Source organism: Rhodococcus sp. NyZ502 (genome assembly GCF_041464245.1).
Classification (GTDB): Bacteria; Actinomycetota; Actinomycetes; order Mycobacteriales; family Mycobacteriaceae; genus Rhodococcus_F; species Rhodococcus_F qingshengii.
Map to the genome: position 1 here is coordinate 1 of NZ_CP167155.1, position 461373 is coordinate 461373.

Genomic DNA, 461373 nt, shown 5'->3' on the forward strand with positions numbered 1-461373 from the left:
TCTCACCCCGGGTGGTAATCCACCGAATCATTCGACGCCGCAGCCATACGCTCGGCAGCTGCAGCACACCCACTGTCGGCGAAACACGGGAAGGAACCACGTGAACGACGATCCCAACGCGCTCGCACGGGTCTGGGTCGACGTGGTTGCAGAACTCACGAGTGATGACCCCGGAAGTAATCTTCCGGCTTTGAGCAGCAAGCAGAAGGCATTTGTCCGTCTGGTGAGGCCTCTCACACTTGCTCAGGGTTTTGCACTCCTCTCGGTTCCATCGCCATTTGCTCAAGAGACGATCGAGCGCGATCTACGCGAGCCGATCCTGCAGGCACTCGGACGCCATCTCGGCGGCCAGGTCGAGGGACTCGGTGTCCGCATCGCACTCGAAGACGATGCCGACGCACCCGCCGAACCGGTCGAGGAGCGCACGGGCAGCCGTCAGTTCGAGTCGGTCAACTCATCGGGCGCATACCGTCGTCGCAGATTCACCGAAGGCGACGGCGAACCTTCGGACTCCGAGACTGCCGAGACCGAAGAAGTCGACGACGACCGCGAAGCACTCGCGAGCGTTCACGAATCGTGGCCGTCGTACTTCACGAAGCCGCCCGCTACTCCTTCTGCTTCGGGGTCCGGCGCCAACAGCCTCAATGCGAAGTACACCTTCGACACTTTTGTGATCGGATCGTCCAACCGATTCGCTCATGCCGCTGCCGTCGCGATCGCGGAGGCGCCGGCGCGTGCGTACAACCCCTTGTTCATCTGGGGAGCTTCGGGCCTGGGCAAGACGCACCTTCTTCATGCGGCCGGCCACTACGCACAGCGACTGTTCCCCGGCATGCGGGTCAAGTACGTCTCGACCGAAGAATTCACCAACGACTTCATCAACAGTCTTCGTGACGACCGCAAGGTCGCGTTCAAGCGTCGCTACCGGGAAACGGATGTCCTGCTGGTCGACGACATCCAGTTCATCGAAGGCAAGGAAGGTATTCAGGAGGAGTTCTTCCATACCTTCAACACCTTGCACAACGCGAACAAGCAGATCGTCGTTTCCTCGGACCGTCCGCCCAAACAGTTGGCAACCCTCGAGGAGCGTCTGCGGACGCGCTTCGAATGGGGCCTGATCACCGACGTTCAGCCGCCTGAGCTCGAGACGCGTATCGCGATTCTGAGCAAGAAGGCGAGGATGGATCGCCTCGAGGTCCCGCACGACGTCCTCGAGTTGATCGCCAGCCGTATCGAGCGCAACATTCGTGAACTCGAGGGCGCGTTGATCCGCGTCACCGCTTTTGCCTCGCTCAACCGCCAGCCGTTGGATCTGACGTTGGCCGAGGTGGTCCTGCGCGATCTGATGCCCGATTCGTCGAGCCTCGAGATCAACGCGGCGACGATCATGGCGGTGACGGCCGAATACTTCAACATGTCGATCGACGACCTGTGTGGGCCGGGTAAGGCCCGGCCACTCGCTCAGGCCCGCCAGATCTCGATGTATTTGTGCCGTGAGCTCACTGATTTGTCCTTGCCGAAGATCGGTCAGACGTTCGGCCGTGACCACACGACGGTCATGTACGCCGACAAGAAGATCCGTAAGGAAATGACGGAACGCCGCAAGGTGTACGACCAGGTTCAGGAGTTGACCGCAAGGATCAAGCAGCGCTCCAAGCGTTGACCTGCACTTATTTCGATCGATGCCGCTCGAGGCAGAGGTTCCCTCGAGCGGCATCGGTGTATTCGAAGGGTTCCACGTGCGGTCCCCTCGAGGGCGGTTGGCCACCTCGAGGGACGACACGCCGGAGTCAGACACGCCGATGAGAACAAACTCTTCGTTTCTTGTGAAAAGTATTCACATCTGTGGATAAGTGTGTTGATAACTCCGAAAGTCTGTGGAGTTCTCGAGGAGGAATCCGAAAACTTTCAGAGAGTGCACAGAGGGGGTCGATTGGTCCTCGAGTCTGTCCTCGAGAAGTGCACAGGCCCTCGAGGGGACCTACCAGCGTCGACAACCGTTGCTCCACAGATTGCACAGGACTTATTACTACTACTGAGAATTTCCTAGGAAAAGCTCTTTGAAAATAGTTCTGGGGACAACTCCTGTTGAGAACCTCGCCTCAGGCTGCGCTCGCCGCGGCTTCGGCTTTCCACTTGCGCCCTCGAGGGCATACGGTGGGCATCGCTTGGTCTGTGTCAGACTTCAAGTGAGCTGATGCAGATCCGCAGCAGACGAACATGCCTACCGAGAGGAATAACCCGGCGATGGAGCTTGGAAGCCTGAAGTTTCGCGTTTCCCGGGAAGAGTTCGCTGATTCAGTAGCGTGGGTTGCTCGTAGCCTGCCCTCGAGGCCGCCCGTGCCGGTTCTCGGCGGAGTTCTTCTCGACGCAACCGAAGCCGGCCTCACCGTTTCCGGGTTCGACTACGAGGTATCCGCGCAGGTCCGTGTCTCGGCAGATGTCACAACTGCAGGTCAGGCACTCGTCTCCGGTCGCCTCCTCGCCGATATCACCAAGTCGCTTCCCAACAAGCCGGTCGATGTGACCCTCGAGGGCACTCGCGTGCTCATCTCCTGCGGAAGCGCCAAGTTCTCCCTGCCTACGATGCCGGTCGAGGACTACCCCCAGCTTCCGACGCTTCCGCAGCAGTCCGGGTCCATTCCCGTCGACCTGTTCTCCGAAGCCATCAGCCAGGTAGCCGTTGCAGCCGGCAAGGACGACACCCTTCCGATGCTCACGGGTATCCGTGTCGAGATCGAACAGAATTCGATCGTCCTCGCCGCTACCGACCGCTTCCGTCTCGCCGTGCGTGAACTCGAGTGGACTCCGGCCAATCCCGACGTCCAGGCTGCTGTTCTCATCCCGGCCAAGACTCTGTCCGAGTCCGCGAAAACGCTTGCCGGCAATGCAAATTCGCCGGTCGAGTTGGCTCTCGGTTCCGGTACGACCATCGGAAACGACGGACTCCTCGGCATCGTCAACGACGGACGCCGCACCACGACGCGCCTCCTTGACGCCGAGTTCCCGAAGTTCCGTCAGTTGCTGCCCGCTCAGCACACCGCGATGGCAACGGTCGAGGTCACGCCTCTCATCGAAGCCATCAAGCGTGTAGCACTCGTCGCCGAGCGTGGCGCACAGGTTCGCATGCAGTTCTCCGCTGACGGCCTGCTCCTCTCTGCGGGTGGCGACGACGCCGGCCGCGCGGAAGAGACGCTCAACGCGTCGTTCCAGGGCGAAGCACTCACCATTGCGTTCAACCCCGGTTACCTGATCGACGGGTTGAATTCGCTTCACAGCGAAAACGTTCTGTTCGGCTTCACCACTCCCAGCCGTCCGGCTGTTCTTCGCCCCGCGGCCGAGGAAGAGCCCACGGCAGACGAGTCCGGTAACTTCGCTGCGCCCTCGAGCGAGTACACGTACCTGCTGATGCCGGTTCGCCTTCCGGGCTGAGTGGAACCCCGCACTTCAGTTCGCGCCTGACCAGGGAGAACAGTATGAAGATCGGACTCGTAGGTCTCGGCAAGATGGGCTTCAACATGCGTGAGCGCTTGCGCGCGCATGGCCTCGAGGTGATCGGATACGACCCTCGACCGGAAGTCACCGACGTCGAGTCTCTTGCCGAACTCGCTGCTTCCCTCGAGGGACCTAGAGTCGTCTGGGTGATGGTTCCGGCCGGTGACATCACCCAGAGCACCATTGCCGAACTGGCGGATGCCCTCGAGGGCGGCGATCTGGTCATCGACGGTGGAAACTCTCGCTTCACCGACGACGCTGTCCATGCCGAGTTGTTAGGTGCCCGTGGGATCGGTTTCCTCGACTGCGGTGTCTCCGGTGGCATCTGGGGCCGTGAGAACGGCTACGGCCTGATGGTGGGCGGATCCGAGACCGACGTGGCGAAGGCAATGCCGATCTTCGACGCTCTGCGCCCCGACGGCGACGCTGCAGACGGCTTTGTCCACGCCGGCCCCGTCGGTGCTGGTCATTACGCGAAGATGGTGCACAACGGCATCGAATACGGCCTGATGCAGGCGTATGCCGAGGGGTACGAGCTCCTCGAGGCGGAAAGCCTGATCGCGGACGTTCCCGGTGTTCTCCGAGCTTGGTCGAAGGGAACCGTCGTACGTTCGTGGTTGCTCGATCTGCTTGTCGACGCCCTCGAGGAGGATCCGGAGCTTGCGCAGATCACGGGCTATACCGAGGATTCCGGTGAGGGCCGCTGGACGGTAGAGGAAGCCATCAAGCACGCTGTCCCCGCTCCCGTCATCTCCGCTGCTCTGTTCGCGAGATTTGCTTCACGACAGGATGATTCACCGGCCATGAAGGCGGTGTCGGCCTTGCGCAATCAGTTCGGTGGTCACGCCGTCAAGAGCGCCTCGCCCAAGAATTCGGCTTCTGGAAGCTAAGTGTTCGTTCGTAGATTTTCGCTGCGTGACTTCCGATCCTGGGATTCGCTGACGCTTGACCTCACGCCGGGAACAACCGTGTTCCTCGGTTCCAACGGGCACGGTAAGACGAACGTCCTCGAGTCACTCGGGTATCTGTCGACGCTGTCGTCTCATCGAGTGTCCACGGACGCACCGATGATCCGCAGCGGTTCCGCCAGTGCTTTTGCCGGTGCAACGGTGGTCAACAACGGACGCGAACTGACCATCGACGTCGAACTGATCGAGGGAAAGTCCAACCGCGCCAGGATAAATCAGTCTCCGACGCGTCGCCCACGCGAAGTGCTAGGGATTTTGCAGTCGGTGATGTTCGCGCCGGAGGATCTGTCGTTGGTACGTGGTGATCCTGGTGATCGTCGACGCTATCTCGACGAGTTGTTGACGTCGCGGATTCCCCGAATGGCTGCTGTCCGTGCGGATTACGACAAAGTGCTGCGTCAGCGCTCAGCCCTACTCAAAACTGCTGGTGCGGCTTTGCGTCGCGGTTCTCGTGGTGGTGAGTCCGACAACGTCCTCTCCACCCTCGAGGTGTGGGACGGGCATCTGGCCGCTCACGGCGCACAATTGTTGGCCGGGCGCCTCGAGTTGGTCCATGATCTGGCGCCGCATCTGGCGGAGTCGTATCGTTCCATCGCACCCGAATCCCGGCCGGCGTCGATTCGATACAAGAGCAGTCTGGGGTCCTCGTTGGATCCCGAATTCACCGATCCTGCAAGGATTTCCGGTATCGACGACGTTGCGTACCTCGAGGAGAGATTCCATCTCGAGTTGGCGCAGATGAGGTCGAAGGAAATCGATCGCGGAGTGTGTCTGGTCGGTCCGCATCGGGACGATCTGGAGCTGATTCTCGGTGACAGCCCGGCGAAAGGCTTTGCAAGCCATGGTGAATCGTGGTCTTTCGCGCTTTCGCTGCGGCTGGCAGGTTTTGCCCTGTTGCGCGCCGACGGCAGCGACCCGGTCCTGATGCTCGACGATGTCTTCGCGGAATTGGACCGTCGTCGGCGTCGTGCGCTCGCCACCGTTGCAGCCACCGCCGAACAGGTGCTGATCACGGCCGCCGTTCCCGAGGACGTACCGGACGAACTCGAGGCGGCCAAGTTCGGCGTCGAAGCCTCCGATACCGGAGACGGTCGGATATCCCGGATAGTGCCCGTAGGCTCGGCAGATCAGGAGGTCGAGTTCGATGACTGAAGACAGCAGCGCGGCCCCGGAGCCCAAGCTCAAGGGGATCGATCTGGCGCGCCGTGCCCTCGAGGAGGCACGCGCGACAGCCAAAGCCAACGGCAAGGCCGTCGGGCAGGGGCGATCGTCGCCCAAATACGGAAGTGGCCGACCGCGTCGACGCAGCGGTTGGTCCGGCCCCGGCCCGGATGCGCGGGACCCTCAGCCGTTCGGCGCTCTCACCAGCGCTATCTCCAAATCGCGTGGGTGGTCCCCCAAGGTGTCCGAGGGCACGGTCCTCGGTCGGTGGCCGCAGGTCGTCGGAGAAGACATCTCCGCGCACGCCGAGCCGATCTCTCTGAAAGAAGGTGTTCTCAGCATCTCCGCCGAGTCGACGGCGTGGGCTACCCAGTTGCGCATGATGCAGTCCCAGATTCTGGCCAAGATCGCTGCCGCCGTCGGTGACGGCGTCGTGAAGACACTGCGGATCACCGGTCCGAGTGCGCCTAGCTGGCGCAAGGGAGAAAGGCATGTGAAAGGCCGCGGACCTCGCGATACGTACGGCTGAGGAAAACTCAACCAGGCCCTGGTTCTACCTATTACTTCGTGTTACAGTTAAAACTCGCTAGTGAGTGAACTGTGTCACAAGGCTGTCGTTCCCCACCGATCGGCAGGCATGAAGGAGTAGCTAGATGTCGCAGAAGATATCGACACCCGCTTCGTCGTTCGCCGAGCCGGATCACATCCTGTTGCAGGCTCGCAATGTCGAGTTCGACTGGTCCGATCTGCCCATGCACTGGATTCCGGGCGATCCGTTCAGCACACACGTTCTCAACGTGCTTCACCTTCTCCTCCCCGCCGGTGAGGAATGGTTTGTCGAGACCTTCAAGGAAGCTCTTCCTCTGATCGAGGACGAGAAACTCCGTGAGGACGTCGTCGGATTCATCGGCCAAGAGGCGATGCACTCCAACGCGCACTCGGGTGTCCTCGTCCATCTCAAGGAAAACGGCCTCGATCCGACGCCGTACACCCAGCAGATGGAGTGGGCATTCTCGAAGCTGCTCGGACCGCGTCCGATGACGGGTCTGCGTGCCGAGAATCACCTGGTGGAGCGCTTGGCGATCATCGCGGCCATCGAACACATCACTGCTTTCCTCGGCGACTGGGTGCTCAACGCCAAGGGACTGGACAAAGCCGGCATGCACCCGACCATGCTTGATCTCCTTCGCTGGCACGGCGCCGAAGAAGTCGAACACCGAGCCGTCGCGTACGACGTTATGCGCTACTTCGACAAGCGTGAGACCCGCCGGATCCGTACCCAGATCCTCGTCACGCCCGCAATCGTGTGGCTGTGGATTCGCGGTACCCGGTTCTTGATGCGCAACGATCCCGAGCTTGCCGCTCAGGCTCCCAGCCGTCGACGCCCCCACCTGTCCGATTTCATCGCGGCCGGAAAGCGTGGCACAGTTCCCACGTCGTTCGAGCTGGTCAAGCGGATGTCGACGTACTTCAGCAAGTCCTATCACCCCAGTAACGAGGGCTCGACCGCCCAGGCGGTGCAGTACCTGGCGTCGTCACCCGCAGCTCAGGCGGCTGCACGGTGATTTCACTCTCGAGGGTCAAGGACGTCATCTCCGGGCACGACGGGTTGCCGCGTTTTCCGGCGCCACCCGATTTGTCCGGAAAGAACCGTCCCGACCGTGCCATGCGCATCACGGAGTTGTTGGCGGACAAGTACCTTCGGGTGTTGACGGCCTACGACTACAACCCCGAGATCGCTGGCCACAACCCCGACACGGCCATGAACATGGTGGTCAGTACGCGTGAGGTGGTGGCGACTGACGAGAACGTCGTTCGCCTGCGCTTCGAATCCGCGGACGGCTCACCGATTCCGCCGTGGCATCCGGGTTCGCACCTGGACTTCCATCTACCTTCGGGTCTGCGGCGTCAGTATTCGCTGTGCGGCGACCCTGCCGATCGCACGGGGTACAGCGTCGCGGTGCGCCGGATCCCCGACGGCGGTGGCGGTTCCATCGAGATGCACGCTCTCCAGCCCGGTGAGCACGTCACGGTACGCGGACCACGCAACGGCTTCCCGTTTGTCGGAGAAGGCAGCGCGTTGTTCGTCGCCGGCGGCATCGGTATCACGCCGATCATCGCAATGGTCCGTGCGGCAAGAGAATTGGGGATGGACTGGTACTTCGTGTACTCGGGCCGCTCTCGTGAATCCATGCCGTTCCTCGACGAGATCGCAACCTGGGAACCTGAGCGTGTCTTCGTGCGCCCGGACGACGAGTTCGGATTGCCCACCACCACAGACCTTCTCGGACGAGCGCCGGTCGGCGGCGCCGTGTACTGCTGTGGCCCGACGCCGATGCTCGATGCCGTCCGCCGCGGTTTCCGCGATACACCCTCCACCGCTTTGCATTTCGAGCGGTTCGGGGCTCCGCCGGTGATCGACGGCAAGGAATTCGAAGTGCAGCTTGTCAATTCGGGACAGGTGCTCACCGTGCCCGCCGACGAGTCCGCGCTCGACGTCATCAAGAAGACATTGCCCGGTGTCGGGTACTCGTGTCAGCAGGGTTTCTGCGGAACCTGTCGTGTGAAGGTGCTCGCGGGTAAACCCGATCACCGCGAAAGGCGTCTGACCGACACCGAACAGGAAACGGAGATGCTCATCTGCGTATCCCGTTCCGACGGTGGACGTCTCGTTCTCGATCTCTAGATATTTCCCGACTCCGAAGGGTTCGACAATGTCGAAGCACTCTCCTGTCCATGCCGTGACCGCGCGTCGCGTGACCAACGGTTCCGTCAGCCTGGCCGTGTTCGAGCAGGGCAAGGCGGACGGCGAGACCATCGTCCTGGTGCATGGTTGGCCCGACACCCATGAACTGTGGAACCGCATCGTGCCTTTGCTGGCAGACGACTTCCGCGTCGTCAGCTACGACAGCCGCGGGGCCGGTGAGAGCACAATCCCCTCGAGGGTGCAGGACTACCAACTGAGCGCACTGGCCGGCGATCTTTTTGCCGTCATCGACGCGGTCAGCCCGGGCAAGCCGGTGCACGTCCTCGCGCACGACTGGGGATCCGTCGAAACGTGGGAAGCGGTCTGCGAGCCGGGTGCCGAAGAGAAGATCGCGTCGTTCTCGTCCATCTCGGGCCCCAATCTCGATCATCTCGGCAAGTGGATCCGGGCGAGCGCGTCCAAGCGTCGTTTCCTCGGCCCGGCGGCGCAGGGAATTGCGTCGGCCTACACCGTTCTGTTCCAGATTCCCGGCCTGTGCACCCTTCCGTTGCGTCTGTGGTTCTCCAAGCACTGGCCGGCATTTCTGGGCTTCTTCGACGGTCTGGACCCCCGTGTGGTCAACACCGCGCCCACCATCGCCGCCGACATGGTGAACGGACTCAAGCTTTATCGCGCGAACATCCGGCCGTCTCTCGGCAAGCCGCGGGATCGGTACACGGACGTGCCTGTTCAGCTCATTCTGAACAAGTACGACAAAGCCGTTCGTCCGGTGGGATACGAAGACACCGAAAAATGGGTCTCCGACCTGCAGCGACGCGAAATTGCCGCGGGACACTGGTCGCCGTTTTCACATCCGGGCGAAGTTGCCGAACATGCGCGGGCATTTATCGCGAGCCTGAGAGAGCGTCGCTCGGAGAAGCAAAGTTCCTAGCGTTTCACCTTCCGGGGATCGTAAAAATTCGTCTGCGGCGCAGCCAGGGGTGTCATTGGCCGCTTCTAGTCGGTGCTTACCAGTAAGATGGTCAACGGTAACTAGCGGCAACATTCTCGAACCCGCTCCGACGACACCCGCAAGGGCTTGCTGACGGCTGCGCTCGAGTATTGACGGAGAAGGAGAGCTACCCACCCGTGGCTGCCCAGAAGTCAGATACAAGCACTTCCAGCAAGGACTACAACGCGTCGTCCATCACCGTCCTCGAAGGACTCGAGGCGGTACGTAAGCGTCCAGGCATGTACATCGGTTCCACCGGTGAACGCGGTCTGCACCACCTCATTTGGGAGGTCGTCGACAACTCGGTCGACGAGGCGATGGCCGGACACGCCACCAAGGTCGAGGTCACCCTCCTCGAAGACGGCGGAATCCGCGTCATCGACGACGGCCGTGGCATCCCGGTCGGCATGCACGCCTCCGGAGTACCCACCGTCGAGGTCGTGCTGACCCAGCTGCACGCCGGCGGCAAGTTCGACTCCGACTCCTACGCCGTCTCCGGTGGTCTGCACGGCGTCGGCATCTCGGTGGTCAACGCGCTCTCGACCCGGCTCGACGTCGACATCAAGGTCGACGGCTACCGGTGGCAGCAGACGTACACCGATTCCAAGCCGGGAGAGCTCGTACAGGGCGACCCGACGACGGAGACCGGCACCACCGTCAGTTTCTGGGCCGATCCCGAGATCTTCGAGACCACCCGCTACAACTTCGAGACCGTTGCGCGTCGTCTGCAGGAAATGGCCTTCCTCAACAAGGGCCTGACCATCACGCTGACCGACGAGCGCGCCGAGGTCATCGACGACGAAGCTGCCGAGGTGGCCGAGGCTCCCAAGTCTGCTGCCGAAGAAGCCGAAGAAGCTGCTCAGGCAGCGCCGCGAAAGTCCAAGACCCGTATCTACCACTACCCCGGTGGACTCGAGGACTACGTCCGGCACATCAACAAGAGCAAGACCCCGATCCACAACTCGGTCGTCGGATTCACCGCCAAGGGCACCGGCCACGAGCTCGAGGTCGCAATGCAGTGGAACTCCGGCTACTCGGAGTCCGTGCACACCTTCGCCAACACGATCAACACCCACGAGGGTGGTACCCACGAAGAGGGCTTCCGCGCCGCACTGACCGCAACGGTCAACAAGTACGCGCTCGAAAAGAAGCTGCTCAAGGACAAAGATCCCAAGCTCACCGGTGACGACATCCGTGAAGGACTCGCGGCCATCATCTCGGTGAAGGTCGGTGAACCCCAGTTCGAGGGTCAGACCAAGACCAAGCTCGGCAATACCGAGGTCAAGTCCTTCGTGCAGAAGGCGTGCAACGAGCACCTCGCGCACTGGTTCGAGGCGAACCCCGCCGACGCGAAAACCATTGTGAACAAGGCTGTTTCGTCGGCGCAGGCCCGCGTCGCCGCACGTAAGGCGCGTGAGCTGGTCCGTCGTAAGAGTGCGACCGACCTCGGTGGCCTGCCAGGCAAGCTCGCCGATTGCCGCTCCAACGATCCGGAGAAGTCCGAGATCTACATCGTGGAGGGCGACTCCGCAGGCGGCTCGGCCAAGTCCGGCCGAGACTCGATGTACCAGGCGATCCTCCCGCTTCGCGGAAAGATCATCAACGTCGAGAAGGCGCGTATCGATCGCGTCCTCAAGAACACCGAAGTCCAGTCGATCATCACCGCGTTCGGCACGGGCATCCACGACGAGTTCGACATCGCCAAGCTGCGCTATCACAAGATCGTGCTCATGGCCGACGCCGACGTCGACGGTCAGCACATCGCAACGCTGCTGCTCACGCTGCTGTTCCGCTTCATGCGGCCGCTCGTCGAGCACGGCAAGGTCTACCTCGCGCAGCCGCCGCTGTACAAGCTCAAGTGGCAGAAGGGTGCGCAGCCGGAATTCGCGTACTCCGACCGCGAGCGCGACGCGATGGTCAAGGCCGGCCTCGAGTCCGGCAAGAAGATCAACAAGGACGACGGCATCCAGCGCTACAAAGGCCTCGGCGAGATGAACGCCAAGGAGCTGTGGGAAACCACGATGGACCCGACGGTGCGCGTTCTGCGTCTCGTCACGCTCGACGACGCGGCTGCTGCCGACGAGCTGTTCAGCGTGCTGATGGGCGAAGACGTCGAAGCACGACGCAGCTTCATCACCCGCAATGCCCGGGACGTTCGTTTCCTCGACGTGTAGGGCCTGCAGCCCTGTGCGCGGTTGAGGAGTCCCCGGACTCCCTTTCCGCGCACAGGGGCTTGCCCCCCTCTTTTAAGAAAGTGAGCTCATGACCGACACCACGTTGCCACCGGACGGTCCACAACACGACCGGATCGAACCGGTCGACATCCAGCAGGAAATGCAGAACAGCTACATCGACTACGCCATGAGCGTCATCGTCGGTCGCGCTCTGCCGGATGTCCGCGACGGACTCAAGCCGGTGCACCGCCGCGTGCTCTACGCGATGTACGACAACGGATATCGTCCGGACCGCGGATACGTGAAGTCTGCCCGACCGGTCGCCGAGACCATGGGTAACTACCACCCCCACGGCGACTCCTCGATCTACGACACGTTGGTTCGTATGGCCCAGCCGTGGTCGCTGCGTTACCCGCTAGTCGACGGTCAGGGAAACTTCGGCTCCCGCGGCAACGACGGCGCAGCCGCCATGCGTTACACCGAGTGCAGGCTCACGCCGCTCGCGATGGAAATGCTGCGCGAAATCGACCACGAGACAGTCGATTTCACCCCGAACTACGACGGCAAGACGCAGGAACCGACGGTTCTGCCCAGCCGTATCCCGAACCTGCTGATCAACGGTTCCAACGGCATCGCCGTCGGTATGGCCACCAACATTCCGCCGCACAACCTGCGTGAAGTTGCCGAGGCCATCTACTGGGCGCTCGACAACTTCGAAGCGGACGAGGAAGCCACCCTCGCGGCCGTCATGGAGCGCATCAAGGGACCCGACTTCCCCACGCACGGGCTCATCGTCGGTGGACAGGGCATCCAGGACGCCTACACCACCGGCCGTGGCTCCGTTCGTATGCGCGGCGTCGTCGAGATCGAAGAAGATGCCAAGGGCCGCACCACAATCGTCATCACCGAGCTGCCCTACCAGGTCAACCCGGACAACCTGATCACCTCCATCGCGGAGCAGGTTCGTGACGCCAAGATCGGTGGCATCTCCGACATCCACGACGAGTCCTCGGACCGCGTCGGCATGCGCATCGTCGTCACCGTCAAGCGTGACGCCGTTGCCAAGGTCGTGCTGAACAACCTTTACAAGCACACCCAGCTGCAGACCAGCTTCGGCTGCAACATGCTCTCCATCGTCGACGGAGTGCCGCGCACGCTGCGCCTCGACCAGATGATCCGTCTGTACACGGCGCATCAGCTCGAGGTCATCGTTCGTCGTACCAGGTACCTGCTTCGCAAGGCACAGGAGCGCGCCCACATCCTGCGCGGTCTGGTCAAGGCCCTCGACGCTCTGGACGAGGTCATCGCCTTGATCCGTGCGTCGCAGACCGTCGACATCGCTCGCGCCGGATTGATGGAACTCCTCGACGTCGACGAGATCCAGGCCGATGCCATCCTCGGCATGCAGCTGCGTCGTCTGGCCGCCCTCGAGCGTCAGAAGATCGTCGACGAGTTGGCCGAGATCGAACTCGAAATCGCGGACCTCGAAGACATTCTGGCTCGCCCGGAGCGTCAGCGCGCGATCGTTCGTGACGAGCTCAAGGAAATCGTCGACAAGTACGGCGACGACCGTCGTACCCGCATCATCGCCGCCGACGGAGACGTCAACGACGAGGATCTGATCGCCCGCGAAGACGTCGTCGTCACGATCACCGAGACCGGTTACGCCAAGCGCACCAAGACCGACCTGTACCGCTCGCAGAAGCGCGGCGGCAAGGGTGTTCAGGGTGCCGGCCTCAAGCAGGACGACATCGTCTCGCACTTCTTCGTCACGTCGACGCACGACTGGCTGCTGTTCTTCACCACGAAGGGCCGCGTCTACCGCGCCAAGGCTTACGAACTGCCCGAGGCGAGCCGTACAGCTCGCGGTCAGCACGTTGCCAACCTGCTGGCATTCCAGCCGGACGAACGCATCCAGTCCGTCATCCAGATCAAGACGTACGAAGACGCGCCTTACCTGGTGCTCGCCACTCGCAACGGTTTGGTCAAGAAGTCCAAGCTCACCGACTTCGATTCCAACCGCAGCGGTGGCATCGTCGCCATCAACCTGCGCGGTGAAGACGAACTGGTCGGCGCTGTCCTCTGCTCCGCCGAAGACGACCTCCTTCTCGTCTCGGCACAGGGCCAGTCGATCCGCTTCTCGGCCACCGACGAGGCACTGCGTCCGATGGGCCGCGCCACTTCCGGTGTCCAGGGCATGCGTTTCAACGGTGACGACGAGCTGCTCTCGCTCAACGTCGTTCGTGAAGGAACGTTCCTCCTGGTCGCCACGTCGGGCGGTTACTCCAAGCGAACCGGCATGGAGGACTACCCGGTGCAGGGTCGCGGCGGCAAGGGCGTGCTCACGATTCAGTACGACAAGAAACGTGGCACTCTGGTCGGTGCGCTCATCGTCGACGACGACGACGAGCTGTACGCGATCACCTCGGGCGGCGGCGTCATCAGGACGGCTGCCAAGCAGGTTCGTAAGGCGGGACGCCAGACCAAGGGCGTGCGTCTGATGAACCTCGGCGAAGGCGACACACTGCTCGCGATTGCGCGCAACGCCGACGAGCCCGAAGAGCTCGCTGCAGAGACCACCGACAACGCAGACAATGCCGATGGAGCTAAGGAGTCCTAGTGAGCACTCCCAACCAGCCGGGCAGTGACCAGAAGAGCGAAAGCACTTCAGGTTCGACGCCACCGAAGCCGGAGCAGGCAACTGCTCCGGCGGGGCCGCAGACCTCGAAACCTGCAGCTCCAGCGGACGGCGGACCCAAAGCTTCTGAGGCAGCTCCGGCGCCCAAGGCACCGGAGCCGCCTCGCGGCCCGTCGGCTCAGAAGCCGGCGGGTGGGGCTTCCGACGCCGCGGGTGCGGCCAAGGGTCAGGCTCCTTCCGCTCCTTCTGTGGCTCCGGCTGCGCCGGTAACTCCGGCAAAGGGTGACGGTCAGGCTCCGCCGCAACCGGTTGCCAATCAGGCTCGTGGCAGCCAGGCGCCGCCGTGGCAACGCGGACCCCAGCCGTCGGGTCAGCCGCAGGGGCAGCCAGCTCAGAACCCCGCTGCTCAGAACCCGGCGTCCAAGGCCCCGGCGTCGAAGGCTCAGCCACCGCAGAATCAGGCTCCGCAAAGTCAGCCGCAGACCAACATCACGCGCCCAGCCGGCGCTGGTGCTCCTGCGGGTCGACCGGCAGCTCCTGCCGGGGGTAAGCCGCCTGCGGGTCCGCAGCGTCCTGCAGCGGCAGGCCCTGCGCAGGGTGGTCCGGTGCAGGGTGGTCCGGCCAAAAACCCCGCGCAGGGTGGTGCGCCGAAGGGACAGCCGCAATCGGGTCGTCCCGCTGCCGGTGCACAGACGGGTCGTCCTGCCGGCAACCCGTCGGCACGTCCCGTCGTGACGGGAACGGCGGCTGCCGCAGCTACCGGTGGCGTCGCCGGCGCGGCAGCAGCCAAGGCTGTTACACCCTCGGGCACAAATCCCAAGGCTGCAAACGCCACGGTCGCCAATCCCACGGTCGCTAATCCGAAAGCAAAAGCCGCCGCGATCGACGGGCCGACTCGGCACATCGATCGCAAGGATCTACCAAAGGACATGCCTGACCTCTCCGAGGCCAAGCATCCGTTGCCTGCTGCGGTGAAGGGTGAGAAAACTCACGCCGTATCGGCTTCGGTCGTGGACGGTGCGCCGCTGCGCGCAACGGTCCAGATCCGTCGTATCGACCCGTGGTCCACGCTCAAGATCACATCCGTGATCTCGGTGTCGCTGTTCTTCGTGTGGATGGTGGCCGTCGGACTGCTCTACGTCGTTCTCGACGGCATGGGCGTCTGGGATCGCCTGAACAACGCGTTCACCGACATCGTTGCCGACGGCGGCTCCGACGGTCTGGTGACGGCCGGCCAGGTGTTCGGCTACGCCGCGCTGATCGGCATCGCGAACATGGTGCTTTTCACGGCACTCGTCACGATCGGATCGTTCATCTACAACCTCTGCAGCGACCTGGTTGGCGGCGTAGAGGTAACTCTCGCCGACCGCGACTGACCTGCGAAAACATTGCTCCGCCGGGCCCGTTTTGGTGTCAGCGGCCCGGTGGGGTAATCTTTGGAATCGGTTCAGGGGCCTATAGCTCAGGTGGTTAGAGCGCTTTACTGATAATGAAGAGGTCGGAGGTTCAAGTCCTCCTAGGCCCACTCCCATGTGCCGAAGAAGGGTTGCTGGAATGAAGGTTTTCCTGCTTGTCGGGGCCGGAATTCTGGTAGCTCTCGGGGTCACCAAGCTGATCAAAAGTCAGCGCGGAGACAAGGTTTGGCACGATTTGGAAACAGGATAGAACCTAGGTACTCTGACTCCGGTCAGAAAACCGAACGGGGCCTTAGCTCAGTTGGTAGAGCGCTGCCTTTGCAAGGCAGATGTCAGGAGTTCGAATCTCCTAGGCTCCACAGTAAGAAAACACCCTCCCGGGATCCGGGAGGGTGTTTTTGTATGCCGATGTACCCGATCTCTGCTCGCCCCGGCCGGTGCCCGACTTGCCCGACTTGTGTGCCCCCGTTTTTGAGCGAACGGCACTTTCGGCGCACTGAAGGCGATGAACATGCCGTTCGCTCGGAGTGGGGTGGCCAGAACCGCGCCCACTATGGACCGTTCGTCCCGAATTCTCCGGAAAGTCTAGTGGTCATAACCAGCCGGGCGTAGCGTGAGGAGAACCCAATTTCAGGAGGTTCGTAGTGCTTCACAACGACATTCCCAGCCACGGTGAAATTGCCGCACTCGCGGAGGTGGAAGGGCCCACCTGCATCACCATCGTGACTCCGACTGAAGATGCGCCGCAGGATTACGACAAAGCGCGCATAGCCTTCAAGGACCAGGTCCGCTCGGCACTCGCATCGGTGGAGGATCCGGCCGAGCGCAAGCAGTTCGAGGCCGAATACGCAGAGCTCGACGACGACGACGATTTCTGGCGCTTCCAGTCGCGCTCATTGGTCACGTACGCGACGCCGGACCGTCTGGTGACCTTCCGCCTCCCCAACCGTCTGCAGGCGCTCGAAACGGTCAGCGATCGGTTTCATCTCAAGCCACTGCTCCGTTCGGTGACGTTCCCCCAGACGGCGTTTGTTCTCGCTCTGGCAGAGGGTTCGGTGCGACTGATCGAGATCGCTGCCGATCAGCCGGCCGACGAGGTTCGTGTTCAGGGAATGCCGAAGAACGCTGCGGATCACGCGGGCAAGTCGTCAATCAACAGCCGTACCGAAGCGGGTCGGTTGTCGGGGTCGGACAGCCGAAAGTTGCGCGTCAATCAGTACGCCCGCGCAGTCGATCACGAGGTCCGCGGTGTGCTCGCCGGCCGTGACGTCCCCTTGATTCTGGCCGCTGCGGAACCCATCGCGTCGGTGTATCGCTCCGTGAATTCGTACCGCCACCTGGTCGACAAAACCGTCGAGGGAAACCCGGAAGCCTTGTCGACGCAGGAAGTGGCGGACGGTTCGCGTCCGGCGCTCGACGACTTCCATGCCGAGCAGCTGGCGGCGGTGCGGGACACCTTCAATGTGCGCACGGAACAGGGACGCACTCAGACGGACGTCGCCGACGTGGCAACAGCCGCGACGTACGGACAGGTCGACACCGTTTTCATCGACATAGATTCCGTCGTACCCGGAAGTCTCGATCCCCAGACGGGCGCTCTCACGACCGGTGAGTCGACTAACGGAAGCACCTACGGGGTCGTCGACGAGATCGCTCGTCGTGCGCTCCTGACGGGTGCGCGGGTGCTCGCTGTTCGCGCGGAGGACATTCCGGGCGGCGGCGCAGTTGCCGCGATTTTGCGCTTCGCCCCGTAAACAGACTGGACGCGTGTGCGCCTCGTGACCTGATTCGGGCACGGGGCGCATACGATTCCGGCATGAAACGTGTGTGGGAACGGCTGCGCCTCTATTGCAAGACGCTGCACCCGGTCGGGCTTGCCTTTGCTTTGGTCTTCTTCACCTGGTCGATGAGTCCGTCCCTGTTGCCGCGCGCGTGGTACCTGCAGGGCGTTGCGACGGGCATCTCGCTCGCCATGGGATACGGCGTCGGCGTGACGGTTGCCTGGATGATCCGCAAGTGCGGCGTCGAACCGCAGTGGTCGGATCGCACCAAGAAGATCGGCTGGCGAATCCTGTTGGTCGCGGCCGTCATTCTGGTGCCGACGTTCTTGGTCCTCGGTTCGTGGTGGCAGCAGATCGTTCGCGATCTCGTGGAAGCTCCACGCACCAATCAAGCGAATTATCTTCTGGTGCTGATGATTTCGCTCGGAATCTGGTTCATCCTGCTCGAGGCAGGCCGTGGTCTTCGGTTCACCACCAACAAGCTCACCGCCGTCGCACTACGGTTCGTTCCCCTCGAGGCGGCGAAGGTCGGCAGCTTGATCGTCATCTTCGCCCTCGGCATCTTCATCGTGAACGGTGCGCTGTACAACGGGCTGATCGCCTTCGCGAACTGGAGTTTCTCCGGTGCGGATCACGAAACACCGGACGGCATCGAACAGCCCATGATTGCAGAGCGCAGCGGTTCGCCGATGTCCGCCGAGGCTTGGGATTCTCTCGGCCAGGAGGGGCGCACCTTCATGGGTAGCGGTCCCACCGCAGCCGAGATCTCTGCATTGACCGGACGTGAAGCGAAGCAACCGATCCGGGTGTATGCCGGACGTGAATCCTCGGACTCGATCAACGGTGTCGCACAGCGGGTCGTCGACGAGTTGGAGCGCACCGGCGGATTCGACCGCGGAACTCTCGCAGTTGTCACGACCACCGGTCGCGGTTGGGTGAACGAGGACGTCGCGTCGGCGTTCGAGTACGTCGAGGGCGGGGACACGGCGATCGCGTCGATGCAGTACTCGTTCCTTCCGAGTCCGTTGGCCTTCATCGCCGACCGTGAGACGCCGATGATCGCCGGCCGCGCGCTGTTCAACGCGGTCTACGCCAAGTGGATCGACTTGCCCGTTGAGACGCGACCCGAACTGGTTGTCTTCGGTGAGAGCCTCGGCTCCTACGGTGGCCAGGCCGCATTCGCCGGCGCTCAGGACATGATGACGCGCGTCGACGGCGCACTGTGGGTCGGAACCCCCAACTTCACTGCTCAGTGGCAGGAAATCACGGACAGTCGTGACTCGGGCTCACCGGAGATTCTGCCGGTGATCGACGGTGGCCAGGCAATTCGGTTTGCCGGTGATCCGGAAGATCTGGAGCTGAAGTCGGACTGGGACGACGATCGCATCGTGTACTGGCAGCACGCCAGCGACCCGATCACGTGGTGGTCCTTCGACCTGCTGCTCAACAAGCCGGATTGGCTCAAGGAACCGCTGGGTCGCGACGTGGATCCGGGAATGACATGGGTTCCTCTCGTGACCTTCTGGCAGGTAACCCTCGACATGGTCTTCTCGGCTGACGTCCCGTCCGGGCACGGTCACAATTACGGCGAGGATGCAGCGGACATGTGGGCCAAGATCCTGCACCCCGAGGCCTGGACCTCGGCTGATACCGACAAGCTTCGTGCGCTGCTGACCACCAATCTGGAGCCCACGAAGTAGTCGTAAACGGTTGTAATTCAGCCTGTTAAGGCGAGAACCTCACGAAAAAGTGTTACGTGAGGTATGTGTTACTCTGCGTTCGCTGTGTGCCAAGCCACAGCGCAAGCGAACGTGGGGAGATCGAAACGTGAAGAGCAGAGCATGGTGGGCGGCAGGGGTCTCCGTCGCGGCACTGGTCATGGGTGCTGTGACGGCCCCTGCCGCAACGGCGGGGCCGGCGGATTTCTACACGCCGCCGGTCGAGCTTCCGGCAGGTGCCAACGGAGATCTCATCAAGAGTGAGCCGTCGCCACTGCTGCTGAGCGTGCCCGGATCGAACGGTGCGTGGCCGGCAACCGCCACCAAGATCATGTACCGAAGCGAGGACGCCAAGGGCGCCCCCGTTGCCGTGACGGGCACCTATCTCGAACCGTCGAACCCGTGGACCGGGCAGGGGGCGCGTCCACTGGTTGCCGCAGCGGTAGGAACGCATGGGCAGGGCGATCAATGCGCACCATCCAAGCTGTTCAACACCGGTATCGAGTACCAGTTCCCGACGGACGTCATGGTCGGCTACGAGTTCATCTGGGTGAACACGTTGCTGCTCAACGGCATTGCCGTCGTCGTCACCGATTACGAGGGCCTCGGAACTCCGGGCGATCACACCTACGTCAACCGTGAAGCCGAAGCACACGCGGTTCTGGACTCGGTGCGAGCCGCTCAGCAACTCCCGAACACGAGCATTCCCGCCGACGGCCCCATCGGACTGTGGGGTTACTCGCAAGGTGGTGGAGCTGCCGCTGCCGCAACGGAATTGAAGCCGTCGTATGCTCCCGAGCTTGATCTCAAGGGCACGTATGCAGGCGCTCCGCCCGCCGATCTGGCGGCGACGCTGCAGCAGGTCGACGGCACGTTCCTCACCGGAGTGATCGGATACGCGCTCAACGGGATCCTTGCCCAGTACCCCGAGGTTCAGCCGCTGCTCGACGCCGAGATCAACGATCGCGGCCGACAGATGTTGGCCGCCACCAAGAACCAGTGCGTCGCCGAAAGTGGATTGCAGTTCGGCTTCCAGCAGTCGTCGAGCTTCACCAATTCCGGTGAATCACTCTCCGCAGTTCTGGCGCGTCTACCCATGGCGCAGGCAATCCTCGATGAGCAGAAGATCGGCAAGCTGACGCCGGAGTCGCCCGTGCTCATTCAGCATGGCCGCTCCGACGACATCGTTCCGTTCGGCCAGGGACAGCAACTGGCGCGAGACTGGTGCGGCAAGGGCGCGACGGTGCAGTTCTCCGTCAACGAACTGCCCCCGATCATTCCGGGACTGGCAATCAATCACGCGACGCCGTACCTGGTGGGTACCCCCGAATCCGTCGGATACATGATCGATCGCTTCAACAACGTCCCGGCACCGTCCAACTGCTGAACGTGAACATCGAAAAGCCCCGGAACACAATCTGTTCCGGGGCTTTTCGTATCTCGACTAAGCGGTCTTCTCGGCCGAGTTCTCCTCGAGGCGAGGGGGTGCGGAAGCGACCGGCGGATGCTCGCGTCGGCGGCTCTTGAAGAACACCGCGCCACCGATCACCGCGACACCGGCGATGACGAACACGGTGACGCGCTTGCGACCGCGAGGCTTCTCGGTGCGTTCCGCGGACTTCGTGGGGATAGCCTTTGCGCGCTCGACGCCCTTCTTGGCGAGGACTTTGCCCTGACGGCCCAGGAACAACCCGACCTGCCCAGCGCCGCGAGCGACCGACGTCGCGACCACCGCGGCGATACGGCGAGCGTTGTCGGCTGCCTCGGACTCCTTGATGCGAGCCGCTGTCTCTTCGAGGTAGGCGGCAGTCTCGTCGAAGGTGTCCTCGACGCGGGCGCGCGCGTGATCGAAGGTGTCGGGCAACTGCGTGCTGAGGGACTCGGTCACTCGTGTCATGACTTCACTTTGCCACAAGGGCTGTACCGGGGTAGGTCGGTCGCAGATCGGACTTACGATGGATGAATGTCGACCTCCCCTGCACGGTCCCGTCGAAGCCCAGGCCGACCTGCGATTACGTCGACAGAGGAGATTCTCGATGCAGCGGAACGGGTGGGTTTGGACCGCCTGACGCGGGCGGAGGTCGCACAGGTCCTGGGCGTTTCCGCTGCGACGATTCGCCATCACGTCGACTCGACCGATCGTCTGTACTCGTTGGCGTGTGCGAGAGCTTTCGGACGTCTGCAGTTGGATTCGGATTCGAAGTCCTGGCAGGACTACCTTCGGACGTTAGGTCAGCGGTTCGCTGAACTCGTGACTGCCACGCCTGGGCTCGAGGACTACGTGCTTCGAGGGCCTTACGAAGAGGGCACTCTGGCGCAGTTCGAGCGAATCATGAATGAGGTACTTCTACGGAAGCCTGAATTTGACCGTGCAACAGCACATTTGCTCGGATCTCGGACACTGATCATTTCGGCGGCACTGCATACACCGGCGCGCAATCGTTACCCGGATTCGCAGTATCCGAAGCCTGAGACTCTCTCGGCTGTTGTTTCCTGGACGCTCGACGCCTTCCTTGTCGGTGCCGAAAAGATGATCGATTCCGGCCTCGTTCCTACGGTCGTTCCAACTCCTGACGCTTCTTGGACTCACATTTCGGATCACTGATGCCCTTCCGGGATAGGAAGGTAAGGCAACCCACATTAATTATTGCTACTGTGGCAATTATGAATAGACACAGGTGGAGGCCAAGATTCCTCGGCGCGGCCGGGGCCGCGTTAGTGCTCGCCCTCGCTGGATGTTCGTCATCGAACACGAACCCGGACGCTGACGGAAGTCCCGCAGCGAGCGGAAGCTATCCGGTGACCGTGAGCACGGAATCCGGAGACGTGATCATCGAGTCGGCACCTGAACGGATCGTGACCTTGGGGAACCCGGCGTTCGAGAACGTCGTGGCGCTGGGATCGCACCCCGTGGCCGCGAGCGTGACCAACATCGACAAGCTTCCCTATCTGGCGGACTACGTGGGAAACGAGGCGCTCGACGAGTCCTTGGCTGACATCTATGCAGGGCAAGTGAATTTCGAGCGGATGCTTGCGGTCGAACCGGATCTCATCATCGCGCCTGCCTGGCCGGTTTTCACCGAGCCCGCCACGTTGGAGCGGCTCCGAACGATCGCTCCCACTTTGATATTCGACATGCAGGACGCAGACAACGATTGGAGAGTCGGCGTTCAGCAGGTCGCGGATGCGTTGGGCAAATCCGAGCAGGGTGGCGAGTTGATCACCTCGGCAGTCGACGAATTTACGGGTGTGGCTGAGTCGAACCCAGGACTTGCGAAGCGGCCGTACTCATTCGGGCTCTACTACAAGGAGCAGATCTCGTTGGGATCGGGCGGAAACATACTGCGCCTCTTCGGAATGAAGCCGGCGGAGGACCAAGCCGCGGTGGAATCGACGGGAACTCCGGTGACGTATTCGGGTGAGACTGCGGGTGACGTCGAGGGTGAAGCGGTACTTCTGATGCCGTCACCACGGGATTCCATCGCGAACCTCGAACAATCGCCTTTCTGGGAGTTGAATCTGAAATCCCGCGTCGTATGGCTCAGTGATGCGCAGGGTGAGGCGATCAACAATGCGGGTGTACTTGGAAAGACGTGGCTGCCGGGAAACCTGGGTACCGCGTTGGGACAGTTGGGTTAGTCGAGCGTGGACAGGGCGAGAGAATCCCGGTTACCTGCGGGCATGGTCATGACCGTTGCCTCGATTGCCGAGGTTGAACAGCGAACGGACGACACCGTTCGAGTTGTGTTGCAGTCGAGCGAGTTCGGAAACCTGAGCGTTCGTGGGGCGGCGCCGGTGTTCAAGTTGTTCGTGCCTCGGGAGCCGGCGTACGAGATGATGCTCCCCACCTTGGGGTCGGACAAACTCGCGGTTCCCAGTTGGGAGGCCGACCCCCGGCGTCCGATCGGGCGTTCCTACACAGCAATCGATTTCAATCCTGGCGATCGAAGGATCACGTTCGATGTCATGGATCTTGGGAAGCCGGGTTGGTGGCTCAACCGGACGGGCGTAGGCAGTCGCGTTGGGGTGATCGGATTCAAACACGAACTCGTCCTTGTTCCGGGCGTCACTGACGTCGTTGCAGTCGGCGACAGATCTGCGCGCCCTGCTGTCGGATCCTTGACGAATCTCGCCGAACAAGTCCGAATACACAGTTTCACGGGTCCGTCAGGCGAGCACGGATTCCCTGATATCGAGTGGGTGGACATAGTCGATCGGACCAAGGCGCAGACAGAATCGACAATGTTGTGGATCGGCGGAGAGAAAAGCTGTGTCGCCCGCTTGCGCAACCAAGCGATCGAAAACGGCCTACCGCCGTCCCGGATTGTCGCATTGCCGTACTGGTCGGCGGGGCGAACGCGCGACGAGTTCGATCATGCTCTGTACCGGCTGTACCAACGCGCAGCTGCGGACGGAATCGACATTTCCGATCCGGTCGTTGCCGCCGACATCGAACTGCGGTGACGCATGCCCCGTCGCACGGAATTGGCAGGCTCACATCCACGAGAACGCCGGCAATGGCACGATGGTGGTGTGACTTCAACTCATCAGACCGCAACCGCAACGCTGCACACGAACCGCGGCGACATCAAGATCGCTCTGTTCGGCAACCATGCGCCGAAGACCGTCGAAAACTTCGTCGGCCTCGCCGACGGCTCGAAGGAGTACACCACCGCAAACGCCGCCGGCACCAAGACCGGCCCGTTCTACGACGGTGCCATCTTCCACCGCGTCATCGACGGCTTCATGATCCAGGGTGGCGACCCCACCGGAACCGGCACCGGCGGCCCGGGCTACAAGTTCGGTGACGAGTTCCACCCGGAACTGCAGTTCGACCGCTCCTACCTGCTGGCCATGGCCAACGCAGGCCCGGGAACCAACGGCTCGCAGTTCTTCATCACCACCGGCCCGACGCCGCACCTGAACCGTCGCCACACCATCTTCGGTGAGGTTCTCGACGACGATTCCAAGAAGGTTGTCGACGCTATCTCCTCCACCGCCGTCGATCGTGGCGATCGTCCGGTCGAGCCCGTCGTGATCAACAGCATCACCATCTCCTGAACAGGTAAAACAAGCAGATGACGAACCCCGGTTGGGGCGGCGGTGCGAGTGAGGGCATCCCGCCCCAACCGCGGTGCGTCCGCCATCCAGATCGACCTACCGCACTTTCCTGCAATCGTTGTGGACGACCGGCGTGCCCGGACTGTCTCCGCGAGGCGGCGGTGGGATACCAATGTGTTGACTGTGTAGCTGCCGGTCAGCGTGATGTCCGCCCCGTTCGGGGCGTCGCCGGAAACACCGTGAGCCCCACCCGTGCGGTCCCGGTCGTGACGTACACCTTGATGGGGCTCAACGTCCTGGCGTTCCTCGCCACCTTCGCGCAGTCGCGAAGCATCATGAACAATCAGGTCGGCTCGTCGATCTTCGCGAACTGGGCACTCAATCCGGGGCTCGTCGCCAGCGGTGACTGGTTCCGGCTCATCGGCTCCGGGTTCTTGCACTTCGGCATCTTGCACCTCGCGGTCAATATGTACGCCCTCTACATCCTGGGCCGCGACACCGAAATCGTGATGGGCCGCTCGAGGTACATCGGCATCTACCTGGTTTCGCTTCTCGGCGGTTCCGCCTCGGTGATGGCATTCCAGCCGGTGTTCTCTTCGCTCACGGCCCTGTCCTGGACTGCTGGGGCGTCGGGTGCGATCTTCGGCATCATGGGCGCACAGGCCGTCCTTCTATTGCGTTTGCGTCGAAGCCCGGTCCCGATCATCTCGGTGATCGCGATCAATGTGATCATCAGCATTTCGCTGCCCGGGATCTCGTTCTGGGGTCACGCGGGAGGTCTGGTGGCAGGTGCCGCAACGGCCGCTGCATTCCTGTACGCCCCACAGTGGTTGGGCGCCGGTGAGAACCGCGTGAAAGCAGTGCGGATCGGCTGGATCGCTTTTGGTGCCGTCACTGTGGTGACGTTGGGAGTCATCGTGCTCCGCGTCGTCCAACTGCGCGAACAGTTGGGAATCAGCTAGCAAGAATCCTAGGGCCCAGCCGTTCTATGGCTCAGCCGCCGATGATGGACTCGCAGGCGAACGTGATCTCGAAGCTCGACGTCTCCGTCGGGTTGCCCTTGTCCCGGGCGCCGATTCCCTCGCCCGTCACCACGAAGGTATTGCCGTTCTGCTTGGCACTGGCAGATCCGCCGGGCAGTCCCGGTGCGTATCCGGCGGTGTACGGCAGACCGTTCGATCCACCCTCGCTTCCGGCGATTCCAGCAGTCTGAACCGTGCCCGATTCATCGACGATGGCTGAGACGGTCAACATGCCGTAGGTGGCATTTTCCGCGTCGAGCAGTGTCATAACTGTCGTGCCGCCGTCCTTTGCGCACTTCGTCTCGAATTTGGCGTCGAGCGTCTTCCCGCCGACGGTGGCCGAGGATGTAGCGGACGAGGCGCCGGCAGCGCTCTTGTCGGAGTTGGTCTTGTCGGAGTCGCTGCCGCAGGCGGAGGCGAATAGAGCGACCGCCGCGATGGTGGCAGCGACTGCGGTGGAGGACCGGCGGGTCATCGTGGTCCGAACCAACTTCGTCATGTTCTGTCCTTCAAGTCACGCGGTGCGTCCGCACTTGCTCTGGCTGTTTCGCCGACAACACTAGCCAGTGACTTGGTGCTCGTAGCTCTAAACCCCCAGCTCAGACGGGTTTGTCGCCTTCGACTGTTCAGGGACGTTCGTCGGGCTGCCCGGGATCATCTGTCGGATCTTTGGGAGCAATCGCACATGCAGAGACGGCTTCTGTAGAGATTGTCCACATAGGTTGGGCTCGGTCGTGCTTCTACTGTGGCTTGAGTCACTTCGTAGATAGCAACGCTGACCTTTTCCGAGGAGTACCCCTGCAATGACCTCCACCGATAGCACCACCACTGACGGTGGGGTTGCGCCGAGCGAGATCGAAACTCGCGTGGTGAAGAAGGTAGCGCGCCGGCTGATTCCCTTCCTGATCCTGCTCTATTTCGTGAACTATCTGGATCGTACGAACATCGCTTTCGCCAAGCTCACCATGAGCGCCGACCTCGGTATGACCGAGACGATGTTCGGGCTCGCATCCGGACTCTTCTTCGTCGGCTATCTGTTGTTCGAGGTGCCGAGCAACCTGGCCCTGCACCGCTTCGGCGCCCGGCTGTGGATCGCGCGGATCATGCTCACCTGGGGCATCCTCGCCGCTGCGCTGGCATTCGTGCCCAACGTGGGCAGCCTCTATTTCCTCCGCATTCTGCTGGGAATCGCCGAGGCCGGCTTCTTCCCCGGAGTTCTTCTCTACCTGACCTTCTGGTTCCCGAAGAAGTACCGCGTACGCCTGATGGGCTTGTTCCTGCTGACACTTCCGCTCTCGTCGGCGCTCGGTGCCCCGCTCTCGGCGGCCATCATCCAGTACGGCGACGGCCTGTTCGGGTTGGCCGGATGGCGCGTGATGTACCTGATCGAGGGTCTGCCCGCCGTGATCTTGGCGTTTGTCGTCTGGTTCTACCTCACCGACCGTCCCGCCGACGCGAAGTGGTTGACCCTCGAGGAGCGCACCTGGCTGATGAAGTCGATGGCCGACGAGGAGAAAGAACTCGGCGACGCCGGTCACCAGTCGGCCGGCAAAACCCTGCGTGATCCCCGCGTCATCGGTTTCGGTCTGGTCTACTTCGGAATCACGTACGGCCTTTACGCTTTGAGCTTCTTCCTGCCCAGCATCGTCGCGGGATTCAAGCAGACGTTCAACACCGATTTCTCGCTCGTCGAGACAGGCCTGATCGTGGCCGTCCCCTACGCGATCGGCGCTGTCGCGATGGTGCTGTGGAGCCGCCATTCCGACAAGACCGGTGAACGAATGTGGCACGTTGCAGCCCCGACGCTCCTGGGCGCGGTATCCATTCCGATTGCGCTGTACCTGGATTCACCGTTCACCGTCATGATCGCGGTCTCGCTCACCGCCGTCGGCGTGCTGTGTGCACTCCCCGTATTCTGGTACCTTCCCACCACCTTCCTGACGGGTGCCAGCGCGGCCGCGGGCATCGCCATGATCAACTCGATCGGCAACGCGTCGGGCTTCGGTGCTCCGTACATCACCGGCTGGCTCACCGATGTGACCGGAAATGCCAAGGCAGGACTGTGGGTGGTGGGCGCCGTGATGCTCTGTGCCGCAATCCTTGTGGTGGCACTGGCAAAGCGATCGAGCAAGCCCGCTCAGATCTGACCGAGTTTACCGGCACTGGCACGCAGCCGGATCAGGAGCGCAAGATCGAGCGCCTGGTCCGGCTGACGCCACTGTGTACCGATCAACCTGTCGATCGACTCGAGCCGTTGGTACAGAGTGTTGGCGTGAATCGCGAGCGCGGCGGCGGTCGCGGAGTGCTTGCAATTGTGTGACAGGTACGACGCGAGGGTGTCCAATAGCGGAACGCCGCGTCGTTGCTCCTCCTCGAGGAGAGGACCGAGGGAACGCTCTGTCAGGGCTTCCAGTTCTTCGCGGCCGGTGCGGCTGAGGAGAATTCGGTAGATGCCGAGTGAACTTGCCGGTTCCACGTGGGAGGCCCGACCGAGAGTCTCGAGGACGTCGACGGTGTGCTGTGCCTCGACATACGCCCGCGCCAGACCTTCCGCTCCCACCGCGGGATCGGCGATTCCCACTGTCGGGTTCTCCGCCGGCTGAACCCACGCCGCCGCAACTGCTGCCGGTGACATTCCGGGAATCAGTGCGATGACTCGTGAACCATGTTCGGCAACAACGGTTCCCGAGGGTAATGCAATTTCCTCGATACTGCGACGCGCACGGTCGACGGCGTTGGCCGGGCGGGCCACCACGACGGTGTACGAGCGGTCAGGATTGAGCCCGGCCAGGCGGAACTGACCGGTGACCTCGGCCGGCGTCGGCGCAGGCCTGGTGATCAGATCGACCAGAAATGCATCGCGTGCTCGGCGGGTGGCTTCCCGGGCTGCCCGTTCGCCGACCAGTGCCAGCGCAATGGCGGGAGCAGACCTTTCGAGTGCCAATCTCATGGCGGCGGTGGGTTCCTGGCGCGAGAGTAGGAACAGAACTCCGAGTTGGTCACCGGCACTGCGTACTTCGGTGGCGAACAGGAACTGCTCACCGACGATAAGCGTCACTTCCTGCTCGCGTCGGTCGGCGGCAAGGATGTCGAAGACCCGATGCACGCTCTCGCTCACCCGTTGCAGTCCCGGTGGGATCTCGGATGTTCCGGTCACGAAGAACACGGGCGAGCCCGTCGACGCCGAGGTTTCCTCCACGAGTTCGCGAACACCGCCGCCGCGCAGGACAACCTGAGTGAGCGAACGATCCCAAGTCAGTGTCTGTTCGAGAAGTGCTGTGCGCTTGGCAAGTTCGGTGTTCGCGGCGTTCACTTCCGCAACCGTCGCGCGATAGCGTTCGAGAGAGCGGGCATTCTCGATGGCCACCGAGGCATGGGCTGCGAGTGCGGACAGCAACGCAACTTCCTCGTTGCCGAATCGGCGCTCTTGACGTTTGCACGCGCACAGGGCACCCAGGATCTTGCCGTTCAAGGTCAGCGGCACAGCCAGCAGGCCGCGCATGTTCTCGGCTCGCGCTGCGTCGTCGGCCGGTCCGATATGTGCAAACGAGGGATCGTTTCGGTAGTCGGGAGACCAAGCAGGAGAAGAGTTCTCGACCACGCGACCGATCAGACCTTCGCGGAAGGGAACCGTGAGGCCGAGCAATTGGGAGGTGTACGCACCGCTCGTGACTTCGATGATCAAGATGTCGTCGTGAATGAGAGCAAGGTACGAAAGGTCGACGCCGAGTAGTCGTTTGGCCTGATCCACGATCTCCTGCAGGAGGGCGTGGTGATCGTGCATCGTGGTCAGCAGCGACGCGATGTCGTTGAGTGCCCCGAGTTCGGTGGCGCGCTGTCGGCGCTGAGCCAGGAGACTTCGTAGTTGAAGCGCCGATCGGGCTTCTCGCTCGATCTCGGCGGCGACCTCGGGGCCTGACCCAGCGGCCAACTGATCGCGGTGTTCGATCAGTTCCTCGGTGGATGCCTCGGCCAGGAGAAGCTGTAGCCAGTTCTCGTGCATCCGCGCTCCCTTGTCAGACCAACTCGTCAGACCAACTCGTCTGACCAAAGATGAGTATGGAGAGAATGTCCATACAGTTTCCGGTTTCTCGGAGTAAATCTACATGGGGCGGTGTAGCCGCCGTCACTATCGTGGAGACATGACACTCCTCGAGGCGCTCGGCTCGCAGATCGATGCGGATCGACTGATCACCGACCCCGACATCATGGCGAGCTACATCCACGACGACGCCGAGTGGGCTCCCTACGAGATGCCTGTCGCAGTGGTCCGCCCGCGCACAGCCGAGCAGGTACAGACAGTTGTGCAGGCGTGCATCGCCCACGGTGCGCCCGTCGTCACGCGCGGCGCCGGAACCGGTCTGTCGGGCGGAGCCAACGCAGTCGCCGGCGGCGTCGTGATCGCCTTCGACGCGATGAACGCCATCAAGGAGATCAACACCCTCGAGCGTTTGGCCGTGGTCGAACCCGGAGTGGTCAACGATCACCTCCGCGACGCCTGCGCCGAGCACGGCCTCTGGTATCCACCCGATCCGGCGAGCGCACCCTGGTCGACGATCGGCGGCAACGTCGCGACCAATGCCGGCGGCCTGTGCTGCGTCAAGTACGGCGTCACCAAGGACTACGTGCTGGGCATGCAGGTGGTCACCGGAACCGGTGAGCTGGTTCGGCTCGGGCGTCGAACTGCCAAGGGAGTGGCTGGGTTTGATCTCTCGGCGCTCATGGTCGGCTCCGAAGGCACTCTCGGGGTGATCACCGAGGTGACCGTCAAGCTTCGTCCTCAGCGCGATCCCGAACGCACCATTGTCGGATACTTCGACTCCATCGTTGCTGCGGGCAAGGCCGTCGAGGCCGTCGCCGCAGACGGGCTCACGCCGTCGGCCCTCGAGCTGATCGATCGGCAGTGTCTCCTTGCCGTCGACGCCTGGAAGAACATGGGCCTCTCGGCTGACGCCGAGGTGGTCCTGCTCGGCCGAATCGACACACCGGGCGAGATCGGCGACGCCGAAGCCGAGCGAATGTTGGCCTGTTTCAACCGTTCCGGGGCTACCTGGAGCGCGAGATCCACCGACCAGGAGGAAGCCGACGCCCTGTTCTCCGCCCGGCGTCTGGCATACCCCGCCCTCGAGCGGCTCGGCCCGGTGCTCACCGAGGACATCTGTGTCCCCAAGGCGGCGGTCCCGGAGATGTTGGCACGGATCGAGGCCATTTCGGCCCGGCACGACACGCACATCGCGAACATCGCGCACGCGGGTGACGGCAACCTGCACCCGCTGCTGATCACGCCACACGACGACGAAGCGGCGCGGAGGCGCGCTCAGGCCGCTTTTGCCGAGATCATCGACAACGCCCTCGAGTTGGGCGGAACCGTCACCGGTGAGCACGGCGTCGGCCTACTGAAGATGGGTGGCCTGGAACAGGAACTGTCACCGGCCGTCGTCGCGATGCATCATGCAATCAAGGGCGCACTCGACCCTCACGGAATCATGAACCCGGGCAAGGTGATCTGAAAGGCTGGCTCCGTAACCGAATCGGTTTCCGGAGTTACGCCGTCGAAATGACGAGTTCCTACGCTCGAGTTGAACCGTTTGGCCAACTCGACGTATGGAGTCATGAATGTTCTCTTCCGATTTGACGCTGGCAAGTGTTGTTCCGCGGCGCGTGGAGACGGTCGAGGCCGTCCGGGCGGCAATCGCTCTCGACGGCGCCGCGGTGTTCGGTGGACTGCACACCGAGGACGATGCCATTGCCTTCGCGTCGAAGTTGCTCGGTGAGAAGTGCATTCGCGTCGGCCGCCAGTTCGAGGCGAGTGCCAAGAGTCAGGATGCCGAAGCCGCTGTCGTCGACACGCAACCGGTGGACGAACGCGGCCGCAAGCGCTCGTTCGGTATCTCCGGCGAGCGGATGACTGCCCACAACGACGGTTTCGCGTTCGGCGATTACGCTCCCGACTATCTGTTTCTGTGGTGCAAGCGCCCGGCGTACCCGAGTGGCGGCGACTCGTTTCTCATCGATGCGCTCAAACTGACGCGGTTGCTCGCCTTCGATCCCGCAACCGCTGAATTGGCCGAATTCTGTTGGAGCACAGACATCGACCATTCGGAACCGAACTTCCCGCAGAACACATTTGCGCCGATCGCCAGGACGGTGCCGAGTGGACGCAACCAGGTTCGCTATCACCCGTACCTCGCGCCGATCGCCGGTGAATCGGAAGTAGCGCAGTGGCCGCTGGTGAAGCAGTGGAGTGAGGCTGTGATTCACGTGCGCGACAGCGGTCCGATGTTCCGCGCCGAAGCCGGCGAGATGATCTGCATCGACAACTACCGGGTACTGCACGGCCGCGACGGATACACCGACCCCGGCCGTGAGCTGTACTCGATCTGGGGATGGTCGAGCGACGCAGTCGCGGTGCCGCAGCAGGCTCTCGACATCGTGCAGCCGGACCTCGCGGCACTGGCCATGTAACCGGCGCTTATTTCTCGGGCGGCACCAAACCGTGAACGGCGAGCACGTCCAGGACGTCCTCCGGTGATGTGCCGAGATCCCAGCGTCCGAAGATCAACAGCTTCTCCGTGTCGGTGGGACGGTCGACGATGTCGATCTCGAGCATCGGGACGCGTCGACCCAGACGCGGGTAGCGGACGAGACGGACCCGGTCGATCTGTTCGCGGGTGAACTCGTGGCGGGCGCGCAGTCGCTGCACCGCGATCGACTTGGTTCCCGCGTCCTCGATCACAGCCAGGCGGGGACGCTGACGCAGGGCGAGTCCGCCCATCACGAACAGACCGATCACCGCGAGGGCGAGCAGGAAGCGGCCGGCCGGCTCCGTGGGCGCGATTATCGAGGCGATCGCGAGGGCAATTCCGCCGCCGAACATCGCGTAGACAACACCCATCGGAGTGGCCCACGAGATCACCTCCGTGACGTTGTCACGAGGCTGTGGATGAAATTCATCCTCGAGCATGTGGATAACTTCCTAGGTTGTCCACAGGAGTTATCCACAATGGGGATGAATGACACCCATGTAATTGAATGACGGTCACGATCCGGGTCGAATCAGATACTCGCTGGTCAGCGCCATCTCATGGTCATCACAAGGCCGACAACCATGAAACCGAAGCCGACGAGGAAGTTATAGTTTCCCAAGTCGTTCATCCACGTGATCGAATCCGCGGCCAAGTAGTACACAATCAGCCACGCCAGGCCGACAAGCATGAATCCGAGCATCACCGACACGTACAACGTGCTCGACGGACCCATCTTCACCTTCACCGGAGTACGGTTTGCCGGGTTGACTGTGTAGTCGTTCTTCTTACGGACCTTCGACTTGGGCATGACGTCCTCGCTCTACGGTGTGACCTGCATGTGTTACCTACACGCTAACGTAGCTGTGTCCAGTTGGTCACCGGCCGACCTGCACAATCCGGGAGGAGCCACGTGTCTTCGGGTGAATCTTCACGAACCGTCTGGCACATCGGTGTACTTGCCGTCTGCCTGGTAGCCGGTCTGATGGTCGCCACGGCGCAACGATCCGCCGAGGAGAACCAGCTCCAGGTCACCGAAAGCACCAGGCTCTCCGATCTGGTTCGCAGCGCCCAGGCCAATGCCGAAAAAGTCTCGGCCGACCGGGACGAACTTGCCGCTCAGCTCGATTCGCTGCAGCAAGACGCCGCTCGGTCCGACGCCGGAGTGGCCGCCGCGCTCGGTGACATCAAGAACATCTCCGCCGACGCGGGACTGACGGAGATGACCGGCCCGGGTGTTGTCGTCACCATGACGGACGCCCCGCGCAACGCCGACGGCAAGTATCCGGTCGACGCCACCCCGGACGACCTCGTCGTGCATCAGCAGGACGTCCAGAGCGTGTTGAACGCACTGTGGGCCGGCGGGGCCGAAGCGGTGGGCATGCAGGACCAACGGATCATCAGTACGTCGGCGCCGCGGTGCATCGGAAACACTCTTCTTCTGCACGGCCGTACATACAGCCCGCCGTATGTGATGAGCGCGATCGGCGACGTTGCGCGCCTCGAGGCGGCACTCGCTGCCGAACCGGGCATTCGGATCTACAAGCAGTACGCGACCCGCTTCGGCCTCGGGTACACGCAGGCAACGCCGTCGCAGATCACGGTCCCCGCCTATACCGGCGGATAGCACAGGCGTTTACCCTGCTCTCATGAGGATTCTCGTCGTCGACAACTACGACAGCTTTGTGTTCAACCTGGTGCAGTACCTCGGCCAGCTCGGAACCGAAGCCGTGGTCTGGCGCAACGACGATCCACAACTGACGGCAGACCTCGAAGGTGCAGTAGCGCAGTTCGACGGCATTCTCCTGAGCCCGGGCCCCGGAACTCCGCAGCGCGCGGGAGCGACGATGGATCTGGTGAAGGTCTGCGCCGACACCAAGACTCCGCTGCTCGGCGTCTGCCTCGGACATCAGGCGATCGGTGCGGCTTTCGGCGGAACCGTCGACCGCGCGCCCGAACTGCTTCACGGCAAGACGAGTCTGGTTCACCACAAGGACGTCGGCGTCCTGGCCGGGCTGCCCGATCCGTTCACCGCTACCCGCTACCACTCGCTGACGGTTCTCGAGGACACCATTCCCGAGGAACTCGAGGTGACCGCCCACACCGAGAGCGGCGTCGTGATGGCGATGCGCCACCGCGAACTGCCGATTCACGGCGTCCAGTTCCACCCCGAGTCCGTACTCACCCAGGGTGGACACCGGATGCTCGCGAACTGGCTCGCAGTCTGCGGTGAGGCGCCGCCGGAAGGGCTCGTCGCAGCCCTCGAGGCCGAGGTCGCGTCGGCGCTCGGTGGCGCATTGCCCGCAATTCTCTGACACCTGTCCACAAAAAAGTGCCTCCCGGAAATCTCCGGGAGGCACTTTTTCACTTTGCTAGCGGCCGGGGATTCCGAGCGCTCCGACGCTGACGGTGACGACCGCGTCCTTGGAGATCTCCGAGCCCGGAGGCTGCGTCTGCGAGACGATCTTGCCCACCATTTCCGGGGTGAGCGTCGTGCTCTGGTTCTGCACCAGTTGCGATGCAGTTCCCGCCCAACCGGCTGCGCGAAGCGTGCTCAACGCCTCCGACACCGTCTTGTTGGTCAGATCAGGCATCGCGACCTGGTTGCCATTGGACACTCGTAGCGTCACGGTCGAACCCTTGGTGGCCGACGTACCGCCGGTCGGGTCGGTCGAAACAACCTGTCCCTTCGGCAGTCCCGAATCGATCTCCGTGATCTGGACGACGAACCCGGCACCTTCGATGTTGGGCCTCGCCACCTCTTCACGCTGACCGGTGACGTCCGGGACACGAACCTGCTCCGGTCCGGTGCCGACGGTGATCGAGACCGCGGAATCGAGAACAACCGACACGCCGACGGCCGGGTCCTGATTGACGATCTTGTCGACCTCGGCGACGGTCGATGCCGCCTTGCCGATGGTCGGATCAAGTCGGAGTCCGACGGAGTTGAGCTTCTTCTCCGCGTCGTCCTGGCTCAGCCCGGTCAGGCGTGGGATCGCGACCTGCTCGGGTCCGGTGGACACGTCGATGGTGACGGTGCTGCCCTTCTCGATACGCACCCCGGCAACCGGACGCGTCGTGATGACGTTTCCGGCGGCGATCACCTTGTCCGTCTTCTGCTGACGCTCCACCTGGAATCCGGCGTTGGTCAGCGTCGCCTCGGCGACGTCGGCGGGCTGGTTGGTGAGGTCGCCCGGAACGGTCACCATCTCGACCTTCGGCGAGTTCACCCGAATGAGGAAGAACGTCACCAGACCGATCACCAGAAGCGCTGCGATGCCCATCAGGGCGTAGCGTCCGCCCTTCTTCTTGGCAGGCGGCTCGGCGGCGCGAGTTGTCCTCGCAGGAACCGGCTCGACCGGATCGGGAGCGGTGCGGTAGTTCCCGGTGTCGGAGCCGACGGCGCCGAGGATGGTGGTGCGGTCCTCGTCGTTCATCACCATCGGAGCACTCGGACGCTGACCGCCCAGGACACGTACCAAGTCGCTGCGCATGTCGCCGGCGCTCTGGTAGCGGTTGGCCGGGTTCTTGCTCATCGCCTTGAGAATGATCGAATCCAGCTCGCGCGGAATGTCGGGATTGATCTCCGACGGCGTCTGCGGATCTTCACGAACATGCTGGTACGCCACGGCGACCGGTGAATCACCCTTGAAGGGCGGCTCGCCCGTCAGAATCTCGAACAGCACACAACCGAGCGAGTACACGTCCGAACGCGCGTCGACCTGCTCACCTCGCGCCTGCTCCGGCGAGAGGTACTGAGCGGTGCCGATCACGGCGGCCGTCTGCGTCATCGGGCTCGACGCGTCGGAAATGGCACGGGCGATACCGAAGTCCATCACCTTCACGGCGCCGGCACGGTTGATCATGATGTTGGCGGGCTTGACGTCGCGGTGCACGATGCCGTTGCGGTGGCTGAAGTCCAAAGCGGCACAGACGTCCGCGATCACTTCCATCGCCTTGCGCGGAGCCATCGGCCCGGTGCTGCGCACGATGTCACGCAACGTGTCGCCGTCGACGTACTCCATGACGATGTACGGCAGCGGCCCGGCGTCGGTCTCGGCTTCACCGGTGTCGTAGACGGCCACGATCGCCGGATGGTTCAGCGCGGCAGCGTTCTGCGCCTCACGACGAAACCGCAAGTAGAACGTGGGATCGCGTGCGAGGTCTGCACGCAGCACCTTGATCGCGACGTCGCGGCTGAGTCGGAGGTCGCGCGCCAGGTGAACCTCGGACATTCCGCCGAAGCCGAGAATCTCACCCAGCTCGTAGCGGGAGGAGAGATTGCGGGGTGTCGTCATTGGTCTTGTCCTAGCGGTTCTTCAGCGTCTCCGGGATCCGCCAACGGCTCAGTGGTCGTTGTGGTCGTCGTTGTCGTCGTGGTGGTGGTTGTGGTCGTCGGAGTTGTTGTGGTCGTGGTCGGCGTTGTCGTGGTGGTTGTCGGCTCGGTCGTTGTGGTCGTCGGCCGAGTCGTCGTTGTTGTCGGCTCGGTGGTCGTCGTCGTGGGCCGAGTCGTCGTGGTGGTGGGCTTGGTCGTCGTGGTGGTCGGCAACGTCGTGGACGTGACGACGGGCGGCGTCGGGTCGCTGGGACCATCGGTCGCGATCCAGACTCCGCCGATGATCAACGCCAACAAGATCAATCCGCCGCCGGCCCATGCCACGGCCTTCTGCCCACTGGTCATTCCGCCGGCTGCCGCGTCGTCCGCAACAGCTGCGCCCGTCACCGGGCCCGCGTACGTCGGCGGCATGACCTGCGTGGCACCAGTTGCCGGCAACGCGCTTGCGGCACCGGTGGCGAGCAGACCGGGCGGCGGTGGACGCCTCCCTGCCCGAACGGCTGCAACGGCGTCGGCGAACTCACCGCCACTGGCGTAGCGGCCGGCCGGATCCTTGGTCAACGTGATGTCGATGAGCTCGCGGATGTTCGGCGGCAGGTCGGCCGGCATCGGAGCCGGGGTTTCCTGCACGTGCTTCATCGCGACGGTGAGCGCGCCGTCACCGGTGAACGGGCGTCGACCCGAAAGTGCTTCGTATCCGACGATTCCCAGCGAGTACACGTCACTCGCCGCGGTCGCGTCCTGACCGAGAGCCTGCTCGGGCGCGATGTACTGGGCGGTGCCCATCACCATTCCCGTACGCGTGACAGGAGAGTTCTCGACGGCCTTGGCGATGCCGAAGTCCGTGATCTTCACCTGGCCAGTCGGCGTGATGAGGATATTGCCCGGCTTCACGTCGCGGTGCACGACACCGGCGTCATGTGCGACCTGCAGGGCGCGGCCGGTCTGCTCGAGCATGTCGAGGGCATGCGGAACCGCCAGGCGGCCGACGCGTGCCAGGACGGCGTTGAGCGGTTCACCGTTGACGAGTTCCATCACCAGGTACGCCGTGGAATCACCCGAGCTGTCACGGGTCTCGCCGTAGTCGTAGATTCCGGCGATACCGGGATGGTTGAGCTGTGCGGTGGTGCGGGCCTCGAAGCGGAAGCGCTCCAAGAACTCCGGATCGGAAGAGAACTCGGACTTGAGTACCTTGACGGCGACGCGACGGTTGAGCCGGGAGTCGGTGGCTTCCCACACCTGACCCATCCCACCGGTGGCGATGAGACGGATCAATCGGTAACGATCGGCGATCAAAGCGCCGTTGTTCAACGCCACGGTTCAGCCCCCTTGGATTCCGGCTGCGATGACTGCACGACCGATCGGCGCAGCAACCGAGCCACCGGTAGCGGCGAGTCCGCGGTCACCACCGTTCTCGACGATGACGGCCACGGCGACCGTAGGATTCTGCGCCGGTGCAAAAGCGATGTACCACGCGTGCGGCGGAGTTTCCCGCGGGTTCACGCCGTGCTCGGCGGTACCGGTCTTGGAGGCGATCTGAACGCCGGGGATCTTGCCGTCGCCGCCGGTGAAGTTCTCCGAGCCGATCATCAGATCGGTCAGCGTGGCCGCAACTGCCGGCGAGATCGCCTGACCCATCGACACCGGTGACGGCGTACTGAGATCGGTCAGGTCGGGTGCCTGCACCTGGGAGATCAGGTTGGGCTGCATCCGCACACCGCCGTTGGCGACGGTCGCGGCGATCACTGCATTCTCGAGCGGGGTCACCGCGACGTCGCGCTGGCCGATGCTGGTCTGGCCGAGAGCCGCGTCGTCGGAGATGTCGCCGACGGTGCTGTCTGCAACCGGCAGCGGGATCGCGGGAGTGTTGGGTCCGATGCCGAAGGCGCTGGCCTCGTCCTTGATGGCGTCGGCGCCGTCCTTGATGCCCAGTTCGACGAAGGCGGTGTTGCACGAGCGCGCAAACGCGTCACGCAACGACGCCGTCGGGTTGGGGCCGCAGGTGCTGCCGTTGTAGTTCTCGAGGGTCGTGCTGGTGCCGGGCAGCGTGATCTGCGGAGCCGCGGTCAGCTGGTCGTCCGGCGTCGCACCGTTGCCGAGAGCTGCAGCCGTGGTGAGCACCTTGAACGTCGAGCCGGGCGGGTAGGTCTGCGAGATCGCGCGGTTGACCAACGGATCGTTGGGATCGGCATTGAGCTCGTCCCACGCCTTGGTGGTTTCGGCGCCGTCGTGGCTGGCAAGCAGGTTCGGGTCGTAGCTCGGAGTGCTGACCATCGTCAGGATGCGTCCGGTGCTCGGCTCGATCGCGACGACGGAACCGGTGTAACCCTTGCTGGTCAGCTGGTCGTACGCCACCTGCTGCATGGCCGGATTGAGCGTCGTGACGACGTTGCCGCCGCGCGGATCGCGTCCGGACACCAGGTCGAAGAAGCGCTGACTGAACAACCGGTTGTCCGAGCCGTTGAGAATCGGATCTTCGGTGCGCTCGAGGCCGGCGCTGCCGTACTGCATCGAGTAGAAGCCCGTGACCGGTGCGTACGGGTACGGATTCGGATACTCGCGCAGGTACTTGTACCGGTCGTCGGTGGCGCGGGAGGCGGCAAGCACCTGACCGGAAGCCGAGATCTGACCTCGCTGGCGTGAGTACTCGTCGAGCAGCACCCGCGAGTTGCGCGGGTCGGCTCGCAGGTCGTCAGCTTTGATGACCTGTACGTACGTGGCGTTGGCGAGGAGCGCGACGACCATCACCATGACGGCCATCGCGACGCGGCGCAGTGGAGTGTTCATACGCGCGGCATCATCTCGGTATTGGCGTCAGCGATTGGGGGCGGACCTTTCTTCTTCGTCACTACCGGCGCACGAGCCGCGTCCGAGATCCGGACGAGGATGGCCAGCAGTAGGTAGTTCGCGAGCAGCGACGAGCCGCCGTACGACATGAACGGTGTTGTCAGACCCGTCAGCGGGATCAGTTTGGTGACGCCGCCGACGACGACGAAGATCTGGATCGCGATCGTGAACGACAGACCGGCGGCGAGCAGCTTGCCGAAGCTGTCGCGCACTGCCAACGCCGTACGCAGGCCGCGCACGATGAGAAGCAGGAACAGCATCAGCACAGCGGCCAGGCCGATCAGGCCGAGCTCTTCGCCGATGGTCGCGATGATGAAGTCCGTCTTCGCGAACGGCACCTGGTTGGGGCGGCCGCTGCCCAGACCTGTTCCGGCGATACCACCGGTGGCCAGGCCGAACAGCGATTGCGAGATCTGATAACCGGTGTTGGCGTAGTCGCCGAGCGGGTCCAGCCAGGTGTCGACGCGCACGCGCACGTGTCCGAACATCTTGTAGGCGAAGAAGAATCCGATGGCGAGCAGTCCGCCGCCGATCACCAGCCAGCCCACACGCTCGGTCGCGATGTAGAGCATCACCAGCACGGTGCTGAAGAGCAGCAACGACGTACCGAGGTCGGTTTCGAAGACGAGAACGCCCACCGAGACGATCCAGGCGAGCAGGATCGGACCGAGGTCTCGGGCCCGCGGAAAGTCCATGCCCAGGAAGTGTTTACCGGCCGAGGTGAACAGGTCGCGCTTGGCGACGAGCACCGACGCGAAGAAGATGATGAGCAGGATCTTCGCGAACTCACCTGGCTGAATGCTGAATCCGGGCAGGCGAATCCAGATCTTCGCGCCGTTCACGCTCGAGAACTTCGCCGGCAGGATCGCGGGAATCGCCAGGAACACCAGGCCCGCCAGGCCGAGGGTGTAGCTGAACCGCGCCATCAGGCGGTAGTCCTTCAAGAACACGAGCAGCAGCACAAAACCGGTGATCGCCAATGCAGTCCACATGACCTGCTGGTTCGCATCCGGAGACGGTGCCTCGACGCCGTTGTAGAGCGCTGTCTGTTCGTCGGCGAGGTCGAGCCGGTGGATGAGCACCAACCCCAGGCCGTTGAGCAGGGCGACGATCGGGAGCAGCAGCGGATCGGCGTACGGCGCATACCGCCGAATTGCCAAGTGCGCGATCAGGAACAAGCCCGTGTACGCAAGCGCGTACTTGGCCAGATCGAGAGTGATCTTCTGTTCCTGGCTCGCCTCGACGAGCAGAAGCGAGACCGTCGTGATGATGACGGCGAAGCCCAGGAGCAGCAGCTCCATGTTTCGACGGGTCGACTGGACCGGCGCCGGGGCAAAACCTCCGGGCGGACTCGGAAAAGCCGTCCCCGCAGCTGCGTTGGACGACATCAGTTGACCGTCCTGCAAGTCTGACCGGGAACTTCGGTCGGCGTCGGCGTAGTCGTGGGTGCCGCCGTCGTCGGCGCAGCAGGCTCCCCGGGCGGTGCGGGGGGCGGCGTGGTCTCCGGTGCCGGCGGGGGAGTGGGCGTGGCCGTCGTCGTCGGAACCGGCTCACAACGAGGCAGCAGATCGCCGCCGATGAGACGGATCATCTGGCTCTGCGCATCCTCACGCTTGCCTGACGGCAGCCCGGCGCGCACCTGCTCCTGCGCAGACGGCTGCAGATCGGTGACCTCGAGGATGTTGCAGTTGCTGGGAATCGCGTCGGGGGAGACGAGGGTCAGGACGTCGTCGTCGCCGACGCAACCCACCAGATCCGCGTCTTGCAGCGAGTAGCCGAGCACCGAACCAGGGATGCCGCGCAGCACCGTCACGCGGCCGTTGTCTTCGCCGACGTAGTAGTTGTTGCGGATGACGGCGCGGCCGATCACTGCGCCGACACCGACCAGCGCGATCAGCACCACGGCCAGGACCACCCACCACAACCGGTTCCGCTTCTTCTTCGGTTCCGGTTCGGGTTGGGAGACAACTCGCTTGGGCGTCGCGCGCGGCGGACGCATGGCAGCGGCGCGGCCGGCAGCGGTGTTGGGGGGAGGGGCGTCCTCTTCCTCTTCCGTCGACGCGGCGCCCGCGACGATGGGATGCGACTGGCCGTAGTCGAGGTCGATGACATCGGCGACGACGACGGTGACGTTGTCGGGACCGCCGCTGCGCAGCGCCAATTCGATGAGGCGATCGGCGCACTGCTCCTGCGAGCCCTCGCGCATCGTGTTCTCGATGGTCTCGTCGCTGACCACGTCGGAGAGGCCGTCGGAGCAGAGCAGGTAACGATCGCCGGCGCGGGCTTCGCGCACGGTGAGCGTCGGCTCGATCTCGTTGCCGGTCAACGCCCGCATGATCAGGGATCGCTGCGGGTGCGTGTGTGCCTGTTCGGCGGTGATCCTGCCCTCGTCGACCAACGACTGAACGAACGTGTCGTCGCGGGTGATCTGCGTCAGGTGGTCGTCGCGCAGCAGGTAGGCGCGCGAGTCGCCGATGTGCACGAGACCGAGCTTGCTGCCGGAGAAGAGGATCGCGGTGAGCGTGGTGCCCATGCCGTCGAGTTCGGGTTCTTCCTCGACGTGATCGGCGATGGAATCGTTGCCCTCGCGGGTGGCTGCCTCGAGCTTGCCGAGCAGATCCTCGCCGGGCTCGTCGTCGTCGAGATGCGCCAGGGCGGCAATCATCAACTGCGACGCGACCTCACCTGCCGCGTGTCCGCCCATACCGTCGGCCAAGGCCAACAGGCGTGCACCGGCGTACACGGAATCTTCGTTGTTGGAGCGCACGAGACCGCGGTCGCTGCGCGCCGCGTAGCGGAGAACAAGGGTCACGGGCGTAGCTCGATTACCGTCTTGCCGACGCGAACCGGAGTGCCCAGCGGCACGCGCACCGCAGTCGTGACCTTGGCGCGGTCCAGATAGGTGCCGTTGGTCGAACCGAGATCCTCGACGTACCAGTCGGCGCCGCGCTGCGAGAGCCGCGCATGGCGCGTCGACGCGTAATCGTCGGTGAGAACGAGCGTCGAATCATCGGCGCGGCCGATCATGACCGGCTGAGAACCCAGGGTGATGCGGGTACCGGCGAGGGCGCCCTGCGTGACCACCAGGTACCGAGGCACCTTCGCCTTGCCCAGTGAGGGCAGGACCTTTCCGGCGCGGGTGTACCGCGGCGGAACCCTGACCCCGGAGCCGGCATAGATGTCGGAGCGGAGAGTGCGGAGGACTGCCCAGACAAACAGCCACAGTAGGAGCAGGAAGCCCGCCCGTGTGAGTTGCAGAATCAGGCCCTGCACGGCTGTCCACCTCCTTCTATGGCTCGAGCCCCGCCGCAGCGGGGTTCGAGCATTGTCGACTGGCAGCATCATAGGGGGCTCTGGGCCCCGAAGATCACGATACTGACAGCCGCGTGACGGCGGCGCGCCGACGGACCGCCGAATGTTCGATTGTTATCGGAAAAATCCTGGCGTCCGTTTCTCAGCTCAGAGAATGCGAACCAGAATCTCCGAGTGACCTGCACGAATGATGTCGCCGTCTGCCAGCTGCCAGTCCTGGACCGGTGCGCCGTTGACGGTGGTGCCGTTCGTGGATCCCAAATCGGACAGCATCGCGGTGCGGCCGTCCCAACGGATGTCGATGTGGCGACGTGAGACGCCCGTGTCCGGGAGGCGGAACTGAGCTTCCTGGCCGCGGCCGATGACATTACTGCCGTCGCGAAGCTGGAAGTGGCGTCCGCTGCCGTCCTCGAGCTGCAGGGTTGCCGTCAGGCTCTGGGCCGTCGGTGCGTAACCGCCCTGCGGCTGGGCGTAACCCTGCTGCGGGTAGGCCTGCGTCTGCTCGAAGTTGCCGCCCTGCTCGTAGCCACCCTGCTCGTACGGCTGCTGTGTGTACGCCTGCTGGTCGTAGCCGCCCTGCTGGTAGCCCTGCTGGTCGTAGCCCGGCTGATCGTAGGACTGGCCGTTGTACGGCTGCTGGTAGCCCTGCTGGTCGTAGCCGCCCTGCTGGTAGCCCTGCTGGTCGTACCCACCCTGGTACGCCTGCTGGCCGTAGCCCTGCTGCTCGTACGGCTGCTGCTGGTAACCCTGCTGGTCGTAGCCGCCGCCCTGCTGGTCATAGCCCTGCTGGTCGTAACCGGCCTGCTCGTACGGCTGCTGCTGGTTCGGGTACGCCTGCTGGTCGTAGCCACCCTGCTGCTGGTTGTAGCCCTGCTGGTCGTCGCCCGTGCGGTAACCGTCGCCGCGGTCGTAACCGTTCTGGTACGGCGCTTCCTGGCCCTGCGGAGCGGCGTAACCGCCGTCGTCGTGGGAGTACCCGTTCCGTGCCGGCTGCTGCGGTTCGGGCTGGCGACCCGCCGGTTCGCGGCTTGGTTCGTAGCCTGAGTTCTGCGTCATGGGGCCGGCTCCTGGTTGTGACGGGACTGGATTGGAAACAGGGGGAACAATCGGTGCGGGTCGCTGAGGCGGCCGTTGTGGAGGCCGCGACGAAACCTGCGGAACATGCGACGGCGGGGATGCCTGCTCGGCGTCACCATCCGGGTCGACGGTTCCGCGGGTGCGGAACTGACCGGTGTGGAGCGTAGGCGAAGGCTCGAAGGTGACCGAGATGTCGCCGTACGTCTGCCAACCCTGATCGCGGATGAAATCCTGCAGGTGTCGGCTGAAAGCTTTTGTCGTCAGTTCGCGATCTGCTGCCAGCTCTTCGTGATCGGAGTTGTTGATGGTGATCACGTAGTTGTTGGGGGCGAGAAGGATTCCGCCGCCGAGGTGCTCGACGCGGTCACGTGCCTCCTGCTGGAGCGCCGCCTCTACTTCCTGCGGCACAACACCACCACCGAAGACCCGCGCGAATGCGTCGCCGACAGCTCCTTGGAGCTTTCGTTCGAAACGCTGCACGATGCCCATCGGGCCCTCCTCTCGCCTCGCATCTACGACAGCAAAATGCTCGGCAAGTAGCGCCGGCACCGCCTTGTCGCGTGTCGTCCAAACTGCTGTACAGGTTCCACGGTACTGTCAAATGACGCTTCGGCAGTACCTGGCCGCTGTTTCAGCATGGTATCGGTTCTGGGCTTTCGGGTGCTCGGTGTTCATCGATTCGTGCCCTGAGCTGCACGAATAGAACTTTCAAAGTTTGTCGTGATAATGTTTCGGCGTTGCTCGGGCGAGTGGCGGAATGGCAGACGCGCTGGCTTCAGGTGCCAGTGTCCTTCGGGACGTGGGGGTTCAAGTCCCCCTTCGCCCACCACAAGACGAGGCCCTAACTCCTTTGAGTTGGGGCCTCGTTTTTTTGTTGTCGGCTAACTGGCCGCAGCCTGAATGAAGCTCAGAACGAAGTCCAATGCGGTGCCCGCAAACGGGTCGCCGACTGGTTGAGGGGCCGCGGCGGGCGCAGTGATCTGAGGGGTCATCATCCCTGGCGGCAGTGTGCCGGGCGGGAGATTGATGATGGCGTTGATGTCGTAGATGGTGTTGCCGGGACCGTTGGTCACCGCGAAAGAGATACTGCCGAAGTCGACGACCGGAGTGTCGGCTGATGCAGTACCCACTGCACTGCCGAAGGTGATCGCGGCAGCGAGCGCGCCAACGCCGAGGGCGGCGGTGGTTCGGGACAAACGAGTAGGCGTTTCGAGTCCATTCACAGATGTGCTCCCTTTCGTGGTGACAGCATCCGTGCGTGGACGCCGAGCAGCCAGGAGATTGCAACTACTGCCGAGGAAGATAACGGACATTCACCCCATGGCGGAGTGGTTCGGCACGAAGTGCTTCGTCGTTCCCAGCAGTCAGAGACTTGGGACTTGCCCGGGTGACTGCCCAGGAGATTCTTGTCGTCTTGGTTGAACGTCTGTTGGCCGACGAACCCTCAGTAACGGGTAAAACGTGACGTTCTCGCTCGACGCTGACCCTTTTCGTATGTACGTATATCCGTAGATGCGGACATACACGGAAAGCTAAATGGGGGTCCCACAAGGAGGCAACCCGGCGAAGCTCCAGACCGGGAACCTTTGGAAGGAAAAACCCGATCATGAACGACTTTAGCCTCCGGGCTGCCCGTATCCAGCTAGGCGCATTGCTCGCCGCACTCGCACTCGCGATCGTCATTGCACTCGGCATCACCACCGGCGCATTCGTACTTTCCTTCGCCGTACAACGCGACCTTGCAAGGCAAGCGCTGATCCCCGAACACCTGACCTGGATTTTCCCGGCGATCGTCGACAGTGCAATCCTCGGCGCGACCATCGCCATCGCCATCGTCATCATCAGCAAGCTCAACATGAACAAACGCGACAGAGGCTTCTACATAGCGCTTGCAGTCAGCGTTGTCGTGATCAGCATCCTCGGAAACGCGTACCACGCCTATCACGCAGCAATCGCCGCACGGCAGTTCATCGTCGGTGGGGGAGACCTCGGGTTCAGTCCCCTCGCGAGTACAGCACCGCCCTCGACGTCGAGGCTCAACTCCTGTGCTCGCTGCTCTGGGCGCCGGCTGAGAGCGCGAAACGTGCCGTCGCAGCTCTGACCAGCGCAGACTTCTACCGGCCCGTGAACGCGGCACTGTTCACCGCCATCGAGGAGCTAGTCACTTCCGGCAAACCGCACAACAGTGCCCATGTCTTCGCCACCTTGCAGCAGGAAGGACGCACCAGCGGGCACCTCGGGAAACAACTCACCAAAGCACTCACCGACATCAGCACCATCGGCGTCCCGTCCGCTGAACTCGAGCACAAGATTGCCGCAGTCCTCATCCAGGCCTACCGGCGCGGATTCCGCGAAGCAGCACGATCCCTCGCCCAAGCCGCCGAAGAACTCCCCGAAGACCAACTGTTCGAACACCTGCTCAGCATCGGCCGCGAACGCCGCGCAGCCTCCCAACGCCTCGCAGCCATCCGCGAAGGCCGCCCATGACTAACAAACCGAGAGTGTTGAAACACAGCATCTTCGGAGTCCTCGCGCTCGCCGTCGCAGCCCTGGACTTCACCATCGGCACCAAACACATGATCACCGCCGGAATCATCGCCCTCGCCGCCTCCGTCTACAGCTTCACCAAAGCCGCCAGCCTCCGAAAAGCCCCAAACGACAAAGGGAATCGACCATGACGACCGAAAAAGACACCAGCAAACCCGGCTGGAAAGCGCACACCGTCGTCGCGCTGATCAGCCTCGCCGTAGGCATCATCTTCCTCACCGGCGGAACAACCATTTCACTCATCGCCGGAACAAGCCTCCTCGGGCTTGCCGTCTACCACTACGTCGTAGCCCTACGCCTCCGCCGAGAACTCAAGACACCCGCCGAAGAGGAGGGTTGAACGTGAGCGACGACGAACACGATGCCTGGCAACTGCACCACCACGGAGCCAGCTGGGACGACATCGGCACCGAAATGGGATGCAGCCCCACCACCGCGCAAACCCTCGCAACCGCCTACGAGAAACGCACCGACAACGCCGCCGCACAAACCCAAAACACTCTGTTCTGAAAACCCGTCCGTAGGTCCGTGTCGGAGCTACCAGGCACAATCGCCGGAAACGACAGAAAGGAACGCCATGAACAACGAGATCACGAATGGCGGAATTGGCAGCGAACCCGATCGACGGACACTTCGACTTCGCGCACCTGCAAGCAATCCACCGACACCTACTCGGCGACCTGTACGAATGGGCCGGTGAAATCCGCACCATCGACACCGCGCCAGGCGATCTCGGCATCCTCCACGACCCACCCGCCGCCATCCCAGGCGAACTCGACCGAGTGTTCACCGACATCAACAGCGGCGTCTACGTCAACCACCACAGCCACGAAGCGTTCGTCCAGGACCTCGCCGGACACTGGGGAGATCTCACCAGTGTCCACCCGTTCGTCGACGGAAACTCCCGCACCCAAAGGGTTTTCTTCGACCAACTCGCACGCGACGTCGGATGGGCAATCGAATGGCGCGAACTCAGCGCCGACGCCGTCCAAGCCGCCCGCAACTTCGCCTACATCGACGGCGGAACCATCCTCGCCGACGTCCTACGACCCGCGATCAAACCTGTCACCGAAGTGCCCATGGACTCCATCGCCACCGCACCCCGCGAGAACGTCATGACGTTCCCCGAGCACTGGCAGGCGATGATCGAGCACCACGACACCATGCCCGAACAGACCTATACCTGGGCGAGCCAGATCAAACCCGAAGCACCACAACATGACCCCCAGACGACCGAGATCCGGCCAGCCCCCAAGCCGGCCGCTCCGGAACCGGAACTAGCCGACCTCGACACCACCAAGTTTCACACCCACTGGAGCCCCGAGGTCGACCACCAACTCATGAACAGCCGCACCATCCCACAACACAGCAGCAGACCAGAAGGACCGAGACTGTGAGCATCATCGGATACGCCCGCGTCTCCACCCTCGAACAAAACCCCGAACTGCAAGAACACGCACTCCGCCAAGCCGGAGCGATCCGCATCTTCACCGACTACGAATCCGGCTCCAAAACGCAGCGCCCCCAGCTCACCGAATGCCTGAACTACCTACGTGACCACGACGGTGATGTCCTCGTCGTCTGGAAACTCGACAGGCTCGGACGATCCGTCCGCCACGTCATCGACACCGTTCACAACCTCGGTGAGCGCGGCATCGCATTCCGTTCCCTCACAGAAGGATTCGATACCACCACCGCAGGCGGCGAATTTCTCTTCCACATCATGGCAGCCCTTGCCCAAATGGAACGCCGCATGATCGTCGAACGTACCCACGCCGGCCTCGAAGCCGCCCGACGTCAAGGTCGACGCGGCGGCCGGCCGACTGTCATGACCCCGGAACGCACTGAACTCGCCCGTGCACTGCGCGAGCAAGGGAGGAGTCTTGACTCCATCGCTTCGACACTGGGCGTCGGTCGGTCCTCTGTCGGCCGTGCACTCCTGACGGCCATCCAATAGCTCGATCTTTTTCGGAAGACGGTAGTTCAGTTGTGAATCTTGTTGCAGTCTCTACGAATACCGATGGTACCGGTTGGCTCGGTGAGTGTCCTCTCGGAGGTTGAGGGGCTCGATCACGGTGGACTGACCGAGACTGATACCGACCGAAGCTCCTCAACAGTTTGTGGGCCACCGACTGCACCCGCCAGTGAGCCTAATCATGAAGGCTACGCGTTCGTCTCCGTCTCGTTGGAACGGAGACACGGAGACTTTAGCGCTGAACCGCGATGTAATTCGCTGTTGGAAGGGTGCTCCGCGAGGCTGGAGGAGGACTTCGGGACGGGGAGCCGTCCGGAGTCGAGGAAGATGATGCGACGTTCGATGTCGACGTGTGATTGCAGAATCGTCCGCAGAACCGTCCGAGGAAGGTGAAGCCGACAGCTGTTTGTGCTCCGTGTAGCCACTGCAGGTGTGGGGAGGCGCAGACCGGCGATCTTGGCTACGTAGGTGCGTCTGGTCAGTAGTGGGTCCGCATGGATGTGGCGTTGCGGCGTTTCCCCATACCGTTGAAGGTCTGTGGTCGGGGCGGGTTTGCGTTGGTGGTGTGTGGGATACCTCTGGGTTGCGGTATCGGGAACACTCGAAAAGGATTTCGGGGCGCCGCGCAGACGACCTGCCTTCCGGCTGTCCGCTCGCCGGGGGTGGGTCAGCCCCGAAATGGGGCATCCTGGTACGGGCAGTGCCGGGATGCGCATCGGGTTCGCTGGCGTCGGCGCTCACACCTCGGCGCCGGCGAACCACCCTTTGGTTCGGGTTGCTGGTGCGGCGGGGCCGCGGCGTCGTGGTGTGGGTTTGGTGGTGGTGTGTTCGGGCATTCGTGAGTTGTTGACAAGTGGAGATCGGGGTTTTGCCGTTTTTCGTCGTGTGCCGTCACGGTCTCGTGGGAGTGCGTGTGAGGTGTGGGATGGATGTCGTACGAAGCGCTGCTGTCGGTGATGGGTGGTTTCCTCCGCTCGATGCGGCTGCCGAAGCGTTGCAGGATCTGTATCGGGTGTTGAATCCGGCCGGTCACATCGAAAAGTATTTGCGGCGGTTGTGTGAGCATGCGGTGGAGTTGATCGAGGATGCGGATATGGCGGGGGTGACGGTTCTCGATGAGGAGGGTGCTGCGTCGACCGCGGCGCGCACGTCCCGTGAGGTCGTCATGGTGGACGAGCTGCAGTATCGGTCGTGGGCGGGTCCGTGTATCGAGGCAGCGGAGAGCGAGCAGATCGTGGTGGCGGACCGCACGACCGCCAGTGAGCGGTGGCCGGGTCTGGCGTCCGAGGCCCGGCGATTCGGGGTGCAGAGCTTCCTGTCGATTCCGTTGCCTGCGCTTGAGCCCGGGGTGCGTGCGGGTGCGGTCAACGTGTACGGCAGCCGTGCGGACGGGTTCGCCCGTTCGGAGGTGGCGTTGATGAATTTGTTCACCACTGCCGCTGGGTATGCGATCGGCAGTACCGAACGTTACCGGGGTGCCCGGCAGTTGGCTCTGCAGCTCGAGCGTGCTCTCGATTCGCGGGCGGTGATCGATCAGGCGAAGGGGGTGTTGATGGCGGTGCACGGTGTCGACGCGGATGGGGCGTTCGCGATGCTGGTCGACAAATCCCAACGCACCAACACGAAACTGCGGGCGGTGGCAGAGGATCTGCTGGCGAGCGTGCACATCACCGAGACCTGAGGACAAGCCCTCGCCGATGCCGGGCAATGAGCGTGCGAGGGTCCGTGTCCGGGACCTTGTCGTGCTGGTCGGTTGATGTGAGGTGTGACTCCTCCGACCTGCCGCTGGCCACCCTATGATCGGCACACGCACCACACCCTCGCCGAGGGACCGGCACTGTCTGGCTTTCCGAAACCAATGCGAGCGGCACTGCAACAAGTTGTTTCGCCTTCTCGGTCCGGTGAGGGCTGGTACTTTCGGCGGATCAGGGGCAGGGTGAGAGTAGTTCCGGTCGGTGCCGGCTCGGGACTGCTGTTCTGCCGGACGTCGACTCCCATCCCCGTCCGGCAGAGCCCGTTCGTAGCGAATCGAGAACCGTTGGTTCGGTGACAAAGCAGGCTCCTCGGCAACAGACGCCTCGTTACCGAGCCACGGACGCGCTCAAAACTCAGCGCTGGTCGTCGAGCGGGGGTATCGATTGTTCGAGCAGATATTCCTCGGGTGCCGGCCATAGGATATCGAGTTCGGCGGAGGAGGCTTCCATAAATTGCCTTGCGCGAACTCCGTTCTGCCACAGAACGAACGAGGAGCTAGTTGCGACATTTCTCGAGTGTGTCAGTGCTTGACACCCCACCGTCAGTGGCACCACCAGGTCGTCGTCGGCGGCGGCTGAAGCCATCGGAACGAATGCGATCGTCCAGTTCCCCAAGGCCTCGGCGCCGACGACTGAACTTCTTCCCAGCCGAGTTCGTTGACGTCTTGCAACCGCACGCATCTCCCAGAGCGCACGGTCATTGCCACGTCACGTTTCCTCAGTGCGTGAGCTGCGTAACAAATCGGGGGTCGGTGAAGGAGGGCTTGTAGTGGATGTCGCGTCGTGGACGGAGTCCGAAGAACGCGAAAAGTGGTGGCGCGAGATCGTGAGAATCGCACCTTCCGAAGACCACCGTGTGGCAAGAGATGTCGGAGACTTGCCGTGTGCCAAGAACATGGCCTCCGCAGGCACGAATGGAAGCCGGCTGCGTTTCGCGGCATGACCGCGGGCTGACTGCCGGCCCCACAGAAGGGTGGAAACACGGTGCTGAACATTGTTCTGTTGCTTGTGATGCTGAGTATCGGCATGGGTGTGGTGCTGTGTCTGGACTTCCGATGGCTTCGCTCTTCGGCGCGAGATGATCGTCGACGGTTTGCGTATCGGGGAGATACGGGGATCCCCAAGTCGTATATCTACTTCTGACGGCTCAGGTCGCATACCAGCGACCTCTCTGATCGCCTCGTGCACTTCGTGTGTGAACCGTACATTCGGCGTACGACGCGCGGGGTCAGCGCCTGACCGTCCATGGTGACGGTACGGGTTGATACGGCGGCGTCGCAGTCGATGATTGAAGAAGCGTCGGCTGGGGAAGCCGACCCGAATGGCTATTTACAGAGTGATCAATCCTGCAGGCGACGTCACCGCGACGCGCGAGATCGACAGCGCTGACGATGCGCATTCCTGGTTCGTCGATGCCCGCGCCGACAACTCGGAACTGGGATGGCGCATGGAAGTTCGCCATGATGGTGAATGGTCGTTTTTCGACGACACCGAGGGCGCATCCAGCTGAGCAGTCCGCTCGACGGTTGTGACGAAGTTGAGGGAGGACGTTCAAGCATGAGTCGACTACTTGCAGGAAAGAAAGTGGCATTCCTCGTGGCGACGGAGGGAGTCGAACAGATCGAGTTGACGGACCCGTGGGATGCGTTGGTTGCCGAAGACGCTCAGCCGTCGATTGTTTCGACAGAATCCGGAACTATCCAGGCGTTCAATCATCTCGACAAAGCTGATGTCTTCGACGTGGATGGGGTGGTCGAGTCGGCGAAGTCGTCGGAATACGACGCACTCGTCCTACCCGGTGGTGTGGCCAACCCTGATTTCCTTCGTGTGAATCCAGGGGCGGTGGCGTTCGCCCGGAGTTTCTTCGACGCCGGGAAGCCTGTCGCAGTGATCTGCCACGGACCGTGGACGCTGGTCGAAGCCGGCGTGGTCGCCGGTCGCACGCTGACGTCGTGGCCTAGTTTGCGTACCGATATCACGAATGCGGGCGGCACGTGGGTGGACGAAGAAGTCGTGGTCTGTACTTCAGGACCGAATACGTTGATATCGAGCCGCAACCCCGATGATTTACCGGCGTTCTGCGCGACACTGACCGACACGCTTCGGCAGCCCCAGGCATCGACGAGGACTTCCGAGGGAAGTTGACCGGGAGGTACATCGTGACTTCTACACCGCCCGAACCAGATCCGGACAATACCCCTGACCTGGAACCCGGAGGCGGGGTCAAGCCGGGGAGCACCCCGCCCGATGCTCCCCAGACGTCGGGATTGTCCGAACCCGAACCCGCGACCGTCAAACGCTTTTCAGGAACCGGAATTGCAGCGATGGTCGCGGTCGCGTTGGTTGTCATCGTTTTCGTCATCGCCGCGGTGGCCATACTGGCATGATTTCTGCGCTTCGGACCGAGCGGTGTCGCATGGCGATTCGTACACAGAAGCCGAGTGTCGGGGTGGACCTGACGCCAAGGGCGAGGTTCAGTGATTTCGGAGGGTATCGATCAGTTCGCTCTTCTTGAGTTTCGAATAACCGTGAAGATCCAGCTCTTTGGCACGCTTCTTCAATTCCTCCACCGTCCAGTCTTCGTACGGCGAAGACTTGCCCCCGGATTTACCCACACTCGACCGCCCACGATTGGCGGCCGCGTTGGAAATCCGTGCCGCCTTCTGCTTCGAATCCCCTTTCTTTCGTAATTCTTCGTAGAGGTCCTGATCCTTGAGTTGGGGTTGTGAGTCTTGGCGAGCCACTGGTGCGTCCTCCCACTGTGCCTTTGAACTGAGGGTCCGGTCTCGTACAGGTGCTACCCGTGAGGTGGACGATCAAACCGGAAAACAAGGCACCCTGTGTCACCACCCGAAAGCAGTCGAGGAGTCGGTCGCATCAGGCACGGCCGTACCTGCGCCCAGCCCGTTCCAAGTGTTTGAGGACTGTGACCAGCGGGTACGTCGCCCTCGATGGGTGATCCGTGTCGAAGGAGGGTCCATGATCATTCTCGGAATTGTCTTGTTGATCGTCGGCTTCTTGACTGGCATCTCGATCCTGTGGACGATCGGCATCATTCTCGTGGTGATCGGGGTCGTTCTGTTCGCGCTCGGCGCCGCCGGACATGCTGTCGGTGGTCGGCGGCACTACTACTGACGCTGCGGCGCCGGCCCCTCGGTCACCGCGGAACTCACGTCCATTGCGCATCTGACATGTCACGGTTGTGCTCTGGGCTCCGTCATTTTTCCTGTTGGGCACCATCGTCACCTGGCAACTGATCATCACCACCGTCACCACCATCGTCACATTCCTCCTCGTGGCGTTGCTCCAAAACACCCAGAAACGCTCCGACGACGCCGTTCAGCACAAACTCAATGCCATCGCAGACGGCCTCGCCGACCTGATGAAGCAGCTCTCGAAGGAGCACCTCGAACTCGGCAAAGACCTCAAAGAAACTACGCATGGCCGGTGGACTCGAAGATCACGAAAGTGCGTCCTGAGCCATCTTGTCCACCGTATGCGTCCGCTTCGCCTGCAGAACCTATGATTCAGTGCCGGATCAGGCCGAACTCATGGGCACACGATCGAATCGGGAGCACATCACACCATCATCCGAAAGCAGTCGAGTGAGTCCTTCGAGTTACCGCGGACCGGGGCGAGCTTCCTTGTCCGTCCTGTTTCGTGCCCATCGTCCCTCAATTGGTGACTTCGCCGATTTCGCGGCGCAGGGACTCGAGAGACCGGCTGAGCAATCGTGAGACATGCATCTGGGAAAGGCCGACCTTCTCGGCGATTTCCGATTGAGTCAGTTCCCCGAAGAACCGGTACACGAGGATTGTCCGTTCGCGTTCAGGCAGAGCGAGGAGCGCAGGCCGGAGGGTTTCGTGGTTGTCGATTCCGTCGAGCGCGGCGTCGTACTCGCCGAGCGTGTCTCCGATTGACGCCCCGTCGGGCGCAGTGACGGCGTCTAGCGATGCGGAATGATAGGAATCTCCGGCCGCCGCGATGTTCACGATGTCGGCCGGTTCGACACCCAGATCTGCCGCGAGCTCGGGGATCGTGGGCTCGCGACCGAGAGTCTGGGTGAGCGTGGCTCGCGACCTTTTGAGGCTTAGGTAATTCTCCTGGAGTGAGCGTGGAACTCGGACATCCCAACCCCGGTCACGAAAGTGCCTGCGCACCTCACCCATCATCGTCGGGACGGCAAAGGACAGAAAATCTTTACCTTTCGCAAGGTCGAAGCGATTGACTGCATTGACCAGACCCAGACTGGCGACTTGGACGAGATCCTCGTGTGACTGGCCTCGTCCTCGATACCGCCGGGCAATGTGATCGGCGAGGGGCAGACAGATTTCGATGATTTCGGTGCGAAGCCGTTCGAAATCGAGATCGTCGGCGGGCAGGGCGGCAAGGCGCACGAACAGAGCGGTGACCTGCGTGTACTCGTTGTCCTCAAGGCCGGGCGGGGTCACGAACCCGCCTGCAACGCCTTGGTGAGTGTGATCGTGGCCATCCAGTTTTTCTCTGGAAGGGTGGGCGGGACCTGCTCGAGGACTACGCCGTCGGCCAGAGTGTCAAGGACGTGCCATATGAAGGACGAGGTGCTCGTGGTGATCTGACCCGTCGTTGTCGTCGAGAGGATTACCTGCACAGTGGCGACGTTTCCGTCGAATGTGCACGTCAAGGTGCTGAAGGGGAGAGCACGGGAGATGAGAATGGTTGCAGCTTCGTCTGCCGCGAGGACCAGGTCTGACAACCTGCTCAGCGAGAGTGCATAGTGGGCGGCCACGGTCCGGATCAGTGATCGCAGTACTGGGAGTTGGTCAGGTGATGCGGAGACGGACAGTGAAGGTGTCGTTGCGGCCGGTGAAAGGATGGCCCGCTCGAAGGACGTCACGTGAGTGTGCTCCTGTACCTGAGGGGTGCAGGCTGCTCCTGGTGAGAGCCACGGTCGCACACCCGCATAGCCTGACAAACCGTTCAACTGCCCAGCCGTTTTCAACTACGCAGTGGATCGGCGGTCAAACATCGAGCTTAACGCTGTTGACGGTTCTGCAACAGGACTCGATCGAAGTGAGCGTATAGCGCCGGGGAATGGAAATCCCCAGCAACCCGTACGAGGAGCCACGATCTATAGCGGTGCGGCTTCCTGGCTATGAATACCGCCCGTTTCGAATCCTGCACATCCGCCAGTCGACCTCCCCGGACGACACTGACCACCGGAAACGAAGGGCAATTGGCACCACATCAGAAGCATCAATCTTGCATCTGATGCAACCCGTCTCCCTGGCCCAGATATGACGAAGCCGCCGGCACCGAAGGTGTCCAGTGGCTTTTCAGGATCGGTGCCCGTCTTGCGCTTATCGGCAAGCGGCCGCTCGAAGCGGCATTTCTTTCGGTGATACCCCGGCAGAACCGAACACCGACAGGTCAGGCGATCACCGCTGTCCGCGCCGGATGCGCCGCAGCAATCGACGCCGAACGCTGGCTGCTCGACAGCGGCGGCATCACCGCCAACACGTTCCACTCGGCCGGCCATACCGTAGACGCCGTCTGACTCTTACACCCAGCGAAAGGAACTTTGAGCGTGCTCTCGATTCGCGGGCGGTGATCGATCAGGCGAAGGGGGTGTTGATGGCGGTGCACGGTGTCGATGCGGATGGGGCGTTCGCGATGTTGGTCGAGACGTCCCGACGTACCAACACGAAAGTCAGGGTCGTCGCGGAGGAATTGTTAGCGAGCGTGCGCATCACCTAGAGATGACGAGACCCCGCGAACGCGGCGATGGTGAGTTCTCCCGCCTATCGACGGCACGCCGCTTCGTGCCGTCGCAGCGTTCTGACCGGTCGATCGGAAGCCCTATGTATGTTCGTCGTCGGCTGAAATGATCGTCTGACGTGCAACGTCCAGTAAATCCCGCGACTGATGACGTGCTGAAGCCTGGAGTTCGGAAAGCGCGGTCTGGGGGTCTGTATTGCGGCGGATCATCAAGATTCCGACTGCGCGTTCGATGTCGGCACGTGAGGCGATTCCTCGGCGCAGGGCGTTGGCGGCATGTTCGAGTCGATGGTCTGTTGCGATGGCGTCGAGCCCCGCTCCCAGATATTCGGCGATGACGACGACGAGATCGCGGTCCCGGTCCGTCTCTGCCACGGCTGAATGCGAGTACAGGTTCAGTGACCCGACCGGCTCGTTGTAGTTGAACAGTGGTATCGCGAGAAAACCTTCCAATCCGGCGTTGCGCGCAGCAATGCCGAGAGTGGGCCACCGTGTGCCTAACTGCTCGACCGACATTCGGACCGACCGACCCGTGCGCGATGCTGACAGGCAGGGTCCGTCACCGAGGAGATATTGCGTGCGATCGAATTCTTCTACACGTTCATCGGTAGGGGCGACGGTGAACGGTTCGCTGTCCAGGGATGCCGTGACACCGGCGTGATCAACACCGACAACCAGATCGACGGCGGCGATCGTGCATCGAATCATCAACTCCACGACTCGATCCGGGGAATCAGCCGGTATGGAGAGAGATTGTTCGAGGCGATCGATGAGTCGCGGCTCGCGACCCTGTGCTCGCGCGAAGGCGGCCGACGGTCGCGCGCGCGGATGAGAACTGTCGAAGTTCATGATTTCTTGCCCGATCCGCGCGGTGGAAGTGGTCCACCAATGAAAAGTGGCACCGACGCGGCCGACTCGGCCGCGCGCCTGAGAAGTACCTCTATTCGGTAATCTCGACTTTACGCCGGATCGGAGTGACCAGGCGCCGTGTGTGCCCCGTGAAGGCGACTGAGGAGGTGCGTCCTGTGAATGCAGATCCGAGAGGAAGTCAGGACACACCCGAATTTCCCGACGAATCCGAAAGTGAGAGAGGGCGCCGCGCATCAGTCGAGTTGCCGATGACCGCGAAACTGTGTCGACAGTGTTTGAGGCTGGCGGAAGTTCAAGGGGCGGCGATCACAGTGCTCAGCAGCTCTTCGTCGAGGGAATTGATGTACGCGACGGACTCGGTGGCACAACATCTCGACGAACTACAGTTCACCGGCGGTGACGGTCCGTGCGTTGATGCATTTACAACTGAGCGACCGATGTTCTGCAACGACACTTCCAGTGATTCCGCCAATGACATCTGGCCGGGGTTTGCCAGCGAGGCAGACAAAGCCGGTGTCGGATCGGTGTTCGCCTTTCCGCTCAGGGGCGGAGGTGATGTCTTCGGTGTGCTCGAACTGTACCGTCTCGATCCCATTGGCCTCGACGACGAGCAGATCGAATTGGCGACTGCGAGTGCCGCTGCGATTTCGATGGCGATTCTTGCCGAACTTCCTGTCACCGGTGATCTGGACGCCGGGATGCTCGTCAATGCCTTTCACCGACCCGAGGTGAACCAGGCAGTCGGGATGATCGCGATCCAACTTCGTGTCTCGGTCGAAGAGTCGCTTTCTCGGCTTCGAGCCGCCGCGTACTCCTCGGGGAGGCCGATTTGGGAGATCGCCGCAGATGTCGTGAATCGGCGGATCCGATTCGCACACGGTGGTGACGACGGATGACATCTGATTCGGAAAGATCGCGCAATGTCTCTGCAGTACTTGACGATGGGAGCCCAGGATGAACACCCCCGCAATACAATTGAGCATTGCCGAGGTGACTCATCTTCTCACCACCGACTTCGATTCCCTGCGTGTACTCGAGACGATCGTTGAGCGATCGAGACAGAATCTGAGCGGTGTGTGGTGCGTCCTCGTCGTGCGAAACGGGGAGCAAGGTTATCTCGATGTGTTGGTGGAGTCGGCAAATGCCGAGTTCGTTCCCGACCGGACTCTTGCCATATCGGGTCCGGCTGCGCTGAGCGCTGAGAGCGGAGCGGTTGTGATGGTCGACAGCTTCAAAGACGTGGGGGAGCGGTGGCGGAAATTCGGTCGCTCAGGACTCGAACATGGGCTGGGCGGGTGCCGCTGCTTTCCGATGAGGTTGGGTCGGACATCGCTCGGATCACTCGTGGTCTTTACTCACGATTCGTGGCACAGCGCGGAGCGTAGTAATGCATACGGGCAGTCGATGGCAGATTTGGCCGCTCTGACTCTGTCCACGGACAGTCGTCAGGATCGTCATTCGCAGGTGGTGACGGCGGTCAAGAAGCTGATCGCGGTCCGCGGCGACGTGGAACAGGCAGTCGGCATGATCGCCGAACTCGACGGTATTTCGATCGAACTCGCAACTGCACGGCTGGCGGAGAACGCGCGGCGACGAGGGATCAGCGCCGCGGCGTACTCGTCGTTGGTGCTGGCGAACCCGGATGCCCGGTGAGGCAGAGCCTCCTAGGTGGCACGAGCATGAAGTGATCCTTACCGGGAAGTTTTCGTATCGTATGCACTCTCAGACCCGGTCGTGCAGTCGTTCCCGAAAGAGCTGTTAGACAACGTATTCGGATACAGAGATGCCTCGGGTCGGCAGGGCGTTCCCTGCCCGGTTGGTGTAGTGCACCAGTCGGACAGGGAACCTCAGCGTTCGTCGTCGAGCGGGGCGGGTGTCGATTGTTCGAGCAGATCTCCCTCGGGCGCCGGCCATGGGGTGTCGAGTTCCGTGGTGAGGGCTTCGAGGTCGACGGCATCCACTGCATTCGGGTCGGCTGGGATGGTTTGTTCGAGGTAGTCGGTGTCGGGTGTCGCGTCGAGGGCTGAGCGAATGCGGTTGTCTTCCATGGCGGTGGCCCTTTCTCTGTCGGGCGATCACGGACGTTTCTCTGTGTCGTGTGTGTTTTTCCGGCGTAGGTGGGCGTTGTCTGCGCGTAGCCGGGTGTTGTCGCGGCGTAGTAGGGCGGTGCTGTCTTCGAGTTCGAGGACTCGTTTGATGCCGACGAGGTTGATGCCGTCGGCGATGAGTTCTGTGATGCGGCCCAGACGAGTAAGGTCCTCGTCGTTGTAGCGGCGGGTACCGCCGCGGGTGCGGGCGGGGGTGATCAGGCCGTACTGTTCGTAGAGTCGCAGCGTGCCGGCGGTGAATCCGGAGAGCTCCGATGTCACCGAGATCGCGTACAGGCCAGGGGGTTCGGCGATAGCGGGGTTGCGCGCCATGATGGTCCTCCCATCAAAGAAATTTCGATATCTGCGGGCAAGCTCTTGATCCGATGTGTGTTTGATGATATACCAAATCTACAGCATCTACTGTAGAAGTTCGGTGGATGCGGTGGTGGTAGTCAGTGAACGGTTCCAGTGACTTTTCCTGGAGGTGACCGAAAATGTTGATGCGCACCGATCCTTTCCGTGACCTTGACCGCCTGACCCGACAGCTGTTGGGTACTGCTTCGCAGCCGGCGGTGATGCCGATGGATGCATGGCAGGAAGGTGAGCAGTTCGTCGTCGAGTTCGATCTTCCCGGCATGGACCCGGATTCACTCGACCTCGATGTGGACCGCAATGTGTTGACGGTGCACGCCGAGCGGCCGGTTCGCGCCAGCGAGGCGGAGATGATTGCCGCTGAGCGCCCGCGCGGGGTATTCAGTCGTCAACTGTTCCTGGGCGAGAACCTCGACACCGACAATATCGAGGCCGGCTACGACGCGGGCGTACTGAGGTTGACGATCCCGCTCGCGGAGCGGGCCAAGCCCCGCAAGATCGAGATCAGCAGCGCCGGGAACAGCAACGGGAGCAGCAAGGAGGTGGGCCACAAGCAGGAGAGCAAGCAGCTCGATGCGTGAACAGCACGCCGGAACAGTCCGCAGTCCACAACAGCAGGTTTCGAGAGGGTGCAGCGACAATGACTGGGGTCGATGACGTCGAGATCGACCGCATCGCCGAGGATGAGCGTGAAGTAGCCGGCAGGGGTCGGCGCGGCGACTCGGAGTGGGAGAGGCTGGGTATCCGCCTCTGGCACGAACTGGAATATGCTGCCGTGGTGGAGGATTCGGATCGGATTCTCGCCGATGCGCTCACTCCGGCGGCGTGGGTGTTGCTCACCCGGATTGCCGGCTGCACCCTCGACCCCGGCTTGGTGGCCCCGCCGATCATGATGTCCCGGTATACGTATCGGGTTCCGGTGATGCGGCCTCGGGCGACCCAACGCTCCCCTCCACAGGGTTAGGGGCGTGGGCGGGTTTCTCGTTGCCCGGCCCTCGACGGCGCAGCGGGGGACCCTCGGGTGTGAGGACTTGCGGGCAGGGTCCGTGGGTTCTTGCGCGGTGGTTGCCGAGACGCTCACACACTGTGACGTCTTTTGCGAGTACCGAGCAGCAGCGGGTACAGGCCTTGGACGGTAGAAAGTGCGAGAGGTGTGACCGGCTCGGCAATCACCTTTTCCGGCGCGCAGCGTGAACGCATACCGTGCAGAGTTTCGTCCGAACACAATGTCTACGAGTTATTTTCGGTCTACCAGCTTCTTTCGACAGACGGCGAGGTTGCGTGATGGAACGGTACAGGTTCACGTTCGCGGACGGATCGACCGCCGAGGAGTTCTTCGATTCGGACAACGAGGCGATCGTGGCGGCGACGGCGGCCAACGGCGGTAGTAGTGGGGGATTGCATGTCCAGCGCTACGACCACCTCGGGGCGTTGTTGCCCACGAAACTGCCTCCCGGCGGGCACCGCGGCACATGGTGCCCGAAGATCGGCATGCCGAGCCCGGCGCTGGTGGCGGAGTCGACGGTCGATCCGACGTCGAAGCTGTGAAGGGTTTACAGGACCGTAGGCGGGGTAACAGGTGGTCAGAGGACATGAAGGAGTACTCGCATGGATGTCGATGACCTCGATGTGGTGGTGTGGCCGGAATCCGAGGAACGTGAAGCGTGGTGGCGTCAGGTCGTCACAGGGGGCAGCGCGGGTGCCGCGACGTCGACGATGACACCGAATCGGAGTATCGAGGACGCCTCTTCTCGGATTCTGCACGCTGCGTAGATTCGTCGAGAGCGCAATCCCACCCGCCATGGGCGGTGGCGTGTGTCCGCCGGTGGGGGTCGATAGTTCCCCGTCTGGAATCTATCGACGCCGTTGGCGGAGTGCAGTTGTGCGTCCTTCCCGTCGGCAAGGGCGTGCAGGGTCCGTCTGGTCGTTACTGACGAACGATCAGACGGACCTACCCGGCTCATGTCGTGTGGTCTGACGCCGTTCGGCCGAACCGCTTCTAATCTTCAATCCTCAATGTGTGAAGGACCTTTCAGATGAACGTTCAGACTTCGAGATCGAACTCGTGGCCGGCTGTGCACAGCGGTTCGATGAGTACTGCCGAGATCAAGGCTCGTATCGAGTCGATGTACGCCGACCGAGGCGCTCTCGTTCCGAAAGGCACCGGAACAAAGTCCTGAGTATCGGCTGGGACCGAGTTGGGAGCGGCAGTAGGTCGATCCGTGGCCGAGCCCCGGGAGTTCGCGGGTCAGGGTGCGGTGGGGAAACCGTAGCGGCGGCGCATGTGGGCGACGTCGTCGTCGGTGCACGCGGTGGCGGCGATCCATCGGCAGGCCTGCTGAGAGTCGGCGTGCGTCCCGGGCTCGGCTCTCACCGGCGATGCCGAGGTAGGGGCAGTGTTCTGCGGGTGCTGCGTACGAGGATGTTATCCAATCGCAGCTGCTGATTATCCGCGAGGCGAATTTTGTCGTAGAGCACAGTGTGCGGAGTTCCGGTCAGCGAGGTGTGACCGGTTGCGGGCGACCTTTTCGGGGGTTTCGCTGGGTGTGGGCGATTCGCCGGCTGCTGGTGACGGCAGCCGACGAATCGGGCGTATCCCGTTGGCTCGCGTCGTGTGGGATGCGCGCGGGCCGTTACCGGTTGGTGCTTGCCGGGAAGGGCCCTGTTCGGCGACTCGTTGCCTGGGCAGCGTTCCGCCGTCAGGGCGGATTACCCGGCAAGGCGGATGGTGAAACCGGTGCAGCGTCAGGACTGATGCGCGTACACGTCAGTTCTGTCGGCGGCCGCGGATTCTCCCGGGAGTGGGGGGCGGTGTTCGTTGACGATTGCCGATGCGCCGCGTGGACGTCGTCTGTGCGGGGTATGGCCATGGACAGGGGAAAGTCGGCGGGAATAGAGAAGGAGAGAGGGCCATGAGTGGGCTGGAATCCGGTGCGGCGACGGGTACACGGGACAAGGACTACAACTTGATCTGGTTCGTCGAAGCGTCGTTGAGTAATGCGTTGCGTATGCAGACCTACATCGACGATGCCGAGCGTGACGGGGACGGCGAAGTGGCCGATCTGTTCCGTAAAGCCCAGAGCGAGAGCCCCAAGGGTGCGGAGATCGGGAAGAAGTTGCTTCTCGACAGGCTCGCCCAGACTGCCGTATGAGTCTGGTTCACCGTGCGTTGGGACTGACTGACCCCACACGGTTGCCAGAGGGGAGATCGTGATGATCAATGTTGCAGTGCTGGTGATCGTGTTGTGTATAGGGTTGGCTGTCGTTGCGCGCCTGGACTTCCGGGAGCGCTGATCGGCTGGGTGTGGCGGATCCGAACTTCCGGTATGCGGTGGTGACGGTCGGGTCTTCGGGGGATGCAGCATCGCACTCGACTCGCAGCCGAACAACCTTTCGCCGGTTGAGGGATGCCTGTCGCAGCGTTCGGGGATAGGAGGCGCGGCGGTGCGTCGCCCATTTCGGTGCGGTTGGCGACACCAAAAAGTGTTGGAGTGCGGTTTGTTCGGGTCAGGTGTCCACCGTCGTGAGTGACAGAGTGCGGGTGAGGGCCTGTGTGCGACTCACCGAACCGTTCGCCGCGTGGGGTAGTTACCGAGGGGCCGGCGGGCTGAAACATCGGCGGTGGTGTATTCGGATGCGTGATGCGTCAGCATCCGCGGTCTAATGGTGGTTGCGTGGGTGCTGTGGTTCGTCGGGTTGTTTCTCGGGGCGGCCGAGATGCAGTTGGTGTGCGAAGAGAAGTGGGTAGCAGCACCACAATGTGATTGCCAGAAGTACGGCGCAGCCGCCGGCGATCAGGCCTGTGCTTTTGTTGACGACTACATCGAAAGTCAGGGTGAGAACGCCAGTCAGTGCGCCGCCGAGTAGGAGAAGGCCGGTGACGGCGAATCGTTGACCCTGCTCGACGAGGACGGGGAGGGCGTGACGCCTGAAGAGTAGGCGGTGCATGGCGACAGGTGATACGAGCACGATCGTCGCTGCCGTAGACATTGCCAGCGTGATCAGATACAAGTCCTTCTCGAAAGCTTGTAGATCCGAGAAGCGTTGTTGGAAGGGCAATGTCAGGAGGAAGCCGGTGAGGATCTGCATGCCGGTCTGGACTACCCGGAGCTCTTGGAGGATGTGGGACCAGTTGCGGTCGAGACGTTGGGTGGGTGTCTCGTGGCGGACGCGATAGTTCCATTCTGAATCGGCGCGTGGCGGTGCAGTGGCCTCGGGACGCGGTTCGGGGCGTGGGCGTTGCGGCCGGGCTCCGTCGCCGGTTGGTGCGTGTCCGGTGCTCATCTGGGTGAGCTACCCGCTCAGTGCGTGCGGAAAACAGGCTTCCCCGTGCCACGCGCAGGGCTGGGCACCTGCCACGTGAAGGGTAGGCAGTGATTCCTGTGGTGAGTTGTTCGTTGGGATCGTCGTGTGGTTGAGGTAGCGGGTTTTCGCAAGCTGCCCGTATGGGGGCGTTGCTCTGGTAGTCCTATGGGAGAGCCCCCAGGTGATGGGTGTGCGCAGAGCCGAAGGAAGTCATCATGACGCTGCCTTCGCAGGACCCAATTCGTATGGTCCAGACCCGCATCAGCCTTACGGGCAATCGCCTCAACAGCCCTACGGTTCAGCAGCCAATGTGCCCGACTCCCTGACTTGATTACGGGATCACCGACCTGGGGTACGCCGATACGAAACAACGAGTTCGGGAGGCGCTCAACGGATGAAGGATGTCAGAAAGGCGATGACGGAGACAGAGTTGGTCGAGGAGCTGCATCGACTCGAGAATCTCACGAAACGAAACCGATGGGAGCAGATCCGGCTAGAGATCGTGCACGACGAATTGGTCGGTCGCCAGACCGACTATCGCCGAATGGCCAACAACCATTAGTACGGAGTTCGATAATCCGAAAGTACTAGCGCACAGACTATTTCATTTGTCGGCGGCGTACAGCTTTGCCTGATTACCCGAAAGGATTCAGGCAATGCATACCGATTGTGCGGTTTATAATGGAAGGTGCGGGGCGGATAACTGGCCGCGCATCGAAAGAGGGTCATCTGAGTTGTGTGCTCAACGCAGATGGCGTTTCACTGCCCCGGCTCTGATGTGCAGAGCCGGGGTTACGGTTGCGGCACTGTCGAGCCGCCACGGCTGACCGTCCCTGCCGAGTGGTCCGTTCGGGGGCAGATCTGTTGCAGCTCGACAGAATCCCAGCCGTATCGTTCACCGATAACTTATATTATGTCATTCTATATATGAAAGTCGATGCACTGCAATGAAATACATCCACGGTGAACGTAAATCGTCAGTATCGAGTGTTGGCGCTACCAGAGTGAGAGCGGACGTCCCGCAGCCTCGGCCGCAGCGATATGCTCTTCGATGACATCGCTTCTTACGTGCTGTTCGATCCCGGTACGGATCGCGGTGGCGATGGCGCGAGTGCGACCCGCGGGTCCTCGAACGTCGGCGAGTGGGCTCGCGATGTTGCGTCGTCCTCGCTGACCCCAGGGAAGAAACGGCAGGCGACCAAAATGAAGGGCGACGGCGTATCCATGACCGAGATCGCCGAAGTGCTGAACACCGCCCGCAGTACTCTGTGCCGAAACCTGTAGCGGGAAACAACAGTCACGTTGCAATCGATCGGGCTACGACAATCGCCACCGCGATCCGCTCGGTGCCATCCCAAACCTGATACAAGCCAAACCCGGATATCGGACTTTCAAGCGCGAAGTCGCGTGAGCAATCAGTCGCTGCTCCTCTTCCGCATCCATACCCAAATCCTTCTCCGTCCAGGACAGAACCTCAATGGATCAGCGGTCACGAGCTACTGAGGCGGGGTTTGCGTAACGACGGAATTGGCTATCATTTCTTTGCTGCGGCGATTCTGAGTGGTCAGTTCCGTCGCGCACGGCCTGCCTTCCGGCTGTCGACTCGCCGGGGGTGGGCCCTTCCTCTGTACATCGAAATCGGACCCTGATCTCACCCTGAGGGTGGGGTCACCTTCGTTCGTTTGGTGGATTTCTGTCCAATTTGCGAGTTTGCCTGATGCTTGCCGAATACGTTCGATGAGTCGGATTCGATCGAGGGGTCGGAACCGACATGTAGTTGGTCATTCGTGTTGTGTGCTCAGCACGGGTGGCGTTCGATGGGAACCGGTCACAACTTGGCCAGGCCGGGTCCCCAACCTAGCGCCGGTCTGACCTGATCCCAGCCGTTGTATGGGGCACTGAGGATCCAGCCCTCGGTGGCGTACGGGTTCATCCACTTCGGGTGATGTCCGCTGGCGGTGTTGTCGCGACGATGGGGCGAAGAGTTCGCATTCTGAAGGTAAGGGATGGAGTCGGCCTGTGATTCATTCGTGCACATTGCCAATCTTGAACTCCGACCTGCGTTCTTGAATTCCGGCCTACGTTTTGTGTTCTCGATTCGGAACCGCCGACCGTCTCTTGAGGAGTCCTGATGCCCGCTGATTTCGCCGACCGCACCGATTTCGACAATGCCGGCCGTGGACTGGTTGCAACCCTCGAGCCCGCGCAGGTTCGCGCCGGCGACGGTCGGATTGTGTACGACGCAGCAGGATTCGCCCAGGCGACATCAGGAGATTGTCCTGACACAGTGAACCCCAGCTTGTGGCGTCAAGCGCAGCTGACTGCGATCCACGGATTATTCGAGGTCACCGGCGGCATTTACCAGATCCGCGGTTACGACCTGTCCAACATGACTCTCGTGGAGGGCGACACCGGCGTGATCGTGATCGATCCGCTCGTCTCCGCCGAATGCGCATCGGCCGGTCTGGCACTGTATCGAGAGCACCGTGGCGACCGCCCGGTCACCGCAGTCATCTATACCCATTCACACATAGACCACTTCGGTGGGGTGCTCGGCGTTGTCGATGCTGACACGACGGTGCCGATCATCGCTCCTGAACATTTCCTCGAACACGCGGTCTCCGAGAACGTCTATGCGGGCGGAGCGATGTTGCGGCGCGGGATGTTCCACACCGGCATCGTGCTTCCGGTAGGGGCGGACGGAACACTGGGCGCGGGCCTGGGGCCCAGTACGTCGACTGGAACCGTCGGACTCCTTGCACCGACCTTGGACATCACGCACACCGGCCAGGAAGAAACATTCGACGGCGTGCGCATGATTTTCCAAGTCACTCCCGGTACCGAGGCTCCCTCGGAAATGAACTTCTTTTTCCCCGACCACCGTGCATTGTGCCTGGCGGAGAACGCAACTCACAATCTGCATAACCTCCTGACGTTGCGTGGTGCGGAGGTGCGCGACGCCCGTAACTGGTCGCGCTACCTTGCCGAGGCAATCGAGATGTTCGGCTACGATTCAGACGTCGCCTTCGCCTCGCATCATTGGCCTACCTGGGGCACCGACAATCTGATCGGATACTTGACCGAGCAGCGTGATCTCTACGCCTACCTCCACGATCAGACGTTGCGCCAGCTCAATCAAGGTCTCGTCGGCAGCGAGATCGCCGAAGACTTCGAAATGCCGCCGGCCCTCGACGCGGCGTGGCACACCCATGGGTACTACGGATCAGTCAGCCACAATGTGAAAGCGATCTACCAGCGCTACCTCGGGTGGTACGACGGCAACCCCGCGCACCTCTGGCAGCACCCGCCGGAAGGAGCCGGTGCACGCTACGTCCGCGCGATCGGAGGCATCGAGGCGGCCGTCGCGCGGGCCCGCGAGTTCGCCGATGAAGGGGACTTACGCTTTGCCGCTGAGCTGGCAAGCCACGCGGTGTTCGCCGATCCGGGCCATGCCGGCGCGAAAGCGGTTCTGGCCGAAGCGTTGACACGTCTTGGTTACGGTTCCGAGTGCGCAACGTGGCGAAACAACTATCTCGTCGGGGCCAGCGAAGTCGATGGTCCGCCGCACCCCGCTGAAGTCAGCGCCGCCGGGATGGCGTCCGCGCTCACCATCACCCAAGTCTTCGACAGTGTTGCCATCCGGATCAACGGTCCGAAGGCGTGGGACACGACAGCGACGATCCGCTGGCACTTCACCGACGTCGACCAGTCGTATCGAATGGAGCTTTCGAATGGCGTACTGATCCATTACCCCACGGGGCGGTCCGATCCGGCTGATCTCGTAGTGACACTGACGAAGTCGCAGCTGCTCGGTCTGCTGTCCGGCTCTGGTAGCGACGGTATCGCGATGGACGGGGACGCTACGACGATCAGCAGAATTGTTGCCCTGACCGACCGACCAGATCCTGCATTCCCGATCGTCACGCCATAACGCACGAACATTACGAGCCGGATTTCTTTTGGCGAATACGCCAACCACCCCGCTTACTATCTCGCTTACCGAACTGCTTTGGGCGCGCCGCGAAGTACGGGCCCCGAATCGGCGTGGCTCGCGAGAGCTATCGCAGGAACGTGGTGCTAGCGGCGTGCATCAGCCATGCCCTCGCCACCGAAATCACAGCGACACCTGCTGGCGGCGGTCGGCGCATCCGTGGGCGTCGATTCTGCGGGTCGCTCGATGTCCACAACAGTTCCGATTGCGGGCAACGGCTTAGCCGAAGTAACTTTCGGTGACTAGACGGCTCCCGAATGGGTAGACATCAGTACGGGGATAATGCAACACCATGTCCAGCTCGGCGCTAGTGCGGCATTCGAGGCCCAAAGGAAGGCAAAATAGCCACTCCAGCCGTCGAATTAGCATTCGAAAACCCGGCGTAGATGACGCTCTGGCGCCAAATGAGCAGGGGCATAGCGACTGTCGATCACGGTCTTCATCCGCGCCGTCGCGAGGATTTCTATTTTGAGGTGAGAGTTGACGGCATGCATCAAAATCGTCCGGCGCGTTTCGACGGCGTGTTTGCGCTGTCAGCGGGAAGCCTCTCCGGTGTGGTTGTCGGCGCCATGAGTAGCAGCCTTTGGGAGGGGATCTCCACCGGTTCCGCGATTGCCGCAGCCTTTGTACTGGCACGCCTGCTCATACGGAGTTTACCCTGGCCATCGTTGACAGCGGGGGCGTAATCTCCGACCGTTCATCGGTACCGTTTGTCGGATTGGGAGGGATGCAAGCCGAAATCGGGTGGCTCACCCTCGCGCACGAAGTGACCGCCCGCGAAGCTGTCGCCCATGCTCGCCGTCGCGACCCGCCGCGCCTAGGACGCCGGACAGATCGCACCCTCACGGGTGAATCGGGTTTACGGCCGAGTCGAGCGCGCCGCCGCACTGCACGGAATCCGATTCCGATGGTGAACGCGCCGAGGGCAGAGACGATGGTGGATCCGCAGATGTTCACCGGATGCGTTCTCGCGGGATGCCCGAATATCGTGGCCGAGGACGGAGAAATCTGCTCGCAGTGCCGCCGCATCTTCGGCGACATGATCAGGCCTGTATCCGAGCGAGAGTGCACCGAGACCACCGAACCCCACGGCCCGCCGCGACCGGAGCGCAGTTGTTGACCCGACGCAATCAACGGTGCTGGTTGTGCGAGCAACGCCGCACCTGTACCCGGGTCGGTGGGCAGTGGGAGTGCTGCGACTGCACGCGGCCGGTGGAAAGGTGACGCCTGCCCGGCGGCCGGCCACCTTCGGTGTCCCCCGACATGAACTCCGCTGCGCTCCGTTCTGTGAAAAAGCATTGATTTGTTTCTCCTTCTGGCCTTCCGATTCTCGTCGGCGGTGACCTGCGCGCAACCCCTGGCGGCGCAAGCGCCGGCCGATGGCTCCGAGAAATTTTCGCCACTCGCAAGCTCCCGTCAAAATTTTCTCGGCCCAGGGGTGGCACTCCAGCCCCCTCATGCCGACGCGATTCTCCTTTGCCAGAAGGCGAAAAAAATTGGCGGGGCACGAGGCCCGGTCACTTTCACAGCAAGGGGAACGACATGCAGAACATCCGTTTGAGGACCGCCACCGACGTCTTGGCCGCAATCCCGGCGTTGCTCGGATTCGTCCCCGTCAGTTCCGTCGTGATGATCGCTCTCACCGGATCACCGGCCATGCTCGCGTTCGTTGCGCGCACCGATGTCATCGGTGCCGATGCGGCAGCCGACTACAGCACCGCACTCGAGCAAGCCGCAGCCACGTCGGTTATCTGGGTTGTCGTCGGCGCCGGTCCGGTGGCAGCCGCCGGACTCGATCAGATCGAGGCAGCTCAGCGCGAGCTCGACAGCAGGGGAATCCGCAGCGTCCGCACCCTTTTCTCGGAGTCTCTTGAGGTCGGAGCGGGGTGGTTCGACACCAACGGCGAGGTGCCTGATTAGCAATGCATGTCCTGCGTCTCATGCCATTAGTTGCCCTTTCGTGGGTTCGCTTCGGCCATGGGCCGGGCATCTTCGTTTCGCCCGTGTTGGCCGGCTGGGTCAGGGACTCCTCCGATGGTGTTTGTCCGAAATGTCGTCCCCATCGGGGACGCCTCAACCTCGAGACTTCAGCGCCGCCCGCGCGGCATTGAACCCACCCATCCCGTGGACCCCGCCGCCCGGGGGAGTCGCGGACGAGCAGAGGTAGACGCCCGGGGCGCCGGTGGCATAGGGGTCCAGTCCGAACCGGGGGCGCGCGATGATCTGCCGCGCAGTGTTCGCCCCCGCGGAGATGTCGCCGCCCACATAGTTGGGGTTGTACGCCTGCATCTGCGGCACATTGCGCACGTGGACGCCCACGATCCGGTCCCGGAACCCCGGCGCAAAGCGCTCGATCTGACTCGTGATCGCATCGGTGGCGTCACCCGGATAGCCATGCGGTACATGCGCATACGCCCAGACCGGGTGGATGTCTCCCACAGATCGGGAGGGGTCGGCCAAGAACTGCTGGCCCAACAGAATGAAGGGCTTGTCCGGCATCTGATCCCGAACGGTCTGGCGTTCGACAGCAGCAGTTTGCGAAATCGTCCCGGACAGATGCAGGGTGCCGGCCTTGCGGGCATGCGGATTCGTCCACGGCACGATGCTTCCGTCGGAGTCACCACGCACGGCGTAGTCGACCTTGTATGCGGCGGTGCCGTAGCGGAATTTGCGGTAGGCCCGGGCAATGCGGTCGGGCTGCCGACCGTCGAGCAGACGACCGGCAGCGTCGGGTGCGATGTCGAGCATGACGATGTCGTAACCGGCGATCTGGGAGTAGTTGGTGACCCAGTTCCCGGTTTCGATGGTGCCACCGAGGCTGCGCAGGATCGACGCGAGGGCGGCTGCAATTGAGCCCGAACCACCTTGCGCGACAGGCCAACCGTGAGCATGAGCGGCCGCAGTGAGCATCGAGCCGACAGCACTGGAGAGTGGAAGGGTCAGCGTCCCGAACATGTGCGCCGCGACGCCACCGAACAATGCCCGCGCCTGTGGGGTCTTGAACATCCGCGCGAAACCCGTCGCGGGAAGCAGAGCGCCCGTCCCGAAACGGGCGAGCATCAGCGGGTGCTTCGGGACGTGGACGATCGGCTGGAAGACGTCCTGCACCAACTCGTCGAAGTTCTCGGATAGGTATCCGAAGACGTCGAGCCACCTCTTACCGTCGGCACCCAATCCGTCAGCGGTCCGGTTGATGTCGCGCCACAGAACCCCGGCGGTGCCGTCGTCGAGTGGATGGACCAGATCGATCTCGGGCCACAGCCACGTCAGGCCATGTTTGGCGAGCCCGAATTCGCGGTCGAGTTCCTTGAAGTAAGGAGAAGCCAAAGCTGTGGGATGGAAGGCGGAGCAATCGTCGTGGACGAGTCCGTCGACTATGTATTCGCTGCTGCGGGTGCCGCCGCCGATCTTGTCCGCACCCTCGATGACATGGACGTCGATTCCGGCGCGGGCGAGTTCGATCGCCGCGGCGAGACCGTTGGGGCCACTGCCCACCACTACTGCTGTTGTCATTTGCTCTTCGCCACCCGTCTTCTCAAGGGTGAGCCTACGGAAATTACAGCGATGGCATTCTGCGAGCAAACAATTCAGGCCTAGACCTTGGTTGATCGATCAACTTTTGTTACAGTTCGAGGCGCACTGGCCGCAGCTGATTCTTATCGCTGCGGCCAGTTGTTGCATTCATCGCCCATCGCGCCTGTTTCCTGCGGATTCGGTATCCTGTGAATCGGAACTTCTCTGCACAGACGCAGCTCCGAAATCTGTCGAGGGGCCTTCTGGCTCCCTGCATCGCCGCAGTTCAGAGCAATTATAGGGCTACCTTAGTTGCGCCCGTGCCGGGGTTCTGAATTATCGTTTTCGTTACACGGTTGACTCACAAAAGTTTCAACCGACCGAAGACTCACGTCGCCGGGTGCCAGAACGCACACCATCGCGTCTGCGCAGGGCGGCTACTTCGGTGGTACCGAACACATCGTCGTGTCGGTGCTTTGAAGGACTTGCATTGCAAGTTGATGGCCATCAGCGCTGCTGGTCGTCGGTGCATCTTTATGGCATACGAAGGCTGGGTATGAAGCAACTTCCAGGCCCCCAGGGCCTCTATCACCCGTCCAATGAGCACGACTCCTGTGGAGTCGCATTTGTTGTCGACATGCATGGTCGCCGCAGCAGGGACATCGTCGAAAAGGCGATCACCGCTCTGGTCAACCTCGAGCATCGCGGCGCTGCCGGATCAGAACCCAACACGGGTGACGGTGCGGGCATTCTGCTGCAGGTTCCCGACAAGTTCTTCCGAGCTGTCGTGGACTTCGCGCTGCCCGCCGAAGGCGCGTACGCAACCGGTATCGCATTCCTCCCGCAGGGCGATGCCGATGCACACGAGGCTGCTGCTGCAGTCGAGAAGATCGTCGTCGAAGAGGGCCTGAAGGTTCTCGGCTGGCGCGAGGTCGGAACCGACGACTCCTCGCTTGGCGCATTGGCGCGCGACGCGATGCCGACGTTCCGTCAGATCTTCATCGGCTCCGAGGGTGACAAGTACACCGGCATGGATCTCGAGCGTCGTGCATACGTGGTGCGTAAGCGCACCGAGCACGAACTCGGCTCCGAAGGCGCCGGCAAGGGTGGCCCGGGTAGCGAGACCGTGTACTTCCCCAGCCTGTCCGGCCAGACGTTCGTCTACAAGGGCATGCTCACCACCCCGCAGCTCAAGGGTTTCTACCTCGATCTGCAGGACGATCGTGTCGAGAGCGCACTGGGCCTGGTCCACTCGCGCTTCTCCACCAACACGTTCCCGTCGTGGCCGCTGGCGCACCCGTTCCGACGGGTCGCTCACAACGGTGAGATCAACACCGTCACCGGCAACGAGAACTGGATGCGCGCTCGCGAGTCCCTCATCGACAGCGACGTCTTCGGTGGCCGCGAGAACCTGGACAAGATCTTCCCGATCTGCACCCAGGGCGCCAGCGACACCGCTCGTTTCGACGAGGTGCTCGAGATGCTGCACCTCGCCGGTCGCAGCCTGCCGCACGCAGTTCTCATGATGATCCCGGAAGCCTGGGAGAAGCACGAGAGCATGGACCCCGCTCGTCGGGCGTTCTACGAGTACCACTCGGCTCTCATGGAGCCTTGGGACGGACCGGCGTCGGTGTGCTTCACCGACGGCACCGTCATCGGCGCCGTGCTGGACCGCAACGGTCTGCGTCCGTCGCGTCTGTGGATCACCGAAGACGGCCTCGTCGTCATGGCGTCGGAGGTCGGCGTCCTGCCGATCGATCCGTCCACCGTGGTCCGCAAGGTCCGCCTCCAGCCCGGTCGCATGTTCCTCGTGGACACTGCGCAGGGCCGGGTCATCAGCGACGAGGAACTGAAGAACGAACTCGCTGCCGAGCACCCGTACCAGCAGTGGATCGACGAAGGTCTGATCCACATGGACGACCTGCCGGACCGTCCGTACACGTACATGTCGCACGAGCGCGTCGTCCTGCGTCAGCAGCTCTTCGGTTTCACCAGCGAAGAGGTCAACCTGCTGGTCAAGCCGATGGCTCTCTCCGGTGCCGAGGCACTGGGCTCGATGGGTACCGACACTCCGATCGCCGTGCTCTCGTCACGTCCGCGGATGCTGTTCGACTACTTCTCGCAGCTCTTCGCTCAGGTCACCAACCCGCCTCTCGACGCGATTCGTGAAGAGGTTGTCACCAGCCTCGGTGCGACCATCGGCCCCGAGGGCGACCTGCTGCACCCGAATGCTGACTCCTGCAAGCAGATTGCGCTCCCGCAGCCGATCCTGCACAACGACGATCTGTCGAAGCTCGTTCACGTCAACGACGACGGCGAATTCCCGGGCTTCCGCAGTGTCGTGATCCGTGGCCTGTACCCCGTCAAGGAAGGCGGCGACGGTATCCGTCGTGCGCTCGAGGGCATCAAGTACCAGGTCTCGCAGGCAATCGAGGGTGGCGCACGCATCGTCGTGCTCTCGGACCGCGAGTCCACCGAGGACTACGCGCCGATCCCGTCGCTGCTCCTCACCTCGGCAGTGCACCACCACCTGGTTCGTGAGAAGTCGCGCACCAAGGTCGGTCTCATCGTCGAGGCCGGCGACGCCCGCGAGGTGCACCACATGGCGCTCCTCATCGGCTTCGGTGCCGCAGCGGTCAACCCGTACATGGCTTTCGAGACCATCGACGAGTTCCTGCAGAACGGCGAGCTCGAGGGTCTGACCCTCGAGAAGGGCATCGCGAACTACATCAAGGCAGCCGGCAAGGGTGTCCTGAAGGTGATGTCCAAGATGGGCATCTCGACGCTCGCGTCGTACACCGGTGCTCAGTTGTTCCAGGTCATCGGCCTCTCGCAGGAGCTGACGGACGAGTACTTCACCGGTCTGCAGTCGCAGCTCGGTGGCATCGGCCTCGACCAGATCGCAGCCGACGTCGAAGCACGTCACCGCATCGCGTACCTCGATCGTCCCGAAGAGCGCGCTCACCGCGAGCTCGAGGTCGGCGGCGAGTACCAGTGGCGTCGTGAAGGCGAGTACCACCTGTTCAACCCGGATACGGTCTTCAAGCTCCAGCACGCAACTCGCACAGGTCAGTACGAGGTGTTCAAGGAGTACACGACCATGGTCAACGACCAGTCGGAGCGCCTTGCCGCTCTGCGTGGTCTGTTCGACTTCAACATCGGCAAGCGGCCGTCGATCTCGATCGACGAGGTCGAGCCGGCCAGCGAGATCGTCAAGCGTTTCTCGACGGGTGCGATGAGCTACGGCTCCATCTCCGCCGAGGCTCACGAGACTCTCGCCATCGCGATGAACCGTCTGGGCGCCCGCTCCAATTCCGGTGAGGGCGGCGAACATCCGTCGCGCTTCACGCCGGACGAGAACGGCGATCTGCGTCGCAGTGCCATCAAGCAGGTCGCGTCGGGACGCTTCGGTGTCACCTCGCACTACCTGAGCAACTGCACCGACATCCAGATCAAGATGGCGCAGGGAGCCAAGCCCGGTGAGGGCGGCCAGCTTCCGGCTCACAAGGTGTACCCGTGGGTGGCCGAGGTTCGGCACTCCACGCCTGGCGTCGGCCTGATTTCGCCGCCGCCGCACCACGACATCTACTCGATCGAGGATCTCGCTCAGCTGATCCACGACCTGAAGAACGCCAACCCGCAGGCCCGCATCCACGTGAAGCTGGTCTCCGAGGTCGGCGTCGGAACGGTCGCGGCCGGTGTCTCCAAGGCACATGCCGACGTCGTTCTGATCTCCGGTCACGACGGTGGCACCGGTGCCACCCCGCTGACCTCCGTCAAGCATGCGGGCGCACCGTGGGAACTCGGCCTCGCCGAGACCCAGCAGACGTTGCTGCTCAACGGTCTCCGTGACCGCATCGTCGTGCAGGTCGACGGCCAGCTCAAGACGGGTCGCGACGTCGTCGTCGCTGCCCTGCTCGGCGGCGAGGAGTTCGGTTTCGCCACCGCACCGCTGGTTGTCTCGGGCTGCATCATGATGCGCGTCTGCCACCTCGACACCTGCCCCGTCGGTGTCGCGACGCAGAACCCGTTGCTGCGTCAGCGTTTCAGTGGCAAGCCGGAATTCGTCGAGAACTTCTTCATGTTCATCGCCGAAGAGGTTCGCGAGCTTCTCGCGGAACTCGGCTTCCGCACGCTGCTCGAAGCCGTCGGCCAGGTCGACATGCTGGACACCACGCGCGCTCTCGATCACTGGAAGGGAAGCAAGGCAGGCAATCTCGATCTGTCGCCGATCCTGACCCAGGTCGAGTCCGCGTTCATGGACCAGGACGTCCACTGCACCGGCACGCAGGATCACGGTCTCGACAAGGCGCTCGATCAGCAGTTGATCGTTTCGGCCCGCAACGCACTCGACAAGGGTGAGGCGGTCTCTTTCGAGTCCGCGATCACCAACGTCAACCGCACGGTCGGCACCATGCTCGGCCACGAGGTCACCAAGGCGTTCGGTGGAGAGGGCTTGCCCGACGGCACCATCGACATCACGTTCACCGGTTCCGCCGGTAACAGCTTCGGTGCTTTCGTGCCCAGCGGTATGACCTTGCGCCTGCACGGCGACGCCAACGACTTCGTCGGCAAGGGCCTCTCGGGTGGACGCATCGTCGTACGCCCGCCGCTCGATGCAGCGGAAGGCTTTGTCGCCGAGGACAACATCATCGGTGGCAACGTCATCCTGTTCGGCGCCACCAGTGGCGAGGCTCTGCTTCGCGGTGTCGTCGGCGAACGCTTCGCAGTCCGTAACTCCGGCGCCACTGCCGTCGTCGAGGGTGTGGGCGATCATGGTTGCGAGTACATGACGGGTGGAAAGGTGGTCATCCTCGGAGCCACCGGACGTAACTTCGGCGCCGGCATGTCCGGTGGCGTCGCGTACATCTACAACCCCGACAAGGCATTCGAGAAGAACCTCAACACCGAACTGGTGGACCTCGAGGATCTTTCGGGCGACGACTTCACCTGGTTGAAGGGCGCCATCGAACGTCATCGCGACGAAACCGGCTCCGAGGTTGCCACGCGCATCCTCGCTGACTGGTCGCAGCAGGTGGGTCACTTCGCAAAGGTGATGCCCCGCGACTACAAGAAGGTTCTTTTGGCCATCGCGGCCGCAGAGAAGGATGGCAAGAACGTGGACGAGGCAGTTATGGAGGCAGCTCGTGGGTGATCCAAGCGGCTTCCTGAAGCACACGTCGCGCGAACTTCCGGTTCGCCGGCCGGTGCCGTTGCGCCTGCTCGACTGGAAAGAGGTCTACGAGGAGTTCCCGAAGGAAACCCTCAAGACCCAGGCCAGCCGTTGCATGGACTGCGGAATTCCTTTCTGCCACAACGGTTGCCCTCTCGGAAACTTGATTCCCGAGTGGAACGACCTGGTCTACAAGGACCACTGGCACGACGCCATCGAGCGTCTGCACGCGACCAACAACTTCCCGGAGTTCACCGGTCGTCTGTGCCCCGCACCCTGTGAGGCGTCCTGTGTCCTGGGCATCAACCAGGATCCGGTCACCATCAAGCAGGTCGAGGTCGAGATCATCGACAAGGCCTTCGACGAAGGGTGGGTCAAGCCGGTTCGCGCCGCGCACGCCACCAACAAGAAGGTTGCGGTTGTCGGCAGTGGTCCGGCCGGTCTGGCTGCAGCGCAGCAGCTGACCCGCGCCGGTCACGCAGTGACGGTCTTCGAGCGGGCAGACCGCATCGGCGGCCTGCTGCGCTACGGCATCCCCGAGTTCAAGATGGAGAAGCGGCACATCGACCGCCGTCTCGAGCAGATGGAAGCCGAAGGCACCGTCTTCAAGACCAACGTCAATGTCGGCGTGGACATCACCGCGGACGAGCTGCGTGAGCAGTTCGACGCAGTGGTTCTGGCCGGCGGCGCCACGGCAGCTCGCGATCTTCCGATCCCGGGCCGCGAACTGGACGGCATCCACCAGGCGATGGAGTTCCTGCCGATCGCCAACCGCGTGCAGTTGGGTGACCTCGACGCTCCCACCATCACCGCTGAGGGCAAGAAGGTTGTCATCATCGGCGGCGGCGACACCGGAGCGGACTGCCTCGGCACCTCGCACCGTCAGGGTGCGGCCAGCGTCCACCAGTTCGAGATCATGCCGCGTCCGCCGGAGACTCGCGCCGAGCAGACTCCGTGGCCGACGTACCCGCTCATGTTCCGCGTGGCTTCGGCTCACGAGGAAGGCGGCGAGCGTCTGTTCTCCGTCAACACCGAGAACTTCGTCGGTGAAAACGGCAAGGTCACCGGACTCAAGGCTCACGAGGTCGAGATGAAGTCGGGTCGCTTCGAGAAGGTCGAGGGCTCGGACTTCGAGCTCGAAGCCGATCTCGTGCTCCTGGCAATGGGCTTCGTCGGTCCCGAGAAGCCGGGTCTGCTCACCGATCTCGGTGTCGACTTGAACGAGCGTGGCAACGTCGCCCGCACGTCGAAGTGGAACACCAACGTCGACGGTGTGTTCGTGGCCGGCGACATGGGCCGCGGTCAGTCCCTGATCGTCTGGGCCATCGCCGAGGGACGTTCCGCAGCAGCCGCTGTGGACACCTACCTCGAGGGTGTCACGGCCCTTCCGTCACCGATCCACCCGACAGCGGCTCCGCAGCGCTAGAGGCTCTCACAAAGCCGCACCCCACCGCATTCGGTGGGGTGCGGCTTTGTTTCTGCAAGCAATTCGCACGATCTGTAACAAACCTTCATCAATCGTGCATCGGACAGACACAACGCCCAGACAGTATGATTCCGGAGCACCGATAGTGGTGTATGGGTTGCTGAAGGTAAAACAGGGGAGTTTCATGCGTGCGAGGCGTCTCGTTGCGGTGTTGTCGGCACTTGCTGCGGCAGTAGTGGTACCGGTTGTCAGTGCTCCCGTGGCGTCGGCTGATCCCTGCCCCAGCCTGTACGTCGTGGCCATCCCGGGAACCTGGGAGCCCTCGGGCACCAGGCCCGGCGCCGGCATGCTCGCCCCGGTGACCAACGGGCTTCCGGGCTCCGTACGCACCGATTACGTCACCTACTCGGCGACGGCCTTCCCGTGGGAGTCCAACGTCTACGCCAAGTCGAAGCAGCAGGCCGTCGACAATGCCCGCGGCATGATCGGCGCCATGGCCGCCTCGTGCGGTGACACTCGCTTCGCCATCGTCGGATACAGCCAGGGCGCCGACGCGGCAGGCGATCTCGCCGCCGAGATCGGAACCGGCATCGGCGTGGTCCCCCCGACTCGCGTCGAGGGCGTCGGCTTGCTGTCCGATCCCCGTCGTTCCGAGTCCGACGTCCTGATCGGCCCCGCTGTCGGCGGTAACGGTGCCAGCGGCCCTCGCATCGGTGGATTCGGTTGGCTGTCAGGCAAAACGGTGACGCTGTGCGCGGTCGGTGACCTGTACTGCTCGACGCCGAAGGACGATTTCGTGATGCGTCTGGCCGGATTCATGGCTCAGGCGTCCGATCCCACTCCGGCCAGTGCGCTCGCGCTGCGCGACGAGGCCGCCGTGATCGTCAATGATCTGATCACCGCGGGCGGTCTCCCCGCTTTGATGGCCCAGCTCGATCCGGGCGCGAACTCGCGGCGCATCGATCAGTTGGTCGACTTCTACGGCTCGCAGGTCCACACCGACTACACGCGTTACGTCGTTGACGGCGCAGGCAATTCGGCTACATCCTGGCTGCACGGCTGGTTGGCCGGTAAGGCCTGATCAGCAGTACGTCTGCTCGGCCGTGTCGACGTAGATCTCGGCAATGCGCTGCGAGGACATCGGCGTGATCTGTGAGTACACCTCGCCGACGGAGTTGAACTCTGCCAGCATTTCGGACCGAGGCATACCGTCAGCGAGCGCCTTGCAGGTGCCGTCGGCGTAGAGGATCTCTGCGGAATCCATTCCGGCGGGCGGGATCCCGGCCAGACGCAGAGCGGCGATGTACCGCTGCCCCTTCTCGCCGGCGTTCGCGACGATCTCTTCCGGTGAGCGGGCGTCGATCGGTGCATTGGCCGCTGGCGCTACCGGTAGCGATACCGGCGGGGGCGTCGATTCGACGACGCTCGGCGCCGCTTCCGGAGTTGTTGCGGCGAGCGGGCTGGTCGGCAGCTCGGAAAGCGTACTGGGGGCAGTCGAACTCGACGTCGCCGCAACCGACGTGCTGGTGGCCGCAGAAGTGGATTCCGATGCGTCGCTGTCGGATTGGCTGCTGCAGCCGCTGAGGAGTAGGCCCGCTGCCGCGACGCAGAGGACCAGTCTGTTCGTGTTCATCACCCGTGAGTGTTACATACCGTACCGCTTATTTTGTCCGTTTTAAGGAAACTCCCTTTTGCCCTGTTTTTAAGTCGAAGTCCTGTGATATACATCTGTTCAGTTGTTACTTGTGAGTAGGAGCACACCGCAAAGACCTTGTCGGCGGCGGTCGAAACACAAGCAATGACTGCGAGTTTCGTCCCCCATCACATAAGCGGCAGGGAGAAATCAGTGCAGAAATCTCACAAGAACGGCAACAGACGTCTCGGCACGCGCGTGGCCGTCATTGCAGGTACCGCAGGTGCGGTCCTCGCGTTCGCGGCGCCGATGGCCTCGGCTCAGGACCCGGTCGACAATTCGGTACCGGGCGCCGCAGTGTGTCCGGCTACTGCAGAATCCTGTGTGTCGGTTGTGGTTCAGAGCGGAACCTTCGACAACAACGGCTTCAACCTCCCGATCGGAAAAGGCGACATGATCATCGCCGCCGAGGCCGGCTCCGGTGAAGGTGAGTCCACCGTTCTTCTCCCGCGCGACGACGGACACCACGGTGTCTACTCCAAGCCGTTGACCGTTCCGGGTGGAGTCCTGGGAATCGATCTTCCGTTCGGCAATCTCTTCGGCCTGGCCGCAGTAACGGCCGAGGTGGAGGCAACGGCTGCGCCGACCCTCAACGGAATCATCACCGACATGGATCTGAGCATCCCGGTGCGGATGAAGATCAACAACGCGTTCCTCGGTGACAACTGCTACCTGGGCTCCGCGGCTGCGCCGGTGAATCTTCGTCTCGCGCCTGACCCGTCGGTGGTACCGACCTACACGGTGCTGCCGTCGACTGCGCTGAAGGTGAGCCCGGTCGGGAACGAGGCAACCGGCTTCGCGCTGCCCGCCGCCAGTGGTTGCGGACCGTTCGGAGTGCTGAACCCGATCGTCAACTGGCGAGCAAAGGTACCGGCCACGTCCGGAACCTCGCTCAGCACGATCTCCGACGCCTACCTGTACCCGGGCGGCCTCACCGGTAGCGATCCTCTCGACGATCTCGGTGGCGGAACAGGATCCAGCGGTTCCAGTGGCTCGAGCGGTTCGTCCGGAAGCTCCGGTTCCTGAAAACTCGGATGCCTTGAAGCAGCGGTGGTGGCGGAATGTCACCACCGCTGCGGCGTCCGACCTGTAATAACCTGTGCCTCAGGGTGGGCGAAGGCGGACTCCATCAGGAGCACCTGCGCGGCCACGAAATCACAGGGGAGTCCTCAAACATGTTTCGAGACAGCGTTCTTGCGAGTCCGGTCCTGCGCCGGGGTGTGACGGCACTGGCAGTTGCGGCTGCAGCCACCATGTTTGTCGGTACTGCAGCGACGGCGGAGCCGGCAGCAGTTGTCGGTGAGGTGTCCGCGGACTCCATCGCGGCAGCCCGTGCGCAGGCCATCGGAACGACGGTCACCGTCGTGGGAACCGCGACTACGCCGTCTGGAGTGTTCGAATCCAGCTTCTACGACAAGGGCTTTGGTCTCCAGAGCGGCAATTCGGGCATTTACATCAGCGATCCGAACAATTCCGGGGTTGTTCTCGGCGATCGGGTTCAGGTCACCGGAGTCCTCGCGGATCAGGAAGGCCTGCTCGTCGTCCGCCCGACTGCCGTCGAGGTAATCGGCACGACTACCCAGATCAGCCCGGCGCGACTGCCCCTCAATGCAATCGGTGAGGGCAGTGAAGGTCGTCTCGTGACGGTGTCCGGAATCGTGAGCGGACCCGTCGTCGACGATCTGCCGTACGGCCACAAGATCCTGGTCTCGGGCGCCGAGGGAAACACCGTCATCTTCGTCAACACACAGACCGGAATCGACCTCGATGCCGTCGCCGTCGGACGCCCGATCACCGTCACCGGTTTCAGTGGCCAGTACGCCAGCACCTACGAGGTTCTTCCCCGCTCGGAAGCCGATGTGCAGCAGGGTTTCACGGGCAGCCTGAGTTTCGGAAGCTGACCTAGATCTCGAACCGAGCTCCGACGCGCATCGACCCGGGAGACAACCGGCTGATCGTGCGTCCGAGCTTGGCTTCGACGGTCACGGGTACGACGGCCTTGTTCGTGCGAACCGCTTTCACGATGGCACTGGCGACTCGGTCAGGCGTGAAGTTGCGCTTGCGGTAGAAGTTGTCGACCTTGGTCTGGTTCTCGAGCTGCTCCTCGGCGGTGGTCCCGGCGAACTCGGTGGTCTTGAGGATGTTCGTGTGAACGAGGCCGGGGCAGATGGTGCTGACGCCGATGCCGTGTGGAAGCAGCTCTGCCCGTAGGCAATCCGAGAGCATGAATACCGCTGCTTTGCTTGTCGAATACGCGGTGAGGGCCTTCTGTGGTGTGTACGCGGCGGCCGAGGACAGATTGACGACGTGCCCTCCTGTTCCCCGGTCGATCATCATCGGGGTAAATGCCCGGCAGCCGTAGACAACTCCCCAGAAGTTGATGTCCATGACGCGCTCGAACTGGCGCTGCTCGGTGTCGGCGAATGTCCCGGAGAACCCGATTCCAGCGTTGTTGACGACGATGTCCGGTACGCCGTGATGTGCCGCGACGGTCTCCGCGAACCGAATCACGGCCTGTTCGTCGGACACGTCCACCTGATAGGCGTGGGCACCGCCACCGAACACTGCTTCGGCGCCGCCCGCTTGCGAAGGGATGTTTACAAGTGCCGCAGTGTCCTGCGCGCTTTCAAGATTGATGTCGGAGACCACGACGATAGCTCCCTGGGCGGCGAAGGCGAGGGCCGTTTCACGCCCGATGCCGCTGCCCGCACCGGTGATCACCACCAGCGTGCCGGTGAGATCGCGCAGTCGACGCTGCAACTTCGTTCCGCGTCGCCAGCCGGTGACGTCCTTCAGTAACCCCATTGGTTGCCCTTTTCGTGTGTACGTTTGTGGCGTGTGTCTCTAGCTGACTTCCCCTCTGCGAAAGGTATCCGATGAGCGAGCTTCGTGTAGTTGCAACCATCCCGGCCAAGTCCGGTTCCGAGGACGACGTCCGATCGGCTCTGACAACTCTCGCGGAGGCGAGTCGGTCCGAGGACGGCTGTGTGTCGTACGAGTTGTTCGAGTCAGCGGCTGCGCCCGGCACGTTCGTCACGATCGAAACTTGGCGCGGGCAGGAGGAGTTGGACGCTCACATGCAGTCCCCGCATCTACAGGCCGCGCTGGCCGCTGCCGGACCACTTCTCGACGGCGCTCCGGCGATTCATCCGTTGAAAGGCGCCTGAATCAGAATGAATTCCTGACCTTCGCTAAGGGTCTGACCTGCGAATGTCGCTCGAAAACTGACCAATCGTCGCGCTTCATTCCACTGAGCGGGACCTGCGACTAATACCTGTGCCTTAAGTCACAAACTGTCTCGACAATGCTTCACATCACAGTTTCTGACCTGGAGGTTTTGAATGAGTCGCAGTTCTCGGCGCGGTCACCGCAAGGTTGCCGCCGTCGCGCTGGCAGTCTCCGCCGGCCTGTTCGTCTCGTCGTGCGCTGACAGCGGGAACGGGGGTGGGAGCGGCGACGCACCGGACTCCGGTTCGGGATTGTCCATCGGCCCGGTCAACGAGCAGTCCGGCGAGGGCGATCCGGTCAAGGGCGGCACCCTCACGTTCAGCGGGTACTCCGCCGTCACCAATCTCGATCCGGCGAAGACTCAGATCGCCGGTTCGGTCGCCGGTTCGGAGTTGGGCGCGATCTACGACACGCTCCTGCGGTACGACCCGGCGTCCAAGGAATTCGTTCCGAAGCTCGCAGAGTCGATGGAGCCGAGTTCCGACTTCAAGACGTGGACCCTCGAACTGCGTGACGGTGTGAAGTTCAGCGACGGGACGCCGGTGGATTCGGCGGCCGTCTCGGCGAGCCTCAATCGCTACGTCACCAACAAGGGACCGCAGTCGAGTCTGTACGCGTCGAAGGTCGCGTCGGTAGACACTCCGGATCCGTCGACGGTCGTCTTCAATCTCGTCGACCCGTGGACCGGTATCGAGTCACTGCTCTCGACGGGCCCCGGCATGATCGTCGCGCCGAGCGCCCAGCAAGGTGATCAGTTCACCCCGATCGGCGCGGGTGCCTTCACCCTCGAGAAGTTCGCTCCCAACGAGGAATTGATCCTCGACGCTCGGGAGGACTACTTCGACGGTGCCCCGAACGTGGACAAGCTGCGGTTGATCAGCATTGTCGGTTCGCAGTCCACCACCGAATCGCTCAAGAGCGGCGGCACGGACGTCGCATACATGCGTTCGCTACCGAACGTGCTGGATCTGATCGACTCCGGCTACCCGGGCTTCGTCGACATTCCGTCGCTGTCGTACCTCTCGCTCGTCAACACGGCACCCGGTCGTCCCGGTGCCGACGTGCGCATCCGTCAGGCATTGGCGCTCGCAACCGATCCCGTCGCACTCGACAACCGACTCAACGAGGGCAAGGGTCTGCCCGGACAGGTCATCTTCCAGGACACCTCCCGCTGGCATAACGACGTCGCTCCGATCGGCGTCGACACCGCCAAGGCGAAGCAGCTTCTCGACGAGGCCAAGGCTGACGGTTACGACGGCAAGATCACATACCTGACGCTGCAGGAGAATTCGGCGCAGGCGATGGCTCTCGCACTGCAGTCGATGGCCAACGCCGTCGGATTCGATTTCCAGATCGAGTACGTCAACTCGGTTGCCGACGTCGTCAAGCGTTTGTACGCCGACCGCGACTTCGACATGGCAACAGGTTCCGCCAGCCTCGCGGAAGCCGATCCTTTCGAGCGTCTGTACTCCAATCTCAAGTCGGGTGGACGAAACAACGCCACGAGCTTCTCCGACCCCGAGATGGATACGCTGCTCGATCAATTGGGTGTCGCGACGTCGACCGACTCGAAGATCGAGGTGCTCGCCAAGATCCAGGAGCGCGCCAATGAGGTTGTGCCGTGGCAGGTTTACGGCAACACCCCGTGGCTCGGTGTGTGGGGACAGAACGTCCACGGCATTCAGCAGAGCCTGGACGGAATCATGTTCTTCGACAAGGCCTGGAAGAACTGAAGGCTTCTGAAGAACTGAAGAACTGAAGAACTGACTGGACCCGAGAAGCGTCCCTGCGGGGACGCTTCTCGGCATCAGAGAGTGGGATAGATCAAGAAGTGAGATCGAGGGCGGCGCGGACGATGCTGTCGGAGTCGAGGCCGTGGTATCGGTAGACGTCCTCGAGCGAACCGACCTGACCGAACCGGCTCACTCCGAGCGCAGCACCCGGAACGTTGTTGATTCCCGTCAGGAACGCGAGGGTGTGCGGGTGCCCGTCGAGAACGGTCACCATCGGCGCGGACCGGCTACTCGGAAAGACCTGATCCAGGATCCACGACGGACCGTCCGCGAGACCGCGCCGAGACTGGAGTGCTTCGAAGAGCAAGCCGGGGCTGGTCACGCAGACGACGTCGGCGGAAATGCCCTGCTCGCCCAGTCTTTCGGCTGCGACCAGTGTTTCGGTGACAGTGGCACCCATGCCGACCAGGGTGACGGCCGGATCAGGGTTGTGCCGCAGTGTGTACGCGCCGGCCACCACCTGACGTCGACGGCGTTCTCGCGCAGCCGGATCGGTCGGTACCGCGGCCAGGGCCTGATCGACCGGACGGGTCGACAGGCGCAGGTACGACGAGCTGCCGTCTGGTCGGCCCAGGCGTCCGATGCTGTCGAGGAGCGTCCACTCCACGTCGACGGCGAATGCCGGTTCGAAACTGGTGCAACCCGGCTGTTCCAGTCCGATGGACGGGGTCTTGATCGACTGGTGCGCACCACCTTCGGCGGCCAAGGTGACGCCCGACGGAGTGCCGACCATGATCGACTGTCCACCGGCGTAGATGCCGTACGACCACGGTTCGAGAGCCCGCTCGATGAAGGGGTCGTACATCACGCCGATAGGGAAGAGTGGCTGGCCCCAACGACTCCAGGTTGCACCGAGTTCGCCCATCAGTCCGACCAGGTTGGTCTCGGCGATACCGAGTTCCATGTGCTGACCGGTGGGCTTCTCACGCCAGTGCATGATCGTTTCGGCGTCGTCGGCAAACCAGTTGTGCCGCTCGTCGGGGGACCAGACCCCGACCTTGTTCAGCCAGCCTGCGAGGTTGGTGGTGGAACTGACGTCCGGGCTCAGTGTGACAACACGTTTCGCGGCGTCCGGCGCTTCGCGGCTCAGGTCGAGTAGTACCCGGCCGAGAGCTGCCTGAGTGGTGGACGTGCCGGAGGGCGTACGGCCGATGTCTTTCGGAACTGCCGGGGGCACCAGATGCTCCACCTTCGGGCGAGTCAGGCGCCCAGCGGTTTCGGCGCAGATGCGGCCGGACGGGCTGTCGGTCTCGAACTGTTCCCAGGGCTTCGACGGATCCATGCCGAGTTCCGCCGCCAGGTGCTCGAACTGCTCGGCGGTGAGCAGCGACGAGTGGTTCTGCGGATGACCCTGCGTCGGCAGACCCCGACCCTTGATCGTGTACGCGATGATCACGGTGGGACGGGTGTCGTCGATCTGTGCGTACGCCTCTCGCAGAGCGTCGAGGTCGTGGCCACCGAGATTGCGGATGGCCTCGAGCACCGTGGCGTCGTCGAGGTCGTCGATCAGCGCCGTGATCGCGTCGGCGTCCGCCGCGTCGCCGGGCAGTCTCAGACGTACCTCGTCGGCCGTGCATCGCAGCAGGCGCTGGTACTCCGGATTCGGCATGTCCAGGATTCGTTCGCGCAACGCGGTGCCGCCCGGCCGGGTGAAGAGTGATTCCAGCAGCGCACCGAACTTCACGGTGATGACCTGCCAGCCGGCACCCGAGAACATGCGCTCCAGGCGGGTTGCCGCGATGTTCGGCACCACCCGGTCGAGTGATTGGCGGTTGAGGTCGACTATCCACACGATCTCACCCAGTTCGGCAACCGAATGATCGAGAACTGCTTCCCACACCGCGCCCTCGTCGAGTTCGGCGTCACCGACCAGGGAGTACTGACGCCCGGTTCCGGCGCCGCCGAGGGAGGCGTCGACGTATCGGCGAGCGATGGCGCCCCAGATGGGAGCCGTCGCGCCGATGCCCACCGAACCGGTCGAATAATCCACCGGATCAGGATCTTTCGATCGACTCGGGTAGCTCTGCAGGCCCCCGAATTCGCGCAGAGTCGTCAGGTAGGACTCGTCGAGTTCACCGAGGAGATAGTTGATGCCGTGGAGCACCGGCGCCGCATGCGGCTTGACGGAAACCCGGTCGCCGGAACGAAGTTGGCCGAACCACAGGGACGTCATGATCGAGACCATCGACGCGCACGAGGCCTGATGGCCGCCGACCTTGAGCCCGCTGGGATTCGGACGGACACGGTTGGCGTGATGGATCATCGCGGTCGACAACCACAGAACGCGCTTCTCGATCTCCGCCAGTGACTCGGGAGCGTTCTGGTCGATGTTGGGGCTGTTCACGGCCGGTCCTGCCTTCAGTAGTGGACATCGATCACCGCACCGCCTGTACCCCAGATCGTGGGGCCGACGATGTGGTTGTGATGTTTGGCAGGACTTCCTGAGGCCGAACCGTTCGGTGCGGCAAAGTCCAGCCGCACCTGTCGATCTGTTGTGCAGATTCTGCGTCAAAGTCCATCATCGGCATACAGATTGAGCAATAGCTACCCGGTGGATTGAGCAATGTGCGCAACACCGAGGGCTGTGCGCCGTGACAGGTGGGCACTATGCGCAGTGCACCGCCAGTCGCGCGCGGTCAGTCCATCAGGTCGTGGACGTAGCACCAGCGCCAGGATTCGCCGGGCTCGTGTGAGCGCATGACCGGGTGCCCGGTTTCGCGGTAGTGGTTGGTGGCGTGCTGATGAGGGCTGGAATCGCAGCATCCGACGTGGCCGCAGGACAGGCACATGCGCAGGTGAGACCAGTTATCCTCGCCCAACTCGGCGCACTCCTGGCAGACGCCGGGCGTCAGCGCCGCCGGGTCTGTTTCGGGCGCATTGGTTAGTTCCTCGCAACCGGTGGGAGCGGGTGCGGGCCGCTGTGTGCGAGCTGCTGCTCGCTTCAGGATTTTCTTCATCGCCTTCCATACTGCATGCTGCCAGGGTGAACGGCATATTACTGGGGGTTGTAGTAGCGGCGTTGCTGGTGGCGGCGGTCGCGCGAAGGTTCGGGCTGTCTTCGCCGCTGATCCTCGTCCTGGTCGGTTTGATCGCCTGTCAGATACCGGGTGTTCCGGAATTGGAACTCGATCCCGACCTCGTCCTGTTCGTCGTGTTGCCTCCACTTCTGTACTCGGCAGCACTGGACAGTTCATACCTGGCTTTGCGCTCGAATCTGCGTCCGATCGGATTTCTCGCGGTGGGGCTTCCCCTGGCGACGACGGCTGCGGTGGGCTTTGTCGCCTACCTGATCGTGCCGGAGTTCTCGATAGCGGCTGCTCTGGTTCTCGGCGCCATCGTGGCGCCGCCGGACGCGGTGTCCGCGAGCGCAATCGGACGCAAGCTCGGCCTGCCGCGCCGAATCATGACCCTGCTGGGCGGGGAGAGCCTGCTCAACGACGCCACCGCTCTGACGGCGTACAAGGTCGCTCTCGCGGCTGCCGTCGGTACGGGTGCGACGCTGATCGGCGGCTTCGAGACCTTCCTCGTCGCGGCGGTCGGTGGAACGGTGATCGGCCTCGCGGTGGGGTTCGTCATCTCGAAGGTTCGCGGCAAGCTCCAGGATCCGGTGATGGAGAGCGGAATCGGATTGGTGGTGCCGTTCTTCACCTACCTGGCTGCGGAAGAGGTCCACGCGTCGGGCGTCATCGCGGTCGTCGTAGCCGGATTGTTCCTCGGCCAGCGCTCCACCCGTGCGAGTTATGCGACGCGTTTGCAGGACACGGCAGTGTGGAGGGCCGTCGACCTGATCCTGGAGTCGTTCGTCTTCCTGTTGATCGGTCTCCAATTGCCCAGTGTCGTCAACGGATTGCAGGGGTACAGCACTTCGATCGTCGTCTGGGCGTCGGTTGCCGTTCTCGTGACCGTCGTGGTGGTCCGAATCGCCTGGGTGTTCCCGTTCACGTACGTACCGCGCTGGCTGTCGCCGCGTATTCGAGCGAGGGAGCCGGAGATTTCGGCGCGGGCGGTGTTCGTCGTGTCGTGGGCCGGTATGCGAGGGGTCGTGTCGCTGGCAGCTGCCTTCGCCATTCCGCTGACGGTCAACAGTGGGGAGGACTTCCCGGGGCGGTCGCTGATCCTGTTCCTGACGTTTGTCGTCGTGGTCGGCACGCTGTTGCTGCACGGCCTGACGTTGCCGTGGGTGATCCGTGTCCTCGGCGTGCAGGGGGACGAAGAGCAGTCCGACGCCCGCGCCGAGGCGGCCGCTCAGGACAAGGCTGCACGGGCCGCTGCGGCGCGGCTGGACGAATTGGTCGGAGCCGACGCCGACGACGTCCCTCAGGTCCGCAATCGTGCCGCGGACATCTTGCGAAGCTGGAACACCCACCGCGCGAACTCGGCGTGGGAGCGACTGGGACGCAGCGACGAGGATCTGGGGGAGAGCCCGTCGAACGCCTTCCGCTCGCTGCGCCTCGAGATGATCGATGCCGAGCGAGGCGTCTTCATCGCCGAACGCGATGCCGGCCGGATCGACGACGAGGTCCTCCGGAAGGTACTTCGCGAGCTCGATCTCGAGGAAGCGACGCTCGACCGGGACTAGACCGGCTGGTCTGCTGTCCACGAAGGTAACCGCTGGCCAGGGTCGGTTTACCTGACTGTTGAGGCCTGCAACTTAACCGATTCCACTGAGCGAGACTCGATCCAATTTTCTGTGCCTCCCATCACAGACTGTTTCGTGTTCAACATCACGTCACGGTCTTACCCCGCCTTGGAGGCATTCGAATGAGTCGTAGTTCCCGCCGCGGAAGTCGCAGATTGGCTGCGGCTGCGCTGGCGATCACCGCAAGTATGTTCCTGGCGTCGTGCGCCGACAACGGCTCGAGCAATGGCGGCGGCGAATCCGCTGATTCCGGTTCCTCGCTGAAGATCGGCATGGTCAACGAGCAGGCCGATCCCGGCACTCCCACCAAGGGCGGCACGCTGACGTTCAGCGGTTACTCGGCGGTCACGACTCTCGATCCCGCGAAGGCTCAGGTTGCCGGTGCCACCGGTGGCAGCGAGCTCAGCGCCATCTACGACGTGCTCATGCGTTACGACCCCATCGGGCAGAAGTTCGAGCCCAAGCTCGCTCAGTCGCTCGAAGCGAGTTCGGACAGCAAGACCTGGACGCTGAAGCTCCGCGACGGTGTGAAGTTCAGCGATGGCACAGCTCTCGACTCGAAGGCCGTCGCCGACAGCATCAACCGCTACGTCACCAACAAGGGACCTCAGTCGAGCCTGTGGGCTTCCAAGGTTGCCTCGATCGACACCCCAGACGCGACGACCGTAGTCTTCAACCTCGTTGATCCGTGGACAGGCATCCAGTCGATGCTAGCCACCGGACCCGGCATGATCGTCGCCCCGAGCGCCCAGCAGGGTGACCAGTTCACCCCGATCGGCGCCGGCGCCTTCACCCTCGAGAAGTTCGCTCCCAACGAGGAACTGCTGTTGGCTGCTCGCCCCGACTACTACGACGGCGCACCGAACATCGACAAGCTCAAGCTGATCAGCATCGTCGGCGCTCAGCCCACCGCCGAAGCACTCAAGACGGGCGGCATCGACGCCGCGTACATGCGTACGCTCACCCCGATCCTGGATCTGATCGAGTCGGGTTACCCCGGCTTCGTCGACATCCCGTCGCTCGGTTACATCGCCAACGTGAACATGGCCCCGGGCCGCCCGGGCTCGGATGTCCGTGTCCGCCAGGCGATGGCGCTGGCCGTCGATCCGGAGACGCTCAACACCCGCGTCAACAACGGCAAGGGACTGCCCGGCCAGGAGATCTTCCAGGATACCTCGCGCTGGCACAACGACGTCGCACCGATCGGCGTCGATCCCGCCAAGGCGAAGGAACTGCTCGATCAGGCCAAGGCCGACGGCTACGACGGAAAGATCACCTTCCTCTCCATCCAGGAACCGTCCGCACAGGCAACGGCTCTGGCCATCCAGGCGATGCTCAACGCAGTCGGCTTCGACGCTCAGATCGAATACGTCACCGGTGCAGGTGATCTGGTCAAGCGGATGTACGCCGATCACGACTACGACATGAGCACCGCAGCACTGAGCCTCGCCGAGGCCGATCCCTACGAGCGTCTGTACACGGGCATCAAGTCCGGTGGCCGTAACAACGCGACCGGCTACTCCGACGCCGAAATGGATGCTCTCCTGGACAAGTTGGGCGTCGCAACCACCGACGAGGACAAGAAGGCAGTCCTGGCACAGATCCAGGAACGCGCCAACGAGACCGTCCCGTGGCAGGTGTGGGGCAACGTCGCCGCACTCGACGTGTGGAACCAGAACGTTCACGGACTCGAGCAGAGCCTCGACGGAATCGTGCTCTTCGACGGAGCTTGGAAGTCCTAGAGAGCCTGAAGTTCACAGCCGGCCCCGCGCCCGTATTGCAGCGGATCGGGGCCGGCTGCGAACGAAGAAATGAAATCAGAGGAACTGCTGTGTATTGCGAGCTCGCTGTCCGAAGGAGACGAAATCGATGAACATCGGCGCAATAGGTAAGAAATTGGGCCAGCTCGTCATTGTGATCCTGATCGTCAGCTTCGGAACCTTCGTGCTGGCATCACTGATCCCCGGCGATCCCGCTGTCTCCGTTCTCGGTGAAGGCCGAACGCCTGCCGAGTACGAGGAAGTTCGGCAGCAGCTCGGACTCAACGATCCACTCCTGGTTCGCTATTGGGACTGGCTGACCAGCGCTCTCCAGGGCGACCTCGGCAACTCGCTCGTTCCCCCGCAGCAGGACGTCCTCACCGCGATCAGTTCCGCTCTCCCCGTCAGCGTTCAGTTGGCAGTGATGGGTCTGGTCATCGCACTCGTCGTCGCAGTTCCGCTCGCACTCTGGTCGGCGCACCACGAAGGCGGCGTCATCGACCGCGTCATCAGCGCCGCGACGTTCGGTGTTCTTTCCGTCCCGAGCTTCCTCGCCGGTCTGTTGCTGATCATGGTCACCGTCAACTGGCTCGGCTGGTTCCCGCGATCACAGTGGGTGCGCATCGGCGACAGCCTCTCCGGAAACCTCTCACACGCAATACTTCCCGCGATCACCATCAGCCTCCTCGAGATGGCGATGTTCACTCGCGTTCTCCGATCCGACCTGGTGACGACGCTCCGTGAGGATTACATCCTCGCGTCGAAGGCCAAGGGAATGCCCACGCTGCGAGTGCTTTTCAGTGACGCGCTCCGCCCGTCGTCGTTCTCGCTCATCACGATGATGGGTCTGGCTCTCGGCGGCATGATCGGCAGCACCGTGATCGTCGAGACGCTGTTCTCACTGCCCGGAATGGGCACGCTCATCGTCCGCGCAGCGCAGCAGGGTGATTCGCCGATGCTGCTCGGCGCGGTGGTCGTGATCGCGGTCATCTACGTCCTCGTCAACAGTGCGATCGATGTTCTGTACACCTATCTTGACCCGAGGAGTCGTCGTGTCCATGTCTGAAGTGACGCCAGACGGAGCGGCCCCGTCGCCGGCCCCGTCCGAGGTGATGACATACCGGCAGCAGACAGTCCTGCTGGCTCCCGGTCCCGTCGAGACGCTGGAACAGCCCAAGAATCTGGTCCTGATCGGATCGATTCTCACAGTGGTCGGCGTTGCGCTGCTCGGCACCGCACTCTTCGGTTCAGCGATCATGATGACCGTCCGCATCGTGCTCGCGCTCGTTGCCCTGGTTTTCCTCTTCAAGGGGCTCGGCAAACTCGGTACGTCCAAGTGGGGCAGTCAGTTCGATCTCTCGTACTGGTTGGCGTGCATCTGGCTGGTCGCGCTGATCCTGGCCGCGATCTTCGCGCCGCTGCTGCCGCTCGGTGAGTACAAGGACACGGTCAAGACCTTGGCCGAGCCGGGCTTCGCATCGCCGAGCCTGCTCTCCGATCATCCGTTGGGTACCAACAACTTCGGTCTCGACCTGCTCGCCCGCGCCCTGTTCGGTGCTCGCGCCTCCTTGACTGTCGCCATCTGCGCCGTGCTGATCGGCATGATCATCGGTGGCACCATCGGCGTCATGGCCGGCTATTTCCGTGGCAAGGTCGACGCCGTGGTCGGAATCCTGACCAACTCGCTGCTGGCCATTCCTTCTCTGGTGCTGCTCATCGCACTGGCCGCGGTGCTCACGTCGAACCTGCGCAACATCACCCTCGCACTGTCGATTCTCTGCATTCCCAGCATGGTTCGAATCGCCAGGGCAAACACCATCGTCGTAGCCCAACGCGAGTTCGTGCTTGCCGCGAGAGCCATGGGCGCCACCAAATGGCGCGTCATCTGGCGCGAGCTGGTTCCCAACGTCCTCGTTCCCGTCGCCGCGCTCGGCCTGGTGGCCGTCTCCGGCCTGATCGTCGCGGAAGCATCACTGAGCTTCCTCGGACTCGGTATCGCACAACCTGATCCGACCTGGGGCAACATGATTGCGGAAGGTCAGGGCGGGATCGTGGAGAAGCATCCGTTCATCGTCCTGGTACCAGGCGTCTTCCTCTTCCTGACGGTGTTCTCCTTCAACCTCATCGGCGAGAAGTATCGGAGTAAGCTGTGACCACTTCAGCTCAGAACGGCGTTCCGCTGCTGCAGGCGGACAACATCAGAACCGTATTCGCGACTCCCCGTGGTCAGTTGCGAGCAGTCGACGGTGTCTCGATCCACGTCTCCGCCGGCGAGACTCTCGGCATCGTGGGTGAATCCGGTTCCGGCAAGTCGGTTCTCGGGCGCACCATCATGGGACTGCTCCAGAAGGGTCCGGCTCTCGACATCAGCGGGACGGTGACGTTTGCCGGCCGCGACATGTCGACGATGAAGAAGTCGGAGATGAAGCACTTCTGGGGACCCGAGATCGCCATGGTCTTCCAGGATCCGATGACCTCGCTCAATCCGTTCAAGCGCATCGGTACCCACATCACCGAATCCTTGAAGTTCCACCTGGGTCTGAAGAAGGACGCGGCCCGCGATCGCGCAGCGGAACTCCTGTCGATGGTGGGTATCCCCGAGCCCAAGCGTCGGCTCGACCAGTACCCCCACGAACTTTCGGGAGGTATGCGACAGCGTGTGGTCATCGCGATGGCGCTGGCCTGCGAGCCGAAACTGCTGATCGCCGACGAGCCGACCACCGCTCTCGACGTGACGGTGCAGAAGCAGATTCTCGATCTGCTCGCCTCACTCAACGACAAGCTCAACATGGCCGTCATTCTGATCAGCCACGACCTCGGTGTGGTCTCGGGTCGATCGGACCGTGTTGCGGTCATGTACGCCGGTTCCGTCGTGGAAACGTCGGCGACCGAAGAGTTGTTCACTCGTCCGCGTCACCCGTACACTGAAGCGCTGATGGCTGCGATTCCGCGACTCGAATCACCGACGCACACAGTGCTGCAAACAATTCCGGGTGGGCTCCCGGACATGACGAAGCCGATCACCGGCTGCCGCTTCGCCGCCCGCTGCCGGTACGCCCAGGACGACTGCCTGACCGGCGAACCGGCCCTGGCTCCCGGCGGACCGGGGGACAACACAACCGAAAGCCACACGTTCGCGTGCCACTATCCGGTCGACACCCCTGGAGGCACAACGGCATTGGTCGCCAACGAGAAGGCCGGCACTACCGCAGCGGGCCTGACGCTCGCGGTGAAGGAGATGGTCTGATGACTGCATCAGTGGATACCAGAAAGCCCGAGACGGTGGACGCGGCCCTGACGGTCGAGGACTTGGTCGTCGAATTCAACGTCGGCAAGGGGCAGACCGTTCACGCCGTGTCCGGGATCAGCTTCACCGTCGCGCCGGGCGAAACCTTGGGCGTGGTCGGTGAATCCGGCTGTGGCAAGTCCACGGCGGGCCGGGCGATCATGCAGTTGCCCTCACCGACGTCGGGCTCGATCCGCCTCGGAGAGACGGAAATGACGGCACTGGGCGCGGAAGAATTGCGTCGCAGCCGCACTCAGCTGCAGATGATCTTCCAGGACCCGATCTCCTCGCTGAACCCACGACGCAAGGTCAAAGCTCTCATCACCGAGGGTCCGTCGATCTGGGGCGGAAAAGACAAGGCCGCCATCGAAGCTCGGGCGCGCGAGGTTCTTGCCGAGGTCGGGCTGGACCCGGACATGGTGTGGGACCGAACCCCACGCGAACTCTCGGGTGGTCAGTGCCAGCGCGTGTGCATCGCCCGCGCATTGATGCTCGACCCCAAGGTCCTGATCTGTGACGAGCCGGTCTCGAGTCTCGACGTCTCCGTGCAGGCGCAGATTCTGAACCTGCTCGAGGACGCGAAGAAGCGTCACGGGCTGTCGCTGCTGTTCATTGCGCACAACATGGCCGTCGTGAAGAACATCAGTGACCGCGTGATGATCATGTACTTGGGCCGCGTCTGCGAAATCGTTCCCGCAGAAGACATGCAGAACCGCGCGCTGCACCCGTACACGCAGCTACTGCTGGCGTCGATTCCCGATCCCGACGCCACCGTCACCGCGGCGCAGAACGTCGAGCAGAAGGTCATCGAACTGCCCTCGCCGCTCAATCCGCCCAGTGGCTGCCGCTTCCGCACGCGGTGCCCGCTGGCTACTGATCTCTGCGCCGAGGAAGTTCCCGAGCTGCGTCTCGTCGAGGGCGGCCATCAGGTGGCGTGCCACAACGTGTGACTACACGCGAAGCATGTTGCGTACGTGACCGGTTTCGTTGATCGACCCGACCCTGCGGCTTCCGTTTCGCGACACGAGAATGCGCGTGACGGACACGTACTCGATCGGGAAGGTCAACGGGCGCTCCAGTCCGAGCAGTTCCTGCAGAACGATGTTGACGACGCCGCCGTGGCAGAAGATCGCCACGGTGGCGTCGTTGTCCGTTGCCGCGACTATCTCGTCGATCGCACCGAGGACTCGCACACGAAAGGCGTCGCCGTCCACCGACTCGGGGAGCCAGCCGGCTTTGATGCGCGCATAGGTTTCCGGCGCCCGCTCCAGGACCTCGTGCATCGGGATGTAGTGCGGCTGCTCGTAGTCGTATTCCGCCAGGCCCTCGCGCTGGGTGACCGGAAGGCCCAATATCTGCGCTACCGGGGCTGCGGTCTCGAGTGCGCGCTTCTGCGGGCTGCTGAAGAGCCCGGTGATCCGGTACGGCGCCAGTGCTGCGGGCAGCCGTAGTGCCTGGGCACGACCTTCGTCGGTCAGCGAGGGATCTGCGCGGCCTTCGGTGACCTCGGCCAGTTCGGGGAGCGCGTGTCGGATCAGGAGTAGTTGCACCTACGTCACCTTGCCATGTAGAGATCGAACGCCACCACGAGGTTTCGGCCGTCGCGTTTTGCCTGGTACATCGCGTTGTCGGCGATATCGAGCAGCGTCTCCATCCCCGGCATCGCGCGATCGGCCCAGGCGACGCCGATACTGACCGTTCCCGCGAAACCGCGAATGGATCGCGCGTGGGCCTCTTGCGCCTCTCTGATGCGCTCCGCGAGCTGGATGGCTTCCTCGAAGGTGCAGTCGGCGGCGGCGACGGCAAATTCCTCACCACCCAGTCGGCCGGAGAGTCCCAGCCCTTCGGTAGCGGCGAGGAGGGTGTTTCCGAACTGTTCGAGGACCGAATCGCCGGTGAGGTGGCCGAGGTTGTCGTTGATCGATTTGAAGTGGTCGAGATCGAGCATCATGACGGCGATCGGTCGTTGTGCCGCGTGCTGGGCGTCGAGGAGTTCCTGCGATTGGGTCCAGAACGCGTGGCGACTCAGCGTTCCGGTGAGGGCGTCGCATTCGGCGATGCGTTGGAGTTCTCGCTCAGCGCGCCGCTGTGCGCCAGTGGCGACGGCTACGGCGATGGGGGAGAGTGCCATCAAGATGACGGAGATCCGGGTGGTCACCCCCTCACTGAGTAGGTGCACCGGATCTGCCAGTGCCAGACGGCCCTTACCCGCCATGACCAGTGCCCACGCGCTCCATCCGGCTGCCAGGAGTGAAGTGCTGAACAGTGAGACACGCATTGCGCACCACAGGAGCGCCGGCATCGGCAGCAGCAGCGCAAGGGCTCCCTGAACCTCCAGGGCGAGTGGCAGACAGGCCAGGAGAGCGGCCAGAGGCGCCAGGATCTGTGCGAGCCGCCTCAAGCGCAGACTCTGCCGCACGGACGGCCCGCAGGTTCTTCGAATGTGTTCGAGCGTCGGTGCCGACAGAACGATCGGCAGCACGATCAGATACGTACACAGATCGGCGAAGAACCACCCCACCAATTCCGTTGCCGCACCGCTTCCTTCGTGGAGTTGAGTGCGTAGTGCGCTGGCGGACCCGGCCGTGAACGACGCCAGAACCGAGATGAGGAAGATTCTGGCCGTGTACTTGGTTTCGGGGATCCGCCTCGGGAAGCAGCCGAGCAAGTTCGCGGCGATCAAGCCAGTGGTCACCCCGACCAGATTGATCGCATTCAATTCGAGGGCCCGCTGCACCGAACTTCCGGTCGAAAGATCCGCCGTCAATAGCGCGGCGCCGCCGACGGCGAGTCCGATCGGCGCAAACGAGCGAGGGTTACGGAGGAGAATGCCCAGAAGGATCGCGTTGGCGGGCCAGAAGGTCGACAGAAACCCGGGTGGACGGGCGGCGATGCCCGCCAGGGCGACAACGAGGATCGCCACGAAAATCAGGCACGAGCGCACCCGACGTGTCGAACGGTCCATGGTCAGCCTGTCGTAGAAAGCAGAAGCTGTCCGAGACTAGCAATGATCCGGCTACTGTCCGAGTTGTAACTTTAAGTGTCATCCCCGACGGTTCGGCTGCGTGAGGCGCCGAATCAAGTTCGCCAACCCCTCGGGTTGGTCGATCATCGCGTGGTGATGCGCCGGGCGCAGGACGTGAAAACTCCCACCGAGGTAGGTGGCGAGTTTCTGCTGCTTTGCCATCCAGGCGATGGACCAGGGAGTGGTGTGGCCAGTGTGTGCGGCTACGACGCTGAGGTCGATGTCGGGCAGTGGATGCTTGCTCGAGCGTCGTAAAGCGGTGAGCTCCAGCGCCATATCGGTGTACGCGACGTATTCGATCATCGCCGCTTCCAGATAATGAGGCTCGCGGTAGATCTTCCGCACCCATTCGAGAGTGGCTTCGGACGACCCGCTCGGCGGCACGGACTGGTTGAGGATCTTGCGCGTCGTCGTACCGAGGAGTCGTTGGAGCCCGGTGGTGCTGAACGAGGCCGCGGCGGCCCGGGAGGCGATCAGCAGCAGGTCGCGGGGGAACAGACGTTTCGGCTCCTTCTCGGCACTGGAATCGAGGAGGAGCATCCCCGCAGCCCGATCGGGGAACAGGCGCGCGAAGCCTTCGACGTAGAAGCCGGCGATGGAGTGGCCGACCACCACGGCCGGACCACTCAGTCCCAGAGTGTCGAGCACGTCGCGGATCCGCTGAGCTTCGCCGCGGACGGTCGGAACTTCGGAAGTAGGCTCGCTGAGCCCGAAGCCCGGGCGATCGAAGCGGACGACGGTGTGGTCCGACTGAAGATGACGCGCGCAGTCATCCCAGTCGAACCAATTGCCCGCCAGCCCACCGCACAGGACGACGACGGGGCCGTCGCCCTCGGCAAGAACATGCAGTCGGCTCTCGCCGACCTGCAAGATCTCGCCCGGTGGTTTCACGTGGAACAATTCCGGCACGCGAGAATCCGGACTACTGACGCGGTTTCGCGAGGGGGAAGGCCAGCGTCTCGCGGATGCTGCCACCCGTGATCAGCATGACGATTCGGTCGACGCCCATCCCGAGACCACCCGTCGGCGGCATCGCGTGTTCGAGGGCTTGGAGGAAGTCTTCGTCCAATTCCATCGCTTCCGGGTCGCCGCCGGCCGCGAGCATCGACTGCTCGGTGAGCCGGTTGCGCTGATCCACAGGGTCGGTCAGCTCGCTGTATGCGGTTCCGAGTTCGACGCCCCACGCCACCAGGTCCCACTTCTCGGCGACGCCGGGGATGCTGCGGTGCGGCCGGGTGAGCGGCGACATCGAGGTGGGGAAGTTGGTGTAGAACGTCGGGAACTCCGTGTAGTCCTCGACCAGATGCTCGTACATTTCCTGCGCGATGGCGCCGGTATCCCAGCTGGACTGGTACGGGATCTCATTGGCGTCGCACAACTTCTGCAGGTCTTCGAGACTTGTCTCGGGGGAGACGTCGACACCAAGTTTTTCGGCGACGGCGCCGTGCATCGTCTTCACCGGCCACTCACCGGAGATGTCGACCTCGACCAGTTCGCCGTCCGGGCCGGGACGCATGATGATCTCGCGACCGAATGCTGCGACGGCCGCCGCCTGGATCAGCTTGCGGCACATCCGCATCATGCCCTCGTAGTCGCTGTGGGCTTCGTAGGCCTCGAGGATCGTGAACTCGGGATTGTGTTTGAAGTCGACGCCCTCGTTGCGGAACACGCGGCCGATCTCGAACACCTTCTCCATACCGGCGACGCACAACCGCTTCAGGTACAGCTCGGGTGCGATGCGGAGATAGAGGTCGAGGTTGTACGCGTTGATGTGTGTCAGGAACGGAGCAGCGTTCGCGCCGCCGTGCACCTGCTGCAGGATCGGGGTCTCGACTTCGAGGTATCCGCGACCACCGAGTGAATCGCGCAGCGACTTCACGACGGCGCTTCGGGCCTCGAGCAGTTCGCGGGCCTTCGGGTTGAGGGCGATGTCGAGGTACCGCTGGCGGACGCGGGTCTCGGGATCCGAGAGGCCTTTCCACTTGTCCGGCAGCGGGTGCAGGCACTTGCCGTTCATGCGCCACTCGACGGCAATGAGCGACAGCTCGCCCTTGCGGCTGCGCCCGATGGTTCCGCTGACTTCGATCAGGTCACCGAGATCGAACTCGGCAGCGAACTCCGCCAGCTTCTCGCGGCCGACGTTGTCCTGGTCGACCAGGACCTGAATGTCGCCGGACCAGTCGCGCACGTCCGTGAACACCACTCCGCCGTAGTCGCGGACCCGCAGGAGGCGTCCCGCGATTCGCACGCGGGTGCCCTCCGGTGACTTCGCTGCGGCGGCAATCGTGTGGGTCGGCGGATAGGCGACGGGGTACGCGGCGATCCCTTCGTCGGCCAATTGCGCGAGCTTGTTCATGCGCACGCGGACCTGCTCGGGTCGACGCGGACCGTTGGTCGTGAACGTCGGCGCCGAGTCCGGCGGGCTGCCGTCGGCATGCAGTCCTTCGGAAGTCACTAGAGCTGCCGGCACCGCCGCATGCGTGCCCGTGTGCTTGACGACCTGGCTGGACTTGCGCCCGAAACTGGGCAGAACCACAAAGCCTTCGGCGATGGCCGACGCGAATCCGACGCGCGGCAGTTCGCGGTTGTCCTCGAAGCAGAGGAAGCGCGGCGCCCAATCCGGCTGGTATTTCACGTTCGAGCGGTACAGCGCTTCGAGCTGCCACCAGCGGGAGAAGAAGACGAGCACCGAGCGCCAGATGCGGAGGATCGGGCCGGCGCCGATGCGCGAACCTTCCTCGAACACCGAGCGGAACACGGCGAAGTTGAGCGAAACTCGCACGACGCCGATCTCGTCCGAACGTGTGGCCAACTCCGAGACCATCAATTCGACGACACCGTTGGGCGCCGTCGGCTTACGGCGCATCAGGTCGAGCGAAACACCGTTCGGTCCCCACGGCACGAGCGAGAGCATGCCGACGACGCTTTCGTCCTCGGTGCCTTCACCCATGACGGCTTCGACGAGGAGGCAATCGCCGTCGAGGTGATCGCCCAGTCGGCCGAGCGCCATGGAGAAGCCGCGCTCGGTGTCGGTGTCGCGCCAGTCGTCGGCGCGGATGATGACGGCTGCCATGTCCTCGGGCGGGATGTCGCGATGGCGTCGCATCCGCACGGTGACGCCGTGACGCCTCACGCGGGTGACCGCCTGGCGCACCGGGCGCATGTCGCGTCCGTTGAGATTGAACTCGCGGGTGCGCAGGATCGCTTCGTCGCCGAGCTGCAGGACGCTCAGGCCCGCCTTCTTGTATGCCGTCGCCCCGGTTTCGCTGGCGCCCATGACGGCCGTCGCCCAGCCGTACTGCGACGCGAGCCCCTGCCACGCTTCGATGGCGTGCGGCCACGCTTCAGGATCACCGATGGGATCACCACTGGCGAGGCAGACGCCGATCTCGACGCGGTACGTGATCGCGGCCTTGCCGCTCGGCGCGAAGATGACCGCCTTGTCGCGGCGGGTGGCGAAGTAAGCGAGAGAGTCGTCGGCACCGAAGTTCTGGATCAACCCGCGGATCGCGGACTCGTCATTTCCGGTGAGGGCGTTGTTGGAGCGTTGCGCGCGGAAGAGCGTCATGACGGCTGCGAGTAGCGCGATGGCACCGAGGAGACCGAGGACCGTGTTGACGAAGACACGCGGGTGGCCGTCGAACACCTCGTTGTCGACCGAAGCTGCAGCGGTGACGCGGTTCAGGGCCCAGAGGAATCGCTGGTTCTGCGGTAGGTCACCTGGGAAGAGTTCGACAAGGCCCCAACCGATCACGGTCGCTACAGCCATGCCGCCGATCAGTACGCCGAGTGCTTTCCAGCCGGCGCCGCGCCGTACGCGTGTGTAGAACTCGGGCCTCGCCGCGATGAGGATTCCGATCACGACAAGCAGAACGACAACCGCCACGGCGTTGTTCGGGTTCTTGTCGACGATCGCGGAGGCGATGTTGGTGAGGGTGATCAGTGACAGGTAGATCGTCAACAGCCACCAGGCGATGCGCTTGCGGCTCGCGAGGGCGGCGGCGAGCAGGGCGACGACGAGCGCCCACGACAGGCTCGTATCCGGTGCGTCGAAGTAGTAGCTGTCGATGTATTCGCGTGGGACGCGGAGGATGTGCCGCAGTACCGGCGAGATGCTCCACAGGAACACCAGTACGGAGAAGACTCCGAGGATCAGTCCCGAGATATGGGGAACCTGGCTGAACCGCCCTTTGCGGAATCGACGCGCCTGGCGCGGATTTTCGGGTGGCGATTCCACCAACTCTGCAGTGGTGTCCGATACCTCGGTCAATGGTGCCATCGAGCTTCCTCTCCTACCGGTCGATCAGATCCTCACGCTAAGTGTGGTCTGTCGTGTCCAGTTTTGTGGGAGGAGGAAGATGATTGACATGACCGACAACATTCCAGCAGTACCCATCCGCGACGAAATGATTCGGCTCGGTCAGTTTCTCAAGCTCGCGAACCTCATCGAATCGGGCGCGGAGGCGAAGGAAGTGATCGCCGACGGCATGGTTTCGGTCAACGGTGAGGTCGAAGATCGTCGGGGCCGCCAGCTTCGTGACGGCGATGTCGTCGAGATCGGCGGGATGGCCGCCAAAGTGGAAGCCCCCGCCTGATCCCGCGACTTCTGACTAGCTCTCGCGAACGACGACGCCGTCCTGGTCGCTGTAGACGATCTCGCCGGGGTTGAAGGTGACTCCGCCGATTTCGATCGGCACGTTCTTCTCGCCCGAACCGGTTTGCGTGCTCTTGCGCGGGTTGGTGCCCAATGCCTTGACGCCGATGTCGAGGGTGCGCAGGATCGCGGAGTCGCGGACGGCTCCGTTGACGATGACGCCGGCCCAGCCGTTGTCGACGCCGCGGCCGGCAATGATGTCGCCGACCAGGGCGGTGTGGATGCTCGCGTCACCGTCGACGACGAGGACTCCGCCGTTGCCCGGTTCACTGAGGGTCTGCTTCACGAGCAGGTTGTCCTGGAAGCACTTGATGGTGGTGATGGGGCCGGCAAAGACTTCACGTCCACCGAACTGGGTGAACTGCGTGTCGCAGCTACGGATGTCGGGTCCGATCTCGTCGGCAAGGTCAGCGGTCGCTACAGGCTCGGTCATGCCCCACAGGATAGTCGGCGAGGTTGGCGCCTAGTTGTCGTCGGGGAGTATGCCGTTCAGCACTATGTCGGCAAGAGAATCGGCAAACGGTCCCGGGTCCGAGACGTCGCGAACCGACATCGCGAAGATGGCCGCGCCAGCCATGATGTCGAGAAGAGCGTCGGCGTCGACGCCGCTTCGGATGTCGCCGCGCTCTCTCGCCGCCTCGAGTCGACGGTTCAGCTCGACGCGGACTCCGGCCAGTTGCCGCACCACGAGAACGTCGCGTAATTCCGCGTTTGTTCGCACTTCGCTCATCAATCCGGGAGCAGCGGCTCGTGTGGCGGGAGCTGCGAACAGAGCAACCGCGCCGTGCACCAGCGCGCGGATCTGATCCGTGATCGTGCCCTCGGTGCCGAGTTCGGTGTCGATGTCAGCGCCCTGTTCGACGTCGAGTACGGGGTAGATCGCGTCGTTGACGATGTGTGCCTTCGACGGCCACCGACGGTAGATGGCTGGACGTCCTACTCCCGCACGCGTGGCTATGGCGTCGATGGACGTGCCCGCGTACCCCTTTTCTTCCAACAGTTGCCTGGTCGCGTCCAGTACTGCGTCGTCGATTGCAGGGTTTCGCTGCGGGCCCAGGCGGTGCTGAGTTTCGGAATCTTTGGACATTTTGGGCAAATCCCTTGCGGTATCGCTGTGATGGCCGTTACATTCTGTCACGGCTTTAGTCGATACATATTGTATCGACAATCGGCACGTGCGCATCGGCGCCACCGAACCACGAGGAGTGGTGATGAACCTTCGAACCGAAACAGAAAACTCCGGCGAAGATCCCGACTACGCCGAATTTGCCAGGCCCGGCGAATCCCGCAACGACCCGGCAGAGATGCGGCGCAGCCTCGAAGGCTGGCTCGCGACCGTGCTGTGGCGAGGCTCGAAACCTTCCGTGACCTCGGTCGAGGTACCGGCCGCGAACGGCATGTCCAACGAAACTGTGCTTTTCGACGCGACGTGGATCGAGGACGGGATTCGAGCCGAGCATCGCTTGGTCGCCCGTATCGCCCCGCGGGACAGTGCGGTACCGATCTTTCCGTCTTACAACCTGGACCAGCAGTTTCGGGTCATGAGCGCCGTCGCCGCTCACACGTCGGTGCCGATCCCGCGGGTGTACTGGTCCGAGAGCAACCCGGACGCGCTCGGCGGCGAGTTCTTCGTGATGGAACGGCGTGAGGGCGAAATCCCGCCCGATGTCATGCCGTACACGTTCGGATCCTGGCTCTCGGAAGCTTCGGCCGACGACTGTTCTCGACTCCAGCAGTCATCGGTCCGGGTGCTCGCCGAGCTACACGCTATGGCCGATCCGCACCTCGCACTCCCCGAGTTGTGCCGCGATGGTGCCGAACCGACTGGGGCAGAAGCACTTCGCGCGCACCTCGAGGACCAGCGGCGCTATTACGAGTGGACAACAGCCGACGGACCAGGATCTCCGTTGATCGAGCGCGGTTTCGACTGGATCGAAGCGAACTTTCCCGTCGATGCCGGTTCCGCAGTGCTCTGCTGGGGTGACTCGCGGATCGGAAATGTCATCTACCGCGACTTCGAGCCGGCGGCGGTCCTCGATTGGGAGATGGCCACACTGGGGCCGCGTGAGCTGGACCTCGGCTGGATGATCTTCCAGCACAGGTTCTTCGAGGATCTCGCTGCCATGGCCGGACTCCCCGGAATGCCGGACTTCCTTCGTCGCGAGGACGTGGCAGATGCCTACGGCTCGCTTTCCGGCCACCAGGTTGCGGATCTAGATTTCTACATCCTTTTCGCCGCGCTGCGGCACGCGGTGATCATGTTCCGAGTCCAAAGCCGCGCAGTGGCTTTCGGTCAGGCCGAATTCCCCGACAACCCGGACGAGATGATCCTGCACCACAAAACACTCGAAGCCATGCTCGACGGCACCTATTGGGAGTCGCTCGCAACATCCCCGCTCACAACAGGAGATGCACGATGACACTGTCCCCGCTCGACGACTACCCGGTACATCAGATCGCCGAGACCATCCGCCACGTGGGCACCTCGGATCGAAACTTCTACGACCGCTACTACTTCAACTGCCATGCCGGCGTCGACGGCGACACCGAGCCGCTGTTTCTCATCATCGGTCTCGGTCAGTACCCCAATCTTGGTGTATGCGACGGCTTTGCGGTTCTTCGGCGCGGCGAAGACCATATTGTCTTCCGGGCATCCCGAGCCTTGGGTGACGATCGTATGGACCTGTCAGTAGGCCCACTGCGAATCGAAATCATCGAGGGTCTGCACCGCCTACGTGTGGTGTTGGACCCGAGTCCCGAAGCGCCGGACCTGAGCTTCGACCTCACCTTCGAGTCCGACGGCCCCGCCAATCTCGAGGCCAGACATTTCCATCGCCAGCTCGAACGAGTCACCTTCGACACGCAACGATTCGTGCAGACCGGAACATGGTCCGGATCCTTGACCGTCGACGGCGACGTCATCCCGGTCACCCCGGAGACGTGGCGGGGTAATCGCGATCGGTCCTGGGGTGTGCGACCGGTCGGCGAAGCGGAACCGCCTGGACGCAAGGCAGATCCGGCGATAGCCGGCAGTCAGAACTTCTTCTGGATTTACTCGATCATGCAATTCGGCGACTTCACCATCGTCACGATCGTTCAAGAAGATCAGCAGGGACGCCGAATCCTCGAAGATGCGACTCGCGTCTGGGCGGACCGCTCGCGTGAGCCGGAGTGGTTGGGTCGACCGGACCACCAGCTCACCTTCATTTCCGGTACTCGCGAGGTGAAGAGCGGAACGCTGTACTTCCGGCGCCCCGGTGCACCAGGCGAATCCGACCACATCCTGGAGATAACCTGCGAACCGATTCTGCCCAACTACATCGGTGTCGGTACGGGCTACGGACTCGAGCAGGATTGGCGCCACGGGATGTGGCAGGGAGAACTGGTGGTTCAGGGCCTGCGAGAGAAGGTTTCGGACATCGAACCGTGGAAGAAGATGCTGTGCCCGGTCGACAATTTGGCCCGGTTCACCCTTGTAGAAGACGGCGTAACTCGCACCGGGACAGGACTGTTCGAGGTAGCAGTCATCGGACCCCATCAGCGATACGGGTTCACCGGAATCGGTGATGTCGCACCGTAACTCCAGCTCACCAAACCGCAAATCCCAAACCACAGAGAGAGACACTGCCACATGTCCACACGCTCACGAATGTTGTTCGCTCGCGGTGCGAAGGCCGCCGCACTTGTTGTCACCGGAGGCCTGTTGTTTGCCGCTCCCGCCACGGCCATCCCGCTCGACTTGGGCTCTCTCAACGCGGGATCGGTCGATCTCGGCTCGCTCGATCCTGTCCTCGCGCCGACACCGAATTTGGCCTCCGTGGCCAACTTTCGCGACGTTGCCGGCAACGACGGTAGGGGATACGCCACCGTCGACGGCTCACACCTCAAGCGCGGCGTCATCTACCGGTCCAATGCGCTGACCGCTACCACCGACGCAGACAAGACGACACTCACCGGCCTCGGGCTTGCCGACGCCTATGACCTGCGCGGCGCAACCGAGATCTCCAACCCGTTCATCGGTGGCGCGGACAAACTCCCGGACGGTGTGACGTACACGAACATCCCCATCGAGTTCAAGGATCTCACCCAGCTCGCGACGACGATCAAGTCGCCGGAGGAGGCCAAGCAGTTCTTGGTCGACACCAACCGCAGTTTTGTCACCGATCCCGTTCGCCGTGCCGGCTTCAAGCAGGTCCTCTCGGACATCGCTGCGAGTGACGGGGTGCAGTTGTTCCATTGCACCTCAGGCAAGGACCGCACGGGTTGGACCGCGATGTTGCTGCAGTCCATCGCCGGTGTCCCCGCCCAGACGATCATGGACGACTATCTGTTGAGCAACACCTACCTTCAGGCGACCAACGAGAAGATCCTTGCGCAGATCTCTCAGGCCCTGAGCCCGCAGGTGGCGACCAATCTCGAGCCGGCCCTCGGTGTCGACGCTTCGTACCTGGAAGCTGGACTCGCGCAGGTAGCCAGCGATTACGGAACCGTCGACGGTTATCTCACCGAAGGTCTCGGACTCACTCCGGACACGATCGCGCTTCTGAAGGCCAAGCTGGTCGGCTAGTTTCTCGCTGCTAAAACGCTTGAACGAACGAGTACCAGTCGCCGTCGAACTCCTGGTATCCGATCTCGCCGTCGCGGCGGGGCTTGCCGAGATATGGTGCGCCGTCAGGTAAGTGCGCCAATCCGATCGAATCGATTAGACCACCCTCGATGTGGAAGCGGCACCCGTTGCCGACGGGCCAGACCTGCAGGACCCGGTAGACGCCAATTGTTTGGTTTTCCAACGACTTCTGGCAATCCGCGGCCACTGCTTCGAGCGAATCTTTCGACAATGCAAACGCAACATGCGAAGGGACGGAAAAGGTCACGAGCGCACCGGTGACGAGCACGATCACCGGCGCGATCGTGCTCAAACGCAGAGTTTTGTACTTCATCCAGCCAATCAGGCTGAGTATCAACCACACTCCGCCCAAACCGAGCAGTACTGAGGCTGCGAGCGCAAAGAACGGAAAGTACACAACCGGCGGCATGAAGGACCAGACGATGACGCCGCACGTGAGAGTGACAAGCACTGCGGTGACAATCGCTGTCACCTTCCACCAGGATGCCGGACCTCCACGCTCAGTTGTCGGATCACCGTCAGTCATCGGACAACCCTTGCACAACGCGGTAACTGCGGAGCGGCAACGAATGGAATTGTTCCACTGATTTACGTCGGGGTCGTCCTGCGTGGATCCGAAAATTGAACACTTTCGGCCCGGTCAGTGCGCTGACGCCTGAGGGTATGGTCGGATTGTGAACCAGGATCTGATCATTCGCCGCTACGTATCCTCGGATGAGGATGTGGTCGTCGACCTGTGGTCGCGCGCTGCCCGTGAAGCCCATCCGTTCCTTACGGGTGAGGGAACGGGCGAACGGGAACAGAAGATGCGAGAGGTTTATCTGATTCAGGCCGACAATTGGGTCGCTGAGCACAACTCCGCTGTCGTTGGACTGTTGGGAATGATCGGCCCCGAAATCGGGGGACTGTTCGTCGCGCCGGCGTCACAAGGGTTGGGCGTCGGGCGGGCGTTGGTCGAACACGCCACAACCATGCACGGCGAGGTGACACTCGAGGTCTACACCCTCAACGATCGCGCCCGCAGGTTCTATGCGCTGATGGAGTTCGAAGAAGAGGGGCGTCGACACGACGCCGAGACGAACCATGAATTGATCACCCTTCGTCGTACTGGTCGCGACTCCTCCCTCATCTAGGCATGAGAAACGCGAATCAGCCCGGGTGCCAGGAGTTCCACCACTCCACGATGGGAACCTGCTTACGCTTGGGCCTGCTGGTCTGCCTGCAGGTGCTTGACCGGGCATCCCGTGGGGAAGGTGCCGAGGTCTTCGACCTTGTAACCGTTCGGGTAGCTGCGGATGTTGGGCAGCTCGCGGGCGAATTTCCGCTTCGTACGCACGGGGAAGAACCGCAGCAGGCGCGCGCGGACCTTCAGCGCACCGCGTGAGACGACGCGCATCGCAGTGCTCGGGTGCCTGTAGTGGAAGGCGTCGAGTAGGTGATCGTCCATGAGAGCGAAGGCGAATCCCTTGACCAGAGCCTTCGGTGCCAGGTTGTTGGGCGGGAAGGTGCACATCAGGTCGAGGGTGGAATCAGCGACGGCTCGGGCGCCGGGATCGAATGAAAAGTGTTCGCGCTCATAGTCGTCGAGAAGTTTGACGAAGCCCTCGTAGGTGTCCGGCGTGTCTTTGATGTTCATGTACCGACCCAGGTGGCGGTAATAATTCGTCGACCCGACGATCTCGTTGTCGGTCATCTTCCGCCAGCCGTACTCGTCGAGCCATCTGACCGGCGTGACGACGAAGGTGGCCAGGACATAGAGCATGTCGTCGTTGGAGATGTCGTACGAGCCGTGCATCTGATTCATTCGACGCACGCTCTTGCGGCCTTCGGTGCTGCTGAGGCCGTGCTCGAGGATGGCGTCGAGGATCAGGCTGGTGTCGTCGTAGCGCTTCTGAACCTTGTCGGTGAACTCGCCCGTGGAGAAGAGGAGCTTGCCGATCGAGGGGACAGCGTATGTACGAAACAGTGCGAAGCTGAGCGCCTGATTGATGTCCCAGGGAAACTCTTGCGCCGCGAGAATGCGCGACATCTCTTCGTAATCGGTTTCGGGATCGAGTTGATCCGTGCGACTGCGGAGGTCGTAGCGCTTCATCTGAACACTCCCTGGGACTGGTCTGCGCGCGGCAGAGATAGGTGTGAGCTGCACCACCGACTGTAGTTCTGACAACACGCGTTGTCTAGGGGGTGTGAATAGTCGTCTTTCCTTCGTTTCGGGCGTTGTACCAGGGGTATCCGGAAAGTGTTGTCGACCCGAGGAGCAGCTATGAGCGTCACACGCACGGCCGGGGTTTTTGCGGCCATCGGACTACCGATTGCCGCGAGCGTCATGTTCGCCGGAGTCGCCTCGGCTGATCCGCCCCACCCTTTCGGCGGCGCCGCCGTCACTATCGGGTGTCCGAATCAGGGGTCGCTGGCCTCGTTGACCGGGCTCACCGGCCAGTCCGGGCCAGAATCCAATCCGCCCATCGCCAAGGGTGACATTCGCTTCGATTCGTTCCCGGCCGCTGCACCCATCCCGGCGGCGGGTCAGGTGACTGTTGCGTGGGTCAACACCGACACGGGCAAGTCCGGAATCGTCGACCTGGTCGGTACCTATCCGTACCTGTCCGCGACGGTGAACACCGGCGTCGGCAATGTCGTTGCGACGGCGTTCGGTTCGATCAACTGGGGCAGTAGTCCCATCTGCCAGTCGAATCCGACGATCGGCAGGTTCATAGCCTGATCTTGAGCCTGATCGTCACAGCCTGGACGGGCACAGGGTTGGCGGTATCGCGTGATTATCTGTCATCTCGGAGATACCGCCGGGTCCGTCCCATCCCATATTCTGAAACATGTTAGGTGAAAGCATATTTCAGGGATGGAAAAGGTGGCGACGTGAACGGGTCGAGCGCGCGTCAGTTGATGAGCCAGATGCTCGTCGAAAAACGAAACAGTCTTGCGCCCGAAATGGTCGGCATGCGCTGCGAGGGTGCTCGCCGAATGCACGGCCTCAGTCGGCGCGATGTCGCGCAGATTGCCGACATCAGTTTCAATCACTATCAGCGGCTGGAACAGGGTACGTCCGTTGGTGTTTCGGCTCCGGTCATCGTGAGGATCTGCGACGCCTTGTTGATGGAAGACGACGAGAAGGCGCGCATGCTGGCATTGCACCAGGTATGGGCGCGCCCTCGTCGACCGCTGGCTGGATCCCGAGTTGCCGGATCTCAGGCTGCCGGTGAAATCTCCGGCAGGCAGCGGGCCAGTTCGTCCGGCGTGTAGAAGAAACTCCCGGCGCTCACCGGAGCGCACGGGGCAGCAAATGCTGTCTCGCGCTCGTTGTAGAGCATTCGGACCAGACGCTTACCCTCCGGTCCGGCGTAGACGTCCCACTGCACGTTGGCAGCCATCGGGCTGACCTGCGATCCGCGCCAGGGGTTGTTCGCATAGGTGTAGAGGTCGCCCTCCGCCTGCGAGACGGTGCTCCCCGGCAGTTTCAAGAGTGCCGCGAAGGGGATGATCGTTTCTGCGTGTGCAAACCGGAAATCCGCTCCCGGGACGGCGTCGTCGCCGGTGTGTTTCTGCAGGCCGCGCAGGAACTCGTCGCGCAGGACAGTTGCCATCCGGTAGGTGACGTCTTCACCGGTGAAGCCCGGGCCCTTGGCGTAGAAGTCCTCGGCATCGTTCGTGTATGCGAGCCACTGCGCGTCAGCAGGTTCGATGAACCGCTCGAAATTCCACTTGCCTTCTTCGGCCATGCCCGGAGTGATGATGTACGTGTTGTACAGCATGTACGCGGCGTCGACTTCGTTGTCGATCGTGCTGGAACCCTTGCCACGGTCGACGAGTGAGAACTCGCCCGCACTCAGCCGGTTCACGAAGTCCTCCGAGTAGAGCCTGAGCATCATGTGCCGCGAGACCTCGCGGGTGCGGGGAAGATCGGCGATCTGGTCGTCGACGGCTTTCAGTCGAGGATCGGACTCTTCGTAGTCCTTGTAGTCGGCGTTTGCATCCGAGTCGTGGAAGTAGAGAAGGTCGGCATCCGTGGTCACCGGTGCAACATCGCCGGCGACGGCTGGAAACGCACCGGTCAGCCCTTGCGCGAAGTTCTCGGCGCTGTCCACGGCACGGTCCACACCCGACGAGGTCAAGGTGATGGTGCCCTGTTGCGCTGCGATGGCGTCGAACAGTTGGGGGAGGCGTTCGGTGACCCGCGCGCCGAGCTGTCTGTGTTCGGTGATCCCGCGTCCGCTGAGGTTGCCGTACCCCAGCTTCTTGTTGGCGGCCATGAGATCACGGAGGGCCGGGCCGAATTCCTTGCCGACGGGAGTCAATGCGTTCTCGGCTTCGGCGATTTCCCACAGCTGCAGGCTGAGGTCGTCGTACTTCAGGCTCGACAGTGCTCTGGAACCATGGCGCGCAACACTTTCCGTGTACACGGGGGAGTATCCCGTCGGCGGCGCCTGATAGTCGGCGATGCGCTGGCCGGGAGTGTAGGGCGTCTTGGACGTGAAGCCGCCGTCGCTGACGGTCGGTATCTCTGTCGAACCGGAACTCGAACCGGCGTCGAGCGAACCGAACGGTGACGCCGTGGCGATGGACTGGACGCTGCTGGTGACAAGCACTAGTCCGACAGCGCCGGCAGCGGCCAGCACGCCGAAGCGTGAGCTTCGCATGGTGAGTTGATCCTCTCCGTCGGTGCCGAGGTGACACGACGGAAGGAAAGTTAGAACAGCTAAGCGTCCGAATTGCACCTATCTGCCCATGTGCAGATGGACGCGGGGTTACAAGTTTCGGATTCGCGAAGCTCAGGAGGGTTTGGCGGCAATCCCGATCGACACGGAGAGCGACAACGCGATGAGGGTCATGGCCAGCCACTGGTAGCTCTTGGGCGTGGGCTGCTTCTTACGTCCGAACTTGCTCACTGATGTCTCCCGTTTGTCCGTGGGTACTCAGCACATATTACTGTTCCATTACCTCAATGGCGCGGTCGACCGGAAACTGTGCGCGATCAGACAGCAGGCGGACCGCGAAGTCCGCCCGCTGCCCCGCGATCAAGAGATCGTGCGCAGTTCCCGTCGCAGTATCTTGCCGGTGACGGTCTTGGGCAGTTCCTCCACCAGCACCACGGAGCGTGGGTACTTGTACGCCGCCATCCGCTGCTTGCAGTGATCGATCAGATCTTCCGGGGTGACGGACGCCCCCGCGACGAGGCTGACAAACGCCTTCACCGTCTCACCGCGGTATTCGTCGGCGATCCCGACGACTGCCGCCTCACGGACTGCGGGGTGCTCGGCAAGAACGTCCTCGACCTCGCGTGGCCACACCTTGTAGCCGGACGCGATGATCATGTCCTTCTTACGGTCGACGACGTAGAACCAGCCGGCTTCGTCCATGAACCCCACGTCGCCGGTGTGGAACCACCCGTCGCGAATGGCCGACGCACTCTCCTCCGGCTTGTTCCAGTAACCGCGCACCACCTGTGGACCTCGGACGACCAGTTCGCCGATCTCTCCGATCGGCAGGACCGCACCGCCCTCGTCTTCGATGCGGACCACGGTGTTGGGTACTGGAACGCCGACGGACAGTGCCCCGGACGTGGGGTCGACGGGGGTATCCGCACCAACGGGAACGGCATGGGTCGGCGACGTGGTCTCGGTCAGCCCGTAGATGTTGTGCAGCGCAGCACCGGTCATGGCGCGGACGGCCTCGGCGGCAGTCGGCGAGATGGGTGCGCCGCCGGAATACAGCAACCGCATGGAGGAGAAGTCTTCCGGCGCGCAACCCGGAGTGTTGAGCAGTGCCGTAAAAGCAGTGATGGCGCCGACTGTGAATGTCGGTTGGTGCTCACGAATCGCGTCGAGCATCACCTCGGGCTGGAAGCGATAGGCAAGCACCAGCGGCATTCTCGCCAGGACGGACACCGCGATGTGACCGATCAACCCCGTGATGTGGAAGAGCGGTGCAACTCCGAGAACCGTGTCTTTCGGGGTGAGCCCCAACCAGTCCCGGTACACCTGGGCGTTGAAGGTCATGTTCGCGTGAGAGGTCATCGCTCCCTTCGGCGGACCGGTGGTTCCCGACGTATAGGTCAGTACCGCAATGTCTTCCGGTGCAGCGTCAGTGGTGATCGGATCGCCGAGACGATGTTCGTCGATCAGCGTCGCGAGATCGTCGGTACCGAGATCCTTCTTGACGATTCCGTCGAAAATCCTCGGATCGTTGCGACTTTGGTACTCGAGTTCCGAGGTGGTGATAACTCGCCTGACCGGCGAGTCGGAGACGACATTGCGGCCGACGGACTCGTAGAGCCCCTCGAGAGCGATCAGAACCGCTGCTCCGGAATCTTCGAGTTGGTATCCCAGTTCTCGTTCACGGCTCATGGGATTGATCGAGACTGCGACGCCGCCGGCTTTCCAGATTCCGGCGAGCGCAAGCACGAACTGCGGAACGTTCTGGAGGAACAGAGCGACGCGGTCACCCTTCACCAGTCCACCGGCTCGGAGTGCTCGGGCCAGCGCGTCACTCTGCTGATCCAGTTCGGCGTAACTGAGTTGACCGTCGAAGTACTTCACAGCCGTGGCGTCCGGATCAGAGCGGACCGCCGCTGCCAACATTTCGAGCATTGTGGGCTGTTCGACGTCGATGTCGGGGGGAACGTCGTTGCGGTACAACGCCAACCAAGGGCGATCTTCGTATGTCATTTGATGGCAACCGGATTCACGGGAGAGCCGCTGGCCTTTGCGACCTTGAGTGGCGCGGCGACGTACAGGAACGTGTACTGGCCGTCGGCCGCGCAGTCCGCGGCCAACTTCTCCAGATCGCAGATCTCGGTGAACACCACTCCGAGGTTGCGCATCAATGCGTTGTGGAGAACCAGTGCCACACCGTTTTCGGGGTCGGTGGTGACCTCGTTGGCAATGGTGTCGGTGACGAGGTTCGGAATCTCCATGTCCTGGAACCACTGGACGAGTTCGGGGCTGTAGATCAGGCCGGGCTCGCAGAAGCCCTCGTAGAAGGCTTCGCCCTGGTCGAAGAACAGCTTGAGGAAGTTGGTGCGGATGACGAGAATGTCACGCTTCTCGATGGTGACGCCCTGCGCTTCGGCACAGGCCAAAAGATCATGGTGCGTGAAGGTTTCGGCCTTGTCGAGGTTTTCCTTGCCGCGGAACTTCGCCATGTCGAGAAGTACTGCGCGTCCGACGACGCCGCGGTCGGCAATCGGTTCGACGCTGGCCTTCTCCAGGCCGCCGACAGTGGTATCAGCGGAGTATCCGTTCCACAGGGCGCCGTCGTACCAGACGTGGCCGAGTGCGTCGTACTGCGTCGAGCCCTGCAGGAACGCGTCGATCTTGTCGTCCGCGTAATGCAGGCCGCCGGGGAAGTTGGGGGCGTCGTCGCCGTCCCAGCTGCTCTCGTCGAAGATCTGTGTGCGCTCGGCGGGGCTCCGGCCCGGCCAGACCGGATCACCCTTGGGATCGCCGATAAGACGTTGGAGTGTGAACACGGAACCCTGCTTGATGGTTCCGACGCCACGAAGCACCTGTCCGGCGTCGAGGTAGTTCAGTGAACCGACCTCGTCGGACTCTCCCCACTTGCCCCAGTTGCTGGGTGCGTCGCGCAGGAGTTCTCCAAGATATGGCGCCTCGGTCATGGTGATTCGATCCTCTCGCTACCGACACCGAACGATCGCTCGGGCGGACCTGGGTCTTTGTGATCCACATCATGTTCAGGCCGATAATCAGTAGTCAACAGGTTCACCGATTGCCGTGGTCATCGCATTGTTGGAAATCCAATGTTCGGGAATACTGAACACTGTGACCGAATTCGAGAATGCCGTCCTGATCGGAGCGTCGATCCGGCAAGCGCGGCGTCACAGCGGGCTCTCGCTGCGTGAATTGGCCAGGCGTCTCGATGTCAGCCCGGCTACCCTCAGCGCTGTCGAGACCGGAAAGACCAGAGTCAGCGTCGACCGGTTGGCGGCAATCGGCGGGATTCTCGGAGTGCGTTTCGACGCTCTGCTCCCGGCTGCGATAGTGCGTCCGCCGGAACAGCCACGATGGGGAGGCGACGACGCCGACCAGGACGCACATTTTCGCCCGAACGAGTGGCGAAGGTTCGGCCCGAGTCCGTTCGATCCGGTGTTGGCGGCCGCGCTCGCGGAGATGGTGAAGACCGGATATCACGGCGCTGCGATGCGTGAGATCGCCAAACGTGCGCAGATGAGTGTTCCAGGTCTGTACCACCACTATTCCAGCAAGCAGCAGATGTTGGCCGAAATTCTCGACCTCACCATGGATGAACTCAACACGAGATCGTTGGCGGCAATCGACGAGGGCGAAAGTCCCTCCGAAAGGCTGGCTTTCCTCGTCGAATGTGTGACCTTGTTCCATATCTATCGGCGTGATCAAGGATTTCTCGGTGCCAGCGAAATGCGCAGTCTCACAGCCGAGAACAGGTTGCGCATCACGGAATCACGCAACTACCAGCAATGGTTGATGACGAAGCAGGTCGACGACGGAATCGCTGCCGGTGTGTTCGGGACGGATCGGCCGCGACAGGCCGCGCGTGCAATAGTCGTGATGTGTGTCTCTGTCGCGCAATGGTATCGGCCGAGCGGACCACAAACGCCCGAGGAAATTGCACGCGACTACGCGCGTTTTGCACTGGATCTGGTGCGCCTTCAGCGACCGTGACGGACGTCATCCGGTTCGGGTGATGCGCCAGCGGGCAAAGGGGTCCATGCTTGGAAGGTATCCGTACCGCGACTCGAGTAAGGAACGAAACCCAATGTCTTCCAAGCTGTCTCACAAGGCCTACATGATCGGTGCCGGCATCGGAAACCTCTCGGCTGCCGTCTATTTGATTCGAGACGGTGAGTGGAGCGGTGAGGACATCACCATCATGGGGCTGGACATGCATGGAGCGAACGACGGCGAATCTGCCGCTACCTTCCAGCACCAGTACGGTCATCGCGAGCTGGGCAACGACGCGGGCTTCATCAATCGTGGCGGTCGCATGCTCAACGAGGAGACCTATGAGAACCTCTGGGACGTGCTGAGTGTGGTTCCGTCGCTGGACAACCCGGGAAAATCGGTGACGGATGACATTCTCGATTTCGACCACGCGCATCCAACGCACGACGTCGCACGATTGATCGATCGCGACGGCATTCGCAACAAGGGTGAAAACGACTACAAGCACATGCAATTCGACAACAAGGATCGGTACTTGTTGACGAAGCTGATGACGATGCCGGAGTCGGACGAGGCAAAACTCGACGACATCAGTATCGAGCAGTGGTTCGAGGACACTCCGCACTTCTTCACCACCAACTTCTGGTACATGTGGGAGACCACATTTGCTTTCAAGCGGGTGAGTTCGGCGATGGAGCTGCGCCGGTACATGAACCGAATGATTCTCGAGTTCAGTCGCATTCAAACTCTTGCCGGTGTCACCAGATCCCCGTACAACCAGTACGAGAGCATCATCTTGCCGATGCGGGCCTTCCTCGAAGGCAAGGGCGTGAAGTTCGTCAACGAACTGAAGATCACGGAGTTCGTGTTCAAGGACACCCCGCTACGAGACGAGATCATCGTGACGGGACTCGATTACGAAAACGTCCGCACCGGTGAGAAGGGCCGAATCGACGTGGCAGAGGGCGATTTCGTCTTCGACACCAACGGCAGCATCACCGACAGTTCTTCGATCGGCGATCTCGACACCCCGATCGTCGAAGACATGAGATACGCACCGAGTGCGCTGCTGTGGAAGCAGGCCACCGAGCATTTCTACGATCTCGGGAATCCCGACAAGTTCTTCGGGGACCGGGCGCAGAGTGAGTGGACCAGCTTCACCGTCACCACTTCGTCACACGAGCTCATCAACGAGATTTCCCGAATCACCAAGCAGCTCCCCGGAAATGCGCTCAACACATTCGTGGACTCGAACGTGCTTCTCTCGATCGTGGTCCACCATCAGCCGCACTACCACGCGCAGAAGGAGAACGAAGGAGTCTTCTGGGGTTACTGTCTGTTCCCGCGCAAGGACGGCGACTACGTGAAGAAGCCGTTCATCGAGATGACCGGGCGGGAAATGCTGGAAGAGACGCTCGGACACCTCGAGGCGCTCGACGAGAGCGGTGCGCTCGCCGCGCGTCGACAAGAGATTATGGACAGCGTCGTGAATTCGATACCCAGCCATATGCCTTACGCCAGTGCGCTGTTCAATCGGCGCGCCGTCGGCGACCGGCCGCTGGTGGTGCCGAAGCACTCCAAGAACCTGGCGTTCATCAGTCAGTTCGCGGAGCTGCCGTTCGACATGGTGTTCACCGAGCAGTACTCGGTGCGCTGTGCTCAGGTAGCCGTCTACAAGTTCCTGGGGATTCCGGAAGACAAGCTCACCAAGATGCATCACTACGAGAAGGATCCGAAGGTCCTCGCCAAGGCCGCAGTGACGATGTTCCGCTGAGGGGTGCTCAGCGACCGTGCCGCTTCTCGTAGTCCTCGCGAGTGCGATCGGCACGGCGCTGGGCCTTCTCGTCGAGCAGTTCGGGATCGAGTCCGTGGCTCAGCAGGCGGTGACGGCGGTAGATGGTCCCGAGCGCCACGACGAAGTACGCGAGCGGGATGAGCAACAAGGCCATCATGGCCAAGGGAATCCAGATCGGTCCCGGAATCAAGAGGAACAGCAGAAGGATCAGCGTCGCCGGCACGGTGAAGCGGATGATGTAGCGGGCCTGGGCACCCGGTCCGACCAGATCGTTCCGCACCCAGTCCTGGTACCGGTCGGGGAGCGTCTTCCCCAGGAGGTATCCGCAGTACTGAGGAAAGTTCGGGCGAGTCTGTTCGGCCATGGCATCCAGGATAGTGCCTGGTACTGCCGCTTACACCGGTGCCTTGAACGTGCGTCGGTAGGCGCTCGGTGAAACGCCGAGGGCCTCGTTCATGTGTTGACGCATGGATGTCGCAGTCCCGAAGCCGGTTCGAGCAGCAATCGCATCGATCGACAGATCGGATTCCTCCAGTAGTTCCCGCGCCCGATCGACGCGTCTGCTGGTCAACCAGCGGTTCGGTGTGGTTCCGACTTCGTCGCGGAATCGACGGCTGAACGTGCGGACGCTCATGTTGGCGCGCGTCGCCAGGTCCGCCAGGGTGATCGGGTCGTCGAGATGTTCGAGGGCCCAGTGCCGAGCGTCGGCAGTCGATTCCGAAGGCTTGTCGGCCAGGGGGCGTCGGATGTACTGAGCTTGGCCACCGTCGCGCCACGGCGGTACGACGCAACGCCTCGCGACGGTGTTCGCCACTTCCATGCCGTGGTCACGCCTGACGATATGCAGGCAGAGGTCGACTCCCGACGCCACCCCGGCCGAGGTCAGGATGTGGCCTTCGTCGACGAACAGCACGTCCGGATCCACGTTCACCTTGGGATAGATACGCTGGAAATGGTCGGTGTTGCGCCAGTGCGTCGTGGCGCGGAGTCCGTCGAGCAAACCCGCCGCGGCGAGGATGTACGACCCGGTGCAGATCGAGACCAGCCGAGTGCCCGGCCGGATGTGTTGGAAAGCTGCGGCCAACTCGGGGGAGAGGTAGCCGTCTTCGTAGGCCGGACCCAACTCGTACGACGCGGGGATGACGACGGTGTCGGCGGTGGCGAGCAACTCGCTCCCGTGGTCGACCGAGATGCTGAAGTCTGCGTCGGTCTGCACGGGATTGCCGTCGACGGTGCACGTCAGGATCTCGTACAGCGGCCGATCCTCGACGTCGAGGGCACGTCCGAAGATGCGCGCCGGGATGCCGAGTTCGAAGGGAATGACTCCATTCAGAGCCAGTACGACGACGCGATGCGGACCAGACATGGCTTGATTCTTTCATATATTGGCAATCTGGCCACTGTTCTCGATCGAATCCGAACTGCAGAATTCTCTCTGTGACTTCTGAGACCGCTCTCCCCGAATCAGGCCAACAGCAGGTGAGCCCGCCGCGCTTTCACCGCGCCTGGTCCGTCGCGATCGTGGCATTCCTGGCGTTGGTCGGTGCGGCGAGCTTCCGCGCTGCCCCATCGGTGCTGATCGATCCGCTGCACGAAGATTTCGGGTGGTCGCGCGCCAGCATCTCGGCGGCCGTCTCGGTCAACCTGATTCTGTACGGGTTGACCTCGCCGTTCGCTGCTGCCCTGATGGAGAGGTTCGGTATCCGGGCGGTCGTCACCTCGGCGTTGGCGCTCATCTCGCTCGGCAGTGGTCTCACCATCTTCATGACCTCGAGTTGGCAGCTCATTCTGCTGTGGGGTGTCTTCGTCGGTCTCGGTACCGGTTCGATGGCGCTGGCGTTTGTCGCCACCGTCGTCGATCGCTGGTTCGTCGAGAAGCGTGGTCTCGTGACCGGCATCCTGACGGCCGGTGGTGCTGCCGGTCAGCTGGTGTTCCTTCCGGTCCTGGCGAAGATCGCGGAAACGTACGACTGGAAGAGCGTCGCCTTCACAGTTTCGTTTGCCGCACTGGCCGTTGTGCCGTTCGTTCTGCTGTTCCTGCGTAACTATCCGTCAGACGTGGGTACGACGCCTTACGGAGCGCCCGCCGATTACGCCCCAGCAGCCAAGCCTGTCTACCAGCGCGGCGGTGCCGGAGGCCGGGCGATCTCGGTGCTGGTGATGGCGTCGAAGACCAAGGTGTTCTGGCTTCTCGCCGGTACCTTCGCGATCTGCGGCGCGAGCACCAACGGCCTGATCGGCACGCACTTCGTCCCGGCGTCGCACGACCACGGAATGCCGATCACGACTGCCGCGTCCCTGTTGGCGTTGATCGGAATCCTCGACATGGTCGGCACCATTGCTTCGGGTTGGTTCACCGACCGGATGGACTCGCGAAAACTTCTCGGCATCTATTACCTGTTCCGCGGAATCTCGCTGCTCTTCCTGCCGCTGCTGCTCGCCAACACCGTGAATCCGCCGATGATCGCGTTTGTCATCTTCTACGGGCTCGACTGGGTGGCGACGGTTCCGCCGACCGTCGCGCTGTGCCGTCAACACTTCGGCGCCGACGCCCCCATCGTGTTCGGTTGGGTGCTGGCATCGCACCAGATCGGTGCGGGTCTGGTGGCCTTCTTGGCCGGTCTCGTTCGTGATCAGATCGGCTCGTACGACGCTGCCTTCTTGGTGGCCGGCGCGCTCTGCGCGATCGCCGCAGTCATGTCGTTGTTGATCGCAAAACGTCCGAAAGAGGCAGTATTGGTTGACTCTGTCTGATTCGGCACTGTGATCGGTACCACCGACGGGGTAAGTTGTGTGTAACTCCAAGAACTACTCACCAGTAGGGGTACTGAAATGCCTGCTCCGTCCGCTGCGACCTTCTCGCGGCTCGCCGATCTGATCGCCATCGACAATGTTGCCGATCGCCCGACGAAGTCCATCACCGAGGTGTTCACCGGCAAGGAGCTGGCGACCATCCCCGTCGGCACCGCCGACGACGCACTTGCGGCCATCGCCCGTGCCCGCGTCGCCCAGAAGGAATGGGCCAAGCGCTCCGTCCTCGACCGCGCTGCCGTCTTCCACCGCTACCGCGATCTCATCCTCGAGAACCGCGACGCCCTCATGGACATGGCTCAGGCCGAGACCGGAAAGTCGCGTACCGCAGCTCAGGAAGAAGTCCTCGACATCTCGATGACGTCGCGTCACTACGCACGTGTGGCGCCGAAGCTGCTGCGCCCGCGTCGCGTCTCCGGCATGCTCCCGGGTCTGACGAAGACCGTCGTCCGCTACCAGCCCAAGGGTGTAGTCGGCGTCATCTCGCCGTGGAACTACCCGATGACGCTGGCCGTGTCCGACGCCATCGCCGCGCTGCTCGCCGGTAACGCCGTTGTCCTCAAGCCGGACAGCCAGACGCCGTACTGCGCGCTCGCCTGCGTCGAACTGCTCTACAAGGCGGGTCTGCCTCGCGACCTCTTCGCCGTGGTTCCCGGGCCGGGCTCCGTCGTCGGCACCGCCCTGGTCGAGAACACCGATTACCTCATGTTCACCGGTTCCACCGCGACCGGTCAGCTCCTCGCCGAGCAGGCCGGCCGTCGACTGATCGGCTTCTCCGCCGAACTCGGTGGCAAGAACCCGATGATCGTTGCCGCCGGCGCAGACCTACGCGAGGTCACCGACGCCGCTGTGCGTGCGTGCTTCTCCAACTCCGGTCAGCTGTGCATCTCCATCGAGCGCATCTACGTCGAAGAGTCCATCGCACCCGAGTTCATCCGCATGTTCGGTGACCGCGTCAAGAAGATGAACCTCGCCGCCGGATACGAATTCGGAATCGAGATGGGCAGCCTCGTCTCCGAGGCGCAGGTCAAGGCAATCTCCGCTCATGTCGACGACGCAGTGGTCAAGGGCGCCACCGTCATTGCCGGTGGCAAGGCTCGGCCGGACATCGGACCGCTGTTCTACGAGCCCACCCTGCTCACCGGGGTTCCCGAAGACGCCGAGTGCTACCGCGACGAGACCTTCGGGCCGCTCGTCTCGATCTACCCCGTCAAGGACGTCGAAGAGGCCATCGCTGCGGCCAACGACACCGAGTACGGCCTCAACGCCAGTGTGTGGGCGGGAAGCAAGGCTGCCGGCGAAGCCATCGCAGCGCGCATCCACGCCGGCACCGTCAACGTCGACGAGGGTTACGCACCCACCTGGGGCAGCACCGCAGCACCGATGGGCGGTATGGGTGTCTCGGGCGTCGGTCGTCGTCACGGCGCCGAGGGGCTGATCAAGTACACCGAACCGCAGACCGTTGCCACCACTCGCGTCATGAATCTCGGTGGACCGCGCGGACTTCCGGCCAAGGTGTGGGCAAAGCTCATGCCTCACGCCATCAAGATCATGTCCTGGGTTCCGGGCCGGTAACGGGTGGAAACCGCCAGCGCGTACATCGAGGCAACGCCGGTATCGGTGTGGAAGGTTGTCAGCGACATCGAAGGTATGGGTCGCTTCAGCCCTGAAAATACCGGTGGAACATGGACTTCCGGAACTCCGGGCACTGTGGGTGCAAGGTTCAAGGGCACCAACAAGCATGGTCTGATTCGGTGGAGCACGCACTGCACGGTGGTCGACGTGGTCGACTGCCGGAGGTTCTCCTTCGAATCGGACGAGCCGAAAGCGCGGTGGACCTATGTGCTCGAGCCTTCGGGAACGGGCACCGTGCTTACCGAGACTCGTGAGATCTATGCGACGCCAGCGCTTTACGTGCGCATGATGTCGGGTAGCGGCCTACTCGGTCGGGGTCGAGATCAGCTGATGCAGACCGGAATGGAAACCACCCTGGCGCGCATCAAGGCGTTTCTGGAGAGCTAGAAACTGACACAAGTGGGGCTGCACTCGATTCGAGTGCGGTCCCACTTCTGTTGTTGGAGATCTAGTTTGCAGTGCTGATGAGCGCAGCGTCGATGAGCGCGGTGTAGACACGCTCCGGTTCTTCGGCGATGCGATTGAGTACGTACAGCCACCACTGTGTTCCGAAGATGACGTATTCGCGTGTGGTGAAGCCCGCTCCTCGGAGTGCGTCCAGTTGCTCGGTGCCGAGGCCGAGCAGCATCTCGAACTCGACGTGCTCGCCTCTGAGCTTCGAATCATGTTCGGCGCGTAGTGCTTCGAGGATGTCGCGGTCATGTGTCGCGATGGAGACCTGGTGACCCGAGTCGACGATTCGGGCTGCGTAGTCGAGATACGCGCTGCGCAGTTCGGCACTACCGCGTGGGTAGGCGACGGACTCGGCTTCGAGGAAGGCGCCCTTTACGAGACGGATGCGACCGGGTCGGTCCAGCAGAGCGGTGAGATCCTTTGCCGTGCGGTGCAGTCGGGCCTGAACGGTGATCCCCACGTGAGTGAACCGCTCGGCCAGTCGCGCGTGCATGTCGAGGACCAGGTCGGTGCGGTCGGACGCTTCGGCGGAGATGATCAGCTCAGCACCGGCGCGTTCAGTGGTCTCGGCCAGGCGCACGACATTGCGAAAGCACTGCTCTGGATCGATCACCAAGCCGATGTGCGAGAGGTCGAACGACACGGTGCTGTCGACGCCCGACGTTCCGATCCGTTCCGCCAATTCCACGAACACATCGGTTTCGGCGTTCGCGAGTTCGGGATCCCGGACGCTTTCCCCGGTGTATTCGATGCTCGCCTTGTGTCCTCGCGCGAAGATCGAGGGGAGTCGGTCGAAAGCGTCGTCGATGGTTTCGCCGCCGATGTAGCGAGCGGCGACTTTCCGTGCGAGTGCTGCCGTCGCAGCGTCCGCCATGGTGCGTTCTTTCAGGGATTCGTCGAGTGCGAGGCGGCGTAGGGCGTCCGCGGCCTGGGCTTGTAGATCCGTGTTCACGGCTTCAGCGTATCCGGACGAGGGTGCGGGAATTATTCTACGAACTCTTGCGTTCGATCTATTGTCGATATATCGTCGATACGTCAAACAAACACAGACAGTCCAGGAGGACAACATGTACGCCCCACACAACAACCCAGAAATGCAAGAACGTCGCGAGCATGGCCGCCGAGGCCCGCATCGTGGACACGGTTTCCGTCGAGGATTCGAGGGCGAGCGACCCGAGGGTCGCTTCGAAGACCGAGCAGAAGGACGCCCCGAAGGCCGGCGCGGTCGACTTGACCAGCGCGGACACGGTCGGCCGGGTTTCGGTGACGCCGGCGCAGCGCTCCGTCCCGCGATGGGCCTACTCCGAGGTGCCGCTGTCGCGGTAGCCGCAGGTGGGACCGCCGAGCAGGTAGCCAAGGCCGAGGCAATTCTCGCCGAGGCACGCCGAGCACTGTTCGAGATGCTGGCGGAAAAGTCGGCTGACGCGCAGCAGGCTCACACAGAATCTACCGACACGCTGCCGGCAGAGTGATCACGGCGCTCAGGCGCCGACGGTGACTTCCTCGCTGTTCATGCCGGAAACGTGGCCGTCGGCGCCCTCTCGCCAGTACCCGACAACATTGTGCTTGTCGCGAGCTATTCCTCGAACTTCCCTCAGATGCTTACGAATACGACGGCTGGTTGCGCTTTCGCACGCCACCCACGCGTAGACGTCGGCCGATTCGGATTCGGGAAACTCGACCTTCTCCACAGCTTCGAACAGCGCGCTCGGCGCCTTTCCGAGGCCACTCCCCACGAGCCACGTGTACGTGACGTCGCCGCGAGTGACAAATTCCTGTCGATCCTCTTCGGTTTCGACCTCGATGATCGCCTGTGCGACATCGCCTTCACGAAGTTCTTCGACAATCCTGCCCAGTCCGGGGAGACCCGTGGCGTCTGCGACCAGCAGCTGCCAGCGAGGACCCGCCGGTGCTTGGTAGTGGGACCGCGAACTGTCCGACCAGAAGACGCCTAGTAGGTGACCTGGTTCGGCCCGCAGGGCCCAATCCGCTGCAATACCGCCAGGGTGCACGACGAAGTCGATGTCCAGACGTCGGCCGCCGTCGTGCACCTTGCGCACGGTGTAGTGCCGCCACGGTGGCTCGGTTCCGAGATCGGCCTTGCCGTAGTCGGGATTGTTGAAGTAGTCGTATTCTGCTTCTGTTTCACCGGGTTTCGGGAACGCGAGGTCGATGCGCTCGTCGCCTTGTCCGCCGGTCGGCCAGTGCCAGTCGCCTTCTGCCTCGATGCTGATTCGCCGCATGTGCGGGGTCAGGGACGTGACGGTGACAACGCGGGCGGGTTCGCAGAAAGACATGCCTCGACCCTATGGGTCCGGCGTGTCGAAGTGGAGACAGATGCTGTCGCAAGACGGACATCGAGCGCAGCCGAAAAGGCCAGCGTATGCCCCGGGGCATGATTCTTCCCCGGTGCACACGCTGGCCTTTTCAGTTATGTCGGTTCACGCCGCTGTCGGTGGGCTGTACCCGCCGATCGGCTGTTGATACGGATCGATCGACATGGGTGGGTAGAACACTGTTTTTCGGTCGGGACCGATCTCCACCCGCCACTCCGTGTGGTGCAGCGTCCGGTGGTGATGACCGCACAACAAGATCAGATTGTCGAGATCCGTTGGGCCGCCATCGTTCCAGTGAACAATATGGTGGGCATCGCACCACCCCGACGGTGTCCCGCACCCCGGAAACGCACACCCACCATCACGAACCGCCAACGCCCGCCGCTGCGGAACCGTCGCCGTTCTCGCTTCCTTACCGCAGTCGAGCGGAACACCATTCTCATCCAACAAAATTCGCGTGACCGTGCAGTCGCACGCCAACATCCGCGCAGTATCGATACTGATCGGGCCCACCCAATCCGTCCACGCGAAACCCAGTTCCTGAGTCGACGGCAGTAGATCCTTCAAGGCTTTGAGGTCCGTCATGTCTTTCGCAGACGCAGTCACCGTGATGTGCGGTTTCACTCCGCCCTCGATCGGGCCCAACCCCGCCCGCTCGTACCGGCGCAACAATTCGCAGAACCCATCCGCCCGCCGCAGCGCCGGCGTGCGGGTGTCCTTGACGCCGTCCTTCTCCGGCGTCGGCGCAGACAGGCTCGACAACAACGTGATCAGACGGGCCCCGTTGACAGCATCCAAGTCACCCTTCACAGTGACCCGCCCGTACAAGCCTTTCGAGGCGTAGAACTCATTCCGCTCCGAATCCTCACCGACCGGAACGCCGTCCTCGCGTTTTCCGTACTGCTTCTCGATCCGCCGGATCGCCGCCCGCACCGCATCACAATCCGCGATGTTCTTCGACGCCAGGCCAAGCAGGATCCCGCGGGCCTTGTCCACATCCGCCGGGGTCATGTTCTTGGGCGGATGCTGACAAAACGACGCCACCTGCCGCGCCTTCAACGCATCAACATCCCCGCGGTGAAACGCATCGCCGACAACAGGTTCGAGCATCAACAACCGCGCCAACCCGACCAGCAGACTGCACTCACCGATCTCCAGATTCGTCGAACCATGCAACCACTGAGCGATCGCCCGAAAACCCTTCCCGCCAAGAACGTCCCGGGAAAACATCTCCACGATCAGCAACACCATCCGCGACTGCAACTCGTGTCGGGCGCGCACCAGATCGAGAACCTCACTCTTGAGGTCCTCGCCATCCAGTTGCCACGCTTCCCGACTGTCCATGCTCAAAGTTTAATCGAACAAAATTTCGAACACAAGAGAATCGCAGGCGAAAATTGCTGCTGTCCAGCTACTTTCGACAATTCGGGCAAATGTCAGATTGAACCCAACTCACGCGCACGAGCTACCGCCGACGTCCGCGACTTCACTCCCAACTTGCCGAAGATGTGGACCAGGTGCGATTTGACCGTGGTCTCGCTCAGGAACAGTTCTTTGCCGATCTCTCGGTTGGAGCGACCCGCCGCCACCAACTTCAGAACTTCGATTTCCCTTGGGCTGAGGCTGGTTTCGGGTTTGCGTACCCGAGTCATGAGCTTCGACGCGATGGCGGGGGAGAGAACGCTGTCCCCGCTCGCAGCGGCGCGGACGGCTGACAGCAACTCGACCGGTGGTGTGTCCTTGAGTAAGTACCCGCTGGCCCCGGCCTCGACAGCGCTCAAGATGTCTGCATCCGTGTCGTAGTTGGTCACGACGAGTACGTGCGGCGGATTCGGAAGCGCGCACACCGCGCGGGTGGCGTCGACGCCCGTCTTCCCGGGGCCGAATCGCAGGTCCATGAGCACGAGGTCGACCGGCGTGGTGGCGCAGAAGGCTATGGCTTCCTCGGCGGTGCCCGCTTCGCCGACTACCTCGATGTCGGCTTCGCTTTCGAGCAGCGCTCGTAGCCCGGCGCGCACGATCGCGTGATCGTCGGCGAGCAGCAGGCGGATCACGGTTCGCCGACTTCGAGAGGAAACGTCACTGCGACGGCCGTGTGTCCCGGCTCGGACTCGATGGAGAAGATCCCGCCCTGCAGTTCGACGCGCCGGCGAATTGCATTGAGGCCGAAAGATTCCGCCGGGCCACGTTCGAGAACTGCCACGTCGAAGCCGCGACCGTTGTCGACCACGTCGAGGCTGACGGTGTCGTCGGAATAGGTCAGTGTCACAGCCATTCTGGTTGCATCGGCATGGCGGAGAACATTGGACACCGCGCCCTGAGCGATGCGCACCAATGTTGCTTCGAGGGGCATCGGCAGCCGCACTGCCTCGCCTTCGACGACGGAGCGCGCTTCCAGTTCAGGACTGCTCGCGCGTTCGCAGATTCGACGAAGCGCGTCGGCGAGCGACTGACCGTCCAAGGCCGCGGGCGTCAATTCGGCTATGAGTTGGCGGGTTTCGGCAAGACTGTCCGCGGCAGTTTCCCGTGCGAGGCTGATCTGACGGATGGCCGGGCTGTCCGGATCGGCGCGTTCGGCAGCGTGAAGGAGCATCTGGATGCTCGAAAGTCCCTGGGCCACGGTGTCGTGAATCTCGGCGGCGAGTCTTTCACGTTCCGCGAATTTTCCGGCATCGCGAGACGTCGACGCCAATTCTTCACGGGTGTTCATCAACTCGTCGATGAGACGACCGCGCTCGGCTGCCTCGCGGTACAGCGCTTGATATCCGAGGCCGATTGCAACCGCTACGGCAGCGCCGATGATCGGGCCGACGGCGCCGGCAATCGTCCATCCACGATGCAGGCCGGTGCCGACCACGGCGACAGCCGTTGCCGCGGTGACGGCGAGAAGACTCCAGGGGCGTCGCAGAATATGGAGATAGAGGAAGAAGAGTCCGAACGCGAGGTAGGCGGCGTCGGCGGATACCGCCATCGTCGCGATCCAGACGAGGGTCAGCACGGCCAGCCACCAGCGGGCAGCGTTGCCGCGCAGCCTTTTGGCGACCCCGAAAAGATAGACGGCAACAAAGATCACGGCCAACGCGATGATTGTTGCGGTCAGGTCGGATTCGTCGATCAGCGCTCGAAGAAACACCACACCGGCCAGCGCCATGACAAGGACATGCAGGCCCAGTTGTAGGCCGGCGAAGACAGGCGTGAGCGGAGATCGGTGCATCTCGCCCAGCTTAGCGAGGTTCGGGCCTGGTTCATCCATCAAAAGTTGTAAACCGGGATGGTTCTTTCGAGCGCTGGAATGTCGATCCGAGGTGCGATGGAAAGAGTCTGCATCCGCGAGAGCGTAGAGGCAAGCACAGGAAAGGAATTCACAGTGTTTGTCGCAATGAGGGACTTACGGGCAGCGCGAGGTCGTTTCGCGCTGATCTCCGTCGTGGTTCTGTTGGTTGCACTTCTGGTCAGTTTTCTCAGCGGGTTGACTGCAGGACTTCGCCATCAGAACGTGTCGGCCATCGAGGCCATGAATGCCGACACGGTGGTGTTCGCCGACACCGGAGCCGGGGCGTCGTTCGACGAGTCGGCGCTCACGCAGGACCAGGTCAACGCTTGGACCTCCACGTCGAAGGACGTCGATCCCATCGGAATCGGTCGCGGGAAAGCGGGATTGGCCGACGGAAATCAGAAGTCGGTGGCCCTGTTCGGCGCTGATGGCGGTTTCGGTGACGTGACGCCGTCGGTGTCAGGCACGGTGGTGTTGAGCGAAGGTGCCGCCCGCGATCTGGGGGCGGGCGCCGGCGATCAGGTGAGTGTCGGTACGCAGCAGTTCACCGTCAGCGCCGTTCGCGGTGACGACTGGTACAGCCATTCGCCCGTCGTCTGGATGACGCTCGACGACTGGCAGGCGGCCAATCCACGCGGCGGAGTTGCGACAGTACTGGCTGTCACCGGAGCCTCCGACGCTTCCGCAACGGACAAGGCGGCTGCGACGACGTCGACGACGGTCAGCGGTTCGCTCGACGCGATCGGTTCGTACAAGTCGGAGAACGGGTCGTTGACGTTGATGACGCTCATGTTGTTCGCGATCTCAGCCCTGGTGATCGGTGCGTTCTTCACGGTGTGGACGATCCAGCGAACTCCGGACATCGCGACGCTGAAAGCGCTCGGTGCGACTACCGGTTCGCTGGTGCGCGACGCACTGGGTCAGGCGCTCATCGTTCTGATTGCCGGTGTCACCGTCGGAATCGGGCTGACGGCCGTGGCCGGATCGCTGATCGGTGACGCCATGCCGTTTGTCCTGGACGCATCCACCACCGTCGTACCTGCCGTGGCATTGATCGGGCTCGGTCTGCTCGGCGCGGCCTTTGCACTTCGATTCCTCTCGACCACCGATCCACTCACAGCATTGGGGAGCGCACGATGACCATGACAACCGGCACCACAGTTCTCGACATCCAGAACGTCGATCTGACGTTTCCCGATGGGCAATCGCGGGTGACGGCGCTGGACGACGTGTCTCTGCGACTGCACCGCGGCGAGATCGCCGCGATCACCGGGCCCTCGGGTTCGGGCAAGTCCAGCCTGTTGGCGGTGGCGTCGACGCTGATCCGTCCGGATTCCGGGCACGTCTATCTCCGGACGCCGGAAGGCAGCACCGACATCGCTGCGCTGAGTCGGCGGGCGGCGTCGGAGCTGCGACGCTCGTCGATCGGCATCGTCTTCCAACAGTCGAACCTCGTGTCTTCGCTGACTGCACTGGAGCAGCTCGAGGTGATGGCGCATCTGGGGCAGTCCGTGTTCACGTCACGGGCCCGTCGCAAGGCCGTGAAATCAAAAGCGATGGATTTGCTGGACGCTGTCGGGCTCGCGGATCAGAGCGGAAAACGGCCGTCCCAGCTGTCGGGCGGGCAGCGACAGCGCGTCAATCTCGCGCGAGCATTGATGAACGATCCGCAGCTTCTCGTGGTCGACGAGCCCACGAGTGCGCTCGATCAGGAGCGCGGTGCCGCTGTCATGGATCTGATCATCGGCGTGGTGCGGGAACGCGAGGCGGCAACCCTTCTCGTGACACACGACCGAAGTCACCTGTCTCGGATGGATACTGTCTATCGTGTTGTTGACGGTTCCTTGGCGGAGGATCAGGAGGCGCTCGCGGCGTGACTCAGGCGGGCACGATTCGGGCATTCGTCACTGCATCCGGGCGGGAAGTCAACCCGCGATTTGCTGGGCAGTTAGACTGTTGTCGACTCGGGCAACTTGAGAGGACGTGTTATGGAACGCCGCCGCAACGTTGCGCAGCCGCCACAATCGCCGATTGCGGATCTGGAGCAGATGCCTGCCCTGATTCTCCTCGACAGGCTTCCGGTGCCGGTCATGGCCGTTCACCGCGACGGCAGCATCGTTTTTGCCAATCCGTCCTTCGCTGACATGCTGGGATATCCCAAGAAGGCCGTCTCGGCGTTGCGTTTGCAGGACATCCTCTACGACAAGGATGCCGACGACGTCAGTGCAGAGCAGGCCCATCGTGAACTGAGTTCCGAGCCGGGCTCGGTCAAGGAGTTCGTGCACTCCGACTCCACGTTGGTGCGCGCGACGGTCAGCCAGTCTCTGCTCCGACGGGACGACGACACGATCACCCTTGCCGTCCTCCACGATCTGACGGAGCGCCTGTGGAACAACCCACGGCACATCGACGACAAGCCCACCAAGTAATCCCAGCTACTTCCGGGATTTGACGGTTCGGTCCAGGCCGAGGGTGGCGGCAAGGGTGTTGACCACCCATTCTTCGTACTGTTGGCCGGTCCAACCCGCGCCGACCACGAGGTCTGTGTAGGTCTCGGGACTGAGCAGCGTGAGTGCGACGTTCACAGCTGTTTCGAGGTCGACGGTTGGCGCTTTTTCGACGATGCCGACCATCAGATGTTCCTGCACCGTGCGTCTCTGAGTGCGGTTGATTTGCCACAGACGGGCGGCGTCCTCGTCGGCGGAAGCGGCGGCCCGCAGTGCCAGCAGGATGTCTGCGGTGCGTTCCAGAATGAGCCGTCCGTGGTGAACCTGAATCCGGAGTTGTCCGAGTGGATGTGGGGCGCCGAGTGCTGCCGCCACCCACGGACGGTCGAGAGTTGCCGTCTTTTCCTCGTCGCCCGCAACGGCCACGTCGAGTAGTGCTGACAGCACGCTCGGCTTGTTGCCGAACACGAAATAGACACTCTGCACCGACACGCCCGCCGCCGCGGCAAGCTGCTTGATCGTGGCGGCCGCGTAGCCGGGATCGACAAAAACCTCACGCGCTGCCTCGATGATCTTGCGCCGCGCCGACGTGTCTTCCCGAAGAACCTCAGTCATGATTAGAGTTTAACTCTAGAGTCGAACTCTAGCGACTCGGGAGGCGAAATAATGACGAAGGTTCTTGTACTCGGTGGCTACGGTGCCGTCGGGATTCCCCTGATGAAACAACTCGCGAAGGTCCCCGAAATCTCCGCGTACTCCGCCGGCCGTGATCCTGCCCGCGCGGACGTCGTCGTTGATCTTAAAGAACCAGGCGCGTATTCGACTGTGGTTCGAGACTTCGATGTGGTGGTGAATGCGTCGGGTTTCGAGGACGTTGGCCTGGCCGACGAAGCGGTACGCGGTGGGGCGGCATTCGTCGACATCACGGCGACCTCGAGCTACTGCGAAGAATTGGAAGCGGTCGACGGACCCGTTCTCATGGGCGTCGGGTTGGCGCCGGGATTGACCAGTGTCCTTGCAACCGAGGCGCATCGACTCGGCGACGGACCCGTGGACATCCTGATCGGCCTCGGCGGTGGAGAACTACACGGGCCGGCCGCAACGGCGTGGACGTACGGGATGTTGGGCACGAGGTTTCCTGATCCCGACGGACGATCGGTCCGCAACTACACCGGGATGAAGACGTTTCGAATACCGGCCGATGCGACCGGCTACCGCACCGGTCCTGCTGTGCGGGCCGACTTTTCGGACCAGCATGCGTTGACGCGAGACCTCGGTGTTCCGGTCAGGACGTACCTGCGATTGGACACGTCCACCGCGACGCTCGGACTTGCGGCCATGACGTGGGCACCCGCGCTACAGAAGGTCGTGCCGAAGAAGCTGTGGGGCTCGGATCGTTGGGTAGCGATGGCCCGAGCGGATACCGGCCCGGCGCTGTGGGTTTCGGGGCGTAGCCAGTCGGTCGCGACGGCAGCTATCGCCGCGCGCGCCGTGCAGGTGATTCGGGATGCCGCGATCTCGAAGCCGACGTGGTTCCACGCGGTGGAAACCACCGAGTCGTTGCAAGCGGCGGTTCCCGAACTGTCAGTGCGGCAATGGGATGGTGCGAGCCGATCGTCCGGCAAGACAGTCCACTAGTCGGGGCGAGCCGAGAAACGGCAATCCGGCGGCCGCATTGGTGAGACAACCGGGTACGACGACGCGGACGACATGCAAGCCAGCGCGGAGAACATCAGCAGTGGTGAGGTCGACCCATGCCGGCCGGAAACCGGCTGCCGTCAGAGCGCTTTCGGTGTCGATGGGTGACGTCAGAGAGTCGAGGTCCACCTCGCCGACGACCGCATCTGCCAGCTCACTCTCGAATCGTGCTTGGATCTCCGGGTCCAGGTGAAGTTGCAGGTGGCATCCGTAGTCCATCACGTCGGCAAAATCCGATCGGTAGGCGCCTGCATAGCTTCGGTCAGCTCGCCAAGGCGCAAGCGGACTGGTCGGGGAGGCCGCGGCTCGACCGATGCCGCTCTCCGGGCTGTCGTAGTCGGCGGAAAGCAGCTGCAGCTGAAGCGCTTCGCCGAGTGACTTGAACGCAGCGGTCTGGGCGTCTTCGTGGCAAGCGGTACCCATGGTCGAGTATCCGGTCAGTCGGTCGCAAACCAGGGCGCCCAGGACGGGGATCTCGAAATCACTCTCGAATGAAATCCACCTGGTCGAGAGGCTGTCGTGATTCCCCAGTCGCCGAAGCACCTCGGGAATGCCGGTGACGATCCGAACGCCGCGTCTTCCGGTCCAGGACAACGTCATCGCGTCGCGCTCGACTATCTCGCGCAGTGCATTCCGTATCGCGAATTCCGTCGTGGGACCGGCGGCGAGACCCGCCTGAGCTACCGGAGAGATCGCCGGACCCGTCCGGGCGACGAAATGAGGATACGAACCCCAGACGAGTTCGGCCGGTACCCAGATATCCGAACCCGTGATCAGGTCGGCTCCGCGAGTCCAGTCCATCTCCAGATCGTCGGTTGGTTCGACGAACGGGAACTGTGGCCGCGCGTACTGGGCAGTATCGAAACGCGCGAGTTGTGACAGGTCGATGCTTGCTCCGATCAACGCTTCGGCGGACTCGCGGACGATCGGTTTGGCGACGATGTTGCCGCAATACCGTTCCACCGCTTCGCCTATCGCAGCTGCGGTAGGCCGCGCACGGTCACCCAGATCAAAGCAATATCCGGCGCCGGCCGAGTCACTGGACCAGGGTGAAAAGCGTGCTGAATCACTGACATACGAGTGAATCAGCTTGAACTCGGGCGGAAAGTGCTGGGGAACAACGGCGTCGACCAACTCTCGAATGATCCCAGTTCGGCGGTCGACGAGCGAAGATGTCATGCGAGGGGGACCGGCAGATGCAGATGGGTGGTCGATGCGCTGGTCAATCTGCTACCTCCAAGAAGGGGAAAAGCTGCTGGGGCGTTGTTGTACAGGCCCGGAGTCAGGATGCGGACGACGTGCAACCCGGCAATCGAGATGTCGCCGGTGGTGAGATCGACGGAAATCGGCTGGTGTCCCCGTGACATCAGAAGCGCTACGAGAGAAGCCAGATCCAACGGCGCTTCGTCGGGAATCTCTGATACCGAGAGTGTTTCGGTGTAGTCGAAGAGATGTTCCTCTGCGGCCAGGGCCATCACGGGATCGAGATAAAGTTGGGCGACGGTCGGCAGATCGACGATGTCTTTCCATTGCGGATCGAACTCGTCCCGGTAACGACGGTCGGCCCGAAAGGGTTTGTACAGGTGCGCCGGCAGCGTTCCGTCCGCCACGCTGCGCCAGGTCGGCCCGTCGGGGTCGGCGAGGTCGATCGTGATGGCAAGTACGGCATACGCCTCGACAAGCGCCTTCGAGACTGCCGCCTCCACCGTCGGTCGACAAGCTGTGCCCAGCGCGACCAGTCCACGTCGGTCATCGCGGATCCACGCTGCGGCGACGGGAACGCCGAAGGGGGAGGGAAGCAGCAGCACTCGAACGCTCCGGGTCTGGCTCTCCAGATCCCCGAGTTGGCGGTGCGCAGGCAACCGCTCCCAGTCGGAAAGCTCGATCGCCGGCTGTGACCGGTCCCCGCACCACCACAGCGCGGTGGCATCGCGTTCGAGAAGTTCCAGCAGAGCTGACATCTCGGCCTCGTCGCGTGAGCGTCCCGCTGCGATTCCGGCGTACTGCAACGACGCGATCGGTGGCTCGCAGCGACGGGTGCCTGTGTAGTACCCGAGATAAGTCAGGGCTGCAGGCACGTAGGTGGGCACCTTTTCGTCCATGGTGTGACCCAATGCCCAGCGAATGTTCAGATCAGAGGTGAAGGGAACAAAGGGGAATCCGGGAAGGCGGTACTGATCCTCGCTGTACAACGCAAATTCAGCGGGATCGACGACCCGTGAGCCGGCCAGTTCCAGCGCTGATGCACTGCTGCGGACCAGATCCTCGGGGACCACGTTGCCGCAATATCTTTCGACGGCCTCACCGGTCGCCGCCCCGCGAGCTGCTGCATCGTCGCGTATCGAAGCCCCGAATCCGTAAGGGTCCGCGCGAAACAGTGAACCGCTGCCGCCGAAGTTTCTGGTGTCGGCCACCCTCGCGGCCCAACCGACCCAGCCTGTCGGCATGTCCGAGCGAATGTGTGGTTCCAGTGAGGTCAGCACGCCGCTCCGGGCGTCGACCAGCAAGTCATCCACCGGCAGTTCCTCCGAGTATCGGCAGGGTCAACGACCCGGAAAATGATTGGTGCAGTGCGGTACTGCGTGTTCCTCGATAGCGATCACCGTCTCCGAGATTGCGTGCGAGTCGTGGGAAGTCCGAGCCGGCGATCCGCAGCGTCAAGACATCACCCGCGCGCACAGTGTGCAACACGGGATCCAGATCGATTGTCACCATCGTCGGCTGCACGCTGACGCCCGCGCCCCGTGCGACCGACCTGGTGACTCCAGCGGCATCTACGACGCTCAGCTCGACGATCCAATCGGCTTCGCCCTCGGGCGAGTGCACTTTCAGCTCCACCGATGGTGTTCCGGAGAGTACGGAGTCGTGCTTGATATCGAAAGTCCAGAAAACACAGTCGTTTCGGGCCCTTGAGGCGTCATACAGGAAGGTGTAGGCCGCATCCTTCCGATCTGGTTCGAGACGAACGCGATTCGCACCCGTGACATACGGTTCGCTCGACCAATCGCCTGCACCCCGGTCGAATACCCGATTGATGGTCACGGGCCGCGCCGAGAATATCGATTCCATCCACTCGACCTGAAGGCGGCCGAAACTTGTCTCGCCGACCATTCCAGGGCGGAGGTCGTGCGCCCAGGGGCCCACGATCAAACTCTGCGGCCCGCGCCCAACGGACGTGAAGTGCCGCAGTGTCTCCCGAATCATCGCATCGTCCCAACCGCCGATGTGCAGCCCGGCGATGTCGAGTTCGGAGAGTTCGTCCGCGGACACCAGATCATCGCCACCGAAGTCTTCGCGTTTACGAGCGCGAAGGATCGGCGTCAACCAGCCCGGTGAATCGGAGGTCAGACCGACTTTCTCGATCATCGACTGCACCGGGAGATGTTCCAGCAAAGCTGAATCCGAACGCATCAGTTCAGGGATGAAACCCTCACGAGAGGAAGACGAATCTCCGTGCTCGCCCCACCACGCCAGATGCTCGGCGAGGAGAAGTATCCCCGAGGGATCACGTTTGACGCGGTCGCTTCCGATGGTCGGCACCTTGGAGACGACGCCGTCTACACGAAATGACCGATCGGCGCTGTTGGTCTCGGCAGCAAATGCCCAGGCGGTTCCGGCCGCATACGAAGCCCCGCTTGCGATGACGCACTCCGGTGTCCACGGCTGATCCTGCAGCCACTCGGCCAGGGCGGCGCTGTCCTCGCGCTCGTGGACGTACGGTTCCCAAGATCCGGTGGAATCGTGCCGTCCACGTACGTCCTGACAGATGAAGGCAATTCCTCGTGATCGCCATTCGAGCCCCTCCGCCAGATGCCATCCACGCCCGTACGGGGTGCGGATCACGATCAGTCCCCGCGGTGAAGAATCCGGTGGGAGAAGCACATCCGTAGCCAACGAAGAACCGTCTGCCGCCGGGATCTTCACTCCGAGTGAGATCACCGGAGCGTCGGCGCGGGTTCGAGAACGCCGCCGGGCAGTGGTAGCACGGGATGGCGAGTCATCATGAGGGTTCGCGGATTCATCCGGATCTGGTGGTGAAGGTGTGATGGCGGTGCGCCATGTACACCAGCCACGACGTCCGAACATGCAAGCGCACTGGCCATTGCGGCTGCGGTGGGTTCAAGTTCGAGCGGGCGAGGTTCGCTGCCGGCGAGGTGATTCCACAGTGCCTGCAGATGATTCGGGACGCGCGACGCGGCAAGCCGTCGACCGCAGACGTCCCGGTAGCTTGCGCTGCCGATACCGTCGAAGAAGGGTCCGATGCAGATCTCACCCAGCTCCGCGTGGACGGTTTGCCACGGTGTTTGGTTTCGGCGGCACCAGGTATCGAGTTCCGACCACTCGTCGTGAGGAGGGGCCCCGGCAACCGACAGTACGAGGTCCGACGACGCAACGTCGTCTTCGATTGGCGCAGTAGTGGATACGACCTCGAGATGCGGAAGAGCCTTGGAGAGCAGGGCGATGCAAGCATCGGCAACGGGCCCGATCCCGTCCATCAGCACACGCTGTGGGCGCGGAATCTCCGGCGCTTGACCCGGAACAACCAGCACGCCGCGAGAGACGAGGGCGTCGGCGATCTCGATAGCTCCCGGGCCGAGCACCGAACCAGAGCGCCTGAGAAAGTTGTCGAGTTCCGCGAGGTCTTCGGCCGGCGCGCCGATCGTGACCGCGTTCTCGTCCGGTGTCAGGTAATGCCAAGTGCCGTCCGGGGTCGGATACAGCTGGTGTCCGTCGGCGAGGGCGTACACGGATCTCCTTGTCGGTGCCCGCACCCGACGAGTCGGATGCGGGCGGGGTCATCGGCAGATCAGACTGTCGAAACAGTCTGGATCAGGGGAGGTTTCAGCTCTGGAAGCTGAACGGGTTGTCGACGAGGGCGTTGGTGCCCACACCCTGCAGGGCGTGTGCGGACGTTGCCTCGGCAACCGGCTCGAAGGTGAACGGGTTGTCGACGAGAGCGTTGGTGCCGACGCCCTGGAGTGCATTGGCCGGAGCCGAGTTGGAGACGCTGTCGAACGAAATGTTGCTCATTGTCATCCCTTCCGTAATGGAAACCATTTCCATTACGATGCCACCGTACGAAAGATCGCCACGGAGAGCAACAGGTACAAGAGAGTGCATACATGAGCGAGACCCCGACGACGGGATCCGTCGAAGCGCAACCACATGTCTTTCGGGACAGATCGTTTCGATTGTTCTTCACGGCTCGTACGATTGCCGTAGCCGGTGCGGCGGTCACCGGAGTGGCCATGCCGATCCTGGTGTTCGACATCAGCCGGTCTCCGTTTCTCACCTCGCTCGCGGCTGCGGGGACGGTTCTGCCGTATCTCGTGTTCGGCTTGTTCGCCGGCGCCGTGGCAGACCGAGTCAACCGACGGACGGTCATCCTGTGTGCGCAGGCCGTTGCTGCACTTGCCTTGGCGAGTATTCCGGCAGCGCAGGCACTCGGCGTATTGACGGCGTGGCATGCCGTCGGCGTATCGATGTGCATCGGAACGTGTTTCGTGTGGTTCGACGCCGCTGCTTTCGGAGCGCTGCCTGCTCTGGTCGGTCGGCAGAGGATACCGGCGGCCAACAGCGCGCTGTGGACGTCCAGCACGCTGATCGATGTTGTCTTTCCGGCGATAGCCGGCGTGCTCGTGGCCTCGATCGGCCCGGCCTACGCATTGGGTGCTGATGCACTGGCTTACGTACTGGCCGGGCTGGCCATGGCCTCGATCGGAGCCTCGTTTTCGATTACTCCTGCGGCGCCGAAGAAGTCGGGAACCGGAATTGCGCGTGACATACGCGAAGGCCTCAACTTCCTCTGGCAGTCGCCGCTTCTGCGGGCCTTGACCGGCGTCGGCTTCGTCAATTCGCTGACGCAGGGTGCGGTTACGGCGCTCCTGGTGGTGTACGCATCCGAGAGGCTGGGGATTTCGACGTCGAGTCCGATGATCGGCGCCGTGTGGACGGCCGTCTCCGTGGGTGGAGTGGTCGGGGCAGTCTTGCTCCCACGCCTACCGGCGCAGTGGCCGGTCGGGGCGATCACGGTCGGGGCGCTGACCATCGGCCCGGTGGTGCTGTTCGTCGTTGCGACAACCGGCAATACCGGCGCCGCGATCACGGCGCTCGTCGTCTACTCCGGCTGTGCGACCGTCACCATCCTCAATGGCATCGGTGCACGTCAGCGCCTGACTCCGGATCGTCTGCAGGGGCGCGTGAACACCACGGCGAGGATGGTCGCCTGGGGTGGTTCGCCGGTCGGCGCCTTGATTGCCGGGGCAATCGCAGGACGCTGGGACATCGGCACCGCCTACCTCGTTGCGTGCATCTTTGCGCTGGTCGGGGCGCTATTCGCGTGGGCGAGCGCGCTGCGGACCGACCCTTACCCGCACAGATGAGCATGTGACTATTAATGAAAACGACTGTCGTTATGATTAGATCCACCTGTTCATGACTGCGAACCCCACCGACTCAGGAGTGCGATGACGCTGACCAGCGAGGCAGCACCACGAGTGCCGTCGCGTCCACATCCCGTCGGCGAGCGCGGGTACGTCCCGTTTCTGTTGGCCACGGCGGTTGTGCTTGTCGCGGTCTCCACCGTCGCGGTGTGGTCGGGTGCCGCGTCGGTGTCCTTTGCCGACGTGTTCGCGGTGTTGTTCGCACACGTCGGCGGTCCGCCGGTCGACCCGCTGCTCGATCGGATCGTGTGGGGATTGCGGGTACCGCGCATTCTGATTGCGGCATTGGCGGGCGCCGGATTGTCGTTGGCCGGCGCCGTGCTGCAAGCGTTGGTGCGCAACCCGATTGCCGATCCGTACATTCTGGGCGTGGGTTCCGGAGCATCCTTCGGTGCAGTACTGATCATGACGACCGGCATCGGCACCGGCCTGTCGATCGGTGTCCCGGTGGCAGCCTTCCTGGGGGCCATGGTCTCCCTGATCGCGGTTCTCGTACTGGGTCGGCGAGAGGGAATGCTCGTCCCGCTGCGCATGGTCCTGGCCGGAGTTGCCATCGGCTATCTGCTCTCGGCTGCAACAAGTTTTGTGCAGTTGCGCGCCGATCCGAGTCAGCTTTCGGGAGTGCTCTTCTGGTTGCTGGGCTCGGTGAGCGGGGCCAGTTGGTCGGATCTCGGTGTGCCCGCCGCGGTGATCACCGTCTGTGCGGCAATTCTGTTGACACAATCGCGCCAACTCAACGCGTTGGCCATGGGAGACGAGAGCGCGCAATCGGTCGGCGTGGACGTGCGCCGTACCAGGTTGCTACTACTGGTGATCGCGTCGTTGCTGACCGCGGTTGTCGTATCCGTCGCCGGGGGAATCGGTTTCGTGGGGCTGCTCGTGCCGCACGCCGTACGACTTCTGGTCGGTTCCGATCACGGCAAGCTGCTCCCCGCGACCGCGTTGGTTGGTGCCACCTTCCTGGTGATCGTCGATCTTGCGGCTCGGATGTTGGATGCGCCCAACGAATTACCGCTCGGGATCATCACCGCCGGATTGGGTGCACCGTTCTTCCTCTGGTTGCTTCGACGGGACGGCGGTGCGCAGTCATGAGATTGTCGGCCAGCGGAATTCACGTCGTTCGGGGCGGACGCCTCGTGGTTTCGGGTGTAGACCTCGAAGCGCCCGAGGGAAGCGTGGTCGGACTCGTCGGACCGAACGGCAGTGGAAAGTCCTCCCTCCTGCGCGCGTTGTATCGCTCGATGAAGCCTCGAAGCGGAATCGTGAAGGTGGACGAGGTGAATGTTTGGGACGATCTCTCGCCTCGATCGGCGGCACGCATCATCGGTGTTGTGGGGCAGGAGCATTCATCCGATTTCTCGTTCAGTGTCCGCGAGGTGGTTGCAACGGGTCGGACGCCGCATCACAGCGCGTTCTCTCGACTCGGCGAGATCGACCGAGACATCGTCAGCGCCGCACTGGTGCGAACCGGCATGCAGGGCTTTGGATCACGTCTCTTCGCCGAACTGTCCGGCGGAGAAAAACAGCGTGTGATGTTGGCCCGGGCGATCGCTCAACAACCGTCGGTGCTGGTCCTGGACGAGCCCACCAACCACCTCGACATCCGTGCTCAACTCGAATTGATGGAATTGGTCGCCGAACTCGGTACCACGACGATTGTCGCGATCCATGAACTCGCCTTGGCCGCAGCGTATTGCGACTACGTCTGTCTGCTCTCCGGCGGGGTAGTTGTCGCGACAGGACCGACGGCCGAGGTCCTCACCGAGGACCTGCTGTCCGAAGTATTCGGGGTTCAGGTGCATCTCGGCACTCATCCGTTGACCGGGCGCCCCCTGCTCTCGTTCGCCCCTCCGCTCCTACACACGAAAGAAGCAGTGTCTTGAAATCCTCGATACGTACTGCCGCGCTGTTGTGCTCGGCCGTTACCGCCACCGCAGTACTGACCGCATGCGGAAACTCCACGGCGGATTCGGCGGCGTCGTCGTCCGAGAAGATCACCGTCACCAATTGTGATCGCGAGGTCACGGTGCCCAAGACGGCGGAGCGGATTGTCTCGCTGTATCCGTCGATGACGGAACTTCTCATTCAGCTCGGCGCCGCCGACCGCATTGTCGGACAATCGAATACCGACCTCTCTCCTCCCAGCCCCGAACTCGCTGATCAGTTCGCGGCCGTGCCGGTACTGAGCACCGGAGTTCCCGCGAAAGAAGCATTGCTCGACGCCCGTCCGGATCTGATCGTCTCCGACGGGGAATACTGGTTCGACGGTGACCGATTGCAGACCATGGACGAATTGCGTGACCTCGGCATCCCGATCTTCGTGAACAGCGGCTACTGCCACAAGGCCGTCACCGAGGGGCGGATCGACGACGTCTGGTCCGACCTCGACGGTCTCGGCGCCTTGACCGGAACAAGTGAGGCGGCAGCAACCCTCCTGGCCGACGGCAAGAAGTCCCTCGCAGCAACCGAGGCATCTGTCGCCGGGCAGGAGCCGGTTCCCACTGTGATGGTTCAGGTTTCGGAGGGACAGTCCTATGCTCTGGCCAGGGGCCTCTACAGCAGTGTGCTCGAGGCCGCCGGGGGAAGCAATCTTTTCGAGAACGACCTTCCCGACGGAAAGTACTTCGGCCAGGTAGCCACGGAATCGGTGCTCGCGAAGTCGCCGAAGGCTGTCCTCGTCGTCTACTCCACCGAGTCGGCTCGGGAATCCACCCTGGATGCTGCGCGGACGGCATTTGCCGGAACCCCCGCCGCGACATCGAATGCGATCTTTGCCGTTCCGGAGGCGTGGTTCGCCGGCGAGTTGGTCTCGATCGACGGGGCCGGCGAGGTGTCTCGCCTGCTGCACCCGGGTTCGTGACTGCACTCGAGCGAATCGAGGCCGTCGTATCGCTGCATGCAGTGTTGGACCGGACGGTGAGTCCGTCGGAGCTACCGTTCGACGAGCACGCACTGCCGCCGGTGACGTGTGAATCCGTGGAACTGCCGGCCGCGACGCCACTGCCGGCCTGCGGGTTCGCGGACGTCTTGCAGGCACGGCGGAGCCGCTACGACCCCGCACAGACGGCACTCCGAGCAGGCGAGCTGTCAAACGTGTTGCACCACAGTGTTGTCAGCAGCCCGACGGCGGGCGGGATGCGCGAACTGACGCTGTCGTTTGTTCTCAGCCGACCCGGAGACGAGCTCGGAGCCGGGGTATACCGATATGCCCGAGGCCGTGCCGAAGCTGTCCGGCCAGGCGACGTGCGAGAGCACCTTCGAGCGAGCCTTCTCCAACCCGAGTTCGTCGACGTGTTCCCGGTTCTTTTGTTTGTGGTCGCCGACGTTGAAGCGCCGCTCGAGAAGTACGCGATGCGGCACTACCGCACGATGCACGTGGATGCCGGTGTGCTGGTTCAGAATCTGTACCTCGTGACCGAGGCGATGGGACTTGCGGGCTGCGCCATCGCAGGATTCACGGATACGCGAGTGGCATCTCTGTTGAATCTCGCGACGACGCAGCTTCCCGTCATGGCTTTTGCACTCGGGAGGCGCAGCTAGGTCAGGCGAGAATACGTGCCTTCTGGGTCTCGAACTCGGCCTCGGTCAATACTCCCGCATTCTTGAGTTCGCCCAGCTTGGTGAGCTGTTCGAGCTTCAAGTCCATCGATGCTGCCGGAGCTGCCTGCGGTGGCAGGGGTGGTAGATCGGGAATCGGTGGCACCGGCTGGGCCTGCGCTGCGCGAGCCTGATCTTCGGCGGCCCAACGGGTCCGCTGACGGCGCTGAACATTGCCGTGAATGGAGCTTGCGACGGCTACCCGGCCGGCTCGCCTCAAGAAACTCATGCGTCCTTCTCCGTATTGCCTGGTGCGGTGTTGTCCAGTGCAGCAGCCAGTTCGTCCAAGCTCAGGTGACCTTCGGTGACAATCTTTGCGCCGCTGCGGGTCCACGCGTCGATCACCGGCAGTATTGCCAGTTCCTCGTAGACGAGTACGGTGGCAACACTTCCGGCGGCCAACTCGTCACCAACGGCAGCGAGGTCGCCGGCGTCGAGCAGTCCGGAGGCTGCGCCGTCGAACTGCGCCAGATCGAAATCTGCGAGTTCGAAGGTCGATGCCGGTACGACGGCCACTGATCCATCGGCGGCTTTGGTGACGAACTCGAGGTCGAGGATGCGGATCACGCCGGAGTCGACGAGAGTGAGCAGCTGCTCGAATCCTGCGGAGGTCGGTGCACCGCCGGGAAACTCGACGGCAACGTATTCGATCGGACCGAATTGGTCTTGGTTGGACATCGGTTACTTCTTGCCCTTCGTGGGTTGCGGTTCTTCCAGAGCAGGTACTTCGTCGGGCATGCGGCCGGCCGGAATGATGGCGAGCAGGGAGAGTCCGGCGAGGACGAGTAGCGAGGTTCGCAGGGCGCGCAAGCGCGCTTCGGTGTTGATCCGGATGGCTTCGTCGATCTGTGCTTGTGTCGCCGAGGTGTTTTCGAGCGTCACGACGAGTTGATCGTTGGGGACGAAGTTGACCTGGTCGAGATTGATCCCGGACTCGACCTTGAGTGATGCCGGGATGGTGGGGTTGTCGATCAGCTGCGAGCTGACGAGGGAACCGAGGATTCCGACGGCGAAGACGCTGGCCACCGCGATGCCGACGCTGCCGGACATGTTGTGTACCAGTCCCCGCCAGGCACCGACGTCGCCGGCCAGTTCCTTGGGAGCTGCGGTGAGGAGGGTGTTGAACACCAGCGCAACGATGGCGCCCTGCCCGAGGCCGAGGGTGATCAGTCCGATGACGACAAAGATCTGATGCCAGTCGCCACGAATGGTGAAGGCCAACAAGATGAGTCCAGCGGCAACGACGACGAACCCGGCTCGTGCGATCAGACGCGGGGAGTACGTCTTGTACAGACGCGCGACGACGGTGCTCGCGATGAAGATCGAAAGTGTGTACGGGATGATCGAGAACGACGTCTGCAAGCTGCTGCGGCCCTGGATGATCTGCATGTACAGCGGAATGAGGAAGTTGGCCGCGGTTCCCACGAACATCATCGTCGCCATGCAAATCGTGGTGGCGCGCTCGGCGCCGGTCTTGAGGACGTCGAGGTTGAAGAGCTGAGGCTTGTTTTGCGCCTTGCGGCTTCGCGTCCACTGGAAGAATCCCTGCGCGCAGATGGTGCCGAGGACGATCAGGATGGCCGCGGGTGAAACACCGATGACCGAGAACGGCGCAGCGTCGGTGGCCAGGATGACGCCCCACGAGTTCAGGCCGCTGAAACCGAAGCTGAGCAGGATGACGGCAACGGCAGCAATGGCGGCGCCGGCCCAGTCGATGGTGATGTCCTTCTGCGGGGGAACAGGTTTGACCCGGAAGCTCAGGATCAGGTTGACCACCGCGAGAGCCACGACGAGGGCGAACGAGTATCGCCACCCGATCGTCGTCGCGAAGGAACCGGCGATGAGCAGCGCCAGCACACCGGCCGCCGGGATTGCTGCTGCCAGGTAACCGATGGCCTTTGCCTGCTGATCGCCACTGAAGTTCGTGGCGATGAAGACCGTCAACGCAGGAGCGATGAGGGCGATCACGGCGCCGGATGCAGCTTGGGCCACGAACAGCATTGCCGGGCTCTGACTCAGGGCGACCGCGGCCATTGCGAGGCCGTGAATCGCGACGGCAATCTGGAAGACCAGACGCGTTCCGTAACGGGCGCCGATCTTGGCCCCCAACAGAATGAAGGCAGCCATGGCGAAGGTGCCCGCGGTGATCGCGGTGCCGACACTTGTTGCGGGCGTGTCGAGATCGGTGGTGATGCCGGCCATCGAGACGGTCAGGGCGTTGACGGCGAACGACGCCTGAATCTGGGTGAGGACCACCACGATGAGTGGTAGCCAGGAGGCGGTGCTCACGGCGGCCGTTGTGGCGGCCGCGCCAGGCTTTACGGACATGATGGGTCACGCCTTCCTCGACACTGCGTGTACTCGCGACGTGCCCGGATCAGCCACGCACGGCTACATTAGCCGGAATTGTGCTGAATGGTCGCCTGCAAGTGGTTGGTTTCTTCGCGGTAGACCACCATCTCCCGGTGCAAGGCGCGCCGGAAGCGCGGTTGCTCGGCCAGCAGTACCGCCAGCACGGTCAGCAACAGCCACGTCGCGGCCGCGCTCGCGAGGAGCAGCAGGACCGGAATCCACGGACCGCCCATCTGCTCGAGCAGCGTCGTCTTTGCCCAGACGCGCCAGTAGAGCATCAGATTGACGATCAGTCCGACACCGTACGAGATGACGAAGGACAGCAGGAACTGCTTCCACGTGCCGTCGTGGCGCCGCGCCGTCATCGGTTCTGCCCGCAGCGGCAAGCTCACCGACATCACGTTCGCGACCCCCAACCAGAGCAGGATCATGGTCAGCACCTGGCCGCACGCCTTCACCAGGTCGGCACTGCTTCCGGAGCGCCACGCGAGGACGGCGCTGAGCAGGAACCCGGCGCTGCCGACGAGGAGCAGCATCACCGCGTTTTTCGCGACGAGCACGTGCCAGAGCCTCGTTCCACCGGACAACGCAGCGCGCACGCGGCCGGCGTCGAAGCTGAGCGCATTGGTGCACACGACGCTTCCGACCACACCCGAGAGTGCGTACAGCGCAAGATAAGGCAGTCGATCTTCCTTGGCGTCCCACTGGAAGAGGCGAATGAATGCCAGGTACGCCAAGCCCATTCCGAGGCTCAGCCCCAGCCGAAATGCGATCGACCGAGGCTTACCACTCACCACGTGCCGTGCTTCCTCACGGATCCGGGAGCCGAGATCCTGCACGTGCCGGACGACGGGGTTGCCCGAGTTCAGCGGGACGTAACCGCGGATCGCGGCGGCGACGGTATCGGTGTCACCGGCATCGAGCGCGGCGACGCGTGCTTCGAGAACCGCAAGGTGGGCGGCGCGCAAGGCTATCCGTGCGGTGGTCACCGCGGCGACGGCGTCGGCCTCGGCCTGCGCGGCGGTGCCGATGCCGGCGTCGGCGGGCAGTGGCGGCTGCAACGTCGTGATCAGTTCGAGTTGACGCGCCATGTGCGGCGACGGTGACAACCCGCTGTACGACGGTCGGCTCAGCGCTGATCGTTCGTCGTCGAGCGAATCACGGACGGCCGCGGCAGCCTTGCGGACGGCTGCCGGGTTGTGCCAGCGCACCGACCGGGCGTCACGCTCGGCGGCGACGGCCCGGGAGGCAACCTCGGTCAGATCCTCGACCGCTGTCAATGTCTGCTCCACTCGGTTTAGGTTGGTTTCATGACCACCAACTCGGAAAAGGAAGATCTCCAGCGGTACCTGCAGGCAGCACGTGATGCGCTCGTCTGGAAGCTCGACGGGCTGTCGGAGTATGACATTCGGCGCCCGATGACCCGGACAGGGACCAACTTGTTGGGTCTGGTCAAACACATGATCGGCGTCGAGCTCGGGTATTTCGGTCCTACGTTCGGCCGTCGGGTTCCCGATCTCCCCGCGTGGTTGCGTTCGGAGGAACTCAACGTCGACATGTGGGCCCGCGCCGACGAGTCCACTGCCGACATCGTCGAAACCTATCGCCGCACCTGGGCTTTCGCCGACGCCACGATCGAGGAGCACGATCTGGACGCCCCCGGCTTCGTGAAGCACTGGCCGGAGGATCGTCGCGACGTCACACTGCACCGGATACTCGTTCACGTTGTCACCGAGATCCATCGGCACGCCGGCCACGCGGACATCGTGCGGGAGCTGATCGACGGCGCCGCTGGGATGAAGGCGGGCGACAACAATCTGGCTCCCGGTGATGAGGCGTGGTGGGCCGAGTACACCGACCGTCTGGAGACGGCGGCACGCGAGGCCCACCACGCCTGAACTACTCGAATACCGCTGCTGCGCCGATCACCACGACAACGATCACGAAGTTGATCAGTAGCAGTGGCCAGACGAAGCGCAGGAACTTGTCGTAGCCGACCTTCGCCATGGCCAACCCGCCGACAACGACGACGTTGGTCGGGGCAACCATCAGCATCAGGCCGTGGCCCATCTGGAAGGCGGTGATGACGAGTGCTCGGCTGACTCCGGCAAAGTCGCCCAGCGGCGCGAGCAGCGGCATCGCCAGGGTGGCGTGACCGGAACTGGACGGGATCAGGAACGCCAGCGGGATGTTGACGAGCATCACCAGGATCGCGAAGACCCCCGCCGAAGCGCCGCTGACCAATTGCTCCATCGCGTTGAGGATGGTGTCGAGGGTTTCGGTGTTGGTCATGATCACCGAGACGCCGCGAGCGAGCAGGATGACGATCGCCGGTCCGACCATGTCGCCGGCTCCACGCGTGATCAGGGAGACGATCTTCTTCTCACCCATCTTCGCGACTATGCCGACGAGAACGGCGGCGAGGATGAACAGCATCGCCAATTGCGGGAACCACCAGTTCAACTCGAACCAGTAGGGCTCGGTTGCCGTGACGTGATACGCGTCGTACTCGGCCGGACCGGTGGTGGCGCCGAAGATGCTCGACCACGGGATGACGGAGAAGATCATCAGTCCGAAGGTGAGTCCGGTGATGAGCAGTACCAGCTTCTGAGTTCCGGTGAGCTTGCCGTCGATGTCCACCGGCTCGGCCGGCTCTTCGTCTTCGTCGTCCGCGATGTCGAAGCCGACAAGCGACTTGGACGGATCCTTCTTCACCTTTGCGGCGTAGCGGAGAACGAATACCACTGCCACAGCGGTCAATACGATCCACAGGATCACGCGCAGCACGATGCCGTCACCGATGGAGACGCCTGCCTCACCGGAGGCGACGCCGATCGAGAACGGATTGACGGTCGACGCCATGTTTCCGACCAGAGCGCCGAGGATGATCATGGTGGCCGCGACCATGCGGTCGTAACCCAGTGCCGTCATCAGCGGTATGAGCAGGGCGTAGAAGCCGAACGTCTCGACCGAGAAGCCCATTGTCGAACCGAGCAGTGAGAACAGCACCATGATGACGGTGATGAGCAACCAGCCCTTGTCGCTGAGCTTGGTAGCGAGTTGGGAGACAGCGGTTTCGAGACTGCGGGTGGCAAAGCTGACCGAGATGAACGCACCGAGCGCCATGATGAAGAGGACTACGCCGACCGAACCGAAGAGCCGTCCGATGTTGTCGGTGTCGACGAACCCGGTGATCGAATCCTGTACGCCGTAGAGGCCGTTGACGGGGGAGAGGATCAGTTGCTGGATTCGTTCCCAGAACGACAGCGGAGACGTGACGGTCTCGAAGCTGCCGGGAACGGGTGAGCCGTCCACGTCGACGCCGAAGCGTCCGGCCGGAATGAACAGTGCTGCAATCCATACCAGGACGGTGACGATCGCGAGCATCGTGACCGCGCCGGGGAACTCGAACTTCTTCTTGGCCGGAGTAGGTGCGGACCCCGTGTCGGTTTCGGTGCTCATTTCTTCCCCTCGAAGGTGTCGGCGTACTCCTGGAAGAACAGTGCTTTGGCGACGACGGCCTTCTCGAGCTCGTCGAGCAGGACGCGTTCGTTGGGGCCGTGGATGTTCGCGTAACCGTCGGTGGCGCCGAACAACAGCTTCTCGGCGGTGGGCACTGCTGTATCCAAGGCCATCACGAGGGGGATCGAGCCGCCGCCTGCCATCAGCCCGGCCGGCTCACCCCACGACTGCGATAGTGCAGACAATGCCGCGTCGAAGGCCGGTCCACCTTCGGCTGCCGCAAACCCGTCGCCGGTTTCTCCCGCGGTGACGGTCAGTTGCAAACCGAAGGGGCGCAGGGCTTCCAGGTGCCGGACCAGAGCAGCCTGCGCCTCGGTGGCAGGTTGGCGCGGGTGTACGCGCAGATTGATCACGGCGCGGGCAGTGCTTGCGACGGCGTTGACCGCACCGTCCACAGGGGGAGCGTCGATTCCCGTCACGGTGATGGCCGGGCCCGACCAGATGCGTTCGCCGATGCCGCCGGTTCCGAGCAGCGGAAGCCCGTCACGGATCTCGGCGAGGGTGCGGAACTCGTCCTCGGTGTATGAACTGCCGGTCCACGGTTCGCGCATGAGGCCGTCGACCGCCACGTCGCCGTTGTCGTCGTGCAGCGACGCCAGTGCGCGGATGAGCGCGAGGCGGGCGTCCGGTGCGGCGCCGCCGTAGAGGCCGTTGTGCTTGTCGGCTCCGAGAGTGGTGAGTTCGACGATCACCTGGGCCGATCCGCGCAGTGCGACGGTCAGGGTCGGTGATCCGGGTCGAACGCTCCCGACGTCGGCGATGACCATTGCGTCGGCCGCAAACAATTCGGGGGCTTCCGGCGGATAGTTGTCGAAGGGGCTGCCGAATTCTTCCTGGCCTTCGATGACGAGCTTGACCGTCACTGGCGGCTTTCCGTCGAAGACGCGAAGCGCGCCGATCATGCCGATGACGTTTGCCTTCGAATCTGCCGTACCGCGGCCGTAAATCGCGCCGTCACGCTTGCTCGGTTCGAAAGGCGGTGAATCCCAGAGTTCGACGTCGTCGGCGGGAACGACGTCGTAATGCGAATACATCAATACGGTCGGGGCTCCCTCTGGACCGGGAACTGTTGCAATGATGACCGGCGCAGTTTTACCTGTTATTTCGAGTTTCTCTATCTTCGTGACTCCGGACTTCTCCAATAGAGAAACGATCAGGTCGTGAGCCTCGAACAGGGGCTCGCTGGGGAAACCTTCTGTTGCTATCGACGGAATACGAACAAGTTCGACGAGTTCCGACTCCAGTGCCGGCATCAAAGCTGCAACTGTTTCCTTGATTGTGGAATAGGAGGGCGAGGCGGATTCTTCCGGCACGGAATTGACTCCTTCTGGGAAAGGCGAAAAACATTAGAGGCAGAGTCTTACACCCGATATGCGGGGTGTGAAAGGGTGACCCGAACAAAAAGCCGAAGTGGGGCGCCGGGCTCGCGATTCTTGACATTGACGTCAACGTCAACACACACTGTGACGGTGACCACCAGTGAAACGCAGGAGCGAGCGCGGACAGCCCGCAAACTCGGCGACGGTCCACGCCGTGCCGGACTGCTCGACACCGCTGCCCTCTGCTTCGGCGAACTCGGATACGACGCCGTGACGGTCGAGACGATCACGACCAGGGCTGATGTGTCCCGGGCGACCTTCTACGCGTACTTCTCGTCGAAGGACGAGGTCTTCCGCGCCGTCGCCGAAATGATGTGCCGACGCTTCCTCGACGCTCAGCACATGGAGGGCCCGGCGGCCGAGGATCTACGCGAAGTTCTCCGAACGACCACGTCGGCGTTCATCACGGCCGTGTACACCTACGGTGACCTGCTCGCGGTGATCGAGCATCGGGCGCGGGTGGATTCCGAGGTCGAGCGCAGTTGGTCGGCGGTTCGCGAAAAGCTCGTGAGCCGCTACGTCCGCTTTGTCGAACGGATTCGACAGGTTCACGACGTAGATCCCTGTGTTTCGCCCCCGGTGCTCGTTCAGATGATCTCGGACGCACAGATGGCCGGTGGAGCACGACTGAGTAAGGCGAGTGTCGAAGAGCAGAACCAGTTCATTGCAGATATGACGACGATGTCCGAGCGGTTGATCGGGTTCGAAGAGTCGAAATAGATTTTTTTACGAATGGAGTGATCGGTGGCAGAACAAGACGTGCTCGAAGCGGCTCTGGCGGAGATCTCTGCGCTGCAACACGCGCATTGGCCCGCCGGCATTCCCCGCGCCGTCGAGTATCCGCTCGAAGGTGGGGGACTTGTCGATTACTTGCGGCATTGGGCGATCGAGCGGCCGGATACTCCTGCCATCGTCTTCTACGGCCGGGTCATCACGTATTCCGAATACGACGAGCTTTCGGATCGTTTTGCCGGATGGCTGCTGTCACTCGGAGTCGAACGCGGCGATCGCATCGGCGTTCACCTGGTCAATTGCCCTCAGTTCCATATCGCGATGCTCGGCATTCTCAAGGTCGGTGCGGTTCACGTGCCGATCAATCCACTCTTCCGTGAACATGAATTGATTCACGAACTCAACGATGCCGGCGTCAAGGTCCTACTGACGCAGAACACCTTCTCGAAGTTGGTGAAGAAGGTTCGCTCACAGACTCCACTCGAACACGTCGCGAAGACTGCAGTGTCGGACATGCTGACGGCGATCCCGACCGTCGAACTGCCCTTCGAGGTCGACGATCCGCGCCTGAGCGACTGGCAGTCGATCATCACCAGTGAGCGGGCGACTCCTGTCGCCACCGAACTCGATTCCCTCGCCGCCCTGAACTACACGGGCGGAACGACGGGAATGCCCAAGGGCTGTGAGCACACTCAGCGCCACATGGTTTACACCGCGGCCACCGCGACGCTTGCGGGCGGTGACCAGGTGGGTGCCAATCCGCCGGTGTCCCTGGTGTTCTTGCCGATCTTCTGGATCGCAGGTGAGGACTTCGGCATCCTGGTTCCGCTCGTCAACGGCGGAACCGTGGTCCTGCTGAATCGTTGGGATGCGGAGACCACGCTCGACGCTGTCGAGGCTTACGGCGTGACCTCGCTGGTCGGAACTGTCGACAATTACGTCGAACTGATGGACACGCCAGGATTCGCGGAGCGAAATCTCTCGACACTCCAGAACGTCATGGCAGTTTCGTTCGTTCTCAAACTCGATCCGGCCACGCGCCAGCGGTGGCGCGAGGCTACCGGCGGCGTTCTGCGCGAAGCGAGCTACGGCATGACCGAAACCCACACCGCGGACACGATCACCCTCGGCTTCCAGGACGGCGACTACGACCTGAAAAGCGAGCCGGTGTTCTGCGGAATTCCGGTGCCCGGCACCGACGTTCTGATCGTCGATCACGACGGCAGGCCGGTTCCCGTCGGCGAGCACGGGCAGATCATCGTGCGCAGCCCGTCCATCCTTTCCGCGTACTACCGCAACGAGGCGGCCACCGCCGACGCCATCCGTGACGGCTGGCTGCAGACCGGTGACGTCGGAAAGTTCAGTGAGCGTGGCGGTTTGCACTATTTGGCGCGGAACAAGGAAATGATCAAGACCAACGGCATGAGTGTCTTTCCCTCCGAGGTGGAAGCGCTGCTCATGCTGCACCCGGCGATCGAAAAGGCTGCGGTGGTGCCGAAACCGGACCCGGACAAGGGGCAGGTGGCTTTTGCGTTTGTCCAACTGGTCGAGGGTTCCGACACTGCGGCCGACGAGATCGTCTCGTGGGCCAAGGAGAACATGGCCACGTACAAGGTGCCCGAAGTGGAAGTGCTCGAGGCGCTTCCGATGACAGCGACAGGAAAGGTGCGCAAGGGCGATCTGTTCGAGCGCACTCAGGGGGACAAGTGAGACTGCTGATTGCGAACCGCGGCGAAATTGCGCTGCGGATCATTCGAACTGCCCGTGAACTCGGGATCGAGACGGTGTCGGTGTACGCCGAGGACGACGCGTCCAGTCCGCACGTCGCGGCGGCCACGGAGTCGGTGCCGCTCGGAGCGTCGGGCGCATCCGCGTATCTCGATCAGGGGGCTTTGCTGAAGATCGCGGCCGAAACAGTCGCCACGCACGTGCACCCGGGTTACGGGTTCCTCAGTGAGAACGCCGAATTCGCGCAGGCGTGCACAGAGGCCGGCATCGTCTTCGTCGGCCCGGACGCCCAGGTTCTCCGGACTTTCGGCGACAAGGCCAGTGCCCGCACCGCGGCTGTCGATTCAGGAGTGCCGGTCCTGCCGTCGACATCGGCGAACGCCGACCTCGACGAGGTGCGTGAATTCTTCGAGCGCAATTCCCGCGGGATCATGATCAAGGCGCTCAGCGGCGGCGGTGGCCGCGGCATGCGCGCGGTGCGTGACCCGAAAGCACTCGACGACGCGTACCGTGTGTGTGCGGCCGAAGCCCAGTCGGGATTCGGCAGTTCGGCACTGTTCGCCGAGGTGCTCAGTGAGCACGCTCGGCACATCGAAGTGCAGATCGTGGCGGCACCGGGGCAAGGTGGAACCCACGCGCTCGCTCTGGGTGACCGCGATTGCAGCGTCCAACGTCGCCATCAGAAGTTGATCGAGGTTGCGCCCGCGCAGGGGCTGTCGGGGGCCCTGCGCGAGCGTCTTCACGCTGCGGCGGCGAGGCTGTGCGCCGAGGTCGGCTACCGCGGCATCGCGACGGTCGAGTTCCTGGTCGAGGAACGCGGCTTCGTCTTCCTCGAGGTCAATCCCCGAATTCAGGTGGAGCACACGGTGACCGAGGAGGTCACCGGAGTCGACCTCGTCGCCGTGCAGCTCGCGATCGCGGACGGAGTTCCGTTCGAGAACCTGGACCTGCCAACAGGGATCATCGCTGTCGAGAAGGGCTTGGAGACAGTCGGATCCGTGGCAAACGCTTCGGGAATCGCGATCCAGACCCGCGTCAACATGGAAACCATGACGCCGGACGGCAATGCGTTGCCCTCGTCGGGCACGCTCGACAACTTCACTCCTCCGGGCGGGCCCGGCGTGCGAGTGGACACCTTCGGTACGGTCGGACTCTCGCCGAGTGCGCGTTACGATTCGCTCTTGGCGAAGGTGATCACCCACACGCGTCGAGCGGATTTCCCTGCCGCGGTGCGTAAGTCGATTGCTGCTCTCAGTGAGTTCGCCATCGACGGTGTAGCGACCAACCTCGAATTTCTGCAGGCAATACTGTCGGACAAGGACTTCCGCGACGGCCTGGTCGACGTCGACTGGTTGGGTTCTCGATTGGCGGACCTCGTCCCCGAAGTGGGCCCACAAACGCCCTCCTCGTCTGTGGACGTGGCACCGGACGAGGATGTGGTCCGTGCACAGATGGCGGGCATCGTCGTCGAACTCGCGGCAGTCGGTGACGGCGTCCATGCGGGTGGCCAGGTTGCCGTCCTCGAGGCGATGAAGATGCAGCATGTTCTCTCGGCGCCCGGTGATCTCGAAGTGGTCCGGGTCCTGTCGTCACCGGGGAGGTCGGTGGGTGCGGGCGAACCGTTGCTCGTCGTCCGTAGTGCAAGCGCGGGATCGAAGCTCGCCGAGGTCGACGAGGTGGACCTCGACGACGTGCGTCCCGATCTCGCGGAGATCATCGCTCGCCACGAGGTGACCCTGGACCCGGCCCGGCCCGCAGCCGTGGCGAAGCGTCACAAGCTGGGACGCCGGACTGCTCGCGAGAACGTCTACGACCTGGTCGACGACGACAGCCTGGTCGAGTACGGCGCTCTCGCGCTGGCGGCGCAGCGGAGTCGGCGAAGCGAGGAAGACCTGATCGCCAACACTCCTGCCGACGGGTTGATCGGCGGAGTGGCGACCATCAGCGGCGGCGAGAGCGTCGTGATCTCGTACGACTACTCGGTGCTCGCCGGTACCCAGGGCATGCGCAATCACGCCAAGACCGACCGCCTGCTCGAGATCGCCGATCGCAAGCGAGTTCCGGTGGTGCTGTTCGCGGAAGGTGGCGGCGGTCGCCCCGGTGACACCGACGCCGGCGCCGGGGCGGGCCTCGAGCTGGGAACCTTCCGCGCCATGGCGGCGCTGAGCGGGCGGGTGCCCATGGTCGCCGTCGTGTCCGGGCGCTGTTTCGCAGGCAACGCGGCCCTGGCCGGCGCGTGCGACGTCCTGATCGCGACACCGGACGCCAACATCGGGATGGGTGGTCCTGCCATGGTCGAGGGCGGCGGGCTCGGAAACTTTCGCCCCGAGGACATCGGCCCCATCGACGTGCAGCGCCGCAACGGCGTCGTACACCTGGTCGCTGACGACGACGCTCATGCGGTGGCGCTGGCCAAGCAGTACCTCGGCTACTTCCAGGGTGCGAGCGGAGAGTGGACCGCTCCGGATCCGCGGCTCTCGCGGCATGTGGTGCCGGAGAATCGCCTGCGCTCGTACGACGTTCGTGGAGCGATCGACGCAATCGCGGACGTCGACAGCGTCCTGGAACTGCGTCGAGACTACGGACGCGGTGTAGTAACCGCACTCGTTCGTGTCGAAGGAGTTCCGTACGGTGTGCTGGCGAACAGCAGCGAGCATCTCGGCGGCGCGATCGACGCGGAAGCCTCGGACAAGGCTTCGGATTTCCTGGAACTGCTCGAAGCGCACCGCATCCCTCTGGTGACGCTGTGCGACACACCGGGATTCATGGTGGGCCCGGATTCGGAGGAGGAGGCGACGGTTCGAAGGTTCGGCAGGTTCTTCGTTGCCGGTGCTCGCCTCACCGTGCCGTTCGGAACGATCATCCTGCGCAAGGGTTACGGGTTGGGCGCCATGGCAATGGCCGGTGGTTCCTTCCACGCCCCCGAGTTCACGGTCGCGTGGCCGACGGGCGAGATCGGGCCGATGGGTCTGGAAGGTGCTGTGCGTCTCGGTTTCCGCAAGGAACTCGAGTCCGTCGAAGATCCGGTGGCTCGGGAAACGCTGTTCGGTCAGTTCGTGGAACTGGCCTACGCACAGGGCAAGGCGCTGATGGCGGCGACCACGTTCGAACTGGACGACGTCATCGATCCGGCCGATACCCGCGGATGGATCAGACAACTCTGCAGAAACAGTTGAGATCCTGCTGATTCGAGCTGTTGCCGCACGTGGGCGGGGCAACTAGCCTTGCCCACGTGTCGGCTGCGCGAGATAACGTCCTGATCATTCATTGGCACGACCTGGGGCGGCACCTCGCGAGTTACGGTGTCGCCGGGGTCAACAGCCCCCATCTCGACCGGCTGGCGGCAGAAGGCATCCGGTTCACCGACGCACACGCGACGGCGCCGCTGTGCTCGCCTTCGCGCGGATCGCTCTTCTCGGGCAGGTATCCGCACAACAACGGTCTGATCGGGTTGGCGCACCACGGCTGGGAGTACCACGCTGAGGTGCAGACGCTCCCGCAGATCCTCTCCGACAACGGTTGGTACACCTCGCTCTTCGGCATGCAGCACGAGACTGCGTATCCGAAGCGACTGGGCTACCACGAGTACGACGTCACCAACTCGTTCTGCGACTACGTGGTTCCGCGTGCCCAGAACTGGCTACGACGCTTCCCGCCCGAGCCGTTCCTGCTCACCACGGGATTCTTCGAAACGCATCGCCCGTACCCCGCCGATCGCTATACCCCGGCGGACACCGCAGCCCTGGAGGTCCCCGGATACCTTCCGGACGTGCCACAGGTGCGCGAGGATCTGGCCGAATTCCACGGCAGCGTAGAGGTGGCCGACGCCGCGGTGGGGGAACTGCTCGCGACCCTCGAGGAAGAGGGGCTCGACGAGAACACCTGGGTCTTCTTCCTCACTGATCACGGCGCGGCGTTCCCGCGTGCCAAGTCGACGCTCTACGCCCCGGGTACCGGTATTGCCTTGATCGCTCGGCCTCCCGCGCGGTATCGCAGTGGCGGAAAGGAATACGAGACACTGTTCAGTGGTGTGGATCTTGTTCCGACCATTCTCGATCTGCTCGGAATCGACGTCCCCACCGAGGTGGAAGGGCGCTCGCACGCCGATGCCCTCGTCGACCGCGGAACTGAACCGTCCGAACCCGTTCGTACTTCCCTGTTCACGGAGAAGACCTTTCACGACAGCTTCGATCCCATTCGTGCGGTGCGCACCAAGGACTACAGCTACATCGAGAACTACGCCGTCCGCCCGGCTCTGGATCTACCGCTCGACATCGAGGACAGTCTTTCCGGAAAAGCGCTCGGCACCGAGCATCTTGCGGTACGCGCACCCCGGGAGCTGTACGACCTCCGTGCCGACCCGGACGAGAAGATCAATCTGATCGATCGACCGGAAGTCTCGGCAATACAGGCGGAATTGTCCTCGCAGCTTCACACGTGGCGCGCCGAAACCGACGATCGTCTCCCGGACGAGGCATTGGGAAGCGCGATGGCGGTGCACCGCATGGCGGCGTACCTCGAGAAGATCGGTGTCCGACCCAACGTGCGGTCCGCCTACAGTGCGGACCGCGGTTACCTCGAGTCGGACACCGAAAATCCCTAGGGCCTTGCGGCTTCGCGCTCTTCCAACAATGCGATGACCCGCTCGACCAGCTCGTTGATGTCAGCGCCGGTTGTGTCGAATGCCAGGTCCGGGTCCTCCGGCGTCTCGTAAGGCGCGTCGATTCCGGTGAGCCCCTTCAGTTCACCCGCCCGCGCACGTGCGTACAGGCCCTTGGGATCACGGCGTTCGCATTCTTCGACGGGGGTGGTGACGGCAATTTCGAGGAAGGTGAGCCCGGCAGCTTCGTTGAGCGCGCGCGCAATTGCTCGATCCGAACGTAGTGGCGAGACCATCGACGCGATCGCCACCACGCCGGCGTCGGCGAACAGTCGAGTGAGATGCCCGACGCGTCGGATGTTCTCGGCTCGGTCTCCCGGCGAGAACCCGAGATCGTCGGAGATACCGTGGCGGACGTTGTCACCGTCCAGGAGATACGCGGTGCGTCCCGCGTCGACGAGCGCACGTTCGACAGCCACAGCGACGGTGGATTTTCCGGAGGCAGGAAGGCCGGTCAGCCAGATCGTCGCGCCCCTCTGGGTGGTAGACGCCCATCGCCGTTGACGTTCGAGTGAGGACGGATGCCACTTGATGTCGTTGCGGGTCTGCTCGCCGGGAACGACGACGCGTGGTTCGAGAATGGTGCCTGCGCCGACGGTGTCGTTGCTCTGCTCGTCGATCAGGATGAAGGCGCCAGAGTCCCGATTGTGGTCGTAGGTGTCGGCGACCACCACGGAACTGGTTCGGAGCGTGACCGTTCCGATGTCGTTGAGTCCCAATTCGACTGGGCTGTCCTGCTCGTCGAGCGTTTCAGGATCGAGACGGGTGTGCAGTTCTTGGACGGTCGCTCGCACGGTCCGGGACGTGTGTTTGAGCGCTATCCGATCGCCCGCGCGCAACGGTGTGTTGGACAACCAGCAGATGGTGGCTTCGAGTTCTCGGGCCAGAACCGGCAAATGAGCCTGCGCACCGCCACTGACCAGAACGTCGCCACGTCCGACGTCGATGTCGTCGGCCAGTTCCACCGAAACCGACAGTGGTGCAACGGCAGTACTGCGGTTGTCGTCGAGAGTGTCCAGACTGATCACGGTGCTCTTCGATCCGGACGGCAGGACCACTACCTCGTCTCCGACGCTCAGTGTGCCTGCCGAGATCCGGCCGGTGTACCGGCGACGATTCTGCGGATCGGGGCGCGAAACCCATTGCACGGGAAGCCGAAGCTCCTCGATGTGCGTCGCGGGCGCATGGAGTTCGACGCCTTCGAGGTACTCGAGGAGCGTCGGCCCCTCGTACCACGCGGTGTTCTCGGACCGCGTCACGACATTGTCGCCGGCTTTCGCGGAGACCGGTATGGCGAGTACGTCCTCGCGTCCGACTTGCCGTGCCAAGGCCCGCAATTCTTCCTGCACCTGAGCGAATCTCGCTTCGTCGAAGTCCACCAGATCGATCTTGTTCACCACGGCTACAAGGTTCGGAACACCGAGCAGTGCGGCGATTCTGGCGTGCCGGCGCGTCTGACGCAACACGCCGGTCCTCGCGTCGACCAGCAGGACCGCTACGTGAGCGTTGGATGCTCCGGTGAACATGTTGCGCGTGTAGCGTTCGTGCCCCGGGGTGTCGGCGAGTACGTAACTTCTTGTCGGGGTGGAGAAGAATCGGTACGCGACGTCGATCGTGATGCCCTGTTCACGCTCGGCACGTAGTCCGTCGGAGAGTGCAGCCAGGTCGGCGACACCGTGCTCGTCGGTCACGGAATCGAGGTGATCGGTTGGCAGGCTGTCGGTGTCGTGCAACAGTCGTCCGATCAGCGTGCTCTTGCCGTCGTCGACGCTACCCGCCGTTGCCAGCCGCAGGAGTTGGCGAGTGATGGTGGTCGTCATCAGAAGTAGCCCTCACGCTTTCGGTCTTCCATCGCGGCGACCGACGTTCGGTCGTCTGCGCGAGTCTCGCCTCGTTCGGAAACCGTCGCGGCCGAGATTTCGGTGACGACGTCGTCGATGGTGGTGGCATGAGATCGAACGGCGCCGGTGATGGTCAGATCGCCGACGGTTCGATATCGCACCCACTCGGTCGTTGCCGCGGCGTTCTCGGCGTCGGTGCTGAATTCGGAAGCAGCGAGGAGCATTCCGTCACGCTCGAATACCCTCCGCTGGTGCGCGAAATAGATGGACGGCAGTTCCAGTTCCTCCTGGGCTATGTAGCGCCAGATGTCGAGCTCGGTCCAGTTGCTCAGCGGGAAGACACGAACGGACTCGCCGCGTCTGATCCGACCGTTGTAGAGCGACCACGGTTCGGCCCGTTGCGCTCGCGGGTCCCACTGGCCGAACTCGTCACGGAAGCTGAGGACTCTTTCCTTGGCGCGCGCACGTTCCTCGTCCCGGCGGGCGCCGCCGAACGCGGCGTCGAACCTTCCAGCTTCGAGAGCGTCGAGCAGGGTTCTGGTCTGCAGGCGGTTTCGCGATCTGCTGGTCTCGGTCGACTCCTGCACTCGACCCTGGTCGATCGAATCCTGAACGGAAGCAACCAGAAGTGTGTGCCCGCCCTCCTTGATTCGGCGGTCGCGAAATTCGATGACCTCCTCGAAATTGTGACCGGTGTCGACGTGCAGGACCGGGAAAGGGAGTGGGGAGGGCCGAAACGCCTTCTCGGCCAGACGAAGCAGGACTATCGAGTCCTTGCCGGCCGAGAAGAGCAGTGCCGGTCTCTCGAGTTCTGCCACCACCTCTCGAATGATGTGAACCGCTTCGGATTCGAGAACTCGGAGTTCGTCGACGACATCGGTGACGGTGCTCATGTGACGGGATATCCGTTCTGTTCGGCGTCGATGCGATAACGCTGCACCCATTCGCGGGATCGTCCGTCGCTCTGACGACGCAGCGGCGGTGGCGGGGCCAGTTGTCCGTCGAGGCCGAGGGAGATGAGGGTTTTTGCGACCACGGATTGCGGGTCTTCGGTGAGATCGCGGAACCCGACTTCGATGGGAGAGATGTCCTCTTCCTCGAACCAACGCTTCCATTGGCGTTCCTGCTCACCGAGAATCGTCACCAGGTGCGCGATTCCGACTGCGTTGTACTGCGCACCGTCCGAGAGATTCGGTGGAGTCGCGTCGTCGCGCCAAACCTGTGTCTGCACGGCGCGCCACATCGACACAGCTTGAGCGACGACATCTTCTCGATAGACGTGGATGAACTGCAGGTCGTGATCGAGGGTGTCGTGGAGTGCAGAACGTAGGTCCGTCCCACTGCGCCAGGGCAATCCGGCCGCGCGATCGAGTAGGAGCGGCGTCTGGTTCCACATCAGCTTGCCACCCCAGACTCCGTTGGGGGTTCGGCCGAGTTCGAGAAGTTGTGCGCGCCACTGTTCGGAGGTGCGAGTGTCCGGCGTGCCCGGGTGGAACGGGGCGAGCAGACCCAGGACGGACTCGTCCGTGACGTCTTCGAACCACTGCCTCGGTTGCGGCGATCGCGAGGTCTCGGGGAGGTACTGGAAGAACTCTTCCGGCTCACCCGCGACCCCGGTTGCTCGCAGGGATTCGACCAGCAAAGTACTGCCGCTGCGCTGCGAAGCGCAGACGAGAAACGAGCGTTGGGCCTCCGTCATGCGAGCAACGCTAAGGGGGGCCGGAAACCGCCGCAAGCTGGGAAAATAAACTCACGTAGAGGTTAAATCTCGACGTGAAACGTTAAATGTGCGGGTCACGAAATGTCGCGCTGAGGCACGTCTTACGCAGTTGTCGCAAGGGCCGCGGCAAGCCCGAATGCGATGGCCATGAAGACAACTTCACCGATGGCGCGACGCAGGGATCCGTCCGAACTCATGCGGTGTGCAGCGCTCGCGACCACCCATGTCCGGCGCCACCACCATCCCAGGGCGACGAGCAGTCCGATCGCCACGATCTTGGCGAGGATCACCCGGCCGTATGCGGTGTCGTAGAAGGCGGAGAGTGAGTCGAGTCGCACGACGGCGTTGACGATACCGGTGACGACCAGCGCGAGGACGCATCGCCAGGCGAGAGCGGAGTACTTGGGCAACCAGATCGCCCAGGCACCGCGCGACGGTACGGCAAGCGCGAGTGCGGCGAGCACGCCGAACCACAAGGCCGCAGCGAGGACGTGAACGGCGTCGAGGATCGATCCGAAGCTCTGCTGCGCCATGTGCCCGGTGATCGGGCGGGCAGCGAGCGCCAACGCGGAGACGACCAATGCCGGTGCGACGGGCACCGTCTCGGGATTGGTGAATCCGTAGATGCCGTAACAGACGACGGCAAACGCGCACGCGATGATCGCGACGCCGACGCGGCCGACGTTGACCTCGGAGACGAATGCGCCGAAGTGCCCGATGGTCAGCGAGGTGACCGGGGCGCCGTCGGCCGCTGCGGCATTGAGCACGAGGAGCGTGATCTCGGCGACGAGCCACACTGCTGCCACCGCGGTGAGCTGAGTCCACATGACGGCGGGGGTTGTTGCCGGGCGGCGTTCACTGCGGCCCATCCAGGCGAGCGTCGCGATGCCGAGCGTCAACGAACCACATCCGATCGCGAGAACGCGGACCGTGCTCGACGATTCGGGTCCCGACGGGCTGGCGAGGCCCCAGGCGATCAGGACTCCCAGCAGAGCTGTGGGTACGGCAAACAGCAACCACCACCTGTTTGCCGTACCCGTCACGCGATCAGCTCGACTTCGGCTTACGGAGCACGAAGAACAGCGCACCGCCGAACACGACGACGCCGGCGACGATGAAGATCCACACCGGCATGCTGCCGGACTCCGACTCACCCGTACTCGACGCGGCGGCAGCGCCGGGAGTGCCCGACCCCGCCTCGGTGAGGGTGAACGTCAGGGTTCCGTTGACGGGGTGACCGTCAGCGGAGGTGACGCGGTACGCGATGGTGTAGACGCCGGTCGGCCCGAGATCGCCGAGGTCTGCACTGACAGTGGGTCCTTCGACGGACGGATCGCTCTTGGTCCAGAGGTTGCCGTCCGGACCGGTGACGGTCAGCGCCGCGAACTGTGCCTGCAGAGCCTCGTTGAACGTGACCGAAACCGTGTCAGGCGCAACTTGAATGGACGCACCGTTTTCCGGGTTGGAGCCGACCACCGCGGAGTGTGCACTGGCCGTGCCCATTCCGAGCATCGTGGCCAGCATCGCGAGCATGCCGACGGTGATGACCTTGATCCGGGTACTCATCAGCGCTTGCTCCTGACCAGTGCGCCGAGGCCGAGTGCAGCGCCCAACGCGCCGAGCACCAGGCCGACGCCGCCGAGCCAGCGGGCGGTGTTGTCCGACGAAGAGTCAGAGGCTTCGGATGCGGCGGACGTCTCGGCAGTGTTATCGGCAGAGGGGGCTCCGTGGGCATCGCCGGTGGACGCGGCGAGAGTCAGCGTCGGGGCGGGCTTGTCCGGCTCGCTGCCGTCGGCAAGCTCTTCCTGATCCCAGTTGACGACGTTGCCGTCGCTGTACGTCTGGACGGCCTTGAACTCGACCTCTTCCTGCTCCGGCAGCGGGCCGGCAGAAAGGACGAACTGCTGGAACTGGCCGGGGGCGATTCCGACGCCGGGGTCGGCGGTCCACGTCACGGACTTGGCGACCAACGAGGTGGGGTCCTTCTCCACGACGGCGGTCCAGCCGGGCATCGGTTCGGTGCGTGCCGACTTGAGGTCGGGGAGCGCCACCGTCAGTTTGGTGGTCGAAGCGGTGTCGGATTCGGTGGGCACGCGGAACGTGAGAACGGAGTATCCGCCCTGCGCAGCTCCTGGTGCGACGACGCTGACGTGTGCTGAAGCAATTCCGGCGGCCAGCAGCACGGCGCTGCCGGTAGCGACGGTCGTGACAACCGCGCGCGAAATCAGGGTGTTCTTCATGTCGGGAAGTGTCCTCTTGGTCTGGTGAAGGGGGGCATTCTACGAATCTTCAGACCAGGGCAGGAGGACCGCGCCGCGAGATGCTGGCGCGAAGTAGAGCGTCGACAGGTCCGTGATGGATTCCGGTCGAGACGGTGTGGCCGCGGGAAGTGACAGCGGCGGGAGCCAGAGACGCCAGGACGACGTGGAGAGCGTGGGTGACAACTCGGTAGAGGCGCTCGGCGGCCAGGACCGCCACCGCACAAGCGACGGTGGCACTGGCGTGAGCACCGAGCATCACCAATCCCGGAGCGGGCGAATGAGCGTGCTCGGAGAGCGTCATGGTGGTGTGCGCGGCCAACTGACCCAGACCCAGAGCAACGATCAAGGCAGCGGGCCCCCGTGAGAGGGCGGGAAGGGTGGCCGTCACGGCGCCGACGGTTGCGCAGACGGCGAGCAACAGGGTCAGCGACGACGACTGTGGCAGCTCGCCTCCGCCGATCCCGTGCGCGGCGACAGCGAGAGCAGCCGAAGCGGAACCGACAGCTGTCCCCCGGAGGGTCGCGGTCTGCTCGGCTGCTCTCACTGGCGTTCTCAGGTCTAGCGCACGCCGAGACGTGCGAGCAGATCTGCTTCGACGCCGTCGAGTTCGGAAGAAATCGCCTGGTGAGCTGCTTTACGGCGAGCCTGCGGCATCTGCTCGGCAGCGCGAACTGCCGTGCTGAGGTCGCCGAGGCGCTCACGGATGGCGGCGGCGAAACGCTGCGTCTCCGCGTCGTCGGGCTTGCGGCTGAGGATCTCGGTGACCGAGCTCTCGGCGCCGGCGATACGAGCGCTCAACTTCGCGCCGTGACCGGTGTAGTCACCGAGCTGGTCGACGGCGATGCCCATCTTCTGTGCACGCGTGGTGTCGAGCTGGGCGCGCACCGCCGTGGCTGCGCGGTAGGCGATCGGCAGGAGAACGGGGGCAAGCAGACGTGCCACTCCCAGGTACTTACGCACCTTGGCGACGGTCAGGCCCTGATTCGCAGCGGCCTTCTCCTGCGCCTTCAGGGTCGCGATCTGCGCCTTTTCGATCTTGTGCTGTGACTCGATCTCGGCTTTCTCCAGCTTCTTGAGCGACTTGGTCTCGACCTTGTCGCGCTTACGCTGGCTCTTGGCGTTGAGCTTCGCCTCGACCTCAGCCTTGTGCTTGAGAGCCTTTGCCTCCGCCTTGCGGGTGGCACGAGACTTTCGCTTCTTGAACAACCCCATCGAAAAGGACCCCGTTTCCAGGTGTTTGTGTGTTGCCAGGTACCTGCGCTTCGGCTTCAGCCTAGGGGAGCACATAATCTTCGTCATCGTGTGTTCCGTTAACAACCCCGCGCCCCAGCTCCCGATCATCGATTCGGGGGCGTTGACCCGATGCCGTCATCGGGTGCGTCTGGACGGGTTGTTTCCCGGGAAATCGGCTTCGGAACCCGTCGACACCGGCGTCAAGCAGCGCCAGGATGCCGCGATCGCGAAGCGCGCGGAGATCGCCGAACTCGTGATCGGTGCTGCTCCCGAGCGTTGGGTGAAGATCAACCCCGACCAATCGGCGTCGGCTCAGGCTCGTGACACTCTCACTGCCTGTGAGGCCGGCGCAGACCGGATCTGGGGCGCGGTCTTGCCGGTCGAGCGCGACACCGGACGCAAGGGCCGCTGCGAAATGCTGATCCGTGACGACGAGGGTGGCGGGTACATCCCCGTCATTGTCGTCAATCACAAGGTGACCGATCCCGGCCAGGGCGCGATCACCTCGGGGCTCTTCGAATGGGAGCCCGCGGCCGATCCCAAACGCAAGGTCCGCAGTCAGGTCCGCGATCAGATGCGCGTCGCGCAGGTCTATCGGATGCTCGAGCGTCGTGGGCTGGCGAGCCCGTCGCTGACGGCAGGCGCGATCGGATACAACGGAGACTGCATCCTCGTCCACGACCTCAGCGCGATTCTCGACGATTACGACGAGCGTTTCGCCGACCGTATCGCTGTGGCCCGCGGTGAGGTGCTGACGTCTCCGTCACAGGTGAGCGAGTGCAAGTCGTGCCCGTGGTGGACCGAATGCAAGCAGGAGTTGGTTCGCAACCGCGACGTCAGCCTGGTGGCTGTCGGATCGCGGGCCGAGCTTCTGCGCGACGTCGGCTGCAACACGATCGATCAGTTGGCCGCCTGGGACGGCGAGCCGCTCGAAGATTGGCCGCACGGAAATTTCGACGACGCAGTCGTGATCGCCAAGGCGTGGTTGGCAGATGCTCCGTTGGTGCGGCGGTTCGAGAAGATCTCGGTGACTCGGGCGGACATCGAGATCGACGTCGACATGGAGAGCTATCAGGAGCACGGCGCGTACCTGTGGGGGACGTTGCTCAATGTCGGCGGCTTCTCGATGTATCGAGGATTTGCGACGTGGGATCCGCTGCCGACGCGTGACGAGGCGCGGTCGTTCGCAGAGTTCTGGGGCTGGCTGATGGCGGAGCGTGCCGCGGCCGCTGCTTCGGGTAAAACCTTTGCCGCATACTGTTATTCGCGTTCAGCCGAGGACAAGTGGTTGTTGGACTCGGCGCGCAGGTTTGCCGGTGAACCCGGGATTCCGAGTAAGGACGAGATCCGCGAGTTCATCGACAGTCCGCAGTGGGTCGACATCTATCAAGCAGTGAGTGATCAGTTCATCTGCCCGAACGGAAAGGGGCTCAAGAAGATTGCGCCCGTCGCCGGCTTCAACTGGCGTGACGCCGAGGCCGGGGGTGAAGCGTCGATGGCGTGGTACCGCGAGGCGGTCGGCTACGACGGTGAGCCGGACGAGACGCAGCGGACACGCATCCTGCAGTACAACGAGGACGACGTCATTGCCACCAAGGTCCTCCGTGAGTGGATGACGGACCGCGCGGAGAAGGAAATTCCGCTGGCTTCCGAGTTGTAGCGCTGATCCGTTCTGTCGCGATTGTCTGAAACATCCTATTTAACAGTATGTTTCAACTCGTAGTTTCTCGTCATCGTGTGTCCGGAACCCGCATCCGCGCTACCTTCATCTGGTCGGCTCCACGATGGAGGGTGTTGCATGCTGAGCAGGCTGACTTCGAGTGCGAGCGACGCCGAACTGTCTGACGTCGAGCGGCGCGACCTCTTCGCACGCCAGATACTGCAGGTGACGACGGTCGCGCCACTGGCCAACATGGTCAATGTACTCAGCGTGTGCGCTTTGCTTGTGTATGTCGTACCCCCCGGTCACAACGAGTTTCGGGTGATCTGGGGTTCTGCGGCCTTCTTGGTCGTCCTCAATTCGGTGCGCGTCTGGATACCGCGAGTCGTCCTGAAGGGCCGGTACACGCCCAAACATACGACGAAGTACGACTACTGGGCGCTCATGCTCGAGGTGATCCTGCTCGGGCTTCTGCTTGTCGTTCTCGCCGCCGCGATGCTTCCCGTGACGGACAACTCGCGAAAGCTTGTGCTTCTAGCGACATTCGCCGGAGTCATGGGCGCCGGCGCCGTAGCATTGTCGACGGTTCGGTCGATAGCGGTAGCGTGGATTCTGGTGCACAGCATCGGATTGCTCGTCGTTATCCTGCCCAAGGGAACCACGGAATACGCTGTCCTCTCGTTCCAGTTGGTCGTGTACTCGGTGACACTGATTATCGGCGTCGTGTACCTCTGGGCGTCGTTCCGAAGTCGTTGTCTTGCCGAGTTCGAGGCTGCTGCCGAGCGCCAGACGGTCAGTTTGCTTCTCGACGATTTCGAGGGTGGGTCACGCGACTGGCTGTGGGAAGTCGACACCACCGGGACGTTGTCGCACACCTCCGCTCGGCTGTCGCAGATCTCGGGAGTTCCCGTCTCCGACCTGCGAACCCTGTCGCTGCGCGGATTGTTGGATCGGCTCGACGTGGGTTCGACGAAGAGTGGCCGAGCCGCGGTCCAGGTCATCGGAGATCACCTCGACCGCCTCATGCCGTTTCGAGAGGTCGTCATTCCCGTTCGTGTCGACGGCGTCGACCGATGGTGGTCTCTGTCGGGTCATCCCAGGCTATCCGAGGCCACGGAGTTCGTGGGTTGGCGAGGCGTGGGCTCGGACATCACCGAGAAGTACAACTACGAGCGGCGAATTCTGTGGCTTGCTGCAACCGACGGACTGACCGGGCTCCCGAATCGCCGGACGTTCGGCTCGGAGCTGTCCGACGCGCTCGGCACCGTCCGAACCGGCGAGGAAGTCCTTGTCGGAATCCTCGACCTGGACAATTTCAAGTCGGTGAACGACACGTTAGGGCACCCTGTCGGTGACAAATTGTTGATTTCCGTTGCTGCACGGCTCAATCGGGTGGTCGACGGCGCCATGTGCGCGCGAATCGGTGGTGACGAATTCGGCGTCGTCTTGCGGGGAACAGGGGACGGCGGAGAGGTGTTCGCTCGCTATCTGGATGCATTGCGTGAGCCGTTTTACGTGCGGGGGAATCGCATCGAGGTTCGTGCATCGATCGGCTATGCCGGCGCACCCGCAGATTCCGAAGATGCGGACACGCTTGTCATGTCCGCCGACCTGGCGCTGTATGCGGCAAAATCCGCCGGCAAGAACCGGGTAGGAAGATACTCACCGGTGCTGCGGGCGCGGGCCAGGGAGCGAGCATCGGCCCTGCAAGAACTTGGGCTTGCGATCGAGTCTCGGCAGTTCGAGCTGTACTACCAACCGCAGGTTCGTGCGGACACCGGCCGCGTCGAGGGTTTCGAGGCACTGCTTCGCTGGAATCACCCGGTGCGGGGCGTGCTTGCACCGCACATTTTCATCGATGTCGCGGAGGAGACCGGCCTGATAGTCCCTCTGGGGCTTCAGGTACTGAACATGGCGTGCGCCGAAGCCGCGACGTGGCCCGACGACACTTACGTGACGGTGAACGTCTCTCCGGTGCAACTGATGTCGTCCGGGTTCGGATCGGCCGTGAACGATGCGCTGGAGGCAAGCGGTCTGTCCGGCAAACGGCTTCAGCTGGAAATCACAGAGACGGGAGCAGTGGAGGAGCTTGCCGTCGCCGAGTTGGATCGCCTGCGTGCCACCGGAATTGCGATTGCCCTGGACGACTTCGGAACCGGCTATTCGTCTTTCGAGAGTTTGAAGAAACTGCCGTTGGACATCCTCAAGATCGACCGGTCGTTCATCACCGAACTGAGCGAGGGTGATTCGGCAGTTGTCACTTCGGTGGTCGAGGTGGCGAAGGCGCTCGGTATGCAGTCATTGGCGGAAGGCGTGGAGACGGCCGACCAGCTGAGGCTCTTGCTTACCGCCGGTTGCGAATTGGTTCAGGGTTACTACATCAGCCGACCGATGCCGGCGAAGGAAGTATCCGAGTACCTCAGCGCAACTGCCCACTCCAACGGTGGGTATTTTCATTCGTTCTGACAACTGTGCGCCTTTATTAACCGCGGGCGGTTAATAAAGGCGCACAGCAGGGAGGTTAGCGCGGCGCCATGCGCAGTGCGCCGTCCATGCGGATGGTCTCGCCGTTGAGGTAGTCGTGCTCGACGATCATCTGCGCGAGCTGCGCGTACTCGGACGGCTGGCCCAGGCGCGACGGGAACGGAACGCCGGCCTCGAGGCCCTTGCGGTACTCGTCGGTGACGCCTGCGAGCATCGGGGTGTCGATGATGCCGGGAGCGATCGTGTTGACGCGGATGCCGAACTGCGCAAGGTCACGGGCAGCCGGAACCGTCATGCCGTGCACGCCGCCCTTGGAGGCGGAGTACGCGATCTGGCCGATCTGGCCTTCGAAGGCAGCAACGGAAGCGGTGTTGATGACGACGCCGCGCTGACCCGACTCGTCGACGGCCTCGGTCTTGGCGATGGCGTCGGCGGCCAGGCGCATGACGTTGAAGGTGCCGAGCAGATTGACGGTGATGACCGTGCGGAACAGCTCGAGGTCGTGCGGACCCTTCTTGGACAGGATGCGTCCGGCCCAGCCGACACCGGCACAGTTGACGACGATGCGCAGCGGGGAGCCCGACTCGACGATCTGGTTGATCGCTGCTTCGACCTCTTCGCCGCTGGTCACGTCGGTGGGGATGAGGGTGACGCCGGCGGGGACGTTGTCGCCTGCGCGCTCGATCGACGCGGGCAGATCCAGGCCGAAGACGGTAGCGCCGGCGTCGGCGAGGCGCTTGGCTGTTGCGGCGCCGAGGCCTGATGCCGCTCCGGTGACCAGTGCTGCGGTTCCCTTGATTTCCACTTCGTGTGCTCCTCGAGTTAGCGATCGGTAAGGCGGTGGTACGTGTCGAGAACCATAACGCGAGGGTGTATGTGAGGGCGAACGCGCGAGACCCGCGTAGGGCTGGGTACCTTGGACGCGAGGTCTGAGAGCAAAGCACCGGACGAGAGGGGACCTGCGTGAGCAAGGCGCCTGTGCGTCCCGCCGCTTCTGTCGAGAATTTCGAGCGGTTGCAGCGCGACCCGCTCTTCGAAGATCTTGCCGAACTGATTGCCGAGGTTCTCTCCTACGCGTTCGACGCTCCGGCCGCCGTCGAGATCGAACAGTGGACGATCAGTTGCCTGCCGTCGACCAACCGATCCGCGGAGCGCCATCGCTTGTTCACGCTCAATATCGGTCCGATGGAGATTCTGAGCGTCGAGTGCCATCTGGTCGGCGGTAAGCCGATCGAGCACGTCATGTCCGTGTACGTATCCAGTTCGGCACTGGAATCGCGAACCGGCTGCAGCATCGAAGAACTCGATGCCAAGCACGATCTGGTCGCCATCAGACGCACCGAGTTGGCGTCCGCCGACGGCGACGGGACCGTGATCGACTGCAGTCTCGAGGATTCGGATGCGTTGGAACAGTTTGCTCAACTGCCCGTCGACATGACGACGGTTCGTCCGCTCGCGGAGCATCTTGTTGCCAAGGGCAAGGGCCCATTTCGGCAGTATCACAACGCCGGGTTCGCCAAATATGTACTGGAAAGGTCGCTCGACCATGGTTGATCAGTTGCCCATCCGACTCCCGCGTGTGCTGCGAGACGGGGACGATGACGGCGCGGTCGACGTGCTGCAGGAATATTTCACGAGGCCGCTCCGAAAGACCGGTTATCTCCGAACCGGTGCGTTGTGGGATTCCTGGGATCCCAGTGGCAATCGCGATCGTGATGCGAACATCTTCACCGCGGAAGATCTTGTTGCGGTGACTCTTCTGTCGGTTCAGGTTCCGGCGCAAGGAGCCTTCTTCCTGCTCGGGGAGAACAATGCCGAACTGAACCGACTCCTGGCGGACGTGGGCCCGGATCGCGATCTGTCGAACGAAGCCGATCCCTTCACTCCGGAATCCCCGGTGTGGCGGTTGGAGACGGCGCTTCGAGAGATTCACGGTGTCGGGCGAACCATGGCGTCCAAACTGATCGCGCGCAAGCGTCCGCGACTCTTCCCGATCTACGACGACGTCATCGGGCGGGAGTTGGGAACGAAGTCGGCCCACCTGGAACCCGTTCGCGTAGCCATGCGGGAAGACGAGTTGCAGAGTCGACTCCTCGATCTACGTGCACGAGCAGGTCTCGACGAATCCGTTCCGGTCATCAGGGTGTTGGACGTGCTGGCGTGGATGCAGGGTAAGGGATACAAACCGGCACTCTAGCTTTCTTGTCGGTGGGTGGGTTTATTGTCGAATGTATGTTCGATAACGGATCGACGGGCGGTGTGGGGGCAGTCGTCGATGACGGCCGTCCTGTCGTCGATCCACTCATGTTGCCGGACATGCTCTTTGCGACGGCGCAGAGCGAGAACATGCTAGCCGCGCAAAAGGTGCTCGGTGCATCCATGTTGTCGGAGTCGAGATTCAACGCCGAACTCGACGTGTCCGGTGATGTCGACAAGGCGTGGCGGATCGCATGCAACGAGATCGCGGTCATGCTCACGTGCTCGCGTCGTACTGCCGAAGTCCACATCGAGATCGGTGATGCCCTACGGGAGTTCCTTCCGCTCACCAAGGTCGCCTTCGCTGCCGGCGAGCTGGACTATGCGCGTGTGCGCAAGATTGTCGACGGACTCACCGGGGTCGACCCCGAGGCGATCGCAGCACTCGAGCGCCGGGTACTTGCCTCGGCGCACCGTCTTCCGCCCGGGCAACTGGAGCGCGACATCGAGCGCCAGCTCTTTGCCTACGATCCGGATGCTGCCGCCGAACGTCGCCGGAAGATGCTGGAACACCGCGATGTTCGCACGCGAGCAGATCGTCACGGACTCGCCCAGTTGCAGGCAACACTCAGCGCGACCGAGGCCGTCGAAGCGCTTGGCCTGATCAACGAGGCCGCCGGAAGCGTCTGCAACCACGATCCACGAAATGTCTCGACCCGTAGGGCCGACGCACTGGTCGCTCTGCTGCACGGCGAACAGGGGCTGACTTGTCAGTGTGGCAGCGAAACGTGCGAGGCAGCATCCACAGCAGCTCGATCGACTGCATCCTCACGTCGGAAGCCGTTGTTGCACATCGTGTGTGATCTGGCGACGCTCCTCGGATTGATGTCAGATCCCGCGAGCATCGACGGATACGGGCCGATCGATCCTGATTTTGCTCGCGAGCTCGCCGCTGATTCCACCTGGCAGGCCTTGTTCGTCGATTTCCGCGCCCAGGCCGCGGGGAACCGACCGCGTCGGCAGCATGCTCCGACTGTCCTGCCGCTTGTCACCCGACGTGATCGCCCAAGTCGCGATCCGAACGGCTGCGGGGATCGGATTCGGGCGATGCAACGGTTGGTCGCGCGATCCCCGGACATCGTTCGAAGATCGGATGGGCATGGCACCCAACCCGATCCGCCTCCCGGCGCGCTGACCTATGCTCCGGGAGCGGCTCTGGCCGCATTGGTGCGGGCCGTCGACGGTCACTGCCGGTTCCCTGGTTGTTCGGTGCCCGCGAACAGGTGCCAACTCGACCACATCACCGAGTTCGATCCTTCCGATCCGAGACGCGGTGGGTGGACCATTGCGAGCAACCTCCAATGCCTGTGTCGTCATCACCATCAGGTGAAGACATACAGGTTGTGGACGCCGGTGATGCTGGAGGACCGTGCCATTCACTGGACCGATAAAACCAGCGGGTTGACGGCTGTCACGGTTCCGGAGAGGATCTGACTTCGAAGATGGTTTCCAGACCGTCTTCTTCGTCCCACTGCTCACCGACTTCGCAAAAATTGTACTGGCTGATCAGATTTCGTGATGCGATGTTGTCCGGACTGATGGTCGCTCGAACGGTGTGTACTTCGGATTCGCGACTCGCGACGTCGAGAAGTATCTCGAGGGCGGCCCGTGCGTAGCCCTGGCGCCGGAACGCCGGGTCGATGCGATATCCGACCTCCACCATCCCGCGCGCATCGGGACGACCATGGAATCCGGCCAACCCCACCGGCGTCGAGGTGCGGGCATCGACGGCGATGCGGGTGATCCACGCGCTGTCGAGGGGATTCTCTGCTATCTGCTTGCTCCGGTAGCGCCACAAGCCCTGGCATTCTTCGCCGAGGAGATACGGGGTCAGGAGGTCGGGTGCGAGTTCCATTGCAAGAGTGGCGTTGTCTTCACCCAGTGCGTGCAGGGCGAGTGATGGAACCTGGACCAGTTGAAGTCCCCGTCCGTCGAGTGTCCAGGGTAGTTCGGTGACTGTCACAGGTCGGCGATCGGAGTCGACAGCGTTATGTCGACGCCGATGCTCCGGAGATTGCCGTCGAGAACCTGCCAGATGGAGCGCCCCAGGAACTCGGCCAATTCCGCACTGGACACATCGGAACCCGGCTGGCTGAGCCAACGGTTGACGCTGACGTCGACCAATCCGATGACGCCGAAAGCCAAGGGCTCCGCCATCTTCGACGGTTTGCCACGGCTGGTGAGGATCGTGCCCAACAAATTTCCCAATTGGACGGCGATGGCCGTCTTGGTTCCGGTCACCACTTTCGAACCGGTGGCCCGCGTACTCGGCGAGCCCTTGCCTAAAAAGTGGTGCAGTCGTGGATATTTCACAATCCACTGAAGGTAGGTCTCGACGGCCCGTGAGATGGCCTCGCCGACGGTGCCCTTCGGCGTGAGAGTGGGGGCCAGGTCGGTCATCATCATCTCGAGGATGCGGACTCGCAGCTGCTCGTCGAGGTCGGCTCGATCCTTGAAAATCCGGTAGACAACAGAGCGGGGGACGTCGGCGCGCTCGGCGATCTGCTGGACGCCGACGTCGGCGCCACCTTCGTTGACTGCATCGAGTGCTGCGTCGAGGATTCGCGCTTTGCGCTGCTCCTTGTGATCGTTCCAGCGAGTGCTGCGCCCGTCGGGCTGCGCCGACTCGGCTGTTTTTGTCATAAATCGAACGATACTCACCCCGCCATTGACTGGACAAGATGTCTCACATACTTTGGTGGGACAGCGTGTCACACACAGATACCGTTCTCTTCAGGAGTGGCAATGAGTAACAGGGTTTTTGTCGTCGGCGTCGGCATGACGAAGTTCGAGAAGCCGGGAGCCCGCGAGTGGGACTACCCCGACATGGCACGCGAGTCGGGTACCAAGGCGCTCGAAGACGCGGGTATCGACTACACCGAGGTCGAGCAGGCATACGTCGGCTACGTCTACGGCGAGTCCACCGCAGGTCAGCGCGCTGTCTACGAGCTCGGTCTGACAGGTATCCCCATCGTCAACGTGAACAACAACTGTTCGACGGGATCGACCGCGCTCTACCTCGCCACGCAGGCAGTCAAGAGTGGCCAGGCCGACTGCGCACTGGCGCTGGGCTTCGAGAAGATGCAGTCCGGGTCCCTCGGATCCACCTACGACGACCGTGAACAGCCACTCATGCGGCACCTCCTCGCTCTCGCCGAACTGCAGGAGTTCGCGATGCCGCCGGCTCCGTACATGTTCGGCGCCGCGGGCGTCGAGCACATGGAACGCTTCGGAACCACTGCCGAGCAGTTCGCGAAGATCGCCGTCAAGAACCACAAGCACTCACTGAACAACCCGTACGCGCAGTTCCAGGACGAGTACACCCTCGAGCAGATCCTCGAAGCACGCCAGATTCACGGGCCGCTCACCAAGCTCCAGTGCTCGCCCACCTCGGACGGATCCGGCGCGGCGATCATCGCCAGCGAAGCATTCGTCGAGAAGCACGGCCTCGCTGCTCAGGCGATCGAGATCGTCGGGCAGGCCATGGTCACCGACATGAACAGCACTTTCGAGGACAAGAGCGCCATCAGCCTCGTCGGCGCAGACATGACCCGCAAGGCCGCCGAGAAGGTATACGCCCAGGCCGGGATCACCGCCGACGACGTCGACGTCATCGAACTCCACGACTGCTTCTCCACTAACGAGTTGCTGACCTACGAGGCACTTGGACTGTGCGCCGAAGGTGACGGCGGCAAGCTCGTCGACGCCGACGACACCACCTACGGCGGACGCTGGGTGGTCAACCCGTCCGGCGGCCTCATCTCGAAGGGCCACCCCCTCGGAGCAACAGGCCTCGCGCAGTGCGCCGAACTCACCTGGCAGCTCCGCGGAACCGCGGACAAGCGTCAGGTCGACGGCGCGAAGGTCGCCCTCCAGCACAACATCGGACTCGGCGGTGCAGTTGTCGTGACCGCATACAAGCCCTACGCACGCTGAATCACACCCTCAACCCGCTAGCTACCCACTAGGAGTTTCATCATGGCTTCCGTTTCCGTCTCCGCCGTACTGCCCGCATCCCCCGAGAAGACCTGGGATGCGCTCTCCGATCTGTCTCGCTGGGAAGAGTGGCTCACCATTCACCAGGGCTGGAAGAGTGAACTCCCCACCGAGGTGGCTTTGGGCGCCAAGTTCACCGAGGTCGTCTCGGTGATGGGTATGGCCAACAAGATCGAGTGGACCGTCGAAGAGGTCGAGGTTCCGAAGATGGTCAAGATCGCCGGAACCGGAATGGCCGGCGTCACCGTCGAATTCATCCTCTCGGTCGAGGCCGACGGTGCGGGTTCGAAGGCAACCGTCGACGCCAGCTTCAAGGGCACCATGATCGTCGGGCCGATCGGCAAGGCAGTTGCCAAGAACGCCAAGGCTGATCTCGAGGCCTCGCTGGCCAAGTTCGCCGAGCTGGTCGGGTAACGGCTCGATGACGACACCGAAGACCAACGCGGTCGAATTCGATACGTCCGGGCTGGACGTATGGACCGATCCGGAGCACTTCGAGGTGACAGCCGAGCGCATCGCCGAATATGCCGCTGCCACAAACGACCCCATCGAGCGACACCTGAAAGGCGAGATCGCTCCGCCGGTCTTCGCGGTGGTACCCGTCTTCATGTCGATGGCACCCGCTGCGCTGTCGGTGGCGCCGGTCGAACTGCTGATGAAGCTCGTTCACGGTGAGCAGGACTTCCTGTTCCACCGTCCGATCTACCCCGGTGACCACCTTGTCGCTCGTGCCAAGCCCATCGGATTCGAGGGCCGGGACAACGGATCCACCGTCGTCATCTACGTCGAAACCAAAACCGACAAGGGTGAATTGGTCAACGAGCAGTGGATGACGGCCTTCTTCCGCAAGGTCGACGCGGGCCCCGGACTTGGCGAGAAGGCTCCCGAACACCGATTCGACGACGCTCTTCGCGCTGGTAGACCCGCAGCGGTGGTGAACCAGCACATCGACGAGGACCAGACATTCCGGTACTCACCGGCTTCCGGCGATCCGATGCCGATTCACCTCGACGAGGAGATCGCTCGGATGTCCGGTCTCCCCGGAATCATCAACCATGGACTGTGCACGATGGCGTTCACGTCGTGGGGAGCCCTGACCGAACTGGCAGGCGGCGAGACCGAGCGGTTGCGCCGTCTCGCAGTGCGATTCGCGAAACCCGTACTCCCGACCCAGGACATCGAGACGGTGTTCTACAAGTCGGGTTCGGCAGACGGAGCCACGTCGTACTCGTACGAAACCAGCGCGGTCGGCGACCTCGTGATCAAGGACGGCCTGGCGGTCATCGCCGACAAATGAGTCTTCATGTCCGACAACTGAACTGATGGGAATCTGAACTGATGGGAAGTCTCGACGGTCGCGTAGCGATCATCACCGGAGCAGGACGCGGCATCGGCCGTGAGCATGCGCTGCTCTTCGCTCGTGAGGGTGCGAGCGTCGTGGTCAACGATCTCGGCGGAGCAAACGACGGTTCCGGTGCAGATGCCGGCCCCGCGCAGCAGGTAGTCGACGAGATCGTCGCTGCAGGCGGCAAGGCCGTTGCCAACACCGACAACATCGCCACCTGGGACGGTGCCGAGGGCCTCGTCAAGCAGGCCGTCAGTGAGTTCGGCCGACTCGACGTCCTGGTCAACAACGCCGGCATTCTTCGTGACGCCTTCATCGCGGGTATGGACGAGAGCCAGTGGGACGCAGTCATTGCCGTGCACCTCAAAGGGCATGCCGCGACACTGCACCACGCTGCCGCATACTGGAAGGACCAGAGCAAGGCAGGCGAGACCGTCAACGCTTCGGTCATCAACACTGCTTCGGCTTCGGGTACCTTCATGCCCAATGCGGGCCAGGGCAACTACGGTGCCGCCAAGGCGGGCATCGCAGCTCTGACTTTGGTGGCCGCTGACGAGCTCGATCGATACGGCGTGCGCGTCAACGCAATTGCGCCGATCGCGCGTACTCGACTGACGCTGGCGACACCCGGTATGGGTGCGCTCTTCGCGGCCGAGGTCCCCGAGGGTGAGTTCGATGCGTTTGCGCCGTCAAACATCTCGCCGCTCGTGGCTTATCTCGCGGCGGCGGACTGCAAGCTCACCGGCAAGGTGTATGCCGTTCAGGGTGGGGCCATCACGGAACTCGCCGGCTGGCACGGTGTGAACACCATCGAGAGCGAGGGTCCCTGGACCACCGCTGACCTCGCAGAACGACTGTAAGCGCATGGCACGCAACGCATACGAACTCGGTCTCGGGCTGAGTGAGGAGCACACCGCGCTTGCAGATTCGGTGCGCTCCTTCGCCGAGCGCACCATCACCACCGAGCAGGTGCGCGCGGCCGTGGAGTCGCGGACCGAGGACAAGTTCCCCCAGTTCTGGACGGCGCTCGTCGGGCAGGACCTTCTCGGGCTCGCGGTTCCGGAAGAGCAGGGTGGCCACGGCGCCGGCCTGCTGACCTTGGCGGTGGCACTGGAAGCATTGGGCCGCACAGTCTCTCCCGGCCCGTTCGTTCCGACGGTATTGGCAAGCGCCGTTCTCGGCGCCGCCGATTCCAAGGCGGGACCCGAGTTCCTGCCCGGTCTGATCGACGGAAGTCGTACGGCAGCAGTCGCCTTGGGTGCACCGTTGGCGGCCGAGTCGTCGGACGGTGGGTACAAGATCACGGGCGCACTCGACGGTGTGCTCGGTGGTGAGCACGCCGACGTACTGCTGGTTCCGATCCAGTTGCCCGAGGGCGTTCGCTACGCGGTGCTCGAGAGCAGCGCAGTCGCGATCACCGTTCAGGACAGCATCGACGTGCTGCGCGGTAGTGCGCGGATCGAAGCTGACAATGCTCAGATCAGCGCCGAACGGATACTCGACGGTCTCACCGAGGCGCGGGTACGGTCCATTGCCGCAGTCGTTCTCGGTGCCGAAGACGTCGGTGTCATGTCCTGGTGCGTCTCCACTGCATCGGAGTATGCCAAGACGCGCGTGCAGTTCGGGCGACCCATCGGTCAGTTCCAGGGCGTCAAGCACAAGTGCGCGCAGATGGGCATTGCGCTCGAGCAGGCACGCGCCGTTGTGTGGGATGCGGCAAGTGCATTGGACAAGGGCGACGACACGGCAGATTTTGCCGCCGACATCGCAGCAGTCATCGTGCCGGACGCCGCAGTGCAGGTAGCGCAGGACTGCGTGCAGGTTCACGGCGGAATCGGATTCACGTGGGAGCACGACGCACACCTGTACTACCGCCGCGCGCTCTCGATCCGCGGCATTCTCGGCACCCGCGAGGATCGAGCCAATCGTGTTGCGCAGCAAGCACTTGACGGTGTCAGCCGGGCTTCGGTTCTCGAACTGCCGCCGGAGGCAGAGGAGATCCGCGGCGGCATCGCGGCCGAGCTTGCCAAGTTGGTCGAGCTCGACGAGGACGACCAGCTGATCGCGCTCGGCGACGGCGGCTGGGTTCAGCCTCACCTGCCGAAGCCGTACGGGCGCGGCGCCGCTCCGCTCGAGCAGATCGTCATCTCCCAGGAGATCAAGGCTGCCGGAATCTCGATGCCGCAGCTTCTGATGGGAACGTGGGCCGTGCACGCCGTCGTGGCACATGGTTCGGACAAGCAGAAGCAAGAGCTGGCCGTGCCTACCCTGCAGGGTGAGCTGGTGTGGTGCCAGCTCTTCAGCGAGCCCGGTGCTGGTTCCGACCTTGCGTCCTTGTCCACGAAGGCCGAAAAGGTCGACGGCGGTTGGAAGATCACCGGTCAGAAGATCTGGACCACGGTTGCGCAGTTCTCCGACTGGGCAATGCTGATCGCCCGCACGGACGCCACCAAGCCGAAGCATCAGGGCATCACCTACTTCGTGCTCGATATGTCGACACCGGGCATCACCGTCCGCCCGCTGCGTGAGATGACGGGCTCGGCGTTGTTCAACGAGGTGTTCCTCGACGACGTGTTCATCCCCGACGAGAACGTGGTCGGTGAGGTCAACGACGGGTGGAACGTCGCCCGGACGACGCTGGCCGGCGAGCGCGTCGCGCTCAGCCAGAAGATGGAGGCGTACGCCTCGGACTCCGATCTGCTGAAGTTCGCGAAGTCGGCAGACCTGAGCCCGATCGGACGCTACCGTGTCGGCGAGCTGGTTGCGGAGAGTCAGGCGATCGATCTCATCGGTTCCCGCGTTGTGCTCAAGCAACTTTCGGGAATCGACGTGAGTACGACGTCGAGCGTCGGCAAGCTGTTGGCGATGAAGATCAGCCAGTCGATCGCCGAGTTCGTCGTCGCCGAACTGGGTGCTGCCGGAGCGGTCAGCATCCCAGGTCAGCCAAGCGACAAGGCGATGGAGCAACTCATTTCGGGCCGTGCCACCACCATCTACGGTGGCACAACCGAGGTGCAGCTCAACGTGATCGGAGAGCGCATGCTCGGATTACCGCGAGACTGAGGGTATTTATCGGGTGGGGCTCAGTCCTGGATTCTTCTCCAGGGCTGAGCCTCTTCCAGTTCGAAGGCCAATTCGAGGAGCGTGCGCTCGTCGCCGAGATCGGCGGAGAAATGCGCAGCCAACGGCAAACCATTGCTGGTCTGATGCATCGGTAGCGAAATCGCGGGACCTCCGGAAATGTTGTTCAGTGGCGTGAACGATGTGTACGCGATCAACTTGTCGAAAAGCTCCTCGAAAGGCTGAGCGGGAGAGAGGTATCCCAGCTCGGGGGTGGTGTGCCCCAGGGCCGGCGAGAGCACGACGTCGTACTTCAAGAACATGGCGCTGTATTGCTGCTGGAGCCGTCGCAGACGATAGAGCACGCGCGGCGTCTTCACCAGGTTCTTCCGGTACAGCGTGTAGAGGCCCTTGGTGAGATTGTCGGTGCCGGACTTGTCGAAGTCGGGTCCGAGCATTTGTTTGCCACCGGTGGAGATGGCAAACGACAGAAAGCCCCAGTAAATGCTGAAGTCGTCGATGAATTCGGGGCCGACGGGCAGTGCTGCGTCCTCGACATGATGGCCAAGGCTTGCAAGGAGTTCGGCCGTAGCTTCGACGGACTTGCGCGTCTCGTCGTCCGTCTTGGTGACGGTGACGGAATCGGCGATCACGCCGACGCGCAGGCGGGTTGAGCTGGGTCCTTCGATCAAGCGAACCGGTGCGAGTCGCGGATTGCGGTAGTAGTTCTCAGCCGCAGACATCCATCGTGCAGTGTCGCGAACAGTGCGAGTAACGGCGCCCTGGGCGATCAACCGGATCGGCATCGACTTGTCGGCCGGATCGGCGATGGTGCGTCCGCGAGTGGGTTTGAGTCCGACGAGTCCGCAGGCAGCGGCGGGAATGCGAATCGATCCACCGCCGTCGTTGGCGTGCGCGATCGGGAGTACGCCGGCAGCAACAAGCGCGGCTGCGCCTCCCGAGGAAGCGCCCGACGAGTACGCCGGATTCCACGGGTTGTGCACGGGTTCTTCCGTCATGTATTCGGTGGACGCACTGAATCCGAACTCGGGCAGTCGGGTCTTGCCGATCGAAATGGCCCCGGTGGAGAGGAACTGCTTCGCGAAATCGCTGTCGGCTTTGGCGGGGATCGCGGTGAAGGCGGTACTGCCCTGCTGGGTGGGAAGGCCGGTGCTGTCGGTGTTGTCCTTGATCGCGGTGGGGACACCGGCAAAGACGCCCTTGGCGGGCCGGTTGCTCCTGGCGAGGGCACGATCGAAATCAGTGCAGGCCAGACCGTTCAATTGCCCCTGCACCGCCTCGGCGCGGGCGATCGATGCCTCCATGACTTCCCGTGCGGTCACCTCACCCGATTCGATCCGGGCGGCGACGCCGGTGGCGTCGAGGTCGCCCAGGGCGTCGTCGGTGAAAGCGTGGATGGGGGTGTTCGCGGTCATGGGGATCCTTGTCAGGCGGAGGCACTCAGGTCGTCCGTCCAGCATATTGGACGGACGACCCCTGAGTGGCGCTATCTGTGGATTGCGGTATCAGCTACCGAAGATCGTCACTGCCTGCTCGGCCGCCTGCGGCGCCTGCTGGAACACTCCCTGGGGGATGAACTGCTGCGGAATGAACTGCTGGGGGCCCAACTGCTGGAAGTTCGTGACCATCGGGTGGATCACGTTGTTGAATACATCGTTGAACATGTGTTGTGTCCTTCGGTTACAGCGTTTTTCGAACTTCTGACTCCATCGACACTAAGCACGGTTCTGACGAGTTTCAACGAAAATTGCTGATACACAGTCAAGTTCAAGTTCATTGCCAGCTGGGGGCCAGGAACCGGTCTTCCTTCACAGCTTGGACGCTGCGCCGTGCAGGTTCTTGGCTGTCGGGGAGGTCTCGACGGATTTGGGATCGGGGTACGTGCCCAGTACGCGATCGGCAGTTCCCGCGGTGGTGACGGTGAACCAGTAGTGCTCGTTCTTGAAGTGGTGGTTGCGGTGATTGCGCCAAACCGACCGGTAGAGAGCAGTTTTCGGCTTGTAGTCACTGTGGATGAGGAAATGTGTCCACTCGTAACCGAGGCCGAGCAGGGAAATGCAGGTCAGGAACGTCAGACCGAGTTCGACGCGGGGAAATGCCAGGAGGGCGACGGCTGTCAGAACGGGAATCACGATCAGGAGCGTCTGCCACGGGATGAAGATGAGTGAGACGGTTCGCGGCGCAAAGTGGTGTTCCCGATGGCTGCGCGCCAGCCGTGAATCGAGTGTGACGCCGGCAATGGTTCGCGGCTTCCAATGGAGAACGAAGACGTGAATGATCCACTCCACGAAGGGGAATGCGGCAAGCATCACGAGCGGAACGAGGGCGTCGGTGATCTGCCAGTTGCCCACTGCGATGCGCGCCGCCGCGGCGGCCAGCAGCATGGTGCCGATCATCCACGGCGTCGGTGACTTGCGGAACGTCCGTGCCGCATCGGCGAGAGTAAGAGGCTTGCTCATGGTTTCAGTCCTTCCAGGAAGGTGAGAGCGTCGCCGATTGCCGTCGTGCCGGTGTGAAGGAGCTGTGCGGCTGACGCCTCGGCAGTTGGCTCGTCGTGTGAAGTGATGGCGGAGGCCAGTTTTCGATACAGGTCGGTCTGGCCGACTTCGGCGACCATGACGGATGCAAGTGCAGTCATAGCCGGCTCGTATGCAGCCCGAAGGCTGTTGAAGATTAAACGGAAGGCAATGGAATCTGCGCTGTCGACGACGACGTCCCAGAACGCCAGAGCGCGGTCTTGCAACTCCACTGGATCTTCGGTGGCGCCTAGTTGATCAACGGCCGTGTCGAGTTCTCGGGCGGATTCCGCGGAGATGCGACGGGCGGCCAGCACAGCGATCTGCGGTCCCATCAACTCGCGAGTTTCCAGCACGCTGCGCACCACGCTCAGGTCGGGGACGCCGTCGCGCACCAGCAGCTGGGGGAGAAGTTCGGGTCCGGCCTGGCGTCGAAAATCGCGCACCGACGTGGACTCGCCCTGGCGGACCTCGACGAGTCCGGCCTGGGCGAGCTTCTGAATTGCCTCGCGGACTGCGGGCCGCGAGACGCCGAATGCCTCGGCGAGCTTGCGCTCGCTGGGTAGTGCCTCACCCGCAGCCAGCTCTCCGGCCAGCACTTTCACCGATATCTGATCGAAGACTGCGCCGGAGGCCGAGGTACGTGCAACGGGTTGAAACATGTACCGACCGTAACCTGCTTCTCGGTAAGAGGTCAAGTGGTAATACCAGTTCAACGATTGGAGGCTTGGCGCGAAAGAGATATGTCTTGGCCAAGAGGCTTCACCGTAACGGCGCAGGTGAGAGTAATTTTAGGTAGCCCTAATTCGGATAACCGTCAGGAAACCCATGACATCGCTCCTGTTACCGACTCCAGATACCGATGCAGAGTTCGCTCGCATCACCGCTGCCCTGACTCGACGCGGCTTTCTCGGCGGAAGTGCCGCCGCGCTGTCCACACTTGCTCTCGTCGGATGCAGTAGTGGGGAGGGCGGGGACGGTGCGGACGACGCAACTCGTACTGTGCAGACGCACTACGGATCCGTGGATGTTCCCGTCGATCCGCAGCGCATCGTCGCCGTCTCATACAACACCCCGTGGCAGTTGCAAGCCGTCGGCGCCCGACCCGTGGCGACGCTCGACTACAGCGCTTACATCGACCAGTTCACCCCGACACAGCAGAAGTTCATCGACGGCTTGTCCACGGTGGGGGTTTTCCTCGAGGTCAACCGCGAAGCCGTCGTGGCTGCCGCGCCTGATCTCATCGTCGGCGATGCGTACGAGATCGACGAGGACATGTTCCGCGAGCTCTCGAAAATTGCTCCGACAGCGGTGTATTCGGGCACGAACCGATCGGATTGGCGCGCTGTCGCCGAGGGTGTCGCAGACGCGGTCAACAAGGGTTCGGCATTGACGTCGAATCGTGAGAAGTATCAGGCGATGCAAGAGCGAATCCGCACCGAATACGCCGCGCAGCTTGGCGAGAATCGGTGGGCCCAGGTTGCTATCGGTGGTTCGGAAGGGCACTTCTCCATCTTGTATCCAACCGGAGTGACCGGCGCGATGCTCGCTGACCTGAACGTGACCCGCGGCGAATTCATCCCGGATCTGCGCCCAGCCACCGGCTTCGAAGCCTTCCCGCTCGAACAACTCGAAATGCTGCGGGACGTCACCGTCGTCATCTACCCGAAGCAGCCGAACGGAACTGATTCTGCAGGAATGAAATCCGTCTTCGCCAGCCCGCTGTGGAGCCGCATTCCGGCAGCAGCTTCGGCCCGGGTATTCGGAATCAGCACTCAGGTCACCGACTACGGCACTGCAATCAACTGGCTCAACGAACTCGAAACCGGCGCCTTGGAGGCACTTTCATGACATCACTTCTATTGCCCACCGCTGACACCGATGCCGAATTCGCTCGCATCACCGCAGCACTTACCCGACGCGGTTTCCTCGGAGCCGGTGCCTTGGCGGGGATCGGATTGCTCACGGCCTGCGGAACCAGCTCCGGTGAATCGGCCGAGGGTTCGATGCGCACCATCAACACGGCTCTGGGGCAGGTGGAAGTGCCCACCAACCCGCAACGGGTGGTCAGCGCCGATTACTACACAGGCCCCGCGATGTTCGACGCCGGGTTCACACCGGTCGGATTGCCGGTCGACTACGAGAACGCCGACGGCGTCCCGGAACCCTATGCGTCCGCTCTGCGGTCTCTCCCGAAGGTGGGACGCTGGTACGAGCCCAACGCCGAGGCGATAGCGGCTTTGTCTCCCGACCTGATCGTGATGACCAACCTGCTGTCGGAGAACAACCCGGATCTTTACGAGCAGATCCGGTCGATCGCACCGACCGCGGTTTTTGCCGAAGACGGGCAGTACGCATGGAAGGAGCGCGCCTTCGGAGTCGCGGACGCGCTGAACCAGAGCGCGAAGGTTCAAGAGTTGGCAGATCGGTACGAGGCGCGGATCGCCAAGTTCCGCAGCGACAACGCTGATGTGCTGAGCAAGGTTAAGGTCGTCTACACCACGTACTTCGAGGAGAGTGGTTTCTCGCTGTACTCGCCGACCAAGTATCAGACGACGGTCATCAGCGAGGCCGGGTTCCAGTTCAACGACCGCTCACTCGCAATTCCCGCCGGCAGCAACGAGTGGTTCCCGAAGGAGCAGTTAGAGCTACTCGACGAGGCCGACGTCATCATCACCAACAGTGGCAAGGGTCCCATCAACGAGAAGTTGGCGAACGACACCATCTTCCAGCGTCTGCGCGCCGTCAAGAACGATCAGGTGTACTCGTTCGACTACGAGGGCGTCGCGTCCTTCGGTTGGGCCCTGACATTCCTCGAGCAGTTCCAGCCGATTGCTGAGGAGATCAGAGCCAAGCTCTGATCTCCTCAGCAATCAAGAGGACGCCGGCGTCACCACATTCAGCTTCGGTTGATGCTGGTCGGTGTATGCCCACGGGCGGATCTTCTCCAGTGCTTTGCCGATCCGGAACACGGTCGGTTCGTCGTACGTATGGCCGACGATCTGGACGCCCGTGGGAACGCCGTTGTGTGCGTGTCCACTCGGCACCGCCAATACGGGGCACCGATTGGCGACGTTGAACGGCAATGTGAGAAGTGCTTCGGCGGTGTTATTCACGTGCTGACCCGCCACAGTGAGGCCGTCGAGCAAAGACTCGCCTGCCGGGAAGGCGATGGTGCCCGAAGTCGGGCAGATCAGCGCATCGAAGGGAGCCATCGCCTCGGCGAGCTCTCGTTGCATTTGGGTTTCCTTGCGAAGGCCGTCCAGAAATGACATTTCCGCAGCGCCCTTCGACGTGATCGCGACGTTGTCGAGCGTGTAGTCGGCAAGAAGATCACCGTGGACGCGAGCAACTTCCGCGACGGATGCACCCATGATCGTTCCGAAATGGACTTTCACCGCTGCTGCCATCGAATCACGAGTCCACGGCAACTCGATCTCCTCGACGATCGCGCCGGCATCGACCAACGACTGTGCGAGAGCCCGGGTGTTCACCTCGATGTCAGGCTCGATGGGGAAGTCACCGAGCCGCAGGCACAGGGCAATTCGCATTCCCTCGACCGACGGGTACTCGTGTGGCAGCGTGATCGCCGGCCTCAGGGAAGAATGGTCACGCGGATCCGGCCCGATCAGAACGTTGGCCAAAAGAATTGCGTCGTCGACAGTTCGGGCCATCGGACCGTCGCCACGGTAGGAATCCATGGACAGCGGGGCGACCCCGGCGATACGCCCGTACGAGGCCTTGAGACCGACGGTGCCGGTAAAGCCTGCCGGGCCTCGCGTCGACCCGCCGATGTCGGATGCTGTTGCCAGAGTAGTAGTTCCGGCGGCCAGTGCGGCGCCGGCTCCTCCGGATGAACCTCCGGGGCTGTAATCGAGGTTCCAGGGATTGCGGGTCACGCCCCACAAAGGAGAGTGTGTGAATGCCGCGACGCAGAATTCCGGTGTCGTCGTGCGTGCGTGAATCAGACCGCCTGCTGCCAGAACTCGGTCGATCACCGGTGCGTTCTCGCGGGCGATGTTGCCGCGCCCCGCCAGAGAGCCTTCGGTCAGCGACTTTCCGGCAATGGCATGTTTTTCCTTGGCAGCTACCGGAATTCCCTCCAGTGGCCGCGGGTCGGGTCCTTGGCCGCGATACCGGCTCTCGGCATCCCGGGCGCCTGCGAGTGCCTCGTCGAACATCTCTTCGGTGAAGGCATTGATGTGAGGTTCGAACTTCTGAGTTCGGTCGATGATTGCCTGTAGCAGTTCGACCGGAGACAATTCCCGCGCGCGAAAGTGAGCAATGGCTTCGGTGGCGCTGAGGTAGTGCAGTTCGTCTGACATGACGTTATCTCCCTGGGACAGTATGCGTGGGAATCACGCGCTCCGCGCAAGGGCTCCCAGCGCGGCCGCGGTCATGGCTGTAACACCTTCGGGTAGGGCAGCGGCGGGATCGGGGGCGAAGCGCGGTGAATGATTGGACGGCGTGCCGGGTGGTATCCGTCCCTCGGCGAGCGCGGCAAGGGCGGTTCCGTCGAAACTCTGCAGTGCCGTTCCGCCGAAATGCCAGAACACGGAGGGGCATTGGGCGGCGGTGCCGAAGATTCCGAAGTCCTCGCTACCTGAAAGTGGTTGTGACAGAGTGTGCATTCCCAAGCCGGCCTGTCGCAGGTCGGACATCACTGTGGACGTGGCGTCCGGAGTGTTGACCGTGGCCGGAAAGCCGTTGTACGCATGAACGTCCGGCGTCTCGACGGCGCCGGCTCCGTCCGCTTCTGCGCGAGCGATCCTGCCCACCGATTCGAGCATGTGATCTCGCGACGACGCACTGAAAGTTCGCAGGCTGAGTAGCAGTTCGGCGTCGTCGGCAATGATGTTCGCAGCTGTGCCGGCGTGCAAGGCTCCCACCGTGAGCACAGGTGCTGTCGGGGTTGCCGCTTCATGAGCGACCAGACTTTGAATGCGCAGCGCGAAAGACGCTGCCATCAACAAAGGGTCGATGCATGCGTACGGTGAGGACGCGTGTCCACCACGGCCGCGAAAGACCACTCGTATCGTGTCGGATGCTGCCATCAAGATGTCGGGTTTGCTGACCAACATCCCCGCCGGAGTCGGGCCCACGTGCTGTCCCAGGCAGAGGTCCGGTCGTGGGAAGCGGTCGAAGATTCCGTCGTCGACCATCGCGCGAGCGCCGGAGCCGGTCTCCTCGGCAGGCTGGAAGACCGCGACAACAGTCCCGGTGATCGATGTCGAATCCGCGGAAAGTGCGGCGCACGTGGCAAGTAGCGCGGTTACGTGGACATCGTGGCCACACGCATGCATGACTCCATCAGTTCTGGAGGCGTAGGACAGCCCGGTGTCTTCTGCCACCGGCAACGCGTCCATGTCGGCGCGTAGCAGGATCACCGGACCGCTGCTCCCTTCGAGAACACCGACGACACCCGTACCGCCGACCCCGACCGTGACGTCCCAGCCGCCGATTCGCCGAAGTTCCTCGGCAACAATTGCGGCGGTGCGAGTTTCGTCGCCGGACAACTCGGGGTGTGCGTGTAGGTCCCGGTAGAGCTCGAACCAGTGCGGCTCGACGGTTCGCAACCGCGACGGGTCTCCGAACTCGAGATTCGAAAGCAGTTGATTCATGGTTGATCTTCTTTCAGTTGGCGGTTTTCAGTTGCACCAGGTTCAGCATCTTTTCTCGGGTTTGCGGCGCTGCCATGACCGCGACGATCGCCACGACAGGCCCGAGCGCGAGAGATACGAACGCTGCTGACCAGGAGAGGTGGTCCACGATGAATCCGAATACCAACGGCGCGACTATTCCGGCGACCATGCCGCCGAAAATGATCATCGACGAGGCTGCTCCGACCACCGACGAAGGCAGGCTACGAAGCGGAAGTGCAAAACACGGCATGAAAGCGAAAGAGGCAGCGGCAGATCCGAGGGTGACGAGAACGACGAACAAGGCCGTGTTGGAGACGAAAGGAATCGAAACGAGCATCACGATGCACGCGAGCATGGACGGCACCACGACGACACGACTGTTGCCAGCCAGCCGATCGGAGATTCGCCCGCCGATGACGGTGGTCACGGCGGCCACCACGGTAGCCGGAATCAGAAGGAGGCTTGCGCTCGAGAGGGCGATTCCACGTTCGTCATGGAGGTACGACGGAACCCACGACGACATCCCCCAGATCACGAAGTCGTATCCGAAGAACATCAAGGCGAAGAGCCACATCGCGCGGGAGCGAAGTACGGTGCGCATGTTGTCCCAGGAGGAATCCGGACCGTGGTCGTTCTCCGCCGGAAGTGCCGGCGGGAGCCACAACTTGATGCTGACGAGCGAGAGTACGCCGAGCGCCGCGACGGCCAGAAACATTCCACGCCAGCCGATCAACGGGAGAAGTGCTGCCGCAACAACGATGGCAAGAAGCGTACCGACGGCGTTGGAACTGTTCATCCATCCTGTGGCAGTGGCACGTTGCTCCGGGATGCTCCGCTCGGCAACGAGCTTTACTGCAGCTGCCGGAAACACTCCCTGCGCGAGACCGAAGAGAAAGCGAACAACCAGAAGCGTCCCGAACGACCAGGCAAGGGCAGTGAGGCCGGTGAAGGCACTCCACGCCACCAACCCGATCAGAGCCATCCGGACTGCGCCGTATCGATCGGCGAGCAGTCCACCAGGCAGTTGGGCCAGCGTGTATGCAATGAAGAACGTGGAGATGATCAATCCACGCTGGGAGTAGTCGAGATCGAACTCCTCACCGAGCAAGGGGAGAGCGAGGTTGATCGCCAGCCGATCTATGTAGTCGATCGCGTACGCGAAGAACAGCAACGCGACCGTGACTTTGGTGGAGCGAAGCACTGGGCCTCCAAGTGGTGAACCTGTGAAGTGATTCACACATCTTTGGCAAACAGGCAGGGATCACCGACCAGAATGCAGTAATCCGGCAATACTGGGCCGATGAAGCCGGAATCCGACGCATTTGTCATCGCGGAATCTGATCTGGAGATCATCAATGCACTTCAGCTCAACCCCCGCGCGTCGTGGACGCAGTTGTCGTCAGTGCTCGACATGGATTCGACGACGATCGCCCGCCGGTGGCGTCGCCTCGTTTCGAACGGTCATTCGTGGGTCAACGCGGTCGCAATCGGTCGAACCCACATATTCGGCTATCTCTTGATCAGGACCACACAGGATTCCGTTGCCGACGTGGGGGAGCTGTTACGTCAACTCTCCTGTGCCTATCTGTTGGCCAGGACGGAAGGCGAGTACGAATATTTCGTCGGAGTCGTGGCCGCCGACCACAAGAGTTTGGACGCTTTGGTGTGTGAGCACCTTGCCGCCGATCCTGGAATTCTGTCGATCAGAAGCCGGGTCGGGGTGAAGGTGTACCGGGACGGGTTCAGCTGGGAGCCGGGCGCTCTGGGGCAAGCGGGTCGGGCTCAGCTGGCAACGGCATCGACAAAGGGCGCTGCGGTGCCGGCAGATCCGACAGAGTTCCGCGAGTCCGACGGTGCCCTGTTGGAGGCGCTCGGCCGTGACGGACGTGCCAGCTATGCGCGTCTCGCCGCGATTTGTGGAACGAACGAGACTGCGATTCGACGGCGCTTGGCCCAACTGACTGCGTCGCAACAGTTGATTTTCCGCTGCGATGTCTCGCAACAGGCCGTCGGTTCACCGTTCGAAGTGATCTTCGACGTCGCTGTGGACGGTTCCACCGACGAACTCGGCAATCTTGTGTCGAGTTGGCCGGAGATCAGATTGTTGGTAGCGACCACCGGAACAGCGAACATGTTGATCAGCGTGTGGCTGAGCAGCCTCGCGCAGAGTCTTGTCGTCGAGGATCGACTCCGCCGAATCGGTAGTGTGCGGATCCTCGATCGACGTGTCTCGCTGTACCCGATGAAGCGGTTCGGGCAGCTACTCGGACCGAGCGGAGTGGCGGAAGGTCATGTCCCGGTCGCAATTTGGGGCGCCGGCGACGTTATTCGTTGAGCGTCAGTCGATCGGCGTCCGATTGTCGTCGACGAGGTGCGTAGCGGAGTCGGTCGCACGGGAGCGCTTCCAGATCATCCGAGCCAGTGCACCCAGCACGGACACGGCCAGGACAACGCCACCGCCGATGATGCCGGCCGACGAGTCCGGGAAGATGCCCTCGAGCAGCAGCCAGATACCGAAGACGAAGAACAGCACCGCGGCGCCGATCTTGATGAATCCGTCCGGAAGGTGCTTGCCCAGCACCGAGCCGACGATGATGGCGAGAGCGTCGGCCGCCACCATGCCTACCGTCGACCCGATCCAGACGCCGATCCAGTCGTTGTCGGTGGCAAGGGTGATGGTGGCGAGCATGGTCTTGTCGCCGAGTTCTGCCAGGAAGAAGGCCGAGGCGACGGCGATGAAGGCGGATCGCGTGACGCGACCGGCCTTGTTCTGCTCGTCGTCGGTGAGATCGTCACCGCGCAAGGTCCAGAGGCCGAAGATCAGGAAAGCGATACCGCCGACGATGGAAATCGCCGCGGTGGGGAGGGCGACGCCCAGGTAGTGGCCGACGGCGACCGAGACGAGGTGAACAAGGGTGGTGGCGACGGTGATTCCGCCGAGGACGACCCACCAGCGATAGCGCAAGGCAAACGTCATTGCCATCAGTTGCGACTTGTCACCGAGTTCTGCGACAAAAATGACGCCGAAACTCAAAAGTATTGCGGCAAGCAAGATTTACTCCTCCGGTCGGTGTAGGTCGGAGGAAAAATGCGAGCCTCCGGCCTGGGCAGGCGCAGTGGGTGCGCTTGTCCGGCCGAAGGTCTCGCCCACCGAGGCCACAAGACCTTCGGTTCGCCAGGCCGGGTGCTTCGCGATCCGCACCAGGCGGAGCGCGTCGAACCAGTATGTCGACACGGGCGATTGGGGGCTACTCCCCTTCGTTGCTGCCCACGTTAGCGCGCCTGAAACGAATTGGCAAAGCGCACAACAAGTTTGGGAGTCCGAACTTATCGCTTACCGGGGCCGTCACGAGGCGAGGAGCATGGCCAAAACAGCGGTGTCGGGATCGCTGATCGGATCGATGCCGACACGACTGATCATGGAGACGACTGTGCCGTCCGGCTCAGCCTCGACCCACGCCGCACGATGCTCCAAACCCAGATAGGGAAGGCCTGGCAGCAGTACACACCCCGACGCGCTGCCCTCGCATTCCGGCAGGCTGGGCGTGGTTTCCGACGGTGGGTGCAGCATGATCAGCGCCGGTGGCTGATGGTCGGAGAAACGGCCGGGTGTCAAGGCGAAATCGCCGAGTACCGGACCTTCGGCAACCACCAGACCGACGGTGCCCGGCTGCGGATCTTCGGGAACGTCTTCACGGACCCCGAAGACCGTCGTGGTCGGCAACAAACCTGGCATCGAGGCCACGCGGACAGCCAATGCGAGAAGCTGCGCCCACTCCTGGGTGGTGTCCGGCCAACGACCGGAAATGACGAACCCCTGCAAAGACCCAGCGGCTTGGAACGGAGAAATGCCTATTGCTTCGTTTCTGTTCATTTCTGTTCCTCCCTCGGTGCTGGGGCAAATCTCGGGCAGACGCGCATGCGTCGGTCCGGCACACCTCGTTGGGTAATCGAAATATGCACCCATTCGGTACTGGCACACAAGAGAGGGAGAGTGCCAGCCAGGTTTGCGCTGGTGAGGGCGGTGGTATGCGCAGACATGACTCTGTCGAAGAACCGTTCTCGGCTGGAAGACCTGGCAACGCAGGCGTGGATCTTCGGATATCCCCTGTTGATTGCTGCGGTATCGCGGGATGTCATGACGGCGGTGCCTTCGCCGGTGGCGATGAAAGCCCCGCTCAACCAGTTCGCATACGCGCGTACGACGCCGGATGCGACCTTCACCGATGTCGTCTCACCCAACGCGGACACTCTCTACTCGTCGGGGTGGCTGGACGTCTCGACGGAACCGCAGGTGCTCTCACTGCCGGACTTCGGCACCCGGTACTGGCTGGTCCCCATCCTCGACGCGTGGAGCGACGTGTTCACGGTTCCGGGATCTCGGACAGTCGGGCGGACCGGGGGACCGTACCTGGTGGCCGGGCCGAATTGGAAAGGCAACGTGCCCAAGGGTTTGACGCTGCTGCGGTCTCCGACGGCGATGAACTGGATAGTCGCCCGCTACGCGACGTCGGGGGGAACAGACCTGACAGAAGTGCACAGCCTGCAGGACCGGACGCGACTCACTCCTCTGTCGGAGTGGACGGGTGACCCGCAGGACTACACGCCCGGTGAAATGCCGGTGAACCCTGCCGTCGACACGCGGACGCCGCCGGTGGACCAGGTGGCCGCCATGGACGGCGAGGCATTCTTCACCAGACTCGACGCACTTCTCGACGACAATCCTCCGCGTCCGGAGGACACCGAGATGATGAAACAACTGTCCGACATAGGAATCGGCTCCTCCTTGCCCTGGAGGTCGCGTCCGCAGGAGGTACGTGATGCCCTCGATAGAGCTGCGCGAACCGGTATGGATGTGCTGAGCGAGATCGCCGAAGAGGCCGAGGGCAGTCCGAAGAACGGCTGGACGATGCACCGCGGCTTGGGGCACTACGGAACCCATTACGCTCAGCGGGCTCTGATCGTCTGGCTCGGTTTCGGGGCCAATCTCGACGCTGATGCCGTGTACCCGCATGCCACGACGGACGTCGACGGGAAGCCGCTGACCGGGGCGAAGAAGTACGTCCTGCACTTCGAGAAGGGCGAGCTGCCACCGGTCGAGGGCTTCTGGTCGCTCACGATGATGAACGAGCGGCAGTTCTTCGTGGACAACCCGATCGACCGATACGCGATTGGCGATCGAAGCGATCTGGTGTTTGCCGACGACGGTTCCCTCGACATCTATCTCCAGCACGAATCCCCTGGTGATGAGAAGGAGCGGAACTGGCTGCCGGCTCCGTCCGGCGACTTCAACGTCTTTCTGCGCCTGTACTGGCCGAAGGCGGCAGTGCTGTCGGGATCGTGGACTGCGCCCGGTATTCGAGAAGCAAGTATTCGAGAAGCAGGCTGAAAGTCCCCTCGCTTCGTACCCGAAGAGCACAACTCGGTATCAGCCGCGCGTTTCGATGGGCGGAAAGGTCACAAGAGTCATACGATCTGTCGGTATTGCCCTGTTTGAAGAGCTGTTGAATCGGTCAGAGACACCCGCTTGTTTCGGAGGCTACTGATGGTCACGCAGAATCCGTTCGTGCAGTACGGCAAAGAGATCTGGTGGATGATCCTGATCCGCGGAATCTTCGGCGTGATCTTCGGAATCATCGCGCTCGTGTGGCCGGGAATTACCTTGGTGGCCTTGGTTTTCCTGTTCGGTATCTACTCCATCGCCGACGGTTTGATCACGATAGTTCGCGCCATCCGGGACCGCGAGCATCTGAGCTCGTGGGGTTGGTGGGTGTTCACGGGCGTCGTCTCGGTCGGAGCCGGCATCGTCGCGCTGGTCTGGCCGGGCATCACTGCGCTGGTGCTGCTGTACATAATTGCCTTCTACGCCATCATGTTCGGAATCTTCGGAATTGTCGGCGCCTTCAAGATGAAGGCGCTGCCCGGATCCAGTTGGGGATGGTTGCTCGCCGCATCGGTGCTTGCTGTCATCTTCGGCATCATTCTTCTCATCGCGCCCGGCGAAGGCATCATCAGCCTCATCTGGTTGTTGGGTTGGTACGCAATCCTGTTCGGCCTCTTCATGATCGTGGGAGCATTCCAGATCAGGAGCCGGGCAAAGGAAGCCGGTGTTCTCTAAGCCGGTGTTCTCTAAGAAGGGAAAGCCGGCCGTCGAGGCTCTCACTCCGATCCCCACGCTGTCCGGTAGCGAGAACTGGTCGATCCCGCGCGGTTTGATCGTCCTGCTCGGTATTGCCGCCACCGTGGTCGCCGTCGGCGGAATGAAGGTGTTCGGCGGCATCCTCGGACCGGTATTCCTGGCCCTGGTGCTGACGATTGCCGTTCAGCCCATTCAGGATTGGTCACAGCGCCGAGGGTGGCCCAAGTGGGTCGGGATGTTGGGCTCACTGGTCACCGTGTACTTGATCCTGCTCGGGTTGGCGGCGTCGTTGATCGTGTCGACGGCTCAGTTGGCGACGATCCTGCCGCAGTACTCCGAGGAGATGACCAACCTCCTCAACGAGGGCCGCGACAAGTTGGCCGACTTCGGAGTGAGCACCGAACAGATCCAAAGCACGCTCAGCAGTGTCGATCTCACGAAGGTTGTGGGCGTCCTCGAAAGCGGACTGGAGGGCCTGCTCGGCATCCTGTCGGATCTGGTGTTCATTCTCGCGTTGTTGCTGTTCATGGCCTTCGACGGCATGAGCATCCGCTCGCGGTTGCATGTGTTGTCCGAGCAACGTCCCGAAATCTCCTACGCGCTCTCCACCTTTGCCGCCGGAACTCGCAAATACCTGGTGGTCTCGACGGTCTTCGGTCTCATCGTGGCGGTACTCGACGGTGGCGCGCTGTGGCTCATGGGCATTCAGCTGCCCGTCCTGTGGGCGTTGCTGTCCTTCATCACCAACTACATCCCCAACATCGGGTTCGTCATCGGCGTGATTCCACCGGCGCTCCTGGGACTGTTGCAGGGCGGGCCGTGGCTGATGCTGTGGGTGATCGTCGTCTACTCCGTCATCAACTTCGTGATCCAGTCCATCATCCAACCCAAGTTCGTCGGCGACGCCGTCGGACTGTCGGTGACGATGACGTTCCTCTCACTTGTCTTCTGGTCGTGGGTTCTCGGGGCGCTCGGAGCGCTGCTGGCGATCCCGCTCTCGTTGTTGGTGAAGGCCGTCCTGCTCGACATCGACCCAGCCACGCGCTGGGCCGACATCCTGATCAGTGGACCTCGGGACATGCCGAAGGAGGAACCAGAGGAGTCTGAGAAGCCGGCCACGCCCGCAGGCTAGGGCTCTCAGTGTTTCTACAAGTTGTTGCTTTATCGTCTCGCCCATGAGCGCCGAGAACACCACAGAAAACTCCCATCGCCGGCCGTCACGACTCGGTCGACGGCTGGCAGTCGGTGGTGTGGCCGCGATCGTCGCGGCTGCGGTGGCGGGGATCGGGTTCGTGATCTTCGCGGGCGGTGCCGACACCTCGAACACCGTCGCGATCGTGAACGCCGACGCGGGAACCACGCTCGACGGCAAGGAACTTCGGGCCGGCGACACGCTGGTGGACACGTTGGGCAAGAACGAAGACTTCGACTTCCAGGTGGTCGACAACCCCGGCGGGAACTACTTCGCGACGTTGACCGTGCCGGAGGACTTCAGCGAAACCGTCGCGTCTATGTTCGGCATGGATCCACGGCAGGCGAGCGTCGACCTCGAGGTGAAGGGCTCGGATTCGGAGAAGTCGGCCGAGTTGACTCGGGCCGTATCGGCGCAGGTCGGCGCGGACGGCATCAAGGGCCTGCTGGCTCAGACGTCGGCCGCCAGACGCTCGATCGATCAAAACCTCACCACCGCACAGATTCTGGTCGCCGGAACCAACGAGGCCGGAAAGTCCATCGATCAGGTGAAAGCAGGCGCAGGCACTCTGCTGCCGTACCTCGAGACCGCACGGTCCGGGGCGTTGGAGCTGATGAGCGTCGCGGATCAGGTGTCCGGTGTTGTCGATCAGGCGTCGGGGTCGGCGGAAGAGCTGGCCACGCGCGCGGACTCACTGGGCCTGACGCTGGGGGAGGCGTCTTCCTCGACCGCGGAACTGAAGACACGAATCGACACGCTGCAGACTGCGCTGAACGGCCTTCCGATCCCGCCTGACGTGACAGCGCAACTGGCCGGTGTGAGTTCAGATCTCGGTGCGCTGAATGCGCAATTGGGCACCGTTCCGGCGCTGTTGGGTGGCTCGGTCGGGCCCGATACGGAGCTCGGTGATCTAGTCCGCACCGCTGTCGGGCAGCTGCAAGGCGCGAGCGATCAACTGAGCAGTGCTGCCGGACAATTGAACGACGGCCTCATTCCCATCGCTGATCAGGCGCCGCAGATGCTCGGTGACGTGACCGATCAGATCACCCAGGGATTCACGACGCTGCAAGGAATCGCCAAGTCACTGGTCACGGGCCTCGACGGCGCAAAATCCGGTATTCCCGCGATGACCACCCCGCAGCAGGTTCAGCTGACCTCGGTGCTGTCGGATCCGGTGGCCGTGAATCAGACCACCGCGAGCAGCGGTGACTCCGGAACTCGCACACTGGCATTGGTCTTCGGAGCCACGACGGTCCTGCTCGGTGGTGCTCTGCTGACACGAACGGCGGCGCCCCTGGTGAGGCGCCGCCGTTCGCAAGAAGAGCGTGACTAGACGATCAGACCTGCGGTCTGGGTACGTGCACGGTCGAAGCGAGCCGAAACGTCGTTCCAGTTGACGATGTTCCAGAATGCCTTGACGTAGTCGCCCTTGACGTTCTGGTAGTCGAGGTAGAAAGCGTGCTCCCACATGTCGAGGAGCAGCAGCGGCGTGAGGCCGATGGAGATGTTGCCCTGCTGATCGTAGAGCTGGACGATGATCAGACGCTGTCCGATCGAGTCCCACGCGAGGATGGACCAGCCGGAGCCCTGGATGGCGTTGGCGTTCGCGGAGAAGTGAGCGCGGAAGAGATCGAACGAACCGAAGTTGTCGTCGATCGCTGCGGCGAGTTCACCTTCGGGCTTGTCGCCACCGTCAGCGCTGAGGTTGTTCCAGAAAACGGTGTGGTTGGTGTGGCCACCGAGGTGGAACGCCAGGTTCTTCTCGAGCAGGTTGGCCTGCGCTGCGATGGTGTCGTTCTCACGAGCCTCGGCCAGCTTCTCGAGTGCAGCGTTGGCACCGGCAACGTAAGCCGCGTGGTGCTTGTCGTGATGCAGCTCCATGATCTTGCCCGAGATGTGCGGCTCGAGGGCTGCGTAGTCGTAGGGGAGTTCCGGCAGCGTGTAAACAGACACGAGGGTCCCTTCTTTGCGGGCTGGTGAGCCCTGGTGCTTTAGAGTGCGTCGATCACCGGTCACGGCGTGACGTCACTCGCGTATGTGCAAATCATTCTTCGGGTTTCCACCCAATAACATTCGTACACCGTCCGCAACAGTCCGGCTCAGGTAGTAATCACCAAAGAATAAAGTTTGGGAAACCGAACTTGCTCCGATCTAAGGGTAAGCTAATATGCGCAAATTCGTCGTAAAGGTGAACGGAACCTTAAACTTGCGCGATGCCCGCACCAGTTTTCCTCCCGGAATCACCAGAGGCGGCCGCGCCTCGGGTGAATCTTCCGGGCGCTGACCTGCTGCGAGCCCTGGCGGTTGCCGCCGTGATCTACTCCCACATCTCTTTCTACGTCATCGACGATCTCGGCTCGGGTTGGTGGGTGATCGACGTCGTCTACGGCGTTTTGATCGAGCCTGCCGAACTCAACCAGCACCTCTCTTTTGTCGGCGTCGCAGTATTCATGATGCTTACCGGTGCTCTGGTGACGCGATCCGCGATTCGCGACGGCCCCGGAAAGTTCTTGACCAACCGATTCAGTCGACTGCTGCCCGCATTCTGGGTGGCGACCGCGATTGCCATTCTTCTGGTCCGCCTCGGAATCAACGGAATGTTCAGCGGTCAGGAAGGTATTTCCGATACCGAAGCGTTGATGAGCTTTTTTCTCGGCGGATTCTTTCTCAAGCCCGAGGTAGCAGTTCTGGGAGTGACCTGGACACTCACCGTTCAATTCCTCTTTTATCTCGCATGTGTCGCGGCTCGCCCGATACTGCGGCTGCGACCGATCGTCATGCCGCTCGCCGGTGGTGCGCTGTGCTCGCTGGTGCTGCTCTACAACGTCTACGCGCCGCTGCCGTACACCGTGCCGATGCTGTCCAAGATCGCCGCGACGCTGCCGGCCGTCTTCCTCGGCCAGATCATGTACCTCGCGTGGGCGAAGCTCGCTCCCGGCCGCTGGCTGATCGCGGCCGTCCTCGTCCAGATGCACGTCATCATCGTGGCGACCCAGTTCCGCGTCTACTGGGCCGGTGAGCACTATCTGTGGACCATTTCGGTAGTCGCTGCAGCGGTAGTTCTCATCGGCCGCTACGACGGCGTCCCGACGCGCTGGCCGGTCGTGAAGTGGCTCTCGACGCGTAGTTACGTCATCTATCTCGTGCACACCCTGATCCTGTACCGCGTCGTCGAGAACACTGTTTTGTACGTCGGACCGACGCTGGCGTTTGCGCTCTTCCTTCTGGCCACGGCCGCGGTAGCAGAAATCGGCTACCGGTGGGTGGAGCTGCCCGGCGCCCGGGCGATCACGGCGTGGCGAAACAGTCGCTCGCGCGTAGCATCGAAGCATGAGCTGGTACGACGACATTCTGGGACGAGCGTCCGCAAAATCCACGCTGATCGCGCCTGAGGACGCACTCCCGGGCCGAGAGCAGAAAATGCCGGTTCCGACCGCGCACTACGTCAACGGGCATCCGCTGACGCCGCCGTTTCCGGCCGAACTACAGACGGTCGTCGTAGGGATGGGTTGTTTCTGGGGCGCCGAGAAGGAGTTCTGGCAGCTTCCCGGCGTGTACACGACCGCTGCGGGTTATGCGGGCGGCTTCACGCCCAACCCGACGTACGAAGAGACGTGCTCCGGACGTACGGGTCACACCGAAGTCGTGCTGGTGGTCTTCGATCCCGCAGTGATCTCCTACGAGCAGATCCTGGCGCACTTCTGGGAGAACCACGATCCGACGCAGGGGATGCGTCAGGGTAACGACCAGGGCTCGCAGTACCGTTCGGCGATCTTCACGACGTCCGCGGAGCAGGAAGAAATCGCTCATGCGTCGGCCGTCGCTTTCGGTGAACGGCTTGCCGAAGCCGGATATGGAGCGATCACCACCGAAATCGGTCCGCTGCGCGACTTCTTCTACGCGGAGGATTACCACCAGCAGTATCTGGCGAAGAATCCCGGCGGTTACTGCCCGGTGCATGCCACGGGCGTCAGTTGCCCGGTCGGATTGCTCCGTCAGGATCAGGTTCCGGCGCAGACGGACATCCTTCCGCCGAGCGAATAACTGGACAGGTGTTGGAGGACACATGTGATTCAGCTCGTTAACACTTGCAACTAGATCGAAACAAAGGGAATCTCGATGTAAGAGTGTGTCGTCGAGAGAACTGAGCTCACAATGTCAGGTAGTACGCGAGGAACTGCGTCGCTGCTCCGACGCACAATTCATGTAGGCCACGATCCGATGGTTCGCCGCAGTGATCGGATCGAAGGGTTCATGTCCTTCGGTCTGATCATTTTCGCGATTCTTCTGCTGCCTCTCGCGGTATGGGCAGGGGCTGCGACTGCTTCGAGCCAGAACGCACTGATCGCCAAACAATCCGCCGAATTACACAGTATTTCGGCGACGACGACAGCAGATTCGACGCAGACCACCGCCTCGACAGCCGATTACATTGCGCCGACCACCGAAATGGCCAGCGCGCAGTGGAACTGGAACGGCCAGGTTCACACGGGTGATGTCACTGTCGACTCGGCGACGCCCGCCGGCACCGAGGTCCCCATCTACGTCAATGATCAGGGCGACAAGACCGTAGCTCCGATCACTCAGAGTGCTGCCGACGTCGCAGCCGTGGTGACCGGGGTTTTCACCTGGTTCAGCGTGATGTCGCTGCTGGTCATCGCTTTCATGCTGGTGCGCGTCTTTCTCGACCGTTCCCGCTCGGCCCAGTGGGACCGAGACCTACGCGCGTTCCTCGACGCGAACGCGCTGTAGATCCCGGCCCATTCCTTACTGCAGTTGGGGCATGACCTCGCTTGCGACGAGTTCGAGATGATCCAGATCGGCGAGATCGAGAGTCTGCAGATACACGCGCTGTGAACCGGCGTCGGCGAAAGTGCCGATCTTGTCGACCAGCTCCGAAGGTGTTCCGGCCAGACCGTTCTCACGTAGCTCGTCGACGTCGCGTCCGATAGCCTCGGCGCGCTTCTTGATCTCCGCCTCGTCGCGGCCGCAGCACAGGACGAGAGCGTTGGAGTACACCAATTCGTTCGGATCGCGCTCGTGCTCGACGCAAGCCTGACGAACCCGCGCAAAGATGTCCTTCGTTTCCTCGAGGGACTTGAACGGGATGTTGAACTCGTTTGCGAACCGAGCGGCGAGCGCTGGAGTCTTCTTCTTGCCTGTGCCACCGATCAGGATCGGCGGACCGTCGACCTGGTGCGGTTTGGGAAGCGCGGGAGAGTTCTTGATCTGCACGTGCTTACCGTCGTAGTCGAACGTGTCGCCGACCGTCGTACGCCACAGACCGGTCACGACGTCGAGAGTTTCCTCGAGCAGTTCGAAGCGATCCTTGAGCGCCGGGAACGGGATGCCGTACGCCTGGTGCTCTTCCTCGTACCAGCCGGCACCGATGCCGAGGTCTACGCGGCCACCACTCATCTGATCGACCTGTGCGACCGAGATGGCCAGCGGTCCGGCGTGACGGAACGTAGCCGACGTCACCAGAGTGCCGAGGCGGATGGTGGATGTTTCGCGGGCGATTCCGGCGAGCGTGATCCACGCGTCGGTGGGCCCGGGAAGGCCGTCGGAATTCATGGCGAGATAGTGGTCCGAGCGGAAAAATGCGCCGTAGCCGAGTTTTTCGGCGGTCTGGGCAACAGTCAGTAGTTGTTCGTAGGTAGCGCCCTGCTGGGGTTCGGTGAATATACGCAGCTCCATGAGTTCTACTCTGCCACTATTTCACTTGGTCGGGACGACGGCACCGACTTGTCCGGCGCCGAAACACAGGGTCGGTCCCGGCGCTGTCGGCGTGATCTTCACGCTGTTTCCGTGGCCGACCAGGCGCACGAACACCGAGTGCAAACCTTGGGTGACGGGTACGGATACTGCGTCGCCGGACTCCAACGCAACATCGATCGTTCCGTCGGCGCTGGCGAGGTAATTGAGCTGAACCGTCCATTCCCAGCCGGCCAGGGGGCCGTCGAGGGGGAGCTCGGTCGGGCCTTCGGCACGGGTGCCGCAGTTCGGCGCCGTTCCTTCGGGAATCCTTCTCGTCCAGGTCACTTCGGCATCGACGATCTGACCGCTGTCGTCGATGGCGCGCAGAATCGGAGTGCTGGAAGAGAATTCGGGGCGATCAGGCAGCGGCGCGAGAACGTTGCTTGCCAAATTGTTCGGAAAGGCGACGGGAAGGAGCACTTCGATCGCGACGGGTTGCTCGAGCAGTGGAGCATCCTGATTCTGTGACAACGACATTCGCGCGTTCGCGAGGTAGTCGCGGGTCGGGTTCTCGCGCCAGATGTCGACGAACGTGACGGTCGAGACGAGCGAACTGATCACGAAGAGCACTGACAGGCCGGCGGCGACTGCGACGGGCAAACGGGCCGGACGTCGCCGAGGCGCAGCGAGAATAAGAGCGGCGGCGAGGGCGAACACCGTCGCCGAATCCGTGAAGTAACGCAAGGTCTGCGCCAACTCGTAAGTGGTGTCGGTGTCGGATCGGGTAGCGGTCATCGCCACCACGGAGGCCAGGAAGTACAGCGCCGCGGCAGCCCAGATCCAGGCAGCGCCGCGTCGGGCACGCACTGTCATCACGGCCGTCGTCAGCAGCGCGGTCCAGGCTGCGACCACCAAGAGCGTCGGCGGATCGGCCCAGGCGGGGCTGGGGATCCACCGCTCCCAGCGCCAGGGGCCGCCGAGAAGAGTGGGAAGCATCCCCAAAGACGTTCCGTGATGCAGCAGTTCGGTGGACATCGAACGGCCGTATCCGGTGATCGGAGATTCGACAGTTGTCAGATACACCGGAATCCAGATCGCGAGCACGGCGGCGCAGGCCGTCCACAGGAGTCGGCACTTCGTGATCGCACTTCGTATCGGCGTTCCTTCACCTTGTGTGCGCAAGTACAGCACCAGAAAAGCGAGTGCCACGAACGGAACGAGCACTGCTTTCTCGAAGAACAGCAAGGAGATGACAAAAACCGCGGTGCCCGAGAACACGTAGCGCACCTGCCCGGTGCGGTACAGCTTGATCGCGTCGCCGCATGCCCAGGCCAGCGCGATCTGGAGCGGCAATGCATTGAGCGCGGCTGCCCACCACGAGAACGCCGGAAGTGTCAGCGGGACGAACAGATACAGGAGCAGCGGAATCAACAGTGCCGGTCGCCGGCCGAGGACCAACCGAAGAGTGCGCAGAAGCGCCAACGACGCGGCGGCCTGACCGATGACGAGCAGCGTTGCCGACAGCGCCCAGTTGTACGGCGCGATACGGGCGATCAACCCGGTGAAGAAGAAGGCCGCGGGCATGAAGTGACCGTCGTGGTCGTAGAGCAGGAGTTCGCTCGAGAAGAGTGGGAAGCGTCCTCCACGGCCCATCAGGATGAGGTCGTCCCAGTAGAAGTAATTGCTCGCGGCAACCCAGACGCGAATGACGAGCTGACATCCGATCAACACGAACGCGAGCTGCGTGACCCGTCTCGGGGTGAACGTCAGAGTTGGCTCGGGCTGTGGAGAAGTCATCGACGGTCATGCTTCCAGGTGTGTCAAAAACCGACTTCTCATAAAAAGGGGATACCGGTCTTTTCTGTCTTTTCGGGAGCAATTTCTGAATGGATTGTGAACTTTGCCGGGATAAATGACGTCGACGCCCGAAAGTTCACTGACCTGCGGTGTCAAATTCATCCTCGAGCCTGTGCATCGTTCGCTAACACCTGTCAGCAAATTCTCAGGGTCTTGCCCGTGACCTGTGGATAAAGCCCGATTCATTCATCCAGAACTGTGGATGAACCTGTGGAAACTGTGGATAACTCGAGTTTTTAAGTGGCGGAGGTCACATTATTCGAACAATGCAGGTGAACGCGGTGGAGGTTCGATCACAAATCGGGAGTGAATCCATTTGCTGCCGTTACCGATACGGCGTGACAGAATCGAAGTTGTGAGTGTCGTTCAGGTCTGCGCCCGGTGCGCCGCACGCTGGCCTGTCGTCGGCGGCCCGACGCAGTGGTGCCCGCGCTGCAGCGGCGTCCTGCTGATCCCCACCCGCACCGAGATCTACCAACCGCCCAACCGCCGTGGCTTCCGCTGGATCGCGCGCTCCCCGTCCGACCCCCGCGGCGTGGGGGACGCACCAGTGCGTCGTAGCTTCTCCACTCCGCGCTACGACGCTGTCCCGCAGTGGGGACTCCAGGACGTCGTCGACAACTCACCGGTGCCGCCCTCGCGAGCGGACCGGATGGCCGACCGAGTCGGGCCGTTGCTGACGCTCGCAACGATCCTCTACGGACTGGCAGTGTTCGCCGAACTGGGCAGATACGCGATCCTGGTCCGCAACCGCACCAGGCTGATCCCGCAGTCGCTGCTCACGGTCTCCGACGCCGCCGTGTACTTCACTCAGTTGGGTGGACTGCTGATCTCGGTCTTCGCGGCAATCGCCGCTGTGTGCTGGCTGCTTCGTCGGCGTCGTGAACACTTCGCAGGTGCCCGGGAATCCGATCCACGCACAGCGTCGGAAGTTGTCGTCGGCTGCGCTGTGCCGATCCTCAACCTGGTGATGCCGGCCGTTTATCTCTTCGAGTTGGTCCGCCGCGATCCGCGCGGAACCCTGCTGGTCAAGATCTGGTGGGGCTTCTGGGGATTCAGCGCTCTGCTGCTGGTGGTCAACGCGTACTGGCGATCACGCCCGGGGATTCAGGCAATGGCCGACGGGGTTCTGCTGAACGCTTTCATCGCACTGATCGCTGCCGTCACCGCGGCGTTGACACTCGTCGTGATCCGCCGGATCGAGCGCAAGAGCTGGCGCGGTGAACCGGAATCGGAAACCCGGTGGGTGCCAGTGCCGCGCTCGGTGCTGGAAGAGAAGACGGTGCTGGAAGAGAAGACGGTGCTGGACGAGAAGGAGACCGCTGCCCTGTGAGCCCAGATCGTCGAGGTCCACTCGTCGTTGCGCACCGAGGTGCGTCGGCTGCGCGGCCGGAGCACACCCTCGCCGCCTACGAACTGGCCCTCGAGGAGGGTGCGGACGGGCTCGAATGCGACGTCCGGCTCACCCGCGACGGACACCTGGTCTGCGTTCACGACCGCAAGGTCGACCGCACCTCCAGCGGGACGGGGATCGTCAGCGAGATGACGCTCGATTCGCTGACCGCTCTGGACTACGGGTCGACGAGCGAACCGGCCGAACTGCTGACTCTCTCCGATCTCATCACCCTCGCTCTGGATTTTGCGCGCCCGGTGAAGCTGTTCATCGAGACCAAGCACCCCGTGAGGTTCGGCGGATTGGTCGAAGCCAAACTCCTGGCGGAACTGCACCGCTTCGGGATCGCGTCACCGCCGTCGGCCGATCACTCGCGGGCAGTGGTCATGTCTTTCTCGGCGAGTGCGGTCTGGCGAGTGCGTCGTTCGGCACCGCTGCTGCCGACGGTCCTGCTCGGTGACGCGTCGCGGTACCTCGGCGGCGGTGCGTCGACGGCTGTGGGCGCTACTGCGATCGGGCCGTCGATCAAGGCGCTGCGCGAACATCCCGATCTGGTCGATCGGGCCGCCGCTGCGGGTCGCGCGACGTACTGCTGGACCGTCGACGACAAGGCGGATGTGGACCTGTGTCGTGAGCTCGGGGTCAGTTGGGTTGCCACCAACCATCCCGGGCGCACGAAGCAATGGCTGGGCAGCGTGTAGATTTTGCCCTCGTGGCCAAGAAGAGCAAAAGAAACAGTGGACCGAAGCAGGGCAGCGCACGCGCAGAGAAGCTGGCGGCACGCCAAGCAGAGCGTGAAGCCGCTGCCGGCGTAGTCAGCCGCCCGTTCGAGGGCCTTGCCGCCGAGTGCGATCTGGTCGCGCTGCGTGAATTCGTTCCGTCCGCCACGGCTCCGTTGCCGGTCATCGGCTCCGACCGTCCCGTCACGTTGGCAACGGTCCTCCCCGGCGCTGTTGCCGCACTCGTCCGCGACGAGGGCGAGACGGCCACCGGATTTGTCGGTGTCCAGGTTCAGGCGCACTCGGCCGACCTCGGCGCAGACCTCGCCGCTTCGGTGAACTGGATCAAGGACGCGGCCCCCGGCGACGCGCTTTCTGCCGCGAACCCCGATTCCGAGACCCCCGCTGTCACCGCTGTCGTCGATCCCTCGGCACTGCTCGACATCACCGTGCACCAGAACTTCAACTGGTGGATCCCCGAGGGCGTCGAAACCGATCCCGAGGTTGCCGCCACCGTGCAGCACGCCAACTCGGCGATCATGCCCTCTGCACGCCTCGAAGGCGACGGCCTCGTTGCCGCGTGGTGGGTCGACGCCGGCGAGAAGGCGCACCTGCGTTGGGTTCGTCCCGAGAGCGAAGACGACCTGATGCTCGCGCTGGCGCGCGTGCACGCGACCGGTGGACTGCATCTGGGTGAGGGCTCGCGCTACGCAGGCTCGTTCCGCACCCACGGCCTGTTGGTTCCCGTCTTCGACCTCGACCGCGAAAAGCATGCAAACGAGTGGGTAGCGGCAACCGTCGAGCTCGGTGAGCGTCTTGCCGAGGCTCTGGCCGTCGATGCTCCGCTGACCTCGGCCGAGCTTCGCTCGCGCGACGGACTTCGTGGTCGTCAGGTCACGCTGCGCTGATTTTTTCGCCCGAACTATAGGCGTTACGCGAAGTTACGGTTAATGTTGGTGACATGACCTTGTCGCATGACATCTCCGGTAGTGGTCCCACGCTTGTGCTCGTCCATGGCATCGTCCATCGACGGCAGGCGTGGGATTCGCTTTTGGACCAGCTGACGCCGTACCGCCGCGTCGTCACCGTCGACCTGCCGGGTCACGGAGAGTCGCTGCTGCCCGAACTCGGTCCGGACGTCATGGGACAGCTGATCGACGATGTCAGTGAGTTCGTCAAGGAAGTGACGCCGGCGGGGGAGCGTGCCCACGTCGCGGGAAACTCCCTCGGCGGCTGGATTGCCCTCTCGCTGGCAGCGCGCGGAGATGTCGCGTCGGCGACAGCTCTTTCGCCGGCCGGGTTCTTTGTCAATCACCTCGATCAGGTGCGAGCGATCAACACGTTCCGTGCACTGCGTGGCACGGCCAAGCTCATGGGTGACGGATTGCCACGCGCATTGCGGTACAAGCTGATTCGCTATCCGGCGCTCGCCGCGTTCTTCGCTCACCCGAGTCATGTCGGTTATGCAGCGGCGTTGGCCGACTGCCGTTCGCTCGTGTCGAACGAACTCGTCGATCTCGGTCTCGAGATGGACTTCGTGCTGCCGCCCATCGTGGATCCCACTGTGCCGGTGACGGTTGCGTGGGGTCGACGCGATCTCATCCTGCCCGTGTATCAGGCGCAGCGCGTGAAAAAGCCGTTCCCGCAGGCAAAGTTGATGGTTCTGCCCGGCCTTGGGCACGTACCGATGACAGATGCCCCCGAGCTGATCAGTTCGATCCTGCTGGCAGGAAGCGAACCGTTCGGCTCGAGGGCAAAATCCGTGAGTGCTGCAGGCTAGATGGTTCCGCCGGCTGCGCTCGGTGCACCGGTGGTGTCACCGACGGTGCTCATCTCGCGGGACACGAAGTCTTCGAGGTCGAACAGGTTGGCGCCTGCGCGGTCCGCGATGGTGAGAAGTGTTGTCATGCTTGCAACTTCCTCGACCTGCTCCTTGAGGAACCACTGCATGAACTGCTCGCCGAGGTAGTCGCCTTCTTCGCGGGCAGTGCTCGCGAGCTGGACGATTTGCTCGGTGACCGTCTTCTCCTGCGTCAGCGCGAGAGCGATGGGCTCGCGGGCATCCTTGAAGTCGGCCTTCGCGGCGTCGACGCCGGTGAGTTCGACATTGATGTCGCGATCGAGGAAATACTGAACGATCATCATGGCGTGGTTACGCTCTTCCACAGCCTGCTTGTAGAAGTGCTTTGCCAGCTGTGGCAGATCCGCATTGTCGAAGTAAACCGCTGTCGCGATGTACTGATGCGAAGCGTTGAACTCGTTGCGAATCTGGTCTCGGAGTAGTGCGTGGAATTTGGTCATGTGAGTCTCCCCAGAAGTCATGAATTCCAAGATAGTGCAGGTCAGAGGCCCTGTCATCCCAGTATGACCTTATTGTGGTAAGCGTTCCCAAACTAAAGAAGACCTAATTTTTCTTCGAATTCGGTGAGGTTATCGAGCCCGGTGAATTCGAATGTTTCATTTAGGAATGTCCATTTCACCAGGCGAGTTCCGCGCATTTACCGTCGCTTCCCTGTAGTTCCACCTGTACGGTGGCGTGCCCCAGTTCGAATACCTCGGCAAGCAAGGTTCGGGTTGCTGCGAGCACCGTTGTGGGATCGGCGTCACTGACCGCGGTGACGTGAACGGAAGCAACTTCCATCCCCGAGGTGAGTGTCCAGACGTGCAGATCGTGCGCGTCGACGACTCCCGGCAGAGCGTTGATCTTCTCGATGATCGAGGTGACGTCGATGCGGTCGGGAGCCTGCTGGAGGAGGATGCGAACGGCGTGGCGGCCCAGGTTGAAGGCACGTGGCAAGACGAAGAGGCCGATCGCGACGCCGATGACGGGGTCGGCGTAGCGCCAACCGAACGCGAGCGTGACCAAGCCGCTGACCAGGACGCCGATGGACCCGACCATGTCCGCCATGACTTCGAGGTAGGCGCCGCGGATGTTGATGCTTTCCTTCGCGCCGCTGCGCAGCATGAGGAAGGCGATGACGTTCATCGCCAGACCGACGACGGCGACTGTCGCGACGGGAAGGCCGGGAACCTCGGGCGGATCCGTGAAGCGGCTGGCGGCCTCGTAAAGCACCCACCCGGCGACTGCGAAGAGCAGGATCGCATTGGCCAGTGCCGCAAACACTTCCGTGCGGTACATGCCGAAAGTACGGTCGGGGCGCCGGGCGGCACGCTGTGCGACGAGGATCGCGGCGAGCGCCATGAAGATGCCGAAGATGTCTGTGAACACGTGCGCCGAGTCCGAGAGCAGGGCCAGTGACGAGGTGAAGAGGCCGACCGTCACCTGCAGCACGAAGGTCACCAACCCGAGGCCGGCGGCGATCCACAGTTTGTTGACATGCTTGCCGCTGTTGCTGGTCGCAGCCTCGGCGGGGGAGATTCCGTGCCCGTGTCCGTGTGACATCGAAGGTCCTTTCGTCGACGCCAGCCTAGACACATATGCATATATGCGCAATAGTGCATGTTTTAAAAACTATGCAACATAGTTGTAAGGTGGCGGCGTAGACCTTCATTTGTCATCGACGCGAGGACCGAGAAGTGGGAAGACATCGAAAATCCGAGCCGATCAGACCCGGTGGGCGCATGGCCGCGGTTTCCGTGGCGACGGGTGCAATCCTCGCGTCCGGCACTTCCATCGGGCACGCGTCGCCGCCGTCGGTTGTAGTCGAGGATGCATCTGCGGTGTCGGCGCCGGAGATCCTCGACCTTGTCCGGTCGACGGATCTTGCCGGAATAGCCGAACAACTCGGCAAGACGCGACAGCTCGAATCCGAGCGAGCGGCGCTGGCGTACGAGGCCGAAAAGCCACAGGTGATGGCCCCCGTCAGCGGGACGATGACGTCCAACTTCGGTCCACGGTGGGGAACCACCCACTACGGTCTCGACATCGCGAACGCGATCGGAACGCCCATCGTGTCGGCGACCGACGGTGTGGTGCTCGAATCCGGTCCCGCCGCGGGATTCGGGCTCTGGGTCCGCATCCAGCAGGACGACGGGACCGTCGGCGTCTACGGACACATCAACGAGGCGCTCGTGGTTGCGGGTCAGAAGGTGCGGGCGGGTGAGTTGATCGCGACCGTGGGCAATCGTGGACAATCGACAGGACCACACCTGCACTACGAGGTGTGGCAATCTGACGGACAGAAGACCGATCCGCTCGTGTACCTGAATTCCCGGGGCGTGTCGTTCGGGGAGAAGACCACGGGCGACTGAAGTTCTGTCAAGACGCGATGGAGGAGCAATGCAGGGGCTGGGCGGACTCGAAGCCGAGGTCATGGATGTGCTCTGGCAGTCCGACGACGCGCTCTCGGTCAAGGATCTGGTCGAGATCCTGGGTGAGCGTCGACAACTTGCGTACACCACGATCCTGACCGTCGTGACGCATCTCTTCGACAAGGGCTGGGTGAGTCGTGAGAAGAAGAGTCGCGCCTACTTCTATCGGCCGAGTCGCAGCCGTGAAGAGGCCACATCCAGAGCGCTGCGCGAATTGTTGGACAGCAGTTCCGATTCCGCTGCCGTGCTGTTGCACTTCGCCAAGACCATGACAGATGCCGAGAACGAGGCCCTGCGCCGGGGTCTTTCCGGGGAAGGTGTGCAATGACATTGGCGTTGCCGATGTTTCTCGGTGCGATGCTCGTGGGATTCCTGGTTCCGAGAGTGTTGCGAGCCGTTTCCTCGGCGTTGTCACCGGCGGTGCTGCTCGCGGCGTGGCTCGGCAGCATGGCGTCGGCTCTGTATCTCGCTCTCTCCGCGGTCTTGGTTCTGGTGTGGCCGAGCCACGCGCCGGTCGAGGGGCTGGTCGACGGTATCGCTCGGTGTTTCAGCGCCTTCGCGCACGGCACGAGTTCATGGGTGGGTGAACTGATCACCGGCACAGCCGTTGCTGTGGTGGGTGTGATCGCTGTTCGGATCGTGCTGGCCGGCCGCAAGCAGGCACGTGAGCACGCGAGGGTCCGAGATTTCCATCGTGATGTTCTCTCGATCGTCGCGCGCCGCGACAACTCGGAGTCCGACGTGTTGTGGCTGGATCATCCGCTGCCTATGGCGTACAGCGTCGCCGGAAAGCCTGGATTTGTTGTTGCGACGCAAGGCTTGTCATCCGCTCTCAGTGGAGGCGAGCGGGATGCTGTCCTCGCGCACGAGCGTGCACACCTGAGCGGCGGTCATCACCGAATTGTCGGTGCGTGCGAAGTCTTGGCCGCTGTTCTTCCGCGAGTGCCGTTGTTCGCGGCGGCACCCGCTGCCGTCGGCGCGATCGTCGAACTGTCGGCGGACAGACACGCCGCTCGCGTCACCAGCCCGGCTGCGGTGCGTTCCGCCCTTGCCGTGGTGTCGAAATCGCCGCTTCCTCAGCCGGACTGGAGCTTGAGCGATCGCGGCAGCGCGACCGCGGTGCGATTGAGTTCCCTGGTCGACGGCGACGTGGCGTCGCCTCGGCGACTGACCTGCGCGGTGGCGGCCTGTGTGCCGGCCGCTGTCACGACGGCCGTTGCCGCAGCCGTGACGGTGGCCGTCTCCGCGGGGATCTGCGCTGTTCTGACCTGATCATTCTCCCAAGGCCGAATCGATCTGGGCTTTCAACTGCTCGTAGCTCGGCATCTGGTCCAGCTTCACGTCGTTGAGGAACAGCGTCGGAGTACCTTGGACGCCGAGGCGTCGGCCTTCTTCGAAGTCGCGCTCGACCCGCTCGCGGACGCCGCGGCTGCCGAGGTCGGATTCGAATCGGGCCATGTCAAGTCCGAGATCTTGTGCGTAGGAACGGAACAGCGCCTCCTGTGATTCGGCGGATTCACCCCATTGCGACTGCGTCTCGTACATTCGCTTGTACATCTCGACGAATTTGCCCTGGCGAGATGCGGATTCGACGACCTGCGCCGCGAGAGTGCTGTTGGTGTGACTCGGAATCGGAAAGTATCTGATGCCGAACGTGATTCGATCCTCGTACTCCGCTCTGATCCGCTCCATCGTCGGGTACAGCGCGAGGCAGGCTTCGCATTCGAAGTCGAGGAACTCGACCAGGTTCACCTTGCCGTCGGCGGCCGAGGTCAATCGGTACGCGTCGTCGGTGAGGACGGCGGTGGATTGTGCTGCCCGATCGGCGTTCTCGTTGTCTGCCCGAATCGGATCGACGGTGATGAACGTGATCAGTGCTACCGCGAACACCGCGATCAGGGCGGCGGATATCTTCATGCTTCTGGACACTGCTGTGCACCTGTACCTTCCGTCGAATTCCTAAATACTATCCAACATAGTAGTTAGGTGTAGAGTCGACGGTACCCGCATGGAGACGAAGGAGGACCCGCCGGTGAAGCGTTCGTGAATGACACGCCGCCGCCGTCGATCGGGCAGATGCTGGAGTGGGATACCTCATCCCTCCTGCTTCTTCCTGCCCTGGGAGTTGTTCTTGCACTCTGGTATTGGACTGGCGCTCAGCGAGTTCGCGCGAGTGGGCGACCATGGCCGTGGCATCGGACAGCGTGTTTCCTCGGTGGGTGCCTGCTGCTGATCGCGGTGACCGGACTGAAGGTCGAGAGCTACGGCTACGAACTCTTCAGCGTCTGGATGTTCCAACACCTGACGCTCTCGATGGCGATCCCGCCGCTCTGGGTACTGGGCTCGCCGGGACTGCTGCTACTACGTTCGACGCCGCACCGAGGAATAGGAAAAGGCATTCTCGCGCTTGCCCTCTCGGCATTGCGCAGCCGTCCGGCGCGGTGGATGCTGCACCCCGGGTTCACGATCCCGGTATTCTGTTCAGCTACTACGGGATCTACCTGTCGCCGATCTTCGACACCGTCTCGGCGTTACCGGCTGGACACGTCTTTCTCGAGATCTTCTTTCTCGCCAGCGGTCTGCTCTTCATCATGCCGGTGCTCGCCACCGGCCCACTGCCGGTGCGACAGAGCTACCTCGGCCGGTGTTTCGACCTGTTCGTGGAGATGCCGCTGCACGTGTTCATCGGCGTCGTACTCATGATGGCGACAAAGCCGCTGCTGACCACGTTCGTGGATCCGCCTCCGGAGTGGGGCGTGGACGTGATGCAGGATCAGCAGCTGGCGGGCGCCCTCGCGTGGTCGTACGGAGAGCCCGTCGCGCTGGTGGTGGTCGTGATCTTCGCGATGCGCTGGAACCGCGACGACAAACGGATGAATGCCGACCTGGACCGCCGCGCCGAGATCGACGGCGACAGTGATCTGGAGGCGTACAACAATTTCCTCAGATCACTGAACGCCGCCGAGCGGCCTGAGACTCGGTAGGCCGGTGGCCCTCAGACGCCGCCGCCGGCGGGCGTCGGCGCCATTGCGTCGGCAGCGGCCGGGGTGTTCATCTCGCGTGCGACAAACGTTTCGAGGTGGAACAGGTTGTCGCCGGCGCGGTCGACGATGGTGAGAAGTGTTGTCATGCTTGCCACTTCCTCGACCTGTTCCTTGAGGAACCACTGCATGAACTGCTCGCCCAGGTAGTCGCCGGTATCGCGCGCGGTGCGTGCCAGCTGCGTGATCTGCTCCGTGACCGTCTTCTCCTGCTCGAGTGCCAACTCGACCGGAGCCCGGACACTGTCGAACTTCGTCACGACGTCGTCGATGCCCGGAACGTCCACGTCGAGGTCGTTGTCGAGCAGGTACTGGATCATCATCATCGCGTGACCGCGTTCCTCGGTGGCCTGGCTGTAGAAGCGCGCGGCCATCTGCGGAAGATCGTGTGCATCGAAGTACACCGCTACCGCGATGTACTGCTGCGATGCAGTGAACTCGTTACGGATCTGCTGACGCAGCAGAGTGGTGAATTCGCTCGAGTTCTTCGCCTGTGTCATCCCAACAGGTTACTGGGTCGTCGCCGCTGAGAGGGAGCTACTTCTTGTCGAGCTGATCGATGACGAAGCCGACAGTTTCCGGTCGGTACCCGTAGACGAACGAGTCCTTTTCGCCGACGTACCAATCGCCGCACTGCAAAGAACTGCCCTTCTCGACCCCCGTCGGCCACCACTGTGCGGACAACGATGCGGGACGAGTTTCGACGGTGGGTCGTGCGATGCAGCTGTTGTGATCTATCTCCGCGATGTTCGCAGTCATTCGCAGGATGCGTTCGTTGCCGGTGGTGCGGATGACCTCGTCGATACCCGTTGCGCCGGCGGGAACCCAACTCGGCAGTGTATCGATTCCGTTGGATGCTTGTGCAAAAGAGAAGGTTTCGGTTTTCTTGTACGCCTTGGAGTCGTCGAACTTCTCGAAGGTTCCGGAGCAGGACGTCACGAGTGCAGCAGCTCCGACGGCGGCGGCAACGACGGCGAGAGTGCGGAATCGGCGGTGTGTTGTGTTCATACCTTCACGGTATTTTTCGGCCGCCGATTCCGCGTCCTGCCGGAAAGCGATTTGTTCGCCGGGCTTGTCCTCCCGCGGTACTACCGGAACTCAGGGCGATTACCCCGTGGTGATCAGATCCTGTGGAATCTGCTGATCGTTGGCCAGGGCGTCGAAGAACTGCGAAGCGCGCGCCTTGTCCCACAACAACACGTTGCCCGACCCGTCCACGTCCTCGAAACCGGCGACCGGAACCGTCGTGGTGGTCATTCCGCCGCGAAGCGCCCAGGCGAGTGAGGCCAGATTCCAGATGTGATCGCCTTCGTCGACCTGTAGAGATTTGGCGGTATCGGAGACGAGTGGCCACAACCGGAACGGATTGAGGAACGTGGTCGGACTCGTCGCCTTCGACAGCAACGCCGACATGAACTGGCGCTGGTTGTTCATGCGGTCGAGGTCGGCGAGCGCCGTCGCGCGAGTTCGCACGAACCCGAGTGCGTCCGAACCCTTCAAGTCCTGGCATCCGGCGGGGAGGTTGATCCCGGCCAGCGGATCGTCGATCGGCTGTGCCAGGCACACGTTGACGCCACCGACGGCGTCGACGATGCCGGCGAACCCGCTGAATCCGATCTCGGCGTAGTGGTCGATGCGAAGCCCCGTTGCCTCTTCGACGGTCTGCACCAGCAATGGAGCGCCACCGAAGGCGAAGGCGGCGTTGATCTTGTCGGAGCCGTATCCGGGGATGGGAACGTACGAATCGCGGGGGATGCTGACCATGGTCGTCTTCCCACTTTTGGGGACGTGGACCAGGATGACCGTGTCAGTGCGCTTGGGGCCGGTGTCGCCGCCCGTCGCAAGGGCTTGCTCCTGCTCGGGGGTGAGCCCCTCACGACTGTCGGACCCGACGATCAGCCAGTTCGTGCCCGGAGTATCGGCGACGCGTCCAGCGTAGTCGGGCAGCGCGTCGATTCGATTGAGCGAACTGTCGACGTAGTAGATCGCGCCGGCCAGCGCGAGCAGCAAGACCAACAACGTGATGCCGATACGTCTACCCCAGCTACGACGCTTGCGGGGGCGGCGCTGCTTCGGAGGTTCTGGAGGGCGCGGCGGGGCGTTCGGCGGGGTTCGGCGCGGCGGTGCGGGCGCATACTTCGCCTGGCGCTGCGGATCCTGACGCGGCGGCCCTTGCCTGCGCGGGTCGTCCTGAAACGGTTGCGGGCGTTGGGTCGGCGCCCAGTCCTCACGCCTGGGCTGCTGCGGCGCTTGTGGTGGGACCTGTGACCAGGCCTGATTGGCCGGATTCTGCTGCTGCGGGCGTCCGTCGCGGCGAATGACCGTCGGCCCTTCCGGCGGCATCGGTGGACGCCGCTGCGGGGGTGGGCCCTGACGGGGTGGCATCGGTCCACGCGGGGGCGGCTGGCGCCGCGGAGGTGGCCCTGGCGGCTGGCGCCGCGGAGGGCGCTGAGGATATTCGGAGTCGCCGGTCACCAGTTCACGGTACCGGTCACGGCAGCCAGGAGACGTGATCGCGCAGGAGGGCGTAACCGATGAACGCCACCATGTCGATGAGAGCGTGGGCGATGACCAGCGGCCAGAGTTTCCCGGTGCGCTGCCAGTACCGGCCGAACACGAGCCCCATGATCACGTTTCCGACGCCGCCACCGAATCCCTGATAGAGGTGGTAACTGCCGCGCAGGAGTGACGACGCGAGCAGTGATTTGTTCTCGCTCCAACCCAGCGTTCGGAGGCGAGTGATCAGGTAGGCGACGACCAGCACCTCTTCGGCACCGGAGTTCGCGATCGCGGACAGTACGAGGATCGGCACCCGCCACCAGTGATCGTCGAGCGCACTGGCCTGGACGGTGAGGTTGATGCTCAGGGCCTGAGCCACGAGATAGAACAGCAGACCGGGGAGACCGATCACAGCGGCGAGGCCGAATCCCGGAGCGATGTCGCGCCCGAATCGAGGCTTGGGGGTCAGTCCCGCAGCACGTGGACCGATCCCCGAACGCCACAGTAGATAGAGTCCCAGCGCTGCCCACGCGAGAAGCTTTGCGACGCCCAGCAATTGGCGCGCCAGGTCGATCCAGTCGATGGCGGCCCGCGACGGGTTGAGTGCAACCGTCTGATCCGAGAGCGCAACCGGCGTCGCCAAGGATTCGGCGAGCGAGAGGATCCCGGACAATCCGCTGAGTCCGAAGGTGACCAGCAGGACGATCGTGATCTCGATCCAGACTCCGCGTCTGGCGGCCGGATCGAGGGCCGGGCCGGCCGGGACGGGAGACGGCGGCCGTAACCAGGTGCGGACGGTTTCGCGGGCATTCACCCGCGCAACGCTAGCCGTTTGATGCGCCGCCCGATCGGAGGCCGTTGAGGAAAGGGCACCCGACCAGCATGCGGATGGCGCGGCTCAGCGCGGGAGCGTCGTCGACGGGGTTGGCGAACGGCATCCACACGTCGCGGTCACCGGTGTGATCCTCGACCCGCAGGCGAAGTCCGTAGCGGTCGATGCCGAGTGGGCGAACGCGTCCGGTGCGCATGTACGGGGGAAGCTTGCGCACGAGCAGGTCCACGAGGTCGCGGTGGTCTTCGTCGAGATGCTGCAGCCATGCGGTCTCCATTTCCCAGAAGGGATCGGGGCTGGCGTTCAGCAGTTCGTCCACGGCGACGGGTTCTGCCCCCGTTGAATCAGCGACTACAGCCGAGGCCAGGCTCAAGCGAAGGAGGACCGAGGTGTGGCCGATGTCGAGGAGCCCCGGGTGGGGATGTTCGGATGCGACGTCGTCGGCGAGAACGCGTGCCTCGTAGTCGGGCACGGCGTGCAACGAGCCGCGAAGCCACACGAGGGAGCGCACGGGCTCACGCAGCCGCAGTGGTGCGTGATCGGTGATCTCGAGGACGGCAGGCAGGCCGCCGCCGCCGGAGTTCCAGGCCAGAGCCGCAGCAGCGGAGGCATGTGGGACTGCAACGACGACGTCACCGTTCGAACGCAGGTGATGCACCGACGTGACGGTGGGATCGCTGCCTTCGATGGCGAGAACTGCGTCTTGTGCGCGCACACAGGCGCTGCGGACGCGTTCGGCGGTGGACGGGCCGGTGCTGGTCTTCGTTGCCATGCTGCCCCCTTGGCGGGTGTTCTCTCGAACTCCATCGGATGATGAGGTAACCCTAACCTAAGGTGCTTCGGTGTGAATCGCAAGACTTTTGCGCAACTCGCGTGGAATCCGCCGCCTGCGCCGGGGTTACGGTTTGTCTGTGGCCATTCCTCTCTCACTCGGGCTGCCCGCCCCGAGAAACTCGCGCGGACTCCTCGAAGCACTCTTTCTCCCGGTTGTTCCGGCGTCGGTTCTGATCGGTGGCGAAGCAGCAGGCCGGGTTGTCGTCCGTCTCGATATCGATCCGGAAGAACTGCGTGCGGACACGGAAGCGTCGTACGAGGCCGTCCGTTTCGACGTCGACGTCACCACCGACCAGATCGACGACGCGATCGCGCTGCGCCTGCCCGCTCCGCTCGCTGTGTATGTCGACGGCGGCGAAGAGGATCTGACACCCGCCGAAGCGGCGCTGCGTCTGTGCGAAGGTGGCCGGATCCCCGGACTCGCCGCCGGTCTTACGCCCACCGAAGTGGCTGATTTCCTGGCGGTACTCGCGCACGAGTCCGTCGGTTTCGTAGCCCGCGCGGCCGACGGCGACGAGGTGATCGCCCTGCTGTGTGGCACCGTCGCTGCACTGCGCGGCGACGACGTGCGCGCCGCGATGGTCGATCCGAAGCCGGAAAAACTTGCCGCGCTGATCCCCGAAGCCGCGTCGGCCATGCGTGAGGTGCTGCTCACGATCGAGGTCGCGGATCTGCCTGCAGTGGAAACGGCTTTGCGTGCCGCGGGTTTGCAGTGACCGGCGTGGGTCGGTGCGTAATCTTTTAGGCGTGCCAAGAATCGCGTATTTCGGTCCGTCGGGAACCTTCACGGAGATAGCTCTCGCCCAGTTGGAGGCTGAGGGCGCGTTCGGCGAAACCGTCGAGCGAGTACCGGCAGGCAGTCCGCCGGCGACTCTCGACATGGTTCGCGACGGTTCCGTGGACGGAGCCGTGGTTCCCTTCGAGAACTCGGTGGAAGGCGGCGTAGCTCCGACGCTCGATTCACTCGCTCTCGGTTCGCCGCTGCAGATCGTCGCCGAAACCGATCTGGACGTGAGTTTCTCCATCCTGGTTCGGGCCGGGACCACCGCCGATCAGGTCCGAACGATCGGCGCGTACCCGCATGCGGGCGCGCAGGTCCGCGGTTGGATTGCCGAGAACCTGCCCCAGGCCGAGGTGGTGTTGGCCTCGTCCAACGCCGGTGCGGCCCTGGATGTGCAGGCCGGAACCGTCGACGCCGGTGTGTCCACGGCTTTGGCCGGTCAGATGCTCGGACTCGAGAGCCTGGCGGACAACGTCGCCGATGTAGGCGGCGCCCGCACACGTTTCGTGTTGGTCACCAAGCCGGCCCCGGTTCCGGCGCGGACCGGTGCCGATCGCACCGCGCTGGTGCTTCACCTCGACAACGCTCCCGGCTCCCTGGTGCGTGCACTCTCCGAATTCGCCGCTCGCGGTATCGATCTGACTCGGATCGAATCACGGCCGATGCGAACGGAATTGGGCACGTACCGGTTCTTCGTGGACTGCGTCGGACACGTCGAGGACTCGCTGGTGGCCGAGGCGATGCGTGCGCTGCATCGTAAATCCGGAGTCCGCTTCCTGGGGTCGTGGGCGACAGCGAATTCGACCGGGCCACAACCTCCTTCGGACGAAGAAGCGATTCGGTGGATCGACGAACTCAAGCATGGAGGGGGAGAACGATGACCGGAAGGCTCATCCTCGTTCGGCACGGTCAGACGGAGGCGAATGTCGCCAAACGTCTCGACACCGCACTACCCGGAGCAAAGCTCACGCCGGAAGGGTTGGCACAGGCCGAGACTTTGGGCATCGGCCTGGCTTCGGCGCCGCCGCTGGCACTCGTATCGTCGTTGGCTTTGCGTGCCCGGCAGACAGCAGGTTTCGTGGAGCAGGCCGCCGGTGTCTCTCTGGACGTGCGGGACGGATTGCACGAGGTGCAGGCCGGTGACCTCGAAGATCGTACCGACGAGGCCGCGCACCGACTGTTCATGGAGACGTTCCATCACTGGCACACCGGCAACCTCGGCGCTCGCATCCCCGGTGGTGAAACGGGATACGACGTCCTGGAGCGGTACGTCCCCGTCGTCAATTCGTTGCGCGAAGAATTTCTCGAAGGCTCACGAGACGGCGGCGACATCGTCGTGGTCAGTCATGGTGCGGCGATCCGTCTTGTCGCAGCCCAGCTTGCCGGTGTCCCCGGTCTGTTCGCAGCCAACAACCACTTGGCCAACACCGAGACCGTCGAACTGTTGCCTTCGGTCGACGGCGGTTGGGAGTGCCTGCGCTGGGGAACCGTCAACCCGCCGTTCGAGCACCGACTCATCCCCGGTGCCGACGACGTGATGGGCTGACGGCCGGCTTCACCACCAACCGGTCTGGACGCTCAGTTGGCGCCCGAGTTCAGCGGACAGCGTGCTCACGTAGCTGGCTGTCAGGTGGTGGGAATCGTGATACACCAACACATTTCCCTCCACGACGCGGCACAACTCCGGTCCGCAGACGCCGTCGCTGAGGTCGAGTAGACGGACGTTGGTCAGATCGCCGATCGCCGACGGCGCCGGATTGACGTCGCTGAGCATTTCGGACCGTGGCATCGCGCAGTGATCGGGTGACGTGGTTGTCGCCAGACAGTCGATCGCGCGGTAGGCGACGCCGTCGTGGTGCAACCACGGGGTATCGCGGATGGCGAGCACGTCGATACCGTCGCGCCCCAGTTCCTCCCACACGTGTACGTAAGACTCGGGCGTCACGTCGCCAGGGCCGTCGGAACTCGGCCTGGTTGCCGTCGTGAACACGAAATCGGGTGAGGCGTCGGCCAACTCGGTCAGTACTCCACGCGACCAGTCGACGCAATCCGGATAGTCGTTGTCCGACAACGTCTGCATGTAGTCGATGGTGAGCGGGCAGCCCATCTTCAGATACGTGTCGACGCGGAACCCGTGACTCTTGCCGAGTTCGTCGAGTGCAGTGAGCCAGTGCTCGGAGTGCGAACCACCTGCGAGGGCGATGGTTCTGTCTGCATCGGCGTCGCCGTAGGTGCAGTGGACGACGTCCCGCTCGAGAAAATCGGCGATACAGCCGTCGAGCGTACTGGCCGGAAGGTCCAGTGGCGCATCGAAGATCGAGGGAACCATCGACGCCTTGGGTACTTCGGCACCGTCGGTGAGCGCGAGTGCGCCGGGATGGGTCGGGAGGTCGAGGGTGTCGACTGCCCGCTGGCCCGTCGTCTGGCTGCTCGCGTACGACTGCCAGGCGACTGAAGCGGCGAGGACCACGGCAGCGGTGACGACGCAAGCCAGGACGGTGTACCGGCGCGAGCGGCCTCCACGTTCCACCGGAACCTCGATCAGGCGCCGAAGTGCAAGCGCCCCCGCGACGGAGAGGGCGATGATCAGTGCCCCGCCGAGCAGGCCCGCTTCGGGGCGGCCGGTGATCACGAGTGCAAACACCAGAATCGGCCAGTGAATCAGGTACAGCGCGAATGCGAACGAGCCGAGCCACGTCAGTGCCGGATGGGCGAGCGTCTTCGACGTCCAAGGCGTGTCGTCGCCGACTCCGGACAGGATCAGCGCAAGAGTGGCCAGCACCGGCACCAGCGCCCACGGGCCGGGGAACTGCTGGGCGCCGTCGAGCACTATGCCGCACAACAGGATCGACGAAAGACCCGCCCAGCCGATCGTCGCTCTGACCGAGAACGGCAGGGATGCGATCTGCCGACTGCGTGTGCTGGTCATCAGAACGGCCAGCAGACCACCGAGTGCCAATTCCCACAACCTGGCTCCGGAGTCGTAGTACGCCCAGGCTTGGTGACGTGAAGATTTGGCGAGTGCGTAGAGAAAAGATCCTGCGGTCAGAACCAGAAGGGTGACCGCGAGTGACGGGCGGAAATAGTTGGGATTCACGCGTGAAGCCACATAAGCGATCACGGAGACCAGTGCGATGGCCAGGAGATAGAACTGACCTTGTACGGCCATCGACCACAGGTGCTGCAGGGGAGTGACCGAGCCGTCGGCGGCCAGGTAGTCGCTTGCGGTGCTGGCGAGCTGCCAGTTCTGGAAGAACCCGAGCACCGCGATCAGTTGATCGCCCAGATCGGCCCAGCGTGTGCGTGGCAGCAGCAACGCGGTCCCCAGTGCGGTCAAAATGCTGACCACCGCGATCAGGGGGAACAGCCGCAGAAACACCCGCCGCAGTGCCGGGACCGGGTTGAGTGAACCCCCGGCTTCGGCGCGTCGAACCAGTGAGCCGACGAAGAAGTATCCGGACAGAACCAGGAAGACGTCCACCCCGCCCGATACCCGTCCGAACCACACGTGGAACACGACCACCAAACCGATGGCGAGGCCGCGCAGTCCGTTCAGGTCTTGTCGGTGCGGTGTTGTTGCCCGTTCTTCGTTCGGCCGGTCGATCGTGGCGACCGAGCCTTGTTCGCCCGGTGACGACGGTTGACGCGAGAACTGCATGCTGAAGTAAGGCTCCGGGCGTTGAAGGGACGCCCCGAGGTTACCCGGAAGTCTCCGGCGCCGATTCCTCGAGTTCCGTTACCAGAGCGTTCACGGCTTGTCGGAGGCGATGGGATGTTCCGGAACTGATGGACGTCCATTCGGTGCCGTCGGCGGCCCGAGTGGTCGAACCGACCAGCCGACCCGACAAGGTGTCGTACACAGTCACTGCGCCGGTCATGAGCGTCGTCGCTCCCAAACTGTGTGGTATTCCGACCAATTCGGCGAAGGCGGTGCATGTGACGATTGCGCTACCCAGTTGGCGCGCGTCGTCTTCGGGTATTCCGGCGTTGATCAAGGCCGAGGTTACGCTGCCTGCATCCGGGCCGGCGCCGAATGCCAGGCTGAGCATCTCGGTCGGTGCGTTGATCACGGCAATCGGCATTGCTTCGGCGCTGCCGAGCGCGGTGACAACGGGTGCAGTCGGTTCGGCGGTGACGCTGCGCAATGCGAACGAAGAATCAGTTGAAGTCGCTTCGACACAAAGGAATTCGCCCTGCGCGACGCAGAGGCGTGAAATGCTTCCGCCGACATGCCGACGCAGCGCCAACTCCCACTTGGGGTGGGTCAGGACGCGCAGGCGGGCACTGAGGTCGTGATGGATCTCCCCGCCGGGGAGGAGATCGCGCTCGGAGAGTGAATCTGCCGCGGACTGCATCGCCGTACGGTGAGCGCTCGCACTACCGTGAACCGTCGCGCCACCGAGAACCACGGGAAGCGCATCGAGTCCGAGTCGCTCACGTACATAGTCGATTTCGTCCTGTGACAGGGCGACGACAGGTAAATTCCACCCCTCAGGTGAGGTGCCGAGGTCCACCATCAATGCTCTGCAGTTTCGAGTGCGCCACCGATCACGGACGGGATGACTGTTCGGCCGTCGGCGAAGTGCTCGAAGTGCTTCAGGTAATCGGGTGTGTCGTGCTCGGTCTCGTCTTCAGATTGGGCCGCATGACGGCCGCCGGCGATCGGCGCAGATCCGCCTGCGGTTCGGACCGGATCCACCTTGACGGTATCCGCGGTGCCCTGAACCGGCGAGGTCACGGGGTTCTGGCGTGTGGCGCTCTGGCCGGTGGAGGGATCAGGAAGAGCGTGCCGACCGGTGCTGCTGCTCGACGACGAGCCCGCGATTGCTCCGGCTCCTGTAGTCGCGGAAGCTGCGCTGACCTGTGCCGGTGCCCGGCTTGCCGACGGGGTGCCGAACAGTGATGGTGTGGAAGCGCCGAGTCTTGCGCCGCCGAGTCCCGCGCCGCCCAGTCCGGTGAGTCCTGCTCCTGCCGTCGCGAGAGCTGATGCGGCAGTGGTGGCGCCTGTGACTGCGGTGGTGGTGGCGCTGGCTGCGGTGGCAACTCCACCGGAGATGGCACCGGCCTGTGAGGCAGCGGCGGCAAATACCGGGTTGGAAACTACGGATGCGACAGCAGCGGTGGCGGCGCGCACGGGATCCGCGATTGCGTCAGCGAGCGTGGATGCCGCTTGCACGACGGACTGTCGTGCGGCGCTGCCTGGGCTTTCGGCCGAAGCGGATGCCCCAGCTGTGGGTTCCGCGATGGACGGTGGTGAGTCGAAGTTCTGCTGCACGGCCAGATGGGCCGTTGCGGCGTCGTACGTTTCCATTGTCACCGCCGCTCGAATTTTGAGAGCTTCTTCGGCAGCCTCGGCGGCGGCGGCACCGCCGACCAGGGCACCGCCGATGGAGTACGCGGCGACCTTGGCCGCTTGAACTGCTGCAATCTCGGCCAGGGACGGCATGGCGAGGGTGGCAACCGTGTACGAACCGGACTGCACCTGGGCCTTACCTGCAGTTTCTCCCGCTAGCAACGCGGCAGCAGCAGCCCATTCCTGAAACGGCGCGAACTTGCTCAATGCGGCATCCGCTGCTTCACCGGACCACCCGGTGCGAAGATCCGCCATCACGCGAGAGATGGACGCAGCGGTGTCGGTCAGTCCGGACGACACGGTGGACCAGGCTCCGGCCGCCACGCCGAGAGGGACCGGCCCGGCTCCGGCGACCAGTGCTGCGGAGTTGGGTGCTGCGCCCCGTGGATACCAGATGACGCCGGTGATGCCGACCATTGTTCTTCCCCCCAGGAAGTGTGACTGTGTTGCCGAGTTACCGAGCTCGATTTCTGTCGATCAGATCGGTGCGGCTGCCAGGCTGGACTTGGTGAGCTGGTCTTCGAGCTCGTAGGCAGCTGCATTCTTGCGCAGAGCTGCCGCAGCCGCGGTGAGCTCCTCGATTGCCCGATCGGTGGACGAGGCAAGGCTGCCCGAGATGGTGTTGAAGTAATTTGCCGCGCTACCGGACACTTCTTCGGATCCCGCTGGGAGAACGCGTAGCGTCGGCTGCGCAGTAGAGACGATTCCGCGCAATCGCGTCGCCGCGGACTCGAGTTCCATTGCGGCGGCAACTAGGGCTTGAGGGTCGACGTGCATAGTGCCGAACTCCTTCCTGACCAGGGCGGATAAGTGGTCGGGAGGCCGTGCGCACAGCCGTCGATATCCCCCCGCACATACTTTGATGCATACCGCCCGCTTTTGGTTCCCCCCGAAATCGGACGACTTTGCCCTCAGCCCCAGCCGAGTTCGTGCAATCTGTCTTCTTCGATGCCGAAGTAGTGCGCGATCTCGTGGATGACGGTCACGGCAACCTCGTGAACAACCTCGTCCTCGGATGCGCAGATGTCGAGTATCGAATCGCGGAAAATAGTGACCGTGTCCGGCAGGTACCCACCGTAATGAGAATCCCGCTCGGTCAGAGCGACGCCCTGATACAAACCGAGCAGCCCCGGTTCTTCTTCGTCACGTGCTTCGACAAGCACCACGACATTGTCGATTGCCTTGGCAAGTTCGGGCGGAATCAGATCGAGCGCCTCGCCGACCAGTTCCTCGAACCGGTCGGGCGTCATAGTTACCGTCATGGCTTACGACGGCGGAGCTGCGCCGGGCAACGGCGTCGGCAACGACCGACCTTCCGGTGCAGCGGGTGGCGGGACCGGAGCGGCGCCGTTGATCAGGATGTCGCCCTTGGCGCTTCCGGTGATCGCGGCAAACCCGCCGGTTTCGACCTCTTTGCCGATCGAACAATTGACTCGGCGGCTGCCGGCCAACCAGCTTTCCAGTGAAATGTTGTCCCAGAACAGTGTCAGCGTCTTGTCGCGAAGCGCGTCTGCGGAACCAAGATACTCGTTGGACGCCTGAGTGCAGACGCCCTCGAGGTAGCGGTCCTGATCTTCGACCGACGGCATTGCGCCCGGGAATTGAGTGCCGAGGTCTATCACCGAAATAACCTCGTATGCATGCGGTTTCGCGCAATCGACCGGATCGGTCGGGAGGTTCTGGTTGATGCCGATGCACGTGCCGACGTCCCACACGTTCGACTGGTCCTGGTCCGCCACGCGGCCCACGAACGGTTGTAGTTCTCCGGTCGTGGTCGAGAACTGCAAGCCGCAACGCAGTGCGCGCTCACCCGAAGCCCAACCCGATTCGCTCGGGAACATCAGGCCGACGCTGAACTTGCCCTTGGGATCGAACTTCGAATCGAGGTAGGACATGACGATGGGTGTGCAGTGCTCGTCGCGTAGTTCGGCGAACCGAAGGGCGCCCGGGTACCGGGAACCGGGGCCGAACTCGGCGCCGGGGAACACCGAGAGGTCGAGTGGTCCGGCAACCTCGAAGCGGTGTTCAGTTCCGCACTGTACCTTTGACATGTCCGTGCGGTCCCCGCCCGACTCGGTCGCAGGTGTCCAGTTGAGGCAGTCGCCGGCCGCAGCCGCGGTGAAGGCGTCGTCACGAGTAGATCCCGTCGCTGCGGGACCGCCACCACTGACACTGACCGAGGACGAGTCGTCCTTGTTCAATCCACCGGAAATCGCGATCGTTGCGATCGCGGCGACCACCGCACCTACCGCCACGGCAGCCAGGACCCGACGGGTGCGACTCGCGGAGACAGTTTTCTTCGCCGGCGTCCCCTGGGGATCTGCCGGATCTGGCGACTTCTCGATCTTGTCTTCGGACATCGATTCCATCATGCCTGTTGCCGTGGCGATATCGAACCTTCACTACAAAACTCACAATCGCGTCTGTGAGTATTTTGTAGTCATGAGCGAAAACACCCCACTCGATCCCGAGGCTGTCGAGCTGGCGGGCCGGCTCTTCGACATGGCACGAACCGGTGACGCAGCCGGGCTGGCGTCGTACGTCGATGCCGGAGTTCCCGTCAATCTGACCAACGAGAGTGGCGACACGCTCGTCATGTTGGCGGCGTACCACGGTCACGCTGACGCCGTCGTTGCCCTGATCGAGCGCGGTGCCGACGTCAACCGACCCAACGACAAGAACCAGACGCCCCTTGCCGGGGCGGTCTTCAAGGGCGAGGATGCGGTGGTGAAAGCGCTGGTGAGCGGGGGAGCCGACCCGAAAGGTGGACACCCGACGGCGGTCGACGCGGCTCGGATGTTCGGACGCGAGGACTACCTGAGTCTGCTCGAATCGTGATCTCTCCCTCTCCGACGTGGACGTGACCGTCGGAGAGCTGCAGTGAGTGGGTAAAGTTCGAAGTCGTGATTGACCTCAAGTTTCTCCGTGAGAACCCCGAAATCGTCCGCGAGTCGCAGCGCACCCGTGGAGAAGATCCAGGACTGGTCGACGCTCTGCTCGAAGCCGACGCGTCCCGACGCGCTGCCGTTCTGACCGGAGACAACCTCCGTGCAGAGCAGAAGGCCTTCGGCAAGAAGGTCGGACAGGCATCTCCGGAGGAGCGTCCCGCACTGCTCGAAGGTTCCAAGGAACTGGCGGCAAAGGTCAAGGAAGCCGAGGCCGCGCAGCACGAGGCGCAGGCCGCGCTCGACGCCGCACACCGCGCGATTTCCAACGTCGTACAAGAAGGTGCGCCGGCGGGCGGTGAGGACGACTACATCGTTCTCGAACACGTCGGTGAGATTCCGAAGTTCGACTTCGAGCCGAAGGATCACCTCGAGCTGGGCGAGTCGCTCGGCCTGATCGACATGGAACGCGGCGCCAAGGTTTCGGGTTCGCGCTTCTACTTCATGACCGGCTACGGGGCCATGCTCCAGCTCGGACTGCTGCAGTTGGCTGCGCAGAAGGCGATCGCCAACGGATTCACGATGATGATTCCGCCGGTGCTCGTACGTCCGGAAATCATGGCGGGTACCGGCTTCCTCGGTGCTCACTCGGACGAGATCTACCACTTGCAAGATGACGACCTGTACCTCGTCGGAACTTCCGAGGTACCCATGGCCGGCTACCACTCGGGCGAGATCCTCGAACTGAACGAAGGCCCGAAGCGCTACGCCGGTTGGTCGTCGTGCTTCCGCCGCGAGGCCGGAAGCTACGGCAAGGACACCCGCGGCATCATCCGTGTTCATCAGTTCGACAAGGTCGAGATGTTCACGTACTGCCGTCCCGAGGACGCCGACGCCGAACACCAGCGTCTCCTAGGGTGGGAGCGAGACATGTTGGCGGCCATCGACGTTCCGTACCGCGTGATCGACGTCGCCGGCGGAGACCTCGGTTCTTCGGCTGCGCGTAAGTTCGACTGCGAGGCATGGGTCCCGACGCAGGGCACTTACCGCGAGCTGACATCGACGTCCAACTGCACGACGTTCCAGGCCCGCCGCCTCGGAGTTCGGTACCGCGACGAGAACGGCAAGCCGCAGACGGCCGCCACTCTCAACGGCACCTTGGCTACGACGCGCTGGATCGTGTCGATTCTCGAGAACCATCAGCAGGCCGACGGCTCGGTGCGAGTGCCCGAGGCATTGGTGCCGTTTGTCGGCACGGATGTGCTTCGCTGACACGCTGAACCAACACAATCAGGGCCGCGACGGACTCCGTCGCGGCCCTTTTCGTACTTTCGTACTGGTAGGTTTGGAACTTTTTCTGAACTGACGAAATATCAACTTTTTCCCGCCGATTGGCGCGGTGACCACCAAAAGCGTTGTCGATGGGCCGCTTTGGCGATAGTTTTGCGTTCAATCGAGTTTCCATACCCTGCTTTTCCATCCCGCGTCTGGTGATACGAGGGTGAGTCCGGGGTGAATTGGACAAGTGTCTTGCCAAAAGTAGTACACGTACTAGTTTTTTCGTTATGTTGTGACGGCGCGCACACGTTTTGTCCGAATCCACTGCTGATGTTTGCCCTTCCGAAGGAAGTGCCCATGCCCCAAATCTCTCAGTTGCGGCGATTCGCCGTGCCCATAACCGGAACCGCCATGGTCGCCGGAATGCTGCTGGTCGGCACGCCCGCGTCAGCTGCTATCTCGACCACCGGTTTCAAAACAGCGTGCGTTGCCGGATCGATTATCGGAGACGTCCACAAGGTCACCGACAACCTCATCACGGTCGACGCCCCGGCTTCTGTCCAGCCCGGCGAGACTTTCACCTACCGAATTCAGCCGAGCGGAACGTCATATCCGGACAAGGACTCCGGAGCGACTACTACGAACTTGTCACGTCTGAAAATCGACTATGCCATCCCGAGCAATGCGACGTACGTTTCCGCTACCGTCGTCGCAGGTACCTCCATCGGACTCGACAATGTCGCACCGAATGTTCTCAGAGTCAACGATTCTGGCAATGTCGACGGCAGCGGCGGGATCCTGCGGTTGTCAGGAAACAACCAGGTGATCGGCAACAGTCCGACGACGAGCACGAACTCGGAGGGTGGAATTCGAGTACCGAAGTCCAAGAAGAACCTCGATGGCTCGACAAACGGCAACGGAGACACGTGGTTCCGACTTCCCGCAGTCGACGTAACAATGGTCGCTGGTGCGACGGGAGTGATCCAGCCGAAGGTGAGGACCGCGGGTGCGGCCGGCAACCTCGGTGCCAGCGAAAACTTCAGCACTCAGCTCGCAAAGGCGAGTTTCCTTGGTACACAGTGGGCTCCGACCCGGTGCTCGCCTCGCGAGAACAAGGACACCACGCCTCTCAACGCTGGTGCAGGTCCACTCGCGACGATCAGCATTGCTTCGGCTCCGGTGGATGTCGAGACCACGACGTCACTCTCGGTTCCGGCTACGGCAATCACGGGTACGGCGGTTGATCTGACGGCCACCGTGGCTCCGAACAACGCTGTCGGCACGGTGCAGTTCAAGTCGAACGGCACGGCGATCGGCACTCCGGTCACGGTGACTGGCGGTGTTGCGACATTGAGCCATGCGTTCGATGCTGCTGGTGCACAAAGTGTTACGGCTGACTTCACCGCTGGTGCAGGTTTTGTCAGTTCGTCGGCATCGGCTCAGACGGTGACCGTTTCTGATCCGGCTCCGGTGGATGTGGTGACGACGACGTCACTCTCGGTTCCGGCGACGGCAATCACGGGTACGGCGGTTGATCTGACGGCCACCGTGGCTCCGAACAACGCTGTCGGCACGGTGCAGTTCAAGTCGAACGGCACGGCGATCGGCACTCCGGTCACGGTGACTGGCGGTGTTGCGACATTGAGCCATGCGTTCGATGCTGCTGGTGCACAAAGTGTTACCGCTGACTTCACCGCTGGTGCAGGTTTTGTCAGTTCGTCGGCATCGGCTCAGACGGTGACCGTTTCTGATCCGGCTCCGGTGGATGTGGAGACCACGACGTCACTCTCGGTTCCGGCGACGGCGATCACGGGTACGGCTGTTGATCTGACCGCTACCGTGGCTCCGAATACTGCTGTCGGTACGGTGCAGTTCAAGTCGAACGGCACGGTGATCGGTTCGCCGGTCACGGTTTCCGGTGGAACCGCGACGCTGTCGCACGCGTTCGATACTGCTGGTGCACAAAGTGTTACCGCTGACTTCACCGCTGGTGCAGGTTTTGTCAGTTCGTCGGCATCGGCTCAGACGGTGACCGTTTCTGATCCGGCTCCGGTGGATGTCGAGACCACGACGTCGTTGTCGGTTCCGGCGACGGCGATCACGGGTGCGGCGGTTGATCTGACGGCGACGGTTGCTCCGAACAATGCTGTCGGTACGGTGCAGTTCAAGTCGAACGGCACGGCAATCGGCTCCCCGGTCACGGTGACTGGTGGTGTTGCGACGCTTTCGCACGCGTTCGATGTTGCTGGTGCGCAGAGTGTTACGGCCGACTTCACCGCTGGAGCTGGGTTTGTCAGCTCGTCGGCGCCTGCTCAGACGGTGACGGTGTCCGATCCGGCTCCGGTGGATGTGGAGACGACGACGTCGTTGTCGGTTCCGGCGACTGCCGTCACGGGTGCGGCGGTTGATCTGACGGCGACGGTTGCTCCGAACAATGCTGTCGGTACGGTGCAGTTCAAGTCGAACGGCACTGCAATCGGTTCCCCGGTCACGGTGACTGGTGGTGTTGCGACGCTCTCGCATTCGTTCGATGTTGCTGGTGCTCAGAGTGTTACGGCTGACTTCACTGCTGGTGCAGGGTTTGTGAGTTCCTCGGCGCCTGCTCAGACGGTGACCGTTTCTGATCCGGCTCCGGTGGATGTCGAGACCACGACGTCGCTCTCGGTTCCGGCGACGGCAATCACGGGTACGGCGGTTGATCTGACCGCTACCGTGGCTCCGAATACTGCTGTCGGTACGGTGCAGTTCAAGTCGAACGGCACGGCCATTGGTTCACCGGTGACAGTCACGTCGGGTGTTGCGACGCTCTCGCATTCGTTCGATGTTGCTGGTGCACAAAGTGTTACCGCTGACTTCACCGCTGGTGCTGGGTTTGTGAGTTCGTCGGCGCCTGCTCAGACGGTGACCGTTTCTGATCCGGCTCCGGTCGACAAGGCGACAAAGACGGTGCTGAGTGTTCAGGGTGAAGCCAAGGTCGGACTGCCTGTTGATCTCTTCGCGACAGTGTCCGAAGATCCCTCGGACGCCCTGGTGCCTTCCGGCGGAACGGTCCAGTTCAAGATCGGTGGAGTCGATCTGGGCGCCCCGGTCGCGGTTGTTGACGGAGTTGCCAAGCTCCCGCACGTCTTCGGAGCAGAAGGCACCTTTGCAGTCTCGGCTGTATTCAGTGGATCCGGTGTGTTCACGTCGTCCACTGCGGAGTCTGTCGACGTCAATGTCACGGTTCCGACCCCGTCGGATGTCGAAAGCTCTACGTCGTTGACGGCTCCGTCCTCGGCAAAGGTCGGCACGGCGGTGCAGCTGAAGGCTGTGGTCAGTTCTTCCGGCGCGACGTCGGGAACCGTCCAGTTCTTCGACGGAACGACTCCGATCGGAACTGCCGTTGATGTTGTCGGTGGGCAGGCCGTGCTGAGCCACACCTTCACCACGACCGGCAACCATTCGATCACCGCGGTCTACAGCGGAGCCCAGGGCGTCACGGGTTCCACGTCGACTGCATCGGTTGTGAACGTCGGTAACGGGGGTGGTGGCTCCGGTTCGCTCGGTTCGCTGTCGCTGCCGTTCGGTTCATGATTCTCCGATGATGTGATGCCCCCTTGCGCCCATAGGTGCAAGGGGGCATTGCTCTTCGGGAATCGCGGATTGGTCGTTAGCTGAACTATTGGCAATTCGTGAATATTTGTCTGAAATAACTGATACAAGTACTACTTTTGACGGGTACTGTACGAGCGTCCAGCTCCATTCCGATTTCCGCTCTGTTCGAGTGACCTCCTTCCGTGCGGTTCCCGATCCACGTCTGTTGCTAGCTGAGGAGAGTTCGTGTTGGTGAGAAGAAGTTCCGCGGTCGTGGTGGCGGCGTTGGTCGGTGGCGTGCTGGTGGCAGGTGGCGTTGCTTCGGCAGCTCCGACGTCATCTCCCGCGGTGGAGAACTCGATCGGGTTCAAGCTGGGTTGCGATGGTTATGAACATCTGGCTGTTGATATCGCGGATGTGTTTCATTCGACGGGTGTGACGGTGTCTGCACCGGAGAAGGTGGTGGCGGGGTCGACGTTCACCTATCGGGTTCAGCCGAACGTGATGTCGGTGCCGACGGGTGGGCATGCAGGCCGCAGTGTCGGTAAGTGGACGCGGCTCAAGTACGACTTCGATATACCTGCAGGGGTGTCGTTGGTGGATGCTCAGGTCGTGGCAGGTACTTCGTCGAATTTGTCCGGTGTGACTCCGTCGGTGATTCGGATCAACGACGGCGGTTCGCCGGATGGCGCGGGTACGCATCTGCGTATTTCGGGGAACAATCAGACTGCTGACTCGAACAACAAGGGCGGTAACGGCCCGAGCACGAGCAAGAACAGTGACGGTGGAATCGAGGTAGGGGCAGGGAAGACCTTCCGGTTGCCCGCGATCGACGTGACGGTGGTTGCCGGTGCCGCGGGTAGTACGGTGCAGCCGAAGTTGCGTGCCACAGACGGTGATTCGGGTGCGTTCAATTCGCCGAAGAATGCGTTCACGTTCTTGCAGTACGAGACCCTTTGGCCGGGGTACTGGGAGCGCTACAACTGCTCTCCGCGCGATTCGAGTGGTGGTGGGTTGAATGCGGGTGGTCAGGCATTGGCCACCGTCAACGTCGTCTCGCAGGCGGGGACCGCGACTGCAGTGACATCCGGCGCGGCTGCAACGGTCGGTCAGTCGACCGATTTGGTTGCGCAGGTCTCCCCGGCACCGACAGGCGGCACCGTTCAGTTCAAGGATGGCGGAACTGACATCGGCGCCCCGGTGGCCGTCGTCAATGGCGTTGCCACACTGCCACATACATTCACCGCGGCAGGCGATCACTCCATCACCGCTGTATACGACGGTGTTCTCGAGTTTCTGACATCCACGTCACCAGCACGCACAGTGAGCGTGGCCGCTGCCGATGTACAGACGACTGCGTCGTTGACAGTGCCGAGTAGTGCCGTCGAGCAGACCTCGGTCGCGCTGACCGCAAACATCTCACCGGCAGCTAACGGTGGAACGGTCCAGTTCAAGGACGGTGGCATCGACATCGGCGGACCCATCGCGGTGACTGGCGGAGCGGCGACCCTGGATCACACGTTCACCACGACGGGATCACACTCGATCACTGCGGTCTACTCAGGTACTGCAGGTTTTGGTGGTTCGACCGCGCAAGCTCAGACCATCGAGATCTCGAGCTCAGCGCTGAGTACGACTACAACGCTTCAAGTTCCGGCTACGGCGGTCACGGGTACGGCTGTTGATTTGACCGCTACCGTGGCTCCGAACAATGCGGTGGGTTCGGTGCAGTTCAAGTCGAACGGCACGGCGATCGGTTCACCGGTTGCAGTTGCGTCAGGTGTCGCGATGCTGTCGCATGCATTCGATACTGCTGGTGCACAAAGTGTTACGGCTGACTTCACTGCCGGTGCAGGGTTCGTGAGTTCGTCGGCGCCTGCTCAGACGGTGACGGTGTCTGATCCGGCTCCGGTGGATGTGGTGACGACGACGTCGCTCTCGGTTCCCGCGACGGCGGTTACGGGTACGGCTGTTGATCTGACGGCGACTGTTGCTCCGAACAATGCTGTCGGTACGGTGCAGTTCAAGTCGAACGGCACTGCAATCGGTTCCCCGGTTGCAGTTGCGTCGGGTGTTGCGACATTGAGCCATACGTTCGATACTGCTGGTGCTCAGAGTGTTACGGCTGACTTCACTGCCGGTGCAGGGTTCGTGAGTTCGTCGGCGTCGGCTCAGACGGTGACGGTCTCTGATCCGGCTCCGGTGGATGTGGTGACGACGACGTCGCTGTCGATTCCCGCGACGGCGGTTACGGGTACGGCCGTAGATCTGACCGCTACCGTCGCTCCGAACAGCGCTGTCGGCACGGTGCAGTTCAAGTCGAACGGCACTTCAATCGGTTCACCGGTCACAGTCTCCGCGGGTGTTGCGACGCTGTCGCATGCGTTCGATGCTGCTGGTGCACAAAGTGTTACGGCCGATTTCACCGCCGGTGCTGGCTTTGTGAGTTCGTCGGCGCCGGCTCAGACGGTGACCGTTTCTGATCCGGCTCCGGTGGATGTGGTGACGACGACGTCGCTGTCGGTTCCGGCTACGGCGGTTACGGGTACGGCGGTTGATCTGACGGCGACGGTTGCTCCGAGCAACGCTGTGGGTTCGGTGCAGTTCAAGTCGAACGGTGCGGCGATCGGTTCCCCGGTCACGGTGTCCGGTGGTACCGCGACCCTCTCACATTCCTTCGATGCCGCTGGCGCGCAGAGCATTACCGCGGATTTCACCGCTGGTGCCGGATTCAAGAACTCGGTTGCGAGTGCGAAGTCAGTTCAGGTCAGTGTTGCCGACCAGGAATCCGTCGTCGAACTGAATATTCCGACCGACGCCAAAACTGGTGTGGCGACCGACTTGTGGGCAACCGTCCGAACGTCGTCGGATGATGCTGTCGGCGTCGGAACCGTGCAGTTCTACGACGGTGGGGTCGCGATCGGCGGTCCTGAAGCGGTTACGGCCGGCGCTGCCGGCCTGACGCATTCGTTTACCTCTGCGGGTGCGCACAGCATCACTGCGGTCTATTCGGGAGGAGCCGGTGTAGTCGGATCCTCGGCCCAGGCGCGGACGGTGAATGTAACGGACCCTGCGCCTTCGGATGTCACCACGGAGACTGTGGTGACGGTGCCTGGTGATGCCGTGGTGAACAAGTCGGTGACCCTGTCGGCGACTGTCAGTTCGGTGCAGAACGGTGGAACGGTGCAGTTCATGGATGGGGATACTCCGATCGGTGACGCTGTGGCAGTGGTCAACGGGATCGCGGCGCTGAACCACACCTTCACCACAACTGGCACGCATTCGATTTCGGCAATCTACAGTGGCGCAGCCGGATTCACAGGCTCCACCTCGGCGGCCCACGCAATTCAGGTCAAGGCTGCAACCGGTGGTGGCACGGGCAGCCTCGGTTCAGGCAGCGCTGGCTCGAGCGATTTCCTTCCCTTCGGTTCCTGACCGAAGCAGTTCAGGTCGCGGCCCCGAGGCAATATCCCTCGGGGCCGATCGACAGGGTGAACTGCATCGAGCGCGAGTTACCGGTTCCGTCGCTGACGGGCAGGGTGACACGGACGTAGTCGCCGCGAACCGGAGTGACTGTTGCAGCGTCGGCGTCGAAAGACTTGATACCGGCCAGCTGATTCGGATCGAGCTTGAGAGGCGGCTGGCCGGTGGCGCCGGTGCCGTCCGGATCCCACGGGCTGTTGCCGGGGCAGATCAGTGGATAGAACGTCTCGACGTCGCGGGTATTGACCGGCCGTCCCGTGGCGCGTGAGAGAAACCTGACGACGGCGTGGGAAGCGTCGGCCGCGGTGTAGAAGTTTGATTGCCCCGCAGGGAAGACGAACGGGCACGCATAGCCGGAAGCGATCTCCGAGCGCTTGGCGGCGACGGAGAGTCCGCCGCCGCTCCAGGTGACCGCGTACTGGCCGTCGACGCCTGGTGCGGCGATGGCCGTCAAGATGGCGGGAACATCCGAGTATCGGTCGGCGATCGTTGTGGGCGGCATCGTCCAGCATGCGTTCGTGAGCGCGTCCACGTCCAAGGACACCAGGTCCGTTGCCCAAGCTGCCAAGGCCGGCGCAGCAGCCGGATTGCCGGGCACGTCACCAACCGGAGGTGGCGCGACCGGCGCAGCGGGCGCAATTGTCGTCGTGGGTGCGAGAGTGGTTGTCGTCGTGGTTTCAGTCGTCGGCGGAGACGGTTCGTCCGTCAGGATTCCCGTCCGTCCGTCGTCCTCACATGCGGTTATCGCCAACGTCATGGCGAGTGCGACTGCCCCCACTGCCGCTCGTCCTGCCGACTTCATTCGTTCGTACGCCCCTTTTGCGACATTCTGACCAACATCCACCCCAGAACTGCTGCGGGTCAGATCACGGATTCCCGTCTACGCTAGCGAACTGTGGATCCCGTTTACAGAACAGTCATCGGCATCGCCCGTACCGTCTTCGCTTTCGAGGGCCTGAAGTTCTCCGTCAAGGGAGAGCAGAACATCCCGGCGTCCGGTGGCGCCGTGATCGCGATCAACCACACCGGGTACATGGACTTCACGTATGCGGGACTGCCGGCACGGACCCCGAAGCGCTACATCCGGTTCATGGCCAAGAAAGAGGTCTTCGACAACAAGATCTCCGGACCGATCATGCGGGCCCTCAAGCACATCCCGGTCGACCGCGGCGCGGGCGCCGACTCCTACAAGGCGGCCGTAGATTTCCTGAAGCGCGGCGAATTGGTGGGCGTGTACCCCGAAGCCACGATCAGTCGGAGCTTCGAGATCAAGGAATTCAAGTCCGGCGCCGCCCGCATGGCGATCGAGGCGGGCGTCCCGATCGTTCCCGTCGTCATCTGGGGCGCTCAGCGCGTGTGGACGAAGGGTTATCCGAAGCGTTTGGGCCGCACCAACACTCCCATCTCCATTGCCGTCGGCGAGCCGATTGCACCTTTCGAGCCGGCGAGTGAGCTGACGGCGAAGCTGCGGTCGACGATGCAGGAGTTGCTGCTCGATCTGCAGAAGAGCTACGACCATCCCGCCGGCGAGTACTGGGTGCCGGCCCGCCTCGGTGGCAGCGCGCCGACGCTCGAGCAGGCCGACAAGATGGATGCCGATGAGGCCGAGGCGAAAGCCAAGGCTCGCGAGGCGCGGAAGTCCGAAGGCTGACCCATGCCCTTCGAACCCGTTTACACCGCCGTCGAGGTAGTCGCGCGTGGTCTGAGCGGTTTCCAGGGCGTGAAAGTCACCCGCACCGGGACGGAACACGTCCCGGTGTCCGGCGGTGCCGTCATCGCGATCAACCACACGAGTTACCTCGATTTCATACCGGCGGCCCTGGCGGTCGGCACCGCGAAACGCAAGCTCAGAGTGATGGCCAAGGCTGAGCTGGCGGACAACAAGGTCCTCGGCTTCCTCATGCGTGGATGCGGCGTCATCGAAGTGGACCGCTCCGCCGGAGCGCAGGCGTATCGAGCCGGAGTCGACGCCCTCAAGCGTGGCGAATTGGTGGGCGTCTACCCGGAAGCGACGATCAGCCGGAGCTTCGAGATCAAGGAAATGAAATCCGGAGCAGCTCGGATGGCCATCGACGCCGGCGTGCCGATAATTCCGCTGATCGTCTGGGGCGCCCAGCGGATCGTCACCAAGGGCGGACCGAAAAATCTGGGCCGCAATCATTTCCCGATCTCGGTGGAGGTGGGTGCACCGATCGATCCGGTCGAGCCCGCCGAAGCGTTGAGCGAGATTCTGCGCATCGAGATGGATGCAATCCTGCGCCACGTGCAGGACGGGTTCGTGCACGAGCCCGGGGCGTACTGGGTGCCTCGTCGACTCGGCGGTGGCGCACCGACGCCGGAGGAAGCTGCGGCCATGGACGCACAGGAACGCGCGAAGCGGGCGCGCTGAATAGACGGCGCTTGCGCTGATGCGGTCAGTACACGGCGTTGGCTCCGTACTCGGCCTGCGCACTCGTGAAGCCCTCGTACTCGAGCTGTTCGATCAGTCCTGACCTGGAGAACGACGTCATCTCGAGGTACTGCTCGGCACTCAGCGCAGCCTGCTTGTTCCAATCGGCGTTCAAATTGTCTACCGCGTACGTCGCATCCTCCGTGGAGAAACCTTCGTACTCGAGCTGTTCGATCAGTCCGCTGCGGGAGAAGGCAGTCATGTCGATGTACTGCTGGGCGGATCGGACGGCGTTCCGCTGACCGGAGCTGACCTGCGGCCTGGCCGGGGCAGGCGCAACTGTCGTAGTGACCACAGGTGCGGGCGCCTGGTATGTGGTCGTCGTGGGCGCCGCCACCTTGCTGGACGACGGGGCAGGAGCAGCGGGCGGCGCACTGACGATCGGTGCGACAGCTGCAGGCGTCGTAGAAGCAGTGGTAGTCGGTGCAGCGGTGGTGGTCGGTGCAGCGGTGGACTTCGAGTCGTCCTTATCTCGTCCACCGAGGAGGCCTGCGACGACAAGCAACACGACGACTCCACCGGCAATCCACGGCCACTTCTTCGACTTCTTCTCAGGTTGCGGTTGCGGCGAAGGCACCTGGAATTGGGGCTGTGAGTTGCCATAGGGCTGGGAATTCCCGTAAGGCTGGGAGTTTCCATAGGGCGGCGGGGGCAGATCGGGCGGCACGGACATGGGTGTTTCTCCCTTTGTGAAAGTCTTGTTCTCCCGCAATAGATACCAGACCGGTCGGACTGAAATGCGTTTTGCGCGAATCTCTCGCGGTTTCGCGATGTCCGAAGCGGGCGCGCTGAGCGAGACCGTCGTACCGGGCAGGCACAATGGCGGTGTGAGCCCAGACCGTCGTATCAGCCCTGACCGCCCAACCTTGGTTGCGACCGATGTCGACGGCACCCTCATCGATCACGACGAGTTGGTCAGTGCCCGCACCCGCGCCGCCGTGCATGTCGTCGTCGAATCCGGCACGCCGTTCCTGCTGGCAACCGGGCGTCCTCCGCGATGGATTTCGCCCGTCGTCGAGGGCTTGGGATACGCGCCACTCGCCGTCTGCGCAAACGGTGCCGTTGTCTACGACAGCTACGCCGACCGCGTCCTCAGCGCCGCGACCTTGTCGGTCGACGCACTCACCGAACTCTCCGAGCTGGCACTGGTTGCACTCCCGGGCGCAGGTTTGGCCGCGGAACGAGTGGGGGAGAGCGCACATGACGCCGCCACCCCACAATTCGTCAGCTCACCGGACTACGAACATGCCTGGCTCAACCCGGACAACACCGAGATGTCCGAGGACGAAGTGCTTGCGGCGCCGGCCGTCAAACTCCTGATTCGCCGTCCAGGCATGACCAGCACGGCGATGTACGACACGCTCGCTCCGCACGTCGGTGCGCTCGCCGACATGACGTACTCCACCGAGAACGGACTGATCGAACTCTCGGCGCCGGGCATCACGAAGGCGTCGGGCCTGGTTGCTGCCGCGGAGAGGTTCGGCTTCGACCTGTCGGGTCTGGTGGCCTTCGGAGACATGCCCAACGACATCCCGATGCTGGGGATGGCACGCCTCGGCGTTGCCATGGGCAACGCTCACCCCGAAGCCAAAGCCGCAGCCGACGAGGTCACCGACACCAATTCGGCACACGGGGTCGCAAAAGTCCTCGAGCGCTGGTGGTCGTAGAACCCACCAGCGCCCGAGGACGTGTACTGCTCGAGTGTCAGCCGACAGGCGCGCTGTTGGCCATTTCCTGGGCAAAGGTCTCGTTGTAGGTCTTGAGGACCTTCGTGACCATGCCGGTGATCTGGTTGAAGATCAGCGAACCGTTCTCGAAGTCACTGCGCAGGCCGTCCGGGATCGAGTACTCGTCCGAGATCGGCAATCCCAGTTCACCCGCGTCGGAACCGAAACTCTGCCACGACTTGAAGATCTCGCCGAGCACGGTGAACACTCCGCCGTTCGGCGAGGTGTAGACAGCGCCGTTCTGGAACAGCGCACCCTGGTTGCCGAGCTTCGCCTGCAGAATTCCGGACAGTGCCTGGCCGAGGCGTCCGATCTCGCCACCTTCGGCGATCCACTTCTGCGCGAGCGGTGAATTGTCGGTGATCTGCAGAATCTGGGTGACCAGATCCGGGATCGACGAACCGGTGCCACCGGTGACCGTGTCGACCGGAGTGGTCGGCTTGGGCGCAGGCGTCGACGGATTGGAAGGGTTCGAGGGGTTCAACGTTCCCCCGATGTTCGCGGCCGCGATGTTCCGGATGTCGTTCATGTGTGCGTATGCGGCATCACCCGGGCACGCGGTGTTTCCGACGTCGCGGTGGGCGAAGATGATCGGCAGATCGACTGCTGCGCCCTGCGGGTACGGCGTGAACTCGGTGCCCTCGGAGTACATCGTCGTTCGGCCCTTGGGATCGAGTCCGGCCATGCCGAGCTTCCAACCGAGGAACTTGCCGACGGCGTTGAGCGTCGCCTGCGAAGGCTCGACGGTGGAGTAGTCGCCCATCATCGCGATACCGGTGGTGTTCTCGTTGAATCCACCCGCGTGTGCACCCTGAACTGCCTTGTCGAGTCCGCCTGCGCGGCCTTCGAAGGTCTGACCGTACTTGTCGACGAGGACGTTGTATCCGACGTCGCACCAGCCGAGCGTCTGTGCGTGGTAGGCATAGATCGAGCGGACGATGCCGGCCGATTCGGCCTTCGTGTAGTTGTTGCTACCTGCGGTGTGGTGAACGGTCGCGCCACCGATGAAGTCGTCGTAGGTGGGGGAGTCGCAGCGAAGTGACTCGTCTGCTCCCCACTGAGCACGGGTGATGACGGACGGTCCGCTGCCGCCGAGCGGCGCTGCGACGGCCTGCAGATTGCTGTCTGCCTCGCTGGCACCCGGGTCGATCAACACGGCGGTGACGGCATCTGCTGCCGTCGTCACCTGGCGAAGCGGCTTGGACACCGAAGCGGGTGTGTACCCGAGTTCGCCGGTGGCTGCGGGTGCTTCAGCGGGGGCAGCTTCCGGAGCGGGCGCGGGGGCAGCTTCCGGAGCGGGCGCGGGGGCAGCTTCCGGAGCGGGCGCGGGGGCAGCTTCCGGAGCCGGGGCCGGCACAACCTCGGCTGCGGGAGCAGCGGCACCCTGCGGCGTGAGGATCTGGATGGACTTGGTGGCGCCGACGAAGACCGGTTCGGTGGCGGTACCGGAGTTGGTGGCCTGATCCGAGCTGGCGGAGTCGATGGCGTCAGGGGTGAACCACGGGCCCCAGGTGCCGTCTTCGGCCAGGGCGCGGACCTTGGACTGCGCCGAGGCGATGGTGTCCGAGGTCAACGCGACCATGCTGAACGGAGTGTCGCGGGTGACTTCCTTGACCACGGCACCTGGCTCTTCCTCGGAAGGAACCGGAGCGGTTTCGGTCGGGGCGCCGGGAGCAGCGGGTGCCGGGAACAGCTCGGTCGGCAGCGTGATCCCGGGAGGTAGCGGGATTTCGGTCGGGAGCTTGAGGTTTCTCAGATCACCGAGGTTGATGTCGGGGAGATCGAGACCGGTCAGCTCCTTGACCGGAATGATGATGTCGGGCACCGACGCGAGGAGCACCTCTGCGATCTGGGTCGGCACTGCTACTGACGTCGTCTCGTTCGCGGAACGTACATCGGACGTAGTGCTCGTGAAGCCGTAGACCGCAAAAGGACTTGCGACAGCCACTGCGGCTACAGCCCCGAGTACGAGCGAGGGCTTCGGTCGACGGTGTGGCAAGGGATTACTCCTCGGTTGTAGTTACTTGCGAGCGAACTTCAGGGCCGATGACGGCCGTGAACGGAATCCTTCAAAACCGGATCCGAGCAGGTCGGATGCCATGTTCTGGGGTTGAACTCCAGTTTTCGGACGCGTACGTCTGCAACTCGTGATGCTGATGTGACTCGTGTGACTGGTGTTGCTAACTCCAAACACTCTTGCCACACTAGTCACAAAAGTCCATAACGCTCAACCTTAGGGTGAGACTTTAGTTAAATCGTTGTGGACTGGCCTGCGCGCGAAGTACCGACTTCGCGGACTCGTGAGGCCGGTAGCGATGAGGAGAGCATTGATGGCGAGAAGCGGAAGAAGCGGAACTGCAGGTAAGAAGCCTGTGTCCGGTCGCGCAGGTCGCTTTCTGGTGGGCGGACCCGGGAGGCGAACCTCGCTGATGCGGATCTCGGTCCTCGGTCTCGTTCCGGCTCTTGCGCTCGGCGTCGCGATCGGAGGTTTCACGCAAATCCGCGCTGACGAGCCGTCGATCCTGCACGCCGTCGCTGCCGACACGCAATTCACGCTCTCCGGGCACGGCAACGGACATGGCCGTGGAATGGGCCAGTGGGGCGCTTACGGCTACGCCAAGAACGACGGCTGGTCCGGCGAGCGAATCCTCAGTCACTACTACGGCGGAACCGTCCTGGACTCGATGCCGCCCGCCCAGATGAGTGTGCGGCTCACGGCCCAGGACAACTCGACGCTCGACGTCTACTCCGACGCCGGCCTCGTGGTCAACGGTCAGCGCACCGCGCCCGGCGAGGCTGCCCATCTCACTGCACTGCCCGGTGGCGGTGCGCAGGTAGTGGTCACCAGCGGGTGTGGTGGCGGGGTTGTCTGGGAAGCGGTCACCGAGCATCCGTGGGTGGACCCGGTGGACCTCGGTCCTGATCGACCCGCCGACCAGTTCCTGAAGCTGTGCAACAACGACGCGCCCTATCGCGGTGCCCTCGGCGTAGTGCTCGACAACGGCTCGGCTCGGACAGTCAATCTCCTCGACATGGAGGACTACCTGCTCGGCGTGGTGCCGGTCGAAGCGAAGGCCGAATGGGCCGATTCCGGTGGGGCCGAAGCGCTACGGGCGCAAGCCGTGGCAGCACGCTCGTACGCTGCGACCGAGCATCGCAGCTCGTACGCCGACACCTGCGACACTCAGGACTGCCAGGTCTACGGCGGAGCGGGCAAGGAAGATCCCCGCACCACCGAAGCCGTCCGGTCCACCGCCGGCGCCGTTCTGTCGCGTGACGGCAAGATCGTTGCCACCGAATTCTCCTCGTCCACAGGAGGTTACAGCTCCGGCGGTGAATTCCCGGCCGTCGAGGATCTCGGTGACGCCCTTTCTCCGAATCATGACTGGACAGTGAATCTGACCGCAGGGCAGATTGCGGACGCCTTCGATGTGGGTGAGCTGCAATCGCTCAAGATTCTCTCGCGCAACGGATTCGGTACCGACGGCGGGCGAGTGACGGCAGTCGAGGTAGTCGGAACAGATGCAACTGTTGGCGCCACCGGAATTCAGTTCCGCCAGAAACTCGGCCTGAAATCCGACTGGTTCACCATCGGTGACGGTGCGGGTGTGGTAGTGGCACCGGATTCGGAATCGACAGTGCCGGAATCCAATTCGCCATCCGACGATCCATCGGGTACGGTTACGGAGACGCAGATCGAGAAGAAGTATCGGGAGCTCGGCGGTGAAAGCGGCTCTCTCGGTGCTCCTGCCGGCCCGGAGATGCAGTTGCCCTCCGAAGCAGGCACTTTCCGTGTCTACGAAAACGGAACCATCATCTGGACAAAGGTTTTGGGCGCGCAGGTAGTTGATGCCAACGTGCTCCGCGAGTGGATACCGACGGGCGGAAGCTAGGGGAAGGTCGGTCGGTAGCGACTCGCACGTATCGACTCTGAAGGGTCTCTGCCGTAACCCGGCGGAGGCCCTTCAGGTCGTTCAGGGTTCGTTGGTTGTCGGTCAGATGGTCGGGGCGTCGCCGAGCAGGCGGTACTCGAGCCACAACTCCGCACGTTCCGTGGGGGAGCCGAGGTCGAGCTGGAGAAGGCTCTCGATCCGAGCGAGTCTGCTGCGCAACGTATGCCGATGAATATTCAGCGCTGTGGCTGCGGCGTCGCCCACCCCGTTGTGTGCCAACCACATGGCCAAGGTCCGGTAGAGATCGCTACCGCCCTTCGCTTCCAGAAGCGGGCGCAAGTGTGCCGCCGCGAATGCCGTCGAGCGATCCTGGTCGAGAAATGCGGACAATCCGCTCTCCGAGAGTTCGGCGAACCGCATCGAAGGCAGGTTGCGGGCACCCGCCTCGGCTGCTGCTTGCGCGGCTTGGCGTCTGGCGCGCGAGAGATCGTCCCACCACAGCATGTCCGACACGCCGACGGTGACGTCGATTTCGTTGACACGGGCGAGGATTCGCCCGCTGTCGGTAGCCGAGACGACGGCAATCAGTGCACCGTCGGTGATGCCGAACGCCAGATCGCGGCTGAGACCATCGAGCAGTGAGACGGACACGCTCTCGAGCAGGCCACTCGGGCCCGCTACGTGGAAGACCTGGAAAGGCTCGACCGGAAATCCTCCCCACAGTTCCCCGGAGATGTTGCGGGCGAGCGCATTCTGTCCCTCGAACAGCTGATGCATCGCAACGGTACGAAGGTGGTTCATCGTCAGCTGTGCGTCTCGGGTTCGAGCCGTCATCAACGTGAGCAGAGACGCGGCTGCGATGACGATGCCCTGATTCAGTGAACCGACGGCGCCGGGGCAGCCGGCGACGAGGTACCCCATCAGCTTTCCCCTCGACGTCAGCAGCGGATGGGAGATGACGTCCTCGTTCTCACTCGTGAGGAAACTGACTTCCATCGGGCGGGCGTCGCGCTCGGGGGCAGTTCGCTCGATTCCGGCGGCCGCGGCGGTGTGTGAGATCTCGACGGTATGTCCGGCCGAGTCCAGCAGAGCCGCCCATCCGCCGATCAATTCCGCCACCCGTCGTACGACTGCCCGGGTGCCGTTGACCGTCACCGCAGCTTGAAGCAGTCGCCGCAGGCTCTGGTAATTGCTGCGCAGCGCTTTCATGTCGTCGTCGGATTGCGCCTTCGACACCGCTTTGGTCAGGGCGATGAAAGGTGTTCGCAATGGGACGTCGAGAAGGGGCACACTGAAACGGGTGGCCGCATCCACCAGAGTCTGTGGCGCCTGCTCGTATCCGAGGCCGGTTCCGAAACCGATTCCGGCAATTCCGGCCGCCACCAGGGTCCGTACGAATCGGGTCGTTTCCGCGGCCGTCGTCGGTAGTGACACCCCGGTGATGAGTAGTAGTTCACCGCCGTCGAGGAAGGGCGTCGGGTCGGGAAGTTCGGAGACATGTGCCCAGGTCAGGGTGCGATCGAGCTGGTCGTGCCCAGCCAGGACGCGAAGGCCGAACTGTTCGGTCGCACAAAGCTGGCGGAGCGTGATGGGCATGAGTCCAGTCTGACACCTCGAACTCGCCACTTTGTAGTGCCTGCGGTCACGTTTGTACAAAGTGGAGCCTGACGCGAGCTTGCCGAAGGTCCGACACTGGCGCTATCGAAAATGCGCTCCGGATAGAGCGCCACCGAGATCCACGTTCCGAACAGCCCACAAGGAGTACTGATGTCCAGTACAGACCAGCCGGCACTTCAGCACACGCTGAAGAAGCGGCATCTGTCGATGATTGCGATCGCAGGCGTCATCGGCGCCGGACTGTTCGTCGGCTCCGGTGTGGCGATCCAGGAGACGGGACCCGGTGTCCTGATTTCCTACGCGCTTGCCGGCGTCGTCGTCATCCTCGTGATGCGCATGCTCGGTGAGATGTCGGCAGCGTCGCCGGAAACCGGCTCGTTCTCCTCGTACGCCGACAAGGCCATCGGCCGCTGGGCGGGCTTCTCGATCGGCTGGCTGTACGCGTGGTTCTGGATCATCGTGCTCGGCATCGAGGCCACCGCCGGTGCCCTCATCATGAATCGCTGGGTCCCCGGCGTTCCTCAGTGGACCTGGGCTCTGATTCTGATGATCGTGCTGACGCTGACCAACATCATCTCGGTCAAGTCGTTCGGCGAGTTCGAGTTCTGGTTCGCCTCCATCAAGGTCGTCGCCATCATCGCGTTCCTCGGCATGGGCATCGTGGCGATCTGCGGATGGATGCCCGGCGTCGAAGCACCCGGAATGACAAACCTGACCGGTCACGGCGGCTTCCTGCCGAACGGAACAGGAGCGATGCTCGCCGCAGTCCTTGTGGTCGTGTTCTCGTTCTTCGGGGCCGAAATCGCCACGATCGCCGCCGGTGAATCGGCCAACCCGCTCGAAGCTGTTCGCGCAGCCGTCAAATCCGTCGTCTGGCGAATTCTCATCTTCTACATCGGCTCGATCGCGGTGGTCGTCACCCTGCTTCCCTGGGACAGCGCGTCGGTTGCACTCAGCCCGTACGTCGCCGTCATGGACTCCTACGGCATTCCGGCCGCGGGCAACATCATGGACGTCGTCGTCCTCACGTCGGTTCTGTCCTGCCTCAACTCGGGTCTCTACACCGCGAGCCGCATGATCTTCTCCCTCGCCGGCCGCGGCGACGCCCCCAAGTCGCTCTCACGTATCGAGAAGACCGGCGTCCCGATGCGCGCTGTCCTGGTCTCGACGATCGTCGGCTTCCTCACCGTCGGCATGAACTACCTCTCCCCGGACAAGGTCTTCCTGTTCCTGGTCAACTCCTCCGGTGCGATCGCGCTGTTCGTCTGGCTGGTCATCTCGGTGTCCCAGCTGCGCACCCGCCGCAAGCTCGAAGCTTCGGGCCAGGAGCTGGAACTCAAGATGTGGTTCTTCCCGTACCTGACCTACGCCACGATCGCCGCCATCATCGCGCTCTGCATCGGAATGCTCACCCTGGACTCGACGCGCAGCCAGATGATCGTGTCCCTGGGACTTGCAGCGATCCTCGTGGGTATCGGGCTCTACCGCTACCGGAACCACAAAGACACCGACGCCGAGGTCGTGCCCGTCGCCGAGAGCGCTCCCACACCCTGACACCAACGTCCCCATCTGCGAGATACTTCGATGTCCTAGTATCGGCCACGGACAGAAATCGACGTGAGCACAGCAGATGGGGACAATCATGACCACACCCGAACCGATCGTCATCGTCGACGGGGCCAGGACCCCCGTCGGTAGCTTCGGCGGCGTCTTCAAGGACGTACCCGCACACGAGCTGGGCGCCGCAGCAGCCAAGGCCGCGCTGAGCCGCGCCGGCGTTGCGCCCGAAGACATCGACGAGGTCGTCATGGGCTGCATCGGCCAGGTCGGCCCGGACGCCTACAACGCACGCCGCGTCGGCATCGCCGCCGGACTGCCCGAGAACGTCCCCGCCTACACCGTCAACCGCCTCTGTGGCAGCGGCCTGCAGGCTGTGTGGTCTGCGGCGATGCAGATGCGATGGGGCGCAGCTGCCATCACGCTCGCCGGCGGTGACGAGAGCATGTCTCGCATGCCCTTCTACGACTTCGCCGCCCGCTCGGGCTACAAGCTCGGCGATCGCAGCCTCGTCGACGGTACCGTCGCGATGCTCACCGACCCGTTCAGCAAGGCTCACATGGGCCGCACTGCCGAAGCCGTCGCCCGCAAGTACGGCGTCAGTCGCGAGCAGCAGGACGAGTTCGCCGTCGAATCTCAGCGCCGCGCCGCTACCGACGCAGCGAAGGCGGCATTCGCCGAGGAAATCACTCCCGTCGAGACCGGTGGTCGGCGCTCCGTCACCGTCACCGAGGACGAGCATCCCAAGCCCGGAACCACCGTCGAAACCCTCGCCAAGCTGCGCCCCGCATTCGAAGAGGGCGGATCCGTCACCGCCGGTAACGCGTCGGGGATCAACGACGGCGCCGGCGCACTCGTCCTCGCGACGGGCACCGAGGCGGCCAAGCGCGGTCTCACCGGACTGGTCACGCTCGAAACCGTCACGACGGCAGCCATGGAGCCCGGCCTGATGGGCTACGCGCCTGTGCTCGCCCTCGAAAAGCTCTTTGCGCAAACAGGATTGAAGCCGTCCGACATCGGCACCGCCGAGGTCAACGAGGCGTTCGCTTCGCAGGCCATCGCCGTCATCCGTGACAGTGGCCTGGATCCGGAGAAGACCAACCCGTACGGCGGAGCGATCGCCCTCGGACACCCGGTCGGCGCCACCGGAGCCATCCTCACCCTGCGTGCCGCGCGCGACATGGTTCGCCGCGACCTCGAATTCGGCATCGTCACCATGTGCATCGGCGGCGGTCAGGCACTCGCTGCCCTGCTGAAGCGGGTCTGATCATGGCGACCAAGCGCAAGCCGTCGTGGCACGACGACGAAATCACCGCAGTAGCCGAACTGGCCCGTGGTTTCTTCGATCGTGAACTGATCGCCAAGCGTGAGCAGTGGGACGCTCAGCATCGCGTCGACCGGTCCGTGTGGCTCGAAGCCGGCAAGCTCGGCCTGCTGTGCTGCTCGATTCCCGAGGAATACGGCGGGGGCGGTGGAACTTTCGCGCACGATCTCGCTGTCTTCGAGGCGCAGGGCTACTGCGGTGACTATGCGCTCGGTAACTCCGTGCACAGTGGCATCGTCGCCCACTACGTGCTCGAGTACGGAAGCGAAGAGCAGAAGAAGGCCTGGCTGCCAGGTATGGCGACGGGCGAAATCCTCGGCGCCATCGGAATGACCGAGCCAGGAACAGGTTCCGACCTCAAGGCAATCACCACGTCCGCGATCCGTGACGGTGACCACTACGTCGTGAACGGGTCGAAGACCTTCATCACCAACGGTGGCAGCGCAGACATGATCGTGCTTGCCGTCAAGACCGACCCCAAGGCGGGCGCCAAGGGTGTCTCGCTCCTGATCGTGGATCTTCGTGACTGCGAAGGCTTTGCGGTCGGCCGCGTGCTCGACAAGGTCGGTCAGCATGGCGCCGATACGTCGGAGCTGTCCTTCACCGACGTTCGCGTTCCCGTCTCGAACCTCCTCGGTGAGTCCGAGGGGCTCGGCTTCGGTCAGTTGATGGCGCAGCTGGTGCAGGAACGCCTCATCATCGGCGCGCAGGCCATCGGCACCATCGAGCGTGCAGTCGAGGAGACCGTCGCATACACCAAGGCGCGTCAAGCGTTCGGGCACAGCCTCTTCGAGTTCCAGAACACCGCCTTCGAGCTGGCTGAGTGCCAGACGATCGCACGCACCTGCCGTGTCTTCCTCGACAACTGCATCGAGGATCACCTCAACGGCGAGCTGGACGGCGCAGACGCCGCGATGGTCAAGTACTGGCTCACCGAGCAGCAATGCGCCGTCGTCGACCGGTGCGTGCAGCTCTACGGCGGATACGGCTACATGCGTGAATACCCGATCGCGCGCATGTACGAGGACTCCCGCGTCCAGAAGATCTACGCCGGCGCCAACGAAGTGATGAAGGGCATCATCGCGAAGAGTCTTTGATCACCGGCGTCGAAAACCATTGACACCGACCAGGCACCCACCGAGCATTTCGGTGGGTGCCTTTGTGTGTGCCCACAAGCGGTATCGAGCTGTTCGGAAGGCAAACACTGATGAGCTTCACCATCGACGTCGGGTCGGCGCGCGTCACCCAACTGACAGAGCTGGCGCACTGGCCGTTTCCGCCGCGAGAGCTTTTTCCGCACGCGGGTGAGGCGGAGATAGAGGACGCGTCGGCGCGGCTGGCACCGGCGTTCTTCGACGCGGATAGCGGTGACCTCGTACTTGCCATCCACACCTACCTGGTGGAGATCGGCGGCAAGGCCGTCGTCGTCGACACCGGCAACGGAAACAGCAAGCACCGGCCGAACCTCTTGCCGCATCACATGTTCGGCACCGACTACCTCTCACGCTTCGCAGCCACCGGTGTGTCCGTCGACGACGTCGATCTGGTGGTCAGCACACATCTGCACCCTGACCACTGTGGCTGGAACACCGCCCTCGACGCCGAAACCTGGCGGCCTACCTTCCCCCGCGCGACCTACATTTTCGATCGCACCGAACTGGCCGCGCTCGAACAACTCGCCGCCGACGGTCCACACGAAGGAGTGGTCTCGGATCTGGCGCAGACCTTCGAGGACAGCGTCCGTCCCGTTCTCGACGGGGCGAAGTGGGAGGCGGTCGACGACGGCCACGTCCTGGTCGAGTCCGAAGGCACACGCGTCGTCGTTCGCAGCGCGCCCGGCCACACGCCGGGCCATATCGTGATCGAGATCCGCACTGCCGACGGCGGCGCCGTCATCGCCGGCGACGTGATCCACCATCCGATCCAGTTTCTGTACTCGGACCTCAGCCAGGGCGGCGACGCGGATCCCGAGATCGCCAGGGTCACCCGCCGCGAACTTCTCGAACGCTGCGCGTCGGAGGGACTGCTTCTACTTCCCGCACACTTCCCCGTCGACGAACCGATCGTGATCGAATTCGATTCGAGCGGTGCACCTCGTGCTTCCGGTCTGATCGGTCTTGCAACGTCCTGACTTGCCGCATCGTCCCTGGTGACGCATCCAACCCTCGGCGTCCGAACAGGTCCGATACCCTGGTTCATCGTGACCGCTGCAAATTCAGAGACCGCCCGTGCCCAGTACGACCTGATCGTCGTCGGTTCGGGATTCTTCGGGCTGACCATCGCCGAGCGTGCCGCTACCCAGCTGGGTAAGCGCGTGCTGGTGTTGGATCGCCGTCACCACCTGGGGGGGAACGCATACTCGGAGGCAGAGCCGGAGACCGGCATCGAGGTCCACAAGTACGGTGCCCACCTGTTCCACACCTCCAACAAGAAGGTCTGGGACTACGTCACCCAGTTCACGGAGTTCACGAACTACCAGCACCGCGTCTTCGCGCTGCACAAGGGACAGGCGTACCAGTTCCCGCTGGGACTCGGTCTCGTGTCGCAGTTCTTCGGTCGGTACTTCACTCCCGAAGAGGCGCGCGCCCTCATCGCCGAGCAGTCCAGCGAGATCGATTCGAAAGACGCCTCCAATCTCGAAGAGAAGGCGATCTCCCTGATCGGGCGCCCGCTCTACGAAGCATTTGTGCGTGACTACACGGCTAAGCAGTGGCAGACCGACCCCACCGAGCTGCCCGCGGCGAATATCGCCCGCCTGCCGGTCCGCTACAACTTCGACAACCGCTACTTCAACGACACGTACGAGGGCCTGCCCGTCGACGGCTACACGGCGTGGCTCGAGAACATGGCGAAGGATCCGAAGATCGAGGTCCGCCTCGACACCGATTACTTCGACGTCCGCGACGAACTGCGCACGGCCAGCCCCGACGCACCCGTCATCTACACGGGCCCGCTCGACCGCTACTTCGACTACTCCGAAGGTGCACTGGGATGGCGCACCCTCGATTTCGAGACCGAGGTTCTGCCCACCGGAGACTTCCAGGGCACCCCGGTCATGAACTACAACGACGCCGACGTGCCGTTCACCCGTATCCACGAGTTCCGTCACTTCCATCCGGAGCGCGAGTACCCGACCGACAAGACCGTCATCATGCGTGAGTTCTCACGTGCCGCGGAGGCGAAGGACGAGCCGTACTACCCGATCAACACTCCAGAGGATCGCGAGAAGCTCTCCGCGTACCGCTCACGCGCCAAGAAGGAGACCGCGGAGAACAAGGTCCTCTTCGGTGGGCGTCTCGGCACCTACCAGTACCTGGACATGCACATGGCGATCGCCAGCGCGCTGACGATGTTCGAGAACACCCTGCGCCCGCATCTCGAAACGGGTGCGGAATTGGCAGGGGAGAGCGAATGAACGCACGTCATCTACTCGAAGGCGAAGATGCCGTCAGCGGCGACGAGGTGACCTACCTCGGCAAGTCCCTGCTTCAGCGGATCATCCTGCCCCGCGCCGGTGAGCCGCTCGACGTCCGCACGTTGTACTTGGAAGAGTCCTGGTCCAACAGTCGGCGGGCGCACTCGACCTCGCGCACGTCGGTAGCGCTCGGCGCCGAGACCGAGGTCTCGTTCGCCACGTACTTCAACGCGTTCCCTGCCAGCTACTGGCGTCGATGGTCCATCCTGAAATCGGTGGTCCTTCGTCTCGAGCTGTCCGGCCACGGCCGCGTCGACATCTACCGTTCCAAGGCGGATTCCTCGCGAATTCACGTGGAAGGCAAGGAATTTGCCGACGGCGATGCCGCGGTCGAGTTCGAGGTGGAACTGGCGCCGTTCGAGGACGGTGGCTGGATCTGGTTCGACATCACCACCGATACGGCAGTGGTCGTCGAGAGCGGCGGCTGGTACGCGCCCGTCGAGGCTCCCGGCGAAGCGACTGTCGCCGTTGGTATTCCGACGTTCAACCGTCCGACCGACGCGGTCAAGGCGCTTGCTGCACTGGCTTCGGATCCGCTGGTGTCGGACGTGATCAAGGCCGTCATCATGCCGGATCAGGGCACCCGCAAGGTGCGTGACGAACCCGGATTCGCCGAAGCTGCTGCAGCGCTCGGTGATCGGCTCGCCATTCACGATCAGGGCAACCTCGGCGGCTCGGGCGGATACAGCCGAATCATGTACGAGGCACTCAAGACGACGCAGTGCCAGCACATCCTGTTCATGGACGACGACATCGAGATCGAACCGGACTCGATTCTGCGTGCGCTTTCGTTCTCGCGTTTCGCGAAGTCGCCGATGCTGGTGGGTGGGCAGATGCTCAACCTGCAGGAACGAAGCCACCTCCACGTGATGGGTGAAGTGGTCGACCGCGGCATCTTCATGTGGACCGCGGCACCGAACGTCGAATACGACCACGATTTCTCGAAGAAGCCGCTGCGCGAATCGAAACTCCTGCACCGCCGCATCGACGTCGACTTCAACGGCTGGTGGATGTGCATGATCCCGCGCCAGGTCGCCGAAGAAATCAAGCAGCCGCTACCGCTTTTCATCAAGTGGGACGACTGCGAATACGGTTTGCGCGCAAAGAAAGCCGGATACCCGACCGTCACGCTGCCCGGTGCCGCGATCTGGCACATGGCGTGGAGCGACAAGGACGACGCCATCGACTGGCAGGCGTACTTCCACCTCCGTAACCGTCTGGTGGTGGCCGCGCTCCACATGCCGGGCAACGGCCGTGGCCTCGTGGTCAACACGGTGAAGGCAACGCTCAAGCACCTGTTGTGCCTCGAGTACTCCACCGTCGCGATCCAGAACAAGGCCATCGCGGACTTCCTCGCCGGACCCGAGCACGTCGCGAACATGCTGCCGACGGCACTCGGTGAGGTCCACGCCCAGCGCAAGGAATTCTCCGACGCCGTCGTACTGCCGTCGTCGACTGCGTTGCCGCTGCCCTCCGGTGCGGATGTCGGAGACGTGAGCCTGCCGCTGTCGACCGTCGCGAAGATCACCCGGGTCCTCAGGGCCGGAGTGCACAACGTGAAGCCGGCCAAGCCGGAACACCTCGAGCGCCCTCAGCTCAATGTTCCGACCATCGACGCCCGTTGGTTCCTGCTCTCGCAGGTCGACGGCGTCACCGTCACCACGGCCGACGGTCGCGGCGTCGTCTACCGCAAGCGAAACCCGAAACTCGCGCTCGAACTGCTCAAGGAAGCAACACGGTTGCGCCGCGAACTCGCCGCCCGTTTCCCCGAGCTCAAGAAGCAGTACCAGGACGCCGTTCCTTCACTGACCAGCACGGAAAGGTGGGAACGTGTCTTCGGCATCTCCTGAAGTACAGATTCTGGCCGGGATTCAGTCGACCGTCGGGCAGCTGCCGGGAGCCGTCAAGGTCGCCCGCGGTATGTCTCACTTCGGTGAGCACTCCCTCGGGTGGATCGCGATCGCTGCCGTCGGAGCTGCTGTGGACAAGCCGCGTCGACGGGAATGGGCCGGAGCAGCCGTCGGAGCATTCGGTGCACACGCCGCCTCCGTGGTGATCAAACGAGTGGTCAGGCGCAAGCGACCTTCCGATCCTTCGGTGCAGGTCAACGTCTCGACACCGAGCAAGCTCAGCTTCCCGTCATCACACGCGACGTCGACGACGGCGGCGGCTGTGCTGATCGGTCGGCTCACCGGGCTACCCTTACCGGCGTTGCTGGTGCCCCCGATGATGCTCTCGCGTCTGGTCCTGGGAGTTCACTACCCGACCGACGTACTCGCCGGAGCGGCACTGGGAGCCGCATCCGCGGCGGTAGTTCGCCGGGTCGAAGAAGCCAGAGCCGAACAGAAATGTGGAGATAAATGAGCGAGGAACCGGCTACGGTCAGCGGACCCCCGAAGTCCCTGCCCGCCGGCATCGTCAAGGCGCTTCGCCCACGTCAGTGGGTCAAGAACGTCCTTGTGCTGGCAGCGCCCATCGCGGCCGGAACCGCCACCGAAGCCGACGTGCTGTTGCCCGTCGCGCTGGCGTTCGTCGTGTTCTGTATGGCGGCATCAGGCATCTATCTCGTCAACGACGCGATGGATGTCGAAGCCGACCGTGCTCACCCCACGAAGCGATTCCGTCCCATCGCGGCCGGCGTTCTACCCGTCAACATCGCCTACGGCATGGCAGTCGTGCTGCTTGCCGGTGCGATCGGGCTGTCTTTCCTGGCCAACTGGCAACTCGCCGTGGTCATGGGCGTGTACATCGTCATCCAGCTCGCCTACTGCTTCGGTCTCAAGCATCAGGCCGTCATCGACATCTGCATCGTCTCGTCCGGCTTCCTGCTTCGAGCGATCGCCGGTGGCGTTGCCGCCGAGATCGATCTCTCGCAGTGGTTCCTGCTGATGATGGCGTTCGGATCACTCTTCATGGCGGCAGGCAAGCGCTACGCCGAACTGCAGTTGGCCGAGAAGACCGGCGCCAAGATCCGTAAGTCCCTCGAGAGCTACACGATGACGTACCTGCGTTTCGTGTGGACGATGGCAGCGACGACGCTGGTCCTCTGCTACGGACTGTGGGCGTTCCAACAGGACGCCATCAAGGGCACCAACTGGTACGCCATCTCGATGGTGCCGTTCACCATCGCGGTGCTGCGATACGCGGTGGACGTCGACGGCGGCGAAGCCGGAGAGCCTGAGGAGATCGCGCTCGGTGACCGGGTGCTGCAACTCCTCGCGATTGCGTGGATCGGAGTAGTGGGTGTCGCTGTCTACCTCGTCTGAGCCACGCACCGAGGCCGACCCGCACGTCGACACTGCGGCGAATCGCACCACCCTCAGTCGAGGAGTTTTTCTCGGCGGGGTGGTGCTTGCTGCTGCCCTCATGTTCTGGGGTGCGTGGGAGCGTCGCTGGATCGCCGACGACGGACTCATCGTCTTGCGAACCGTCCGCAACCTGCTCGCGGGGAACGGCCCGGTCTTCAACGCGGGTGAGCGTGTCGAGGCGAACACGAGTACCGCGTGGACGTACATCGTCTACGCGTTCAGTTGGCTCACGCAGATCCGTCTCGAATACGTTGTTCTGACGATCGCGCTCGTACTCTCGACTGCTGCCGTCGTGTTGGCGATGCTCGGCACCGGTCGTCTGTACCGCGGCGTTCGGCCGTCGGCGGGCGGAACGATCCTGCTGGTACCGGCAGGTGTTCTCGTTTACATCGCGGTCCCGCCTGCGCGAGATTTCGCCACTTCCGGGCTCGAGACATGCTTGGTGATCTTCTGGATCGCGCTCCTGTGGGTACTGCTCGTTCGGTGGGCGCAGGCGTCGACGCCGTCCACGGCGTCGATCCTGACTCTCTCGTTCGTGGCCGGACTCGGACCACTGGTTCGACCCGAGATGGCGATTCCCGGTGCTGCCGCGTTGATGATGATCGTTCTCTCCGCAGGCCTGACCTGGAAGATTCGCACACTGATCGTCGTCGTCGCCGGACTTGTCCCGGTGGCCTATCAGATCTGGCGAATGGGCTACTACGCCTTGCCGTACCCGAACACCGCGGTGTCGAAGGACGCCGGTGGCGCGAAGTGGGCGCAGGGTTTTGCTTACCTGTGGAACCTGGTCGGGCCGTACCTGCTCTGGTTGCCGTTGCTGTTCCTGCTCATCGGTGCGCTGCTGCTCGTGTGGCGAAGCCGAGCGGACACACCTACCGCTACCGCAGATCAACCCGCACGCCCGCTGTGGCAGCGCTTTCAGCAGTTTCTGCGCACGCCGCGGGCGATTGTCACCTTCATTCTCGGCAGTGGGCTGATCCTCGGGATCTACTCTCTGCGCGTCGGCGGCGACTTCATGCACGGCCGCGTCCTGTTGCCGGTGCTGTTCTGCCTGCTCATCCCGGTGGCGGTCATTCCGTTGCGGGTGCCGGCGCGGGCAGCGTTCGGAAGTAATCGCGACACCGCGATCTTCGGAGTCTCGGCGGTGCTGTGGATCGGCACGATCATCTGGGCCTTCTTCGCCGCGAACACGACGGGTATGCCCGAAGGATCCGTGGTGGGTCGCTCGGGAATCGTCGACGAGCGAGCGTTCTACGCACTCAACACCGGTCACAAGCATCCGATCCTGGCCGAGGACTACCTCGACTATCCGCGAATGCGTGCCATGGTCGAGACCATCGCGCGGACTCCGGAGGGTGGGCTGCTGCTGCCGTCCGCGAGCTACGACTCCTGGTTCGTCGTCCCACCACCCGGACCGATCGAAGAGCCGGCCGAACACGTCGTCTTCTTCCTCAACCTCGGAATGACGAGCATGAACGTCGGCCTCGACATTCGGGTGCTCGATCAGATGGGGCTGGCGTACCCCCTGGCAGCTCACACCGAGCGACTCGAGGACGGCCGGATCGGGCACGACAAGAATCTCTATCCGGACTGGGTGGTCGCGGACACGGGAATGATCGACGTTCGACCGTGGCTGCCGTTCTTCCTCGACGAAGACTGGGTTGCGGACGCAAAGCTGGCCATCACCTGCCCGGAAACTCAGGAGCTGCTCACGTCGTACCGCTCCGAGCTGACCTGGGCCAGATTCAAACAGAACTTCCAGCAGGCATTCGACTTCGCGAAGTACCGATTCGACCGGGTTCCGGCCTACGAATTGGAACGCTGCGGTCTCGTTCCACCGGAGTCACCCAGGTGATGTGATCAGCATCACCGACTGTTGAGGGTTTGAATATTTCGATTCAGTAACACCGAATTGATTGGCCACGATGTACTCGAAGACGATTCACCTAACCTGAATCACCCCCGAGGGGTGATGACGGTGTTGCTCGCGGATTGGGACGTAACGGTCCACCTATTTGTCACAGCTGAACCTGTGACATAAAGTCCAGCGAGCGCAGTGTGACTTGGAAGAGGTCCGCTGCCGACCCGAACTCGTTCGGGCTGGCAGAAAAGCCTGTTCCCCGACGGAATCCGCCGGAACCACTCCACCGAGTGGGTTCCGCAGACGAAGAGAGAGAGCAGTATCCATGCGTTTTGCCAGAAAGAGGCTGACCCAGCGCCTCAAGCACCGAGCGTTGGCCATCGGTGCCGCAGCACTTGTGCTCCCCCTTGCTGCAGGAGTTGCCGGTAGTGCTGTCGCCTCTGCTGCGCCTGCGCACACTGCTCCCAGCCACACCGCCCCCTCCGGCGGATACGACGAGCTGTGGGTGCCCTCCTCGATGGGCAACATCAAGGTCCAGGTCCAGTGGGCCGCTCGCGGCGGAAACGCTGCCCTTTACCTCCTCGACGGCCTGCGTGCGCGTAACGACGCCAACGCGTGGAGCTTCGAGACCAATGCGATGGACCAGTACCGCAACGACAACATCACCCTCGTGATGCCCGTCGGCGGCGAGTCCAGCTTCTACAGCGACTGGTATGCACCGTCGAACTTCAACGGCCAGCAGATCACGTACAAGTGGGAAACCTTCCTCACCGAAGAACTGCCCAACTTCCTCGCGAACTACGGCGTCTCGCCCACCAACAACGCGGTCCTCGGCCTCTCGATGGGTGGCAGCGCTGCTCTGACGCTGGCTGCTTACCACCGTGACCAGTTCAAGTTCGCCGGCTCGCTGTCGGGCTACCTGAACATCTCGGCTCCGGGCATGCGCGAGGCAATCCGCGTCGCAATGCTCGATGCCGGTCGCTTCAACGTCGACTCCATGTGGGGACCGCCGTGGAGCCCGTCCTGGCTGCGCAACGACCCGTTCGTCTTCGCACCGCGTCTGCAGGGCCTGTCGATGTACATCTCGTCGGCAAGCGGCCTGCCCGGTGAATACGACCACCCGCGCGCACCGATCGACTACTACAACACGGCTAACGGCATGGGCCTCGAGGCTCTCGCCCTGGTCAACACCCGTGCATTCCAGATCCGCATGAACTCGCTGGGTATCCCGGCCACCTACAGCTTCCCGTCCAACGGCACGCACTCGTGGCCGTACTGGTCGGCAGAGCTGTGGAAGGCTCGCGGCCAGATCCTCGACACCATGAACGCTTGGTGATCGTGCGCGATCCCGTGACCTAGTCACTTCACCAGTGCCGTTCCGGACTCCTCGAAGGAGAACCGGGACGGCACTTGTGTATTCAGGTGCTGCACAAGCGCCCGATGTCAGTAACAATTGCACCACCAGTAACAGCGCGGCTACCCCAAGCGGGGATCGTTTGCGTGTAGAAATAGTTTCAACGGGGGTCTGGCTGCTCAGGCGGCCACACGATCGACGCGCGGACCGAACGTAAGGAAAGAGAGTGAGCTCATGCGAGTAGGCCTTGCCACGGAGGACCGTCGCCGGTCCCGGGCAACCTTCCGGACAAAGGTCGTCGGCGCACTGGCAGCGATGCTGGTTCTGCCGATCGCCGCGGGCTTGACGACGGCCGGAACCGCGGCAGCCGCGCCGGCACCTGCTCAGGCCGCACCGGCCGCCACCCAGAACCCCACCGGAGCAGCGGTCACGAAGGTCGACTGGCTCAGCGAGCGTCGCGTCGCGCTGTGGGTGAACTCTCCCGCGATGGGCACCCCGATTGAGGTGCAGATCCTCTTGGCCCGCGATTGGAACGTCAATCCGTCGGCCAGCTTCCCCTCGGTCTGGATGCTCGACGGTCTTCGCGCGACCGACAACGAGAACGCCTGGACCTACGAGACCGACGCCGAGTCCTTCTACGCGGACAAGAACGTCAACGTCATCCTCCCGGTCGGCGGTCAGTCCAGCTTCTACTCCGACTGGCTGCAGCCCGACAACGGCAAGAACTACCAGTGGGAGACGTTCCTGACCAAGGAACTGCCCCCCATCCTCGAAAAGGACTGGCGGACCACGCAGACACGCGGTGTCGTCGGTCTGTCGATGGGCGGTACGTCCGCCATGTTCCTCACGGCGCGCAACCCCGGCTTCTTCAAGTTCGCCGCTTCGCTCTCCGGCATCCTCACCACCACCTCGCTCGGCATGCCTCAGGCAATCCAGTTCGCGATGACCGACGCCGGTGGATACAACTCCGCCGCGATGTGGGGACCGCCGTCCAACCCGCAGTGGGCTGCACACGATCCGTACGCGCTCGCCGAGAAGCTCAAGGGCGTCAGCCTGTACGTCTCGAGTGGTAGCGGTACGACCGGCCCGTACGACCAGCCGTCGGGAATTCCCGGCGTGAGCACCAACTACGCAGGCATGGGCCTCGAGATCCTCGCTCGCCTGACCTCGCAGACCTTCGCGACCAAGCTCAACCAGCTCGGCATCCCCGCGCAGGTCAACTACCGCCCGTCCGGCACCCACTCGTGGCCGTACTGGCAGTTCGAGCTTCATCAGCTGTGGCCGCAGTTGGCCAACGCCATCGGCGTCGAGGTCGAGAAGCCGGCTTGCGGCACTTCGGGTGAGATCGGTGCGACGGCCGCAGCCAACGGCTGGATCGGTGACTGCATCACCCCCGAGTACAGCGTCGCGGGTGGCCTGGCACAGGACTTCCGCAACGGTCGCATCTACTTCACCAGTGGAACGGGCGCCCAGCCCGTCGCCGGTCGTATCGCCGGCGCGTACATGAACACCGGAGCAGCGGCCGGCCCGCTCGGCTTCCCGCGTACCCCCGAACTCGGTACCCCCGACGGACGCGGACGCTTCAACCACTTCCAGAACGGCTCCATCTACTGGACCCCGCAGACCGGCGCTCACCCCGTCAGCGGCGACATCCTCGCCGAGTGGTCCGCACAGGGTTGGGAAGGTGGCCCGCTCGGCTACCCGACTGCCGACGAGATCGCGACCCCCGGCAAGCCGGGCAAGGTCCAGGGATTCGAGATCGGCGCAATGTACAGCAGCGCCAACGGAACTCACGCGGTTCTCGGAATGATCATGGGCAAGTACGGCGAACTCGGCTGGGAAAACGGCTGGCTCGGATTCCCGAAGTCGAACGAGGTTCCGATCAAGGACAACGGACGCTTCACCGAGTTCGAGGGCGGCAACATCTACTGGAGCCCCGGCACCGGTGCATGGTCCGTCGAGAACGGTCCGCTGTTCGACGGTTGGAAGAGCGTCGGATACGAAGGTGGACGACTCGGATTCCCGATCAGTGACAAGTTCGACATTCCCGGTGGTGTCCAGCAGAACTTCCAGTTCGGCTACATCACGGTGATCGGTGACAAGACAGAAGTTCACTAACTCACAGTGGTGCACGACGGGCGGGCCCGATCACGGATCGGTGCCCGCCCGCGTGCGTTGCGTAACCTGTTGATGGACTTTCGACTGAAGGCAAGGACGGACATTGATGTCGCTTTTCTCGGGTAACCGAAACACTTGTGCACGCGCGATCGCTGTCGGCGCCCTGGCGCTCGCCACCGGTGGCGCGCTTGTCGCGTGCGGTAGTGACGACTCCACTGCAACCTCCAATCCGGTCACCACGACGTCCGCGGCGGCTTCGTCCTCGAGCGGTTCGGCATCTGCGTCCGCCTCTGCGACCACGACGGCGTCGGCTGCGCCCACCAGTCCGGGAGCCGCGGCCACCGCGCCGCCGGAGCAGCCGCAGAGCATCGAGGGCTTCCCGGGTCCCACAGTCGTCGAGGTCAGTCCCGAGGCACAGAAGTTCCTCGACGGACTGAAGGCGAAGGGCATCACCCCAGCCGGTGACGGAAGCATCGCCGTCAACACGGCCAATTACATCTGCGCTGCCGGTCCTCAGACCGACGACGAGGTCCTGACCTTCGTGACCGCCTTCGTCGGCCAGGAAGCGTCGGCGGAAGGCAAGCAGATCACTCCCGAGCAGGCAGGTGCGAACGCTCAGATCTACATCGACGTCGCCAACGCCACCTACTGCAAGTAGGCGCGGGTCATGGCGAGGTCTGGAAAGCGTCGTGGGTGCCTGATCCCGCTGCTGATCATTCTTGTGGTCGCAGCGGTCGTGATCGGCGGTTGGTACATCCTGGCCGGGCGGGTGCCTTCGCCGACTCCGATCCCGCCGAGCCCGGAGCCTCCGGTGTCTCAGCCGGCCAGTTGCCCCGATGTCCAGGTAGTAGCCATACCGGGTACGTGGGAGTCGAGCGCTACCGACGACCCGTACAACCCGACGGCCAATCCGGCGTCGTTGATGCTGAACGTGACCCGTCCTCTGCAGGAGAAGTTCGATACTTCACGGGCCGACGTCTACACCGTTCCGTATGTCGCACAGTTTTCGAATCCGGTGGCGATCCCGCCGGACGGACAGCAGTCCTACAACAACAGTCGGGCCGCGGGAACTGCTGCCACTAACGACTTTCTGATGAAGCGGCACGCCGAGTGCCCGCTCACGAGTTACGTCCTGACCGGATTTTCCCAGGGCGCGGTGATCGCGGGTGACGTCGCCGCGAGTATCGGCGACGGTACCGGCGCGGTGCCTGCCGATCTGGTTCTGGGCGTCGGCTTGATCGCCGACGGTCGGCGCGATCCGGCGTTCGGGAACACCGTTGGCCCGAGCGTTGCCGGTGTCGGCGCCGAGCTGTCGCTGAACGGGCTGAAGCTGCCCGGTCTCACGATGACCGGCCCGAGGCCCGGCGGGTTCGGTGACCTCAACGATCGGACCTATCAGATCTGCGCGCCGAGCGACGGTATCTGCGACGCGCCGGCAGCCGCTCTCAACCCGACCAACTGGCTGAGTTCGGCGCCGCGACTGCTCGAGTACTACAACAACCCTGTGCATGCGATGTACAACTCCTTCCAAGTCGATCCGAACGGCACGACGGCCACCCAATGGATGGCACAGTGGGCTGCGGAGAAGATCGACGCTGCACCGACGCCGCCCCACAGTTGAGTCACCGCCGCACTGTTGATTCGTCACAATCGGGCGTCTCGGGAGTTCGCTCGCGGGTAATCTGCTCGTTTGGTCCCGGTAGAGTGCTGCACGGTCCGGGGGCTTCCTCTACAGTGCTGTCACGTAAGTGACTGGCGAGTAGGTTCGATTTGTCCGAGTTTGTAGTTCGAGTACGACGTACGTGTCCATCACAGGAGATCGATATATGAGTTCCACCCACGGCAGCGATGCCCTACGCAAATTTCGGTTTGCGGCCGGTGGCGAGGGCAACGCCGAAGAGGGTGGTGCGCGACGCTTCGTCAAGCTCGCGCAGAAGGCCGAGGAACTCGGCTACGACTCGTTCATGATTCCGGATCACCTGGGTAATCAGGTCGGCCCGATCGCCGCTCTCGGAGCGCTCGCGGTGGCCACCGACAAGATTCGTCTCGGCACCGCCGTGTTGGCCAACGGCTTCCGTCATCCCGCTGTGCTCGCGAAGGACGCGGCGACAATCGACGTGCTGTCCGGTGGTCGACTCGAACTCGGTATCGGTGCGGGCTGGATGAAGGAAGAGTTCGACAAGGGCGGCATCGCCTACGAGAGCCCGGGCGTTCGCATCGAGAAGCTCGAGGAGTCTCTGCAGATTCTCGACGTTCTTCTGCGCGGGCAGGAATGCACTTTCGAAGGCAAGCACTATCAGGTGCGCGGCCTCAAGGGCAGCCCGCGACCGCGGCAGGGCCCGCGGCCACCGATCATCGTGGGCGGCGGAGGCCCGAAGATGCTTGCTCTCGCGGCGAAGTACGCGGACATCATCTCGGTCGCCACACCGACGAACCGTGACGGGCGGCTTCTGCTCTCCGGAATCACGATGGAAAAGACCATCGAACGTGTCGAGCGGATCCGCGAAGCTGCCGGCGAGCGTTTCGATGAGATCGAACTCAACTGGACCATCACCATGATCATGATCACCGACGATCGAGAGCAGGCTGCCGAAATGGCAATCGCCGCTCTGGACCAAGGTTTTCCGCCGAACATCGAAGTGGATCGTAAGCTGAGCGTGGAGGAGCTGTTGAACTCTCCATACCTGGCTGTGGGCACTTTCGAGGAAATCGCAGACCAGATTCGACTGGTCCGCGAGAAGACGTCGATGTCGTACGTCGGGGTCTTCCCGACGCAGATGGAAGCGTTCGCCCCGATCATCCCGTTACTGGCGGGCGAGTAGGCCGGAGAATACGGACGATGCGAATCTGTAACATATCGATGGTTTGGGATCGATGAAGTGATTCAGGTGAGTTGCGCACAAAGTGCGATTCGATTGATCGAAGATGGACCCGAGAGAGCGAAGGAAGTCTGGGGCGCAGGCATGAAAGACAGTGCTTGTGTGATCGCTTCGGAGGAGATGGAATGAACGCGCTGTTCGATGGCTTTCTCGACGAGAAGGGCCAGATCCGCCTGCAACCAGGCTTCACGCTGGTCGACTACGTCGAGCAACACTCGCGTGTCAACGCGGACGAGCTCGCGTATCGGTACATCGACTACTCACGCGAGCGTGACGGTGAAGCCCTGGAGCTGACCTGGGAGCAGTTCGGTGTGCGTCTGCGCGCTGTTGCAGCCCGTCTGCAGCAGGTCACCAAGCGTGGCGACCGTGTCGCGATTCTTGCTCCGCAGGGACTCGACTACGTCATTTCGTTCTTCGCGGCCATTCAGGCCGGTTCCATCGCGGTGCCGCTCTTCGATCCGGACGAGCCCGGTCACACCGACCGTCTTCACGCTGTTCTCGGTGACTGCAAGCCGACTGCGATTCTGACTGCCGCATCGTCGGCAGCCGGTGTTCGACAGTTGTTCCGCTCGCTTCCCGCTGCCGAGCGTCCGCGCATCATCGCCGTCGACGCGATTCCCGACACCGTCGGTGAAACGTGGGTTCGCCCCGACATCGAACTCGACGACATCGCGTACCTGCAGTACACCTCGGGTTCGACCCGAGTTCCCGCCGGCGTGGAGATCACCCATCGTGCTGTCGGAACGAACGCGCTCCAGATGGTCGACTCCATCGAACTCAACGAGGACTCTCGGGGCGTCACGTGGCTGCCGCTGTTCCACGACATGGGCCTGCTGACGGTCATCCTGCCTGCTCTGGGCGGCAAGTACATCACCATCATGAGCCCGCGCGCTTTCGTGCAGCGGCCGTACCGGTGGATCAAGGAACTTGCTGCGGTTTCCGACGGCGCCGGCACCTTTGCCGCCGCTCCCAACTTCGCTTTCGAGCACGCTGCCGCGCGTGGCCTGCCGAAGGACGGCGAGACCCTGGACCTGAGCAACGTCATCGGTCTGATCAACGGCAGTGAGCCGGTCACGACGTCGTCGATGCGCAAGTTCAACGACGCTTTTGCTCAGTACGGTCTGCCCAAGACTGCGATCAAGCCGTCGTACGGCATGGCCGAGGCGACGCTCTTCGTCTCCTCGACCAAGCATTCCGACGAGGCCAAGGTCATCTACGTCGACCGCACGGAACTCAACAAGGGACGCATGGTCATCGTCGACCAGTACTCCGAGAACGCAATCGCGCAGGTCTCCTGTGGGTACGTCTCGCGCAGTCAGTGGGCGGCGATCGTCGATCCCGAGACGCTGACCGAGGTCCCCGACAATCACGTCGGCGAGATCTGGTTGCACGGCGAGAACATCGGTATCGGCTACTGGGGTCGCCCCGACGAGACGGCGGAGACCTTTCACAACAAGCTGGACAATCGGTTGAGCGAAGACAGCCACACCGAGGGCACGCCGGCGGATGCCAACTGGATGCGTACCGGCGACTTCGGCGTCTACGTCGACGGCGAGCTGTACATCACCGGTCGCGTCAAGGACCTCGTGATCGTCGACGGTCGCAATCATTACCCGCAGGACCTCGAGGCTTCGGCTCAGGAAGCCAGCCCGGCTCTGCGCCCCGGCTTCATCGCTGCGTTTGCCGTACCGGCCAACCAGCTGCCGTCCGTCGTGTTCTCCAACACGCACTCGGGTCTGAAGTTCGACGACGACGATTCCTCGGAGCAGTTGGTCATCGTGGCCGAGCGTGCTCCCGGCGCAGGCAAGGCCGATCCGCAGCCGATCGCGGACACCGTGCGTGCGGCGATTTCTTCCCGTCACGGTGTCACGGCCCGAGACATCCTGCTCGTCCCCGCGGGCTCGATTCCGCGTACGTCCAGCGGCAAGATCGCTCGCCGCGCGTGTAAGGCGAGCTATATCGAGGGAACGTTGCGAGGCGGCTATCAGCAGACCGCATTCCCCGATAGCGTTTGAGGAGCAGTCCCTTCATGATCGGTGGCTTGGTGAGTTGATGGTTGAACAAGATGGTGCGCAGAGCAAAGACGTTGTGAGCGAGATGAGTGTCGCGCAGCTGCGTGAGTGGCTTCGCAATTGGATCGCCAACGCGACCGGTCAGCCGGCGGGTTCGATCACGGACGATCGCCCGATGGAAGAGTTCGGGCTCGCCTCGCGGGACGCAGTCGCTCTGAGCGGAGACATCGAGGATCTGCTCGGCGTCACGCTGACCGCCACGGTTGCCTATCAACACCCCACCATCGCTTCGCTGGCTACTCGGATCATTGAAGGTGAGCCCGAGGCGCCGCAGGAGACCGTCGACGCCTCGTACTACGTCTCAGGCGGCACGACGGACGCTCACGACATCGCCATCGTCGGACTGTCCACACGATTCCCCGGTGCCGGGCACACGCCTTCGGACATGTGGGAAATGCTGGCGGACGGACGCGACGGCATCAGCGACCTCCCCGAGGACCGCTGGGCCGAGTTCATGTCGGATCCCGCCATCAAGGCCGCGGTCGAGAACGCGAACACCAAGGGCGGGTACCTCGACGACGTCAAGGGTTTCGACGCCGAGTTCTTCGCGATGTCTCCGCTCGAGGTCGTCAACGTCGATCCGCAGCAGCGCCTCGCACTCGAACTCGCGTGGGAAGCACTCGAGCACGCTCGCATTCCGGCCAGTGGGCTCAAGGGCAAGCAGGTCGGTGTTTTCATCGGCAGTTCCGCCAACGACTACCAGTTGCTCGCGGTCAGTGATCCGACGACGGCGCATCCGTACGCGTTGACCGGAACGTCGACGGCGATCGTCGCGAACCGGGTCTCGTACTTCTTCGACTTCCGTGGACCGTCCATCGCTCTGGACACCGCGTGTTCGTCTTCGCTGGTTGCCGTTCACGAGGCTGTGCGCTCGCTGCGCAGCGGTGACTCCAACATCGCGCTGGCCGGTGGCGTCAACATGCTGCTGGCCCCTCCCGGAACCCTCGGTTTCGATCAGACCGGGATGCTCGCTCCCGACGGAAAACTGCGTGCCTTCTCCGCTCAGGCTCAGGGAATCGTTCGCAGTGAGGGCGGCGGACTCGTCGTGCTCAAGCGCCTCGAAGACGCCGAGCGTGACGGAGATTCCATCCTCGCGGTGATCGCCGGATCCGCGGTCAACCAGGACGGCCGTTCCAACGGTCTGCTCGCACCCAATCCCGATGCCCAGGCCGACGTGTTGCGTTTCGCGTACCGCGACGCCGGAATCTTGCCGACCACCGTCGACTACATCGAGGCGCACGGAACGGGTACCGATCTCGGTGATCCCATCGAGGCCGACGCGCTCAGTCGTGTCGTCGGTCGTGGTCGTGACGAAGACAAGCCGGCTCTGCTCGGTAGCGCGAAGACCAACTTCGGGCACCTGGAAGCAGCTGCGGGCGCCGCCGGCCTGATCAAGGTCGTTTTGGCGATGCAGGAAAACAAGATTCCCGCGACGATCAACTACCTGGGCCCGAACCCGCACATCGACTTCGAGAAGTCGCACCTGCAGGTGACGCCCGAGGCCACCGACTGGCCGCGTTACACCGGCAAGGCTGTCGCCGGTGTTTCCGGTTTCGGTTTCGGCGGAACCAACGCGCACGTCGTGGTCAAGGAATACGTGCCTGCCGAGACGGTAGTCGATGAACCGGTTGTGGATGCCCCGGTGGTCGACGAACCGGCAGCAGAGAACGAGAGCACCGTTGTGCTGGCCGTTTCCGGTGCGCTGCCGTCGCGTCGTCGCCGCGCAGCCGCTGATCTGGCCGACTGGCTCGAAACCGAAGAGGGAAGCAAGACGCCCCTCGCCGACGTCGCCCGCACACTCGCGCGTCGCAACCACGGACGCTCGCGCGCCGCTGTTCTGGCGAAGACGCGCTCCGAGGCCATCAGCTCGCTGCGCGCCGTCGCCGCAGGCAAGCCTGCTCAAGGAGTCTTCTCCGCCGACTCGCCGTCGCCCAAGGGCGCGGTGTGGGTGTTCTCGGGCTTCGGCTCGCAGCACCGCAAGATGGCCAAGCAGCTCTACACGGAGAACTCGGCCTTCAAGGCGGCCGTCGACGAGGTCGACGCGCTGATCCAGGACGAGGCCGGTTACTCGATGGTCGAGATGTTCCTCGACGATTCGATCGAGTACAACGTCGAGACCGCGCAGGTGGGAATCTTCACCATCCAGGTCGGTCTGGCCGCGTTGCTGCGTCACCACGGCGCCGAGGCCGAAGCCGTGGTTCCGCACTCGATGGGTGAGGCCGCTGCCGCGTACGTTTCCGGCGGCCTGAACCTGGAAGACGCTGTCCGCGTGATCTGTTCACGTTCACGGCTGATGGGTGAGGCCGAGGGCGCACTTGTCGGTGACGACATCCGTCTGATGGCTCTGCTCGAGTACAGCGCATCCGAGATCGAGGCGCTACTGCCCACGTACCCCAAGCTCGAGGTCTGTGTTTACGCAGCTCCGACGCACACGGTGATCGGTGGACCACAGCCGGACATCGAGGCGATCGTCGCGGCCGCCGAGGCCGACGGCAAGATGGCGCGTGTCCTGCAGACCAAGGGCGCCAGCCATACTTCGCAGGTAGATCCGCTGCTCGGCGAGCTTGCCGCGGAGTTGGCCGGTATCGAGCCGACCACGTTGAAGCTCGGCGTCTACTCGTCCGTCGACAAGGACACCTTCTACCGTCCCGGTCACGAGCCGATCCATCAAGAGGCGTACTGGGTCAAGGGTCTTCGCCACAGCGTGTACTTCACCAATGCGGTACGCGGTGCAGTTGCCCACGGCCACACCACTTTTGTCGAGCTTGCACCCAATCCGGTGACGCTGATGTCGGTGGCGGCTACCGCTTTCGATTCGGGCCTGCACGACATGGAGCTCATCCAGACGCTCAAGCGTAAGGAAGACGAGTCCGCGGGTGTTCTTGCCGCTCTCGCGCAGCTGTACGTGCACGGCCATGCCGTGAACCTCGAGTCTCTGCTTCCCGCAGGCGATTTCGCTTCGGTTCCGCGTACCGCATTCCTGCGTAAGCCGTATTGGCTCGACATTCGCGTCAGTGCCGGCGGTTCGGCTCGCGTACCCGGTTCGCACGTCGCTCTGCCCGACGGCCGCCACGTGTGGGAGGTCGACGCATCCGCCGTCACCGACCTGGCGGTGCTGGTGAGCGCCGCTGCCGGACAGGTGCTTTCGGATGTCGCTCTCACCGCTGCCGTTCCCCATGGTGAGCTGGCCGGCGCTGCGACCCTGACGACGACACTCAACCCGCATCCGGGTGGAGCGTCGGTGCAGGTGCACGCTCGTGAGGGTGCTATGTTCCGTCTGCTCTTCGACGCCGTCGTCACGTCCGGTGAGCCGCTGCCCGAGCTGGTCGTCAGCGCGCCGGTCAAGACCAGTGCGCCGATGGAATCCCTGGCCGAGGTCGTCGAAGACGCCGGAGACAAGTGGGATCCGAACGGTTCGCAGAGCCTCGACGACCGCCTCAAGATCGTGGTTGCCGAGTCGATGGGGTACTCGCCGGAGGATCTGCCGGCCGAGGTTCCGCTCATCGAACTGGGTCTCGACTCGCTCATGGCGATGCGTATCAAGAACCGCGTCGAGTACGAGTTCGACATTCCGCAGCTCCAGCTCCAGGCAGTCAAGGATGCGAGCCTCAACGAGGTCAACAAGTACCTGCGCTACGCGATCGACAATCGCGAAGAGGTTCAGGCGATGGCCGACAAGCAGGCCGCGGAGAAGTTGGCAGCCGACGCTGCTGACGAGGACGTTGCTCCCGCAGAGGTGGCAGTGGAACTACCTACCACTGCTCCGGTTGCTGCTGCGCCTTCCGATCCTTCTCGAGCCGGAACTGCCGACGACGCAGGCTCGGACGTTCCGCCGCGAGATGCGGCCGAGCGCTTGACGTTTGCGACGTGGGCGGTTGTCACCGGGAAGTCGGCCAAGGGCATCTTCAACGATCTGCCGATCGTCGGTGACGAGGTCGCCGAGAAGCTTGCTGCTCGGCTTTCCGAGCGTGCCGGCGGCGAGATCACTCTCGACGACGTTCTCGACTCCACCACCATCGAAGAGCTTGCGGACGTCGTTCGCCAGTACCTCGAGGACGACGGCAAGATCGACGGACTCGTACGTACTCTGCGTGCCCGTCCCGAAGGTTCCACTGCCGTACCGGTATTCGTCTTCCATGCTGCCGGTGGTTCGACGGTGACGTACGAGCCTCTGCTCAAGCGCCTGCCCGCAGGCACGCCGATGTACGGATTCGAGCGGGTCGAGGGCTCGATCGAAACCCGCGCTGCTGCTTACGTTCCGCTGCTGCGTGAGATCCAGGGCGACGGGCCGTACGTGCTGTGTGGCTGGTCGTTCGGTGGCGTGATGTCGTATGCGGTCGCGAAGTTGCTGCGCGAGCAGGGCGCCGACGTGCGTGTGGTCGGGCTGCTCGACACCGTCATGGCCGGCGAGGTCGTGCCGGACACCGAGGCGGAACGACGCAAGCGTTGGGAGCGCTACGGCAAGTTCGCCAAGCGCACCTACAACCTGGATGTGCCGCTGCCGCTTGACGTTCTGGCTTCCACCGAAGCCGACGAGGATCAGATCCAGATCTTGATGGACATGATCAAGATGAGCGGCGCCAAGATTCCCGGCGGCATCATCGAGCATCAGCGGACGTCGTGGTTGGACAATCGCGCCATCCAGACGGCCGAGTTCAGCAGTTACGACGGCGACGTCGTGCTCTACATGGCTGACAAGTACCACGACGAGCTGATGACGCTCGAGCCTGCATTCAAGACCCGCAAGGCGGATGGTGGCTGGGGTGACTACGTGAAGAACCTCGAGGTCGTCTACATCGGCGGGGACCACCTGCAGATCGTCGACGAGCCGTACATCGCGAAGGTTGCGGCAGACCTCACCACCAAGCTGGCCCAGATCGAGACAGCTCAGACCAAAGCAGCGGAAACCGGAGTTCAGAAGTGACGACAACCACCGCGGAGAAGCTCGCTGAACTCCGCGAAAAGTTGGAGAAGGCAAAGGAACCCGGCTCGGCTCGGGCCATTGCCAAGCGCGATGCAGCAGGGCACAGCACGCCGCGCCAGCGCATCGACATGTTGCTCGACCCCGGTAGCTTCATCGAGATCGGTGCCCTGGTGAAGATGGCGGGCGAGGGCAACCCGTACAGCGACGGCGTCATGACCGGTCACGGAACCGTCGACGGGCGTCCGGTAGCCGTGTTCGCGCACGATCAGACGGTGTTCGGCGGTGCCGCCGGAGAGATGTTCGGCCGTAAGGTCGCAGCTGTCAACGATTTTGCGCTGAAGGTGGGCTGCCCGGTCGTCGGTATCAACGATTCCGGTGGAGCTCGCATCCAGGACGCCGTTTCCTCGTTGGCCTGGTACGCCAACATGGGTTCACGTCAGGAGCCGTTGTCCGGCCTGTGCCCGCAGATCTCGGTCATCCTCGGTAAATGCGCCGGCGGTGCCGTGTACGCCCCGATCAACACGGACGTCGTGGTCGCTACCGAAGAGTCGTACATGTTCGTCACCGGACCCGACGTCATCAAGTCGGTCACCGGCGAAGAGGTCAGCCTCGAGGACTTGGGTGGAGCCCGCAAGCAGGCGGAGTACGGAAACATCCATCACGTCGCTCCCGACGAGAAGGCTGCCTTCGACTGGGTGCGTGAGTACCTGAGCTTCATGCCGTCGTCGTGCCAGGAGAAGGCGCCGCTGATCAACCCGGGCCTCGAACCCGAGATCACCGAGTCGGATCTCGAACTCAATGCGTTCATGCCGGATGCCGACAATGCCGGCTACGACATGCACGACATCATTCTGCGGATCTTCGACGACGGCACTTTCCACGAAATCGGAGCCCAGGTCGCGCACAACGTGATCACCGGATTCTCCCGCGTCGACGGCCTGCCCGTCGGTGTCGTGGCCAACCAGCCCACGTACCTCAGTGGCGCCCTCGACGCGGACAGCTCCGACAAGGCAGCCCACTTCGTGCGCCTGTGCGACGCCTTCAACATCCCGCTCGTCTTCGTCGTCGACACACCGGGCTTCCTTCCCGGCGTCGATCAGGAAAAGGTCGGCGTCATCAAGCGCGGCGGGCGTTTCCTGTTCTCGTACATCGAAGCCACTGTGCCGAAGGTGACCGTGGTGGTTCGTAAGGCGTACGGCGGCGGTTATGCCGTCATGGGCTGCAAGCAGCTCGGTGCCGACATCAACCTCGCGTGGCCGACCGCTCGTATCGCCGTGATGGGCGCCGAGGGTGCCGTCAACATCATGGGGCGGCGTCAGCTCGCCGAGGCCGGCGAGAATGCACCCGCGGTGCGTGCTCAGCTGATCAACTTCTACAACGAGTTCGTCGCGACGCCGTACATCGCGGCCGAGCGCGGATACATCGACGCGGTGATCGAGCCTTCGCAGACGCGTCTCGAGATCCGTAAGGCTCTGAAGTTGCTCGCGGACAAGACGATCTTCAAGAACCCGCGCAAGCACAACTTGATGCCGCTCTAGTTCTTTTTGTCACCGAGGGCGTCGAACTGGCGGCGTAGCGCTTCTATCGCCGCCAGGACGGCCGGCCTTTCGCTGTCTGTCCGCCAGGCGAGGTAAATGTCTCGGCCGAGCGGCGGAACCGTGTCGAGCATTCGAACACCTTCCGGCGGTACAACTCTCGCCAGACGTGGAATCAATGCGACGGCGAGGCCCTGAGCGACGAATTCGACCTGGGTGGGAAACTCGGCGACCTCGTACTCGATTCGTGGGTCGAACCCCTGCGCGCGCAGGGTCCGGACGGTGAAGGTGTGAAAGTCCGTTCCCCGTGTCCACGTCGCCCAGGCATGCTCGGACAGCTCGCTGAGCGCGACGACCTTGTTCTCCGCCAGCGGATCTGACGCCGGGAGAGCGAGCAGCGCCACGTCGTCGTACACGGGCGTGAAGGAGAGTCCGTCGGGAAGTTCGACGGGCAGAGTGCTCCAACTGTCGACCACCACGACGTCGAGGTCGCGGCGAATCAGTGCGGGGAGCAGTTCTTCGGATTCGCCTTCGTTGAAGGTGATTTCGAGCTGCGGGTGCGAATGCCTGATCTCGGCGATGGCTCGCGGCAGCACCGTCCTGCTGGGGGAGACCAGGGCGCCGATACGTACGCGGCCCGTCACCTCGCTCTGCAGCGACGCGATTTCCGCCTCGGCCTGAGCGAGCGTCGAGAGAACCTCTGCGGTTCGGCGCGCGAGGATTCGGCCCGCTTCTGTGAGTCGCACACCGCGGCCCTGCGGTTCGAGGAGCGGAACACCGACCTCGCGCTCGAGCTTGTTCAACTGCTGCGAAATCCCGGACGGTGTGACATGCAAGGTGCGGGCGGCAGCCGCCACTGATCCGTTCTCGGCGACGGCGTGCAGGGCGCGAAGTCTTTCGAGATTCAACACAGTAGTAATGCTACCGAATATACGGTCTGAATATTTGCTTGTGCTGAATAGTTAGCGGCAGGAACATTGTCGAGTGACCACACTGACCCCCGCGACCGCGCAGACACCGACACCCAGCCGAACTCCTCGGGGGCGCATCGACCCTCGACTGCTCGTCGTCGGAGGCGCAGCTGCGATCTCGATCAGTTCGCTCCTCATCAAGCTGGCCGATGTGGGGCCCTCGACCGCCGTCTTCTTCCGTTGCTTCCTGGCCTTGCCGCCGCTGTTGTGGTTGGCGTGGCGGGAGTACCGCCGGGTGGGCAAGCCGAGCCGGCGGGCAGTCGTTCTGCAGGTGCTCGGCGGTCTGCTGCTCGGGCTGGATTTCGCGTTGTGGTCGCAGTCGATTCTGATGATCGGCGCGGGGATGGCGAGCGTCGTCGTGAACGTGCAGGTGGTCGTGGTGCCCGCACTGTCCTGGTTGGTGTTCGGCCATCGGGTGCCGATGCGGTTCGTCTTCGCCCTGCCGTTCATGTTCACGGGAATCGCCTTGGCGGGCGGCGTGTTCGGGGGTGGGGGAACCGGCGACAACTTGCTGTGGGGAACGGGGCTCTCGCTCGTCTCCGGAATCGCCTACGGCGGCTACATCTTCGTGGTCGGCCGGACGGGCGAGGCGGATCGGGCAGCGAGCCAGGTGTTGATCTCGACGACGTCCGCGGGCATCGCCGGGTCCGTCATCGGATCACTGTGGGGCCGGATCGATTTCGTCCCAGGCTGGGAAGCCTTCGGCTGGCTCGCGGCACTGGCACTGGTCGGCCAGGTGTTCGGCTGGATGCTGATGGGGAACTCGCTCCCTCGGCTTCCCGCCGAGGTGGGCGCGACGCTCCTGCTCATGCAACCGGTACTTGCCGTACTGCTGGCGGTCGTGCTGCTCGGCGAACGGCCAGGCGTTGGGCAACTACTCGGGTGCGTCGTCGTTGTCGGAGCGGTCTCTGCCGTCTCCGTACGTCGCACCCGAGCAGTCACCCGAGTAGGTAGCGCAGGCTAGTGCACTCGCATCTCGCCGGGCATCCACATGCCCGAGCGGGTTGCGGTGCCCGTCTCCACCTCTGCCGGAACCGCATTGGGGAAGTACCGGTCGTACCGCTCGAGTGATCCCCAGTCCCGCGCCCAGTCGTCCTTCAGGTACGTAGGAACCGTCGTCGCACCGGCAAGAACCTCGGTGAATCCGAGCGGGCCACCGTTGTCCGCGGACTGCCAGGTGTCGGTGGAACTGACCGCAAGAGGACGGTCCGGGAGGATGCGGAAGTTCGGCATCTCGGCCACGCCGTTCTGATGTGTGAACGGACGTTGGCACGGGAACTGAAGGCCGACAGCCCAGTCCAGGAGCACCGGCTGCTCGTTGCCGATGTACGAGTTCAGGGACTCGAGCTTGGGCACGCGCGGCGGCGTGAATGCCATCCACTGATCGCCCGTGAGGTTGGGATCGAACGCGACCACCCGAACGGCGTCGGCGTCCGGCGCGAGTTCGTCGATCGGGATACGGACGTTGCGCCACGACGGCGCGGGTCCGATGTCTCGCGGCATGTACGAACCCTGAACCTGCACGGTTCCGTCGGGCTGAGTCTTGCCGTACTCGACCAACAGTGACTGGCCGTACGTGATCGCACCCGTGTTGTCGACGGACCACACACGCCCGGCGACGGACATGACCACTAGCGGTGATTCTTCACTGCGAGTGGGCAATCCGTACCAACTCGAGATGAGGGAAGCAGGTTCCTGCACGCCGGGCTGGTAGCTGCCCATGACCGGTGTCTTCGACGGATCGAGGCCGAAGGGGAGCTTGGCCGTGCTGCCGTTGACGCCGACGTTGCCGGTGCCGCCGCTGGTTCCGGCGCCGGAACCGGTGGCGAAGGTGGGACCGACGCTCTGGCTGTCGGTATTACCCATGCCCTGCTTGACTTCGATGTAATCCGCAGTCAGATCGCTGGGAACCCCATTGGGGGAGAAGCCCTTCGAATCAACTCCGGACAACGGATCCTCGGCGTTGAATCCGGGAGCGGTCAGAGGCCGCAGATTCCCGGAATTGACGTCGGTCTCGACCAGAACGTCCTCGGCCATGCCGCAGGTCTTGCCCGCGAGTGCCTCGATGTTGCTTCGGCCCAGCGAGTACGCCGGGTACTGCGACACCGCGCCCTTGAGTAGCGAGAGCACCTCGAACAGGACCATCAGACCGGCAATCACGGTGAGGGGAGCGGCCGCGAACTTGCGAATTCGTCTGCCCTTGGCCGTGTTCGGCTTCTCGGGCGGGGCGGCGAATCCCTCACGCAGGTACTGCCAGGCGGCAAAGGCCAAGGCGAGAGCAAAGAGCGCGAGGAACAGGGTGTTGGATTCACGGCCGTCGTAGGAGATGGTCTTGTCGAACCACGGCACGCCGTAACTCGAGACGTACCAGTAGCCGTTGATGCCGGCGAACGTCAACGCGAGCATCAGGAGCAGTCCGGCCACGAACACCGATCGGTTACGACGCGAGCGCAGGGCGGACGCGGACACGGCCACGGCGGTCAGCGCGGCGAGAGAACCGGCGATGCCCGCGTACGCACCGAAGTGGTGAGTCCACTTGGTGGGGTTGAACATCATCAGGAACATCGTGCCGAAGACGACGCCGACCAGGCGCCACGACGGACCGGTTGCCGCGCCGGGGACGCGGCCGCGGCGCAACAACACGAAGAGCGTCGTGAAGAGGCACAGGATCATCGTCAAGAACGCGAAGCGTCGGGCAACCGAGCCGTCGACCGTCTGGACGAAGAGGTAGTAGTAGCGCAGGAAGTCCTGGTACCACTCGAGATTGGGGCCGATGATCGTTCGGACGCGCGTGGCCTCCATGACACCGGCAAAGGTCTGGTCGGCGAAGATGACGACCAGCACGATGGTTCCGGCAGCGGCGATCGGAGCGAGAAGCGGCAGGGTGCCGACCAGTCGGTGACGCTTGACGACGATGCGCACCAACGGGCGCACACCGGCGAGAAGGGCTGCGATACACATCAATCCGGTGGGTGCGGCGGCAAGAGTGAAGGCGCCGATCAAGATTGCCGTGGCCGCGGGCAGCAGACGTCCGGTGGCGATGGCGCGCTCGATGGAGCACCAGGTGAGCAGTGCGCCGAGAGCCACGATGGGTTCGGGGCGAAGACCGTTGTTGTACGCCAGCCAGAAGGACAGGAACACCAGCCCGCCGGTCCAGAGGGCGACGTTGCTCCGGCGAACCGCCCGCCCGAGACGCGGGACGACCTCGCGGCTGATGACCATCCAGCAGAGGATTCCGGCGAGCAGAGCGGGCAGACGCATGAACGGGCTCGCCGTCGAGATCTTCGCCATCACGGCCAGGACTTCGTAATACCAGCCGAACGGGGCCTCCGGAACGCCGAACCAACGGAAGTAGTTGGCCATGTATCCCGCGTCCGGTGAGACTCGGGCCATGGTGAGGAGGTAACCGTCGTCGGCGGTGTTCGCGCCGATGAAGTGCCACACGACGAGTGTGCCGACCACCACTCCGTCGATACCGGAGAACTTCCACCAGCGTGCGGGCAGGAAGCGTCGGTGCTTGCGGCCGTCGGTGCCGTCGAGGCGAGCCAGGGCGACCAGCGCGACGATGGTCGAGAGGACGGCCACGATCATCGCGACCAGCTTCAAGACGCTGGGGCTCGAGGAGAAACGTGAGTCGATCGTCATCGAGAAGCCGAGGCCCTCGGGGGCAGCGCCGTCGGGCAGGTCGCTGAAGACGCCGACCACCTGCGGGCGGAAGTCACCGTCGAGCTGGCCACGAATCGGGTTGCCGTCGGGATAGGTCAGTCCGACGAACTCTGCCGTGGTTCGGTTGACGTCAGAGCTGAACGCGATGGCGCCACAGCGACTGGACTCGACGTCCTCGCGTGCCGCCGAAGCGACGACGACGTTGCGATCGAGCACGTCGACGCTCGTCGCGGACACCCGGACGAACATCGACGACAGTGCCGCGCCGTCGCCCTGTGCAGGTGCCGTCGACAGCAAGATGCCGCCGCCCTCCGGCAGCGAGCTGACCGCGGTACAGGGGATCGATGCGTTGACGTCGATGGGAACCTGCGCCATCAGCGGTGCCTCGACGTCTCCGATCACGCCGTTCTGCGGCCAGTTGACCGAAGCCGTCGTCTGCACGACGGGAAGCAGCGGAGTTGCCAGTGCGAGCACGAAGCCGAGCAAGCCGGCGATGATCGCGACCCATCGCGTGCGATGGAAACGCTCGCGGGCATCCTGACCAGCAGGAGGCGGCGAACTCGAAGTCTGAGGTGAAGCTGTCACGGCGTCGGGCACGGCTACCGATGGTATGTCAGGGCTGAGCGTGGACCTACCGTGCCTGGGTGGTTGGTAGGTCCACGCGTAACAGTTACGACTGGTAACGAATCGGGCCCGGTGTCCAGGTGCCCGATCGGGTCTCTGTGGTGACGTTCATTTGCGCGGGAACCGCGTCCGAATCGAGCGGTGTGTACTGCTCGAGCGATCCCCAGTCACGATCCCAGTCGTTGTCCAGATAGGTCGGCAATGCCCTGGCCGAGAGCAGTTCGGTAGTCCAGCCGAGCGGTCCGCCGCCGTAGTGGTCCTGCCAGGCGTTGGTGGACTCCGCGCCGATGCGGTCGGGCAGGATGCGCCAGTCGGGGATCTCGGCGACGCCGTACAGGTGATCCACCGGACGTTGGCACGGGAAGGCCAGACCGACAGCCCAGTCCATCAGCACCGGGTCGGTGGATCCGGCGACGTCCTGCAGCGTGCGCATGGTCGGCACTCGTGGCGGTGTGACCGCCAGCCACTGGTCGGCGCTGATGTCGGTGTCACTGGCCACCAGACGCACGGTGTCGGCGTCGGCGGGCAGCTGATCCATCGGAACGCGCAGGTTGCGCCACGACGGCGACGGGCCGATGTCGATCGGATCGACACGTCCCAGTGCGTCGACGCTCCCGTCTGCCTGCTTCTTGCCGTACTCGACCTGCAGCACTGCGCCGGGGGTGACGATGCCGTCGGAGTTGACGTAGCGGATGCGTCCGGCGGCCGCGACGGTCAGGAGCGGTGCGGCGTCGTTGCGCTCGGGGAGTGAATACCAACCGGTGGTCAGTGACGCGTTCTGAGGTGCTCCGTAACTACCGAGCACCGGGGTTTTTGCGGGGTCGAGCCCGAACGGGAGCGCGACGTTGCTGCCGTTGACGCCGGCCGTCGACTGCGAGCCACCGGCGGTGCCGGATCCGGTTCCCGGCGTGGTGGTGCCGGACTGCGAGGTCGAGGTGTCGAGGCTGTTTGCACTGCCTGCCGTCGAGTCTTCTGCGTCGGCCGTGAGGTCGCCTGCAACCCCGTCCGGCGAGAACCCGGTTGATTCGCTCGCACCGAATGCACCCGCGCCGGCGAGATCGGTGGGCCGATCCGTCAATTGCAGAACGCCGGCGTTCGGATCGGACTCGACGAGTACCTCACCCGCGAGACCGCAGCTTCCGCCGAAGACGGATTCGATGTTGGACTTGCCGATCGAATACGCGGGGTACTGCGCGACCGCGCCCTTGAGCAGGGACAGCACCTCGAACAGCACGACCGCTCCGGCCGCGATGGTCAACGGTGACGGGGCGAGAAGGCGAAGTCGCCTGGTCTTCTTGACGCTGTCCTCTGTGCCGTTTCGCCGGCGCGGCTCCATGACGTGGTACCACGCGGCCAGCAGCAGCGCGAGAATCGTGAGGCCGAGGAAGGCCGTCGAGAATCCCTTGCCGGCGATTGACGGCGGCTTGTCCCACCACGGGACGCCGTAACTCGAGACGTACCACCAGCCGTTGGAGCTCGTGAACGCCACAGCGAGGATGAACAGGATGCCCGCGGCGAACAGCGCGCGGTTTCGTTTGGAACGCATGCTCGAGGCACTCACACCGACGGCGGCGAGGACGGCCACCGTGGCGGCCAGACCGGCGTACACACCGAAGTGGTGAGTCCACTTGGTGGGGGTGAACTGCATCAGGAGCAGCGACGCGAACACGATCCCGAGGATTCGGCGCGAGGGCCCGATAGCGGTGCCCGGGATCCGGCCCTTGCGCAGGATCATCATGACGCAGAAGACGAGTCCGACGATCATGACGAACATGCCGAAGCGGCGGGCCAGTGAGCCGTCGGGGGAGATGGTCATCAGTGCGTCCCAACGTAACCGTTCCTCGAACCACGGAACGTTCGGCCCGACGGCCGTTCGCACTCTGGTCGATTCGAGAACTGTCGCGAGGGTTTGATCTGCGAAGACCGCGACGAGCACCACGGTTCCGGCGGCGAGAATCGGCATGATCTGGGACAGGAAGCCGACGCGTTTGCCGCGGGCGATCAGGATCTGCAGGATCGGCCTGGCTCCGGCGATCAGCGCGCCGATGGCGATCAGCCCGGAAGGCCCGGCGGCCAGCGAGAATGCGGCGATCAGCACGGCCATCGCGGCGGGCAACAGACGTCCGGTGGCGATGGCGCGTTCGATGGAGCACCACGTGAGCAGAGCGCCGAGGGCGATGATGGGCTCGGGACGCAGGCCGTTGTTGTACGGCAGCCAGAAGGCGAGGAACACGAGCCCGCCGGTCCAGATGGCAACCTTGTTGCGGCGCACCGCAACACCGAGTCGCGGTATCACCTCGCGGCTGATCACCATCCAGCACAGAATGCCGGCGATCAGCGCGGGCAGGCGCATCCACATGCTCGCGGTGCTGACCTTCGCGAACAGCGCCAGCACGTCGTAGTACCAACCGAACGGCGCTTCGGGGACTCCGAACCAGCGGAAGTAATTGGCCATGTACCCGGAGTGCTCCGAGACTCGGGCCATGCCGAGCAGGTAACCGTCGTCGGAAGTGTTGGCGCCGAACACATGCCACAGCGCCAGCGTGCCGATAACCAGGGCGTCGATGCCGGTGAACTTCCACCATCGCGCCGGCAGGAACCGCCGCGCACGACGGCCGTCGACGCCGTCGATCCGGTGCAGTGCGTACAGCGAGACGATGGTCGAGAGTGCCGCGACGATCATCGCGAACAGTTTGAGAAGTGTGGGGCTGGACGAGAACCGGGAGTCGACGTCCATGTGGGCGGACAGTCCGGCGGGCGCTGCGCCCTGCAGGTCGGTGAAGATGCCGACAACCTGTGGGCGGTAGTCACCGGTCAGGGTGGTGCCGACGCCGTCGATTCCGGTGACCGCCGCGACGGTCTGCTCGGAGTTGGTCGTGATGGTGATCGCCGTGCACCCGCTCAGTTGATCGAGCGGGGTCGAGATCAGCACCGAATCACGGGTGAGTGCTTCGAGGCGGTCGGCAGTGGTGCGGACGGTGAGGCCGCGGGCGTTTCGGTCCGGCGCACCGTTCGGCATGGTCGAGAGCAGTGTGCCGCCGCTGCCGCCCAACTGGCCGAGGGTGGAACAGGGGATGCTGATGTCGAGCGATGTGGGCGAGTAGGAGATCAGCGGCGACGAGACGCTGTTGACGGTCCCACCCTGCGGCCAGTCGATGCTCGCGGCTTCCTGCTTGACGGGCAGGAAGGGCGTCGCGAGTGCAAGAAGCAGGCCCAGAAGGCCGGTGACTATCGCGATGAGTCGTGCCGTCCGGACTCGCTGGGAATCCGATTCTCGGGGAGCTTCGGGGCCAGTGGGCACGGGTTTCGGGGGCACTACTACTTCAGACGGCACAAGGAACGATGTTAGGCGAGTGCGGGCCCGCACATCCTGAGAGAACTACTCAGGATGCAACTTCCTGTTCGGATTGTGGTGTTTCAAGTGTTCGGGCGATGGTGTCGAGTGAAATACCCAACACTTCCGCGACCGCGCTGATGGTGAAGAAGGCAGGTGTCGCGATGCGGCCGGTTTCGATCTTGCGCAGAGTTTCGACCGAGATGCCGGCGTCGAGCGCTACCTGAACCATGCTTCGGTCCCCCCGCGCCGATCGCAGGAGTTCACCCAGTCGTAGTCCTCGTTCGAGTTCTTCCGCCGTCAGCGGCACGCGCACCATGTGCTTATAGTAATACCGGTATAGTTATTCGACAAGGAAGGTGTTCGAGATGGTCGAAATCAAGACCGCAGGGGAAATCGACGCGATGGCGGCGGCGGGGAGAATCACCGCGCAGGCGCTGGCTGCGGCGCGTGAGGCGGCGAGCGTCGGAGTGACGTTGCTCGAATTGGACGCCGTTGCCGCGGAGGTCATTTCGGCTGCCGGCGCCTCGGCGCTGTTCTTGAATTATCGGCCGGCGACGGCGCCGATACCCTTTCCCGGTGTGGCCTGTATCAGCGTGAACGATGCTGTGGTGCACGGTATCCCGAATGGGTACCGACTCCGTGACGGTGACCTGATCAGTATCGACTGCGGTGCGAGACTCGACGGCTGGTGCGGCGACTCCGCCATCAGCTTCACCGTCGGACAGGGAAGTAGTGAGGATCAGGCACTGATCGACGCGACCGATGAGGCACTAGCCCGTGGCATTGCCGCCGCCCAGCCCGGAAACCGATTGGGCGACATCGGTGCCGCGATCGGACAGTACGCGCGCGGCCTCGGATACGGAATGCTCGCCGATCACGGTGGGCACGGCATCGGCCGCGAGATGCACGAAGGCCCGGACGTGCCCAACGAAGGCCGAGCAGGCAAAGGCTTCCGGCTACGGCCCGGCCTGGTCATCGCCATCGAACCGATGCTCATCGCCGACGGAACCGACGACTACCGGCACGACGCCGACGGGTGGACCCTTCGCACCGTTTCGGGCGCCCGGGCTGCGCACAGTGAGCACACGGTCGCGATCACCGAAGACGGTCCGGTGATCATGACCCGCTGATCAACCCGCTCAGCTCTGGTTGGAGGTCTTGCCGCTCACGAGGTCTCGTACGTCCCACACCCACACGTCGTCGACGCGCTTGGCGTCGAAGCCGACCAGTTCGTCGACCGTGTGGCGCAGGGCGTCGTCGCCGGAGAATCGGGGAAGCACCAGTACGTCGGCGTGCCAGTACCGCAGGTCGGTCAGTGCGTTCGCTCTGGTGCCCACGTCGATCAACGGGACCTTGCCGGTTTGTTTGGCATTGACCAGCAGGGTCGAGGTGGGCCGGGACTCGGCGCCGTAGATTCCGGCGCGGGTCTTCGAATCCGGGCCGACGAAGTACCCGCCGGCGATGGGGAAGCCGAAGTCGGCGTCGACCTGCCAGCTCAGTGCGCGGGCGTCTTCGGCGCTCGCGACGGGAACCGTCACCAGGGTGCCGTCGCTGACGTAGTTCTCCCACGAGCCGCTGGTGATGAATTCGGGCGTCGCAGATCGCTGATCGGCGTCGATGGGGGTCGGGATCAGGGGAATCATCGCGACGGCGAGAGCCACCAGCCAGACACCGGCTGCCGTGCGGCGCGGTCCACGAAGTTCGACAAAAGCGCGGTAGGTGCCGAGGGTGAGCAGCAGCCCGATCGCCGGAATCGCGCCCATCGCGAATCGGGATTCGAGCACCGATTCGAACAACGGCAGGTCGGCGAGGAGTTTCCACGGCAGAGTGATGCCGGTCTTGTCACCGTCGATGGTCAGTTCGGAACCGAGTGAGAGCACACCCATGACCACGATCACGGCGGCAGCCGCGCGGGTCAGGCGGATGCGCCACAGCCACACCGTTGCACCGAGAAGCAGGAGCACCAGCGGCCATCCGAAGTACGCGTTCTCCTCGGTCGGGTTCATTCGGAACTCCGCGCCCTCGGGGTCGCCCGCAACCGATTCGGTCGGGAACGTGGTGAGTGCAGCGGTGTCGTTGCCTGCCTGACCGTGTGAGACGCCGTCGTAGCTCGCTGGGCCGAAGAACTGCGACCACAGCGGCACCGCAGTGATCAGGAGTGTGACCGCGCCGCCGATCACGAGGCCGGGCATCGCGCGCTTGATCGCCTGGCGCGACTTGGCCAGGCCGGGCAGTGCATAGGCGGCGCCGAACACCATGGCTGACATCGTGAAGATGAGGAGCGGTTCTTCGCCGAGGAAGATCTGCCAGGCGACGAGTAGGCCGAGGACGACACCGTCGCGAACCGGACGCTTGCCGTTCGAAATGCGCACTACCTGCAAGAATATGAACGGAAGTACGAAGAACGCGACGAAGTTCGGGTGGCCGTTGGCATGCGAGATCATGGCGGGCGCGAATCCGCAGAACCCCGCTCCGACGGCGGCGGCGACCTTGGAGCGGACGGAGACTCCGGTCAGTACGTGCCGCGAGAATGCCCAGTACCAAGCGATGGCGGTGCCGCCGAGGCCGGCGGTCAGCCCGATCGCATACGTGGCGGTCGGTCCGAAGATCAGCGTGATCGGGGCCAACGGGATGCTGATGCCGAACATCGCGGTATTGGCCATCAGGTTCACGCCGAGTGGGTAATTCTGCAGGTCACTGAACAGTGGGCTGCGGAACTGGGCGAGGGCGTGAGCGGTATCGGCGAAGAACCATTCCCACATGGCCTGGTCGCGGCCCGCGTTGAACAGATAGCCGGACTGCAGGTCGCTCCACAGGTTCGACATCACGTAGATCGCCGCAACGGTGAACGTCGCCATGATCGCGAGGTCGACAAGACGCCCGCGCTGGACGACCGAGCGCCGCACTGCTGAACGGACTCGCCCTGGACGTGCTTCTTCGAGCAGTTGGACGTCGGGCAAGGTCTCGGTCATGCAGTCGGTGCCTTTCGGTTCTGGCGCCCATCCCTGAAGTGGCGATCTCAGAAGTTCGGGGTGGCCTACTTAGGTCTCGATTCGATAACTTCCACTGTCAGAGTAACGAACAAAACGGTTCGCGTCCGCGAGCGGGCGCAGTCAGCGGGACAAATCGGTCCGCCCGACTTGTCCGGAAAGTAATGTTTTCGTGCACCGTTTGACGGGTTCGTGACCGGGGTATCGCAACAAGGATCTTGCTCGCGTTTGTTCAGGCAGCCCCGACGAATCCCATCCTCGACGAAGAGTTGGAACCTACGTCCGGGGCCTATACCGGATGGGATGGTGCTTGTGCATGTCGAAGACAGCAGTTCGTAGTAGCGCAGTAGGAGCAGTGGCCCTGTTGGCCGTTGTCCTGGGGGGTGGGACGGCGTCGGCAGGCGTTGACAACACCAGTTCGATCACCGACGTCAAAGGGAATCGGATAGAAGTCTTCCAGGCTGATACCGCTATCCATGTCTTTCCGCCTCTCGACAGCTCACCGCTGAGTGTCGAGTTCTTCCACGACGGGGTTGCCGGCGTGAAGATCGACGGGCCGGACGCGGCAAGCTTCACCGGAACGAAGCTGACGATCGGTTATCAGATCGGTTACCCGATCGCGTTAACCGGCGCGACGGTCGTTCTCAACAGTCCTGGTCTCGACTGGGCTGTCGAGAGTGGAACCAACCTCGGGATCGGCCTGGTTCCGGACTTCGAACTGGGACTGGACATATCGAACGGGTTCGTCATCGGTGGTGACATCATTCCTTCGCAGGAACTTGACGTCGATCTGGCGCCGGGCGGTATCACCGACGTCGCACTGCTCGAAGATCAGGAGTTCGACGGTCCCGAAGCCGCTGTCCGTCTGTCCGGAGTTCACGGTTATGTACAGGGAGCAATCGGTCCGGTGACCATCAGGCCGTACGCGAAGGCTGTCACGTCGAATGGCGATACCGTCGTCACTTACGGTGTACCGCAGAGGCTTTAGCGAAAGCGGATGCTCCCGCCGTCACGCTGCAACAGCGTGATGGTGGGAGTTTTCCGCGTTCCGTGTGGTCGAATCGGCGCCACGAATCGGCGAAGCGTCTGCCCAGTGGGCACTACGGGAAACACTGACGAGTTTCGCGACCAACCGTGCCGCGATCCACACGAGGTACACGGCGGTGATCAGAAGCAGAAGTGCCCAGTCGTGCGCGAAGAATCCGACTATCCCGCCGATCGTGAACGCGAGGGCGACGAAGACGACCCGTCCGCCCACGTCGGTCTCGACCAGATACTCGGGTTCGATCGGATCGTCGGGTTCACTCGATTCATCGACGTCCTCGGATGACTCGGCCCTGGACTTCTCGTGGTGTTCGGTGGGGATCTCGAGTAGCTCGCCCCATTCGAGCACCGCAACAGTGTGCGCGGTGTCGGTCGGGATCGCGCGGTAGTCGCGGGACTCGGACACGTCGATGAGAGCCCTTGCCAGAGTGAGTACTTCGATGCGATTGCGAATCGCGACGCTCAACACTTCATGGAAAGCCTGTTCGCGCCCGAACGGTTTGCCGCGCGCAATGACCAGAACATGCTCTGCGGAATCGAGAACTGCACGATGCGGTACAAGCTCGCGGCTTTGCGCAACGAGTTCGCTCACTGTCATCACCTACCCCGCCGGTGGTTGATGCGGCCGTTTGCTCGACTGCGCTTGGAGGGGCTGAGTACCCCGGCAGTTTCGGAAACAAACTCGCCGGACAGCGTGTCAGATTTGCGCAGCCGGGGCCGAGAGTGCTCCGAGGCAACTTTCGATCAGGTCGGCAACGATCACGTGAGCACGTTCGCGGCTGTCGACGCGGCCTTCCCACGTGGCAAAAGTGACGACGGTGAGCACGGTCAGAGTTCCTGCCCGAAGTTCGGCGATCTCTGCCGGTAACGAGGACGCAGCGACTATCCGCCGCTGAACTTCGCGGAAACTCTCGGCCTGCATGTGGTCACGGATAGTCGACGACATCGCCGGGTCGAAGATCGACTGCACCAGGAACCGCGCGTACAACGTGCCCTCGCGGTAGATGGTCTGTTCCGCCAACGGCAGGACGAGAGCCTCGACGAGGGCACGCATCGTCGGTGGATTCGCGTCGAGATCGATCGTGTCGAGCAACTCACGACGACGCTCACCGGCAGGTCGCATTCTGGACTCGACGACGGCCGCCAGCAAACCTTCACGTGACCCGAAGTGATACTGCGCAGCCGATTTGTTGGCCTGCCCGGCTTCGGTCTGAACATCACGAAGAGTCAGAGCGGCCAGACCTCGCTCGGCAACCAGACGCTCGGCTGCATCGATCATCGCCGCTCGGGCATCGGTTCGGGGCACGGTATGAAGTTAGGGGTGCGTCGGGGTCGCGTCAACGACCCCGACGGTAAGCCTTTTGTGACGTATCTCCTGGTTAGATTGCGTCAGAGCGGGTAGCGACCACAAACGGCCCCTGCTCGGTCACGGTGAAACGAGGATCGTCGAACAGTTCCTTGGGGAACGTGACCGTGTAGCGGCGGACGTTCGGGTCGTTGGGGTAGACGTCCTCTGCCAACCGCAGCGTGTACCCGTCGGCGCCCTGGCGGAAGACGAAGGCGTCGGGGCTGCGCCACGGCGCCGAGTCCAGCGCAGTTACCAGTTCGTCAGGCGTCTTCAGCTCCGACCACTGCTCGATCAGCGCAGCGCGCGCACGGAAATCGGCGAGCGGGTTCGCGTAGTGCGACGTCAGTCCTTGAAAGCCGAAGTACGGGTAGAAGCTGAGGAAGCCGATGTCGGCAGTGAGGACCACCGTGTCATGGGGTTCGCGTCCCAACTGCTCGCGAATGATCCGGTCGATGTCGGCGTAATTGGCTTCGGCACCCGGGGGTCGCTTGTCCCCGCGCTCGCCGTTGCCGTCGGTATCGCTGTATGCCACAGCGATATCCGGCGCCAGCACCTGCGGGATGTTCTGCGCGAAGGCGATGGCTCCGATGACACCGAGTGCAACCAGTACCGCTTTGACGCGAGGATTTTCGCTGGTGGCCAGCACGATCCAACCGGCGAACTCGAAGAAACCGAACACACCGGCGGCGGCAAGGAGTCCGATCAGGACCGGCTCCAGTCGGAAACCGAGGAGCGTACTGCCGGCGACGGTGAACGTCATGGACAGCAATGCCCACAGGTACACGGCAATGACACCGATACCGAGTGCTCGGGCGCGGCGGGAGAACAGGAACCGCGAAATCAGCCAGATCGTGCCGAGTAGGCACAGTCCACCGACGAGGGTGAAGCTCAGCATCGGGAAGGGCAGTACCGCACCGGAATCGGGGAGGTAGTGCATTGCGGTGCCGGACTCTGCGGTGGCACCGGAGAGTGCCTTCAGCAGGTACGGCGTCCAGACGGTCAGAGCCACCAGGCCGGAGATCACGGCGATCACGGCGAGCCTGACGAGGGGTCCCAGTGCGGCTTTCCACGTGTTCTGGGCGCGTGCGGCAAGTACTGCGGCAACCAAGGCCATCAGAGTCACTGCGAACGCGGCGAACCCGAGATAGAGCGTGTAGACCGTTGCGGCGAAACCGAGGAACAGGCCGGTTCCGAGTATTGCGCCGGCTCCGGCAAATCGAGATGCCCCCGGCCGGTCCAATGCGCCCCACGCGAGGATCAGCACCGGCGGGATCAGGAGGTTGATGACGGCGCCGTACGCCTCGGGGGAGTTGTACGCCAACACGACGGCAGTGACGGCCAAGGCCGCGACGACGGCCCAATCGCGTCGAATCAGCTTGGTCCACAACACGAGTGCAACGACGGCGACGACAGCCAACGAGCCGATCGCGTAGGGCTTGAAGGCTTCCCAGCCGTCCATTCCCAGCAGGTTCGCGACGCGTCCACCGATCCAGAACCAGCCGGCCGGGTAGAACGGCGGCAGATCCACGTACGTCATGTCCTGCAGCGCGGCAGAATCCGTCAGCCGGGTCAGGTACTCGGTCCGGAACTGCTGATCGACCGAGACGCCGTGCAGATACAGACTCGTCGCGGCCAGGGGAAGTCCGAGCGTCGTGGTGACGAAGCCGGAGAGCCCGGCCCACGAGAGGAGTTTTGCGACCCGCTCGGCCTTGCGGGCGCGGAACATCAGAACCGCAACACCGACCACTGCGATGCAGAGCACCTGCAGCACCGTCGTGACGGCCTGCGTGACATTGGAAGAGGTGAACGCCGGCCACTGCACTCGGCCGAAAGCAAAGAGCCCGACAGCGGCTACAACAGCGGCGACCAGCGCTCCGAGGGCCATTTCCACCACCGTCGCCGCGGCATTACGCCACGGCGACGGGGTCGAAAGGTCTGTACTCGGAGCAGTTGTTGTTTCTGGCACGGGAGGAGCTTAAACCGGCAACTTCCGGAAGATCGGGCGCGGCACGTGGCGAAGACCCATCATGACGAAGCGCCACGGGCCGGGAGTCCAGACGATTTCCTTGCCCTTGTCCGAGGCGGCAACAGCGAGCTTCGCGACGATGTCCTTGTTGACCGTCAGCGGAGCTTCCTTGACGTGGGCACTGAACTGCGTGCGCACCATGCCGGGGCGAACGACGGTGACCTGCGGTCCGAATTCCGCGAGAGCCTCGCCGAGTCCGAGGTAGAAACCGTCGAGGCCCGCCTTGGTGGATCCGTAGACGAAGTTGGCACGCTTGACGCGCTCGCCGGCAACCGACGACATCGCGATGATCTTGCCGAAGCCCTGAGCCTTCATCTTCTCGCCGAGAAGAACGCCGACCGAGACGGAAGCGGTGTAGTTGACGTTTGCCACCAGAACGGCCTTGCGCTGGTTCTGCCACAGCTCTTCGGAGTCACCGTCCAGTGCGAAGGCGACGATCGCGACGTCGACGTCACCGTTCGAGAACGCCTGGTCGATCACCTTCGGGTGCGATTCGAAATCAACGGCGTCGAAGTCGATGAGCTCCACCGAGGTGGCACCCTTCGCTTCGAGCTGCTTGACCGCAGCTTCGCGTCCCGGATCGCCAGGGAGTGCCGCCAGAACGACGCGGAGCGGCGCCTTCTTCAGGTATTCCTCACAGATGGCGAGGCCGATCTCGGAGGTTCCACCGAGAAGCAAAACGGTTTGCGGGTTACCTACAGCGTTGATCACAGTTCCAGCCTTCTGGACATATCGGAGGCGAAAACGCCTGTGGGGTCGTACTTGCGGCGCGTCGCGATCCACTCGTCGATGCGCGGGTACATGGCGTGGAAGGTTTCCGCGGACGTCCGCGAGTCCTTGGCCGTGTACAGGCGTCCGCCGAATTCGAGGACACGCTTGTCGAGTTCGGTGACGAACTCGTTCAGGCCCGGCTTGATGCGGAAGTCGACGCAGATGTTCCAGCCCGGGATCGGGAAGCTCAGCGGCGCCTGATTGCCTTCGCCGAAGAGCTTGAACACGTTGAGGAACGAGTAGTGCCCGCTGCGCTGGATGTCGACGATGATCTTCTTGAACTCGTCGACGGCCTCCGGCGGAACCACGAACTGGTACTGCAGGAATCCGTTGGATCCGTACGCGCGGTTCCACTCACCGAACATGTCGAGCGGGTGGTAGAACTGCGTCAGATTCTGGACCTTGCCGCGATACTTGCCGGACTTGCGGAACCAGACCTCACCGATCGCGGTGAAGTTGAACTTGTTGGCCAGCCCGTTCGGGAAGACGTCGGGGAACGTCAGCAACTGCGGTGCGTCGAAGGCGAGCGGGTTCTTCTGCAGCTTGGCCGGAAGCTGGTCGAGCTTCGCCAGAGATCCGCGCGAGACTGCCGCACGACCGAGCTTCGGGGGCGCGGAAATCGCGTCGAACCAGGCGCTCGAATACTCGTAGTTGGCCTCGCTGCCGTCGCTGTGCAGCGCGATGGTCTCGTCGAGGCTGTTGGTGACGTCGCCGTCGGCGATGAAGTACGCCGTCTCGGTCGGTGTCATCTTGATGGTTGCCCGCAAGATGATGCCCGTCAGGCCCATGCCGCCGATCGTGGCCCAGAACAGTGCGGCCTTCGGGTCGTTGCGCCCGCCCTTGGGGGTGAGCGTGCGAACCTTGCCGTCGGCCGTCAGCAGATCCAACGACACGACGTGGTTGCCGAAGCTGCCCGCGCTGTGGTGGTTCTTGCCGTGGATATCCGAGCCGATGGCGCCGCCGATCGTGACCTGACGAGTACCCGGCAGGACCGGAACCCACAGACCGAACGGCAGAGCAGCCTTCATCAGCTGATCCAGATTCACGCCGGCGTCGACGTCCACCAGAGCGGTGTCGCGATCGATGCGGTGAATGCGGCTGAGGGCATTCATGTCGATGACCAGGCCGCCGGCGTTCTGCGCTGGGTCACCGTACGAGCGGCCGAGGCCGCGCGCGATGACGCCGCGTCGCAGATGCGAGGGCTTGGAATCGTTCTGTTCCGCAACCTGGGCGACCGCGTTGGCGATCACTTCCACGTCGGGGGTGGACAGCACCTGTGCAGTGGTGGCGGCGGTGCGTCCCCAACCGGTGAGGGTGCGGGCTTGGGTGTGGAGAGCCGGCTGCGGCGTCTCTTCTGCTGTCGTGGACATCAAGGTAGAGGTTACCTGGGAGTAGTGCCGACGGCTCCGACTCGAGTGGTTACTCTCGTCGTCGTGCCCGAAACACCTGCAAGTCACCAGCACGAACCCCACGTCCCGCTGCCCGTCGAGATTCCTGTCACGACGGACATCGCCGACGACGCGATGGACCTGAAAACGCAGATCGTCCGGTTCGTCGCGACGGGTGGGCTGTCGGCTGTCGTGGACTACGGGCTGTACGTGCTGCTCTTTGCGTTGGGGTTGCCGCGCGTCGCCGCAAAATCGCTGAGCTTCGTTGCGGGCACCACGACGGCGTACCTCATCAATCGTCGGTGGACGTTCAAGGCCGAGCCTTCTCGCGCCCGCTTCATCGCTGTAGTCGCGCTGTACGCGGTCACTTTTGCGGTTCAGGTCGGACTCAACGAACTGATGGTCCATGTCTTCGACGAGCATTGGTGGCGGACACCGCTGGCCTTCGTCATCGCGCAGGGCACCGCGACGGTCATCAACTTCATCGTTCAGCGGGCAGTGATCTTCAAGATCAAGTAACGGTTCGGGGTGGATTAGCGCATTCGTCCGGTTTCTCGAGAGAGAATCGAGCCCATGATCATCGTTCTCGATTCTTCGGCCCTGACCAGGGGTGCACGGTTCGACACTGCCGTCGCCGACGCTCGCGCGCTCGGACACCGCGTCGTCGTGCCGCGATTGGTCGTCCTCGAGGTTGCAAGCCGCTACCGCGAGGAATCGGCGGAGATGATCGCGGCTCTGAGCGTCCAGGCGCGCATGTACGACCGACTGGGGTTGCGGCGTGACCTCACGAGATTTGTCGACGCGGCTCACGACAAGGCCGACGGCTACGTCGACGACGTGATCGAAGACCTCGTGGCGATCGGCGTCGAAGTGGTCGATCCAGTCGACGTGTCGCATCTCGAGGTGGCCGAGAGGGCGATCTCGCTGCGTCGGCCCTATACCGACAAGAAGAAGCGAGACGGATATCCGGCGACGCTGAACTGGCTGACGGTGCTCGATCTCGCCGACCGGAACCCGGGCGTCGACGTGATCTGGGTCAGTTCCGACGCACGGGTATACGGCGACGGCGAAGACGGGGTCTGGCATGGCGATCTCGCACGTGAACTGGCGTCGCGCGGCCTCGAGTATCGGGTCCGCTGGGCGTCGGACATCCCGGTGATCGACGGACCGGTGCAGGTGGAGCAGGTGGCGGAGGTCGAGGAAGCCGCTGAGGTCGCGCCCGAGGCCCCGGTTGCTCAGGGCTTCGTGGAGCCGGAAGCGGTGGTTCCAGCCGAGGTTCCCGAACCCGCGGCACCTGCAGCAGTCCCCGCCCCCAAGCCTGTTCAGCGCGCAGCGCGGACGAGAGTTGCGCCGCAGCGCATCGAACCCGCCCCGAAAGCTCAGTCCGGTGGACTGCGCGGTCTGGGCAAGGTCATCGGCGGGCGGAAACGAAAGGTCACGATCGTCGACGATCTCGACGAAGTCGACCTCTTCGGTGCCTGATCGCTTCTAATCTGGACAGATGTCTCTGTTGCCGACAGTCAGTCGTAGGACCGGAACTCGATACGGCAGGCCGAGTATCGAATCGCAGGTCCTCTACAACGCGTGTCGATGGATGCTTCGGCCCGTGGTCGGGATCGCGCCGCTGACGCCTGGCGCCATGCGCCGCGCGGCAGTTCTGGACTCGGCCGCGGGTGTACGCATTCCGTCCGGGATCGATCGGGAAGCGATTCGCTTTCCAGGTTTCGACGGTGAACTCGTGCGGACGGCAGGCTCGACGGCTGATCTGCGCGACGGTGTTGTTCTCTACCTGCACGGCGGCGGGTTCATGTGCTGCGGGCTCAACACGCATCGGCCGGTCGTTGCAAGCATCGCCAAGCGAACCGGCCTTCCGGTCCTGCACATCGCATATCGACAGTTGCCGAGCACGAGCATCAGCGGGTCCGTCGACGACTGTCTCGATGCATACCGGTGGCTCCTCGAACAGGGAGCCTTGCCGGAAAAGGTTGTCTTCGTTGGCGATTCGGCCGGAGGCTTCCTGGTTTTCGCGACGGCACTTGCAGCTGTTTCCGCGGGGCTCGAGGTTCCGGCCGGTCTTGTCGGGCTCTCACCGCTCCTCGATCTCGATTGCACCACCAAATCGGTCCATGCCAACGCTCGACGCGACGTGATCGCCCCGGTGTCGGCATTGATGGCGATCGGAAAGCTTGGCGGACAGACGAACTCACCCGTCGACGGCGATCTGGCCGCGCTGCCGCCGTCGTTGCTGATCGCCGCCGAATCCGAGGTGCTCAGAGTCGATTCGGAGGTGATGGCGCAACGGCTCGCCGCCGCGGGGGTGCCGTGCTCGCTGCAGATCTGGAACGGCCAGGTTCACGCGTTTCCCGCCGTCTGGCCTGGCCTGCCGGAGAGCCGGGCAGCGCTACGTGACGTTGCCAGGTTCATTCGCACCAGGCTGGATGCGGTCCCGCCCCAGGCGTCACGTGCGCAGTGACGCGACAACTGCCCGTGCGAGGGCGTCGGCAGATCCAGGGGCGAATGGCAGAAAGAGTTCTGGCTCGATCAATTCCACTTCCATGAGTAGTGGTTGATCCACCGGGCCCACGACGTCCACACGCGCATAAAGCAATTCGCTGGGGCCGCATGGGGTCGCGGCCAGTGCTGCGTCGGCCACCGCGAGTTCGGCGGCGGACGGTTGGTGGAGGTGGTTGGTTCCGCCGTGAAATTCCTGCACGCGGAAGTCGTTGGCGGCCGGGATCTTCCGGACAGCGTGCGAGTAGCGTCCGCCGATGTGGATGATCGAGCGCTCACCGTCGACGACGTCCGAGACGAATGGCTGGACCAACGCGTCGTTGCCACTCTCGAGGATTGAACTGAGGTGAGCGTGGGCCTGCGCGGACCCGGCGGCAAACTTTCCCACTCCGACAGCGCCGGCTGACACCGCAGGCTTGACGATGACGTCGGCACCCTCGAACGAAGGGAGGGTGAGTGTTTCGCTCTTTCCGGCAGCGATCACCGCAGTGGGGACGATGGGGACGCCGGCCGCGGCAAGTTCGGTCAGGTATCCCTTGTGGGCGTTCCACTTCACGATCGAGAGCGGATTTGCGATCGGGGCGGTCAGCTGATCGAGAACGGCAAGAAATTTGTCGAGGCGCTGGGTGTAGTCCCAGGTCGACCGGATCAGAACCAGGTCGGCGTCGATATCGAGGAGGGACGGGCTCGACCACGGCGCCATCGTCGACGCGATGCCGTAGGAGGTGAGAGCATCCATGACGAGTTTGCTTTCGACATCCGCCTCGCGGGCGGCGCCGTCACAGGTGAGCAGGAGAACCGTGGTCATGCCACGATGCTTTCACGGCTGGCGCCTTCTAAGACTAGCGAGGTGGCCCCTCGTCGAGGACAAGCGAACCGGTCCCGGGTTGCCCGGTTGCGTCCACCCACGTCACCGCGACGGTGTCGCCGGGGCGGCGCGAGCTCATCGCCGCGTTGAGATCAGCGGACGACGCGATCCGGCTGCCACCGAACTCGGTGATGACCGCACCTTTGGTCAGCCCCACCCGCTCGGCCGGCGAATCGAAGCTCACGGCAACAACTTCGGCGCCGGCCGGCATGTCCGCGTGATCCTTCACCGCGACACCGAGTACGGGTGTCGGTCCCACACGCACGGTCTCGGAGGAGCGGCCGCCGAGTACCTGCTCGACGATCGGTAGTGCGGTGTCGATCGGTATCGCGTAGGACTGAGGCGCCGGTGATGTTTCGGTGCGGTCGGTGACGGCGTTGCCCGCGCTGCTGACGCCGATCAGCTCGCCAACGGCGTTGACCAGGGGGCCACCGGAATCGCCAGGCCGGATGTCCGCGTCCACCTCGATGAGGCCCTTCAACTGGTTTCGCGATCCGTCGGACACGTTGCGGGTGTTGACGGTGACACCGAGGTTGGTGATGACGCCGGGAGCAGGGACGGGTACTCCGCCGCCTTCCGCATTTCCGATTGCGGTGACGGCATCCCCGCGAGCGGCTTCTGCTGATTTGCCGACCACAGCCACCGGCAGATCGTCAGCGCCCGCGAGTCGAAGGACGGCAAGGTCGCTGACGCTGTCGTACCCGAGGATCTCGGCGTCGTAGATCAGTCCGTTGGACATGCTGACGGCAGTGACGTCCGAAGCTCCGCTGATGACGTGGTGATTCGTGAGCACCACTCCGTCAGGGGAGAGCACGATCCCGGTCCCAGCAGTGGTGGTGAATCCGGCCGGCGCCGTGATGGTGACGATGGTGGGGACCACCCGGGCCGAGAGCTCCTCCGGGGTGAGCGGAACAACCGGCGAGGGTGGGGTGGTCGTGATGACGGTGACCGGTGCGGACTCGATCGTTCCCGGAGTCAGGGGCGGTGCGACCAGCGCGAGACCACCGAGGCCGGCTGCGAGAACGACGGCCGTCCACAGGCCGCGTCTGCTCGCACGTTTGGTCATCCAGCCGTCCGTCCCGCCGGTGTCATGCCATCGAGTCGTGAAAGGTGAAGATTACCGATTCGGCGAATCTTCGGCCACAAAACCGGGCAACATGCCGTCCGCGCGGAGCGTCGCCAGGGACGGCGCGGCAGCGTCCTTTGCGGAGAGCTCGTAGGTCAGAGGGTTGCCCTTACGGTCTGTTCTCGGCCATTCGATCGCGAGTTCCGGATCGAAGGGATCGAGGTCGCGGTCCAGGTGGGGGGAGTATTCGATGCTGCACAGGTACATCACTGTCGATCCGTCTTCGAGTGAAAGGATCGCGTGGCCGAGGCCTTCCGCCAGGAACACCGCTCGTCGATCGACGTCGTCGATCACCACTGCATCCCACTCGCCGAAGGTCGGTGATCCGACGCGCAGGTCTACGACAACGTCGAGGAAGGCACCTTTCACGCAGGTGATGTACTTCGCCTGTCCTGGCGGATTGTCGGTGAAGTGGATCCCGCGGAGGCTACCGGCTTCGGAGACCGAGCAGTTGGCCTGCGCGAGGTCGAGAGTGCGGCCGGTCGCGGCGGTGAAGGCGGAGCTTTTGAACCATTCGAGAAAGACACCGCGGTTGTCGCCGAACTGCTTCGGTGTAATTTCCCAAGCTCCGGCGATCTTCAGTGGACGGATTTCCACGTCACCATTCCTTGCCGTGCTCGAGCAGCTCGAGTAGGTAGTTGCCGTACCCGGATTTGCCCAATGCTTCTGCCTGAGTGCGTAATTGGTCGGAGCTGATGAATCCTTGACGCCACGCAACCTCTTCAGGGGAACCGATCTTGAGGCCTTGGCGGTGTTCGATGGTCCGCACGTAGTTCGCTGCCTCGAGCAGGGAATCGGGTGTGCCGGTGTCGAGCCACGCGGTTCCGCGGGGGAGGACATCGACAGAAAGTTTGCCAGCTTCGAGATAGTGCTGATTGATGTCGCTGATTTCGTATTCGCCACGCGCAGAGGGCTTCAGAGTGCGTGCGATGTCCACGACGTCGCTGTCGTAGAAATAGAGGCCGGGGACTGCGTAATTGGATTTCGGCGACGTCGGCTTTTCCTCGATGGACACGGCGCGACCCGAGTCGTCGAATTCGACGACGCCGTAGGCGGTCGGATTCGAGACCCAGTAAGCGAATACGGCTCCGCCGTCGATGTCGGAGAAACGCCTGAGTTGGGTTCCGAGGCCGGGGCCGTAGAAGATGTTGTCGCCGAGGACGAGCGCCACGGAGTCGGATCCGATGTGCTCTGCGCCGAGGGTGAATGCCGTTGCGAGGCCGTTCGGTTCGTGTTGCACTGCATAGGTGAGGTTGACGCCGAATTGTGAGCCGTCGCCGAGAACCCGGCGGAATTGTTCGGCGTCGTGTGGGGTCGTGATGATCAAGATGTCGCGAATGTCGGCGAGCATGAGAGTGGAGAGCGGGTAGTAGATCATCGGCTTGTCGTAGACAGGCAAGAGTTGCTTGCTCACTCCGAGGGTGATCGGGTGCAACCGCGACCCGGTGCCACCGGCCAGAATGATTCCGCGCATGCGTGCAGTGTCCTGCACTCCTGCCTGCCGACGCAAACGGACATGACACGCCCGGCCGCTAAAGTGGGGTTCGTCCGATGAGCCTGAGGAGATGACGTGCGACTACTGGTCACCGGGGGTGCCGGCTTCATCGGTGCCAATTTCGTTCATCAGACGGTGGCGACGCGTCCCGACGTGGAAGTCACGGTTCTCGACGCTCTGACCTACGCCGGAAATCGCCAGTCCCTGGCGTCCGTCGAGGACCGGATCACGTTTGTCCACGGCGACGTGGCCGACGAGCCGCTGGTCGACGATCTTGTCTCGCGCTCCGACGCAGTCGTGCACTTCGCGGCCGAAAGCCACAACGACAATTCCCTCGCCGACCCCGAACCGTTTTTGCGCACCAACGTCATGGGAACCTTCTCGCTCCTGCAGGCAGTGCGTTCGCACGGGGTCCGTTATCACCACATTTCGACCGACGAGGTGTACGGCGACCTCGAACTGGATGATCCGGCGAAGTTCACGGAGACGACACCGTACAACCCGTCGAGCCCGTACTCCGCGTCCAAGGCGTCGAGTGATCTGTTCGTGCGCGCCTGGGTGCGCTCGTTCGGGATCGCGGCGACCATCTCGAACTGCTCCAACAATTACGGCCCGTACCAGCATGTGGAGAAGTTCATCCCACGCCAGATCACCAATCTGCTCGACGGAGTGCGTCCACGGTTGTACGGGGAAGGCCGCAACGTCCGCGACTGGATTCACGTCGAGGACCACAACCGCGCCGTCTGGGACATCCTGGACCGCGGAAAGTCCGGCGAGACGTATCTGATCGGCGCCGACGGTGAAACCGACAACCGGACGGTGATTGCGACCCTGCTCGAAATTTTCGGACGCAAGCCGGACGATTTCGACTTCGTCACCGACCGCCCTGGTCACGATCTGCGGTATGCGATCGATTCGACGCGACTACAGCAGGAACTTGGGTGGAAGCCGCAGTACCGCGATTTTCGAAGCGGACTGGAAGCCACCGTCGAGTGGTATCGCGACAACGAGCAGTGGTGGCGTCCGCAGAAGGCCGGCGTCGAGACGCAGTATTCAGCGGCCGAGAAAGTGATCTGACCGAACGTCAGGCTTTGGTGGGGTCCGGCACCCGCGAGCGCTCGTGCACGAGTGCATTGCGCAGGCCTCGTGATCCCGACAGTGCAGCCACGACGCCGGCAAAGACCTCACAGAGGGTGAACAGCAGCCTCGATGCCAGTGCGAGGCCGAGCGCGACGCCGGCATCCATGAACGGTGAAAGCGCTGCGACGATGACGGCTTCGCGGACACCGATTCCGGACGGGACGACGAACACGAGGACGCCCGCGCACATACCGAGGGCGAGAGCGCCGATGCACTGGACGAGCCCACGGATTTCGAAGCCCGCCGAACTGGACGCGAGCAACCACAACTGGATGCCGTAGAGCACCCAGCTTGCTGCGCACCAGCCCAACGCGAGCGCAATCTTGTGCATCGTGAGCGGCTTGTGCAGCGGCGTGCGGCGGAGCAGTTTCAGCGCAAGGTTCACCAGGCGTGTGAGCACCGGCGGGTAGGCGCAGACCAATGCGATCGGTACGAGGATGATCACGCCGACCGCTGCCGCCGTGCTGACCTCGAACAGGGCAGGTAGACCGAAGAGGCCGACGACCAGCGCCGAAGTTGTGCTCAACCCCACCGTGACCAGCACTGCGACAAAGCCTGCGGCACGGGACACACCGGCGCGCCTCACGAGTTCCGTTTGCAGAACGAAGGCCCAGACACTGCCGGGAAGGTACTTGCCGAGTTGGCCGACCAGATAAGCGCGAGCGGCGTCGAAGGCCGGAATCGGTTGTTCGAGGGCGCCGAGTGCGTGCTGCCAGGCCCGCACTGCGGCACCCATACCGAGGAAGATGAACACCGACGAGGCGGCAAGCGTCCACCAGTTCAGCTCGGTGATCGTGTTCTTGACCTCGGACCATTGGGACTTCACCGCGAAGATGATCGCGACGACGATCGCGAGGGTGACGAGGACCTTGAATCCGTTGACGAGAAGGCCGCGTAGAGCGTTCGGCTCTGCGGCCGGTTCGACATCTTCGACCGGTTGTTCAGATTCGGGAGAGGTACTCACGCGCCTGCATCCCGCCCGTTCGTCATTTCGCAGACGATACCAACCAGGATTTGTCTCGCTAAACCACGAGCGGTTTGTCGGCGCGTTCCCGCCACCAGGTGAAGGCCTCCGACAGCGAGTCCGGAATGGCCGGTGACGTGCCGAAGCTGCCGGCGGCGTAGAGGTCTTCGATTGCGGAAATGTCCGCGTCCGAGATACCCGATCGGCTCATTCCGACCCGGTTGACACCGTGCAACGACACCGGGTTGCCGAATGCCTTGGAGAAGGGCGGGACGTCCTTGACCACGACGGTTCCCATGCCGATCATGGATCCGGAGCCGACGACGCGTCGTTGGTGCGCGACAGTGTGCATGCCCAGGTTGACGCCGTCTCCGACGCTGACGTGCCCGGCAAGCGTCGTACCGGAGGACACGACGCAGCGGTCACCGATCTGCACGTCGTGCTCGATTCCCACTCTGTTCATCACGAAGCAGTCTTCGCCGATTTCGGTGCGGCGTTCGCTTCCCTGATGGACTGTGCTCAATTCGCGAATCGTCGTTCGAGCACCGATTCGAATTCCCAGACCGGCGCTGACGGACCAGGACGTCGGATGTAACGCGCCGAGGATCTCGGGGGGAGCTCCCAAGACCGCTCCCGAGCCGATCCAGCAGTCGTCGCCGATCTCGAGTGGGCCCGTGAGTACCGCGTTCGGTCCGATCGTGACTCCCGCCCCGATCAGTACGTCGGCGCCGATCACGGCGGTCGGATGGATGTGGCAGTCGGCTCGTTCAGACATGCAGGTTCCGGAATCCTCTCGAAGTATCGAATCGTGTTTCGATACGCTTCCTGGGTTGTCGGGGTATTTCGTTCCGACGACGGTCGGATGAATCTATCGGAGGTAACTCAGTGATCGCGATATCCAGTATCTCGTTCGGGGAAGAAGTCGAGCGCGAGGTGCTGGACACTCTGCGATCGGGAATCGTCGCGCAGGGACCCAAGGTGAAGCGGCTCGAGGACGAGTTCGCGGCGCTGGTGGGCACGCGACACGCGGTGGCGGTGAACAACGGCACTACGGCGTTGATCGCGGCTCTCCAGGTCCAGGATCTTCAGCCAGGTGACGAGGTTTTGACCACGCCGTTCACGTTCGTGGCCACGCTCAATGCGATTCTCGAGGCAGGCGCGACGGCGCGGTTCGCCGATATCTCCGAGTCCGATTTCAACATCGACCCGGCAGTCGCTGCCGATCGAATCGGTGACCGCACGAAGGTGCTGATGCCGGTTCATCTGTACGGACAGTCGGCGGACATGGGCGCATTGATGCCGCTGGCATCGAAAAACGGTCTGACTGTCGTCGAGGACGCCGCTCAGGCCCACGGAGCGACGTACGACGGGCGAGGCGCCGGCAGTTTCGGTGTGGGTTGCTTCTCGTTCTATGCAACGAAGAACCTCACGACCGCCGAGGGCGGAATGATCACGACCGACGACGACGCGATCGCCGATCGACTTCGGGTCCTGCGCAACCAGGGCATGCGGGCGCGCTACCAGTACGAGATGGTCGGCCAGAACTACCGGATGACTGACCTCCAGGCGAGCTTGGCTCTGCCCCAGATGGCGACGTACATGCAGCAGGTCGAGGCGCGCCGCCGGAATGCGGAGGCCTTGCGTGTCGGCCTGAAGGACGTCGAAGGACTGATCCTGCCGAGCGAACTGTCCGGTCGTGGACATGTCTGGCATCAGTTCACCTTGCTGCTGGCCGAAGACGCACCGATCACTCGCGACCAGTTGAGTGAGCGTCTGGCCGCGAAGGACATCGGTAGCGGCATCTACTACCCGAAGGCCGTCTACGACTACGAGTGCTACCGCGAACATCCGCGCGTCGTCATCGACGAGACGCCGGTGGCCACTTCGGTTGCGTCGCGGTGCCTGAGCATCCCCGTCCACGCTGCGTTGTCCGCCGGCGACGTCGATCAGATCGTTGCCGCGGTACGCGGCGCCATGGAGGCCTGAAAAATGACTGCTAGCAAGCCACGTATCGCTCTTGTCGGATCCGGTCAGATGGGCTCGCTGCATGCGCGGGTCATCGCGCAGTCGCCGCTGTGCGAGTTGGATCTGCTGATCGAGCCGCGCGAGGAGCAGGGCAAAGCTGTTGCTGCGCGGTTCGATACGCGTTGGGCCGCCGATTTCGACTCGCTCGACGGTATCGACGCCGTCGTGATCGCCGCTGCTACGCCGGCGCACTACGAGTTGGCCGGGCGGGTTCTCGATCTGGGGAAGCCTGTCCTGGTGGAGAAGCCGTTGGCTGCGACGTACGAGCAGAGCGTCGACCTGGTCGATCGTTCGCGCGCGTCCGGTGTTCCCCTGATGTGTGGACTGCTCGAACGGTTCAATCCCGCTGTCCGCACCGCCCGTGAGTTCTCCGGCGATGTGTGGCAGGTGAACGGTATCCGCCACTCGCCGTTCGTTTCCCGCATTCCGACGGGTGTCGCGACGGACCTGCTGATTCACGATATCGACCTTGCCATCGGATTTGCCGGCTCGGAACCCAGTTTGGCAAAAGGGGAGTTCGGCTACTTCCACCCGACGTCCGTGCAGAACCGGTCGGAAGATTGCGCCGACGCCGTATTGCGCTTCGGATCAGGTGCTGTTGCAACGATTTCCGCGAGCCGGATCAGTCAGCGCAAGATTCGCCAGCTGTCGTTGCTCGAGGCCGATCGACTCATCGAGATCGATCTCCTGCGTCGCGACATCACGATCTACCGGCACATCGACGACAACATGCCCACCGATCGGGACGGCTACCAGCAGCAGACGGTCATCGAAATTCCGACGATCCGCTACAGCGAGGAACCGCTTGCCGCGCAGCTGACGCATTTCCTCGGATTGGTGCAGGGCACCGGTGACGCGGACGGTGAGCGAGCGTCGATTCTGCCCGCTCACCGCGCGGTTCACGAGGTGACGGAATCTGCGTTGGCTGCAGCGTTGTCGTCCTGACCGCTGCGTCGGCGTCGGAAGGCCCAGGCACCTTGAGACAGTGCCAGGAGTAATCCGACGCCGGCGACAGTCCAGCCGAAAGTGCTTCCGGGTGGACTGAATTCGATGGTGAGGGCGGATCCGGACGTGGCACTCGGCGGTAGATCGACCTGCAACAACCCGCCGGGGCTCGCCTTCGTCTCGACCGTCTGACCATCGACAGTCGCCGTCCAGCCCGGCCAGGCCAGTAGGGCGAATGTAACCGTGCCGGACCCGGTGTACTCGACGGTTTCCCTGGTGTCCGTAGCGGCGGCATCGCCACGTACGTCGAGACCAGGCGTCGCTGCGGATACGCGACCCTCGGGCCACTGATGCTCGGTGGTGCGATGGCCGACCGTGACCACCCGATCCGGCGATACGGTCCACTCGCCCTCGGGTAGGGCGTCGAGGGCGTGTTTTCCGCCGTACGGTCCGGAATTCTGAACGACGACCGTGTCGACTCGCATCGCGTCGAGCCAGGACACACCCGTTCCCGGCGATTCAGCGAGCAGTCGGTCGACGCCGTCCGGACACTGGACGCCGCCGTAGTAGTTCAAGCACAGTGCTTGAACGAAATCGTTGTAGCTGATTCCGGCGTAGCTGTTGACGGCATTGACTCCGGCAGGCTGCCAGGCGTTGCCGAACAGGAGGTCACCCCACTGCCCGGTTTCGTTGTCCGGCGGGATGTTGACGGGGTCGGCAATCGCGAAAGTGGTTCCCTGGTAACGGTCCTCGAACTTGGACTCCAGGAATGCCACCTGCCTGGGGAACTTCCACGGTGTCACGTTGTAGTTTCCGGTGAACCAGAAATTGGTCTGAGCACTGAGCACGACGACGATGCCGACAGCGAGTGCACCGGCGAGGTAGCGGGGCTTTCGGTAGGCCACGACCAACGCGAAGACGGTGAGAACCACGGTGATTATCAGTGATGCCGAGTGAATACCGATGTCTTCCGGGACATTCGACCAGGCAAGATAGAACTGAAGTGCCAACAATCCCGCGGTGATGATTGATCTTGTCCGGATTCGATCACGATGCAGTCCGGCAGAGAGGGCGACCGCCGTGACCACGATGGCGGGCAGTTGACCGTACTCGAGCAGTCGCGCGGGCCAACGGAAAAGCCACAGATTCGACGGTCCGAGAAGTAGTACGACGTAAATTCCGCCGAAGACGAACAGCGAGACGCTGTGGCGGCCCAACTTCTTCAGTGACTTCCACTGAATCCACGGTGCGAGCGGTATGAGGAACCAGGCCAGGTATACCAGCGGAATCGTCATGGCAGGCGAAGCGAAAGCGGTGACGTACGGCTGGTTCGACGGGCCGGAGAGGTTGAGCAGGTCACCGAGATCGGGTCGAAGCGAACCGTCGTTCGCGATTCCGGACTGAGTACGCACCGACACGCCGGTGGTGAAGAGCAATGGTAGATACACGATCAGCGACATCATGATGATCGCTGCCGCGCTGATCATCAGTGATTTGATGCTGCCTGCGCGTTTGATTGCGATGCATTCCGCTATGACAGCGAGGTAGACGACCGCGACACCGACAGCGCCGTACGGGTTTCCGGTGGTCATCGCAAGATAGCCGAAAACGATCGGTACCAGGGGGTTCACTCGGCCGAGGGCGCTGGCGCGGGTAGACCACCAGACGTGGGGGATCCAGGCGAAGGCGATCAGCCCGGACGCCCAACTGGAGGCGTCGAAATAGAGCGTGTATCCGGCGAACGGCATGGCAAATCCGGCGATGAAAGCCATCGACCGATTGGCGCCGTACTGGCGGGCCACCAGATAAACGCCTACCGCGAGAATCGCCATGAATTGCATCTTGACCAGGGTGATTCCGATTCCCAGGTTCGGAATGAGTGCAATGGCAACCGAATCCAGAAGGATCACGGGATTGTATGTCCCGTAAAGGGCTTCGGCTGTGACATTGCCGCCGGCCCACAATTCGGGGATGAGCGTCGGCCATGACCCGGACAGGATTCGCTCGCCGATCGTGTGCCAACCAGGCGTGAAAGCTGCTGCGCTGTCGTCCCAGTAGTAGAACCACCGATTGGAGATCAGTGGGATGGCGGCGACGATCGACACCAGAGCGGCGAGAAGAATTGGCGGCACCACGCGTTGTGCGAGCGGTAAGTCAGATTTCACGATGTGCTTTCGTCTTCGAGTCGATGGCTGTTGTTCGGAGCCTGGGTCGTGCTCTTTTTCTCGGAGCCTGGGCTGCGCCTTGTTTCTCGGAGCGTAGTATTCCGACGAGTTCGAACTGCAGTCGGGGAAGTAAGGAGATCGGGACGTGGCGACATCGCGAACGGAACCCGTTCGTGGGGAACCAGCTACGCCGGAACTCTCGGTGATCATCCCCGCATACAACTCAGGCGAGGTGCTGGAGTCGACGGTGCGTCAATTCGCCGAGTACTTCACCAGCCGCCCGGCCGAGAGCGCCGGTCAGGTCGAGATCATCGTCGTGGAGAACGGTTCGACGGACAACACTGCCGACGTGTGTGCTGCTCTGGCAGCTTCCTGGTCTTGGCCTGGAGTGACCTTCCTGCCGATGAGCAGCGACAAAGGGATGGGCGCAGCGCTTCGCGCCGGGACGCTTGCTTCTCGTGGACGACGCGTGTTGCTCACCGCGGACGACCTTCCGTTCGGTTTCGGTGACATCGAAGGCGCCGACCGCGTGATGGCGGATCTAGGGTCCGTCCCGCCGGTGGTCATCGGTTCAAAGGCTCATTCGGACTCAGAGGTGGAACGTGGCTTGCTGCGTTCGGTGATGACGGGTGGATTCGCGACGCTGCGACGGGTGGTACTGGGTACCCGCACGGGCGACCCCCAGGGAACTTTCATCGTCGACGGCGTCTTGCTGCGTCGAATCGCACCCTCGCTGACCGAGCGTGGATTCCTTTTCACCACCGAATTGGACTACGCGCTCGAATTGGCTGGGGTGCGCCCGGTCGAGGTCCCGATCCGACTCAGCGACGATCATCTGGCGCACGCGAGCCGTATCTCGCCCAAGGACGTGGTCCAGATGGCGAAGGGTCTGTTGTCGCTTCGTCGGCGAAAGACCGAGCTGCGCTCCGCCGCTGCCGTGAGTAATCACGGGTAGACCTGGTGTGACTCGGTGCCCGGGGCGCCGAGGTGCGGATTCGCGATACCCTGCGGGGCGTGGATACCGTGAACACGACCGATGACCAGTCCGATTCCGGAGTCGAGTTGATCGAACGCAGCGCGACGTCGGATCGACTGCTGGCGCAGCGGACGTTGTTCACCGGAACTTCGCCCGTCGCCAGTGACGAACTGTATGCGGTGACCAAGGTCGGAATGTCGACGCGATCGCGATTCGAGTTGCGGCTTCAGCCCGGGGCCGTCGCACACACCAACACCTTCTTCGGTCGTTTTCCGGCCAGCTACTGGCAGCGCTGGACCAACGTCACCGAGGTCACTGTCACCGCGCATGTCGTGGCCGATACCGCTTGCCGCATCCAGATCCAGGCCTCGGACATCGGTGGTCACCGCCGGATCGTGACGAACGTCGTCGTGACCGGCGACGAGCGAGTGTCCATGACCGCCCCGCTCGATACTTTCGTCGACGGCGGGGCACTGTGGCTGCAGTTCGAAGCGCAGGGTGGCGGCGCAGTGGTCGACGATGTGGAATGGACCGTCGTCTCGCCGGAGTCGATTCGCCCGGTAGCCGTGGCGATCTGCACGTTCAATCGTGCGGACGACTGTGCGCGCACGGTCGAGGCCCTCGCGTCCGACGAGCGTGTACTCGCGTTGCTCGACGCTCTGTACGTCGTCGATCAGGGAACGGATCCGGTAGAGAGCCGTGAGCTGTTCCAGGAAGTGTCGAAGAAGTTCGGTTCGCGGTTGCAGTATCTGCGGCAGGCGAACCTAGGTGGTGCGGGCGGGTTCACGCGGGGCTTGTACGAAGCTTCGGCGGCCGGACCGCACGCCGACGTGATCTTGATGGACGATGACATTCTGTGCGAGCCCGAATCGGTTCTTCGACTGAGTGCGTTCGCGAACATGACGACGGAGCCGGCTTTGATCGGCGCCCAGATGCTCTTTCTGTTCAACCCCGACTTCCTGTTGGCTTCGGGTGAACGCGTCGATCTGGGCACCCTGCAGCGTGGTGTACCGACCGATGAGCACGGTGTTCGCAACCGGAGTGTGCTCGAGAAGCTGCCGGAACGCCGCGTGGATGCCGAATACAACGGCTGGTGGTCTTGCCTGATCCCTGCCGAAGCCATCGAGCGGATCGGCTTGCCACTGCCGGTCTTCTTCCAGTGGGACGACGTCGAGTACAGCTTGCGGGCTGGGCGGGCCGGGATTCCCACCATCACGTTGCCGTCGGCTGCTGTCTGGCATGCGGACTTCTATTGGAAGGACGTCGACGGTTTTGCGCACTACTTCAGTACGCGCAACGGACTGATCACCGCTGCGCTTGACCCAGGGTTTGCACCCAAAACCCTCGCGAAGCAGCTCTCCCGCGACATTTCGCATTCGATCGTGGGTTTGCAGTACGGCCTTGCACACACGCAACTCCGGGCAATCGAGGGATTCCTCGAGGGGCCGGAAGGTTTGGCGGACGGTGGGCAGGAGGCGCTTGCCGCGATCAACCAGGAGCGTAAGCGCTTCCCCGAGACGGTAACTCGCCCGGCGTCGGAGTTGCCGGGCAGGCTGCCGATCCGCCGCGTTGCGCCCAGCCCGAAACCCGGTTTGTGGACGGACCTCGTTCTGGCGAAACGCGCTGTGATGCAGGCTCGCAATCACCTCGAGCGAGGTCCGGTGGCGATTTCGTACGAGGACGCGCAGTGGTGGCACGTCGGACGTTTCGATCACGTCTTCGTCACCGATGCTTCGCAGGGAGGCGTGCGTGAACGCCGCTTCGACAGCGAGAAGGCCGCCGAGATGAGCGGCCGCCTCGCCGGCGTCATGAAGAGGTTCCTCGCCGAAGCACCAAGTGTGGCTGAAGCATTCGCTCGCGAGTTCCCGCAGCTCACCAGCCGCGAGAACTGGGCCCGTCTGTACGAAAAGTGAGCCTCAGCGCACTATCTTGGCGATGACCTGCTCGTTGTCGACGGTGTACCCGAGGTATTCGAACGAGATGCCGGTGCGTGTGACGAACTCCGTCCACGCCCGGTACTCGTGCTGCTGCCACCCGGGATAGTTGAAGAATTCGTCGAAGACGACGATCGACCCGGGTACCAGGCGGTCGCCGAGGAGATCGAGCACCGTCTTGGTGGACGAGTAGAGATCGGCGTCGAGGTGCAGGAACGCAACGGGGCCGGGTTCGTCGTTCAGGAACGAGGGCAAGGTGTCCTCGAAGAGGCCCGGAACAAGTTGCGCTCCAGGCACTTCGGGGATGGATTCCTGTGCGAACTCGCCGACCGGGAACCCGGTGCGCCAGGTCTCCGGAAGGCCGGAGAACACGTCGAAACCTGCGACGGTCCCCTCGCGTTCGGTGAAAGCCTCCGCGACGATCCTGAGTGTGGTTCCGCTGGCGACGCCGAATTCGAGTGCCATGCCGGGTATTTCGATCAAGCCCAATGCGTGGCGCAGCGTGTCGTGCGGGTGGCCGAATGTCTCCGCGACTCGAAGGTGTTCGAGGATGAACTCGGCAGTCGACGCTGTCGCTTCCAGATCCACGGCGTAGGCCAGATCCCGACGCTGGCGAAATTCCAGCTCGTCGATCCTGGACCGGAGGCCCGCGATGTCACCGCGGGCCTCGGCCAGTTCGTCACGTGAGAGTGCCAGCGCGTCGAGGATCTGTTGCGTGCGATCTGCGTTGCGCCGGTCGGCGGCCTCGACCACCTCGGATACCGCACGCTGAAGCTTGGTTCTGGCGCTGGAACGGAACTGCTCGAACATGGCAACCTCTCGTCGGGATCACCCCCATGCTGCCAGGCTTTGTTCGCTACCGGTCCCGACCGCGGTAGTGACTCTTGAGTTGTCGGGAGATCACCTTGATCTCCCGCGTCCTCTCTGCCTGCAGACGAGCATCGCTTCGCGCGGCGTTCCATGCATTCTCTCGCTGTAGTTTCCGGTAGCTCGCGAGCCTCCGCTCATCGATATCGCCACGCCCGAGTGCGCTCAGGACTGCGCATCCCGGCTCGGAGTTGTGTGCGCAATCGGAGAACCGGCACTCTGCAATCAGCTCCTCGATCTCGGGGAACGTCTTGTCGATCCCCTCCGCCGCGTTCCACATGCCGACCCCTCGCAGGCCGGGTGTGTCGATCAGTGTCCGGCCGCCGGAGAATGAGATCAACTCTCTGGTGACGGTGGTGTGGCGTCCCTTTCCGTCACCGGTCCGAACGCGACCGGTCTCGAGTCGATCGGCGTCTGTGGTGTCCGCGAGGAGGGCGTTCGCGAGCGTCGACTTACCGGCGCCTGATGGACCGAGTATCGCCACGGTGCCGTCCAGAACTGCATCGAGTACATCCATTCCTTCGTTGGTCTCGGCACTGACGGCCAGCACTGTTGCGCCGGGCGCAATGGCAGTGACCTCGGCGAGAGTGTCGGAGATATAGTGAGCTGCATCCGATTTGGTGAGTGCGACGACAGGGGTTGCACCACTTTCCCAGGCGAGTGCGAGTAGTCGCTCGATGCGCCCGAGATCGACGTCGCCGTCCGAAGCCGTGGCGATGACGACGGTGTCGACATTGGCCGCCAGAATCTGGCCTTCCGATTTTCCGGATGCCGAGGATCGAACGATGCTGCTTGATCGAGGGAGTATCGAAGTGACCGTGTGCATCTCGGGTTCGCGTGAGTCCCGCAACTCGGCCACGGCGACCCAGTCACCCGTACAGAGTGGATCGCTGCCGCTGAGTGCGCGAACTGTGCCTTCGGCGACGGCCACGTCACACCGCCCCCGGTCGACGCGAAGAACGCGCCCGGGTGCGGAGTCCGGTGGGGCCAGGGCAGTGAATGTGTTCGAGAGTGTTGCGTTCCAACCGTATTCGTTCAGGGGCGCGCTGTTTTCCGGCATGGTGAGTGTGTCCTCGAGTACGAAGAAGTGTGAATGTTGACGGTGCTGAAACTGCGGAACACGACAGTCATCAATACTCACTCCTCGAAAATCTCAGGACGCACCATGCGTCGGATCAGAATCGTCTCAGCCGCAGACGCGACTGTGCAACTGAATTAACTCGGGGCGGCCGACTTAACTCGGACGTTCGAACTTCTCTTCCCGGCCGAGCTTGCGCAATCGCATCCACTCGCGCAGTCCGGCCGGATCGCGGCGTGTGATCAGGAAGTACCAGCCGAACCGAACCCATTCCTGCGGAAGCAGTTTCCGCATTCCCGGTTGGGAGAGGATGTATCCACGGTTGCGGTACGTGAAGTAGCGCTTCGTGTCGTTGTCGGGGTACTGCGTGTGCATGCGTCCGCCGAGGATCGGCTTGAACTCGTCCGCGCCGTTGGGGTGGACGTAAGCAGTTTGCAGGCAGGTACCGAACTTCAGGCCGGAGCGCACGAGGCGACGGTGTACCTCGACCTCGTCGCCGCGGACGAACAGGCGTAGATCCGGAACTCCGACGGCATCGATCGCGTCGGCGGTGAACAGTGCGCCGTTGAAGAGGGAAGCGATGCCGGGCAGGAGATCCTCGTCGCCGAGCTCGGAACGCAACCGGCGCCACGACGTGCCGCGGCGAAGTGGGAAGGCAAGGCGGTCGGGGTCGTCGATGTCGCAGACGACGGGGGAGACCTCGGCCAGGTCGTTCCGAATTGCACAGTCGAGCAGTGTTTCCAGGACCTCAGGCCCCTCCGGGCGGCCGTCGTCGTCGGCGAGCCAGACGCGGTCGGCGCCGAGTGAAAGCGCGTAGAGAATGCCAAGAGCAAATCCTCCGGCACCGCCGAGGTTGTGCTGAGAACCGATGTAACTGGTCGGCAGTGGAGCGTTGTCGACGAGCTCTTTCACATCGGCTTCGTCGGCATTGTCGACGACAACCAGATGATCGAGCGGACGCGACTGGGTGCTGAGAACCTTCAAGGATTCGGCCAGCAGTTCACGACGCTTGTGAGTGACGACGACCCCGATGATTTTCTCGGGTGCGCTCACGGGGTGTTCTCCCGTTCCATTTCCTTGATCACGTGGCGCACATGTTCGGCGGCGTCGTCACCTTCGTAGGCGCGCACGACGTCTTCGATGTCGCCTTGCATGCGGATCTGGCCGTGGTCGATCCACATCGCACTGTTGCACAGCTGAGCGAGGAATTCGTTGGAGTGGCTGGCGAATACCAGGATGCCGGAGCGTTCCACCAGCTTCTGCAGCCGGATGCGGGCCTTCTTCATGAATTCCGCGTCGACGGCACCGATGCCCTCGTCGAGAAGCAAGATCTCGGGATCGATACTGGTCACGACGCCCATGGCAACGCGAACGCGCATACCGGTGGAGTAGGTACGCAGTGGCATGGAGAGGTATTCACCGAGTTCGGTGAATTCGGCGATCTCGTCCATCTTCGCGAGCATCTGCTTGCGGGTCTGACCAAGGAACAGGCCGCGGATGATGATGTTCTCGTACCCGGAGATTTCCGGGTCCATGCCGACACCGAGGTCGAAGACGGGTGCGACGCGTCCGCGAATGCTGGCGGATCCCCGGGTCGGTTCGTAGATTCCGGAGAGCAGGCGCAGCAGGGTGGATTTGCCGGCGCCGTTGTGGCCGACGAGCCCGATGCGGTCGCCTTCCTTGAGCGTCATCGTGATGTCGCGGAGCGCTTCGACGACGACGACATCGGAGTCGTTGCGGCCGATGGATCCTCCGGCCTTGCCGAGGAAGGCCTTCTTGAGCGAGCGGGATTTCGCGTCGAAGATCGGGAAGTCGACGCACGCGTTCTGTGTGTGGATGCTGACTGGCTGACTCATGTGTTTCCTCTAGACCCAGTAGGGCACGCGTGCCCGGTACTTGCGGAGTGCCAGAATCGCGACGGCCCAGCCGACGACGGTGAAGGCGATGACGATGTACCAGTGGTATGCCTGCTGGTCGGCCCCGATGAGTGGTGCTCGGATGATCTCGAGGTAGTGGTACAGGGGGTTGAGCTCGGCAAGCCGGACTCGCTCGCTGGCTTGCCCGCCCTGGTCCTTGAGGGCCTGAGTTGTCCACATGATCGGCGTCAGCACGAACAGCAGGAGCGTCATGCTGCCCAGGATGGGGGCGATGTCGCGGTATCGGGTGGAGAAGATGCCGAAGACGATCGAGACCCACAGCGTGTTCGCCACGATCAGCAGGAATGCCGGTATCGCCGCCAGCGCAGTCCAGCTCATGTTCTGCCAGATGCTGAACGCGAACAGCAGAACTATGTAGATCGCAAAGTTGTGCGCGAAGAACAGCACCTGACGCCAAACCAGGCGATATACGTGCACGCTCAACGCCGACGGCAACTGCTTGATCAGGCCCTCGTTGGCGATGAAGACCTCGGAACCTTCGAGAATGCTTGCACTGATCAGGTTCCACACGATCAGCCCGACCGTGACGTACGGCAGGAACTCCTTGAGCGGAATGTTCAGCAACGCGGAGTACAGAAGACCCATCGCGGCGGCCTGAACGCCGGTGGCGATCGTGATCCAGAACGGACCGATCACCGACCGGCGGTAGCGCTGTTTGATGTCCTGCCAGCCGAGGCTGAGCCACAACTCACGCTGATTCAGACCGTCGCGAAGGTCTTTGAACGCACGACGGAACGTCTGGGAGTCGGACACGGGCGCAGGTGCGTCCGGCGTCTCGGATTCGATTGCGGATGCTGACACGGAGGTCGAGCCTACCGGCCTGGCGTCGGCGCCGGATTTCCCTCGGACCTAGCGGTGGTCCGAGTTACAGATACTGGCCGGTTCCTGGGCTCTGTTGGTCCGGATGTGCAGGCGAATGCGGAGCTCCGATGCTCATGCCGGGAGGCAGTGCGCCCTGACGCATTTGTTCGAGCTGAGCGCGCGCTGCCATCTGCTGGGCGAACAGTGCGGTTTGAATTCCGTGGAACAGTCCTTCGAGCCAGCCGACGAGTTGGGCCTGCGCGATTCGCAGTTCGGCGTCGGAGGGAATGGAGTCGTCGGTGAACGGGAGGCTCAGTCGCTCGAGTTCTTCACGGAGTTCGGGTGCCAGGCCTTGTTCCAGTTCTCGGATGGACGAGGTGTGGATGTCCTTGAGGCGCTTGCGGCTGGCGTCGTCGAGCGGCGCGGCGCGCACTTCTTCCAAGAGTTGTTTGATCATCGTGCCGATTCGCATGACCTTCGCCGGCTGCTCGACCATCTCGGCGACGGACTCGGCTTCGGATTCCGCGCCTTCGTTGGTGCCGGAGGTGGAGGCCTCTGCCTCGGCCGCCGGCATCGCGACGGGTCGACCGTCGGGTCCGATAACGAGTACCTGCTCTTTGTCGGGGTTCGTCATGCTTCCATCTTGTCGTGTGTGGGCGACAAACGCCGCGTAACCCCCAAAAAGTTAGCTATCGAATAACTGTACTGACGGGTAATTGGGTGACTGCCTTCGACTAAGCGGGCGTCTGCACCTAGAGTGTCGAGCATGGCTTACGACGTTGCCCGCGTACGGGGGTTGATTCCCTCACTCGGTGACGGCTGGATCCACCTCGATCCGCAGGCCGGAATGCAGATCCCGGACGCCGTCTCGCGGACGGTCTCCACCGCGTTCCGTGCCTCTGCATCTTCTTCCTCCGGTCGCCACGTCTCGAACCGTCGTAGTGCTGCCATTCTCGAGAGTGCGCGCACCGCGGTCGCCGATCTGGTCGGCGGAGATCCTGCGGGAGTCGTTCTCGGATCAGACCGAGCGGTGTTGTTGGCTTGGCTCGCCGAGTCGCTCAGTTCGCGGTTGGGCCTCGGAACCGGTCTCGTACTCTCGCGCCTCGACGAAGAGGCGAACGTCGCGCCCTGGCTTCGTGTGGCCAGTCGCTACGGCGCTCAGGTGCGATGGGCAGAGGTCGAAATCGAAACGTGTGAGCTCCCGAGTTGGCAGTTCAACGATCTCATCACCTCGACCACTCGATTGGTGGCCTTGACGGCCGCATCACCGGTCGTCGGTTCGGCTCCGAACGTCCGCGCCGCAGCTGATCGTCTGCACGAATTCGGCGGACTGATGGTGGTCGACGCCGTCGGTGCAGCGCCATATGCGCATGTGGACATGGCTGATCTCGGGGCGGACATCGTTGCCGTCAGCGCGCCGTCGTGGGGCGGTCCGCAGGTGGGCGCACTCGTCTTCCGCGATCCCGGACTGCTCGACCGAATTCCGGCCGTGTCGCTCAACCCGTACGCGCGTGGCGCCGAGCGACTCGAGGTGGGCGGTCATCAGTTCGCGCTGCTGTCCGGTCTCACGTCGTCGATCGATTTCCTGGCGGGCTTGGACGAATCGGCAACGGGAACCAGGCGTGAGCGCCTCGAAACCTCGATCAGCTCGCTGCAGGACTACCAGGACGGTCTGTTCGATCACCTCATGCGTTCTCTCGCAGCCCTACCCAACGTGATGGTGATCGGCGGCGCACCTACGCGGGTGCCGACGCTCAGCTTCACGCTCGAGGGCATGGCGGCAGACAAGGTCGCCGCGCATCTGGCCGACAAGCGCATCGCGACGGTCAGCGGTACGCACGGCGGTTCCAGGCTGCTCGACGCCCTCGGTGTCAACGACGAAGGCGGCGCGGTCACCGTCGGCCTTGCGCCGTACACGACGCGGTACGAGATCAATCAGCTGGTCGCCGAACTCGGCGCCCTGGGCTGATCGATCCCGCTCGGCTCACTTCACGGTGAGGATGACCTTGCCTACGGTTTCCGGCGAATCCAGCAACTGATGGGCTAATGGCGCCTCGGTGATCGGAAGTTCGGTCGACACGATCGGTTGAACCGATCCGTCTGCGATCAACGGCCACAATTTCGCGCGGACGTCGGCGACGATGTCCGCTTTACCGCCGGGGCCGGTGAGCGGACGCCCACGCAGGCCCGTCGACGTGATGTTTCCGCGCTTTCCCATCAGCTTGGCGATGTCGACCTCGCCCTTGCGGCCACCCTGCATTCCGATGATCACGACGTGGCCGTCCATGGCGAGTGCGTCGACGTTGCGCCCGAGGTACGACGCTCCCATGTTGTCCAGAACCACGTCGGCGCCGTGGTTGTCGGTGGCTTCGGCGAGTGATGCTACGAAGTCGCTGTCGCGATAGTTGATGAGAATATCCGCGCCCAATTCGCGGCAGCGGTTCAATTTGTCCTCCGAACCCGCGGTAACTGCGACGCGGGCGCCGAGGGCTTTGCCGACCTGGATGGCGTGGGTGCCGATTCCGCCGCCACCGCCATGGACGAGTAGTACCTGTCCGCGTCGTAGTCCGCCGCGCATCACGACGTTGGACCACACTGTGCACGCAACTTCCGGCAGTGACGCTGCGACACGGAGATCGACGCCAGCGGGAACGGGGAGAAGTTGTGTTGCCGGGACCGCAACCTTCTCGGCATAGCCACCGCCGGCCAGCAGTGCGCAGACTTCGTCGCCGACGGACCAACCGGTGACGTCTTCGCCGAGTTCGGTGATCACACCCGAGCATTCGAGGCCGAGAATGTCACTCGCGCCGGGCGGCGGCGGGTAGAAGCCTTGACGTTGGAGCAGGTCGGCGCGGTTGACTGCGGTCGCGGCGACCTCGACGAGTACGTGCCCGCGAGGTAGTTCAGGATCGGGCTGCTGCGCCCATTTCATGACCTCGGGACCGCCGGGCTGATCGATCGTTATGGCGTACATGGATACGACGCTAGCGAATCTCCCCGCTGACGGGTGTTTTGCCGCTACCGTCGCGGACGTGACTTACTTCGGGAACATGCAGAACGAGATTTATCTGACGGGACTGAGCGGCGCGAAGCCGGCTTTGCCGATGACTGCGGCAGGCTTGGAAGATGCCGCGCGCGAGCAACTCTCACCGGAGGCCTTCGGGTACATCGCCGGTAGCGCGTCGACCGAACGAACCGCGGTGTCGAATCTGCGGGCGTTCGACAAGCATGCGATCGTGCCGCGGATGTTGCGGGGGACTGCGGCGCCCGACGCGCGTGATCTGAGCGTCGAGGTGTTGGGGACGCGGTTGGCTGCACCGATCCTGACGGCTCCGGTGGGCGTGCTCGGCTTGGTCCACGACGACGCCGAGGTTGCGGTCGGTTCGGTCACTGCCGAGTTGGGGATCGGATCGATTCTCTCGACGGCGGCGTCCTCGACCATCGAAGACGTAGCGGCGGCCTCGGGCGAGAACTGGTGGTACCAGCTGTACTGGCCGGCCGACGACGAGCTTGCCGAGTCGTTTGTCCGTCGGGCGGAGACGGCGGGCGCGAAGGCTATCGTCCTGACTGCCGATACTCCCGGTATGGGTTGGCGTCCAAGGGATCTCGAACTCGGTCACCTTCCGTTCCTGCAGGCGAAGGGTATTGCCAACTACCTGTCGGATCCGGTGTTCCGCGCCAAACTGGCGACGCCGCCCGAGGAGAGCGCAGAAGCGCTGCAGATCGCGGTTCTCACGTGGGTGTCGTTGTTCGGCAATCATGCGGTGCGGATCGCGGATATCGCGAAACTTCGCCAGTGGACGACACTTCCGATCGCGGTGAAGGGAATTGTCCATCCCGACGACGCACGTGAGGCCGTCGCAGCCGGCGCCAACGGCATTGTCGTGAGCAACCATGGTGGGCGTCAAGTTGACGGGTCGATTTCGGCACTCGATGCTCTCGGTCCCGTCGCTGATGCGGTGGGGCATGAGGTGGACATCCTGATGGACTCCGGAATTCGTTGTGGCGCAGACGTAATCAAGGCTCTGGCCTTGGGTGCCGACGCAGTGCTGTACGGGCGGCCGTGGGTGTACGGGTTGGGATTGGCCGGAGCGGACGGAGTGCGTCATGCGCTCCGGAGTCTCTTGGCCGACCTGGATCTCACCATGGGACTGGCGGGGCTGGCATCGGTCGCCGAAATCGATCGTTCGATCCTGATGTCCAATTCGTGACTTTAGGGTGAGTCTTACTGTGACGGGCGGACACAGGTCTAAACTTGGAACCTGTGACAGCTGAAGCGACAACCGAGGAGACATCGCAGGCGGCGCACGGTGAGACACCGTGGCTGACGCCGTGCGAGATGCGTGCATGGCGCGGCTACATGGACGGTAATCAGCGCCTCATGGAGGTTCTCAACCGCGAACTGCAGGATTCACACGACCTGTCGTTGGCCGATTACCGCATTTTGGTCATGCTCTCGGAGTCAGCTGACGGGTCGTTGCGGATGAGTGACCTGGCAGACGGCGTGCTGTCTTCGCGGAGCCGCCTGACGCACCAGATCAGGCGGATGGAATCTCAGGGCATCGTCGTGCGAGACACTTGCGTCGAAGATGGTCGCGGCGTGCTCGCTCGGATCACGGAAGAGGGTAGGCGTCGCCTCGCCGAGGCAGCGCCTACTCACGTGGCCGGAGTGCGGAACAATCTGGTCGATCTGCTGACTCCCCAGGAACTGGACGTGCTGGCAGACGTCTTCGAGAAGGTCGACAAAGCCATCGGCGAGCGCTGACTCCGGAGCCGTTTTCGCGGTCCGTGGGAACACCCGATAGGATCGCCCACGGAAGCGTGGCAGAGCGGCCGAATGCACTCGCCTTGAAAGCGAGCGTGGCGTTAAACCCACCGGGGGTTCAAATCCCTCCGCTTCCGCCAAAGCAAAGGCTCTGACCTCGGACTTCGGTCCAGGTCAGAGCCTTTACTGTTTTCGGAGTCACACTGCTTGGGTAGTGGGCGTCAGAACCGCACGGTGAATACCACGTGGCGACGCTCTCGGGCCGCGCGCTGGAAAAAGTCCGCCACTTCCTGAAGCCAGCCCCAGGCGTACCCGCGCTCGTCGGAGCCGTACTCCGGGTTGCGGTCGTCGAGTGGCATTGCGTCGTAGCGCACGCCGAACTCGGATTCGGTGACTTCCGCCAGGTACGAGGAGACTTCGGCGACCCGATCGGGTGCCAGGTAGGTGACGAGTTGGTCGTCGGTGTCGGTGTTGAGGTCTTCGTCCCCCAAGATCACGCCGTAGGCCGGCCAGTTCTCGGACACGCGCTCGTACCCCGTGCTGGAGAGGGCGCACAGGATCGGATCCCACGCCTTGTCCGTGTCGCACGAGAACTCGGATCGGCCCGTCTCCTCGATGTCCTCGACCACAGCGCCGAGTTTGTCGTCGTCGCCGCGCGCGTCCAGAAGTTCCGCTGCCACGCTGTCTGACAGCGCGAAATGCACCCCAAGTTCCATGGCGTGATGCTAACGGCCGACCTTGCCGCCGTCCCGCCGTCACTACAAGACGAATCGACTTAGGTAACGATCCTGCTCTGCCTCCGACCGAAGTTACCCATGGAGGGCCTGCTGTCATACATACTTCATCGGTGATTCCGACAAAACGGACCGGCCTTTCTGTTGTATCGCTGGTGATCCTCGTCGTCGCGGGGTTGCTGGTCGCAGCCCCTGCCAGCAGCGCCGCGCCGCCGCCTGACTGGAAATACACGATGGTGGCGTTCAGCAATGCCAGCGACCGCGACATGGATGTCTACGAGTCGGCTGACGGCACCGGCTTTCAGCTCGTCCAGCAGTCGGCGTACAGGCCGCCGTCTGGGCTCGTGCGTGATCCGAGCATCTTCCGGAACACGGACGGGGTGTACTACCTCACCTACACGACGGGTGGTGGGGCGAACATCGGGTTTGCACGCAGCAGCGACCGCATCAACTGGACGCCGCTGGGGAACTATCCGGTTCCGTTTTGCTGCGCCTTGATGCCCGGTACGGGAGATGGCACCGGTTCTGCGAGCCCCCCGGGCTTCTCGGGTTCGGCTGGTTTCAGCGACGGACCGTCGCTGTCACCATTCGTCACCAAGGCCTGGGCGCCTGAATGGTTTGTGGACGGCGATCGCGTCAACGTCATCCTGTCGATGTCGACCGGTGGAGGATTTGTGCCGTATCTGATGACGGCGTTGGAACCGTCGCTCCGGTTGTGGAGCCCGCCTGTTCCGCTCGCCGGGATCGGTGCGGACCACATCGACACCACCGTGGTCAAAGTCGGATCGACCTATCATGCGTTCACCAAGAACGAGACGAGGAAGGTCGTCGAGCATGCGGTCGCTCCTTCGGTGACGGGACCTTATTCGTTTGTCCCGCCCGGGAATTGGGGTTCGCTTGTCGAAGGTCCGGCCGTGGTTCAGTTGCCGAGCGGCGACTGGCGGATCTATCTCGACGCCTATACCGAAGGAAAGTATCTCTACTCCGACAGCACGGACGGGCTGAACACCTGGTCTCCTGTGCAAGAGGTTCCTGGGGTGTCCGGGACTGCACGGCATCTCGGCATCATGAGAGAACCGGCATAACGTTCGACCCTGAGTTGGTAGGGCTCTGATCAAGGACTCCGGTCTTGGTCAGAGCCTTTTCTCGTACTTGCGTACTACTTGTGTGCGTCGTCTGCGCCTATCAGTGATTGACAAGCTAACGATGCGATGCCCGTGGGTCCGACGAGTTCGCGCCGACCATGAAGTGAGTATCTCCGCGGGAGCTGTGCAGCGTTGCGCTCCCAGGCCCCGCTTGGGCGCCGTACTTCACGATTGATTGCCAGGTAATGCCTGTTGGTTTCATATTCAAGTACGCACACTGGCTTGATGCCCGCACTTTCTGCCTTCAGCTGCTCTGAGGCCCGCGGGATGCGGGTCGAATCCGATTTGCCGCACTGTTTCTGAGGGGTCTTCTCGTCCGTAAACGGTGACCTTGCTCATAGTGGGACCTAGGTCCTTTTCGCTGCTGATAAGCCTGTCGATATATATCTGTTACCGAATGTTCATCCTAAATCCAAGATGGGGGAGATGGCGCACTGGCGGGCAAACAGGACGATTGGTACCGTCCGGTAACTAATTCAGTTAGTTGTCGGCTACCGCTCTGGTTGCTGTGTCACGTGGAGGAGCAGTTCATGTCGATCGAATCGCAAAACGGCGTATCCCATCGTCGATCGAGGGCCGCGGTAGGGCTCGCGGCGTGTGCGGTTGCCGCGCTGTCGTCTGGTGTGGTCTTCGCAGGGAGTGCATCGGCAACGCCGACGGCGTTGGCGGACAAGTTCGCGAGCACTGTCACCGATGACGGCTGGTCGTTGGATCTCGCCGCGACGAAACTGTCGGCGAACCCGGTGCCGAACCTGGCGACGACGGCGTTCACCCGTGAGGGGTTCGTGTCGGCGAAGGTGACCGGCACGATTGGTGGTGCGGGCGATTCGGCGGTGAAGACCGGATATGTCGAGCAGGGATTGCAGATCGGCTGCCAGATCGATGTTTCCTCCGGACTTGGCTTGGGGCTTGGCTTTTCGCTCGGCCCGTCTGTCGGTGTGAGTATTTCGGGTGTCCCGTCGGCGAACGTGGGTGTGAATGCGTCGGTGAATCCGAGTATTCAGTCGACGATTGCGCCGGGCACGATCACGACGATTCCGTTGGGGAAGAAGGATCTCGAGTCGTCGAAGGCGTCGATCACGGCAGAGAACGTGCACGTGAAGGTTGATGCGTGCATGGGGCCGGTGACGATCCGCTCGTACGCACAACTCTCGGTGTCGACGGCGACGTCCGACAACACGTTGTTCGTGTACTCCGATCCCACCTGGCTCTAACCCACGCAGCCGTCGTCAGCGCTGCTGGCGACTATTCCCGATCCGTCCCGTCCAGGGGTGGTTACTCATCACGCCCACAAAGGAGAAATCATGAAGATTCGTACCTTGGCCACTGCCGGAACTCTCACCGCAGGTATCGCCCTGATCGGTGTTCTCGGCGCCGGCGTGGCATCTGCCGCAACTCCGATCGTCGAACCGGAACATGGCCGGATCGGACTTTCGCTCTCGAATGCGGAAACCGCGGCATTGGCGGCGAGCCCGATTCCTGATGCGATTGCGAACATCGTTCCAGGTTCGCTGAGGGGGGTCTGGTTGGCGCCTGGTTCCGCGATAACTGTTACCGATGGCAAGGTCGACGCCCTCGAAGGAGCTGTGCTCGGTGAAGCAGCCGCGCGTGGTGGGCATGCCAATGTCTTTGTCTCCGACCCGAATCACCCCGCCAGTGAGGGGCACATAGTGCTGACGGAGCAGTACTGGAACTGATACCAGGCCGAACGTCGGCGGCCCGTTGTCCCCGCTCTCCCTTCCTATTTGGAGTTCCAGCCATGACCGTCAACAACGCCGAACGCCGCAGTGTCCAGTCGGAATCCACTGCCGTCGATAGTAAAGACGTTGCAGACGTTGATGACTGGGATCCGGACAGCGAACTCAGTCCACTTTCCAAGGCTGTGATCGCCACCGCAGTCGGACTGGGGTTGCTGATCGCGGCATTCGCGGTGATCGGGAAGCTCGCCGGCTGGGCGAACGACTACGGGACGATCCTGGTTTACCTGGCATTCTTCTTGTGGATGTCGATCTCCGGACGGTTGTTCTGTTGGGGCGCAGACAAACTCATCGCGCTACTCCGAACGAAGAAGAGTGACAATCGTGGTGCGCACCGGTGAAGTCCGGTAGACGACTTCGCCGGACTCTCGCGGGAGTGCTTGCCGCCGGGGCGCTGTTGACCGGAGCGGCCGGAGTGATCGGTGCGGGAATCGCACTCTCCGCCGCTCCGGCGAACGCGACGCCGGAAGAAGACTGCGCGGCGGTGCGGGCACGTGATCATCAGATCTACCTGAATCTCATTGCGTCGCTGCCACCTGGTGCACCCATCCCGCCAGAGATCATCAACCCGTGCCTGAGTGCGCCGTCCACGACGGCGACAGTTGCGCCGACGACCACGGTCGGGCTCCCCGGTGCGCAGGCTCCAGGCGGTGGCCCGAATGTCGGCGCGAATGCTCCGACGAACTTTCCCACCTACAACGGCACCCCCATCGTCCCGGTTCCGACGATCGAGGTTCCGCCCATTACTTCCGAGTCCCCGGCCTCGGAAACTGGTGTCGGTGCATTCCCCAATGCATCGGCATCAGCGGTTCCCTCACCCACACCCACCCCGGGTGAGGGAACCACCACCGATCGTGGTCCCGGACCGATCCCCGCGGATTCGGATTCGAATATCGCACCGGCCCAAACGGTTCCGGACCCGGCAGCAGATGTTTCCACCGCCGGGGAGGACTCGGGCCGTGACCGGTATCTCGAACTGGTCCTCGTCGGGGCCGCGGCGTTCACCGCTGCGGGTATGAGAGTGAGGGGGCGGCCGGGACCGTTCAGTGCGCGTGTGAGCGCGCGTCCGTGGGAGTCGGTTCTCTCCCAGGTAGTCGGTACGGTCGCGAAACCGTTCATGCCGTATTTCGTCGGCGGTCAGGACGTCGTGGTCATCCCCGACCCAGGTGGCGGACAACGCACCATCTTCCTCATTCACGACGAAACCTCCTCGCATGAAGCTGAAATGGTGGTCGACCTACCACCCGGCGGACACATGAGCATCAACGACGACGGGTCCGTCGGTGTCTACGACGCGAACGGAGACTTGCAGGGCACCGTTGCCGCTGCGTGGGCGTACGACGTCAACGGCGATCCGGTTCCCACCTACTACGAGATCCGTGACGGCAAGCTCTACCAAGTCGTTATCCCGACCCCGGGCGTCATCTACCCGGTCACTGCTGACGGCCCCTACGGCGGCAGCGACCCGGTCACCGGACGAGACGTCACCGCTACACCCCTTCAAGGCGGCGGTGAGGTCGTCAACCAGTCCGGCGGACCGTCATGGTCAACGTCCCGACAGACTCCCCCTACAACGACGTCGGCGGGATCGACCCACTGGGCAATCTCGACATGGATCCGCCGACGCAGCCGGCACCGACAACGCCTCTGCCGTTCGATATCGGATCGCCGACCGACTCGGGCACCGATACGAGCGAGCCTCCGTGGAACCCACTCGACAACCTCGACATGGACGCCCCGACGCAGCCGGCACCGACAACGCCTCTGCCGTTCGATATCGGATCGCCGACCGACTCGGGCACCGATACACCCGGGGGTACAGCGAGCGAGCCTCCGTGGAACCCACTCGACAACCTCGACATGGAAACGCAGACGCAGCCAGATCCTCCAATGGAATTACCATTCGGGATCTTTGACTCTGATCCCAACAACGGTTTGATCGGCCCCGCGCAGAGGGCCGCGAACCAACGGGCGCTCGCCCATGGCGACGTACCTGCTGACTTCACTGGCAACGTCCCTCTGACCGCACAGCAACAACTTGACGACCTGCAATGGCAGGTGGATCAGATGCGAGACCGCGGCTATACAGATTCCGAGATCGCAACTGTCTTGAGTAAAGGCAGCACCGCGCTCGGTGGCCCCGCCTCGGGCTTGCAATCTGCGGGCGCCCTTGCGAACACCGGTGTGCATCATGCTGGTTCGCTCCCGAGCGCTGCGCAGGCCGCTCGGTCGGCGGCAGTGGGTACTGTTTTAAGCAGATTATCGGTGGCAGTTGAGGTTGCCTCGGGTGTCATCAAGTGGCGCGAAGGCGCGCCACGTGGCGAAACTGTGGGAAATTCCGGTGGCGCAATCGCATTGGGATGGGCAGGCGGCAAAGGTGGCGCCGCACTCGGCGGGTTTCTCGGCGGCCCGATAGGTGCCGCAGTCGGGGGCGGAATCGGTGCAATCGGAGGATCGCTACTCGGGGCATACTTGGGTACCCGGGCAGGCCGATCATTTGATTGAAGCCTTAGACAATGATCGATCGCTCCAAGAGAAGGGACTGAGACCGTGCATTACCTGCTGATCGCTGCCATTGCATTCTGCCTAGCCTCGGGGGTGCTGTCGGCGCTTGATGCCGCAGCAGGCAATCCGATGCGGGGCGCGATAACCTTGGCCGTTTCGTTGACGGCTGCGAGTGGGATGGTGTTCCTCGTGACTGACAATTCGACCACCCGGATCGGCGCTGTCGCGGGCACTGCGGCGGTCCTCGTTTTGCGTTTTCTCCCGAAGAGTTCCATATACCGACGACACACCGTTCCTCAAGCGGAACCGGCACCATGACCACCTTTTATGCGATTTGTGCGATTGCTGCAGGGGCTGTGGCGTTGATCGTATCTACGCCCTACGTGATGTACCGCAGTCATGCGAGAACGATTTACTGGAGTTCGTCGATCCTTACCATCGTTTTCGCTTGGCTCACCGCTCCACAGCGGTCGATTCTCGGACCTGTCCTCTTGTGCGGTTTCGCTGCTGTGTTCGTGGCGTGGTGGTGGACCCCCTTCCTCACGCGAAGGCATCCCACCGGATTCAACGATGTTTTCGGTGCTTGGCTGACACGGGCGCTCTACCGCGAGCAGAAGGATGCACCTCCGGTAAACAGGTACGACAAATTGCACTACAAAGACACTGACCGCCAAGCACGAGATACCGATTCTGACGGAAATCAGGTCAACACCTGAGCCGGCGCGTAGAGCGCTTTGTCCTTGATACCACCCTCGCGCGTACCCGAACAGCTTGTAGTGAGATGCCGTGGGAAACAGTACTTTCCACATGGCGGCGTACACCTGCCCGGTTTGCGTAAGCTGTACAGTAACCAGGATGATCGATGGCTCGAAGCTGCTCTTCGCGCAGCCCAATTCAGTAGCTGTCAGCGCCATCGCGAGCGGTAGTCCTCTTCCCCTAGTCCCTGCAGCTCATCCCATTTTTCGAGCATCCGCCTCGTCTGGATAGTTAATGATATCTAATATATTGAATGGAGTTCAGTAGTGGATCTGGTCAAGATTTCGCGGTGTGTCGACTCGCCCGTGCTTGCGGAGATTGACGACTTGACACCACTTGAACGTATGGCGCTTCCGAATTATTGGTTGGATGCACTAAATGGTGACGTTGCAGCTCGAATTTCTGGGATATTGGACCAATGGGACGTATTTGGGCGACCGATATTGGGCGACACTTACAGAAACATTAAAGATAATCTATCTGATGTGCGGTTGCTCAGGTCTGAAAATAGGTTCTTTCTTCTATATAAAATTAAAATGGCAGACGGGACCGATCTCTACTATTTGGGTACGCCACCGGTAGTGGATGGTGATGAACTTTCAGGGTATTGGAATAAATTCCCCTCCAGTCTAAAGAATTTCTATTCAAATTTGCACAACGGTTGGTACTATATTGCCGGTAAGACTGTCGGGCCACTGCCTCTTGAAGATATGTTTCGAATTGACAGCTTTGAATGGTCTATTCTGGACGGGCTGTCCCCTGAAGAGTACCCAGATCCGGCTCGTTGCATCGCGACATTCAGATCGGGCGGCGGCGGTTATCTTTGCTTGTACTTTGGTGAGGAATCGACATGGGGTGTTGTGTGGTCATTGACGGAACCCCCTGAACTGGTCGATTACTCCACTTACCTTGATATCTGGACCAACGTCGGACTCGGTGCCTAGAGCCTGCGCCTTGGATAGCCAGACTGGAGACAGTCTAAGCAATTTGTGTGCGGTCTTGCCCCACGTGGCACGTGCCTCGGATCCAGTCTCCAAAGAGCAGATGATCAATTTGTCTGACCAAAAGGGATCTCGAGGTCATGATCGGTTTCGGGGGTACCTCACGCATCGACTCGTTTTCCTGCACCATTGCCGACGAATCGCTGATTGCGCTGGCGTTAAGGGTCGTACGGGGGCAGGCCGATATCTGGGCCTCTCGTGTCACCGTGCTCTACCACCGGACCGAATCCTCGCCTCAGCGCAACGTACCCGGCGACGCGATCGTGGGCAGTTCGGGCTCGGTGGAGCATCGGCGACTACCGGCACCTTCAGAATCGGTCGAAAGGTGAGGTGGAGGTGGGATGGGAAACATACTTCCATTCAGGAGTTACGTTCGATCGCAGCAAACTCCCCCAATCTGCGGTGGTGGAGGAACTGCCCATTGGCACGTTGATTCGGTTGGGGGACAAGCCTATGCAGGTCGCTGCCGCCGACATCGTGGCGGTGCGGGCGGCGTTGGGTTATCCGGTGTAGGCCACGCAACGGGTCCGGAGTTCACCATTGCATCAGACGTCGAGAAATGTGTTAACCGGATGGCCTGCTTCGCCTTTCGATAGTATTGCCAGATGGCACCCCGAGCCGACTTGCTCGCGTGGCTCCTCGATTCGGATCCGGCGATTCGGTGGCAGGTGGAGCGCGACCTGCTGAACGAAGCGCCCACTGTGTGGGCGGCGACGCGCGCGTCGATCGCTACCAAAGGATTTGGTGCACGCCTGCTTTCATTGTAGGATCGAGACGGCCAATGGGCGGGTGGGGCGTTCTTCCCGGCTGAATTCGACTTTGCGGGACCCGAAGCAGCAGAACAAAGTTCGCAACCCTGGACGGCAACTACTTGGACGCTCAACTCCTTGCGTGAGTGGGGCCTCGACGCCAGTGTTCTGCGGGAGCGTCGTACTGCAGAACTGCTCGCGGAGAACTGTCGCTGGGAGTACGAGGGCCGGCCGTACTGGGACGGTGAGGTCGATTGCTGCATCAACGCCTGGACGGTGGCAAACGGTGTTTGGCTCGGCATGCCCGTTGATGAACTGGCTGATTGGTTTGTGCGGCATCAACTTCCGGATGGTGGGTGGAACTGTGAGTGGATCGAAGGTTCGACCCGATCGTCGTTCCATTCGACGCTCAATTCACTCAAAGGGCTTCTCGCGTACGAGATCGCGACCGGGGGAACAGATGAGACGCGCGCGGCTCGGCGATCCGGTGAGGAATTCTTACTGCGGCGCGGTCTGTTCCGGCGACTCTCGACCGGCGAACCGCTGGGGCCCTGGGTCGGACGGTTCGCGTATCCATTCCGGTGGCGTTACAACGTGCTCAATGCGGCCGACTACTTCCGTGAAGCGTCGTTGTCGTATGGAAATGAGCCTGATCCGCGAATGGCGGACGCGATCGAGATGATCCGGGCCGCTCGAGCCTCGGATGGGACGTGGCTCCAGGCCGGTCGCCAACCGGGGCGGGTGTGGTTCGAGGTCGACACAAAGGCGGGGGAGCCGTCGAAGTGGCTGACTTTGTCCGGCATCCGAGTGCTCGCCTGGTGGGATCAATCCTCCCCTCTAGGTTCTGCATAACAAAATAGTTACAGCGAAAATTTTTTCACCTTTAAAGGTTATCGAAAGGTGATCTTCGACTTTCCGGTCGAAATATCCAGTACGGATGAAGAACATATTAACGACAGGATTGCCCTCAGTGCGGTGAAGGTTAATCATCTGAACAGGTGAGAAGATGTTCGGTGAAATTACCTACCCGATTGGATAGGCGGGTCACCGACGTTGGTAATCAAATAAGGCGCTCGCAGCTGTCTTGGTTAGGGAGCTAAGTCCCGAGCTGGAAACGGCATTTCTGCTCCGAAAGTGGCGCTCACCTGCGGCTACGTTCCCCATTTTGCAAGATTTAAACCACTTTCGGCGAGAATTAGTCCCGCAATTGTAGGTTGTGGAGCGTCCGCAATGTTTAGGCAAAGTCCCATCTTTTCCCAGAACAATGCTCTACTAAACGTGAAAACCGGATGTTCCCCCGATTTTGCTGAGAAGGTGCAACTATGGGGCGTAGCGTAACTGTCGCAGCGAACCGGAACATCGCGAATTGCTGCTCTAACCAATGACTTTGTTCAGGTCCGAATAATGCTCGGAGGTCGTCGATGTCGATGGAAATGGTGTTAGCCGAAGCAGTGATAGACAGTGGGGACACGGCGTGGGTGCTGATCTCCGCGGGTCTGGTTCTCTTCATGGTTCCCGGACTCGCCTTCTTCTACGCCGGTCTGGTGCGTGGTAGCAGTGCGCTCGTCATGTTGCAGCAGAACCTCGTCCCACTCGGACTCGTCTCGATTACCTGGGTCGTGTTCGGATACAGCTTCGCGTTCAGTGGAGACTGGGGTTCCGGCTTCCTCGGTGACCTCAAATTGTTCGGCTTGCAGGACATACACACTGCCGCCGCCCCGGGCTTCCACCTGATCGAAGGTGCAGTCGCGGTACCGACTCTGGCGTTCGTGGTCTATCAGATGATGTTCGCGATCATCACGCCTGCGCTGATCACCGGTGCGACCGCAAACCGGCTCAAGCCCTTGGGCTGGGCCGTTCTGCTCGTGCTGTGGTCGATCATCGTCTACCCCCCGATTGCGCACTGGCTCTTCAATCCCGAAGGCTGGTTGGCGCTCCGCGGAGCTCAGGACTGGGCCGGCGGAATTGTCGTCCACGCATCCGCCGGCGCCGCCGCCCTGGCAATCTTGCTGGTGGTCGGTAAACGTGCGGGATGGCCCAACGCCGAGGCAGTCCCGCACTCGGTGCCTCTGGCGTTGATCGGCGCAGGCATCCTGTGGTTCGGCTGGTTCGGATTCAATGCGGGCGACGGATTGGCTGCCGATGGTGTTGCGGCACAGGCCTTGATGAACACTCACATCGCCGCAGCGGGCGGTATGGTCGTCTGGCTCGTCATCGAAAGGTACACCGAGGGCAAGGCCACGGCGATCGGCGGAATCACCGGCGCGGTAGCCGGTCTCGCGACCGTCACCCCTTGCGCCGGCTTCGTCAGCACCTTCTCCGCGTTGGCGATCGGCGCGCTTGCCGGACTGGTCTGCCACTTCGCGCTCGCGCTCAAGTCGATCTTCAAGTTCGACGACGCGCTCGACGTCATCGCGGTCCACTTCATCGGCGGCATCCTCGGTTCACTCCTTCTCGGTTTGTTCGGCGAAAAAGCCATCAATTCGATCGGCCGCGACGGACTCTTCTTCGGCGGCGGGGCAGGACTACTCGGCGAGCAGGCGCTGGCGTTGATCGTCGTCATCGCTTTCTCGTTCGTGGTGACCTGGCTGATCGCCACGGGCATCGAGAAGACCATCGGTCTCAAGCTGGCCCTGAAAGACCAGGTGGACATCGACCGTCGTCAGCAAGGCATGGACGCATACCGCTACAACGCCGCATTCGTCGACGCAGGTGGTGCGCCGCAGACCAGCGGGTTCGACTCGGGGGTCCTGGTCGAGGGGGCAAAACTTGTTCCGAACCTCGGCGCCCCGAAGCACGAACTCATCACCGCGGTATTGCAGACCATCGAGTCCGAGAAGCTACGGGAGGCGCTGCTGGCCGCCGGAGCGGAGTCGATAGTCGTATCGGAAGCGCATGTCTCCGCGAGTGACTCGGCCTCGCTCAAGTTCCGCGGACAACGCAACGACGTCGTGTTCACCGAGCGGTTGCGTGTCGAGGTGCTGGTCGCCTCGGAACATGCACAGGCGGTTCTGGACGCGATCAACGAGTACTCGGGCGGCAGGAGGAGCGGTTTCGTCCAGCAAGCGGCCGAACCTCTCACCGAAGCGACGGAACAGGGGAGCTGACATGTATTCGACGACAGGGAGTTACCGCATGATCGACAAGGAGCGTTCAGAATGCATCTGACACCGCGAGAACTCGACAAGCTGACAATCCTCATGTTGGCGGATGTCGCACTGAGGCGAAAGGCAAAGGGGCTCAAACTCAATCACCCGGAGTCCGTCGCAGTTATCACTGCAGCCGCCCTGGAGGGAGCTCGGGAGGGCAAGACTCTCGAGGAGGTCATGGCCGACGCATCGCACGCCTTGACGGTCGACGACGTGATGGACGGTGTGGCGGAGATGATTCCACGTGTGCAGGTCGAGGCGGTGTTCCTCGACGGTAGCCGGCTCGTCACCGTGCACTCTCCGATCCAGTAGCCCGACCGAGATGTCAGGAGCACTCCAAGATGGCAAGCAAATCGACGAAGAAGGATTCCGGCGGCGAGAAGAAAGTGCCGGTCGGCGGATACGTGTTGCGGGACGAGCCGATCGAACTCAACGAGGGCCGTCCACGTTTGAAGTTGCGAGTCCGAAACACCGGTGACCGTCCCATCCAGGTGGGTTCGCACTACCACTTCATGGAAGTCAATCGCGCGTTGTCCTTCGATCGTGAACAGTCCTTCGGCTGGCGCCTCGACATTCCCGCGGGCACGGCGGTCAGGTTCGAGCCGGGCGACGAGAAGGAAGTGACGTTGGTGCCGTTCGGCGGCAAGCAACGAGTGCAAGGCTTCAACGGACTTGTCGACGGTTGGGCGCCGACCCACGCCGCCTACCGGCCGAGGCTTCCCGGAGCCGTCCAGCGTGCCGAAGAACTCGGCTTCCAGTCCGAACCTCAAACCGACTGATTCTCGTTCACGGCGGACGAAGGAGAGCAACACCCATGACAAGCATTTCGAGACAAGAGTATTCGGGTCTGTTCGGGGTCACCACGGGTGACCAGATCAGGCTGGGTAATACCGACCTGTACATCGAGGTCGAGGAAGATCTTCGAACGATCGGCGACGAGTCGATCTACGGCGGCGGCAAGACGCTGCGCGACGGCATGGGCCAGGATCCGGAGTCGTGCAGCATCGACGGTGCCCTCGACCTCGTGATCACCAACGTGGTCATCGTCGATGCAACCATCGGCGTCGTCAAGGCAGACGTGGGAATCAAAGACGGCAAGATCGTCGGCTGGGGCAAGGCGGGAAACTCCAGCACGATGGAAGGCGTCACCCCGGGGCTGACCACCGGTCCGGCGACCGACGCGATTTCCGGTGAGCAGATGATCCTCACTGCAGCCGGCATCGATCCGCACGTGCACCTCGTGTCACCACAGCAGGCGTACCACGCGCTCAGTGGGGGAGTGACGACGCTGATCGGTGGCGGCATCGGCCCGACCGACGGAACCAACGGCACCACCATCACTTCCGGTATCTGGAACATGGAGATGATGCTCAAGGCCAACGAGGGTTTGCCGGTCAACGTCTGCATGTTGGGCAAGGGGAACTCGTCCGGGCATCAGTCGCTGGTCGAACAGATCAAGGCCGGTGCGGCCGGTCTGAAGGTCCACGAGGACTGGGGCGCGACACCGGCCACAATTCGTGAGTCTCTTCGGGTGGCAGACGAAATGGACGTTCAGGTCGCCATTCACACGGATACCCTCAATGAGGCCGGATACGTCGAGGACACCATCGCGGCCTTCGAAGGCCGTACCATTCACACCTATCACAGCGAGGGTGCGGGTGGTGGTCACGCACCCGACATTCTGCGGGTGACGGGCGAGGACAACGTACTTCCGGCGTCGACCAATCCGACGTTGCCGTACGGCATCAACACTCAGGCCGAGCTCTTCGACATGATCATGGTCTGTCACAACCTCAATCCCAAAGTGCCCTCGGATGTTTCGTTTGCCGAGTCTCGCGTTCGCGCGGAGACGATCGGTGCCGAGAACGTACTGCAGGACATGGGCGTCATCTCGATGTTCTCGAGTGACTCGCAGGCGATGGGCCGCGTCGGAGAAAACTGGCTTCGCGCGATCCAAACAGCGGACTGCATGAAGCGGTCCCGCGGAAAGCTGCCAGAGGATTCACCGACACACGACAACTTCCGCGTGTTGCGCTACGTCGCGAAGGTCACGATCAATCCAGCGTTGACGTTCGGTCTTTCGCATGTGGTCGGGTCGATCGGTGTCGGGAAGATGGCGGATCTTGTTCTCTGGGAGCCCGCATTCTTCGGCGCGAAGCCGAAGACGATCATCAAGAACGGTCTGATCAGCTGGCACGCCATGGGAGATCCGAATGCGTCGCTCCCGACACCACAACCGGTGATCTACCGGCCGATGTTCGGTGGATTCGGCAAGGCGTTGCCGCAGAGTTCGGTCTCGTTCGTCTCGCGAGCGGCACTCGACGACGGTATCAAGGATCGGCTCGGTCTCGAACGTCAAGTTGTTGCTGTCGAGGGGACCAGAACAGTCACCAAGCGTGATCTGGTTCGCAACTCGGCCACTCCGGAAATCAAGGTGGACCCGGAGACCTTCGCGGTGACTGCGGACGGCGTCCACGCATACGTCGAACCTGCCGAATCCATTCGCTTGAACCAACTTTACTTCTTCAGTTAGGGGTCTCCAGTGTCGGGAACAATCACACACACGCACGGCGCCGATGCGACGCCACACACGCACGGCGAGATGACCGCGCCGAGCGGAAAGCCGACGCGAGTCGACGCGCTGCTCGGGAAGGAGACCGACGAGGAGTGGGCCGGTCGACTCGACAATGCGGTAGTCGACGTCTTGTCGCTCGATCAGTGGGAAGCGCAGAAGAGTCGGTTACGACGCACCACGATCGGTGGCCGTGAATTGGCCGTCTCGCTCGATCGGGGTATTCAGTTGCAGGACGGCGACATTCTGCTGTGGGACGAGCCGGCGAACACCGTGGTCGTGGCCAGGATCAACCTCAAGGACGTGTTGGAGATCGACCTGAGCGCGCTGGTCGACGTCACGCCCGAGAAGATGATTCAGACGTGCCTGGAGTTGGGACATGCCGTGGGTAACCAGCACTGGCCTGCGGTGGTGAAGGGAATGAAGGTCTACGTTCCGTTGACCGTCGACAAGGCGGTCATGGGCTCGGTGATGCGGACACATGCTTTCGAGGGCATCGAGTACACCTTCATCCCGGGCGCCGAGGTCATTCCCTACATCGCTCCACACGAGGCACGCCGTTTGTTCGGTGCGGCCGCGCGTGAGGGCGAGGGGCATACCCATGACCCTCTCGTCTGAGGGATCCGGGCTCAGCATCAACCGCGCGATGCGGATGATGCAGTTTTCCGATTCCATGTTCCCGGTCGGTTCCTTCTCGTTCTCCAACGGTTTGGAATCGGCCGTGGCGCAGGGAATTGTCACGGGTGGTCCGTCGCTGCGGGAGTTTGTGCTCTCGGCCGCCCATCAGGGCGCGACGTGCGACGGTATCGCCGTACTCGCGGCGCACCGGGGTGCGGCAGCCGGTGATTTCTCGGCGATCCTCGCCGCTGATCATGCAGTGATCGAACGCAAACTCAACGAAGAAGCACGCACGATGAGTACCCGCATGGGTAAGAAGTTGGCCGAACTCGGCGGGCGCTTGGCCGGTGAGACCCTGTTCAACAAGTGGTTGGCCGCGATCGCATCGGGGGAGACACCGGGTACCTACCCCGTCGGCCTCGGAATTGCTTTCGCGGAGATGGGTTCTCCGGAAGAGGACGCTTTCACGGTCAATCAGTACGGTGTCGCGATGACGTTGCTCGGCGCTGCCCTTCGTATCGTCCGAGTCGATCACCTTGCGACGCAAGAGATTCTGTTCGAGGTCAATCAGACTGCCGGCCATGAGTACGCCGCAGTGCGTGATTACGGACTCGACGACATGTCCAATTTCGCCCCGATGATCGACATTCTGGCTGCGGTGCACGTCAAGGCGCACGTCCGAATGTTCATGAACTAGAAGGAGAACGATGAAGAAGACAACGCGCATCGGAATCGGCGGACCCGTGGGTTCGGGTAAGACCGCGCTCATCGAGGCGATCACACCGGAGTTCATCAAGCGGGGCACCAGCGTTCTGATCATCACCAACGACGTGGTCACCACCGAAGATGCCAAGCATGTGCGCAAGGCTCTCAAAGGTGTTCTCGTGGAAGAACGTATCGTCGGCGTCGAGACGGGTGCCTGCCCACACACCGCCGTCCGCGAAGACCCGAGTATGAATCTCGCGGCCGTCGAGGACATGGAGAAGACGTTCCCGGACACCGATGTGGTCTTCATCGAAAGTGGTGGCGACAACCTCACACTGACGTTCAGTCCGGCTCTGGTCGACTTCTTCATCTATGTCATCGATGTGGCCGCAGGCGACAAGATTCCGCGCAAGAACGGTCCGGGAATTTCGCAGTCCGACATCCTGGTCATCAACAAGACCGACCTCGCACCGTACGTCAACGCTGATCTCGGAGTCATGGATCGCGACTCCAAGGGAATGCGCGGCGACAAGCCGTTCGTCTTCACCAATTGCATGACCGGGGAAGGCATCAAGGAAGTGGTGGACCTCATCGTGCACGGAGTCCTCTTCGACGAAGAGGAAGTGGGAGCGAGCGTACCGTGAGTGCACCGCCCGTCCCGGGAGCATCGCGGTCGCTCCCGGGGCCGATCCCGACCATCCCGGAACTCGATCAGTACCAGGACCAGCCGAAGCAGGCGCCGGCCGGCAAGGTCGGTAAGACCGGGGTTCTCGAGATGCGATTTGTCGACCGCGGCGACAAGACGATCCTGCGGGACATGTACCGCAAGACACCGCTGCTGGTTCAGCAGGCGCTGTACTGGGACGAAGCGTTGCCGACCATGCCGTGCGTCTACATGATCTCGACGTCCGGCAGTGTGCTGCAAGGTGATCGGTTGTTCCTGACCATCGAAATGGAGCCAGGTTCCCTTGCACACGTGACCACCCAGTCGGCTACCAAAGTCCACCGGATGGATGCCAATCACGCGTCACAACTCCAGAAAGTGGTGCTGGCCGAGAATTCGTATCTCGAACTGATGCCGGGAGTGACGATCCCACACCGCAGCGCGAGGTACTACGCGCGCACCGACATCACGGTGGATCCGACTGCAACGCTGTTGTTCTCGGAGATCGTGATGCCGGGTCGCAAGTATCACGACGGCGGAGAGATGTTCGTCTACGACCTGTACTCCACCTTGATCAAGGCGAAGCGCCCGGACGGGAAGAATCTCTTCACCGAGAAGTTGGTGATCGAACCGGCACGCTTCCCCGTGCGATACGGCGGAATCATGGGCGACCACGACGTGTTCGGCAATGTCATCCTGCTGACACCGAAGGAGCACGCCGACGCGATTCTCGAAGAGGTAGTTCCGGGCCGTGACTGCAAGGTCGTTTCCGGAGCGAGTCGGCTACCGAACGACGCCGGTCTCATCTTCAAAGTCCTCGGTCCGGAGAGCGAACCCGTCAAGGCGAAGGTTCGTGATTTCTGGGCTCTGGTGCGAAAGGCAGTTCTGGACACCACCATTCCGCCCGTCCCGCTGTGGGGATGACGCGGATCGTCGGAGAAGGATCGAGGGACGTGCGATGACCACCATCACCAAACCCTGGGACGACGTCGCGGACAAGAACGTCGTGCTCAGATTCATCGACACCAATCTCAAAGGCTCCGGGCAGGTGATGTTCCAGGGCAATGCGCTGACGGGCCTGCTGTTTCTGGTCGGTATCTTCTGGGGAGCGATAGCCGCGGACACGATCACCGTCGCAATTGGTGCCGTGGTGGGTCTGGTGGTATCCACCGTCACCGGCATGATGCTGCACTCCGACGACGATTCGATGCGTATCGGCCTGTACGGATACAACGGAGTTCTTGTGGGAGCTGCCTTTCCGACGTTCCTTGCCGGCGGTGTGATGCTGTGGATCTACCTCGTGGTGGGAGCTGCCGCGTCGACGATCGCGTTCCTGGCCGTTGCCAATGTCTTCAAGACGTGGGGCGTACCGGCGCTGACCTTTCCGTTCAACCTCGTCAACTGGTTCTTCCTCCTCGCGGCGTTCCAGTTCCTGCGGATCGAAACGTCAGACCTCAGCGCGGGCCAGTTTCCCCAGCACATCGGGGACGCGTCAGTTCATGCCGAAATTACTTTCAGCTTCCTGTGGGACACGCTGTTCCGCAACGTCTCCCAGATCTTTCTGATCAACAACACCGTCACCGGCATTATCTTCGTGATCGCGCTGCTGGTCGCGTCGCGTTGGGCGGCGTTGTTCGCGCTCATCGGTTCCGCGATAGCGATGGGTTCGGTACTGGCGCTGGGCGCAAACACCGTCGACATCGGCAATGGTCTCTACGGGCTCAGTTCGGTGCTGACGGCAATTGCTCTCGGATCGGTGTTCTACAACCCGTCGTGGCGTGTGTTCGTCTACACCGTCTTCGGAGTACTGGTGACTGTTGTCATCCACGGCACGCTGGTGTCTGCCTTTGCTCCGATCAGCCTGCCGGCCGGAACGGGCCCGTTCGTCTTCGCGACGTGGCTGTTCCTGCTGCCGAAGAAGAAGTTCGTTCCCATCCAGCACGACACCATCGAGGGTGGAGCGGCCGAGGGCAAGGATTCGATCGCGAAGGCGAACGGATAGGGCTCGAACGGGCAGAAGCTCCTAGATCGTTCCGCTATGGCACCCTCGCGAACCGGTATCACTCGAGTATTGTCTGGCCTTCGGTAGTCGGGCATGGTCGAAGCATGACCGTGCAGGTAGTTGTGATGGGTGTGGCCGGTGCTGGAAAAAGCACCGTGGCAGTGGGTCTCGCCACGTCTCTCGGGGCAGACTTCGTCGACGGTGACGATCTGCACCCCGAGTCCAATGTCGCCAAAATGCGTTCGGGGACACCGTTGACCGACGAAGACCGTGTGCCGTGGCTCGACGCGATCGCGGCCTGGCTTTCCGAGCGTGCCGATGCGGGACGAACAGGCGTCGTTGCCTGTTCGGCTCTGCGAAAGGACTATCGGGGCCGGTTGCGCCCGGACGGTCTCGACGTGCAGTTCGTCCACCTGGACGGTGATTTCGAGACTATCTCCGCACGTATGCGTTTCCGCGCCGGGCACTTCATGCCGGAGAGTCTGCTCATCTCCCAGTTCGAGGCTCTCGAACCGCTTACAGACGACGAGCGCGGCATCACGCTGAATGTCGTCTCCGAACCGAGCACACTGGTGGGCGAGGCAGTCGACTACATCCATACATCTCAGAGGAGCGTCACAGCGTGAGTAGCACCGCAAGCCCCGGCCCGTTCGACATTTCCGGGAAGGTCGCGCTGGTGACGGGTTCGAGCCGAGGCATCGGCTCGGCCCTCGCGACTGGTCTCGCCGAGGCGGGTGCGGTGGTGGTGCTCAACAGCCGAAATTCCGACGTGCTCGAAGCCGAGCGTCGACGCATCGCCGACGCGACCGGCGCAACGGTGCACGCATACGCGTTCGACGTCACCGATTCGGCCGCCGTCCGGGATGCGGCGACACGCATCGAGGCGGAGGTCGGCCCGGTCGAGATCGTTGTCAACAACACCGGCGTGCAGCACCGCGCCCCACTTCTCGAGTTCGGCGACGACGACTTCCGGCGTGTCATGGACACCAACCTGACCAGTGCGTTCTACGTCGGACGTGAATTCGCCCGCGGCATGGTCGAGCGCGGACACGGGAAGATCGTCAACATCTGCTCGGTGCAGAGCGAACTCGGCCGAGCGGGAATCGCACCGTACGCAGCCAGCAAGGGCGGGCTCAAGATGCTCACCCGCGGGATGTGCGCCGACTGGGCACCCTTCGGTTTGCAGATCAACGCGATCGCACCGGGATACTTCGACACCGAACTGACCTCTGCGCTGGTCAACGATCCGGAGTTCACCGCGTGGCTCGCCAAGCGGACACCCGCCGGACGTTGGGGCCGTACGGAGGAGCTGATCGGGTCGCTACTGTTCTTGGCCTCCCCGGCTTCGGATTTCGTCAACGGTCAGATCCTCTACGTCGACGGCGGAATGACGGCCGTCGTCTGATTGTCCGCTGTTAGATCGTCCGCTACTCGAACAGAAAGCACCCACATGACAGACGCCAGCGCCCCTCGCATCCACCTCGGTCCCGTCGAGGATCCTCACGTCGCCGACGGAATACGCCGAGCCGGTGGAGTTCTCGTTCCACTGGCAGACGCCGAGGGCGTCGTGTGGGTACACGGGCCGGAGACGTTCCCGTCGTCGCTACCCGATTCGGTTCGCTGGGTGCAGTTGCCGTTCGCCGGCATCGAGCCCTGGTTCGACGCCGGGGTGATCGACGACAAGCGGGTCTGGACGTCTGCTGCCGGAGCGTACGCGGGCAATGTTGCCGAACATACGATGATGCTTCTCCTCGCCGGAGTTCGTTCTCTCCCCGAACAATTGGCGGCGCAGTCGTGGCGCAAGGAAGAGTTCGACCCGCGGGTGGGCACTTTGCAGGGCTCGACAGTGGCGATCATCGGTTGCGGCGGAATCGGCCGTGCGTTGATCCCGTACCTCGCCGCGTCCAAAGTCAAGGTCATCGCGATCACCCGCTCCGGGACCCCTGTCGAGGGTGCTTCCGAAACGCTCTCGGCCGACCGCACCGGCGAAATCTGGTCCAAGGCAGATCACTTCGTGATCGCAGCACCGTCGACATCCGCGACGCGGCATCTGGTCGGCAAGGCCGAACTGGACCAGATGTCGGAGTCGAGCTGGATCGTGAACATCGCGCGTGGCACCCTCGTCGACACGGACGCATTGGTCGACGCACTGGAAGCCGGTTCGATCGGCGGGGCGGCACTGGACGTCACCGATCCCGAGCCGTTGCCGGACGGGCATCGGTTGTGGAAGCTGCCCAACGCGATCATCACTCCACACGTCGCCAACCCGGCTACGACGCTCACCCGCGTCCTGGCAGATCACGTTGCAGCCAACGTCGCCCGATTCGCCGCAGGTGAGGACCTCGCCGCCGTGATCGATCCGTCGGCGGGCTACTGACCGCTCGCGTTGGTTCCCTTCACGTAATCGGCAACGACGGTGCGCAGAACATCGCGCACCGCCTCGGCCGGTTTGGAGAGGGGCTGATTGGCCGGGGTGCCAAGGGAGACATGCACTTCGATGCCCGGCTCGATGCGTCGTAGCTCGAGCGCTTCGACGTCCATGACCCTGCGGGCCACCGACCACGGCAGAACCGTCGCGCCCAATCCGGTGCGTACGGCCTCGGACAGCGTCATCACCGATTCCACTTCGGCCACGACGTTCGGTTGCTGCTCTGCACGGTCGAAAGCCTGCTCCACCACCTTGCGGATGGTGTGCATCCGACCCGGAAGCAATAGTGGCAGTTCGGCGATCTCGGGCAGGGAGATGTCGGATCCCGATTCGCCTGCCAGTCCGGTACCGAACGGGGCAACCACCACCAGCTCCTCGGTGAGCAAGCGTTCGAACGTCACACCCTTGATCGGGCCGGCGTCGTACAACAACGCCAGATCCATGCGACCGGTCATCATCGCTTCGCTGAGCACGCCACCGAAGTTCTCGTTGATGTGCAACAAGATATTCGGGTGCTGCTCGCGCACACGGGCCAAGAGCGGCAAGGCCATTGCCGTCGCGGTGCTGTACGGGGCGAGGCCGACCGAGACGCCACCCGCCAGCGCCCGTCCGACCACGGACACCTCGGCCTGGGCACTCTCCACCTGACGCAGAATCACCTGAGCATGCCGATAGAGTGCGTGCCCCGCATCGGTCGGCTCGACACCCTGTTTGCTGCGGATCAGAAGTTGCTGACCGAACTGCGTTTCCAGCGACGTCATCTGTTGGCTCAGGGCGGGTTGTGCGATGTGCAGGATGTCGGCGGCTCGGGTGATGCTGCCGGCATCGACAATTCGTACGAACGAGTAGAGCCTTCTCGTGTCCATGCTGTGCAAACTACCAGCTCAACGGACATATCGAATTCCGATCACCCCAACGCGAAACGGTATTAACAACCCTTTGGCGTTCCTGAGTAGCGTCCCAGAAACACCGAAGTCGACACACAGAACTTCGACAGTCGGACCAACCACGGGCAACGGCGCCCGTACGAACAAGTAAACGAACCGGAAGGACCGAAATGGCAACCAGCATCGATCTTGTCGCCGATCTCGGCGAAGGTTTCGGCACGTGGACCATGGGCGCCGACGATGCTCTGCTCGACACGCTGACTTCGGCCAACATCGCTTGCGGATTCCATGCAGGCGATCCACGAACCATGGATGCGACCGTGCGGGGGTGCGTATCGCGCGGTATCGGCATCGGCGCGCATCCGAGTTTTCCGGACCTCGCCGGATTCGGACGTCGCGCGATGGATCTCAGTGAGAACGAGGTCCGAACCGACGTGCTGTTCCAACTCGGCGCCCTTCACGCCTTTGCGGTCGCGAGCGGAACGTCGTTGTCGCACATCGCTCCCCACGGCAAGCTCGGGAATCTTGTTGCCGTACGCCAGGATTACGCGCGCGCCGTCGTCGATGCGGTCGCGGCCTTCGATCCGTCGTTGATCGTGCTCGCCCAGGACGGGGCGTTGGCCGACGAGGCGACTGCCCGCGGATTGAGCGTCGGCATCGTCGGAATCGCGGATCGCGCATACAACTCCGACGGAACTCTCGTGCCCCGCAGCGAGCCGGGAGCGGTGATTCACGACGTCGACGTTCTGGTCGAGCGGACCGTTCGGATGGTGGTCGAGGAAGTCGTCGAAGCTGTGGACGGCACGTTGATCCCGGTTGTCGCCGATACGGTCCTCGTGCACGGTGACAACCCCGGTGCCGTCGCGAACGCGAAGGCGATTCGCGCCGCGCTCGAGGCCGCCGGTGTCACCATTGCGCCGCTGACCCGGGTCGTGGCGTCACGGCGGGCCCGTGATGTCGGGTGTCCCGCGTGAAGACCTACGTCGCCGACTGCGGTGACGCCGCCGTTCGCGTCAGTGTCAGCGGCGGGACCGCCGAGCAGAACTGGAACACCGTTCGATCGATCGCTGCACGTTTCGATCTCGGTGCCGACGGCATCGTCAGCGTCATCCCGACATACGACGCCCTGCTGGTCGAGTTCGACAACCTCCTCACCGACCACGACGCCGTCCGCGGCCTGGTTCGCGAAGCAACGACTATCCCCCGACCACTGGAAGGTGAACCTAGGACGTTCGAGATCCCCGTCGTCTACGGGGGCGAACACGGCCCGGACCTGGGTGATACAGCGCGGTTTCTCGGCGTCACCGAAGCCGAAGTGGTGCGCCTTCACTCCGCAGCCCCGTTGGTCATGCGTTGCTACGGCTCACCCGGCGGCGCCCCGATGCTCGACGGCCCGGCGTTCGGCCTTCCCATCCCGCGCCGATCGAGCCCGCGACCGCACGTCGCGGCCGGTTCCGTTGCGGTGGCCGGACGTCAGGCAGTCGTTTCGGCCAGGCCTGCGCCCGGCGGTTGGGCAGTGATCGGCCGGACCCCGCTCATCTTGGTCGATCCGGCGTCGGAGCAGATTTCTGCCTACCGCCCGGGCGATCTGTTCGTCTTCCGTGCGATCGACGCCGATCGCTGGGACGACTTCGACGGACGCTCGCTCCTGCCCGTAGGGGGTGATCCCCATGGCTGAGACCGTCACCGTCCTGACTCCCGGAATCAGCTCCGTCCAGGATTTGGGGCGTGGATCGGCGTCACAGTTCGGTCAGGCGACGGGCGGCGCAGCCGACCAGATCAGCGCGGAGATCGCCAACGCGTTGGTGGGTAGTAGGCGCGAGGCCCCGCTACTGGAGTTGACGGCCCTCGACTTTTCAGCGTCGGCGTCCACGGATCTGCTGATCGCCGTCACGGGTGCACCCGCAACGGTGACGGTGGACGGACATCGGCAACCGCAGTGGGAACCGATCGTCTGGCGAGCCGGTCAGCGGCTTGCCGTCACCGGAATCCACGACGGATTGCGCGTCTACGTCGCCGTCCACGGAGAGCTGACGGCCGACTACCTCCTGGGCAGCTGCGCTCCCGACCAGGTCCTCGGATTCGGCCGTCACTTGACCGCGGGGGAGACGCTGGTCGTCGACACCGACTGCCCGCCGATCGACCACCCGGTCTTCCGGCTACCGCTGTTCCGGTTGTTGCCCGACCGACCGTCCTTCGGCAACGTGTGGACGCTCGAGGTGACCGACGGCCCCGACATCGACGACTTCGGGGAGAGTGCAGCCGCGCTGTTCGGCACCGAATTCGTGGTGGGCGATCAGAGCAATCACATCGGGCTTCGGCTGGCATCTACCGATGAGCAGCCGCTCCCACAGCGCACCGGCACCGGCGAGGTCCTCTCGCGCGGCGTCCCCATCGGCGCCGTCGAAGTACCCGCTGGCAACGAACTTCTGGTCCTGCATCGAGGTAGAGGCGTCACCGCCGGTTATCCGGTGCTGGCAGTCGTCACCACCGTTTCACTCTCACAGCTGGGACAGGCCCGACCCGGGCACCGCGTCCGATTCCGGAACTGCAGCGTCGCAACGGCGGTTGCAGAGCACCGCGAACAGCAGCACCGCATCGCCTTGCTGAGGCGGCGTGTGGAGAACGTATTCACCACCCTCCGGATACCTCTTCACACCTCGGAAGCCCGAGTACCGAGCCACGTCGGCACCACACGCCCCGCGAGCGCTCCGCGCCGCGCGTCTATTTTGGAGACAGCATGACCAACACCATCGAAGCGGTAGACGGCCAGGTAGCCGACCCGCGCAAGGTCCGGAAAGTCGTCGCAGCGGGCTGCGTCGGCATCTTCGTCGAGCTCTACGACAACGGTGTCTTCGCGTTCATGGCGACGGCACTGGCCATCGTGTTCTTCGACGTATCGAAGTCGAGCGACGCGCTGATGCTGGTGTTCGCCGGCTACGCGGTCTCGTTCTTCGTTCGACCCCTCGGCGCGGTGGTCTGCGGCATCCTCGGCGACCGGATCGGTCGACAGAAGATGTTGGTGTTCGTCATCATGCTGATCAGCGTGGCGACCGCCGGTATCGGCTTGCTGCCCACCTACGCGGCCATCGGTATCGCGGCACCGGCACTGCTGATCTTTCTGCGGATCGTGCAGGGATTCTCCGTCGGTGGTGAAGCTGCCGGCGCCATGACGTTCCTCGCCGAACACGCCCCGGAAGGCAAGCGCGGCTTGATCACGAGCTACGCGCAGATCGCGTCGTTCCTCGCACTGCTGACCGGAACGATGATCGCGTTTGCCATGTCGCCGTGGCTCAACGCCGACGCGATCAACGGCGGCGGACTTGCATCGTGGGCGTGGCGCATCCCGTTCCTCATGGCCATTCCGATGGGAATCATCGGCTGGTACATCCGCCGCGCGATCTCCGATACCCCGAACTTCGAGCGGCTCAAGGAATCCGGCGGTTTGTCGCGCAATCCGCTCAAGGAAGCATTCTCCACTCCCGAGCACCGTCGCGCCATGATCCTCGCCCTGTTCATTCCCCTGATGAATGGTTCCGGCTACTACGTTCTGTTCTCGTACATGCCCACGTTCCTCAAAGGCGATCAGATCGGATTCTCGACCGGGACAGCGCTTCTCGTCACCGCCTCCAGCCTGGTCGCGATCTGCTTCGCGATTCCGTTCATGGGTGCTCTCTCCGACCGGATCGGTCGCAAGAAGGTCATCGCCGGTGCAGCTGCGGCAATGGCGATCGGAGCGATCCCCTGCTATGCCATGATCGTGACCGGCAACGTCGGCCTCGCCGTTCTCGGTGCCTGCCTCATGGCAGTGATCTTCGCCGGGCACACAGCCGTCATCCACATCCTGATCGTCGAACTGTTCCCCACGCGGGTTCGCTACTCCGCCTACGGTTTGGGTTACAACATCTCGTCCGCACTCTTCGGTGGTACCGCACCGTTGTTGATGACCTGGTTGATCCCCGAATTCGGTATCTACGTTCCCGCCTTCTACGCGGTCATCACTGCAATCGGCACGCTGATCGCGGTCAGCACCATCACCGATCGCGCCCACGTTCCGCTACGCGACACTCTGTGACTTCTCGCGTGAGTCACTCCTGATCCGGCCCGGTGGCCGCCTGCAGTCCGCGGCGGCCGCCGGGTCATACCAATTTCTTCCTGTAGGAGCACACAATGCCTTTCTCCGATTACCGCACAGCTCTCGTCACCGGCGCCAACACCGGAATGGGTGCCGCCGTCACCGAGATGTTCACCAAGCGCGGACTGACGGTCTACGGCGTCGCCCGCAATGCCGACAAGCTCGGTGAGGTTGCCGATCGCACCGGAATGATCCCTCTGCCCGTGGACATCACCGACACCGCCGCGCTCGCCGAAGCTGTCGGCGGACTGGAGATCGACATCCTCGTCAACAACGCGGGGGTGTCCGCAACCGGAAACATTCTCGACGCCGAAGAAGCATCGGTCGACGCGATGGTGGACGTGAATCTTCGTGCAGTGCTGCACCTGTGCCGCATTCTGCTGCCGGGAATGGTGGAGCGCGATCTAGGTCATGTCGTCAACATCAGCTCCATCGCCGGCCTGTACAACTTCTACGGCCACACTGCCTACCACGCGACCAAGGCTGCGGTGCACCAGATTTCGCGCCAGCTGCGAAACGACTGCATCGGCAAGCGGATTCGAGTGACCGAGATCTGCCCCGGCCGGGTCGAGACCGAGATCTTCGGTCGCAACCTCGGCGGCACGCCCGAAGCCATGAAGGAAGCGTGGGAGACCTTCTACGAAGGCTACGAATCCATCACTACCAAGGACATCGCGGATACCATCGAGTTCGCGATCGACGCCCCTGGTCACGTCAATCTTGGTCTCATCGAGGTGCTCCCCACCTTCCAGGTGCCCGGTGGCCTCGACTTCATCCGTCGCAACGACTGAGAGAGCGCATCATGAGTTTTGTACTACCGGAAACGACGCTCGGAGTGGTGGCCCATGCGGCAGGTGACCTGCGGGTCGAGCATGTTGCGTTGACTGCGCCGACCGCCGAGCAGGCAGTGATCGAGATCGCTTACGGCGGTGTGTGTGGATCAGATCTGCACTACTGGACGCACGGCGCGGCGGGGGAGTCGATTCTGAAGGCGCCGATGCTGCTCGGTCACGAGGTGGTCGGCACGGTCGTGACGGCCGCGGCGGACGGAACGGGGCCGGCAGTTGGAACTTCCGTGGCCGTACACCCCGCAACGCCCGGTGGGACCGCGCCTCGGTTCCCGAGCGATCGGCCCAACCTCTCGCCCTGCTGCACATACCTGGGAAGTGCAGCGCAGTACCCACACACCGAGGGCGCCTTCGTGAAATACGCAGTGCTCCCGACACGCATGCTCCGGGAACTGCCCGAGGGGTTGGACCTGCGGACTGCGTCGGTAGCCGAACCGGCAAGCGTTGCCTGGCACGCTGTTTCGCGAGCGGGAGACGTACGCGGGAAGAAGGCGCTGGTCGTCGGCTGCGGACCCATCGGCGCACTGGTCGTGGCTGTGCTCAAACGAGCAGGCGCGCAGTCGATCACCGCGGTCGACGTGCACGACGTTCCGCTGCAGATCGCGTCGACGCTCGGTGCGGATCGGGTTCTCGAGGCCACCGACGCCGAGGCAGTCGCCGCATCCGATGCCGACGTGGTCGTCGAGTGCACCGGCAATCATCGCGGGCTCGAATCCGCTATTCGCGGGGCGACGCGCGGTGGACGGGTGGTCATGCTCGGGCTTCTTCCGTCCGGACCTCAACCGGTACACATTTCGCTGGCGATCACGCGAGAGTTGGAGTTGGTGGGCTCATTCCGCTTCAACGACGAAATCGACGAGGTGCTGCTCGCCCTCGCCGACGGTTCGCTTGCTGTCGATGCTGTTCTCACACACGAATATCCGGTCGAGGAAGCTCTGGAAGCCTTCGCAGTCGCCAAGGATGCTTCGGTGTCGGGGAAGGTGCTGTTGCGGTTCTGAGTCCTTCGACCCTGTGCGCCTTTATTAACCGCGGGCGGTTAATAAAGGCGCACAGCAGGTTATTCGACCACCAGGCCCTTGGCTTCCAGCAGGGCAGTCAGATTGCTCACCTCGAGTGGGGTCTCGCCCCGCTTGTAACGCTCGATGTACCCGGCTTCGGCTTCGTCACGGGCACGCGAGAGTTCGATTGCCTCGGCAACCTCCTCGCGGCGGACCACGACAACGCCGTCGCAGTCACCCTTGACGACGTCACCGGGATAAATGACCTGTTCTCCGAAGACCAGGGGATGGTTGATCGGGCCGAGAGATTCCTTGACGGTTCCCTCGATGTACACGTGCTTGGAGAAGACGGGGAATCCGAGTTCGCGGATCTCCCGGGTATCGCGCACTCCGCCGTCGGTGACCAGTGCGGTAATGCCGCGCGCAACACAGGCATTGGCGAGGACATCGCCGAACTGGCCGGCGGCTTGATCACCTGAAGAGACGATCAGGACGTCACCCGGCTGTGCGTAGCTGATCGCAACCTGCAGCATGAGGTTGTCACGGGGATGGCACTTGACTGTGAAGGCGGAGCCGCAGAACTTCATGTCGCGGTCGATCGGTTTGATCGCCGGATGCAGCGACCCCTTACGTCCCTGTGCCTCGTGAATCGTGGCCGCGGAGAACGTCCCCAGTTCGGCAATCAGGTCCTTGTCCGCGCGATCAATTTTCGTCTTGACGTGAATCATCTTGTACTCCAGAAAGTATGAAAGATCAGGAAAGGCGTTCGACTGCCGCGGCGATCTGTGCCGCGGCCTTTTCGAGGACGGCCTCGGAGGTGGCGAAGGAGATACGGAAGTACGGCGATGCGCCGTAAGCCGAACCCTGAATGGTGGCAACCGACGCCTCGTCGAGGAGATAGAGGACGAGATCCTGGTCGGACTCGATCACGGTGCCATCCGGGGTCTGCTTGCCGATCAAGCCGGCACAGTTGACGAACAGGTAGAACGCACCCTGCGGCACGACGGGCTCGAGCCCGGGGACAACACCGAGGAGGTGAGCCGAGAGGTCGCGTCGTCGTCGGTAACTTCGTACGGATTCGGTGAGGAAACTCTGGTCGCCGGTGAGGGCTTCCACGGCTGCGGCCTGGCTGATCGAGGACGGGCAGGAAGAACTCTGACCCTGCAGTTTGTTGACGGCGCCGATCAATCCGGAATTTCCGAGTCCGTATCCGAGTCGCCACCCGGTCATGGCATGAGACTTGGAGACTCCGTTGGTGACCAGTACCTGATCACGGAGGTGCGGAGCGACCTGCAGCAGACTCGGGATCGGAGCGTCGCCGAAGTTGATCTCGTCGTAGATCTCGTCGACCAACACACTGACATGGGGATTGGCCTCGATCACTTCGGCGAGGGCCTGCAGCTGCTCGCGGGTGTACACAGATCCGGTGGGGTTGCCCGGGGCATTGAGGATGACCCACTTGGTGTTCGAAGTGATTGCAGCGGATAGTGCTTCGGCTGTGAGAAGAAAGTTGTCGGACTCCTCGCACTGAACGATCACCGGAGTTCCGTCGTGAGCGAGGACCATATCCGGGTACGAAACCCAGTAAGGGGCGGGAACGATAACCTCGACGCCGGCTTCGACCGTCGCCATGAGAGCGAGGAAGATGACCTGTTTCGCGCCGCCGCCGACGGTGATCTGGTTGTCCGCGTACTGGATTCCGGTTCGCGAAGCCGCGCGTGCTGCGATTGCCTCGCGTAGAGCCGGGATGCCGTTGACTGCGGTGTACTTGGTCTGACCCGTGTTGATCGCAGTGATCGCCGCAGACTTGATGTTGTCGGGTGTGTCGAAATCGGGCTCCCCGACGGTCAGGTCGAGTATTTCACGGCCCTGGGCCTTCAGCTCGCGCACTCGTTGTGCGGCAGCCACACTCGGCGACTCCCTGATTCTGTCGACGCGCGCAGCCGGAACGAAAGTCGCCATGATGGTCTGCTCCTGGGTCCGGGGTGAGCGTGGATTCCCGTCGTCGACGAGCCACAGTTCTCACTCGGTGATCCGTTCGACCATAGGGTCCTACCAGGGCATCTGACCAAGACCGAACCGTTGTGGCCCGATAAGCAAACGTGATGGAGCGGCGACGGAATCAGACCGACAGAACGCGCAGATCCTCGAGACCGTCCACGACGGGAACGCGCCACGACGCAAGCTCTTCCGGTCCCTGCTCGTCCCACAGCTCGAACAGTTCCGAATCGGTCGATGCGATGGTGCGCTCCACCATTTCGATCAGCCAGGTGAGCCGTTCACTGGTCAGAGCCGAGGTGAAGGAGTCGAGATCGAGGTCTTGGGTGGCAGGGTCACGCTTGCGGTCGGCACGCACGATCAGTACCAATTCGAGCAAGGCGACGGCGATTTGACCGCCGTCGACCTCGAGGTAGTCGTCTTCGAATGCCCACTTCACCGATTCGAAGGTGAAATCACCGTGCCCGATGGACGCGATCAAATCCCCTGCACCGTCGTTCTCGAACGGTCCCGATCCCCACGCGCCCACTGTCTACTCTTTTCCGATTGCCGTGTCAGCGCGCTTCGAGCGCGATCTTCGCTCCGAATCCTAGAAGAACTGTTCCGGTTATGCGCTCGAGTGCCTGTCGCACTCGGGGCTTTTCGAAGGTGCTACGCGCTCGCGAGAGAAGGACCACGTAGCCACTGAGCCACACGATGGTGATGGCTGCGTGGATGAGCACCAGCAATGCAAGCGACGGTCCCGTCGGCCACCCGGCCGGAACCAACTGCGGCAACAGTCCGGTGTAGAAGACGGCGATCTTGGGGTTGAGCAGGTTGGTGGTGAAGCCCGTCTTCCATGTCCCGGCCTTCTGCGATCGTGGAGCGTCGGCATTGTGTTGCATCCGCGACGTCCGGCTCTCCCACAGTGCTCGCACACCGAGATAGATCAGGTAAGCCGCGCCGGCGAGCTTGACGACGGTGTACGCCTCCGCCGACGCGGCCAGGATCGCCGACAGCCCGAGGACGGTCAACAGACCCCACACCAGAAGGCCCGAGACGATGCCGGCAGCTACCCGGAAACCGGCGGATCTGCCCGCGCCGAGAGCAGATTGCGTCACGACGGCCATGTCGGGCCCGGGGACCAGAGTCAGTAGGGCGAGCACAGCTGTGGCGGCGAGCAGAGCGGTCAGCATGCAACAAGTATGAAGTCGGGGTGGGGAGCATTGTCGGCCGGTGGTGTCGGGCCTGTGAACAAAGAGTGGCGCGGCGGTGTGAACTGCATGGACACGCCCGGAAACCGGCGTCTCGCGAGCCCTGTTCGACAAAGTTATGCACACTGTGGGGAAACGAATCGTTGCAGGTAGAAGGAATAACTATGTTGTAATTCATCCTTTTGTCCACAGGTTATGCACAACTGGGAAGCGGATGTGAATGAAGTTATCCACACCTGTGTGTGCATCGGTGGAGAACTGTCCAACTCCATTGGATACCCGCGAGTAATAAATCCCAACCAGTGGGTTGACCCCGGGACGTTCGTCCTGTCCAATCGAGAGTCAGCGGTAGTCGTGCGATGCTCAGGGGGCGCTTGACGGATGCGGAGATTTGGGTTTGTCGGGATTGTGTTGGTCGTGCTCGCGCTTGTCGTGGGCGGAGTGGCGTATGCCGAACCGGCACCTGAAAACCCGCCAGGAGATTCGGCCGGTCAGGCCGGGGCTCATATCAATCGCATAGAGCAGTTGTCGCCCACACGCAGTGCCGTCTTCGTCGAGTCGCCGGCCATGCGGCGCGAGGTGCAAGTGCAGGTTCTGCATCCAGCGTCGAGTGCCGGTTCGCGTCCGTCCTTCTACCTACTCGACGGCGTCAGTGCCGGTTCGGAATCCGGATACTCCCAAAGCACCTGGACTCAAAAGACCGACATCGAAGCGTTTTTCGCCGACAAAAACGTCAACGTCGTTCTCCCTGTTGGCGGTACCGGCAGTTTCTACACCAACTGGAAGAACGACGATCCGAACCTCGGTGTGAACAAGTGGGAATCGTTTCTCGCTGAAGAGCTTCCGGCGTTGATCGATTCTGCGTTTTCCGGAAATGGGACGAATGTGGTCGGCGGGGTGTCCATGGGTGCGCTCGGCGCGGCCAACCTCATCACACATCACCCGAAGCTCTACACCGGATTGGCCTCGTACAGTGGCTGTCTCGACAACTCCGAATCGTCCTCGCAGGATTCCGTGCGGCTCACCGTGGCCAGCAAGGCGGGCGACGCCACCAACATGTGGGGTCCGGCGTCGGACCCCGACTGGCAAAAGCACGACCCGTCCACCAACGCGGAAACGCTGCGAGGGAAGACGATCTACGTGTCCTCCGGTACAGGTGCGCCCGGAGAATACGACAACGTCTTCACCCCGAGTGGACTGCAGACTGCCATCGAAGGCGGACCGCTCGAGGCGCTCGCTAATACGTGCACACAACTGTTCGAAGCGAGGTTGGGCGAGTTGTCGATTCCCGCAGTATTCGCGTATCGGAACGACGGCACCCATTCGTGGCCGTACTGGCAAGACGCGCTTCACGATTCCTGGCCGACGGTGAAGACGGCACTGGGAATGTGAGCTGAGAACTACTCGGCCAGTGCCAGTTCGAGCAATTGGAGGGCGCCGTCACGGGTCTGCGCAGCCGCGATGAACCCGGCCTTGTGGCAGAAGACCGAACTGTCGACGCCCGTCTGGGCGGCAAGATCCGAGCCGTTCAGGCCGCGCCACGGCTCCGGCAACAGCTTTCGTGAACCGAACTTGGAGTCAGCAGGCTTGACCGTCTGAATCGACCAGCCGCCGTTGGTGTTCGGGAAGATGGTGAACAGCAGCTCCGGCTGGGCCGACGCGGCGCGGCCGTGGGGAACGAAGCGTTCCAGGACGACGAAGCGCGGATCCGTTGCTTTTTCGTAGGTCTCGGTGAACTCGCGCTCGGCGGCCGCGTCGCCGGCGTACTTGGCGCGCAGGCGAATCAAGACCTGGGTTGCGAGAACGACGGCCAGCTCGAACTGGGTGTCGAACTCCTCGTCGGTGGACGAGATCGGATTGAAAAGGTCCAGCACGGACGACAGATCAAAAGGCTTGGTGCCGTAGTCGTTGAGGGTGTAGATCTCTTGGCCGTTGTCGACGGCGTCGATGCCCTCGACCAGTCGGCTGTCGATACGGCGGAACACGGAGGCGTCGCCTTCACAGAACTGCAGGCCGTATTCCTGCCAGAGCAGACCGAAGGCGGAGTACAGGATGCCGTTGCTGCGCTCGCCGGCATCACGCTGGTGATGGTCGAAGCGCCCCTCGGCCGGGTTGTAGCGACCGCCGACGTCGAGCACGATGTCCGCGCTGTCGAGGACGGACTCGTCACGGCTGCGAACGACGGTGGCGTCGGGGTACAGCTGCTTGAGCAGCGATACGCCGAAGACGTCGTCTGCATGGAACTTGCCGTTATGGGTCGCGATGATCACCCGTCGAGACTAGGCAATCGAGCGCGGGGATGCCTAGTCAGCCGATGGTGCGGATGCGGTCGGTGGCAGGTGGCGAGACCGGCGACCCGGCTGCGAACAGGGCGGTCAAGGCGTCGAGGTCGTTGCCGGCACCGGTCATCTGGGTGGAGTTCTTCAGCGCGGTGAAGCCGTCCCCGCCCTCGGCGAGGAACTTGTTCACCACGACGCTGTAGACGGCGTCGGGCGCGATGTCCTGCCCGTTCAAGCGCATTTCCGAGATTCGCGAGCCCGGCGCTGCTCGCCGGTCCAGGGCGTAGGTGAAGCCCGCGGACGGGGAGAGGATGCGCTCGGTAGCGGTGCCGTCGAGGTCGATCTGGAATTGCTGTTCGAGAGCGTCCTTCAACACCGCTCCTGTGACGGAGAGCACCTCGAGGCTGTTACCGAATGGCTGAACACCGTAGGCCTGGCGGTAGGTGACCTGGCCGGAAGTGCCGAAGTCCAAGTCCTCGCGCATGCCGCCGGGGTTCGTCAACGCGAGTTGAGCGCCTCGTGTCGATCCGGCGGCGAGTTGAGCGTCGGCGACCAGGTTGCCGAGTGTCGATTCGCCGCTGGGTACCCGGTCCCGTGTCAGATCGGCGGTAATGGTCCCCACCGGTCGCTGAGCGCTTTCCGATGCCTCCGACCAGGCTCGGTCGGCGAGCGCCTGAATATCGGGATCCGGCGAAATATCGTGTGTCACTATCTGATTGAACGCGGACGTCTGATCGCGAACGACCTCGCGGGTGTTGCGATCGATGGTGACGTCTGCGACGGACACGATCCGGCCGTGCGAAGCGCCCTGCATCACGACTCTGGGATTGCCTGCGGGATCAGGGAATTCGCAGTTGTACTGCTGGTGGCTGTCGGCGGTGAAGATGACGTCCACCTTCGGTGACGCACGAAGGGCGATGTCGCGGGCCGGCCCGGACTCGACGTTGCAGTCGTTGGGCCCACCTTCGACGGCCGGTTCGTCCCCACGGTGTAGGAGGACGGTGATGGCTTTGACGCCGAAGAAGTCGAGGACGTCGGCGGTGCGGTTGATCGCTTCGACCTCGTCGCCGAACTGCAGATCGGCGATCCCACCCGGTGTCACGATCTGCGACGTGTTGGCGGGGGATATCGCGATGACTCCGAGCGGAATGCCGTCGACCATGTTCACGGTGAAGGGCAGCGTGGCCGGGGTGCCGTTGGTGTACGTCATGTTCGCGGCCATCAGCGGGAAGTTGGCGCCGCCGAAGGACGGACTGAACGTGCACGCATCGACGGCGGAGCAACCGCCGGACTGCATGCGTCGGAACTCGGCGAGCCCTTTGTCCAGTTCGTGGTTGCCGATCGCGGAAGCGTCGATCTTCATCCGGTTCAGGAGTTCGACCGTCGGTTCGTCGTTGAACATCGCCGACTCGAGCGCCGACGATCCCCAGTTGTCACCGACCGAATACAGCAGCGAGTTGGTGGCCTGGCTGCGAAGTTGCGTCACGTAGGCCGCGAGATACGCCGCGCCACCTGCGGGAGTGAGCGAGCCGTCGGCCTGCCTGATCTCGCTGCGAACACCTTCCGGCGGGCGGAGACTGCCGTGCAGATCGTTGAACGCCAACAGACGTACCGACACCGTGTCCTGGGACTCTGCGTTGGCGACGCCACTCAGGGAGGTCGCGGTGGTGGCGAGAAGGGTCGTTGCGAGCACGGCACACGTTCGTGTCATGCGTCGCGTCATGCGTCGTGCTCCCTCACTCGGACCGGCCTCGAACCTCCCTGAGTGTGCCCGTCTGCCGAAACGAATTCCAGTCCTCGGCGTAACAGTTATGTATCGAGTGTCACGCGGTGACGCCGATGCCCGCGGCCTGCTTCGCGACGTCGGTGTTCGCGAAAGCGAGGAATGCGTCGTTCTCGTGTGGATCGCCGATGGTCATCCGGACGCCCTCGACGCCGTACTGGCGGATCAGAATGCCCGCTTCGGTACTCGCCCCGGCAAAAGCGGGAGAGAGTTCTCCGAGGGGGAGATAGACGAAGTTCGCCGACGACTCGGGGACGGTGTACCCGGCTTCGATCAGAGCGGTTCGAACTCGCGTCCGCTCGGCGATGACACCTTCGGTGCGGGCAAGCAGTTCGTCTGCTGCAGCCAGGGAAGCGATTGCGGCGGCCTGCGCAACGGCGCTCACGGTGAACGGGGTGTGCACCTTGCCGAGGGCCACGATGATCTCCGGATCCGCGACCGCGTAACCCACGCGGATTCCCGCGAGGCCGTACGCCTTCGAGAAGGTGCGCAGAACAACCACGTTGGGGCGGCTGCGGAACAGCTCGATGCCGTCGGCGTCCGAGCGTGAGTATTCGAAGTACGCCTCGTCGAGTGCGACGACGACGTGCGCCGGGACCGCGTCGAGAAAGCTCTCGAGCTCTGCCTTCGACAGTGCATTGCCGGTCGGGTTGTTGGGGTTGCATACGAAGATCAACCGCGTGCGATCCGTGATCGCGGCCAGCATCGCGTCGAGGTCGTGGCCGAAGTCCTCGGTCAGCGGAACCTTGACCGAGACGGCATGGCCGACCTGGGTGACCACGGGGTACGCCTCGAACGAACGCCACGCGTAGATGACCTCGTCACCCTGATCGCAGGTGATCTGCACGAGTTCCTGGCACAGCGTCACGGAGCCACAACCAGCGGCGACGTTGGCCGGCTCGACTTTCAGGAAGGCGGCCAGCGCCTCGATGAGTGCGACCGCGGCATTGTCCGGGTAGCGGTTGGCATTGGCGACCGCGTCGGCGACGGCGTCACGCACACCGGGCAACGGCCCTACGGTCGTTTCGTTGCTCGCCAGCTTGATCGCACCCGGAAAATTGCGTCCGGGAACGTAGGCGGGGATGGAGGCGAGGTCAGGGCGAATGTGTGCGGTCACGAGTCGATTATGCGCGCACTGATTTGGTGCGTAGCGGCCGTCTGCGTGTCAGAGTTAGAAGATGTCGGAAATCTTCCGAGCCACCGCGTATCTGCGCGGAGCCGAAGGGGAGGTCGCCACGGCTGTTCCGCTGACCGTGGTGGAGCCGGACGGCCCGACGCGGGGCGGGATCGTCGTCCTGCATGAAGCCCGGAAGTTCAGCCCGGCTCTGCTGAATCTGATGTGCGCGCTTGCCGGCGAAGGGTGGGTGAGCGTCGCACCTCACCTGTTTCACCGCGAACCCGAACACATGCAGGGCGAGGTGTTCGGTGACAACCTCTTCGCCGACTTCGACGCGACCCTCGATTGGCTCGTCGGACGCGAAGTTCTCGCAGACACCATCGGGGTGCTCGGATTCGACGACGCCGGTACCGCCGCGATGCTCGTGGCCACCAGCCGTCCCGTCGGCGCCGCGGTGAGCGTCGCCGCCCGGGGAATCGTCGAAGCCTTGTCGGTGGATGCTCAGGCGCTTGTCGACGCGGCCACTTCCCTGCAGGCGCCGTGGCTGGCGCTGTACGGCGAGGACGATCCCAGCACGCCTCGCGAACACGTGACTCTGCTCCGGGAAGCGACCGCGAAGGCCGACGTCGCGACACTGGTGGTCAGCTACGCCGGACTGGCTCACCGGGCGGACGAGCCGCCACAGCTGTCCGAGGACGCTGACCTCGACGACCCTGATTCGGCCTCGATCATCGAAGCTCAGACCCGGATCTTCGACTGGTTCGACAGCCACCTGCGGTAAGTCCACAAAACAGCCCGCTGACCACACGTTTTGCCTTTGGTGGCGAAGGGTGTGTAATCTTTCGATCCGGCGGTCCGAAAGGATCGGAACCCCCAGGGAGGCGTGCCAGAGCGGCCGAATGGGACTCACTGCTAATGAGTTGTCCCTTTTACGAGGGACCGGAGGTTCAAATCCTCTCGCCTCCGCCAAGCCGGTGATTTTGACCGGCGGGTTAGAAATGATAGAAATTACGACGGTAAGACACGCAAGACCAGCAAGACAACAGAACATGCGCCCGTAGCTCAACGGATAGAGCACTTGACTACGGATCAAGAGGTTAGGGGTTCGAATCCCTTCGGGCGCACAAGAAAGAAGGTCACAGACTTCAGGTCTGTGACCTTCTTTTTGTTGTGGTGCATACGCAATTCTTGAATGTGTGTGAGGTCACCTCGGCGATTTCGGGCGGTGATCCTCGCGATCGTGGGAACCGACAACCGATCCACGCGACCTATGCTTTCTGCGGAGCAGCCACGCGAACCGAGGAGAACCCGTTGGAGACCGTCGACAGTCGGACGCTCCCGGTCTACTCGGCCGGGGCGGTCGAGGTGCCCTTTGTCATTGCGGGCATGGACGAACTTGTCTCCCGCGAGACCCGGTGGGATGCGCACTCGCACCCGACTCACGAATTGTTGTGGAACGAGCGGGGAGCGTCGAGCGCCACGGTGGGATCGCGCACGTGGACCATTACGCCGACCGTAGGTTTGTGGATGCCCGCCGGCGTCCTGCACTCGGCGATCGCGCCGGCCGGCACCTGGTATCGCGCCGCTCAGCTCGACATCGCATCGGTTCCTTCTCTGTCCGACGTGCCGGTGGCGATCGAGGTCACTCCGCTGCTGCGGAACCTCCTCGAGCGACTGGCAGACGAGTCACTCGGAGCTCCTTCGCGCTCGCTCACGGAGCAGATGGTGATCGACGTGCTGGCACCGTCGCCGAACGAGTTGCTGGTGCTGGTGCCGGACTCGCCACTTCTGCAACCCATCGTCGATGCGATCGGTGACGATCCGAGTGACATGCGAACGCTGTCCGACTGGGCAAGGCTCCTCGGTGTCAGCCCGCGAACCATCACCCGGGTATTTCGGTCGGAGACCGGGATGAGTTTCGGGCAGTGGGTCTCGGCTGTGCGCGCCCAACGAGCGGTGACCCTTCTTGCCCACGGCTTGGATCTACAAGAGGTTGCCGAGCGTGTGGGCTACCACTCGACCAGCGCATTCGGGGCGGCATTCCGACGCACTACAGGCGCTACGCCAGGGATGTTTCGGGCTAGCTAATCGGTCATCTCGCTCTGACTCGATCGCTACACGGGGTGTCCCAAACACGCGATTGCGCCACAATGCCCTCCCGTATACGGTTTAGGCAAACCTCACCTAAGTGCCTGATTGAGCCGGGTTGAGGGCCGTACCCCTTCTCGAGAGAGTTCTGTTTTCATGCGTTCAAAACGCTTCTTGGCGGTGGCCGCAGCAGCGGTCGCAGTCGCCCTCGGCATGACAGCTTGCAGTTCCGACTCCTCGGAGACCACCGACGGCGGCAACGCCGGAAGCGGATCCAGCTCCTTCCCCGTCACGATCGAGCACGCTTTCGGAACTACGACGATCGACGCCAAGCCGGAGCGAGTTGCCACCGTCGCCTGGGCCAATCACGAAGTGCCCCTTGCTCTCGGCGTGGTTCCCGTCGGAATGGCAGCGGCGACTTTCGGTGACGACAACGGCAACGGAATGCTGCCGTGGGTCGAGGAAAAGCTCGACGACCTTGGCGCGAAGCCGCCGGTGCTCTTCGACGAGACCGACGGCATCGACTTCGAAGCCGTCTCCGATACGAACCCTGACGTCATTCTTGCCGCGTACTCCGGATTGACGCAGGAGGACTACGACACTCTCAGTGAGATCGCTCCGGTTGTGGCGTATCCCGAGGGGCCGTGGGCGACGTCGTGGCGCGACGTCATCAAGTTCAACAGCATGGGCCTCGGCATGGAATCCGAAGGGCAGGAACTGATCTCCACCATCGAAAAGGAGATCGCCGACGAGGTTGCCTCGCATCCGCAGCTTGCCGGCAAGGCAACCATGTTCCTGACGCACGTCGACACCGCTGATCTGAGCCAGGTCAGCTTCTACACGGCGAACGACACGCGCGCCGCGTTCTTCGAGGACCTCGGACTTTCGACGCCGAAGAGCGTTGCCGACGCCTCGACGGGTGGTGAGTTCTCGAAGAAGGTCAGTGCGGAGCGTGTGGACGTCTTCGACGACGTCGAACTGATCGTCACCTACGGTGACCAGGCACTTGTCGACGCACTCAAGGCTGACCCGCTGCTCTCGCAGATGCCTGCCGTCGCCAACAACGCGATCGTGTTCCTCAATGGAACCGGGCCGATGGGAACGGCGGCCAACCCGACTCCACTCGCAATTTCGTGGGTACTCGGCGACTACGTCGATCTGCTCGCCGGGGCCGCTGGAAAGTCGGAGTGACTGTAACCTCGCAGGATTCGACGTCGGGCGCTCGCGATACGCGGCGCCCGACGTTCGGCAATTCGCTGTGGTTGATCGCCCTTCTCGTTGTCCTCGCGGTGCTCATGTGCGCTTCGATCGTCATCGGCTCTCGTGAGGTCGACTGGTCCGATATCGTTGCCGCACTAGGCGGTTCAACGGACAACATCGGTCAGGGTGCGATTGCCAAGCGCATTCCGCGGACGGTGCTCGCGATAATCGTGGGAGCTGCGCTCGGTCTTGCCGGCGCTGTGATGCAGGGGATTACCCGAAACCCTTTGGCGGATCCCGGAATCCTGGGCGTCAATATGGGCGCTTCGCTCGCCGTGGTGATCGGAATGGCGTGGTTCGGATTGTGGACCCAGACCAGCATGATCTGGGTGGCCGTACTCGGTGCAGCCGGGGCGGCATTGTTCGTCTACGTAGTCGGGTCACTCGGGCGAGGTGGAGCCACGCCACTCAAGTTGGCTCTTGCCGGGGCCGCAACATCGGCTGCGTTTGCTTCGTTCATCACTGCGATCATGCTGCCGCGAAACGATATTGCGGGCAACATTCGTTCGTGGCAGATCGGCGGCGTCGGTGGCGCGAGTTTCGAGGTGATCCGGCAGGGTCTGCCTTTCCTCATTGTCGGCTTCGTGATCTGTCTGCTGTCAGCGCGCAGTCTCAACTCTCTTGCGCTCGGCGACGAGGTTGCGTCAGGTCTCGGCGAACGCGTCGCGGTGGTTCGTGCAGTGGCAGCGCTCGGTGCAGTGTTGCTCTGCGGTGCAGCCACTGCCATTGCCGGACCGATCGGCTTCGTCGGTTTGGTTGTCCCGCATCTGTGCCGCCTGCTGATCGGTATCGACAACCGTTGGCTACTACCGTTTTCTGCGCTGACAGGTGCCGGCCTTCTCGTCGCCGCCGACATTCTGGGACGAATTGTCGCCCGGCCGAGCGAAATCGACGTCGGCATCATCACCGCGCTCATCGGAGCGCCCTTCTTCATCTATATCGTCCGCCGTCAGAAGATACGTGAGCTGTGACCACTACATTCGTTACTCCCGAAGTCGAGGTCGACGCAGTCGGAGCAAGCCGTATCCGGCGAGGTAGACGCCGCCGCATCGTGATTGCCGTGCTGATGGTCCTCGTCGTCGCCTCCTTCGCGGTCACTCTGATGGTGGGAAAAACCTTCTACCCGCCGTCAGATGTGCTTCGGGTCATGCTGGGGGAGAACGTGCCTGGTGCCTCGTTCACTGTCGGCCGCCTCCGGCTGCCTCGCGCTGTCCTCGCTGTGGTCGCCGGAATCTGTTTCGGCTTGGGCGGCATCACGTTCCAGACGATGCTGCGCAACCCGCTCGCGAGCCCCGACATCATCGGAATCAGCTCCGGCGCAAGCGCTGCAGCGGCTTTCGCGATCATCTCGCTTTCACTCGGCGGTTCACAGGTATCGGTTTTTGCTATCGCCGTCGGTCTGGGCGTCGCAGTCTTGATCTACGTTCTGTCTTTCCGGGACGGTGTGGCGGGCACTCGGCTCATACTGATCGGTATCGGCATCGCCGCGATGCTCGACAGCGTCACCGCCTACCTGCTCAGTACCGCCGCCGCATGGGATCTGCAGGAGACGATGCGTTGGCTCACCGGCAGTCTCAACGGTGCCAACTGGGGTTCGACGGTTCCCGTACTCCTGGCGCTGGTTGTCCTCGGACCGGTGCTGCTGAGCCAATCGCGCAACCTTTCGACCAGCCAGCTCGGTGACGACGCAGCACAAGCGCTCGGCGTCAGAGTGGAACGAACGCGCATTCTGACGATCATTGCGGCCGTCGGACTCATCGCCTTTGCCATTGCCGCTGCGGGGCCCATCGCCTTCGTCGCATTTCTGTCAGGGCCCATCGCCGCCCGCATCGTCGGTCCGGGAACATCACTTTTGATTCCGTCGGCGCTGGTCGGAGCGCTGCTGGTGCTAGTTGCCGATTTCTGCGGACAGTACGCCTTCGGCACCCGCTACCCCGTTGGCGTGGTGACTGGCGCGCTGGGAGCGCCGTATCTCGTCTACCTCATCATTCGCTCCAACCGAACGGGAGGTTCGCTGTGACCGAATCCCATACTCTGACTGCCGAAAACCTCGAACTCGGTTACGGAGGACGGACCGTCGTCGAATCGCTCGACCTCGCGGTGCCGCCGGGAAAGATCACGACCATCGTGGGCGCCAACGCGTGTGGCAAATCGACACTGCTGCGGTCGATGTCGCGGCTACTCAGTCCCCGAAGCGGTCATGTTCTGTTGGACGGCAAGGATGTTCATCGCCTGCCTGCGAAGAAGCTCGCTCGCACGCTCGGTCTGCTGCCGCAGTCACCGATCGCACCGGAAGGAATAGTTGTCGCCGATCTCGTCGGCCGTGGTCGTCATCCACATCAGCGGGTGCTGTCGAGGTGGAGCCGCGAGGATGACGCAGCTGTCGCCGAGGCGCTTGCGGCCACGGACACAACCGGATTGGCCGAACGATCGGTGGACGAGCTTTCCGGTGGTCAGCGCCAACGTGTGTGGATTGCGATGGCGCTCGCCCAACAAACCGATCTGCTTCTACTCGACGAGCCGACCACCTTCTTGGACGTGAGCCACCAGGTTGAGGTCTTGGACCTGCTCACCGACCTGAACCGGACTCGGGGTACAACGATTGTCATGGTTCTGCACGATCTCAATCTCGCCGCCCGCTACGCCGACTACCTCGTCGCCATGGCCGATCGACGGGTCTACGCGGCGGGTGATCCTGCCGAGGTGCTCACGAGCGACAACGTCCGCACCGTGTTCGGTCTCGAGAGCCGAATCATCCCCGACCCCATGTCGGGTAAGCCGTTGGTGTTGCCGCTCGGGCGCCACCATGTGCTCGACGACGTGTCGACGTGACGGCGTCGAACGCCCCGGGCGGGCGGATCGAATCCGTGGAACAACTCAATGCGATTCTCGGACAGCCCCATCCGACGATCATGGAGAAGCAGACGGCTTACACGACTCCGTTGATCCGTGAATTCATCGAGCAGGCACGGTTTTTTGTGCTCGCGACATCCGATGCGGCCGGAAATTGCGATTGCTCGCCGCGCGGAGACTTGGTCAGTCAGGTTCTCTTCCCCGACGAGAAGACACTGGTGCTCCCGGATCGTCCGGGCAACCGGCGCGCCGACTCGTACCGGAACATGATCGAGAATCCTCACGTGGGGATCCTCTTTCTCGCGCCCGGGCACGACGAGATCGTGCGCGTCAACGGCACGGCGACTCTGTCCACCGATCCTGATCTGTTGGATTCGATGGCGATGAACGGCAAGCCTGCACAGCTTGCGGTGATCGTGCAGATCGACGAGGCGTATCTGCATTGCGCGAGAGCGATTCTGCGGGCGAAGCTGTGGGATCCGTCGACGTGGCCCGCATCCGATGAGGTGCCGAGTCTGCGCGACATGATGGCGGAGCAACACAGCCTGCGCGTCGAGGACCTCGAACCCGCCAGACAAGAGGCGTACCGCAAGTACCTGTACTGACCTCAGTCCGTTGGCCTTTCGCAGGAGAACGGTCTCCACCAGCTGATCGTCAACTGGTGGAGACCGTCGTTCTTACTGTTCCGGGTTTACTGAAGCGAAATTGTGGCGCCACCGGAGAACATCGAGTCGTGTACCTCGATCTCCTTGGGGGTGGCACTGGTCGGGATGTCGAAGACAATGGTGGTCTTCCGTGTGATGCCGGGGTTTATGTCGCCGCCGATCGCGGTTTCGGCGTCGATATTGATCGCTGCCATCGTGTTGTTGGTGAATTCGCGACCTTCGGTGTCGATCAAGGTCTGATTGGATCCGAAGTAAGCCTGGGGCTTGTCGGAAGTGTTCGTGATCTCGACGTGAACGAGTACGAACTGACCCTCAGCTTGCTCTTGCAAGTAGGGATTGTCGCCGATCGTCGTGAGGCCGGTCTCGATACCCGTCACGACGAAACCGAACTTTCCGTCTCGCACTTCCTCGCCGATTCCGGGATTCGAAGACTTCGTTTCCTTGGGAGCTTCGGCCGGGGCAACTGCGGCCACGGAGGCACCGTTGGCCGCGGCTTGCGTGGTTGTGGGGGCCGCGGCGGATTCTTCCTTGTCTTTGTCCCCGCCGCCAGTGGCGAGCGCGACAATCACGAAGAACGCCACGATGCCTCCGATGACCCATGGCCACTTCTTCTTTTTCGCCGGTGAAGGCGGCGGTTGCTGAAATCCACCGGCCGGCTGAGCGTACTGGCCCGGGAACGGCGCGCCAGACTGATCTGGATAAGGCTGTCCATAAGGTTGCTGAGCCGGTGGTTGCTGTCCGTAGGGCTGCTGGGGTTGCTGCCCGTACGGCTGCTGAGGCGGCTGGCCATATGGCTGGTTAGGGTCCTGCGGGGGTTGTGTCATGGCCGTTCCTTCACGTGGGATTGCTCACGCATTACTAGGTGAGCATTCGATACTTCTACCAGACTGACCGGTCGCAATGTGTGCAGAGTGGTCGGTTTTGTCCGACAATGATCCGTGCCTTCAATTGCCTCCTCGCTGTTCTGGATTGCGCTGATCGCGGCCATCGCGCCGATAGTCGCGGGCTTGATCCCGCGTCGACTGGTTCCCGAAGTGGTGTTGCTACTGGTCGCGGGCGCAGTGGTCGGGCCGTTCGCCCTCAACATCGCAGCTGACAGCGAAGCGATCGGAATCCTCCGCGAACTCGGCCTCGGCATGCTGTTCCTGCTCGCCGGCTACGAGATCGACCGACAGGAACTCAGTGGGCGCGGCGGACGTCGAGCGCTCTACACGTGGCTGTTCTGCCTCGCGCTGGCGTTCACGGTGGTCGCGCTGCTTGGCATGAGGAACGTGATCTCCGCCGAAGCCGCTGTTGCCATCGCGATGACGTCGACCGCTCTGGGCACGCTGCTGCCGATCCTCAAGGACAACAAACTCCTCGACACACGCTTGGGTAAGACCGTCCTCAACCACGGGGCCGTCGGCGAGCTCGGGCCGGTCGTCGCGATGGCGGTGCTGCTGAGTGCCCGTGGTGCCGTACTGTCGCTGATCGTTCTTGCCGTCTTCGCCTTGATCGCTGTCATCGTTGCGGTGCTGCCCGGCAAGCTGATTCACGAAGGCTCGTGGACACATCGCCTGGTGCGGGCAGGGGCGGACACGACGGCGCAGACGACGGTCCGCCTCACCGTTCTGTTGTTGGTCAGCCTCGGAGTGCTGTCGGCCGTGTTCTCACTCGACGTCATTCTCGGTGCATTTGCGGCCGGCTTCATCCTGCGGCGACTGATGCCAGAGGGCGACGAGCGCCTCGAGATCAAGCTCGACGGGATCGCCTTCGGGTTCCTCATCCCGATTTTCTTCATCACTTCAGGCATGGCGATCGACGTCTCGGCGGTCGCCGCCAGTCCCGGCATACTGATTGCGTTTTTGATCCTGATCGTTGTAGTCCGCGGCGTGCCGGTGTTCTTCGTGACCAAGTTCGAGAAGGTCGAACCACCCTTCACCACGCGCGAAAGTGCGCAAGTCGCGTTGTACGGGGCTACCGGCCTGCCCATGATCGTGGCGGTCACGGGCGCGGCCGTCGACGCGCATCAGATGTCCTCGGACAACGCGTCGATTCTTGTCGCGGCCGGGGCGATCACCGTTCTATTGCTGCCGATGCTCGCCACTCTCTTGACGAAAAAGGAGAAAGTGTCCTGATTCAGAGATCCAACTGCTCGTCGAGCCAGTCGAACATCCGCTGATCAGTCAGACGCCTCGCCATGGGCTGGCAGTGGAAGTTCGCGCCCTCGGCAGCGGTGAAGGGAACCACCGTCGTCGGTCCGCCGGCGAGGGCGGCAAGCCGCTTGGATTGACCGGGCCAGAATTGCTCGCCTTCCGGATCGGTGATGAGCAGGGGAGTGGAGATCGAGCCGGCGACGTGTTCGAGGTGGTACTTCCGAACCTCGGCGAGAGTGTTGTAGTAGCCGTCGGCGAGGTACGGACGCGCTCGGAAACGCCAGATTCGGGCGCTGTCCTTGGAGAATTTCATTCCCAGCCCTATCGCCATGTCGCGGTCGAAGGCCTCCGACTTTCCCTCGTCGAGTAGCTTCTGCATGTTCTTGGGGATGTGGGCGAGCCACGACGCGGCCACGTCCACGACCCCCGGATCGGCGATCGCTGCCGCGATCCGATGCTCGAACGCCAACGACTGGGGCACCCAGTACCCGCCCTGACTGATCCCGTACATCGCCAGCTTCGACGCATCGACGTCCGGCCGGTCCACGAGATAGTCGACGACGGGCGTGATGACGGCTTCCCAGTCGTGACGGAACGGGATGTTGCGCTCGAAGAGCATCGACTGCTGACCGGGACCGTCGAACATCAACACGTTGTAGCCCCGCTCGAGCGCCCCGGCACCGCCGCTGCCCCACAGCCCGCTGATCGGGCCGTCGCTACCGTTCACCATGATCAAAGTCGGCCGTCGCACGTCGCCGGGCGGCCGGAAGAAGTACCCGGGAAGGTAGGTGTCCTCGTAAGGGATCCGGACGCGTTCGACGGGCTGGGCGGTGGTGTCGACGAAGCGGTCCCACGCCTGTCGGTGACGTTTGAAAGTGGGGACCAGAACCGAATCGTCGCTGAGACCGTCGACGGCGTTGATCGCCACACCGAAGTACGACGCCGCCCGCAGGTACGCGTTGGACGCGCTTCGCGAATGCCCGGCCTCGGCTGCCTCTACGGCCTGCCCGAATACCCGTGTACCGAGGTCGAGCCAGGCCTCGTACCAGCCTTCGAGGTCCTTCTCGCCGACGTGAGCGATGGCCGAGAGCACTTCGCCGGTGTCTGCCGCGCCGAAGGTGGCTTGCCCGAGAACGACTCGTAGCTCGAAGTCGAAGGATTCGTTGCGATAGAAACCAGCAGTGAACGCCTGGTGCGGATGGGCGAAGAACGACGACGCGAGAGACATGGGCACACCTTCGCTAGTTCGGGGCAGCCATTTTCAGTTGTAGTTCCAGGATCGCCCGAATCGCTTGCCGGAAAACCTGTCAGCGCGGCGACGCCGGGAGCCCGGTGGATGGCGGCCTCGACATCGCAAATGCCAGGGTGCACAACCACAACGACATTCCCAGCACCTGCGCACGTTGAGCGATACCCAGTCCGAGATTACCGCCGCCGGAGACTTCGATGCTGTTGGTCGTCAACATCCACACCGTCGCAAGGGAAGTCAGGATCAGAATGGTCAGACCCGTCGTCCGCAAAGAAGGGTGCTCGCGATACCTGAACGCTCCCACGGTGAATGCGATCATCGCGGTGAAGATCGCGAAGACCGCCACGCTGCTCGTCAACGCGTGAACATGGTGGAGCTGCGGAAGTAGACCGTCGGGTGCGCTCGACGGGCAACCCTCGCCCGAGCATTCGAGGGGGAACGACGCGTCGGCGATGGTCGCGATGCCGAACACTGCCAGCGCAATCCAGCCCGTGACGTAGAGCCTTCGCCGGGGCGTGATCAGCAGGCCCAGCGCTCCGGAGATCAACATCAAGATTGCGGACAGGACATCGGCGTTACCGAAGACATCGCGGTATTTCTGGTTCTCGGCATCGAGTTCGCTGAGGAACGATGTCACCGGGTCGAGGCCGGTGTCCAGGAAGAATTCGAGAATCCACGACGAGTAGACGATTCCGCCCAGAGCCAGCGCAGCCACCAAACCCCACCGCGCAACGTTGCGTTCCTTCACGAAATCGAGCTTACGGACCGAGCAGGGCTTTCTGGACGCGTTCGGCCGCTACCAGCGGATCTTCGTGCTCCCAGATGCGGATGACGGTCCAACCCTGCTCTGCCAGACGTGCATCGGTGTCGCGGTCTCGAACCACGTTGGCGGCCAACTTGTCCGTCCACCACTGCGCGTTGTTCTTGGGAAACGTCGCATGCTGCGGGCAGCTGTGCCAGAAGCATCCGTCCACGAACACCGCGACTTTGCGGCGTGGAAATACCAGATCGGCCCGTCGGCGAACACCTTTGATCGGCGCTCGGTCCACGAAGTACCGGAGTCCGCGCCGATGAAGCTCGCGTCGAAGTGCGATTTCGGGTTTGGTGTCGCGCCGACGCTGAGCGCTCATCCGAGCGCTGGTGGCAGGATCCGTCGCAGGCACCGTGGTTCTCTCAGCCGTCGGAATCGTCGCTGTCTTCGGGATCGGACCAGGTAGGCGCAAACCTGTTGCGACGCTCCACTTCACCGTGCACGACGGTCACGAAGTCGGTGAACGAGAGAGTCTGGCTCTCGGTGGGGCGGCCGTTGCGCGGCGGTGGTTCGTCGACGTCGAAGAACCGGACTGCACCATCGGGTTCGTAGAGTCCGATGTAGACCTTCTCGAAGAGGTCGTAGCGCGTGTCTTCGGCGCCGAGATCCACCCAGGCCTTTCCCGGAACGCCGACCACCGCGCGCTTGCCCCGACCCGAGCGCTTCGAGAGCGTCGTGACGTGGTGTGCAAAAGAGGATTTGCCGGTGTCGCTGGTCTTGGTCGGGTCGCCGTCGTCGCACGTGGCGTACGGCTCGAACATGACGGCGACCAACACGCTGTACGGCTGACGCTGATGCAGAACCATTGCCTCGCCACGCAATTCGTGGTCGTTGCGGACGATGTTCTTGGTCCACCGTCCCAGCTTGCCGCTGCGGGGACTGTAGTCCTGGAAGTTGTACGTCTTGATGGAGACGCAGAGGATCAGGCCGAGAGTGGGGTCGAGTGCCTTGACGTCCAAGCGCTTTCGGCCCTTGGCGACATCGACTGTTGCCTCCTGGCCTTCACCGGACGCCGTCGGGGTGATGTTGGGATACAGCGGACGCAGAGCGTCGGCCACCGTCTGTGCCAGTTGATTGGACAGTCGCTGGGCGTAGTTCTTCTTCTCGCCGCGATCGGCGTCGGCCGGGGGCTTGTCGCCCGCGAGTTGCAGTGCACTCCACAGTGGTTCGTGTTCCGGTTCGGAAAACAGCGTTTCAGGTTCGGGGAACAGCGAGTCCGTCATGCTGCGGCCTCGGGGTATCCGCCCATCCGCTCGAGATGGCTTTCGACGTCCTCGATGAAACCGGGGATGAACCGAAGATTACCCATGCGTGCGCGCTTGAGGAAGCCGGCGGTGGCCCGAGCCGACAGCAACCGCGTGTCTTCGAGGAAGCCGCTCAGATCCTCGTAGTCGTACTGGACCGGCCAGGTCGAGGTATGGACGCGGAAGGCCTGGCGGTTACGGCCCCAGGCCGCACTCGGCCAGGCGTCGCCCGGTTCGAGTGGCGTCTCGCCCGCGGCGTCGTATTCGATGGGATCGCTCAACCGGCCACCGACCCACGACGCCATCCGCACGCTCACGGCATTGCCGACGAGCTTCCAGCGATGGCTGTGGCGTAGGCCGGGAACCTCGACGGACGGCAGCGTCCAGTCGGGATCGAAACCCTGCAGTCGCTCGGCATCGACTAGACCGGGAGTGACGATCTCACCTGACGGCAACCGGACTGCCGGCTGACTGGGGATGCCGACGGACGAGCCGCCCTTGAGCGTCGGCACGGCATTGACGGCCCATCCGAGACCGCGAGTGCCTTCGGTCCAGTAGAAGCCGCAGGGGTAGTCCGCGGGATCGCCACCCAGGCGCTCGCCGGCGTCCTGGCCGAACAGGATTTCGCGGGGATCATCTGTGCGCGAGGCAAGCATGATGACTCGCTGGCGACGCTGGGGGAGTCCGAAGGCGCGGGCGTCGACCACCCGGTACGCCCAGGTGTATCCGAGGTCTTCGAGGGCGTCGGTGATGTGCCGCATGGCGGCGCCCTTGCCGAGCTGGAGCATGAACGGAACGTTCTCGATCAACAGCCAGCGCGGGCCCTTCTTGCGCTTGACCAGACGGAACACCTCGTCCACCAGGCCTGAGCGTGCGCCGGTGATGCCTGCCGTTTTGCCGGCCTGAGAGAGGTCCTGGCAGGGGAAACCGGCGGCCACCAATTCGATGTCACTGGGCAGCGCGCGAAGTTTGGTGACGTCACCGTGCAACGGCACGTCGGCGAAACGCGAACGGAGAACCGCCTGCGCGCCCGGATCGATTTCACACAGCAGTTCGGTGTTCCACCCATGTTCCGAGAGCCCCAACTCGAGACCACCGATACCGGCAAACAAACCCACCATGCTCCGCGACGACGTCACAGCACCCTTCCTCACGAACCGACCTAGAAGCACGGTACTCGAGAACTCCGACACCGTTTGCCAACTATTCGGTCCGCGGCGTGCTCCTTACGGAAGAACCGTTGTGAAACGCCTTACATCGAGATCTTCGGGGCCGATCGAAGTCCCTAAAAGGTCCCTGATCGAAGCAATAACCCGAACCAGCGGTGCTCCGTGCCCGTTCGTCCATTACCGTGGTCGGGTGAGCATCCAACCTTCCGGTGACGCGTCCTGGCCCGCGGTATTGACCTGGCAGGCCCACAACGCTCCTCGTATGGAGTCTGTTCGTGTGCAGCTGAACGGAAATCGCATCAAGGCTTCCGGCCGGATCATCGGTGGAGCCTGCAGTGAGCACCCGGCATTCAGCGCGTCGTACGACCTGGTCACCGACGAGGCTGGCATCACCCGCCGGTTGTCCGTGCGGACCGCCCTGGCCGCCGGTGAGCGTCAGATGTCGATCAGCCGGGACGAAGAAGGCACCTGGATGGTCGAGAACGGCGCCAGTCACCAGCGCTCTGCGTTCGATGGCGCACTCGATGTCGACGTGATCCTCAGCCCGTTCTTCAACACGCTGCCCATCCGCCGCGTCGGCTTGCAGAACGACATCGAGGACGCCGAGGTCCCGGTCGTCTACGTCAATCTCCTCGACCTGCGCGTCGAGGGTGCGACCATCACCTACAGCTCCGGCGCCGACGGAATCAGTGTGCTGTCCCCGGTGTCCAGCTCGACGCTGTCCGTCGACACCGAAGGTTTTGTCCTCGACTACCCGGGTCTGGCAACTCGTATCTAGGTTTCGTATCTCCAGGTTGCGTAGTTCTAGGTTGCGGATCGCCGGATGACGCCGCCGCGTCGACCGGCGTCTCGCATCCGGTTGATCCAGTCGGGTTCTCCGGCCTGAACGTCTTCGATGTCCCACCGCTCGTGCGACTCGTAGGCGCCGCGCGCCGCGAACCCTGCGTCCACCAATCGTGCCGTCGAGCCGTTGTCGAGCAGATCGGTACGTGCGCCCTGCAAAAGGTCGAGCGCCTCGTCCAGCGCGACCAGCAGGGCGTCGCGGTTGCCCTCGCACATCGCCCGCACCAGGCCAGGAGCGCTCCCGGCCACGCGAGTGCCGTCGCGAAATGATCCGGCAGCCAGCCCGAGAGCCAGTTCGCCTCCGGCAGCTCCGGTGATCGCAAGCGTTTCCGCGAGCAGGTGAGGCAGATGCGAGATTCGCGCGACTGCTCGATCGTGTTCCAGAGATTCGGCCGGCACGACGACCGAGCCGCAGTCGAGTGCAAGGTCGGCGACCTGCGACCACACGTCTGCGTCGACGCCCTCGTCGGTGGCAACGACCCACACCGCGTCGACGAACAGATCGGCATCCCCGACCGCCCAACCCGAAGCTGACGTCCCCGCCATCGGATGACCGCCCACGAACTTGGCGCTCAAGCCCGCTCGTTCGACCGCGGCCTTCACTTCACCCTTGACGCTGACGACGTCCGTGATCGGATTGTCGGGCGCATGCGCGGCGATTGCCTCCAAGGTGGCGTCGACGGCAGGCATCGGCACGGCGACCACGATGATCGCGCCGCTTTCGTTTGCTCTCTGCAGCACTGAAACCAGATCGGTGTCGGCGTCGAAACCGTCGGCTCGGGCCGCGTCGGCGGACTCGCTGGAACGGTTGTAACCCCACGCCCGGCGGCCGGATCGGACGGCGGCGCGAAGTAGCGAACCGCCGATCAATCCGAGGCCGAGAACGCAGACTGGTGGGGCGGAATCGATCGCAGACACGAGTTCAGGTTGGCACATCGATGCTCGGACTTCACTCACTGGCACCAGGCGGGCTACCGTTGCGCCATGGGTGCACAGCGCGCGGGTAACAAGAGCGCCTCTTCGAACCAGTCGGAGGAGCTTGAAGGCTTCGGTGTCGCGGTGGTCCGTGAAGAGGGGCGTTGGACGGTCAAGGCACTGACGCCCGACGCGTTGACCTCGCTCTCGGCCGCCGAAACGCAGCTGCGTGAGCTGCGAAGTTCGGGTGCCGTCTTCGGTCTTCTCGACGTCGACGACGAGTTCTTCATCGTGTTGCGTCCGGCGCCGTCGGGCACGCAGTTGCTGATTTCCGACGCGACCGCCGCCATCGACTACGACATCGCAGCCGACGTCCTCGACGCCTTGCACATCGAGATTCCCGACATCGACCCGGACGACCTCGACGATGTCGAACCCTGGGAAGAGGGCGATCTGTCCGTGCTGGCCGATCTGGGCCTGCCGGAACCCGTGCTCGCCGTCATCGCGGCCGAGACCGATCTCTATCCGGACGAGCAGTTGGGGATGATCGCGCAGCGACTCGGGTTCGCATCCGAGTTCGGCGCAGCGCTCGACAAGCTCCCGCGCTAGATGACTCTCGCTGACGACCAGCGCATGATCCGTGCGGCCATCGTGGCCGCACGTTCCGCCTCCGACGCAGACGTCCCGGTCGGGGCAGTGGTGTTCGACGCAGACGGCGTCGAAGTTGCTCGGGCCTCCAATGCCAGGGAAGCGTCGTCCGATCCGACCGCGCACGCCGAAATCCTCGCGTTGCGTGCTGCCGCAAAAACCTACGGTGACGGCTGGCGCCTGGAAGGTGCGACGCTTGCCGTGACCCTCGAGCCATGCACGATGTGTGCGGGCGCTCTGGTCCTCGCCCGGGTTTCTCGGGTCGTTTTCGGGGCGTGGGAGCCGAAAACCGGAGCCGTCGGATCATTATGGGACGTAGTTCGAGATAAAAGATTGACCTATCGGCCGCAGGTGCGCGGCGGGGTCCTCGAGGACGAATGCGCTGGGCTTTTGGAAGATTTCTTCCGCGAGCAGCGGGCCTGAATTCGGTATTCCCCATCGAGAGTGGTCGCACACTCGGGTAGCCGGATCCATCAATCGAGGGCATGGTGGAGGCAGATGCCGTCAGGGCATCGGCGGATCGTCGGAAGGCGATTCGTTCGCGTTCACAGAGGAGTACTCATGGGAATCGCAGACAAGGCTCAGAACAAGGCCGAAGACCTCGGGGGCAAGGCCAAGGAAGCTGCTGGCAGCGCTACCGGTGACCGGGACCTCGAAAACGAAGGCAAGGGCGACCAGGTGAAATCGGCCGTCAAGGATGCAGGCGAGAAGGTCAAGGACGCCGCGTCCAGCATCAAGGACAAGCTCACGTAATACCGCTCCACCTGGCGATTTCAGCCACGGGCACTCCATCCGGTAAAGTCACCAACGGTGGCGTGTCCGAGCGGCCTAAGGAGCACGCCTCGAAAGCGTGTGACGGGTAACCCCCGTCCGAGGGTTCAAATCCCTCCGCCACCGCCAAAGCTCCCCACCTGTTCACGCAGGTGGGGAGCTTTTTTGTGCTTGGTGGCGCCTATAGTCCCGTTGCTCGGACGACGTCAGGGAATCGGTAGGTTTCATCGAGGACTGATTTGTCGGGGACATAGCTGCGAATGATCAGTCGAAATTCGTCGTGCGGAGCGGGTAGCCAGTTGGCACGAGCATCCGGATCGGTCGGCTCGTCGTGAGACAGGTGCAAGGTGAGCTTCCCGTCACGAAAGACGAGATCGCCCGCGTCGAGATTGACGGTGCCGAGGTTGACGCGGTTACCCGGTGCGTCGGCGAGCATAAATGCGTCCTTGTCGTACATGGTCAGAGACCAGAAGCCGCCGCGACTGCGGTCGACGGGTGGGAGTGCGTCTTCTGTGAAGGTCATGGTGTACCGCTCGCGGCCGTGGAGTAACGCTCCGTCGTGGTCGGTACCCCGGATGAGGTAGACAGCCTCGTGAAAGTCGTTGACGTAAATGTAGATGACGGCCGCGAGCGCCCGTCCGAACCAGTCGGTGCCCCACAGGCCACTGTTGCGTTGCCGTTGCCATCCGTTGCCTGCGTCGACCCCGGTTTGGACGTAGCTCGCCGATTGATGGAGGGCGACGTCGGCGCGGAGCGCGGCGCGGTCGAGCAGCGCTCGGTACGACTTGTCCGAACGATACAGTGCGACAAGCGTCTTGGCTTGATCAGCCATCGGGGTGTCTGCTGCGCCCATGGTCGGGTTGAAATCGAGCATTGCTGCAAGATCGGTCCAGAAAGATTCCGGCTTCACCCATTGAGGTCGACTGGCGTCGGGATCGACCGCCAACATTTCGGCGGTGACGCCCTGAGGGTAGATCGAGTTCGCGGCGTGGGCCTCGTAGCCGAAGGACCGCGGGCCGGGTCGATCCTCGCTGAAGGGGTACATGCCGATCTGGTCGAGTACCGACCGCGCCTGCTGCTTGGACGCCTCGGAACGTGCTGCGAAACTGCGAGGGAAGACACCAGCCACGTTCGTCGGTGATCGAAGCACATCGAGGAAGTCTTCCGGCAACTCGCCATCCCAATCAGGTCCGACCAGAAGGAACTTTCCGCCGGGAGTGCCTGTCGCCGAACCAAGTTGGTGAGTCACATTGGTCAGCACGTCGACGATCTGGATAGTCCAGTAATGGCCGTCGGGTACCTCGGTCGGGGTCTGTATCACTGCGGTTTCGTCGGTGAGATCGGCGAATCCTGCGCCGTAGATCGTGTCGTTGTTGGGTGAGACGACCCACCGCTGCGCCGGGCTCATGTAGTCGGTGAGGGCACCTGTGTAATTCTTGGCGGCGCCTGGCAGAAGACCGAGTTGGAGTCCGGTCTTGCCATCCATGATCTCCCACATGTTTGTACGGCCGAAGGTGTCCACAGCTGGATAGCCCCAGTAATAGACGATCCGGGCGAGGGCTTCCACGTAACTCTCAGCGGCGAGCGTTGCTGGAACTCCGGCCGATCTCGCCAGTTGAGCGTGTGCCGGCGTGAAACCTTGTGCGATTGAGTCGGTCGGGGAGTCCATGAAGTCATGGTGCCGGTGACCGTCCGCTGCATCATCACCCTTGCGGGGTGAACCGGTGAGGAAATCGAAAACCGGTTCTGTGTGCGCAATTCGAACGTTCAGGAGCGGCGGGCGATCCACTCTGCAGCGGCGGCATCGATGTCCTGCTTCAGCTTCTCGAAGAACGAAGGTGGCGGGGTGGGGATCAAATCTGCTGCGGTAGTGAGGGATCGACTGAGGGCGATCCGACGCTCGCGTAACTCGTCGTCGGTCAGGAGCGTCAGGTCCGCCATCGCGAGCTCCCTCGATCGGTGTGATTCGTGTTTCGGGCAGACCGTGCGCATCGGGATCGATGCATGATTCGATGCGCACGGCCCAGGCATTCCAGGCTGGGGGCCGGAATGCACAGTCGACTTTACCAAATGATTACTAATGGCTGTAGATGTGGCTCGCCTTCGGTGGTCGTGGAGCACTTTCACAGGGTTCTCCCAGGTCGTAAGTCCTGACAACTGTTGAAGCTGCAACTATCGTCGAGCCCATGAAAAAGATCTGGTGGATCGGCGGAGCAGTAGTTGTGGTCGTACTCGCCCTGCTCGTGGGGCCGTGGGCGTACGGGAAGTTCATCGCTGAAGACGATGCACCGGCGGCCGTGGTGTCCACTGAGGGCGCGGAGGCGGCGTCCGGGTCGATCGACGGGCAATGGACCGTCGTCGCCGGGCAGGGGGACAACCAGACGGCAGCTGGGTACACCGTGCATGAGATTCTCAACGGATCGAGTGTGACCGTCGTCGGAACCACTGGCGAGGTGAGCGGAAACGCGGTTGTCGAGGGTGAAAAGCTCACTTCCGGCGAAGTAACGGTGCAGGTGGCAAGCATCAAGACCGACTCGGATCGGCGCGACGGCCAGTTCACGGGCAATGTGATGGATACCAGCACGTATCCGACGGCGACGTTCACGATCGACTCGCCGGTGGACTTGTCTGCTGTACCGACGGACGGAACAACGGCGACGGTCACGGTGTCAGGAACGCTGACGCTCAAGGGTCAGTCCAAGCCGGTGTCGGTCGACATGACCGTGCTGCATTCGGGTGATTCGCTGATCGCATCGGGCTCGATTCCGGTCACCTGGACCGATTTCGGAGTCGAGCCTCCGTCCCTCGGTTTCGTCACCGTCGACGGCAGCGGTTCGGTGGACTTCCTGGTCTCACTCGCCGCGAGCTGAATTACGTCCACCCGATTCGCACTGCTTCGGGGCGGGCAGGGAAGATTAAGGACATGACCTTCCTTTCTTCTTGTCCGTTCCGAAGGCAGTGTGCGATCTCTGCCCGGACGGAATGAACAGGTGATGCCCCGGTGGAGACCGTTCCGAACGGGCGAAGACCCCGATCCACGGTTCACGCTCGCCAATGAGCGGACATATCTGGCTTGGATCCGCACTGCAACGGCCTTCGTCGCGTCGGGCGTCGGACTCGAAGCGTTCGGCGGCGACATTCTCAATCCGACGGTTCGATCCGGCTTGGCCGCGTTGTTGCTCGTCGGCGGTGCTCTGATCGCCATCACTTCCTTTGTCCACTGGATCAGCGCCGAGCGTGCACTGCGAACTGAGCGCTCGTTGCCGGTGCCGCTCATGGCGCCGGTCGTCGGCATCGTGCTGGTGATCTGCGCGACCGTCCTGGTGGTCGAGGTCGTGAACTGATTGACCGCGCTGGAACCGTCGGAAGGTGTCAAGCCTCCGGACAAGGGCTTGCAGTCCGAGCGCACATCGCTCTCGTTCGTGCGTACGAGTCTGTCGATCCTCGGCTTGTCTGCCGCCTGTCTGAGATGGTTGCCGCCGTTCGGGTCGGTGGCCCTGATCGGCCCGTCCGTCGCTGCCGTGCTCGTCGTCGCGGTGACGGTCTACGAACGTCGGTCGCGGCCCAGGCGGTTGGCCCAGTTTTCGGCCGAAAAGGCAACGCCCGCTTTGGGTATGGGAGCAACTCTCGCGGTCGCTCTGCTCCTGCTCAGTGCGACGGGGCTGTGGATTCTGCTGAAGTGACCTCGGCTTTCGGCGCCCAGCCGGGCGGGCCGAACACGTAGCCGGCTCGCTGCCGCCACGATGTCGACGCCTTCCAATCACGAGCAATGGCAGCATATTCGCGCGTTTGGAGCTTCCAGATGTTGTACGTTCCGACCGGCGTCGTGAGTCCGTAGGTGGGCCGGTGGGTTTCGGCTGCGAAGGTTCCGAACATCCGGTCCCAGATGATGAGGATTCCGGCGTAGTTGCGGTCGAGGTACTCGGCGTCGGAGCCGTGGTGTACGCGATGGTGTGACGGCGTGTTGAAGATGAATTCGATGGGCCGCCAGAGTTTTCCGACACGTTCGGTGTGGACGAAGAACTGGTAGACGAGGCTGACGGAGAAGCCGACGAACACCATCCACGGCGGGATCCCGAGGAACGGCAACGGCAGCCACATGATGATCTCACCGCTGTTGTTCCACTTCTGCCGCAGTGCGGTGCTGAAATTGAAGTACTCGCTCGAATGGTGAGCCTGGTGTGTGGCCCAGATGACTCGAACTCGGTGTGCGATGCGGTGATACGCGTAATAGAGGACGTCGATTCCGAGCAGCAGGATCACCCAGGTGTACCAGGCAGTCGGCGAGAGGTGCCACGGAGCGAGATACACCCAGATTGCGGAATAGCCGATCAGCGCCAGCACTTTCCAGAAGGTGCTCGTTGCGATCGACACGAGTCCGAGTAGAACGCTGGTTCTGGCGTCGACGCTTCGGTAGCCGCCCTGTGCCGGCCGTGCGCGTCCGTCGGCGTCGTCGGGATGATCTTCGAGCGCACGGGCCGCGAACCATTCGATTGCGAGGAAGATGACAAACGCGGGGATTGCGAGCGTAACGGGATCATGGAGCGGTTCGAGCAGTGACTTCCATGATTCGAGAAGGGTTTCCCACACGCGATTTGTCCTGTTCTCTAGCTCTGATCGTTACATCATGCATTAAAATGTAACGTCAGGGAACCCTTTGCGGCGAAGAACTCGCAGGTTTGTTGCGACTATTCATAGAACGATGGTAGGAATTGCCGGTGCATATCACCGCGAAGGTGGACTACGCCGTGCGGACTCTGGTCGAGCTCGCGGCAGTTGGTCCTGACCCGGCCAAGGCCGAGTTTCTCGCCAAATCCCAGGTAATACCCCACAAGTTCCTGGAAGCGGTGCTCTCGGACCTGCGGCGCGGCGGCTTGGTCAACAGCCGTCGAGGCCCGGACGGGGGATACTGGCTCGCTCGGTCCGCGGACGAGATCACGATTGCCGACGTCATACGAGCTGTCGAAGGACCGCTGGCTTCGATTCGGGGTCAGCGACCGGAAGACGTCGACTACGGGGGACCGGCAACGCCCCTCAAGGAGGTGTGGATTGCAGTGCGAGTCAACCTCCGTGCTGTGCTCGAAAATGTCACACTCACCGATGTTGCAGGTGGAGAGTTGCCCGAGTTCATTCACGAACTGACGGCAGATCCCGAGGCGTGGAATCGGCGCTGATACAGCCCGGTTTCAGTGTGCCCGTCGACGCGGAACTGCCATAGGAGCAGTGTTCGCGGTGTTGCCTCCCGCGGATTTTGCGTCGTACATCAGATGATCGGCCGCAACGATTGCTCGGGAGAACTCGTTGTAGTCGAACTCTTCCTGATGTGGGATGAAAGGTAGCGTCGCTGCGCCGACGCTGACCGTGGCCAGGGGGTCGTCGGAGGCGTTCACCACGGCTTTGGGGAGCGTCGCGATTCGTTTGCGAAGTCCGTACGGAGTACCGATCATCACAACGGTGAACTCCTCGCCGCCGGTGCGCGCGGCGTAACCGAAACCGTTCACATGCGCCTGCAGGCGCGTTCCGGTCCGGATGATGACGGCGTCACCGACTTCGTGGCCGAACGTGTCGTTCACCGCCTTGAACTTGTCGATGTCGACGACGGCAACAGCAATGTCGGCACGATTTGCCGACGCGACCGACCAGATGCGCTCCGACATGTCCCACAGTCCTCGTCGGTTCAACAGGCCGGTAAGCGCATCCACTTTGGATCCCGTTGCGCGCGCGAGTAATTGCCGCCAGGTGAACTGAATCGTGGCCGGAATGAAGATCACGGCACACAGGACGACGTCCGTGCGTGCGATCACGCTGGTTGTCGAGTAGTCGCCGTTCGTCAGGCCGAGCACCGTCAGGGCGATGACAAATGTCGTGGCAAAGGCGAGATGGAAGGCCAACCAGCGGTAATCGAGAAAATAGGTGAAGTAGGCGCCGGTGGCGACAAAGAGTGCCGCGCCGAAGAGGGCGGCGTTATGGCTGGTGAAGGTGATGAGAATCGAGGCAGTTCCGAGATCTGCCCACAGTCCGTAGAGCTTGAGCATGCGTGAACCTCTGATTCGGCCGACAAACCAGAGAATCGTAGGGATCAGGTTGACGGCCGCAATGCCGACGAGCCAACTGCGCGCAAACGGTCCGTCCGGGCCCTCTCCGCTGAGGAGAAACAGGAACGCCACGATCGAGAAATTGAGTGAGCAGAACCCGATGGTGAGACGGACGAGACGTAGTACGGAGCCTCGTCCGGACTTCGATCCCCACAGCATCACCGTGGACGAAACCGGCCAGGTGTGCAGGAGCGGGTCCATCAGATTCCTTCGCCGAGCAAATTACGGTTAATTCACCGCAAAGTATGTCAGGCCATGTTGATTCACGCGTCAACTTGGCAGGCGGCGTCAGGCTGCGGAGTTGCTCGCAACTCTCTCCGTCGCGCTGTTCAGGCATTTGCCGTGCGTGAGTGTGAGGTACGCCTCGAGTTTCCGTGCCGTGTGTTCGATCGCACAATATTGCAGACCTCTGCAAAGTTGCAGAGGTCTGCAAGTTCGGTACCGTGTTGGGGTGATCATCGAACAAGGCCTTCGTGACCGCAAGAAGGCAGCAACCCGTGCCGCACTCAGCGGCGCGGCAGCACGGCTCGCTCGTGCGCTGGGGATCGAATGCGTCACCGCTGACGCAATCGCCTCCGAGGCCGGAGTGTCGACGAGGACGTTCCACAACTACTTCTCCAGCAAGGAGGAGGCAGTGCTCGCCAGTTTCGAGGAATCGGTGAACCTGTGGATCGAGGCGCTTGCGTCACGGCCCGCGGACGAACCAATTCTCGACGTCCTCGAAGAACTTGTGGTCGAAATCGTGAACGACTCAGGTCCGAGTGGGAGTGAGAAGGCAAGTATCTGGCTGCTGTCGGATTCGAGTCCCGCGCTCTACCGGGATGCCGCAGACATGCATCAGCGGATCAACCGTGCAGTCGTTCAGGCATTGGCGGAACGCACCGGTACCGACGCCGAGAAGGACCTGTACCCGACGCTCCTCCTGGGAGCGGTGGGCGGAGCCGCTAAATCGGTGATCGACGTCTGGACTGGCGGAAAGTCGGAGGCTTCCAGTCCGGAAGAGTTGGTTCACGACGCTTTTCGGCAGATTCGTGCCGGGTTGCCCGCGCCGCCGCCTGCCCCTGAGATGTCGCGTCCCTGAGATGTCTCGTCTCTGAGCCCCACACGTAATACCTGTCCACGTACACGCACCGAAACAGCAAGGAGCCCGTCGTGGCCACCTATCTTTATCGGATCGGCAAGTTCGCCTACCGGCGAAAAGGCGCGGTCCTCAGCGTTTGGCTGATAATCCTGGTCCTGATGGGCGTCGGGGCAGCGACTCTGTCCGGCCCCACCAAGGACTCGTTCTCCATTCCGGGAACCCCGGCGCAGCAGGCGCAAGACCTGATGGCGGAGCGTTTTCCCGACGCGCCCAATCCTATGGATTCGCTGAGCGCGCGATACGTAGTGCAAGCTCCGGCAGGCACGACGCTGGCCGATCCGGCGAACGTCAAGGCCATGGACGACATGCTCGCGAGTATTCGTGGCATCGACAAGGTCGCCGACTCTGCCAAGGTGGACCCGGCGACTGCCACTCCGGAACAGGCCGCGAAGGCGTTGGTCAATCCGGTTACCGGCAACGACTCCATGGTTGCGATGTTCAAGGAAAAGGCTGCTGCGGCTGGAACTTCCGAGACACAGGCCGTGGACGACGCGCGTGCGTTGTCGCCGCTCAGTGCCGACGGCACAGTCGGGTACGTCGAGGTTCCGTTCAGCGGTGACTTCGCCGATCTCGATCAGGCCTTGCGTGATTCGATCAACTCCGCAGCCGATGTCGGTCGGGCCGAGGGACTCAACGTCCAGGTCAGTGGTTCTGCTGCTCAGGAAGCGGAGATGCCCGGTGGTGTCACCGAGCTGATCGGTATCGCCGTTGCCGCAGTCGTTCTGGCCATCACGTTCGGTTCGCTTGTGGCCGCGGGGCTTCCGCTCCTCACCGCGATCATCGGTATCGCTATCGGCAGCCTCGGAATCACGGTTGCCACCGGATTCATGGATCTCAGTTCGATGACTCCGACGCTGGCGATCATGATCGGTCTGGCTGTGGCGATCGACTACTCGCTGTTCATCATGTCCAGGTTCAGGCATGAGCTCACCCTTACCGACAACCGTGCCGAAGCAGCAGGTCGCGCCGTCGGAACCGCCGGTTCCGCAGTGGTATTCGCTGGTTTGACGGTCATCATCGCGCTGGTTGCATTGCGCGTCGTCGGCATCCCGTTCCTCTCCGATATGGGTGCGGCAGCGGCCTTTACCGTGCTGATCGCGGTTCTGATCGCCTTGACCTTGCTGCCTGCGATCCTGGGTATGTTCGGACGCAAGGCTTTTGCCGGCAAGATTCCCTTCCTCAGCAAGCGCGCTGAGGAGTCCGAAGACGAAGATTCGGGCAAGCCGAAGTTGGCTCTGCGCTTCATCAGTGCCGTCGTCCGTCGTCCGCTGGTGCCGCTGCTCGGTGGAGTAGTGCTTCTGGGCGCATTGGCTCTGCCCGCAACGGGATTGAGCCTGGCACTGCCGTCGGAGGCCACCGGTGACCCGGCGACCAGTGCGCGTCAGGCATACGACCTGATCGACGAGGGCTTCGGTGACGGTCGCAACGGACCGCTCATCGCCGTTGTCGACGCCAAGGATGCCAGCGTTCCCGCCGGGGAGGCCTTTGCGGAGGTCGTCTCGACCATCTCGGGCTTCGATGACGTCCAGAACGCACAGGTCGTCGGGGTCAACGAGGCCGGCGACACCGCGCAGGTACTGATCACTCCGAAGAGTGGTCCGACCGACCCCGCCACGATGGATCTGGTGTCCAGCCTTCGTGGAGCCGAAGGCGGACTCAACGATTCGATCGGCGTCAGCTACGGCATCACCGGTCAGACCGCACTCGAAGGCGACGTCTCGGACACGCTGAAGGATGCATTGGTGCCCTACCTGGCCGTCGTCGTCGGCCTTGCATTCATCTTGTTGCTCTTGGTGTTCCGTTCGATCCTGGTTCCGCTGACGGCGACGCTCGGCTTCCTGCTCAGCGTGCTCGCGACATTCGGTGCGACGGTGGCGATCTTCCAGCACGGTTGGTTGGGCATCATCTCGAACCCGCAACCACTCGTGAGTTTCATGCCGATCTTCCTGATCGGTGTGGTGTTCGGACTCGCGATGGACTACCAGGTGTTCCTCGTGACGCGTATGCGTGAGGAGTACGTCCACGGCGCGAGCGCGAAGGAGGCCGTGACCATCGGCTTCAACCATGGCGCCCGGGTCGTCAGTGCGGCCGCGGTCATCATGATCTCCGTGTTCGGTGCCTTCATCGCGGAACCGAACTCGTTCATCAAGTCGATCGGCTTCGCGCTTGCCGCGGCGGTGTTCTTCGACGCCTTCATCGTGCGCATGGTGATCATCCCGTCCGTCATGGCACTGCTCGGCGACAAGGCGTGGTGGTTGCCGAAGTGGCTGGACAAGATTCTGCCGAACGTCGACATCGAGGGTGAGAAGCTCAGCAAGGCCCTCCGTGAAGAAAAGGAAGCGGAGCTTCAGTCCGCATCTGCTTGATCTCTGCTGTGCGCCTTTATTAACCCCCCGCGGTTAATAAAGGCGCACAGCAGTTTTTGTGTATCGAAATATCCAGCGGCACATGTCGGCCAGGATTGGTAACCTTCGCTCACTATGCTGATCAGGCTGCTGCGCACTTATCTGATGCCGTACCGGGGTGAACTCACGGGCGTTGTCGTCCTGCAGTTTATTTCGACTATGGCGGCCCTTTACCTTCCGAGTCTCAACGCCGACATCATCGACAACGGCGTGACGAAAGGCGACACCGGCTACATCCTCTCCACCGGCGGGATGATGCTGATGGTCACGCTCACGCAGATCCTGTGCTCGGTGGGTGCCGTCTTCTTCGGTGCGCGAGTCGCCATGGGCGTCGGACGCGATCTCCGGGCTTCGGTGCTGCATCAGGTCGGGACGTTCTCGGCCCGAGAGGTCGGGCACTTCGGTGCGCCTTCGCTGATCACACGCAACACCAACGACGTCCAGCAAGTGCAGATGATGGTCGTGATGAGTTGCACCATCCTCGTCATGGCGCCGATCATGTGCGTCGGCGGCATCATCATGGCTCTGCGCCAGGACCTGAATCTGTCCTGGATCCTGGGGATCAGCGTCCCGCTGCTCGTAGTCTCGATGGGTTTCCTGATTGCCCGGATGGTCCCCGGATTCAGGGTCATGCAGGGCCGCCTCGACGCCGTCAACCGTGTTCTTCGCGAACAGATCACGGGCATCCGCGTCGTCCGAGCGTTTGTACGGGAACCGTACGAGGTAGAGCGTTTCGGCGATGCCAACCGTGAGCTGACGGAGACTGCACTCGGCGTCGGCCGCCTCATGGCACTGATGTTCCCGCTCGTGATGCTGATCAGCAATGTCACCAGCGTCGCGGTCATCTGGTTCGGTGGCCATCAGATCAACGAGGGCTCGATGCAGATCGGCTCGCTCACCGCGATGCTCAGCTACATCATGCAGATCCTGATGGCCGTCATGATGGCCACCTTCATGGCGGTGATGCTGCCGCGTGCGTCGGTGTGCGCCGAACGTATCTCCGAGGTGCTTGACACGGATTCGTCGGTGATTCCGCCCGAGAACCCGGTCCGAGAACTGAAGGACCCGGGAGTCGTCGAACTTCGTGGCGCTCAGTTCCAGTTCCCCGGAGCCGAGGAACCTGTATTGCGCGACATCACGTTCCGTGCCGAACCCGGCATGACGACGGCGATCATCGGCGGCACCGGATCGGGAAAGACCACTCTGCTCAACCTGATTCCACGATTGATCGACTCCACCTCCGGATCGGTATCGGTGGGCGGCGTCGACGTCCGCGACATCGACACGGAGCTGCTCTGTTCGGTGATCGGTCTGGTCCCGCAGAAGCCGTATCTGTTCTCCGGCACTGTCGCCACCAATCTCCGCTACGGAAACCCCGAAGCTACCGACGAATGGCTGTGGGAGTGCCTCGAGATCGCCCAAGCTGCCGACTTCGTCCGCGCCATGCCCGAAGGCCTGGACACACCGGTGGCACAAGGCGGTACGACGGTATCGGGCGGTCAGCGTCAGAGACTCGCCATCGCCAGAGCGTTGGTGCGTAAGCCACAGATCTATCTGTTCGACGATTCCTTCTCGGCACTCGACCTCACTACTGATGCGAGGCTGCGTGCGGCGCTCCGGCCGGTCACGCAAGACGCCTGCATCGTCGTTGTCGCGCAGCGCATTTCCACCATCGTGGAAGCCGATCAGATCATCGTGCTCGACGACGGCGCCATCGTGGGGATCGGCACGCACGACGAACTCGTGGTCAGTTGTCCCACCTACGGCGAAATCGTCGCCTCTCAGCTAGCCGTACAGGACGCATCATGAGTAATCGACCGACTTCCTCGCCTCCCATCGGCCCGCCCGGCGGCGGCGATCCCACCAAGAAGGCCATGAACTTCGGCCCTTCTCTCAAGCGTCTCCTCGGTCGCTTGAGCCCGGACAAGCCGATCGTCGTCCTGATCTTCGCTTTGGTGACGGCAAGCGTCGTACTTTCCTCGATCGCGCCGAAGATCCTGGGAAACGCCACCAACCTGATCTTCGACGGCATCGTCAGCAAGCAACTCCAGCCGGGGACGACCAAGGAACAGGCTGTCGAAGGATTGCGCGCTTCGGGGCAGGGTCAGCTCGCGGACATGGTTTCCGGCATGGCAGTTGTGCCTGGAACCGGAATCGATTTCGACGCAGTCGGCAAGGTCTTGATGATCGTGCTGCTGCTGTTCGTCTGTGCGTCGCTGTTCAGTTGGTTGCAGGCGTATCTGCTCAACATCGTGGTCCAGCGAACCGTTCGCCGGTTGCGTGAGGATGTCGAGCAGAAGATTCACCGACTTCCCTTGCGGTACTTCGATACCCATGCCCGCGGTGATGTTCTCTCACGCGTGACCAATGACATCGACAACGTCGCGCAGAGCTTGCAGCAGACGCTCAGCCAGTTGGTCATGTCGGTGATGACCGTCCTGGGCATTCTGGTGATGATGCTGTGGATCTCACCGTTGCTCGCCTTGATCGCAGTGGCAACTGTTCCGCTGTCGATCATGGTCACAGCGTTCATCGCGAAGCGTTCACAGAAGCACTTCGTGGCGCAGTGGAAGAGCACCGGCGGAATCAACGCACAGGTCGAGGAAGCGTTCAGCGGCCACGAGTTGGTCAAGGTGTTCGGCCGCCAGCAGGAGGTCGAGGAGCGCTTCCGCAAGCAGAACGAGGATCTGTACGAGTCCAGCTTCAAGGCGCAGTTCATCTCCGGTCTGGTCATGCCGGCCGTGATGTTCCTGGGCAACCTCAACTACGTCGCCATCGCAGTGGTGGGTGGCATGCGCGTCGCATCCGGAACGATGACGCTCGGCGATGTGCAAGCGTTCATCCAGTACTCGCGGCAGTTCACCCAGCCGCTCACGCAGATCGCGTCGATGACCAATCTGCTGCAGTCCGGTGTCGCTTCGGCCGAGCGGGTCTTCGCGCTGCTCGACCAAGAGGAGCAGTCGGAGGACCCGAAGAGTGCGAAGTCGCCCACGGTCGACAAGGGGCGCGTCAAGTTCGAGAACGTCACCTTCAGTTACAAGCCGGAACAGCCGCTGATCGAGGACCTGTCCCTGACTGCCGAGCCGGGTCAGATGGTTGCGATCGTCGGACCCACCGGCGCCGGCAAGACCACCCTGGTCAACCTCATCCTGCGGTTCTACGAACTCAATTCGGGCCGTATCATTTTGGACGGCATCGACATCGCCGACATGACGCGAGACGATCTGCGCTCGCGCATCGGCATGGTTCTGCAGGACGCATGGCTGTTCGGTGGAACCATCCGCGAGAACATCGCCTACGGCAAGCCTGGTGCCACCGACGAGGAGATTCGTCGTGCGGCCGAGATGAGCTACGTCGACAAGTTCGTGCACTCTCTGCCTGAGGGTTACGACACGGTCATCGACGAGGAAGGCAGCAACGTCAGTGCGGGCGAGAAGCAGCTCATCACTATCGCCCGCGCCTTCATCTCGCAGCCGTCCATCCTGATCCTCGACGAGGCGACCAGTTCGGTGGACACACGCACCGAACTGCTGGTCCAGAGCGCCACCGCGGTTCTGCGCAACGACCGCACCAGCTTTGTCATCGCGCACCGTCTTTCGACAATTCGTGATGCGAACCTGATCGTGGTGATGGAGGAAGGCCGGATCGTGGAGCAGGGGAGCCATGAGGCTCTGCTCGAATCCCGCGGCGCGTATTTCCGTCTGTACAACAGCCAATTCGTGGGCGCGGAGATCTGATGCCTCAGTAGACTGGAGCAGACTTGGTCCGCTGGGTGGACCACATTCTGTGTACTGGAGGCGCTCGGCGATGCATTCGTTGCTGGGGAAAGCGCGCCTGATACTCGATTCCTTCGATGCGGATTCGGGTGCGCTGTCGCTGACCGAACTTGCGAATCGGAGTGGTGTTGCGAAGGCGACGGTGCATCGAATAGCCGGTGAACTGGTGTCTCTTGGTCTACTGGAACGGGTCGGAACCAAGTACAGGTTGGGGTTACGGCTCTTCGAACTGGGGCAGTTGGTTCCTCGTCAACGTATTCTGCGCGAGGTGTCCTTGACGTATGTGCAGGATCTTCACGCGGCGACCCGGGAGACGGTTCACCTCGCGATTCGCGACGGCCTCGATGTTCTGTACATCGACAAGATCTCCGGTCATCACGGGGTGGACCTGCCGTCGCGGGTGGCTGGCCGGCTGCCGATGTATGCCACGGCAACCGGCAAAGCGATACTCGCGTACTCACCGGATTCCGTTTTTCGAGCGGTGACAGGCAACGGATTTGTCGAGTTCACCGATCGGACGGTGAACTCGGAAGACGGGTTACGTAGGCAACTCGACGCTGTTCGTTCGCAGCAGTTGGCGGTCGAGACCGAAGAGGTTCGCCTGGGAACATCGAGTATCGCTGCCCCGATCTTCGGTGGACTTGGTGAAGCAGTTGCCGCGATCGGTGTGTCGAGTCCGCGGTATCGAATGGACACCGAGCGTTTTGCCGAACCGTTGCGCGCGGCGGCCGAAGGGATCAGCCGGAAGGTATCGGTTCTCGAACGCTCGGCATAACCGTTTTATCGACGCACGCAGAGCAGCGCGATCACGCCGAGAACCGAAGCCCCGGTCATGGAGATGGCCACGGCAAGACTGGTGTTGCCGAGAAGGCCGACGATGGGCGCAACCACAGCGGCAGCGCCGAACTGCGCAAATCCGATCAGCGCGGCTGCTGAGCCTGCGGCTTCTCCGTGACGGGACAGTGCAACCGCCGGTGCGTTGGGCATGACAAAACCCGTTGCGCAGAGCATCAGCAGGATGGGGACGGCAAACCCGACGAATCCCCACGAGTCGGTGGCGGCAACAACAACAAATGCAGCGCCGACGGCACTACTGCCCCACATTGCCCAGATCGTGATGGAATTCGGCGACCACCGGCCGAGAAGCACGACGTTGAGCTGGGACGAACCGATCAGAACGACGGCGCCGCCGGCAAAGGCAAATCCGTATGCGGTGGCGCTCAGTCCGAACTGTTCCTGCATCACGTAGGACGACGCGGCGATGTACGACCACAAAACGCCGCGGCCGAGACCGCACACGAGCACCAACACCATGAAGTGGGCATCCTTGCCGAGCGCAATGTAGTTTCGCGCGATGGCGCCGATGCCCTTGCCCGACCGATTCTCGGGTGGAAGTGTTTCCGGCAGCGATACTGCCGCGAGTGCGATCATCGCGATGCCCAGGATGAAGAGAGCGAGAAAGACTCCGCGCCAATGTGTTACGGACATCAGTGCCCCGCCGATGGAGGGGGCCAGGATGGGCGCTACGCCCATGACCAACATCAGCCGCGAAAGTACAACTGCCGCATCGTGTCCGGTGAATAGATCACGAACGATTGCCATCGCGATCACGCCTGTCGCGGCGGCGCCGAAACCTTGAAGGGTTCGCAGCGCAGTGAGGACTTCGATGGACGGAGCAAAGAAGCAGGCCAACGACGCGCCGACGTGAATTACTGTGCCCACGAGCAGGGGACGTCGACGTCCGTAGATGTCGGACAGTGGGCCGATGAGCAACTGGCCGAAAGCCAGACCCAGCAGTGTGCCCGTCAGGGTCAGCTGAACCATCGTGTCCGACGTACCGAATTCCTGCGTGATCTGTGGCAGCGCAGGAAGATACATGTCGACGGTGAACGGCCCGAGGGCGGTGAGAATTCCGAGAAGCAGTACCAATCGGATCCGTGCACCGCCCCTCGGGGCGATCACCGTTCGTTCAGTTGTGCTGTTGGTCAAGGAAACCCGAAACTACACTGTAGTAGTCGTATGGTCGTTCTTCCTGAAGATGATGCGACGCCTTGTCCATGATGTAGAGATGGCCATGGGGAATCATCCGCGCAAGCATGAGCGGGTAGTCCGGGGTGAGGAATGCGTCGTGCATGCCCCAGGCGAAGAGCGTCGGCGCCTGGATCTGGCCGAGTTCAGCTGTGAGATCCTGCCAATCGCCACGAGGTGAGTCCGCCGAGGCAGCCAGGGCCATTTCTTCGGGGTCGAGACTTTGCTCGTATCGCATCTGGAGAGTTTCGGCGGGCAACTTCGATCCGTCGAACCATTCGAGACTGGTGATCAAGGTGCGGAGTTTTTCGAGGGTGGGGCCGGTGCCGCCGTAGTAGACGTCGCGGGCGTTGCGGCCACGACGGCCATCCTCGGGGAGCGGCGCGAGTGGACCGTAGAAGACGGGCATGCTGCCCGTGATCACCAGGGAGCGAACGCGTTCCGGGTACTTTGCCGCAAGATTGAGCGCTATGGTGCCGCCCCACGAGTTGCAGACGAAGTCTGCGCGTTCGATTCCGAGTTCGTCGAGCAGGGCAACCACCTTGGCGGCGTGGAAGTCCCACATTGGGCCGGCGATGGTGCACTTGTCGGACCGACCGTATTGCAGCAGATCAACGAGAATCGCTCGTCGATCCGAGGCGAAGAGCGGTGCCACTGGCCCGAAGTCGGACCACGCAGTGCAGCCGGGGCCGCCTCCGTGCAGGAAAATCGTGGGGTCGCCCTCGCCGAGGTCGTAGTAATGGAATGTGACGCCATCTGCTTTGGCGTACAAGCTCTTCGGTTGATCAGCCATGGCTATACCTGACCTCGAGGTGAGCGGTATGGGAAGTATCGCGGTCCGGCAGGCGAACCCGGTTCGTGGCTGTGAGACTTCCGAATGCCTAGCGTGCTGGCATGAGAACAGAACTCGAGCACGCGCGTGATCGCGCGGAGGCGATGATCGGTACGCGGGAAACGCGAGAGTTGGGAACGGTGCGTCCGGCGGAGTCGGTTGCGTTTGCGGTTGCCACCGCCGAGACGGACCCCCGGTTTCTCGACCCGGAGCACCCGGCATTTGCCGTCCATCCGATGTATCTGCCTTCGCTTTTGCGAGGACCGCAAGGTGGCTCCGATCGAGAGTACCGAGCAGACGGCATGTTCCGTGACGAAGTGCCGGGCACAGACGGTATCGACGTGCGCTTGATGGCCGGCGGGCAGAGTGTGACTTTCTTGCGACCGGCCCCGCTGGGTGAGGCTGTCGTCGTAGGGCGAGTACTCGATACCGTGACGACCAAGGGCCGGACTCCGGACGAGTTTCTGCTGCTCTCGGTCACCAAGACTTACCGGGGTGCGCAGTCCGGCGCATTCGCCGAGGTCGTCGAGAAGTTCATCGTCCGATGACCGAAACAGTAGTCGTGGGCACGCCGATCGAATCGGTGACCTTGGTCTGCGATCCGGTTCGGATCCTTCGATTCGGGGCGTCGACGCACAATTCGCACCGTATTCACTACGACGCCTCATATGCGCAGACGGAGGGGTTGTCCGCACCGGTGGTCATGGCCCAGTTGCAGGGCACGCTGTTCTTTCGTGCCGCGTCACACTTTGCCGGTGGATACGAAGGAGTTGTGTCCGTCTCCTGGCAGAATCGTGCGCCCGCGCCCGTCGGAACCACACTCGAGGTGTCGGGTGAAGTGTCCCAAATCGACAGTGACCAACTAACTTTGGTATTGCGGGAGCATTCGGACAATGGCGTGCTGTGTGCCGTCGGAACCGCTGTGGTGGTCCGGGTCTGCTGAGCGAACCGAATCCATTGGCGTAGACCGCAATCTCACCCAAGATCTGTTTCATTCAAACGTTCAGTGTCGAGAGGACTTCACATGACTGGTGTCGAGGCGTCGGAAGCCACGTTCGCGCTGCCCGAGCGGCCACGAGCGGCCGGTCGGCAGGATTGGACGGCATGGCCGGGTTACAACGCAGCCGGCAGCGGATACCGCGGTTACTGGTACCCGGTCACGTGGTCGAACCACATCACCAAAGACCCCAAGAGCTTCACCATCTGTGGTGAAAAGCTGGCGATCATCCGCGACGCAGGCAAGGCATATGCCCTGCACGATCGGTGCCCGCACCGCGGCGTTCCGTTGTCCGAGGGCGATCAGCAGTTCCCGGGAACTGTCAGCTGCCCGTACCACGGCTGGACGTACCGGCTCACTGACGGCAAGCTGGCCGCGGTCATCACCGACGGTCCGGATTCCAAGATCTGCGGCAAGCTGAACGTCCAGACCTATGCGATCGAGGAGCGACTCGGTCTGGTGTGGGTGTACATCCCGATCGCCAACGAGCCGGCGCCGTCCATCGACGACCAGTTGCCGCGTGAGCTGGTGGAGAACAAGGGTATCGTCGGTGGTCGGATTCAGCCCCGAGAAGGCAACTGGCGCTTCGCATGTGAGAACGGTTTCGACGAGGGACATGCGAAGTACCTGCACCGCACCGCATTGTGGCGTCTGTTCAAGCCGATGCCGACGTGGAACATCACGAGCATCGTTCCGGAGGGACGCTGGATCTACCGCGTGCAGGAAGAGGTGTACTGGGAGGCGGAATTCCCGGGCGTGGGAACCTGGACGAACAAGCGGTGGTGGAAGAAGAAGCCGGACGAGACCCAGATTTCGCAGATCGGAAACGTCGGCGCCGGTCTGGACGTCAATCCTGTGATCGCAGCTCAGAACTTCCCCGGTTTTGCTTCACTGTCCATGCCGGGTGTCCTGCGCATCGCGTACCCCAAGTTCATTCACTACGAGTTCTACGTCCCGGTGGACGAAGACAACCACAAGTACGTCGGCCTCATGGTCAACTTCGTCTCCGGCGCAGCAAAATTGGGCTTCTACGCCAAGTACCTCGGCGCGATCCGCTGGCTGTTCCACGGTCAGTTCTCGGGTCAGGATGCGTGGATGGTCGAGGTCACCGACGCACCGCCGGAGAAGCTGTACCGACCGGACGTGTCGCTGACGACGTGGCGAAATCTCGCAGAGGAAGAGTACGCCGAGAAGATCGCCGACGCGGCCAAGCACACCCCCAAGGCGCCGGTCAGGCCCACCCGAGAGCGCCGGACGCCAACGCCCCGCTCGGCCCCTGTCGCCGACGCTCAGATTCCCACCGGCACCAGCGAATAGGAGAGATACATGTTCAAGATTCTGACGGCTGTCGCTATCGGTGCCGCTGTTGCAGTGGCAGTTCCCAAGCTGTGGCAGCTGGCCGGCGAGCGCAGCAATACTCAGGTACATCAGGTCAATCCATGACCACTGCGAGGGCCGATGCTCTCGCAGGCCTAGGCGACGAGCGCCGGGAATGGGTCGAGCGAGCCTACGCCCATGTCGATCGTGCGCGATTGCGGGATCTCGCCACTTCGGTGGTCAACATTCCCAGTCCGACGGGTGACGAAGCACCGCTGGCCCGCCACATCACGGCGGTCCTGGCAGCGTCGGGCATCGAGGCCCACACAATGGATCTCGATGATCGGCAAGCGAACTCGTGGGGAAGGCTCCGCGGTGACGGGTCCGGACCGGACCTGTTGCTGTATGCGCCGATCGACACCGTCACGACCGGCGATCCGGCGGAAGACCTGCCGTGGGTGGGAAATGAGCTGCGAGCGGATCTGACGCCGCACGCCCAGTTCGACGAAAACTACGTGATCGGATTGGGTGCGTCGAACCCCAAAGGCCACGCCGTCTGCATTGTCGCGGCGGCCGAAGCAATTGCCGCAGCCGGTATTCCGCTCCGCGGTGACCTGGTGCTCGGATTCGGCGCCGGTGGTATGCCGACCAATGCCCGCCCCGGTGTCGGAAACCCCCGACGCAACACCGGCCAGGGCGTCGGCTGCTCGTTCCTCCTGGAACAGGGAGTGTGGGCGGACTGCGCGTTGATCGCCAAGCCCGGCTGGACGGTTTCCTGGGAAGAAGTGGGACTGGCCTGGTTCGAGATCACGGTGCACGGTCTGCACACCTACGTCGGCTCGCGCCACCGGTTGCCGTACCGCAACGCGATTACCGCAGCCGGCGAGGTGGTCGCCAAGTTGGAGGAATGGTTCCCGAAGTACTCGGCGGCGCATCAGGACGGTTTGGTTGCGCCTCAGGGGATCGTTGCCAACATCCGCGGCGGGTGGGAGCGAACAGCGTCGTTCACCCCCGAGCAGGTGCGCCTTACCGTTGATCTACGGCTCAGCCCGCGGACGACGCCCACCGCGGCCAAGCGCGAACTCAAAGCCGTCGTTGCGGAGATCGCACAATCGCTGGATCTGCAGATCGACGTCGAACAGGTTCTTGCCATCCCCGGTGAGGGTTCCGAACCTCGAATGTGGTTGCGCCGCGCCGCAGTCCAGGCGTGGGAAGCTGCCGAAGGAGAGCCGCATCAGGACTTCTTCGACGCGAGTGGAGCCACTGACGCAAACATCCTGCGCAGCCGCGGCATCCCGACGATTCGGGTGGGTATGCCCAAGGTGGTCGACGCACCGTTCGAGGTGGACTTCGCGATGGGGATGAACACTGTGGACCTGGCTGCGGCGGAGAGATTTACGAAGTATCTGATCCGAGTGGCCCTCGACACCGTCACCCGCTCGCTCGAGGAAGTAGGAATCGACTGATGGCGAAGATAGTTCTGGGTATCGGTGCCTCCCACAGCACCTTGATGAACACCCATTGGGAAGAGACGACGCACAAGGCGGAGGCCGAACGCTTCCGGGACGCGCTGTATCTGAGCCGGGAGAAGATCGCGGCGTCGAAACCCGATGTTGTCTTGATTCTCGGCTCCAACCACTTTCGCGGTTTCTGGCTGGATCTGATTCCGGCGTTCACTCTCGGCGTCGGAGAGTGCATTTCCAGTGGCGAGTCAGGAACACCCAAGGGGCCGCAACGGGTCGACGTGGAGTTCGCCAGGCACCTTGCAAACGAGCTGATCGAAGGTGGCCGGTTCGATCTTGCCTACTCGGCGCGATTGCAGATCGATCATGGTCAGTCTCACGCGATTCAGTACCTTCTCGACGGAATCGATGTTCCGATAGTTCCGTTGGTGGTCAACGTATTCGCGCCGCCCCTCCCGACGTTCAAGCGATGTGAGGAAGTGGCGAAGGCCCTGCGGGATGCCGTTGCGTCGTATCCGGCGGATACCCGGGTCGTGGTGATCGCGTCCGGTGGATTGTCTCATCGTCTGCCCTGGCCGGACTGGCGGGATCCGCACGGTGAGGACGAGGATTTCATGGTTCAAGCCTGGCTGGACGGCCGGGAGAACTGGTCCGACTACGACGTCCGGCGACGCCAGATCATCCGCGCAGCCGATGCCGCGATCACTCCGGAGTTCGATGACCGAATTCTTGATCTGTTTGCCAGCGGCAAGGCAAGTGAGCTTGCCGAGTTCACGACGCAGCAGATCGAAGACGAGGCGGGCAACGGTGCGCAGGAGTTGCGGACCTGGCTCATGATGGCCGCGATGCTCGACTACGTTCCGGGTGAACGCCTTGCCTACGAAGCGATTCCCGAGTGGCTCACCGGTATGGGTGTCACGATTCTCGATCCAGCTGGAACAGACAGCGCAACAACATAATCTGCACCTTCAGTAAAGGAAGTTTCTCTGATGACAATCTGGAACGAACTTGCCGGGCTCGATTTCGAGTTGACGACCGTCGACGCCGGCGGTGTGCCCACGCGCTCTCTGCAGGCAGGATCCGGTGACGAGGCCGTGATCTTCCTGCACGGCACCAGCGGACACCTCGAGGCATTTGCACGCAATATTGCACCGCACGCCGAGTCTTACCGGGTTCACGCGATCGACATGCTCGGCCATGGTTACACCGGCAAGCCTGACTACCCGTACGAGATTCCGCGCTACGTCGAGCATTTGGTGAACTACCTCGACGCGGTCGGACTGGACCGTGTGCACTTGGTGGGTGAAAGCCTCGGTGGTTGGGTCGCTGCCTACCTGGCCAGCGAGCAGCCCGAACGTGTTCTGTCGCTGCAGTTGCTGGCAGCAGGCGGAACAGTCGCGAACCCGGTAGTCATGGAGCGCATCAAGACGTCGACCGCGAAGGCCGTCCAGAGTGACGACATCGAATTGACCCGCGCACGTATGCAGTTGCTCATGCATGATCCCGCCGATGCAACCGAGGAATTGGTTCAGGCTCGTCACCGGATCTACCATCAGCCTGACTTTGTCGCCAACATCCACAACCTCCTTTCCCTGCAGGAGATGGAGGTTCGCCAGCGGAACCTGCTGCGCCCGGATCGAATGGCACTCATCAAGGCGCCGACTCTTGTGGTCTGGGGTCAGGAAAATCCGTTCGGTGATGTTCCGGAAGCGAAGAAGATGGCCGAGGATATTCCGGGCGCTCAGCTCGAACTCTACTCGGAGTGCGGTCACTGGCCGCAGCACGAGCAGGCAGCGAAGTACAACCCGCTGAGCCTCGAGTTCTTGGCAAAGGCATCAGCCAGCGCGAAGGCAGCTATCTGAGAAGTTCCTGCCAAATATGCTGCTGCGTAATGGAGCCGGTCTCTCGATTGGGAGGCCGGCTTCCGCGTTTTCGAAGGTACAGTCATCGTCTTACAGCGAAGGAGTTCTCGTGAGGAAAGTACTTCTGCTGACGGCCGACGCCGACAACGGACTCGGTACCGCAATCCGTGACGCTGTCAGGGGTGAGGCGGAGGTAGTTCGATTACCTGAGCGCACCACGGGGGCGCTCCGTGCGGAGTTGCCGACATGCGACGTCGTGGTGGGGGACTGGAGTGGTGATCTGCCACTGGGCAAGGAGGAAGCAGAGCTCGGCCGAAATGTGCTCCTCGTCCAACAGCCTGGTGCCGGAACCAATTTCATCGATGCCGAAGCCTGGCGCGCCGCCGGAGTTCCGGTGGCGAATACTCCCGGTGCAAACGCGAACTCGGTTGCGGAGTGGGCAGTGCTCGCGGCAGGTGTGTTGTGCCGCTCCATGTTCTGGGCGCACAACGAGGTTACCGATGGTCGATGGCCACAGGAATCCATCCTGACGCGCGATTGCCGCGATCTGGCGCAGCGCCGGGTCGGCGTCGTAGGTGTTGGTTCGATCGGCCGCCGGTGTGCAGAATTGTTTGCCGCCTTCGGTTGCGACGTCTATGTCACCGCGCGTTCGAGACCGCGTGACACTGTGGCTGCGACGTTTGTGCCACTCGACGAGTTACTGCCTCTCGCGGATGTCCTGGTGCTGGCCGTCCCGCTTACGGAATCAACTCGGGGACTGATCAATTCCCATCGAGTTGCGCAGTTGCCCACCGGAGCGATCGTGGTCAATGTGGCGCGCGGCGCTGTCGTCGACGACGCGGCATTGGCGCGTGCCTTGCGTTCCAGGCATGTCGGCGGCGCTGCCCTCGATGTGTTCGACGTTGAACCACTACCGATTTCGAGCCCGCTCCGTGGATTCGATTCGACCCTCCTGAGCCCGCACGTCGCCGGCGGCAGCGCCGGAGCGCGTGCGTCGATCTATTCGATGACGGCGCAGAATGTCGCCAGTGCGCTGCGCTCGCAGACAATTCGGTGGACATTGTGATTCGGTGGACATTGTGATCGAGGGCCGTGTTACCGAAGTATTTCGGTCCGCACGTTCCTCCAGGTGCAGTGTTTCGCCGAGGTAAGTTCCTGTCCCCGGTCCGCACGGTGGACCCGGTTGGTTCTCGGGTGTAGGTACACACAGCTAGGTTTGCTCTCCACGACCCGCAACTGCGGCACAGATCACAAACAAAGGTGTGAGTAGATGGCCTCGCTGTCAAAGTTTGGAAGGACTGCTCTTGTTTCGGCTGCGCTGCTGCTGACCGTTGCAACCGGCGCATGCAGCCGCCCGGCGACGCAAAGCACAGCTGATTCTGCCGGAAGTGGACCACTGCGTATCGCAGTCGGAATCGATGCTTCCTACGCTCCGTTCTTCGTAGCGGATCAGGAAGGCATGTTCGACGCTGCCGGTTTGGACGTCGAACTCGTCCAGTTCGGTCGTGGTGGCGAGGCCGTCGACGCACTCTCGACCGGGCAGGTCCAGATCGCCGGTAGCTCCGATACGACAACGATCGCCCAGTTGCGTCAGAATCCGTCGTTGCGCGCGATGTACTCGTACGAGGCGTCGGGTGACTACATCAAGGTCGTGCTGCGTAACGGTGTCGACTCACCGGCTGCGATCAAGAAGATGGGCATCGTCCCGGGTCTCAGCCAGATTTCGACGGACAAGTACCTCGCTGCCAATTCCATTGCCCCCGGTTCGGTCGAGATGATCTCGGCGACCCCGACGGACATGCCCGCACTGCTCAGTCGCGGCGACATCGACGGGTTTGTCCTGTGGGAGCCGTGGCCGGCCACCGCCCTGGATCAGGGAACCGGCCACGTGGTGGCAGTAACCGGAGACTACGGCTGGTTCTATCATCATTGGGCGATCACGACGGCTCCGTGGTTGTCGGCCAACGAAGAGACAGCGCGAACCGTCGCGAAGGTGCTCGACGAGGCAACGCGCAAGGTCGAGTCGGATCCGGGCGTGGCAGCGTCCGCGACCAAGGCGGCTGTGAACGTCAGCGAGGATCAGACTATTGCCGCGGTGGACGAGATCGACTTCGCCGTGGTGAATCTCGAAGCTGCGGATGTCGAGTCGGCTCAATCGATCGTAGATTTCTACAAGTCGATCGGTGTTCTCAGCGACCAGCCGGATCTCGAATCGGCAATGCTTCTGGATTGGTACAAGGATGGTGCACAGTGAGTATCGCAACAAGTGGTTCAACGACCAGCTCGACGAATAGCGCGGGGACAGCCGGCCCCGGCAAGAAGAACACCGGTGTTGCCATCGACGTGGTCGACCTCGGAATCAGCTTCGGCGCGGCGGAGATCGTCGCCGGAATCGACATGCACGTGCAGCCAGGTGAATTCGTCTGTCTGCTCGGTCCGAGTGGCTGCGGCAAGTCGACGCTGCTGTCGTCCATGGCCGGCTTCGTTGAACCCAGCGCCGGCGAGATCGTGTGCGACGGAGATGTCGTCGCCGGCAGTAACCGCCACGCCGGCATGGTGTTTCAGAGCTCCGAAGCGTTGTTCGAATGGATGACCGTGAGCCAGAACGTGGCCTACGGCCCCAGGATGCGTGGAGCGAACCGCAGCGAGCAGGCGAGTATCGCGGCCGAGTACCTCGCGATGGTCGGCTTGCCCCACGCGGGTGCGAAGTTCCCCTCGCAGCTGTCCGGCGGTATGCGGCAACGTGTTCAGATCGCACGAGTTCTTGCCAACCAGCCGTCGTTGGTTCTCATGGACGAGCCGTTCGGTGCGTTGGACGCTCAGACTCGTCAGGTTCTGCAGACCGAACTCGACCGTATCTGGCGGCACACCCGCTGCACCGTGGTATTCGTGACTCACGATATCGACGAGGCACTGACGTTGGCTGACCGTGTGATCGTGATGTCGGCCGGCCCGCGGGCCCGGATCAAGAGCGTCTACGAGGTCAATGCGGCTCGTCCGCGAGACCGCAACGATCCCGAGGTGATCGAGCTCTACGAGAAGCTGCGGGACGACATTCGGGCAGAAGTGGTTGCGTCGCTGCGGAACCAAGGCATTGAGGAGGACGAGCTGTGACGGCTGTAGTGACCGGTGGTTCAGCCGGTGTGAGAACAGCGAAGGTGGCGGAGACAAAAAAGCGTTCGTCGGCGCGGCGATCCAAGATTGTCAAAGCGACGCTGATGTATGCAGCCTCAGCGGCAATCGGTTTGGGCATCTGGTCGTTCCTGGCGTGGTGGTACGGGCCGACCACCATTGCATCACCGGCCGAAGTATGGTCGGCGGCACAGGAACTGTGGGAGAGCGGCGTTCTGTGGTCGTCGATCACCGCATCGGGTCAGCGAATTCTCATCGGCTGGTTCCTGGGTGTCGTGATCGGTGCTCCCGTCGGAATTCTGATGGGCCGCATTTCCATCGTGCGACAGCTCCTCGATCCGTACATCGAGTTCTTCCGGTTCATTCCGCCTATTGCGTTTGTCACTCTCGCCGTCGTCTGGTTCGGCATCGGTGAGACGTCGAAGGTTGTTCTGATCTTCTACACCTCGGTATTCATCGTCACGGTCAGCACGATTGCCGCGACTGTAGCGATCAGCGAGAACAAACTGCAGGCAGCGGCAAATCTTGGTGCCAACAAACTTCAGATCATGAAGACGGTGGTCTTGCCGTCGTCGATCCCCGGCATCGTCACGGGCGCTCGCCTGGCGATGGGCAACAGCTTCCTCACCATCGTGTCGGCGGAGATCGTCGCCGCCGACCAGGGTATCGGTTCGATGATCTGGCAGGCTCGAAACTACGGCCGGATCGACTGGACGTTCGTCGGCATCATCGTCCTGGGCATCATGGGCTTCATCTTCGACCGGATTCTCCGCATTCTGTCCTCGCGGTACCTTGCCCGTTACGGCGTCAAATAGTCAGGAGCGCAGCATGAATCACCCGCTGAGCATTGCCGAGCAGGCCGGAATTCCGGGACCGCCCGAGTTCACCGATATCGAGAGTGAGCGGCGTCGTCGCAAGACCGCTGTCATCGGCGGGTATCGGATTTTGTCGAAATTCGGTTTGGACGAGGGAATCTCGGGACATATCACCGCCCGAGACCCAGAAGATCCGGAGACTTTCTGGACTGCGCCGTTCGGGCGGCACTTCTCCCAGGTTCAGCCGGAGGAATTGCTGCATGTGGCGTCGGACGGCGCGGTCATTTCCGGAGACGGACCGCTCAACCGAGCAGCGTTTGTCATCCACAGCAAGGTTCACGAGGCTCGTCCCGACGTCATCGGAGCTGTTCACGCTCACGGTTTGAACGGTAAGGCGTTCTCCTCGCTGCACACCCGCCTCACGCCGATCACTCAGGACGCGTGCGCCTTTCACGAGGATCACTCGATCTACGAGGAGTATCACGGGGTGGCGCTGGACGAAGAGGAGGGGATTCGCATCGCGGATGCCCTCGGATCGAACAAGGCCGTGATCCTCACCAACCACGGTCATCTGACCGTCGGAACTTCCGTGGAGAGCGCAGTGTGGTGGTATGTGTCGATGGAGCGGTCGATGCAGGCGGAGTTGACGGCGCGAGCCGCCGGTGATCCGGTTGTCCTGCACGAGAAGATCGCGGCGCAGACCTACGAAGCAGTCGGCACCGAGAAGGTGGGGTGGTTTGCGTACTCGACCATCATCCAGAAGATCGCAGCAGACGAACCCGAGGTATTCGCGCACTGAATTCTTCGCGCACTGAATTCCTGCGAGCATTGGGCCCGTCGACCGAGAGGTCGGCGGGCCCTTTTCGTGTTGTCCCGCAACTGTTACCGAGGTCTGTTGAGCGGACCGGTTTCATTTGCGTGAGTCCGTCGGCGCAATACCGTATCGAGTGTGAACAAAACGTCTTCCACGGCGACCGACAACGAGATCGGCGTCGATATTCTGATCATTGGTGCCGGCCCCGCCGGGCTGTACGGCGCGTACTACGCAGGCTTCCGCGGCCTCTCGGTTGCCGTGATCGATGCCCTTGCGGAACCGGGGGGACAGGTCAGTGCGATGTACCCGGAGAAGGCGATCCTCGACATCGCGGGATTCCCTTCGGTCAAGGGACGCAACCTCATCGAGGGTTTGATGGCGCAGGCTGCCCCGTTCGATCCGGTGTACCTTCTGGGCATGCAGGCTCGTGAGCTGTCGCATGACGACGACGGCCGGGTGCGGATCACCACCAGCACGGGCCAGGTCGTGGTGGCCGGCGCGGTTGTCATCACCGGCGGCATCGGAACCTTCACCCCGCGTCCGTTGGCGAAGGGTTCGGAGTTCATGGATCGGGGGCTGAGTTACTTCGTCCCGGATTTGTCGGCGCACACCGGGAAAGACGTTGTCATCGTCGGTGGCGGCGACAGCGCGTTCGACTGGGCCGTTCACCTGGAACCGATTGCCAAGTCCGTCACCCTGGTTCACCGGCGAGATCGTTTCCGCGCGCACAAATCCACAGTCGCCAAGGTGCAGGAAAGCAGTGTCCAGGTTCTCGTCAACGCCGATGTCTCGGCGGTACGTGGAAACGGGTGGATCGGCGAGGTCGACATCACCCACAAACAAGACAAGAGCACGTCCACGCTGCCCGCTCAATCCGTCATCGCTGCATTGGGATTCACGGCCGACCTCGGTCCGATGATGGAGTGGGGAATCGAGATCGACAATCGCCACATCGCGGTGAACACACGGATGGAGACGAATGTTCCGCGTGTGTATGCCGCCGGGGACATCACGGACTATCCCGGCAAGGTCCGCTTGATCGCCGTCGGTTTCGGCGAGGCCGCGACTGCGGTGAACAACGCTGCGGCAGTGCTGGATCCGGAAGCAGAAATCTTCCCTGGACACTCCACCGAACAGGAGAGCTAGGCAATGGCATTTGTCATCGGTGAAGCATGCATCGACTACACCGACCGATCGTGCATGGAAGAATGCCCCGTGGATTGCATCTACGAGGGTGATCGCAAGCTCTACATCAACCCGAACGAATGCATCGATTGCGGCGCTTGCGAATTGGCCTGCCCGGTGGAGGCGATCACCGTCGACCGGAAAGCAGACCCGGATTTCAAGGAAGACAACAAGCGCTTCTTCCTCGAGGTCTTGCCTACCCGTAGCGAGCCCGTCGGAAATCCGGGTGGTTCGGCAAAGATCGACATCGTCGGCGTCGATACCCCGATGGTTGCGGCGTTCTGATGGCTGGCGGCCTGCAACTCGGATACGTTGATTCGTCTTTCGGGCAATTGCATTACGCGCAGCAAGGTTCGGGTGAGGCGATTCTCCTGCTTCATCAGGCGCCCCGGTCGTGGGACGAGTTCCGCGAGTTCATTCCACTCCTTGCCGACGACTTCCGCGTTGTCGCGATGGACATGCCGGGGTACGGCAACAGTGCTCCGGTGCCCGGCCCGCAGACCATCGAGACCTATGCGCGAGGCGCGTGGGAATTGCTCGACACCCTGGGCGTCGATCGAGTCACGGTCATCGGTCACCACACCGGTGCGGCAGTGGCGCTCGAGATGGCGGCATCACGCCCCGAGAGGGTGCACGCTGCCGTGCTCTCGTCGTGCCCGTGGACCGACCGCAACTACCGCGAGGGGCACTCGGGACCCGGTGGGATCGACTGCGTCGACCGGGCCGCAGACGGTAGCCATCTGACCAGGCTGTGGGAGATGCGTCGCCCCTACTACCCCGAACCAGGCACCGCACTGCTCGACAGGTTCATCCGAGACGCGCTTGCCTACCGGGTAGATCCGGCGGAGGGGCACAAAGCCTGCGCCCGCTACGTCATGGAGGCGAGAGTCGGTTCGGTGACTGCGCCGGTTTTGCTGATCGGCGCGCAGAAGGATCCCTTCTCGATGCCTAACATTGCGCCGTTGCGTGCACACCTGACGGGTGCGGCAGTGGTGGAAAAGGAGATCGTCGAATCGGGGACCGTCGCACTCGTCGAGGAGCACGCTCCGCAAATTGCATCCGCCGTCCGCATGTTTCTGGAGAATTACGCAGGTAGGCGCCCCGTGTAAACTCTGCGGGACGGGTTCACTGAGCGGACCGTGTGGCGTGCGTCTCATCGTGTCGTCACCATAGTGTCAGTCTCGAAGCACCTGCACCTAACGAGGACCCCGACCGATCTCGGTCGTTGTGGCACTCGGTCTCGGCAGGCTGTCACAGATCGTTCAGGAGGACACTCATGGCCGCTCCACAACAATCCGTCGGGTTCGGATCCGTACTACCCATCGCGTCGGAAACGACCGCTGCATCGCAGCCTGCAGGTGAACTGTCCTCGGTCCTGGGCAAGGCTCGAATGATCTTGGACGCTTTCGACACCGACCACAGTGACCTGTCTCTGACGGAGCTCACCCGGCGCAGTGGGGTCGCGAAAGCGACGGTTCACCGGTTGGCCGGCGAGCTGGTCGAGTGGGGATTGCTCGAGCGCGCGGGTACCAAGTACCGGCTCGGCCTGCGATTGTTCGAGCTGGGCCAATTGGTGCCGCGTCAGCGGATTCTGCGCGACGCGGCGCTGCCGTACATGGAGGACCTACTGCTGGCGACGCAGGAGACGGTTCACTTTGCGGTTCGTGACGGCATCGACGTCCTCTACATCGAGAAGATCATCGGACACCGCGGGCTCAATCAGCAGTCGCGGGTGGCCGGTCGGCTCCCGCTGTACTGCACCGCCACCGGCAAGATCATCCTTGCCTTCTCCCCGCAATCGGTCTTCGACGAGGTAGTCGAGCAGGGTTTCACCGCCTTGACCAGTCGAACGACGATGTCCGTCAGCGTGCTGCGCCAGCAAACCGAGCGGATGCGTAAGGAACAACTCGCGGTGGAGGTCGAGGAGACACGGCTCGGGTACATGAGCGTCGCAGTGCCGGTGTTCAGCGGCCCGCGCACTCTGGCCGGCGCGTTGTCTGTGACAGCGCCGACGGCTCGCCTCAACGTCAGCCGCATCACCGGGGCCCTGCGCACTGCCGGCGCCGGAATCACCCGAAAACTTCATGCCATGAAGTGCACACATTCGCCGAGCGACCCGCTGGCTCTGCGCACGATCTGCAGTCCGGTGATGTGTTCGTTCAACGGTTGCGGCAAGTAGCGAGGCGCGGTCTATCGCCGGGCGCGGAACACGCTCTTCTCGCAGTCCCAGGTGTGTGGGCCGACGCCCCTCTCACGTAGCACTGCTTTCTGTACCTTGCCGGTTTCGGTGAGTGGCAACGTGTCCACGACGTCGATGTACCGGGGAAGTGCAAAGTACGGCAGCTGTTGCTGGGAGAACTCCAGAATCGAAATGGGGTCGAAAGATACTCCGGGGCGCAGTATTACAGTTGCCATGACGTCGTCCTCGGCCAGATCCGACGGTACCGGGAAGACGGCAACCTGACCGACCGACGGATGCAACGCCAGAACGGTTTCCACTTCGGCCCCGGAAATATTTTCACCGCGGCGCCGAATCACGTCTTTGATGCGATCGACAAATCGGAACCAGCCGTCTGCTTCCCGAATCACCCTGTCACCGGTCTGTATCCAACTCTCCGTCGCCGGAATCTCCTCGCCCAGATAGCCCAGTGAACAGGCGCCGGGGATCGTGCTGCGGACCACCAGTTCGCCGGGCTCCCCGTCTGCGGCCGCAGTACCGTCGTTGACGACTGCGGCGTCGTAGCCACTCATCACCCGCCCCATGTACCCGGCCCGCCGATCTCCCGGAAGTGTGCCGATCACGAGATTGGTTTCGGTACTTCCGAATCCGTCCACGAGTTCTACACCGAATCTCTGGGCAAACGGTTCGATCAGATGAGCCGGCGTTGCGGGGGCAAGTGCCACGTGGACGCTGTGCTGTCGGTCTTGCGGCGATGGGTCCGCGTTCATCAACATGGCCACCATCGCACCCAGCAGGTAGTCGACAGTTGCGCCGATCTCGCGAACTTCGCGCCAATGATTGCGGACCGAAAAGCGTTGTCCCAGGAAAAAAGTAGACCCGGCCCAAAGGGACTGAACAAAGGCATTGAGAGCATTGGTGTGAAACAGCGGCAGGCAGTTGTACAGCACATCGTCCCCGGTGAGCCCGAGTGAGGCGCCGACGCCTTTGCCCCACTGCAGGAACTGCGCGTGCGGGCATCGGACGCCTCGGGGCAGACCGGTGGTGCCGGAGGTGAAGAGTATCGCGGCCAGGTCGAGCGGATCGAGGGTCTCGGGCTCACAGCCCGGATGCGAACCGGCAGTGGGGACGCACTGTTCACCCATGACCCACACGGTGCCGTCGAATCCGGCTACAGCGCCTGAGTATTCGGGTGAAACCAGGATCCGTTGTACACCAGCCTGTTCGAGTGCGCTGGCAACACTGTCGGCTCGGAGGGCCGTATTGAGTGGGACGACAACCGCACCGATCCACGCGCATCCGAGAACAAGGTCTGCCAGTTCGATCCTGTTGCCGGACAGTGCCGCCACGCGCTCCCCACGGCCGACACCGTGATTACGGAGATCCGCCCCCATCGACGCTGCACGATCCCGCAATTCGCGGTAGGTGACCGTGATCCCGTCGACGACGAGCGCCGGGTGCTCCGGACGCTCCAAAGCTCGCCTCCGGATCAAATCCGGAAGCGAGCGCGGAATGGCATGTGCGTCGTGGTGCATGGGTAATTGTATCCCTCAGGGTACGACGACGGCCCGGCCGGCAACCTTGCCCTCACCCATCAACTGCAGTGCCGTTGCGATGTCATCCAGCGGAAACTCCTGCACTGCAACGGAAATCTTGCCTTCGATGAGCAGCCGGATCATTTCAGGTGCCAGTTCGGCTTGCCGGGCAGTCTTGCGAATCATGTTGACGGGCAGGATCCGGACATCGCTGAGCAACCAGTTCGGCAAGTCCAGGGTGAGGCTCTTACCCAAGGTATATCCGATCAGGGCAGCCCGGCCACCGGGGACAACACTCGCCAGAAGGTGCGGCAAGCCGTCGCCGCCAAGCGTGTCGATCACGGCGTCGACGGAAGGCTCGGATCCCACCACTCCGGCAAGTTCGTCGCCTTGCCCGACGACGGGACGCACACCCTCCGGAAGCAAGGCAGCCTGATCTTCGCGCGGTACAACACCGATTACCTCGGACGCTCCGGCAAGCAGAGCGAACTGTGCTGCCATCGATCCGACAGCGCCGGATGCTCCGGCGACAACAACTCGTTCGCCGGGAGCGACGGCTGCAATGTCGTTGACGGCAACATAGCCGGTTGTGCTGGGCAGGAAGAAGGTTGCGGCGACGGCCGGCGACAGTGCGGGATCAAAGGGTGTGAACGCCTTGTCTGCCGCTACCAGATACTCAGCCCAGCAACCGTTCTTGAACAGGCCGACTCCGCCGCCTCGGACCAGAAGGCGGGTGCCAGGCTCATAGGTGTCGGATTCGATTACCGTCGCCGCTCCGTCTGTTCCACCGATATGTGGCAGGTTCGGCTTGACTCCGAAGTTTCCGCTCGCGACGGTGATGTCGAGATGGCCGAGCGCGGCAGCGTCGATGCGCACGAGCGTCTGACCGGATTCACGTGTGGAAATGTCGATGTCGTCGATGACCGGTGAAGTGCCGAACTGATGGAGTCGGGCCGCGCGCATTGTGTCTCCTAGTAGCGATCTGTGAATGGATGTACTGAATATGAGTGCGGTCAGGACAGGATCGACTGGTCGCGAAGTCCGGCGATCAGTTCGTCGCTGTATCTGAGCACCGACTCGAGGACGTCGTCGGTGTCCGCGCCCAGCACCGGCGCAGCGCGTCGGATCGAGCCGGGTTCGGAGTTCCGGCGAACGGGGATGCCTTCGTGGAGGAATGTTCCGGCGAGGGGATGTTCCTGTGCCGAATAGAAACTGCGTGCCCGAAGATGTGGATCGCTCTCGACCAGGTCGCGTCCGTCCTGGACGGTGCCGGCCGCGATACCCGCCGATTGCAAGCGTTCCATGACGGTTTCGGGTGACAGAGTCCTGGTCCAGTCGGCGATGGCGTCGTCGATACGTTCGTGATCGGCTTGGCGGCTTTCTGCACTCGCGAAGTCAGGATTGCCGATCCATTTCTCTGCTTCGATGATGCGGCACAATGCATTCCATTCCGTGGTATCGCGAACGGCAATCGAGCACCACCGGTCGCTGCCGAGGCACGGGTACACGCCGTGTGGTGCCAATTCGTGATGGCTGTTGCCGATCGGATCGGGGGACTGTGACCGGGCGGCTCGGAGAACGCTGGTACCCATGTGCGCTGCCATGGCTTCGAGTTGTGACAGGTCTACGTGCTGTCCCCGGCCGGTCCGGTCGCGGTAGTCGAGGGCTGCCAGCATCGCGACGCCGGCTTGCAGTCCGGCGACGATGTCGCCATGGCCGTAGATGACTCCGACAACGTCATCGGCGTTCCAGCCGGTCAGTGCGGTCAAACCGGTACTTGCCGAAACGATGTCGGCATACGACACCCAGTCCTTGCGAGGACCGGTGTGACCCATCCCGGACATCGACACGTAGATGATGTCCGGTTTGAGCTCCCGGAGTTGTTCGTAGCCGAGCCCCATCTTGTCCATGACCGACGAGCTGAAATTCTCGACCACGACGTCGGAGTTCCTGATCAGGTCGCGCAGTACCGAAAGGCCCTCTGCGGATCGGGTATCGAGTGTGGTGCTGCGCTTGTTGCGGTTGACGTCGTTGAAGTACCCGCTGGTGTTCGGATTGTCGTGCGGTCCTCGCGAGAGATGCATGAACGGTGCAAAGCGAGTCGGGTCCGGGCGTCCGATCGATTCGACCTTGATGACATCGGCACCGTGGTCGGCAAGGATTCTGGTGCCGTACGGGCCCGCCAACACCCACGTGAGATCCAGGACGCGGACACCTTCGAGGCTGGGCGTGCTGCCACCGCTGAACTCGTGGGTTTCGTTCACTGCCACAGGCGAGGTGGCCTTCAAGAGTTCCTGATGCTGGCCCAACCGGGCAGCCTCGAGCGTTCCGATGCGCCGGCCTTCGGGGAAAGCGAAGCCGAACCCGAGATCGCGGTAGGTACCGTGATCTCCGGTCACGTCGGTGAAGAAGTCCCGGTCGTTGAGTTGCGGGTTACGCAGCAGTTCTTCGGGCCGGTCGACCGCTGCCCACGGCAACTTGCGTGACTGCGCGCTGACCGCGAATTCTTCCTTCGGCCACTTCGCGATGAAGGCGGACAGAACGTCGAAAATGTGTTCCTGATGCGTCTTTCGGTAGACCGCGTCGGACCACTCCGGTTGATCGAGATCGTCCTGAGCATCGTTGTCGATCAGCCAGGCCAGCATGCCGTCCCACATGCGGGGGCTACCGCCGAGGCCGCCACCGACATAACCGTCGGCGGCCTGGAACAGTCCGTGCGGAACGAGCGGATGTACCCGGCCCGGACGCGGTGGTACGCGGTCCTCGTGAATGTAGGCAAGAGTGCCCGCTTCCAGCGCGGCGGCAACACATTCCTGAGCGCTGATCTCCAGCAACGGGTTGTGGCCCTTGGATCGCGAACGCAGTCCGAGAAGCACGCCGATTGCGGCATTGATTCCGGCGAGCTGCTCAGCCTGGAGTTCGGGGAGCAGCAGTGGAGGGTGCTCGGGATCGCCGACCTGGGCCATCATCCCGCCGAGTGCCGCGACGGTCAGATTTGTTGCCTTCCAGTCACTTCGCGGTCCGGTTGTGCCGAAGGGTGTCACTCGTACGTGAACGAGAGATCCTCGGTTGTCGCGTAGAGCGCCGGTCGCGCTGCCGTCGAGCAGGACGTCGGCACTGCGCAGCAGTGCTTCGAAAGCGAGGCGATCGTTGCTGTCGTCGATATCGAGGACAACGGACTTCTTGCCCGCATGCCAATGCAAGTACGAATCACCCTGGGACTCGGTGCGACTGGGGTCACCGGTGGGTGGTTCTACCAGAATGACTTCGAAACCCAGCCCGACCAGGATGCGCCCGGCGAATCGCGCAAACGGACTGGAAATCTCTACGACCCGTACCGGGGGATGCACCACAACTACTCCGTTTCAATCGAAAGATATCGCCGAACCGACTGGTGTCGAACGTAGTTCTGCGGCCCGGTGGGCGACATGATTTCGGTCTGCCCACCGGACCCGTTCTCACTCTCCGCTCAGGCGGCGTTCTGCTCGAACCATCCCGAGAGGAGGACAGCGGACGGATCGATGTCCGCGGAGATCTTGCCCTGCTCGCGGAAGAATGCAACAAGTTCGTTTGCGCGCTCCACGTCGTCCTCGGTGAATCCGCGTCCACCGAAATCGATTTGGGTCACCCGGTCTGCGGCCTCGGCCGGGTCCATCTGTATAGACGCGGCAATTGCGGTTGCAGCCCGATCCGGATCCGAGTTCACGATTGCCGACGCTTCCGAGATCACCTTGAACACCTTGCCTGCGGTTTCTTCGTTCGCGGACAACCAGTTGTCCGAAGCGATGATCCATTGGGCGTACTTGGCGCCGAAGTCGCCGGTCGTGGCAACAACGCGCCCGCCGGTATTGACACTCTGCGTCACCCAGGGGTCGAAGGACAGGAAGCCGTCGATGTCACCGCGCGCCAGCAAAGCAGGCTGTTCGGGCGGGCTTGTGCTCACGAGTGTGACCGTCGTGGGGTCGATGCCGAGACTGGCCAGGTACTGGTTCGTGAAGTAGAGACCGATGCCGGGGAAGACGCCCATGGTCTTGATCGACTTCGGTTCGACGCCGTTCCTCAGTACAACCTGGAAGTACCGGTCGGATTCCTGAAATACGCCCAGCGCCCGCAGGCTCGGATTGGCGGCCATGACGGACAGTGCCGTCGAGTCGGCATTGCCGGAGAGTTCCGAAGTTCCGGCTACGACGTTCTGGGCGCCCGCCGCCCCGCCTTCCGTCTGGATGACCTGGACGTCGAGGCCGGCGGCCTCGAACATGCCCTCGTGGTCGGCCAGGAAAATCGGGGCGTACGACGGGTCTACACCCACCGCGATCCGTACCAGGCCACCACTTTCGGCGGAGTTGTCGGTAGCGGGGCGGGTGCATCCGCTGACGGCGATCGTCAGGGCGGCGAGAGAAGCGACTGCGCCCACCCATTTCTTCTGAAATTTGTTGAGCATGATGGCCTCTCGGTAAATGGGAGCTGTCAGCGTCCCGTGAAGGTGGGGGACCGCTTGTCGAGGAATGACTGAAGTCCCTCAGCAGCGTCGTCCGTCTTGATCAGGTCGAGCACTGCCTCGAATTCGAGATCCAGCGCTTGATCGAGCGGCAACGACATGCCCTCGTCGACAATGCGTTTGATCATTCCGATGGTGGCAGTGGGTTTCGTCGCGAGTTCGCGTGCGAGGTCAGCGCAATGCGCATCGAGGTCGGCGTCCGCAACGACGGTGTCGACCAGGCCGATATCGAGTGCATGCTCGGCGCTGAGGCGCTTGCCTTCGATCATGAGCACTTTGGCTCGGTGAGCCCCGATGAGGCGTGGAAGTCGCTGGCTGCCACCGGCACCCGGAAAAAGCCCAAGTCCGATCTCGGGGAAGCCGATGGTCGCCGACTGCGCCATGATGCGGAAGTCGCAGGCCAACGTCAGTTCTGCTCCGCCGCCGAGTGCGTGCCCGTTGATCTTCGCGACGACAGGTTTGGGAGCCGACTCGAGGATCCGCTGTACGTCGACCCACGGGCGCATCGCGCGCTGAGTTTCTTCCGTCAGCTCGCGCATCACGGTGATGTCCGCACCGGCGACGAAGAACCGTCCAGTGCCCGTCACGACAATGACGCGGACGGTCTGGTCCGACGCGAGTACCGGCAGTATCTCCAGAAGCTCGGCGATCATGCTGGGGTTGAATGCGTTGGCTGGAGGTTTGTCGATAGTCACGGTGGCAATCGAGTCTGTGACGTCGACGGTGACGAAGTTGTAGGTCTGGCCGGTCTGTCTCGTCAAGTGAGCTCCTGTCAGCGGGTTGGCGGGGTAAACCGGTCGAGCCGGGGGATGTGTAGTGGGAAGTATGGTGGGGACCCTCACGCGGCGGTACCGCTCGGGTTCGGTCAGTAGACCAATGCGGATGCTGATCGCGTAGGAACTTTCTTCGCTGTGATCACGGCGATATTTGCTCCTGTGACAGGATTGAGCCCGTGACTTCTGCAGTACCGACACCGCCCGAGCCCGTCGTCGACAAGCGTCCCGAGTCGATTTTCACGATAGGGACCAGGCTCGAGGACCGGCTCGGACGAACCGGAACCATCCACACACCGCACGGCGATATCGCGACGCCGTCGTTCGTGGCCGTCGGAACCAAGGCCACGGTCAAGGCCGTGCTGCCCGAGTCCATGAAGGAACTCGGTGCGCAGTCGTTGCTCGCCAATGCGTACCACCTGTACTTGCAGCCGGGACCCGACATCGTCGACGAGGCCGGCGGGCTGGGCAAGTTCATGAACTGGGACGGGCCCACCTTCACCGACAGCGGTGGCTTCCAAGTCATGTCGCTTGGTGTCGGGTTCAAGAAGGTGCTCGCGATGGAGGCCGTCGGTGTGCAGTCCGACGACGTCATCGCGAAGGGCAAGGAGCGTCTCGCGACAGTCGACGACGAGGGCGTGACGTTCAAATCGCACCTCGACGGCAGTAAGCATCGCTTCACCCCCGAGGTGTCGATGCAGATCCAGCATCAGCTCGGCGCCGACATCATGTTCGCGTTCGACGAGCTCACAACGCTGCTCAACACCCGCGGCTACCAGGAGCGATCGGTCGAGCGCACGCAGGCGTGGGCGATCCGCTGTATCAATGAACACGAGAAGCTCACCGCCGAACGCGCTGACAAGCCCTATCAGGCTCTCTTCGGCGTGATCCAAGGCGCGCAGTACGAAGATCTGCGACGTCAAGCCTGCCGCGGACTCGAGTCGATCGAAGGCGAGAACGGATACGGCTTCGACGGCTACGGCATCGGCGGCGCCCTCGAGAAGCAGAACCTCGGAACGATCGTGCGTTGGTGTAACGAGGAACTACCCGAGAACAAGCCGCGTCATATGCTCGGCATCAGTGAACCGGACGACTTCTTCGTCGCAATCGAGAACGGTGCGGACACCTTCGACTGCGTCAACCCGTCGCGTGTTGCTCGCAATGCTGCGATTTACGTCCGCTCCGGCAGGTTCAACATCAACACCAGCCGATTCCGTCGTGACTTCACGCCTATCGACGACGAGTGCGACTGCTACACGTGCGCCAATTACACCCGCGCGTACATCCATCACCTGTTCAAGGCGAAGGAAATGCTCGCGTCGACGCTTTGCACCATCCACAACGAGCGATTCACCGTGAAGTTGGTCGACGATATCCGAGCCAGCATCGAAGGTGGGTATTTCCACGACTTCAAGGCGGACATGCTCGGAAAGTTCTACGCGGCGAAGACGCCTGCACCTCAGGCGTAGGTCGGTTCGCGCTTCTTCACGTATGCGATGACGCGGTAGGTGATCGGCATGACCAGAACCTCGACAAGCGTCTTCCACAGGAAGCCGACCAGCACGTAGTTGATGAAGTCTTCCCATGTGCTGATGCCGATGACACCGGCCGCGATGGAACAGAAGATGAGGGTATCGGCGAATTCGCCGACGACGGTCGAGCCGATCAGCCGCGCCCACAGATGCTTCTCCTGCATGCGCTTTTTCATCATGACCAGAACCAGTGAGTTCAGTAGCTGTCCGACGAGGTAGGCGGCCAAGCCCGCGACCAGTAGCCGGGGAATGACACCGACCACGGTTTCGAGGGCGGCCTGGTTCTCGTAGAACTCTGCCGACGGGAGTTGCACTGCAATCCAGAAGCACGCAGCGGCAAGAATCAGTGCGCCGAAGCCCAGGTAGATCGCGCGTCGGGTCGCTTTGAAGCCGTAGACCTCGCTGAGCACGTCACCGAGGACGTAGGCGAGCGGGAACAAGAAGAATCCACCATCGGTGATGATGGGCAGAATCTGCAAGGGACCGAGCGAGAAGTCGGAATCCGCAAAGAAGGCGACCCCCTTGGTCGCCGCCACGTTCGAGATCAGCAGCGTTGCGGTGAAGAGCGCGACGATCGTCGGGTAATAACCCCGGCTGACGTGCGCAAATTTGGTTTCGTGGGTCGATTCGTCTTGCTGATCCTGAGCTGTCACGTCCGTCATCCAAGCACCACAAGGCGCTCGGATGCGAGTTGGCGACCGTCCAGTTGCGCAGAACACACCGAAGGCCCTGCGGTTTCACGTGGAACCGCAGGGCCTTCGGTGATGCAAACGAACTGATCAGGCAGCTACATGACCGCCGGTCAGCACGCGGTATGCGTAGGTGCTGGCGATCAGTGCGACGGGCGCCGTCACCAGAAGACCGATTCCACACAGCAGCGCGCCGATGATGTTGATACCGATCAGAGCGAGCGCCAGCAGGACCAATGTCCCGACGTTCGACGAGGTCAACGCGTAACTCGATTTGATGCCCGAAATCGCATCCTGATTCTTGTCCACGATGAAGGTCAGCGTGTAGTAGAGCAGGAACGCCGCGATGATGCCGGGAATGATGCAGAGAGCCAAACCGACGTAAGTTGCCACTGCTACCAGGAAACCGCCGAGAACAACTGCGCCGATGTTGGTGAATTGGAAGAAGGTGCCGAAAGCCGGCTTGATTCCATCCAATTCGCTCAACGCTCCACGAAGGAATGCGGCTTGGATGATGTAGCCGACGATAGCGGTGACCAATCCACCCACAATGGACAGCGCGCTGAACTCTGTGTTGGTGTAGTCGAAGCCGTTGAAAGCGCCCTGGATCAGTCCGGCGATCAAGAACGCGATGATCGAGATTCCGATCCAAACCAATGCGTTGTCTTTGAACTTGTTCCAGCCGTAGGTAATTGCCGCACCCACAGAAAGCTGCGGTCCACCGAATCCTGCGCCGTAGTCGTTGGCGGGCGGCGGTGGGAAGTTACCGCCTCCGGGAGGTGGCGGGTATCCACCGGGCGGTGGGTAGTTGCCTCCGGGAGGGGGATAGCTTCCACCCTGCGGAGGCGGCGGATATCCACCTGGCGGCGGGTAATTGCCACCTTGAGGAGGTGGGGGGTATCCACCGGGCGGCGGGTAGCTTCCGCCCTGCGGAGGCCCCGCCGGCGGGGGATAGCTCCCAGGAGGAGGCGTTCCCTGCTGGCCGTAGGGATCCTGGGGCGGGAATTGCTTTCCGTCCTCGGGATTCTGGTTGGGGTCGTGCCCACCGGTTGTCATATGCGCACCTAACCCTTGACTACCTGAGTTCCACCAGCGAGCTCGTCATGCTTGCCCTGCTTGGTGGGGCTGTTGTTGATCGTGACCGCGATGACGATGTAGGCGACCAACGCGAGGATTCCGCCGATGATCGGAATGATCGAGAGCAACGTGAAGGCGTTGCGAATCGCAGACTGCTGGACGGAGGGGCGAGGTGCGCCACCCGGACCGTGTACTGAAAGGCCCAGAATCATCTTTCCCAAAGTCCGACCCTGCGTTACTTCCATTGCGATGAAGTAAGCGAAGGTCAGAATTCCCGAGAACAGTCCCGAGACCAGAATCAAGCTGTCGGAGTCACTGACCAATAGAGCCAGAATCGCGGCGATGACGCCGACGATGATGCCGTCGATGATGCGGGCACCGAGTCGAATCCACAGATCGCCCGGCTGAGCACCCGAAGGCAGCCGGTTTCCTCCGCCGTACGCACCTTGGTCGTTGAACTGCGGAGGCGGCGGGAAGTTTCCGCCCTGGGGCGGCGGCGGGTATCCACCGGGAGGCGGGTAGTTGCCACCCTGAGGGGGCGGGAAGTTTCCGCCCTGCGGGGGCGGGTAGCTTCCGCCTTGCGGGGGGCCTGCGGGAGGGGGGTAACTTCCGGGAGGAGGTGTTCCCTGCTGGCCATATGGATCCTGGGGTGGGAATTGCTTCCCGCCTTCTGGATTCTGGTTGGGGTCGTACCCACCGGTTGTCATGTGTTCCCCTCAGTCGTAAATATCGCGCTCGAGTGTGACAGTGGATATGACCCTACTGGGATCAAAGAGCGATGTGGATGACATCTGCTCACTTGGATTCGGAGGTCACCTGTGGTTTAGGCTGCGTTGTATGACGAGTTCCGGGGGCAACAACGACGATTCTTCGAGCGATTACCAGGCAAAACCTGGGTACGGAGAATTTCCGAGCCTGCCTCCTGAGGGGTACGGCGTGTCCCCGTCCGAAACGCAGTCTTCACCTGAAGTTCCCGGATATACCACTCCCAACGAGCAGTACCCGGGTTATCCACCGCCGTCGTACAACCCGCCCGGTAATAACCCCCAGCCGGGCGGAATCGGTGAACCGAACCCGTACCTGCCGCCGCAGAATTTCGGACCGCAAAATCAGTATCAGCAGAATCAATATCAGCAATCCGGACAATACGGACAAGCTCAATACGGACAGCCTCAGTACGGCCAACCTCCGAACCCGTACGGTCAACCGAATCAATTCGCGGGTGGGTACGCACCGCCGATGCAGCCGGTCGGCACCAATGGTCTCGCAATTGCATCGCTGGTTGTATCGCTTGCGGGTGGTTGCTTTTACAGTCTCGGCGGAATCGTCGGAATCATTCTGGGAATTGTCGCGCTCAATCAGATCAAGCAGACAGGTCAACAGGGGCGCGGGCTTGCGATAGCCGGAATTGCGGTCGGCGCGGCCTTCTTGGCAATTTTTGCCGTGATTCTCGTGGTCGCACTCATAGCGAGTGCATCGTCGTCGTACTGAAGTGTCGTCGTGCTGAAGTGGCGAGCGCTCACACGGGAGTGACGACGGACGACGCAGGAAGTGGCTTGCCGAAGTAATAGCCCTGGCCCATGTCGCAGCCGGCCCGCAAGACGTTGGCTGCGTGTTCCGCGGTTTCGACGCCCTCTGCGATCGAATCAAGCCCTAGCTTCCGAGCGATGTCGGCGATGGACTCCATGACCATGAAGGCACGGTCTCCAGCACGACCCGCTGCGCTGACGGCCCAGGTCAAGGATTGGTCGATCTTGAGAATGTCGAGCGGCAATTCCGACAATGCGGAGAAAGACGCGAAGCCCGCCCCGAAATCATCCAGCGCGATTCGAATTCCCTCGTTGTGCAAGACGTGAAGAGTCTCGGCGGCATGCCGGCCTACGACGCCGAGTTCGGTGACTTCCACGATTATTCTGCTCAGTGGCGTTTGTGAACTGTCGAGCGCTCCGAGGATCTCGTGAGCGGCGTGCGGGGTAGCGAGTTGGCGAGGCGAAAAGTTGACCGCGACCATCATGTGCTCAGGCCACGACGCTGTTTGGGCACAAATCATTTCCAGAGCTTGTAGCCCGATGGGAATGATGAGCCCAGAGGATTCGGCGGAGCGCATGAAATCTTGAGGTTCGATCAACCCTCGCAGCGGATGGCGCCAACGCAAAAGAGCTTCATAGCTGATAATTGCTGACGAGTTCAGATTGACCTGGGGTTGATACAACACCTCGAATTGATGGTCGTCGAGTGCCTCGCGAAGCTCGCGGACCATGCGTATTCCTTTTCGTCCTGAGTCGCCCGTGCCGCACGTGCGTGTCAGCGTGGATGCTGCAAGTGGGTACTGTGGTCGGATTCCAGGTTCAGATCCCGGGCGTGGTTTTGCAGGAACAACTCGCCCGGAATTTCCTTCGCCAGTCTCGACCGTACTTCACTATTCGAGAATTGCCAACGAATAGCTATTGCGGACGGCTTTGTCATATCGGACAATCGTAGTTTTGTTCCGACGAGGCACCGATTGATACGTCACTTACTTCGCCGGGAAAATCCACGGGGCCCGGGGGATCTTGCGAGAGTCGAATCGATCCGCCAATTGGGGTGGTGTGACAACCTCGCCGGGTTCGGCGAGACCGATGCTCGACGCGATCATCGTCAGAACCTGCTCGGCACTGCGTCCGGCCTCGAGTTGATCTGCCAGAGTCACTGCGCCGTCGCGCTTCGCGAGTCGCTTGCCTTCACTGTTCAAGGCAAGAGGAACGTGGGCGTACGACGGTGGTTCGATGTCGAGCAGCTGGGCAAGGTATGCCTGACGTGGAGCCGAGGTCAGGAGGTCGTCGCCGCGAACCACCTGGTCGATGTCCTGTGCACCGTCGTCGACGACAACGGCAAGGTTGTAAGCGGGCACCCCGTCTCCGCGGAGCAGGACGACGTCGTCGACTGGTCCCGTCACCTCGCCGAACAGTTCGTCATGGACGGTGAACGAGTCGATGCCGGCCCGTAGCCTCAGCGCGGGAGATCGGCCACTTGCCGATTTCTCGGCGCGTTCGGCCTCCGAAAGGTTCCGACACGTGCCGGGGTAGGCGCCGTCTGGAGCATGGGGCGCTGACGGTGCCTGCAGGATCTCCTTGCGTGTGCAGAAGCAGGGATAGGTCAGGTCACGCTCGCGCAATTGGTCGATAGCCTTGTGGTACAAGGGAAGACGGTGTGACTGCAATACGACTGGGCCGTCCCACGTGAGGCCGAGCCTGCGCAGATCGTCGAGTTGTCGTTCCATCGCGCCGGGGCGGACACGGTCGAGATCCTCTACCCGAATGAGGAAGTCGCGCCCGCTGGTGCGGGCGAAAAGCCAAGCCAAGAGGGCGGTTCGGAGGTTTCCCAGATGGAGATCGCCAGACGGGCTCGGCGCGAAGCGTCCTGCTCCTTCCACGTCAGCTGGCGAGCCCGACGGAGGCGAGCGGGTTCTCGGCGTCGTGCAGGGTGAGGCGGATCTGGGTTTCCAAAGCGTGATCGAGGTACTGCGGCGGATACATGGCGGGGCTTCCGAGTGCGTCGAGTGCCAATCCATTGACGGTTGAAAGCAGAAGTGCCGCTCTGGTTTCCGCTTCGGGAGTTCCGATGCCGATCAGAACTGTCGAGATGCCGGTGCGGATTGTGAACAGGGTTGTCCGGCGGATTTCGGAGAGTGACTCACTGGTTGCGGCACGCACGGCAAACGCGGCGAGCACATGTGCCTCGCGCGTGCGTTGCTCGTCGAGGGGCAGGAGTTGCGAGAGTGCCTGGAACAGGGCGGTATGCGGGTCTGCGTCGGCGGACGATTCGGCCAGTCGCGTCAACAATCGATCGACGAGTGTTCGCAGTGCGAATGCGAACATCTCGTCCTTGGTCGAGAAATGATGTTGCACTGCGCCGATCGAGACACCCGCCCGTTTTGCGACCTCGCGAACGCTGGCATTTTCCAGTCCGGATTCCGCGGCGACATCGAACAATGCCGCCGCAAGCAGGTCTGGACTCGTGGAGGATTTTCGGCGTTCCGGCATACCGCGACATTACATGCGTATGGAAGTAATGCCCACGTCAGGGGTGCTTTTTCACGCCTTCCGGCCGAGGAAGGCAAGGAGTTTCGTCGCTTTGTCAGCGTTGTCCGGAACCTGTATTTCCGGGCCGCACACACCGCTCATGCGGATCGACTCGCCCAGGCCCGCGGCGATCTCCGACACCCACTCCACGTCCGCGTCTCGCATCGTCGTATCGGTGCCGGTTGCGGCCGCGAGGTCCCAACCGTGGATGACCAGATCGAAACACAAAAACCCTTCGACCGTGGCCCCGAGGTTGGTCCTGCCGAAGTGTCCGTCGTATTCCAGGGTGGACTTTGCCGGATCGTCCAGAATTTCCTGCATCGAATCGCGGACGGCCGCCCAGGCTGCCGACGGGTCGTCGTCGACCGACGGACCGGGTGCCAATTCCAGGCCGACTACCTTGACCATGTCTCGTTCGCTGTCGAGCACGTGTCTCACCACGTCGCGGGCGGTCCAGCCCTCGCAGGGGGAATCGTCGTCCCAGCGGTCGGCGGGTACGGCGTCGATCCGGGCCGTGAATCCGGCGGCCAGATCCCGATAACGCTGGGCGGGGGAGATCTCTGTTGAAGTCATGACAACAATCCTTCACCGCCACAGCGCATCGTGATTGATTATTTCGGACATTCACTCGATCTCCGGGGCTTCCGCCCAGATGTCCATCGGTACGACCCCGGCACTCTTGCCCTCGTCGTCGAGAAGTCGGCCCACCCTCTTCATCGATCGCAGCACCACTGACCTGTTCAGCACCACCAGGCCCGGTGCCTCTTGTGCGAGTTGTACTTCGGTAATGGGAGTTTCGCGAAGGGAGTGTGCGGCGATCGCGAGCAGTGTGTTGGCGCGTCCACCGGATATCCGCATGCACACCCGCGTTCCCGGCACTCGCTCCACCAGGGCACGAATCGTCGACCGGTCCGTGGGATCGACATATCCCCACACCCAGGTCACGAGGGGCCAGCCAGACAGTGGCAGAGACACGTCGCAGCGGAACACGATCTGGTTGCGCGACGTCAATTCGGCAAGTCGCCGCCTGACCGTACTTTCGCTGAGGCCGGTACCGACCGTGAGCTCGGCAATCGAGGATCGACCGTCCTCGCCCAGCTTCAATATCAATTGGCGATCGACCGCGTCGAACGTCTTCCCGTGATGGCGCTGATCCGTCGGCGCGTATTTGTATCGCACAGGCCGGTCTGTCATCGTCGCTCGCTGCGCGGCATCGAGTACCTGCAATTTCCAGTCGTCTCCGATCGCGAAGACCTCGGTGACGAGGTGTGCACGCGAACTGACGATCCCGGGTACCGACGCGAGCGACCGAAGCAGGAAGCGCGACAGGAAAGCCATGTCTCTGACCTCGACGAGAAGTGTCAAGTCGCCTGGGCCGCTTGTGTGTTCGACGCTCAGTACGTGCGGCCAGCGGGCAAGTCGTTCTGCAATCGTCAACGCGTTCGAAGTCGTGCAGTCGACTTCGACAAAAGCCAGACACGACTCCGGACGGCCATGGCCGGTTGCCCTGGCAGAGACCCAGGCGGTGCCGGAATCCTGTAACCGCTGCCAGCGGCGAGCCACGGTAACCGGATCCACTTTGAGCGCGTCGCCAACCGTGCGCCACGACGCTCGCGGGTCGAGTTGCAGGCAATTGATCAGGGCGAGGTCGACGTCGTCCAGTACGGCGGAATCCTGCGTTTCTTCGATCATGGTGCAAGTATCGTGCATCTTCATTGTGTCTGGGATCACTTCATTCATGCTCGAAGGGCAGAACGCGGTGGCGAGTGCCCACCGCGTTCATGCTGTGAAAGGAGAAACCAGATGTCATCGACCACGTTGCCCGCTGTTCCGACAGAGAGAAGCCTCGAGTGGGTGCAACGCCTCATCGGAATCGATACGACGAGTGCCGTGAGCAATCGACCGTTGATCGATCTCATTGCGGCGGAACTACGTCGCCATGGGGTCGAGCCGGTACTTGTTGCCGATGACGAGGGAACGAAGCTCAACTTGTTGGCAACGTTCACTCCTCCTGACGGAAGTACTGCCGGCGGTGTGATGTTCTCCGGCCATACAGACGTAGTGCCGGTCGACGATCAAGACTGGAGTAGCGACCCTTTCGCGCCCGACGTTCGCGACGGAAGCCTGTACGGACGTGGCACGTGCGACATGAAGTCGTTCATCGGGATCGTCGTCGCTGCGATCCCCGACATCGTTGCTCGGCCGCTGGCGAAGCCGATTCACTTTGCATTCTCCTACGACGAGGAAGTCGGCTGCATCGGTGCGGCCGGGTTGGTCGAGGAGGTTGTTTCCCGGAACCTGCGCCCTGATGTGTGCGTCGTCGGAGAGCCGTCGGAGATGCGGGTCATTCGCGCACACAAGTCGATGAACGTCATACGTGTTGATCTGCATGGTGTTTCGGCGCACTCGTCGCTTACTCCGAAAGGAGTCAACGCGATCGAATACGGCGCGGAGTTGATTCGATTCGTCAGAAGCGCGGCCGACGAGCTCCGTGCGTCCGGCCCGTACGACGACGCATTCGACGTGGCCTGGACGACGTGTTCGGTCAATCTCGTATCCGGCGGGATCGCAGTGAACACTGTCCCCGAGGATTGCTCCATCACTTTCGAGTTCAGGAGCATCAGCTCAGCTGGCGCCGCAGATTTGCTCGAACGCTTTGCCGCCGAGACGAATCGGATCGAGAACCTGATGCGGGAAGAAAACCCGTCAGCCTCCGTGACGATGCACGTGTCGGCCTCGGTCCCTCCCCTGGAGACGGATGCGAATGCTTCGGCGGCCGCACTGGTCGAACAATGGGGTGGTCGGGCATCGGACGAAAAGGTCGCGTACGCCACCGAGGCCGGGATGTTCGCGACTATCGGTATCCCCACTGTCGTGTGTGGGCCGGGAAGCATCACTCAGGCGCATGCATTTGACGAGTACGTGACACTTGACCAATTGGCACAGTGCGAGCAGTTCGTTCGGAACGTCATCGCTTACGCCCGCGCCTGACCCACCCTGACCCCCTAAGGAAAACCATGTCCACGGCAACTACGCCAACCTCCGGAACAGTCACCCCGGAACGCCTGGCCGCTGCTCGCAAGGCGGTGATCAGCAGCTCACTCGGCGCTGCGCTCGAATGGTTCGACGTCATCGTCTACGCATCATTCGCAGTGGTCATCGCCCATAACTTCTTTCCCGGCGGCGACAACACGCTCGGTTTGATACTGACGTTCGCGACGTTCGCGATCTCGTACGTCATCCGGCCGCTTGGCGGGATGGTTCTCGGAAGCTATGCCGACCGTCGCGGGCGCAAGAACGCCTTGACGTTGACGATGATGCTGATGATGATCGGCACGCTCATCATGGCCGTGGCGCCGACGACCTCGATGATCGGACCGTGGGCCGGCGTCGTCATCCTTGTCTCACGTCTCATTCAAGGATTCTCCGCCGGCGGTGAATTCGGTACTGCTACAACCTTCCTCGTGGAGACTGCGCCACACAAGAAGGCGTTCTACTCTTCCTGGCAAGTTGCCAGCCAGGGTGCCTCGGTTTTCCTGGCATCGCTGTTCGGATACGTGCTCAACACTCACCTTTCGCATGAAGCGCTCTACTCGTGGGGCTGGCGCGTTCCGTTCTTCTTCGGCATCATCGTCGGGCCGGTCGGACTCTACATCCGTGCCAAGCTTGAAGAAACGGACGATTTCAAGACGAGCGTTCCGGAAAAGGCTCCGCTGAAGACGACGCTGACCAGGCATCTCGGCCGGGTGCTGACCGGTGCCGCAGTAGTGGGCGTCGCGACTATCTCGATCTACCTCATCTTGTACATGCCGACGTTTGCCGTGAAGAACCTCGGAGTTTCCGCCTCGGCCGGCTATCTCGGCGGCATCGTCGCCGGACTGGTCACCTTGATCACCGTGCCGTTGATCGGGCATCTTGCAGACCGGGTCGGACCGGCGAGAGTTATGACCTGGGCCGCCGTTGCGGCAATCGTCTTGGCCTGGCCGCTCTTCAAATTGATGGTCGATCACCCGTCGACTCTGACCCTCGTCCTGGTTGTTTCGGTCCTGGGTGTCATCATGGCGTTTGCCTTCGGTCCCTTGCCCGCCCTGATGAGTTCGCTGTTCCCGGCAGAGATCCGGGCTACCGGCATGTCATTGTCGTACAACCTCGGAGTGACTTTGCTCGGCGGAATCGCGCCGTTGGTCTTGACCTGGTTGATCAGTACAACAGGCTCGCTCGACGCCCCCAGTTACTACTACATGACGGTCGCAGTTCTTTCCCTCGGTGGGCTGTGGTCGGCAAGGACGCTTTTCAGCCAGAAGTGACGGCGGGGGAGCGCGGTCGGGATTACGCGACCGCGTCTCCCTCCGCCAGCGCGACAACGGTATCCGACCCGTGCCAGTCGGGGGCTTGGGTGCGGAGTAGAGCCGCCGGGGTCAGCGACGAGATTCGGCGGCATTCACGGGTCAAGTGGGCCTGATCGCTGAATCCGCAGTGGGCGGCGGATTCAGCGAGTCCCAGCGCGGGTCGACTGCGAGCGAGCGCCATGAAGCGCTGGAGGCGCAGGATCGAGCGCAGCGTTGCCGGGCCGTATCCGAAGGCGTCGTTGCATCGACGTTGGAGTTGGCGCGAAGTCAGTGCCGCCGCGTCGGCGAGAGAGCTGACATTCCACGAATGTTCGGACAGTGCGGTGCGAACGTGGTTGATCACCGGATCGTGACGGAAACTCGAACTTACCCAACTCCGAACAGCGCTTTCGAGGATGGAGACCTGTTCGTGGTCTTCGGAATTTTCCAAGCGGTTCAACAGTATTCGTTCCGTGCGTGCGTCGGTTACATCGCTGAGATCGGCGCGAGAATCCCGAAGCTCGGACGCCGAGGTTCGCAACATCGGCGATGCCGATCCAGGGCGGAATCGAACACCCACGGAGCGTGTTCCGGGCGGAAGAGTGAATGACCATGCAGCGGTTTCGGGGCCACAGACGCGTATGCCGACGCCGCGTATCCACAGCACGTCCATGCAAGCATCGGGCACGAGGAGGTGTTCTCCTTCTGCGCACGCCGTCCAGCCACACACCAGGATGTCGGAGAGATCCGGGGCGACCGATTGTGGTGTGTACCAACCCATGACAAGAGCTTATCGAGCGGCACCGACACGAAGGCGACTTCAGTCGACCGGGCCGAAGCGGTATCCGAATCCCCTGATGGTTTTGATGTACTTCGGTTTCGCGGGATCGGATTCGAGTTTGGACCGCAGGCTGAGAATGGTTGCGTCGACTACACGCGTCCTTTCGTGGTCGGAACCCCACACGTTTCGGATCAGGTGATCACGTGAGTACACGCGCCCAGGCTCGGTCGACAGCTCCAGGAGTACCCGCCATTCGGTCCGACTGAGGACCAGCAGCTTTCCGCCCATCGTCGCCGTCATCGCACGTCGATCGAGGAGCAGGTCACCGTGACGTTGGTGTTTGCCGGGGGCGGGATGTGCGGTTTCACGAAGGATTGCGGTGACCCGAAGATCGAGCGCGTGAGAATCGATCGGGTTCAGCACAAAGTCCGAGACAGCGCGATGTGGTGCTTCGTCGATGTCCTCGTAGGTATCCACCAGCATCATGATCGGCATCGAACTGCGCAAGCGGATCTGCCGTGCGATCTCGTAGCCGTCGATGTCCGGCAGAAGGAGATCGATCACGGCGATATCGAAACTGTCGGTGTCCAGGTCATCGAGTAGTCGACGCCCGGTGCGGACGAGCTGTATCTGGTGCCCGAAATGTATTAATTCGGTACCAAGCGTCTGGGCAAGCTCCGAACGATCGGTAGCTGCAAGTATCAAGCTCACGTGAAATCCTCCCCCCGAAGGTGTTACTAGTCGTAACAGCTTGCATTGTGGCAGATCATCGACCGCGGGACCAGACATAGGGCGGCCGATCGGAAGTCGAGGGGGCCGGGGGCGTTCGTCGCTAGACTTCTTTCATGGGCACTCTGTTCGCGTTGACGTTGCCAGGCTTGCTCGTGCTGCTGGTCCTGTTCGCTTTCGCCGAGACTCTCTGGAACCGGCTCACCGGCGGCCGGGCACTGCCGTGGACTCGGGGACGTACGACTCGTCCGGTCTCGGCCGCGGGCTTCGAAGAGGTTGCTGCCCTGTTTCAGGGGTCCAAGCATCATGAATTCGAACAGCGTCAGAGCGCATTGATGCATCGTGAGGACGGAACGGACGGTGACCCGCCGTGGGTGTCTGTCGATCCGGAAGCTAACAAGGTCGTTCTCCGTCGACGGAGTTGACAGTCGCGAACAGTCGTCTGGCTCAGGCCCAGTGGCCGGGGCGGGTCAGTGAATCGGGCAGCGTGGTAGCCGAATCGCCGATCGCCCCGTTGATCTGGAACTGAGTGAGAAAGATACTGCCGCGGAGTTTTGTGCCGCGAATGTCGGTGCCGCGTAAGTCTGCACCGATCAGATCGGCTCGATCGAGTTCGCAGTCGCGCAGGTCTGCACCGATCAGGTAACTCCCGCGAAAGTTGGCCCCACGTAGATCGGAACCACGAAATTTGGCGCCGATGAGGTCTGCGCCGCGGTGGTCGAGTTTTCGACCCTTCTTGGTTGAGATCGGTGAGCGCACAAGGTTACTCGTCTGCAAGAGCAGTGTGTTGACTGCCGCTCGGTGTGCTGAGACGTCGACGGTTCGAATCTGCGAAGGTGTGCCGTTGGTCAGGCTTTCCGTCTCCGCGAGTGCAGCGTCGAGTTCCTTTCGTATCGAGTGGGTTTGCTTCAGCGAGCGGGCTTCGGCGAGATACCAGAGCAGTTCGTGCAACTGGCGTATGACAGGGAAGGTTTCGAACATGTCCGACGCGGTCTCCGGGGCATCACGCCAGCTGACGCCGTCGTAGGTCTGCTGTGAAACCTTCTGTCCCGCACCGAAACAGTCGTAGACGGTGCAACCGGTGAAGCCCTTCTTTCGCAATCCGGTGTGAATGCCGCAACGGAAATCCTGCTGCAGGTTCTTGCAGGGGTCGCCGGCATTCTTGTTGGTCGCGAAGTCGGAGGACTTGGAAAAGGGGAGTGCGACGCAGCACAGACCGAAGCAACTGCTGCAATCTGCGAGCAGATTGGTCTGGCCGGCAATCACGCGTACTCCCGATGGTTGGGTTGGACGGAAAGTCTGTCCTCGGGTTTGTGAGTCTGTCAAACGAAATTGCGTGGTTCGGCAGCAAGAAGTCCAGCGGTTCCGAGGTCGTATCCCGCGCAAATTGCGGGGTACCAATCCGGCAGACGTGATTCTGGACCACGCTCGTGAAGTAGGTCGAAAATCGGGTGGACGGCCCAGCTCGCTGCAACCAATCGCCGTGCGGTACCCGGCGGCAGAACCAGTGCGCCGACGAAGACCACAAATGTTGCGGCCTCTGCACTCCATTCGCGAGTGGGAATGGAAACGTCGATCGTGCGCCCAATCGCCACCTAGCCCATCTGCGACCTGGCGAAAATCACTCCCCATCCAGATCGAGGAGCGATACCCCCCGTGCCGTGAGCCGGAAGCGCAGCGGTCTCTTCGTAACCGTCTCAATGATCCCGGCATCGTCCAGGCGCTGAAGTCGCGGGCGGGCGAACTGGCTGGATCGACCCACCACCTCGACCAGGGTGTTCAACTTGATGGCGCGGTTCGCCTCGAAGCAGTGGGTCTGACCCAGGGTGAACAGGACTGCGCCGATGTGGTTGCTATCAACCGGCGGCGTCGACTCGCGATCGAGTCCCAAGTTCAGCGGAAATTCCTCATCCTCCACCAGAACGCGGATACGCGCCTCGAGTGTGTCGATCTTATGCCGCCTCTCGGAGAGGTCGAGCAGCAGTCGATGTTGCGCCTCGGCGATGATCTCCAGCATATCGATCAGGTAGGGCGTCAGATCTCCGCGGTTCAATGGATTCTCCGCGTCAGAGAATGCTTTGTAGTAACGATCCTTGTTGTCGGCGACGGTCGCCGACAATGCCAGGCTCGCATACGGAGCCAACACCTGTCGAAGGTCCAGCGCGAGAAGGTAGCGTCCGGTTCGGCCGTTGCCGTCGTAGAACGGGTGCGTGTACTCGAAGATGAAGTGCGCGACCACTGCCCTGATCAGTCGTGGAATCGAGTCGTCGCCCCCCTGGCTCAGCATGAGGGTCAGCGCGTCGTCGATCGCTGACTCGGGTACCACACCGGTGTGCACGACCTTGATTCCTGATGTGATCGATACTGGCCCTTGCCGGAACCGCTTCCCATCGGGGGCGTCCTCGTCGCGAATCTCGCCCCGAGTTACCGCGTCGTAGACGTCTCGGATGTCGTCGAGCGTCTGCGGACTCTCGGCCTGGTCGTTGCCGATATTGAGATAGAGCCGCGCCATCTCGGCGAACCGCTTGTTCGCGAGGGGTTGCTCCGCCCACACCATCTCGATTGCCTCGCTGATCTCCTTCCGGGTTGAGCGGACCTGTTCGATCTCGTTCGTTGCCTGGATCTCGTCGATCACCATGCGATGCAGGTAGTGGGTGCGCGCGAGGGCCGGCAGCCCGTTCCACTCAGCCCGGATCTTCGGCTCGAAGCTCATGATCCGTTCGATCAGCGCTGCGACTTCGGGTGTCATCAGTGCGAACGTCGAGTGTTCGCCGATCAGTAGGTCCCAGTGGACGGCGGCGGGAGAATCGCGTCGCGCTCGCTCCTCAGCATCGGCACCAGCACGATCTCGTTGGTGAAAGATCGATTTCAACGTCCTGTACGCCATCTGGTCTCTCCATGTATCCACGCTATATTGCCGCCTTGCTTTCCATGCCTATCTTATCCAGAATTGGATCTGGATAAATAAGACTTGCGGCGCGGGTGTCATTTCATGACCAACGCGGGCTGCAGGAGCAGATGTGGCCATAGCTTCCCGAATCGGGTTCGGGCCATCGGCGGGCCACTCGAAATCACGCAGCAGCATTCCGATTCGGCGCGCTGCGGGATCGAAACCACCACGAGTCGGCAGACCGTCTGAGCTCGCAGAACATCGAGCTGAACCGAGACCCTGTTGCATTACTCGTTGCATGAGGACAGAAAAGAACCCCTGTGAACCGCTTCTCGGCAGTTCACAGGGGTTCCTTTGGCGGAGGATAGGGGATTTGAACCCCTGAGGGCGTTAACCCAACCCGCGTTCCAGGCGAGCGCCATAGGCCACTAGGCGAATCCTCCGTGGAGCAGCATACCCAATTGCGGGCGCGAAGCGTTAAACGGGTACCTGACCTGCGAAGAACCGGTGGAACTCGAGGTTTGCATCTCGGCCCCGGTAGGTGGTGTGCAGCGGCCGGAGAAAGCCGTCTACACTGTTCATTGGATCCCGCGCGGCGCGCATCCTGTGAACTCCCCCAGGGCCGGAAGGCAGCAAGGGTCAACGGGCTCTGCCGGGTGCGCGGGGTCCTCTATTTTTTCACATACCCGACCCCGCCTCGTCGGTGAAAGGCCGCTCCGGATGCCTATCCAAACCCAGATCGGGTTGATGAGCCATGAAGAACTCACCTCCGAGCATGAGAGCCAGAGCGCGAAGTACACGCAGCTCCAGGCGCAGAAGCTCGCACTCGATCTGACCCGCGGTAAGCCTTCCCCGGAACAACTCGACCTTTCCGCAGAGCTGCTGACGCTGCCCGGCGACGGTGATTTCCGTGACGGAAGCGGCACCGACTGCCGTAACTACGGCGGACTCACCGGTCTGCCGGAACTGCGCGCCATCTTCGGCGAGCTGCTGGGTATCCCCGTTGCGAACCTTCTCGCCGGAAACAACGCGAGCCTCGAGATCATGCACGACAACGTCGTGTTCTCACTGCTTCATGGCACACCGGATTCGGCCCGGCCGTGGGCACAGGAAGAGAAGATCAAGTTTCTCTGCCCGGCACCGGGCTACGACCGCCACTTCGCGATCACCGAGTCCCTCGGCATCGAGATGATCGCGGTGCCGATGAACCACGACGGCCCGGATGTCGTCAAGATCGCCGAACTTGTTGCGTCAGATCCGCAGATCAAGGGCATGTGGGCGGTTCCGGTTTACGCGAACCCCACCGGTGCCGTGTACTCCGAAGAAATTGTCCGTACGCTCGCGTCGATGCCGACGGCCGCGCCCGACTTCCGCCTGTACTGGGACAACGCGTACGCCGTACATCCGCTTGTCGGCGAGACTGCGCCTTCCTACGACATTCTCTCGATGGCAGCGGAGGCCGGACACCCCAACCGTCCGCTCGTGTTCGCGTCGACGTCCAAGATCACTTTCGCCGGCGCTGGTGTGAGCTTCTTCGGTAGCTCGGCGGAAAACCTTGCCTGGTACCAGAAGTTCCTGGGCAAGAAGAGCATCGGACCGGACAAGGTCAATCAGCTTCGCCACCTGCGTTTCTTCGGCAATGCCGACGGCGTTCGTGCGCACATGGAGAAGCATCGCGCGTTCCTCGCGCCCAAGTTCGAGCTCGTACTGCGGATCCTCGAGGATCGTCTCGGTGCATCGAAGGTCGCGTCTTGGACCGAGCCGAAGGGCGGATACTTCATCAGCCTCGACGTGGTCGACGGCACGGCCAAGCGGGTCATCGAACTGGCGAAGAACGCGGGTATCGCGCTCACCGCTGCCGGGTCGGCTTTCCCGTACAGCACGGATCCGGATGACCGGAACATCCGGTTGGCCCCGAGCTTCCCGTCCAAGGCTGAACTCGAAGTTGCCATGGACGGCGTGGCTACGTGTGTCCTGCTCGCAGCCACCGAATCGCGTCTCTCCGAGATCTGAGTTCTCGAAGCGGCGTGCCCGGTCGGTACTTTTCGGTCTCGTCTTGTACCGTTCGGAGCATCAATTCCCGACATAGGGTGTAAATCCCGGAGGTTGTAGTGACGGGCGCGATCAACGCTTCGGATGGGCCTTCTTTCGAGGCGCACACCGCGAAATCAGAGTCGGTCATCGAAGCTGACATACCGCGACGCACCCTCCGTGTCGGTGTTCTCGGATTCTCTGTACTCGGTGTTCTGGCAGTCGCGTCCGTGCTGATGGTTCTTTTCGCCGTGCCGATGAATACGCGGTACTGGGGCATCTTCGAAAATTTCCTCGATCTCGACGTCTACCGCCACGGCGGCAGCGTTGTGGTTCAGGGCCTTCCGTTGTACGACGGGCCAGTCCTGGACGGGATGATGTTCACGTACACCCCGTTTGCGGCTTTGCTGTTCACGGTGTGGGCGGTGCTCTCGTTCAAACAGGCGATTGTCGTGTGGACGGGTTTGAACATCGCTGCGTTGTTCGCAGTGATCGTGTTGTGCTGGAAGTATCTCGGTTATCGGCTCGACGTGAAGGCGTACGCCGTCAGTGCGTTGGCCACCACGATCTTTCTGTTCATGGAACCGATACGTACGACGCTCTGGCTCGGGCAGATCAACATCTTCCTGCTGCTCTTGATCGTGTGGGACCTCGGTCGGGACGAGAAGAGTCGGCTCCGAGGAATCGGGGCAGGCATCGCCGCCGGCGTGAAGCTCACTCCGGCCTTCTTCTGGGCGTACCTCTTCATCACTCGTCAATGGCGTGCGTTGGTGACGGCCGTCGTGACGTTCGCTGCGACCGTTGCGATCGGCTTCGTCGTGATCTACAACGATGCGTACAAGTACTGGACCGGCACTCTTGTCGACAGCGAACGCGTCGGACCGACGGACGCTCCGAGCAACCAGTCCGTGTCCGGTCTGATCGCTCAGCTCACTCACACTCCGACGCCGTCGCGGGTCCTGGTCCTAGTCTTCAGTGCGCTGGCGGTATGCCTCGGACTCGGTGCCGCGTGGATTGCTCACCGGCACGGCCAGAAATTGCTCGGCCTCACCATGACGGGGTTGACTGCGACCACTGTCTCGCCGTTCTCGTGGGGCCATCACTGGGTGTGGTTCGTCCCGCTGGTCGTCCTCGCCGCGCACTACGCGATGGTGTCGAAGAAGCGCTGGGCGTGGGTGGCGCCGTTCGTTTTCCTGCTCCCGGTCTTGAACTGGTCTCACACCTGGTGGGACCCGTCGGTCATTCCGGGTACGGATCGCTTCATCGGAATGGGCCTGTTCATGTTCGTGCCGCCCGAGTATCTGCGGATTCCGACCGTCGGCGTCTACCTCTGGGTCTTCACGCTTGCCGCGGTCTCGACGTTGGTTCTGTTCGGCTGGAAGAAGTGGAAGATTCCGGCCCCGGATGCGTCGGCGCCGGTCACAACTGCCGTCTGACGTGGCAGTATCGGACTCATGGCACTTCAACTGAACCTTGTCGGTGACCCCGAAGCTGATGCCCTCCTGGCCGAGGACCCGTTGGCGTTGTTGATCGGAATGCTTCTCGATCAACAGGTTCCGATGGAAACGGCCTTCCTCGGTCCGAAGAAGCTGGCGGATCGGCTCAGCGGTATCGACGTCAGGCGTATCGCCGACATGGACACCGACGAGTTCATCGCCGTCTGTGCCGAGCCTCCGGCTGTGCACCGATTCCCCAAGTCGATGGGTGAGCGTATCCAGCTCATGTGCCAGTTCATCGTCGAGAACTACGACGGCGACACCGCGGCGATCTGGACTTCGGGAAATCCCGACGGCAAGGAAGTGCTGAAGCGGCTCAAAGCCCTACCCGGTTACGGGGATCAGAAAGCCCGGATCTTCCTGGCGTTGCTCGGAAAACAGATCGGCGTCGAGCCGAAAGGTTGGCGCCAAGCGGCCGGCGACTACGGGCTCGAAGGTTCGAGGCGCTCGATTGCAGACGTGGTCGACGAACAGTCTTTGCTCGAGGTCCGCGAGTTCAAGAAGGCCGCAAAGGCAGCAGCGAAGGCCGACAAGAAGTAAGCCGCTTTCAGGACTTCCGGGACCCGCTGGCACGCACTACTTTCATCAGGTCGCCTGCGGGGCCCTCGAGCTGACGCGGCGGGCGCCACACTGCACGCAGGGATCGGTCGAGTTCCAAGCCTTCGACGGCTACGACCCGAAGTTCTCCCTGCTTCACCTGGTCCTCGACGGCCAGCGTGCTCAGTACCGCCGGGCCGACGCCACCGAGCACGCTGGTTCGAATCGCGGCCGAACTACCCAGTTCCAACAACGGTGCACCGCGCTCGTATTCGTGTAACGCCAGGTCGAGAGTCGTTCTGGTTCCCGATCCGGGCTCGCGCACCAGCAGCGGCGTCGCTGCCAGTTCGGCGACGGTCAGCGGCTTTCGTCGACGCGCCCATGGATGATCCGGATGAACGACCACGACCAGCGAGTCACGCGCGACGGTGACGCTGGACAGGCTCTTCGGAACGGTCGGTGACTCGACGAATCCGAGGTCGCACATTCCCACCTCGACAGCCTCGAGGACGCGGGTCGAGTTGTAGACCTGAAGGTGGACGGTGACACCAGGATGTAGTGACCGAAAGATACCGAGCCAGGCCGGAATCAGATGTTCGGCGACGGTCATGCTGGCACACACGGTCAATTCCGCGGATCGTTCGGTCCGCATCCCTTCGGCGACGTCGAGAAGCTGCCTCGAGTTGGCGAGGACGCGGCGCGCCCAGTGGACGATGACGGTCCCCTGCGGAGTCAAAGCCGCCCCCGTCGACCTTCGGTGTATGAGTGGCATCCCGAGCTGCCGCTCGAGGGCTTTGACGGCGCGGCTGGCATTCGGCTGCGCAATGTTTGCTGAACGGCTTGCCGCACTGAGACTTCCGTGATCATCGATGCCGATGAGTAGCTCGAGAGTGGTGAGGTCGGGCCACCGTCTGGTCATGCAAACAGGCTATACCGAACTTCACGTTCATATCGATTTGATATGCCGTGATGGTAGAAATCGCCCTACCGGAGCGATGGTGGCTCAAGGACGCTGGATGAGTGAACCGTGATGTGAAGTCCGTGGCCGAGAAACCCGCAGTCGCACCTTCGTCAGAAGTACGACGGTGGTCCAGTGTGGCTGCATTGGTGCCCGGAGTTGCGTTGTGCGCCTTGGGGGCCACGGTCGCGCTGATAGCCGGTCAGTTCACCTCCGCCGTGAGTCCGTTGCTGATTGCGATCGTGGCGGGTGCGGTGTTGGCGAATACCGTCTCTTTGCCGGCGAAATTCCAACCTGGCCTGGCATTCTCGGCGAAACGGCTACTTCGGGTGGGTATCGCTCTGCTCGGGCTGCAATTGATGTTCTCCGACATCTTCGGTTTGGGCTGGGGAGTGATCGCCGTTGTGGTGGCGATTGTGTTCCTCGGTATCGCCGGGACCATGTATGCCGGAAAACTTCTCGGATTGAGTTGGTCGCAGAGAATTCTGATTGCCTGTGGCTTCTCGATCTGTGGCGCTGCCGCCGTGGCTGCTGCGGACGGTGTGGTGAATGCGCGAGAGGAAGAGTTGCTCACCGCTGTTGCGTTGGTGGTGATCTTCGGAACTCTGATGATTCCGACAATCCCACTGTTGGCCAACGCTTTCGGTATGAACGAGGTCGGTGCAGGCATGTGGGCCGGTGGGTCGATCCACGAAGTGGCGCAAGTGGTGGCTGCCGGCAGCGCTCTCGGCGCCACCGCGTTGGGTGTCGCGACCGTGGTGAAACTTGCGCGCGTGTTGATGTTGGCGCCGGTCATGGCGTTTCTGAGTATCCGGCAACGCAGGATGGTCGACAGCACTGCCGCCAAGCGTCCCCCGCTGATTCCGTTGTTCGTCGTGGCATTCATCGGCTGCATGGGCTTGCGCTCCACGGGCATCTTGCCGGATGAGCTTCTGGGGCTGGCGAAGACGGTGCAGACGGCGCTGTTGGCGGCCGCGATGTTCGCACTCGGGCTGGGGGTGCGGTTGAGCGTCATTCGTGGAGTTGGCGCCCGGCCATTCGTGCTGGCCGCGATTTCCACTGTGTGGGTGGCAACGATCGCCTACGTCGGAGTCGTGCTGGTCAGCTGATCGAGCGCTGAGTCCGCCACGCGCTCGGGCTCATCGAGAACTGAGTGCGAAACCAGCGCGAGAAACTACCCTGCGTCGAAAACCCGAGGTGCACAGCCACTTCGGTCAACGAATAGCGAGGGTTGGAGACAAATCGTTCCGCGAGGGAGCTTCGAACCGAATTGAGAACGGCCGTGAACGTATCTCCGGATTCGGCGAGATGACGGTGCAGTGTCCGCCGGTCGAATCCGAGACTGCGTGCCACCTGCTCGACAGAGCAGCGGCCGGTCGGAAGCAGAACTTCGATCAATTCCTTGGTGCGGCTGAGGGTATCGGAGGTTTCCGAGGCGGGAAGCGAGTCGAGGAACTGGCGAGCGTACGGCCGGAGTAACTCGTCGGAAAGTTGGTTAGCCGCATCCAGGTCGGCGGCGAAGAAAACGATACCGGTGAACTCGTGATCGAATTCCACCGTCTCGCCGAGGATTCGCCGATGCGTGCTCGTGTCTTTCGGGGCATTGTGCGTGAATCCCACGCTGACCGGTTGCCATCGAGAACCCAGGAAACTCCGCAGGATCTGCAGTGTCGCGCCGACTGCGAGTTCGACGCTCTGTCTGGTGTCGACCGGTTCGCCGACCTCGAGCGAGATTCGCAGGGTGGCGAGTCCGTTGACCTCGTTCAATCGAATGCGTAATGACTCGTTGTACGTGTGCTCGTATCGCATCAATACGTCGAGTGCGCTCCTGACGTCTGGTTCTTCCCTGATGACCAAGCTGAGGGGGCCGAGATTGGACAGTCGACGCAGGCCGGCGAGTAGAAGCCCGAAGTCTTCGTGTCCGGACTCCGCTGCCGATCGCTCCAGGAGCGATGCGATGGAGGCGGCCGGTACCCATTGGTCGGGGTTCGCCAGGCTTGCCGGGCTCAGGCCGACACTTCTCATGAGGGCCACAGCGTCCACGTCCACTGTTCGGCACAGGTCGACGTATCGGTTCAGTGACGCGTAGCGGGCGAGTGGCTTCATGGGGCCCCCTTTACTCGATGTCCCGAAATGTTGTGTTGTGTGTCTCGTCAAGTTAAGCATGTGAGCCGGATCTCACATAGTTTTGTTCACATCAGTTCGGCACGACCAGGAAGCCGAGCCCCGACTTCTGGAAGTTGTTGCGTACGAATACAGCTCGACCGTAATCGAGTCGAGCCCGCCCACAGAATTGGAGAGCATTGATGGCAAACGCCATTCGGTTCCACGAGATCGGCACACCGTCCGTCATGCGTTGGGAAGAGATCGAGGTAGGACGACCGGGCGCCGGAGAGGTTCGGGTTCGTCATGAAGCGGTGGGGTTGAACTTCGCCGACACCTACTTTCGAAGTGGCCTCTATCCTGCGCAATTGCCTGCCGGGATGGGCGTCGAGGGCGCGGGTGTGGTCGAAGAGATCGGCGAGGGAGTAGTCGATTTTGCAGTGGGGGACCGTGTGACCTACACCGGCAGTCCGCTGGGTGCGTACGCCACCGAGCGGATCATGGCGTCGTCCGACCTGATCGCGCTACCCGACGGCATCGCCTTCGACACCGCGGCCGCCATGACCATGCGAGGACTGACTGCCGCCTACCTTCTGCGTCGCATCTACCCGTTGAAAGCGGGAGACACCGTGTTGCTACATGCTGCGGCGGGCGGGGTTGGACTGATCTTCACCCAGTGGGCAAAACTGTTGGGAATCAAAGTGATCGGAACGGTGTCGAGCGACGAGAAGGCGAGCGTTGCCCGAGCTCACGGTTGCGATGAAGTCGTCATCTACACCCGCGAGGACGTCGTCGCGCGTGTCAAGGAGATCACCGGGGGCGTCGGCGTGCCGGTTGTCTACGACAGTATCGGGCAATCCACGTTCGACATCTCTCTCGATTGCCTTGCCAGGCGGGGGCTGCTGGTGTGCTTCGGAACGGCGTCCGGACCGACTCCGCCGATTCAGGCAATGCAGTTGGCAGTCAAGGGATCACTCTTCCTCACACGTCCGGCTCTCGCCGATTACATCGCGGATCCCGAAGAACGTGCCGAACTGGCGGGTGAACTGTTCTCACACGTCGAGTCCGGGCGAATCAAGATCGAGATCAACCAGCGATACCCCCTCGAAGATGCGGTGCGTGCGCACCACGACATGGAGTCCGGTCGCAGTATCGGTTCCTCCGTCTTCTCCGTCTGAACCGAAACAGCACTTCCCAGAGGAATTGTCATGACCAACACCGCAGCGCTCACAGAAAACCTTCCCTCGTCGAGGAATACGATCCGCGTCGAGAAATTGACCTGTTCGATCGGGGCAGAGTTGTCCGGGGTGGATCTCGGCGAGGTCGCGCGAGATGATGCACTCTTCGCCGAAATCAAGGCATTGCTGCTCGAACACAAGGTTCTGTTCTTTCGCGACCAGACCTTCTCCAAAGCCGAGCACGTAGAACTTGCCCAGCGATTCGGTGAACTCGAGGATCATCCGGCTCTGGGCAGCGACCCCGACCACCCGGGCCTCGTCCGCATCTACAAGGATCTGGACAGCCCGCCGGAGCATTTCGAGAATGCATATCACTGCGACGCCACCTGGCGCGTTAACCCGCCCATGGGATGTGTATTGCGTTGTGTGGAAACACCTCCTGTCGGCGGCGACACGATTTGGGTGAACATGGCACTCGCCTACGAGAATCTGCCGGCGCGGGTCAAGGAGCAGATCAAGGATCTGCGTGCCAGGCACAGTATCGAGTCGACCTTCGGCGCTCGGATGCCGATCGAACAGCGGCACCAGCTGAAGGAACGCTTTCCCGACGCCGAACATCCCGTGGTACGAACACATCCGGAGACCGGCGAGAAGATTCTCTTCGTCAATTCGTTCGCCACACACCTCGTGAACTATCACACGCCCGAGAACGTCCGCTATGGAATCGATTACGCCCCCGGCGCCGGGAATCTGCTCACTTACCTGGCGAGCCAGGCTCAGATTCCCGAGTACCAGGTTCGGTGGCGCTGGACCGAAAACAGCGTCGCGATCTGGGACAACCGTTCGACACAGCATTACGCGGTGCAGGACTACTGGCCCGCGGTTCGAAAGATGGAGCGCGCCGGAATCATCGGCGACGCACCGTTCTGATCTCTCTTCCCAGCCCCGAAGATAAATTCATTCACTCGATCGGAGTCACGCTATGCATTTCCACGACGATTCACTGTTCCCCGAAACCCAGGACAAGCTTGTCATCACCGTTGCTCCCTACGGACCGGAGTGGGAGCCGGACGATTTTGCAGAAGACCTCCCTCTGTCGATGGACGAGCACGTCCAGCAAGCCGTCGACTGTTTCAACGCCGGTGCCACAGTTCTCCACATCCACGTGCGTGAACTCGACGGCAAGGGCTCGAAGCGTCTGTCGAAGTTCAACGAGCTTCTCGGTCGCTTGCGTGAGGCCGTTCCCGAGATGATTCTGCAGGTCGGCGGGTCGATTTCGTTTGCCCCGGAGGGGGAAGGTGCCGATGCGAAGTGGTTGTCCGACGACGTGCGTCACATGCTGGCGGAATTGGACCCGGCTCCCGATCAGGTGACGATCGCGATCAACACCAGCCAGATGAACATCATGGAACTGATGACCGACGACGACATCGCGGGTACGTCGATGCAGCGTCCGGAATTGGCCGATACGTATCGGGAAATGACTGTGCCCGCCGGTCCGGAGTGGGTGGCAGAGCACCTGCGCCGGTTGCAGGCCGCTGGAATCCAGCCGCATTTCCAGTTGTCCAGTATTCCGCAGCTCGAAACGGTGGAGCGGTTGATCCGACGCGGCATCTACACGGGTCCGGTCAACCTCACGTGGGTCGCAATCGGCGGCGGTTTCGACGGCCCCAACCCGTACAACATGATGAACTTCGTCCAGCGTGTTCCCGACGGTGCGTGCCTGACGCTGGAAACGCTGATGCGTAGCGTCCTGCCGGTGAACACGATGGCCATCGCGATGGGCTTGCACGCTCGTTGCGGCAACGAGGACACCATCTGGGGCCGCAAGGGCGAGAAGATGACGTCGGTGCAGCAGATCGAGCAGTTGGTGCGCATTGCAGGCGAATTGGGCCGCGAGGTGGCTACCGCGAAGGAAGCTCGGGACATCTACCGGATCGGCGAGACGTATGCCGACACCGACGAGACGTTGGCGAAGCTGGGTTACGCGCCCAACCGCCGGATCGGCCAGCTGGGATTCACGCAGCACGCCTGAGTTCACACCCTCTCGTACAACAGTTCCGGGGGTACGAACCGCGACGGTTCGTACCCCCGAATCCCCCCGTCTACCTCGAGTACTTCCTAGGAGAGTCATGGGACTGCAAGCTCCCGCCACGCCACGTGTGGACACCGCGCTCGGAATCGGCGGACGACGAAAGTTATACCCGTGGATCGTTTTCGCCCTGGCTTTCGGTCTTCTGCTCTCGGACTACATGTCGAGGCAGGTGCTCAGTGCAGTCTTCCCGATCCTGAAAGCGGACTGGGATCTCTCCGATTCGCACCTCGCCTCCCTGAGCAGCGTGGTGGCATTGATGGTCGGGCTGTTGACGTTCCCGTTGTCGCTGCTCGCGGACCGCTGGGGCCGCGTCAAGACCTTGATCTTGATGGCGGTGTTGTGGAGTGTCGCGACGTTGCTGTGCGCAATCGCTCAGACCTACGAACAGATGTTGGGCGCCCGGTTCCTGGTCGGTGTCGGTGAAGCGGCGTACGGCAGCGTGGGTATCGCCGTGGTCCTCAGTGTGTTTGCGCCCCGCGTGCACGCAGCTCTTGCAGGTGCCTTCATGGCCGGTGGATCGTTCGGTTCGGTCATCGGTGTGGCAATCGGTGGGTTCATCGCAGTCCAGTTCAGTTGGCGGTGGTCTTTTGCCGCCATGGCGATCTTCGGTCTGATTCTGGTCGCGCTCTTCCGTGCCCTCGTCACCGAGAAGAAGCTCACCGCTTACGCCGTCGAGGCCGCGCCGGATGCCGCCGGGGAAGCGGTGAGACACGACGGTTTTCGTGCGCCGGTGTCCTCGCTGTTCACCAATCCAGCCGTGTTGTTCGCCTACATCGGTGGTGGTCTCCAGATGTTCACCGCCGCAGTACTTCTGGCGTGGTTGCCGAGCTTCTTCAATCGTTACTACGATCTGGCCCCGGACAAGGCCGGCGTCACGGCTTCCGTGTTCGTCCTCCTGGTCGGAAGCGGGATGGTGGTCTGCGGTTTCATCACAGATAGATTCAGCCGCGACGATTCGGCGCGAAAATGGACCACCGCCATCGTCTACTGCGCCATCTCGTTGGTGACGCTGAGCATCGGGCTCCGGTTGGGCACGGGGACAGCACAACTCGTGTTGCTCGGTATCGGTGCATTCTTCTCCGCCGGTTCGTCGGGGCCGACGGCAGCGATGGTCGCGAACCTTACCCATCACTCGATTCGAGCGTCGGCCATGGGAACGCTCACCGTCGCCAACAACCTTCTCGGGCTGGCGCTCGGTCCCTTCGTTGTCGGCATCCTCGCCGATCACCTGGGTCTTCTCGGCGCTCTACAGCTTTCGCCCTTCGTCTATGTCGTCGCGGCCCTCGCGTTGGTAGCCGGCAAGCGTGCCTATCCCGCCGGGATGAGGCGGCTGGCGACGTTGCAGAATCGGCCCGAGATCCCCGGCGCCACTGAAGTAACAGACGTTCGGAGCTCATGATGAATGAATCAACTACGGTAGTAATGGTTCCCGGTCTGCGGGATCATGTCGAAGATCATTGGCAGACTCACCTCGCGCGCAGGCTCGACAACGTTCTGACGGTTCCTCCCCTCGAGACCGACAAGCTCAGCCGCGATGCGCGGGTTGCGGCATTGAACGAGGTGCTGACAAGTGTCTGCGGGCCGGTGGTCCTGGTCGGGCACAGCGCCGGAGTCATGACAGTTGCTCACTGGGCGAGGGCGCATCATCGAGAGGTTGCGGGCGCACTTCTGGTCACGCCGGCGGATCTCGAACTTCCGCTGCCCGAGTCTTATCCGTCTCTCGAAGATCTCGACCGACACGGGTGGCTACCGATACCGCGTCAGCGTCTGCCGTTTCCGAGCACGGTCGCGGCGAGTCGGAACGATCCGCTGGCCGGGTATCGCCGAGTTGTGGGTCTGGCTGAAGGATGGGGGAGTCGGTTGCTGGATCTGGGTGAGGTCGGACATCTCAATCCGGCGTCCGGATACGGGTATTGGCCGCGGGCGGAATCGTTGGTGCGGGAACTGCTCGAGTCGGTGTCGCGCGCTGCCTCGTCTCATGCCACGGATTCCGATGCGCAGGAGGAACACAGTCATGCTTGATCTTGCTGCTCTGCTGGAAGACTCGGCCCGGCGGTACCCGGAACGGGATGCGCTGGTTCTCGGGGAAGCGAGGCTGACGTATGCGCAGTTCGACGCCTACGCGAATCGCATCGCCCATGTGCTCGTCTCGCGGGGTGTCGAGCCAGGTGACAAGGTGGCGTTGTCCTGTCCGAACGTTCTCGAGTTCCCGATCGTCTACTACGGCATTCTCAAGGCCGGCGGCGTCGTCGTTCCTCTGAACATTCTGCTCAAAGGGCGCGAAATCGCCTATCACCTGGCTGATTCGGAAGCAAAGCTGTACTTCTGTTTCGAGGGAAGTCCCGAATTGCCGATCGCTGAGTACGCCATCGCCGGGTTCGAGCAGAGCGAGACCTGTTCGGCCCTGATCGTGATCAGCGCCGAGTCGGGTGCACCGTCGTCGAGCCTCGGAGTCGAGACTCTAGGCGAAGCACTGGCATCCGTGTCCGGCACGGAAACGCCTGCAGCCGCGGTTGTTCGTGAACCGACGGACACCGCGGTCATTCTCTACACCAGCGGCACGACCGGAAAGCCCAAGGGCGCTGAACTCACTCACTGCAACATGGTCTTGAATGCACTGTCGACCAACCGGTTGTTCGAGAGCGTTCCGTCCATGCATGAGCGTTATCTCCTGACTTTGCCGTTGTTCCACTCGTTCGGCCAGACAGTGACCATGAATGCGGGAATCTGCGTCGGTGCCACCTTGGTGTTGATGCCGCGCTTCGATGCGACCGCGGCACTCGAGATCATGGAACGCGAAAAGATCTCGGTCTTCGCGGGCGTCCCGACCATGTATTGGGGACTGCTCGGCGTGCTGGAGGAGGTAGTGAAATCCGGGGTGGATATCGAGACCGTCGCACAGAACATGCGGTGCGCGATCTCCGGTGGTGCAGCGCTTCCCGTCGAAATCTTGACACAGTTCAGGGAACGCTTCGGTGTTCAGATCCTCGAAGGGTACGGGTTGTCCGAGACCTCTCCGCTGGCCTTGTTCAGTGACCCGGAGAGCGACCCCCGGCCCGGTTCGATCGGCGTGCCGATCTGGGGCGTCGAAGCGCGGCTTGTCGACGACTCTTGGCACACGATCGCCGGCCCCGATGAAGTGGGTGAGTTGGCCATTCGCGGGCACAACGTCATGAAGGGCTATTTCAACCGACCAGAGGCGACGGCGGAAGTCATGTGCGACGGATGGTTTCGCACCGGGGATTTGGCACGGGTCGATACCGACGGAAATTACTACATCGTCGATCGCGCGAAGGACATGATCGTGCGGGGCGGATTCAACGTCTACCCACGCGAAATCGAAGAGGTTCTGCTCACTCACCCAGCCGTCTCACTCGTCGCCGTCGTCGGGGTGCCGGACACGAGCCTCGGCGAAGAAGTTGTCGCCTACGTGATCCGAGAGCCGAGTGAAGAGATCTCCGAATCGGATCTCGTGGAATGGTCGCGGGAACAGATGGCCGCCTACAAATATCCGCGCCGCATCGAGTTCGTGCCGTCGCTGCCGATGACGGCAACCGGAAAGATTCTCAAACGTGAACTGAATCAAGCATTTTCGATGGTCTGAGGAGATCGATGACTGACGTTCGAGCAAGTGAAGCTTTTCCCGTGACCCAGGCTATGAAGGATTCGGGTGGCTGGAATCCGTTGTGGGACGGACTTTCGGAGCTGGATCCCGAGTGGACCGAGCTGTACATGAAGACAGCGATGCAGCCCTGGAACAGCGGGGTGCTGTCACCTCAGGTGATCCAGTTGCTGTGCATAGCCGTCGATGCGGCGAGCACACACATGTACGCACCCGGCGTACGACGCCATATTCGCGCCGCGCTCGACATGGGAGTGACCCCGAAGGAGATTCTCGAGGTGCTGAAACTGACCACCGTCGTCGGGATTCATTCCTGCAATGTCGGCGTTCCGATCCTGATGGAGGAAATCGCGAACCGGTGAGGGCGGTCAGTCCCGCTCGCGGTTCTCCCGTTCCTCCCGCTGACGCTGGAGGAACGGGCTCGGGTTCTGTCCGCCGATCGGACCGTGGCCGAGGACTCCGTGCTCGTAGGCCGACTCCGCGTGCAGGGCAACGTCGATTCCGCGGGCCTCGTCTTCACGCGAAATGCGGAAGCCGAAGGTCTTGTCGATGAGCTTTCCGAGACCGTAGGTCACACCGAAGGCATAGAGCGCGACCACGACGACGCCGACGAACTGCTTGCCCAACTGCGCGAATCCACCGCCGAAGAACAAACCTTCCGGACCGCCCGTCATCACGGCCGTCGCGAGGAGTCCGATCAGCAACGAGCCGACGATTCCACCGACGAGGTGCACGCCGACGACGTCGAGGGAGTCGTCGTAGCCGAGCTTGTGCTTCCATCCCACGGCGTACGAGCAGACGATGCCGGCGATCAGACCGATGACGAGCGCACCGAACATGTTCACCGTTCCGCACGACGGGGTGATCGCGACCAGACCGGCGACGACGCCCGAAGCTGCGCCGAACGTCGTGGGGTGTCCGTCACGATTCTGCTCGACGAACAGCCAGCCGAGTAGTCCGGTGCAACCGGCGACGAGTGTGTTGAGGAAGATCTGCGAGGCCATACCGTCGGCCGCAAGGGCCGAGCCGGCGTTGAATCCGAACCAACCGAACCAGAGCAGGCCGACGCCGAGCAGGACGAACGGCAGATTGTGCGGACGCATCGACTCGGCCTTGAAACCCATCCGCTGGCCGAGGACCAGTGCCAATGCCAGACCCGACGCTCCGGACACGATTTCGACCACGAGGCCACCGGCGTAGTCGAGTGCGCCCATCTGGGCGAGCCATCCCTGCGGATTCCACACCCAGTGAGCGACGGGGACATAGACGAGCAAGGACCAGATGGGGACGAAGATCATCCAGGCGGAGAACTTCGCGCGGTCGGCGATCGCACCACTGATGAGCGCTGCAGTAAGGATTGCGAACGTCAATTGGAAGGTTGCGAACAACACTTCCGGGACATTCCCGTGCACCGTCGACGGGTCGATGCCCGCCATGCCGATGTGCTCGAGTCCGCCGATGATGCCACCGTGATCGTCGCCGAACACGAGGCTGTAGCCCACGAACAACCACGCAACCGTGACGAGTGCGATCGAGACGAAACTCATCATGATCATGTTGAGTACGCCCGTCGAGCGGACCATGCCGCCGTAGAACAGTGCGAGTCCTGGCGTCATCAGAAGTACGAGTGCAGTACTGACGAGCAACCAGGCAGTTGCTCCGGCATCGATGGTGGCGGGCACAGTTTTCTCCTCACGCACGCGGACCAGCCCGCGTGCACGGAACCCACGATGAGTGCGTGCGGTTTCCTCCGCACTGCGATTGTGTTGCGAACATGTTTCGGGAGAAGTCGGCGTTGCACCCGCACCGGACCACCTGTCGTGGGTCGCCGGTAGTCTTTGCGCGTGGCCCTGTACCGGAAGTATCGACCCGCGTCCTTCGCCGAGGTGGTGGGGCAGGAGCATGTCACCGCACCGCTCAGCACGGCCCTCGACACCGGACGCATCAACCATGCCTACCTGTTTTCCGGCCCGCGCGGCTGCGGAAAGACGTCGTCGGCGCGAATCCTGGCGCGTTCGCTGAACTGTGAGCAGGGACCGACGTCGACGCCGTGCGACGTGTGCGACTCGTGCGTTTCGCTGGGCCCGGGCGGCACAGGCAACCTGGATGTGACGGAACTCGACGCCGCAAGTCACGGTGGCGTCGACGACACCCGAGAACTTCGAGACAAGGCGTTCCACGCACCCGCTGCTTCTCGCTACCGCGTCTTCATCATCGACGAGGCACACATGGTGACGGCGGCGGGTTTCAATGCGCTGCTCAAGATCGTCGAAGAGCCGCCGGAACACCTCATCTTCATCTTTGCGACGACGGAACCGGAAAAGGTTCTCCCGACCATCCGTTCGCGTACACACCATTACCCGTTCCGCCTGTTGGCGCCGTCGACCATGCGCGGACTCCTGGAAAAGATCTGCGCCCAGGAGGGCGTACCGGTCGAGCCTGCGGTGTATCCACTGGTCATCAAGGCCGGCGGCGGTTCCCCTCGTGACTCGTTGAGTGTCCTCGATCAGCTGCTCGCGGGCGCAGGAGAAGAAGGTGTCACGTATCCGCGCGCTCTCTCTCTTCTCGGAGTCACCGACGTCGCGCTCATCGACGAAGCAGTAGACGCCCTGTCTGCCAGTGACGGGGCCGCGTTGTTCGGCACTGTCGATCGCGTGATGGACGCCGGTCACGATCCACGCCGATTCGCGCTCGATCTTCTCGAGCGCCTGCGTGATCTCATCCTGATGCAGGCTGTTTCCGATGCCAGCGAACGAGGATTGGTCGACGCTCCGGAAGCGGAGCTGGTCACGATGCGTGAGCAGATTCAACGAGTCGGCCCGGCCACGCTCACCCGCTTCGCCGAGACTGTCCATGCCGGACTCAGCGAAATGCGTGGTGCGACGGCGCCGCGGCTACTGCTCGAAGTGATGTGCGCGCGAATGCTGCTGCCGTCGGCCTCCGACACCGAATCAGCTGTATTGCAGCGGCTGGAGCGCCTGGAACAAGGTATTCCGGCTGCCGGAGTCGCGGCTGCTCCTCGCGCGGCAGCAACGCCGGCACCCACCGTGCCGCCGCTCGAACCGGAGATTGCTTCCAAGTTCCAACGGCCCTCTCAACGCAAGGCCGAGCCTGAGGCACGGCCGGAACCAGCCGCGCCTGCTCCAGCTGCGGCGCCGCCGGTTGTGGAGGCTCCTGTCGTCGAACCTCCGGTAGCGGCAGTTCCCGTCGTCGAGACTCCCACTGTCGAGATCGTGGAACCGCCGGTTGCCGAAGCTCCGGTGGTTGAAGCTCCGGTTGCCGAAGCTCCAATAGTTGAAGCTCCTGTGGTTGAACCACCGGTTACTGCTCCTGTCGAGGCGGAAGAGCTGATCGGGCTTGCCGAGCCGGAACCCGACTACGAGCCCGAGCCCGAGCCCGAGTTCGACGAGCCGGCGGTTGCCGAAGCTGCGCCGGTCTCGGCAGGCCCCACAGTCGAGACTCTCCGTGAATCGTGGAACACCTTGCGCAACAAGGTCGGTGAACGAAACAAGGTTCTTCCGGCCATGCTGTCCGCTGCGACGGTTCACGACGTGCGTGGACATGTCGTTGTCATCGCTCACGGCTCACCGGTCCTGGGTGCTCGTGTGACGCAACCGCACAACGCGGCGGTCATTTGCGAGGTCCTTGCCGAAATGTTCGGTGGCACTTGGCAGGTCGAGTATCAAGAAGGTGCGCCTACAGCGCCGACAGTATCGAGCGCAACCAAGGCGACGGAAGCTCCGAGCCGCCCTGCCGCTGCGCCCCGCTTCTCTCGCCCCAGTCAGGAGCGCGCAGCGCAGCAGCCCAAGGCCCCGCAGCCCCAGCGCGGAGATTCGGACGACATTCCGCCGCCCGAGGCCCCCGACTATCCGGAAGACCCTGGACCGGCCCCTGCTCCTGAGGTCGACTACGAGGCAACTCCTCCGCCTGCAACGCCGGAGGACGAGGACGAGATGTTTGCGGAGGCGGCGGAGCCCGCTGATCCGACTGCCAGACGTGATCCCGAGGATGTTGCAAAGGAACTCCTCAAGGACGTCCTCGGAGCTCGCCGCCTCGAAAGCTGAGTTGCCGAGTCGGTCCGTGTGCGTGAAACAGCTGTCGGAATCCAGCTGCACCACTGTGTGATCGAATTGTTATAAGTGCCGTTCCCTTTGTGCGCGCGCGTCTCGAAAGCGCGCCGGCTCGGCCTCGCAAAGCTGAATTGTATGTGGCTGGTTTGCTGGCACATTCGTTCGCTCAGTTCCGGTGTAACGAAACGTCGATTCGGACGATGGTCGCCGAAGAATATCTGGAATTTCTCGTTGTCTGATGGGCATTCGAGTGCTGCTGTTAAATTTCGGTGTGTCACGAATGTTCAGATTGATAGTTGTCGGATGTTTGATTTGCGGGGATCGACCAATTTGGGACATTCGGCGAATTGGCCACATATTCGGCATTGCGGCATTTCGGTGCATATTCAACTGAATATTTGCCGATCGCGAGAAAATGGCGGCCGTGAAACCGGGATCCGGTACGGATGTTCAAGCAGGAGCATGACCGTTTGCGAAGCAAATAAGTAACTCCGAGTTACAGCTAACGCTCGATTGCTGTCAAATTGCTGAAACACGTTCATTGCGCCGAACAACCCTTGTTATTTGTTTATGCCTTGAGGTGAATCTGCGTTTTACACACCGATGAGGGCGTGGTTAGTCTTCGGTCGATTGAGTCTCCCGTGGATGCGCGCGAAAATAGGAAGTGTAAGATGACTGAAGATTCAACTAATCCTGCGATTGCGATAGTCGGGATGAGCATGTGGTCCCCCGGTGCACATGATCTGCAAGGATTTTGGGAGAACGTCCTCGCGCGTCGGATGCAATTCCGAAAGTTTCCGGAGTCACGGATGTCCCTCGACGACTACTGGAGCGCGAGCCCTGACGACGTCGACAAGACATACGCCGATCGCGGCGCGTTCATGGATGGTTTCGAATTCGACTGGGTCGGTCGCCGGATACCGGAGCGGACCTTCAAGTCGACAGATCTCACACACTGGTTGGCTCTGGAAACAGCACTCGGGGCTTTGACCGACGCGGGCTACAGCCGAGGATCGGTACCCACTGGACGCAGCGCCGCAATCGTCGGCAACTCCCTCACCGGAGAAGAATCCCGGATGTGGTCGATGCGTTTGCGTTGGCCTTACGTCAAGCGCGCACTCGCTGTGGCAGCCGAAGCGCGCCAGTTGGACAGTTCCGTCGCCGATGCTCTCGCCGAGACGATGGAAGAGGTCTACAAGGGCCCATTGGTGGAGCCGAGTGAAGACACTCTCGCCGGCATGTTGTCGAATACGATTGCCGGCCGGATCTGCAATTATCTCGACTTCAACGGCGGCGGGTACGTCGTGGACGGTGCGTGCGCGTCCGGAATGCTCGCGGTGGCGACTGCAGCCGAAAAGCTGGCGTCCGGCGCGGCCGACTTCGTCTTGGCAGGGGGAGTCGACGTCAGCTTGGATCCTTTGGAACTGGTGGGATTCGCCCGTTTGGGTGCACTGACCCGTGGCGACATGAACGTGTACGACGCAAGCCGAAGCGGATTCATCCCGGGTGAAGGTTGCGGATTCGTGGCCTTGAAACGACTCGAGGACGCCAGGGCGGACGGCGACTACGTGTACGCGACGATTCGCGGCTGGGGCATCTCCACCGATGGCAAGGGTGGAATCACCAAGCCCCGCGCCGAAACTCAGGCCGAGATGATCCGTCGCGCATACTCGCGAGCGGGATTCGCGGCCAGCGAGGTTGCCTTCGTCGAAGGACACGGAACTGGTACTCCCGTCGGAGACCCCGTCGAACTGGCCGGCGTCCAGCAGGCCGCTCAGACGGACGGGCCCGTCGAGGCTCGTAGCATCGGCATGACGTCACTGAAGTCGTTGATCGGGCACACGAAGGCGGCGTCGGGCATCCTTGCGCTGATCAAGGCGACCATGGCCGTCAATCAACGAATCCTTCCGCCGCTCGCCGGTTGCACCGACCCGAACCCGGCGTTCGGAACCGAAGCGCCGGCACTCTTTCCGCTCGTCAACGGTGAGATCAGAGATCCGTCCGAGAAGATGCGTGCCGGCGCGCAAGCCATGGGTTTCGGCGGTATCAACTGCCACGTCGCGATCGAATCGGCTGATGCACCATCCAGCAAGCTGACACCCTCGCAAGACGTCCGCACGATGATGGCGTCGTATCAGGACACCGAGGTTTTCGTACTTTCTGCAGATTCCGCGGTGGACTTGGCGACCCGAGCGCGGGATGTTGCAGATCTGGCGGTTCCGTTGAGTGTTGCCGAGCTGCTGGACTTTTCGGCGAAACTCTCTCGAGTGATCTTGCCGACCGCGCCCTTCCGTGCCGCAGTGGTGGCCGGACGTCCCGCGCAGTTGGCCGAACGCATGCGTCAGCTTGCCGTGATCTGCGAGAACTCCGCTCCTGCATCCGGTCAGGTGAAGGTCGTGAGCAACGAGATCTCAATCTCGAACGCCGTCCACCACGACATCGGATTCCTGTTCCCGGGACAGGGATCCCAACAACTAGAGATGGCGCGCGTGCTGATCGAGCGCTTCGAGTGGGCACGCGAACTGGCGACCGAGGCGGACGGCTGGTTGGAGGGAGTTGGAGCGGAGGCGATCACGCCTCGAATTCTGCGGAACCCGGTCAAGAGCGCTGACGCTGCGGAATTGGCGAAGTGGAAGCGGGATCTCGCCCAGACGCAGTTCACCCAGCCTGCCGTCGCTTTGGCTTCGCTGCTCTGGTTCGAGTACCTCCGCCGATTGGGTGTCACACCCAGTGCTGTCGCCGGCCACAGTCTCGGCGAGTTGACCGCGCTCTACGCGGCAGGAGCTTACGACCAGAAGACGCTGATCACCTTGGCTGCGGCGAAGGGTGCGGCCATGGCTGTCAGTGGTGGTGGAAACGGCGCGATGGCGAGCCTGACCTGCGACCGATCGACGGCTGAGGCGATCATCGCGGAAACAAAGGGTTACGCGACCGTCGCGAATCTGAATACGCCTACACAGACCGTGGTTTCGGGCACCAAAGACGCGGTCGACGATGTGGTTGCCATCGCGAAGACGCGCGGAGTGTCGGCTCAGGCGCTTGCCGTGTCGAATGCTTTCCACTCCGAGATGATGAACGAGGCCGAGCGGGAGCTGAAGTCCACTGCGCCCGTTGACGAGCAAGTCGATTCGTTGACTTGCCCCGTGTATTCCTGCGTCGAAGGGAAACGCGTACAGACGCCACTGGCACTTCGCGAATTGGTCACCAAACAGGTTGTCTCACCGGTCGACTGGGTCAAGACGGTAAGTGGAATCTCGCAGGACGTGGACCTGCTCGTCGAGGTCGGACCCGGCCGTGTGCTGACCGGGCTCACCAAGGCGATCAATGGGACCGACGGCGTGCGCTGCTTCCCCGTTGCGTCCAAGTCCGGACGCGACGAGGACTTCAACGTCGCGCTGGCCGCGATGTACGTCCACGGCGCTCAGGTCCGCTGGAACGAAATTTTCGACGGCCGGTTCGTGCGCGAATTCGTTCCTGCCGATCAGAAGGTGTTCATCGAGAACCTGGCCGAGGCGAAGCTGACGGTTACCTCTGCTCCCGAACCGCTCGCACTTGGTACGTCCGGCGGGGATCCGGCTGCGGCGCTGGCCGATTACCTGAGCCGACGCGGGACCTTCCTCGTCGACGTGATTCGTGCTGATGTAGGCAGTGGAGCGACTTCTCCGTCTTCTCCATCTGCTCCGACTTCGCGGGCAGTCACCAACGGCCACGAATCTGTAGCAGCGAAAGCTCCTTCGCCGGTTTCGGCTCCGGTAGTCGAAGAGCCGGCTGACGCGGGCGCTGGGTCCGTGGAAAGTGAGCTGATCAGGATCCTCGCCGATACGACGGGATTCCCCGCCGAGTCGATCACGACGGATCTGCGTCTGCTCGATGATCTGAATCTCGACTCGATCAGTGCGGCAGAGGCTATTTCGAAGGTTGCGCATCAGTTCGAGGTTGTCGACCTCGACCCTGCCGAGTTGGCCAATGCCACGATCGGAGAAGCAGCATCGCTGATCCTTGCGGCATCACCGAATCTCGGTTATGCCGTTCCAGCAGCGAGTTCGGTGCAGTCGGACGTGTCGCGAATACTGCTCGAGGTAATCGCGGAGGACACCGGATTTCCGGTGGAGTCTCTCGATGTGGATCTCCACTTGCTCGACGACCTGAACATGGACTCGATCAAGGCTGCCGATGCGATAGCAACTGTGGCAACGCGATTGGGTGTTCAGGGTGATCTGGATCCGGCCGAACTCGTCAACGTCAGCCTGGGTGAACTGATCGAAGTGCTCGATCGATCCGCGAAAGAGAAGTCGGGGCAGCAGCAGCCGGTTGCGCGGGCGCTGCCGGTGAAGGCAAAGGGTCTATCAGCCGACAGCTTCACCTGGGTTCGCGATTACACCCTGGAAAAGGTTCGGAGTGAGACAGCGTTGCACGGAGTCCGAGACCTCACGGACACGACGTTTGTCGTCATCGGTGACGACGCCGGTTTGGTCGGAAGGTTGGAATCCGAACTACGAGGGCGTGGTGCTCAGGTCGACATTCGCACATTCTCCGACGGCGCTCCTGCGAATGCACAGCACGTGGTTGCCGTAATGCCGCGTGTGACCGATGATTCCGTCACCGAAATCGGCTTGCGCCGTGGGATCGAACACATGTACAAGATGGTTCCGGCGCAGCAAAGTGGAGGCGCACGAACCACATTGGCAGTGATTCAGTTCACCGATGTCGAGTTGGGCAATCCGGCGCCGGTATCGAGTGCGGCGGCTTTTGCCGCTTCGGTGCATCACGAGCGCCCCGAACTGGATGTCCGCGTCATAGGATTTGACGGCTCGACTGCGGACGCGGTGGTGGCAACCACCGTCGTCTCCGAGTTGGATTCGGTTGCATCCTATGTGTTCGCGACTTACGACACCGAGATGGGACGCACGGCACTGCAACCGCGGGTTCTCGCCTCGAGCGACTACACCGTCCGCGAGAGCGGGTTGGGAAGTTCGGATGTAGTGGTCGTGACCGGTGGCGCGAAAGGCATCATGGCGCAATGCGCTCTGGCTCTCGGCCGAAAGACAGGCGCCGAACTAGTGCTGATCGGAAGCTCTCAGCGACAAGCGGGTGACGAAATCGCTTCCACTCTTGCGGACTTCACGTCTGCCGGTTTGAGCGCTCACTACTATCGCTGCAACGTCACGGATGCTGCGGCGGTGGCCGGCGTCGTCGCCCAGATCGAGGTCGAGGTTGGGCCGATCACCGGGTTTGTCCACGGTGCGGGGGCGAATGTTCCGCGGCGGTTCGAGAGAGTCGACAGCGCTGCGGCTTTCAAGGAGGTTGCACCTAAGGTCCTGGGCGCAGCCAACTTCGTCGAAGCGCTCGCTGATCGCGACTTGAAGCTGTTCGTGGGCTTCTCCTCCATCATCGGATTCACAGGTATGCCCGGAAACAGCTGGTATGCATACGGAAACGAGCTTCTCGACGAAATGGTGGTGCGGTATGCCGCCGGGCACCCGAAGAGTCGGACGTTCTCGCTCGCGTACAGCGTGTGGGGAGAGACCGGAATGGGCGCCCGCATGGGCAGTGTCAACCACCTCGCGAAGATGGGTGTCATGCCGATTTCCACGGCTGCGGGAGTGGATCATTTCCTTCGCCTGGTCGACAGCGGACCCGAGGCGAGTCGTATCGTCGTGACCAGTCGACTCGGCGGTCTGGACACCTGGGCGCCGGCAGCACCGGCTCTGCCGGCGGTGTCGCGGTACATCGACCAAGTGGTGACCTTCGAGCCGCAGGTAGAACTGGTTACCCGGACGACGTTGTCCACCTCGGCAGATCCTTTTGTCCTCGACCATGTCTGGAAAGGATCGGCGCTGCTTCCGACGGTGTTCGGACTCGAGGCGATGTCGCAGGCGGCGGCCTATGTCACCGGACGCGTGACTCTGGGCCGCGTCCGCATCGACGACATCAAGCTGGATCGACCGATCGTCGTCGACACGGTCGAGGGCACCAGAGTCGAGATCAAGGCAAGCGTCGTGGAGCAGGATCGTGATGCTGCAGGAACGCGGGTGCATGTCACGATCGGCACCGAACGGACCGGGTACGGACGGCCCCATTTCTCGGCCGACTTCATCTTCGGGCTGGACGAAACACTGCCGGAGTTCGAGAAGGAGTTGCCGCGACCGGTGCTCGACATCGATCCGTTGGACGATCTCTACTCGTGGTTGCTGTTCCAGGAGGGCGATTTCCGCCGACTCGAAGAGATCTCGAGCCTCGATTCCGAGCACATTCTCTTCAGCGCTATTTCGCGAGCCGACCGTAAGCAGCACCTCCTCGGTGATCCCTACTTCCTCGATTCCCTGCTCCAATCGGGTCAGATCATGGTTCCGCGGGAGATCTGCCTTCCGGTCAACATTGCGCGAATCGACATGTACGACGGACGATTCGAGGCTCGTTCGTTCACCGCGTACGCCTACGACAAGGTGCAGACAGAGACCCACATGCAAGCCGACGTGGCGGTGGTGAAGGACGGACGAGTGGTGATGCAGCTCGAAGGATATCGCTCCCAGATTCTCTCCCACGACGAAAGCCGTCCTACGGCTGAGGAAATCGCGGATCCGACTGCGCGCGACGCACAGATCATTCTCGACAAGCTCGCGCAACACAGCCGGGCGTTGGGAGTGAAGAGCCCGCGGGTTGTGGTCGCGCATACCCCGGGGATTCACGAGTTGACCAAGTCGGAACGCCACGAGCAGGAGAAACCGATCGCCGAGGCGGCAGTGAACATTCATCTCGATGCGGATGTGGTGATCAAATGAGTAATGCCTTTGCCATCGAATGGCAGGAAACCGGAAAGCCCGTCGTCGTCGGTGATATTCCGCCCTCTGTGGATGTCTCGCTCTCGCACGACGGCAGCAAGTCACTCAGTTCGGCCGGCGACTGGCCTCAGGGGTGTGACATCGAACCGATTCGCTCCCGAACCGCCGTGCAGTGGAAGGCGCTTCTGGGTTCGGCGCGGATTCCGCTGCTGGACGAGTTGATCGCGGGCGGCGAATCACTCGATCGTGCGGGAACCAGGCTGTGGGCGGCGGCCGAGGCGATCCGAAAGGCCACGGGGCAGATGTCGGTTTCTCTGGCGATGGGCGCAAGGGAGGACGACGCAGTAACCTTCCGCGGCGGCGCAGAGGGAAGCGTGGTGGTTCTGACTTTTCCAGCTCTGTTGACGGACAACGAGGAGCGGATTCTCGCGTTTGTGACTCATGAGGAGGATGCGGAGGAACCGGCGCAGGACCCGGCACCGCAGTTCGACTCCGGCCCGTTGTCGGCGAAGTCTCTCGCGCAGTTCGATCCGATGGCCTACGGCTCCGACGTGCATGTGGTGGCCCGGAGCGGCTATCCGGCGGTGTCGATCCGGTTCCCCGTCGGGTTCCGGGACGCGTGCAACGTCGGTGGATCAGTGGGGTTCGCGAGCTTCGCGCTGTGGCTGGGCGCTTTGCGAGAGAGGGGAACCGGACCGATCTCGAAGCAGATCGTGGAGGACATGGCGACGGGTCGTTGGGGCATGGTGACCAACAACTCCGAGGTGTTCATCGATGCGAACCTGTACACCGACGACATTGTCGAGGGGACGATCTGGATCACCGAGCTCACCGGTCCGGATCGGGCAACCACCAATCTGCATGTCGAATGGTGCCGGGTCGACGGCGAGACGCGCACTCACATCGGGTGGAGTGCGATGCAGACGACGTGGGTGGAAATCCTCTCCCACGGTGTGGTGGCGGCACGGCCGATGCCGCAGTACTTCCACGATTTCATCGAGCCGATGACGATTCCGACGGGGACGAAGAACATCGCTGTTCCCACCGAACCGAAGAACGTCGATCGTGGTTCCGTGATCCGCTCGGCTCCGATGGTGCCGCGCAATCCGTACCTGCTCGAATCCGAGGTGTTCTCGACGACGTTGCAGGACGGAAACGTCGTGGGCAACATCTACTTCGGCAACTATTACATCTGGCAGTCGAGGGTTCGGGACAAGTTCCTGGTCCGTTCTCAGCGTGAGGCCATGGCGGCCAGAGGCGCCCTCGGGGAACTTCGTTGTGTGCACACCAGGGTTGAGCATCTGCGCGAGGTCATGCCGTTCGACGACGTCCTGGTCACGATGTCCCTGTCTGCCCTCTACGAGAGGGGGATCGACCTCGAGTTCGAGTACTTCAAGGTCAATGAGGACGGATCACGGGAGAAGCTCGCGATCGCTCGGCACAGAACTGTCTGGACGATGCCGGGCGCTCCGGGAGAACTGGAAATCTCTCCGCCGTCGAAACTTCCACAGTCGCTGATCGATTCGGTGCTGGAGGCGATCGACGGAAAGTAGACGGGGGATTTTCCGAGATCGAAGTGGAGAGACGGGTTGCGTTTTCCTTGCCGGAGAACGCAACCCGTTTCGATGGGGAGGGGCATGTATGGGTATCGGGGTTTCCAGAAGATCGGTTCTGAAAGGGTCGGTAGTCGGCACAGCGGCTGTTGCTTTGGGCGCAAAGGCAGGTGCTGCTCCGGCGGGGAGTGTGGATATCGAGTCTCCGTTGATTTTTCATTCGCCGGAGTTCGAGCCGTTCTGTGACGAACTACATTCGTTGTCAACGCTTTCCGGAAACGAGATCACACTGACAGCGCAAGTGGGGCAACATGCCTTTCATCGGGATTTTCCCCCGTCCCCAGCACTGTCGTACCGCAGCGGAGAGATCGGTGGCGGTTATCTGGGCCCTACCGTCGAGGCGCATTCCGGCGAGCCGATCATGTTGACGTTCGAGAACGATCTGACCGGACATCCGTTGGCAGCGGACATGGATATGACGCTGCACGGAATGCAGGCCGACTTTCGTGCGCACCCGCCGACGTCGTTGCACTTGCACGGTGGAGTCACTTCACCTGAGAGCGACGGCCACCCGGAACTGCTGGTGATGCCGGGACAGGCTGCGATGCATCACTTTTTGCACGGTCAGGAAGCCGCCCACCTCTGGTATCACGATCATGCGATGGGCATCACCCGGCTCAACGTCTACGCCGGTCTGATCGGCAACTATCTGATCAGGGATGAATTCGACACCGGCAAACTGGGAAATCCGTTGGGGTTGCCGGCCGAGGAATTCGAGATCCCGTTGATCCTGCAGGAGAAGATCTTCACGCCGACAGGCGCCCAGAACGGCCGATCCACCATCTTGATCCCGGAAGGATCGTGGGAAGGCGGCGCGGTGGGCGACGTCGGCTTGGTCAACGGCAAGGTGTGGCCGGAACTGTCTGTGGCTCGGGGCCTTTACCGCTTCCGCATCGTCAATGCGTCGTCGGCAAGTGTGTGGAATCTTCACTTCTCGAACATGATGACGTTCTGGGTCATCGGCAACGACGCCGGAATGCTCGACGCGCCCGTCGCGGTCAATGCCTTCCGCTGCGCACCGGGGGAGCGGTACGACCTCCTCGTCGATTTCACCGGACTGTCGGAGGGTTCGACGGTGGAGCTTCGCAACGACGAGGCGCCCCCGCTGCCCGCCGCTGTCATCAGTGAAGTGACTATGCCGCTGTTCTGCCGGTTCCGCGGTGACGCCAGGCGCGGATTCACCGGTGGTGTTCCGTCGCAACTGCGCGGTGGGCGCCGACAACGTGACGTTCTCGCCCCGTTGGAGCAGCCGACTGTAATTCGCACGGTGACGGTGAGCCAGCAACTGGAACTGCGGAATCCACCGGCTCAGATGACGTTGAACAACCTGACGTTCAGCACCACGGACGTCGAGAGGCCGCGGCAAGGCACCGTCGAGCAGTGGAACATCGTCAACACCACGCCGGACCCGCATCCGATACACCTGCACTTGGTGAATTTCCGGATTCTCGGCAGAACACCGATGCGGACGCTGGAGTACTTGATCCGCCATCCGCAGCCGGTGATCGGCAACAAGTGGACTCCGTCGCCCGACGGGTTCGAGGCGGGGCCGATGATCGCGCCGGCGCCGTGGGAAGCGGGGATGAAGGACACCGTCAGGGTGGACGGCGGCACTGTCACCCGGATCATCGTGCGATTCCCCACCGCGGATGAGCTGGGTTTCGATCCCGACGCGATGTTCGATCGTCTTCCGAGCGGTGTGATGACGGGTAGTGGGATGACGGGCGGTGGGCGCCACGATATGGCTGATTCTGGTCGACTCCAGGGATACGTGTGGCATTGCCATCTACTCGATCACGAAGATCACGACATGATGTTGCCGTATCGCATCGTGCCGTGAGTGCTTCCGGGGGCGCACCCGAAATGAACCGAAGCGGGCAGGCGTTCGCGCACCTGATCACCTCGGTCACCTAGCAGGATCGCTTCGGTCCTTCCCATGAATTTGGAACACGTTCTACAGTGAAAGGGCTGAGGTCTGTACCTCGGCCATGCGCCACCACCGAAGGTGGCGCGGACGATCTGCAGACCGGTTCGACGAATTACACGGAAGGAACACCTCACAGTGACCACAGAGGCATTCATTTATGAAGCCATCCGTACCCCGCGAGGCCGCGGCAAGAAGACCGGGTCGTTGCACTCGGTCAAGCCGATCTCGCTGGTCACGGGTCTGATCCAGGAACTGCGCGTGCGCTTTCCCGACCTCGACGAGGACCGGATCTCCGACCTCATCCTGGGCGTCGTCACCCCCGTTGGCGATCAGGGAATGGACATCGCCCGCGTTGCAGTCAACGATGCGGGACTGCCCGACACCGTCGGTGGCGTTCAGCTCAACCGTTTCTGCGCTTCCGGCCTCGAGGCCGTGAACATGGCTGCTCAGAAGGTTCGGTCCGGCTGGGACGAACTGGTGATTGCCGGTGGCGTCGAGTCGATGTCCCGCGTTCCGATGGGATCCGACGGTGGACCGTGGGCACTCGACCCCGCCACCAACTACGACAACTACTTCGTGCCGCAGGGCGTCGGCGCAGACCTCATCGCCACCATCGAGGGCTTCTCGCGTGACGACGTCGACGCATACGCCGTGCGCTCGCAGGACCTCGCCGCCAAGGCGTGGACCGGCGGATACTTCGCCAAGTCGGTAGTGCCGGTCAAGGACATCAACGGCATCACCATCCTCGACAACGACGAGCACATGCGTCCGGGCACCACGGCAGAGAACCTCGCCGGCTTGGCTCCCGCGTTCGGTGTGATCGGTGAAATCGGCGGATTCGACGCCGTGTCGCTGCAGAAGTACCACTGGGTCGAGAAGATCAACCACGTTCACCACGGCGGCAACAGCTCGGGAATCGTCGACGGCGCTGCCCTCGTGCTCGTCGGTAGCGAGCAGGCCGGCAAGGACATGGGTCTGACGCCGCGCGCTCGCGTCGTCGCCACCGCCACCAGCGGCGCCGACTCCACCATCATGCTCACCGGCCCGACGCCGGCGTCGAAGAAGGTTCTGGCAGCTGCCGGCCTGACGGTCGACGACATCGACCTCTTCGAGATCAACGAGGCATTCGCTTCCGTCGTCCTGAAGTTCCAGAAGGACCTGAACATCCCGGACGAGAAGCTCAACGTCAACGGTGGCGCGATCGCCATGGGTCACCCGCTCGGTGCAACCGGCGCGATGATCACCGGAACGATGGTCGACGAGCTCGAGCGTCGTGGCGGCAAGCGCGCCCTCATCACCCTGTGCATCGGCGGCGGTATGGGCGTTGCCACCATCATCGAGCGCGTCTGACGCGGCGTCCGTCCTTCCAACGAGGCTTACCAGGAGTCAAGCAAAGTGACTGATCAGAACATCATCAACTGGGACCAGGACGCCGACGGCATCGTCGTGCTCACCATCAACGATCCCAACCAGGGCGCAAACACCATGAACGACGCGTACATCGCGTCGATGAAGGCCACCGTCGACCGTCTGGTCGCCGAGAAGGACTCCATCACCGGTGCCGTCATCACTTCCGGCAAGAAGACCTTCTTCGCCGGTGGCGACCTCAAGAACATGATCAAGGTCGGCCCCGAGCAGGCCGAGGAGATCTACAACCACAGCGTCGAGATCAAGGCAGACCTGCGTCGCCTCGAAACTCTCGGCAAGCCGGTCGTCGCCGCCATCAACGGCGCGGCACTCGGCGGCGGCCTCGAGATCGCTCTCGCGACCCACCACCGCATCGCGGCAGACGTCAAGGGAGTCAAGATCGGCCTGCCCGAGGTCACCCTCGGCCTGCTGCCCGGCGGCGGCGGCGTCGTGCGTACCGTGCGGATGCTCGGCCTGCAGAACGCGCTCATGGGCGTCCTGCTCCAGGGGCAGCAGCGTGGACCCGTTCAGGCCAAGGAAGTCGGCCTCATCGACGAGGTCGTCGGCTCGGTAGAGGAGCTGGTTCCGGCTGCGAAGGCATGGATCAAGGCCAACCCCGAAGGCGGCGTTCAGCCGTGGGATGTCAAGGGCTACAAGATCCCTGGCGGAACTCCGTCCACTCCGGCATTCGCTGCCAACCTTCCGGCGTTCCCCGCGAACCTGCGTAAGCAGCTCAAGGGCGCTCCGATGCCGGCTCCGCGCGCCATCATGGCCGCAGCCGTCGAGGGTTCGCAGGTCGACATCGACAACGCGCTGCTCATCGAGGCTCGCTACTTCACCTCGCTGGTGACCGGCCGCGTCGCGAAGAACATGATCCAGGCGTTCTTCTTCGACCTGCAGTCGATCAACGGCGGCGGTTCACGTCCGGCAGGCATCGAGAAGTCCACCATCAAGAAGGTCGGTGTCCTCGGCGCGGGCATGATGGGCGCGGGCATCGCGTACGTCTCCGCCAAGGCAGGCTTCGACGTCGTGCTCAAGGACGTCACCATCGAGGCTGCGAACAAGGGCAAGGCGTACTCCGAAGGCATTGAGGCCAAGGCGCTCTCGCGCGGCAAGACCACGCAGGAGAAGTCCGACGCACTCCTCGCCAAGATCACCCCGACGGCTGACCCGGCAGATTTCGCCGGCGTCGACTTCGTCATCGAAGCAGTTTTCGAGAGCCAGGAACTCAAGCACAAGGTGTTCCAGGAGATCGAGGACATCGTCGATCCCAAGGCACTGCTGGGCTCGAACACCTCGACGCTGCCCATCACGGGTCTCGCCACCGGCGTGAAGCGTCAGGAAGACTTCATCGGCATCCACTTCTTCTCGCCCGTCGACAAGATGCCGCTGGTGGAGATCATCCGCGGTGAGAAGACCTCCGACGAGACTCTGGCTCGCGTGTTCGACTACGTCCAGGCGATCCGCAAGACGCCGATCGTGGTCAACGACTCGCGTGGCTTCTTCACCTCGCGTGTCATCGGCACCTTCATCAACGAGGCCATCGGCATGCTCGCCGAGGGCGTCGAGCCTGCCACCATCGAGCAGGCCGGTATGCAGGCCGGTTACCCGGCTGCGCCGCTTCAGCTTTCGGATGAGCTCAACCTCACCCTCATGCAGAAGATCCGCAAGGAATCTGCCGACGCCGCCAAGGCCGAAGGCAAGGAACTGCCGGCAGATCCGGCCGGCGAGGTCATCAACACCCTCGTCGAGAAGTTCGATCGTAAGGGCAAGCTCGGTGGAGCCGGCTTCTACGATTACGCCGAGGGCAAGCGCACCGGCCTGTGGTCCGGACTCCGCGAGAACTTCAACTCCGGAACCTCCGACGCCCCGATCCAGGACCTCATCGACCGCATGCTGTTCATCGAGGCGATCGAGACGCAGAAGTGCTTCGACGAGAACGTCCTGATCACCACGGCGGACGCCAACATCGGCTCCATCATGGGTATCGGATTCCCGGCCTGGACCGGTGGCGTTCACCAGTTCATCGTCGGTTACGAGGGCGGCACGGCTGGCTTCGTCGCTCGTGCAAAGGAACTCGCTGCGCAGTACGGCCCGCGGTTCACCCCGCCGGCTTCGCTAGGGGCATAGCCCCCGTGCGCCTTTTTGGTAGTTACGGCTACCAAAAAGGCGCACAGGGGTTTATCCCCAGCTTGTGAGTTATCCACAGACGAACTCCGACAGCGAATTTCACGTCAGTCCTGTCGGAGTTCGGCCTGACGCTTGGTGCCATGACTACGTCTCATGGTGGAAGCGAGTTTCTCCGGATTCTCGATGCGCAATCCGGTCTGGTACGGCAACAGCAACTCTCGTCATTCGGATACAACCGAGGGATGCTGCGGAACTTTCTGGACCGCGGCGAATGGCAGCGCGTTCTACAAGGCGTGTATGCAGTGACCGCTGGCCCGCTCACCAGAGAAATGATCTTGAACGCCGCTTGGCTTTATGGTGGCCCGCAAGCGATTCTGAGCCACGACACTGCAGCTGAGGAATGGGGAATGCGTCGCATCGACGCAGACAAGCCAGTCCATGTCACCGTGCCCTACGGCAAGTCCGCTCGCTGTCAGTCCGCGACAATCCGCCGAGTTCCAGCGCGAACGTCGGGTGCACTCGTCAGAGTGGGTGGCGTGGTTCACCCCGGGGTAGTCGTCCACCGATCCCGAGCCCACCGATACATCGGCGTGCCGTCAGTCATACCTCGAACGTCGCGGGCGGATACCGCGATTGATCTTGCGACCGCCGAATCCACAGCGCGAAGCGCCTACGTTTCACTCATCACCACAGTGACAAATGCGCGAATTCCGTTGAACGATGTGCGTCGTCGGATTGACGAACGAACACCACATCGATTCAAGGGTGCGCTTTCCGATGCGGTACGCCTCCTGGCAGACGGGGTGCAGTCAACGCTCGAATACCACTATGCGGTCGACGTGGAGCAGGCGCACGGGTTGCCGTCGGCCAGACGCCAGTCACCGGTTCGCGTCGACGGTCGCACGTTGTACGAGGATTGCGACTACAGCGAATTCGGTGTGCCGCTGATCGTGCGTCTCGACGGTCGGTGGGCGCATTCCATGGCCGAGGTGGCATTCCGTGATCGCCGCCGTGACAATGCGGCAGAGCTGGCAGGTCGTCCGCGGTTGGTCTACGGATTCGACGAGGTGATGAAGACCCCGTGCCAGGTTGCGCACGAGGTGGAGACGGTCTTGCGGCGCGGAGGCTGGGTGAGGACGCAGTCGGGTGCCTGCGGCACCTGTGCGCCTTTTTGGTAGTGCCGACTACCAAAAAGGCGCACGGGGGCTTTGCCCCTAGGCCTTCCACCACGGGCGAAGCGGCACATGCGCCTCACCCTTGGGGCCGAGCTTCACGGCCAGAACCTGGTGCAGCTGAACGACATTGCGCTCGAACCCGAGTCGTGAGCCGGCCATGTACAGGCCCCAGACGCGGGCGGTTCCTTCGCCGACCTCGGCGACGCAGGCGTCCCAGTTGTCGACGAGATTCTGGCACCATCCGGCGAGCGTCAGTGCGTAATGCTCGCGAAGGTTCTCTTCGTGACGCACCTCGAGGCCGACGTTCTGGATCTCGGAGATGATGCGACCCGAACCGGTGAGCTCCCCGTCGGGGAAGACGTACCGGTCGATGAATCCGCCTGCCTTGGCGCTGCTTCGGTTGTCCGGACGGGTGATGCAGTGGTTGAGCAGACGCCCACCCTCACGCAGCTTGCCCTTGAGGAACTCGAAGTACGCCGGGTAGTTTCCGACGCCGATGTGCTCGGTCAGGCCGATGGAGGACACTGCGTCGAATCCGGTCTCGGCCACGCCGCGGTAGTCGGAGAAACGGACCTGGGCGAGATCGGCGAGGCCCTCGTCCTCGATGGCCTTCTGTGCCCAATCCGCTTGCTCGCGAGAGAGAGTCACGCCGATCACCTTGACGCCGCGCCTGGCCGCGTAGCGGACCATCGAGCCCCAGCCGCAGCCGATGTCGAGAAGTCGATCACCCTTCTGGAGTCCGAGCTTCTCGAACACCAGGCGGTACTTGTTCTCCTGGGCTTCTTCGAGCGTCTGTTCCGCATTGTCGTAAGCGGCACAGGTGTACGTCATGGACGGGCCGAGGACGTACTCGTAGAAGGTGTTGGAGACGTCGTAGTGGTGATGGATGACTTCGGCGTCACGAGTCTTGGAGTGACGCAGTCCTTCTGCGACGCGACGCCAGCGAGGGAGATGTTCCTGGGGCGGCGGGGCGATGGGCCGCAACAGATCCCAGCCCAGGGAGCGCGTGATGCTGGCGAGCGTCAGTGCGGACGGGCGCTTGAGGTGGAGTTCGTCACCCATGATGCGCAGGATCTCGTACGGATCACCGGGGTGGACACCCTCGGCTTCGAGATCGCCGGAGACGTACGCGCGGGCCATGCCGAGGTCGCCGGGAGCTGTTGCGAGATAAGTGGTTCCGCGAGTCGACTTGAGGTGCAGTCCGTAGTCGGCATCTTCGGGGCCGGCGGTGCTGCCGTCGTACGCGGTGAATCGAAGCGGCAGCATGCCGTCGGAAAGCGTCTCGAGAATCTCGGCAATAGAGAGCTTGTCCTGGCTTTTGGAGTCTTTGAACGTGGTCATTTACGTTGCACCGCCTTAGAGAATAGATCCAATAAACGGGATTTCGGGTCGTAGCGTTCCTTGAGTCCGATGTACCGGTCGCCGCCGTAGTACAGCTCCTCGAAGTCTTCCTTCGAGTAGTAGGAGTCGGAGTAGAGCGATTTGTGTCCGTCGAAATCGCTGACCTTTTCTTCGATCAGTCGATTTGCTGCCCCCTCGCGCTCACCGGGAACGATCGGCACCGAAGACCAGAAGCCGATGTTGACGTAGGTGCGCTTGGGTTCGAGGGGGTAGAGGGGCCACGGCCGTGATGCAGAAGCGGCGGCAGGGCTTGGCTCGCGAAGACGCAACGGGCACAACCACAGTGGTTCGATCGGGATTTCCTCGAGGAACCACGAGACGAAGTCCGCGGTTCGTTCGATGGGTACCTCGACGTCCTGGACGACGCGTTCGCGCGGGGGCTTGCCCTTGCGCTTTTCGAGGCGATCTCCGATGTCGTACTTGTGGTCGAGGGCGATCAGCTTCCAGTAGAAGCTGCTGCGCAGGTACTGCTTGGGCCAGAAGCGCCGGATCTTCGGGTTCTGTGCACCGAAAGCTCGTGAGCACCAGAACCAGTCGGTGTCCCAGCGCCACAGGTAGTCGCGAATGGTCAAGCGATCCGTCTTGGGCTGGGTGAGTGACGAATGCTGGATCGACCGGTAGAAGATGTCCTGGTCGGTGTAATCGCTGACCGGGCCTTCCTCGTCGGTTTGCGCGCCGAGTGTGAGGTAGCTCTCGGAATCGGTGAAGACCACCCCGTCGAGATAGTCGACGGCGATCCCGTCGTACTCGCGCTCGGTGACGATGCGATCCATCGTTTCTTCGAGTTTCTTCAACGAATCGAAGCGCACGTGGCGCAAGGCGACGTACTTCTTGACGGGTTCGAGTGCGATCTTCAATCGCGTCGAATAGCCAAGGGTGCCGTAGGAATTGGGGAAACCGAAGAACAGTTCGGCGTGTTCGCCGTCCGGTGTTGCGGTGATGATCTCGCCGCTTCCGGTCAGTACGTCGATTTCGAGTACCGACTCGTGCGGCAGGCCGTTGCGGAACGAGGTGGACTCGATGCCCAGGCCGGTCACCGCACCGCCCAGGGTGATGGTCTTGAGTTGAGGCACGACCAGGGGCGCCAGCCCGTAGGGCAGCGTCGCGTCGACGAGGTCCTCGTACGTGCACATGCCGGCGACGTCGGCTGTGCGCGCCTGCGCATCGACGGCGATGACACCTGCCAGACCGCTGACGTCGAGGCCGGGGGCCGACGTCTTGGCGCGAGCGCGGAACAGATTGGATGTCTTCTTTGCCAGGCGTACAGAAGCATCGGCGGGAATGGCGCGGTATGACGCGAGTAGGCGTTCGACGCCTTCTCTGTGCTGCTCGAACCCCATTTCACGCGCAGCATCGGAACCCGGGCCTTGCTTTGTCCGGATTCGATCTAACTTCTGAACTACCCCATTGAACGAGAGAGTCACACCCTGACGCTATCGGTAGTTGCGTGTGCAAGCTATCCGGAGGGGTATTAATGCCCGAATTTGATCGAGTTGTTGCAATCGAACTCGGTAAATGCTCCGAGTGGTGAACCAGCTCACACGGAATGGGTAGATGGTCGAGATACCCGGGCGCAGCAGGCAGTATGGAAAGGAATATCTGCGCAGTTCGAGGTGCGGATTCGGGTAGTCATTCGCGGTATCGAGCCGCGTTGGTCGAGCAAGGAGACGTAGGGCATATGGGTCAGGTCAATGCAATGAGTTCGACAGTCGTCACAGCAGCACCCGACAAGGTGCTCGCGGCGCTCTCGGACTACGAGACGGTTCGCCCGCGAATCCTGTCCGAGCAGTACCTCGACTACAAGGTCGTCGAAGGTGGCCAGGGTGACGGAACCGTCGCGCAGTGGACGCTCAAGGCGACGGAAAAGCGCTCGCGCAACGTCAAGGCGACAGTGACGGTCGACGGCAACGTCATCACCGAGAAGGACGCGAACTCCAGCCTCGTCACCACCTGGACCGTTGCCCCCAACGGCACCGGAACGACGGTGACGACGCTCACCCAGTGGCAGGGTGCCACCGGTATCGGCGGCTTCTTCGAGCGCACGTTCGCTCCGAAGGGTCTGCAGCGCATCCAGGCCCAGGTCCTGGACAACCTCAAGCGCGAACTCGTCTAACCGATCCTGCATCACCGAGATGGCGTCGTACCTTCACCGGGACGGCGCCTTCTTTCATGGGCCGGTAATGATCCGTCCGAATTCGGTGAGTGCGGGGTTTCCGCTTTCCCAGTAATCGCTGTGAACTCCGAACCCAGGCTCCCCGGGAGATCCGGTGAATACCTGCGCGCCGAATTCCGGATCCGACGGGTCGAACCCGTGGACTCCGAGGATCGTGGGGATCAATTGGACCGGATCCCAGAAGGCCGTCGTCGAATGAACATGGCGAGCCATCTCGGCCGAGTCGACGCCGTCCAGGCTCAGTTCGTTCACGCGCTCGGCATCGACGCCGGGGCTTGCGACAAAAACCAGTTCGTCGACGTCGAGGGAAGCGCCACGGGTAGTCGCAGCACCGATGACGGTGCTGCCGTAGGAATGACCGATCACCACGTTGTGCGAAGGCGGACCGTCATGCGAGGTTCGTAACCCGTCCTGGAAGCTGTCGAGCCTCGGCGCTGCGGAGGTGGCGTACCGATCCGAGGCTGCGTCGGGAATGCCTGGGGGAGCGTCGTATCCGGACCACAGGATCACTGATGTGGCTTCCGTCGGTGCTGCCCTTACGGACGCGTCGTACATGGCCTTGGTTCGTTGCAGGTCTCCGCCGACGCCCGACAGCCCGGAGCCGGTTCCGGGAACCAGTGTTGCGACGTTGCCGGCGGCATCGGGATTACCGACTGCCACGACGGCATGCCCATCCGTGACCGAGAGAAGGAACGTGTCCGGTCGAAGTTCGCCGCGCACGGCCGTGTATCCGGCAGCGACCGTTCGATCCGGCAACTGCTCGAGCGCAGAGAGGTACCGCCGGTTGTAGTAGTCCCGGTCGAGAGCGGGAAGGCCGTCGCGGCTACCGATGGACGGATCCCACCTCGCCAACGCGTCTTTCTCGTTGGGCGTGAGCGATTCCCAGAGTCGGTGTAGCTCCGTTGGTGTCCCGGGGAGTGTCGACCTCCCGTCGAGGATGTCGACGACAGTGCGGTCGAGGCGATCAGGCTGATTGCCAAGGTGTGATCCGATCTCTCGGAATGCCGCACGCAGAGCAGTCGCGGCCCGGTTGTCTTCGTCGTCGAGTGCCGTCAATGCAGTGGAGATCTTCTGCTGAAAAACCTGTGCAGCCGTGGCGTTTTCGGAATCTTGCATGGCGTCGGCCAGATTCCATGGCTGCTTCGTCTCAGGTGCCGATACCGCTCCACTGTCTGACACCGTCAAGCCGTGTTCGAGAGTCGCCTCCTCGACCAGGTCCAGAACTGATTTTCGCGCCGCACCGATCGTATTGGCCGCTCCGCCATACAGATCCGCAACTACGCGAACTGCAATCGACAGCCGCGACGAGGAAAGCGAGATACCAGACCACTGCACTGCCGCCGCGCTCGACGCTTGTCCCTGCCAGAATTCGCGGACGGCGTCGATGCTGCGTCCGGCGTCATTGCCGAGGACTTCGATCTGCCGGTCGATGTCGATCAATTCCGAAGCGCTTGTGCGCAATTTCTCCGGTGACCATGTTCGAAGCTGAGAGACGGTGGGCTGCATCAGTAGGCTCCGCGCAGTTCGGACACCACTTCGCCCTCGGCAGCGTCGTACAGACGTGCTGCGGCAGCGGTTCCCGACGCCATGAGTCCCAATTGCGTAGCCAGGTACCGGTACGCGTCGGCGATGACGCCGGCATTCCCAGTCGACACAGCCGCGACAGCGGACGAGTTCAGGGCCGCCGCGGCTTCGAAAATCGGGCCGGCGGAATCGATCCCCGAGATCTGATCCGCGATTCGAGACAGATCAGCCGAAAGTTGCTGCAGAGCAGCGAAATCTACCTGAAGTATCGGCCCCATGGCAGAACCGTATCCAGGTGAGCGGGCTACTTCGGCGGTGCCGACATACCTGTGGACAAGTGGAATTTCTCCACAGAAGACAGGTCAGGGGGTTGTGAGGAAGGCCGTGACTCCGCTGGTGACGGCGGACGCATATTCCTGCTGACCGTCCGGGCTCGTCATGCGCGCTGCCTCGTCGGCATTTCGCATGTTGCCGAGTTCGACCAGAATCGACGGCCGCTGCGACAGATTGAGTCCCGTCAGATCGGCGCGTGGTGCCAGCCCGTCGTCACCGATGTAGGTCGACGGGGTGAGTCCGGCTGTGACGAGTGAGTCGCGCATGGTTTCGGCAAAGGTGACGGACGGGCCTGCCTGCACCGCGTTCAGCGGGGGCGCGGAGTAGCAGACGTGGAAGCCCTCGGCTGCGGCTGCTGCGCCGTCCGCGTGAATGCTCACCACTACGTCGGCGCCGGAGGAATTGGCAGCTTCGGCGCGTGCGTCGACGCAAGATCCGACGCTGATGTCGTCCGGTCGACTCAGGACCACTGTGGCGCCTTGGCCTTCGAGTTCGCTCTTGACCAGGCTCGCGACTTCCCAGTTGAAGGTGTGCTCGGGGAACCCGGCATCGGTGTTGGTGCCGGTGGTCTGGCAGTTCTTGGTGCCGCCGCGGCCCGTGGGGACCTGGGTGTTGATGCTGTCGTCGTTCGCCCCGCTGTGCCCGGGATCGAGGAAGACGACCTTGCCGGTGAGCGCAGCGGGGACGTCAGCGGCGACAGTGCTCAGCGGAGACACCTCGACCGAAGTCGTGGCCTCGGCAGTCTCGGTCGGAATCGTGCACGCAGCGCTCAGAAGCCCGGCCCCGACCACGGCGATCAGGGCAGTGGAGCGGAACACACGAGATGCCATGTTTGACCCTCTTGACGGTTTTACGGTGTCTGACTGGTTCCGGCGCACCCGCTCACGGTAGCGCGCACCGACTACGCTGGTGGGGATAACTCTGTAGAAAGGACCGCTCGTGCAACCAGGTGGAGCACCCGACATGTCTGCTCTGTTGGCTCAGGCTCAGCAGATGCAGCAGCAATTGATGGCGGCGCAGCAGGAAATGGCTCAGGCCGAAGTGACCGGTCAGGCCGGTGGCGGACTGGTTGTCGCCACGGTCAAGGGCACCGGCGAGGTTGTCGGTCTGCAGATCGATCCCAAGGTCGTCGACCCCGAAGATGTCGAGACGCTGCAGGATCTGGTGATCGGCGCGATCGAGGACGCTTCGCGTAAGGCACAGGAAGTCGCTGCTGAGAAGCTCGGCCCGTTGGCCGGCGGACTCGGCGGAGGCCTTCCCGGTCTCCCCGGCTTCTAGAAACGAGAACGCGTGTACGAAGGTCCGGTTCAGGATCTGATCGACGAACTCGGGAAGCTTCCCGGAGTCGGGCCGAAGAGCGCTCAACGCATCGCTTTTCACCTGCTCTCCGTGGAGCCTCCCGAGATCGACCGTTTGAAAAATGCATTGCAGCGCATCCGTGACGGCGTTCAGTTCTGCACGGTGTGCGGAACTGTCTCCGATCAGGAGAAGTGCCGCATATGCGCCGACGCACGTCGCGATCGCACGGTGATCTGCGTCGTGGAGGAACCGAAGGACGTTCAGGCCGTCGAGCGCACCCGTGAGTTCAAGGGTCGTTATCACGTGCTCGGCGGTGCGCTCAATCCGCTCTCGGGGATCGGGCCTGACCAGTTGCGTATCCGGGAGTTGTTGGCTCGCATCGCAAATCAGGAGGACGGCGTCGACGTGTCCGAGGTCATCATCGCCACCGACCCCAACACGGAGGGTGAGGCGACAGCTACCTATCTCGTTCGCATGATGCGAGACATTCCGGGGCTGACGGTGTCTCGGTTGGCTTCGGGTCTTCCGATGGGTGGCGATCTCGAATTCGCAGACGAGTTGACGCTGGGTCGGGCATTGTCCGGCCGTCGTGAATTGTCGCGGAACGCTTGATGAGCGGCACGGAGCAAGGTCAGCAGGTGCGTCGTACGTCCGAGCAGACGCGTGCGCAGATCATCGCGTCGGCCGGGAAAGCATTCGCGACTCGGCCGTACCGCGAAATCACGCTCAAGGACATCGCCGAAGACGCAGGCGTCAGCGCGCCTCTGATCATCAAGTACTTCGGTTCCAAAGAGCAGTTGTACGACGAGTTGGTCGACTTCCGGGCAGCGGCGGTCACGGTCTTCGATGCCCCGAACGACTCGCTCGGCGAGCGCATGGTCTCGCTGTTCACCAAGCCGTTGGAGTCGTACAAGCCGCTGTCCATGAGCTTGTTGTTCATGAGCGGCGTCAGTGAAGAGAGCAACCGCAAGCTGCGCGAGAACTATTCGACGCAGATGATCGACACCCTCGCCGGTCGCCTGTCCGGCCCCGACGCGAGATTGCGCGCGGAACTGGCGATGTCGATGGTGGTCGGAGTGGCGATCATGCGCCGACGGATGATGGCCGGCCATGCCACCGGCACCCAGGACGAGGTGGTTGCGCTGTACGCACCGCTGGTGCAAAAGCTGCTCGACGGGTGAGCGGCGTCACAATTCTTGCTAGGTAAATATCCGTTCACCTAATGTAGGTGAACGGATATTTACCTAGTGAGAACAGGCGGTGTGGGGTGACGACGCTCGACCGTCCGCCGGGCACGCCTGCAGTCACCACCTCCGATGCGGGACTCGCGCAGCCGCGCTCCCGCTTCCTGTTCCCCATCGTTGTCGCCGCCGCAGTGTTCCAGGCTGTTCTGCAGACGGTCATCGTTCCACTGCTGCCGGAGTTGCCGCACTTCACCGGCGCTGGACGCACGGCCGTGTCCTGGCTGGTGACCGTCACGCTGCTGGTCGGCGCTGTCGTCACTCCCATCTTCGGTCGACTCGCCGACATGTTCGGCAAGAAGAAGATGCTTCTGGTTGCTTTCTCGATGATGACTCTCGGCTCGATGTTGTGTGCGCTGTCGTCGGACATCGCTGTCCTCATCTTCGCGAGAGCGTTGCAGGGGGCCGGGTCGGCAGTCATCCCCATCGGAATCTCCATGCTCCGTGACGAATTGCCACGCAACAAGGTCAACGGCGCAGTGGCCATGATGAGTTCGACGCTCGGCGTCGGAACCGCTTTGGGCATACCGTTTTCCGCGATGATCGCGCAGTACTCGAACTGGCACGTCCTGTTCTGGGTAACCACCGCCATCGGGCTGTCCGTGACTCTTGCTGCGGTGCTGTTCATTCGAGAGTCCGAGCCGAATCCGTCGGGAAGATTCGACGGCGTCGGGGCGGTTGGTCTGAGCGCCGCGATGATTGCTCTGCTTGTGCCGATCACTCAGGGGTCGAGTTGGGGGTGGACCAGTGGAGCGGTGATCTCCATGCTGGCCGCGTCGGCGGTGCTGTTCACGCTCTGGGTAATTCAACAGCGGCGCAACGTCAATCCGCTGGTCGACGTCCGTGCTCTCGTGAAACGTGCGGTGTTGATCCCGCATCTGGCGGCTCTGCTGGTCGGGTTCGCGTTTTTCGGGAACACGCTGATCACGACACAACTGCTGCAGGGGATGAAGGGGCCGGGTGCCGGGTACGGCCTGTCGATCATCGCGGCAGCGCTCTGCCAGATTCCGGCGAGTATCGCGATGGTGCTGTTCTCACCGGTTGCGGTGCGTATCACCGACCGCTTCGGTTCACGGACCGCGATGTTGACCGGCGCCGTGTTCCTCGCCGGCGGGTACGGGATTCACGCCGTTGCCGGTAAGCCGCTGTGGGGAGTGGTTGCAGCACTGGGTATCACAGCGGTCGGGACTGCCATCGTGTACAGCACGCTCTCGCTGCTGATTCTGGTTGCCGTACCTCGTCAGCGACTGGCGGCTGCCAACGGGGTGAACTCACTTCTGCGGACGTCCGGAAGCACGATCTGCAGTGCGACGGTGGCAACCATTCTCGCTGCATTCGTGATCAGCGGTTCGGAACATTCCACGTCGTGGACCGGATTCTCCGTCGCCTACCTGGTGTGCGCGGGCTGCGCGGTGGTCGTGTTCGCGGTGTCGATCCTGTTGCCGCAGGGACGAACCCCGAAACATCTGGATTTGCCGGATCTGGTCAGGCGACCCTGAATCCCGAGAGGAAGAGCGTGATCATCAGATCCGCGAACTCGTCGGTGGTGTACTTCTGGCGATCCGGCCAATGCGTTGTCGACCACAAGGTGTCTCGTACCGATCGATAGAAAATTTCCGGTGCCACGTCTTTGCGGAAGATTCCCTGATCGACGCCTTCGGCAATCGCTTTCATCCAATGCTCGCGGACTTGGCGGGAAGGCCCGTCGACGGATTGCAGGAGATCGTTGTCGCGAAGATAAGCCCGATCGTTCTGGTAGATCGCCGTCGGGTGCGGGTGTAGTTCGATGACGACCAGCGTCTCGCGGATCAAGCCGCGCAGGACTTCCTCGGGGTCGTTTGCCGTCTTCTCCACCTGATCGAAGCGGAGCTGAATGTCGGTGATGAAGCCGCGCATGAGCTCGGCAACTATCGCATTCTTCGACTTGAAGTAGTGGTAGAGGCTGCCCGAGAACACACCGGCGGCGTCGCCGATCTCGCGAACGGTCGTGGTGGCGACACCCTTCCTGGCAAACAGCTCGGCTGAGCTCTCCAGGATCTTCTCCCGACGATCTGGTGATGCCACTGAAATCTCCACTGGTTGTCGGTCCTGCTCAGGGCAGGGTTTCGGGGGTGCCGGGCTGCCGTCGAACGTAGCGCAATCCTGCCTGATAGCTCCGGCTCGAACCAATTCGTCGGTGAGATCGCGTGTTTCCACTTCCGGATTCCTATGCTAGCTTCAAAATCAAGCGCTTGCTCAACTTTCGTTCACGGAGGATTTCAGTGCAGAGCCTGCAGACGCAGTTTCCGAATTTCATCGGCGCAGAGGCCGAACCACCCCGCGTCGCCCGCTACGCCGTCAACGAGGCGATGATCCGCAACTGGGTCGAGGCGCACGACGACCGCAACTCGATCTACGTCGACGCCGAGGCCGCCCGCAGTACCGGTCGTCGAGACGTCGTCTGTCCGCCCGCCATGATCTCGACCTGGGTGATGGCGGGTTACCGACGTTATAGGCAGGTCCAGCAACTTCGTGCCGACGGAGTCTCCGAGGACTTCGCCTATTCACGACTGCTGGCGCTGTTGGACGAGGCCGGATACACCTCCGTTGTCGCGACCAACGTCGAGCAGGAGTATTTCGCGGAGCTGAGCCCCGGTGACCACGTCACCGCGCATTTCACCATCGAAGCGATCTCGCCGTTCAAACAGACGGCTCTCGGTCACGGGTGCTTCATCACTCTGTTCAAGAAGTACGTGGACCAGGACGGAAAGACGCTGGTCGAAGAGCGCTTTCGACTGCTCAGATTCAAACCAGATGCCCAGACAGATACCAAGCCCGAAGCCCAGGAGGTAATCGCATGAGCGAGACTGGCTCCCGCCACACCGCGGTGCCGAGACTCACCGTCACCGACGACAACGATTTCTTCTTCTCCGCGGCCAAAGAGGGTCGCCTCGAGATCCAACGGTGTGCGGATTGCAAGACTCTGCGCCACCCGCCAGCGCCCGCCTGCCCGGAATGCCGCTCGTTCAGTTGGGACACAGTCGAATCCACGCGGCGATGCACGTTGCACAGCTTCACGGTCATCCATCACCCGAAGGATCCTGCTTTCGAGTACCCACTCGCCGTCGGACTCGTCGATCTCGAAGAAGGCACGCGTCTGGTTGCCGACATCGCGGGGATCGATCACGAGGAACTCGACTTCGGCATGGAACTCGAAGTGACCTTCTCCGAGCACGCTCACGGCGAGATGCTGCCGCAACTGAGGCGACGGGGTTCGGTGCAATGACGAAACTGATTGACTGCGAAGTGGGTTCGGTCCTCCCGAGCCTCGAATTGCCGTTGGATCGAACGCTGATCGTCGCCACCGCGATCTCTTCTCAGGATTTCGAGGACGTGCATCACGATCCGGGCAAGGCCCAGGATCGCGGAACTCCCGACATCTTCATGAGCATCAACACCACCAACGGGCTCATCGACCGCTACATCACCGACTGGTCCGGCCCGGCATCACGGATCGTCAAAACATCACTACGGCTTGGTGTTCCGAACTTCCCCGGAGACACCATGACATTCACCGGCAAGGTCACCGCCACAGACGGCCGGGCGCTCACCGTGACGGTTCTCGGGAAAAACGCCCGCGGAACACACGTGACGGCCGACGTGACTCTCGAACCGGTGGAAAGGGTAATCGCATGACACGAGGATTTTCGAGGCAAGCAGCCATCGCCGGAATC

Annotated in this window: 426 protein-coding genes, 8 tRNA genes, 1 other RNA gene and 5 pseudogenes (1 of these 440 only partly in view); 269 read left to right on the forward strand and 171 right to left on the reverse strand. The window is 62.7% G+C overall.

Annotation, left to right across the window (positions count from 1 at the left end):
- The first annotated feature begins 100 nt into the window (after window positions 1-100).
- The 16 genes from dnaA (at window position 101) to ACBG85_RS00080 (ending at window position 20435) form a co-directional block, all read left to right on the forward strand.
- Entirely contained in the window at window positions 101-1663 is a 1563-nt protein-coding gene (dnaA, locus tag ACBG85_RS00005; RefSeq protein ID WP_003942491.1) for a chromosomal replication initiator protein DnaA, read from the forward strand.
- 584 nt (window positions 1664-2247) lie between these two features.
- Window positions 2248-3432 (forward strand): DNA polymerase III subunit beta, encoded by a 1185-nt coding sequence (dnaN, locus tag ACBG85_RS00010; protein ID WP_007729165.1) that lies wholly within the window; start codon window positions 2248-2250, stop codon window positions 3430-3432.
- 44 nt (window positions 3433-3476) lie between these two features.
- Complete coding sequence (gnd, locus tag ACBG85_RS00015) at window positions 3477-4385, forward strand: phosphogluconate dehydrogenase (NAD(+)-dependent, decarboxylating) (RefSeq protein ID WP_042453377.1); 909 nt, start codon at window positions 3477-3479, stop codon at window positions 4383-4385.
- Window positions 4386-5615: a DNA replication/repair protein RecF gene (gene recF / locus ACBG85_RS00020; protein WP_007729171.1), complete on the forward strand. Its 1230-nt coding sequence runs from the start codon at window positions 4386-4388 to the stop codon at window positions 5613-5615.
- Window positions 5608-6153: a DUF721 family protein gene (locus ACBG85_RS00025; RefSeq protein WP_204855150.1), complete on the forward strand. Its 546-nt coding sequence runs from the start codon at window positions 5608-5610 to the stop codon at window positions 6151-6153. Before recF ends, ACBG85_RS00025 begins: the two co-directional genes overlap by 8 nt.
- 124 nt (window positions 6154-6277) lie before the next feature.
- Entirely contained in the window at window positions 6278-7189 is a 912-nt protein-coding gene (locus ACBG85_RS00030) for a metal-dependent hydrolase (protein WP_007729174.1), read from the forward strand.
- A complete protein-coding gene (locus ACBG85_RS00035; RefSeq protein ID WP_030536717.1) occupies window positions 7189-8310 on the forward strand; it encodes a PDR/VanB family oxidoreductase in 1122 nt (373 codons plus the stop codon). Before ACBG85_RS00030 ends, ACBG85_RS00035 begins: the two co-directional genes overlap by 1 nt.
- Before the next feature lie 28 nt (window positions 8311-8338).
- Window positions 8339-9262, forward strand: a complete 924-nt coding sequence (locus tag ACBG85_RS00040; RefSeq protein WP_372025744.1) for an alpha/beta fold hydrolase — start codon at window positions 8339-8341, stop codon at window positions 9260-9262.
- Window positions 9263-9459: 197 nt separating this feature from the next.
- Window positions 9460-11496 (forward strand): DNA topoisomerase (ATP-hydrolyzing) subunit B, encoded by a 2037-nt coding sequence (gene gyrB, locus ACBG85_RS00045; protein ID WP_218696096.1) that lies wholly within the window; start codon window positions 9460-9462, stop codon window positions 11494-11496.
- A gap of 88 nt (window positions 11497-11584) precedes the next feature.
- On the forward strand, window positions 11585-14116 hold the full coding sequence (gene gyrA / locus ACBG85_RS00050) for a DNA gyrase subunit A (protein ID WP_047272672.1): 2532 nt from the start codon (window positions 11585-11587) through the stop codon (window positions 14114-14116).
- Complete coding sequence (locus ACBG85_RS00055; protein WP_372025746.1) at window positions 14116-15510, forward strand: DUF3566 domain-containing protein; 1395 nt, start codon at window positions 14116-14118, stop codon at window positions 15508-15510. Before gyrA ends, ACBG85_RS00055 begins: the two co-directional genes overlap by 1 nt.
- 75 nt (window positions 15511-15585) lie before the next feature.
- A tRNA-Ile gene (locus ACBG85_RS00060) sits at window positions 15586-15659 on the forward strand.
- A gap of 176 nt (window positions 15660-15835) precedes the next feature.
- A tRNA-Ala gene (locus ACBG85_RS00065) sits at window positions 15836-15908 on the forward strand.
- Between the two features lie 285 nt (window positions 15909-16193).
- Entirely contained in the window at window positions 16194-17303 is a 1110-nt protein-coding gene (locus ACBG85_RS00070; RefSeq protein WP_054828211.1) for a hypothetical protein, read from the forward strand.
- 62 nt (window positions 17304-17365) lie between these two features.
- Window positions 17366-19030 (forward strand): alpha/beta-hydrolase family protein, encoded by a 1665-nt coding sequence (locus ACBG85_RS00075; RefSeq protein ID WP_007729186.1) that lies wholly within the window; start codon window positions 17366-17368, stop codon window positions 19028-19030.
- A gap of 127 nt (window positions 19031-19157) precedes the next feature.
- A complete protein-coding gene (locus ACBG85_RS00080) occupies window positions 19158-20435 on the forward strand; it encodes a lipase family protein (protein ID WP_341513914.1) in 1278 nt (425 codons plus the stop codon).
- Window positions 20436-20492: 57 nt separating this feature from the next.
- Here the strand turns inward: ACBG85_RS00080 and ACBG85_RS00085 are convergent, their stop codons facing one another.
- Window positions 20493-20945, reverse strand: coding sequence for a hypothetical protein (locus ACBG85_RS00085; protein WP_042453366.1), 453 nt, complete (start codon window positions 20943-20945; stop codon window positions 20493-20495).
- A gap of 66 nt (window positions 20946-21011) precedes the next feature.
- On the opposite strand from ACBG85_RS00085, the gene ACBG85_RS00090 reads away from it, so the two are divergent.
- The 5 genes from ACBG85_RS00090 (at window position 21012) to ACBG85_RS00110 (ending at window position 25071) form a co-directional block, all read left to right on the forward strand.
- Entirely contained in the window at window positions 21012-21653 is a 642-nt protein-coding gene (locus ACBG85_RS00090; RefSeq protein WP_133728217.1) for a TetR/AcrR family transcriptional regulator, read from the forward strand.
- 194 nt (window positions 21654-21847) lie between these two features.
- Window positions 21848-22687: an ABC transporter substrate-binding protein gene (locus ACBG85_RS00095; protein ID WP_372025749.1), complete on the forward strand. Its 840-nt coding sequence runs from the start codon at window positions 21848-21850 to the stop codon at window positions 22685-22687.
- A gap of 42 nt (window positions 22688-22729) precedes the next feature.
- Complete coding sequence (locus tag ACBG85_RS00100) at window positions 22730-23512, forward strand: SIP domain-containing protein (protein WP_341513916.1); 783 nt, start codon at window positions 22730-22732, stop codon at window positions 23510-23512.
- A 69-nt stretch (window positions 23513-23581) separates the two neighbouring features.
- Window positions 23582-24109: a peptidylprolyl isomerase gene (locus tag ACBG85_RS00105; protein ID WP_007729190.1), complete on the forward strand. Its 528-nt coding sequence runs from the start codon at window positions 23582-23584 to the stop codon at window positions 24107-24109.
- A 17-nt stretch (window positions 24110-24126) separates the two neighbouring features.
- Window positions 24127-25071, forward strand: coding sequence for a rhomboid family intramembrane serine protease (locus ACBG85_RS00110; protein WP_065351693.1), 945 nt, complete (start codon window positions 24127-24129; stop codon window positions 25069-25071).
- A 31-nt stretch (window positions 25072-25102) separates the two neighbouring features.
- On the opposite strand, the gene ACBG85_RS00115 is transcribed toward ACBG85_RS00110, so the two are convergent.
- The gene (locus ACBG85_RS00115) at window positions 25103-25630 is read right to left on the reverse strand and encodes a lipoprotein LpqH (RefSeq protein WP_161121380.1); all 528 of its coding nucleotides are present in this window, start codon (window positions 25628-25630) and stop codon (window positions 25103-25105) included.
- A gap of 304 nt (window positions 25631-25934) precedes the next feature.
- Here ACBG85_RS00115 and ACBG85_RS00120 point away from each other — a divergent pair, with 304 nt between their 5' ends.
- A complete protein-coding gene (locus ACBG85_RS00120; protein ID WP_007729201.1) occupies window positions 25935-27278 on the forward strand; it encodes an MFS transporter in 1344 nt (447 codons plus the stop codon).
- Here ACBG85_RS00120 and ACBG85_RS00125 read toward each other — a convergent pair.
- A complete protein-coding gene (locus ACBG85_RS00125; RefSeq protein WP_372025752.1) occupies window positions 27269-29134 on the reverse strand; it encodes a helix-turn-helix domain-containing protein in 1866 nt (621 codons plus the stop codon). The two genes, ACBG85_RS00120 and ACBG85_RS00125, sit on opposite strands and share 10 nt — an antisense overlap.
- A gap of 139 nt (window positions 29135-29273) precedes the next feature.
- Between ACBG85_RS00125 and ACBG85_RS00130 the strand changes: the two genes are divergently transcribed.
- Complete coding sequence (locus ACBG85_RS00130) at window positions 29274-30641, forward strand: FAD-binding oxidoreductase (RefSeq protein ID WP_228232348.1); 1368 nt, start codon at window positions 29274-29276, stop codon at window positions 30639-30641.
- 106 nt (window positions 30642-30747) lie between these two features.
- A complete protein-coding gene (locus tag ACBG85_RS00135; RefSeq protein ID WP_372025754.1) occupies window positions 30748-31596 on the forward strand; it encodes a TauD/TfdA family dioxygenase in 849 nt (282 codons plus the stop codon).
- 7 nt (window positions 31597-31603) lie between these two features.
- On the opposite strand, the gene ACBG85_RS00140 is transcribed toward ACBG85_RS00135, so the two are convergent.
- Window positions 31604-32095: a PH domain-containing protein gene (locus ACBG85_RS00140; RefSeq protein ID WP_003942511.1), complete on the reverse strand. Its 492-nt coding sequence runs from the start codon at window positions 32093-32095 to the stop codon at window positions 31604-31606.
- A gap of 107 nt (window positions 32096-32202) precedes the next feature.
- Window positions 32203-32466: a cell division protein CrgA gene (gene crgA, locus ACBG85_RS00145; RefSeq protein WP_003942576.1), complete on the reverse strand. Its 264-nt coding sequence runs from the start codon at window positions 32464-32466 to the stop codon at window positions 32203-32205.
- Window positions 32467-32568: 102 nt separating this feature from the next.
- Between crgA and ACBG85_RS00150 the strand changes: the two genes are divergently transcribed.
- Window positions 32569-33282: a DUF881 domain-containing protein gene (locus tag ACBG85_RS00150; protein WP_003942461.1), complete on the forward strand. Its 714-nt coding sequence runs from the start codon at window positions 32569-32571 to the stop codon at window positions 33280-33282.
- A gap of 22 nt (window positions 33283-33304) precedes the next feature.
- Entirely contained in the window at window positions 33305-33970 is a 666-nt protein-coding gene (locus ACBG85_RS00155) for an aminodeoxychorismate/anthranilate synthase component II (RefSeq protein WP_003942537.1), read from the forward strand.
- Between the two features lie 57 nt (window positions 33971-34027).
- On the opposite strand, the gene pknB is transcribed toward ACBG85_RS00155, so the two are convergent.
- The 7 genes from pknB to ACBG85_RS00190 form a co-directional block, all read right to left on the reverse strand.
- Window positions 34028-35953 (reverse strand): Stk1 family PASTA domain-containing Ser/Thr kinase, encoded by a 1926-nt coding sequence (gene pknB, locus ACBG85_RS00160; protein WP_372025757.1) that lies wholly within the window; start codon window positions 35951-35953, stop codon window positions 34028-34030.
- On the reverse strand, window positions 35950-37308 hold the full coding sequence (locus ACBG85_RS00165) for a protein kinase (protein WP_019746232.1): 1359 nt from the start codon (window positions 37306-37308) through the stop codon (window positions 35950-35952). The genes pknB and ACBG85_RS00165 overlap by 4 nt, the downstream gene beginning before the upstream one ends.
- A 3-nt stretch (window positions 37309-37311) precedes the next feature.
- Window positions 37312-38778, reverse strand: coding sequence for a peptidoglycan D,D-transpeptidase FtsI family protein (locus ACBG85_RS00170; RefSeq protein WP_372025759.1), 1467 nt, complete (start codon window positions 38776-38778; stop codon window positions 37312-37314).
- Window positions 38775-40226 carry an FtsW/RodA/SpoVE family cell cycle protein gene (locus ACBG85_RS00175; protein WP_007735775.1) on the reverse strand — a complete coding sequence of 484 codons (1452 nt, stop codon included), beginning with the start codon at window positions 40224-40226 and terminating at the stop codon, window positions 38775-38777. Before ACBG85_RS00175 ends, ACBG85_RS00170 begins: the two co-directional genes overlap by 4 nt.
- Window positions 40226-41650: a PP2C family serine/threonine-protein phosphatase gene (locus tag ACBG85_RS00180; protein ID WP_054188724.1), complete on the reverse strand. Its 1425-nt coding sequence runs from the start codon at window positions 41648-41650 to the stop codon at window positions 40226-40228. The genes ACBG85_RS00175 and ACBG85_RS00180 overlap by 1 nt, the downstream gene beginning before the upstream one ends.
- Complete coding sequence (locus ACBG85_RS00185; RefSeq protein WP_003943418.1) at window positions 41647-42111, reverse strand: FHA domain-containing protein; 465 nt, start codon at window positions 42109-42111, stop codon at window positions 41647-41649. Before ACBG85_RS00185 ends, ACBG85_RS00180 begins: the two co-directional genes overlap by 4 nt.
- 186 nt (window positions 42112-42297) lie before the next feature.
- Window positions 42298-43716 carry a DUF3662 and FHA domain-containing protein gene (locus ACBG85_RS00190; protein WP_064688048.1) on the reverse strand — a complete coding sequence of 473 codons (1419 nt, stop codon included), beginning with the start codon at window positions 43714-43716 and terminating at the stop codon, window positions 42298-42300.
- A gap of 254 nt (window positions 43717-43970) precedes the next feature.
- Between ACBG85_RS00190 and ACBG85_RS00195 the strand changes: the two genes are divergently transcribed.
- A tRNA-Leu gene (locus tag ACBG85_RS00195) sits at window positions 43971-44056 on the forward strand.
- 52 nt (window positions 44057-44108) lie between these two features.
- Here the strand turns inward: ACBG85_RS00195 and ACBG85_RS00200 are convergent.
- Window positions 44109-44450, reverse strand: a complete 342-nt coding sequence (locus tag ACBG85_RS00200) for a hypothetical protein (RefSeq protein WP_064688157.1) — start codon at window positions 44448-44450, stop codon at window positions 44109-44111.
- A gap of 383 nt (window positions 44451-44833) precedes the next feature.
- On the opposite strand from ACBG85_RS00200, the pseudogene ACBG85_RS00205 reads away from it, so the two are divergent.
- The 8 genes and pseudogenes from ACBG85_RS00205 to ACBG85_RS00240 form a co-directional block, all read left to right on the forward strand.
- Window positions 44834-45235, forward strand: a pseudogene (locus tag ACBG85_RS00205) (DUF2637 domain-containing protein); the annotation flags it as partial.
- 44 nt (window positions 45236-45279) lie between these two features.
- Entirely contained in the window at window positions 45280-45714 is a 435-nt protein-coding gene (locus ACBG85_RS00210) for a DnaB-like helicase N-terminal domain-containing protein (protein ID WP_232330067.1), read from the forward strand.
- Window positions 45711-45905, forward strand: coding sequence for a hypothetical protein (locus ACBG85_RS00215; protein WP_172826976.1), 195 nt, complete (start codon window positions 45711-45713; stop codon window positions 45903-45905). The genes ACBG85_RS00210 and ACBG85_RS00215 overlap by 4 nt, the downstream gene beginning before the upstream one ends.
- A complete protein-coding gene (locus ACBG85_RS00220; protein ID WP_054781723.1) occupies window positions 45902-46114 on the forward strand; it encodes a hypothetical protein in 213 nt (70 codons plus the stop codon). The genes ACBG85_RS00215 and ACBG85_RS00220 overlap by 4 nt, the downstream gene beginning before the upstream one ends.
- 2 nt (window positions 46115-46116) lie before the next feature.
- Complete coding sequence (locus ACBG85_RS00225) at window positions 46117-46284, forward strand: hypothetical protein (RefSeq protein WP_165638552.1); 168 nt, start codon at window positions 46117-46119, stop codon at window positions 46282-46284.
- Between the two features lie 86 nt (window positions 46285-46370).
- Entirely contained in the window at window positions 46371-47171 is an 801-nt protein-coding gene (locus ACBG85_RS00230; RefSeq protein WP_058036950.1) for a Fic family protein, read from the forward strand.
- On the forward strand, window positions 47168-47731 hold the full coding sequence (locus ACBG85_RS00235; RefSeq protein ID WP_054781726.1) for a recombinase family protein: 564 nt from the start codon (window positions 47168-47170) through the stop codon (window positions 47729-47731). The genes ACBG85_RS00230 and ACBG85_RS00235 overlap by 4 nt, the downstream gene beginning before the upstream one ends.
- Window positions 47732-48674: 943 nt before the next feature.
- Window positions 48675-49430, forward strand: coding sequence for an ANTAR domain-containing protein (locus ACBG85_RS00240; RefSeq protein WP_372025761.1), 756 nt, complete (start codon window positions 48675-48677; stop codon window positions 49428-49430).
- 427 nt (window positions 49431-49857) lie between these two features.
- Here the strand turns inward: ACBG85_RS00240 and ACBG85_RS00245 are convergent, their stop codons facing one another.
- Complete coding sequence (locus tag ACBG85_RS00245; RefSeq protein ID WP_372025763.1) at window positions 49858-50184, reverse strand: DUF6461 domain-containing protein; 327 nt, start codon at window positions 50182-50184, stop codon at window positions 49858-49860.
- A 303-nt stretch (window positions 50185-50487) separates the two neighbouring features.
- Between ACBG85_RS00245 and ACBG85_RS00250 the strand changes: the two genes are divergently transcribed.
- The 4 genes from ACBG85_RS00250 (at window position 50488) to ACBG85_RS00265 (ending at window position 51890) form a co-directional block, all read left to right on the forward strand.
- On the forward strand, window positions 50488-50646 hold the full coding sequence (locus ACBG85_RS00250) for a hypothetical protein (RefSeq protein WP_372025765.1): 159 nt from the start codon (window positions 50488-50490) through the stop codon (window positions 50644-50646).
- A gap of 178 nt (window positions 50647-50824) precedes the next feature.
- The gene (locus ACBG85_RS00255; RefSeq protein ID WP_372025767.1) at window positions 50825-51013 is read left to right on the forward strand and encodes a hypothetical protein; all 189 of its coding nucleotides are present in this window, start codon (window positions 50825-50827) and stop codon (window positions 51011-51013) included.
- Window positions 51014-51060: 47 nt separating this feature from the next.
- A complete protein-coding gene (locus ACBG85_RS00260; protein ID WP_372025769.1) occupies window positions 51061-51648 on the forward strand; it encodes a type 1 glutamine amidotransferase domain-containing protein in 588 nt (195 codons plus the stop codon).
- A gap of 14 nt (window positions 51649-51662) precedes the next feature.
- Complete coding sequence (locus tag ACBG85_RS00265) at window positions 51663-51890, forward strand: DUF6480 family protein (protein ID WP_054781741.1); 228 nt, start codon at window positions 51663-51665, stop codon at window positions 51888-51890.
- Window positions 51891-51977: 87 nt separating this feature from the next.
- Here ACBG85_RS00265 and ACBG85_RS00270 read toward each other — a convergent pair whose 3' ends face one another.
- The gene (locus tag ACBG85_RS00270) at window positions 51978-52247 is read right to left on the reverse strand and encodes a Rho termination factor N-terminal domain-containing protein (protein ID WP_054781729.1); all 270 of its coding nucleotides are present in this window, start codon (window positions 52245-52247) and stop codon (window positions 51978-51980) included.
- Window positions 52248-52482: 235 nt separating this feature from the next.
- Here ACBG85_RS00270 and ACBG85_RS00275 point away from each other — a divergent pair, with 235 nt between their 5' ends.
- Entirely contained in the window at window positions 52483-52638 is a 156-nt protein-coding gene (locus ACBG85_RS00275) for a DUF6131 family protein (protein ID WP_087503864.1), read from the forward strand.
- A gap of 58 nt (window positions 52639-52696) precedes the next feature.
- Window positions 52697-52982: pseudogene (locus tag ACBG85_RS00280) on the forward strand (low affinity iron permease family protein); the annotation flags it as partial.
- A gap of 195 nt (window positions 52983-53177) precedes the next feature.
- On the opposite strand, the gene ACBG85_RS00285 reads toward ACBG85_RS00280, so the two are convergent.
- Both ACBG85_RS00285 and ACBG85_RS00290 read right to left on the reverse strand, forming a co-directional pair.
- Complete coding sequence (locus ACBG85_RS00285) at window positions 53178-53954, reverse strand: SigB/SigF/SigG family RNA polymerase sigma factor (RefSeq protein WP_063315324.1); 777 nt, start codon at window positions 53952-53954, stop codon at window positions 53178-53180.
- Entirely contained in the window at window positions 53951-54379 is a 429-nt protein-coding gene (locus ACBG85_RS00290) for an ATP-binding protein (RefSeq protein ID WP_139799826.1), read from the reverse strand. Before ACBG85_RS00290 ends, ACBG85_RS00285 begins: the two co-directional genes overlap by 4 nt.
- 534 nt (window positions 54380-54913) lie before the next feature.
- Between ACBG85_RS00290 and ACBG85_RS00295 the strand changes: the two are divergent.
- Both ACBG85_RS00295 and ACBG85_RS00300 read left to right on the forward strand, forming a co-directional pair.
- Window positions 54914-55039, forward strand: a pseudogene (locus tag ACBG85_RS00295) (thioredoxin-disulfide reductase); the annotation flags it as partial.
- Window positions 55036-55239 carry an ANTAR domain-containing protein gene (locus ACBG85_RS00300; protein ID WP_267933130.1) on the forward strand — a complete coding sequence of 68 codons (204 nt, stop codon included), beginning with the start codon at window positions 55036-55038 and terminating at the stop codon, window positions 55237-55239. The pseudogene ACBG85_RS00295 and the gene ACBG85_RS00300, both read left to right, overlap by 4 nt.
- A 102-nt stretch (window positions 55240-55341) precedes the next feature.
- On the opposite strand, the gene ACBG85_RS00305 is transcribed toward ACBG85_RS00300, so the two are convergent.
- A complete protein-coding gene (locus ACBG85_RS00305; protein ID WP_063315323.1) occupies window positions 55342-56109 on the reverse strand; it encodes a GAF and ANTAR domain-containing protein in 768 nt (255 codons plus the stop codon).
- A 269-nt stretch (window positions 56110-56378) separates the two neighbouring features.
- On the opposite strand from ACBG85_RS00305, the gene ACBG85_RS00310 reads away from it, so the two are divergent.
- Window positions 56379-57026: a GAF and ANTAR domain-containing protein gene (locus ACBG85_RS00310; protein ID WP_075835087.1), complete on the forward strand. Its 648-nt coding sequence runs from the start codon at window positions 56379-56381 to the stop codon at window positions 57024-57026.
- A gap of 94 nt (window positions 57027-57120) precedes the next feature.
- The gene (locus tag ACBG85_RS00315; protein WP_172826978.1) at window positions 57121-57783 is read left to right on the forward strand and encodes a hypothetical protein; all 663 of its coding nucleotides are present in this window, start codon (window positions 57121-57123) and stop codon (window positions 57781-57783) included.
- Between the two features lie 194 nt (window positions 57784-57977).
- On the opposite strand, the gene ACBG85_RS00320 is transcribed toward ACBG85_RS00315, so the two are convergent.
- Both ACBG85_RS00320 and ACBG85_RS00325 read right to left on the reverse strand, forming a co-directional pair.
- Window positions 57978-58178 carry a hypothetical protein gene (locus tag ACBG85_RS00320; protein WP_042445278.1) on the reverse strand — a complete coding sequence of 67 codons (201 nt, stop codon included), beginning with the start codon at window positions 58176-58178 and terminating at the stop codon, window positions 57978-57980.
- A 27-nt stretch (window positions 58179-58205) separates the two neighbouring features.
- Window positions 58206-58550, reverse strand: coding sequence for a MerR family transcriptional regulator (locus ACBG85_RS00325; RefSeq protein WP_054781737.1), 345 nt, complete (start codon window positions 58548-58550; stop codon window positions 58206-58208).
- A gap of 164 nt (window positions 58551-58714) precedes the next feature.
- Here ACBG85_RS00325 and ACBG85_RS00330 point away from each other — a divergent pair, with 164 nt between their 5' ends.
- The 6 genes from ACBG85_RS00330 to ACBG85_RS00355 all read left to right on the forward strand — a co-directional run bounded on the left by ACBG85_RS00330 (window position 58715) and on the right by ACBG85_RS00355 (window position 61744).
- Window positions 58715-59173: an Hsp20/alpha crystallin family protein gene (locus ACBG85_RS00330; protein WP_058036959.1), complete on the forward strand. Its 459-nt coding sequence runs from the start codon at window positions 58715-58717 to the stop codon at window positions 59171-59173.
- On the forward strand, window positions 59170-59556 hold the full coding sequence (locus tag ACBG85_RS00335) for a hypothetical protein (protein ID WP_058036960.1): 387 nt from the start codon (window positions 59170-59172) through the stop codon (window positions 59554-59556). Before ACBG85_RS00330 ends, ACBG85_RS00335 begins: the two co-directional genes overlap by 4 nt.
- Window positions 59557-59876: 320 nt before the next feature.
- A complete protein-coding gene (locus ACBG85_RS00340; protein WP_054781739.1) occupies window positions 59877-60140 on the forward strand; it encodes a hypothetical protein in 264 nt (87 codons plus the stop codon).
- 60 nt (window positions 60141-60200) lie between these two features.
- Window positions 60201-60365, forward strand: a complete 165-nt coding sequence (locus ACBG85_RS00345) for a hypothetical protein (protein WP_156423042.1) — start codon at window positions 60201-60203, stop codon at window positions 60363-60365.
- 263 nt (window positions 60366-60628) lie between these two features.
- On the forward strand, window positions 60629-60772 hold the full coding sequence (locus tag ACBG85_RS00350; protein WP_164490684.1) for a hypothetical protein: 144 nt from the start codon (window positions 60629-60631) through the stop codon (window positions 60770-60772).
- A gap of 732 nt (window positions 60773-61504) precedes the next feature.
- Window positions 61505-61744 (forward strand): hypothetical protein, encoded by a 240-nt coding sequence (locus ACBG85_RS00355; protein ID WP_042445260.1) that lies wholly within the window; start codon window positions 61505-61507, stop codon window positions 61742-61744.
- A 508-nt stretch (window positions 61745-62252) separates the two neighbouring features.
- Here the strand turns inward: ACBG85_RS00355 and ACBG85_RS00360 are convergent.
- A complete protein-coding gene (locus ACBG85_RS00360) occupies window positions 62253-62876 on the reverse strand; it encodes a DUF6328 family protein (RefSeq protein WP_223304630.1) in 624 nt (207 codons plus the stop codon).
- A 415-nt stretch (window positions 62877-63291) separates the two neighbouring features.
- On the opposite strand from ACBG85_RS00360, the gene ACBG85_RS00365 reads away from it, so the two are divergent.
- The 5 genes from ACBG85_RS00365 (at window position 63292) to ACBG85_RS00385 (ending at window position 68808) form a co-directional block, all read left to right on the forward strand.
- Window positions 63292-63459 (forward strand): hypothetical protein, encoded by a 168-nt coding sequence (locus ACBG85_RS00365; RefSeq protein WP_372025774.1) that lies wholly within the window; start codon window positions 63292-63294, stop codon window positions 63457-63459.
- 479 nt (window positions 63460-63938) lie between these two features.
- A complete protein-coding gene (locus tag ACBG85_RS00370) occupies window positions 63939-64181 on the forward strand; it encodes a hypothetical protein (RefSeq protein WP_054781540.1) in 243 nt (80 codons plus the stop codon).
- An 847-nt stretch (window positions 64182-65028) separates the two neighbouring features.
- The gene (locus ACBG85_RS00375) at window positions 65029-66828 is read left to right on the forward strand and encodes an alkyl/aryl-sulfatase (RefSeq protein WP_063315320.1); all 1800 of its coding nucleotides are present in this window, start codon (window positions 65029-65031) and stop codon (window positions 66826-66828) included.
- A gap of 787 nt (window positions 66829-67615) precedes the next feature.
- The gene (locus ACBG85_RS00380) at window positions 67616-68008 is read left to right on the forward strand and encodes a hypothetical protein (RefSeq protein WP_054781538.1); all 393 of its coding nucleotides are present in this window, start codon (window positions 67616-67618) and stop codon (window positions 68006-68008) included.
- Between the two features lie 422 nt (window positions 68009-68430).
- Entirely contained in the window at window positions 68431-68808 is a 378-nt protein-coding gene (locus ACBG85_RS00385; protein WP_058036988.1) for a DUF4192 family protein, read from the forward strand.
- A 153-nt stretch (window positions 68809-68961) separates the two neighbouring features.
- On the opposite strand, the gene ACBG85_RS00390 is transcribed toward ACBG85_RS00385, so the two are convergent.
- Entirely contained in the window at window positions 68962-70401 is a 1440-nt protein-coding gene (locus ACBG85_RS00390) for a phytoene desaturase family protein (protein ID WP_372025777.1), read from the reverse strand.
- A 556-nt stretch (window positions 70402-70957) separates the two neighbouring features.
- Here ACBG85_RS00390 and gltB point away from each other — a divergent pair.
- From gltB to ACBG85_RS00405, 3 genes are all read left to right on the forward strand, one after another.
- Window positions 70958-75556, forward strand: coding sequence for a glutamate synthase large subunit (gltB, locus tag ACBG85_RS00395; RefSeq protein ID WP_372025779.1), 4599 nt, complete (start codon window positions 70958-70960; stop codon window positions 75554-75556).
- Complete coding sequence (locus ACBG85_RS00400) at window positions 75549-77000, forward strand: glutamate synthase subunit beta (RefSeq protein ID WP_003943594.1); 1452 nt, start codon at window positions 75549-75551, stop codon at window positions 76998-77000. Before gltB ends, ACBG85_RS00400 begins: the two co-directional genes overlap by 8 nt.
- A gap of 184 nt (window positions 77001-77184) precedes the next feature.
- Window positions 77185-78081, forward strand: coding sequence for a cutinase family protein (locus ACBG85_RS00405; RefSeq protein WP_007735797.1), 897 nt, complete (start codon window positions 77185-77187; stop codon window positions 78079-78081).
- On the opposite strand, the gene ACBG85_RS00410 is transcribed toward ACBG85_RS00405, so the two are convergent.
- Window positions 78082-78633, reverse strand: coding sequence for a DUF732 domain-containing protein (locus tag ACBG85_RS00410; RefSeq protein WP_054781536.1), 552 nt, complete (start codon window positions 78631-78633; stop codon window positions 78082-78084). It abuts the gene before it with no gap.
- A gap of 213 nt (window positions 78634-78846) precedes the next feature.
- On the opposite strand from ACBG85_RS00410, the gene ACBG85_RS00415 reads away from it, so the two are divergent.
- A complete protein-coding gene (locus ACBG85_RS00415; RefSeq protein WP_064442914.1) occupies window positions 78847-79719 on the forward strand; it encodes a hypothetical protein in 873 nt (290 codons plus the stop codon).
- A gap of 149 nt (window positions 79720-79868) precedes the next feature.
- A complete protein-coding gene (locus ACBG85_RS00420) occupies window positions 79869-80594 on the forward strand; it encodes a hypothetical protein (RefSeq protein ID WP_054781541.1) in 726 nt (241 codons plus the stop codon).
- Between the two features lies 1 nt (window position 80595).
- Here ACBG85_RS00420 and ACBG85_RS00425 read toward each other — a convergent pair whose 3' ends face one another.
- Window positions 80596-81498, reverse strand: coding sequence for an SDR family NAD(P)-dependent oxidoreductase (locus ACBG85_RS00425; RefSeq protein WP_003943614.1), 903 nt, complete (start codon window positions 81496-81498; stop codon window positions 80596-80598).
- Between the two features lie 71 nt (window positions 81499-81569).
- On the opposite strand from ACBG85_RS00425, the gene ACBG85_RS00430 reads away from it, so the two are divergent.
- Together ACBG85_RS00430 and ACBG85_RS00435 are read left to right on the forward strand one after the other, a co-directional pair.
- The gene (locus ACBG85_RS00430; RefSeq protein WP_003943546.1) at window positions 81570-81860 is read left to right on the forward strand and encodes a putative quinol monooxygenase; all 291 of its coding nucleotides are present in this window, start codon (window positions 81570-81572) and stop codon (window positions 81858-81860) included.
- A gap of 174 nt (window positions 81861-82034) precedes the next feature.
- Window positions 82035-83654: an ABC transporter substrate-binding protein gene (locus ACBG85_RS00435; RefSeq protein WP_042453342.1), complete on the forward strand. Its 1620-nt coding sequence runs from the start codon at window positions 82035-82037 to the stop codon at window positions 83652-83654.
- A gap of 91 nt (window positions 83655-83745) precedes the next feature.
- Here ACBG85_RS00435 and ACBG85_RS00440 read toward each other — a convergent pair whose 3' ends face one another.
- Together ACBG85_RS00440 and ACBG85_RS00445 are read right to left on the reverse strand one after the other, a co-directional pair.
- Complete coding sequence (locus tag ACBG85_RS00440) at window positions 83746-86058, reverse strand: pyruvate dehydrogenase (protein ID WP_372025783.1); 2313 nt, start codon at window positions 86056-86058, stop codon at window positions 83746-83748.
- Window positions 86059-86350: 292 nt separating this feature from the next.
- Window positions 86351-86671, reverse strand: a complete 321-nt coding sequence (locus ACBG85_RS00445) for a UBP-type zinc finger domain-containing protein (RefSeq protein ID WP_081557164.1) — start codon at window positions 86669-86671, stop codon at window positions 86351-86353.
- A 26-nt stretch (window positions 86672-86697) separates the two neighbouring features.
- Here ACBG85_RS00445 and ACBG85_RS00450 point away from each other — a divergent pair, with 26 nt between their 5' ends.
- From ACBG85_RS00450 to ACBG85_RS00475, 6 genes are all read left to right on the forward strand, one after another.
- Complete coding sequence (locus ACBG85_RS00450) at window positions 86698-88293, forward strand: Na+/H+ antiporter (protein WP_030536674.1); 1596 nt, start codon at window positions 86698-86700, stop codon at window positions 88291-88293.
- A 182-nt stretch (window positions 88294-88475) separates the two neighbouring features.
- Window positions 88476-90095 (forward strand): ABC transporter substrate-binding protein, encoded by a 1620-nt coding sequence (locus tag ACBG85_RS00455; protein WP_003943605.1) that lies wholly within the window; start codon window positions 88476-88478, stop codon window positions 90093-90095.
- Between the two features lie 127 nt (window positions 90096-90222).
- Window positions 90223-91179, forward strand: coding sequence for an ABC transporter permease (locus ACBG85_RS00460; protein ID WP_003943571.1), 957 nt, complete (start codon window positions 90223-90225; stop codon window positions 91177-91179).
- Window positions 91172-92266: an ABC transporter permease gene (locus tag ACBG85_RS00465; protein ID WP_007735813.1), complete on the forward strand. Its 1095-nt coding sequence runs from the start codon at window positions 91172-91174 to the stop codon at window positions 92264-92266. The genes ACBG85_RS00460 and ACBG85_RS00465 overlap by 8 nt, the downstream gene beginning before the upstream one ends.
- Entirely contained in the window at window positions 92263-93360 is a 1098-nt protein-coding gene (locus ACBG85_RS00470) for an ABC transporter ATP-binding protein (RefSeq protein ID WP_064688036.1), read from the forward strand. The genes ACBG85_RS00465 and ACBG85_RS00470 overlap by 4 nt, the downstream gene beginning before the upstream one ends.
- A complete protein-coding gene (locus ACBG85_RS00475) occupies window positions 93360-94349 on the forward strand; it encodes an ABC transporter ATP-binding protein (RefSeq protein WP_063315311.1) in 990 nt (329 codons plus the stop codon). Before ACBG85_RS00470 ends, ACBG85_RS00475 begins: the two co-directional genes overlap by 1 nt.
- On the opposite strand, the gene ACBG85_RS00480 is transcribed toward ACBG85_RS00475, so the two are convergent.
- The 4 genes from ACBG85_RS00480 to lysX form a co-directional block, all read right to left on the reverse strand.
- Window positions 94350-94949 carry a histidine phosphatase family protein gene (locus ACBG85_RS00480; RefSeq protein WP_065456389.1) on the reverse strand — a complete coding sequence of 200 codons (600 nt, stop codon included), beginning with the start codon at window positions 94947-94949 and terminating at the stop codon, window positions 94350-94352.
- A gap of 5 nt (window positions 94950-94954) precedes the next feature.
- Window positions 94955-96364: a diguanylate cyclase gene (locus ACBG85_RS00485; RefSeq protein ID WP_333836537.1), complete on the reverse strand. Its 1410-nt coding sequence runs from the start codon at window positions 96362-96364 to the stop codon at window positions 94955-94957.
- 78 nt (window positions 96365-96442) lie between these two features.
- Window positions 96443-97333, reverse strand: coding sequence for an alpha/beta fold hydrolase (locus ACBG85_RS00490; RefSeq protein WP_372025787.1), 891 nt, complete (start codon window positions 97331-97333; stop codon window positions 96443-96445).
- 13 nt (window positions 97334-97346) lie between these two features.
- Window positions 97347-100703, reverse strand: coding sequence for a bifunctional lysylphosphatidylglycerol synthetase/lysine--tRNA ligase LysX (gene lysX, locus ACBG85_RS00495; RefSeq protein WP_372025789.1), 3357 nt, complete (start codon window positions 100701-100703; stop codon window positions 97347-97349).
- 88 nt (window positions 100704-100791) lie between these two features.
- Between lysX and ACBG85_RS00500 the strand changes: the two genes are divergently transcribed.
- A complete protein-coding gene (locus tag ACBG85_RS00500; RefSeq protein WP_003943569.1) occupies window positions 100792-101019 on the forward strand; it encodes an RNA-binding S4 domain-containing protein in 228 nt (75 codons plus the stop codon).
- A gap of 15 nt (window positions 101020-101034) precedes the next feature.
- On the opposite strand, the gene rraA is transcribed toward ACBG85_RS00500, so the two are convergent.
- Window positions 101035-101511, reverse strand: a complete 477-nt coding sequence (gene rraA, locus ACBG85_RS00505) for a ribonuclease E activity regulator RraA (protein WP_003943552.1) — start codon at window positions 101509-101511, stop codon at window positions 101035-101037.
- Between the two features lie 30 nt (window positions 101512-101541).
- On the reverse strand, window positions 101542-102165 hold the full coding sequence (locus tag ACBG85_RS00510; RefSeq protein WP_042453334.1) for a TetR/AcrR family transcriptional regulator: 624 nt from the start codon (window positions 102163-102165) through the stop codon (window positions 101542-101544).
- 124 nt (window positions 102166-102289) lie between these two features.
- On the opposite strand from ACBG85_RS00510, the gene ACBG85_RS00515 reads away from it, so the two are divergent.
- The 3 genes from ACBG85_RS00515 to ACBG85_RS00525 are packed head-to-tail and all read left to right on the forward strand — an operon-like array spanning window position 102290 to window position 105645.
- On the forward strand, window positions 102290-103498 hold the full coding sequence (locus ACBG85_RS00515; RefSeq protein ID WP_372025791.1) for a phosphotransferase family protein: 1209 nt from the start codon (window positions 102290-102292) through the stop codon (window positions 103496-103498).
- Complete coding sequence (locus ACBG85_RS00520; protein WP_064688032.1) at window positions 103495-104658, forward strand: hypothetical protein; 1164 nt, start codon at window positions 103495-103497, stop codon at window positions 104656-104658. The genes ACBG85_RS00515 and ACBG85_RS00520 overlap by 4 nt, the downstream gene beginning before the upstream one ends.
- Window positions 104659-104709: 51 nt before the next feature.
- Entirely contained in the window at window positions 104710-105645 is a 936-nt protein-coding gene (locus tag ACBG85_RS00525) for a tyrosine-protein phosphatase (protein ID WP_372025793.1), read from the forward strand.
- 10 nt (window positions 105646-105655) lie between these two features.
- Here the strand turns inward: ACBG85_RS00525 and ACBG85_RS00530 are convergent, their stop codons facing one another.
- Window positions 105656-106231, reverse strand: coding sequence for a hypothetical protein (locus ACBG85_RS00530; RefSeq protein WP_372025795.1), 576 nt, complete (start codon window positions 106229-106231; stop codon window positions 105656-105658).
- 148 nt (window positions 106232-106379) lie between these two features.
- Between ACBG85_RS00530 and ACBG85_RS00535 the strand changes: the two genes are divergently transcribed.
- A complete protein-coding gene (locus tag ACBG85_RS00535) occupies window positions 106380-106838 on the forward strand; it encodes a GNAT family N-acetyltransferase (protein WP_372025797.1) in 459 nt (152 codons plus the stop codon).
- A 62-nt stretch (window positions 106839-106900) separates the two neighbouring features.
- Here the strand turns inward: ACBG85_RS00535 and ACBG85_RS00540 are convergent, their stop codons facing one another.
- A complete protein-coding gene (locus ACBG85_RS00540) occupies window positions 106901-107797 on the reverse strand; it encodes an oxygenase MpaB family protein (protein WP_003943533.1) in 897 nt (298 codons plus the stop codon).
- 171 nt (window positions 107798-107968) lie between these two features.
- Here ACBG85_RS00540 and ACBG85_RS00545 point away from each other — a divergent pair, with 171 nt between their 5' ends.
- Both ACBG85_RS00545 and ACBG85_RS00550 read left to right on the forward strand, forming a co-directional pair.
- Window positions 107969-108427 (forward strand): hypothetical protein, encoded by a 459-nt coding sequence (locus tag ACBG85_RS00545; protein WP_003943607.1) that lies wholly within the window; start codon window positions 107969-107971, stop codon window positions 108425-108427.
- A 152-nt stretch (window positions 108428-108579) separates the two neighbouring features.
- On the forward strand, window positions 108580-108963 hold the full coding sequence (locus ACBG85_RS00550) for a helix-turn-helix domain-containing protein (protein WP_143542652.1): 384 nt from the start codon (window positions 108580-108582) through the stop codon (window positions 108961-108963).
- On the opposite strand, the gene ACBG85_RS00555 is transcribed toward ACBG85_RS00550, so the two are convergent.
- The 3 genes from ACBG85_RS00555 to ACBG85_RS00565 form a co-directional block, all read right to left on the reverse strand.
- On the reverse strand, window positions 108909-110357 hold the full coding sequence (locus tag ACBG85_RS00555) for a histidine-type phosphatase (RefSeq protein ID WP_003943593.1): 1449 nt from the start codon (window positions 110355-110357) through the stop codon (window positions 108909-108911). The two genes, ACBG85_RS00550 and ACBG85_RS00555, sit on opposite strands and share 55 nt — an antisense overlap.
- Window positions 110358-110735: 378 nt before the next feature.
- Window positions 110736-112385 carry a class I adenylate-forming enzyme family protein gene (locus ACBG85_RS00560; RefSeq protein WP_372025800.1) on the reverse strand — a complete coding sequence of 550 codons (1650 nt, stop codon included), beginning with the start codon at window positions 112383-112385 and terminating at the stop codon, window positions 110736-110738.
- Window positions 112382-113335, reverse strand: a complete 954-nt coding sequence (locus ACBG85_RS00565; RefSeq protein ID WP_007735859.1) for a cyclase family protein — start codon at window positions 113333-113335, stop codon at window positions 112382-112384. Before ACBG85_RS00565 ends, ACBG85_RS00560 begins: the two co-directional genes overlap by 4 nt.
- Window positions 113336-113498: 163 nt before the next feature.
- On the opposite strand from ACBG85_RS00565, the gene ACBG85_RS00570 reads away from it, so the two are divergent.
- Complete coding sequence (locus ACBG85_RS00570; RefSeq protein WP_372025802.1) at window positions 113499-114377, forward strand: TetR family transcriptional regulator; 879 nt, start codon at window positions 113499-113501, stop codon at window positions 114375-114377.
- Window positions 114378-114423: 46 nt separating this feature from the next.
- The gene (locus ACBG85_RS00575) at window positions 114424-116151 is read left to right on the forward strand and encodes an oleate hydratase (protein WP_073512952.1); all 1728 of its coding nucleotides are present in this window, start codon (window positions 114424-114426) and stop codon (window positions 116149-116151) included.
- Window positions 116152-116158: 7 nt separating this feature from the next.
- Here ACBG85_RS00575 and ACBG85_RS00580 read toward each other — a convergent pair whose 3' ends face one another.
- The gene (locus ACBG85_RS00580; protein WP_003943558.1) at window positions 116159-116536 is read right to left on the reverse strand and encodes a DUF5313 family protein; all 378 of its coding nucleotides are present in this window, start codon (window positions 116534-116536) and stop codon (window positions 116159-116161) included.
- A 30-nt stretch (window positions 116537-116566) separates the two neighbouring features.
- Entirely contained in the window at window positions 116567-117538 is a 972-nt protein-coding gene (locus tag ACBG85_RS00585; RefSeq protein ID WP_372025804.1) for a GlxA family transcriptional regulator, read from the reverse strand.
- A 71-nt stretch (window positions 117539-117609) separates the two neighbouring features.
- Here ACBG85_RS00585 and ACBG85_RS00590 point away from each other — a divergent pair, with 71 nt between their 5' ends.
- The 3 genes from ACBG85_RS00590 to ACBG85_RS00600 all read left to right on the forward strand — a co-directional run bounded on the left by ACBG85_RS00590 (window position 117610) and on the right by ACBG85_RS00600 (window position 121005).
- A complete protein-coding gene (locus ACBG85_RS00590) occupies window positions 117610-118926 on the forward strand; it encodes an MFS transporter (RefSeq protein ID WP_047272696.1) in 1317 nt (438 codons plus the stop codon).
- A gap of 78 nt (window positions 118927-119004) precedes the next feature.
- Window positions 119005-120558, forward strand: coding sequence for a succinic semialdehyde dehydrogenase (locus ACBG85_RS00595; RefSeq protein ID WP_003943578.1), 1554 nt, complete (start codon window positions 119005-119007; stop codon window positions 120556-120558).
- A gap of 3 nt (window positions 120559-120561) precedes the next feature.
- A complete protein-coding gene (locus ACBG85_RS00600) occupies window positions 120562-121005 on the forward strand; it encodes an SRPBCC family protein (protein WP_372025806.1) in 444 nt (147 codons plus the stop codon).
- A gap of 61 nt (window positions 121006-121066) precedes the next feature.
- Here the strand turns inward: ACBG85_RS00600 and ACBG85_RS00605 are convergent, their stop codons facing one another.
- On the reverse strand, window positions 121067-122023 hold the full coding sequence (locus ACBG85_RS00605) for a proline dehydrogenase family protein (RefSeq protein ID WP_064688029.1): 957 nt from the start codon (window positions 122021-122023) through the stop codon (window positions 121067-121069).
- Between the two features lie 115 nt (window positions 122024-122138).
- On the opposite strand from ACBG85_RS00605, the gene ACBG85_RS00610 reads away from it, so the two are divergent.
- On the forward strand, window positions 122139-122543 hold the full coding sequence (locus ACBG85_RS00610) for a hypothetical protein (RefSeq protein ID WP_372025808.1): 405 nt from the start codon (window positions 122139-122141) through the stop codon (window positions 122541-122543).
- A 9-nt stretch (window positions 122544-122552) separates the two neighbouring features.
- Here ACBG85_RS00610 and ACBG85_RS00615 read toward each other — a convergent pair whose 3' ends face one another.
- From ACBG85_RS00615 to ACBG85_RS00630, 4 genes are all read right to left on the reverse strand, one after another.
- Window positions 122553-123368, reverse strand: coding sequence for a siderophore-interacting protein (locus ACBG85_RS00615; protein WP_064113849.1), 816 nt, complete (start codon window positions 123366-123368; stop codon window positions 122553-122555).
- Between the two features lie 144 nt (window positions 123369-123512).
- Window positions 123513-124751, reverse strand: coding sequence for a DUF222 domain-containing protein (locus tag ACBG85_RS00620; protein WP_372025810.1), 1239 nt, complete (start codon window positions 124749-124751; stop codon window positions 123513-123515).
- A gap of 92 nt (window positions 124752-124843) precedes the next feature.
- Window positions 124844-125461, reverse strand: a complete 618-nt coding sequence (locus ACBG85_RS00625; RefSeq protein ID WP_003943536.1) for a response regulator transcription factor — start codon at window positions 125459-125461, stop codon at window positions 124844-124846.
- Window positions 125458-126660 carry a sensor histidine kinase gene (locus ACBG85_RS00630; RefSeq protein ID WP_042453291.1) on the reverse strand — a complete coding sequence of 401 codons (1203 nt, stop codon included), beginning with the start codon at window positions 126658-126660 and terminating at the stop codon, window positions 125458-125460. Before ACBG85_RS00630 ends, ACBG85_RS00625 begins: the two co-directional genes overlap by 4 nt.
- Window positions 126661-126774: 114 nt before the next feature.
- Between ACBG85_RS00630 and ACBG85_RS00635 the strand changes: the two genes are divergently transcribed.
- From ACBG85_RS00635 to ACBG85_RS00645, 3 genes are all read left to right on the forward strand, one after another.
- Entirely contained in the window at window positions 126775-127821 is a 1047-nt protein-coding gene (locus tag ACBG85_RS00635; RefSeq protein WP_372025812.1) for an ABC transporter permease, read from the forward strand.
- The gene (locus ACBG85_RS00640) at window positions 127818-128558 is read left to right on the forward strand and encodes an ABC transporter ATP-binding protein (RefSeq protein WP_003943539.1); all 741 of its coding nucleotides are present in this window, start codon (window positions 127818-127820) and stop codon (window positions 128556-128558) included. The genes ACBG85_RS00635 and ACBG85_RS00640 overlap by 4 nt, the downstream gene beginning before the upstream one ends.
- A gap of 111 nt (window positions 128559-128669) precedes the next feature.
- On the forward strand, window positions 128670-129110 hold the full coding sequence (locus ACBG85_RS00645; protein WP_003943598.1) for a PAS domain S-box protein: 441 nt from the start codon (window positions 128670-128672) through the stop codon (window positions 129108-129110).
- A 6-nt stretch (window positions 129111-129116) separates the two neighbouring features.
- On the opposite strand, the gene ACBG85_RS00650 is transcribed toward ACBG85_RS00645, so the two are convergent.
- Window positions 129117-129743 (reverse strand): TetR/AcrR family transcriptional regulator, encoded by a 627-nt coding sequence (locus tag ACBG85_RS00650; RefSeq protein ID WP_003943606.1) that lies wholly within the window; start codon window positions 129741-129743, stop codon window positions 129117-129119.
- 51 nt (window positions 129744-129794) lie between these two features.
- Between ACBG85_RS00650 and ACBG85_RS00655 the strand changes: the two genes are divergently transcribed.
- Complete coding sequence (locus tag ACBG85_RS00655; RefSeq protein WP_372025815.1) at window positions 129795-130766, forward strand: hypothetical protein; 972 nt, start codon at window positions 129795-129797, stop codon at window positions 130764-130766.
- On the opposite strand, the gene ACBG85_RS00660 is transcribed toward ACBG85_RS00655, so the two are convergent.
- The 5 genes from ACBG85_RS00660 to ACBG85_RS00680 all read right to left on the reverse strand — a co-directional run bounded on the left by ACBG85_RS00660 (window position 130713) and on the right by ACBG85_RS00680 (window position 135857).
- Window positions 130713-132005, reverse strand: a complete 1293-nt coding sequence (locus ACBG85_RS00660; RefSeq protein ID WP_372025817.1) for a YcaO-like family protein — start codon at window positions 132003-132005, stop codon at window positions 130713-130715. The two genes, ACBG85_RS00655 and ACBG85_RS00660, sit on opposite strands and share 54 nt — an antisense overlap.
- Window positions 132002-133342 carry a YcaO-like family protein gene (locus ACBG85_RS00665; RefSeq protein ID WP_234551150.1) on the reverse strand — a complete coding sequence of 447 codons (1341 nt, stop codon included), beginning with the start codon at window positions 133340-133342 and terminating at the stop codon, window positions 132002-132004. Before ACBG85_RS00665 ends, ACBG85_RS00660 begins: the two co-directional genes overlap by 4 nt.
- On the reverse strand, window positions 133335-134765 hold the full coding sequence (locus ACBG85_RS00670) for a CocE/NonD family hydrolase (RefSeq protein WP_372025819.1): 1431 nt from the start codon (window positions 134763-134765) through the stop codon (window positions 133335-133337). The genes ACBG85_RS00665 and ACBG85_RS00670 overlap by 8 nt, the downstream gene beginning before the upstream one ends.
- Complete coding sequence (locus tag ACBG85_RS00675; protein ID WP_209910768.1) at window positions 134762-135574, reverse strand: hypothetical protein; 813 nt, start codon at window positions 135572-135574, stop codon at window positions 134762-134764. The genes ACBG85_RS00670 and ACBG85_RS00675 overlap by 4 nt, the downstream gene beginning before the upstream one ends.
- Before the next feature lie 94 nt (window positions 135575-135668).
- On the reverse strand, window positions 135669-135857 hold the full coding sequence (locus ACBG85_RS00680; protein ID WP_003943543.1) for a streptamidine-related RiPP repeat protein: 189 nt from the start codon (window positions 135855-135857) through the stop codon (window positions 135669-135671).
- Window positions 135858-135949: 92 nt separating this feature from the next.
- On the opposite strand from ACBG85_RS00680, the gene ACBG85_RS00685 reads away from it, so the two are divergent.
- The 5 genes from ACBG85_RS00685 to ACBG85_RS00705 all read left to right on the forward strand — a co-directional run bounded on the left by ACBG85_RS00685 (window position 135950) and on the right by ACBG85_RS00705 (window position 140809).
- Window positions 135950-137209: an MFS transporter gene (locus ACBG85_RS00685; protein ID WP_030535879.1), complete on the forward strand. Its 1260-nt coding sequence runs from the start codon at window positions 135950-135952 to the stop codon at window positions 137207-137209.
- Between the two features lie 84 nt (window positions 137210-137293).
- Complete coding sequence (locus ACBG85_RS00690) at window positions 137294-138361, forward strand: FecCD family ABC transporter permease (RefSeq protein ID WP_372025822.1); 1068 nt, start codon at window positions 137294-137296, stop codon at window positions 138359-138361.
- Window positions 138358-139152 carry an ABC transporter ATP-binding protein gene (locus tag ACBG85_RS00695; protein ID WP_042453274.1) on the forward strand — a complete coding sequence of 265 codons (795 nt, stop codon included), beginning with the start codon at window positions 138358-138360 and terminating at the stop codon, window positions 139150-139152. Before ACBG85_RS00690 ends, ACBG85_RS00695 begins: the two co-directional genes overlap by 4 nt.
- Entirely contained in the window at window positions 139149-140129 is a 981-nt protein-coding gene (locus tag ACBG85_RS00700; protein WP_064073624.1) for an ABC transporter substrate-binding protein, read from the forward strand. Before ACBG85_RS00695 ends, ACBG85_RS00700 begins: the two co-directional genes overlap by 4 nt.
- On the forward strand, window positions 140126-140809 hold the full coding sequence (locus ACBG85_RS00705) for a SagB family peptide dehydrogenase (protein ID WP_064073623.1): 684 nt from the start codon (window positions 140126-140128) through the stop codon (window positions 140807-140809). The genes ACBG85_RS00700 and ACBG85_RS00705 overlap by 4 nt, the downstream gene beginning before the upstream one ends.
- Window position 140810: 1 nt before the next feature.
- Here the strand turns inward: ACBG85_RS00705 and ACBG85_RS00710 are convergent, their stop codons facing one another.
- From ACBG85_RS00710 to ACBG85_RS00725, 4 genes are all read right to left on the reverse strand, one after another.
- Window positions 140811-141095 (reverse strand): SHOCT domain-containing protein, encoded by a 285-nt coding sequence (locus tag ACBG85_RS00710; protein ID WP_007735909.1) that lies wholly within the window; start codon window positions 141093-141095, stop codon window positions 140811-140813.
- Entirely contained in the window at window positions 141092-141544 is a 453-nt protein-coding gene (locus tag ACBG85_RS00715) for a DUF6325 family protein (protein ID WP_064073622.1), read from the reverse strand. Before ACBG85_RS00715 ends, ACBG85_RS00710 begins: the two co-directional genes overlap by 4 nt.
- Before the next feature lie 3 nt (window positions 141545-141547).
- Window positions 141548-143194 carry an MFS transporter gene (locus tag ACBG85_RS00720; protein WP_050657053.1) on the reverse strand — a complete coding sequence of 549 codons (1647 nt, stop codon included), beginning with the start codon at window positions 143192-143194 and terminating at the stop codon, window positions 141548-141550.
- A 68-nt stretch (window positions 143195-143262) separates the two neighbouring features.
- A complete protein-coding gene (locus tag ACBG85_RS00725) occupies window positions 143263-144510 on the reverse strand; it encodes a hypothetical protein (protein WP_042453265.1) in 1248 nt (415 codons plus the stop codon).
- Between the two features lie 18 nt (window positions 144511-144528).
- Between ACBG85_RS00725 and ACBG85_RS00730 the strand changes: the two genes are divergently transcribed.
- Window positions 144529-145116 (forward strand): DinB family protein, encoded by a 588-nt coding sequence (locus tag ACBG85_RS00730; RefSeq protein ID WP_003944177.1) that lies wholly within the window; start codon window positions 144529-144531, stop codon window positions 145114-145116.
- Between the two features lies 1 nt (window position 145117).
- On the opposite strand, the gene ACBG85_RS00735 is transcribed toward ACBG85_RS00730, so the two are convergent.
- Window positions 145118-146680: a YfcC family protein gene (locus tag ACBG85_RS00735; protein ID WP_050657054.1), complete on the reverse strand. Its 1563-nt coding sequence runs from the start codon at window positions 146678-146680 to the stop codon at window positions 145118-145120.
- Window positions 146677-148053 carry a M20/M25/M40 family metallo-hydrolase gene (locus ACBG85_RS00740; RefSeq protein ID WP_080726737.1) on the reverse strand — a complete coding sequence of 459 codons (1377 nt, stop codon included), beginning with the start codon at window positions 148051-148053 and terminating at the stop codon, window positions 146677-146679. Before ACBG85_RS00740 ends, ACBG85_RS00735 begins: the two co-directional genes overlap by 4 nt.
- 150 nt (window positions 148054-148203) lie before the next feature.
- Here ACBG85_RS00740 and ACBG85_RS00745 point away from each other — a divergent pair, with 150 nt between their 5' ends.
- Genes ACBG85_RS00745 through ACBG85_RS00760 form a run of 4 tightly spaced genes read left to right on the forward strand, consistent with a single transcriptional unit; the run spans window position 148204 to window position 155182 of the window.
- Window positions 148204-148839, forward strand: a complete 636-nt coding sequence (locus ACBG85_RS00745; RefSeq protein ID WP_019746323.1) for a TetR/AcrR family transcriptional regulator — start codon at window positions 148204-148206, stop codon at window positions 148837-148839.
- 24 nt (window positions 148840-148863) lie between these two features.
- Window positions 148864-150561, forward strand: coding sequence for an AMP-binding protein (locus ACBG85_RS00750; protein ID WP_372025827.1), 1698 nt, complete (start codon window positions 148864-148866; stop codon window positions 150559-150561).
- Window positions 150558-153755: a carboxyl transferase domain-containing protein gene (locus ACBG85_RS00755; RefSeq protein WP_372025829.1), complete on the forward strand. Its 3198-nt coding sequence runs from the start codon at window positions 150558-150560 to the stop codon at window positions 153753-153755. The genes ACBG85_RS00750 and ACBG85_RS00755 overlap by 4 nt, the downstream gene beginning before the upstream one ends.
- A gap of 56 nt (window positions 153756-153811) precedes the next feature.
- Window positions 153812-155182 (forward strand): sulfatase, encoded by a 1371-nt coding sequence (locus tag ACBG85_RS00760; RefSeq protein WP_003944134.1) that lies wholly within the window; start codon window positions 153812-153814, stop codon window positions 155180-155182.
- Here ACBG85_RS00760 and cysC read toward each other — a convergent pair.
- From cysC to ACBG85_RS00800, 8 genes are all read right to left on the reverse strand, one after another.
- On the reverse strand, window positions 155179-157059 hold the full coding sequence (gene cysC, locus ACBG85_RS00765; protein WP_058227363.1) for an adenylyl-sulfate kinase: 1881 nt from the start codon (window positions 157057-157059) through the stop codon (window positions 155179-155181). The two genes, ACBG85_RS00760 and cysC, sit on opposite strands and share 4 nt — an antisense overlap.
- On the reverse strand, window positions 157059-157973 hold the full coding sequence (cysD, locus tag ACBG85_RS00770) for a sulfate adenylyltransferase subunit CysD (protein WP_234551145.1): 915 nt from the start codon (window positions 157971-157973) through the stop codon (window positions 157059-157061). The genes cysC and cysD overlap by 1 nt, the downstream gene beginning before the upstream one ends.
- Window positions 157970-158779, reverse strand: a complete 810-nt coding sequence (locus ACBG85_RS00775; protein WP_042920623.1) for a Stf0 family sulfotransferase — start codon at window positions 158777-158779, stop codon at window positions 157970-157972. Before ACBG85_RS00775 ends, cysD begins: the two co-directional genes overlap by 4 nt.
- 122 nt (window positions 158780-158901) lie before the next feature.
- Window positions 158902-159843, reverse strand: coding sequence for a copper resistance D family protein (locus tag ACBG85_RS00780; protein WP_003944164.1), 942 nt, complete (start codon window positions 159841-159843; stop codon window positions 158902-158904).
- A 4-nt stretch (window positions 159844-159847) separates the two neighbouring features.
- Complete coding sequence (locus ACBG85_RS00785; protein ID WP_064073620.1) at window positions 159848-160366, reverse strand: copper resistance CopC family protein; 519 nt, start codon at window positions 160364-160366, stop codon at window positions 159848-159850.
- The gene (locus ACBG85_RS00790) at window positions 160366-161040 is read right to left on the reverse strand and encodes a YcnI family protein (RefSeq protein ID WP_064073619.1); all 675 of its coding nucleotides are present in this window, start codon (window positions 161038-161040) and stop codon (window positions 160366-160368) included. The genes ACBG85_RS00785 and ACBG85_RS00790 overlap by 1 nt, the downstream gene beginning before the upstream one ends.
- A 49-nt stretch (window positions 161041-161089) precedes the next feature.
- Entirely contained in the window at window positions 161090-161605 is a 516-nt protein-coding gene (locus ACBG85_RS00795; RefSeq protein ID WP_030535865.1) for a hypothetical protein, read from the reverse strand.
- Between the two features lie 14 nt (window positions 161606-161619).
- Complete coding sequence (locus ACBG85_RS00800; RefSeq protein WP_003944178.1) at window positions 161620-162273, reverse strand: DUF6474 family protein; 654 nt, start codon at window positions 162271-162273, stop codon at window positions 161620-161622.
- 124 nt (window positions 162274-162397) lie between these two features.
- On the opposite strand from ACBG85_RS00800, the gene ACBG85_RS00805 reads away from it, so the two are divergent.
- Window positions 162398-163954, forward strand: coding sequence for a TM0106 family RecB-like putative nuclease (locus ACBG85_RS00805; protein WP_065352824.1), 1557 nt, complete (start codon window positions 162398-162400; stop codon window positions 163952-163954).
- Between the two features lie 138 nt (window positions 163955-164092).
- Window positions 164093-166420, forward strand: a complete 2328-nt coding sequence (locus ACBG85_RS00810; protein WP_372025832.1) for a putative bifunctional diguanylate cyclase/phosphodiesterase — start codon at window positions 164093-164095, stop codon at window positions 166418-166420.
- A gap of 55 nt (window positions 166421-166475) precedes the next feature.
- Here the strand turns inward: ACBG85_RS00810 and ACBG85_RS00815 are convergent, their stop codons facing one another.
- Window positions 166476-167243 carry an SDR family NAD(P)-dependent oxidoreductase gene (locus ACBG85_RS00815; protein WP_003944195.1) on the reverse strand — a complete coding sequence of 256 codons (768 nt, stop codon included), beginning with the start codon at window positions 167241-167243 and terminating at the stop codon, window positions 166476-166478.
- A gap of 158 nt (window positions 167244-167401) precedes the next feature.
- Here ACBG85_RS00815 and ACBG85_RS00820 point away from each other — a divergent pair, with 158 nt between their 5' ends.
- Genes ACBG85_RS00820 through ACBG85_RS00830 form a run of 3 tightly spaced genes read left to right on the forward strand, consistent with a single transcriptional unit; the run spans window position 167402 to window position 170128 of the window.
- Window positions 167402-167992: a hypothetical protein gene (locus ACBG85_RS00820; protein WP_030535862.1), complete on the forward strand. Its 591-nt coding sequence runs from the start codon at window positions 167402-167404 to the stop codon at window positions 167990-167992.
- Window positions 167985-168635: a DUF6308 family protein gene (locus ACBG85_RS00825; RefSeq protein ID WP_047272733.1), complete on the forward strand. Its 651-nt coding sequence runs from the start codon at window positions 167985-167987 to the stop codon at window positions 168633-168635. The genes ACBG85_RS00820 and ACBG85_RS00825 overlap by 8 nt, the downstream gene beginning before the upstream one ends.
- A 35-nt stretch (window positions 168636-168670) precedes the next feature.
- Window positions 168671-170128: a DUF222 domain-containing protein gene (locus ACBG85_RS00830; RefSeq protein WP_372025835.1), complete on the forward strand. Its 1458-nt coding sequence runs from the start codon at window positions 168671-168673 to the stop codon at window positions 170126-170128.
- On the opposite strand, the gene ACBG85_RS00835 is transcribed toward ACBG85_RS00830, so the two are convergent.
- Complete coding sequence (locus tag ACBG85_RS00835) at window positions 170106-170657, reverse strand: GNAT family N-acetyltransferase (protein WP_081557181.1); 552 nt, start codon at window positions 170655-170657, stop codon at window positions 170106-170108. The two genes, ACBG85_RS00830 and ACBG85_RS00835, sit on opposite strands and share 23 nt — an antisense overlap.
- Entirely contained in the window at window positions 170654-171337 is a 684-nt protein-coding gene (locus tag ACBG85_RS00840) for a TetR/AcrR family transcriptional regulator (protein ID WP_081557182.1), read from the reverse strand. The genes ACBG85_RS00835 and ACBG85_RS00840 overlap by 4 nt, the downstream gene beginning before the upstream one ends.
- Before the next feature lie 102 nt (window positions 171338-171439).
- Between ACBG85_RS00840 and ACBG85_RS00845 the strand changes: the two genes are divergently transcribed.
- Genes ACBG85_RS00845 through ACBG85_RS00865 form a run of 5 tightly spaced genes read left to right on the forward strand, consistent with a single transcriptional unit; the run spans window position 171440 to window position 177098 of the window.
- Window positions 171440-172630 (forward strand): lipid-transfer protein, encoded by a 1191-nt coding sequence (locus tag ACBG85_RS00845; protein ID WP_007735955.1) that lies wholly within the window; start codon window positions 171440-171442, stop codon window positions 172628-172630.
- 42 nt (window positions 172631-172672) lie between these two features.
- Complete coding sequence (locus ACBG85_RS00850) at window positions 172673-173104, forward strand: SRPBCC family protein (protein ID WP_030535858.1); 432 nt, start codon at window positions 172673-172675, stop codon at window positions 173102-173104.
- Between the two features lie 7 nt (window positions 173105-173111).
- Window positions 173112-173987: a MaoC/PaaZ C-terminal domain-containing protein gene (locus ACBG85_RS00855; RefSeq protein ID WP_030535857.1), complete on the forward strand. Its 876-nt coding sequence runs from the start codon at window positions 173112-173114 to the stop codon at window positions 173985-173987.
- A 41-nt stretch (window positions 173988-174028) separates the two neighbouring features.
- Entirely contained in the window at window positions 174029-174895 is an 867-nt protein-coding gene (locus tag ACBG85_RS00860; RefSeq protein WP_007735961.1) for an SDR family oxidoreductase, read from the forward strand.
- A 4-nt stretch (window positions 174896-174899) separates the two neighbouring features.
- On the forward strand, window positions 174900-177098 hold the full coding sequence (locus ACBG85_RS00865; RefSeq protein WP_372025838.1) for an acyl-CoA dehydrogenase: 2199 nt from the start codon (window positions 174900-174902) through the stop codon (window positions 177096-177098).
- A gap of 20 nt (window positions 177099-177118) precedes the next feature.
- On the opposite strand, the gene ACBG85_RS00870 is transcribed toward ACBG85_RS00865, so the two are convergent.
- The 4 genes from ACBG85_RS00870 to ACBG85_RS00885 all read right to left on the reverse strand — a co-directional run bounded on the left by ACBG85_RS00870 (window position 177119) and on the right by ACBG85_RS00885 (window position 180294).
- The gene (locus ACBG85_RS00870; RefSeq protein WP_372025840.1) at window positions 177119-178531 is read right to left on the reverse strand and encodes an amidase; all 1413 of its coding nucleotides are present in this window, start codon (window positions 178529-178531) and stop codon (window positions 177119-177121) included.
- A gap of 90 nt (window positions 178532-178621) precedes the next feature.
- The gene (locus ACBG85_RS00875) at window positions 178622-178780 is read right to left on the reverse strand and encodes a hypothetical protein (RefSeq protein ID WP_003944172.1); all 159 of its coding nucleotides are present in this window, start codon (window positions 178778-178780) and stop codon (window positions 178622-178624) included.
- A gap of 144 nt (window positions 178781-178924) precedes the next feature.
- A complete protein-coding gene (locus tag ACBG85_RS00880) occupies window positions 178925-179575 on the reverse strand; it encodes a sterol desaturase family protein (RefSeq protein WP_007735968.1) in 651 nt (216 codons plus the stop codon).
- The gene (locus ACBG85_RS00885; RefSeq protein ID WP_007735969.1) at window positions 179572-180294 is read right to left on the reverse strand and encodes a FadR/GntR family transcriptional regulator; all 723 of its coding nucleotides are present in this window, start codon (window positions 180292-180294) and stop codon (window positions 179572-179574) included. The genes ACBG85_RS00880 and ACBG85_RS00885 overlap by 4 nt, the downstream gene beginning before the upstream one ends.
- Window positions 180295-180460: 166 nt before the next feature.
- Between ACBG85_RS00885 and ACBG85_RS00890 the strand changes: the two genes are divergently transcribed.
- Window positions 180461-181483: an ABC transporter substrate-binding protein gene (locus ACBG85_RS00890; protein ID WP_218695350.1), complete on the forward strand. Its 1023-nt coding sequence runs from the start codon at window positions 180461-180463 to the stop codon at window positions 181481-181483.
- Window positions 181480-182493, forward strand: coding sequence for an ABC transporter substrate-binding protein (locus ACBG85_RS00895; RefSeq protein ID WP_054831752.1), 1014 nt, complete (start codon window positions 181480-181482; stop codon window positions 182491-182493). Before ACBG85_RS00890 ends, ACBG85_RS00895 begins: the two co-directional genes overlap by 4 nt.
- 12 nt (window positions 182494-182505) lie before the next feature.
- Here the strand turns inward: ACBG85_RS00895 and ACBG85_RS00900 are convergent, their stop codons facing one another.
- From ACBG85_RS00900 to ACBG85_RS00910, 3 genes are read right to left on the reverse strand one after another with little or no spacing between them, the layout of a single operon-like run.
- On the reverse strand, window positions 182506-183957 hold the full coding sequence (locus ACBG85_RS00900; RefSeq protein ID WP_075831774.1) for an amidase: 1452 nt from the start codon (window positions 183955-183957) through the stop codon (window positions 182506-182508).
- A 33-nt stretch (window positions 183958-183990) separates the two neighbouring features.
- Window positions 183991-185253 (reverse strand): amidohydrolase, encoded by a 1263-nt coding sequence (locus ACBG85_RS00905; protein WP_075831776.1) that lies wholly within the window; start codon window positions 185251-185253, stop codon window positions 183991-183993.
- Between the two features lie 13 nt (window positions 185254-185266).
- Window positions 185267-186475 carry an MFS transporter gene (locus tag ACBG85_RS00910; protein WP_372025843.1) on the reverse strand — a complete coding sequence of 403 codons (1209 nt, stop codon included), beginning with the start codon at window positions 186473-186475 and terminating at the stop codon, window positions 185267-185269.
- A 99-nt stretch (window positions 186476-186574) separates the two neighbouring features.
- On the opposite strand from ACBG85_RS00910, the gene ACBG85_RS00915 reads away from it, so the two are divergent.
- Window positions 186575-187609: an Lrp/AsnC family transcriptional regulator gene (locus ACBG85_RS00915; RefSeq protein ID WP_047272740.1), complete on the forward strand. Its 1035-nt coding sequence runs from the start codon at window positions 186575-186577 to the stop codon at window positions 187607-187609.
- A 3-nt stretch (window positions 187610-187612) separates the two neighbouring features.
- Here the strand turns inward: ACBG85_RS00915 and ACBG85_RS00920 are convergent, their stop codons facing one another.
- A complete protein-coding gene (locus ACBG85_RS00920; RefSeq protein WP_007735982.1) occupies window positions 187613-188326 on the reverse strand; it encodes a TMEM165/GDT1 family protein in 714 nt (237 codons plus the stop codon).
- 294 nt (window positions 188327-188620) lie between these two features.
- Window positions 188621-189148: a hypothetical protein gene (locus tag ACBG85_RS00925; protein ID WP_003944138.1), complete on the reverse strand. Its 528-nt coding sequence runs from the start codon at window positions 189146-189148 to the stop codon at window positions 188621-188623.
- 165 nt (window positions 189149-189313) lie between these two features.
- On the opposite strand from ACBG85_RS00925, the gene ACBG85_RS00930 reads away from it, so the two are divergent.
- From ACBG85_RS00930 to ACBG85_RS00945, 4 genes are all read left to right on the forward strand, one after another.
- Window positions 189314-190663, forward strand: a complete 1350-nt coding sequence (locus ACBG85_RS00930; RefSeq protein WP_372025845.1) for a DUF1254 domain-containing protein — start codon at window positions 189314-189316, stop codon at window positions 190661-190663.
- A gap of 156 nt (window positions 190664-190819) precedes the next feature.
- A complete protein-coding gene (locus tag ACBG85_RS00935; RefSeq protein ID WP_042453221.1) occupies window positions 190820-191392 on the forward strand; it encodes an HdeD family acid-resistance protein in 573 nt (190 codons plus the stop codon).
- Window positions 191393-191396: 4 nt separating this feature from the next.
- The gene (locus ACBG85_RS00940; protein ID WP_372025847.1) at window positions 191397-192545 is read left to right on the forward strand and encodes an AI-2E family transporter; all 1149 of its coding nucleotides are present in this window, start codon (window positions 191397-191399) and stop codon (window positions 192543-192545) included.
- Between the two features lie 43 nt (window positions 192546-192588).
- Window positions 192589-193938 (forward strand): hypothetical protein, encoded by a 1350-nt coding sequence (locus ACBG85_RS00945; protein WP_341513928.1) that lies wholly within the window; start codon window positions 192589-192591, stop codon window positions 193936-193938.
- On the opposite strand, the gene ACBG85_RS00950 is transcribed toward ACBG85_RS00945, so the two are convergent.
- Complete coding sequence (locus ACBG85_RS00950; RefSeq protein WP_003944189.1) at window positions 193935-194558, reverse strand: superoxide dismutase; 624 nt, start codon at window positions 194556-194558, stop codon at window positions 193935-193937. The two genes, ACBG85_RS00945 and ACBG85_RS00950, sit on opposite strands and share 4 nt — an antisense overlap.
- A 260-nt stretch (window positions 194559-194818) precedes the next feature.
- Between ACBG85_RS00950 and ACBG85_RS00955 the strand changes: the two genes are divergently transcribed.
- The 3 genes from ACBG85_RS00955 to ACBG85_RS00965 all read left to right on the forward strand — a co-directional run bounded on the left by ACBG85_RS00955 (window position 194819) and on the right by ACBG85_RS00965 (window position 197357).
- Window positions 194819-195997 (forward strand): acyltransferase, encoded by a 1179-nt coding sequence (locus tag ACBG85_RS00955; RefSeq protein ID WP_047272742.1) that lies wholly within the window; start codon window positions 194819-194821, stop codon window positions 195995-195997.
- Window positions 195936-196649 (forward strand): peptide-methionine (S)-S-oxide reductase MsrA, encoded by a 714-nt coding sequence (msrA, locus tag ACBG85_RS00960; protein WP_020905733.1) that lies wholly within the window; start codon window positions 195936-195938, stop codon window positions 196647-196649. Before ACBG85_RS00955 ends, msrA begins: the two co-directional genes overlap by 62 nt.
- A 210-nt stretch (window positions 196650-196859) precedes the next feature.
- A complete protein-coding gene (locus ACBG85_RS00965; RefSeq protein ID WP_257216396.1) occupies window positions 196860-197357 on the forward strand; it encodes a hypothetical protein in 498 nt (165 codons plus the stop codon).
- A 15-nt stretch (window positions 197358-197372) separates the two neighbouring features.
- Here the strand turns inward: ACBG85_RS00965 and ACBG85_RS00970 are convergent, their stop codons facing one another.
- Together ACBG85_RS00970 and ACBG85_RS00975 are read right to left on the reverse strand one after the other, a co-directional pair.
- Entirely contained in the window at window positions 197373-198302 is a 930-nt protein-coding gene (locus tag ACBG85_RS00970; protein WP_003944174.1) for an LLM class F420-dependent oxidoreductase, read from the reverse strand.
- A 21-nt stretch (window positions 198303-198323) separates the two neighbouring features.
- Window positions 198324-200099: a hypothetical protein gene (locus tag ACBG85_RS00975; RefSeq protein ID WP_372025850.1), complete on the reverse strand. Its 1776-nt coding sequence runs from the start codon at window positions 200097-200099 to the stop codon at window positions 198324-198326.
- Window positions 200100-200514: 415 nt separating this feature from the next.
- On the opposite strand from ACBG85_RS00975, the gene ACBG85_RS00980 reads away from it, so the two are divergent.
- The 4 genes from ACBG85_RS00980 to ACBG85_RS00995 are packed head-to-tail and all read left to right on the forward strand — an operon-like array spanning window position 200515 to window position 204051.
- Window positions 200515-201492 carry a DUF4328 domain-containing protein gene (locus ACBG85_RS00980; RefSeq protein ID WP_192712854.1) on the forward strand — a complete coding sequence of 326 codons (978 nt, stop codon included), beginning with the start codon at window positions 200515-200517 and terminating at the stop codon, window positions 201490-201492.
- Window positions 201489-202253, forward strand: coding sequence for a glycerophosphodiester phosphodiesterase (locus ACBG85_RS00985; protein ID WP_042920594.1), 765 nt, complete (start codon window positions 201489-201491; stop codon window positions 202251-202253). The genes ACBG85_RS00980 and ACBG85_RS00985 overlap by 4 nt, the downstream gene beginning before the upstream one ends.
- 11 nt (window positions 202254-202264) lie before the next feature.
- The gene (locus ACBG85_RS00990) at window positions 202265-203179 is read left to right on the forward strand and encodes a DUF5926 family protein (protein WP_003944127.1); all 915 of its coding nucleotides are present in this window, start codon (window positions 202265-202267) and stop codon (window positions 203177-203179) included.
- A gap of 53 nt (window positions 203180-203232) precedes the next feature.
- Entirely contained in the window at window positions 203233-204051 is an 819-nt protein-coding gene (locus tag ACBG85_RS00995; RefSeq protein ID WP_003944129.1) for an alpha/beta fold hydrolase, read from the forward strand.
- On the opposite strand, the gene ACBG85_RS01000 is transcribed toward ACBG85_RS00995, so the two are convergent.
- Entirely contained in the window at window positions 204048-204593 is a 546-nt protein-coding gene (locus ACBG85_RS01000; RefSeq protein WP_030535839.1) for a ferritin, read from the reverse strand. The two genes, ACBG85_RS00995 and ACBG85_RS01000, sit on opposite strands and share 4 nt — an antisense overlap.
- A gap of 154 nt (window positions 204594-204747) precedes the next feature.
- Window positions 204748-205674, reverse strand: a complete 927-nt coding sequence (locus ACBG85_RS01005; RefSeq protein ID WP_007735998.1) for a cation diffusion facilitator family transporter — start codon at window positions 205672-205674, stop codon at window positions 204748-204750.
- Window positions 205675-205853: 179 nt separating this feature from the next.
- Between ACBG85_RS01005 and ACBG85_RS01010 the strand changes: the two genes are divergently transcribed.
- The 3 genes from ACBG85_RS01010 to ACBG85_RS01020 are packed head-to-tail and all read left to right on the forward strand — an operon-like array spanning window position 205854 to window position 207815.
- Complete coding sequence (locus ACBG85_RS01010) at window positions 205854-206483, forward strand: M23 family metallopeptidase (protein WP_064113814.1); 630 nt, start codon at window positions 205854-205856, stop codon at window positions 206481-206483.
- A gap of 28 nt (window positions 206484-206511) precedes the next feature.
- On the forward strand, window positions 206512-206871 hold the full coding sequence (locus ACBG85_RS01015) for a BlaI/MecI/CopY family transcriptional regulator (protein ID WP_063315268.1): 360 nt from the start codon (window positions 206512-206514) through the stop codon (window positions 206869-206871).
- Complete coding sequence (locus ACBG85_RS01020) at window positions 206868-207815, forward strand: M56 family metallopeptidase (protein WP_007736002.1); 948 nt, start codon at window positions 206868-206870, stop codon at window positions 207813-207815. Before ACBG85_RS01015 ends, ACBG85_RS01020 begins: the two co-directional genes overlap by 4 nt.
- On the opposite strand, the gene ACBG85_RS01025 is transcribed toward ACBG85_RS01020, so the two are convergent.
- Entirely contained in the window at window positions 207816-208460 is a 645-nt protein-coding gene (locus ACBG85_RS01025) for a thioredoxin domain-containing protein (protein WP_030535837.1), read from the reverse strand.
- Window positions 208461-208619: 159 nt separating this feature from the next.
- Between ACBG85_RS01025 and ACBG85_RS01030 the strand changes: the two are divergent.
- Window positions 208620-209527: pseudogene (locus ACBG85_RS01030) on the forward strand (cytochrome c oxidase assembly protein).
- A gap of 11 nt (window positions 209528-209538) precedes the next feature.
- On the opposite strand, the gene ACBG85_RS01035 reads toward ACBG85_RS01030, so the two are convergent.
- The 5 genes from ACBG85_RS01035 to ACBG85_RS01055 all read right to left on the reverse strand — a co-directional run bounded on the left by ACBG85_RS01035 (window position 209539) and on the right by ACBG85_RS01055 (window position 213687).
- The gene (locus tag ACBG85_RS01035; protein WP_003944176.1) at window positions 209539-210084 is read right to left on the reverse strand and encodes a ferritin; all 546 of its coding nucleotides are present in this window, start codon (window positions 210082-210084) and stop codon (window positions 209539-209541) included.
- Window positions 210085-210121: 37 nt separating this feature from the next.
- Complete coding sequence (locus tag ACBG85_RS01040) at window positions 210122-210592, reverse strand: hypothetical protein (protein WP_007736008.1); 471 nt, start codon at window positions 210590-210592, stop codon at window positions 210122-210124.
- Between the two features lie 99 nt (window positions 210593-210691).
- A complete protein-coding gene (locus ACBG85_RS01045; RefSeq protein ID WP_174519508.1) occupies window positions 210692-211927 on the reverse strand; it encodes an LCP family protein in 1236 nt (411 codons plus the stop codon).
- A gap of 148 nt (window positions 211928-212075) precedes the next feature.
- Window positions 212076-212897: a CPBP family intramembrane glutamic endopeptidase gene (locus ACBG85_RS01050; RefSeq protein ID WP_372025854.1), complete on the reverse strand. Its 822-nt coding sequence runs from the start codon at window positions 212895-212897 to the stop codon at window positions 212076-212078.
- A 10-nt stretch (window positions 212898-212907) separates the two neighbouring features.
- A complete protein-coding gene (locus ACBG85_RS01055; RefSeq protein WP_003945406.1) occupies window positions 212908-213687 on the reverse strand; it encodes a DUF2470 domain-containing protein in 780 nt (259 codons plus the stop codon).
- Window positions 213688-213826: 139 nt separating this feature from the next.
- Here ACBG85_RS01055 and ACBG85_RS01060 point away from each other — a divergent pair, with 139 nt between their 5' ends.
- The 3 genes from ACBG85_RS01060 to ACBG85_RS01070 are packed head-to-tail and all read left to right on the forward strand — an operon-like array spanning window position 213827 to window position 216076.
- The gene (locus ACBG85_RS01060; protein ID WP_007736015.1) at window positions 213827-214465 is read left to right on the forward strand and encodes a hypothetical protein; all 639 of its coding nucleotides are present in this window, start codon (window positions 213827-213829) and stop codon (window positions 214463-214465) included.
- A 31-nt stretch (window positions 214466-214496) separates the two neighbouring features.
- Window positions 214497-215411, forward strand: a complete 915-nt coding sequence (gene pheA / locus ACBG85_RS01065; protein WP_007736017.1) for a prephenate dehydratase — start codon at window positions 214497-214499, stop codon at window positions 215409-215411.
- A complete protein-coding gene (locus ACBG85_RS01070) occupies window positions 215408-216076 on the forward strand; it encodes a histidine phosphatase family protein (RefSeq protein ID WP_007736019.1) in 669 nt (222 codons plus the stop codon). Before pheA ends, ACBG85_RS01070 begins: the two co-directional genes overlap by 4 nt.
- Window positions 216077-216085: 9 nt before the next feature.
- On the opposite strand, the gene ACBG85_RS01075 is transcribed toward ACBG85_RS01070, so the two are convergent.
- The 6 genes from ACBG85_RS01075 to ACBG85_RS01100 form a co-directional block, all read right to left on the reverse strand.
- The gene (locus ACBG85_RS01075; protein ID WP_372025857.1) at window positions 216086-218188 is read right to left on the reverse strand and encodes an acyltransferase family protein; all 2103 of its coding nucleotides are present in this window, start codon (window positions 218186-218188) and stop codon (window positions 216086-216088) included.
- 40 nt (window positions 218189-218228) lie between these two features.
- Entirely contained in the window at window positions 218229-219047 is an 819-nt protein-coding gene (locus tag ACBG85_RS01080) for an ESX secretion-associated protein EspG (protein WP_003945407.1), read from the reverse strand.
- Window positions 219047-220300: a PPE domain-containing protein gene (locus ACBG85_RS01085; protein WP_372025859.1), complete on the reverse strand. Its 1254-nt coding sequence runs from the start codon at window positions 220298-220300 to the stop codon at window positions 219047-219049. The genes ACBG85_RS01080 and ACBG85_RS01085 overlap by 1 nt, the downstream gene beginning before the upstream one ends.
- 60 nt (window positions 220301-220360) lie before the next feature.
- On the reverse strand, window positions 220361-220660 hold the full coding sequence (locus ACBG85_RS01090; RefSeq protein WP_003945399.1) for a PE family protein: 300 nt from the start codon (window positions 220658-220660) through the stop codon (window positions 220361-220363).
- 134 nt (window positions 220661-220794) lie between these two features.
- Entirely contained in the window at window positions 220795-221145 is a 351-nt protein-coding gene (locus tag ACBG85_RS01095; protein ID WP_007736028.1) for a metallopeptidase family protein, read from the reverse strand.
- Between the two features lie 3 nt (window positions 221146-221148).
- The gene (locus ACBG85_RS01100; RefSeq protein WP_003945397.1) at window positions 221149-222255 is read right to left on the reverse strand and encodes a septum formation family protein; all 1107 of its coding nucleotides are present in this window, start codon (window positions 222253-222255) and stop codon (window positions 221149-221151) included.
- A 70-nt stretch (window positions 222256-222325) separates the two neighbouring features.
- Between ACBG85_RS01100 and ACBG85_RS01105 the strand changes: the two genes are divergently transcribed.
- The 4 genes from ACBG85_RS01105 (at window position 222326) to ACBG85_RS01120 (ending at window position 231054) form a co-directional block, all read left to right on the forward strand.
- Window positions 222326-222721, forward strand: coding sequence for an ankyrin repeat domain-containing protein (locus ACBG85_RS01105; protein WP_003945404.1), 396 nt, complete (start codon window positions 222326-222328; stop codon window positions 222719-222721).
- A gap of 65 nt (window positions 222722-222786) precedes the next feature.
- The gene (gene serS, locus ACBG85_RS01110; RefSeq protein ID WP_007736032.1) at window positions 222787-224040 is read left to right on the forward strand and encodes a serine--tRNA ligase; all 1254 of its coding nucleotides are present in this window, start codon (window positions 222787-222789) and stop codon (window positions 224038-224040) included.
- Between the two features lie 363 nt (window positions 224041-224403).
- Window positions 224404-227619: a beta strand repeat-containing protein gene (locus ACBG85_RS01115; RefSeq protein WP_372025862.1), complete on the forward strand. Its 3216-nt coding sequence runs from the start codon at window positions 224404-224406 to the stop codon at window positions 227617-227619.
- A 252-nt stretch (window positions 227620-227871) separates the two neighbouring features.
- Window positions 227872-231054, forward strand: coding sequence for a beta strand repeat-containing protein (locus ACBG85_RS01120; RefSeq protein WP_372025864.1), 3183 nt, complete (start codon window positions 227872-227874; stop codon window positions 231052-231054).
- A gap of 10 nt (window positions 231055-231064) precedes the next feature.
- Here ACBG85_RS01120 and ACBG85_RS01125 read toward each other — a convergent pair whose 3' ends face one another.
- A complete protein-coding gene (locus tag ACBG85_RS01125; protein WP_042921235.1) occupies window positions 231065-231904 on the reverse strand; it encodes a hypothetical protein in 840 nt (279 codons plus the stop codon).
- 93 nt (window positions 231905-231997) lie between these two features.
- Between ACBG85_RS01125 and ACBG85_RS01130 the strand changes: the two genes are divergently transcribed.
- Both ACBG85_RS01130 and ACBG85_RS01135 read left to right on the forward strand, forming a co-directional pair.
- The gene (locus ACBG85_RS01130; RefSeq protein ID WP_042921233.1) at window positions 231998-232753 is read left to right on the forward strand and encodes a 1-acyl-sn-glycerol-3-phosphate acyltransferase; all 756 of its coding nucleotides are present in this window, start codon (window positions 231998-232000) and stop codon (window positions 232751-232753) included.
- Between the two features lie 3 nt (window positions 232754-232756).
- Window positions 232757-233491, forward strand: a complete 735-nt coding sequence (locus tag ACBG85_RS01135) for a 1-acyl-sn-glycerol-3-phosphate acyltransferase (RefSeq protein WP_054188660.1) — start codon at window positions 232757-232759, stop codon at window positions 233489-233491.
- Window positions 233492-233516: 25 nt separating this feature from the next.
- On the opposite strand, the gene ACBG85_RS01140 is transcribed toward ACBG85_RS01135, so the two are convergent.
- Window positions 233517-234224 carry an Ltp family lipoprotein gene (locus tag ACBG85_RS01140; RefSeq protein ID WP_081305320.1) on the reverse strand — a complete coding sequence of 236 codons (708 nt, stop codon included), beginning with the start codon at window positions 234222-234224 and terminating at the stop codon, window positions 233517-233519.
- A 172-nt stretch (window positions 234225-234396) separates the two neighbouring features.
- On the opposite strand from ACBG85_RS01140, the gene ACBG85_RS01145 reads away from it, so the two are divergent.
- Window positions 234397-235218, forward strand: coding sequence for an HAD family hydrolase (locus tag ACBG85_RS01145; protein ID WP_372027927.1), 822 nt, complete (start codon window positions 234397-234399; stop codon window positions 235216-235218).
- A gap of 37 nt (window positions 235219-235255) precedes the next feature.
- On the opposite strand, the gene ACBG85_RS01150 is transcribed toward ACBG85_RS01145, so the two are convergent.
- Complete coding sequence (locus ACBG85_RS01150; RefSeq protein WP_372025867.1) at window positions 235256-237277, reverse strand: N-acetylmuramoyl-L-alanine amidase; 2022 nt, start codon at window positions 237275-237277, stop codon at window positions 235256-235258.
- A 331-nt stretch (window positions 237278-237608) separates the two neighbouring features.
- On the opposite strand from ACBG85_RS01150, the gene ACBG85_RS01155 reads away from it, so the two are divergent.
- On the forward strand, window positions 237609-239171 hold the full coding sequence (locus ACBG85_RS01155) for a SpoIID/LytB domain-containing protein (protein WP_007731827.1): 1563 nt from the start codon (window positions 237609-237611) through the stop codon (window positions 239169-239171).
- Window positions 239172-239273: 102 nt separating this feature from the next.
- Here ACBG85_RS01155 and ACBG85_RS01160 read toward each other — a convergent pair whose 3' ends face one another.
- Window positions 239274-240767: a PucR family transcriptional regulator gene (locus ACBG85_RS01160; RefSeq protein ID WP_003943944.1), complete on the reverse strand. Its 1494-nt coding sequence runs from the start codon at window positions 240765-240767 to the stop codon at window positions 239274-239276.
- A gap of 171 nt (window positions 240768-240938) precedes the next feature.
- Between ACBG85_RS01160 and ACBG85_RS01165 the strand changes: the two genes are divergently transcribed.
- From ACBG85_RS01165 to ACBG85_RS01245, 17 genes are all read left to right on the forward strand, one after another.
- Window positions 240939-242342 carry an amino acid permease gene (locus tag ACBG85_RS01165; protein WP_007731826.1) on the forward strand — a complete coding sequence of 468 codons (1404 nt, stop codon included), beginning with the start codon at window positions 240939-240941 and terminating at the stop codon, window positions 242340-242342.
- Between the two features lie 88 nt (window positions 242343-242430).
- Window positions 242431-243612, forward strand: coding sequence for a thiolase family protein (locus tag ACBG85_RS01170; RefSeq protein WP_007731825.1), 1182 nt, complete (start codon window positions 242431-242433; stop codon window positions 243610-243612).
- A 2-nt stretch (window positions 243613-243614) separates the two neighbouring features.
- Window positions 243615-244766, forward strand: coding sequence for an acyl-CoA dehydrogenase family protein (locus ACBG85_RS01175; protein ID WP_007731824.1), 1152 nt, complete (start codon window positions 243615-243617; stop codon window positions 244764-244766).
- 110 nt (window positions 244767-244876) lie between these two features.
- Complete coding sequence (locus tag ACBG85_RS01180; protein ID WP_372025870.1) at window positions 244877-245800, forward strand: MBL fold metallo-hydrolase; 924 nt, start codon at window positions 244877-244879, stop codon at window positions 245798-245800.
- 69 nt (window positions 245801-245869) lie between these two features.
- The gene (glf, locus tag ACBG85_RS01185) at window positions 245870-247084 is read left to right on the forward strand and encodes a UDP-galactopyranose mutase (RefSeq protein WP_064113799.1); all 1215 of its coding nucleotides are present in this window, start codon (window positions 245870-245872) and stop codon (window positions 247082-247084) included.
- Window positions 247081-248994 carry a glycosyltransferase gene (locus ACBG85_RS01190; RefSeq protein WP_007731821.1) on the forward strand — a complete coding sequence of 638 codons (1914 nt, stop codon included), beginning with the start codon at window positions 247081-247083 and terminating at the stop codon, window positions 248992-248994. The genes glf and ACBG85_RS01190 overlap by 4 nt, the downstream gene beginning before the upstream one ends.
- Complete coding sequence (locus ACBG85_RS01195) at window positions 248975-249508, forward strand: phosphatase PAP2 family protein (RefSeq protein ID WP_003943893.1); 534 nt, start codon at window positions 248975-248977, stop codon at window positions 249506-249508. Before ACBG85_RS01190 ends, ACBG85_RS01195 begins: the two co-directional genes overlap by 20 nt.
- A complete protein-coding gene (locus tag ACBG85_RS01200) occupies window positions 249505-250410 on the forward strand; it encodes a decaprenyl-phosphate phosphoribosyltransferase (protein ID WP_003943808.1) in 906 nt (301 codons plus the stop codon). Before ACBG85_RS01195 ends, ACBG85_RS01200 begins: the two co-directional genes overlap by 4 nt.
- Complete coding sequence (gene zomB, locus ACBG85_RS01205) at window positions 250388-252307, forward strand: flagellar motor control protein ZomB (protein WP_372025873.1); 1920 nt, start codon at window positions 250388-250390, stop codon at window positions 252305-252307. Before ACBG85_RS01200 ends, zomB begins: the two co-directional genes overlap by 23 nt.
- A 331-nt stretch (window positions 252308-252638) precedes the next feature.
- Window positions 252639-253649, forward strand: coding sequence for an alpha/beta hydrolase family protein (locus ACBG85_RS01210; RefSeq protein WP_007731818.1), 1011 nt, complete (start codon window positions 252639-252641; stop codon window positions 253647-253649).
- Window positions 253650-253901: 252 nt separating this feature from the next.
- The gene (locus tag ACBG85_RS01215) at window positions 253902-255785 is read left to right on the forward strand and encodes an alpha/beta hydrolase-fold protein (protein WP_372025875.1); all 1884 of its coding nucleotides are present in this window, start codon (window positions 253902-253904) and stop codon (window positions 255783-255785) included.
- 106 nt (window positions 255786-255891) lie between these two features.
- Window positions 255892-256443 carry a DUF732 domain-containing protein gene (locus tag ACBG85_RS01220; RefSeq protein ID WP_003943980.1) on the forward strand — a complete coding sequence of 184 codons (552 nt, stop codon included), beginning with the start codon at window positions 255892-255894 and terminating at the stop codon, window positions 256441-256443.
- 9 nt (window positions 256444-256452) lie between these two features.
- The gene (locus ACBG85_RS01225) at window positions 256453-257406 is read left to right on the forward strand and encodes a cutinase family protein (protein ID WP_003943848.1); all 954 of its coding nucleotides are present in this window, start codon (window positions 256453-256455) and stop codon (window positions 257404-257406) included.
- A 205-nt stretch (window positions 257407-257611) separates the two neighbouring features.
- Window positions 257612-258607 (forward strand): LLM class F420-dependent oxidoreductase, encoded by a 996-nt coding sequence (locus ACBG85_RS01230; protein ID WP_007731815.1) that lies wholly within the window; start codon window positions 257612-257614, stop codon window positions 258605-258607.
- A 182-nt stretch (window positions 258608-258789) separates the two neighbouring features.
- Complete coding sequence (fadD32, locus tag ACBG85_RS01235; RefSeq protein ID WP_003943899.1) at window positions 258790-260679, forward strand: long-chain-fatty-acid--AMP ligase FadD32; 1890 nt, start codon at window positions 258790-258792, stop codon at window positions 260677-260679.
- A 37-nt stretch (window positions 260680-260716) separates the two neighbouring features.
- Window positions 260717-265660, forward strand: coding sequence for a polyketide synthase Pks13 (pks13, locus tag ACBG85_RS01240; protein ID WP_042447617.1), 4944 nt, complete (start codon window positions 260717-260719; stop codon window positions 265658-265660).
- Window positions 265657-267198, forward strand: coding sequence for an acyl-CoA carboxylase subunit beta (locus ACBG85_RS01245; RefSeq protein WP_003943957.1), 1542 nt, complete (start codon window positions 265657-265659; stop codon window positions 267196-267198). The genes pks13 and ACBG85_RS01245 overlap by 4 nt, the downstream gene beginning before the upstream one ends.
- On the opposite strand, the gene ACBG85_RS01250 is transcribed toward ACBG85_RS01245, so the two are convergent.
- Window positions 267195-268106, reverse strand: a complete 912-nt coding sequence (locus ACBG85_RS01250; protein ID WP_338927026.1) for a LysR family transcriptional regulator — start codon at window positions 268104-268106, stop codon at window positions 267195-267197. The genes ACBG85_RS01245 and ACBG85_RS01250 overlap by 4 nt on opposite strands.
- A 73-nt stretch (window positions 268107-268179) precedes the next feature.
- Here ACBG85_RS01250 and ACBG85_RS01255 point away from each other — a divergent pair, with 73 nt between their 5' ends.
- Window positions 268180-269130 carry a DMT family transporter gene (locus ACBG85_RS01255; RefSeq protein WP_372025880.1) on the forward strand — a complete coding sequence of 317 codons (951 nt, stop codon included), beginning with the start codon at window positions 268180-268182 and terminating at the stop codon, window positions 269128-269130.
- Here the strand turns inward: ACBG85_RS01255 and ACBG85_RS01260 are convergent.
- The 3 genes from ACBG85_RS01260 to ACBG85_RS01270 all read right to left on the reverse strand — a co-directional run bounded on the left by ACBG85_RS01260 (window position 269127) and on the right by ACBG85_RS01270 (window position 276109).
- Window positions 269127-272429, reverse strand: coding sequence for an arabinosyltransferase domain-containing protein (locus tag ACBG85_RS01260; protein WP_030535817.1), 3303 nt, complete (start codon window positions 272427-272429; stop codon window positions 269127-269129). The genes ACBG85_RS01255 and ACBG85_RS01260 overlap by 4 nt on opposite strands.
- Window positions 272430-272502: 73 nt before the next feature.
- The gene (locus ACBG85_RS01265; protein WP_372027928.1) at window positions 272503-275757 is read right to left on the reverse strand and encodes an arabinosyltransferase domain-containing protein; all 3255 of its coding nucleotides are present in this window, start codon (window positions 275755-275757) and stop codon (window positions 272503-272505) included.
- 82 nt (window positions 275758-275839) lie between these two features.
- The gene (locus tag ACBG85_RS01270) at window positions 275840-276109 is read right to left on the reverse strand and encodes a helix-turn-helix domain-containing protein (RefSeq protein ID WP_003943854.1); all 270 of its coding nucleotides are present in this window, start codon (window positions 276107-276109) and stop codon (window positions 275840-275842) included.
- A gap of 49 nt (window positions 276110-276158) precedes the next feature.
- Between ACBG85_RS01270 and map the strand changes: the two genes are divergently transcribed.
- Window positions 276159-276923, forward strand: a complete 765-nt coding sequence (gene map / locus ACBG85_RS01275; RefSeq protein ID WP_029537381.1) for a type I methionyl aminopeptidase — start codon at window positions 276159-276161, stop codon at window positions 276921-276923.
- 9 nt (window positions 276924-276932) lie between these two features.
- Here map and ACBG85_RS01280 read toward each other — a convergent pair whose 3' ends face one another.
- On the reverse strand, window positions 276933-278765 hold the full coding sequence (locus ACBG85_RS01280) for a hypothetical protein (RefSeq protein WP_042921226.1): 1833 nt from the start codon (window positions 278763-278765) through the stop codon (window positions 276933-276935).
- A 316-nt stretch (window positions 278766-279081) separates the two neighbouring features.
- Between ACBG85_RS01280 and ACBG85_RS01285 the strand changes: the two genes are divergently transcribed.
- Complete coding sequence (locus ACBG85_RS01285) at window positions 279082-279771, forward strand: MspA family porin (protein ID WP_037126068.1); 690 nt, start codon at window positions 279082-279084, stop codon at window positions 279769-279771.
- Window positions 279772-279792: 21 nt separating this feature from the next.
- Here ACBG85_RS01285 and ACBG85_RS01290 read toward each other — a convergent pair whose 3' ends face one another.
- The 5 genes from ACBG85_RS01290 to ACBG85_RS01310 form a co-directional block, all read right to left on the reverse strand.
- Window positions 279793-280425 (reverse strand): hypothetical protein, encoded by a 633-nt coding sequence (locus tag ACBG85_RS01290; RefSeq protein WP_202022615.1) that lies wholly within the window; start codon window positions 280423-280425, stop codon window positions 279793-279795.
- Window positions 280426-280524: 99 nt separating this feature from the next.
- Window positions 280525-281133 carry a TetR/AcrR family transcriptional regulator gene (locus ACBG85_RS01295; protein ID WP_003943927.1) on the reverse strand — a complete coding sequence of 203 codons (609 nt, stop codon included), beginning with the start codon at window positions 281131-281133 and terminating at the stop codon, window positions 280525-280527.
- A 73-nt stretch (window positions 281134-281206) separates the two neighbouring features.
- The gene (locus tag ACBG85_RS01300) at window positions 281207-283060 is read right to left on the reverse strand and encodes a galactan 5-O-arabinofuranosyltransferase (protein ID WP_372027929.1); all 1854 of its coding nucleotides are present in this window, start codon (window positions 283058-283060) and stop codon (window positions 281207-281209) included.
- Window positions 283061-283150: 90 nt separating this feature from the next.
- Window positions 283151-283912, reverse strand: a complete 762-nt coding sequence (locus ACBG85_RS01305; protein WP_007731800.1) for a decaprenylphospho-beta-D-erythro-pentofuranosid-2-ulose 2-reductase — start codon at window positions 283910-283912, stop codon at window positions 283151-283153.
- Window positions 283909-285342, reverse strand: a complete 1434-nt coding sequence (locus ACBG85_RS01310) for an FAD-binding oxidoreductase (RefSeq protein ID WP_003943934.1) — start codon at window positions 285340-285342, stop codon at window positions 283909-283911. The genes ACBG85_RS01305 and ACBG85_RS01310 overlap by 4 nt, the downstream gene beginning before the upstream one ends.
- A gap of 63 nt (window positions 285343-285405) precedes the next feature.
- On the opposite strand from ACBG85_RS01310, the gene ACBG85_RS01315 reads away from it, so the two are divergent.
- The 3 genes from ACBG85_RS01315 to ACBG85_RS01325 are packed head-to-tail and all read left to right on the forward strand — an operon-like array spanning window position 285406 to window position 287833.
- Window positions 285406-285879 carry a GtrA family protein gene (locus tag ACBG85_RS01315; RefSeq protein WP_269465953.1) on the forward strand — a complete coding sequence of 158 codons (474 nt, stop codon included), beginning with the start codon at window positions 285406-285408 and terminating at the stop codon, window positions 285877-285879.
- Window positions 285880-285933: 54 nt separating this feature from the next.
- The gene (locus ACBG85_RS01320) at window positions 285934-286842 is read left to right on the forward strand and encodes a PIN domain-containing protein (protein ID WP_372025884.1); all 909 of its coding nucleotides are present in this window, start codon (window positions 285934-285936) and stop codon (window positions 286840-286842) included.
- A 19-nt stretch (window positions 286843-286861) separates the two neighbouring features.
- Complete coding sequence (locus tag ACBG85_RS01325; protein WP_050655618.1) at window positions 286862-287833, forward strand: alpha/beta hydrolase; 972 nt, start codon at window positions 286862-286864, stop codon at window positions 287831-287833.
- Here the strand turns inward: ACBG85_RS01325 and ACBG85_RS01330 are convergent.
- The 4 genes from ACBG85_RS01330 to rfbA are packed head-to-tail and all read right to left on the reverse strand — an operon-like array spanning window position 287819 to window position 291339.
- The gene (locus ACBG85_RS01330) at window positions 287819-288679 is read right to left on the reverse strand and encodes a RimK family alpha-L-glutamate ligase (RefSeq protein WP_372025886.1); all 861 of its coding nucleotides are present in this window, start codon (window positions 288677-288679) and stop codon (window positions 287819-287821) included. The genes ACBG85_RS01325 and ACBG85_RS01330 overlap by 15 nt on opposite strands.
- Before the next feature lie 34 nt (window positions 288680-288713).
- The gene (locus ACBG85_RS01335) at window positions 288714-289805 is read right to left on the reverse strand and encodes a S1C family serine protease (RefSeq protein ID WP_151097584.1); all 1092 of its coding nucleotides are present in this window, start codon (window positions 289803-289805) and stop codon (window positions 288714-288716) included.
- 51 nt (window positions 289806-289856) lie between these two features.
- Window positions 289857-290462: a dTDP-4-dehydrorhamnose 3,5-epimerase family protein gene (locus ACBG85_RS01340; RefSeq protein ID WP_042447635.1), complete on the reverse strand. Its 606-nt coding sequence runs from the start codon at window positions 290460-290462 to the stop codon at window positions 289857-289859.
- A gap of 1 nt (window position 290463) precedes the next feature.
- A complete protein-coding gene (rfbA, locus tag ACBG85_RS01345; protein ID WP_003943968.1) occupies window positions 290464-291339 on the reverse strand; it encodes a glucose-1-phosphate thymidylyltransferase RfbA in 876 nt (291 codons plus the stop codon).
- A 96-nt stretch (window positions 291340-291435) separates the two neighbouring features.
- Between rfbA and rfbB the strand changes: the two genes are divergently transcribed.
- Complete coding sequence (gene rfbB, locus ACBG85_RS01350) at window positions 291436-292437, forward strand: dTDP-glucose 4,6-dehydratase (RefSeq protein ID WP_151097590.1); 1002 nt, start codon at window positions 291436-291438, stop codon at window positions 292435-292437.
- Between the two features lie 7 nt (window positions 292438-292444).
- Here rfbB and ACBG85_RS01355 read toward each other — a convergent pair whose 3' ends face one another.
- Both ACBG85_RS01355 and ACBG85_RS01360 read right to left on the reverse strand, forming a co-directional pair.
- Complete coding sequence (locus ACBG85_RS01355) at window positions 292445-293464, reverse strand: lysylphosphatidylglycerol synthase transmembrane domain-containing protein (protein ID WP_058038039.1); 1020 nt, start codon at window positions 293462-293464, stop codon at window positions 292445-292447.
- A 58-nt stretch (window positions 293465-293522) separates the two neighbouring features.
- Window positions 293523-294239: a DapH/DapD/GlmU-related protein gene (locus tag ACBG85_RS01360; RefSeq protein WP_099696810.1), complete on the reverse strand. Its 717-nt coding sequence runs from the start codon at window positions 294237-294239 to the stop codon at window positions 293523-293525.
- A gap of 110 nt (window positions 294240-294349) precedes the next feature.
- Here ACBG85_RS01360 and ACBG85_RS01365 point away from each other — a divergent pair, with 110 nt between their 5' ends.
- On the forward strand, window positions 294350-295450 hold the full coding sequence (locus tag ACBG85_RS01365; protein ID WP_042950324.1) for a DegT/DnrJ/EryC1/StrS aminotransferase family protein: 1101 nt from the start codon (window positions 294350-294352) through the stop codon (window positions 295448-295450).
- Between the two features lie 3 nt (window positions 295451-295453).
- Complete coding sequence (locus ACBG85_RS01370) at window positions 295454-296434, forward strand: Gfo/Idh/MocA family protein (RefSeq protein ID WP_007731789.1); 981 nt, start codon at window positions 295454-295456, stop codon at window positions 296432-296434.
- On the opposite strand, the gene ACBG85_RS01375 is transcribed toward ACBG85_RS01370, so the two are convergent.
- Entirely contained in the window at window positions 296389-298599 is a 2211-nt protein-coding gene (locus ACBG85_RS01375) for a hypothetical protein (protein WP_372025889.1), read from the reverse strand. The genes ACBG85_RS01370 and ACBG85_RS01375 overlap by 46 nt on opposite strands.
- A 145-nt stretch (window positions 298600-298744) precedes the next feature.
- Between ACBG85_RS01375 and ACBG85_RS01380 the strand changes: the two genes are divergently transcribed.
- Together ACBG85_RS01380 and ACBG85_RS01385 are read left to right on the forward strand one after the other, a co-directional pair.
- On the forward strand, window positions 298745-299554 hold the full coding sequence (locus ACBG85_RS01380; RefSeq protein ID WP_054827093.1) for a glycosyltransferase: 810 nt from the start codon (window positions 298745-298747) through the stop codon (window positions 299552-299554).
- 68 nt (window positions 299555-299622) lie between these two features.
- Window positions 299623-301488: a glycosyltransferase gene (locus tag ACBG85_RS01385; protein WP_158170273.1), complete on the forward strand. Its 1866-nt coding sequence runs from the start codon at window positions 299623-299625 to the stop codon at window positions 301486-301488.
- Window positions 301489-301491: 3 nt separating this feature from the next.
- Here ACBG85_RS01385 and ACBG85_RS01390 read toward each other — a convergent pair whose 3' ends face one another.
- The 6 genes from ACBG85_RS01390 to ACBG85_RS01415 all read right to left on the reverse strand — a co-directional run bounded on the left by ACBG85_RS01390 (window position 301492) and on the right by ACBG85_RS01415 (window position 306826).
- Window positions 301492-302319, reverse strand: a complete 828-nt coding sequence (locus ACBG85_RS01390) for a TylF/MycF/NovP-related O-methyltransferase (RefSeq protein ID WP_020968135.1) — start codon at window positions 302317-302319, stop codon at window positions 301492-301494.
- A gap of 46 nt (window positions 302320-302365) precedes the next feature.
- A complete protein-coding gene (gene rsgA / locus ACBG85_RS01395) occupies window positions 302366-303436 on the reverse strand; it encodes a ribosome small subunit-dependent GTPase A (protein WP_312638728.1) in 1071 nt (356 codons plus the stop codon).
- Window positions 303437-303610: 174 nt separating this feature from the next.
- Complete coding sequence (locus tag ACBG85_RS01400; protein ID WP_007731778.1) at window positions 303611-304507, reverse strand: glycosyltransferase; 897 nt, start codon at window positions 304505-304507, stop codon at window positions 303611-303613.
- On the reverse strand, window positions 304504-305310 hold the full coding sequence (locus ACBG85_RS01405) for an ABC transporter ATP-binding protein (protein WP_007731776.1): 807 nt from the start codon (window positions 305308-305310) through the stop codon (window positions 304504-304506). Before ACBG85_RS01405 ends, ACBG85_RS01400 begins: the two co-directional genes overlap by 4 nt.
- Window positions 305311-305319: 9 nt before the next feature.
- A complete protein-coding gene (locus ACBG85_RS01410; RefSeq protein ID WP_372025894.1) occupies window positions 305320-306192 on the reverse strand; it encodes an ABC transporter permease in 873 nt (290 codons plus the stop codon).
- Window positions 306193-306256: 64 nt separating this feature from the next.
- A complete protein-coding gene (locus ACBG85_RS01415; protein WP_372025897.1) occupies window positions 306257-306826 on the reverse strand; it encodes a bacterial proteasome activator family protein in 570 nt (189 codons plus the stop codon).
- Between the two features lie 132 nt (window positions 306827-306958).
- On the opposite strand from ACBG85_RS01415, the gene ACBG85_RS01420 reads away from it, so the two are divergent.
- Window positions 306959-308161: a cysteine desulfurase-like protein gene (locus ACBG85_RS01420; protein ID WP_007731767.1), complete on the forward strand. Its 1203-nt coding sequence runs from the start codon at window positions 306959-306961 to the stop codon at window positions 308159-308161.
- Window positions 308162-308176: 15 nt separating this feature from the next.
- On the opposite strand, the gene ACBG85_RS01425 is transcribed toward ACBG85_RS01420, so the two are convergent.
- The gene (locus tag ACBG85_RS01425) at window positions 308177-309166 is read right to left on the reverse strand and encodes an NAD(P)H-quinone oxidoreductase (RefSeq protein WP_007731765.1); all 990 of its coding nucleotides are present in this window, start codon (window positions 309164-309166) and stop codon (window positions 308177-308179) included.
- Here ACBG85_RS01425 and ACBG85_RS01430 point away from each other — a divergent pair.
- The 3 genes from ACBG85_RS01430 to ACBG85_RS01440 all read left to right on the forward strand — a co-directional run bounded on the left by ACBG85_RS01430 (window position 309165) and on the right by ACBG85_RS01440 (window position 311097).
- On the forward strand, window positions 309165-310403 hold the full coding sequence (locus ACBG85_RS01430; protein ID WP_044480920.1) for a lactate 2-monooxygenase: 1239 nt from the start codon (window positions 309165-309167) through the stop codon (window positions 310401-310403). The two genes, ACBG85_RS01425 and ACBG85_RS01430, sit on opposite strands and share 2 nt — an antisense overlap.
- Before the next feature lie 128 nt (window positions 310404-310531).
- Window positions 310532-310957 carry a MarR family winged helix-turn-helix transcriptional regulator gene (locus ACBG85_RS01435; protein WP_020968140.1) on the forward strand — a complete coding sequence of 142 codons (426 nt, stop codon included), beginning with the start codon at window positions 310532-310534 and terminating at the stop codon, window positions 310955-310957.
- 50 nt (window positions 310958-311007) lie between these two features.
- Window positions 311008-311097: transfer RNA gene (locus ACBG85_RS01440), tRNA-Ser, on the forward strand.
- A gap of 81 nt (window positions 311098-311178) precedes the next feature.
- On the opposite strand, the gene ACBG85_RS01445 is transcribed toward ACBG85_RS01440, so the two are convergent.
- On the reverse strand, window positions 311179-311673 hold the full coding sequence (locus tag ACBG85_RS01445; RefSeq protein ID WP_030535796.1) for a DUF1877 family protein: 495 nt from the start codon (window positions 311671-311673) through the stop codon (window positions 311179-311181).
- Between the two features lie 251 nt (window positions 311674-311924).
- On the opposite strand from ACBG85_RS01445, the gene ACBG85_RS01450 reads away from it, so the two are divergent.
- From ACBG85_RS01450 to ACBG85_RS01560, 23 genes and pseudogenes are all read left to right on the forward strand, one after another.
- Window positions 311925-312776 carry a glycoside hydrolase family 43 protein gene (locus tag ACBG85_RS01450; RefSeq protein WP_228402308.1) on the forward strand — a complete coding sequence of 284 codons (852 nt, stop codon included), beginning with the start codon at window positions 311925-311927 and terminating at the stop codon, window positions 312774-312776.
- A 590-nt stretch (window positions 312777-313366) separates the two neighbouring features.
- Window positions 313367-314050, forward strand: a complete 684-nt coding sequence (locus ACBG85_RS01455; RefSeq protein WP_020968149.1) for an MspA family porin — start codon at window positions 313367-313369, stop codon at window positions 314048-314050.
- A gap of 90 nt (window positions 314051-314140) precedes the next feature.
- Window positions 314141-314533, forward strand: a complete 393-nt coding sequence (locus ACBG85_RS01460) for a hypothetical protein (RefSeq protein WP_020968150.1) — start codon at window positions 314141-314143, stop codon at window positions 314531-314533.
- A gap of 62 nt (window positions 314534-314595) precedes the next feature.
- Window positions 314596-314934 carry a hypothetical protein gene (locus ACBG85_RS01465; protein ID WP_020968151.1) on the forward strand — a complete coding sequence of 113 codons (339 nt, stop codon included), beginning with the start codon at window positions 314596-314598 and terminating at the stop codon, window positions 314932-314934.
- Entirely contained in the window at window positions 314931-316532 is a 1602-nt protein-coding gene (locus ACBG85_RS01470; protein ID WP_372025902.1) for a hypothetical protein, read from the forward strand. Before ACBG85_RS01465 ends, ACBG85_RS01470 begins: the two co-directional genes overlap by 4 nt.
- Before the next feature lie 326 nt (window positions 316533-316858).
- Entirely contained in the window at window positions 316859-317098 is a 240-nt protein-coding gene (locus ACBG85_RS01475) for a hypothetical protein (protein WP_372025905.1), read from the forward strand.
- A 1022-nt stretch (window positions 317099-318120) separates the two neighbouring features.
- Window positions 318121-318798 (forward strand): SMI1/KNR4 family protein, encoded by a 678-nt coding sequence (locus ACBG85_RS01480; RefSeq protein WP_372025908.1) that lies wholly within the window; start codon window positions 318121-318123, stop codon window positions 318796-318798.
- Between the two features lie 137 nt (window positions 318799-318935).
- Window positions 318936-319184, forward strand: coding sequence for a hypothetical protein (locus ACBG85_RS01485; protein ID WP_007731737.1), 249 nt, complete (start codon window positions 318936-318938; stop codon window positions 319182-319184).
- Window positions 319129-319368: pseudogene (locus ACBG85_RS01490) on the forward strand (hypothetical protein); the annotation flags it as partial. The gene ACBG85_RS01485 and the pseudogene ACBG85_RS01490, both read left to right, overlap by 56 nt.
- Before the next feature lie 92 nt (window positions 319369-319460).
- Window positions 319461-319622, forward strand: coding sequence for a hypothetical protein (locus ACBG85_RS01495; protein ID WP_372025911.1), 162 nt, complete (start codon window positions 319461-319463; stop codon window positions 319620-319622).
- 120 nt (window positions 319623-319742) lie between these two features.
- Complete coding sequence (locus ACBG85_RS01500; protein WP_372025913.1) at window positions 319743-320456, forward strand: squalene cyclase; 714 nt, start codon at window positions 319743-319745, stop codon at window positions 320454-320456.
- A 575-nt stretch (window positions 320457-321031) separates the two neighbouring features.
- Window positions 321032-322711 carry an ammonium transporter gene (gene amt / locus ACBG85_RS01505; protein ID WP_372025916.1) on the forward strand — a complete coding sequence of 560 codons (1680 nt, stop codon included), beginning with the start codon at window positions 321032-321034 and terminating at the stop codon, window positions 322709-322711.
- Between the two features lie 51 nt (window positions 322712-322762).
- Window positions 322763-323065 carry an urease subunit gamma gene (locus tag ACBG85_RS01510; RefSeq protein ID WP_007731718.1) on the forward strand — a complete coding sequence of 101 codons (303 nt, stop codon included), beginning with the start codon at window positions 322763-322765 and terminating at the stop codon, window positions 323063-323065.
- 29 nt (window positions 323066-323094) lie between these two features.
- Window positions 323095-323532: an urease subunit beta gene (locus ACBG85_RS01515; RefSeq protein WP_372025919.1), complete on the forward strand. Its 438-nt coding sequence runs from the start codon at window positions 323095-323097 to the stop codon at window positions 323530-323532.
- Between the two features lie 35 nt (window positions 323533-323567).
- Window positions 323568-325286 (forward strand): urease subunit alpha, encoded by a 1719-nt coding sequence (locus ACBG85_RS01520; RefSeq protein WP_003943847.1) that lies wholly within the window; start codon window positions 323568-323570, stop codon window positions 325284-325286.
- A gap of 9 nt (window positions 325287-325295) precedes the next feature.
- A complete protein-coding gene (gene ureE / locus ACBG85_RS01525; protein ID WP_007731715.1) occupies window positions 325296-325943 on the forward strand; it encodes an urease accessory protein UreE in 648 nt (215 codons plus the stop codon).
- Window positions 325927-326640 carry an urease accessory protein UreF gene (locus ACBG85_RS01530; RefSeq protein WP_042921156.1) on the forward strand — a complete coding sequence of 238 codons (714 nt, stop codon included), beginning with the start codon at window positions 325927-325929 and terminating at the stop codon, window positions 326638-326640. Before ureE ends, ACBG85_RS01530 begins: the two co-directional genes overlap by 17 nt.
- 10 nt (window positions 326641-326650) lie before the next feature.
- Complete coding sequence (gene ureG, locus ACBG85_RS01535) at window positions 326651-327292, forward strand: urease accessory protein UreG (RefSeq protein WP_003943822.1); 642 nt, start codon at window positions 326651-326653, stop codon at window positions 327290-327292.
- Window positions 327289-328236, forward strand: a complete 948-nt coding sequence (locus ACBG85_RS01540) for an urease accessory protein UreD (RefSeq protein WP_218695370.1) — start codon at window positions 327289-327291, stop codon at window positions 328234-328236. Before ureG ends, ACBG85_RS01540 begins: the two co-directional genes overlap by 4 nt.
- Window positions 328237-328270: 34 nt before the next feature.
- The gene (gene yut, locus ACBG85_RS01545) at window positions 328271-329314 is read left to right on the forward strand and encodes an urea transporter (RefSeq protein WP_030535783.1); all 1044 of its coding nucleotides are present in this window, start codon (window positions 328271-328273) and stop codon (window positions 329312-329314) included.
- A gap of 104 nt (window positions 329315-329418) precedes the next feature.
- On the forward strand, window positions 329419-329940 hold the full coding sequence (locus tag ACBG85_RS01550) for a gluconokinase (RefSeq protein ID WP_070385639.1): 522 nt from the start codon (window positions 329419-329421) through the stop codon (window positions 329938-329940).
- A complete protein-coding gene (locus ACBG85_RS01555) occupies window positions 329937-330719 on the forward strand; it encodes an SDR family oxidoreductase (protein ID WP_007731708.1) in 783 nt (260 codons plus the stop codon). The genes ACBG85_RS01550 and ACBG85_RS01555 overlap by 4 nt, the downstream gene beginning before the upstream one ends.
- Before the next feature lie 45 nt (window positions 330720-330764).
- A complete protein-coding gene (locus ACBG85_RS01560) occupies window positions 330765-331691 on the forward strand; it encodes a D-isomer specific 2-hydroxyacid dehydrogenase family protein (protein ID WP_007731707.1) in 927 nt (308 codons plus the stop codon).
- Here the strand turns inward: ACBG85_RS01560 and nac are convergent.
- Window positions 331685-332608: a nitrogen assimilation transcriptional regulator NAC gene (gene nac, locus ACBG85_RS01565; RefSeq protein WP_372025926.1), complete on the reverse strand. Its 924-nt coding sequence runs from the start codon at window positions 332606-332608 to the stop codon at window positions 331685-331687. The two genes, ACBG85_RS01560 and nac, sit on opposite strands and share 7 nt — an antisense overlap.
- A gap of 191 nt (window positions 332609-332799) precedes the next feature.
- Here nac and ACBG85_RS01570 point away from each other — a divergent pair, with 191 nt between their 5' ends.
- The 6 genes from ACBG85_RS01570 (at window position 332800) to ACBG85_RS01595 (ending at window position 338610) form a co-directional block, all read left to right on the forward strand.
- Window positions 332800-333603, forward strand: coding sequence for a LamB/YcsF family protein (locus ACBG85_RS01570; protein ID WP_042921153.1), 804 nt, complete (start codon window positions 332800-332802; stop codon window positions 333601-333603).
- Window positions 333600-334307, forward strand: a complete 708-nt coding sequence (locus ACBG85_RS01575; protein ID WP_172403470.1) for an allophanate hydrolase subunit 1 — start codon at window positions 333600-333602, stop codon at window positions 334305-334307. Before ACBG85_RS01570 ends, ACBG85_RS01575 begins: the two co-directional genes overlap by 4 nt.
- Window positions 334300-335373: a biotin-dependent carboxyltransferase family protein gene (locus tag ACBG85_RS01580; protein ID WP_042447693.1), complete on the forward strand. Its 1074-nt coding sequence runs from the start codon at window positions 334300-334302 to the stop codon at window positions 335371-335373. Before ACBG85_RS01575 ends, ACBG85_RS01580 begins: the two co-directional genes overlap by 8 nt.
- A complete protein-coding gene (locus ACBG85_RS01585; RefSeq protein ID WP_047271513.1) occupies window positions 335370-336704 on the forward strand; it encodes an MFS transporter in 1335 nt (444 codons plus the stop codon). The genes ACBG85_RS01580 and ACBG85_RS01585 overlap by 4 nt, the downstream gene beginning before the upstream one ends.
- A 95-nt stretch (window positions 336705-336799) precedes the next feature.
- Window positions 336800-337555, forward strand: a complete 756-nt coding sequence (locus ACBG85_RS01590; protein ID WP_007731698.1) for an SDR family oxidoreductase — start codon at window positions 336800-336802, stop codon at window positions 337553-337555.
- Window positions 337556-337566: 11 nt separating this feature from the next.
- A complete protein-coding gene (locus tag ACBG85_RS01595) occupies window positions 337567-338610 on the forward strand; it encodes an L-idonate 5-dehydrogenase (RefSeq protein WP_054827404.1) in 1044 nt (347 codons plus the stop codon).
- A gap of 59 nt (window positions 338611-338669) precedes the next feature.
- Here ACBG85_RS01595 and ACBG85_RS01600 read toward each other — a convergent pair whose 3' ends face one another.
- The 4 genes from ACBG85_RS01600 to ACBG85_RS01615 all read right to left on the reverse strand — a co-directional run bounded on the left by ACBG85_RS01600 (window position 338670) and on the right by ACBG85_RS01615 (window position 341783).
- On the reverse strand, window positions 338670-339338 hold the full coding sequence (locus ACBG85_RS01600; protein ID WP_007731695.1) for a 4-carboxy-4-hydroxy-2-oxoadipate aldolase/oxaloacetate decarboxylase: 669 nt from the start codon (window positions 339336-339338) through the stop codon (window positions 338670-338672).
- Window positions 339339-339363: 25 nt separating this feature from the next.
- Window positions 339364-340572: an aspartate transaminase gene (locus tag ACBG85_RS01605; protein ID WP_064073573.1), complete on the reverse strand. Its 1209-nt coding sequence runs from the start codon at window positions 340570-340572 to the stop codon at window positions 339364-339366.
- Window positions 340573-340732: 160 nt separating this feature from the next.
- Window positions 340733-341137, reverse strand: coding sequence for a DUF4259 domain-containing protein (locus ACBG85_RS01610; RefSeq protein ID WP_042447698.1), 405 nt, complete (start codon window positions 341135-341137; stop codon window positions 340733-340735).
- 25 nt (window positions 341138-341162) lie between these two features.
- Window positions 341163-341783 (reverse strand): LysE family translocator, encoded by a 621-nt coding sequence (locus ACBG85_RS01615; protein ID WP_118604844.1) that lies wholly within the window; start codon window positions 341781-341783, stop codon window positions 341163-341165.
- 399 nt (window positions 341784-342182) lie between these two features.
- On the opposite strand from ACBG85_RS01615, the gene ACBG85_RS01620 reads away from it, so the two are divergent.
- Window positions 342183-343193 carry an alpha/beta hydrolase family protein gene (locus ACBG85_RS01620; RefSeq protein ID WP_075831846.1) on the forward strand — a complete coding sequence of 337 codons (1011 nt, stop codon included), beginning with the start codon at window positions 342183-342185 and terminating at the stop codon, window positions 343191-343193.
- Between the two features lie 8 nt (window positions 343194-343201).
- Here ACBG85_RS01620 and ACBG85_RS01625 read toward each other — a convergent pair whose 3' ends face one another.
- From ACBG85_RS01625 to hisC, 3 genes are all read right to left on the reverse strand, one after another.
- Window positions 343202-344071: an MYG1 family protein gene (locus tag ACBG85_RS01625; RefSeq protein WP_003943978.1), complete on the reverse strand. Its 870-nt coding sequence runs from the start codon at window positions 344069-344071 to the stop codon at window positions 343202-343204.
- Window positions 344072-344108: 37 nt separating this feature from the next.
- A complete protein-coding gene (locus ACBG85_RS01630; RefSeq protein WP_054781384.1) occupies window positions 344109-345803 on the reverse strand; it encodes a bifunctional UDP-sugar hydrolase/5'-nucleotidase in 1695 nt (564 codons plus the stop codon).
- Window positions 345804-345903: 100 nt separating this feature from the next.
- Window positions 345904-346980, reverse strand: a complete 1077-nt coding sequence (gene hisC / locus ACBG85_RS01635) for a histidinol-phosphate transaminase (protein ID WP_372025935.1) — start codon at window positions 346978-346980, stop codon at window positions 345904-345906.
- Window positions 346981-347041: 61 nt separating this feature from the next.
- Between hisC and ACBG85_RS01640 the strand changes: the two genes are divergently transcribed.
- The 9 genes from ACBG85_RS01640 to ACBG85_RS01680 all read left to right on the forward strand — a co-directional run bounded on the left by ACBG85_RS01640 (window position 347042) and on the right by ACBG85_RS01680 (window position 353786).
- A complete protein-coding gene (locus ACBG85_RS01640; protein ID WP_003943860.1) occupies window positions 347042-347761 on the forward strand; it encodes a dienelactone hydrolase family protein in 720 nt (239 codons plus the stop codon).
- A gap of 96 nt (window positions 347762-347857) precedes the next feature.
- Window positions 347858-347949: transfer RNA gene (locus tag ACBG85_RS01645), tRNA-Ser, on the forward strand.
- Window positions 347950-348031: 82 nt separating this feature from the next.
- Window positions 348032-348104: transfer RNA gene (locus tag ACBG85_RS01650), tRNA-Arg, on the forward strand.
- 46 nt (window positions 348105-348150) lie between these two features.
- Complete coding sequence (locus ACBG85_RS01655; protein ID WP_082239025.1) at window positions 348151-349068, forward strand: AraC family transcriptional regulator; 918 nt, start codon at window positions 348151-348153, stop codon at window positions 349066-349068.
- 156 nt (window positions 349069-349224) lie between these two features.
- Window positions 349225-350259: an iron-siderophore ABC transporter substrate-binding protein gene (locus ACBG85_RS01660; RefSeq protein ID WP_372025940.1), complete on the forward strand. Its 1035-nt coding sequence runs from the start codon at window positions 349225-349227 to the stop codon at window positions 350257-350259.
- Window positions 350256-351299, forward strand: a complete 1044-nt coding sequence (locus ACBG85_RS01665; protein ID WP_054827389.1) for an iron ABC transporter permease — start codon at window positions 350256-350258, stop codon at window positions 351297-351299. Before ACBG85_RS01660 ends, ACBG85_RS01665 begins: the two co-directional genes overlap by 4 nt.
- Window positions 351296-352348 (forward strand): FecCD family ABC transporter permease, encoded by a 1053-nt coding sequence (locus ACBG85_RS01670; RefSeq protein ID WP_372025944.1) that lies wholly within the window; start codon window positions 351296-351298, stop codon window positions 352346-352348. The genes ACBG85_RS01665 and ACBG85_RS01670 overlap by 4 nt, the downstream gene beginning before the upstream one ends.
- Complete coding sequence (locus ACBG85_RS01675) at window positions 352345-353160, forward strand: ABC transporter ATP-binding protein (protein ID WP_050655593.1); 816 nt, start codon at window positions 352345-352347, stop codon at window positions 353158-353160. Before ACBG85_RS01670 ends, ACBG85_RS01675 begins: the two co-directional genes overlap by 4 nt.
- Entirely contained in the window at window positions 353157-353786 is a 630-nt protein-coding gene (locus ACBG85_RS01680; RefSeq protein ID WP_042447707.1) for a pyridoxamine 5'-phosphate oxidase family protein, read from the forward strand. Before ACBG85_RS01675 ends, ACBG85_RS01680 begins: the two co-directional genes overlap by 4 nt.
- Window positions 353787-353872: 86 nt before the next feature.
- Here the strand turns inward: ACBG85_RS01680 and ACBG85_RS01685 are convergent, their stop codons facing one another.
- Entirely contained in the window at window positions 353873-354427 is a 555-nt protein-coding gene (locus ACBG85_RS01685) for a DUF4352 domain-containing protein (protein WP_372025948.1), read from the reverse strand.
- Between the two features lie 357 nt (window positions 354428-354784).
- On the opposite strand from ACBG85_RS01685, the gene ACBG85_RS01690 reads away from it, so the two are divergent.
- Entirely contained in the window at window positions 354785-355963 is a 1179-nt protein-coding gene (locus tag ACBG85_RS01690; protein ID WP_003943855.1) for a cation:proton antiporter, read from the forward strand.
- 1 nt (window position 355964) lies between these two features.
- Here ACBG85_RS01690 and ACBG85_RS01695 read toward each other — a convergent pair whose 3' ends face one another.
- The 5 genes from ACBG85_RS01695 to ACBG85_RS01715 all read right to left on the reverse strand — a co-directional run bounded on the left by ACBG85_RS01695 (window position 355965) and on the right by ACBG85_RS01715 (window position 360406).
- Complete coding sequence (locus ACBG85_RS01695; RefSeq protein WP_372025951.1) at window positions 355965-357209, reverse strand: alpha/beta hydrolase family protein; 1245 nt, start codon at window positions 357207-357209, stop codon at window positions 355965-355967.
- Between the two features lie 79 nt (window positions 357210-357288).
- Complete coding sequence (locus ACBG85_RS01700; RefSeq protein ID WP_007731663.1) at window positions 357289-357978, reverse strand: DUF998 domain-containing protein; 690 nt, start codon at window positions 357976-357978, stop codon at window positions 357289-357291.
- 10 nt (window positions 357979-357988) lie between these two features.
- A complete protein-coding gene (locus ACBG85_RS01705) occupies window positions 357989-358393 on the reverse strand; it encodes a very short patch repair endonuclease (RefSeq protein ID WP_030535751.1) in 405 nt (134 codons plus the stop codon).
- Window positions 358394-358403: 10 nt separating this feature from the next.
- On the reverse strand, window positions 358404-359264 hold the full coding sequence (locus ACBG85_RS01710) for a hypothetical protein (protein ID WP_116057427.1): 861 nt from the start codon (window positions 359262-359264) through the stop codon (window positions 358404-358406).
- Entirely contained in the window at window positions 359261-360406 is a 1146-nt protein-coding gene (locus ACBG85_RS01715) for a DNA cytosine methyltransferase (protein WP_030535749.1), read from the reverse strand. Before ACBG85_RS01715 ends, ACBG85_RS01710 begins: the two co-directional genes overlap by 4 nt.
- A gap of 238 nt (window positions 360407-360644) precedes the next feature.
- Here ACBG85_RS01715 and ACBG85_RS01720 point away from each other — a divergent pair, with 238 nt between their 5' ends.
- The gene (locus ACBG85_RS01720) at window positions 360645-361232 is read left to right on the forward strand and encodes a putative glycolipid-binding domain-containing protein (protein ID WP_073512852.1); all 588 of its coding nucleotides are present in this window, start codon (window positions 360645-360647) and stop codon (window positions 361230-361232) included.
- 26 nt (window positions 361233-361258) lie between these two features.
- Here the strand turns inward: ACBG85_RS01720 and ACBG85_RS01725 are convergent, their stop codons facing one another.
- On the reverse strand, window positions 361259-362233 hold the full coding sequence (locus tag ACBG85_RS01725; RefSeq protein WP_054827397.1) for a prephenate dehydrogenase: 975 nt from the start codon (window positions 362231-362233) through the stop codon (window positions 361259-361261).
- Window positions 362234-362281: 48 nt separating this feature from the next.
- Here ACBG85_RS01725 and ACBG85_RS01730 point away from each other — a divergent pair, with 48 nt between their 5' ends.
- From ACBG85_RS01730 to ACBG85_RS01745, 4 genes are all read left to right on the forward strand, one after another.
- Complete coding sequence (locus tag ACBG85_RS01730) at window positions 362282-362821, forward strand: tRNA adenosine deaminase-associated protein (protein WP_003943823.1); 540 nt, start codon at window positions 362282-362284, stop codon at window positions 362819-362821.
- A complete protein-coding gene (locus ACBG85_RS01735; RefSeq protein ID WP_003943976.1) occupies window positions 362822-363283 on the forward strand; it encodes a nucleoside deaminase in 462 nt (153 codons plus the stop codon).
- Window positions 363284-363421: 138 nt separating this feature from the next.
- Window positions 363422-363613, forward strand: a complete 192-nt coding sequence (locus ACBG85_RS01740; protein WP_003943869.1) for a CsbD family protein — start codon at window positions 363422-363424, stop codon at window positions 363611-363613.
- 56 nt (window positions 363614-363669) lie between these two features.
- A tRNA-Ser gene (locus tag ACBG85_RS01745) sits at window positions 363670-363760 on the forward strand.
- A gap of 52 nt (window positions 363761-363812) precedes the next feature.
- On the opposite strand, the gene ACBG85_RS01750 is transcribed toward ACBG85_RS01745, so the two are convergent.
- Both ACBG85_RS01750 and ACBG85_RS01755 read right to left on the reverse strand, forming a co-directional pair.
- On the reverse strand, window positions 363813-365300 hold the full coding sequence (locus ACBG85_RS01750) for a DUF1254 domain-containing protein (RefSeq protein ID WP_231915696.1): 1488 nt from the start codon (window positions 365298-365300) through the stop codon (window positions 363813-363815).
- A gap of 98 nt (window positions 365301-365398) precedes the next feature.
- Window positions 365399-365572 carry a hypothetical protein gene (locus tag ACBG85_RS01755; protein ID WP_003943953.1) on the reverse strand — a complete coding sequence of 58 codons (174 nt, stop codon included), beginning with the start codon at window positions 365570-365572 and terminating at the stop codon, window positions 365399-365401.
- A gap of 245 nt (window positions 365573-365817) precedes the next feature.
- Here ACBG85_RS01755 and ACBG85_RS01760 point away from each other — a divergent pair, with 245 nt between their 5' ends.
- The 3 genes from ACBG85_RS01760 to ACBG85_RS01770 all read left to right on the forward strand — a co-directional run bounded on the left by ACBG85_RS01760 (window position 365818) and on the right by ACBG85_RS01770 (window position 367314).
- Complete coding sequence (locus ACBG85_RS01760; RefSeq protein ID WP_003943876.1) at window positions 365818-366501, forward strand: YceI family protein; 684 nt, start codon at window positions 365818-365820, stop codon at window positions 366499-366501.
- A gap of 123 nt (window positions 366502-366624) precedes the next feature.
- Window positions 366625-366975 (forward strand): YidH family protein, encoded by a 351-nt coding sequence (locus ACBG85_RS01765; RefSeq protein ID WP_003943804.1) that lies wholly within the window; start codon window positions 366625-366627, stop codon window positions 366973-366975.
- A complete protein-coding gene (locus tag ACBG85_RS01770) occupies window positions 366976-367314 on the forward strand; it encodes a DUF202 domain-containing protein (protein ID WP_003943794.1) in 339 nt (112 codons plus the stop codon).
- Here ACBG85_RS01770 and ACBG85_RS01775 read toward each other — a convergent pair.
- Complete coding sequence (locus ACBG85_RS01775; protein WP_003943902.1) at window positions 367280-368221, reverse strand: sterol desaturase family protein; 942 nt, start codon at window positions 368219-368221, stop codon at window positions 367280-367282. The two genes, ACBG85_RS01770 and ACBG85_RS01775, sit on opposite strands and share 35 nt — an antisense overlap.
- A 128-nt stretch (window positions 368222-368349) precedes the next feature.
- Here ACBG85_RS01775 and ACBG85_RS01780 point away from each other — a divergent pair, with 128 nt between their 5' ends.
- Window positions 368350-368805, forward strand: coding sequence for an Rrf2 family transcriptional regulator (locus ACBG85_RS01780; RefSeq protein ID WP_003943908.1), 456 nt, complete (start codon window positions 368350-368352; stop codon window positions 368803-368805).
- 12 nt (window positions 368806-368817) lie between these two features.
- On the opposite strand, the gene ACBG85_RS01785 is transcribed toward ACBG85_RS01780, so the two are convergent.
- Window positions 368818-369927 (reverse strand): GGDEF domain-containing protein, encoded by a 1110-nt coding sequence (locus ACBG85_RS01785; RefSeq protein WP_054826421.1) that lies wholly within the window; start codon window positions 369925-369927, stop codon window positions 368818-368820.
- A 250-nt stretch (window positions 369928-370177) separates the two neighbouring features.
- Between ACBG85_RS01785 and ACBG85_RS01790 the strand changes: the two genes are divergently transcribed.
- The 5 genes from ACBG85_RS01790 to ACBG85_RS01810 all read left to right on the forward strand — a co-directional run bounded on the left by ACBG85_RS01790 (window position 370178) and on the right by ACBG85_RS01810 (window position 377823).
- Window positions 370178-370807 (forward strand): TetR/AcrR family transcriptional regulator, encoded by a 630-nt coding sequence (locus tag ACBG85_RS01790; RefSeq protein WP_007731646.1) that lies wholly within the window; start codon window positions 370178-370180, stop codon window positions 370805-370807.
- 71 nt (window positions 370808-370878) lie between these two features.
- Window positions 370879-373233: an MMPL family transporter gene (locus tag ACBG85_RS01795; protein ID WP_372025959.1), complete on the forward strand. Its 2355-nt coding sequence runs from the start codon at window positions 370879-370881 to the stop codon at window positions 373231-373233.
- 114 nt (window positions 373234-373347) lie between these two features.
- A complete protein-coding gene (locus ACBG85_RS01800; RefSeq protein WP_083059276.1) occupies window positions 373348-375081 on the forward strand; it encodes an ABC transporter ATP-binding protein in 1734 nt (577 codons plus the stop codon).
- Complete coding sequence (locus ACBG85_RS01805; RefSeq protein ID WP_083059278.1) at window positions 375078-377009, forward strand: ABC transporter ATP-binding protein; 1932 nt, start codon at window positions 375078-375080, stop codon at window positions 377007-377009. Before ACBG85_RS01800 ends, ACBG85_RS01805 begins: the two co-directional genes overlap by 4 nt.
- Before the next feature lie 70 nt (window positions 377010-377079).
- Window positions 377080-377823: an IclR family transcriptional regulator gene (locus ACBG85_RS01810; protein ID WP_007731643.1), complete on the forward strand. Its 744-nt coding sequence runs from the start codon at window positions 377080-377082 to the stop codon at window positions 377821-377823.
- 5 nt (window positions 377824-377828) lie between these two features.
- Here ACBG85_RS01810 and ACBG85_RS01815 read toward each other — a convergent pair whose 3' ends face one another.
- Both ACBG85_RS01815 and ACBG85_RS01820 read right to left on the reverse strand, forming a co-directional pair.
- Window positions 377829-379010: a multidrug effflux MFS transporter gene (locus ACBG85_RS01815; protein ID WP_083059280.1), complete on the reverse strand. Its 1182-nt coding sequence runs from the start codon at window positions 379008-379010 to the stop codon at window positions 377829-377831.
- A 7-nt stretch (window positions 379011-379017) separates the two neighbouring features.
- The gene (locus ACBG85_RS01820) at window positions 379018-379869 is read right to left on the reverse strand and encodes an alpha/beta fold hydrolase (RefSeq protein ID WP_007731641.1); all 852 of its coding nucleotides are present in this window, start codon (window positions 379867-379869) and stop codon (window positions 379018-379020) included.
- Window positions 379870-379970: 101 nt separating this feature from the next.
- On the opposite strand from ACBG85_RS01820, the gene ACBG85_RS01825 reads away from it, so the two are divergent.
- From ACBG85_RS01825 to ACBG85_RS01895, 15 genes are all read left to right on the forward strand, one after another.
- Window positions 379971-380456 carry a MaoC family dehydratase N-terminal domain-containing protein gene (locus tag ACBG85_RS01825; protein WP_372025965.1) on the forward strand — a complete coding sequence of 162 codons (486 nt, stop codon included), beginning with the start codon at window positions 379971-379973 and terminating at the stop codon, window positions 380454-380456.
- Entirely contained in the window at window positions 380453-380851 is a 399-nt protein-coding gene (locus ACBG85_RS01830) for an acyl dehydratase (RefSeq protein WP_372025968.1), read from the forward strand. Before ACBG85_RS01825 ends, ACBG85_RS01830 begins: the two co-directional genes overlap by 4 nt.
- Before the next feature lie 81 nt (window positions 380852-380932).
- A complete protein-coding gene (locus ACBG85_RS01835; protein WP_007731634.1) occupies window positions 380933-382222 on the forward strand; it encodes a Rieske 2Fe-2S domain-containing protein in 1290 nt (429 codons plus the stop codon).
- A gap of 122 nt (window positions 382223-382344) precedes the next feature.
- The gene (locus ACBG85_RS01840; RefSeq protein WP_372025971.1) at window positions 382345-383688 is read left to right on the forward strand and encodes a M20 family metallopeptidase; all 1344 of its coding nucleotides are present in this window, start codon (window positions 382345-382347) and stop codon (window positions 383686-383688) included.
- Window positions 383688-384644, forward strand: coding sequence for a 3-(2,3-dihydroxyphenyl)propionate dioxygenase (locus tag ACBG85_RS01845; RefSeq protein WP_007731630.1), 957 nt, complete (start codon window positions 383688-383690; stop codon window positions 384642-384644). The genes ACBG85_RS01840 and ACBG85_RS01845 overlap by 1 nt, the downstream gene beginning before the upstream one ends.
- A 30-nt stretch (window positions 384645-384674) precedes the next feature.
- On the forward strand, window positions 384675-385547 hold the full coding sequence (locus ACBG85_RS01850) for an alpha/beta fold hydrolase (RefSeq protein WP_019746500.1): 873 nt from the start codon (window positions 384675-384677) through the stop codon (window positions 385545-385547).
- A 109-nt stretch (window positions 385548-385656) separates the two neighbouring features.
- Window positions 385657-386613 (forward strand): NAD(P)-dependent oxidoreductase, encoded by a 957-nt coding sequence (locus tag ACBG85_RS01855; protein WP_372025973.1) that lies wholly within the window; start codon window positions 385657-385659, stop codon window positions 386611-386613.
- 204 nt (window positions 386614-386817) lie between these two features.
- On the forward strand, window positions 386818-387801 hold the full coding sequence (locus tag ACBG85_RS01860) for an ABC transporter substrate-binding protein (protein ID WP_007731624.1): 984 nt from the start codon (window positions 386818-386820) through the stop codon (window positions 387799-387801).
- Window positions 387798-388661, forward strand: a complete 864-nt coding sequence (locus tag ACBG85_RS01865; RefSeq protein ID WP_007731623.1) for an ABC transporter ATP-binding protein — start codon at window positions 387798-387800, stop codon at window positions 388659-388661. The genes ACBG85_RS01860 and ACBG85_RS01865 overlap by 4 nt, the downstream gene beginning before the upstream one ends.
- On the forward strand, window positions 388658-389494 hold the full coding sequence (locus ACBG85_RS01870) for an ABC transporter permease (RefSeq protein WP_019746502.1): 837 nt from the start codon (window positions 388658-388660) through the stop codon (window positions 389492-389494). The genes ACBG85_RS01865 and ACBG85_RS01870 overlap by 4 nt, the downstream gene beginning before the upstream one ends.
- A 13-nt stretch (window positions 389495-389507) precedes the next feature.
- The gene (locus ACBG85_RS01875) at window positions 389508-390293 is read left to right on the forward strand and encodes a class II aldolase/adducin family protein (protein WP_054188628.1); all 786 of its coding nucleotides are present in this window, start codon (window positions 389508-389510) and stop codon (window positions 390291-390293) included.
- Between the two features lie 150 nt (window positions 390294-390443).
- On the forward strand, window positions 390444-391454 hold the full coding sequence (locus tag ACBG85_RS01880; protein ID WP_050655582.1) for an NAD(P)/FAD-dependent oxidoreductase: 1011 nt from the start codon (window positions 390444-390446) through the stop codon (window positions 391452-391454).
- A gap of 3 nt (window positions 391455-391457) precedes the next feature.
- Complete coding sequence (locus tag ACBG85_RS01885) at window positions 391458-391778, forward strand: DUF362 domain-containing protein (protein WP_007731605.1); 321 nt, start codon at window positions 391458-391460, stop codon at window positions 391776-391778.
- The gene (locus ACBG85_RS01890; RefSeq protein WP_063315224.1) at window positions 391778-392602 is read left to right on the forward strand and encodes an alpha/beta fold hydrolase; all 825 of its coding nucleotides are present in this window, start codon (window positions 391778-391780) and stop codon (window positions 392600-392602) included. The genes ACBG85_RS01885 and ACBG85_RS01890 overlap by 1 nt, the downstream gene beginning before the upstream one ends.
- Window positions 392603-392769: 167 nt before the next feature.
- Complete coding sequence (locus ACBG85_RS01895) at window positions 392770-393672, forward strand: IclR family transcriptional regulator (protein ID WP_007731601.1); 903 nt, start codon at window positions 392770-392772, stop codon at window positions 393670-393672.
- A gap of 11 nt (window positions 393673-393683) precedes the next feature.
- Here ACBG85_RS01895 and ACBG85_RS01900 read toward each other — a convergent pair whose 3' ends face one another.
- The 5 genes from ACBG85_RS01900 to ACBG85_RS01920 form a co-directional block, all read right to left on the reverse strand.
- The gene (locus tag ACBG85_RS01900; protein ID WP_007731600.1) at window positions 393684-395207 is read right to left on the reverse strand and encodes an AMP-binding protein; all 1524 of its coding nucleotides are present in this window, start codon (window positions 395205-395207) and stop codon (window positions 393684-393686) included.
- Window positions 395208-395222: 15 nt separating this feature from the next.
- Entirely contained in the window at window positions 395223-396170 is a 948-nt protein-coding gene (locus tag ACBG85_RS01905) for a zinc-binding alcohol dehydrogenase family protein (protein WP_372025980.1), read from the reverse strand.
- Between the two features lie 50 nt (window positions 396171-396220).
- The gene (locus ACBG85_RS01910; protein ID WP_372025983.1) at window positions 396221-398557 is read right to left on the reverse strand and encodes a CoA transferase; all 2337 of its coding nucleotides are present in this window, start codon (window positions 398555-398557) and stop codon (window positions 396221-396223) included.
- Between the two features lie 119 nt (window positions 398558-398676).
- Window positions 398677-399648 (reverse strand): ABC transporter substrate-binding protein, encoded by a 972-nt coding sequence (locus ACBG85_RS01915; RefSeq protein ID WP_007731596.1) that lies wholly within the window; start codon window positions 399646-399648, stop codon window positions 398677-398679.
- A 26-nt stretch (window positions 399649-399674) separates the two neighbouring features.
- Window positions 399675-400466: an enoyl-CoA hydratase/isomerase family protein gene (locus tag ACBG85_RS01920; RefSeq protein ID WP_020723626.1), complete on the reverse strand. Its 792-nt coding sequence runs from the start codon at window positions 400464-400466 to the stop codon at window positions 399675-399677.
- Between the two features lie 191 nt (window positions 400467-400657).
- Between ACBG85_RS01920 and tgt the strand changes: the two genes are divergently transcribed.
- Window positions 400658-401947 (forward strand): tRNA guanosine(34) transglycosylase Tgt, encoded by a 1290-nt coding sequence (gene tgt, locus ACBG85_RS01925; protein WP_030535742.1) that lies wholly within the window; start codon window positions 400658-400660, stop codon window positions 401945-401947.
- On the opposite strand, the gene ACBG85_RS01930 is transcribed toward tgt, so the two are convergent.
- The 3 genes from ACBG85_RS01930 to ACBG85_RS01940 form a co-directional block, all read right to left on the reverse strand.
- Window positions 401938-402672: a queuosine precursor transporter gene (locus tag ACBG85_RS01930; RefSeq protein WP_030535741.1), complete on the reverse strand. Its 735-nt coding sequence runs from the start codon at window positions 402670-402672 to the stop codon at window positions 401938-401940. The genes tgt and ACBG85_RS01930 overlap by 10 nt on opposite strands.
- A 117-nt stretch (window positions 402673-402789) precedes the next feature.
- A complete protein-coding gene (locus tag ACBG85_RS01935; protein WP_207624207.1) occupies window positions 402790-403755 on the reverse strand; it encodes a hypothetical protein in 966 nt (321 codons plus the stop codon).
- An 8-nt stretch (window positions 403756-403763) separates the two neighbouring features.
- Window positions 403764-404483, reverse strand: a complete 720-nt coding sequence (locus ACBG85_RS01940; protein ID WP_047271549.1) for an RDD family protein — start codon at window positions 404481-404483, stop codon at window positions 403764-403766.
- 130 nt (window positions 404484-404613) lie between these two features.
- Here ACBG85_RS01940 and ACBG85_RS01945 point away from each other — a divergent pair, with 130 nt between their 5' ends.
- On the forward strand, window positions 404614-405267 hold the full coding sequence (locus tag ACBG85_RS01945) for a DUF4190 domain-containing protein (protein ID WP_047271551.1): 654 nt from the start codon (window positions 404614-404616) through the stop codon (window positions 405265-405267).
- A 28-nt stretch (window positions 405268-405295) separates the two neighbouring features.
- On the opposite strand, the gene ACBG85_RS01950 is transcribed toward ACBG85_RS01945, so the two are convergent.
- The 5 genes from ACBG85_RS01950 to ACBG85_RS01970 form a co-directional block, all read right to left on the reverse strand.
- Window positions 405296-406036, reverse strand: a complete 741-nt coding sequence (locus ACBG85_RS01950) for an EAL domain-containing protein (RefSeq protein WP_003943863.1) — start codon at window positions 406034-406036, stop codon at window positions 405296-405298.
- A gap of 255 nt (window positions 406037-406291) precedes the next feature.
- Window positions 406292-407188: a tRNA glutamyl-Q(34) synthetase GluQRS gene (gene gluQRS, locus ACBG85_RS01955; RefSeq protein ID WP_372025990.1), complete on the reverse strand. Its 897-nt coding sequence runs from the start codon at window positions 407186-407188 to the stop codon at window positions 406292-406294.
- A 1-nt stretch (window position 407189) separates the two neighbouring features.
- Window positions 407190-407798 (reverse strand): TetR/AcrR family transcriptional regulator, encoded by a 609-nt coding sequence (locus tag ACBG85_RS01960; protein ID WP_019746515.1) that lies wholly within the window; start codon window positions 407796-407798, stop codon window positions 407190-407192.
- Window positions 407799-407849: 51 nt separating this feature from the next.
- Complete coding sequence (locus ACBG85_RS01965; protein WP_007731584.1) at window positions 407850-408410, reverse strand: TIGR03086 family metal-binding protein; 561 nt, start codon at window positions 408408-408410, stop codon at window positions 407850-407852.
- Window positions 408411-408461: 51 nt separating this feature from the next.
- The gene (locus ACBG85_RS01970; RefSeq protein WP_064073653.1) at window positions 408462-409529 is read right to left on the reverse strand and encodes an Lrp/AsnC family transcriptional regulator; all 1068 of its coding nucleotides are present in this window, start codon (window positions 409527-409529) and stop codon (window positions 408462-408464) included.
- Window positions 409530-409640: 111 nt separating this feature from the next.
- Between ACBG85_RS01970 and argE the strand changes: the two genes are divergently transcribed.
- Both argE and ACBG85_RS01980 read left to right on the forward strand, forming a co-directional pair.
- The gene (gene argE / locus ACBG85_RS01975; RefSeq protein WP_372025994.1) at window positions 409641-410828 is read left to right on the forward strand and encodes an acetylornithine deacetylase; all 1188 of its coding nucleotides are present in this window, start codon (window positions 409641-409643) and stop codon (window positions 410826-410828) included.
- Between the two features lie 26 nt (window positions 410829-410854).
- Window positions 410855-412144: an MFS transporter gene (locus tag ACBG85_RS01980; RefSeq protein ID WP_372025997.1), complete on the forward strand. Its 1290-nt coding sequence runs from the start codon at window positions 410855-410857 to the stop codon at window positions 412142-412144.
- Window positions 412145-412166: 22 nt separating this feature from the next.
- Here ACBG85_RS01980 and ACBG85_RS01985 read toward each other — a convergent pair whose 3' ends face one another.
- Both ACBG85_RS01985 and ACBG85_RS01990 read right to left on the reverse strand, forming a co-directional pair.
- On the reverse strand, window positions 412167-412946 hold the full coding sequence (locus ACBG85_RS01985) for a helix-turn-helix domain-containing protein (protein WP_003943809.1): 780 nt from the start codon (window positions 412944-412946) through the stop codon (window positions 412167-412169).
- Between the two features lie 39 nt (window positions 412947-412985).
- A complete protein-coding gene (locus tag ACBG85_RS01990; protein WP_007731581.1) occupies window positions 412986-413657 on the reverse strand; it encodes a response regulator transcription factor in 672 nt (223 codons plus the stop codon).
- 134 nt (window positions 413658-413791) lie between these two features.
- Between ACBG85_RS01990 and ACBG85_RS01995 the strand changes: the two genes are divergently transcribed.
- Window positions 413792-414100: a DUF6191 domain-containing protein gene (locus tag ACBG85_RS01995; RefSeq protein WP_007731580.1), complete on the forward strand. Its 309-nt coding sequence runs from the start codon at window positions 413792-413794 to the stop codon at window positions 414098-414100.
- A gap of 22 nt (window positions 414101-414122) precedes the next feature.
- Here the strand turns inward: ACBG85_RS01995 and ACBG85_RS02000 are convergent, their stop codons facing one another.
- The 4 genes from ACBG85_RS02000 to ACBG85_RS02015 all read right to left on the reverse strand — a co-directional run bounded on the left by ACBG85_RS02000 (window position 414123) and on the right by ACBG85_RS02015 (window position 417008).
- A complete protein-coding gene (locus tag ACBG85_RS02000; protein WP_208689938.1) occupies window positions 414123-414941 on the reverse strand; it encodes a pentapeptide repeat-containing protein in 819 nt (272 codons plus the stop codon).
- Between the two features lie 56 nt (window positions 414942-414997).
- Window positions 414998-415270 (reverse strand): hypothetical protein, encoded by a 273-nt coding sequence (locus tag ACBG85_RS02005; RefSeq protein WP_054800548.1) that lies wholly within the window; start codon window positions 415268-415270, stop codon window positions 414998-415000.
- A gap of 26 nt (window positions 415271-415296) precedes the next feature.
- Window positions 415297-416424, reverse strand: coding sequence for a Fic family protein (locus ACBG85_RS02010; protein WP_242430847.1), 1128 nt, complete (start codon window positions 416422-416424; stop codon window positions 415297-415299).
- Between the two features lie 496 nt (window positions 416425-416920).
- Window positions 416921-417008, reverse strand: a tRNA-Ser gene (locus ACBG85_RS02015).
- Between the two features lie 136 nt (window positions 417009-417144).
- On the opposite strand from ACBG85_RS02015, the gene ffs reads away from it, so the two are divergent.
- The 4 genes from ffs to ACBG85_RS02035 all read left to right on the forward strand — a co-directional run bounded on the left by ffs (window position 417145) and on the right by ACBG85_RS02035 (window position 420632).
- Window positions 417145-417244, forward strand: an RNA gene (gene ffs, locus ACBG85_RS02020) — signal recognition particle sRNA small type.
- A 41-nt stretch (window positions 417245-417285) separates the two neighbouring features.
- The gene (locus ACBG85_RS02025) at window positions 417286-418578 is read left to right on the forward strand and encodes an aminotransferase class I/II-fold pyridoxal phosphate-dependent enzyme (protein WP_003943985.1); all 1293 of its coding nucleotides are present in this window, start codon (window positions 417286-417288) and stop codon (window positions 418576-418578) included.
- 98 nt (window positions 418579-418676) lie between these two features.
- On the forward strand, window positions 418677-420032 hold the full coding sequence (locus ACBG85_RS02030) for a glycosyltransferase 87 family protein (RefSeq protein ID WP_050656460.1): 1356 nt from the start codon (window positions 418677-418679) through the stop codon (window positions 420030-420032).
- Between the two features lie 18 nt (window positions 420033-420050).
- Window positions 420051-420632 (forward strand): HhH-GPD-type base excision DNA repair protein, encoded by a 582-nt coding sequence (locus ACBG85_RS02035; protein WP_003943868.1) that lies wholly within the window; start codon window positions 420051-420053, stop codon window positions 420630-420632.
- A 7-nt stretch (window positions 420633-420639) separates the two neighbouring features.
- Here the strand turns inward: ACBG85_RS02035 and ACBG85_RS02040 are convergent, their stop codons facing one another.
- On the reverse strand, window positions 420640-421548 hold the full coding sequence (locus tag ACBG85_RS02040) for a LysR family transcriptional regulator (protein WP_007731572.1): 909 nt from the start codon (window positions 421546-421548) through the stop codon (window positions 420640-420642).
- Window positions 421549-421649: 101 nt separating this feature from the next.
- Between ACBG85_RS02040 and ACBG85_RS02045 the strand changes: the two genes are divergently transcribed.
- A complete protein-coding gene (locus ACBG85_RS02045; RefSeq protein WP_372026004.1) occupies window positions 421650-422696 on the forward strand; it encodes a YeiH family protein in 1047 nt (348 codons plus the stop codon).
- Here the strand turns inward: ACBG85_RS02045 and ACBG85_RS02050 are convergent.
- Complete coding sequence (locus ACBG85_RS02050) at window positions 422689-423693, reverse strand: AraC family transcriptional regulator (RefSeq protein WP_007731570.1); 1005 nt, start codon at window positions 423691-423693, stop codon at window positions 422689-422691. The genes ACBG85_RS02045 and ACBG85_RS02050 overlap by 8 nt on opposite strands.
- A gap of 200 nt (window positions 423694-423893) precedes the next feature.
- On the opposite strand from ACBG85_RS02050, the gene ACBG85_RS02055 reads away from it, so the two are divergent.
- The 7 genes from ACBG85_RS02055 to ACBG85_RS02085 all read left to right on the forward strand — a co-directional run bounded on the left by ACBG85_RS02055 (window position 423894) and on the right by ACBG85_RS02085 (window position 430947).
- Window positions 423894-424868 carry a quinone oxidoreductase gene (locus tag ACBG85_RS02055; RefSeq protein ID WP_003943928.1) on the forward strand — a complete coding sequence of 325 codons (975 nt, stop codon included), beginning with the start codon at window positions 423894-423896 and terminating at the stop codon, window positions 424866-424868.
- Between the two features lie 30 nt (window positions 424869-424898).
- A complete protein-coding gene (locus ACBG85_RS02060) occupies window positions 424899-425798 on the forward strand; it encodes a TauD/TfdA dioxygenase family protein (protein WP_372026008.1) in 900 nt (299 codons plus the stop codon).
- A 52-nt stretch (window positions 425799-425850) separates the two neighbouring features.
- Window positions 425851-426903 (forward strand): 3-keto-5-aminohexanoate cleavage protein, encoded by a 1053-nt coding sequence (locus ACBG85_RS02065; protein ID WP_042447742.1) that lies wholly within the window; start codon window positions 425851-425853, stop codon window positions 426901-426903.
- Between the two features lie 97 nt (window positions 426904-427000).
- Window positions 427001-428362, forward strand: coding sequence for an MFS transporter (locus ACBG85_RS02070; RefSeq protein WP_372026011.1), 1362 nt, complete (start codon window positions 427001-427003; stop codon window positions 428360-428362).
- Window positions 428362-428985 (forward strand): alpha/beta hydrolase, encoded by a 624-nt coding sequence (locus ACBG85_RS02075; protein ID WP_050656466.1) that lies wholly within the window; start codon window positions 428362-428364, stop codon window positions 428983-428985. The genes ACBG85_RS02070 and ACBG85_RS02075 overlap by 1 nt, the downstream gene beginning before the upstream one ends.
- Window positions 428978-430567, forward strand: coding sequence for a long-chain fatty acid--CoA ligase (locus ACBG85_RS02080; RefSeq protein WP_372026013.1), 1590 nt, complete (start codon window positions 428978-428980; stop codon window positions 430565-430567). Before ACBG85_RS02075 ends, ACBG85_RS02080 begins: the two co-directional genes overlap by 8 nt.
- 8 nt (window positions 430568-430575) lie before the next feature.
- The gene (locus ACBG85_RS02085) at window positions 430576-430947 is read left to right on the forward strand and encodes a carboxymuconolactone decarboxylase family protein (protein ID WP_020905896.1); all 372 of its coding nucleotides are present in this window, start codon (window positions 430576-430578) and stop codon (window positions 430945-430947) included.
- Between the two features lie 6 nt (window positions 430948-430953).
- On the opposite strand, the gene ACBG85_RS02090 is transcribed toward ACBG85_RS02085, so the two are convergent.
- Window positions 430954-432267 (reverse strand): ammonium transporter, encoded by a 1314-nt coding sequence (locus ACBG85_RS02090; protein ID WP_003943791.1) that lies wholly within the window; start codon window positions 432265-432267, stop codon window positions 430954-430956.
- 162 nt (window positions 432268-432429) lie between these two features.
- Between ACBG85_RS02090 and ACBG85_RS02095 the strand changes: the two genes are divergently transcribed.
- The 7 genes from ACBG85_RS02095 (at window position 432430) to ACBG85_RS02125 (ending at window position 449692) form a co-directional block, all read left to right on the forward strand.
- Window positions 432430-434649, forward strand: a complete 2220-nt coding sequence (locus ACBG85_RS02095; protein WP_230359434.1) for a DNA polymerase III subunit gamma and tau — start codon at window positions 432430-432432, stop codon at window positions 434647-434649.
- A gap of 677 nt (window positions 434650-435326) precedes the next feature.
- Entirely contained in the window at window positions 435327-441437 is a 6111-nt protein-coding gene (locus tag ACBG85_RS02100) for an SDR family NAD(P)-dependent oxidoreductase (protein WP_372026017.1), read from the forward strand.
- Complete coding sequence (locus ACBG85_RS02105) at window positions 441434-442990, forward strand: hypothetical protein (RefSeq protein WP_042922793.1); 1557 nt, start codon at window positions 441434-441436, stop codon at window positions 442988-442990. The genes ACBG85_RS02100 and ACBG85_RS02105 overlap by 4 nt, the downstream gene beginning before the upstream one ends.
- Before the next feature lie 88 nt (window positions 442991-443078).
- Window positions 443079-444890, forward strand: coding sequence for a multicopper oxidase family protein (locus ACBG85_RS02110; RefSeq protein ID WP_372026020.1), 1812 nt, complete (start codon window positions 443079-443081; stop codon window positions 444888-444890).
- Between the two features lie 222 nt (window positions 444891-445112).
- Window positions 445113-446327, forward strand: coding sequence for an acetyl-CoA C-acetyltransferase (locus ACBG85_RS02115; RefSeq protein WP_007731553.1), 1215 nt, complete (start codon window positions 445113-445115; stop codon window positions 446325-446327).
- A gap of 45 nt (window positions 446328-446372) precedes the next feature.
- Window positions 446373-448514 (forward strand): 3-hydroxyacyl-CoA dehydrogenase NAD-binding domain-containing protein, encoded by a 2142-nt coding sequence (locus ACBG85_RS02120; protein ID WP_030535720.1) that lies wholly within the window; start codon window positions 446373-446375, stop codon window positions 448512-448514.
- Window positions 448515-448654: 140 nt separating this feature from the next.
- On the forward strand, window positions 448655-449692 hold the full coding sequence (locus ACBG85_RS02125) for a type IV toxin-antitoxin system AbiEi family antitoxin domain-containing protein (RefSeq protein ID WP_058227083.1): 1038 nt from the start codon (window positions 448655-448657) through the stop codon (window positions 449690-449692).
- A gap of 36 nt (window positions 449693-449728) precedes the next feature.
- On the opposite strand, the gene ACBG85_RS02130 is transcribed toward ACBG85_RS02125, so the two are convergent.
- Together ACBG85_RS02130 and ACBG85_RS02135 are read right to left on the reverse strand one after the other, a co-directional pair.
- The gene (locus ACBG85_RS02130; RefSeq protein ID WP_372026023.1) at window positions 449729-451030 is read right to left on the reverse strand and encodes a class I SAM-dependent methyltransferase; all 1302 of its coding nucleotides are present in this window, start codon (window positions 451028-451030) and stop codon (window positions 449729-449731) included.
- The gene (locus ACBG85_RS02135; protein ID WP_042447764.1) at window positions 451027-452430 is read right to left on the reverse strand and encodes an FAD-binding oxidoreductase; all 1404 of its coding nucleotides are present in this window, start codon (window positions 452428-452430) and stop codon (window positions 451027-451029) included. The genes ACBG85_RS02130 and ACBG85_RS02135 overlap by 4 nt, the downstream gene beginning before the upstream one ends.
- Window positions 452431-452768: 338 nt before the next feature.
- Between ACBG85_RS02135 and ACBG85_RS02140 the strand changes: the two genes are divergently transcribed.
- Window positions 452769-453203 carry an SRPBCC family protein gene (locus ACBG85_RS02140; RefSeq protein WP_003943959.1) on the forward strand — a complete coding sequence of 145 codons (435 nt, stop codon included), beginning with the start codon at window positions 452769-452771 and terminating at the stop codon, window positions 453201-453203.
- 54 nt (window positions 453204-453257) lie between these two features.
- Here ACBG85_RS02140 and ACBG85_RS02145 read toward each other — a convergent pair whose 3' ends face one another.
- From ACBG85_RS02145 to ACBG85_RS02155, 3 genes are all read right to left on the reverse strand, one after another.
- Complete coding sequence (locus tag ACBG85_RS02145; protein WP_063315207.1) at window positions 453258-454769, reverse strand: alpha/beta hydrolase; 1512 nt, start codon at window positions 454767-454769, stop codon at window positions 453258-453260.
- Complete coding sequence (locus ACBG85_RS02150; protein WP_020905903.1) at window positions 454769-455065, reverse strand: hypothetical protein; 297 nt, start codon at window positions 455063-455065, stop codon at window positions 454769-454771. Before ACBG85_RS02150 ends, ACBG85_RS02145 begins: the two co-directional genes overlap by 1 nt.
- A gap of 84 nt (window positions 455066-455149) precedes the next feature.
- Window positions 455150-455950, reverse strand: coding sequence for an Rv3717 family N-acetylmuramoyl-L-alanine amidase (locus tag ACBG85_RS02155; protein ID WP_058038226.1), 801 nt, complete (start codon window positions 455948-455950; stop codon window positions 455150-455152).
- A gap of 109 nt (window positions 455951-456059) precedes the next feature.
- Between ACBG85_RS02155 and ACBG85_RS02160 the strand changes: the two genes are divergently transcribed.
- From ACBG85_RS02160 to ACBG85_RS02175, 4 genes are all read left to right on the forward strand, one after another.
- On the forward strand, window positions 456060-456398 hold the full coding sequence (locus ACBG85_RS02160) for a YbaB/EbfC family nucleoid-associated protein (protein ID WP_003943929.1): 339 nt from the start codon (window positions 456060-456062) through the stop codon (window positions 456396-456398).
- A 12-nt stretch (window positions 456399-456410) separates the two neighbouring features.
- Window positions 456411-457031, forward strand: coding sequence for a recombination mediator RecR (gene recR / locus ACBG85_RS02165; RefSeq protein ID WP_003943917.1), 621 nt, complete (start codon window positions 456411-456413; stop codon window positions 457029-457031).
- On the forward strand, window positions 457031-457600 hold the full coding sequence (locus tag ACBG85_RS02170; protein ID WP_042447770.1) for a TetR/AcrR family transcriptional regulator: 570 nt from the start codon (window positions 457031-457033) through the stop codon (window positions 457598-457600). Before recR ends, ACBG85_RS02170 begins: the two co-directional genes overlap by 1 nt.
- Window positions 457601-457686: 86 nt before the next feature.
- Window positions 457687-459159, forward strand: a complete 1473-nt coding sequence (locus ACBG85_RS02175; protein ID WP_007731537.1) for an MFS transporter — start codon at window positions 457687-457689, stop codon at window positions 459157-459159.
- Here the strand turns inward: ACBG85_RS02175 and ACBG85_RS02180 are convergent.
- Entirely contained in the window at window positions 459146-459856 is a 711-nt protein-coding gene (locus tag ACBG85_RS02180; protein ID WP_372026030.1) for a TetR/AcrR family transcriptional regulator, read from the reverse strand. The genes ACBG85_RS02175 and ACBG85_RS02180 overlap by 14 nt on opposite strands.
- Before the next feature lie 65 nt (window positions 459857-459921).
- On the opposite strand from ACBG85_RS02180, the gene ACBG85_RS02185 reads away from it, so the two are divergent.
- The 4 genes in view from ACBG85_RS02185 to ACBG85_RS02200 are tightly spaced (each overlapping or abutting the next) and all read left to right on the forward strand, a layout consistent with a single transcriptional unit that may run on beyond the window.
- Complete coding sequence (locus ACBG85_RS02185; protein ID WP_054188606.1) at window positions 459922-460500, forward strand: MaoC family dehydratase N-terminal domain-containing protein; 579 nt, start codon at window positions 459922-459924, stop codon at window positions 460498-460500.
- Window positions 460497-460925: a Zn-ribbon domain-containing OB-fold protein gene (locus tag ACBG85_RS02190; RefSeq protein WP_054188605.1), complete on the forward strand. Its 429-nt coding sequence runs from the start codon at window positions 460497-460499 to the stop codon at window positions 460923-460925. Before ACBG85_RS02185 ends, ACBG85_RS02190 begins: the two co-directional genes overlap by 4 nt.
- Complete coding sequence (locus ACBG85_RS02195; RefSeq protein ID WP_030535712.1) at window positions 460922-461335, forward strand: acyl dehydratase; 414 nt, start codon at window positions 460922-460924, stop codon at window positions 461333-461335. The genes ACBG85_RS02190 and ACBG85_RS02195 overlap by 4 nt, the downstream gene beginning before the upstream one ends.
- Window positions 461332-461373, forward strand: the beginning of a protein-coding gene (locus ACBG85_RS02200; protein WP_372026035.1) for a lipid-transfer protein. 1140 nt of this gene lie beyond the right edge of the window; only the first 42 of its 1182 coding nucleotides appear in the window; it begins with the start codon at window positions 461332-461334; its stop codon lies off the right edge, out of view. The genes ACBG85_RS02195 and ACBG85_RS02200 overlap by 4 nt, the downstream gene beginning before the upstream one ends.

Bases quoted from the DNA above. Each gene is read 5' to 3' on its own strand.
- ACBG85_RS01785 (WP_054826421.1), bottom strand. From the start codon at position 369,927: ATGGACCCGCTCCTGCACACCTGGCCGGTTTCGTCCACGGTGATGCTG.
- ACBG85_RS01405 (WP_007731776.1), bottom strand. From the start codon at position 305,310: ATGAGTCAGCCAGTCAGCATCCACACACAGAACGCGTGCGTCGACTTC.
- ACBG85_RS00140 (WP_003942511.1), bottom strand. From the start codon at position 32,095: ATGCTCGAGGATGAATTTCATCCACAGCCTCGTGACAACGTCACGGAG.
- ACBG85_RS02125 (WP_058227083.1), top strand. From the start codon at position 448,655: ATGACTACGTCTCATGGTGGAAGCGAGTTTCTCCGGATTCTCGATGCG.
- ACBG85_RS01485 (WP_007731737.1), top strand. From the start codon at position 318,936: ATGATCGGTTTCGGGGGTACCTCACGCATCGACTCGTTTTCCTGCACC.
- ACBG85_RS01750 (WP_231915696.1), bottom strand. From the start codon at position 365,300: ATGGACTCCCCGACCGACTCAATCGCACAAGGTTTCACGCCGGCACAC.
- ACBG85_RS01325 (WP_050655618.1), top strand. From the start codon at position 286,862: ATGTCTCTGTTGCCGACAGTCAGTCGTAGGACCGGAACTCGATACGGC.
- ACBG85_RS00365 (WP_372025774.1), top strand. From the start codon at position 63,292: ATGAAGGATGTCAGAAAGGCGATGACGGAGACAGAGTTGGTCGAGGAG.
- ACBG85_RS00030 (WP_007729174.1), top strand. From the start codon at position 6,278: ATGTCGCAGAAGATATCGACACCCGCTTCGTCGTTCGCCGAGCCGGAT.
- ACBG85_RS00890 (WP_218695350.1), top strand. From the start codon at position 180,461: ATGACATCGCTCCTGTTACCGACTCCAGATACCGATGCAGAGTTCGCT.
- ACBG85_RS00925 (WP_003944138.1), bottom strand. From the start codon at position 189,148: ATGAACAGAAACGAAGCAATAGGCATTTCTCCGTTCCAAGCCGCTGGG.
- ACBG85_RS01530 (WP_042921156.1), top strand. From the start codon at position 325,927: ATGACCCTCTCGTCTGAGGGATCCGGGCTCAGCATCAACCGCGCGATG.
- ACBG85_RS00660 (WP_372025817.1), bottom strand. From the start codon at position 132,005: ATGACATCTTCGCTCGTCGACCGCCGAACTGGGATCATTCGAGAGTTG.
- ACBG85_RS02105 (WP_042922793.1), top strand. From the start codon at position 441,434: ATGAGTAATGCCTTTGCCATCGAATGGCAGGAAACCGGAAAGCCCGTC.
- ACBG85_RS00245 (WP_372025763.1), bottom strand. From the start codon at position 50,184: ATGCGTGCGGTTGCAAGACGTCAACGAACTCGGCTGGGAAGAAGTTCA.
- ACBG85_RS00355 (WP_042445260.1), top strand. From the start codon at position 61,505: ATGAGTGGGCTGGAATCCGGTGCGGCGACGGGTACACGGGACAAGGAC.
- ACBG85_RS01945 (WP_047271551.1), top strand. From the start codon at position 404,614: ATGACGAGTTCCGGGGGCAACAACGACGATTCTTCGAGCGATTACCAG.
- ACBG85_RS00390 (WP_372025777.1), bottom strand. From the start codon at position 70,401: ATGACAACAGCAGTAGTGGTGGGCAGTGGCCCCAACGGTCTCGCCGCG.
- ACBG85_RS01280 (WP_042921226.1), bottom strand. From the start codon at position 278,765: ATGACCGAGACCTTGCCCGACGTCCAACTGCTCGAAGAAGCACGTCCA.
- ACBG85_RS01560 (WP_007731707.1), top strand. From the start codon at position 330,765: ATGACAGACGCCAGCGCCCCTCGCATCCACCTCGGTCCCGTCGAGGAT.
- ACBG85_RS00620 (WP_372025810.1), bottom strand. From the start codon at position 124,751: ATGGACAGTCGGGAAGCGTGGCAACTGGATGGCGAGGACCTCAAGAGT.
- ACBG85_RS00350 (WP_164490684.1), top strand. From the start codon at position 60,629: ATGAACGTTCAGACTTCGAGATCGAACTCGTGGCCGGCTGTGCACAGC.
- ACBG85_RS02190 (WP_054188605.1), top strand. From the start codon at position 460,497: ATGAGCGAGACTGGCTCCCGCCACACCGCGGTGCCGAGACTCACCGTC.
- ACBG85_RS02070 (WP_372026011.1), top strand. From the start codon at position 427,001: ATGGGACTGCAAGCTCCCGCCACGCCACGTGTGGACACCGCGCTCGGA.
- ACBG85_RS00155 (WP_003942537.1), top strand. From the start codon at position 33,305: ATGAGGATTCTCGTCGTCGACAACTACGACAGCTTTGTGTTCAACCTG.
- ACBG85_RS00090 (WP_133728217.1), top strand. From the start codon at position 21,012: ATGTCGACCTCCCCTGCACGGTCCCGTCGAAGCCCAGGCCGACCTGCG.
- gyrA (WP_047272672.1), top strand. From the start codon at position 11,585: ATGACCGACACCACGTTGCCACCGGACGGTCCACAACACGACCGGATC.
- ACBG85_RS01510 (WP_007731718.1), top strand. From the start codon at position 322,763: ATGCATCTGACACCGCGAGAACTCGACAAGCTGACAATCCTCATGTTG.
- ACBG85_RS00575 (WP_073512952.1), top strand. From the start codon at position 114,424: ATGCTTGGAAGGTATCCGTACCGCGACTCGAGTAAGGAACGAAACCCA.
- ACBG85_RS02170 (WP_042447770.1), top strand. From the start codon at position 457,031: ATGAGCGGCACGGAGCAAGGTCAGCAGGTGCGTCGTACGTCCGAGCAG.
- pknB (WP_372025757.1), bottom strand. From the start codon at position 35,953: ATGACGACACCCCGCAATCTCTCCTCCCGCTACGAGCTGGGTGAGATT.
- ACBG85_RS00500 (WP_003943569.1), top strand. From the start codon at position 100,792: ATGACCGACAACATTCCAGCAGTACCCATCCGCGACGAAATGATTCGG.
- ACBG85_RS01600 (WP_007731695.1), bottom strand. From the start codon at position 339,338: ATGATTCACGTCAAGACGAAAATTGATCGCGCGGACAAGGACCTGATT.
- ACBG85_RS01140 (WP_081305320.1), bottom strand. From the start codon at position 234,224: ATGTCCGTGCCGCCCGATCTGCCCCCGCCGCCCTATGGAAACTCCCAG.
- ACBG85_RS02080 (WP_372026013.1), top strand. From the start codon at position 428,978: ATGCTTGATCTTGCTGCTCTGCTGGAAGACTCGGCCCGGCGGTACCCG.
- ACBG85_RS01135 (WP_054188660.1), top strand. From the start codon at position 232,757: ATGCCCTTCGAACCCGTTTACACCGCCGTCGAGGTAGTCGCGCGTGGT.
- ACBG85_RS01070 (WP_007736019.1), top strand. From the start codon at position 215,408: ATGACCGGAAGGCTCATCCTCGTTCGGCACGGTCAGACGGAGGCGAAT.
- ACBG85_RS00520 (WP_064688032.1), top strand. From the start codon at position 103,495: ATGACACTGTCCCCGCTCGACGACTACCCGGTACATCAGATCGCCGAG.
- ACBG85_RS01940 (WP_047271549.1), bottom strand. From the start codon at position 404,483: ATGACAACCGGTGGGTACGACCCCAACCAGAATCCAGAAGGCGGGAAG.
- ACBG85_RS01080 (WP_003945407.1), bottom strand. From the start codon at position 219,047: ATGGTGGACCTCGGCACCTCACCTGAGGGGTGGAATTTACCTGTCGTC.
- ACBG85_RS01390 (WP_020968135.1), bottom strand. From the start codon at position 302,319: ATGTTCGAGCAGTTCCGTTCCAGCGCCAGAACCAAGCTTCAGCGTGCG.
- ACBG85_RS01105 (WP_003945404.1), top strand. From the start codon at position 222,326: ATGAGCGAAAACACCCCACTCGATCCCGAGGCTGTCGAGCTGGCGGGC.
- ACBG85_RS00710 (WP_007735909.1), bottom strand. From the start codon at position 141,095: ATGAGTTTCTTGAGGCGAGCCGGCCGGGTAGCCGTCGCAAGCTCCATT.
- ACBG85_RS00455 (WP_003943605.1), top strand. From the start codon at position 88,476: ATGAGTCGTAGTTCCCGCCGCGGAAGTCGCAGATTGGCTGCGGCTGCG.
- ACBG85_RS01740 (WP_003943869.1), top strand. From the start codon at position 363,422: ATGGGAATCGCAGACAAGGCTCAGAACAAGGCCGAAGACCTCGGGGGC.
- ACBG85_RS00525 (WP_372025793.1), top strand. From the start codon at position 104,710: ATGTCCACACGCTCACGAATGTTGTTCGCTCGCGGTGCGAAGGCCGCC.
- ACBG85_RS00945 (WP_341513928.1), top strand. From the start codon at position 192,589: ATGAGCGCCGAGAACACCACAGAAAACTCCCATCGCCGGCCGTCACGA.
- ACBG85_RS01935 (WP_207624207.1), bottom strand. From the start codon at position 403,755: ATGACAACCGGTGGGCACGACCCCAACCAGAATCCCGAGGACGGAAAG.
- ACBG85_RS02155 (WP_058038226.1), bottom strand. From the start codon at position 455,950: ATGGCATCTCGTGTGTTCCGCTCCACTGCCCTGATCGCCGTGGTCGGG.
- ACBG85_RS01040 (WP_007736008.1), bottom strand. From the start codon at position 210,592: ATGAACACAACACACCGCCGATTCCGCACTCTCGCCGTCGTTGCCGCC.
- ACBG85_RS00530 (WP_372025795.1), bottom strand. From the start codon at position 106,231: ATGACTGACGGTGATCCGACAACTGAGCGTGGAGGTCCGGCATCCTGG.
- ACBG85_RS02085 (WP_020905896.1), top strand. From the start codon at position 430,576: ATGACTGACGTTCGAGCAAGTGAAGCTTTTCCCGTGACCCAGGCTATG.
- ACBG85_RS01980 (WP_372025997.1), top strand. From the start codon at position 410,855: ATGTCCACGGCAACTACGCCAACCTCCGGAACAGTCACCCCGGAACGC.
- ACBG85_RS00840 (WP_081557182.1), bottom strand. From the start codon at position 171,337: ATGACAAAAACAGCCGAGTCGGCGCAGCCCGACGGGCGCAGCACTCGC.
- ACBG85_RS00865 (WP_372025838.1), top strand. From the start codon at position 174,900: ATGGCACGCAACGCATACGAACTCGGTCTCGGGCTGAGTGAGGAGCAC.
- ACBG85_RS01115 (WP_372025862.1), top strand. From the start codon at position 224,404: ATGCCCCAAATCTCTCAGTTGCGGCGATTCGCCGTGCCCATAACCGGA.
- ACBG85_RS01845 (WP_007731630.1), top strand. From the start codon at position 383,688: ATGGCGAAGATAGTTCTGGGTATCGGTGCCTCCCACAGCACCTTGATG.
- ACBG85_RS01170 (WP_007731825.1), top strand. From the start codon at position 242,431: ATGACCACACCCGAACCGATCGTCATCGTCGACGGGGCCAGGACCCCC.
- ACBG85_RS01435 (WP_020968140.1), top strand. From the start codon at position 310,532: ATGCGTGCATGGCGCGGCTACATGGACGGTAATCAGCGCCTCATGGAG.
- ACBG85_RS01765 (WP_003943804.1), top strand. From the start codon at position 366,625: ATGCCCCGGTGGAGACCGTTCCGAACGGGCGAAGACCCCGATCCACGG.
- ACBG85_RS00850 (WP_030535858.1), top strand. From the start codon at position 172,673: ATGGCTTCCGTTTCCGTCTCCGCCGTACTGCCCGCATCCCCCGAGAAG.
- ACBG85_RS01085 (WP_372025859.1), bottom strand. From the start codon at position 220,300: ATGGTCGGCATCACCGGCGTCATCTGGTATCCACGGGGCGCAGCACCC.
- ACBG85_RS00870 (WP_372025840.1), bottom strand. From the start codon at position 178,531: ATGACCGCGAACACCCCCATCCACGCTTTCACCGACGACGCCCTGGGC.
- ACBG85_RS01055 (WP_003945406.1), bottom strand. From the start codon at position 213,687: ATGGCAACGAAGACCAGCACCGGCCCGTCCACCGCCGAACGCGTCCGC.
- ACBG85_RS00305 (WP_063315323.1), bottom strand. From the start codon at position 56,109: ATGAACTTCGACAGTTCTCATCCGCGCGCGCGACCGTCGGCCGCCTTC.
- ACBG85_RS01330 (WP_372025886.1), bottom strand. From the start codon at position 288,679: ATGACCACGGTTCTCCTGCTCACCTGTGACGGCGCCGCCCGCGAGGCG.
- ACBG85_RS01760 (WP_003943876.1), top strand. From the start codon at position 365,818: ATGAAAAAGATCTGGTGGATCGGCGGAGCAGTAGTTGTGGTCGTACTC.
- ACBG85_RS00845 (WP_007735955.1), top strand. From the start codon at position 171,440: ATGAGTAACAGGGTTTTTGTCGTCGGCGTCGGCATGACGAAGTTCGAG.
- ACBG85_RS00655 (WP_372025815.1), top strand. From the start codon at position 129,795: ATGACGAAGGTTCTTGTACTCGGTGGCTACGGTGCCGTCGGGATTCCC.
- ACBG85_RS00460 (WP_003943571.1), top strand. From the start codon at position 90,223: ATGAACATCGGCGCAATAGGTAAGAAATTGGGCCAGCTCGTCATTGTG.
- ACBG85_RS01725 (WP_054827397.1), bottom strand. From the start codon at position 362,233: ATGTGCCAACCTGAACTCGTGTCTGCGATCGATTCCGCCCCACCAGTC.
- ACBG85_RS00430 (WP_003943546.1), top strand. From the start codon at position 81,570: ATGAGCGAGCTTCGTGTAGTTGCAACCATCCCGGCCAAGTCCGGTTCC.
- ACBG85_RS01835 (WP_007731634.1), top strand. From the start codon at position 380,933: ATGACTGGTGTCGAGGCGTCGGAAGCCACGTTCGCGCTGCCCGAGCGG.
- ACBG85_RS02110 (WP_372026020.1), top strand. From the start codon at position 443,079: ATGGGTATCGGGGTTTCCAGAAGATCGGTTCTGAAAGGGTCGGTAGTC.
- ACBG85_RS01550 (WP_070385639.1), top strand. From the start codon at position 329,419: ATGACCGTGCAGGTAGTTGTGATGGGTGTGGCCGGTGCTGGAAAAAGC.
- ACBG85_RS00425 (WP_003943614.1), bottom strand. From the start codon at position 81,498: ATGGGGTTACTGAAGGACGTCACCGGCTGGCGACGCGGAACGAAGTTG.
- ACBG85_RS01420 (WP_007731767.1), top strand. From the start codon at position 306,959: ATGGCTTACGACGTTGCCCGCGTACGGGGGTTGATTCCCTCACTCGGT.
- ACBG85_RS01930 (WP_030535741.1), bottom strand. From the start codon at position 402,672: ATGACGGACGTGACAGCTCAGGATCAGCAAGACGAATCGACCCACGAA.
- ACBG85_RS01335 (WP_151097584.1), bottom strand. From the start codon at position 289,805: ATGACCAAACGTGCGAGCAGACGCGGCCTGTGGACGGCCGTCGTTCTC.
- rfbA (WP_003943968.1), bottom strand. From the start codon at position 291,339: ATGCGCGGAATCATTCTGGCCGGTGGCACCGGGTCGCGGTTGCACCCG.
- ACBG85_RS00875 (WP_003944172.1), bottom strand. From the start codon at position 178,780: ATGTTCAACGATGTATTCAACAACGTGATCCACCCGATGGTCACGAAC.
- ACBG85_RS00860 (WP_007735961.1), top strand. From the start codon at position 174,029: ATGGGAAGTCTCGACGGTCGCGTAGCGATCATCACCGGAGCAGGACGC.
- ACBG85_RS01445 (WP_030535796.1), bottom strand. From the start codon at position 311,673: ATGGAACTTGGGGTGCATTTCGCGCTGTCAGACAGCGTGGCAGCGGAA.
- ACBG85_RS00800 (WP_003944178.1), bottom strand. From the start codon at position 162,273: ATGGGGTTGTTCAAGAAGCGAAAGTCTCGTGCCACCCGCAAGGCGGAG.
- ACBG85_RS01850 (WP_019746500.1), top strand. From the start codon at position 384,675: ATGACAATCTGGAACGAACTTGCCGGGCTCGATTTCGAGTTGACGACC.
- ACBG85_RS01100 (WP_003945397.1), bottom strand. From the start codon at position 222,255: ATGATGGAATCGATGTCCGAAGACAAGATCGAGAAGTCGCCAGATCCG.
- ACBG85_RS01190 (WP_007731821.1), top strand. From the start codon at position 247,081: ATGAACGCACGTCATCTACTCGAAGGCGAAGATGCCGTCAGCGGCGAC.
- ACBG85_RS01495 (WP_372025911.1), top strand. From the start codon at position 319,461: ATGGCACCCCGAGCCGACTTGCTCGCGTGGCTCCTCGATTCGGATCCG.
- ACBG85_RS00120 (WP_007729201.1), top strand. From the start codon at position 25,935: ATGACCTCCACCGATAGCACCACCACTGACGGTGGGGTTGCGCCGAGC.
- ACBG85_RS01885 (WP_007731605.1), top strand. From the start codon at position 391,458: ATGGCATTTGTCATCGGTGAAGCATGCATCGACTACACCGACCGATCG.
- ACBG85_RS01035 (WP_003944176.1), bottom strand. From the start codon at position 210,084: ATGACACAGGCGAAGAACTCGAGCGAATTCACCACTCTGCTGCGTCAG.
- ACBG85_RS00735 (WP_050657054.1), bottom strand. From the start codon at position 146,680: ATGAGCACCGAAACCGACACGGGGTCCGCACCTACTCCGGCCAAGAAG.
- ACBG85_RS00040 (WP_372025744.1), top strand. From the start codon at position 8,339: ATGTCGAAGCACTCTCCTGTCCATGCCGTGACCGCGCGTCGCGTGACC.
- ACBG85_RS01020 (WP_007736002.1), top strand. From the start codon at position 206,868: ATGACATTGGCGTTGCCGATGTTTCTCGGTGCGATGCTCGTGGGATTC.
- ACBG85_RS01900 (WP_007731600.1), bottom strand. From the start codon at position 395,207: ATGCACCACGACGCACATGCCATTCCGCGCTCGCTTCCGGATTTGATC.
- ACBG85_RS01200 (WP_003943808.1), top strand. From the start codon at position 249,505: ATGAGCGAGGAACCGGCTACGGTCAGCGGACCCCCGAAGTCCCTGCCC.
- ACBG85_RS00965 (WP_257216396.1), top strand. From the start codon at position 196,860: ATGTCCTTCGGTCTGATCATTTTCGCGATTCTTCTGCTGCCTCTCGCG.
- ACBG85_RS01520 (WP_003943847.1), top strand. From the start codon at position 323,568: ATGACAAGCATTTCGAGACAAGAGTATTCGGGTCTGTTCGGGGTCACC.
- ACBG85_RS01165 (WP_007731826.1), top strand. From the start codon at position 240,939: ATGTCCAGTACAGACCAGCCGGCACTTCAGCACACGCTGAAGAAGCGG.
- ACBG85_RS00085 (WP_042453366.1), bottom strand. From the start codon at position 20,945: ATGACACGAGTGACCGAGTCCCTCAGCACGCAGTTGCCCGACACCTTC.
- ACBG85_RS00230 (WP_058036950.1), top strand. From the start codon at position 46,371: ATGGCGGAATTGGCAGCGAACCCGATCGACGGACACTTCGACTTCGCG.
- ACBG85_RS01995 (WP_007731580.1), top strand. From the start codon at position 413,792: ATGGGCACTCTGTTCGCGTTGACGTTGCCAGGCTTGCTCGTGCTGCTG.
- ACBG85_RS00785 (WP_064073620.1), bottom strand. From the start codon at position 160,366: ATGAGTACCCGGATCAAGGTCATCACCGTCGGCATGCTCGCGATGCTG.
- ACBG85_RS00775 (WP_042920623.1), bottom strand. From the start codon at position 158,779: ATGACGGAGGCCCAACGCTCGTTTCTCGTCTGCGCTTCGCAGCGCAGC.
- ACBG85_RS00585 (WP_372025804.1), bottom strand. From the start codon at position 117,538: ATGTCTGGTCCGCATCGCGTCGTCGTACTGGCTCTGAATGGAGTCATT.
- ACBG85_RS01605 (WP_064073573.1), bottom strand. From the start codon at position 340,572: ATGGCGACTTTCGTTCCGGCTGCGCGCGTCGACAGAATCAGGGAGTCG.
- ACBG85_RS00685 (WP_030535879.1), top strand. From the start codon at position 135,950: ATGAGCGAGACCCCGACGACGGGATCCGTCGAAGCGCAACCACATGTC.
- ACBG85_RS02060 (WP_372026008.1), top strand. From the start codon at position 424,899: ATGACCAACACCGCAGCGCTCACAGAAAACCTTCCCTCGTCGAGGAAT.
- ACBG85_RS01270 (WP_003943854.1), bottom strand. From the start codon at position 276,109: ATGGTGCGCGTGCCGCTGACGGCGGAAGAACTCGAACGAGGACTACGA.
- ACBG85_RS01810 (WP_007731643.1), top strand. From the start codon at position 377,080: ATGCATTCGTTGCTGGGGAAAGCGCGCCTGATACTCGATTCCTTCGAT.
- ACBG85_RS00190 (WP_064688048.1), bottom strand. From the start codon at position 43,716: ATGGGCATCGTGCAGCGTTTCGAACGAAAGCTCCAAGGAGCTGTCGGC.
- gltB (WP_372025779.1), top strand. From the start codon at position 70,958: ATGAAGCAACTTCCAGGCCCCCAGGGCCTCTATCACCCGTCCAATGAG.
- ACBG85_RS01890 (WP_063315224.1), top strand. From the start codon at position 391,778: ATGGCTGGCGGCCTGCAACTCGGATACGTTGATTCGTCTTTCGGGCAA.
- ACBG85_RS00895 (WP_054831752.1), top strand. From the start codon at position 181,480: ATGACATCACTTCTATTGCCCACCGCTGACACCGATGCCGAATTCGCT.
- ACBG85_RS00110 (WP_065351693.1), top strand. From the start codon at position 24,127: ATGACGAACCCCGGTTGGGGCGGCGGTGCGAGTGAGGGCATCCCGCCC.
- ACBG85_RS01970 (WP_064073653.1), bottom strand. From the start codon at position 409,529: ATGATCGAAGAAACGCAGGATTCCGCCGTACTGGACGACGTCGACCTC.
- ACBG85_RS01985 (WP_003943809.1), bottom strand. From the start codon at position 412,946: ATGGGTTGGTACACACCACAATCGGTCGCCCCGGATCTCTCCGACATC.
- ACBG85_RS00900 (WP_075831774.1), bottom strand. From the start codon at position 183,957: ATGTCAGACGAACTGCACTACCTCAGCGCCACCGAAGCCATTGCTCAC.
- ACBG85_RS01095 (WP_007736028.1), bottom strand. From the start codon at position 221,145: ATGACGGTAACTATGACGCCCGACCGGTTCGAGGAACTGGTCGGCGAG.
- msrA (WP_020905733.1), top strand. From the start codon at position 195,936: ATGAGCTGGTACGACGACATTCTGGGACGAGCGTCCGCAAAATCCACG.
- ACBG85_RS01430 (WP_044480920.1), top strand. From the start codon at position 309,165: ATGGATACGACGCTAGCGAATCTCCCCGCTGACGGGTGTTTTGCCGCT.
- ACBG85_RS01825 (WP_372025965.1), top strand. From the start codon at position 379,971: ATGAGAACAGAACTCGAGCACGCGCGTGATCGCGCGGAGGCGATGATC.
- ACBG85_RS01370 (WP_007731789.1), top strand. From the start codon at position 295,454: ATGACTGCTAGCAAGCCACGTATCGCTCTTGTCGGATCCGGTCAGATG.
- argE (WP_372025994.1), top strand. From the start codon at position 409,641: ATGTCATCGACCACGTTGCCCGCTGTTCCGACAGAGAGAAGCCTCGAG.
- ACBG85_RS00640 (WP_003943539.1), top strand. From the start codon at position 127,818: ATGACCATGACAACCGGCACCACAGTTCTCGACATCCAGAACGTCGAT.
- ACBG85_RS01465 (WP_020968151.1), top strand. From the start codon at position 314,596: ATGACCGTCAACAACGCCGAACGCCGCAGTGTCCAGTCGGAATCCACT.
- ACBG85_RS00310 (WP_075835087.1), top strand. From the start codon at position 56,379: ATGACCGCGAAACTGTGTCGACAGTGTTTGAGGCTGGCGGAAGTTCAA.
- ACBG85_RS00325 (WP_054781737.1), bottom strand. From the start codon at position 58,550: ATGGCGCGCAACCCCGCTATCGCCGAACCCCCTGGCCTGTACGCGATC.
- ACBG85_RS02065 (WP_042447742.1), top strand. From the start codon at position 425,851: ATGCATTTCCACGACGATTCACTGTTCCCCGAAACCCAGGACAAGCTT.
- ACBG85_RS02140 (WP_003943959.1), top strand. From the start codon at position 452,769: ATGGGTCAGGTCAATGCAATGAGTTCGACAGTCGTCACAGCAGCACCC.
- dnaN (WP_007729165.1), top strand. From the start codon at position 2,248: ATGGAGCTTGGAAGCCTGAAGTTTCGCGTTTCCCGGGAAGAGTTCGCT.
- ACBG85_RS01595 (WP_054827404.1), top strand. From the start codon at position 337,567: ATGAGTTTTGTACTACCGGAAACGACGCTCGGAGTGGTGGCCCATGCG.
- ACBG85_RS00320 (WP_042445278.1), bottom strand. From the start codon at position 58,178: ATGGAAGACAACCGCATTCGCTCAGCCCTCGACGCGACACCCGACACC.
- rsgA (WP_312638728.1), bottom strand. From the start codon at position 303,436: ATGCCGGAAAACAGCGCGCCCCTGAACGAATACGGTTGGAACGCAACA.
- ACBG85_RS00830 (WP_372025835.1), top strand. From the start codon at position 168,671: ATGTTCGATAACGGATCGACGGGCGGTGTGGGGGCAGTCGTCGATGAC.
- ACBG85_RS01860 (WP_007731624.1), top strand. From the start codon at position 386,818: ATGGCCTCGCTGTCAAAGTTTGGAAGGACTGCTCTTGTTTCGGCTGCG.
- ACBG85_RS00540 (WP_003943533.1), bottom strand. From the start codon at position 107,797: ATGAAGCGCTACGACCTCCGCAGTCGCACGGATCAACTCGATCCCGAA.
- ACBG85_RS00485 (WP_333836537.1), bottom strand. From the start codon at position 96,364: ATGGACCGTTCGACACGTCGGGTGCGCTCGTGCCTGATTTTCGTGGCG.
- ACBG85_RS02135 (WP_042447764.1), bottom strand. From the start codon at position 452,430: ATGGGGTTCGAGCAGCACAGAGAAGGCGTCGAACGCCTACTCGCGTCA.
- ACBG85_RS01830 (WP_372025968.1), top strand. From the start codon at position 380,453: ATGACCGAAACAGTAGTCGTGGGCACGCCGATCGAATCGGTGACCTTG.
- ACBG85_RS01585 (WP_047271513.1), top strand. From the start codon at position 335,370: ATGACCAACACCATCGAAGCGGTAGACGGCCAGGTAGCCGACCCGCGC.
- ACBG85_RS00545 (WP_003943607.1), top strand. From the start codon at position 107,969: ATGAGCGTCACACGCACGGCCGGGGTTTTTGCGGCCATCGGACTACCG.
- ACBG85_RS01450 (WP_228402308.1), top strand. From the start codon at position 311,925: ATGGTGGCGTTCAGCAATGCCAGCGACCGCGACATGGATGTCTACGAG.
- ACBG85_RS01660 (WP_372025940.1), top strand. From the start codon at position 349,225: ATGCGTTCAAAACGCTTCTTGGCGGTGGCCGCAGCAGCGGTCGCAGTC.
- ACBG85_RS00375 (WP_063315320.1), top strand. From the start codon at position 65,029: ATGCCCGCTGATTTCGCCGACCGCACCGATTTCGACAATGCCGGCCGT.
- ACBG85_RS00340 (WP_054781739.1), top strand. From the start codon at position 59,877: ATGGAACGGTACAGGTTCACGTTCGCGGACGGATCGACCGCCGAGGAG.
- ACBG85_RS01800 (WP_083059276.1), top strand. From the start codon at position 373,348: ATGCTGATCAGGCTGCTGCGCACTTATCTGATGCCGTACCGGGGTGAA.
- ACBG85_RS01215 (WP_372025875.1), top strand. From the start codon at position 253,902: ATGCGAGTAGGCCTTGCCACGGAGGACCGTCGCCGGTCCCGGGCAACC.
- ACBG85_RS01570 (WP_042921153.1), top strand. From the start codon at position 332,800: ATGGCAACCAGCATCGATCTTGTCGCCGATCTCGGCGAAGGTTTCGGC.
- ACBG85_RS02130 (WP_372026023.1), bottom strand. From the start codon at position 451,030: ATGACCACGTTCAAAGACTCCAAAAGCCAGGACAAGCTCTCTATTGCC.
- ACBG85_RS01360 (WP_099696810.1), bottom strand. From the start codon at position 294,239: ATGTCTGAACGAGCCGACTGCCACATCCATCCGACCGCCGTGATCGGC.
- ACBG85_RS00380 (WP_054781538.1), top strand. From the start codon at position 67,616: ATGCAAGCCGAAATCGGGTGGCTCACCCTCGCGCACGAAGTGACCGCC.
- ACBG85_RS01965 (WP_007731584.1), bottom strand. From the start codon at position 408,410: ATGACTTCAACAGAGATCTCCCCCGCCCAGCGTTATCGGGATCTGGCC.
- ACBG85_RS00025 (WP_204855150.1), top strand. From the start codon at position 5,608: ATGACTGAAGACAGCAGCGCGGCCCCGGAGCCCAAGCTCAAGGGGATC.
- ACBG85_RS01715 (WP_030535749.1), bottom strand. From the start codon at position 360,406: ATGGTGGGTTTGTTTGCCGGTATCGGTGGTCTCGAGTTGGGGCTCTCG.
- ACBG85_RS00345 (WP_156423042.1), top strand. From the start codon at position 60,201: ATGGATGTCGATGACCTCGATGTGGTGGTGTGGCCGGAATCCGAGGAA.
- ACBG85_RS01220 (WP_003943980.1), top strand. From the start codon at position 255,892: ATGTCGCTTTTCTCGGGTAACCGAAACACTTGTGCACGCGCGATCGCT.
- ACBG85_RS01290 (WP_202022615.1), bottom strand. From the start codon at position 280,425: ATGACAGTGAGCGAACTCGTTGCGCAAAGCCGCGAGCTTGTACCGCAT.
- cysC (WP_058227363.1), bottom strand. From the start codon at position 157,059: ATGACGACCACCATCACTCGCCAACTCCTGCGGCTGGCAACGGCGGGT.
- ACBG85_RS01710 (WP_116057427.1), bottom strand. From the start codon at position 359,264: ATGACGGACTCGCTGTTCCCCGAACCTGAAACGCTGTTTTCCGAACCG.
- gnd (WP_042453377.1), top strand. From the start codon at position 3,477: ATGAAGATCGGACTCGTAGGTCTCGGCAAGATGGGCTTCAACATGCGT.
- ACBG85_RS01090 (WP_003945399.1), bottom strand. From the start codon at position 220,660: ATGCACGTCGACCCTCAAGCCCTAGTTGCCGCCGCAATGGAACTCGAG.
- ACBG85_RS00175 (WP_007735775.1), bottom strand. From the start codon at position 40,226: ATGTCGTCCAACGCAGCTGCGGGGACGGCTTTTCCGAGTCCGCCCGGA.
- fadD32 (WP_003943899.1), top strand. From the start codon at position 258,790: ATGAACGCGCTGTTCGATGGCTTTCTCGACGAGAAGGGCCAGATCCGC.
- ACBG85_RS01075 (WP_372025857.1), bottom strand. From the start codon at position 218,188: ATGCAGTTCTCGCGTCAACCGTCGTCACCGGGCGAACAAGGCTCGGTC.
- lysX (WP_372025789.1), bottom strand. From the start codon at position 100,703: ATGGCACCATTGACCGAGGTATCGGACACCACTGCAGAGTTGGTGGAA.
- ACBG85_RS01320 (WP_372025884.1), top strand. From the start codon at position 285,934: ATGATCATCGTTCTCGATTCTTCGGCCCTGACCAGGGGTGCACGGTTC.
- ACBG85_RS00475 (WP_063315311.1), top strand. From the start codon at position 93,360: ATGACTGCATCAGTGGATACCAGAAAGCCCGAGACGGTGGACGCGGCC.
- ACBG85_RS00970 (WP_003944174.1), bottom strand. From the start codon at position 198,302: ATGGAGCTGCGTATATTCACCGAACCCCAGCAGGGCGCTACCTACGAA.
- ACBG85_RS01425 (WP_007731765.1), bottom strand. From the start codon at position 309,166: ATGTACGCCATAACGATCGATCAGCCCGGCGGTCCCGAGGTCATGAAA.
- ACBG85_RS01730 (WP_003943823.1), top strand. From the start codon at position 362,282: ATGGGTGCACAGCGCGCGGGTAACAAGAGCGCCTCTTCGAACCAGTCG.
- ACBG85_RS00690 (WP_372025822.1), top strand. From the start codon at position 137,294: ATGACGCTGACCAGCGAGGCAGCACCACGAGTGCCGTCGCGTCCACAT.
- ACBG85_RS01875 (WP_054188628.1), top strand. From the start codon at position 389,508: ATGAATCACCCGCTGAGCATTGCCGAGCAGGCCGGAATTCCGGGACCG.
- ACBG85_RS01180 (WP_372025870.1), top strand. From the start codon at position 244,877: ATGAGCTTCACCATCGACGTCGGGTCGGCGCGCGTCACCCAACTGACA.
- ACBG85_RS00515 (WP_372025791.1), top strand. From the start codon at position 102,290: ATGAACCTTCGAACCGAAACAGAAAACTCCGGCGAAGATCCCGACTAC.
- rraA (WP_003943552.1), bottom strand. From the start codon at position 101,511: ATGACCGAGCCTGTAGCGACCGCTGACCTTGCCGACGAGATCGGACCC.
- ACBG85_RS01960 (WP_019746515.1), bottom strand. From the start codon at position 407,798: ATGCCGGAACGCCGAAAATCCTCCACGAGTCCAGACCTGCTTGCGGCG.
- ACBG85_RS00615 (WP_064113849.1), bottom strand. From the start codon at position 123,368: ATGTCTTTCTGCGAACCCGCCCGCGTTGTCACCGTCACGTCCCTGACC.
- ACBG85_RS01160 (WP_003943944.1), bottom strand. From the start codon at position 240,767: ATGCCCATCACGCTCCGCCAGCTTTGTGCGACCGAACAGTTCGGCCTT.
- ACBG85_RS01125 (WP_042921235.1), bottom strand. From the start codon at position 231,904: ATGAAGTCGGCAGGACGAGCGGCAGTGGGGGCAGTCGCACTCGCCATG.
- ACBG85_RS00135 (WP_372025754.1), top strand. From the start codon at position 30,748: ATGTTCTCTTCCGATTTGACGCTGGCAAGTGTTGTTCCGCGGCGCGTG.
- ACBG85_RS01590 (WP_007731698.1), top strand. From the start codon at position 336,800: ATGCCTTTCTCCGATTACCGCACAGCTCTCGTCACCGGCGCCAACACC.
- ACBG85_RS00905 (WP_075831776.1), bottom strand. From the start codon at position 185,253: ATGAATCAACTGCTTTCGAATCTCGAGTTCGGAGACCCGTCGCGGTTG.
- amt (WP_372025916.1), top strand. From the start codon at position 321,032: ATGGAAATGGTGTTAGCCGAAGCAGTGATAGACAGTGGGGACACGGCG.
- ACBG85_RS01695 (WP_372025951.1), bottom strand. From the start codon at position 357,209: ATGTCTCTCGCGTCGTCGTTCTTCGCCCATCCGCACCAGGCGTTCACT.
- ACBG85_RS00680 (WP_003943543.1), bottom strand. From the start codon at position 135,857: ATGAGCAACATTTCGTTCGACAGCGTCTCCAACTCGGCTCCGGCCAAT.
- ACBG85_RS00330 (WP_058036959.1), top strand. From the start codon at position 58,715: ATGTTGATGCGCACCGATCCTTTCCGTGACCTTGACCGCCTGACCCGA.
- ACBG85_RS00510 (WP_042453334.1), bottom strand. From the start codon at position 102,165: ATGTCCAAAGATTCCGAAACTCAGCACCGCCTGGGCCCGCAGCGAAAC.
- ACBG85_RS00825 (WP_047272733.1), top strand. From the start codon at position 167,985: ATGGTTGATCAGTTGCCCATCCGACTCCCGCGTGTGCTGCGAGACGGG.
- ACBG85_RS00275 (WP_087503864.1), top strand. From the start codon at position 52,483: ATGATCATTCTCGGAATTGTCTTGTTGATCGTCGGCTTCTTGACTGGC.
- nac (WP_372025926.1), bottom strand. From the start codon at position 332,608: ATGGACACGAGAAGGCTCTACTCGTTCGTACGAATTGTCGATGCCGGC.
- ACBG85_RS01615 (WP_118604844.1), bottom strand. From the start codon at position 341,783: ATGCTGACCGCTCTGCTCGCCGCCACAGCTGTGCTCGCCCTACTGACT.
- ACBG85_RS00645 (WP_003943598.1), top strand. From the start codon at position 128,670: ATGGAACGCCGCCGCAACGTTGCGCAGCCGCCACAATCGCCGATTGCG.
- ACBG85_RS00370 (WP_054781540.1), top strand. From the start codon at position 63,939: ATGCTCTTCGATGACATCGCTTCTTACGTGCTGTTCGATCCCGGTACG.
- ACBG85_RS00260 (WP_372025769.1), top strand. From the start codon at position 51,061: ATGAGTCGACTACTTGCAGGAAAGAAAGTGGCATTCCTCGTGGCGACG.
- ACBG85_RS01905 (WP_372025980.1), bottom strand. From the start codon at position 396,170: ATGCGCGCGGCCCGACTCCATCAGTTCGGCACTTCACCGGTCATCGAC.
- ACBG85_RS02075 (WP_050656466.1), top strand. From the start codon at position 428,362: ATGAATGAATCAACTACGGTAGTAATGGTTCCCGGTCTGCGGGATCAT.
- ACBG85_RS00595 (WP_003943578.1), top strand. From the start codon at position 119,005: ATGCCTGCTCCGTCCGCTGCGACCTTCTCGCGGCTCGCCGATCTGATC.
- ACBG85_RS01895 (WP_007731601.1), top strand. From the start codon at position 392,770: ATGGCCGCTCCACAACAATCCGTCGGGTTCGGATCCGTACTACCCATC.
- ACBG85_RS00565 (WP_007735859.1), bottom strand. From the start codon at position 113,335: ATGACCGAGGCGCCATATCTTGGAGAACTCCTGCGCGACGCACCCAGC.
- ACBG85_RS00420 (WP_054781541.1), top strand. From the start codon at position 79,869: ATGTTTCGAGACAGCGTTCTTGCGAGTCCGGTCCTGCGCCGGGGTGTG.
- ACBG85_RS00955 (WP_047272742.1), top strand. From the start codon at position 194,819: ATGCCCGCACCAGTTTTCCTCCCGGAATCACCAGAGGCGGCCGCGCCT.
- ACBG85_RS00410 (WP_054781536.1), bottom strand. From the start codon at position 78,633: ATGAACACGAACAGACTGGTCCTCTGCGTCGCGGCAGCGGGCCTACTC.
- ACBG85_RS02100 (WP_372026017.1), top strand. From the start codon at position 435,327: ATGACTGAAGATTCAACTAATCCTGCGATTGCGATAGTCGGGATGAGC.
- ACBG85_RS02040 (WP_007731572.1), bottom strand. From the start codon at position 421,548: ATGACCAGACGGTGGCCCGACCTCACCACTCTCGAGCTACTCATCGGC.
- ACBG85_RS01915 (WP_007731596.1), bottom strand. From the start codon at position 399,648: ATGCTCAACAAATTTCAGAAGAAATGGGTGGGCGCAGTCGCTTCTCTC.
- ACBG85_RS01300 (WP_372027929.1), bottom strand. From the start codon at position 283,060: ATGGCCCTCGGAGCGCTGGTCGCCGCTGTTGTAGCCGCTGTCGGGCTC.
- ACBG85_RS01630 (WP_054781384.1), bottom strand. From the start codon at position 345,803: ATGACGCGACGCATGACACGAACGTGTGCCGTGCTCGCAACGACCCTT.
- ACBG85_RS01285 (WP_037126068.1), top strand. From the start codon at position 279,082: ATGGGATGGTGCTTGTGCATGTCGAAGACAGCAGTTCGTAGTAGCGCA.
- ACBG85_RS00935 (WP_042453221.1), top strand. From the start codon at position 190,820: ATGGTCACGCAGAATCCGTTCGTGCAGTACGGCAAAGAGATCTGGTGG.
- ACBG85_RS01805 (WP_083059278.1), top strand. From the start codon at position 375,078: ATGAGTAATCGACCGACTTCCTCGCCTCCCATCGGCCCGCCCGGCGGC.
- ACBG85_RS00255 (WP_372025767.1), top strand. From the start codon at position 50,825: ATGGCTATTTACAGAGTGATCAATCCTGCAGGCGACGTCACCGCGACG.
- ACBG85_RS00215 (WP_172826976.1), top strand. From the start codon at position 45,711: ATGACTAACAAACCGAGAGTGTTGAAACACAGCATCTTCGGAGTCCTC.
- ACBG85_RS00125 (WP_372025752.1), bottom strand. From the start codon at position 29,134: ATGCACGAGAACTGGCTACAGCTTCTCCTGGCCGAGGCATCCACCGAG.
- ACBG85_RS00580 (WP_003943558.1), bottom strand. From the start codon at position 116,536: ATGGCCGAACAGACTCGCCCGAACTTTCCTCAGTACTGCGGATACCTC.
- ACBG85_RS01045 (WP_174519508.1), bottom strand. From the start codon at position 211,927: ATGCCGCCGGAAGGGCCGACGGTCATTCGCCGCGACGGACGCCCGCAG.
- ACBG85_RS01735 (WP_003943976.1), top strand. From the start codon at position 362,822: ATGACTCTCGCTGACGACCAGCGCATGATCCGTGCGGCCATCGTGGCC.
- ACBG85_RS02035 (WP_003943868.1), top strand. From the start codon at position 420,051: ATGGCACTTCAACTGAACCTTGTCGGTGACCCCGAAGCTGATGCCCTC.
- ACBG85_RS00995 (WP_003944129.1), top strand. From the start codon at position 203,233: ATGACCTTGTCGCATGACATCTCCGGTAGTGGTCCCACGCTTGTGCTC.
- ACBG85_RS01460 (WP_020968150.1), top strand. From the start codon at position 314,141: ATGAAGATTCGTACCTTGGCCACTGCCGGAACTCTCACCGCAGGTATC.
- ACBG85_RS00790 (WP_064073619.1), bottom strand. From the start codon at position 161,040: ATGAAGAACACCCTGATTTCGCGCGCGGTTGTCACGACCGTCGCTACC.
- ACBG85_RS01225 (WP_003943848.1), top strand. From the start codon at position 256,453: ATGGCGAGGTCTGGAAAGCGTCGTGGGTGCCTGATCCCGCTGCTGATC.
- ACBG85_RS02010 (WP_242430847.1), bottom strand. From the start codon at position 416,424: ATGACACCCGAAGTCGCAGCGCTGATCGAACGGATCATGAGCTTCGAG.
- ureG (WP_003943822.1), top strand. From the start codon at position 326,651: ATGAAGAAGACAACGCGCATCGGAATCGGCGGACCCGTGGGTTCGGGT.
- ACBG85_RS00885 (WP_007735969.1), bottom strand. From the start codon at position 180,294: ATGTTTCAACCCGTTGCACGTACCTCGGCCTCCGGCGCAGTCTTCGAT.
- ACBG85_RS02055 (WP_003943928.1), top strand. From the start codon at position 423,894: ATGGCAAACGCCATTCGGTTCCACGAGATCGGCACACCGTCCGTCATG.
- ACBG85_RS00220 (WP_054781723.1), top strand. From the start codon at position 45,902: ATGACGACCGAAAAAGACACCAGCAAACCCGGCTGGAAAGCGCACACC.
- ACBG85_RS00115 (WP_161121380.1), bottom strand. From the start codon at position 25,630: ATGACGAAGTTGGTTCGGACCACGATGACCCGCCGGTCCTCCACCGCA.
- ACBG85_RS01755 (WP_003943953.1), bottom strand. From the start codon at position 365,572: ATGGCGGACCTGACGCTCCTGACCGACGACGAGTTACGCGAGCGTCGG.
- ACBG85_RS00560 (WP_372025800.1), bottom strand. From the start codon at position 112,385: ATGACATACGAAGATCGCCCTTGGTTGGCGTTGTACCGCAACGACGTT.
- ACBG85_RS01210 (WP_007731818.1), top strand. From the start codon at position 252,639: ATGCGTTTTGCCAGAAAGAGGCTGACCCAGCGCCTCAAGCACCGAGCG.
- ACBG85_RS00170 (WP_372025759.1), bottom strand. From the start codon at position 38,778: ATGAACACTCCACTGCGCCGCGTCGCGATGGCCGTCATGGTGATGGTC.
- ACBG85_RS02195 (WP_030535712.1), top strand. From the start codon at position 460,922: ATGACGAAACTGATTGACTGCGAAGTGGGTTCGGTCCTCCCGAGCCTC.
- ACBG85_RS01620 (WP_075831846.1), top strand. From the start codon at position 342,183: ATGCGGAGATTTGGGTTTGTCGGGATTGTGTTGGTCGTGCTCGCGCTT.
- ACBG85_RS00405 (WP_007735797.1), top strand. From the start codon at position 77,185: ATGCGTGCGAGGCGTCTCGTTGCGGTGTTGTCGGCACTTGCTGCGGCA.
- ACBG85_RS00465 (WP_007735813.1), top strand. From the start codon at position 91,172: ATGTCTGAAGTGACGCCAGACGGAGCGGCCCCGTCGCCGGCCCCGTCC.
- ACBG85_RS01025 (WP_030535837.1), bottom strand. From the start codon at position 208,460: ATGAAGATATCCGCCGCCCTGATCGCGGTGTTCGCGGTAGCACTGATC.
- ACBG85_RS00445 (WP_081557164.1), bottom strand. From the start codon at position 86,671: ATGAAGAAAATCCTGAAGCGAGCAGCAGCTCGCACACAGCGGCCCGCA.
- ACBG85_RS00100 (WP_341513916.1), top strand. From the start codon at position 22,730: ATGGTCATGACCGTTGCCTCGATTGCCGAGGTTGAACAGCGAACGGAC.
- ACBG85_RS01000 (WP_030535839.1), bottom strand. From the start codon at position 204,593: ATGACTTCTGGGGAGACTCACATGACCAAATTCCACGCACTACTCCGA.
- ACBG85_RS01515 (WP_372025919.1), top strand. From the start codon at position 323,095: ATGGCAAGCAAATCGACGAAGAAGGATTCCGGCGGCGAGAAGAAAGTG.
- ACBG85_RS00630 (WP_042453291.1), bottom strand. From the start codon at position 126,660: ATGGATGAACCAGGCCCGAACCTCGCTAAGCTGGGCGAGATGCACCGA.
- pks13 (WP_042447617.1), top strand. From the start codon at position 260,717: ATGGTTGAACAAGATGGTGCGCAGAGCAAAGACGTTGTGAGCGAGATG.
- ACBG85_RS01640 (WP_003943860.1), top strand. From the start codon at position 347,042: ATGTCGGAAATCTTCCGAGCCACCGCGTATCTGCGCGGAGCCGAAGGG.
- ACBG85_RS00385 (WP_058036988.1), top strand. From the start codon at position 68,431: ATGCAGAACATCCGTTTGAGGACCGCCACCGACGTCTTGGCCGCAATC.
- ACBG85_RS01580 (WP_042447693.1), top strand. From the start codon at position 334,300: ATGGCTGAGACCGTCACCGTCCTGACTCCCGGAATCAGCTCCGTCCAG.
- map (WP_029537381.1), top strand. From the start codon at position 276,159: ATGGTCGAAATCAAGACCGCAGGGGAAATCGACGCGATGGCGGCGGCG.
- ACBG85_RS01230 (WP_007731815.1), top strand. From the start codon at position 257,612: ATGAGTTCCACCCACGGCAGCGATGCCCTACGCAAATTTCGGTTTGCG.
- ACBG85_RS00715 (WP_064073622.1), bottom strand. From the start codon at position 141,544: ATGTCCAACCAAGACCAATTCGGTCCGATCGAATACGTTGCCGTCGAG.
- ACBG85_RS00880 (WP_007735968.1), bottom strand. From the start codon at position 179,575: ATGAGCAAGCCTCTTACTCTCGCCGATGCGGCACGGACGTTCCGCAAG.
- ACBG85_RS00130 (WP_228232348.1), top strand. From the start codon at position 29,274: ATGACACTCCTCGAGGCGCTCGGCTCGCAGATCGATGCGGATCGACTG.
- ACBG85_RS02150 (WP_020905903.1), bottom strand. From the start codon at position 455,065: ATGGGGCCGATACTTCAGGTAGATTTCGCTGCTCTGCAGCAACTTTCG.
- ACBG85_RS00975 (WP_372025850.1), bottom strand. From the start codon at position 200,099: ATGACTTCTCCACAGCCCGAGCCAACTCTGACGTTCACCCCGAGACGG.
- ACBG85_RS01155 (WP_007731827.1), top strand. From the start codon at position 237,609: ATGGCGAGAAGCGGAAGAAGCGGAACTGCAGGTAAGAAGCCTGTGTCC.
- ACBG85_RS00855 (WP_030535857.1), top strand. From the start codon at position 173,112: ATGACGACACCGAAGACCAACGCGGTCGAATTCGATACGTCCGGGCTG.
- ACBG85_RS00695 (WP_042453274.1), top strand. From the start codon at position 138,358: ATGAGATTGTCGGCCAGCGGAATTCACGTCGTTCGGGGCGGACGCCTC.
- ACBG85_RS00930 (WP_372025845.1), top strand. From the start codon at position 189,314: ATGACTCTGTCGAAGAACCGTTCTCGGCTGGAAGACCTGGCAACGCAG.
- ACBG85_RS00240 (WP_372025761.1), top strand. From the start codon at position 48,675: ATGGATGTCGTACGAAGCGCTGCTGTCGGTGATGGGTGGTTTCCTCCG.
- ACBG85_RS01950 (WP_003943863.1), bottom strand. From the start codon at position 406,036: ATGGTCCGCGAGCTTCGCGAGGCACTCGACGACCATCAATTCGAGGTG.
- ACBG85_RS01310 (WP_003943934.1), bottom strand. From the start codon at position 285,342: ATGTCCACGACAGCAGAAGAGACGCCGCAGCCGGCTCTCCACACCCAA.
- cysD (WP_234551145.1), bottom strand. From the start codon at position 157,973: ATGAGCACCGTCACCGATGTCGTCGACGAACTCCGAGTTCTCGAATCC.
- ACBG85_RS01455 (WP_020968149.1), top strand. From the start codon at position 313,367: ATGTCGATCGAATCGCAAAACGGCGTATCCCATCGTCGATCGAGGGCC.
- ACBG85_RS00075 (WP_007729186.1), top strand. From the start codon at position 17,366: ATGAAACGTGTGTGGGAACGGCTGCGCCTCTATTGCAAGACGCTGCAC.
- ACBG85_RS02025 (WP_003943985.1), top strand. From the start codon at position 417,286: ATGCCTATCCAAACCCAGATCGGGTTGATGAGCCATGAAGAACTCACC.
- ACBG85_RS01015 (WP_063315268.1), top strand. From the start codon at position 206,512: ATGCAGGGGCTGGGCGGACTCGAAGCCGAGGTCATGGATGTGCTCTGG.
- ACBG85_RS02145 (WP_063315207.1), bottom strand. From the start codon at position 454,769: ATGCAGCCCACCGTCTCTCAGCTTCGAACATGGTCACCGGAGAAATTG.
- ACBG85_RS01415 (WP_372025897.1), bottom strand. From the start codon at position 306,826: ATGACGAACCCCGACAAAGAGCAGGTACTCGTTATCGGACCCGACGGT.
- ACBG85_RS01840 (WP_372025971.1), top strand. From the start codon at position 382,345: ATGACCACTGCGAGGGCCGATGCTCTCGCAGGCCTAGGCGACGAGCGC.
- ACBG85_RS01005 (WP_007735998.1), bottom strand. From the start codon at position 205,674: ATGTCACACGGACACGGGCACGGAATCTCCCCCGCCGAGGCTGCGACC.
- ACBG85_RS00915 (WP_047272740.1), top strand. From the start codon at position 186,575: ATGAAGCCGGAATCCGACGCATTTGTCATCGCGGAATCTGATCTGGAG.
- ACBG85_RS01175 (WP_007731824.1), top strand. From the start codon at position 243,615: ATGGCGACCAAGCGCAAGCCGTCGTGGCACGACGACGAAATCACCGCA.
- ACBG85_RS01010 (WP_064113814.1), top strand. From the start codon at position 205,854: ATGGCCGCGGTTTCCGTGGCGACGGGTGCAATCCTCGCGTCCGGCACT.
- ACBG85_RS02050 (WP_007731570.1), bottom strand. From the start codon at position 423,693: ATGAAGCCACTCGCCCGCTACGCGTCACTGAACCGATACGTCGACCTG.
- ACBG85_RS00435 (WP_042453342.1), top strand. From the start codon at position 82,035: ATGAGTCGCAGTTCTCGGCGCGGTCACCGCAAGGTTGCCGCCGTCGCG.
- ACBG85_RS00555 (WP_003943593.1), bottom strand. From the start codon at position 110,357: ATGCGAAGCTCACGCTTCGGCGTGCTGGCCGCTGCCGGCGCTGTCGGA.
- crgA (WP_003942576.1), bottom strand. From the start codon at position 32,466: ATGCCCAAGTCGAAGGTCCGTAAGAAGAACGACTACACAGTCAACCCG.
- ACBG85_RS00810 (WP_372025832.1), top strand. From the start codon at position 164,093: ATGCTGAGCAGGCTGACTTCGAGTGCGAGCGACGCCGAACTGTCTGAC.
- yut (WP_030535783.1), top strand. From the start codon at position 328,271: ATGACCACCATCACCAAACCCTGGGACGACGTCGCGGACAAGAACGTC.
- ACBG85_RS00610 (WP_372025808.1), top strand. From the start codon at position 122,139: ATGTACGCCCCACACAACAACCCAGAAATGCAAGAACGTCGCGAGCAT.
- ACBG85_RS00730 (WP_003944177.1), top strand. From the start codon at position 144,529: ATGACCACCAACTCGGAAAAGGAAGATCTCCAGCGGTACCTGCAGGCA.
- ACBG85_RS01820 (WP_007731641.1), bottom strand. From the start codon at position 379,869: ATGGCTGATCAACCGAAGAGCTTGTACGCCAAAGCAGATGGCGTCACA.
- ACBG85_RS00720 (WP_050657053.1), bottom strand. From the start codon at position 143,194: ATGTCCGTAAAGCCTGGCGCGGCCGCCACAACGGCCGCCGTGAGCACC.
- ACBG85_RS00360 (WP_223304630.1), bottom strand. From the start codon at position 62,876: ATGAGCACCGGACACGCACCAACCGGCGACGGAGCCCGGCCGCAACGC.
- ACBG85_RS00650 (WP_003943606.1), bottom strand. From the start codon at position 129,743: ATGACTGAGGTTCTTCGGGAAGACACGTCGGCGCGGCGCAAGATCATC.